Origin of the sequence: Pseudomonas chlororaphis subsp. piscium, assembly GCF_003850345.1 — a bacterium.
GTDB classification, from domain to species: domain Bacteria; phylum Pseudomonadota; class Gammaproteobacteria; order Pseudomonadales; family Pseudomonadaceae; genus Aquipseudomonas; species Aquipseudomonas piscium.
In genome coordinates this window covers 2,967,434-3,428,806 of the sequence record NZ_CP027707.1, presented here as the reverse complement: position 1 = coordinate 3,428,806, position 461,373 = coordinate 2,967,434, and the positions used below count along the sequence as shown (strand labels likewise).

389 protein-coding genes and 6 pseudogenes (2 of these 395 only partly in view) are annotated in these 461,373 nt (G+C 63.9%); 212 read left to right on the top strand and 183 right to left on the bottom strand.

Annotated features, from left to right (window positions below; translation table 11 throughout):
- Window positions 1-399, top strand: partial view of a LysR family transcriptional regulator gene (locus tag C4K38_RS15855; RefSeq protein WP_009049085.1) — the end only. 507 nt of this gene lie to the left of the window's left edge; 399 of the gene's 906 nt are visible here — the last part of the coding sequence; its start codon lies beyond the left edge, outside the window; it ends in the stop codon at window positions 397-399.
- A gap of 141 nt (window positions 400-540) precedes the next feature.
- Window positions 541-1,335, top strand: a complete 795-nt coding sequence (locus C4K38_RS15850; RefSeq protein WP_053279194.1) for a class II aldolase/adducin family protein — start codon at window positions 541-543, stop codon at window positions 1,333-1,335.
- 369 nt (window positions 1,336-1,704) lie between these two features.
- Here the strand turns inward: C4K38_RS15850 and C4K38_RS15845 are convergent, their stop codons facing one another.
- The gene (locus tag C4K38_RS15845) at window positions 1,705-2,793 is read right to left on the bottom strand and encodes an LLM class flavin-dependent oxidoreductase (RefSeq protein ID WP_053279193.1); all 1,089 of its coding nucleotides are present in this window, start codon (window positions 2,791-2,793) and stop codon (window positions 1,705-1,707) included.
- A 376-nt stretch (window positions 2,794-3,169) separates the two neighbouring features.
- Here C4K38_RS15845 and C4K38_RS15840 point away from each other — a divergent pair, with 376 nt between their 5' ends.
- The 7 genes from C4K38_RS15840 (at window position 3,170) to C4K38_RS15810 (ending at window position 9,081) form a co-directional block, all read left to right on the top strand.
- Window positions 3,170-4,054, top strand: coding sequence for an ABC transporter permease (locus tag C4K38_RS15840; RefSeq protein WP_053279192.1), 885 nt, complete (start codon window positions 3,170-3,172; stop codon window positions 4,052-4,054).
- A 1-nt stretch (window position 4,055) separates the two neighbouring features.
- The gene (locus C4K38_RS15835) at window positions 4,056-4,859 is read left to right on the top strand and encodes an ABC transporter ATP-binding protein (RefSeq protein WP_053279191.1); all 804 of its coding nucleotides are present in this window, start codon (window positions 4,056-4,058) and stop codon (window positions 4,857-4,859) included.
- A complete protein-coding gene (locus C4K38_RS15830; RefSeq protein WP_053279190.1) occupies window positions 4,852-5,865 on the top strand; it encodes an ABC transporter substrate-binding protein in 1,014 nt (337 codons plus the stop codon). Before C4K38_RS15835 ends, C4K38_RS15830 begins: the two co-directional genes overlap by 8 nt.
- Window positions 5,866-5,991: 126 nt before the next feature.
- Entirely contained in the window at window positions 5,992-6,576 is a 585-nt protein-coding gene (locus C4K38_RS15825) for a TetR family transcriptional repressor CurR (protein WP_053279189.1), read from the top strand.
- Window positions 6,577-6,718: 142 nt separating this feature from the next.
- The gene (locus C4K38_RS15820) at window positions 6,719-7,756 is read left to right on the top strand and encodes an NADPH-dependent curcumin/dihydrocurcumin reductase (RefSeq protein WP_053279188.1); all 1,038 of its coding nucleotides are present in this window, start codon (window positions 6,719-6,721) and stop codon (window positions 7,754-7,756) included.
- Window positions 7,757-7,853: 97 nt separating this feature from the next.
- Window positions 7,854-8,168 carry a putative quinol monooxygenase gene (locus C4K38_RS15815; RefSeq protein WP_053279213.1) on the top strand — a complete coding sequence of 105 codons (315 nt, stop codon included), beginning with the start codon at window positions 7,854-7,856 and terminating at the stop codon, window positions 8,166-8,168.
- Between the two features lie 37 nt (window positions 8,169-8,205).
- Window positions 8,206-9,081: an NAD(P)-dependent oxidoreductase gene (locus C4K38_RS15810; RefSeq protein WP_053279187.1), complete on the top strand. Its 876-nt coding sequence runs from the start codon at window positions 8,206-8,208 to the stop codon at window positions 9,079-9,081.
- A 59-nt stretch (window positions 9,082-9,140) separates the two neighbouring features.
- Here the strand turns inward: C4K38_RS15810 and C4K38_RS15805 are convergent, their stop codons facing one another.
- Complete coding sequence (locus tag C4K38_RS15805; protein WP_053279186.1) at window positions 9,141-11,759, bottom strand: patatin-like phospholipase domain-containing protein; 2,619 nt, start codon at window positions 11,757-11,759, stop codon at window positions 9,141-9,143.
- Window positions 11,760-12,102: 343 nt separating this feature from the next.
- On the opposite strand from C4K38_RS15805, the gene C4K38_RS15800 reads away from it, so the two are divergent.
- The gene (locus tag C4K38_RS15800) at window positions 12,103-14,610 is read left to right on the top strand and encodes a hypothetical protein (protein WP_053279185.1); all 2,508 of its coding nucleotides are present in this window, start codon (window positions 12,103-12,105) and stop codon (window positions 14,608-14,610) included.
- A 10-nt stretch (window positions 14,611-14,620) separates the two neighbouring features.
- Window positions 14,621-16,576 (top strand): GMC family oxidoreductase, encoded by a 1,956-nt coding sequence (locus tag C4K38_RS15795; RefSeq protein ID WP_053279184.1) that lies wholly within the window; start codon window positions 14,621-14,623, stop codon window positions 16,574-16,576.
- A 49-nt stretch (window positions 16,577-16,625) separates the two neighbouring features.
- Here C4K38_RS15795 and C4K38_RS15790 read toward each other — a convergent pair whose 3' ends face one another.
- The 5 genes from C4K38_RS15790 to C4K38_RS15770 all read right to left on the bottom strand — a co-directional run bounded on the left by C4K38_RS15790 (window position 16,626) and on the right by C4K38_RS15770 (window position 22,049).
- Window positions 16,626-17,852 (bottom strand): phospholipase D-like domain-containing protein, encoded by a 1,227-nt coding sequence (locus tag C4K38_RS15790; protein WP_231998535.1) that lies wholly within the window; start codon window positions 17,850-17,852, stop codon window positions 16,626-16,628.
- Between the two features lie 64 nt (window positions 17,853-17,916).
- Complete coding sequence (locus tag C4K38_RS15785) at window positions 17,917-18,564, bottom strand: MotA/TolQ/ExbB proton channel family protein (RefSeq protein ID WP_025808875.1); 648 nt, start codon at window positions 18,562-18,564, stop codon at window positions 17,917-17,919.
- 39 nt (window positions 18,565-18,603) lie between these two features.
- The gene (locus tag C4K38_RS15780; protein WP_053279182.1) at window positions 18,604-20,883 is read right to left on the bottom strand and encodes a TonB-dependent receptor; all 2,280 of its coding nucleotides are present in this window, start codon (window positions 20,881-20,883) and stop codon (window positions 18,604-18,606) included.
- Window positions 20,884-20,907: 24 nt separating this feature from the next.
- Complete coding sequence (locus C4K38_RS15775; protein ID WP_053279181.1) at window positions 20,908-21,639, bottom strand: energy transducer TonB family protein; 732 nt, start codon at window positions 21,637-21,639, stop codon at window positions 20,908-20,910.
- A 2-nt stretch (window positions 21,640-21,641) separates the two neighbouring features.
- The gene (locus C4K38_RS15770; protein WP_007925526.1) at window positions 21,642-22,049 is read right to left on the bottom strand and encodes an ExbD/TolR family protein; all 408 of its coding nucleotides are present in this window, start codon (window positions 22,047-22,049) and stop codon (window positions 21,642-21,644) included.
- A gap of 187 nt (window positions 22,050-22,236) precedes the next feature.
- On the opposite strand from C4K38_RS15770, the gene C4K38_RS15765 reads away from it, so the two are divergent.
- Window positions 22,237-22,791 carry a GNAT family N-acetyltransferase gene (locus tag C4K38_RS15765; RefSeq protein ID WP_053279180.1) on the top strand — a complete coding sequence of 185 codons (555 nt, stop codon included), beginning with the start codon at window positions 22,237-22,239 and terminating at the stop codon, window positions 22,789-22,791.
- On the top strand, window positions 22,788-24,365 hold the full coding sequence (locus C4K38_RS15760) for an alkaline phosphatase D family protein (protein WP_053279179.1): 1,578 nt from the start codon (window positions 22,788-22,790) through the stop codon (window positions 24,363-24,365). Before C4K38_RS15765 ends, C4K38_RS15760 begins: the two co-directional genes overlap by 4 nt.
- A gap of 43 nt (window positions 24,366-24,408) precedes the next feature.
- Here the strand turns inward: C4K38_RS15760 and C4K38_RS15755 are convergent, their stop codons facing one another.
- From C4K38_RS15755 to C4K38_RS15730, 6 genes and pseudogenes are all read right to left on the bottom strand, one after another.
- The gene (locus C4K38_RS15755; protein WP_231998536.1) at window positions 24,409-25,104 is read right to left on the bottom strand and encodes a helix-turn-helix transcriptional regulator; all 696 of its coding nucleotides are present in this window, start codon (window positions 25,102-25,104) and stop codon (window positions 24,409-24,411) included.
- Between the two features lie 196 nt (window positions 25,105-25,300).
- The gene (locus tag C4K38_RS15750) at window positions 25,301-25,930 is read right to left on the bottom strand and encodes a YbhB/YbcL family Raf kinase inhibitor-like protein (protein WP_053279177.1); all 630 of its coding nucleotides are present in this window, start codon (window positions 25,928-25,930) and stop codon (window positions 25,301-25,303) included.
- Window positions 25,931-26,110: 180 nt separating this feature from the next.
- Entirely contained in the window at window positions 26,111-26,950 is an 840-nt protein-coding gene (locus tag C4K38_RS15745) for a 5'-nucleotidase, lipoprotein e(P4) family (protein ID WP_053279176.1), read from the bottom strand.
- 200 nt (window positions 26,951-27,150) lie between these two features.
- Window positions 27,151-29,271, bottom strand: a complete 2,121-nt coding sequence (fusA, locus tag C4K38_RS15740) for an elongation factor G (protein WP_053279175.1) — start codon at window positions 29,269-29,271, stop codon at window positions 27,151-27,153.
- Between the two features lie 522 nt (window positions 29,272-29,793).
- A pseudogene (locus C4K38_RS15735) lies at window positions 29,794-29,904 on the bottom strand (type 1 glutamine amidotransferase domain-containing protein); the annotation flags it as partial.
- Between the two features lie 26 nt (window positions 29,905-29,930).
- Window positions 29,931-30,734, bottom strand: coding sequence for a helix-turn-helix transcriptional regulator (locus C4K38_RS15730; protein WP_053279212.1), 804 nt, complete (start codon window positions 30,732-30,734; stop codon window positions 29,931-29,933).
- Between the two features lie 180 nt (window positions 30,735-30,914).
- Between C4K38_RS15730 and C4K38_RS15725 the strand changes: the two genes are divergently transcribed.
- From C4K38_RS15725 to C4K38_RS15675, 11 genes are all read left to right on the top strand, one after another.
- Window positions 30,915-32,015 (top strand): DmpA family aminopeptidase, encoded by a 1,101-nt coding sequence (locus C4K38_RS15725; protein WP_053279173.1) that lies wholly within the window; start codon window positions 30,915-30,917, stop codon window positions 32,013-32,015.
- A gap of 705 nt (window positions 32,016-32,720) precedes the next feature.
- A complete protein-coding gene (locus C4K38_RS15720) occupies window positions 32,721-33,815 on the top strand; it encodes an EAL domain-containing protein (protein ID WP_164487008.1) in 1,095 nt (364 codons plus the stop codon).
- A 40-nt stretch (window positions 33,816-33,855) separates the two neighbouring features.
- Window positions 33,856-34,482, top strand: coding sequence for a response regulator transcription factor (locus tag C4K38_RS15715; protein ID WP_053279171.1), 627 nt, complete (start codon window positions 33,856-33,858; stop codon window positions 34,480-34,482).
- A 165-nt stretch (window positions 34,483-34,647) separates the two neighbouring features.
- The gene (locus C4K38_RS15710; RefSeq protein ID WP_081001511.1) at window positions 34,648-36,705 is read left to right on the top strand and encodes an ATP-binding protein; all 2,058 of its coding nucleotides are present in this window, start codon (window positions 34,648-34,650) and stop codon (window positions 36,703-36,705) included.
- Between the two features lie 266 nt (window positions 36,706-36,971).
- The gene (locus C4K38_RS15705; protein WP_053279169.1) at window positions 36,972-37,496 is read left to right on the top strand and encodes a fimbrial protein; all 525 of its coding nucleotides are present in this window, start codon (window positions 36,972-36,974) and stop codon (window positions 37,494-37,496) included.
- Window positions 37,497-37,611: 115 nt separating this feature from the next.
- A complete protein-coding gene (locus tag C4K38_RS15700) occupies window positions 37,612-38,292 on the top strand; it encodes a fimbrial biogenesis chaperone (RefSeq protein ID WP_053279168.1) in 681 nt (226 codons plus the stop codon).
- A 229-nt stretch (window positions 38,293-38,521) separates the two neighbouring features.
- Window positions 38,522-40,993, top strand: a complete 2,472-nt coding sequence (locus tag C4K38_RS15695) for a fimbria/pilus outer membrane usher protein (RefSeq protein WP_124345285.1) — start codon at window positions 38,522-38,524, stop codon at window positions 40,991-40,993.
- Between the two features lie 11 nt (window positions 40,994-41,004).
- Window positions 41,005-41,961 carry a fimbrial protein gene (locus tag C4K38_RS15690; protein WP_081001510.1) on the top strand — a complete coding sequence of 319 codons (957 nt, stop codon included), beginning with the start codon at window positions 41,005-41,007 and terminating at the stop codon, window positions 41,959-41,961.
- A gap of 193 nt (window positions 41,962-42,154) precedes the next feature.
- The gene (locus tag C4K38_RS15685; RefSeq protein ID WP_081001509.1) at window positions 42,155-43,090 is read left to right on the top strand and encodes a fimbrial protein; all 936 of its coding nucleotides are present in this window, start codon (window positions 42,155-42,157) and stop codon (window positions 43,088-43,090) included.
- Between the two features lie 375 nt (window positions 43,091-43,465).
- Window positions 43,466-44,683 carry an EAL domain-containing response regulator gene (locus C4K38_RS15680; protein ID WP_053279166.1) on the top strand — a complete coding sequence of 406 codons (1,218 nt, stop codon included), beginning with the start codon at window positions 43,466-43,468 and terminating at the stop codon, window positions 44,681-44,683.
- Window positions 44,673-45,116, top strand: a complete 444-nt coding sequence (locus C4K38_RS15675; protein ID WP_053279165.1) for an ANTAR domain-containing protein — start codon at window positions 44,673-44,675, stop codon at window positions 45,114-45,116. The genes C4K38_RS15680 and C4K38_RS15675 overlap by 11 nt, the downstream gene beginning before the upstream one ends.
- A 294-nt stretch (window positions 45,117-45,410) precedes the next feature.
- Here the strand turns inward: C4K38_RS15675 and C4K38_RS15670 are convergent, their stop codons facing one another.
- Window positions 45,411-45,776 carry a hypothetical protein gene (locus tag C4K38_RS15670; RefSeq protein ID WP_053279164.1) on the bottom strand — a complete coding sequence of 122 codons (366 nt, stop codon included), beginning with the start codon at window positions 45,774-45,776 and terminating at the stop codon, window positions 45,411-45,413.
- Window positions 45,777-46,544: 768 nt separating this feature from the next.
- Between C4K38_RS15670 and C4K38_RS15665 the strand changes: the two genes are divergently transcribed.
- From C4K38_RS15665 to C4K38_RS15635, 7 genes are all read left to right on the top strand, one after another.
- A complete protein-coding gene (locus C4K38_RS15665) occupies window positions 46,545-47,405 on the top strand; it encodes a MurR/RpiR family transcriptional regulator (RefSeq protein ID WP_053279163.1) in 861 nt (286 codons plus the stop codon).
- A gap of 37 nt (window positions 47,406-47,442) precedes the next feature.
- Window positions 47,443-47,982 (top strand): D-alanyl-D-alanine dipeptidase, encoded by a 540-nt coding sequence (ddpX, locus tag C4K38_RS15660; protein WP_053279162.1) that lies wholly within the window; start codon window positions 47,443-47,445, stop codon window positions 47,980-47,982.
- Window positions 47,983-48,189: 207 nt separating this feature from the next.
- Window positions 48,190-49,770 (top strand): ABC transporter substrate-binding protein, encoded by a 1,581-nt coding sequence (locus C4K38_RS15655; RefSeq protein ID WP_053279161.1) that lies wholly within the window; start codon window positions 48,190-48,192, stop codon window positions 49,768-49,770.
- A 75-nt stretch (window positions 49,771-49,845) separates the two neighbouring features.
- Window positions 49,846-50,862, top strand: a complete 1,017-nt coding sequence (locus C4K38_RS15650) for an ABC transporter permease (protein WP_053279160.1) — start codon at window positions 49,846-49,848, stop codon at window positions 50,860-50,862.
- Between the two features lies 1 nt (window position 50,863).
- On the top strand, window positions 50,864-51,745 hold the full coding sequence (gene ddpC, locus C4K38_RS15645; RefSeq protein WP_025808886.1) for a D,D-dipeptide ABC transporter permease: 882 nt from the start codon (window positions 50,864-50,866) through the stop codon (window positions 51,743-51,745).
- 2 nt (window positions 51,746-51,747) lie between these two features.
- Entirely contained in the window at window positions 51,748-52,737 is a 990-nt protein-coding gene (locus tag C4K38_RS15640) for an ABC transporter ATP-binding protein (RefSeq protein WP_053279159.1), read from the top strand.
- Entirely contained in the window at window positions 52,737-53,708 is a 972-nt protein-coding gene (locus tag C4K38_RS15635; RefSeq protein WP_053279158.1) for an oligopeptide/dipeptide ABC transporter ATP-binding protein, read from the top strand. The genes C4K38_RS15640 and C4K38_RS15635 overlap by 1 nt, the downstream gene beginning before the upstream one ends.
- A gap of 147 nt (window positions 53,709-53,855) precedes the next feature.
- Here the strand turns inward: C4K38_RS15635 and C4K38_RS15630 are convergent, their stop codons facing one another.
- The 14 genes and pseudogenes from C4K38_RS15630 to C4K38_RS15565 form a co-directional block, all read right to left on the bottom strand.
- A complete protein-coding gene (locus C4K38_RS15630; RefSeq protein ID WP_231998537.1) occupies window positions 53,856-55,037 on the bottom strand; it encodes a condensation domain-containing protein in 1,182 nt (393 codons plus the stop codon).
- Between the two features lie 99 nt (window positions 55,038-55,136).
- Window positions 55,137-56,561: an MFS transporter gene (locus tag C4K38_RS15625; RefSeq protein ID WP_053279156.1), complete on the bottom strand. Its 1,425-nt coding sequence runs from the start codon at window positions 56,559-56,561 to the stop codon at window positions 55,137-55,139.
- 73 nt (window positions 56,562-56,634) lie between these two features.
- Window positions 56,635-57,219: an aminodeoxychorismate/anthranilate synthase component II gene (locus C4K38_RS15620; RefSeq protein ID WP_053279155.1), complete on the bottom strand. Its 585-nt coding sequence runs from the start codon at window positions 57,217-57,219 to the stop codon at window positions 56,635-56,637.
- On the bottom strand, window positions 57,216-58,616 hold the full coding sequence (locus C4K38_RS15615) for an anthranilate synthase component I family protein (protein WP_053279154.1): 1,401 nt from the start codon (window positions 58,614-58,616) through the stop codon (window positions 57,216-57,218). The genes C4K38_RS15620 and C4K38_RS15615 overlap by 4 nt, the downstream gene beginning before the upstream one ends.
- Window positions 58,613-59,938: a phenylacetate--CoA ligase family protein gene (locus C4K38_RS15610; protein WP_053279153.1), complete on the bottom strand. Its 1,326-nt coding sequence runs from the start codon at window positions 59,936-59,938 to the stop codon at window positions 58,613-58,615. The genes C4K38_RS15615 and C4K38_RS15610 overlap by 4 nt, the downstream gene beginning before the upstream one ends.
- Complete coding sequence (locus C4K38_RS15605; protein ID WP_231998538.1) at window positions 59,935-65,436, bottom strand: non-ribosomal peptide synthetase; 5,502 nt, start codon at window positions 65,434-65,436, stop codon at window positions 59,935-59,937. Before C4K38_RS15605 ends, C4K38_RS15610 begins: the two co-directional genes overlap by 4 nt.
- Before the next feature lie 34 nt (window positions 65,437-65,470).
- On the bottom strand, window positions 65,471-66,589 hold the full coding sequence (locus C4K38_RS15600) for a DNA glycosylase AlkZ-like family protein (RefSeq protein WP_053279151.1): 1,119 nt from the start codon (window positions 66,587-66,589) through the stop codon (window positions 65,471-65,473).
- Window positions 66,590-66,620: 31 nt separating this feature from the next.
- Entirely contained in the window at window positions 66,621-67,355 is a 735-nt protein-coding gene (locus C4K38_RS15595) for a flavodoxin family protein (RefSeq protein ID WP_053279150.1), read from the bottom strand.
- 90 nt (window positions 67,356-67,445) lie between these two features.
- Entirely contained in the window at window positions 67,446-68,801 is a 1,356-nt protein-coding gene (locus tag C4K38_RS15590) for a serine hydroxymethyltransferase (RefSeq protein ID WP_053279149.1), read from the bottom strand.
- On the bottom strand, window positions 68,801-69,799 hold the full coding sequence (locus tag C4K38_RS15585) for an alpha/beta fold hydrolase (RefSeq protein WP_053279148.1): 999 nt from the start codon (window positions 69,797-69,799) through the stop codon (window positions 68,801-68,803). The genes C4K38_RS15590 and C4K38_RS15585 overlap by 1 nt, the downstream gene beginning before the upstream one ends.
- Window positions 69,792-70,922, bottom strand: coding sequence for a condensation domain-containing protein (locus C4K38_RS15580; RefSeq protein ID WP_164487007.1), 1,131 nt, complete (start codon window positions 70,920-70,922; stop codon window positions 69,792-69,794). The genes C4K38_RS15585 and C4K38_RS15580 overlap by 8 nt, the downstream gene beginning before the upstream one ends.
- Window positions 70,923-71,617: 695 nt before the next feature.
- Window positions 71,618-72,187, bottom strand: coding sequence for a type 1 glutamine amidotransferase family protein (locus tag C4K38_RS15575; protein WP_053279146.1), 570 nt, complete (start codon window positions 72,185-72,187; stop codon window positions 71,618-71,620).
- 318 nt (window positions 72,188-72,505) lie between these two features.
- Window positions 72,506-73,098: pseudogene (locus C4K38_RS15570) on the bottom strand (RraA family protein).
- An 88-nt stretch (window positions 73,099-73,186) separates the two neighbouring features.
- Entirely contained in the window at window positions 73,187-74,242 is a 1,056-nt protein-coding gene (locus tag C4K38_RS15565) for an NAD(P)-dependent oxidoreductase (RefSeq protein WP_053279145.1), read from the bottom strand.
- 304 nt (window positions 74,243-74,546) lie between these two features.
- Here C4K38_RS15565 and C4K38_RS15560 point away from each other — a divergent pair, with 304 nt between their 5' ends.
- Entirely contained in the window at window positions 74,547-75,509 is a 963-nt protein-coding gene (locus C4K38_RS15560) for a bifunctional GNAT family N-acetyltransferase/nucleoside diphosphate kinase regulator (RefSeq protein WP_053279144.1), read from the top strand.
- Between the two features lie 684 nt (window positions 75,510-76,193).
- Here C4K38_RS15560 and C4K38_RS32305 read toward each other — a convergent pair.
- The 7 genes from C4K38_RS32305 to C4K38_RS32300 are packed head-to-tail and all read right to left on the bottom strand — an operon-like array spanning window position 76,194 to window position 80,214.
- Window positions 76,194-76,457 carry an acyl carrier protein gene (locus C4K38_RS32305; protein ID WP_053279143.1) on the bottom strand — a complete coding sequence of 88 codons (264 nt, stop codon included), beginning with the start codon at window positions 76,455-76,457 and terminating at the stop codon, window positions 76,194-76,196.
- A gap of 14 nt (window positions 76,458-76,471) precedes the next feature.
- Window positions 76,472-77,212, bottom strand: coding sequence for an SDR family NAD(P)-dependent oxidoreductase (locus C4K38_RS15545; RefSeq protein ID WP_053279142.1), 741 nt, complete (start codon window positions 77,210-77,212; stop codon window positions 76,472-76,474).
- Entirely contained in the window at window positions 77,209-78,501 is a 1,293-nt protein-coding gene (locus C4K38_RS15540; protein ID WP_053279141.1) for a beta-ketoacyl-[acyl-carrier-protein] synthase family protein, read from the bottom strand. Before C4K38_RS15540 ends, C4K38_RS15545 begins: the two co-directional genes overlap by 4 nt.
- On the bottom strand, window positions 78,494-79,018 hold the full coding sequence (locus C4K38_RS15535; protein WP_053279140.1) for a 3-hydroxyacyl-ACP dehydratase FabZ family protein: 525 nt from the start codon (window positions 79,016-79,018) through the stop codon (window positions 78,494-78,496). The genes C4K38_RS15540 and C4K38_RS15535 overlap by 8 nt, the downstream gene beginning before the upstream one ends.
- A gap of 1 nt (window position 79,019) precedes the next feature.
- Complete coding sequence (locus C4K38_RS15530) at window positions 79,020-79,640, bottom strand: hypothetical protein (RefSeq protein ID WP_124345282.1); 621 nt, start codon at window positions 79,638-79,640, stop codon at window positions 79,020-79,022.
- Between the two features lie 13 nt (window positions 79,641-79,653).
- Window positions 79,654-80,010 (bottom strand): hypothetical protein, encoded by a 357-nt coding sequence (locus C4K38_RS15525; RefSeq protein WP_053279138.1) that lies wholly within the window; start codon window positions 80,008-80,010, stop codon window positions 79,654-79,656.
- Between the two features lie 36 nt (window positions 80,011-80,046).
- Entirely contained in the window at window positions 80,047-80,214 is a 168-nt protein-coding gene (locus C4K38_RS32300) for a hypothetical protein (protein ID WP_155772917.1), read from the bottom strand.
- 809 nt (window positions 80,215-81,023) lie between these two features.
- On the opposite strand from C4K38_RS32300, the gene C4K38_RS15520 reads away from it, so the two are divergent.
- The 6 genes from C4K38_RS15520 to C4K38_RS15495 all read left to right on the top strand — a co-directional run bounded on the left by C4K38_RS15520 (window position 81,024) and on the right by C4K38_RS15495 (window position 87,794).
- Window positions 81,024-81,293 carry a hypothetical protein gene (locus C4K38_RS15520; protein ID WP_053279137.1) on the top strand — a complete coding sequence of 90 codons (270 nt, stop codon included), beginning with the start codon at window positions 81,024-81,026 and terminating at the stop codon, window positions 81,291-81,293.
- A gap of 541 nt (window positions 81,294-81,834) precedes the next feature.
- Window positions 81,835-82,104, top strand: coding sequence for a hypothetical protein (locus tag C4K38_RS15515; protein WP_007925627.1), 270 nt, complete (start codon window positions 81,835-81,837; stop codon window positions 82,102-82,104).
- Window positions 82,105-82,602: 498 nt separating this feature from the next.
- Complete coding sequence (locus C4K38_RS15510; protein WP_025808911.1) at window positions 82,603-83,070, top strand: (2Fe-2S)-binding protein; 468 nt, start codon at window positions 82,603-82,605, stop codon at window positions 83,068-83,070.
- Window positions 83,070-85,319: a xanthine dehydrogenase family protein molybdopterin-binding subunit gene (locus tag C4K38_RS15505; RefSeq protein ID WP_053279136.1), complete on the top strand. Its 2,250-nt coding sequence runs from the start codon at window positions 83,070-83,072 to the stop codon at window positions 85,317-85,319. Before C4K38_RS15510 ends, C4K38_RS15505 begins: the two co-directional genes overlap by 1 nt.
- A 16-nt stretch (window positions 85,320-85,335) precedes the next feature.
- Window positions 85,336-86,688, top strand: a complete 1,353-nt coding sequence (locus C4K38_RS15500) for a c-type cytochrome (RefSeq protein ID WP_053279135.1) — start codon at window positions 85,336-85,338, stop codon at window positions 86,686-86,688.
- A gap of 77 nt (window positions 86,689-86,765) precedes the next feature.
- Window positions 86,766-87,794, top strand: coding sequence for an XdhC family protein (locus C4K38_RS15495; RefSeq protein WP_053279134.1), 1,029 nt, complete (start codon window positions 86,766-86,768; stop codon window positions 87,792-87,794).
- Window positions 87,795-87,825: 31 nt separating this feature from the next.
- On the opposite strand, the gene C4K38_RS15490 is transcribed toward C4K38_RS15495, so the two are convergent.
- On the bottom strand, window positions 87,826-88,716 hold the full coding sequence (locus C4K38_RS15490; RefSeq protein WP_053279133.1) for a universal stress protein: 891 nt from the start codon (window positions 88,714-88,716) through the stop codon (window positions 87,826-87,828).
- 311 nt (window positions 88,717-89,027) lie between these two features.
- On the opposite strand from C4K38_RS15490, the gene C4K38_RS15485 reads away from it, so the two are divergent.
- Window positions 89,028-89,960 (top strand): universal stress protein, encoded by a 933-nt coding sequence (locus C4K38_RS15485; protein ID WP_053279132.1) that lies wholly within the window; start codon window positions 89,028-89,030, stop codon window positions 89,958-89,960.
- A gap of 73 nt (window positions 89,961-90,033) precedes the next feature.
- Here the strand turns inward: C4K38_RS15485 and C4K38_RS15480 are convergent, their stop codons facing one another.
- Complete coding sequence (locus C4K38_RS15480; RefSeq protein ID WP_053279131.1) at window positions 90,034-90,672, bottom strand: TetR/AcrR family transcriptional regulator; 639 nt, start codon at window positions 90,670-90,672, stop codon at window positions 90,034-90,036.
- 128 nt (window positions 90,673-90,800) lie between these two features.
- On the opposite strand from C4K38_RS15480, the gene C4K38_RS15475 reads away from it, so the two are divergent.
- The 3 genes from C4K38_RS15475 to C4K38_RS15465 all read left to right on the top strand — a co-directional run bounded on the left by C4K38_RS15475 (window position 90,801) and on the right by C4K38_RS15465 (window position 93,267).
- On the top strand, window positions 90,801-91,460 hold the full coding sequence (locus tag C4K38_RS15475; protein ID WP_053279130.1) for an O-methyltransferase: 660 nt from the start codon (window positions 90,801-90,803) through the stop codon (window positions 91,458-91,460).
- 269 nt (window positions 91,461-91,729) lie between these two features.
- Window positions 91,730-92,857: an NAD(P)-dependent alcohol dehydrogenase gene (locus C4K38_RS15470; protein ID WP_053279129.1), complete on the top strand. Its 1,128-nt coding sequence runs from the start codon at window positions 91,730-91,732 to the stop codon at window positions 92,855-92,857.
- Between the two features lie 29 nt (window positions 92,858-92,886).
- Window positions 92,887-93,267: a nuclear transport factor 2 family protein gene (locus tag C4K38_RS15465; RefSeq protein WP_053279128.1), complete on the top strand. Its 381-nt coding sequence runs from the start codon at window positions 92,887-92,889 to the stop codon at window positions 93,265-93,267.
- Window positions 93,268-93,299: 32 nt separating this feature from the next.
- Here the strand turns inward: C4K38_RS15465 and C4K38_RS15460 are convergent, their stop codons facing one another.
- The 11 genes from C4K38_RS15460 to C4K38_RS15410 form a co-directional block, all read right to left on the bottom strand.
- Complete coding sequence (locus C4K38_RS15460; protein ID WP_053279127.1) at window positions 93,300-95,084, bottom strand: SulP family inorganic anion transporter; 1,785 nt, start codon at window positions 95,082-95,084, stop codon at window positions 93,300-93,302.
- 49 nt (window positions 95,085-95,133) lie between these two features.
- Window positions 95,134-95,955, bottom strand: coding sequence for a polyphosphate kinase 2 (gene ppk2 / locus C4K38_RS15455; protein WP_053279126.1), 822 nt, complete (start codon window positions 95,953-95,955; stop codon window positions 95,134-95,136).
- Between the two features lie 123 nt (window positions 95,956-96,078).
- Window positions 96,079-97,689 (bottom strand): gamma-glutamyltransferase family protein, encoded by a 1,611-nt coding sequence (locus C4K38_RS15450; RefSeq protein ID WP_053279125.1) that lies wholly within the window; start codon window positions 97,687-97,689, stop codon window positions 96,079-96,081.
- Between the two features lie 32 nt (window positions 97,690-97,721).
- Window positions 97,722-98,501, bottom strand: a complete 780-nt coding sequence (locus C4K38_RS15445; protein ID WP_025808922.1) for an amino acid ABC transporter ATP-binding protein — start codon at window positions 98,499-98,501, stop codon at window positions 97,722-97,724.
- A 2-nt stretch (window positions 98,502-98,503) separates the two neighbouring features.
- Complete coding sequence (locus C4K38_RS15440; protein ID WP_053279124.1) at window positions 98,504-99,271, bottom strand: amino acid ABC transporter permease; 768 nt, start codon at window positions 99,269-99,271, stop codon at window positions 98,504-98,506.
- An 11-nt stretch (window positions 99,272-99,282) separates the two neighbouring features.
- A complete protein-coding gene (locus C4K38_RS15435; protein WP_053279123.1) occupies window positions 99,283-100,092 on the bottom strand; it encodes an ABC transporter substrate-binding protein in 810 nt (269 codons plus the stop codon).
- Window positions 100,093-100,174: 82 nt separating this feature from the next.
- The gene (locus C4K38_RS15430) at window positions 100,175-100,843 is read right to left on the bottom strand and encodes a GntR family transcriptional regulator (RefSeq protein ID WP_053279122.1); all 669 of its coding nucleotides are present in this window, start codon (window positions 100,841-100,843) and stop codon (window positions 100,175-100,177) included.
- Between the two features lie 258 nt (window positions 100,844-101,101).
- A complete protein-coding gene (locus tag C4K38_RS15425; RefSeq protein WP_053279121.1) occupies window positions 101,102-102,025 on the bottom strand; it encodes a SphA family protein in 924 nt (307 codons plus the stop codon).
- Between the two features lie 22 nt (window positions 102,026-102,047).
- Window positions 102,048-103,433: an OprD family outer membrane porin gene (locus C4K38_RS15420; protein WP_053279211.1), complete on the bottom strand. Its 1,386-nt coding sequence runs from the start codon at window positions 103,431-103,433 to the stop codon at window positions 102,048-102,050.
- A 168-nt stretch (window positions 103,434-103,601) separates the two neighbouring features.
- The gene (gene ycaC, locus C4K38_RS15415) at window positions 103,602-104,228 is read right to left on the bottom strand and encodes an isochorismate family cysteine hydrolase YcaC (protein ID WP_053279120.1); all 627 of its coding nucleotides are present in this window, start codon (window positions 104,226-104,228) and stop codon (window positions 103,602-103,604) included.
- A gap of 69 nt (window positions 104,229-104,297) precedes the next feature.
- Complete coding sequence (locus tag C4K38_RS15410; protein WP_053279119.1) at window positions 104,298-104,987, bottom strand: isochorismatase family protein; 690 nt, start codon at window positions 104,985-104,987, stop codon at window positions 104,298-104,300.
- Window positions 104,988-105,304: 317 nt separating this feature from the next.
- On the opposite strand from C4K38_RS15410, the gene C4K38_RS15405 reads away from it, so the two are divergent.
- Window positions 105,305-106,213, top strand: coding sequence for a LysR substrate-binding domain-containing protein (locus C4K38_RS15405; RefSeq protein ID WP_025808930.1), 909 nt, complete (start codon window positions 105,305-105,307; stop codon window positions 106,211-106,213).
- Window positions 106,214-106,476: 263 nt separating this feature from the next.
- Here C4K38_RS15405 and C4K38_RS15400 read toward each other — a convergent pair whose 3' ends face one another.
- The 23 genes from C4K38_RS15400 to C4K38_RS15290 all read right to left on the bottom strand — a co-directional run bounded on the left by C4K38_RS15400 (window position 106,477) and on the right by C4K38_RS15290 (window position 134,373).
- Window positions 106,477-108,291, bottom strand: coding sequence for an ABC transporter ATP-binding protein (locus C4K38_RS15400; RefSeq protein ID WP_053279118.1), 1,815 nt, complete (start codon window positions 108,289-108,291; stop codon window positions 106,477-106,479).
- Between the two features lie 84 nt (window positions 108,292-108,375).
- Window positions 108,376-108,888: a GNAT family N-acetyltransferase gene (locus C4K38_RS15395; protein WP_053279117.1), complete on the bottom strand. Its 513-nt coding sequence runs from the start codon at window positions 108,886-108,888 to the stop codon at window positions 108,376-108,378.
- Complete coding sequence (locus tag C4K38_RS15390) at window positions 108,885-110,249, bottom strand: MFS transporter (RefSeq protein ID WP_124345337.1); 1,365 nt, start codon at window positions 110,247-110,249, stop codon at window positions 108,885-108,887. Before C4K38_RS15390 ends, C4K38_RS15395 begins: the two co-directional genes overlap by 4 nt.
- 35 nt (window positions 110,250-110,284) lie before the next feature.
- Entirely contained in the window at window positions 110,285-110,833 is a 549-nt protein-coding gene (locus C4K38_RS15385) for a GNAT family N-acetyltransferase (RefSeq protein ID WP_053279116.1), read from the bottom strand.
- 2 nt (window positions 110,834-110,835) lie between these two features.
- Window positions 110,836-112,044 (bottom strand): acyl-CoA dehydrogenase family protein, encoded by a 1,209-nt coding sequence (locus tag C4K38_RS15380; RefSeq protein ID WP_053279115.1) that lies wholly within the window; start codon window positions 112,042-112,044, stop codon window positions 110,836-110,838.
- A gap of 26 nt (window positions 112,045-112,070) precedes the next feature.
- Window positions 112,071-113,783, bottom strand: coding sequence for a dipeptide ABC transporter ATP-binding protein (locus C4K38_RS15375; protein WP_053279114.1), 1,713 nt, complete (start codon window positions 113,781-113,783; stop codon window positions 112,071-112,073).
- Window positions 113,780-114,643 (bottom strand): ABC transporter permease, encoded by an 864-nt coding sequence (locus C4K38_RS15370; protein WP_053279113.1) that lies wholly within the window; start codon window positions 114,641-114,643, stop codon window positions 113,780-113,782. The genes C4K38_RS15375 and C4K38_RS15370 overlap by 4 nt, the downstream gene beginning before the upstream one ends.
- On the bottom strand, window positions 114,640-115,617 hold the full coding sequence (locus C4K38_RS15365) for an ABC transporter permease (protein WP_053279209.1): 978 nt from the start codon (window positions 115,615-115,617) through the stop codon (window positions 114,640-114,642). Before C4K38_RS15365 ends, C4K38_RS15370 begins: the two co-directional genes overlap by 4 nt.
- Complete coding sequence (locus C4K38_RS15360) at window positions 115,614-117,296, bottom strand: ABC transporter substrate-binding protein (protein WP_053279112.1); 1,683 nt, start codon at window positions 117,294-117,296, stop codon at window positions 115,614-115,616. The genes C4K38_RS15365 and C4K38_RS15360 overlap by 4 nt, the downstream gene beginning before the upstream one ends.
- 155 nt (window positions 117,297-117,451) lie before the next feature.
- Window positions 117,452-117,940, bottom strand: a complete 489-nt coding sequence (locus C4K38_RS15355) for an AAA family ATPase (protein WP_053279111.1) — start codon at window positions 117,938-117,940, stop codon at window positions 117,452-117,454.
- 157 nt (window positions 117,941-118,097) lie between these two features.
- Complete coding sequence (locus C4K38_RS15350) at window positions 118,098-119,768, bottom strand: dipeptide ABC transporter ATP-binding protein (protein ID WP_053279110.1); 1,671 nt, start codon at window positions 119,766-119,768, stop codon at window positions 118,098-118,100.
- Entirely contained in the window at window positions 119,765-120,661 is an 897-nt protein-coding gene (locus tag C4K38_RS15345) for an ABC transporter permease (protein ID WP_124345281.1), read from the bottom strand. The genes C4K38_RS15350 and C4K38_RS15345 overlap by 4 nt, the downstream gene beginning before the upstream one ends.
- A 29-nt stretch (window positions 120,662-120,690) precedes the next feature.
- Window positions 120,691-121,743, bottom strand: a complete 1,053-nt coding sequence (locus C4K38_RS15340; protein WP_053279109.1) for an NADP(H)-dependent aldo-keto reductase — start codon at window positions 121,741-121,743, stop codon at window positions 120,691-120,693.
- A gap of 28 nt (window positions 121,744-121,771) precedes the next feature.
- On the bottom strand, window positions 121,772-123,115 hold the full coding sequence (locus tag C4K38_RS15335; protein ID WP_053279108.1) for an LLM class flavin-dependent oxidoreductase: 1,344 nt from the start codon (window positions 123,113-123,115) through the stop codon (window positions 121,772-121,774).
- 23 nt (window positions 123,116-123,138) lie between these two features.
- Window positions 123,139-124,407, bottom strand: coding sequence for an acyl-CoA dehydrogenase family protein (locus C4K38_RS15330; protein ID WP_053279107.1), 1,269 nt, complete (start codon window positions 124,405-124,407; stop codon window positions 123,139-123,141).
- Between the two features lie 19 nt (window positions 124,408-124,426).
- Window positions 124,427-125,359: an ABC transporter permease gene (locus tag C4K38_RS15325; protein ID WP_053279106.1), complete on the bottom strand. Its 933-nt coding sequence runs from the start codon at window positions 125,357-125,359 to the stop codon at window positions 124,427-124,429.
- Window positions 125,356-127,086: an ABC transporter substrate-binding protein gene (locus C4K38_RS15320; RefSeq protein ID WP_081001507.1), complete on the bottom strand. Its 1,731-nt coding sequence runs from the start codon at window positions 127,084-127,086 to the stop codon at window positions 125,356-125,358. Before C4K38_RS15320 ends, C4K38_RS15325 begins: the two co-directional genes overlap by 4 nt.
- A 62-nt stretch (window positions 127,087-127,148) precedes the next feature.
- Window positions 127,149-129,290: a TonB-dependent receptor family protein gene (locus C4K38_RS15315; protein ID WP_231998541.1), complete on the bottom strand. Its 2,142-nt coding sequence runs from the start codon at window positions 129,288-129,290 to the stop codon at window positions 127,149-127,151.
- Window positions 129,291-129,596: 306 nt separating this feature from the next.
- A complete protein-coding gene (locus C4K38_RS15310; protein ID WP_053279105.1) occupies window positions 129,597-130,031 on the bottom strand; it encodes a nuclear transport factor 2 family protein in 435 nt (144 codons plus the stop codon).
- A 158-nt stretch (window positions 130,032-130,189) separates the two neighbouring features.
- Window positions 130,190-130,714, bottom strand: a complete 525-nt coding sequence (locus tag C4K38_RS15305; protein ID WP_053279104.1) for a cupin domain-containing protein — start codon at window positions 130,712-130,714, stop codon at window positions 130,190-130,192.
- 107 nt (window positions 130,715-130,821) lie between these two features.
- Complete coding sequence (locus C4K38_RS15300; protein ID WP_053279103.1) at window positions 130,822-132,708, bottom strand: GldG family protein; 1,887 nt, start codon at window positions 132,706-132,708, stop codon at window positions 130,822-130,824.
- A gap of 10 nt (window positions 132,709-132,718) precedes the next feature.
- Window positions 132,719-133,453: an ABC transporter permease subunit gene (locus C4K38_RS15295; RefSeq protein ID WP_025808948.1), complete on the bottom strand. Its 735-nt coding sequence runs from the start codon at window positions 133,451-133,453 to the stop codon at window positions 132,719-132,721.
- Window positions 133,450-134,373, bottom strand: coding sequence for an ABC transporter ATP-binding protein (locus C4K38_RS15290; RefSeq protein ID WP_053279205.1), 924 nt, complete (start codon window positions 134,371-134,373; stop codon window positions 133,450-133,452). The genes C4K38_RS15295 and C4K38_RS15290 overlap by 4 nt, the downstream gene beginning before the upstream one ends.
- Before the next feature lie 335 nt (window positions 134,374-134,708).
- On the opposite strand from C4K38_RS15290, the gene C4K38_RS15285 reads away from it, so the two are divergent.
- The gene (locus C4K38_RS15285) at window positions 134,709-135,752 is read left to right on the top strand and encodes a hypothetical protein (protein WP_231998542.1); all 1,044 of its coding nucleotides are present in this window, start codon (window positions 134,709-134,711) and stop codon (window positions 135,750-135,752) included.
- 65 nt (window positions 135,753-135,817) lie between these two features.
- On the opposite strand, the gene C4K38_RS15280 is transcribed toward C4K38_RS15285, so the two are convergent.
- Complete coding sequence (locus tag C4K38_RS15280) at window positions 135,818-136,600, bottom strand: substrate-binding periplasmic protein (RefSeq protein ID WP_053279101.1); 783 nt, start codon at window positions 136,598-136,600, stop codon at window positions 135,818-135,820.
- A 756-nt stretch (window positions 136,601-137,356) separates the two neighbouring features.
- On the opposite strand from C4K38_RS15280, the gene arnB reads away from it, so the two are divergent.
- From arnB to C4K38_RS15215, 12 genes are all read left to right on the top strand, one after another.
- Window positions 137,357-138,505, top strand: a complete 1,149-nt coding sequence (gene arnB, locus C4K38_RS15275; RefSeq protein ID WP_053279100.1) for a UDP-4-amino-4-deoxy-L-arabinose aminotransferase — start codon at window positions 137,357-137,359, stop codon at window positions 138,503-138,505.
- On the top strand, window positions 138,502-139,521 hold the full coding sequence (gene arnC, locus C4K38_RS15270; RefSeq protein ID WP_053279099.1) for an undecaprenyl-phosphate 4-deoxy-4-formamido-L-arabinose transferase: 1,020 nt from the start codon (window positions 138,502-138,504) through the stop codon (window positions 139,519-139,521). The genes arnB and arnC overlap by 4 nt, the downstream gene beginning before the upstream one ends.
- Window positions 139,518-141,509, top strand: a complete 1,992-nt coding sequence (gene arnA, locus C4K38_RS15265) for a bifunctional UDP-4-amino-4-deoxy-L-arabinose formyltransferase/UDP-glucuronic acid oxidase ArnA (protein WP_053279098.1) — start codon at window positions 139,518-139,520, stop codon at window positions 141,507-141,509. Before arnC ends, arnA begins: the two co-directional genes overlap by 4 nt.
- Complete coding sequence (gene arnD / locus C4K38_RS15260; RefSeq protein WP_053279097.1) at window positions 141,509-142,393, top strand: 4-deoxy-4-formamido-L-arabinose-phosphoundecaprenol deformylase; 885 nt, start codon at window positions 141,509-141,511, stop codon at window positions 142,391-142,393. The genes arnA and arnD overlap by 1 nt, the downstream gene beginning before the upstream one ends.
- Entirely contained in the window at window positions 142,390-144,036 is a 1,647-nt protein-coding gene (gene arnT, locus C4K38_RS15255) for a lipid IV(A) 4-amino-4-deoxy-L-arabinosyltransferase (protein ID WP_053279096.1), read from the top strand. Before arnD ends, arnT begins: the two co-directional genes overlap by 4 nt.
- Window positions 144,033-144,377: a 4-amino-4-deoxy-L-arabinose-phosphoundecaprenol flippase subunit ArnE gene (gene arnE, locus C4K38_RS15250; RefSeq protein ID WP_053279095.1), complete on the top strand. Its 345-nt coding sequence runs from the start codon at window positions 144,033-144,035 to the stop codon at window positions 144,375-144,377. The genes arnT and arnE overlap by 4 nt, the downstream gene beginning before the upstream one ends.
- The gene (gene arnF, locus C4K38_RS15245; RefSeq protein WP_053279094.1) at window positions 144,374-144,787 is read left to right on the top strand and encodes a 4-amino-4-deoxy-L-arabinose-phosphoundecaprenol flippase subunit ArnF; all 414 of its coding nucleotides are present in this window, start codon (window positions 144,374-144,376) and stop codon (window positions 144,785-144,787) included. Before arnE ends, arnF begins: the two co-directional genes overlap by 4 nt.
- Window positions 144,784-146,157, top strand: a complete 1,374-nt coding sequence (locus tag C4K38_RS15240) for a UDP-glucose dehydrogenase family protein (protein ID WP_053279093.1) — start codon at window positions 144,784-144,786, stop codon at window positions 146,155-146,157. The genes arnF and C4K38_RS15240 overlap by 4 nt, the downstream gene beginning before the upstream one ends.
- Window positions 146,158-147,774 carry a phospholipid carrier-dependent glycosyltransferase gene (locus C4K38_RS15235; protein WP_053279092.1) on the top strand — a complete coding sequence of 539 codons (1,617 nt, stop codon included), beginning with the start codon at window positions 146,158-146,160 and terminating at the stop codon, window positions 147,772-147,774.
- A gap of 41 nt (window positions 147,775-147,815) precedes the next feature.
- The gene (locus tag C4K38_RS15230) at window positions 147,816-148,349 is read left to right on the top strand and encodes a GNAT family N-acetyltransferase (protein WP_053279091.1); all 534 of its coding nucleotides are present in this window, start codon (window positions 147,816-147,818) and stop codon (window positions 148,347-148,349) included.
- Between the two features lie 232 nt (window positions 148,350-148,581).
- Window positions 148,582-149,766: an MFS transporter gene (locus C4K38_RS15220; RefSeq protein ID WP_053279090.1), complete on the top strand. Its 1,185-nt coding sequence runs from the start codon at window positions 148,582-148,584 to the stop codon at window positions 149,764-149,766.
- A 157-nt stretch (window positions 149,767-149,923) separates the two neighbouring features.
- Complete coding sequence (locus tag C4K38_RS15215; protein ID WP_053279089.1) at window positions 149,924-150,631, top strand: HPP family protein; 708 nt, start codon at window positions 149,924-149,926, stop codon at window positions 150,629-150,631.
- A 193-nt stretch (window positions 150,632-150,824) separates the two neighbouring features.
- Here the strand turns inward: C4K38_RS15215 and C4K38_RS15210 are convergent, their stop codons facing one another.
- Window positions 150,825-151,688 carry a LysR family transcriptional regulator gene (locus C4K38_RS15210; RefSeq protein ID WP_025808969.1) on the bottom strand — a complete coding sequence of 288 codons (864 nt, stop codon included), beginning with the start codon at window positions 151,686-151,688 and terminating at the stop codon, window positions 150,825-150,827.
- A 318-nt stretch (window positions 151,689-152,006) separates the two neighbouring features.
- On the opposite strand from C4K38_RS15210, the gene C4K38_RS15205 reads away from it, so the two are divergent.
- The 5 genes from C4K38_RS15205 (at window position 152,007) to C4K38_RS15185 (ending at window position 157,246) form a co-directional block, all read left to right on the top strand.
- Entirely contained in the window at window positions 152,007-152,420 is a 414-nt protein-coding gene (locus C4K38_RS15205; protein WP_081001505.1) for a GtrA family protein, read from the top strand.
- A gap of 25 nt (window positions 152,421-152,445) precedes the next feature.
- Window positions 152,446-153,399: a glycosyltransferase family 2 protein gene (locus tag C4K38_RS15200; protein WP_231998543.1), complete on the top strand. Its 954-nt coding sequence runs from the start codon at window positions 152,446-152,448 to the stop codon at window positions 153,397-153,399.
- Window positions 153,396-154,805, top strand: a complete 1,410-nt coding sequence (locus C4K38_RS15195; RefSeq protein ID WP_053279086.1) for an ArnT family glycosyltransferase — start codon at window positions 153,396-153,398, stop codon at window positions 154,803-154,805. Before C4K38_RS15200 ends, C4K38_RS15195 begins: the two co-directional genes overlap by 4 nt.
- Window positions 154,806-154,969: 164 nt before the next feature.
- Complete coding sequence (locus C4K38_RS15190; RefSeq protein ID WP_053279085.1) at window positions 154,970-156,091, top strand: enoyl-CoA hydratase/isomerase family protein; 1,122 nt, start codon at window positions 154,970-154,972, stop codon at window positions 156,089-156,091.
- A 3-nt stretch (window positions 156,092-156,094) separates the two neighbouring features.
- Window positions 156,095-157,246, top strand: coding sequence for an acyl-CoA dehydrogenase family protein (locus C4K38_RS15185; protein WP_053279084.1), 1,152 nt, complete (start codon window positions 156,095-156,097; stop codon window positions 157,244-157,246).
- 149 nt (window positions 157,247-157,395) lie between these two features.
- Here the strand turns inward: C4K38_RS15185 and C4K38_RS15180 are convergent, their stop codons facing one another.
- From C4K38_RS15180 to C4K38_RS15155, 6 genes are all read right to left on the bottom strand, one after another.
- Window positions 157,396-158,169: an enoyl-CoA hydratase gene (locus tag C4K38_RS15180; protein WP_053279083.1), complete on the bottom strand. Its 774-nt coding sequence runs from the start codon at window positions 158,167-158,169 to the stop codon at window positions 157,396-157,398.
- 20 nt (window positions 158,170-158,189) lie between these two features.
- On the bottom strand, window positions 158,190-159,317 hold the full coding sequence (locus C4K38_RS15175; protein WP_053279082.1) for an acyl-CoA dehydrogenase: 1,128 nt from the start codon (window positions 159,315-159,317) through the stop codon (window positions 158,190-158,192).
- A gap of 9 nt (window positions 159,318-159,326) precedes the next feature.
- Complete coding sequence (locus tag C4K38_RS15170) at window positions 159,327-160,514, bottom strand: acetyl-CoA C-acyltransferase (RefSeq protein ID WP_053279081.1); 1,188 nt, start codon at window positions 160,512-160,514, stop codon at window positions 159,327-159,329.
- Window positions 160,515-160,530: 16 nt separating this feature from the next.
- Window positions 160,531-161,292: an SDR family NAD(P)-dependent oxidoreductase gene (locus C4K38_RS15165; protein WP_053279080.1), complete on the bottom strand. Its 762-nt coding sequence runs from the start codon at window positions 161,290-161,292 to the stop codon at window positions 160,531-160,533.
- An 18-nt stretch (window positions 161,293-161,310) separates the two neighbouring features.
- A complete protein-coding gene (locus tag C4K38_RS15160) occupies window positions 161,311-162,975 on the bottom strand; it encodes an AMP-binding protein (RefSeq protein ID WP_053279079.1) in 1,665 nt (554 codons plus the stop codon).
- A 399-nt stretch (window positions 162,976-163,374) separates the two neighbouring features.
- Window positions 163,375-164,391: an AraC family transcriptional regulator gene (locus C4K38_RS15155; RefSeq protein WP_053279078.1), complete on the bottom strand. Its 1,017-nt coding sequence runs from the start codon at window positions 164,389-164,391 to the stop codon at window positions 163,375-163,377.
- A 358-nt stretch (window positions 164,392-164,749) separates the two neighbouring features.
- On the opposite strand from C4K38_RS15155, the gene C4K38_RS15150 reads away from it, so the two are divergent.
- The 9 genes from C4K38_RS15150 (at window position 164,750) to C4K38_RS15110 (ending at window position 176,515) form a co-directional block, all read left to right on the top strand.
- The gene (locus C4K38_RS15150) at window positions 164,750-166,960 is read left to right on the top strand and encodes a TonB-dependent receptor (protein ID WP_053279077.1); all 2,211 of its coding nucleotides are present in this window, start codon (window positions 164,750-164,752) and stop codon (window positions 166,958-166,960) included.
- 379 nt (window positions 166,961-167,339) lie between these two features.
- Window positions 167,340-168,611, top strand: coding sequence for an ABC transporter substrate-binding protein (locus tag C4K38_RS15145; protein WP_414860346.1), 1,272 nt, complete (start codon window positions 167,340-167,342; stop codon window positions 168,609-168,611).
- A 136-nt stretch (window positions 168,612-168,747) separates the two neighbouring features.
- Window positions 168,748-169,674: a carbohydrate ABC transporter permease gene (locus tag C4K38_RS15140; RefSeq protein WP_025808983.1), complete on the top strand. Its 927-nt coding sequence runs from the start codon at window positions 168,748-168,750 to the stop codon at window positions 169,672-169,674.
- Between the two features lie 10 nt (window positions 169,675-169,684).
- A complete protein-coding gene (locus C4K38_RS15135; RefSeq protein ID WP_053279075.1) occupies window positions 169,685-170,515 on the top strand; it encodes a carbohydrate ABC transporter permease in 831 nt (276 codons plus the stop codon).
- A 146-nt stretch (window positions 170,516-170,661) separates the two neighbouring features.
- Window positions 170,662-171,765 (top strand): ABC transporter ATP-binding protein, encoded by a 1,104-nt coding sequence (locus C4K38_RS15130; RefSeq protein WP_053279074.1) that lies wholly within the window; start codon window positions 170,662-170,664, stop codon window positions 171,763-171,765.
- Window positions 171,766-171,779: 14 nt separating this feature from the next.
- Window positions 171,780-173,261, top strand: a complete 1,482-nt coding sequence (locus C4K38_RS15125) for a mannitol dehydrogenase family protein (RefSeq protein ID WP_053279073.1) — start codon at window positions 171,780-171,782, stop codon at window positions 173,259-173,261.
- 136 nt (window positions 173,262-173,397) lie between these two features.
- Entirely contained in the window at window positions 173,398-174,906 is a 1,509-nt protein-coding gene (xylB, locus tag C4K38_RS15120; RefSeq protein WP_053279072.1) for a xylulokinase, read from the top strand.
- 2 nt (window positions 174,907-174,908) lie between these two features.
- A complete protein-coding gene (locus C4K38_RS15115; protein WP_053279071.1) occupies window positions 174,909-175,847 on the top strand; it encodes a carbohydrate kinase family protein in 939 nt (312 codons plus the stop codon).
- 50 nt (window positions 175,848-175,897) lie between these two features.
- Window positions 175,898-176,515, top strand: a complete 618-nt coding sequence (locus C4K38_RS15110) for a transglycosylase SLT domain-containing protein (RefSeq protein ID WP_053279070.1) — start codon at window positions 175,898-175,900, stop codon at window positions 176,513-176,515.
- A 312-nt stretch (window positions 176,516-176,827) separates the two neighbouring features.
- On the opposite strand, the gene C4K38_RS15105 is transcribed toward C4K38_RS15110, so the two are convergent.
- Complete coding sequence (locus C4K38_RS15105) at window positions 176,828-178,138, bottom strand: OprD family porin (RefSeq protein WP_053279204.1); 1,311 nt, start codon at window positions 178,136-178,138, stop codon at window positions 176,828-176,830.
- A 639-nt stretch (window positions 178,139-178,777) separates the two neighbouring features.
- On the opposite strand from C4K38_RS15105, the gene C4K38_RS15100 reads away from it, so the two are divergent.
- The 22 genes from C4K38_RS15100 (at window position 178,778) to C4K38_RS14995 (ending at window position 203,241) form a co-directional block, all read left to right on the top strand.
- Complete coding sequence (locus C4K38_RS15100) at window positions 178,778-180,130, top strand: UDP-glucose dehydrogenase family protein (RefSeq protein ID WP_053279069.1); 1,353 nt, start codon at window positions 178,778-178,780, stop codon at window positions 180,128-180,130.
- Window positions 180,127-181,155 carry an NAD-dependent epimerase gene (locus C4K38_RS15095; protein ID WP_053279068.1) on the top strand — a complete coding sequence of 343 codons (1,029 nt, stop codon included), beginning with the start codon at window positions 180,127-180,129 and terminating at the stop codon, window positions 181,153-181,155. Before C4K38_RS15100 ends, C4K38_RS15095 begins: the two co-directional genes overlap by 4 nt.
- 77 nt (window positions 181,156-181,232) lie before the next feature.
- The gene (locus C4K38_RS15090) at window positions 181,233-182,006 is read left to right on the top strand and encodes a sugar transferase (RefSeq protein WP_081001514.1); all 774 of its coding nucleotides are present in this window, start codon (window positions 181,233-181,235) and stop codon (window positions 182,004-182,006) included.
- A 1-nt stretch (window position 182,007) separates the two neighbouring features.
- Entirely contained in the window at window positions 182,008-182,652 is a 645-nt protein-coding gene (locus C4K38_RS15085) for a CpsD/CapB family tyrosine-protein kinase (RefSeq protein ID WP_053279067.1), read from the top strand.
- A gap of 22 nt (window positions 182,653-182,674) precedes the next feature.
- Window positions 182,675-183,688 (top strand): polysaccharide biosynthesis/export family protein, encoded by a 1,014-nt coding sequence (locus C4K38_RS15080; protein WP_025808995.1) that lies wholly within the window; start codon window positions 182,675-182,677, stop codon window positions 183,686-183,688.
- A gap of 11 nt (window positions 183,689-183,699) precedes the next feature.
- On the top strand, window positions 183,700-185,268 hold the full coding sequence (locus C4K38_RS15075; RefSeq protein ID WP_053279066.1) for a GumC family protein: 1,569 nt from the start codon (window positions 183,700-183,702) through the stop codon (window positions 185,266-185,268).
- A gap of 23 nt (window positions 185,269-185,291) precedes the next feature.
- Window positions 185,292-186,356 (top strand): glycosyltransferase family 4 protein, encoded by a 1,065-nt coding sequence (locus C4K38_RS15070; protein WP_231998618.1) that lies wholly within the window; start codon window positions 185,292-185,294, stop codon window positions 186,354-186,356.
- Window positions 186,353-187,729, top strand: coding sequence for an O-antigen ligase family protein (locus tag C4K38_RS15065; protein WP_053279064.1), 1,377 nt, complete (start codon window positions 186,353-186,355; stop codon window positions 187,727-187,729). Before C4K38_RS15070 ends, C4K38_RS15065 begins: the two co-directional genes overlap by 4 nt.
- Window positions 187,726-188,691, top strand: a complete 966-nt coding sequence (locus C4K38_RS15060) for a glycosyltransferase (RefSeq protein WP_053279063.1) — start codon at window positions 187,726-187,728, stop codon at window positions 188,689-188,691. Before C4K38_RS15065 ends, C4K38_RS15060 begins: the two co-directional genes overlap by 4 nt.
- A complete protein-coding gene (locus C4K38_RS15055; protein ID WP_053279062.1) occupies window positions 188,684-189,820 on the top strand; it encodes a glycosyltransferase in 1,137 nt (378 codons plus the stop codon). Before C4K38_RS15060 ends, C4K38_RS15055 begins: the two co-directional genes overlap by 8 nt.
- A gap of 1 nt (window position 189,821) precedes the next feature.
- Window positions 189,822-190,820: a polysaccharide deacetylase family protein gene (locus tag C4K38_RS15050; RefSeq protein WP_053279061.1), complete on the top strand. Its 999-nt coding sequence runs from the start codon at window positions 189,822-189,824 to the stop codon at window positions 190,818-190,820.
- Window positions 190,817-192,127, top strand: coding sequence for a lipopolysaccharide biosynthesis protein (locus tag C4K38_RS15045; RefSeq protein WP_053279060.1), 1,311 nt, complete (start codon window positions 190,817-190,819; stop codon window positions 192,125-192,127). The genes C4K38_RS15050 and C4K38_RS15045 overlap by 4 nt, the downstream gene beginning before the upstream one ends.
- Complete coding sequence (locus C4K38_RS15040) at window positions 192,121-194,055, top strand: hypothetical protein (protein WP_053279059.1); 1,935 nt, start codon at window positions 192,121-192,123, stop codon at window positions 194,053-194,055. Before C4K38_RS15045 ends, C4K38_RS15040 begins: the two co-directional genes overlap by 7 nt.
- Window positions 194,052-194,756 carry a GNAT family N-acetyltransferase gene (locus tag C4K38_RS15035; protein ID WP_053279058.1) on the top strand — a complete coding sequence of 235 codons (705 nt, stop codon included), beginning with the start codon at window positions 194,052-194,054 and terminating at the stop codon, window positions 194,754-194,756. Before C4K38_RS15040 ends, C4K38_RS15035 begins: the two co-directional genes overlap by 4 nt.
- Entirely contained in the window at window positions 194,753-195,883 is a 1,131-nt protein-coding gene (locus C4K38_RS15030) for a GNAT family N-acetyltransferase (RefSeq protein ID WP_053279057.1), read from the top strand. Before C4K38_RS15035 ends, C4K38_RS15030 begins: the two co-directional genes overlap by 4 nt.
- Window positions 195,884-195,903: 20 nt before the next feature.
- A complete protein-coding gene (locus C4K38_RS15025) occupies window positions 195,904-196,686 on the top strand; it encodes a ChbG/HpnK family deacetylase (protein ID WP_053279202.1) in 783 nt (260 codons plus the stop codon).
- A 167-nt stretch (window positions 196,687-196,853) separates the two neighbouring features.
- The gene (locus C4K38_RS15020) at window positions 196,854-198,926 is read left to right on the top strand and encodes a type VI secretion system Vgr family protein (RefSeq protein WP_081364246.1); all 2,073 of its coding nucleotides are present in this window, start codon (window positions 196,854-196,856) and stop codon (window positions 198,924-198,926) included.
- Window positions 198,923-199,762, top strand: coding sequence for a DUF4123 domain-containing protein (locus C4K38_RS15015; protein ID WP_053279040.1), 840 nt, complete (start codon window positions 198,923-198,925; stop codon window positions 199,760-199,762). Before C4K38_RS15020 ends, C4K38_RS15015 begins: the two co-directional genes overlap by 4 nt.
- 4 nt (window positions 199,763-199,766) lie before the next feature.
- Window positions 199,767-200,273, top strand: a complete 507-nt coding sequence (locus C4K38_RS15010) for a DUF3304 domain-containing protein (protein ID WP_053279039.1) — start codon at window positions 199,767-199,769, stop codon at window positions 200,271-200,273.
- A 70-nt stretch (window positions 200,274-200,343) separates the two neighbouring features.
- Entirely contained in the window at window positions 200,344-200,871 is a 528-nt protein-coding gene (locus C4K38_RS15005) for a DUF3304 domain-containing protein (RefSeq protein WP_081001502.1), read from the top strand.
- A gap of 197 nt (window positions 200,872-201,068) precedes the next feature.
- The gene (locus C4K38_RS15000; RefSeq protein WP_231998544.1) at window positions 201,069-202,700 is read left to right on the top strand and encodes a T6SS phospholipase effector Tle1-like catalytic domain-containing protein; all 1,632 of its coding nucleotides are present in this window, start codon (window positions 201,069-201,071) and stop codon (window positions 202,698-202,700) included.
- A 280-nt stretch (window positions 202,701-202,980) separates the two neighbouring features.
- Complete coding sequence (locus C4K38_RS14995) at window positions 202,981-203,241, top strand: DUF2790 domain-containing protein (RefSeq protein ID WP_053279038.1); 261 nt, start codon at window positions 202,981-202,983, stop codon at window positions 203,239-203,241.
- A gap of 147 nt (window positions 203,242-203,388) precedes the next feature.
- Here the strand turns inward: C4K38_RS14995 and C4K38_RS14990 are convergent, their stop codons facing one another.
- Window positions 203,389-203,658: a DUF1652 domain-containing protein gene (locus C4K38_RS14990; RefSeq protein ID WP_025809011.1), complete on the bottom strand. Its 270-nt coding sequence runs from the start codon at window positions 203,656-203,658 to the stop codon at window positions 203,389-203,391.
- Window positions 203,659-204,131: 473 nt separating this feature from the next.
- Between C4K38_RS14990 and eco the strand changes: the two genes are divergently transcribed.
- Window positions 204,132-204,614, top strand: a complete 483-nt coding sequence (eco, locus tag C4K38_RS14985; RefSeq protein WP_053279037.1) for a serine protease inhibitor ecotin — start codon at window positions 204,132-204,134, stop codon at window positions 204,612-204,614.
- Between the two features lie 185 nt (window positions 204,615-204,799).
- Here the strand turns inward: eco and ilvA are convergent.
- Window positions 204,800-205,807: pseudogene (gene ilvA / locus C4K38_RS14980) on the bottom strand (threonine ammonia-lyase, biosynthetic); the annotation flags it as partial.
- A gap of 267 nt (window positions 205,808-206,074) precedes the next feature.
- On the opposite strand from ilvA, the gene C4K38_RS14975 reads away from it, so the two are divergent.
- From C4K38_RS14975 to map, 3 genes are all read left to right on the top strand, one after another.
- Complete coding sequence (locus C4K38_RS14975) at window positions 206,075-206,410, top strand: DUF2834 domain-containing protein (protein WP_053279036.1); 336 nt, start codon at window positions 206,075-206,077, stop codon at window positions 206,408-206,410.
- A 78-nt stretch (window positions 206,411-206,488) separates the two neighbouring features.
- On the top strand, window positions 206,489-206,692 hold the full coding sequence (locus tag C4K38_RS14970; protein WP_009048910.1) for a ParD-like family protein: 204 nt from the start codon (window positions 206,489-206,491) through the stop codon (window positions 206,690-206,692).
- Complete coding sequence (gene map, locus C4K38_RS14965) at window positions 206,689-207,453, top strand: type I methionyl aminopeptidase (RefSeq protein WP_053279035.1); 765 nt, start codon at window positions 206,689-206,691, stop codon at window positions 207,451-207,453. The genes C4K38_RS14970 and map overlap by 4 nt, the downstream gene beginning before the upstream one ends.
- Window positions 207,454-207,457: 4 nt before the next feature.
- On the opposite strand, the gene C4K38_RS14960 is transcribed toward map, so the two are convergent.
- Together C4K38_RS14960 and C4K38_RS14955 are read right to left on the bottom strand one after the other, a co-directional pair.
- Window positions 207,458-208,399 carry a magnesium transporter CorA family protein gene (locus tag C4K38_RS14960; RefSeq protein WP_053279034.1) on the bottom strand — a complete coding sequence of 314 codons (942 nt, stop codon included), beginning with the start codon at window positions 208,397-208,399 and terminating at the stop codon, window positions 207,458-207,460.
- A 7-nt stretch (window positions 208,400-208,406) separates the two neighbouring features.
- A complete protein-coding gene (locus tag C4K38_RS14955) occupies window positions 208,407-209,993 on the bottom strand; it encodes a RimK family ATP-grasp domain-containing protein (protein WP_053279033.1) in 1,587 nt (528 codons plus the stop codon).
- Window positions 209,994-210,085: 92 nt separating this feature from the next.
- Between C4K38_RS14955 and C4K38_RS14950 the strand changes: the two genes are divergently transcribed.
- Entirely contained in the window at window positions 210,086-211,192 is a 1,107-nt protein-coding gene (locus tag C4K38_RS14950; RefSeq protein ID WP_053279032.1) for a GNAT family N-acetyltransferase/peptidase C39 family protein, read from the top strand.
- Window positions 211,193-211,294: 102 nt separating this feature from the next.
- On the opposite strand, the gene C4K38_RS14945 is transcribed toward C4K38_RS14950, so the two are convergent.
- The 3 genes from C4K38_RS14945 to lpxO all read right to left on the bottom strand — a co-directional run bounded on the left by C4K38_RS14945 (window position 211,295) and on the right by lpxO (window position 214,096).
- Window positions 211,295-212,446, bottom strand: a complete 1,152-nt coding sequence (locus C4K38_RS14945; protein ID WP_053279031.1) for a PQQ-dependent sugar dehydrogenase — start codon at window positions 212,444-212,446, stop codon at window positions 211,295-211,297.
- A gap of 65 nt (window positions 212,447-212,511) precedes the next feature.
- Window positions 212,512-212,877, bottom strand: a complete 366-nt coding sequence (locus C4K38_RS14940) for a hypothetical protein (protein ID WP_053279030.1) — start codon at window positions 212,875-212,877, stop codon at window positions 212,512-212,514.
- A gap of 319 nt (window positions 212,878-213,196) precedes the next feature.
- Window positions 213,197-214,096, bottom strand: coding sequence for a lipid A hydroxylase LpxO (lpxO, locus tag C4K38_RS14935; protein WP_053279029.1), 900 nt, complete (start codon window positions 214,094-214,096; stop codon window positions 213,197-213,199).
- A gap of 537 nt (window positions 214,097-214,633) precedes the next feature.
- Between lpxO and C4K38_RS14925 the strand changes: the two genes are divergently transcribed.
- Together C4K38_RS14925 and C4K38_RS14920 are read left to right on the top strand one after the other, a co-directional pair.
- On the top strand, window positions 214,634-216,220 hold the full coding sequence (locus C4K38_RS14925) for an ABC-F family ATPase (protein ID WP_009043780.1): 1,587 nt from the start codon (window positions 214,634-214,636) through the stop codon (window positions 216,218-216,220).
- Window positions 216,221-216,599: 379 nt separating this feature from the next.
- Window positions 216,600-217,787 carry an MFS transporter gene (locus C4K38_RS14920; RefSeq protein ID WP_053279028.1) on the top strand — a complete coding sequence of 396 codons (1,188 nt, stop codon included), beginning with the start codon at window positions 216,600-216,602 and terminating at the stop codon, window positions 217,785-217,787.
- A gap of 1 nt (window position 217,788) precedes the next feature.
- Here the strand turns inward: C4K38_RS14920 and C4K38_RS14915 are convergent, their stop codons facing one another.
- Both C4K38_RS14915 and C4K38_RS14910 read right to left on the bottom strand, forming a co-directional pair.
- Window positions 217,789-218,826: an alpha/beta hydrolase family protein gene (locus C4K38_RS14915; protein WP_053279027.1), complete on the bottom strand. Its 1,038-nt coding sequence runs from the start codon at window positions 218,824-218,826 to the stop codon at window positions 217,789-217,791.
- A gap of 260 nt (window positions 218,827-219,086) precedes the next feature.
- The gene (locus C4K38_RS14910) at window positions 219,087-219,698 is read right to left on the bottom strand and encodes an FMN-dependent NADH-azoreductase (protein ID WP_053279026.1); all 612 of its coding nucleotides are present in this window, start codon (window positions 219,696-219,698) and stop codon (window positions 219,087-219,089) included.
- Between the two features lie 129 nt (window positions 219,699-219,827).
- Between C4K38_RS14910 and C4K38_RS14905 the strand changes: the two genes are divergently transcribed.
- Window positions 219,828-220,736: a LysR substrate-binding domain-containing protein gene (locus tag C4K38_RS14905; RefSeq protein WP_053279025.1), complete on the top strand. Its 909-nt coding sequence runs from the start codon at window positions 219,828-219,830 to the stop codon at window positions 220,734-220,736.
- A gap of 23 nt (window positions 220,737-220,759) precedes the next feature.
- Window positions 220,760-221,104: an MmcQ/YjbR family DNA-binding protein gene (locus C4K38_RS14900; protein ID WP_025809028.1), complete on the top strand. Its 345-nt coding sequence runs from the start codon at window positions 220,760-220,762 to the stop codon at window positions 221,102-221,104.
- On the opposite strand, the gene C4K38_RS14895 is transcribed toward C4K38_RS14900, so the two are convergent.
- Together C4K38_RS14895 and C4K38_RS14890 are read right to left on the bottom strand one after the other, a co-directional pair.
- Window positions 221,101-221,526, bottom strand: a complete 426-nt coding sequence (locus C4K38_RS14895; RefSeq protein ID WP_053279024.1) for a DUF1294 domain-containing protein — start codon at window positions 221,524-221,526, stop codon at window positions 221,101-221,103. The two genes, C4K38_RS14900 and C4K38_RS14895, sit on opposite strands and share 4 nt — an antisense overlap.
- Entirely contained in the window at window positions 221,526-222,356 is an 831-nt protein-coding gene (locus C4K38_RS14890; protein ID WP_053279054.1) for an undecaprenyl-diphosphate phosphatase, read from the bottom strand. Before C4K38_RS14890 ends, C4K38_RS14895 begins: the two co-directional genes overlap by 1 nt.
- A 284-nt stretch (window positions 222,357-222,640) precedes the next feature.
- On the opposite strand from C4K38_RS14890, the gene C4K38_RS14885 reads away from it, so the two are divergent.
- The 9 genes from C4K38_RS14885 (at window position 222,641) to C4K38_RS14845 (ending at window position 230,862) form a co-directional block, all read left to right on the top strand.
- Window positions 222,641-224,275 carry a methyl-accepting chemotaxis protein gene (locus C4K38_RS14885; protein ID WP_053279023.1) on the top strand — a complete coding sequence of 545 codons (1,635 nt, stop codon included), beginning with the start codon at window positions 222,641-222,643 and terminating at the stop codon, window positions 224,273-224,275.
- A 106-nt stretch (window positions 224,276-224,381) separates the two neighbouring features.
- Window positions 224,382-224,948: a nicotinamide riboside transporter PnuC gene (gene pnuC / locus C4K38_RS14880; RefSeq protein WP_053279022.1), complete on the top strand. Its 567-nt coding sequence runs from the start codon at window positions 224,382-224,384 to the stop codon at window positions 224,946-224,948.
- Window positions 224,945-225,469: an AAA family ATPase gene (locus tag C4K38_RS14875; protein WP_053279021.1), complete on the top strand. Its 525-nt coding sequence runs from the start codon at window positions 224,945-224,947 to the stop codon at window positions 225,467-225,469. Before pnuC ends, C4K38_RS14875 begins: the two co-directional genes overlap by 4 nt.
- Before the next feature lie 354 nt (window positions 225,470-225,823).
- Window positions 225,824-226,285 carry a functional amyloid chaperone FapA gene (locus C4K38_RS14870; RefSeq protein WP_038579222.1) on the top strand — a complete coding sequence of 154 codons (462 nt, stop codon included), beginning with the start codon at window positions 225,824-225,826 and terminating at the stop codon, window positions 226,283-226,285.
- Window position 226,286: 1 nt separating this feature from the next.
- Entirely contained in the window at window positions 226,287-226,865 is a 579-nt protein-coding gene (locus C4K38_RS14865; RefSeq protein WP_053279020.1) for a fibril amyloid subunit FapB, read from the top strand.
- A gap of 62 nt (window positions 226,866-226,927) precedes the next feature.
- Window positions 226,928-227,989: an amyloid-like fimbrin subunit FapC gene (locus C4K38_RS14860; RefSeq protein WP_053279019.1), complete on the top strand. Its 1,062-nt coding sequence runs from the start codon at window positions 226,928-226,930 to the stop codon at window positions 227,987-227,989.
- Window positions 227,990-228,052: 63 nt separating this feature from the next.
- A complete protein-coding gene (locus tag C4K38_RS14855) occupies window positions 228,053-228,733 on the top strand; it encodes a fibril amyloid maturation endopeptidase FapD (RefSeq protein ID WP_053279018.1) in 681 nt (226 codons plus the stop codon).
- A 44-nt stretch (window positions 228,734-228,777) separates the two neighbouring features.
- Window positions 228,778-229,524 (top strand): fibril amyloid subunit FapE, encoded by a 747-nt coding sequence (locus C4K38_RS14850; RefSeq protein ID WP_053279053.1) that lies wholly within the window; start codon window positions 228,778-228,780, stop codon window positions 229,522-229,524.
- A gap of 45 nt (window positions 229,525-229,569) precedes the next feature.
- Complete coding sequence (locus C4K38_RS14845) at window positions 229,570-230,862, top strand: fibril amyloid transporter FapF (RefSeq protein ID WP_053279017.1); 1,293 nt, start codon at window positions 229,570-229,572, stop codon at window positions 230,860-230,862.
- Window positions 230,863-230,924: 62 nt separating this feature from the next.
- On the opposite strand, the gene C4K38_RS14840 is transcribed toward C4K38_RS14845, so the two are convergent.
- Window positions 230,925-232,250, bottom strand: coding sequence for a sigma-54 dependent transcriptional regulator (locus C4K38_RS14840; protein WP_025809039.1), 1,326 nt, complete (start codon window positions 232,248-232,250; stop codon window positions 230,925-230,927).
- A gap of 351 nt (window positions 232,251-232,601) precedes the next feature.
- Here C4K38_RS14840 and C4K38_RS14835 point away from each other — a divergent pair, with 351 nt between their 5' ends.
- Window positions 232,602-232,868 carry a hypothetical protein gene (locus C4K38_RS14835; RefSeq protein WP_009048883.1) on the top strand — a complete coding sequence of 89 codons (267 nt, stop codon included), beginning with the start codon at window positions 232,602-232,604 and terminating at the stop codon, window positions 232,866-232,868.
- 272 nt (window positions 232,869-233,140) lie between these two features.
- Here the strand turns inward: C4K38_RS14835 and paaX are convergent, their stop codons facing one another.
- Together paaX and paaY are read right to left on the bottom strand one after the other, a co-directional pair.
- Window positions 233,141-234,064, bottom strand: a complete 924-nt coding sequence (gene paaX / locus C4K38_RS14830; RefSeq protein WP_053279016.1) for a phenylacetic acid degradation operon negative regulatory protein PaaX — start codon at window positions 234,062-234,064, stop codon at window positions 233,141-233,143.
- Window positions 234,065-234,150: 86 nt separating this feature from the next.
- A complete protein-coding gene (paaY, locus tag C4K38_RS14825) occupies window positions 234,151-234,747 on the bottom strand; it encodes a phenylacetic acid degradation protein PaaY (RefSeq protein ID WP_053279015.1) in 597 nt (198 codons plus the stop codon).
- A gap of 359 nt (window positions 234,748-235,106) precedes the next feature.
- On the opposite strand from paaY, the gene paaF reads away from it, so the two are divergent.
- The 16 genes from paaF (at window position 235,107) to nhaB (ending at window position 252,325) form a co-directional block, all read left to right on the top strand.
- Window positions 235,107-235,880, top strand: coding sequence for a 2,3-dehydroadipyl-CoA hydratase PaaF (gene paaF / locus C4K38_RS14820; RefSeq protein WP_053279014.1), 774 nt, complete (start codon window positions 235,107-235,109; stop codon window positions 235,878-235,880).
- A 51-nt stretch (window positions 235,881-235,931) separates the two neighbouring features.
- Window positions 235,932-236,723, top strand: coding sequence for a 2-(1,2-epoxy-1,2-dihydrophenyl)acetyl-CoA isomerase PaaG (gene paaG, locus C4K38_RS14815; RefSeq protein WP_053279013.1), 792 nt, complete (start codon window positions 235,932-235,934; stop codon window positions 236,721-236,723).
- A gap of 2 nt (window positions 236,724-236,725) precedes the next feature.
- Window positions 236,726-238,243: a 3-hydroxyacyl-CoA dehydrogenase PaaH gene (gene paaH / locus C4K38_RS14810; protein WP_053279012.1), complete on the top strand. Its 1,518-nt coding sequence runs from the start codon at window positions 236,726-236,728 to the stop codon at window positions 238,241-238,243.
- Window positions 238,236-238,685, top strand: a complete 450-nt coding sequence (gene paaI / locus C4K38_RS14805; RefSeq protein WP_053279011.1) for a hydroxyphenylacetyl-CoA thioesterase PaaI — start codon at window positions 238,236-238,238, stop codon at window positions 238,683-238,685. Before paaH ends, paaI begins: the two co-directional genes overlap by 8 nt.
- Entirely contained in the window at window positions 238,678-239,883 is a 1,206-nt protein-coding gene (gene pcaF / locus C4K38_RS14800) for a 3-oxoadipyl-CoA thiolase (RefSeq protein ID WP_053279010.1), read from the top strand. The genes paaI and pcaF overlap by 8 nt, the downstream gene beginning before the upstream one ends.
- A 104-nt stretch (window positions 239,884-239,987) precedes the next feature.
- Window positions 239,988-241,310 carry a phenylacetate--CoA ligase PaaK gene (gene paaK / locus C4K38_RS14795; protein WP_053279009.1) on the top strand — a complete coding sequence of 441 codons (1,323 nt, stop codon included), beginning with the start codon at window positions 239,988-239,990 and terminating at the stop codon, window positions 241,308-241,310.
- Between the two features lie 177 nt (window positions 241,311-241,487).
- Window positions 241,488-242,477 carry a 1,2-phenylacetyl-CoA epoxidase subunit PaaA gene (paaA, locus tag C4K38_RS14790; RefSeq protein ID WP_053279008.1) on the top strand — a complete coding sequence of 330 codons (990 nt, stop codon included), beginning with the start codon at window positions 241,488-241,490 and terminating at the stop codon, window positions 242,475-242,477.
- Window positions 242,478-242,542: 65 nt separating this feature from the next.
- On the top strand, window positions 242,543-242,824 hold the full coding sequence (gene paaB, locus C4K38_RS14785) for a 1,2-phenylacetyl-CoA epoxidase subunit PaaB (RefSeq protein WP_007926505.1): 282 nt from the start codon (window positions 242,543-242,545) through the stop codon (window positions 242,822-242,824).
- An 8-nt stretch (window positions 242,825-242,832) separates the two neighbouring features.
- Window positions 242,833-243,594, top strand: coding sequence for a 1,2-phenylacetyl-CoA epoxidase subunit PaaC (paaC, locus tag C4K38_RS14780; RefSeq protein WP_053279007.1), 762 nt, complete (start codon window positions 242,833-242,835; stop codon window positions 243,592-243,594).
- A complete protein-coding gene (paaD, locus tag C4K38_RS14775) occupies window positions 243,581-244,114 on the top strand; it encodes a 1,2-phenylacetyl-CoA epoxidase subunit PaaD (protein WP_053279006.1) in 534 nt (177 codons plus the stop codon). Before paaC ends, paaD begins: the two co-directional genes overlap by 14 nt.
- Before the next feature lie 24 nt (window positions 244,115-244,138).
- The gene (gene paaE / locus C4K38_RS14770) at window positions 244,139-245,215 is read left to right on the top strand and encodes a 1,2-phenylacetyl-CoA epoxidase subunit PaaE (protein WP_053279005.1); all 1,077 of its coding nucleotides are present in this window, start codon (window positions 244,139-244,141) and stop codon (window positions 245,213-245,215) included.
- Window positions 245,216-245,332: 117 nt separating this feature from the next.
- Window positions 245,333-245,641 (top strand): DUF485 domain-containing protein, encoded by a 309-nt coding sequence (locus tag C4K38_RS14765; RefSeq protein ID WP_009043750.1) that lies wholly within the window; start codon window positions 245,333-245,335, stop codon window positions 245,639-245,641.
- On the top strand, window positions 245,638-247,284 hold the full coding sequence (locus C4K38_RS14760) for a cation acetate symporter (protein WP_081001499.1): 1,647 nt from the start codon (window positions 245,638-245,640) through the stop codon (window positions 247,282-247,284). Before C4K38_RS14765 ends, C4K38_RS14760 begins: the two co-directional genes overlap by 4 nt.
- A 33-nt stretch (window positions 247,285-247,317) precedes the next feature.
- Window positions 247,318-248,571 (top strand): OprD family porin, encoded by a 1,254-nt coding sequence (locus C4K38_RS14755; protein ID WP_053279004.1) that lies wholly within the window; start codon window positions 247,318-247,320, stop codon window positions 248,569-248,571.
- A 58-nt stretch (window positions 248,572-248,629) separates the two neighbouring features.
- A complete protein-coding gene (paaZ, locus tag C4K38_RS14750; protein WP_053279003.1) occupies window positions 248,630-250,684 on the top strand; it encodes a phenylacetic acid degradation bifunctional protein PaaZ in 2,055 nt (684 codons plus the stop codon).
- A 138-nt stretch (window positions 250,685-250,822) separates the two neighbouring features.
- Window positions 250,823-252,325 (top strand): sodium/proton antiporter NhaB, encoded by a 1,503-nt coding sequence (gene nhaB, locus C4K38_RS14745; RefSeq protein WP_053279002.1) that lies wholly within the window; start codon window positions 250,823-250,825, stop codon window positions 252,323-252,325.
- A gap of 112 nt (window positions 252,326-252,437) precedes the next feature.
- Here the strand turns inward: nhaB and C4K38_RS14740 are convergent, their stop codons facing one another.
- From C4K38_RS14740 to gnd, 3 genes are read right to left on the bottom strand one after another with little or no spacing between them, the layout of a single operon-like run.
- Window positions 252,438-253,259 (bottom strand): Cof-type HAD-IIB family hydrolase, encoded by an 822-nt coding sequence (locus C4K38_RS14740; protein WP_053279001.1) that lies wholly within the window; start codon window positions 253,257-253,259, stop codon window positions 252,438-252,440.
- Complete coding sequence (zwf, locus tag C4K38_RS14735) at window positions 253,256-254,776, bottom strand: glucose-6-phosphate dehydrogenase (protein ID WP_053279000.1); 1,521 nt, start codon at window positions 254,774-254,776, stop codon at window positions 253,256-253,258. Before zwf ends, C4K38_RS14740 begins: the two co-directional genes overlap by 4 nt.
- Complete coding sequence (gene gnd, locus C4K38_RS14730; RefSeq protein WP_025809058.1) at window positions 254,773-255,753, bottom strand: phosphogluconate dehydrogenase (NAD(+)-dependent, decarboxylating); 981 nt, start codon at window positions 255,751-255,753, stop codon at window positions 254,773-254,775. The genes zwf and gnd overlap by 4 nt, the downstream gene beginning before the upstream one ends.
- Window positions 255,754-256,030: 277 nt before the next feature.
- Here gnd and C4K38_RS32295 point away from each other — a divergent pair, with 277 nt between their 5' ends.
- From C4K38_RS32295 to C4K38_RS14705, 6 genes are all read left to right on the top strand, one after another.
- The gene (locus C4K38_RS32295; RefSeq protein WP_164487005.1) at window positions 256,031-256,204 is read left to right on the top strand and encodes a DUF6026 family protein; all 174 of its coding nucleotides are present in this window, start codon (window positions 256,031-256,033) and stop codon (window positions 256,202-256,204) included.
- Window positions 256,205-256,488: 284 nt separating this feature from the next.
- The gene (locus C4K38_RS14725; RefSeq protein WP_053278999.1) at window positions 256,489-258,231 is read left to right on the top strand and encodes a phosphoethanolamine transferase CptA; all 1,743 of its coding nucleotides are present in this window, start codon (window positions 256,489-256,491) and stop codon (window positions 258,229-258,231) included.
- A 203-nt stretch (window positions 258,232-258,434) separates the two neighbouring features.
- Entirely contained in the window at window positions 258,435-260,681 is a 2,247-nt protein-coding gene (locus C4K38_RS14720; protein ID WP_053278998.1) for a TonB-dependent siderophore receptor, read from the top strand.
- 186 nt (window positions 260,682-260,867) lie between these two features.
- Window positions 260,868-261,089, top strand: a complete 222-nt coding sequence (locus tag C4K38_RS14715) for a hypothetical protein (RefSeq protein ID WP_053278997.1) — start codon at window positions 260,868-260,870, stop codon at window positions 261,087-261,089.
- Between the two features lie 499 nt (window positions 261,090-261,588).
- Complete coding sequence (locus C4K38_RS14710) at window positions 261,589-262,263, top strand: heavy metal response regulator transcription factor (protein ID WP_053278996.1); 675 nt, start codon at window positions 261,589-261,591, stop codon at window positions 262,261-262,263.
- Window positions 262,260-263,681: a heavy metal sensor histidine kinase gene (locus tag C4K38_RS14705; protein ID WP_053278995.1), complete on the top strand. Its 1,422-nt coding sequence runs from the start codon at window positions 262,260-262,262 to the stop codon at window positions 263,679-263,681. Before C4K38_RS14710 ends, C4K38_RS14705 begins: the two co-directional genes overlap by 4 nt.
- 69 nt (window positions 263,682-263,750) lie before the next feature.
- Here the strand turns inward: C4K38_RS14705 and C4K38_RS14700 are convergent, their stop codons facing one another.
- From C4K38_RS14700 to speB, 6 genes are all read right to left on the bottom strand, one after another.
- A complete protein-coding gene (locus C4K38_RS14700) occupies window positions 263,751-264,242 on the bottom strand; it encodes a GNAT family N-acetyltransferase (RefSeq protein ID WP_009048855.1) in 492 nt (163 codons plus the stop codon).
- A gap of 89 nt (window positions 264,243-264,331) precedes the next feature.
- Complete coding sequence (locus tag C4K38_RS14695) at window positions 264,332-264,949, bottom strand: DinB family protein (RefSeq protein ID WP_053278994.1); 618 nt, start codon at window positions 264,947-264,949, stop codon at window positions 264,332-264,334.
- 33 nt (window positions 264,950-264,982) lie between these two features.
- Complete coding sequence (gene zapE / locus C4K38_RS14690) at window positions 264,983-266,095, bottom strand: cell division protein ZapE (protein WP_053278993.1); 1,113 nt, start codon at window positions 266,093-266,095, stop codon at window positions 264,983-264,985.
- A 243-nt stretch (window positions 266,096-266,338) separates the two neighbouring features.
- Window positions 266,339-266,680: a nuclear transport factor 2 family protein gene (locus C4K38_RS14685; RefSeq protein WP_025809066.1), complete on the bottom strand. Its 342-nt coding sequence runs from the start codon at window positions 266,678-266,680 to the stop codon at window positions 266,339-266,341.
- 54 nt (window positions 266,681-266,734) lie between these two features.
- The gene (locus C4K38_RS14680; protein WP_053278992.1) at window positions 266,735-267,451 is read right to left on the bottom strand and encodes a helix-turn-helix transcriptional regulator; all 717 of its coding nucleotides are present in this window, start codon (window positions 267,449-267,451) and stop codon (window positions 266,735-266,737) included.
- 185 nt (window positions 267,452-267,636) lie between these two features.
- Window positions 267,637-268,596, bottom strand: coding sequence for an agmatinase (speB, locus tag C4K38_RS14675; RefSeq protein WP_053278991.1), 960 nt, complete (start codon window positions 268,594-268,596; stop codon window positions 267,637-267,639).
- Window positions 268,597-268,747: 151 nt separating this feature from the next.
- Between speB and C4K38_RS14670 the strand changes: the two genes are divergently transcribed.
- The 3 genes from C4K38_RS14670 to C4K38_RS14660 all read left to right on the top strand — a co-directional run bounded on the left by C4K38_RS14670 (window position 268,748) and on the right by C4K38_RS14660 (window position 272,024).
- Window positions 268,748-269,641, top strand: a complete 894-nt coding sequence (locus C4K38_RS14670; protein WP_053278990.1) for a LysR family transcriptional regulator — start codon at window positions 268,748-268,750, stop codon at window positions 269,639-269,641.
- A 211-nt stretch (window positions 269,642-269,852) separates the two neighbouring features.
- Window positions 269,853-271,292, top strand: coding sequence for a nucleobase:cation symporter-2 family protein (locus C4K38_RS14665; RefSeq protein WP_009048851.1), 1,440 nt, complete (start codon window positions 269,853-269,855; stop codon window positions 271,290-271,292).
- 258 nt (window positions 271,293-271,550) lie between these two features.
- Window positions 271,551-272,024: an LEA/WHy family protein gene (locus C4K38_RS14660; RefSeq protein ID WP_053278989.1), complete on the top strand. Its 474-nt coding sequence runs from the start codon at window positions 271,551-271,553 to the stop codon at window positions 272,022-272,024.
- 67 nt (window positions 272,025-272,091) lie between these two features.
- On the opposite strand, the gene glsB is transcribed toward C4K38_RS14660, so the two are convergent.
- Entirely contained in the window at window positions 272,092-273,000 is a 909-nt protein-coding gene (gene glsB, locus C4K38_RS14655) for a glutaminase B (protein WP_038579256.1), read from the bottom strand.
- A 246-nt stretch (window positions 273,001-273,246) separates the two neighbouring features.
- Between glsB and C4K38_RS14650 the strand changes: the two genes are divergently transcribed.
- Both C4K38_RS14650 and C4K38_RS14645 read left to right on the top strand, forming a co-directional pair.
- Window positions 273,247-274,134, top strand: coding sequence for a LysR family transcriptional regulator (locus C4K38_RS14650; RefSeq protein WP_053278988.1), 888 nt, complete (start codon window positions 273,247-273,249; stop codon window positions 274,132-274,134).
- A 141-nt stretch (window positions 274,135-274,275) separates the two neighbouring features.
- Window positions 274,276-275,529 (top strand): ferredoxin reductase family protein, encoded by a 1,254-nt coding sequence (locus C4K38_RS14645; RefSeq protein ID WP_053278987.1) that lies wholly within the window; start codon window positions 274,276-274,278, stop codon window positions 275,527-275,529.
- Window positions 275,530-275,535: 6 nt separating this feature from the next.
- Here the strand turns inward: C4K38_RS14645 and C4K38_RS14640 are convergent, their stop codons facing one another.
- Window positions 275,536-277,059 carry an MFS transporter gene (locus C4K38_RS14640; protein WP_053278986.1) on the bottom strand — a complete coding sequence of 508 codons (1,524 nt, stop codon included), beginning with the start codon at window positions 277,057-277,059 and terminating at the stop codon, window positions 275,536-275,538.
- Window positions 277,060-277,172: 113 nt separating this feature from the next.
- Here C4K38_RS14640 and C4K38_RS14635 point away from each other — a divergent pair, with 113 nt between their 5' ends.
- The 4 genes from C4K38_RS14635 (at window position 277,173) to C4K38_RS14620 (ending at window position 280,104) form a co-directional block, all read left to right on the top strand.
- A complete protein-coding gene (locus C4K38_RS14635) occupies window positions 277,173-278,069 on the top strand; it encodes a LysR family transcriptional regulator (protein ID WP_053278985.1) in 897 nt (298 codons plus the stop codon).
- A 141-nt stretch (window positions 278,070-278,210) separates the two neighbouring features.
- A complete protein-coding gene (locus C4K38_RS14630; protein ID WP_053278984.1) occupies window positions 278,211-279,149 on the top strand; it encodes a DUF6708 domain-containing protein in 939 nt (312 codons plus the stop codon).
- Between the two features lie 98 nt (window positions 279,150-279,247).
- The gene (locus C4K38_RS14625; RefSeq protein ID WP_081001498.1) at window positions 279,248-279,505 is read left to right on the top strand and encodes a PAAR domain-containing protein; all 258 of its coding nucleotides are present in this window, start codon (window positions 279,248-279,250) and stop codon (window positions 279,503-279,505) included.
- Window positions 279,506-279,558: 53 nt separating this feature from the next.
- Window positions 279,559-280,104: a GNAT family N-acetyltransferase gene (locus C4K38_RS14620; RefSeq protein ID WP_053278983.1), complete on the top strand. Its 546-nt coding sequence runs from the start codon at window positions 279,559-279,561 to the stop codon at window positions 280,102-280,104.
- On the opposite strand, the gene C4K38_RS14615 is transcribed toward C4K38_RS14620, so the two are convergent.
- On the bottom strand, window positions 280,097-281,017 hold the full coding sequence (locus tag C4K38_RS14615; protein WP_053278982.1) for a carbon-nitrogen hydrolase family protein: 921 nt from the start codon (window positions 281,015-281,017) through the stop codon (window positions 280,097-280,099). The genes C4K38_RS14620 and C4K38_RS14615 overlap by 8 nt on opposite strands.
- Window positions 281,018-281,102: 85 nt before the next feature.
- Between C4K38_RS14615 and C4K38_RS14610 the strand changes: the two genes are divergently transcribed.
- Window positions 281,103-282,038 carry a LysR family transcriptional regulator gene (locus tag C4K38_RS14610; protein ID WP_053278981.1) on the top strand — a complete coding sequence of 312 codons (936 nt, stop codon included), beginning with the start codon at window positions 281,103-281,105 and terminating at the stop codon, window positions 282,036-282,038.
- Here the strand turns inward: C4K38_RS14610 and C4K38_RS14605 are convergent.
- A complete protein-coding gene (locus C4K38_RS14605) occupies window positions 282,010-282,264 on the bottom strand; it encodes a hypothetical protein (RefSeq protein ID WP_025809079.1) in 255 nt (84 codons plus the stop codon). The two genes, C4K38_RS14610 and C4K38_RS14605, sit on opposite strands and share 29 nt — an antisense overlap.
- 155 nt (window positions 282,265-282,419) lie before the next feature.
- Here C4K38_RS14605 and C4K38_RS14600 point away from each other — a divergent pair, with 155 nt between their 5' ends.
- On the top strand, window positions 282,420-282,740 hold the full coding sequence (locus tag C4K38_RS14600; protein ID WP_053278980.1) for an ElaB/YgaM/YqjD family protein: 321 nt from the start codon (window positions 282,420-282,422) through the stop codon (window positions 282,738-282,740).
- A 76-nt stretch (window positions 282,741-282,816) separates the two neighbouring features.
- Here the strand turns inward: C4K38_RS14600 and C4K38_RS14595 are convergent, their stop codons facing one another.
- Complete coding sequence (locus tag C4K38_RS14595) at window positions 282,817-283,854, bottom strand: Ldh family oxidoreductase (protein ID WP_053278979.1); 1,038 nt, start codon at window positions 283,852-283,854, stop codon at window positions 282,817-282,819.
- Window positions 283,855-284,235: 381 nt separating this feature from the next.
- On the opposite strand from C4K38_RS14595, the gene C4K38_RS14590 reads away from it, so the two are divergent.
- Window positions 284,236-285,234 (top strand): FecR family protein, encoded by a 999-nt coding sequence (locus tag C4K38_RS14590; protein ID WP_053278978.1) that lies wholly within the window; start codon window positions 284,236-284,238, stop codon window positions 285,232-285,234.
- A gap of 52 nt (window positions 285,235-285,286) precedes the next feature.
- Here the strand turns inward: C4K38_RS14590 and pvdQ are convergent, their stop codons facing one another.
- Window positions 285,287-287,635 carry a bifunctional acylase PvdQ gene (gene pvdQ, locus C4K38_RS14585; protein WP_053278977.1) on the bottom strand — a complete coding sequence of 783 codons (2,349 nt, stop codon included), beginning with the start codon at window positions 287,633-287,635 and terminating at the stop codon, window positions 285,287-285,289.
- A 312-nt stretch (window positions 287,636-287,947) separates the two neighbouring features.
- Between pvdQ and C4K38_RS14580 the strand changes: the two genes are divergently transcribed.
- A complete protein-coding gene (locus C4K38_RS14580) occupies window positions 287,948-288,328 on the top strand; it encodes a fe2+ zn2+ uptake regulation protein (protein ID WP_053278976.1) in 381 nt (126 codons plus the stop codon).
- Between the two features lie 19 nt (window positions 288,329-288,347).
- Here C4K38_RS14580 and C4K38_RS14575 read toward each other — a convergent pair whose 3' ends face one another.
- Window positions 288,348-288,536 (bottom strand): hypothetical protein, encoded by a 189-nt coding sequence (locus tag C4K38_RS14575; RefSeq protein WP_007928588.1) that lies wholly within the window; start codon window positions 288,534-288,536, stop codon window positions 288,348-288,350.
- Window positions 288,537-288,721: 185 nt separating this feature from the next.
- Here C4K38_RS14575 and C4K38_RS32725 point away from each other — a divergent pair, with 185 nt between their 5' ends.
- Window positions 288,722-288,850, top strand: a complete 129-nt coding sequence (locus C4K38_RS32725) for a hypothetical protein (protein ID WP_256581545.1) — start codon at window positions 288,722-288,724, stop codon at window positions 288,848-288,850.
- A 92-nt stretch (window positions 288,851-288,942) separates the two neighbouring features.
- Here C4K38_RS32725 and C4K38_RS14570 read toward each other — a convergent pair whose 3' ends face one another.
- A complete protein-coding gene (locus C4K38_RS14570) occupies window positions 288,943-289,860 on the bottom strand; it encodes a LysR family transcriptional regulator (RefSeq protein ID WP_053278975.1) in 918 nt (305 codons plus the stop codon).
- 119 nt (window positions 289,861-289,979) lie between these two features.
- Between C4K38_RS14570 and C4K38_RS14565 the strand changes: the two genes are divergently transcribed.
- Entirely contained in the window at window positions 289,980-290,975 is a 996-nt protein-coding gene (locus C4K38_RS14565) for an aldo/keto reductase (protein WP_053278974.1), read from the top strand.
- A gap of 60 nt (window positions 290,976-291,035) precedes the next feature.
- Here C4K38_RS14565 and C4K38_RS14560 read toward each other — a convergent pair whose 3' ends face one another.
- Window positions 291,036-291,566 carry a hypothetical protein gene (locus tag C4K38_RS14560; protein WP_053278973.1) on the bottom strand — a complete coding sequence of 177 codons (531 nt, stop codon included), beginning with the start codon at window positions 291,564-291,566 and terminating at the stop codon, window positions 291,036-291,038.
- A gap of 504 nt (window positions 291,567-292,070) precedes the next feature.
- On the opposite strand from C4K38_RS14560, the gene C4K38_RS14555 reads away from it, so the two are divergent.
- The 10 genes from C4K38_RS14555 (at window position 292,071) to C4K38_RS14510 (ending at window position 300,728) form a co-directional block, all read left to right on the top strand.
- Window positions 292,071-292,526: an SRPBCC family protein gene (locus C4K38_RS14555; RefSeq protein ID WP_053278972.1), complete on the top strand. Its 456-nt coding sequence runs from the start codon at window positions 292,071-292,073 to the stop codon at window positions 292,524-292,526.
- Between the two features lie 123 nt (window positions 292,527-292,649).
- Window positions 292,650-294,482 (top strand): copper resistance system multicopper oxidase, encoded by a 1,833-nt coding sequence (locus tag C4K38_RS14550; protein WP_053278971.1) that lies wholly within the window; start codon window positions 292,650-292,652, stop codon window positions 294,480-294,482.
- Entirely contained in the window at window positions 294,479-295,408 is a 930-nt protein-coding gene (locus C4K38_RS14545) for a copper resistance protein B (RefSeq protein WP_053278970.1), read from the top strand. Before C4K38_RS14550 ends, C4K38_RS14545 begins: the two co-directional genes overlap by 4 nt.
- A 57-nt stretch (window positions 295,409-295,465) precedes the next feature.
- Window positions 295,466-295,849, top strand: coding sequence for a copper homeostasis periplasmic binding protein CopC (gene copC / locus C4K38_RS14540; RefSeq protein ID WP_053278969.1), 384 nt, complete (start codon window positions 295,466-295,468; stop codon window positions 295,847-295,849).
- Between the two features lie 3 nt (window positions 295,850-295,852).
- The gene (copD, locus tag C4K38_RS14535; protein WP_053278968.1) at window positions 295,853-296,767 is read left to right on the top strand and encodes a copper homeostasis membrane protein CopD; all 915 of its coding nucleotides are present in this window, start codon (window positions 295,853-295,855) and stop codon (window positions 296,765-296,767) included.
- Window positions 296,768-297,025: 258 nt separating this feature from the next.
- Complete coding sequence (locus C4K38_RS14530) at window positions 297,026-297,475, top strand: DUF411 domain-containing protein (RefSeq protein WP_053278967.1); 450 nt, start codon at window positions 297,026-297,028, stop codon at window positions 297,473-297,475.
- A complete protein-coding gene (locus C4K38_RS14525) occupies window positions 297,472-297,909 on the top strand; it encodes a YqaA family protein (protein WP_053278966.1) in 438 nt (145 codons plus the stop codon). The genes C4K38_RS14530 and C4K38_RS14525 overlap by 4 nt, the downstream gene beginning before the upstream one ends.
- Before the next feature lie 197 nt (window positions 297,910-298,106).
- Entirely contained in the window at window positions 298,107-299,456 is a 1,350-nt protein-coding gene (locus C4K38_RS14520) for a pyocin-S2/colicin E7-DNase domain-containing protein (protein ID WP_053278965.1), read from the top strand.
- Window positions 299,456-299,707, top strand: a complete 252-nt coding sequence (locus C4K38_RS14515; protein WP_053278964.1) for a bacteriocin immunity protein — start codon at window positions 299,456-299,458, stop codon at window positions 299,705-299,707. Before C4K38_RS14520 ends, C4K38_RS14515 begins: the two co-directional genes overlap by 1 nt.
- A gap of 148 nt (window positions 299,708-299,855) precedes the next feature.
- A complete protein-coding gene (locus C4K38_RS14510; protein WP_053278963.1) occupies window positions 299,856-300,728 on the top strand; it encodes a DUF2971 domain-containing protein in 873 nt (290 codons plus the stop codon).
- Window positions 300,729-300,793: 65 nt separating this feature from the next.
- Here the strand turns inward: C4K38_RS14510 and C4K38_RS14505 are convergent.
- A pseudogene (locus C4K38_RS14505) lies at window positions 300,794-301,008 on the bottom strand (recombinase family protein); the annotation flags it as partial.
- A 437-nt stretch (window positions 301,009-301,445) separates the two neighbouring features.
- On the opposite strand from C4K38_RS14505, the pseudogene C4K38_RS14500 reads away from it, so the two are divergent.
- From C4K38_RS14500 to C4K38_RS14445, 12 genes and pseudogenes are all read left to right on the top strand, one after another.
- A pseudogene (locus tag C4K38_RS14500) lies at window positions 301,446-301,712 on the top strand (alpha/beta fold hydrolase); the annotation flags it as partial.
- A 21-nt stretch (window positions 301,713-301,733) separates the two neighbouring features.
- A complete protein-coding gene (locus tag C4K38_RS14495) occupies window positions 301,734-302,687 on the top strand; it encodes a D-2-hydroxyacid dehydrogenase family protein (protein ID WP_025809092.1) in 954 nt (317 codons plus the stop codon).
- Between the two features lie 488 nt (window positions 302,688-303,175).
- Entirely contained in the window at window positions 303,176-304,744 is a 1,569-nt protein-coding gene (gene glgA, locus C4K38_RS14490) for a glycogen synthase GlgA (protein WP_053278961.1), read from the top strand.
- A 13-nt stretch (window positions 304,745-304,757) separates the two neighbouring features.
- Window positions 304,758-306,554 (top strand): malto-oligosyltrehalose trehalohydrolase, encoded by a 1,797-nt coding sequence (treZ, locus tag C4K38_RS14485; RefSeq protein WP_053278960.1) that lies wholly within the window; start codon window positions 304,758-304,760, stop codon window positions 306,552-306,554.
- A complete protein-coding gene (gene malQ, locus C4K38_RS14480; RefSeq protein ID WP_053278959.1) occupies window positions 306,551-308,647 on the top strand; it encodes a 4-alpha-glucanotransferase in 2,097 nt (698 codons plus the stop codon). The genes treZ and malQ overlap by 4 nt, the downstream gene beginning before the upstream one ends.
- Window positions 308,644-311,430, top strand: a complete 2,787-nt coding sequence (locus C4K38_RS14475) for a malto-oligosyltrehalose synthase (RefSeq protein WP_053278958.1) — start codon at window positions 308,644-308,646, stop codon at window positions 311,428-311,430. The genes malQ and C4K38_RS14475 overlap by 4 nt, the downstream gene beginning before the upstream one ends.
- Window positions 311,431-311,451: 21 nt before the next feature.
- Entirely contained in the window at window positions 311,452-311,787 is a 336-nt protein-coding gene (locus tag C4K38_RS14470; protein ID WP_053278957.1) for a DUF2934 domain-containing protein, read from the top strand.
- Window positions 311,788-311,900: 113 nt separating this feature from the next.
- Window positions 311,901-314,069: a glycogen debranching protein GlgX gene (gene glgX, locus C4K38_RS14465; RefSeq protein ID WP_053278956.1), complete on the top strand. Its 2,169-nt coding sequence runs from the start codon at window positions 311,901-311,903 to the stop codon at window positions 314,067-314,069.
- Window positions 314,070-314,362: 293 nt separating this feature from the next.
- Window positions 314,363-315,118, top strand: a complete 756-nt coding sequence (locus C4K38_RS14460) for a PIG-L deacetylase family protein (protein ID WP_053278955.1) — start codon at window positions 314,363-314,365, stop codon at window positions 315,116-315,118.
- Between the two features lie 93 nt (window positions 315,119-315,211).
- A complete protein-coding gene (locus C4K38_RS14455; protein ID WP_053278954.1) occupies window positions 315,212-316,012 on the top strand; it encodes an endonuclease/exonuclease/phosphatase family protein in 801 nt (266 codons plus the stop codon).
- Window positions 316,013-316,143: 131 nt separating this feature from the next.
- Window positions 316,144-316,842 carry an alpha/beta hydrolase gene (locus C4K38_RS14450; protein WP_053278953.1) on the top strand — a complete coding sequence of 233 codons (699 nt, stop codon included), beginning with the start codon at window positions 316,144-316,146 and terminating at the stop codon, window positions 316,840-316,842.
- Window positions 316,843-317,212: 370 nt separating this feature from the next.
- A complete protein-coding gene (locus C4K38_RS14445; RefSeq protein ID WP_053278952.1) occupies window positions 317,213-318,268 on the top strand; it encodes an autotransporter domain-containing protein in 1,056 nt (351 codons plus the stop codon).
- A gap of 161 nt (window positions 318,269-318,429) precedes the next feature.
- Here the strand turns inward: C4K38_RS14445 and glgB are convergent, their stop codons facing one another.
- The 3 genes from glgB to C4K38_RS14430 all read right to left on the bottom strand — a co-directional run bounded on the left by glgB (window position 318,430) and on the right by C4K38_RS14430 (window position 326,170).
- A complete protein-coding gene (gene glgB, locus C4K38_RS14440) occupies window positions 318,430-320,658 on the bottom strand; it encodes a 1,4-alpha-glucan branching protein GlgB (protein ID WP_053278951.1) in 2,229 nt (742 codons plus the stop codon).
- 42 nt (window positions 320,659-320,700) lie between these two features.
- Complete coding sequence (gene treS, locus C4K38_RS14435; protein ID WP_053278950.1) at window positions 320,701-324,030, bottom strand: maltose alpha-D-glucosyltransferase; 3,330 nt, start codon at window positions 324,028-324,030, stop codon at window positions 320,701-320,703.
- 139 nt (window positions 324,031-324,169) lie between these two features.
- Complete coding sequence (locus C4K38_RS14430; RefSeq protein ID WP_053278949.1) at window positions 324,170-326,170, bottom strand: alpha-1,4-glucan--maltose-1-phosphate maltosyltransferase; 2,001 nt, start codon at window positions 326,168-326,170, stop codon at window positions 324,170-324,172.
- Between the two features lie 247 nt (window positions 326,171-326,417).
- On the opposite strand from C4K38_RS14430, the gene C4K38_RS14425 reads away from it, so the two are divergent.
- The 3 genes from C4K38_RS14425 to mapR all read left to right on the top strand — a co-directional run bounded on the left by C4K38_RS14425 (window position 326,418) and on the right by mapR (window position 329,937).
- Entirely contained in the window at window positions 326,418-326,603 is a 186-nt protein-coding gene (locus C4K38_RS14425; RefSeq protein WP_053278948.1) for a hypothetical protein, read from the top strand.
- Window positions 326,604-326,926: 323 nt separating this feature from the next.
- On the top strand, window positions 326,927-328,339 hold the full coding sequence (gene ccoG / locus C4K38_RS14415) for a cytochrome c oxidase accessory protein CcoG (RefSeq protein WP_053278947.1): 1,413 nt from the start codon (window positions 326,927-326,929) through the stop codon (window positions 328,337-328,339).
- A gap of 188 nt (window positions 328,340-328,527) precedes the next feature.
- On the top strand, window positions 328,528-329,937 hold the full coding sequence (mapR, locus tag C4K38_RS14410) for a GntR family transcriptional regulator MpaR (protein ID WP_009048808.1): 1,410 nt from the start codon (window positions 328,528-328,530) through the stop codon (window positions 329,935-329,937).
- 49 nt (window positions 329,938-329,986) lie between these two features.
- Here the strand turns inward: mapR and C4K38_RS14405 are convergent, their stop codons facing one another.
- From C4K38_RS14405 to C4K38_RS14350, 12 genes are all read right to left on the bottom strand, one after another.
- Window positions 329,987-330,733 (bottom strand): SDR family oxidoreductase, encoded by a 747-nt coding sequence (locus tag C4K38_RS14405; protein WP_053278946.1) that lies wholly within the window; start codon window positions 330,731-330,733, stop codon window positions 329,987-329,989.
- A 357-nt stretch (window positions 330,734-331,090) separates the two neighbouring features.
- On the bottom strand, window positions 331,091-333,169 hold the full coding sequence (locus tag C4K38_RS14400; protein ID WP_053278945.1) for a putative bifunctional diguanylate cyclase/phosphodiesterase: 2,079 nt from the start codon (window positions 333,167-333,169) through the stop codon (window positions 331,091-331,093).
- Window positions 333,170-333,590: 421 nt separating this feature from the next.
- Window positions 333,591-335,069 (bottom strand): efflux transporter outer membrane subunit, encoded by a 1,479-nt coding sequence (locus tag C4K38_RS14395; protein ID WP_053278944.1) that lies wholly within the window; start codon window positions 335,067-335,069, stop codon window positions 333,591-333,593.
- Entirely contained in the window at window positions 335,066-338,173 is a 3,108-nt protein-coding gene (locus tag C4K38_RS14390; protein ID WP_053278943.1) for an efflux RND transporter permease subunit, read from the bottom strand. Before C4K38_RS14390 ends, C4K38_RS14395 begins: the two co-directional genes overlap by 4 nt.
- Window positions 338,170-341,274: an MdtB/MuxB family multidrug efflux RND transporter permease subunit gene (locus tag C4K38_RS14385; RefSeq protein WP_053278942.1), complete on the bottom strand. Its 3,105-nt coding sequence runs from the start codon at window positions 341,272-341,274 to the stop codon at window positions 338,170-338,172. The genes C4K38_RS14390 and C4K38_RS14385 overlap by 4 nt, the downstream gene beginning before the upstream one ends.
- Window positions 341,271-342,593: an MdtA/MuxA family multidrug efflux RND transporter periplasmic adaptor subunit gene (locus C4K38_RS14380; protein ID WP_053278941.1), complete on the bottom strand. Its 1,323-nt coding sequence runs from the start codon at window positions 342,591-342,593 to the stop codon at window positions 341,271-341,273. Before C4K38_RS14380 ends, C4K38_RS14385 begins: the two co-directional genes overlap by 4 nt.
- A gap of 175 nt (window positions 342,594-342,768) precedes the next feature.
- A complete protein-coding gene (gene tpx / locus C4K38_RS14375; RefSeq protein WP_009048801.1) occupies window positions 342,769-343,269 on the bottom strand; it encodes a thiol peroxidase in 501 nt (166 codons plus the stop codon).
- 160 nt (window positions 343,270-343,429) lie between these two features.
- Window positions 343,430-343,891, bottom strand: coding sequence for an SRPBCC family protein (locus C4K38_RS14370; protein WP_053278940.1), 462 nt, complete (start codon window positions 343,889-343,891; stop codon window positions 343,430-343,432).
- 382 nt (window positions 343,892-344,273) lie between these two features.
- Window positions 344,274-344,945 (bottom strand): DUF3313 domain-containing protein, encoded by a 672-nt coding sequence (locus tag C4K38_RS14365; protein WP_025809115.1) that lies wholly within the window; start codon window positions 344,943-344,945, stop codon window positions 344,274-344,276.
- A gap of 191 nt (window positions 344,946-345,136) precedes the next feature.
- Window positions 345,137-346,102 (bottom strand): hypothetical protein, encoded by a 966-nt coding sequence (locus tag C4K38_RS14360; RefSeq protein ID WP_053278939.1) that lies wholly within the window; start codon window positions 346,100-346,102, stop codon window positions 345,137-345,139.
- A gap of 220 nt (window positions 346,103-346,322) precedes the next feature.
- Window positions 346,323-346,817, bottom strand: a complete 495-nt coding sequence (locus tag C4K38_RS14355) for a DUF934 domain-containing protein (RefSeq protein ID WP_025809117.1) — start codon at window positions 346,815-346,817, stop codon at window positions 346,323-346,325.
- A gap of 75 nt (window positions 346,818-346,892) precedes the next feature.
- The gene (locus C4K38_RS14350; protein ID WP_053278938.1) at window positions 346,893-348,566 is read right to left on the bottom strand and encodes a nitrite reductase NirA; all 1,674 of its coding nucleotides are present in this window, start codon (window positions 348,564-348,566) and stop codon (window positions 346,893-346,895) included.
- Window positions 348,567-349,052: 486 nt separating this feature from the next.
- Between C4K38_RS14350 and ccoN the strand changes: the two genes are divergently transcribed.
- Both ccoN and C4K38_RS14335 read left to right on the top strand, forming a co-directional pair.
- Window positions 349,053-350,480: a cytochrome-c oxidase, cbb3-type subunit I gene (ccoN, locus tag C4K38_RS14340; RefSeq protein WP_053278937.1), complete on the top strand. Its 1,428-nt coding sequence runs from the start codon at window positions 349,053-349,055 to the stop codon at window positions 350,478-350,480.
- Window positions 350,481-350,555: 75 nt separating this feature from the next.
- Window positions 350,556-350,783 (top strand): hypothetical protein, encoded by a 228-nt coding sequence (locus C4K38_RS14335; protein ID WP_053278936.1) that lies wholly within the window; start codon window positions 350,556-350,558, stop codon window positions 350,781-350,783.
- 72 nt (window positions 350,784-350,855) lie between these two features.
- Here C4K38_RS14335 and C4K38_RS14330 read toward each other — a convergent pair whose 3' ends face one another.
- Both C4K38_RS14330 and C4K38_RS14325 read right to left on the bottom strand, forming a co-directional pair.
- Window positions 350,856-351,347: a hypothetical protein gene (locus C4K38_RS14330; RefSeq protein WP_172833202.1), complete on the bottom strand. Its 492-nt coding sequence runs from the start codon at window positions 351,345-351,347 to the stop codon at window positions 350,856-350,858.
- Window positions 351,348-351,478: 131 nt separating this feature from the next.
- Entirely contained in the window at window positions 351,479-352,288 is an 810-nt protein-coding gene (locus tag C4K38_RS14325; protein WP_053278934.1) for a helix-turn-helix domain-containing protein, read from the bottom strand.
- A gap of 79 nt (window positions 352,289-352,367) precedes the next feature.
- On the opposite strand from C4K38_RS14325, the gene C4K38_RS14320 reads away from it, so the two are divergent.
- On the top strand, window positions 352,368-353,066 hold the full coding sequence (locus tag C4K38_RS14320; RefSeq protein ID WP_053278933.1) for an aspartate/glutamate racemase family protein: 699 nt from the start codon (window positions 352,368-352,370) through the stop codon (window positions 353,064-353,066).
- 178 nt (window positions 353,067-353,244) lie between these two features.
- Here C4K38_RS14320 and C4K38_RS14315 read toward each other — a convergent pair whose 3' ends face one another.
- The 14 genes and pseudogenes from C4K38_RS14315 to C4K38_RS14250 all read right to left on the bottom strand — a co-directional run bounded on the left by C4K38_RS14315 (window position 353,245) and on the right by C4K38_RS14250 (window position 367,318).
- A complete protein-coding gene (locus C4K38_RS14315; RefSeq protein ID WP_053278932.1) occupies window positions 353,245-353,763 on the bottom strand; it encodes a GNAT family N-acetyltransferase in 519 nt (172 codons plus the stop codon).
- A gap of 143 nt (window positions 353,764-353,906) precedes the next feature.
- Entirely contained in the window at window positions 353,907-354,884 is a 978-nt protein-coding gene (locus C4K38_RS14310; protein WP_053278931.1) for a LysR substrate-binding domain-containing protein, read from the bottom strand.
- Between the two features lie 165 nt (window positions 354,885-355,049).
- Complete coding sequence (locus tag C4K38_RS14305) at window positions 355,050-356,003, bottom strand: peptidylprolyl isomerase (protein WP_053278930.1); 954 nt, start codon at window positions 356,001-356,003, stop codon at window positions 355,050-355,052.
- Window positions 356,000-356,497, bottom strand: a complete 498-nt coding sequence (locus tag C4K38_RS14300) for a YbjN domain-containing protein (protein WP_053278929.1) — start codon at window positions 356,495-356,497, stop codon at window positions 356,000-356,002. Before C4K38_RS14300 ends, C4K38_RS14305 begins: the two co-directional genes overlap by 4 nt.
- 20 nt (window positions 356,498-356,517) lie before the next feature.
- Window positions 356,518-357,162 (bottom strand): hypothetical protein, encoded by a 645-nt coding sequence (locus tag C4K38_RS14295; protein WP_053278928.1) that lies wholly within the window; start codon window positions 357,160-357,162, stop codon window positions 356,518-356,520.
- A gap of 78 nt (window positions 357,163-357,240) precedes the next feature.
- On the bottom strand, window positions 357,241-358,935 hold the full coding sequence (locus C4K38_RS14290) for a putative porin (protein WP_053278927.1): 1,695 nt from the start codon (window positions 358,933-358,935) through the stop codon (window positions 357,241-357,243).
- Between the two features lie 43 nt (window positions 358,936-358,978).
- A complete protein-coding gene (locus C4K38_RS14285) occupies window positions 358,979-359,701 on the bottom strand; it encodes a TonB C-terminal domain-containing protein (protein WP_053278926.1) in 723 nt (240 codons plus the stop codon).
- Window positions 359,702-359,705: 4 nt separating this feature from the next.
- Window positions 359,706-360,131, bottom strand: a complete 426-nt coding sequence (locus C4K38_RS14280) for an ExbD/TolR family protein (protein WP_023964687.1) — start codon at window positions 360,129-360,131, stop codon at window positions 359,706-359,708.
- A gap of 11 nt (window positions 360,132-360,142) precedes the next feature.
- Entirely contained in the window at window positions 360,143-361,966 is a 1,824-nt protein-coding gene (locus C4K38_RS14275) for a DUF2341 domain-containing protein (protein WP_053278925.1), read from the bottom strand.
- Between the two features lie 20 nt (window positions 361,967-361,986).
- Window positions 361,987-363,723 (bottom strand): ShlB/FhaC/HecB family hemolysin secretion/activation protein, encoded by a 1,737-nt coding sequence (locus tag C4K38_RS14270; protein WP_414860344.1) that lies wholly within the window; start codon window positions 363,721-363,723, stop codon window positions 361,987-361,989.
- The gene (locus C4K38_RS14265) at window positions 363,723-364,334 is read right to left on the bottom strand and encodes a transposase (protein WP_169897782.1); all 612 of its coding nucleotides are present in this window, start codon (window positions 364,332-364,334) and stop codon (window positions 363,723-363,725) included. The genes C4K38_RS14270 and C4K38_RS14265 overlap by 1 nt, the downstream gene beginning before the upstream one ends.
- Window positions 364,335-364,722: 388 nt before the next feature.
- On the bottom strand, window positions 364,723-365,325 hold the full coding sequence (locus C4K38_RS14260) for a GNAT family N-acetyltransferase (RefSeq protein WP_053278924.1): 603 nt from the start codon (window positions 365,323-365,325) through the stop codon (window positions 364,723-364,725).
- A gap of 125 nt (window positions 365,326-365,450) precedes the next feature.
- Window positions 365,451-365,852: a hypothetical protein gene (locus C4K38_RS14255; RefSeq protein ID WP_053278923.1), complete on the bottom strand. Its 402-nt coding sequence runs from the start codon at window positions 365,850-365,852 to the stop codon at window positions 365,451-365,453.
- Window positions 365,849-367,318 (bottom strand): annotated as a pseudogene (locus C4K38_RS14250) (PAAR domain-containing protein). Before C4K38_RS14250 ends, C4K38_RS14255 begins: the two are co-directional and overlap by 4 nt.
- 437 nt (window positions 367,319-367,755) lie before the next feature.
- Here C4K38_RS14250 and C4K38_RS14245 point away from each other — a divergent pair.
- Window positions 367,756-368,019 carry a short-chain dehydrogenase gene (locus C4K38_RS14245; protein ID WP_053278922.1) on the top strand — a complete coding sequence of 88 codons (264 nt, stop codon included), beginning with the start codon at window positions 367,756-367,758 and terminating at the stop codon, window positions 368,017-368,019.
- Window positions 368,020-368,240: 221 nt separating this feature from the next.
- Here C4K38_RS14245 and C4K38_RS14240 read toward each other — a convergent pair whose 3' ends face one another.
- The 10 genes from C4K38_RS14240 to gspG all read right to left on the bottom strand — a co-directional run bounded on the left by C4K38_RS14240 (window position 368,241) and on the right by gspG (window position 393,417).
- Window positions 368,241-380,906, bottom strand: coding sequence for a filamentous hemagglutinin family protein (locus C4K38_RS14240; protein ID WP_053278921.1), 12,666 nt, complete (start codon window positions 380,904-380,906; stop codon window positions 368,241-368,243).
- A 138-nt stretch (window positions 380,907-381,044) separates the two neighbouring features.
- Window positions 381,045-382,205, bottom strand: a complete 1,161-nt coding sequence (locus tag C4K38_RS14235; protein ID WP_053278920.1) for a substrate-binding domain-containing protein — start codon at window positions 382,203-382,205, stop codon at window positions 381,045-381,047.
- Between the two features lie 119 nt (window positions 382,206-382,324).
- The gene (locus C4K38_RS14230; protein WP_053278919.1) at window positions 382,325-383,482 is read right to left on the bottom strand and encodes a substrate-binding domain-containing protein; all 1,158 of its coding nucleotides are present in this window, start codon (window positions 383,480-383,482) and stop codon (window positions 382,325-382,327) included.
- 628 nt (window positions 383,483-384,110) lie between these two features.
- A complete protein-coding gene (gene gspF, locus C4K38_RS14225) occupies window positions 384,111-385,322 on the bottom strand; it encodes a type II secretion system inner membrane protein GspF (RefSeq protein WP_053278918.1) in 1,212 nt (403 codons plus the stop codon).
- The gene (gene gspE, locus C4K38_RS14220; protein WP_053278917.1) at window positions 385,322-386,743 is read right to left on the bottom strand and encodes a type II secretion system ATPase GspE; all 1,422 of its coding nucleotides are present in this window, start codon (window positions 386,741-386,743) and stop codon (window positions 385,322-385,324) included. The genes gspF and gspE overlap by 1 nt, the downstream gene beginning before the upstream one ends.
- A 1,051-nt stretch (window positions 386,744-387,794) precedes the next feature.
- A complete protein-coding gene (gspD, locus tag C4K38_RS14210; protein WP_053278916.1) occupies window positions 387,795-390,212 on the bottom strand; it encodes a type II secretion system secretin GspD in 2,418 nt (805 codons plus the stop codon).
- On the bottom strand, window positions 390,209-390,775 hold the full coding sequence (gene gspM, locus C4K38_RS14205; RefSeq protein WP_053278915.1) for a type II secretion system protein M: 567 nt from the start codon (window positions 390,773-390,775) through the stop codon (window positions 390,209-390,211). The genes gspD and gspM overlap by 4 nt, the downstream gene beginning before the upstream one ends.
- Entirely contained in the window at window positions 390,768-391,961 is a 1,194-nt protein-coding gene (gspL, locus tag C4K38_RS14200; protein WP_053278914.1) for a type II secretion system protein GspL, read from the bottom strand. Before gspL ends, gspM begins: the two co-directional genes overlap by 8 nt.
- Window positions 391,958-392,941, bottom strand: a complete 984-nt coding sequence (gspK, locus tag C4K38_RS14195) for a type II secretion system minor pseudopilin GspK (RefSeq protein ID WP_053278913.1) — start codon at window positions 392,939-392,941, stop codon at window positions 391,958-391,960. Before gspK ends, gspL begins: the two co-directional genes overlap by 4 nt.
- Before the next feature lie 8 nt (window positions 392,942-392,949).
- On the bottom strand, window positions 392,950-393,417 hold the full coding sequence (gene gspG / locus C4K38_RS14190) for a type II secretion system major pseudopilin GspG (protein WP_053278912.1): 468 nt from the start codon (window positions 393,415-393,417) through the stop codon (window positions 392,950-392,952).
- Window positions 393,418-393,565: 148 nt separating this feature from the next.
- On the opposite strand from gspG, the gene gspI reads away from it, so the two are divergent.
- Window positions 393,566-393,994, top strand: coding sequence for a type II secretion system minor pseudopilin GspI (gspI, locus tag C4K38_RS14185; RefSeq protein WP_038579414.1), 429 nt, complete (start codon window positions 393,566-393,568; stop codon window positions 393,992-393,994).
- 134 nt (window positions 393,995-394,128) lie between these two features.
- Here the strand turns inward: gspI and C4K38_RS14180 are convergent, their stop codons facing one another.
- Window positions 394,129-394,560 carry a type II secretion system protein N gene (locus C4K38_RS14180; protein WP_053278911.1) on the bottom strand — a complete coding sequence of 144 codons (432 nt, stop codon included), beginning with the start codon at window positions 394,558-394,560 and terminating at the stop codon, window positions 394,129-394,131.
- Window positions 394,561-394,668: 108 nt separating this feature from the next.
- Here C4K38_RS14180 and gspH point away from each other — a divergent pair, with 108 nt between their 5' ends.
- Window positions 394,669-395,130, top strand: coding sequence for a type II secretion system minor pseudopilin GspH (gene gspH, locus C4K38_RS14175; protein WP_025809149.1), 462 nt, complete (start codon window positions 394,669-394,671; stop codon window positions 395,128-395,130).
- On the top strand, window positions 395,127-395,750 hold the full coding sequence (locus tag C4K38_RS14170; protein ID WP_053278910.1) for a type II secretion system protein GspJ: 624 nt from the start codon (window positions 395,127-395,129) through the stop codon (window positions 395,748-395,750). The genes gspH and C4K38_RS14170 overlap by 4 nt, the downstream gene beginning before the upstream one ends.
- Window positions 395,751-396,060: 310 nt before the next feature.
- Here the strand turns inward: C4K38_RS14170 and C4K38_RS14165 are convergent, their stop codons facing one another.
- From C4K38_RS14165 to C4K38_RS14155, 3 genes are read right to left on the bottom strand one after another with little or no spacing between them, the layout of a single operon-like run.
- Window positions 396,061-397,011 carry a FecR family protein gene (locus tag C4K38_RS14165; protein WP_053278909.1) on the bottom strand — a complete coding sequence of 317 codons (951 nt, stop codon included), beginning with the start codon at window positions 397,009-397,011 and terminating at the stop codon, window positions 396,061-396,063.
- 39 nt (window positions 397,012-397,050) lie between these two features.
- Window positions 397,051-397,596 (bottom strand): RNA polymerase sigma factor, encoded by a 546-nt coding sequence (locus C4K38_RS14160; protein ID WP_009048758.1) that lies wholly within the window; start codon window positions 397,594-397,596, stop codon window positions 397,051-397,053.
- On the bottom strand, window positions 397,593-398,207 hold the full coding sequence (locus C4K38_RS14155) for an STN domain-containing protein (protein ID WP_081001496.1): 615 nt from the start codon (window positions 398,205-398,207) through the stop codon (window positions 397,593-397,595). The genes C4K38_RS14160 and C4K38_RS14155 overlap by 4 nt, the downstream gene beginning before the upstream one ends.
- Window positions 398,208-398,488: 281 nt before the next feature.
- Between C4K38_RS14155 and C4K38_RS14150 the strand changes: the two genes are divergently transcribed.
- Entirely contained in the window at window positions 398,489-398,836 is a 348-nt protein-coding gene (locus C4K38_RS14150) for a hypothetical protein (protein WP_053278907.1), read from the top strand.
- Between the two features lie 131 nt (window positions 398,837-398,967).
- Here C4K38_RS14150 and C4K38_RS14145 read toward each other — a convergent pair whose 3' ends face one another.
- Together C4K38_RS14145 and C4K38_RS14140 are read right to left on the bottom strand one after the other, a co-directional pair.
- A complete protein-coding gene (locus C4K38_RS14145) occupies window positions 398,968-399,597 on the bottom strand; it encodes an FMN-dependent NADH-azoreductase (protein WP_053278906.1) in 630 nt (209 codons plus the stop codon).
- A gap of 36 nt (window positions 399,598-399,633) precedes the next feature.
- Complete coding sequence (locus tag C4K38_RS14140; RefSeq protein ID WP_053278905.1) at window positions 399,634-400,074, bottom strand: carboxymuconolactone decarboxylase family protein; 441 nt, start codon at window positions 400,072-400,074, stop codon at window positions 399,634-399,636.
- Window positions 400,075-400,398: 324 nt separating this feature from the next.
- Here C4K38_RS14140 and pdxR point away from each other — a divergent pair, with 324 nt between their 5' ends.
- The 3 genes from pdxR to C4K38_RS14125 all read left to right on the top strand — a co-directional run bounded on the left by pdxR (window position 400,399) and on the right by C4K38_RS14125 (window position 402,768).
- A complete protein-coding gene (gene pdxR / locus C4K38_RS14135; RefSeq protein ID WP_053278904.1) occupies window positions 400,399-401,832 on the top strand; it encodes a MocR-like pyridoxine biosynthesis transcription factor PdxR in 1,434 nt (477 codons plus the stop codon).
- Window positions 401,833-401,969: 137 nt separating this feature from the next.
- Entirely contained in the window at window positions 401,970-402,251 is a 282-nt protein-coding gene (locus C4K38_RS14130; protein WP_053278903.1) for a putative quinol monooxygenase, read from the top strand.
- A 97-nt stretch (window positions 402,252-402,348) separates the two neighbouring features.
- Window positions 402,349-402,768, top strand: a complete 420-nt coding sequence (locus C4K38_RS14125) for a cupin domain-containing protein (RefSeq protein ID WP_053278902.1) — start codon at window positions 402,349-402,351, stop codon at window positions 402,766-402,768.
- A gap of 421 nt (window positions 402,769-403,189) precedes the next feature.
- Here the strand turns inward: C4K38_RS14125 and C4K38_RS14120 are convergent, their stop codons facing one another.
- Complete coding sequence (locus C4K38_RS14120; RefSeq protein ID WP_053278901.1) at window positions 403,190-408,058, bottom strand: NAD-glutamate dehydrogenase; 4,869 nt, start codon at window positions 408,056-408,058, stop codon at window positions 403,190-403,192.
- Window positions 408,059-408,566: 508 nt separating this feature from the next.
- On the opposite strand from C4K38_RS14120, the gene C4K38_RS14115 reads away from it, so the two are divergent.
- From C4K38_RS14115 to C4K38_RS14030, 18 genes are all read left to right on the top strand, one after another.
- Window positions 408,567-408,920, top strand: a complete 354-nt coding sequence (locus C4K38_RS14115; protein ID WP_053278900.1) for a hypothetical protein — start codon at window positions 408,567-408,569, stop codon at window positions 408,918-408,920.
- Between the two features lie 105 nt (window positions 408,921-409,025).
- Window positions 409,026-409,736, top strand: coding sequence for a FadR/GntR family transcriptional regulator (locus C4K38_RS14110; RefSeq protein WP_053278899.1), 711 nt, complete (start codon window positions 409,026-409,028; stop codon window positions 409,734-409,736).
- 126 nt (window positions 409,737-409,862) lie between these two features.
- Window positions 409,863-411,056 (top strand): L-2-hydroxyglutarate dehydrogenase, encoded by a 1,194-nt coding sequence (gene lhgO, locus C4K38_RS14105; RefSeq protein ID WP_053278898.1) that lies wholly within the window; start codon window positions 409,863-409,865, stop codon window positions 411,054-411,056.
- A gap of 63 nt (window positions 411,057-411,119) precedes the next feature.
- A complete protein-coding gene (locus C4K38_RS14100) occupies window positions 411,120-412,460 on the top strand; it encodes an MFS transporter (protein WP_053278897.1) in 1,341 nt (446 codons plus the stop codon).
- Window positions 412,461-412,994: 534 nt separating this feature from the next.
- On the top strand, window positions 412,995-413,687 hold the full coding sequence (locus C4K38_RS14095) for a formyl transferase (RefSeq protein WP_231998545.1): 693 nt from the start codon (window positions 412,995-412,997) through the stop codon (window positions 413,685-413,687).
- A gap of 160 nt (window positions 413,688-413,847) precedes the next feature.
- Complete coding sequence (locus tag C4K38_RS14090; RefSeq protein ID WP_009048745.1) at window positions 413,848-414,807, top strand: AAA family ATPase; 960 nt, start codon at window positions 413,848-413,850, stop codon at window positions 414,805-414,807.
- A gap of 5 nt (window positions 414,808-414,812) precedes the next feature.
- The gene (locus C4K38_RS14085; protein ID WP_025809166.1) at window positions 414,813-415,757 is read left to right on the top strand and encodes a DUF58 domain-containing protein; all 945 of its coding nucleotides are present in this window, start codon (window positions 414,813-414,815) and stop codon (window positions 415,755-415,757) included.
- Window positions 415,754-416,248: a DUF4381 domain-containing protein gene (locus C4K38_RS14080; RefSeq protein WP_053278895.1), complete on the top strand. Its 495-nt coding sequence runs from the start codon at window positions 415,754-415,756 to the stop codon at window positions 416,246-416,248. The genes C4K38_RS14085 and C4K38_RS14080 overlap by 4 nt, the downstream gene beginning before the upstream one ends.
- The gene (locus C4K38_RS14075) at window positions 416,241-417,317 is read left to right on the top strand and encodes a vWA domain-containing protein (RefSeq protein ID WP_053278894.1); all 1,077 of its coding nucleotides are present in this window, start codon (window positions 416,241-416,243) and stop codon (window positions 417,315-417,317) included. Before C4K38_RS14080 ends, C4K38_RS14075 begins: the two co-directional genes overlap by 8 nt.
- Window positions 417,314-419,074: a vWA domain-containing protein gene (locus tag C4K38_RS14070; protein WP_053278893.1), complete on the top strand. Its 1,761-nt coding sequence runs from the start codon at window positions 417,314-417,316 to the stop codon at window positions 419,072-419,074. Before C4K38_RS14075 ends, C4K38_RS14070 begins: the two co-directional genes overlap by 4 nt.
- Window positions 419,071-420,720 (top strand): BatD family protein, encoded by a 1,650-nt coding sequence (locus C4K38_RS14065; RefSeq protein WP_053278892.1) that lies wholly within the window; start codon window positions 419,071-419,073, stop codon window positions 420,718-420,720. Before C4K38_RS14070 ends, C4K38_RS14065 begins: the two co-directional genes overlap by 4 nt.
- A 123-nt stretch (window positions 420,721-420,843) precedes the next feature.
- Window positions 420,844-421,266 carry a hypothetical protein gene (locus C4K38_RS14060; RefSeq protein ID WP_053278891.1) on the top strand — a complete coding sequence of 141 codons (423 nt, stop codon included), beginning with the start codon at window positions 420,844-420,846 and terminating at the stop codon, window positions 421,264-421,266.
- Window positions 421,267-421,379: 113 nt separating this feature from the next.
- Entirely contained in the window at window positions 421,380-421,922 is a 543-nt protein-coding gene (locus C4K38_RS14055; protein WP_081001495.1) for an ATP-binding protein, read from the top strand.
- A 178-nt stretch (window positions 421,923-422,100) separates the two neighbouring features.
- The gene (locus C4K38_RS14050; protein WP_053278890.1) at window positions 422,101-422,316 is read left to right on the top strand and encodes a hypothetical protein; all 216 of its coding nucleotides are present in this window, start codon (window positions 422,101-422,103) and stop codon (window positions 422,314-422,316) included.
- A gap of 99 nt (window positions 422,317-422,415) precedes the next feature.
- A complete protein-coding gene (locus C4K38_RS14045) occupies window positions 422,416-422,898 on the top strand; it encodes a GNAT family N-acetyltransferase (RefSeq protein ID WP_053278889.1) in 483 nt (160 codons plus the stop codon).
- A gap of 200 nt (window positions 422,899-423,098) precedes the next feature.
- Entirely contained in the window at window positions 423,099-424,343 is a 1,245-nt protein-coding gene (locus C4K38_RS14040; protein WP_053278888.1) for an exonuclease SbcCD subunit D C-terminal domain-containing protein, read from the top strand.
- Window positions 424,340-427,981 carry an AAA family ATPase gene (locus C4K38_RS14035; protein ID WP_053278887.1) on the top strand — a complete coding sequence of 1,214 codons (3,642 nt, stop codon included), beginning with the start codon at window positions 424,340-424,342 and terminating at the stop codon, window positions 427,979-427,981. Before C4K38_RS14040 ends, C4K38_RS14035 begins: the two co-directional genes overlap by 4 nt.
- Window positions 427,978-428,577: a glutathione S-transferase gene (locus C4K38_RS14030; RefSeq protein ID WP_053278886.1), complete on the top strand. Its 600-nt coding sequence runs from the start codon at window positions 427,978-427,980 to the stop codon at window positions 428,575-428,577. The genes C4K38_RS14035 and C4K38_RS14030 overlap by 4 nt, the downstream gene beginning before the upstream one ends.
- A 131-nt stretch (window positions 428,578-428,708) precedes the next feature.
- On the opposite strand, the gene C4K38_RS14025 is transcribed toward C4K38_RS14030, so the two are convergent.
- From C4K38_RS14025 to C4K38_RS13995, 8 genes are all read right to left on the bottom strand, one after another.
- Window positions 428,709-428,966 (bottom strand): hypothetical protein, encoded by a 258-nt coding sequence (locus C4K38_RS14025; protein ID WP_053278885.1) that lies wholly within the window; start codon window positions 428,964-428,966, stop codon window positions 428,709-428,711.
- Complete coding sequence (locus C4K38_RS14020; RefSeq protein WP_053278884.1) at window positions 428,963-429,169, bottom strand: hypothetical protein; 207 nt, start codon at window positions 429,167-429,169, stop codon at window positions 428,963-428,965. The genes C4K38_RS14025 and C4K38_RS14020 overlap by 4 nt, the downstream gene beginning before the upstream one ends.
- 115 nt (window positions 429,170-429,284) lie before the next feature.
- Complete coding sequence (locus C4K38_RS32720) at window positions 429,285-429,410, bottom strand: hypothetical protein (protein WP_256577876.1); 126 nt, start codon at window positions 429,408-429,410, stop codon at window positions 429,285-429,287.
- Window positions 429,411-429,622: 212 nt separating this feature from the next.
- Entirely contained in the window at window positions 429,623-429,802 is a 180-nt protein-coding gene (locus tag C4K38_RS14015) for a hypothetical protein (RefSeq protein WP_007923220.1), read from the bottom strand.
- Between the two features lie 167 nt (window positions 429,803-429,969).
- Window positions 429,970-431,142 (bottom strand): lactonase family protein, encoded by a 1,173-nt coding sequence (locus tag C4K38_RS14010; RefSeq protein ID WP_053278883.1) that lies wholly within the window; start codon window positions 431,140-431,142, stop codon window positions 429,970-429,972.
- Entirely contained in the window at window positions 431,129-431,422 is a 294-nt protein-coding gene (locus C4K38_RS14005) for a DUF5629 family protein (RefSeq protein WP_016704661.1), read from the bottom strand. The genes C4K38_RS14010 and C4K38_RS14005 overlap by 14 nt, the downstream gene beginning before the upstream one ends.
- A 276-nt stretch (window positions 431,423-431,698) precedes the next feature.
- A complete protein-coding gene (locus C4K38_RS14000) occupies window positions 431,699-434,074 on the bottom strand; it encodes an efflux RND transporter permease subunit (protein WP_025809183.1) in 2,376 nt (791 codons plus the stop codon).
- A gap of 47 nt (window positions 434,075-434,121) precedes the next feature.
- The gene (locus C4K38_RS13995; RefSeq protein WP_053278882.1) at window positions 434,122-435,171 is read right to left on the bottom strand and encodes a WD40/YVTN/BNR-like repeat-containing protein; all 1,050 of its coding nucleotides are present in this window, start codon (window positions 435,169-435,171) and stop codon (window positions 434,122-434,124) included.
- Between the two features lie 389 nt (window positions 435,172-435,560).
- Here C4K38_RS13995 and C4K38_RS13990 point away from each other — a divergent pair, with 389 nt between their 5' ends.
- Entirely contained in the window at window positions 435,561-437,234 is a 1,674-nt protein-coding gene (locus tag C4K38_RS13990; RefSeq protein WP_053278881.1) for a SulP family inorganic anion transporter, read from the top strand.
- Between the two features lie 28 nt (window positions 437,235-437,262).
- On the opposite strand, the gene pepN is transcribed toward C4K38_RS13990, so the two are convergent.
- The 6 genes from pepN to C4K38_RS13960 are packed head-to-tail and all read right to left on the bottom strand — an operon-like array spanning window position 437,263 to window position 443,767.
- Entirely contained in the window at window positions 437,263-439,920 is a 2,658-nt protein-coding gene (pepN, locus tag C4K38_RS13985) for an aminopeptidase N (protein ID WP_053278880.1), read from the bottom strand.
- A 13-nt stretch (window positions 439,921-439,933) separates the two neighbouring features.
- Window positions 439,934-440,764 (bottom strand): DUF2797 domain-containing protein, encoded by an 831-nt coding sequence (locus tag C4K38_RS13980; protein WP_053278879.1) that lies wholly within the window; start codon window positions 440,762-440,764, stop codon window positions 439,934-439,936.
- Complete coding sequence (locus C4K38_RS13975; RefSeq protein WP_007920905.1) at window positions 440,761-441,021, bottom strand: YeaC family protein; 261 nt, start codon at window positions 441,019-441,021, stop codon at window positions 440,761-440,763. Before C4K38_RS13975 ends, C4K38_RS13980 begins: the two co-directional genes overlap by 4 nt.
- A 15-nt stretch (window positions 441,022-441,036) precedes the next feature.
- A complete protein-coding gene (locus C4K38_RS13970; RefSeq protein WP_053278878.1) occupies window positions 441,037-441,909 on the bottom strand; it encodes a rhomboid family intramembrane serine protease in 873 nt (290 codons plus the stop codon).
- Window positions 441,906-442,877, bottom strand: a complete 972-nt coding sequence (locus tag C4K38_RS13965) for a metallophosphoesterase (RefSeq protein WP_053278877.1) — start codon at window positions 442,875-442,877, stop codon at window positions 441,906-441,908. The genes C4K38_RS13970 and C4K38_RS13965 overlap by 4 nt, the downstream gene beginning before the upstream one ends.
- Complete coding sequence (locus tag C4K38_RS13960; protein WP_025809190.1) at window positions 442,877-443,767, bottom strand: NAD(+) kinase; 891 nt, start codon at window positions 443,765-443,767, stop codon at window positions 442,877-442,879. The genes C4K38_RS13965 and C4K38_RS13960 overlap by 1 nt, the downstream gene beginning before the upstream one ends.
- Before the next feature lie 104 nt (window positions 443,768-443,871).
- Between C4K38_RS13960 and C4K38_RS13955 the strand changes: the two genes are divergently transcribed.
- A complete protein-coding gene (locus C4K38_RS13955; protein WP_053278876.1) occupies window positions 443,872-444,822 on the top strand; it encodes a DUF1853 family protein in 951 nt (316 codons plus the stop codon).
- 24 nt (window positions 444,823-444,846) lie between these two features.
- Here C4K38_RS13955 and C4K38_RS13950 read toward each other — a convergent pair whose 3' ends face one another.
- From C4K38_RS13950 to C4K38_RS13940, 3 genes are all read right to left on the bottom strand, one after another.
- A complete protein-coding gene (locus tag C4K38_RS13950) occupies window positions 444,847-446,133 on the bottom strand; it encodes an arsenic transporter (protein WP_053278875.1) in 1,287 nt (428 codons plus the stop codon).
- Between the two features lie 41 nt (window positions 446,134-446,174).
- Entirely contained in the window at window positions 446,175-446,522 is a 348-nt protein-coding gene (locus C4K38_RS13945) for a metalloregulator ArsR/SmtB family transcription factor (protein ID WP_053278874.1), read from the bottom strand.
- 131 nt (window positions 446,523-446,653) lie between these two features.
- On the bottom strand, window positions 446,654-447,211 hold the full coding sequence (locus C4K38_RS13940; protein ID WP_053278873.1) for an NADPH-dependent FMN reductase: 558 nt from the start codon (window positions 447,209-447,211) through the stop codon (window positions 446,654-446,656).
- Between the two features lie 226 nt (window positions 447,212-447,437).
- On the opposite strand from C4K38_RS13940, the gene C4K38_RS13935 reads away from it, so the two are divergent.
- Together C4K38_RS13935 and C4K38_RS13930 are read left to right on the top strand one after the other, a co-directional pair.
- Window positions 447,438-447,674: a hypothetical protein gene (locus tag C4K38_RS13935; RefSeq protein ID WP_053278872.1), complete on the top strand. Its 237-nt coding sequence runs from the start codon at window positions 447,438-447,440 to the stop codon at window positions 447,672-447,674.
- Between the two features lie 86 nt (window positions 447,675-447,760).
- Complete coding sequence (locus C4K38_RS13930) at window positions 447,761-448,654, top strand: LysR substrate-binding domain-containing protein (protein ID WP_053278871.1); 894 nt, start codon at window positions 447,761-447,763, stop codon at window positions 448,652-448,654.
- Here the strand turns inward: C4K38_RS13930 and C4K38_RS13925 are convergent.
- The 3 genes from C4K38_RS13925 to dnaQ form a co-directional block, all read right to left on the bottom strand.
- Window positions 448,651-449,241, bottom strand: coding sequence for a GNAT family N-acetyltransferase (locus C4K38_RS13925; RefSeq protein ID WP_053278870.1), 591 nt, complete (start codon window positions 449,239-449,241; stop codon window positions 448,651-448,653). The genes C4K38_RS13930 and C4K38_RS13925 overlap by 4 nt on opposite strands.
- 14 nt (window positions 449,242-449,255) lie before the next feature.
- Window positions 449,256-451,511, bottom strand: a complete 2,256-nt coding sequence (locus C4K38_RS13920; RefSeq protein ID WP_053278869.1) for an Orn/Lys/Arg family decarboxylase — start codon at window positions 451,509-451,511, stop codon at window positions 449,256-449,258.
- 119 nt (window positions 451,512-451,630) lie between these two features.
- Window positions 451,631-452,389, bottom strand: coding sequence for a DNA polymerase III subunit epsilon (dnaQ, locus tag C4K38_RS13915; protein WP_025809199.1), 759 nt, complete (start codon window positions 452,387-452,389; stop codon window positions 451,631-451,633).
- Window positions 452,390-452,583: 194 nt separating this feature from the next.
- On the opposite strand from dnaQ, the gene C4K38_RS13910 reads away from it, so the two are divergent.
- Together C4K38_RS13910 and C4K38_RS13905 are read left to right on the top strand one after the other, a co-directional pair.
- Window positions 452,584-452,907: a DUF2388 domain-containing protein gene (locus tag C4K38_RS13910; protein ID WP_053278868.1), complete on the top strand. Its 324-nt coding sequence runs from the start codon at window positions 452,584-452,586 to the stop codon at window positions 452,905-452,907.
- Between the two features lie 143 nt (window positions 452,908-453,050).
- A complete protein-coding gene (locus C4K38_RS13905; RefSeq protein WP_053278867.1) occupies window positions 453,051-454,001 on the top strand; it encodes a glycerophosphodiester phosphodiesterase family protein in 951 nt (316 codons plus the stop codon).
- A gap of 16 nt (window positions 454,002-454,017) precedes the next feature.
- On the opposite strand, the gene rnhA is transcribed toward C4K38_RS13905, so the two are convergent.
- Together rnhA and C4K38_RS13895 are read right to left on the bottom strand one after the other, a co-directional pair.
- Window positions 454,018-454,470 (bottom strand): ribonuclease HI, encoded by a 453-nt coding sequence (gene rnhA / locus C4K38_RS13900; RefSeq protein ID WP_009048707.1) that lies wholly within the window; start codon window positions 454,468-454,470, stop codon window positions 454,018-454,020.
- Between the two features lie 83 nt (window positions 454,471-454,553).
- Complete coding sequence (locus tag C4K38_RS13895) at window positions 454,554-455,318, bottom strand: class I SAM-dependent methyltransferase (RefSeq protein ID WP_053278866.1); 765 nt, start codon at window positions 455,316-455,318, stop codon at window positions 454,554-454,556.
- A gap of 65 nt (window positions 455,319-455,383) precedes the next feature.
- On the opposite strand from C4K38_RS13895, the gene gloB reads away from it, so the two are divergent.
- The 4 genes from gloB to C4K38_RS13875 form a co-directional block, all read left to right on the top strand.
- A complete protein-coding gene (gloB, locus tag C4K38_RS13890) occupies window positions 455,384-456,151 on the top strand; it encodes a hydroxyacylglutathione hydrolase (RefSeq protein ID WP_025809203.1) in 768 nt (255 codons plus the stop codon).
- Window positions 456,152-456,250: 99 nt separating this feature from the next.
- On the top strand, window positions 456,251-457,708 hold the full coding sequence (locus C4K38_RS13885; RefSeq protein WP_053278865.1) for a transglycosylase SLT domain-containing protein: 1,458 nt from the start codon (window positions 456,251-456,253) through the stop codon (window positions 457,706-457,708).
- Between the two features lie 203 nt (window positions 457,709-457,911).
- Entirely contained in the window at window positions 457,912-459,741 is a 1,830-nt protein-coding gene (locus tag C4K38_RS13880; protein WP_053278864.1) for an extracellular solute-binding protein, read from the top strand.
- Window positions 459,738-461,373, top strand: the 5' portion of a protein-coding gene (locus tag C4K38_RS13875) for an extracellular solute-binding protein (RefSeq protein ID WP_053278863.1). The gene runs 218 nt beyond the window's last position; 1,636 of the gene's 1,854 nt are visible here — the first part of the coding sequence; the start codon lies at window positions 459,738-459,740; its stop codon lies beyond the right edge, outside the window. The genes C4K38_RS13880 and C4K38_RS13875 overlap by 4 nt, the downstream gene beginning before the upstream one ends.

Here is a 461,373-nt window from a genome sequence, read left to right as displayed (position 1 = left end):
GTCTGCGCCAAGGCGCAATTGCCCAAGCGCCCGTGCAAGCTCGCCGACATCTACCAGAACGGCTGGATTCTCAATCCGGACGGCTGCGGCTTCCGCGCCGGGCTGCAACGCACCCTGTCGGACCAGGGCCTGGCCCTGCGGGTCAACCTGGAAACCTTCGGCACCGAGTTGCAGCTGGGCCTGGTCGCCGATGGCCTGGGACTCGGCCTGGTGCCACGGCCGTTGCTGGAGCGCAGCGCCCACCGCGAGCAACTGGCGGTGATGCCGCTCAAGGACTTCAAGCCGGTGATGGACCTGTGGCTGATCTACCCGCATTTTCTCGGCAACCTGCAAGGGCCGGTGGACGCCTTTGGCAAGCTGGTCGCCGGCTCGCTGCAGAAGATCAAGAGTGCTGCGTGAGCTGTTAAACGAGGGCAAGGGCAGGGCGGCTTAAAATAAAAAATAATGATAATTAGCTTAGATTAAAATGTGCTTTTTATTATTTTTTGCCTTCCCCTAGGCTGGCTGGAGTTCCTTAAAGGCCATCCAGGAAGTTTTGCCATGAGCAGCGTCAGCCCGTTATCCAGCGTCTCGAAAAATGTTCGCCAGCGTGTCAGCCCCGAAGAGTGGGAGGTGCGCGTGAAACTCGCCGCGGCCTACCGGCTGGCGGCCTTGTACAAGTGGACCGATCACATCTACACGCACTTTTCCGCGCGGGTGCCGGGGCCCGACGAGCATTTCCTGATCAACGCCTTCGGCTTGCTGTTCGATGAAATCAGCGCTTCCAACCTGGTCAAGGTCGACATCGACGGCACCATCGTCGACGACCCCACGGGCCTCGGGATCAACTACGCCGGTTATGTGATCCACAGCGCGATCCACGGCGCCCGTCCCGACCTGCACGCGGTCCTGCACACCCATACTCGCGACGGCATCGCGGTGTCCGCCCAGCGTGACGGCCTGTTGCCGATTTCCCAGCACGCCATCGGTTTTTCCGGACGCGTGGCCTATCACGGTTACGAAGGCATCGCTCTGGACCTCGACGAGCGCGAACGACTGGTGGCGGACCTGGGGGACAAGAGCGTATTGATCCTGCGCAATCACGGGCTGCTCACCGCGGGCATCAGCGTCGAGCACGCGTTCCAGCAACTGCAGACCCTGGAGCGCGCCTGCAATATCCAGATCGCCGCCCAGGCCAGCGGCAATGCCGAGCTGATCTTCCCGCCGGCCGAGGTGGTGGCCAAGGTCGAGAAGCAGGCCGAAGCCTTCAAGAGTGGCGACGGTCCTGGTGTCGCCCGACATTGGAATGCGCTGATCCGCCAGTTGGAGCGCAGCGATACGGCCTACAAGGAGTGATGGTACGTGTAGCCGCTGCCGAAGGCTGCGATCAGCTTGGGCGGCATTCCGACGAAGCAGACGTAAAACCGGAGATTGTGGTTTGTCAGGCAGACCCTGTCTTACGGATTCACGACTGCTGCGCAGCCGATCGCAGGCTACGCCAGCGGCTACAGGATGTCCGTTCAGTGATACGGCTTAGTAAGAAGTAACGCTTTGTAGCCGCTGCCGAGCCGAAGCGAGGCTGCGAACGACCGCGCAGCGGTCGCCAGGCCAGGCGCCGCCGCAGGTCAGCGATACCGAGTCGTCAGGTTGGCGGGGCTGTGCCCCGATCGCAGCCTGCGGCAGCGGCTACAGGGCGATCAGGGCTCCATGCGTCGGGGCTTCAGGTCAGGCGACTTTTTCCGCGGCCAACCGCTCGCGCTCGGCCACCAGCTTGCGGGTCAGCGGGATCAGGCGCTGGCCATAGTCGATGGCATCCTCGAGCGGGTCGAAACCACGGATCAGGAAGGTGGTGATGCCCAGGTCGTAATAGTCGAGCAGGGCTTCGGCCACCTGCTCCGGGGTGCCGACCAGGGACGTCGAGTTGCCCTGGGCGCCGAGCAGCCCGGCGATGCCGGTCCACAGGCGCTTGTCCAGGCGCGTACCCTGGGCCGCTGCTGCCAGCAGGCGACGCGAGCCTTCGTTGGGTGGTTCGCGGCGGACAAAACCGTTCTGCTCGGCCAGGGTGGTGGCCTGCTGCAGGATGCGCTCGGCGCGTGCCCAGGCCTGCTCCTCGGTGTCCGCCAGGATCGGCCGCAACGACAGGCTGAACCTGATGCTGCGGCCATGCTTGGCGGCTTCGGCGCGCACCTGGGTCACCACTTCGCGCACTTGCTCGTAGGTTTCGCCCCACAGCGCATAGACGTCCGCATGCTTGCCGGCCACCGCGATGGCCGCCGCCGAGGAACCGCCGAAATACAGCGGGATGTGCGGCTGTTGCGGCGACTGCACCGCCGAATACGCGCCCTCGACCTGGTAATACTGGCCTTGATAGTCGAAGGGCCGGTCGCGGGTCCATTCCTGGCGCAGCACGTCCAGGTATTCGTCGGTGCGGGCGTAGCGTTGGTCCTTGTCGATATAGCTGCCGTCGGCGCGCAGTTCGCGGTCGTCGCCACCGGTGATGATGTGCACCGCGGTGCGCCCGCCATTGAACACATCCAGGGTGGTGAACTGGCGTGCAGCCAGGGTCGGCGCGGCGAAACCCGGGCGATGGGCGATCAGGAACTTGAGCTTTTTCGTCACGCTGGCGGCGTGCGCGGCGATCAGGGTGCTGTCCGGGCTGTTGGAGTGGAACGCCACCAGGGCGCGGTCGAAACCGGCGTCTTCATGGGCGCGGGCGACGTTCTCCACGTAGTCGGGTTGCAGGACGGGGCCGCTGCGCGGGTGGATTTCCGAGGCGTGATGGCCGCCGATAAAACCGATGAATTCGATACTCATGGTGGATTCCTTATTAATAGGCGTGATTCAGCCTCCACCGGGCAAGGGGTCGGTCCGTGGTGTCGAAAGTAGGCGCAGCGCGGCGGGGTGTGAAATGCCGTTTTGTTCTAAGTTAATTATTAAATTTATTGATTATTTAAATGCAGCTTAATCAGCAATGCGCATTTTATAGCGCCGTGCCCGCGCACTCCGCAAAGGACGCTGGCCGAGCCGGATTACTATGCAAATAATTTATCTGGTTCATTTTATATCTGATTTTTAATCATATTAGGTTATTCCCAAAAAGAATTTCACTGCGGTTTTTTATGCGAATAGCATAAATCCGAAGCTGAAACATGGCGCCTCCGGCCATGGGCTTGATGAGGAAGGAAGCCTGATGAGCGACAAGACTTTCGATACGCCGGGCGCCAGCGGCTCGTTTTCCGTCGACAAGGCCGTTCGCTTCAACAGTGCAGGGCAGGGTGGGGCACGCTGGATCCCGCAGTGGCTGCGCAACTGGCGCACCCCCGAGGCGCTGCTGCGCCTGATCAGCCCGATCGTGCTGCTGTTGCTGTGGGAGCTGGCCTCGCGCTGGGGGCTGATTCCCCAGCGAGTGATCGCCGCGCCGTCGCAGATCGGCGGCACGCTCTGGGCCATGATCGCCTCCGGTGAACTGGGCAAGCACCTGCTGGTGTCGCTGCAACGGGCGCTGGTGGGCTTGAGCATCGGCGTCAGCATCGGGGTGGTGGCGGCGCTGATCAGCGGCTTGTCGAAACGCGGCGAAGTGGTGCTGGATTCGCCGATGCAGATGCTGCGCACCATTCCCTCCCTGGCCCTGGTGCCGCTGTTCATTCTCTGGTTCGGCATCGGCGAGTTCACCAAGATCGCCCTGATCGTCACCGGCACCACCTTCCCGGTGTACCTGAACCTGTTCGCCGGCATCCGCAACATCGACCCCAAGCTGATCGAGGCCGCCAACACCCTGGGCCTGAACCGGCGCGAGCTGATCTGGCACGTGATCCTGCCGGGCGCCTTGCCCTCGTTTTTCGTCGGCCTGCGTTATTCCCTGGGGATCTCCTGGCTGGCCCTGGTGTTCGTCGAGCAGATCAACACCACCGCTGGCATCGGTTATCTGGCCAGTGATGCGCGGGACTTCATGCGCACCGACGTGATCGTCATCTGCCTGCTGATCTACAGCGTGCTCGGCCTGCTGATCGACGGCCTGATCCGCACCCTGGAACGTTTTGCCCTGGCCTGGCGCCCAACTTTCGTGAGGAATTGATATGTCGAGCATCGATCTTGTGGACGCGGCCAAAACCGCCCACCCGGTACAACTGCGCAATGTGGTGCGCCAGTTCGGCGAGCAGCGGGTCATCGACGACCTGGACCTGGACATCGCCCCGGGGGAGTTCGTCGCGCTGCTGGGCGCCAGCGGTTCGGGCAAGACCACCTTGCTGCGCAGCCTGGCCGGGCTCGACAGCATCGACAGCGGCCAGTTGCGGGTGCCCAAGGCGCGGGCGGCGGTGTTCCAGGAGCCGCGCCTGATGCCCTGGAAGCGTGCCTGGAAAAACGTGATCCTCGGCCTGCGCATTCCCAACGCCCGTGCCCGCGCGGTGCAGGCTTTGACCGAAGTTGGCCTGGCCCATCGGCTGGAAGCCTACCCGGCGACGCTTTCCGGCGGCGAAGCCCAGCGCGTGGCCCTGGCCCGTGGCCTGGTGCGCGAGCCCAAGCTGCTGTTGCTCGACGAACCCTTTGCCGCGCTGGATGCGCTGACCCGGATCCGCATGCACCGGCTGATCATCGACCTCTGGCGCAAGCACACGCCGGCGGTGCTGCTGGTGACCCACGACGTCGACGAAGCCATCCTCCTGGCCGATCGGGTGATAGTGCTGGCCAACGGCAAGATCGCCGAGCAACTGAGCATCGACCTGCCCCGCGCGCGGGACACCGGCCAGGAGGGTTTCCAGGAAATCCGCGCGCGCCTGCTGAGCCTGTTGGGGGTTGAAGCGGTGGAGCCAGCGTCGCAAGCAACCGGCACCGTGCGCCAGTCTCCCAACAACAGTGTCCGGCGGTTTGCCCATGGCTGAGCTTTTGATAAAGCAAGGTTCACGTTTCTGGAAAACCACGGCTCTGCTGTTGTCGGGCGCCATGCTGTTGCTTGGCGGCTGCGGTGAAAGCAGCGAAAGCAAATCCACCTTCACGAAACACTCCGACCTGTCCGGCGTCACCCTGATCCTCGGCGACCAGGCCAAGGGCCTGCGCACCGTGGTGGAGGCGGCGAACGCCCTGGAGGGCATCGAGTACCAGGTGCAGTGGGCGAACTTCCAGGGCGCCGCGCCGCTGTTCGAAGCCCTGCGCGCCGGCGCCGTCGACCTGGCGCCGGCTGGCGATACCCCGGTGCTGGCGGCGGCCACCGGTGGCGCGCCGTTGCGCATTGTCGCGGTACGCCGCGGCCAGGCACGCGGCATCGCGATCCTGGTGCCGGCGGATTCGCCGATCCGCAGCATCGCCGACCTCAGGGGGCGCAATGTGGTGGTGTCGTCGGCCCGCGGCAGCATTGCCCAGTACCTGCTGATTCGCGCCCTGGCCAATGCCGGGGTCGACGAGAAGGACGTCAAGGTCGGTTTCGTGCTGCCGACCGACGCCTTGCCGGCCTTCAATGCCGGGCAAATCGAAGCCTGGGCCACCTTCGGCGTGTATCAGGCCTTCGCCGAGCAGCAGGGCGCCCGGGTGCTGATCAGCGGCGAGGGCATCAATACCGGGTTGAACTTCATCACCGCCTCGGATGAGGTGCTCAGCGACCCACTAAAGCGCCAGGCCCTGAGCGATGTCCTGCAACGTTTCGCCAAGGCCCTGGAGTGGGGCCAACAGAACCCGGACGAATATGCGCGAGTCTTCGCCAGGGTCAATGACATCCCGCTGGAGGTGTCGCAGACCCTGCGCCGCTGGGGCGACGAGTCGCTGCTGCCGGTGCAGGCCCAGGATGTTCAGGCCTTGCAGGAAGTCGACGACCTGTTCGTGGCCAAGAAGATCTTTCCCCATCGGGTCGATGTCCGGACGCTGACCGATACCGGAGTGTTTGCCACGCCTTAGGTGGCGCTTGGCAGAAAGGAGGGCGCAGCGTCACGCCAATAACGGATTCGCGGCGTGGCGCACTTATGATCGGAGGCCGCTGAAACCTTCTAGACGACTGGTCTAATCAGGGATATCCTCCGCGTCATGAAACCCACCTACGACGACACCCGCCAACACTTGCTCGATACCGGCCACCGGATGATGGCCGGCAAGGGCTTCACCTGTGTCGGCCTCAACGAGATCCTGCAAACGGCCGGCGTGCCCAAGGGCTCGTTCTATCACTACTTCAAATCCAAGGAGCAGTACGGCCAGACCTTGCTGGAAGACTACTTCCGCCACTACCTGGCGAGCATGGATCAAGGTTTCTCCACCCCTGGCCAGAGTGCCCGCGAGCGCTTGATGAACTATTGGCAGAGCTGGCTGGACAACTACTGCGTGCCTGGCGACGAGCAGAAATGCCTGGTGGTCAAGCTGAGCGCGGAAGTGGCGGACCTCTCCGAGATGATGCGTATCACCTTGCGCGACGGCGCCGAGCAGATCATCGACCGCCTGGCCGCCTGCATCGAGCAGGGCCACCTCGACGGTTCCCTGCCGGCCAGCGCCGCCCGCCAGACCGCCACCGGCCTGTATCAGCTGTGGCTGGGGGCGAGCCTGATGTGCAAGCTACACCGTGATGTCCGGCCCCTGGAAGACGCCATGATCACTACCCGGGCGATGCTGGAAAGCTGAATTAAACAGATCCTTTGATACCCGCTGCCGAGCAGCGGGTATTTTTGGCCTGATAACTAGACGACTGGTCTAATAAGTGCCGAGCCTGGCGACCCGTCGAACGCTTCTTGAAACGCGTCTCTGCCTGTGAAGGAGTTTGCATATGTCTCAGTCGAACCAGATCAATCGCAGCATCGTCCTCGCCTCGCGCCCCCATGGCGCCCCGAGCGAAGCCAACTTCCGCCTCGAATACCAGCCAGTTCCCCGACCCGGCGCCGGACAGGTGCTGCTGCGCAGCGTCTACCTGTCCCTCGACCCCTACATGCGTGGCCGCATGAGCGACGCACCTTCCTACGCGCCACCCGTGGGCCTGGGCGAGGTGATGGTCGGCGCCACCGTGAGCCGGGTCGTAGTGTCCAATCATCCGGATTACGCCGTGGGCGACTGGGTGCTGGCCTACAGCGGCTGGCAGGACTATGGGCTGTCCGACGGCACGGGCCTGACCCGGCTGGGCGCGGCGCCGGAGCATCCTTCCTATGCCCTGGGTGTGCTGGGCATGCCCGGGTTCACCGCCTACATGGGGCTGCTGGATATCGGCCGGCCCCAGGCCGGGGAAACCCTGGTGGTGGCCGCCGCGACCGGCCCGGTGGGCGCGACCGTGGGCCAGATCGGCAAGCTCAAGGGCTGCCATGTGGTGGGCGTGGCCGGTGGCGCGGAGAAATGCCGCTACGCGGTCGAGGTACTGGGTTTCGACAGCTGCGTCGATCACCAGGCCGCGGACTTCGCCGAGCAACTGGCCAAGGCCTGCCCCAAGGGCATCGACATCTATTACGAGAACGTCGGCGGCAAGGTCTTCGATGCGGTGCTGCCGCTGCTCAACACCTCGGCGCGGGTGCCGGTGTGCGGGGTGATCGCCCATTACAACGACACCGACCTGCCAGAGGGCAAGGACCGTCTTTCGCTGCTGATGAGCCTGGTGCTGCGCAAACGCATCAAGATCCAGGGCTTCATCATTTTCGACGACTACGGTTCGCGCTACGACGAGTTCTACCGCGACATGTCGCAGTGGTTCGCCGAAGGGCGCATCAAGTACCGCGAGGAAGTGGTGGAAGAACTGGAAAGCGCGCCCCAGGCCCTGATCGGCCTGCTGCAGGGGAAAAACTTCGGCAAGCTGGTGATTCGCGTCGGCGCCGACGACTGAGCCCCATGGCCAGTCGTCCATGGATGACTGGCCTGCCTCCTTTGCCGAGCCCGGATTGCAAACCTGGGCAAGCACCATCAATGAACAGGAAACCAGCATGAGTGATGAAATCAGAGTCGTGGCCATCCTCCAGGCCAAGCCGGGCCAGGGCGCCGAACTGGAGCGCGTGCTGCGGGCGGGCGTCGCGCCGTCCCGGGCGGAAGCGGGGTGCCTGAGTTACGAGCTGCACCGCGACATCGATCAGGAAGGACGTTTTGTATTCGTCGAGACCTGGGCCGACCGGGCGGCGATAGAAACCCACCGGCAGATGCCGCATTACAAGACCATGATCAACGCGGCGCTCGAGCATGTGCTGGAACGCCAGGTCTGCCTGCTGTCCGCGATCGCCGTGGACAGCCAGCCGGCCCTCTGAGCCAGCGAGCCCTATTGACGAAATAAGGAGTGCGACGATGAACATCGGTTTTCTCGGGCTGGGCGGCATGGGCGCCGCCATGGCCGGCAACCTGCTCAAGGCCGGTTACCAGGTGAGTGTCTGGAACCGTTCGGCCGACAGCCTCAAGCCCCTGTTGGAACAGGGCGCGATCGCGGCGCAGGACCCGATCGACGCGCTGCGCAACGACGTGGTGATCAGCATGCTCGCCGACGACGCCGCCACCCGTTCGGTGCTGCTGGACAGCGGCGCTCTGGCCTCGGCCAAACCCGGGCTGATCCATATCGGCATGGCCACCTTGTCGGTCGGCTTGATCAGCGAACTGGTGGCGCTGCATCGCGAGCGGGGGGTGACCTACATCGCCGCGCCGGTATTCGGCCGCACCGATGTGGCCCGGGCCGGCAACCTGAACATCCTCGCCGCCGGTCCCGCCGAGGCGATTGCCCAGGTCCAGCCGCTGCTGGATGCCATGGGCCAGAAGACCTGGCTGCTGGGCGAAGACCCATTGAGCGCCGCGGTGGTGAAGATCGCCGGCAACTTCATGATCGCCAGCGCCATCGAAACCATGGGCGAAAGCGCCGCCCTGGTGAAAAGCCATGGCGTGGAGCCGAGCCAGTTCATCGAGATCATGACCAGCACTCTGTTCAACGCCCCGGTGTACCGCAACTATGGCCCGCAGATCGCCGAACAGCGCTTTTCCCCGGCGGCCTTCCGTTTGGTCCTGGGCCTGAAGGACGTCGGCCTGGCGCTGGAAGCCGGTCAAAGCCGCCATGTGCCGCTGCCGTTTGCCAGCGTGATGCGCGATTCCCTGCTGGAGGCGGTCGCCCGGGGCGATGGCGAGCTGGACTGGACGGCACTGGCGCGGATACCGCTGCGGCGTTCCGGGCAGGACTGACGGCGGGCCTCACCCCGCGATGCACGCCCGCGCCCAGGTGACCCCTGGAGGCGGGCGTTCTACAGATAGCTCCACAACGCCTGGGATACCGGGGTCGGCTGGCCGCTGCCGAACAGCGTCTGGCCGATCTGCAGGCCCAGTTGCCGGTAGCTTTCGAACTGCGCTTCGTCGAAAAACTGGTTGGCAGTGCTTTCGTTGGGGAAGGTCGGGTGGGCATTGGCGTAATTGAGCACATCCACCGGCACCCCGGCGATCAGGCGCGGCTTGAGCAACAGGATCCGCGCGGTGCGCTGGCCCTGGCGATCGAGCACGTTGAACAGCATCGCGCAGCGCAGGCTGTCGTCGGGGCCCGGGTGGCTGAAGTTGCGGGTATGGCCGAAGTAGGGCGCCAGTAATGGCACCCTATGCACGTCCAGGTCTTCCACGATCTCCAGGGCCTGGTCGATCCGCGCCAGGCGGATCAGGTTGGCCAGGTCGTCGAACTGGTAGGTCGGATCGGCTCCGCAATCGCACAAGACAATCAGCTCGATCTTGCGCCCCTCACGGATCAGCTCGTAGGTGGCGGTGTTCTCGAAATGGCCGCCGTCGGACAGGTACTGATAGTTGCGATTCAGGCCGTGGAAACTCGCACTCAACTCATAGAACAGGTAAGTCTGTGTCGGAAACACCGTGCCCCATAACTTGTCCCGCGAACGCCGGGGCCTGTCGGACTTTTTGTCGCCTTCAAGAAAATTGCTCGGCCACCAGGTTCCCAGGCGCAGGTTGGTCAGGCCGAACGACAGCGAAGTACCCAATGTCGTGGCCCGGCCAAGGCCGGTGGAGATCGCCGCGCCGGAGGTCGCTGCCCAATCGGCCAGCCCTCGTGGCTGGTAGATCTCGCTGAACCGTTTGTTCTTGATCGAGCGTTTGCGCGGTTCGCCGTCGAGGATGTAGCTGACGCTGTCGGGTGCCTCCGCGCCATTGGGGGCCAGGCACAACGGCTTGCCCTTGCGGTCGCGTTGCACCAGCTGCTCGGCCGGGTCGACGGTAAGGTTCAGGGTGACGTTGATCAGGTGCACCGGCGCGCAGGTGGTGACGCCGTAGTAGTGCTCGATCGGCACATCGTCGCCGGGCAGGGCTTCAGCGACGCTCAGGTGCTGCTTGCGGATCTTGGGCGTGCTGCCGGCGAAGCGCAGGCCGTTGGAGGCGCCCAGATACGCCCGGGTCAGCCGGCTGCGATAGAAGGATTGCAACGAGGACAGGTTGAGAAAGCCAATGAAGTTCCCCGCCCCCAGGCTCAGGATCAACGCCAGCCCAGCCAGGCCGCACAGGCGCGCCACGGTGTCGGCATCCAGCCCCTGATAGCGCACGAACTGCACCAGCAGTCCCCAGAGCAGGGCCACCAGCAGGAAGATAGCGATGCCCGCGACACCGGCGATCAGGCTCAGGGGTAGGCGGCTCACCCAGCCGGGCAGGGCCTTGTCGTCGAGCAGGAGGGAGAGGGCGCGGATTGCGCCGATCAACAGCGGCAGGGCGACGGTGGGCGACATCAGTTGCGCGCGTTGCTCGCTGGTGTAGATCCACTGGGCCAGCCAGGGTACGAGGGCGAAGAAGCCCAGCACCAGGGTGAAGATCAGGACCTGGGCCAGGTAGCGGGTAACCAGCACCCGGTAGGTGCGCACGCAGTTGTTACGCGCCAGGGCGTCGTCCTTGTCGCGCTTGAAACGCAGGCGCAGGGCCACGCCGATGCAGGCCAGCACCCCGAGCCAGCTGACCACCCCGCAGACGATCAGCAGTGTGCGCAGTTCAACGTCCAGCCCCCTGGGTGTAAAGGCCAGGGCGATGAACAGGGCCCCGGCCGCGCTGTACAGCAGGGTCGCCCAGTTGAGCAGGCGCACCGCGTCGTCCTGGTTCTTGCGGAAATACACCATCCAGAACGCCAGCATCAGCGGTATCACCCCGAACACTGTCGCCCCTCCCGGCAGCCACCAGAGCGAACCGCATAAGGGGTTGATCAGGCCCATGGGCAGCAGGGCAGTGATCGGTGAACACAGGTCGCTACCGGCGATGCTCACTTGCAGCAACGTGGCCAGGGCCAGGGTGCACAACAGCGGCATGCCGATCACGACATGCAGCGCCAGCAGGTTGCGTAGCGACAGGCCCAGGACATAGAACAGGTCGCCCGAACCGCCCGGGGTCAGGTAGCGACCGTTCTCCCGCAGCCAGGCCAGCGGCGCTTCGCCCACCGGGGCCTTGGCGTAGTTGATATGGGTGTGGATGCGCCCCGGGGGCTCGAAGTCGAGCACTTCATAGGCATCTTCCGCGGCCTGCACTTCGGGGCTGGCCGCCACCTGGGCGTTTTCCCGCCCACGCAGGCGCCCGGGCAGGAACAGGCTGCCGAAAAACGAACCCAGGTAGCCGCCACCGCTGACGGTGGACAGGTAGTCGAACTGCGCCAGCAGGCGCTTGCCGATGCCCGGTTCTTCGCCCACGGCATCCGGCGCCCTGGCCCGGGCCATGGCTTGCAATACCCCGAGGCAGAAGGTGGCGCTGCGAATGCCGCCACCGGACAGGGCGACGGCCCAGTGGCCGGCGTTTTTGCGCGCGAGCCCCAGCAGATCCCTGCGTTGGTCGATACGGCTGTGTTCGGCGTCAAACTGAGCATCCTGAGCCGAAGAAGCGGGCTTGTTCCTGTCCATGTGCAGCCCTCGCGAAAGGGAGGGGGATCCGTCCCTCACGAGTAAGTTAAAGCAGGAAAACAGCAGGTTGCCAGCAGGGTTTCCGACAGCCGGAACGGTGAGCCTGAAGCCCGATAGCCAATCGAAATTAACCCAGGCTTTTCATCGCCAAATGGACGTATTGACCCGCTCGCCATGGCCTAGTATGGCGGCTGTAGGGCGTTGTAAGGCGACTGGCGTACCGAGGTTAACCGGCCCGGTGCGCAGGCAGTCGGTTGTTCGGCCATCAGAAAAAGAACCGGTCGCGACACAGGTGTCCCCAAGGACAGAGGGACCGGTCCGCAGCACGTGCAAGGAGCAGCGCATGACACCCGTGAAGCTGATGTTGAGCATTTTCCTTCCTTTGGTGCTGTTACAGGGCTGTAGCAGCGACACGAAAAAACCCTGCGGCGACAAACCCGGCGAGCGACTCGACGAGGCCAAGTGCGTCGGCCGCGATGCCAACAGCCTCAGAGGCGCCGACGAGGACTACTACGCCGACATGGACTACGGCGTGTCCAAGCAACCGCAGCTGCTGGTCGAACGACTGTCGCCCTTCATCCCCGGCATTACCGAACAGCAGGCGCTCCAGGCCTTCGCCCGCGGGCGCAACAACTGGGTGGTCTGGACCGCCGGCAACGACGCGCTGTGGGACAAACTCTCGCGCGACAGCGTCGGCAACCTCGACCTGCTCAAGACCATCTCCAACCACCCGAGCCTGAAATACAACCGCGATAAACGCTGGCAAGTGCTGGGGGTGGTCAACGAACCCTGCTACGTCAAGGGCGAGGGGCCGCGCGACGATCGCTACGGCCTGTGGCTGGACAAGCGCGACCCGTCCTGTACCGCCGACCCCTTCGAGAACGAAGCCAAGTACCCCGGCGTGAAGATCGGCGCCCGCGGCAAGAACCTGCCGGTGGGTTCCTATTACGGCTACGGCACCGGGATCGTCGGCCTGCGGCTGTTCCCCAACCCGGACTTCGACGAGCATGCACAGAAGAAGTGGGACGCCAAGCGCTATTACGAAGACCCCACCTATTACAACGACAGCAAGCTGGTGAAACCTTACCGGGTCGGCATGTCCTGCGGCTTCTGCCATGTCGGGCCGAACCCGACCAACCCGCCGGCCAACCCTGAACATCCGGCCTGGTCCAACCTCAACTCCAACCCCGGTGCACAGTACTTCTGGGTCGACCGGATCTTCATGTGGAACCAGGACCCGAGCAGCTTCCCGTACCAGCTGTTCCACACCTCGAAACCGGGGGCGCTGGACACCTCGTTCGTCTCCACCGACTACATCAACAACCCACGCACCATGAACGCGGTCTACAACCTCAAGGCGCGTATCGAGCTGGCCTCCAACCTGGGCAAGGAAAAACTCGCCGGTGGCGGCCTGAACAACCGCCAGTTCAACGAGGTGCCCGGCGTGCCGCCGGACAGCCCGCTGGCGCAGTTCTACAAAAAGCCTGACACCGTGTTCACCCCGCGGGTGCTCAAGGACGGCGCCGACTCGGTGGGCGCGCTCGGGGCATTGAACCGGGTGTTCATCAATATCGGCCTGTACAGCGAGGAGTGGACCACCCACTTCCGGCCGCTGATCGGTGGCAAGCCGATCACCCCGTTCCGCATCGACGTGGCGCGCAAGAACTCCTCCTACTGGAACGCCAACGAGGCGCAGACCCCGGACCTGGCATTGTTCTTCCTGGCCTCGGCGACCCCGGACTACCTGAAGAACGCCCCCGGCGGCGCGGCGCACCTGAGCGAGCCGAAGACGGTGCTCGAGCGCGGCAAGGAAGTGTTCGCCGACACCTGTGCCCGTTGCCATTCCAGCAAACTGCCGGAAAAAGCCTGGAGCTTCTTTCCCGACCATGGCTGCGTGAACGACGGTTACCTCAAGTGCTGGAACAACTACTGGACCTGGAGCAAGACGCCGGAGTTCAAGACCGCGATGCGGGCCATCGTCAAGGACGAGAAGTTCCTCACCGACAACTTCCTCTCCACCGAACTGCGGGTGCCGGTGACCCTGACGGAAACCAACGCCTGCAGCCCGTTGGCGACCAACGCCCTGGGCGGCAATATCTGGGACAACTTCTCCTCGGAGTCGTACAAGAAGTTGCCGGCGGTAGGCCCGGTGCTGGTGCAGAACCCCTACACCGGCGAACCCTCGGAATACGCGATGCCGGCCGGCGGACGCGGTTATACGCGGCCAGCCTCGCTGGTCAGTGTGTGGTCCACCGCGCCGTTGCTGCTGAACAACCGCCTGGGTCAATTCCACTGGAAAGGTGGGGTGGAGGACCGCATGGCGTCCTTCGACAGCGCGATCGAGATGCTGCTGTGGCCGGAAAACCGCACAGGCGACTTCCAGGTCATGACCCGCTCCGGCAAGACCCACATGGGCACCATCGACGTCACCAGTGAAACCAGCTACCTGCGGGTCAGCAGCGGTTATCTGCCAACCTTCCTGCAAAACCTCGAAGGCCTGCTCAGCCGCTTGCTGCCGTGGCTGTTCGGCGAGGACGGCATCCAGCTCGGGCCGATCCCGCAAGGCACGCCGGTGAACCTGCTGTCCAACATCGACCTGGAGAAACGCGACCAGGTGCTGGAGCTGCTGCTGAAGATCAAGCACGACCTCAAGCAACTGCCGCCTGGCGCCTCCGACGAGGAAGCCCGCAAGGTCTTCGCCGGCCTGGTCAAGCCGCTGCTGCAGGTGAGCAAGTGCCCGGACTTCGTGGTGGACAAGGGGCATTACTTCGGCACCAGCTACCTCAAGGAGGAGCCGGGCCTGAGTGACGCGGATAAACGGGCATTGATCGCCCTGCTGAAAACTTTCTAGGTGGCCAGCGATGAACAACGAAATGGATTACGAGTACATCGTGGTCGGGTCCGGGGCAGGGGGCGGCACTGTCGCCGCCCGCCTGGCCGAACAGGGGCGCAAGGTGCTGGTGCTGGAGTCGGGCAGCGATCCGGTGGCCACGGGCAATGCCCCGCGGCTGCCGGAGGAGTACCAGGTGCCGGCGTTCCACCCGCGCTCCACCGAGAACGATGCCATGCGCTGGGACTTCTTCGTGCGCCACTACAGCAACGACGCCCGCCAGCTGCAGGACCCCAAGTTCACCCGGACCTTCCAGGGCGAGAACGTCGACGGGGTGCTGTACCCGCGGGCCAGTTGCCTGGGCGGCTGCACCGCGCACAACGCGATGATCACCGTCTACCCGCACAACCAGGACTGGGACCATATCGCGCAGATCACCGGCGACCCGTCGTGGAAAGCCAGTGCCATGCGCGAGCACTTCCAGAACCTGGAGAACTGCCATCACCGGCCGTTCCAGCGGTTTCTCTCCTGGTTCGGCATCAACCCGTCGCGGCATGGCTTCAAGGGCTGGCTGCACGTGGAGAAGGCGATTCCGGAGGCGGCGTTCGACGACCAGTCGCTGGTGCGTTCGATCGTCGACGCCGCCGAGCAGGCGTTCAAGACCCTGGGCGAAACCCTCAAGCGCATCGGCTGGCAGTTGCAGGGCGTGGGCGACCCCAACGACTGGCGGCTGGTGCGCGAGGAAGCCATCGGCCTGCGCTATCCGCCACTGGCCACCCGGCAACACCATCGCAACGGCACCCGCGAACGCCTGCTGGATGTGCAAAAGCGCCACCCGGACAACCTGCACATCGAGCTGGATGCACTGGTGACCCGGGTGTTGCTCGATGACCAGCAGCGCGCCTATGGCGTGGAGTACATCAAGGGCGCGCGCCTGTACCGGGCCTGCACCTTGCCGCGCAATGCCTCCGGCGAACTGCGCCAGGTGCACGCCAGCCGTGAAGTGATACTCGCCGGCGGCGCCTTCAACACCCCGCAGTTGCTGATGCTCTCAGGGATAGGACCGCGCGAAACCCTGGAGGCCATGGATATCCAGGTGCGGGTCGAGTTGCCGGGCGTGGGGCGCAACCTGCAGGACCGCTACGAGGTCGGGGTGGTCAACCGGATGAACTTCGAGAATTGGGAAGTGCTCAAGGGCGCGCGCTACGCCAAGGGCGATCCGCAGTACGAGGAATGGGCCAAGGGCAAGGTCGGGGTCTACAGCACCAACGGCGCGGTCCTGGCGATCATCAAGAAATCCCTGAAGCAACGGCCGCTGCCGGACCTGTTCTGCTTCTCCCTGCTGGCGCTGTTTCGCGGTTATTTCCCCGGCTACTCGAAGCTGATCGTCGAGCACCTGAACTACCTGACCTGGGCAATACTCAAGGCCCATACCAACAACAACGCCGGCTACGTCACCCTGCGCTCCAAAGACCCGGCCGACACCCCGCTGATCAATTTCCATTACTTCGAGGAGGGCAGCGACACCCAGGGCGAAGACCTGCAGTCGGTGGTGGAGGGCATCAAGTTCGTGCGCAACCTGGCCCAGCCGCTGAAAGACGCCGGGCTGATCGCCAGCGAAGAACTGCCCGGCGATGAAGTGCAGACCGACGAACAGCTCAAGACCTTCGTCATGAACCAGGCCTGGGGCCACCACGCCTCCTGCACCTGCCCGATCGGCGCCGACGACGACCCGATGGCCGTACTCGACAGCGCTTTCCGCGTGCGCGGCGTGGGCAACCTGCGGGTGGTGGACGCGTCGATCTTCCCGAAAATCCCCGGCTTCTTCATCGTCACCTCGATCTATGTCGCGGCGGAGAAGGCGGCGCAGGTGATCCTGCAGGATGCCGTTGCAGTACGGGCGCAGGTGGTGCGAGGGGCAGGGCAGGCTACGGCCGGTGCGGACAGAGCGACCACGGTGGAGGCGATGGTTGCGTCAAAACGCTGAACCATGGGCAGAAGGCCGAGCCGTCGAGAGGCTCGGCCTTTTTTTGCCTTCACGGCGTGCCCGGATGGGGATCCGGATACTCAGCCATCAGCTCAAGTGGCTTTGCATAAGGCCCGTCCCACAATTGCTCGTGCAGTTCACCGATGCGCCTGGCCATCGCGCTGTCGTGCATCACCACTTCCAGGTTGCGCGAATTGTCCAGGTAGCCGCCGAGCCAGTTGCTGGTGCCGACCCAGGCCACCTGCCCATCGATGTCCATGGTCTTGCTGTGAATCACCCGCGCATAGGGAATGAACCCTTGGGACGCCTGGGGCAGGGTGACGATCCTGACCTGGACATTGGGCAGCACCGCCAGGCTTTTCAGGTAGGGCAGTTCCAGTTTGTCGGTGTTCCAGTTGGACACCAGCAACTTGATCGACACACCCCGCGCCGCGGCGGCCCGCACGGCATTGTCGATCACCGCGTAATAGGGCCGGGTCCGGTCAGGTCCGTAGGACAGCGGTGCATAGTCCAGCAGCTGCACCCGCACTTCGTTCTTCGCTTCGGCCAGTAAGCGCGGCAACTCCAGTTGCGAATCGCCCACGCCGGGCGGGTTGTAGCGTTGCGGGCTGGCCACCAGGTAATTGCCGCTGCGTAGCGGCTGCTGGCCGGCGGCGGGCAGGGGCACCGGCTGGTTTGCCGCCAAGGCCGCCTGGGCCTGCCAGTCCTGTTCGAAGATCGCCTGCACCTGGGCCACGGTGGCTTCATCGCTGATGCGCAACCCGGTTTCGTGGATGTGCTCCAGCGAGCGCCAGTCGAAGTTCTGGCTGCCGACGAACGCCTGTTTACCGTCCACCACCATGTACTTGGCATGGATGATCCCGCCGCTCACCCGGGCATAGGGCAGCACCCGGAAGCTCAGGTTGGGAATCGCCCGCAAGCGCTCCAGGGTGGCGGGCTCCGACAGCTTCAGGCCCTTTTCCTCGAGCAGGAAGCGGATCTTCACGCCACGTTTGCCGGCCGCCTCAAGGTGTTCGATCACCTTGCCCAGCACCGACCCGGGATGGTCCGCCGCATAAAACTGGCCGATATCGATCTGGCTTTTCGCGCCATCGAACAGCTCGATCCACACGGGGCCGGGTTGCCGCAAATCCGCCGTGCCAAGCGCGGTGTCCACCGGCACCGTATGCACCAGCTCAAACCCCGCAATGGCAAAGTCCGCCTGGACCAGCGGACTGATGAGCAAGCCAGCCAGGCCGGCGATCCGAACGCTGAGCAGCGCTCGTGGAAACTTCATGCATACGGACATAGGCGTCCTCATATAAAAGAAAGGCGGGCGCCCCCTGCGCCCGCCCCGGGAGTCACGCGGTACGGCTGTGCAACGGGGTCGGTGCCCGGTGTGGCACCTCATCCTGCACCCGGGCGCCGGTGGCCGCGCGGATCAGCAGCATCTTCAGTTGATCGTTGATGCGCTCCAGGCTGTCCTGGAAAAAGTTATGGAACACCACGCAGAACAGGGCGATGGCGATCCCCAGCCCGGTGGCGAACAACGCCGTGCCGATACCGCCGGAAATCTGGCCCGGGTCGGACACACCGGCACTGGCCAGGGCCTTGAAGGTATCGATGATCCCCAGGATGGTCCCCAGCAAGCCTAGCAAAGGGGCGGCGGTGGTGATGGTTTCAATGATCCACAGGCTGCGGGCCAGCGGGGCGCGGGTCGACAGGTATTGGCTCTCGATCACATCGTCCAGGTCCTTGCGCGAGCCGTGGGCAGCCTTTTGCGCCAGGACCGGCAGGACCATGCTCAAGGGCAGGCTGTCGCGGCGGGTGGCGTCTTGCGGCAGATCCCGCTCGCTGTGCACGTGACTGCCCAGGGCCTCCATCAACGACCTGGCCTGGCGCCGTACATAGGCGAAGTAGAGACCGCGCTCGATGGCGATGAAGATCGCGATGGCCACCGCGGCATACATCACATAGAAGGTGATGTCGTGAAGCAGGTTCATGTCCATGATGCTTTACCTCATTCTTCGATAAATAGCGGATGACGATCAGAAATTCGCTTCCAGGGAGACGGTCACGGTGCGTTCCAGGCCCACGATGTAGGCCGGGTCGCCGTCACGAAAACCGCCGTAGGTCGCGGCGTTGGTCTTGGTGGTGTACACGCCGTCCAGGTACTTCTTGTCGAACAGGTTGTCGACGTTCAGGCGCAGGGTCGCGTCCTTGACCACTTTCTTGTCCACCGGCAGGTAGATGCCGGCACCGAGGTTGAACACGGTGCGGCCGGAAATGGCTTCGTCGTTGGTCAGGTCGCCATACAGCTTGCTGGTGTACTTGCCGCCGAAGGTGCCGTAGAAGCGCCCGTCGTCGTAGCCGATGTTGGCCGCCAGCATGTTCTTCGGCACGTTGGCGAACTGCTTGCCGCTGGTGGGCAGGACGATGGCCTTGCCGGCGTTGTAGACGGTCAGGTCGTCCTGTTGCTCGGCGCGGGTGTAGGTGTAGGAGGTGTAGTAGTTGAAGTGGTGGGGCAGCAGGCCGCTCCATTCCAGTTCCAGGCCGCTGTTGTCGACGGAACCGGCGTTGATGTCGGCGAAGTCGCCGTTGATGTCACGGGATGAAACCTGGCGGTCCTTGAACTGCATGTAGAACAGGGTGGCGGCCAGGGTCATGTCGTCGCCGGTATAGCGCCAGCCCAGCTCGTGGTTCCAGCTGGTTTCCGGCTTGGAATCGATGGAGCCGACACCCTGGTCGTAGAGCACGTAGTTCTGTGGGATGCGCATGTTGCGCGACAGGCTGTAGAACAGCTGGTCGCGCTCGTCGAGCTGGTATTTCAGGCCGACGTTGGGCAGCAACTTGTTATAGGTCTGGTTACGCTTCTCCGGCTGTTCGGTGAGGCTGCCGTGGTTGGTGCCGTCGCGCTTGACGTTCATGTAGGCGAGGCCGGCCACCAGGGTCCAGTCCGGGGCGAAATACCAGGTGTCCTGGGCCCAGACTTTCTGCGCCGGGGTAATGGTGAAGCGGTCGCGGCCCTGGACCTTGTTGCCATTGGCGTCCACCACGTTATCCGAATCCGGCCAGGTGCTTTCCGGCTTGCCACTGCTCTTGAGCGCAATGAACGGCTGGGTCTGGCTCTGGCGCGCGCGCTCATACCAGTAGCCAAATTGCAGGCTGTGATCGCCCAGGTCCCAGTTCAGCTTGGTGGTGATGCCCGGGCGCCAGGTCTGGGTTCGCGAAGGGCGGTAGTAGACGCCGCTGGTGGAGGAACCGTCGGCGTTGTACTGGGCGGCGGTCTGCAGGTTACTGAGGTCGAACACGCCGCCCCGGTTCGAACCGCTGTTCAGTGCATAGCTGGAGGCGCCCACGCCGCTGCCATTGCCCCAGTAGTAATACGGGATGACCGACAGGGCCAGGTTGTCGGCCAGCTTGAATTGGCTGTTGAGCACCGCAGTAAAGGTCTGGAACGGGTTCTGCGCCAGGGCGTAGTAGCTGCTGACCTTGCCGTTGCTGCCCAGGGCCGGCGTCGAAGGGTAGGGGTCGTACTTGCGACCGTTCTGCTGGAACTGGGTCTTGGTCAGCTGGCTGTAGCTGTTGTTGTCCTGCTCGTGGTACTTGAGGATCAGGTTGGCCGTGTTGCCGCCGCCCATGTCGAAGAAGCTGTTCCATTCCACCTTGTCCGCCCGCACCGCACCGTCGCCGCGCCATTTCTCGCCTTCGGTGTGGGACAGCGAGAGCCAGTTGCTCAGGCCGTTGACTTCGCCGGTATTGAGCCGGGCGAAGGTCTTGAAGGTGCCGTTGCTGCCCGCCACCTGTTTGACGAAGGCACCGGTTTCCTTGGTCGGGCGGATGGTCACGATACCGATGTTGCCGCCACTGGAGCCGATGTGCGGGCCATCGGCTTCGGCCGCGCCCTGGGTGACAAAGATCTGCTCGATGTTTTCCGGGTCGCCCAGCAGGTTGGAGTACAGCGCGTAGTTGCCGGAGTCGTTGATCGGCATGCCGTCCACCGACATCCCCACCTGGTCGGAGTTGAGCCCGCGCATGGTGAAGCGGAAACCCGAAAGCCCGGTGGCATCTTCGCTGGAGATGTTCAGGCCCGGGGTGTATTTGAGCTTGTCGACGGCGTTGCCGGTGGCGGTCTGTTTGTCCAGTGCCTCCTTGGTCACCGTGGAGCGCGCCTTGATGCTCTCCTCCTGGACCATGTAGCCACCGCCCGCCGTGGCCTTGCCTTGCACACCAATGGTGCCGACGTCGCTGTCGCTGGTGTCTGCCATGGCGATCCCATGGCCCATGCTCGCGGCAACGAGTGCCAGATGAATCCGGGTGAACTTCATCACTGTCGTCCTGCTGTTGGGTGCTTATTGCACGCTGTAGTTGAAGGTGGCGGTGAAACGTTGCTCGTTGCGTCCACCGAAGGCTTGCTCGGGGAACGGCTTGACCTGCTTGATCCGGCGCAGGCTGTTGGTGGCGGCCCGGTTCAGCAGCATGCTCGAGGCCTGGGTCTGGATCCCGGAGTCGAGGACGCGGCCCTGGCGATCCACCAGCAACCAGACCACCACCTCGCCGCTGGGGCGTTCGAGGGAAGCCTGGCGTCCAGTGGGGTACTGCTTGTAGGTGTCCAGCTCGTTGCGCAGACCTTTGAGATAGCCGCCTTCCAGGGCCTGGCCGTCGACTTTCGGCGCCGGTGGCGGGGCGGGTGGTGCCGGGGTCGGGGCGACGGCGGGCTGCACGGGCTTGGCGGCGACCGGCGGCGTGGGTGTCGGCGTTGCCTTGGCAGCCACGGGGGTTGGCTTGGGCTGCGGTTTTGGCTTGGGTTCAGGTTTCGGCTGTGGCTGTGGCTTGGGTGGCGGCGGCGGAGGGGCCGGCTCGGCTTCCTGGTCTTCGATGACCGGCGGTGGTGGTTCCTGTTCCACCACGGGCTCAGGCAGCACTTGCGGCTCTGGTTCGACCAGGGCGATTTCGACCGCCGACTCGTCATACACCGGCTGCACTTTCAGGGTTTGCGACTGGATACCCAGTGCAATCAGCACCAGGGCGATCAGGGCCGGGACGCTGCCCAGCAGCTGACGCGCACGAAACAGGGCGTACATGATCAGGACTTACGCGTGGCGATAGAGACCGAGGTAAAGCCACCCAGGCGCAGGGTGTCCATGACCTCGACCAGGCGCGACACTTCCACGCCCTTGTCGCTGTTGACGATGATGGTCGACTTGCTGTCAGGCTTTTGCGCGGCCTTGAGCGCCGGCACCAGGGCTTCGACGCTGAGGTCCTTGCCATCGAGCTGCAGCTGGCCTTCCAGGCCCAGGGTGAGGATGAACTTGTTCTGCGGCTTGAGCTGTTGCGAACTGCTGGCGCTGGGCAATTGGGTCTTCATGCCCAGTGCCGGAATCACGTTCAGGCTCACCAGTACGAAAAACACCAGAAGGAACATCATCACGTCGATCATCGGGATCAGTTCGATGTGCGCCTTGCGTTTTTTCGGTTCGTCCCAGGTTCTCATTCCGTTACCCCGTCGTTGATTAGGGGCGACACGCTAGCAACGGAAAATGACCGAATGGTTAACTTTAATTTAAGCTTTTAGGTGTCTAGGACGGGGCCCGCAGAAGATCTGGCAGTCTTTTTTGACTGTCATGAAACTGACATGACGGGGGCGCACTTTTGCGAATTTACCCGGCGAGCCCCCCGACATGAGCGCTGCACTTCCTTCTTTATCGACCCCGCGACTGGCGCTGAAAGCACTGCAAAAGCACCAGGCCGAGACACTGTTCGAACTGGCCAACGGGCCGGAGATCGCTGACAACACGGCCGCGATTCCGTCGCCTTACACCCTGGAAACGGCGCTGACTTTTATCGATGGCCAGGAGGAGAATTTCCGTTCCGGGCAATCCCTGGCGCTGGGCGTTCATCTGCGCGAGAGCGACGAATTGATCGGCGTGATCAGCCTCAGGTTGTCCGCAGCTCATCGCAGCGGTCACCTGGGCGGTTGGACCGCCGCTCACCGCCGCAACCAGGGCTACGCCGCCGAAGCGGCCGGCGCAATCATGGCGTTCGGCTTTACCGAACTGGCACTGCATCGCGTCGGCAGTCAGTGTTTCGCCCGTAACAAAGGCTCGGCCCGGGTGATGGAAAAAATCGGCCTGGGTTACGAAGGGTGCATGAAAGGTGCCTTCCTCAAGAACGGGATTCATGAGGACATGTTGCTGTACGGGCTGTTGCGTGCCGATTGGCAGCCCGTGTCATGAGCGAGGATATCCGCAAGCCGGTGGATCTGGACCGTCGCCGAGTGCTGTCGGGCCTGGCGGTGGCGACGGCTTTTTCGATCCTCAGCCCCTTCGCCCGCAGTGCCGGCATCGACTACCCCTTCACCCTGGGCGTGGCCTCGGGCGATCCGCTGCCGGATGGTTTTGTCATCTGGACCCGTTTGGCGCCACTGTTCAACGCTGCCGATGGTCGTGGCGGCTTGAGCCGCGCGGTACCGGTGCGCTGGCGGGTGGCCAGTGATGCGGCGATGAGGCGGATCGTGAAACAAGGCGTGGTCACGGCCACTGAGCGTTTCGCCCATTCCGTCCACGTCGAGGTCGCGGGGTTGGAGGCGGGGCGGCCCTATTGGTACCAGTTTGAAAGCCTCGGGGCGCAGAGTCCGACAGGGCAGTCGCGCACGGCTCCGCCGCTGCACGCGATGGCGTCGGCACGGCTGGGTTTTGTCTCCTGTTCTCACTGGGAGCGCGGCTACTTCAGTGCCTACCGGCACTTGGCCGCGGAACAGCCCGACCTGGTGTTCTTCCTCGGCGATTACATTTACGAAAAATCCTATGCGCCCGACTCCGGCAAGATCATTCGCCCCCACGGCAGTGACGAGGCGCTGGACCTGGCGGGTTATCGCAACCGCTATGCCCAGTACAAGACCGATCCCGACTTGCAGATGCTCCACGCCAGCGCGCCCAGCGTGGCGACCTGGGACGATCACGAAGTGCAAAACGACTACGCCAATCGCTGGTCCCAGGATCCGGGGACTCCGGTAGCCGCGTTCCTCAAGCGGCGGGCGGCGGCGTATCAGGCTTTTTATGAGCACATGCCACTGCGCGCCCGCAGCCTGCCCAAGGGCGCGGACATGCGTATTTACCGGCGCCTGGACTTCGGCCGGCTGGCCCGCTTCCATGTGCTGGACGGCCGGCAGTACCGCTCCGAGCAACCCTGCATTGCCCCCAATGGCAGCCATCAGGGGCATATCGCCGAAGACAGTTGCCTGGATTTACGCAACCCCAGGCGCACCATGCTGGGCTGGGAGCAGGAAGCCTGGCTGGACCAGGGCCTGGCCCAGTCCCGGGCGCAATGGAATGTGATCGCCCAGGACCTGCTGGTGGCGCCGCTGCTCCAGCACGTCCCGGCGAGCCAGGCGCTGGGGTCCTGGACCGACGGTTGGGACGGTTACAGGGCGACTCGCGAGCGCGTGCTGGCCTCCATCGAGCGCCGGCGAGCCAGTAACCCGGTGTTCTGGGGCGGCGATATTCATTCGTTCTGGGTCACGGACCTGCATGCGCGGGCCCATGACCCTGACTCGCGGATCGTCGCCAGCGAATTCGTCGGCACCTCGGTCACGTCCGACGGCCAGTCGTTCAACGCCATCCTGCCCCTCAATCCCCATGTAAGGTTTTTCGAGAACCGCTGGCGGGGATATGTGGCGGTGGAGCTGGAGGAGCGGAAGATGCTGACGCACTTGCGGATCATTTCCGATCCCCGGGATCCGCATGCCAGCGTCTCGACCCTCAAGTCCTTTGTGGTGGAGTCGGGGCGGGCGGGGGCGATTGAGGTCTAGTCAGTCCAGGCGACAGGAGCAGGGGCGCAGCATCGATCCGAACTTATCTGACGGCGGAAGGCAGATACCCGAAGCGCTTCTGGAAGCGCTCGGCGAAACGCGCCCGCGAGAGGTAGCCGCAGGCTTCGGCGATGCGGCTGATGGTCCAGTCGGTGCTTTGCAGAAGCATCAGGCCGTGGTGCATCCTGACGTCGATCAGCAGTTCATCGAAACGCACCTGCTCCTGGGCCAGGCGCCTGCGCAGCGTGGCTTCGCTCATGGCCAGGGCGCGGCCGGTTTCTCGGGCGGTCCATGGATGGGCGGGGGATTCGCTGAGCAATAGCCGCACCCGGCCCGCGGTTCCCGGCGGTTGATGGCGGCCATAACCCACGCCGCGTTCCGCCAGCGCGGCGAGCAGGTCCAGCAGCCGGTAGCGCAAGCGCTCGTCGCTGATAGCCGCCGACGACACGCTGGCGCACAGCTGCTGCAAGCTCGACTTGAGTTCCCCATCCAATGGCGTGTGCCGTACAGACTCAAGGCCCTGCTGGTCAGCGGATTGCCGGTCTCGATGGAAGCGTTCCAGCAGTTCGGGACTGAAGGTCAGGAACACCGAGCGGAAGCGTTTCTCCGGGCCTGCCGGCGTCTTGTGCAGATTGGCCCAGGTGCCGGGTTCCACCAGCAGCAGCGAGGCACTGTCCGCGATTGAGATTTCACGGGTCGGGCTGTTCATTTCCAGCTTGCCTGACGCGATCAGCAGCAAGGTCGCATCCTGGAAAAAGAAGTTGGGGGTGTGTTGCGTGCGGCGCAGGCAAGGTTGGGCAAGGCTGCACAAACCCCGGCGCAGGATCGGAGAAGCGGATGGCAGTTGCCAAAGGCTAGCGCCCTCCGGCAGGTCGAGAGCAGCAGTCGGCGGCTTCAGGGTGGCGATGTTCAGGTTACTCTCGACAGGGCAGGGTTTATGCAGCGTCAGGGTTCAAGGTGTAGCGTCCGCTCAGGCTCGCCTGTGCCAACACCTTGGCTGCCTTCAACGCCTGGAGCAGGTTCACCCCGCTGAGTTCTCCACGCACCTCGAGCCTGGGGGCGGCCAGCGCGTAGAGGGTGAAGATATAGCGGTGTACCAGGGCGTCGTTCCAGGGCGGGCAGGGGCCATCATAGCCAAAGTAGGTGCCTTGCATCTGCGCATCGCCGGCAAACCAGCCAGTGTAATCGTTGATGCCGTGGCGCAAGCCTCCGGGAGCATCGGGCCCGGGCTTGCCATGGGCGGTCACCGCGCTCGACTGCGAACCCGCGGCAATCTCTGTCACACCGGCGGGGATATCCAGCAGCAGCCAATGGAAAAAGTCCACGCGCGGCAAGGCGGCGGGAACTTCTCGGCCTTCCTGGTTCACATCCTTTGCATCGCTTGGAACGTCCGGATCGTGACAGACCAGCACCAATGACTGGGTGCCTGTCGGGACGTCATTCCAGGCCAGGTGCGGGTTCCTGTTGGACGACAGTTCGATATGCGAGGTGGCGTTGGCAATCGCGAAGGCGAATTCACCAGGGATGTGCTCACCTTCACGGAAACTTTGACTGAAGAGCTGCATGGGCGATCTCACTGTGGGTTGAGGAAGATGCGAGCATGTTAGGCAAGCGCAGCACCGCAGGAGATAGCATATCCGCTCAAAGTGATGATCAGGCCAATCATTTTGAGCGGATATGCGGCTTTCAGAAGATTATGGCAAGCGCCGGTTTTCGAGCCGTAAGGGTAGGGCAGATGGCGCGGACTACTGCTTTGGCTGCCAAGCCGTCGATTCGGCCGCCGCCTTGAACTTGGCACGATTTTCCGCGGTGGCCGGTGGCTCCGAGTCACCAAAAATCGCCTTGAGCCAGTGCCCGTCGGTAGGGTTCGGGAAGAGGACGAACTTGCGTCCGAACTGCTCTTTGTCTTCAGTCATCAGGCTGTTGCGTTGCTTGACGTCCGCGACGTAGTACTTGCGTTTGAAGTCATTGAGGTTGTCGCCCAGCATGACCACCACCTCATAGTCCTTGGCGATTTCCGTTTGCCGAGGCTCCTTGTTGGAGCTGTCGCGATAGACCGTCAGGTGTTTTTCATCGGCAAACGGCAGCTTGTTCTTGCGCAAGTTGGCCAGGGCGTACTCAAAGGTTTTTTCGCCCTGGTCACGACTGGTGACGTAGAACACCTCGACCCCCTTCGACTGCGCGTAACTCAAGAACTCCAATGCACCGGGCGTGGCGACCGGGCCATTGTCGGCAACCCACTTGTCCCAGGCGCTGTCATCGAAAAACTCTTTCCCCGAGTCGATCATGTAGCCCCAGTAGCTGTTGCTGCCCAGCACGGTGTCGTCGACATCGCTGATGATGGCTAAGGGGCGATCGCCATCCTTGTGGGCCTGCAGGGCTTGATCCAGACGCATCCTGGCAATGTTGAAGCCTTGATAGTAAAGCGCATCGAACTCCGCCGCGGTCTGCTTCCAGGCAACCGCTGCAGTCAGCAGGTTGGAAGCTGGGCTGGCCGCCTCTGCGGCAGAGGCGGGGGTCCAGGGCAACATAAGAAGGGAGAGGAGCAGGGGGGCGATCAAGGGTTTGCTGGTTTTTATTGTCATATTCGACACCTTGGAGTGAGTTCGAAACTGCGTGAACAAATACCGCCAAGCCGTTCTATAGCAAGCGGGTTTGCTGCTCAATACAGATGTCGTGTTTTCAGATTAATGAGGCGTAATTCTCTACCTGGCATCGCCTGAGATCAGAAACGCCGAAGCCAGAGCATCTTTCGCGACACTCTGGCTTCGGTGTTCTGGCCTGGTTACTTGATCAGCGTTTCGACAATGTTCAATGGCGCTTCGGCGTACTTGGAAAACTCCATGGAGTAGCTCGCGCGCCCTTGGGACATGGAGCGGACGTCGGTCGCATAACCGAACATTTCACCCAGCGGCACTTCGGCCCGGACAATCTTGCCGGAGACCGAGTCTTCCATACCCTGGATCAGGCCACGACGACGGTTCAGGTCGCCCATCACGTCGCCCATGTAGTCCTCGGGGGTGACGACCTCGACCCGCATGATCGGCTCAAGCACCACACCCTTGCCCTTTTCCCGCAGCTGCTTGGTGGCCATGGAGGCCGCTACCTTGAACGCCATCTCGTTAGAGTCGACGTCGTGGTAGGAACCATCGAACACAGTCGCCTTGAGGCCGATCAGCGGATAACCGGCGACAATGCCGTTCTTCATCTGCTCTTCGATACCTTTCTGGATGGCCGGGATGTACTCCTTCGGCACCACGCCACCCACCACCTCGTTGGCAAACACCAGGCCTTCAGTGATATTGCCTTTTTCGTCGACGTCGGCCGGAGCAAAACGAATCCAGCAATGGCCGAACTGGCCACGACCACCGGATTGACGCACGAACTTGCCTTCGATTTCACAGCCGACGGTGATCTTCTCGCGGTAGGAAACCTGCGGCTTGCCGATGTTGGCCTCGACGTTGAACTCGCGCTTCATGCGGTCAACGAGGATGTCCAGGTGCAGCTCACCCATGCCCGAAATGATGGTCTGGCCAGTTTCTTCATCGGTCTTGACGCGGAACGACGGGTCTTCCTGGGCCAGCTTGCCCAGCGCGATCCCCATCTTCTCCTGGTCAGCCTTGGTTTTCGGCTCTACCGCCACCGAAATCACCGGCTCAGGGAAGTCCATACGCTCCAGGACGATCGGCTTGTTGATATCGCAGAGCGTGTCACCGGTGGTGACGTCCTTCATACCGATCAGCGCCGCGATATCGCCGGCACGGACTTCCTTGATTTCCTCACGCTGGTTCGCATGCATTTGCACCATGCGACCCACACGTTCCTTCTTGCCCTTGACCGAGTTGATCACCGAGTCGCCGGAACTCAGGAAACCCGAGTAGACGCGGATAAAGGTCAGGGTCCCCACGAACGGGTCGGTGGCGATCTTGAACGCCAGGGACGAGAACGGCTCGTTGTCGTCAGCGTGACGCTCGTCGATGATTTCGTTGTCGTCGGTGCTGTCCGGATGATGGCCCTTGATCGACGGGATCTCGGTCGGCGCCGGCAGGTAGTCGATGACGGCATCGAGCACCAGGGGAACGCCTTTGTTCTTGAACGAGGAACCGCAGACAGCCGGAACGATCTCGCTGGCCAGGGTGCGCGCGCGCAGGCCGGCCTTGATCTCTTCGACGGTCAGCTCACCTCCCTCAAGGTACTTGTTCATCAGCTCTTCGTTGGCTTCGGCGGCGGCTTCGACCATCTTGGCGCGCCACTCCTCGGCCAGCGCCAGCATATCGGCGGGAATGTCTTCCTCGCGGTAGGTGGTGCCCTTGTCGTCCTCGTTCCAGTAGATCGCCTTCATCTTGATCAGATCGACCTGACCCGCGAAGCTGTCTTCAGCGCCGATAGCCAGCTGGACCGGAACCGGGGTGTGGCCCAGGCGGCTCTTGATCTGCCCGACCACGCGCAGGAAGTTCGCACCGGCGCGGTCCATCTTGTTCACGTAGACCACTCGCGGCACGCCGTACTTGTTGGCCTGGCGCCATACGGTTTCGGACTGCGGCTCGACACCGGCGGTACCGCAGAACACCACGACCGCGCCGTCGAGTACGCGCAGCGAACGCTCCACTTCAATGGTGAAGTCGACGTGGCCCGGGGTGTCGATAATGTTGACCCGGTACTTGTCATCGTATTGGCCGCGCGAACCTTTCCAGAAGGTGGTCACGGCAGCGGAGGTAATGGTGATGCCACGTTCCTGTTCCTGCACCATCCAGTCGGTGGTGGCAGCGCCGTCATGCACCTCACCCATCTTGTGGCTCAGGCCCGTGTAGAACAGGATCCGCTCGGTCGTGGTGGTCTTGCCCGCGTCTACGTGGGCGACGATACCCAGGTTGCGGTAATGATTGATGGGGGTTGCACGACTCATGATGCTCTCCTTGATGCGGGACAAGGCTGATGTTCACTGGTTCCGACCGCAAGGCAGACGCGGGGCTCGCCGCCAGGTTGCCAGACAGCCCGCGCGCACCGAGGGCAGATGTCTCGCCCGGTGTTAAATGTCCGAATGCGTCGTCGACCATCTGAAGATGGGCAATGAAGCCAGCGTTACAAGCAATGTAGTCCTCCTCGCGGACAAGGTGCTTGAGAACTTACGATTGACCTCACCCAAAGGGTTATATAGCCCTGGCTGGCTATATCCTATGGAGCTTGATGGTGCTGCCCTCAGCCATGGCGCCATGCGTATTCATCCGGCTGACCGAGGCTGCCCATGGCAGCTCTCGCCAGGCAACGTCCTTCACCGTCTGGTTTGCGATTGCACGCCCGATGCCTTTGCTGGCACTGGTGATAAGGAAAGTACGAGTCTTCGTTGCACCCGGCAGCATCCGGGATCGGGGGAGGGCGCGCGCCGCCAGGATGTGCCGCGCAATCAACCAGGGCGATGTCAGAAGTGTGTTTTGTCCATCGTCGGCGTGTTGCCGTTGGGGGTAGCAAAGGTGACGTTATCGCCGGCCTCGAGCAGCATCTTCACGGGTTGCAAAAGCTCGTTCAGGTAGAAGCCCGTCATCCTTCAAACCCTGTTTGAATTAGCTAACAGTGATTTTCCAAGTCATGTCCCAGCGATTGCAAAAACAACGCGAACAATTCGGGCTGCGAGGAAATATCAAGCTTTCTGTAGAGATGTCGCCGATGCACCTTGACGGTTTCTGGAGAAATCGCCAGAAGCCTTGCAATGGCTTTGCTGGAATGGCCGCGGAGGATGAGCTGGGCGGTCTCCATCTCGCGCTCAGACAGTACGGACGATCCGAATTGACCGAGAGCGTCCCTCATCTGAGAGGTTTCCGCAGCGCTGGTCAGTTGTAAAGGCTGACTGTATTCCTGCCAATGATGCTCCATCAGCGCTAACACCCATGGGCAGATCGTGGTCAGGATTCCGTGCTGCTCGATCGAAAAAGGCTGACGTGTGCCCAATGACAGCGACAACGCACCCTGGCCAGGTATCTGCACAATGAACTGCTCCTCATCTTCCAACATATTGTTGGCGTGGAAGTAGCTGAGGAAGTATTCGGATTGGCGGAACTGGTCGGGGGCTACTTCCTCCAAGCGATGCAATCCGCTGGAAATTCCGTCGCGATAGGCTTGGTAGAAAGGGTCGAGTTGGTACAGGCCATCGAGATAGACAGGCAGGGCCGGGCCATCATGTGGTACGGCATCGTATAGTTCCAGTACTACTGGCGCGCCACTGCCTGGATAAAAGATTGCCAACGCATGGTCAAACGGCACCCACTGCTGCAACAACAATGTCAGCTGCGTCCAAAACCGGGGTCGCCCAATATGCTCGATTACACGACCTAGGTTGGAGTGCATGCTGACTTCGCGAAATATCTGATGCATTCCCATGCCCCTGAAAAGTACCGTCGGTTTTCCTCCACTTCATATATCTGCGTCAAGAGGTGTAACTCCTTACGGTGATTGGCCGTGCGTTGTCGCCTCGCTAGATTGCGTCCGGGTAGCGTCCCTCAGGAAGGTCACGCCGTCGTTCTTTCTTGCAGTCTTATTCTCAAAGGAGTCCCCATGCGTGCTCGTCAACTCGGTATCACTGTCGGTGTCGGTACCACCGGCGAATTTAATGCTATTACCGATGTCCCCGGTGTTCGCGTCGGCCACAGTACCCTGATTTCCGATGCCACCGACGGCAAGCAGATCCGTACAGGCGTGACGGTGGTGCAACCGCGCGCCGGTGAGGCGCGTCTCGATCCTTGTTTCGCGGGCCTGCATGTGCTCAACGGCAACGGAGACGCGACGGGTCTGGAATGGATTCGCGAGGCTGGCTTGTTGAGCACCCCCATCGCTATCACCAATACCCACAGTGTGGGTGTCGTGCGTGATGCGCTGATCGCCGCGGAGCGTGATGCGCTGGCTGATCCCTCGGAGTACTGGTGTATGCCGGTGGTTCTGGAAACTTACGATGGGTTGCTCAACGATATCTGGGGGCAGCATGTCAATCCCAAGCATGTGCGCGATGCGCTGGCCAGTTCGAAATCCGGTCCTGTGGCCGAAGGCGCAGTGGGCGGGGGGACGGGGATGATCTGCCATGAGTTCAAAGGCGGTATTGGCACCGCCTCACGCAAACTCTCGACGGAGCAAGGAGGCTGGACGATAGGCGCGCTGGTGCAGGCCAACCATGGCCAGCGTCAAGAGTTGCGCGTCGACGGCTACCCGGTGGGTCGAGTACTGGGCGATATTCCGTCACCATTTGCTGATCGTGGCGAGCCAGGAATGGGCTCTATCGTGGTGATCATTGCTACGGATGCGCCTTTGCTGCCGCACCAGTGCCAGCGCCTGGCACAGCGCGCATCCATCGGCATTGCGCGTACCGGCGGCGGTACCGAAGATGCCAGCGGCGATCTCTTTGTCGCCTTCTCCTGTGCGGACCAGAAGCTGCCGCCGGCCGCCTACGGACGTAAAGGCGTGCCTTTTGCCATGCCGGTTGAGATGCTCAGTAACGACCACATTACCCCGCTGTTCATGGCGGCGGCCGAAGCCGTGGAAGAGGCCATCATCAACGCCTTGCTGGCCGGGGTCGATATGCAGAATGCCGAAGGTGTGCTGGTGCCCGGCCTGGGCGGTGAACGTCTGCTGCATGCACTGCGCGAGGTTGGCTGGCGCGGCTAAATCACGTCAATCACTAGGGAGCATCATGAGCTGCTGCTCCCTGCTGGCTTGGTCCATCGCTACAGGTTGCACCCGTCGATAACAGCAGGGTGATGTTCTGCTCAGCTTGATCACAGCCGGAGTCCTGCAGGAGCTGGATTGGAGCAGCAGGGCAACAATCACCACTAGACCCAGTGGCAAGGATTGCAGCGACCAATCCGCTTGGTGCGGTGCAGAGGCATCGGCCGATTTCTTTTGTCCATTCGGATGCCGGTGCCATACCCAACGTAAACAGTCTCTCCCTCCACCAGGTGTTGGGTAACGCCTGATTTCGTGCTTTTCATTCCCCCCTGTAACTCGCCTCATTCCACCGACTAACCCGGGTAGGGTAACTCGTTACAGTGATTACCATGCCGTCCTGCCCCCCCTCATACTTGTCACCAGCCCTTTGATAGCTGATCGGGCTGGAATACCGACTGCTCAATGAGCGTGCTCCTCCCTTTGCGTGTCGCACGAGAAATTTCTTGAAGTGCCCGAGAAAGGTCGCCTTGAAGGCGGTGGTAGAGCTCTGAACAATCCCCCCTCAAATTTTCTCGAGTAGTCAAAATGATTTGCCCTCGTGTTCTCGTCCTGGAGAGCCACCTGTCCCAACGCACCGTATTGGTACAGATGCTATATCGACTGGGTGTACGTGATGTCCTGCAAGCCAGTGAACCTGAGCAGGCCATGGACCAGATAATCCAGGCAGGCGATGTCGGGGTCATTATTTGCAGCCTGGATCACAAAGGGCTCGAGGGTCTGGATTTTCTTGGCCGGGCTGGAGAAAAGCAGCGGGCACGGGCGGTGGTGTTGTGCGGCGAATGCAGTGCGGATTTGCACAGGGCGCTGGAGTGTCTGGGAAGCCTTTCGGGGCTGCCGATATTGGGAATTCTGTCTGCGCCTTTTGAGCTCCGGTCACTCTATGACCTGTTGCTGCGCTATGAGCCAGGAGGAGCGATCGGTCAGTCTCATGCTGCGCCTCAAGCCGTGCTTTCAATGCTGCCCAACGAAGTGGAAATACGCCGCAGCCTGGCCTTGGGGCATTTCCGTGGCTGGTATCAACCTAAATTCCTGCTGGCCGACGCCAGCCTGGCAGGTGTCGAAGTGCTGGCGCGCTGGGAGCATCCGCGCAAAGGCGTGCTGCTGCCCAAAGACTTCCTGGCAGCCATGGTTGCCTATGACCTGATTGATGAGATGTTCAAGCAGTTACTGGACCAGGGGCTGATGTTGCTGCAGACACTCAATCAACCTACGCAACTGGGGCTGGCCTTCAATCTGCATATTTCCCAACTGATCAAGCGTGAACTGGTAGAGCATATAAAAACCTCTCTCAAGCGCTATGGGTTCGCTGGAAGCATCTTGACCTTCGAACTGGCGGAAAATTGTCTTTCCGACCTGTGCCCAGCAACAAGAGAGCATCTTTCTGAGTTGCACAAGATGGGCTGCAATCTGTCGGTCGACAACTTCGGCAGCGGCTTTTTTTCCCTTTCCTTGTTGAGCCAGCTGCCGCTCAGCCAGATAAAGCTCGACGCAAGTATTATCGAAGGAATAAAGGACACCCATGATCATTCACTGATTTCCAGTGCCCAGGCGCTTGCCCATGCCTTGGGCAAAAGTCTGGTCATCGAGGGCATCAGTAATCGGAGCATGTTGGAACGCTTGATCAATATGGGGTGTACTTTCGGGCAAGGCTATTATCTGGCCAGGCCGATGACCGGGCTGGATTTTCAGAGTTGGTTGAGCCAGGAAAATTTTGAAAATCATCTGAAAAGAAATCGCTGACTTCTACTTTCTCAACATCACGCAACTTATTGGACATTGTATGTATAAGGCAATTATAGCGGACGATCACCCGCTGATCAGGCTGACACTCAGGAACATCTTGTGCGAAAGGGGATTCGACATAGTCGCGGAAGCGGAGAACGGTGCCGAAGCCTTGCAACTGGCCCGTTTGCATGTGCCGACCATCATGGTGCTCGATATTTCCATGCCCAAGATGGGTGGGCTTGAAGTCATCACGCGCATCGGAATGATGGACCTTCCCATCAAGATCCTGGTCTTTACCTCGCAGGCCGCGGAGATATATTCCCTGCGCTGCATGAAGGCGGGAGCCGCTGGTTTCGTATCAAAAACCAGCCATCTGGATGAGTTGGTCAGAGCCATCAGTGCTGTCATGGACGGCTATAGCTTCTTCCCCAACCTGTCTGCCAGTTCGGTGCGCAGCAGTGATATTCATGTATCGGATGCTGATCTGATCAAAAGCCTGTCGGACCGCGAGCTGAGCATAATACAGATGCTTGCGAGTGGCCTGGGAAACAAGGAAATAGGAACGGCCCTGCTGATCAGCAATAAGACGGTCAGCGCCTACAAGGTCAAGCTTATAGAAAAGCTCAAGGTCAAATCAGTTATTTATCTGGCTGACTTTGCCAAGCGCAACAATCTGATATAGGCAGGTTTTTATCGGTATATATCTATTATTTATTGGCTAAAACTTACTCTGCACCAAAAGGTGCGCCAGCAAAACTCTAGTGTTGCTTCTTTCTGCCATCTGCTGCATCGGGTTGGCTGAGTCACGATAGTCGGCTGAACTTAGTAAACTTTCTGGTTTTGTTCGATGAGTTACTTCATGTGCTTGCTTATTGTTTTTATCTTGCTTTCGGTAACCCTGAATATTGTTCAGTACCGTCTTTCACGCCATGCACAGAATGTACGCGCAAATGAATACCGCTTGCTTGAAAGCCGCTACGAACTGACTCGCAAGATGCTGGATGGAACACCTCACCCTCTCTACATCCGTGATCGCATGGGGCGAATGGTCGCCTGCAATAGTAGTTACCAGAGCATGATCGGTCTTAGCGAAGGGGAACTCATTGGTACCTCGGCACTTGATGAACCCTTTGCCGACAGGAACGAGGCGGAAAACTACCACAGGTATTGCCTGGCGCTGATGGGCAAGGGAGAAGCCCATCTACATGATCGAGACCTGACCATGACAGATGGGCGAACCTTGAAAATCTACCATTGGGCATTGCCGTATCGAGGGTCCGATGGTGAGGTTAGCGGGATGGTCGCCGGCTGGATCGATGTCAGCGCACGCCAGCAACTGCTGCATGAGTTGAGTGAAGCCAAGAATGCCGCCGATGCGGCCAACCGGGCAAAAACCACCTTTCTGGCTGCCATGAGTCATGAGATTCGCACGCCGCTGAATGCCGTTATCGGCATGCTCGAACTGGCCATGAAGAAAGCCGAACAGGGGGTGACCGACCGCTTCGCGATCGAGGTCGCGTCTGGTACCGCGAAGGACCTGCTCGGCCTGATAGGAGATATCCTTGATATCTCCCGCATCGAGTCCGGAAAGCTTTCGCTGGCACCGGAGCGAGCCAACCTGCTGAAAATCGTGGAGTCGGTAACCCGGGTATTCGAGGGCGTTGCCAAGCAGAAACATTTGTCCTTGGCCCTGGAACTGGATGTCTGTTCGGATTGCGACGTATGGATAGACCCTTTGCGGTTCAAGCAGATCCTTTCCAATCTGTTGAGCAACGCGATCAAGTTCACAGAAGAGGGGAGTGTCTGGGTGAAGATGCGTGCCGAGCCGGCTTCGGATGGCAAGTCTATGCAGATGACCCTCAGGGTCGAGGACAGCGGAATCGGCATCTCTGGGCAGGACCAACAAATCCTGTTCAACCCTTTTGCCCAGGCCGGCAACAATCCGCAGTCATCCTACAGTGGATCGGGATTGGGCCTGATGATCAGCCGCTCGCTATGCGAAATGATGGGGGGAACCCTGACCCTTTCCAGTGCCTTTGGCGAAGGCACGCAAGTTGTGGTCGCTCTGCACTTGCCTGTTCTCCAGCCACTGGTTGAACAGGCGGTGGTCGAGGAGTTGCCCGTGGATACCAGGGAGCGGAGCCTGCGCGTGCTGGTGGTGGATGACTACCCCGCCAACCGCCTTCTGCTGTGCCAGCAGCTGGGCTACCTGGGGTATCAGGTCGAAGATGCCGTGGACGGCGCCCACGGCCTGCGAGCATGGCGCAATCGTCATTTCGATGTGGTCATCACCGACTGCCATATGCCGATCATGAATGGCTATAACCTGGCGCAGGCAATCCGCAAAGAGGAGTATGCCCGTGGGCTGGAGCCCTGCCTGATCCTGGGGCTCACCGCCAATGCGCAACCTGAAGAAAAGCTGCGTTGCCTGGCGGTCGGCATGGATGAGTGCCTGTTCAAGCCGATCGGCCTGAAGGCGCTGGAGGCCTGGCTTAGCACTGTGCCCGAGGTGATGACTCCCGCCAGGGCCGAGCTTGAGGCTCTGCAGGATGGCATCGAGGAGATCGACCTCACCAATCTTGAGCAACTGACCCGTGGCGACAAGGAGGCAATGAGAAAGCTCCTGCAGGAGCTGGACAATAACAATGAAGAGGACATGACGCGCCTACAGAAGTTGTTCGCCCAACATGATGTGCAAGGGCTCTCGAATCTCGCCCATCGAATCAAAGGGGGCGCCAGGATCATTGGCTATTCAGCCTTGATTCAGTCCTGCGAAGAGGTCGAGACAGCCTGTGGCGAACAGGAACATTCCGCTCTCACAGAAGCGATCAACAGTCTCTATCAGTGCATGGAGCGGCTGTCTTTCTACCTCAGGACTCAGTATCACCATCAACGATGGGCGTGATTATAGCTGAGTCGCGGGCTGCTAAATTCTAGGCAAGATAATTCTGAGCTATCGCGAGAATTTTCTCTTAGCGCGATAGTCTTTTCCTCGCGCATCTGACGCCAACTACCCACACAATTGCGTTGTTGTTATTCACTCTCCCAATCACGGTAATCGGCCTGCATATAAACCTGCTGCCTAAAAAAGCAATAGTCCGGCGTTTGTGTTGTTGAGCGAAACAATTAAATATTTTGCAAGAACCTACTTAACCTGAAGGAAATACCGCTATGAAGAAAAGTTTGACCGCTGTAGCGCTGCTGACTGGTTGTGCATTTGCAGGCATGGCCAACGCCGCTGACGGCACCATCAACTTCATCGGCAACATTACTGACGCAGCTTGCACCGTTACTGCAAACACCGCCAACCAGACCGTCACCTTGGGTACTGTCCAATCCTCGGCCCTGAATAGTGTAGGCGCTACCGCTGCTCCGACGCGCTTCAACATTGTGCTGACCTCTTGCCCGGCAAACGTCAACAACGCCACCATCAAGTTCGACGGCCCGGCCAACCCTGCGAACAGCAGCCTGCTGGCACTGACCAACACCGCGGGCGTAGCGACCGGTGTCGGCATCGGTCTGTATGAGCAGGACGCCGTTACTCAGATCCCGGTCGGTGGCACGTCGGCCAGCCAGGCACTGTCGACCACTGCTGACACCACCTTCAACTTCATTGCCAAGTACGTTGCCACTAACGCGACTGTCGTAGCCGGTTCCGCGAACGCCGTCAGCGATTTCACCGTTACTTACAACTAACTCGTAAAGTCCGGGCATTAAGCCAGCTAATGCCCGGCACGACTGAATGTTCAAGTCGCACCAACTTCCCTGAAAAAGAACAGGAAATGAGGAGCCACTCAAGGAGCACTTATCAATGCATTGGCTCAAGTCCGTTTGTATCGCCAGTTGCCTCTTAGGTATCACCCATACTTCGTGGGCCGGCGTGGTGGTGGGCGGAACACGTGTGGTGTATGACGGCTCGAAAAAAGAAGCCTCCATCTCCGTCATGAACCCGGAAAAAACCACGCCCTACCTGATTCAGTCCTGGATCGAGGACACCTCGGCCAGCGGCGCCCAGAAGGCCCCTTTCATCATGACGCCGCCACTGTTTCGCCTTGATGCGGGGCAAGAAAACGTGCTGCGTATTATCCGTACGGGCGGCACCTTTGCCGAAAACAAGGAGTCGGTGTTCTGGGTCAATATCAAGTCGATTCCTGCCACGGAAAAGTCCGACGCCAATCAACTACAGATTTCGGTAAAAACCCGAATCAAACTGTTCTATCGCCCGGCCGGTTTGTCCGGCTCCGCCAGTGATGCCTATAAAGCCCTGAAGTTCAGCCGCTCCGGCAATCAATTGCAGGTCAATAACCCAACGCCTTACCACGTTTCTTTTTATCGCGTGAGCGTGGGTAAGGAAGAGATTACAAATGCCGGCATGGTGGCTCCACAAAGTTCACTGACCTGGACCATTCCGGCTGGTGCGAGCGGTGCCGCAAGTTGGCAGGCGATCAATGATTTTGGTGGTGTTTCTGCGGATGCCAGTGCACCCCTCTGATCAAGTTCAGAAGCCTGTTTTACCCCTCCCGTTTAATTAACTATCAATCCGCTGGATCAACTGCCCGCAGTCAGTGGGAGCGGCGTGCGCGTCATAAAGTTGAGTGGAGTTTATTGGCATGAAAAAACATTATTTGAGCCCTGTGCCACAGCTGAAAGCAGGTGGTCATTCATATGCTTTCACTCCCACTCGTCTGGCGACACTGATAGCGGCCCAGTTCGTGTTGGGGATGAGTTTGCAACCCGCCTCGGTATGGGCAGAGGACTATTTCAACCCTTATGCATTGGAAATAGATACCCTCAGCCAGCAGTCCATCGACCTTGAGCGTTTCTCCAGCCAGGGCGGGCAGCTTCCCGGTACTTACCGGGTCGATATTTTTCTGAACGACACTCGCGTCAGCAATCGCGACGTCAACTTTGTCGATGTCGAGGGCAAGTTGCAGCCCGAGTTGACGCCGCAGCAATTGAAAGACATGGGCGTCAAGCTCGAAGCCTTCCCGACGCTGCAGCAACTGCCAACTGCGCAAACCATCACCCAACTGCAGGACTATATTCCGGACGCCAGCAGTCGGTTCAACTTCGGCGAGCAACGCCTGGATCTCAGTATTCCGCAAGCGGCGCTGACCAACGAAGCCCGTGGTTATGTGGACCCCAGCACCTGGGACCAGGGGCTGACGGCTGGCCTGCTGAACTACAATTTCAGCGGCGCCAATACCTCGCGCGACAACCGTTCGGGGACCGACGACAGTTATTACCTGAACCTGCGCAGCGGCTTGAACTTGGGTGCGTGGCGGCTGCGCAACTACTCCACCTACAACCAGAGCAGTGGCAAAAGCGGCTGGGACAACGTCAACAGCTATGCCCAGCGGGACATTCAGTCGCTGAAGGGGCAACTGACCCTGGGTGACAGCTCGACGCCCAGCGATGTGTTCACCAGTGTCCAATACCGAGGGGCGCAGCTGGCATCGGACGACAACATGTTCCCCGACAGCCTGAAAGGTTTTGCCCCCGTGGTGCGTGGTATTGCCCAGAGCAATGCCCAGGTCACCGTGCGGCAGAACGGCTACATCATCTATCAGACCTATGTGCCAGCCGGTGCCTTCACCATTACCGACCTGTACCCCACATCGTCCAGTGGTGATCTGGAAGTGACCATTACCGAGGCCGACGGCACCGAACGACGCTCTGTCCAGCCGTTCTCCGCGGTGCCGGTGATGTTGCGTGAAGGGCGTCTGAAGTACTCGGTGACTGCGGGTGAATACCGCTCGACAGCCAGCGAGAGCAGCAAACCAGCATTTGCCCAGGGCACGCTGATCTACGGTATGCCTTATGACACCACGCTGTACGGTGGATTGCTGGCGTCTGGAAAGTATTCCGCCACCAGCCTGGGTGTCGGCCATGGGTTTGGTGACTGGGGTTCGCTGTCCACCGATGTGACCCAGGCCAAGACCGAATTGCGCGATGGCTCCCGGCATAACGGCCAGTCGTATCGCATTCAGTACGCCAAGGACATCGCGGCCACCGGCACCACCTTTACCCTGGCCGGTTACCGTTACTCCACCAGCGGTTACTACGACTTCCAGGAAGCCAATGAAATCGATCCTGGCAACTTCAATGATTGGCGCCGGACCTATAACAAGCGCAGCAAGGCGCAGATCAACATCAGTCAGTCGCTGGGCGAATATGGCAACTTCTATGTCAACGGTTACCAACAGGACTTCTGGCGGCAAAAGGGCTATGAGCGCAGCCTGAGCGCCGGTTACAACCTGAGCTACAACGGCATCAGCTACGGCGTGGACTACACCTATACCCAGGCGCCGATCTATGAAGGCCGCAACAGCAAGGATCAACAGCTGTCCTTCAACGTGCAGGTGCCCCTGGAGAAAGTGCTGCCTAACAGCTGGGTTCGCTACAACCTCAACACCAGCAAGAAGGGCAATACCACCCAGGACGTGAGCCTGAGCGGCACAGCCCTGGCGGACAACAACCTGAACTACAACGTACAGCAGGGCTATGCCAACCAGGGCATCGGCACGAGCGGCAGTGCCAGCGCCAACTACAGGGGCACCTATGGCGAAGCCCGGGCGGGCTACAACTACGACAAGAACTCGCAACAGGTGAACTACGGGTTCCAGGGTGGGATCGTGGCTCACCCTTACGGCGTGACCTTCTCCCAGGAACAAGGCGAGACCATCGCCCTGGTCCGCGCGCCGGGCGCGGCGGATGCGAAGGTGCAGAATAATACCGGGGTGCGCACGGATTGGCGGGGTTACGCGGTGGTGCCGTATGTCAGTACCTATCGCAAGAACCGTGTCGCGCTGGATAGCGAGACGCTGGCGGACGATGTGGACATCGACACCAACACCCAGACGGTTATTCCAACCAGTGGCGCGGTGGTGCTGGCCAACTTCAAGACCCGAGTGGGCAGCCGCGTGCTGATGACGCTGACACACCAGGGCAAACCGGTGCCGTTTGGCGCCACCGCCGCCCTGCTGCAAGAGGACGGTGCCATGGACAACAGCAGCATTGTCGGCACGGATGGCCAAGTGTACCTGAGTGGCGTTCCGGAAAAAGGTCAGTTGCAGGTTAAGTGGGGCGATGCGGCGAACCAACAGTGTCAGGTTGACTTCACCTTGCCAAAAGTAGATCCCCCATCATCAGTGGCGACACCCGATTTTGTTTGTCGATTATCGGATAATTAGAGAGTGCGCAAATGAGAAATACCAAAGTAATTATCGTCTCGCTACTTAGTACGTTGGCAGTTCTTCCCGGGGCAGTGTGGGCTGCATGCACTTTAAATGCTGGCAATAGCAAACAAGTAAGTAATATAAACTTCGGTGCTGTGACGATTCAACGGGACACTCCCCCCGGAACGATTCTGGCCACTAGCTCAACAATCATCTCAACTGGATACTACACTTGCTCATCGTCTTATTCTTACACATTTAATATAAGTAAATTTCCGACTCCTAGCTCTTATGGTAACAACGCTTACAGTACTAATGTCGCTGGCGTTGGACTGTTGCTAGAGTACACATATAATGGCACTACCTATCCGCTCCCGATTGCACCTTCGTCTACATGGAACTATCCCGCAGGCACCACGCGTCATATCGGAAGCTATAAAGCCTCGTTAATAAAAACATCAGTTGGTTCCACTGGTGGCGGTAACTTAACCCTTGGCACATTGGTATTTGATAACGTCGACACCCTAAGGGTTTTTGAGCTCAATTTGACAGGAATCAACACTATTGTTCCTGTGGCGTGTTCAGTCACTAACACCGCCATCAATGTACCGATGGGCAATGTACAACGCAGCACATTTACAGGCGTAGGGTACGAAGGGAATCCGGTTCAGTTCCTTATCCCACTTAACTGCGACGCTGGCACTCGGGTTAACTTCAGGATTGACGCGACCTCCGATAGTTCTGGTGTGCCGGGGGTGATGGCAATTAACTCATCCGGCACGGGTAATGCTGCCAGTGGAGTGGGGATAAAAATCACCCGCAATGGTGCACCAGTGACCTTTGGTACAACAGCCCTGGTAGGCGTAACGGCTAATAGTGGTGCGTACAACATCCCGCTTATTGCGCAGTACTATCAGACCAGCTCCAATGTCAAGGCCGGCCAGGCCAACGGAACAGCAACTTTTACCATGACGTATAACTGATTTCCCCACAGGTACTTATGTCGCATGCCGCTGCTGATCCATCAAACATCAACGACCACCAGAACAAGACGTTGGTGCAGGCTTGTTGCTCAAGCCTTTGACAAGCGGCTGCAGGATCGACAGCTCCCTCGGGGAGAGGCTCTGACGACATCCGATTTTTTTGTCGATAATCGGGCAATTAGAGATTAAGAAAATGAGAAACATCAAAGCAATTATCGCCTCGCTACTGGGTACGTTGATAATCCTTCCCGGGGGAGCATGGGCTGTGTGCTATTTCCAGGATGACAACAACAAGGTAGTAAGTAATATTGATTTCGGAGCTGTGATGGTTCAGCAGGACGCTCCCATTGGAACGGTCCTGTCAACCAAGGCAGTATACCAAGAAACTGGGCTATACACCTGCACATCGAATTACAACTTTATCTTAGGTATCGCTAAGTTTACGACCCTTAGTTCTTATGGGAAAAGCGTTTATAATACTAATATTGATGGCGTGGGGCTGTTATTAGAGCGCACTCCAGCCACATTCCCATCTACGAAACCATATGACGCAGGCAGTTCTTTTGTTACCGGAACCGTTACGGCCTCTTTAATCAAGACGTCAGTTGGCTCTACTGGTAGCGGCACCTTAACCCCTGGCACCTTGGCATTTATCAACGTTGATGCCCTTAGGCTTACTGAACTGAACTTGACAGGAACCAACACTATCATTCCTGTGGGGTGTTCAGTCACTAACACCGCCATCAATGTGCCGATGGGCAATGTACAGCGCAGTACATTTACAGGTGTAGGGTACGAAGGGAGTCCGGTTCAGTTCGTTATCCCACTTGACTGCGGCGCTGGCACTCGGGTTGATTTCAGGCTTGACGCGACCACTGATAGTTCTGGTGCGCCGGGGGTGATGGCAATCAATTCATCCGCCACGGGCAATGCCGCCAGTGGAGTGGGGATAAAAATCACCCGTGATGGTGGTGCAGCAGTGACCTTTGGTGAAACAGTTTCGGCAGGCGTAACGGCTAATAGTGGCACGTACAACATTCCATTTGTTGCGCGGTATTATCAGACCAGCCCCAATGTCGAGGCCGGCCAGGCCAACGGAACAGCAACTTTTACCATGACGTATAACTGATTTCCCTACCTGTACTTATGTCGCATGCCGCCGCGGATCCATCAAACATCAACGACCACCAGAACAAGGCGTTGGCGCAGCACACCGAAAAATTGTTGTCGCCATAACTCAAGCCGAGATGAGTCGACGCAAAGTCTGAGCCCCCCGCATCATTCGTACGCTTCCGGTCGTTCATGCCGCCCCGGCTGCGTGCCGAAGCGGCACGCCTGTTATCCCAGATGGACTGTTGTGTAGAGCAGTTACCGTAACCAGGAGCAAAGGCATTTTCTCCTGGTTTCCGAGAAATTTCCTATCAGGGTGCGGACTGTTTCTACTGTCTTCGCCCAGGTCACTCCCGGAAAATTGGCGTATTCCCTTTGCAATCGAGTGACCCCAATGGCCAGCCTGCCGCTCCGTGTTCTGGTGCTTGAAGAACATCTATTTCAACGTTCCGTAGCCGTCAGTCTATTGATGCAGCTGGGTTGTCGCGAAGTGCTGGAGGCCAGCAACGGTGGCGAGGCCCTTGCCATCCTGCAAGAGGCCGGCCCTGTGGATGTGGTCCTGTGCGACTTGCAAATGGAAGGCATGGATGGTCTGGAGTTCATTCAACGGGCCGGGGCAACCGGGCAGTTGGGGGCCATCATTATCAGCAGTTACCTGCCTTTCGATGTGCGCCGTACGGTTCGGCAGATGGGCGCATTGTTGGGGCTGCACATGCTCGGTGATATCGGTAAACCCTTGCAGGCTGAAACCCTGCGGCAACTGCTGGAAGATTATTTGAGCCGGCAGCCGGCCGTATTGTCGCCACTCACGGATATGGAGTTGGCCAACGAGGAGCAGGTGCGACGGGCCTTGCTCGACGAACAATTGGAGCCCTATTACCAACCCAAGTTTGATTTGAAAACCGGCGAGGTGTTGGGGGTGGAGGTTCTTGCGCGCTGGAACCATCCGTTCAAGGGCCTGTTGTCGCCGGCGACGTTTCTTCCGACGATGGAGCATTGTGGGCTGATGGATGAGTTGCTGTTCAGCTTGATGCTCCAGGCGTTGAGCTTGCAGCGGCAGGTCAGGAGCCGGGGAGGGGAGTTGAACCTGGCGTTCAATCTGCATGCGGCGCAGTTGGCCAATGTGGAGTTGACGTCGCAGATCAAACGGATCCTCGCCATGTTCCAGGCACCGGGTTGCAGTTTGACCTTTGAGTTGACTGAGAGTGGTTTGCTGGAGGCTCCAGCGGTGTCCCTGGAAAACCTGGTGCGCCTGCGCATCATGGGGTGTCGCTTGTCGATCGATGATTTCGGCGCGGGCTTCTCCTCGTTGCAGCGCCTGTGCCAACTGCCCTTCAACGAAATCAAACTCGACGCGGAGTTTGTCCGCGGTCTCAAGCATGAGCCTCGTTGCCGGGCCGTAGTCGCCAGCACCCTGGCGCTGGGGCAGACCCTGGGCATGTCCGTAGTGATCGAGGGTATCGAGACCGCCGAGCAGCACCAGGAGCTACTGACACTGGGCTGTACCCAGGGGCAGGGCTACTGGCATTCCCGGGCCATGAACGGTGCCGATCTGCTGCGCTGGCTGCAGCGCACAGCTGAACGGTCGCTAGGAGCAGCCCATGGCCAATAAAGCATTACGCATCATGATCGCTGACCCACAGCACTTTCAGCGCTTGCGCCTGGAGCGGGACTTTAACCGCGAGGGTTACTACGGCATCGCGCCGGCGTCGAGCCTGGAGGAGATGCTAACGTTGCTGGAGTACGGCGACACTGCCTTCGACCTGGTGCTGATCAATGCCGGCTTGACGCTCAACGTCCGTTTCAACCTGTTGGCGTTTTGCCTGGACCATCCGCTGATCCGCCAAGCTTTCATCTACGATGTACCGGAGTACCAATTGGCGAGGCTTGGTGCCCAGGTCAAATCCCGGATTGTCTTCAGCTCCATGCAATTGCCCGAAGGCGTACCGATCAAGCAACTGATCCACAAAGTCGACCCGCCCATGCTCAACGAACCGGCACATAAAACGGTCAGTCACTTGCGATGGGCCTGCGCCCAGTTATAGTGCATTTACCAAGTTGATCCGCCATATACCAGGGCGCGAACTATAAAAGTATAAATAAAGACAAGCCCGCGATGGTGTTATCAGTCATGGGCGGTAACCCTTTACGTATGCGCTTTTGTTTCGGATAAGTATTTCGCTGAGTATTGGTTGCACTAAAAGAGGGCGATAGTGCCCACTTAAAAACAGGTGAACACTATCGCCCTCTGAAAGATTTCCCGCTACCTGTTGAACCCTTGCCGCCATCAACAACAAAACATCAGTTTCTGGCCGGCTTGGATAAGACAGCTGCTGCTGTTAGTTATTATCCTGGTAATAGCGCTGTTGCTGATGGCGGCGATGCTTTGGTGGTGGCGGGTCATAGTCATCGTCGGAACTGTATCTGGGAGCGCCGAGCGCAGTGCCGGTCACATTGACGGCCCCACCGAGTGCTGCCCCTGTAACGTTTGCCGCGCCGCCGAGTGCTGTTCCAGTGACATTCGCCGCACCTCCAAGCGCGGCGCCGGTGACATTGGCGGCCCCGCCCAGCGCCGCCCCGGTGATATTGGCGGCACCGTTGAGTGCCGAGCCAACGATGCCTTCAGCCTGAACGGATGATTGAAAAAAACCACCCATCAGGATACCCACCATTGCCAAGCTCGGTGCTTTCTTGACGCTATACATACGCCACCTCTACCTGAGAATTGAATCGAGCTGTTATGACCTCATCAGATCGGCCAAGTATTTTTCTGATAACAACTGAACGCCGTCAATCTTGAAAAGTATTACCAAGAGTAACTGGGGTGGGCAGTTCTGTTTCTTAGGTTCTCGGGTTAATGCTCGAGTTACTATAAGTGGCAGGACGATACCCACTCCAAACACCTACGACAGGTAATGCAGGCACGACGTCATTAAACTTTTTGGTTGCGTTCAATTGACCGAGATTCTCTCTGTTAGTTCAGGCGGCCGGTGAGTGATAAATGCCATCTCTTTTCATTTTTCAGGTAAGAACGCTCACGAATGCTCCAGCGTTTTCGACGATTTTGCCGACTTCTCGCCACTCCTTCAGGCAAAAAACGGCGAAGAGAAGGGATAACATTTTGAACTCGGCGGAATTTTGGGATTGTCTATCCAGATTGACCGAGCTTATTGGCCGGTTCCGCCTACCTGCACTCGATGCTACCCAGAGGGCAGGGCGGATATTTCTGATGATGCAGCCCTATCTTGAGGCTCCAGAGTCGCTCTGATTCGCTGCGCCTGTCTGTTGTGGTTGCATGCTGAGGCTCTCAGGCGAAGGCCAGGGCATACCAACGCATCGCCAGACACCCCTTGATAGCGCCCTGGGCACCTGCTGAAAAAAGGCATTGTGTTGTCTTGAAGACAAATGTTATTTTTATAACATTGCAACGTTAATTGACATAGCTATAACAATCGTCGCTCGAGGACTCGTCCATGTCTTTGGAAAAAAACAGCTTCCTACAGTTGCTGGAGCAAGAGTTCTCCAGCCTGACCCCTACCGGCAAGCGCATCGCCAGCTATCTGCTGGGTAACCCGGAGCAGTTACCGTTCGAGTCGGCCGATAGCATCGCGCAGCGGACCTCCACCACTGGGATTTCCGTGGGGCGTTTTTTTCGGTCCCTTGGCTACCAGAACATTGATGAAGTCAAACAGAGCCTGCGCGGTGAAACGCCCACCTCGTGGCTGATTACCGACCGCATCGGCGCCTTTCGTGCCGAAAGCACTCAGGAAGACGCTCTCGATCGTTCCATGAGTCGCGAAATCGAGGCCATCCGGCACGTGTACGGCCTGGCGCGCAGCAGTGCCTTTGCCGATATCGTGCAGCGCATCTACGAAGCTGATGCCGTATTCATTCTCGGAATCCAGTCCACTCGCGGGATTCTCACAGCGTTTCATAGCCACCTTGAATACATTCGGCCCAAGGTCTACTACGTCGATGGCCTGTCAGGAATCTACGCAGAAACCCTGAACTCCGGCTTCGCCAATCCCTACGCAATCATTTCGGACTTCCGTGCTTATTCCAGCGTGACCCAGACCTTCTGCGACGCGGCGGTAGACAACGACCTGCCACTGGCCCTGATTACAGACCTGCAATGCCCCTGGGCCAGGGATTACCCGCTTGACCTCTTGCAACTGAAAACCGATGTCGGGCAGTTCTGGGACTCCCTTGCACCCTTGGCCTGCCTGTTAAATCTCATCGTATCGGCCGTCGCGGAGAAATACGGCGATCGCCTCGATGAGCGCTTGGCCAAGAACCGTCAATTGCAAAAAGCTTTCGGTCAGTTCGAGAGCTGATCCCATCGCCCCACCGAATTCCAACTGGAGTGTTTGCGTGAACAACAGCCCCCTTGTAGAGATTGATGCCCAGCGCTATCAGGTGCAAATCGACCTGATCTACGCCAGTGCAGAAAATCTGGCTGGAAAAGTGATCTATCCAAATGCTCGTTGCAGGTTGCACCGTCAGGCTGCGACTTGCCTGGAAAAAGCCAGCCAGTTCGCGCGCCAGGCCGGGTTTACCCTGCGCATTTACGACGCCTACCGGCCACCCTACGCCCAGTTCCTGTTGTGGGAAGCGCTGCCAGACAACGACTACGTGCGTGACCCGCACTTGGGCTCCCACCATAGCCGTGGGGTGGCGGTGGATCTGACCTTGGTGGGCGCCGATGGTGAGCCACTGGACATGGGCACCGCATTCGACGCGATGGAAGAAAAATCCCATCAGTTCTACCCCGACTTGCCAGCAGACGTGCAACGCAATCGTCTGCTGCTGCTGGGGATCATGCTGGATGCGGGTTTCCAGGCAATTCCCACCGAGTGGTGGCATTACGAACTACCGAACGCCGACGATTACCCATTGCTGGAGGACGAGTAAGCCACGGGTTTTACAAGCCAAGCGAACCGCAACACAGCCCCCGAAAAAAACCAGAGAGTTTTCGAAAGGCACACTGCACAGCCCACTTTCACTGCGGCTGATAACAACAACAAACCAGCATCACTTAGGTTTCACCTGCAACTGCCCGGTTATAGCTTTTATAAAAAACCTGACCTACTTCCCTATCGAATGATCAAGGAAACCGGCATGAACCCAATGAACACCGTGACCCGCAAAACCTTTCCCGGCGCCGGCAAACTGCTGCTGAGCGTTTTGTGCAGTGCATTGAGCCTCGGAGCCTGGCAGGCTGCTGCGGCGGCTGTACCCCAAGACACGCTGGTCATCGGCAAACCCGCCGATCCGCAGACCCTCGACCCAGCCGTGACCTTTGATAACAACGACTGGACCATCACCTATCCGTCGTATCAACGCTTGGTCGGCTACAAGGTCGAGGGCGGCAAAAGCAGCACTGAAGTGCAGGGCGACCTGGCCGAAAGCTGGACCGTTTCCCCGGACAGCCTGGTCTGGGAGTTCAAAATCAAACCGGGCAACAAATTCGATGACGGCGCCCCGGTAGATGCCGCAGCGGTAAAGTTTTCCTTTGATCGCTTGATGACCCTCAAGCAAGGGCCTTCCGGCGCATTTCCGGAGGACATGGTAGTGGCGGTCGTCGATCCGCAGACCATCCGCTTCACCCTGAAAACGCCTTTCGCGCCGTTCCTGTTTACCCTGGCCCACAACGGTGCTTCGATCATCAACCCCGATGTGGTCAACAAGAGTGCGGACGTAAACGCCTGGCTGTCGAGCCACACCGCGGGCTCCGGTCCCTTCCGCCTGAGCAACTGGCAAAAAGGCCAGTCGTTGACCATGGAGCCAAACACCTATTTCGCCGGCCCCAAACCTGCGCTTAAAACCGTGGTCATCAAGATCATCGGCGAACCCTCCGTACGCCGCCTGCAGCTGGAACGCGGTGACCTGGACATCATCGAAGACATGCCCGAAGACCAGCTTGGCGCTCTCGCCAGCAAGCCGGGCGTCGTGGTTAAGGATTTCCCGTCGTTGCGGGTGACCTACCTGTACCTGAATAACAAAAAGGGCCCGCTGACCAGCGTCGATGCCCGTCGTGCGATAACCGAAGCGGTGGATTACAACGGCATAGTCAAAGGCATCCTCAAGGACAAAGCCAAGCTGATGAACGGGCCGATCCCGGACGGCATGTGGGCTTATGACAGCTCGCTGTCGCCGATGAAGCAGGACGTGGCGGCCGCCAAGGACAGCCTCGCCAAGGCACCGCAGAAAATCACCAACCTCAGCTACATGTATTCGGACAAGGATCCCAACTGGGAACCGATCGGCCTGACTCTGCAAGCCGCATTGGCGCCACTGGGCATCAACCTCAAGCTGGAAAAACTCGCTAACGCGACATTGCGCGAGCGCGTCGGCCAGGCGGACTACGACATCGCTGTCGGGGCCTGGAGCCCGGACTTCGCGGACCCGTACATGTTCATGAACTTTTGGTTCGACTCCAAGATGCAAGGCCTGCAAGGCAACCGCTCGTTCTACAGCAACCCCGAAGTCGACAAACTGATCCGCGAAGCAGCCGCTACCAGCGATACCGCCAAGCGCGTCGAGCTGTACCAGAACGCGCAGAAAATGGTGCTCAAGGACAGCGTTTACGCCTACCTCTATCAGAAGAGCTACACGCTGCCGATGCGTGATTCGGTCAAGGGTTACCTGTTCAACCCCATGCTCGAACAGGTGTTCAACCTGGGCAGCATGAGCAAGTAAACCCGCTCCCTCGCGCCAGCTGTTCGCGGCTGGCGCGGCTTCTGATTCTCGTCGCTCGTGTTGTTGAGGTGCCAAATGGCCTTCCTGACTTTGTTGCGCAAGCGTCTGCTCGGCCTGTTGTTGGTCGTGTTCGGTGTTTCGCTGATTACCTTTGCAATTTCGCACTTGATTCCGGGCGATCCTGCCCGACTGATCGCTGGCGACCGTGCCAGCGATGCCTTGGTGGCCGGCATCCGTCATCAGCTGGGATTGGATCTGCCGCTGTATCAACAATACGGTCGTTATCTGATGGACCTGCTGCACGGAGACCTGGGCACCTCGATACGCACCAGTCGTCCCGTTCTGGAAGACTTGCAAGCGTTCTTCCCGGCAACCCTGGAACTGGCGCTGGTAGCGCTGGTGCTGGCGGTCCTGGTCGGCATCCCGCTTGGCGTGCTGTCAGCGGTTTATCACAACCGGGCCATTGACCAGATCGCCCGTACCCTTGCGGTCACCGGAATTTCCACGCCGGCCTTTTGGCTCGGTCTTGGTGCAATCGTTCTGTTCTACGGTCACCTTGGCTGGCTGCCCGGTGGTGGCCGGTTGTCCGAAGGGCTGGCGCCGCCACCGACAATCACCGGTTTTTATCTGATCGACTCGCTGCTCGCCGGTGATGGCCGGCTGTTTCTCGATGCTGCGGAGCACCTGATTCTTCCCGCCGCAACGCTGGGGTTCGTGACCTTGGGTGTCGTCGCACGACAGATTCGTTCAGCCATGCTTGATCAACTGGGTGAGGACTATATCCGCACCGCACGCGCCTATGGCCTGTCCCGATGGACCGTGATCCTGCGCCACGCACTGCCCAACGCCCTGATTCCTTCGGTGACCGTCCTCGGGTTGACCCTGGGTGATTTGCTGTATGGCGCGGTGCTGACCGAAACAGTATTTGCCTGGCCTGGCATGGGCGCCTATGTCGTCAAGTCGATCCAATCGCTGGACTTCCCCGCGGTGATGGGCTTCGCCATTCTGGTTTCGTTCATCTACGTGCTGTTGAACATGGCCATCGATCTTTTGTACCGCGTGATCGACCCACGCATCGGCGAGGTGAACTGACATGTCCGTAACCCTGACGGCAGCGCGCCGCCCGCGCTGGAGCGAAAAAACCGCCTACCTGGCCTACCAGATCCGCCGGAGCCCGCTGACCATGGCGGGCCTGGCGATTACCTCTATCGTGTTGCTGTGCATGATCTTCGCCCCTTGGCTCGCCAGCCACGATCCCAACGCCCTGAACCTCGCCGAACGCCTGGCGCCGCCGTCCAGCGACCACTGGTTCGGCACCGACGAAGTCGGCCGCGACCTGTTCAGCCGCGTGCTGTTCGGTAGCCAACAGTCGGTGGGCGTCGGCCTGTTCGTGGCTTTTGCCTCCTGTTTCATTGGCGGGTTGCTGGGATGTTTTTCGGGAGTGATCGGTGGCCGTTTCGACGCGTTAATCATGCGTCTGATGGACATCATGCTGTCGGTGCCGTCGCTGGTACTGATTATGGCCCTGGCGGCTGCGTTGGGCGCGAGCCTGTTCAACGCCATGCTGGCGATTACCCTGGTGCGAATTCCGTCCTATGTGCGGCTGGCCCGCGGCCAGGCCTTGAGCATCCGACAGATGGGGTACGTCAAGGCCGCCCAGACCTTCGGGGCCGGACGCTGGCACCTGGTGCACTGGCACGTGGCACGCAACGCGATGCCTCCATTGCTGGTGCAACTGAGCCTGGATATCGGCAGTGCGATCCTCATGGCCTCGGCCCTGGGCTTTATCGGCCTGGGGGCACAACAGCCCACGGCCGAGTGGGGCGCGATGGTCGCTACCGGGCGTAACTACATCCTGGATAACTGGTGGTACTCGACCTTTCCGGGTCTGGCGATTCTGATCACCGCCACCGGTTTCAACCTGCTGGGCGATGGCGTGCGCGATCTGCTCGATCCACGGCAACAGGGGAAATGACCATGCACACTTCGAGTCCTGTACTGGCCATCGACAACCTGAGCCTGGAATTCCCGGCTTACAAAAATAACGTCAAGGCTCTGAACGGCGTGTCGTTGCACGTCAATCCCGGCGAAATCGTCGGCGTGGTGGGCGAGTCGGGATCGGGCAAGTCGGTCACGGCGATGCTCAGTATGCGATTGCTGCCAGAGCGCAGTTATCGGATCACCGCCGGCAGCTTGAGCATGCTCGGTCGCGACATGCTGGCGGCTCCTGAAAAGGAGCTGCTACAGATTCGTGGGCGCGATGCCGCGATGATTTTCCAGGAGCCAATGACGGCCCTGAACCCGACCCGGCGCATCGGTCGGCAAATGCTCGACGTGATCATCCATCACCAAAAGATCAGCGCGGCCGAAGCCCGTCTCAAGGCGATTGCACTGTTGCGCGACATGCACATCGCCAGCCCGGAGCAAGTATTGGAGAGTTACCCTTTCGAGCTGTCCGGAGGCATGCGGCAACGGGTGATGATCGCGCTGGCGTTCTCCTGTGAACCGCAACTGCTGATCGCCGACGAGCCGACCACCGCCCTCGACGTTACCGTGCAACGCCAGGTGCTGTTGCTGCTGCGAGAAAAAGCTCGGCAACGGGGCACCGCCATTCTGCTCATCACCCATGACATGGCCTTGGTTTCGCAGTTCTGCGACCGGGTGTACGTGATGTATACCGGCGCGGTGGTTGAAGAGGGCGGCACCGTCGAAGTGATGGGTAACCCGCAACATCCCTATACGCAAGGGTTGCTCAGTGGCCTTCCGGAAATGGTCGAGCCGGGCCAGCCGCTGCTGACCATCCCCGGTCAAGTGCCAAACCTGGCGTCTTTGCCTGTGGGCTGCACCTTTCAGGAGCGTTGCCCCAATGTCATGCCGGTTTGTAGCAAACGCCCGAACCTCAACAGCATTAATGGTAATGACCAACGTAAGAGTGCGTGCTGGTTACCGGTCAAGGAGCTTTCGTGATGAACAATGCCGTCATGCATACCGTCCCCCAAATGGCACCCACGATTCTCCAACTTGACGATGTTCGCGTCCGTTTCCCCATCAGTAATGATTGGCTCGGTCGACCGCGGGGATATGCCCACGCCCTGAACGGCATTGACCTTCAGGTACGGGCGGGAGAAACCCTGGGGATTGTGGGCGAATCGGGCTGTGGCAAAAGCACATTGGCGCAGCTATTGATGGGTTTGGTGCCGCCCAGCAGCGGTGAGCTGAACTGGGTTAGTCGCGGCGGCGGCGAGGGCAGCAGCAACGTTCAAATTGTTTTCCAGGACCCACAGTCTTCGCTTGATCCACGCTTGCCTATCTGGAAAATCATCACCGAGCCGTTATACGCCCGAGGTCACGCTTCCCGTGCACAGATGCGCGATGTGGCGGCCCGGGTCGCGGCCCAAGTCGGCATCCGCCCGGAATACCTGGACCGCTTCCCCCACCAGTTTTCCGGTGGTCAGCGACAGCGGATTGCCATTGCCCGAGCCCTTTCATCAGACCCGGATATTATTGTCCTGGACGAGCCGACATCGGCGCTGGACATTTCGGTTCAGGCACAGATCCTTAACCTTCTGGTGGAGTTACAAAGCGCTCGCAACCTGACGTATATCCTGATTTCCCACAACGTCTCAGTAGTCCGTCATATGGCAAACCGGGTAGCGGTGATGTACCTGGGGCAAATCGTTGAACTTGGCAGCGCAGCCCAGGTTCTCGATCAGCCACGCCATCCCTATACCCGCTTGTTGCTCGAGGCGGTACCACGACTAGGCGTGCCGCTGCATGCCGAACAGGTTGCGGCGCCTACCGAATTGCCAGGGAACCGTCGGCTACCGAGTGGCTGCTTCTTCCGCGAACGTTGCAGCCTGTGCACCCTTGGCTGCGAAAAGCCCCAGGCCTTGCTGGAGGATGAGCAGCAGCGCGTGCGATGTCATTTACAGAGCTGATAATTTCCAGGAGTGCGCGCGGAACACTCGATGGCAGCAGCTGCCCGAGGCGATTGGCCTCTGGAATGGGGCATACAGGTCATCCGACAAGATCGCGGAACGGTTCGAACCGCGCTCTTGTCGGTGCCTGTCTACAAGTTTTGCCGATCAATCGCCGGGGATGTCTTGCAGGTCGCGGATCATCTGTTCGATGACCTGTCCCGCATGTTCGCCATAGGCTGCGGCGTCCATGTCGATCCGCCCTGAAATATGCTCGGTGTGCTCATCCAGGGTGATTTCGAAAGCCACGCGGCAGGTATCGTTCGGCAATAACTGCAGGCTCATCCACTGGTTGTCGCCCAGGGCGATGCGGCTGCCTTCGCTGCGTGAGTTCCAGGCGTTGAACAGCTGGGGAAACGGCAGTTCGAAGCCGGCGGTGCGCGTAGACATGCCCTCGGGATACAAGGCTGCCGGTTCTATGTCCTGACGAGCCGCGGCATTGATCACCGCCCGCTGCACGCGCTTGATCACTGCCGCCAATGGTTCGCCGGGCTCATGCCGGGTACTGATCGGGATGGTATTGGACAACGGCCCCACCAGCGTCTGGGCCGCAGCTCCCGGGCGGTTGGCGAAGGGGACGCCGGTCACCACGGTGGCAACGCCGCTGACTGCACTGATTGCCCGTTGGTAGATGGCCAACAGCAGCACGAACGGCGTCACGCGCTGGGCCCTGGCATAGTCCAGAACCCTGCTGCGCGGCACGCTGGAGGTGAACTTCAGGCTCTGCATGCGCCCCATGCCGCCACTGCCTTTAGTGCGCAGTGCATCGAGCCCGTAGGGTCCCGTCCCCGGGTAGATCTCAAGCTGTTGCGCCGCGCTTACTGGCTGCTCCGGCAGGTGCTGCATCCGGCAATAGTCGTTCCAGGCGCTGCAAGATACCGGGGGCTGGTCCAGGTAATGCCGGGCGATATCCTCCAGCAGCAGGTCAATCGACGCGCCATCGCAGGTATAGATCCAGAAGCCGATCCAGATGTGCAGGCCAGCCTCGTCTACCGCCGAGGCGATGCGCAGCCCGGGTTCGGCGGCTTGCCTGGCCCGGTAGTCCAGGAAGCCCTGGTCGGTGACTGCGGCCTGCACCTTGCCCAATTGCTCGCGCAAGGCTTGGCGCAATGCCTGTTCGCTGGGGGCTCGGCCGACCAGTTGTTCTCCTTCGATGTCGAATCGGGCCGCCAGGATCGGATGCCGAGCCAGGGTCTGGGCCACGGCGTCGAATACTTGCTCCTGGCAACACTGCGCGCTGAAGTCCAGACGCAGCGCGCCAGAATAGGCGCGCCCTGTCTGGTCAAGCATCGCCCCGGTCCATTTTTCCCGCAGCCCCGCGACACTAGAAAGCGTCGTGAGGGGTCCCTTGAAGGGGGGAATCAGGTAGTTCTGATGCATGACGATAACCTACGGCTGGGGGCTCGATGGGGCCGGCTCGAGAGCCAGGGCATTGCGTCCGGCCCAGATCAGCAAGGCACCACCGATCATCGCCAGCGCCGACAGTGCGAAAGCGCTCACGAAACCATTGGCCGCGATGGTCGGCACTCCGCTGCTGTCGGAGACCGCCAGGGCCACGGCAGCCAGCAGGGTGACCCCGAACACCTGGAACAACTGCTGGATGGTGGTGGTGATACCCGACCCGGCACCGGCGTCCGCCTCGCTAAGGTCGCTGGTGGCCAACGACTGAGCGACCGGTGCGACACAACCGAAGCCGATGGAGGTGACCAGCATGGCCGGGAGCATTCCCAGCCAGTAGCTATGCAGAGGTACGCCTAAGGCGAACAATGCAAAACCCAGCGCCGAGGTTGCCAGGCCGACAACGGCGGCTGCCTGTGGGCTCCAGCGCTGCATGACGAACTGCGAAAGGAAGATGCCGGGGAAGAAACCCAGGCAGAAGGGCAGCCAGGCCAGGCCAGTCTGCATCGGGCTCAGGCCGAGGTAGTCTTGCAGCAACAGTACACCCAGGTAGAACAGGGCGCCGGAGGTCGCTGCCAGGATGGCCACGATGGCGTAGCCGGCCAGGCGGGGAGAGCGAGTCATCAGGCGTGCGGGAATAATGCCGTTTTCCGAGCGTTTGCAACGACGCAGTACCAGGGCGATACCCAGTAGGCCCAGCACCAGGAGCGCCACGCGCTGTCCAGGCAGGTGCTCGATGCCAGAGCCCATCACGGCCATGACGGTCGCGGCGACGGCAACCACCAGGATCAGTGCGTTGCCCAGGTCCAGAGGGGTGGAACCGCGGTGGGTGAACTTGGGAATCATCACCGTGCTAGCCAGGATCAGCAGCATGACGACCGGTACGTTGACCCCGAACACCCAGCGCCACGACAGATAATGCGTCAGTACGCCGGACAGCAGTACGCCGATGATCGAGCCCAGGCCGCCCAGTGCCGCCCAGATGCCAAACGCCTTGCCGCGCTCGGGGCCGGAGGGAAACAGCAGCGACACCATGGCCAGTCCGGTGGCCGAAGCCAGGGCTTCACCGACCCCTTGCCCGGCACGGCTGATGATCAGCACGGTGGCATCTTCGGCGAAGGTCGCCAGCAAGGAAAATGCGCCAAAAATCACTACGCCGACCTGGAAGGTGCGCCGCACCCCAAAGGCGTCGCCGATCCGCCCGCCCAGCAGCAACAGCGATCCGGCGGTGATGAGGTAGGCATTGACTACCCAGGTCAGGGACCCATCCGTGAGTCCCAGCTCGTGCTTGATCCGTGGCAGGGCCACGTTCACCACGGTGGCATCCAGCAGCAGTATCAGCTGGATGATCGAGATGACAGCCAGTGCCTGCCATCGTTTTTCATTGAGCGTTGCATTCGCGGGTGTGTGAGTCATGTTTATCCAATCCTTAGATTTAATGGGTGTCGGCCGGCGTCCGGCCGGCACCCGAGGCTTCTTTCTTGAGCGATCAGCCCATGGCGTTGACGTTGGCCAGGGCTAATGAGTTACGGATCATTTTGATCCCGTAGTCGGTACCAATGCTCTCGGGGTGAAACTGCACGCTTTCGATCGGCCGGGTACGGTGTCGCGCCGCCATGTTCACGCCATCGTCCGAGTAGGCCGTGGCCATTAGCGAGGTTGTCGTTCCCGGGTCGGTGATTGCCAGCGAGTGATAACGCACCACGGTGACGGCCGAGGGCACATCCTGGAAAATGCCCTGTCCGTCATGGTGGACCTGGGCGTACTTGCCATGTTCGGCGGTAGGCGCACGTGTGAGCTTCCAACCGAAATGTTCGCCAAGTGCCTGGTGCCCCAGGCAGACACCAAAGATAGCCTGCCGTTCATCCATCGCGCGAATTATCTGCGGGTAGCCATGGTCCTCGGGCGTGCCCGGACCGGGCCCCAGGACCAGTAACTGCGGTTGCCACTGTCGATACTGGGCGATGGGGTCGTCGTTGACGCGAACGACCCTGGTTTCTGCACCCGCGGCCGAGTAGTACTGCTCGATGACATGCACAAAGCTGTCGAAGGCGTCGATTAGCATCACTCTCATGCGCTGGCTCCCATCGCTCGGGAAAACGACTTGATCTTCGCTCCCGCCTCATTCCATTCATCCTCGGCCTGGGAGTCGGCGACGACTCCCGCGGCAGACTGCAAGACATAGCGCCCGGCATTGCCGACGATGGTACGGATCGTCAGGGCCAGCACCGCGCTGTTGGCCCCGGTGATGTAGCCCACGCAACCGGTGTACAGCCCGCGAGCGGTGCCTTCCAGCTCGGCGATGATTTCCATTGCCCGGACCTTGGGGGCTCCGGTCATGGTGCCCGCCGGGAAATTGGCCATGATCAGGTCCCAGACATCGCAGTTCTCGCGCACCCTGGTCTCCACTGTAGAGACCAGGTGCAGCAGGGACCCATAGGTGTCCTGCTGCATGAACGAGCTCACTTGCACGCCCCCGGGAACCGCGCAACGGGCCAGGTCGTTGCGCGCCAGATCCACCAGCATCAGGTGCTCGGCGGCTTCCTTGGGGATCCTGTCCAGCGGACTGCCGCGCTGGTCCTCCCGACTCATGGTCCCGGCGATCGGCCGGACCTGGGCCACACCGTCCTGGAGGCGGATCATCAGCTCCGGGCTGGATGACACGACGTGCAGGTCGGCAAGGTCCAGGTAGTACATGTAGGGCGCCGGATTGACCGACGCCAGGCGCTCGTAGAGCTCCACTGGGGCAATCGCCGCGTTGGAGACGGCCCGACGGCACAACTGCACCTGGTAGATGTCACCGGCGCGGATGTACTCCTTGGCCCGGGAAACGGCCGCGCAGAACGCCTCGCGATCGGTGACGTCCTCGACCACCGCGGCTTCCACGGCGACGCCAGGCAGTGGTGCCGCCGGCGGCTGGCGAAGCACCGCGAGCAGGGCTTCAAGGTCCGCTCCATCCTTGGTCCCGGCGTTGAGTACGTCGATCCGCGCCGGACCCTGGGGGTCTTCGTAGCGGACGATATGCCGGTAGACCCGCACCACCACCTCCGGTACATCCTGCTCGATGGCCATTCCCGGCAGATTTTCGACGAAGCGCGCGGCGCTGTAGCCCAGGGCCAGCACCAGGGGAAAACCTTCCGGCAGGGCCAGGGTCTGGGCTACCCGCCGCAGGCGTTCGCCCAGGCTCGACTGCGGGTTGTCCAGCAGCCGTTCGCAAGCGGTCAAGGCCCACTGGAAGGGCGCGCTGGCGGACAGCTGCCAGGTGCCATTGACCAGTTTGAGCTCCAATAGCAGGTCGATCATGAAGGTGGTCTGGTTGCCGTCGACCGGCAGGAAACCCGCGCCGGTCTCGAACAGCGCTGGACATGGATAGAGCCCCAGCAGGCCACGACGCACCTGGGCGACCGGTGCGGCATCGGCGACTTCGCGGTGCTCCACACGCCATATGGGGATGGGCTGTAATGAGCTCACAGGGCCGGCTCCCGTTGATCGCGGATACGTGCGTGCTTCCAGGAAATGTAGGCACCGGTCTCGGTCCTCGGATCCAGGCTCTGCTCCAGTTGCAGCTGGACCGAGGTGCCGAAATGGCCGGCCATCTGCTCCTGTACCTGGGCCACCGAACGCTCGCCGATACCCGCCACCATCGACACCTCGACATGGTCGCTGCCGTCGCTGGCGGTGCAGATCCTGACCTCGTAGCCAGAGACCCACTCGGCCGCCGTCAGCACCGCCGACTCGATGAGTGCCGGCAGTACCTGGCGACCGCCCAGGGTCATCACATCACTCACCCGGCCAAACACCCGCAGGCAACGAGAACGGTTGCCGCACCCGCACTCCTCGGCGGAGTGCAGGCGCGCCAGGTCGCCGGTGCGGTAGCGGATCAGCGGCTTGGCCCCGGGCACGAGCATCGTCAGGCACAGTTCGCCGATATCGCCCTCCATGCCGGGAACCGGAAGAATCTCCGCCAGATAGTTGGTCTCGGAGAAGTGCAGGTTGCCGTTGGCGCAGCCAGTGGCCACCGCATGGGCTTCCTGAGAGCCATACAGGCCATGGGTGCAATGGGCATTCCAGACCCGGGCGATATTGCTCAGCATCTGCGGCGTGCACAGTTCGCCCAGCACCATGATCTGGCCCACCGCGGTCTCGCGCGGGTCGGTCCCCTGGCTCACATAGAGGCGGGCCAGGGCCAGGGCCACGGCGGGGGAGCAGATCAGCGAACGGACGCCGAGGTCGTTGATCAACTGGGCGGCCTTGACCAGGCCGACCCGAGGGCTTTCCGGCCACAGCCGCACATAGGGAATGCCCAGGTTGCGGCAGACCTCGCCATAGGTATCGCCGAACGCATACAGCTCCGACGGCCCCATGATCGCGGTGAGGGCATCGGTGGTGCCGAATGTCGACTGGTACAGGTCGGCGACGGCCTTCTGCACATAGGCACCGCTGGTCTCCACATCGATCGCCGCCCGCGGGCAGGGGGTTGGCAACCCCGTGGTGCCGGTCGTCTCGTAGTACACCGCGATCTGGTCGAAAGGCAGGCTGCAGACCGAACGGCCGACTGCGCGCAGGTCTTCCTTGGTGGTGAAAGGTATGCCGTCCAGCGCCGGCAGCGCGCTGGGACCGCCCAGTTGCGAGCGCAGGTGCCTGGCATAGAACGTCGAGCGTTCCTGGACATAGCGCAAGACTTCCCGGGCCCGCAGTTGTCCCTTGGCCTCCAGTTCCTGTGGCGTGGTGCGTCCATCCAGGTAGGCGTCCACATCTTCCAGCCATTGCTGGTGCAGGTTGTCCTTGCTCATGGCTGGTTCCCCGCGTCCAGGCTGTTGGCGAACTCACTGATGGTCTCGGTGAGCATGAGGCTCTCCAGGGGAACGCTGATGGACAGCTGGGACTCGAGTTCGATCTTGATCTTCATCGCCGACAGCGAGTCGCCGCCCAGGTCGAAGAAGTTGTCCTCGGGAAGTACCACTGGCTCCTCGAGATGACTGGAGATCACCCGGATAACGGTGCGCAGGATGGTTTGCGGAGTCTTGCGAGTGGAGTCTTTCATGTCATTCCTCAGGGTTTCACGCAGGGCCAGTACATCCACCTTGCCGTTCTTCGACAGGGGCAATTGGGGCAGCTGCTGGACAGTCTTCGGCACCATGTAGGCGGGCAGGCGCAGGGTCAGGGCCTGGGTGATCGCAGGAGCCAGTTCGGGCTCGCCGACATAGACCAGGGCGATCTGTTTGGGATGCCCATCGGGACCGGGCAGGGCTACGGCACAGGCTCGCGAGACACCGGGGCAGGACTCGGCCACGCTCTCGATTTCACCCAGTTCGATGCGCAGGCCATTGAGCTTGATCTGGTTGTCGATGCGTCCCAGGATCTCGATTTCGCCGTTGGGCAGGTAGCGCCCGAGGTCGCCGGTGCGGTACATGCGTCGCCCGCTGCGCGGGTGCTGGACAAAGGCCTTGCGGGTCAGTTCCGGCTGGCCGATGTAGCCGCAGGCCAGGGAGACATCGCTTTCCACCAGCATTTCCCCGGGTACCCAATCCGGGCAATCGGTCCAGTCGCCCGCCACGATGTGATAGGCCGAGTTGCGCATGGGCGCGCCATAAATCACCGAACGCACCACTTGGCCTTCTTGCTCGTCGATCTCGTGCAGCACCGACCAGTTGGTGGTCTCGGTAGGGCCTCCGCAGGAGTACAGCCGTGCATTGGGGTACAGCGCCCTGGCTCGCGGCAGCAATGGCAGAGGGATCCAGTCGCCCGCCATGACGATGTCGGCCAGCGACTCCACCGCAGAGAAGCTGCGCGCGGTTTCCGCCACACTGCACAAGAGGTCCATGATGGCCGGCACGCAGGCCCAGAAGGTCACCCCGTGGCGACGCTGCAGTCGCAGCCAGGTATCGGGGTCCGGTCCTGCCGCCTGGGCAGGCACCACCACCGAGCCGCCGTGCAGCAGGGGGCCGAAGATATCGAAGACCGACATGTCGAAGTGCAGGGCGGCGGTGGCCAGGTGGCGAGTGGAGACATCCAGGCCAAAGCGCTGGACGACGTCATAGACGTGGTTGACCACAGCGGCCTCGGGAATCTCGACACCCTTGGGGTTGCCGGTGGAGCCGGAGGTGAAGATCACGTAGGGCGAGTAGTCCGCAGCCAGTGGCGCCCGGGCCAGGTCCGTATGCTGCCCGGCCCAGGCACGCAGGTCCTCATCCGTCAGCACCAGCCGCCGCACCTGCTCCGGCAACGGGGTATCGACACCGGCGATCACGGTGTTCACCCCGGCCTGGGACAGCACCGAGCGGATACGCTCGGACGGCAGGTCGATATCCACCGGCACATACCCGACACCGGCCAGCAGGCAGCCGTAGACAGCCGCATAGTGGCCGCTGCCCTTGGGCAGTACGATCCCGACAAAACGTTCACCGGGGTTGCGGGCTTGCTGGATCATCTCGCCGATCCGTGCCGCGGCCCGGCCGATTTCGCCCCAGCTGTAGCTGCCCTGGGCATCGAGGACCGCGGTTTCCCCGGCGCGATCGGCGATCCGTGCCAGCAGCAGGTCACGCAGGTGAACCTCAGGTACTGGCGCCTGGGTCGCGTTTACCCCGTGGCGTACTTCGATCTGCGCGGCAGGTCGCAGGTCGAGCCAGGTGCGTTGCCAGATCTCGCTGTCGTCGGCCAGTTGCTGCAGCAGGGTGCAGAACGCGCCGAACATCGACTCCACGACCTCAGGGCGAATGACCCCGGTGAGGTAGTCCCATTTGAAGTACAAGGTGCCCTCGGATTCGCGCAGTTGCACATCCAGGGTGACTTGAGGCGTTTGCGAGACCCCGTAGACCTCTTGCCCAAGACGCGCCGCATCATGGCGTCCCGGGTGCCCGAGCAGGCTGGTGAGGACGATCGGCATCAGCGGCGCACCGCCACTGCGACGGGCCCGGGCCAGCTCGCGCAGCACCTCGACACCGTTGAACAGCCGATGGTCCAGTGCCTGCCAGATGGCGCCTTGCAGCTGCTGGCCGCGAGCCTCGAGGGTATCGGCGGCCGCGGTTTCGTAAGGCACCAGCAAGGTATTGGTAAAGTCGCCGACGACCTGGTCGATATCGGCACTGACGGGCATCCGATCCGAGACCGGGAAGTTCAGGGTGAACCGATCTTCTTCGCTCCAGCAGCGCAGCACTTCACACAAGGCCAGCGCGACCACCCCGGATGGCGAGATATTGCGCGCCTGGGCCTGGGCCTGGAGCCGCTCCCAGGCAGCGACGGCGAGGGTGCCCTCGTGCCTCTCGAAACGCGACTGGCCGCTGAACTCTCCGGGCTCCAGCTGCGGCAAGCGCGGCGCCGCCGGCAGATGGTTGATCTTGTCCAGCCAGTATTCGCGGTCGGCCTGGTACTGGGCGCTCTTGAGTACTTTTTGCCGATAGGCGACGTAGTCATGGAAGCTGGTCTGGAGCACCGGCAGCTGTGGCTCATCTTCCAGGTAGAGATCGATCAGGTCGGGGATGATCACCTGGAAGATCGACCAGGCATCGGCGATCAGCATGTCGATGCACAGATGCACACGGCTGGTACTGGCGCTGAGGCGGCTGATGCGGAACTGGAACAGTGGCCATTGCGTGGTGCCGATTTCTTCGTTGGCCATGCGTTCGCGGACCCGGTCGATCTCCTGGTCGATCTGCGCCGCGTCCAGGGCGCTGAGATCGACGTACTCCACCGCCTGGGTACCGTCGACATCGCCGATGCTCTGGCGTCCGCTGGCATCGATGGTCATGCGCAGCATCGGATGGCGCTCGACCAGCAGCCCCACGGCACGGGTGAAGCGCTCGCGATCCAGGGCCTGCACTTCCCATTCGAAATAGCCCTGGCAGCCGACGCCGCCGTAGTCGTAGAACGAACCACGACCGATCCACAGCGCCTGTTGGCTTTCGTTGAGTTCGAACGGCAGCAGTTGCTGCTGCGCCGGTAGGTGCTCGAACTTCGGCAACTGGGTATCGCGCGAGGCATTGGCCAGGCGGACCAGGTTCGCCAGTACCGGCTCCTCGAGGAACGCGCCCATTTGCACATGGATGCCATGCTTGCAGGCCAATTCACCGACCATGCGCAAGGCGCGCAGGGAATCGCCGCCGGCGTCGAAGAAACTCGACTCCAGCGTCGCCTCTTCACAGAGCGTCCAGGCCAGCCAGCAATCGCGTACCGCGTGGTCTGCCTGGGTCTCTGGGGCGAAGACTGTCTGGCCCGCATCGCGCTCGATAGGGCCGACCTGCAGCGCGCTGTAGTCAACCTTGCCGTTGCGCCCCAGGGGCAGGGTGCCGGTCACGATCTGGCCGGGCTGGGCAGCCGGGTGCAGGCGCGCGGCCAGGTGCTTGCGAACCTTGGCCACCACCTCTGCGGCGTCCGGAGCCAGCTCCAGGAACAACGCCAGCGTCGCGCCCAGGTCGTTGCTCAAGCAGTTGGCCGCCGCCTTCACCACGCCCGGTACTTGCAGCGCGGTGATCTCCAGTTCAGTCAGGTCGACCCGATGTCCGCGGATCTTCACCACCGAATCGGTCCGCCCGAAGATTTCCACAGTGCCATCGGCGGCCATGCGCGCCCGATCGCCGGTGCTGTATTGCAATGGCGAAGTGGCGTCCAGGGTGTTGCCACGAAACGCCTTCTTCGTGTCCTCGGGGTTCACGTAGCCCACCGACAGCGTTTCGCCGGTGATGATCAGCTCACCGACACAACGGGCCGCAAGCTGCTGGCCGTGGCGGTCGACCACATACATCTGGGCGCCGGGTATCGCGCGTCCCACCGAGGGCAGCAAGGTGCGGCGTGGTGCGCACAGGTCCTCGATGGAAACCACCGCGGCCTCCGCGGAACCATAGACATTGATCACCCGGTAGCCGAGGTCGGCCGGCGGCCATTGCTTGCAGCGTTCGCCGGCGATCAGCATGGTGCGCAGGCCGGTCCGGATCCCGGTGGCCCACAGCGCTTCGGCGATGGAAGTCATGGCCAGCGTATGGTTCATGTCGCCTTCGAGCAGCCAGCGCGCCAGCAGGTTGACGTCCTGCAGCACCGGCGGGGCAGGGATGCAGACCGTGCCGCCGGCGCACAGTACCGGCAGCGGATCAACCTCGACCATCCCGTAGCCGGGCGAGGATAGCCATGAGCCGCGGCTATGCTCGCCCAGCCCGGCCTGATCGATAATGGCGTCCAGGGTAGCGGCCATCCCCCGATAGGACAGGCATACCGCCTTGGGCCGTCCGGTACTGCCGGAAGTGCCGGCGATAAAGCAGGCCTCGTTGGTGGTGTCGACCCACTTGCCGTGTTCCCAATCGACGTGGGTAGGGCGTAGCTGCACCTTGTCGATGTCCAGCAGCGGATAGGCCACCAAATCTTTCGCTCGCTCGGTGGTACTGCCTGCGGTCAACACCGCATGCGGACTGCACTCTTCGATAAAGGCCCGAATGCGTTCGTCAGGATGCGCCGGGTCGATCAGCACGCAGGTGCCCCCCATGCGTTGCACGGCGATGATCGAGGCCAGGTGTTGCCAGCCGCGCTCGAGGAACAGCGCCAGGCGCGGGCTCGAACGCCGGGAAGTGACGCGTTCGCGTATGTGCTGGACCAGTGCCTCGGAGGCGTCCCAGAGTTCGGCGTAGGTCAGGCTGCGGTCGCTGTTGTCATCGACTATCGCCACCGCCGATGGCTTGCTCTGTACATGCCGGTAGATGCGCTCCACCAGGAACTGGCGCGGGCCGGCTTCGGCCGGGGCAGGGCAGGCGGGCTGGATAGTGGAAGCCGGCAGGGCCTTGGGATCAAGTAATCGGGCGCAAGCGAAGGCCACCAGTTCAAGCAACTCCAGGCGTACGGCCCGGGTCATGCGATCGCTGCGTACCGACAGTTGGCAACGGCCGTCCTGCACCAGCAGCCAGACCGGCGATTGCGCCGCTGGCAGGCTCTTGCCATCGCTGATCTCGATATCGGCACGCAATTGCGTCTCGCCATGGGGCGCTTCGGCATGGTCGCGCAACTGCGCGATATAGGCCCGGGCGTCTTCTGCAAGGTTCAACGCCGTGCAATCGACGCCGAGCTGCGACGGCTTGCCGTCGTCATGGATTCCCAGGATTAGCCTGCCTTCCGGGCTGAGCAGGGAGCCCAGGACCGCGGCGACCGTAATCAGGTCGTTCATGCTGGCCGCCAGGCCAGGGGGCAGGGCAATGTCTTCCTGGTCCCGCGTGCTGTCGGCTGATGGTCCGGCCGCCGGGCACGCGAACGCGTCCCACAGGCTGCGCTCGTTGCCTGACAGCGATTGTGGCTCGGGGGGTACTGATGTCATGTCGTCCCTCATTTTGTTCATGCCTTCCCTGTTGTCACGCTGTGGTTTTGTTCTCGATCTGGTGAATGGCCCCGATCTGCTCCGCCAGCACCGAGGCAGCCTGAAGCACGGCTTCACGCTCCTGGTCGGCGAGTGTCGAGGCATCGACTGCGATGAAGCGTTTGCTGCCCTTGGCCGCGGTGTTCCAGGTGGCGACAGCCCGGCCACCGATGAGCACCACCGGCCGTCCGTTACCGGCCGCGTCGTAGCCACCGACACGTTCCAACTCAAGGCAGTTGCGCTGTCTGGAGCCGGGCGCATAGCCCATTACCAGGGGATCCCAGGCCGGCAGGAAGCGGATCTGCGCCGTCGTGGGGGCCTTGGCGCGTTCGAGGAACTGCTCAAGGCGCGCCAGGCCGGCCTGGCTGTGCCACATCTGGTTTCCGACCTGGCTGGCTCCGCAGGCTTGAAGCAGCCCGCGCGCGGTTTCCTTTGAAACCCCGAGCCACCAGGCCAGGTCGTCGACCGTGACCGGTCCGTAGTGTTCGACGTAGCGCCCGGCGATATCGCGCAGTAGCGAATCGCGGTCCAGTGGCACGCCGTCGCCGGGTAGCAGCCCATCGGGTGCGGCCGAGTACAGCCAGCGGTTGGACCATTGGTTGGCCGCCGATATACGCACCAATGCGCCGTCATAGGCGGCAACCGAGGTCACTGCACGCGCCTGGGGTGCCGGCAGGTCGAGGGCGCTGCCGATGTCCTGCAGGCGTACCGAGACACCATTGCTGAAGGCGACCAGCGCCGGTAGCAGTCGCCGGTAATCGTCCAGGCCAAGCCCTACGTCCCGCAGGCGCCATTCGTGGTTGGCCAGCGGCAGGCGTGTGGCGGCAAAGACCTTGGCCGCCAGCTCGCCGGGCAGCAGGAACTTGGAGCGCCGCATGCCCGGGATACGCAGCAGGTCGCTGAGGTTTTCCATGGCCAGTACGGTCTTGCGATCGAGGTTGCGATTGCGCGCCATGACCGCCAGCCAACTGGTAGGCCGGGCCGAATAGACGCCGACATAGGCCTGTGCAATCTGTGCCACCGTTGCATCCGCCAGGCGCTCGAAGTGTTCCGACACTATCCATTCCCGCAGGTGGGTGTCGGTGAGGCCATTGCAGGCAGTTCTAATGCTCATAAGGTTCTCGATAGCTGTTGGGCTGCGCAGTTCAGTCGCCGACGACATCGAAGTTGCAGCTGCGAGCGGCCTCGAGCTGGTACATGTCGGACTTGGCCGGGACGAAGAACTTGCCGTCGTTGCCCTCGCGATGGCGCTCCCCTGGTACCGAAACCTGCAGTACCGGCTGCCCTGTGAGTCGTTCGTGGTCGCGCATCAGGCGGGTCATGGAAACCATGCGATCGAGCATCCGGCGCAGCATCTCCATACCTTCCTTGTCGCCCAGGACCTCGCCTTTCTTGTCGCCCACGAGCATGGCCGGGAAGCCGTAGCCGACCATGATCATGCGGTTCAGCAAGGCGCACTGGAGCATCTGGTTGTAGACCTCCACATGGCCCATGCGCCGGCCGGTCACCATGACCCCGGCCACCTTGTTGGTGAGGGTGCGATCGTGGCGCAGGAACCCGGTCCCGACACGCTCCAGGAATGCCGACATCAAGGGCGTTGCGCCAAAGCCATGGACGGCACAGGCGAAGATCACGCCATCGCTGGCTTCCATGAGTTGCACCGCACGCGCGGCGTCATCCTTCTGCACGCAGGGCTCGTTGCGAAAATTGCAATCGCCGCAGGCCCCGCAGGGGTCGATCTTGGCGCTGGCCAGTGAAAAAACCTCGAGAATGACATCCTGTTTTTCCAGGTACTCGGCCGCCCACTCCAGCGCCCTGGCATTGTTGCCATCCACCCGTTCCGAGCCATTGATGGCGACATACTTGATCTTGTCCGTCATGGTTCCTCTCTCTCCTTAGAGTTTGCGTATTTGCGGGCACGACGATCGCCGGACCGTCGTGCCATGCCTCCAGCAGTGCCAGAGACTGCTTCAGATTGCCAGGTAGTCAGCGATCGGATACTTCACGCACAGCGCCTCGGCTTCCGCACAGAATTGCTTGCGCAGGGCCGGGTCCAGGGTGAACTCGCTCTCGCCGAGCGGAGTCACCTCGTCCAGGATCCGGCAGAGCAGGTCGACGATCTGCCGGCATCCCTGCGCGTCGACATGGCGCTGGGCGAGGGCGCCGGTACCGATGCGCAGGCCGCTGGTGACGAAGGACGAACGTGTTTCGCCGGGCACACGGTTCTTGTTGACGACGATTCCGCAGTGCTCCAGCGCGGTCTCGGCGATAGCGCCGGTCATCGCGGCACGCAAGCGAATCAGGATGGTGTGGTTTTCGCTGCGACCGCCTACCACCTCATAGTCCCGGGCCTGGAATTCGCTGGCCATCACATCGGCCGCGTCGCGGATGCGTTGCATCTCGGCATCGAATTCCGGGGTCATGGCGTAACCCAGTGCTGCGGCCTTGGCGGCCATCATGTTGACGGCCGGCGCGCCTTGCATCCTGGGGAACACCGCCAGTTCGAGCACCCGGCTGAAGGTCGCATCGCGGCCGGGGACTTTTTCATTGGCGTCACGGCCCGAGAGAATCAGGCCGCCACGGGGGCCTACGAGCTGCTTGTGGGTGCAGGTGGTGGTGACGTGCGCGGCGTCGATCGGGCTCGGATGACGCCCGGTCGCCACCAGGCCGGCGATATGCGAGATGTCGGCCATCAGGATGGCACCGGCTTCATCGGCGATCTGCCGGAAGCGCTCGAAGTCCACGACCCTGGAGTAGGCCGTGGCACCGCAGATGATCAGTCGTGGCCGATGCTCCAGGGCCAGCCTGCGGACTTCGTCGTAGTCGATCAGGCCTTCCTTGGTGGTGCCATAGCCGATGGCCTTGTAGTAAGTGCCCGAGAAGGTCACGGGGCTGCCATGGGTCAGGTGGCCACCGTTATCCAGGGCCATGCCCAGTAGCGTGTCGCCTGGTTCGAGCAGGGCGGCGAGCACCTGGTAGTTGGCGCTGGAGGCCGAGTGCGACTGGACACCGGCATATTGCGCACCGAACAGCTCCCGGGCACGCTGGATCGCCAGGGACTCGACCAGGTCCACGTTCTCGCAGCCGGCGTGATAGCGGCGTCCGGGAACACCTTCGGCGGTGACATTGACCAGCGCGGAGGACGAAGCCGCCAGGGTGCGGGGCTTGACCGCGCAGCAAGAGGCGACCAGCGAGAGGGTGCGTTGCTGGCGAGCGACCTCGGCGTCGAGGATCCGCGCCAGTTCGGCATCATGTTCCTGAAGATCGGCCAGGCCACGCTTGAGCAGATCGGCCTGGGTAAGAAGCGGTTGATGATTGACTGTCATTACTTGTTATCCCTTCCTTTGGTGTTGTGTGCTGCGAACGACAGCACGGTTTCCTCGACCTCGTGCGCATGGGTGCGCACGAAGTAATGCCCGCCACCTGCCAGGGTTGCCGCTTGGGTGACGTCGATGAACTTGCTCCATTGCTCCAGTACGACTTCGGGCTCGGCGGTAGCCGGATCCTCATCGCCCAGCAGTACCAAGGCCGGTACGCCATGTGCCGGGTGCTGCGCCAGGTAGCGATAGGCCTCGCAGGCGATCAGATGGTCTCTTCGGCCGCGAGCCAGCATGCTCTCGACCTGGGTGTCGAGCAGTCCGGTGAAGGCCCCCAGGGAGCGCAGGTAGTCGGTCCAGGTCTGGTCCGAAGTGATTTCGGCGGCGCCAATCGCGGCATCTGCATCCAGCACCGGGCGCGAGGCTGCAACCACCAGTGACAGCCTTTCGTGGCTATCGGCCATGCTCGAGGCAATGCACGCTGCGGTAGCCGCGCCGGCGCAGTGGCCGTAGATCATCAGGTGGGCGGCGCCGATCTCGTCGATCTCGGTAGCAAGGGTGTCGAGCAGGGCACGGAAGTCCAAGGCGTCCTCGACCTCGAAGTCACCGAAATCCACGCCGAAAACCTGTACCTCCTGGTTGCCTTGAAACAGGTTGCGGTAGGCCGTGGCGTCTCCACCCCCGAAAGGAACTGCAATCACCGCGGTCGAACCTGCGGCGGCTTGCGCATCGCCAAAGCAGACCAGGCGGGCGGTTTGTCGAGTGGCTTCGCAGAGGATGCGCCGGGCCAGGTCGGCTGCCGTCGGGTGCTCGAAAAGCGTCACGATGGGCAGGTTGCAGGACAGGCGCGACATCACGCGAATCGCGTCGAAGGAGTCGCCGCCGAGGTTGAAGAAATTGTCTGCATGGCCGACATGCGGCAGCTTGAGCACCTCGGCAAACGTGGCAGAGACGCGAGCCACTTCATCGGCGAGGGCTTGTTCATCGAACTGGATGTTTTCAGTCATTCCATTCACTCCTATCCATAAGTACATCAGCGAGTTCATTGAGCAGGTTGGTGGCTGCACTGGCGTTGCAAAACGGCCCCTCGATCTCCAGGAGCAGTTGCGAAGCACCTGTGCGGCGTATTTCGATTCCCACCGGGAAAGTTGCACTCATCACCTGTGAGGCCGGGATGCCGCGCCGGCCCGCGCCGTTGATGAACAGCTCGGACGCTCGGCAGCAGGCCAGCGCCTGACGCGCCGCCGGACAGCGACGAGCACGTGCCTCAAGGCTGGTTTGCCCGGGGAGTGGTTGTGTTCCAGGGCCGGCGAAGGAGAGCGGGACAAGGCCCGTCATCATGCCGATGGCATCCTGCTGGTGAGCCGGGCGCCAGTTGTGCGACGAACACAGGGTGTCGCCCTCGGCGATGACATCGGCCCGCTGCAGGCAGGCCAGGAGTGTCGCCATGGGGGGCTTGTCGACATTGATCGTGGCGATGTCCAGGGTGCGTTGCAGACTCATTCGCGGCCCTTGGGCGTTGAAGGCCAGGCGCCCGGTTTGCAGCAGGCGCACAGGCGCCATCGGTTGCGCAACAGCTGTGCGCAGCCCGCCGTCATCCTGTGCGTGCAGTACTTGGGCCTGGACGTAATCCTCATAGAACCCACGCCCTCGACGCATCTGCGCCAGGGCCGAGTCAAGGTCAGCGGATTGCGCTGATTGCAGCAGGCGCGCCAGAACCTCGAGGCTATGTTCGTCGGCCAACCCATGATGGATCGAGAGGAGACAGTGCCATCCGGTGCCAGTGGCCAGGCTGCCAGCGGCAAATAGCGCAGTGCCGGATCTGACAGCCAGCTGGGCCTTGCGCAAGGCCTCGGCAGCGCTGCTCCCGCGAACATCGAGCACTTCAAGATAACGGCCCAGCTCCTCACCCCATCCAGCGCTCACCAGCTGACGCAAGAGTCCGAGATCCGGGTCGGTCCCGTCCTTGAGGGGTATGACAGTGGAAACTTCCTGGGCGACCCCGATGTAGAAGCCCTGGGCGACCATGGCCTTGGCCTCGACGCTGAGCCTGGCGTCGGCAAGCGCCTGCATCATGCCCATCCGTTCGACTGATTCTGTGGCCGGGCCTTGAGCTGTTGTTTTTGACATGTCCGATCCTCGGCACGCAGGCATCTTCCGGCGGCGATTTCGATCCATTGGAGAACGCATTTCCGGGTGCCCGCACCCCTCCCGTCCAGCAGGAAGGCCATAGGGCGCGCACAGTTTTTGTACGACAGCCTTAGTCGGTCATATCGTAAAAATGCGTCGGTTTTTTACTTGTCTCGAGCGAGCCGATCAGCTTCTAAGGCGCGCGCAAAGGAGGGAGCCTTATGGGATGTCGGGCAGGGTTGCGAGGGGGTGAGAATCGTTGCTTGCAGCATTTCGCTCATGGGCTGAGGTGCTGAAGGCGGGGGTTGCGAGGGGGGCTGGCAGGTTCCGGACAACAATATCGGCAAACAAAAACATTAAGCCATTCCTTAGCTTTGGTAGGAAAAATGTCGCCTCGTGAGCGATCTAAATAAAGCATCCTCTGACACGGCTCCAGGTTCATCCTGATGGAGCCAGGGAAAACCCCTGCGCGTCATAGGGGAAAACCTTAGTAGGAAATATCGTAAGTGCAAGTAAGTTTTTTCCGATTTTTAAAAAAAATTATCGGACCGCTCCAGGCTGCGGTTCAGCAGTGAAAAACAGGGTGAGCCGGCCATCAGCGCGGGAGTCGTGGAAGGGGTCAAAGCAGGAGGTGCTACGGTCGAGTAACAGGCCGCAGCACCAGGGGAGGGGAGAGATAGAGGGAAGTGGGGGGCTCAGCAGTGAATGTGTTCAGCCGCATGCATGGCCAGGTAGGCATCGAGCTTCTTGTCGTTCAAACCCAGGGTATTGAGAATTTGCGCCATGAAGCTGACAGGAGCGCTACCAGGCGCGGTGACCACACCCTGGTCGGCAACGGCATAGGGCACATCCTGGTAATAATCCGCTCCGCGATAATGCACCTGCTTCAGGTTCTCAGCGGAATTGGACGTATGCTGCACGTGATCCAGTACTCCAGCCTGGGCCAGGACGCGGGTGCCGTCACAGATGCCTGCAACGACGATTTTCCTGGCGTGGGCCGCACGAACCAGCGCCTCGATTGCGGGTGCCTTGTCTGTTTTCCAGACAGGGCCTCCCGTCACGATCAGCAAGTCGACATCTTCCAGCGCGATGGCTTCGATGGCCAGGTTCGGGATGACGGTCATTCCTCCGGATGAGATCACTTGCTTGCCACCGGGGGCCGCGAAACGAGTGTCGAAGCCATAGTAGGCTCGCCCCGTGGAGTTGATGAGTGCGGGTTCCCAGTCGGAGAAATTCTCGGTGAGAATAGTAACGGCACGTACCATTTGAGTGTCCTTCTCAAGTATCCATGATGATCGGCAGCAATTATCCAGGATGGTTGTCCTGGCGGATATTGCCATCGAGTGTTGACGCTGGCGGAGCCAGTGAATGATGGGGTTGAGTATTGGCAGGATGCATCTTGTTCGACAATGACGGTGGTCAAAGGGTCGTCAGGTCGATGACCAGGGTGATCAGGCCTTGGTCCAGCGCTTGTCGCGAACCCTCGGTGGCCTCCGGCAGGATGCTGCGATTTGTTTCCTGCATCGAAACAGCAGTACAGTAAAACGCTCGCAGCATCCGTTCATGTGCTGAAGCAGCATGCGTTAGCTGCGAGGAGTCTGCAGGGCATGATAACCATAGTCAGCCCGGGCCTGACGCAACGGAATGCCGGCGTCGATGGCTGCGCGAATCTGTTCTTCGGCCTGATGGATTTCCTCGGCCACCGTCAACACCTGGGTTAGTTGCCGGGCAGGAATAACCACCAGGCCATCGCCATCGCCTCGTAGCCAATCGTCTGGCTGCACCCGCACTCCACCCAGCGTCACCGGTTCCTGAATAGCTTCGACGCGCACTCGATCCTTGCCGGTGCGCATCCAGTTGCCCCGGGAAAAAATCGGATAATTGAGTTCCAGCGCTCGATCGACATCGCGACAGATTCCGTCGATCACCGTGCCTGCCAATTTTTTCGAGCGGCGGTGGACGTCAACAGGTCACCCCACACAGTGGTGTCGAGCCGGGCCTGATTGTCGATCACAACCACTTGGCCTTCCTCCAGATCGTCGATGTAGTCACCAACCGACCCTCCGTCAAGGCCTATGGGGCCGTAGCGCAAGGTCCAAGCTTTGCCCGTCAGGTTGAATGTGCGGTCCAGGGGCTTGATGTCGGCGCACTGGCAAATGATTTTCAGGCGGTCCATTGCATCGCTCAGGTCGGTGCAACTCAAGGCTTTCAGGCGTTCGTGAATAGACGTTTGCATGATGAGGGCTTCCTGTTGTCCTGTGGGATCAGCGTGCCGTAGCACCGGTGCTGAAAGCGTGGATTTTGTCGACGATTTGCCGTGAAGCCGCCCTGATCGCCGTCGCGGTGTTGCCCGCGATATGCGGCGTCAACTGCGCGTTGGCGATACCCACCAAGGGCGAATTGAAGCGGTCTTTTTCATGGGTGAAGGTATCAATGGCGACGGCCTTTATATGCCTGGGATACTGGCTCATGAACGTTGCCAACTGATCCTCGTCGACGATGCCACCGCGTGCGGTATTGATCAGGATCGAACCTTGGCGCATCTGGCTGAACGCGGCACTGCCGAACAGGCCCCGGGTGAGCGGAGTGAGAGGCGTATGGATGGAGACGATGTCGGACTCGCCTAGCAGTTGCTCGAGTGTTTGCCGTCGTTCAAGTCCAAGGTTCCGCGCCGCCTGTTCCGTGAAGCGCTCGGAGCCGGTGGCGATGACCTTTATGCCCAGTGCTTCGGCCTTGCGAGCCACCTCCCGGGCAATGCCGCCGGTACCCACCAGCCCGAGGGTGAGCTCGGTGAACTCCGGACCGGGAGCCAGGGTGCCTTTGGACCAATGGCCTTTGTGAGTTTCGCGGTTGTAGTGGCCGAGGTCCCTGGATAAAAACAGCGCCTGGGCCACCACGTATTCGGCGACAGCTGTGGCGTTGGAGCCAGGCGTGTTCAATACCGTCACGCCACACCGGGCTGCTTCCTGTCGGTCGATATGGTTAAGGCCTACACCTGCCTGGGCGATAGCTTGCAGAGGGGTTGCCAGGTGCGGTGATGCGCTGGCTCTGATCAGTTCGCCATCGAGGGGGATGTTCAAGCGCGTCTTGAACACGCTGTAACCACCGGCCTCGGTCACCGCGGCGATGAAGGCCGGTTTGTCGTGACAGTTGATCTCGCGGTATTGAATGCGTTCGCCGTAGTGTTTCTTGATGCTGTCCTTATCGGTGAAATAGTGAAGGTTCAGGGTGACGGCCAGGCCAAGTTCAAGGAATCGGTTGATTTCCTCGAACAGCAGCGGCGGGGCGGGGGCGTCCAGTACCAGGGTGGTAAATGCCATGCATGTGATCCTCTTGAAGGGCGCCTGCGCCGACCGATACCACAGGTTGCCCTGGATATCGGTCGGTGACTTACCATATGAAGTGACTGGCACTGGCAGGATCGAACAGAATTAGCGGTTCGCCGACACAACGCCCCCCTTGGCAGTACCGAAAATCGGTCGTCCGCCGCTTTTTTGATCCTTGAAGCAGGGAAGGGTGTGGAACCTCCTGACGCTGCTGAACCGCTTATTAAGGACAAGTGCGCAGGCTGTTCGGCATTACTCGCGTTATGCCTTAAGATAGCCGGTTGCCGAAAGAACCGTCATGGCCATAGCCATGAAGGGCTTTCATCCTTTACAAATAAGTGTGGTGAAGATGAACAAGCCTTTCATTTCGCTGTGCCCTGAAATTACTCGGGCACATGCGCTGACGTTGAAGGATTGGTTGGAGGATGAGCGCGTCACTTGCTATCTGAGCGATTCACGTGACGTTTCCCGCTCCATCGAGCAAGTCATTGATCGGACTCAATTACCGATCCTGACCCATCTATTCAACCGGGGTGGCCGATTCTTCATGGCCTATGACCGGCATGACGCCCCGGTGGGCTTTGTCCGTCTCATCAAGACCGGCTCGAATTGCGAAATAGTCCTGGTCATCGGAGACAGCGACAAATGGGGGCGAAACCTTGGCGCCCGCACGATCCGCGAAGGCATGAAACTGGCCTTCCTCGACATGCGGGCCGAGAAGCTCATCGCGAAGATCCACCCGGACAACGCGCGCTCGCTGAAAGCCTTTCTGCGCAGCGGCTTTCTGCTTGAGAGCGAAACGCCGACGTTGAAGTCATTTTCCATGACGGCGGGGCGCTATCTCCAGTTCTTGCGCGAAGGTGCCGTTGGCGACTCCACGGGGATCTACATCACTGAAATCGACAAGGCCAGGCTCGAGAGTCTGATCGCGCTTGAGCAAGGCCCGGCCGTTGTTGAACTCGAACATGAGCTTGAGCGAGCCATTGTCGTCAAGCCGCAGCAGGTGGCGCGCAATGTTGTCACGATGAACTCCAGGGCCTTGCTGCAGTTGGACGACGAAGAGATCGAAGTGGCCTTGGTCTACCCTGACGACGCGGACAGCAGCGCCGGGAAGCATTCCGTGTGTTCCAACATCGGCGCTGCCATCCTGGGCTATCAGGAGGGGGACACCATCGACTGGCGAATTTCCGATCGGACCCGCCGGATTGAGATCAGGAAAGTGCTTTACCAGCCGGAGGCCGCGGGCGATTTCCACCTGTAATTGCGCCTTTAGCTCAGAGATGAACAAATAGCGGTACGGCAGTTTCATTGGTTTGCCGTTACGCAGGGGGCGCCGTTCGTCCTGGATATAGCGCTCATAGACCTCATACACCTGCGCAGAAATACCTAGATGCTGACATAGGTGTGCTGAGAACCCTGATTAATATCCGTGGTGTAGAGCTTCAGAAGCTCTCCACGACGGATGCCAGTCTCCAGCAATTCAATCATTAGCCAATTGCGTAACTGAAGGCGCTCCGGAAACGGATTCTCCGCGGCGCCTGGGCGAATCAGTGCGCGGACGAGCGTTGATGATATGGCTCTCAAAGCGCCGCTCAATGACGTCGGAGACATCTGCAAATACAACCTCGAGTTAGCCTGGGTGGTTGAGTTCTGACGGGCACGCGGGATGTAACGAGTAACACACCAGGACAGGTACTGCTTGAGCAACCGCAGGTTCTGGTCCCGGGTACGCGAAGTCTTACGAAGCACATGAACATATCTGGCGTAGTACATGATTTAACAAGTGGGCGATGTCAGATCTTAGCCTCGCCGCCCAAACCGCTGACGATCCCAATCCAGAGGATGGGGTGGTGGTGGTTTTCAAAAGCCTGGCGGGAAACCGTAGGGTCGCGTCGCCGGCCTTCTTCACATCGACGTGGTGAATCTCCAGCGACCAGGCCATGGCTCAGGCGCTCGCGCGGGCGGCCACGGCGCCGCTTAGGGTGTCGATCAGCGCGTCGATGCTCGACAGCGAGTTGAGCTGTTCTACCGGTACCTTGATGCGCAGCTCGCGCATGGCGTCGGAGACGATGGTGATGATGTCCAGGCTGCTGGCGCCGAGGTGGTCGAAGCGCAGCTGGGTGTCGATCGGGCCGAGGTCGAGGAAGGCCAGGGCGGCCTCGGTATGGCGCAGGACTACTTCGCGAACCGTCTCGTGGATATCGTGCATTGCGTCGCTCCTTGTTATGGTACCCAGTTCAGGCCACCGGTGAGGTGGATGGCCTGGCCGTTGATGAAGGCGGCCCCGTCGGAGACCAGGTACAGTACGGCCTGGGCCACGTCGTCCGGCGTGCCGAGGCGGCCGCTGGGGCATTGCCCGAGCCAGTGTTCGAAGGTTTTTGGCGCCGCCGTCTCGCGGCTCATGTCGGTGTCCACCAGGCCCAGCACCAGGGCGTTGGCGGTGATGCCGCGGCGCCCGTATTCGCGGGCCAGGGTCGCGGCCATGGCGATCAGCCCGGCCTTGGACACGTTGTAAGCGATCTGCCCGCTCATGCCGTGGGCGGCCACCGAGGAGAGCAGGACGATGCGCCCGCGGCGACGGGCGATGAGGCCCGGCAGCAGGGTCCGGCACAGGCGGAAGTTGCCGTCCAGGTTGACTTCCATCACCGCCCGCCAGTCGGCGTCGGGCAGCGACACGGCCAGGCTCGGGCGGTTGATCGCGGCATTGCCCACCAGTACATCGATGCCGTCCAGCAACTGGTCGGCCTCTTCGCAGACGGCATCGATGGCGGCGTCGTCGACCATGTCCAGGCGCAGGGCCAGGCAGCGTCGTTGCGGGGCGATCTCGGCCGCGTGGCGCTGCAGCGCGGTGGCGGCCTCGGCGCCCTGGTTCCAGGTGAAGGCGACATCATGGCCGGCCAGCAGCGCCTGTTCGACGATGCGCCGGCCGATGCCGCGGCTGCCGCCGGTGACGAGGAAATTCATGGGCGGGGCTCCCAGCGACCGAGGATCGCCACACAGTTGTTGCCGCCGAAGCCGAAGGCGTTCTTCAGCAGGTAGCGCACCGGATGCGCCACCGCGCCGGCGGCGCAGACATCGAAGTCGAGTTCCGGGTCGGGGTCGTCGAGGTTGATGGTCGGGTGCAACTGCCCGGCGCGCATCTGCGCGATGGCCGCCACCAGCTCCACCAGCGGTGCCGACCAACAGGTATGGCCGAGCATGGATTTCGGTGCGTTGACCTTGAGCCGGTCCAGGTGTGCACCGAACACCCGGCGGATCGAGCGCGCCTCGGTAAGATCGCCCATTGGCGTCGAGGTGGCGTGGGCGCAGATGAAATCGATATCGCCGGGCTGCAGGCGGGCTTCGCGCAGGGCGGCCTGGATGGTGCGGGTCTGGCCGTCTTCCTGCGGGCTTGGCTGGCGGCTGGCATCGGAGCGGGCGGCCACGGCGAGGACTTCGCACAGCGGCTCGGCGCCGCGGGCCTGGGCCAGGTCGGCACGTTCGAGGACCAGGCAGGCGCCGCCGTGGGCCGGGACGAAGCCTTCGCGGCGGCGGTCGAAAGGCCGGCTTGCCTGTTCCGGATGGTCGTTGAAGGAGCGCTGGCTGACCGCCTGCATCAGGGCCAGGGCATGCAGCTCCAGCGGCGAGTAGTCGAGCACCGGGGCCAGCACCACGACCCGTTCGGCATCGCCGAAACGGATCTCGTTGAACGCCGCGCGCAGCGCCAGGGCGCCGCTGGCGCAGGCACCGCCGACGCTGTAGCCGGGGCCGCGGATGCCGAGGACTTCCGAGGCCACCGCAGCATGGTCGGTGTCCAGCCCGGCGAGGCCGAACTGAACGTCGATATGGTCGGGGTCCTGCTCGAACTGGCGGAAATTGTTGTAGTGGTAGTTCTGGCCGATGTTGTGGCCGCCGACGATGATCGCGGTTTCGCCGTCGTCGCCAGCAGACAGGTCGAACAGCCCGGCGTCCTGCCAGGCGCGCCCGGCCATCAGCACCGACAGCGCGGTGGACCAGGGCAGGCGGTTGCTCGCCCGGCGCAGGCGCAGGCGCGGCGCATCCGTCAGGCTGTCGGCCAGGGCGGCAAGGCGGGGGCGCGGATCGAAGCCTTCCAGGCTGCCGCCGACCTTGGTCGCGATCTCGCGGTCGAAGCTGCTCCAGCGGCGAATGCCCGAGCGCCCGGCCAGCAGGTTGTCGAGCAGGCTGCCGGGGTCCTCGCCGAGGGCGGTGAGCACCGACATCCCCGTCACTACCACATTGGGCGTTTCAGACATGGCAGCCCTCCATCACCACCACGCTGCGCACCGCGCCGGCGACGCTGATGCGCCCGCCGAAGATCGCCAGCATGCCGTTGTCGTCGAGCATTCGTACCTCGATGTCCATGATGTCGCCAGGGCGCACCTGGCCAAGAAACTGGGCGCCGAACACCCGCGTGGCGAGGATGTCCAGCGGTTGCGCCGGGCAGCCCCGGGCCATGTGCAACAGGCACTGGCCGGCCTGGGCGATGGCTTCGCCCTGGAGCGCACCGGGGTAGATCGGGTTGCCGGGGAAATGCCCGCCGAGCACCGGATCCTCGGGATCGACCCGGCGCTGCGCGTGCAGCACATGGTCGTCCGGGTCCCAGGCCAGGACGCCGTCGATCAGGAGGAACGGCGGCCGGTGCGGCAGCATCTGTTCCAGGGGCGGAAAGGCAACCACCGCGGAGGATCCCGCAGTGGCTTGCAACAGTGGACCGCGACGCAGCCGGGCGAGCGCGGCGGCGACGTCTAGGGCGGTGCTGGTGCTGGCCATGTCAGGCCGCCCGGGCCTGGGTCACGGCCACGGCATTGTCCAGCACCCATTGCAGGGCAGCGTCGGCTTCCACCTTGGGCACCGCGGCCACCGCGCAGGAGGCGGCGTTGCGGCAGGCAATGCCGTAGTGCTCGTAGCCGGCGAACCACACCGCCTCATAGGCGGCGACGGTGTGTAACGGCGCGCCGTTGCCACTGCCACTGCGCAGCGCCTGGGTCAGGGGTTCCATCAACGCCTTGACAGCACCACGGTAGCCCTCAACCTGTTGCCGGGTATTGGCGTTGAGGGCGACGCCACGTGCCAGGCTGCGGGTCTCCAACAGGGCCTGTTCGTAGGCGCTGATGACGCTGCTTACGAAGTGGTTGCTTTCCACTGCCGGGTCGCTGCTGGCCGCGTGCTTGGCGAAAGCCAGCGACAGTTCGCGGAATTCCGCTTCGCTGAAGAACTCGTCCTGCAGGGCAAGAAAGACCTTCACCGGCAGCGGGATCGGCAGGGTCGCCAGGATCTCCAGGGGCAGTTCGGTGGCGTTGTACTGGGCGAACATCTCGCGGATCTTCGCCTCGGGGAAATCGTCGCAACGGGCAAGCTGGATCACCCGGTCCACGGACATTGTGTAGCTCATGACGGGCTTCCTCTCAAATGTTGAACAGGGAGTAGGCGACGGTGATGATGTCGCCGGTGCTGGGGAAGGTCTTTTCGTACTTGTACGACGAAACCCTGTCACCGACGCCGAGGATGTTCGCGGAGTTGGTGCCGTTCATGCTGAACTGCAGGATGAACTGGGTGCCGTCCTCGGCTTGGTAGGTGACCTCGCCGGCCGGCGTCTGGCCGTTGGCGACGAACACGGTGGTCGGAGTCTTGGCCCGCACCGAGGTCGGCGGGGTGGTGGTCCAGTTGGCGTCGCTGAGGCTGTACCGGGTGCTGACCAGCACCAGCCGGCACGAGGTGGTGAGGGTACCGGTGCAGGTACGGTTGGGGGTTCCACTACTCATAAGCGTTCTCCATGATGGCCTTGCTGTGTGGGTGAGTCAGGATGCCGCGGCCAGAAGCGTGCCGGACAGGAAGTCCGCCGAGACACGGCTGACCGTGCTCGGCAGGGCGGAAAAAGCGGTGGCGGCGCTGGGCCAGCTCACGGCATTGCGCCTCGCGCCCATCGACCCCTTGGCCGTGGCGGCAGCGAGGAACACGTAATTCATCAGCTGTCAACGTCAGGGCGAGGATGCGGGCCGTGGATGAGTAGGACATTTAAACCTCTAGCTCTTTTAAGTTGGCATTACCTTTTCAAACTCTATAAGAACACCCCGATGGAAACTTGCCATTTGGTGCCAAAAGCGCAGCGAGCACATACCACGAAGTGATAAGTCAGTTGGTGTGTACCGATTGCCTCGAACTCAAGGGTTTGAGGGGCTTGGAGGGGGACTTTCCACTCAAATCGCGATTGGCGCAGGATGGCAAAAGCGATTTTGTCGAATCAAGGTCTTACGAAGCACATGAACACATCTGACATAGCACATTATTTAACATAATATACATTATGCGAATCATCATATGCAGAGCTGGGGCTCTGGTGGCCAGATTTGCAGCCTGGCAAAGCCTCCATTCTCGTAATCATGCACGGTGTGGCGTCGGTTGCCGCTGCACATTTGAATGCCGTCCTCAGAAACAACACCGTTGGCATCCCTCCGTCTAAAACCATGACGATAGCAATTGGCGCCACACCGATAAAAATCGCTAACTCTTGGATAAAGCTGACATTTTCAGCGAGACCGTTAACAACAGCTCGTCAAACTCGAACTCTTGGGCAGCTCTCCCAACAGAAAAAATCCAGGCTTTTACCAACTTGTCAATAGTGCCGTTGAGCGACTGTGCGGGAGGCTGCATGGTAGTAGGCTTTCATAGCGCCACACTACGCGAGTGCCCGATCTGTTCAGATTATTGATAAAGGCAGGTCAGGCCGATGTATAAGCCGCATGTCAGATAACCAGATAACTGAAAGGATTCGAACATGAAAAAGTCCATAACTGCTCTGGCCGTATCCGCGACACTCGCTTTCACCGCAGCTGTCGCGAACGCTTCCGTGCATCCGACCACCATCAAGGCTCCCCAGGCCGTCAATCAGGTGACAGCTTCTATTGACACGCCTTTCGGAACCCATCGAACAGCTGGCGAAATCCAGATGGCCAGCCTGGCCAGAAGTTGCTCCGATGGTCGATATTCCTGGTGGGAATACAGCGGTTGGGAAATCGTCGGCTGCCTCGTAAGCGGCCAGTGGTAATTATTCAGACGGGCCTGGTGCGTGACTTGCGTGGTGAGCGCGCACCAGAGCCTGTGAGTGCCAGTCAGCACGCAAACAACTCCATAACCAGATCGTCTCCCAGGCTTGAAGCGCCGTCGATCTAGCCGCTCGTAGCCAATAGCCAACGCCTTACATCTCACACAGCCAAATGCGCACAGACTTTTTACTGATGTTTGATAGCTTAAGGCCATCCAGCAGCATGCCCCCATAAGCAGAGCTGCTGCAGACAAGACATGGAGGCCTGGCAGTCATCATTCATCGAAGGCTGTTTCCATCAGGGACAAGGATCTGAAGCCGGCGACCACCTAATCCTCCATGACCAAAGATTCGCGCTCGCCACTTGATGGCCCGCAGTGTGCGACTTGTGCAGTACGTGCTGGTGCTCTCCCAAACGCCCTGTTTCACGATGAACAGCGCTTGGGAAAACCGCCCAGCACAATGGATTCCGGAAACCATTCAATAAACGGGGCGGACTCCGAAAAGCCAGACGAGTAGGAACTTATATATGGAGATATATCGTATGTCGGCTCAAGAAAACTTTGTTGGCGGATGGACTCCTTATCACGAACTGACTCCAAAGGATCGGGAAGTATTCAAAGAGGCCCTGGCCGGGTTCGTGGGTGTGCACTACACCCCTGAAAAGGTTTCGACCCAGGTCGTCAACGGCACGAACTATCGCTATCTGTCGAAAGCAACGGTGCCTGGTTCCTCGGACAGCTGGCAAGCAGTAGTGGAAATCTACGCGCCTATTAAAGGCAAGCCGCACATCACCCAGATCCACCGGATCTAAGCAGGGATCAACCCCATCGGGTCGCGCACAGGTTGCGCGGCCCGATGGTTCATCACGACGCCCTCCTTCCTGGCCCTCCTCCTCAGCAGTAACCGCCCCCACCCCTCCTCCTTGTGCAGTTGCTCCAGCCACCCAAGCCCCCCCGCTTTTGCGCAATCCTCTGGAATACTTGCCTGATCCTCTGAGCTTGCCGGGTATCGGATAGGAAAGCCTTTCCCCCTGGGCTAGAGTTCGATCACTAGGAGCCAGCCGCCATGACCCAAGCCAGCGCCGGCCAGGCATCGCCCCTGGCACAACCCCTCGATACCTCCTCGTATTTTCTCGTTTACTCACCGGGCCTTACGGCCAACTCCGAAGTATTCGCGGCCAGCCCGGCACACGGGGCAACGGATTAGCGTTCCTGCCCCTTTACCAGCGTTTCTTGACCAAGGATGCGCCTCGTAGCGCCTCCCTGAAGAAAAAACAAAGACACACCAACCGATGATCAGCAGGTGAGCCATGGAACTACGAATCAACCAAAAGGCCTATCAGGTCGATGCCGACGCCGACACGCCGTTGCTGTGGGTGATCCGCGATGACCTGGGCCTGACCGGCACCAAGTACGGCTGCGGCCTGGCCCAGTGCGGCGCTTGTTCCGTGCTGGTGGATGGCAACGTGGTGCGCGCCTGCGTCACCCCGGTGGCTGGGGTGGTCGGCCGCGAGGTCACCACCATCGAGGCGATCGAAACGGACGAAGTGGGCAAGCGCGTGGTGGCCGCCTGGGTCGAACATCAGGTGGCCCAGTGTGGCTACTGCCAGTCCGGCCAGGTCATGGCGGCCACCGCGCTGCTCAAGCACACCGCCGCGCCCAGTGATGCGCAGATCGAGGCGGCGATGGTCAACCTGTGCCGCTGCGGCACCTACAACGCCATCCGCACTGCGGTGCATGACCTTGCCGCACAGCCCGCCAAGAAGGAAAGCGCCTGATGAACAAGCCCATCGACTCCGCTAATGAACTTCTGAGCCTGGCGCTGGACGAGCCGGTCAACCTGTCTCGCCGGCGCTTTCTGACCGGTACCGCCGTGGGTGCGCTGGTGCTCGGCTTCGGCCTGCCGCTCGGCTCGGCCAGGGCCCTGGCCACCACGGCGACTGCCGCAGAACGCGGGACCCAGGTCCCGGCGTTTCTCGAGATTCGCCCGGACGGCAACGTGCGCCTGCTCAGCCCCTTCATGGAAGGCGGACAAGGCACCCACACCGCCATGGCCCAGATCGTCGGTGAAGAGCTGGATGCCGATCCCGCCACCTTCGTGGTCGAGAGCGCGCCGCCCGGCGAAGCCTATGTGGTGATGGAGAACGGTCTGCGCATCACCGGCGGCAGCATGTCGGTACGCATGAGCTATCCGACCATGCGCCGCCTGGGCGCCCTCGCCCGCGCCATGCTGCTGCAGGCCGGCGCCGAACAACTGGGCGTCCCGGTGGCCGAGCTGTCCACCGAGCCTGGCCGGGTGCTGCATGCCGCTTCCGGTCGTTCGCTGGGCTACGGTGAGTTGGCCGGTCGCGCCCTGGACATGCCGGTGCCCGACCCAACCAGCATCACCCTGCGCGACCCGAGCCAGTTCCGCTGGATCGGCAAGCCGGTGCGGCGCGTCGATGCCTACGAGAAATCCACCGGCAAGGCGCTGTACAGCATCGACCTGAAGGTCGACGGCATGCTCCACGCCGCCGTGCAGCACGCGCCGCGCCTGGGCATGACTGTGGGCAGCCTGCGCAACGAAGCGCAGGTCAAGACCATGAAAGGCGTGCACTCCGTTCACACCTTGCCCGGCGCTGTGGCGGTGGTTGCCGAACGCTGGTGGCACGCCAAGCGTGCGGTAGAAGCCCTCCAGGTTGACTGGCTGGAAGCGTCCGCCGATTCGAAGGTGCGGACGATGCCCGCCGATTTTTCCAGCGATGGCTTCCGCGACTTTCTCGCCACCCAGCAAGGCCCGGCCCGCGACGACGAGAACGAAGGCGATGTGGCCGCCGCCCTGGCCAGCGCCAAGACCAGGGTCGAGGCCACCTACCACAACCAGTACCTCAACCACGCCCAGCTGGAGCCGCCTTCGGCCCTGGCGCGCTTCAACCCCGACGGCTCGCTCGAGGTCTGGCTGCCCAACCAGGCGCCGGACATGTTCCGCGACGACATCGCCAGGCGCACCGGCCTTACCTCCACGCAGATCACCCTGCACTCGCCGCTGCTGGGCGGTTTTTTCGGCCGGCATTTCCTCTATGACTCGGGCAATCCCTACCCACAGGCCATCGCCCTGGCCAAGGCCGTCGGCCGTCCGGTCAAGCTGATCTGGAGCCGTGAGGAAGAGTTCGTGCGCGATGTGCTGCGCCCGGTCGCCGTGGTCAAGTTCCGTGCCGCGCTGGACGCCGAAGGCCTGCCGGTGGCGATCGAGGCGGTGAGCGCCACTGAAGGCCCCACCGAAGCCATCGCCGGCAAGCAGGGCGAAAAAATCGACCCTACGGCCGTCGAGGGTCTGTCGGGCAAGTCCTACGCCATTGCCAACAAACGCATCGCGCAGATCTACGTCAAGGGTCCGGCCATGCTCGGCTACTGGCGCTCGGTGGGCAATTCGCTCAACGACTTCTTTTACGAAGCCTTCCTCGACGAACTGGCTGACAAAGGTGGCCGCGACCCCTATGAGCTACGCCAGCACCTGCTGCGTGACAACCCGCGCCTGACCACGTTGCTACAGGCGGTGGGCGAACTGTCCGGCGGCTGGAAGCGTGGCCCGTTCACCGCCGAGGACGGCAGCCGACGCGCCCGCGGCGTGGCCATGGCCTCGCCGTTCGGCTCGCACACAGCGGTGATCGCCGAGGTGTCGATCGAGAGCGGCCAGGTCAAGGTCCATGACATCTGGCAGGCCATCGACCCGGGCAGCATCGTCAACCCGGCGATAGTCGAGGCCCAGGTCAATGGCGCCGTGGCCCTGGGGTTGTCCCAGACATTGCTGGAGGAAGCTGTCTACGTGGACGGCAAGCCACGGGCGCGCAACTACGACCTGTACCCGATCCTGCCCCTTTCACGCATGGCGCGGGTGCATGTGCGGATAGTCGAGAGTGGCGAAAAGATGGGCGGCATCGGCGAGCCACCGCTCCCCGCAGTGGCGCCGGCGGTGGCCAACGCGGTGGCGCGGCTGACCGGCCAGCGCATCCGTAGCCTGCCATTGAGCCGATACACCTTCAGCTAACCGACAAGGACTGCACATGAATAACAGCCGATTCGCAAGAACCGCAGGCTGGCTGGCCTTGCCGTGCCTGGTCGCGGCAGGCCTGCTGGCCTGGTATGTGACCCGCCAGCCTGCCTCGCCCTTTGAACAGGAACAGGCCGCAGCGAGCAGCTTCAACCCCGCACTGGTGAGCCGCGGCGAGTACGTCGCCCGGGTCAGCGACTGCGTGGCCTGCCACAGCCTGCCAGGCAAGACGCCCTTCGCCGGCGGCCTGGAAATGGCCACGCCGCTGGGGGCCATCCACGCCACCAACGTCACCCCCGACCGGGACACCGGCATCGGCGCCTACAGCCTGGCCGACTTCGACCGCGCCGTGCGCCATGGCGTCGCGCCGGGCGGCCGGCGGCTCTACCCGGCCATGCCCTACCCGTCCTACGTCAAGCTCAGCGACGATGACATGCGCGCGCTGTACGCGTTCTTCATGAAAGGCGTGCAACCGGCCAACCAGCCCAACGTCCCCAGCGATATTCCCTGGCCGCTCAATATGCGCTGGCCCATCGCGCTGTGGAACGGTCTGTTCGCCCCGAGCACGCCCTACGCGGCCAAGCCCGCCGAGGACGCGCTGTGGAACCGCGGCGCCTACATCGTCCAGGGACCGGGCCACTGCGGCAGCTGTCACACCCCGCGCGGCCTGGCGTTCAACGAGAAAGCCCTGGACGAGTCCGGCGCGCCATTCCTCGCTGGCGCCCTGCTCGACGGCTGGTACGCGCCAAGCCTGCGCCAGGACCCCAACACCGGGCTGGGACGCTGGAGCGAGCCGGAAATCGTGCAGTTCCTCAAGACCGGGCGCAACAAGCATGCGGTGGTCTACGGCTCGATGACCGAAGCCTTCAACAACTCCACCCAGTTCATGGCCGACGAGGACCTGGCCGCGATCGCCCGCTACCTCAAGTCGCTGCCCGGCGACCCGCAGCGCGACGGCACGCCCTGGCAGTACCAGGCCGTGTCCGCCGCCACCCGAGTGGACAGCCCCGGAGCCCATACCTACGTGACCCGCTGCGCTTCCTGTCATGGCCTGGACGGTCAGGGCCAGGCCGAGTGGATGCCGCCCCTGGCCGGCGCCACCTCGGCACTGGCCAAGGAAAACGCGTCGGCGATCAACATCACCCTCAACGGCTCGCAGCGCATCGTCAGCGCCGGCGTGCCGGACGCCTACCGCATGCCGGCCTTTCGCGAGCAGTTGTCGGACCGGGAAATCGCCGAGGTCCTGACCTTCGTGCGCGGCACCTGGGGCAACCAGGGTAGCGCGGTCGATGCACAAGCGGTCGGCAAGCTGCGCGGGCATACCGACCCGGCCAGCAGCAGCCCGATCGTCCTGCACATGCGCTGAAAAGAAGGGCTGCAGGCGATCCCCTCCTCCAGGATCGGATTTGCCGGCAGCCCCTCCCATGAACAACCGAGGTCCCCATGGAAAGCATCGATCTACTGGTCCTGAGCACCGCCCATGACTGGCTCCAGGCCGGCCAACGGGTCCTGCTCGCCACCGTGGCCCGCACCTGGGGCTCCTCGCCCCGCCCCGTGGGTTCGATGATGGCCCTGCGCGGCGACGGTCGGGTGGTGGGCAGCGTGTCGGGCGGTTGCATCGAGGACGATCTGATCCACCGCTACACCAGCGCCTACAGTGGCAACGGCCTGCCGGACGGGCCGCCACAGGTGGTGCGTTATGGCATCAGCGCCGACGAAGCCCACCGCTTCGGCCTGCCCTGTGGCGGCACGCTGGAACTGATCCTCGAATTCACGCCATCGAGGCCTGCCCTCGAACGGCTGCTGGCCCAGCTCAACGCCGGCCACCTGGTGCGCCGCAGCCTGGACCTGGGCAGTGGCCAGGTGGCCCTGGCCACCAGCAACGCGCCGGAGCAGTTCGTCTTCGATGGCCAACAGATGGTCAACACCCTGGGCCCCGGCTACCGCTTGCTGCTGATCGGGGCTGGCGCATTGGCCGAGTACCTGGCGACCATGGCGCTGTTCAACGGTTTCCGGGTCGCGGTCTGCGACCCCCGCCCCGAATACATCGGCGGTTGGAGCATCGCGGGCGTGGAGCAGTTGGTCGGCATGCCGGACGACGTGGTCCGGGCCTTCGCCCCGGACCTGCGCAGTTGCATTGTCGCCGTCAGCCATGACCCCAAGCTCGACGACCTGGCCCTGCTCGAGGCACTGCACAGCCCGGCCTTCTACATCGGCGCGATAGGTTCGCGGCGCAACAGCCTGCAACGCCGCGAACGCCTGATCGAGCACTTCGGCGAGAGCCAAGCCTCGCTCCAGCGCCTGCACGGCCCGATCGGTATCTACATCGGCAGCAAGACGCCCGCCGAGATCGCCGTGAGCGTCATGGCCGAGATCCTCGCCGCCAAGAACGGGGTCGCCCTGCCCCGCGCCGTCGACATTTCGAATGCCAAGCAGGCCCGCGAGCAACTCGACTCCGTGGCGGCACTTTGAGTCAGTCCGGGGCCGGCCATACCGACCTCCCCTAGACCGCCAGAACGCTGCAAGACGCCTGATACAGAATATGTTCGGTGGTGCTGCCCAATAGCTTGGCCAGCCCACGGGACTGGTTTCTGCCCATCACGATCACATCCACATCCTGGGCGTGGGCAAACTCGCTCAGCACCGAGACGGGTTGCCCCCTGATGAAGTGTCGACACTCGGCCGGCACGCCAAAACGCTCGGCCAGCCTGAGGAAAGATTGCTCCAGATCCTCGTGCAACTCCCTGGTAAGACCCGCCAGGGTCAGGTCGACGCCGCCCATATCCGCCAGAAAGGCCGCGGAAATATCACAGGCATACAGCAGGTGCAGCTCGGCATCGCACTGCAATGCCAGGCCGGCGGCCTGATGGATGATCCGCTCATTGAGGTCGTTGTCCGCAGGCTCGGTATCCGACACCTCGACCGCTGCCACGATCTTGCGGGGCAAGGCGTAGCCATTCCCGCCAATCAGATAGACCGGTATCGGGCAGTGGCGCAGCAAGTGCCAGTCCAGAGGGGTGAAGAACGCGCGCTTGAGCTTCGGCTCATGCTGTATCTGCTTGATCAGCAGGTCGGGTTGCATTTCCACGACATGGTCGAGGATGTCTTGCTCCATGTCATCGACCCATGCCACCTCCGTTGTCACGGCAAGCCCCTTGCCATGCAGGTCTTCTACCTGGGCCTCGAGCCAGTCGCGCTGGTCCTGCAGGTAACTTTCCCGGGCTTGTTTGCGGTCGCCCTCTTCAAGCAACGACAGAATATCCAGAGACCTCAGCAAGGCCGCGATATGCAGGCTCGCACCGCTGGCCTGGGCCAGGGCGGCGGCGTGTCCTATGGCGTGGGCATGGCGTTGAGCCGGGTTGATGATCAGCAGCAACCGTTGATACTGGCTCATGATCTAACCTCCAGACAGGTGGGCCTTCGGCGCCAGACGCCCATTGATACAGGCATCCGCGTCAATCCAGATTCCTCCCTTAGCGCCTCCAGGGTGCTGATCCATGTCAGATCCCCGCGCAATGCGCCGACATGATCAATAATTCATCAATGGGCCCCCTCGCGGCTGACCATACGTCAGTTGGCCTGCTCCACGACCGGACGGCTTGATACAGATCAAACGCACACCACCGGCCAGAGGCAGGATCGCAGCAAGGTTTCACGGCCACAGACGCGTTGCCGTTGCCTGCCATTACCCACGGGAGATTTGTCATGTCCGAGCAATCACGCTTCATGCTGGTCGCCTCGCCGCTGATGGAAAACAGCCCGGCCTTCGATCGGGCCGCCGCGCTGGCCAGGGCCGAAGGCGCGGCACTGCACATCGTGGCCTTCGACTACCTGGAGGGTTTGGCCACGGCCAGCCTAGTCAACGAACAGGCCCTGGAGCAAATGCGCCTAGGCTACGTCGAGCGCCATCGCCAATGGCTTGAAGAGCAGGCCCGCCCGATGCGCAAACTGGGTGTCACCGTCACCACTGAAGTGGTGTGGGTGCAAAACCCGCTGCAAGAAATCCTGACGCACCTCAAAGAACAGCCCATGGCCCTGCTGATCAAGGCCCTGGAGCACCAATCGCTGCTGTCGAGGGTGTTTTTCACCCCCCTGGATATCCACTTGCTGCGCGAATGCCCGGTGCCCCTGCATTTTGTCAGCCACCTGCAGCATGCGCTGCCCCGCAGGATCGTCGCGGCGGTCGACCCATTCCATCGCGATGACCAGTACCAGGACTTCAACGACCGGATACTGCATGAGGCGACAAAACTGGCCAGTGCCTGTAACGCCGAACTCGAGGTGGTCTATGCCCATGACCTGTCTTCTATCGGCGCGGACGAATTCAATTTCGACCAGAGCTCGACGTTCTTCTCCTCAAGCAAAGCCAAGACCCTGTTCGACGCACAGGGCGCTGCCCTCAACGCACTGGCCGGACGCAACGGCATTCCAGCGGAACGCCAGCACATGATCATGGGCAACCCGGCCAAGGTCCTTGCCAGCTACGCCGAAACCCATGACATCGACGTGATTGTCATGGGCCGGATCGGCCATCGTGGTGGCTTGGGGCGCCTGATCGGCAGCACGGCGGAGCAGTTGCTGTACAAGATGCCTTGCAGCGTATGGGTGGTGTCGCCAGAGGTGTTGACGGCTGGATAAAAGTATTCCCCCGCGCGCCTGACCGGCATCGAAGGACGTCCCTGGTACCCGACAACCTCGCGGCCTTTACCGGTCAGCCATGGCGGTGCGCCAATTGCGTGAGGTAGGCGCAGAACATGTCTGCCATCGCGTCGGCGTAGGTCTCGATCTCTGCGGCGGTACGCGGGCTTTCTGAAAACTCCTTGCCCGCGCTGCTGAGCGTGCTGGTAATCAAGTCGGCGGCCAGGGCTCGGATTGCCGGTGACGCGTCGGGCAGCGCCTCCTCCATGAAAGCCTGGAAAATCCTCTCGCCCTGCGCCTTGACGGCCTGCGCTTCGGGGGCGTGACGATACAACGGCGCGGCGTCGTTGAGCGCCACGCGCATCCTGGCCTCCTCGCATTCGGACTGGATAAACACCTGGACCAAGATGCGCAGCCGTTCCAGTGGGGCTTTGCCAAGGTCTTCGAGAATGCTGCGCAGCATCTGCGTGGTCTGTTGCCACTCATCGCTTTGCAGCCGGAACAGAATCGCCGCCTTGTTCGGGAAGTATTGGTACAGCGAGCCGATGCTGACGCCGGCCTTTTCGGCCACCCGCGCCGTAGTGAAACGCTGCGCGCCTTCCTTGGCCAAAACCTGAGTAGCGGCTTGCAGAATCGCCGCGACCAGCTCCGTCGAGCGGGCCTGTTTAGGCGCTTTTCGCGAGGAAACCTGCGGGGTTCGGCGGTTGCTCATGAGGGCCTGACAGGGCCGGAGCCAATGCGAATAGCGGATGCAGTCACTTGCTCATATCCTCTAAATGCGACGAATTGATCGCATTTTAGCCACGCGCCGCCAGGCGTCAATTTCGGAAGGGATGCCCCATGACCACCACACTGACTACCTCCCCACTCGCACCCTTGCTCGATCGCCTGTTCGAGCAGGCCGATACGGCGACCAGCCCGGCCGTCGCCGGCATCCCCCGCGAGGAACGCAAGCGCCTGATGCACAGCAAGACCGAATACCTGGATTTCTATGGCCGCCTGAAGGACCTCTGGCTGCCGGTTTCGCGCGAGACCGGCGGGCTGCTGTACATGCTGGCGCGCAGCACCCGGGCCCGACACATCGTCGAATTCGGCACCTCGTTCGGCATCTCGACCCTGCACCTGGCGGCGGCCATCCGCGACAACGGCGGCGGCCGCCTGATCGGCAGCGAGTTCGAGGCATCCAAGGTGGAACGGGCGCGCCAGCACCTGCTCGAAGGCGGCCTGGCTGACCTGGTGGAAATCCGCGAGGGCGACGCGTTGAAGACCCTGGCGGTCGACCTTCCCGAGTCCATCGACCTGCTGCTGCTCGACGGCGCCAAGGCGCTGTATGCCGACATCCTGGCCCTGGTCGAAAGCCGCCTGCGGCCGGGCGCGCTGATCGTCGCCGACAACACGGACTACTGCCCGGACTACCTGGCACGTGTCCGCTCGCCCGGCAGCGGCTACCTGTCCGTGCCCTTCGGCGACGACGTGGAGCTGTCGATGCGGCTCGGCTGAGTCCCGTAACCATGAAGATCTGCCGCCCGCGACGCGGCAGATTCGCCTACTGCCGTCCCGTATCGCCCTCCCCATCTCACGCAATGCTCGCCAAAGGCTGGCCCTATACCCGATCTGGCATGGATGGATCGCCAAATACCATTATTCGGGCCCGCCTGGCCCTTCGATAATCCCGCTCCATCGACCCGGCTTGCAGCGCTGGACAAACCACCGGCCGCATCGCCTGGACATCCCTGAGCTCCCCGAAAATCAAGGCAGAGACTTCCACCATGCACATCAAGGCTGCTGTTGTTCGCGAGTCTGGCGGACCTTTCCTGATCGAAGACCTGGAACTAGAAGCGCCCCTGGAGGGCGAGGTCCTGGTCAGGATCCTTGCCTGTGGCATCTGTCACACCGACCTGATCATCCGCGACCAGTTCTACCCTACCCCCTTGCCCGTGGTGCTCGGCCATGAAGGCGCGGGCATAGTCGAGGCCGTGGGGCTTGGGGTGAAGTCGGTCAAGCCGGGGGATCATGTACTGATGTCGTTCTCCGCCTGTGGCAGCTGCCCCAGTTGCGTGGAAGGGGCAAAGGCCTATTGCTGGCACCACATGCAGATGAATTTTTCCGGCATGCGTTATTCCGGCAAGGCCTGGGACGTGCCGGCGCCGCTGTTGAAGCGCCTGCCGTCGGGCAGCGTGGAGCGGATCAATGGCGCCTTCTTCAATCAGTCGGCACTGGCGACCCACGCCATTGCCACCGAGGACAACGTGGTGGTGGTCGACGCCGATCTCGACCTGAAGATGCTGGCGCCCCTGGGGTGTGGCTTCCAGACCGGCGCCGGGGCGATTCTCAATACGTTGCGGCCTGAGGTCGGCAGCTCCCTGGTGATTACCGGCGCCGGCAATGTCGGCCTCGCCGCGGTGATGGCCGCGGCGATCAGCCATTGCCATCCGATTATCGTGATCGACAGGGTGCCTGAGCGCCTGGCGCTGGCCCGGGAACTGGGGGCCACCCATGTCTTCGACTCTTCCGATAGCGACCCGCTGCCAGCGGTATTGGCGCTCTGCCCCGGCGGCGTGCGTTATGGGCTGGACACCACCGGCCATCCCGCGGTGTTGCAGTCGATTTTCCAGATGCTCCAGGCGCGAGGCATATGCGGCCTGATCGGCGGTTCCAAGCCCGGCGCCGAGGTCAGCCTGGACATGACCCACTTGCTGTTCGGGCGCACCGTGCGCGGGATCCTGCAAGGCGACAGCCAACCCAAAAAGTTCCTGCCGCAACTGGTCAAGCTATTCCGCGATGGCCTGTTCCCCATCGACCGCCTGATCCGGCACTACCGCCTCGATGAGATAGAAAACGCCATTGCCGACATGAAATCGGGGGCCACCATCAAGCCCGTGCTGCTGATGGAGTGAACGCCAATCAACCTTGCAAGGAGTCAGGCATGAGCCACCCAAGCCATATCCAGGAGTACCAAGGGATCATCGACACCCTCGGCCACTACATCGCAGGCAACAGGCTGGCCAGCAGCGAGGCGATGAAGCCTGCGTTTCATGAGCAGGCAACGATTTACGGCCTCAACGGCACTGAGTTTTTCGGGCCGGATATCCAACAGTTGTATGATGACATCGATCGGTTCCCGGCCTCCCCCGATCTGCAATCCAGCGTCACCCGCGTCGATATCGTCGGCAACGCCGCCAGCGTCCGTCTCGACCTGGATAACGTCGATGGCCACAGGTTTACCGACTTCCTCAATCTGCTGAAGATCGATGGGCAGTGGACAGTGATCAGTAAAGTCTTCTATCTGCACCCCGGCCCTGCCTGAGGCCGTGACCTGAATGGCGCTGCCGCCGCGCCTCAGTGATCCTCGCGCCCCGCCCACTCCACCGGGTACAGCGCCAGGTAGCTGTCGACGGCATCGCCTATGGTCGGAAAGAACGCCGCTTCGCCCAGCCGCGCGAACAGCCCGAACCGCTTCAGCTTGTCCTTGACCGGGTCTTTCATCTCGGCCACGCACAACTTGATGCCCGCCGCGTGCAGGCTGTCGTCCAGCTCCGCCAGCATGTCGGCGGAGGTCACGTCGACGCTGGTCACCGGTTCCGCCGCCACCACCAGCCAGCGCACCGGCGTTGGCGAGGCCGCCACGGCGTCCAGCACGCGGTCATGGAACAACTCGGCGTTGGCGAAAAATAACGGCGCATCCCAGCGAAACAGGACCACGCCGGGGATGAGCTGCGCGTCGGGATAACGCTTGATGTCGTGATAACCCCTGACGCCTTCCGCCCGCCCGAGAACCGCCGAATAAGGGCGCCAGCCATCCCATAGAAACTCGATGACGGCGATCACGATGGCCAGGCCGATGCCCTCGATCGCACCCAGCACGGCCACGCCTATGGTGCAGACGATGGACAGCCAGAACTCCCAGCGCTGGATGCGATAAATCCGTCGCAGGTCGCTGACTTCGATCAGGCCGATGGCGGATGCGATCACCACCGCGGCCAGGGCGCTGCTGGGCAGGTCTTCCAGCAGGTCCGGTGCCAGCACCAGCAGCAAGGCCACGGCCAGGGCGCCTATGACTCCGGTCAGCTGGGTCTTGGCGCCGGCGGCCTCGGCCACAGGGGTGCGCGACGAGCTGCTGCTGATGGCAAAACCCTGGAAAAGACCGGCGGCCAGGTTGGCGACGCCGAGCCCGACCATTTCCTGGTTCGGGTCGACATAGGTGCGGGTCCGCGCCGCGTAGACACGGGACAGCACACTGGTATCGGCGAACGAAACCAGGGCCAGCGCGCAGCCGCCGATCAGCACCGGAACGATATCGGCGCGGGTGATCCAGGGCATGGCGAACGCCGGCAGGCCTTGTGGCAGCGAGCCCAGGACCGAGACGCCGGCGGTTGCCGCAAGGTCCAGTACAGCAACGGCGACCGTCGCCGCGGTGACGGCGATCAGGATGCCCGGCACCCGCTTGTGGTTTCTGAACAGCAGGATCACCGCCAGGGTCGCCGCGCCGACCATGAAGGCGGTCCAGTTGGTGTTCCCTTCCAGCAACGCAGCGGCGATGGCCCACAGGTTGCGCAGCGGCCCCTCGGCGTCCACCGAAAAGCCGAAGAGTTTCGGCAACTGACTGATCAAGACCGTCAGCGCGATGCCGTTCATGTAGCCGTAGCGGATCGGCTTGGAGAGCAGCTCGGTGACAAACCCCAGCCGCGCGATGCCGGCCAGGATGCACACCGCACCCGCCACTATCGCCATCATCCCCGCCAGCGCCACCGCGCGCTGCGGGTCACCACCGGACAGTGGCAGGACCACGGCGAGGATCACCGCGGCCAGCGAGGAGTCCGGCCCCAGCACCAGGATCCGGCTGGGGCCGAACAGCGCATAGGCGAGCAACGGCACTATGGTCGCGTAGAGGCCATAGATGCCGGGCAGGCCCGACGCCGCCGCGTAGGCGATGCCGACAGGCACCAGCATGGTGGTCAGCACCAGCCCGGCCACCAAGTCATAACGCAACCAGGCGATCCGGTATTCGCGCAGCATGCGCAGCCCCGGTAGCCAGCGACTCCAGCGGTTCTGCCCGTCGCCGGCATCCCGACGGGCGATGCGGCCGGGTTCCGGGACGGGCGGTGAAGACCCCGAGTGGCTCATGGGACGCGGGTCCTTTGCTGTACTGCGCAGGTTGGCTTACAGGTGCCGCTCAGAACTTCTCCGGAACCCGCCGCAGCGGATGGTCCGACGCCCGATAGCCGCCCGGCTTCTGGCGTTTGGGCAACACCACTGGCTCCCGTGGCACGTCCTTGTAGGGAATGCGGCTGAGCAGGTCGGAGATGATATTCAGGCGCGCGCGGCGCTTGTCGTTGGAGTCGGCCACCAGCCAGGGCCCATGTTCGGTGTCGGTGGCCTTGAACATCTCGTCGCGGGCGCGGGAGTAGTCATACCAGCGGCTGTATGACTTGACGTCCATGGGCGTCAGCTTCCAGATCTTGCGTCCGTCCTTGATCCGCGCTTCGAGCCGGCGGGTCTGCTCTTCCGGGCTGACCTCCAGCCAATACTTGAGCAGGATCACGCCCGAGTCGACGATCGCCCGCTCCACCAGCGGCACCGCCTTGAGGAAGGCGACCGCCTGCTCTTCGCTGCAGAACCCCATCACCCGCTCGACGCCCGCGCGGTTGTACCAGCTGCGGTCGAAGATCACCACTTCGCCCGCCGCGGGCAGGTGCGGCAGGTAGCGCTGCAGGTACATCTGGCTTTTCTCGCGGTCGGTCGGCGCCGGCAGCGCCACCACCCGGAACACCCGCGTGCTCAGGCGCTCGGTCAGGGCCTTGATGGTCCCGCCCTTGCCGGCGCCGTCGCGCCCCTCGAAGACGATGCAGATCTTGATGCCCTTTTCGCGCACCCACTCCTGCAGCTTGACCAGCTCCACATGCAAGCGGCGCAACTGGTCCTCATAGTCTTTTTTTGTCAGTTTCGCATGCTCAACGGCAGCACCCTTGGCGGCGCCCTTGTTGTTTTTTGCCATGACCGGAACCTCGTGCCAGACGTTATAGATCGCGTGAGTCTAGTCGATGATCCGGCATCCACAGGGCTGTGCAGGCCGACTGGGAGCGCGGCAAGGACAAGCGCCCTCGCCCGCCCCCTTGGCTCAGAACACCGCGATATGGGCATCCGTGCGCGGTTCGGTGCCGCCGCACAGCACGCCGGTTTGCGGGTCGCGCAGGATGATCTGCCCGCGCCCGTAGCTGGTCAGGTCGCAGGCCACCTGCACCTCGTGCCCGCGCCGCGCCAGGGCGGCGGTCATGTCCCGCGAGGCGTTCTGTTCAATCCCCACTTGCAGCCCGCCCAGCCATTGCCAGCGCGGCGCATCCAGGGCCGCCTGCGGGTTGAGGCCGAAATCCACCAGGTTCATGACCATCTGCACATGCCCCTGGGGCTGCATGTAGCCGCCCATCACGCCAAAGGGCCCCATTGGCACGCCGCCCTGGCTGAGGAACCCCGGGATGATGGTGTGGAAGGTCTTCTTGCCCGGTGCCAGGCAGTTGGCGTGCGCAGGGTCGAGGCTGAACTCTTCGCCGCGGTTCTGCAGGGCGATGCCGCTGTCGGGCAGCACCACGCCCGAGCCAAAGCCGTGGTAGTTGCTCTGGATGAACGACACCATGTTGCCCTCGGCATCGGCGGTGGCCAGGTAGACCGTGCCGCTGGCGTGCGGGTCGCCCGGCTGCGGGGCCAGGGCCTGTTCGCCGATCTGCGCCCGGCGCTGGGCCGCATAGCGGTCGCTGAGCAGGTCCTCCACCGCGACCCGCATATGCGCGGGATCGGTGATGTAGTGCAGGCCGTCGCTGTAGGCCAGTTTCATCGCCTCGAGCTGGCGGTGCCAGGTCTGCTGGCTGTCGCGGTGATCGAAGTCGAAGCCTTCGAGAATCTTCAGGGTCATCAATACCACCAGGCCCTGGCCGCTCGGCGGAATCTCCCAGACGTCCACGCCGCGATAGTTGACCTTGATCGGCTCGACCCACTGGGCGCGGTAATCCTGCAGGTCGCTGGCGCGCAGGTAACCGCCGGTGGCCCGCGAGTGCTGGTCCAGGCGTTGCGCCAGGGCTCCGCGATAAAAGCTTTCACAGCCAGTGGCGGCCAACTCCGCCAGGGTCCTGGCTTGCGCCGGGTTGCGAAACATCTCCCCGGCCCGGGGTGCCCGGCCGTCGATCAGATAGGTGTCGAACCAGCTATCGAGCACGGTATTGCGGCTCGGGGTGAAGTTCTCCAACGCGCTTTGCCATTGCAGGGCAACCACCGGCGACACCGGGAAGCCGTCCTGTGCCAGGCTTATGGCGGGCTGCAACAGGTCGGCGAATGGCAGGCGGCCGAAACGCTTGGACAGTTCGGCCCAGGCCGACGGGCAGCCTGGCACCGTCACTGGCGTCCAGCCGTGCAACGGCATCTGTTCATGGCCGGCGGCTTTCACTGCCTCGATGCTCAGGGCCTGGGGGGCGACGCCGTTGGCATTCAGGCCGTGCAGCTTGTTCTGGGTCCAGACCAGGGCAAAGGCGTCGCCGCCGATGCCACAACCGGTGGGCTCGACCACGGTCAAGGCCGCCGCCGTGGCGATCGCCGCATCGATGGCGTTGCCCCCGCGACGCATGATTTCAATGCCGGCCTCGGCGGCCAATGGCTGGGAGGCGGCGACCATGCCGCGCTTGGCGAACACGCTTTGCCGCTGGGAAGCGTAGGGATACTCGTGGGCAGAAAATTTGAACATGGCAGGACTCACACAAGGTTGAGGGTTCGGGTTCACAACACCCGGCTGAGAAAGGCCCGGGTCCGGGCGTGGCGGGGCTGGCTGAAGATCTGTTCGGGCGGGCCCTGCTCGATCAGCTCACCCTGATCGAGCACCACCACCCGGTCGGCCACTTCGCGGGCAAAACCCATTTCGTGGGTGACCACCACCATGGTCATGCCCTCTTCCGCCAGCTCCTTCATCACTTGCAGGACTTCGCCCACCGTTTCCGGGTCCAGAGCGCTGGTCGGTTCGTCGAACAGCATGGCCTGGGGTTTCATCGCCAGCGCCCGGGCGATCGCCACCCGCTGTTGCTGGCCGCCAGACAACATTGATGGATAGTGGCCGGCCTTCTCCGCCAGCCCCACGCGCTTGAGCAGCGCCCGCGCCTGTTCCTCCGCGGCGGCGCGTGGCACGCCCAGGACGTGGACTGGCGCTTCGATGATGTTTTCCAGGGCGGTCATGTGCGGGAACAGGTTGAAGCGCTGGAACACCATGCCGATGTCCCGGCGCTGGCGGGCGATGTTGCGCTCCGAATCACGCACCAGGCTGCCGTTGGCCCGGGTGCGGTAGCCCATGGGCTGGCCGGCGACGCGGATCTGCCCGGCCTGGATGTCTTCCAGCAGATTGATGCAGCGGATAAAGGTGGTCTTGCCCGAGCCGGAGGCGCCGATCAGCACCACCACTTCGCCGCGCCGGACTTGCAGGGAGATGCCCTTGAGGATCTCCAGGTCGCCGAAGGACTTGTGAATATCCAGGGCTTCGATGACCAGTTCTTCGCTCATGTGCGCCATGCTCAACGCCCCCTCAGCAGTTTCATAGTGTTACGCCCAAACAGGCGGCTGGCGGCCGGCGCCGGCCGCTCGGACTGGCCGAAGCGGTTCTCCAGCCAACGCTGGAAAAAGCCCCAGAGCGTGGTCAACGCCAGGAAGTAGATGGCGACCACCAGGTACAACTCGAACACCCGGAAGGTCGCCGAAGTGACCATCTGGGTACTGAGCAACAGCTCCTGCACACCGATGACGCTGACCAGGGTGGTGTTCTTCAGCATCACGTTGAACTCGTTGCCCAGTGGCGGGACTATCACCCGGAACGCCTGGGGCAGCACGATGCGCCGCATCAGCTTGGCGAAGGTCATGCCCAGGGAACGCCCAGCTTCGTACTGCCCCTTGTCCACCGCACCGATGCCAGCGCGGATGATCTCGGCCATGTACGCGCCTTCGTTGAGGCCCAGGGCGATGATCGCCGCCTGGATATTGCCCGGCACCACGAACCAGCCCAGGTCCAGGTCCTCGAAGCGGAAAATCCCCCCGGCCGCCAGCGCCGTGTACAGAAACACGATCTGCACCAGCAGCGGCGTGCCGCGCATCAGCCACACATAGAAGCGCACCGGGTACTGCAACAGCGGATTGCGCGACAGCTTCATCAGCGCCGCCAGCAACCCCAGCACACAGCCCAGGAGCATGGCCGACACGCTGATCAGGCAAGTCAGCCCGAGCCCCGTCAGGTAGACATCGCTGGGCAGCAACAGGTACTGCCAGAACACGTCCCAATTGAAGTTCATCGAGCCTGCCCTCAGTCCAGTTTGTCGCCGCCGACGTGCCATTTATCCAGCAGCGCGGTGTAGCTGCCGTCGGCGCGCATGTCCTGCAGGACCTTGCCCAGCGCCGCGCTCAGTTGCGGGTCCTGCTTGCGCACGCCGAAGCCGGTGAGGATCCGGTTGAACGCCGGCACCGCCGACTGGAACAGGTCCGGGGCCAGTTGCTGATAGTGCCCGGCGGATTCCACCGTGGTGCCGAAGGCGTCCACCTGGTTGATGCGCAACGCCTGGAAGGCATCGGCGTCGACGTTGTACACCACCAGTTTCATCGGCGGCTTGCCGGCCGCCACCAGCTTGTCGTTCTCGGCGCCGAGCAGGAGGCGGATGGTCGAACCGTTGCTCACCGCCACCTTGAGCCCGGACAGGTCCCCAAGACTGTTCACCGCCTTCGGGTTGCCCTTGGGCACCACGATGGACTGGCTGGAGTACATGAAGTTGACGATGTCGATCACTTCCCGGCGCTCGGGCTTGTCGAACAGCTGGTCGACGATCATGTCGCACTGCTGCGCCAGCAGCGCCGGGATCAGCCCGGCGAAAGGCGAGATGCGCCACTCGACTTTCTTGCCGCCCAGGCGCTGGGCAATCGCCTCGCCCATGTCCACCTGCAGCCCCACCGGTTTCTGTTGCGTGTCGAACGACACCAGCGGCGGCGAGTCCATGCCGGAGCAGTAGACGATCTTCTCGCTCTTGCTCAAGCGCTCCGGCAACTCGGGGGCGGCTTGCGCCCATAGGGAGCAACATAGACTCAAGGTAAGAACGGCAGCTGACGCGCAAGGCTTGTGCATGGCATTACTCCAGTCATGTCGGGTAGCAAGGGGCGCTGGCGCTAACGGCAGGCGTTAAGCGCTCGGCAAGAAATGCAATTTTTTACTGATGGGCCTCCAGGAACTGGATCAGCCGCGGGATGGTGCCTTCGATGTGCTCGCACACCACCTGCGCCGCCTTGTCCGGGTCGCCGGAACGCAGCGCGGCAATGATCGAGGCGTGTTCGTCACGGGCGCTGCGGGGTTTGTCGGCGTGTTGCAGCCACAGGCGCATGTGCGGCTCGATCACCGAATACAGCGCCGAGATCTGCCGCATCAGCCGTGGGCGTTCGCTCAGGCTGCACAGGTATTCATGGAAGGCGCGATGGCGGCTGACCCACTCGGCGCCGTCTTCGCGGTAGTCGTCCATCTCATCGAGCAGGCGCTCCAGATGGCTGAAATGGCGTTCGGTGATCTTGCTCACCGCCACCCGGATCGCCAGGCCTTCGAGGGCGCTGCGCATTTCGAAGACTTCGCGCATTTCATCGATGTTCAAGCCACGGACAATGGCCCCGCGATTGGGCCGCAGGGTCACCAGGCCATCGGCATCCAGGCGCCGGAAGGCCTCGCGCACCGGCATCCGGCTCATGTTGATTTCGCTGGCGATGTCCTCGGCGATCAAGCGCTCGCCGGTGCGGAAACGCCCTTTGCAGATCGCTTCCAGCAGAAAGTTGTAGGCCTCCTCCTCCGCGGTCACGGGCTGGCGCTCGGTATAGGCTGGGGCGAATTTCATCGGCGGCACCTTTTGAATTTTTGTATCCAATTATCCATATAGCCAAAAAAAGCACATTGCATGCCAAAGCCCCTGCACGTTTTACAGGTGCTTGATTCGGTTGAATTTTGCTGATCCGGGAAGGCTGGCGAAGAAGATCGCCAGCCAGAAAGGCGAGTGAAAATGCCCCAGGACGGGGCTTGTCGGGCGCGAAAAATGTGCTCGCGGTAACACCGGGGGCGCGGGTCACCCGATGTGGCGCTTTAGCAGGCGCGGCGCCTAGAAGGTGCGCAGGTAACGCAGGGTCAGTTGCGAGCCCTGGGCGCGATTTTCAGCAGCGCTTTCAAAGTAGAGGTTGGCGAACAGAGTCTGCTTGCCCTGGCGGTACATCACCCCTGGGCCGATGCCCAGCACCTGTTCCCGGGAGTCTTTCTGCCGATGGCCGTCGATGCGGTCGTCGCTGATCTGCTTGAGCTGGTAACCCGCCACCCCGACCCGCCAACGGTCCGAGAGCGCATAGGACAGCGCCAGGTTGCAGTGGACCGCCTGCCCCGGCTGAATGCTATCGGCCCCCAGCACCGACGCCGGATCATGGTTGCGGCTGGACCAGGCGTAATGAATGCGCCCGCTGACTTCCAGGCGCTCGCTCAGCTCCCAGGTGAACACATAGTGCGGGTTGAACACCCAGACATTGCTCCCGGTATTGATGCTCGAATCCTTGCTGTAGGAACCGGTCGGCAGCGAGAACACGAAGTTCAGGCGCTGCCAGTAAGGCCGGCCGAAGAACGACACCGGGGCCCATTGCAACAGGAACGGGCTGACGATCACATCGCCCTGGCGAGTGCGCCGGCCCTTGGGGCCCTGGTCGATGTCCAGCTCCAGGTTCACCAGCGGCAACAGCACCTCGGCGCCATAATTCGCCCCCAGCAGGGTGTCGCTGCTGAAATAGGCCAGGTGCGGCAGTACCGTGGTGCTGTGCACCTGCTGCCGGCCCGGGACCGAGTGGCCACGGGCATCGTAGGCCGAATGGCTGCGGTAGTACTGCACCGGCAGTTCGAACAGCCCGCCCGGGCCGGCGACCCCGTCCATGAAGCTGGTATTGCCCAGGGCCAGGGGCGGCAGACTGACGCTGTCGGCTTCGCTCGTGGCGCAGGCCAGCGCCGAGCTGATGCCCAGCGCCTTGACCCATTTCGTTCGGTTCATGCAACAGCCCCTCTGCGGCCGGTTAGAAAATGCTGAACGGGTAATCGACTATCACCCGGTATTCGTCGGCGTTGGCATTGCCACGGGTATTGCCCGGGGCGGTGTAGCCCTGCCCCGTGCGGTGCGCGGCCCAGCGCAAGGTCAGGTTCAGGCCCTTGGCCCGGCCGTCGGGCACGGCGTAGCGCAGCGACAGGTCGCGCTCCCAGTGATGGGCGTCCTTGCCGGCCGCGTTATAGATGTAGCCATAGCCCTGGCTGCCGGGGTCGACCCGGGTCAGGTCGGCCTCGCCCCGGGTATAGGCGGCACTGAACTGCAGGTCCGGGGCGTCGATAAAGGCCAGGCTGGTCTGGTACTGGAGTTTCCAGGAGCGCTCCCCCGGCGCGTTGAAGTCGGCGTATTGCTGCGAATTGCTGAGGTAGAGAAAGGACCGGTCGTCCTGGGCGATGTAGTCGAACGGGGTATTGCCATCGACCTTCTGCACCCCGAGGGTCAGGCTCTGCCCCGCCCCGGCCAGGGTCAGCCCGCCGCTGTAGGTATCGTTGTCGATGCGCCCCAGTTGGCCGCGGCCCTGGTCGCGGGTTTTGAAGTAATGCAGGTAAGGCGTCAGGCTGATGCCCTGGTTCAGCTTGAAGGGCTGGCTCACGCCTGCGTAGTACTGGCGCCAGATATCGCTCAGTTGCCCGCCATACAGGGTCAGCGTGGGCCCATCCGCTGGGCTGTAGATGCCCCCGGCCCAGGCCATGCGCGAGGCTTCGCGGTCGGCAGCGACCCCACTCTTGGTGCCGCTGCCATAGCTGGTGGTCAGGTGGCTCTGCCCGCTCTGGTTGCGCAGGCGGGTGGAGTCGACCATGCCGACGTCCAGGGTCAGGTGTTCCAGGCTGTAGTTCTTCAGCGTCAGCCCACGAAAGGTCTGGGGAAACAGGCGACTGACCCCGCCCGCCACCAGCGGATTCTCCAGGTACTGGTCGCCGGCCTGGAGCAGGCTGTCGAAGCCGCGCAGCTTCAGGGCCGCGCCGGCGGCGGAGAAATCCGCCTGGGGTGCCCGTTGCGAATCCAGCGGCAACAGCCCCGCCCCACCACTGCCGCCTCCGCCGTCGAGCTTGAGTCCGTAGAACCCGTGCACATCCAGGCCGACACCGATCGGCGTGTCGGTGTAGCCCGAGCGAAACGACAGGTACAGGCCCTGCACCCACTCGCGCTGGTCCTGCCGCGCCGGGGTATCGTGGTTGTCCCGGGCCAGGTAATAGTTGCGCAGCAGGCCGTTGAGCGACGAACCCCCGACAAACCCGGCCGGCACCGCCAGCTCGGCCTTTTGCCGCTCGTTGATGGCGGTGCTGAGGTTGTCGCGCTGGCCCAGGGAGTTGTCGGCCCGGACATCGACCAGTGTCAGCGACAGGCCGAGGGTCATCGCCCAGCGTTGCAGGCGTATGGCAGGCACACCCAGGGGTTGGTTTCGTGTGGTCATGGTGGTTTCAGCAATCGTCAGGCGGGATATCGAGGCGCGGCTATCCAGCGAGATTTCGCTGGGCGGGCCCGCAGGCAAGGGCTGCCAGGAGCGGCAGCCCTTGCCCGGCGGTTACTTGCCGGAGGTCAGGGTGTTGTAGCTGGTGATCAGGTTGCGGTAGTCCGGGATGTGGTTGGAGAACAGGGTGCCCAGGCCCTCGATGTCGTTGCGCCAGTCGCGGTGCAGCTCGCAGGCCAGGCCGAACCAGGTCATCAACTGGGCGCCGGCGGTGGACATGCGGTTCCAGGCCGAATCGCGGGTCAGCTCATTGAAGGTGCCGGAGGCATCGGTCACCACGAACACCTCGAAGCCTTCTTCCAGGGCCGACAGCGCCGGGAAGGCCACGCAAACCTCGGTCACTACGCCGGCGATGATCAGCTGCTTCTTGCCGGTGGCCTTGATCGCCTTGACGAAGTCCTCGTTGTCCCAGGCGTTGATCTGGCCCGGCCGGGCAATGTACGGCGCGTCCGGGAACAGCGCCTTGAGCTCGGGCACCAGTGGGCCGTTGGGGCCGGTCTCGAAGCTGGTGGTGAGGATGGTCGGCAGCTGGAAGTACTTGGCCAGGTCGGCCAGGGCCAGCACATTGTTCTTGAACTTGTCCGGGTCGATGTCGCGCACCAGGGACAGCAGGCCGGCCTGGTGATCCACCAGCAGCACGGCGGCGTTGTTTTTGTCGAGACGCTTGTAGGTAGTGGTCATGTCCATCTCCAGAGAAACAGCACAAACCCCGATGGTTTGCGCTGAAAAGGCAGAAAGCCCCGGCCCTGTTCAGCTGCGCTGGGAGTCGAGGGTTTCGTGATTGTTGGCCACTTGCTGAGCCTTGATGTAGCTCTCGATCAGCAGTTGGTAGTGCGGCATCGCCTGGGTGTAGACGCGGGCCCAGTCCTCGGCGTCGGGACGGTTCCACGAGCCCTGTAGTTCGGAGAGTGTGGCCATGATGTCGATCGGCACCACCCCGGCCTGGGCCAGGCGGGCGATTGTCAGATCGGTGGCCAGGCGCGAATGGTTGCCCGAGGCGTCGACCACCGCGAACACCTTGTAGCCGGCATGCACCGCGGCAATCGACGGGAATGCCAGGCAGACGCTGGTCAGGGTGCCGGCGATCACCAGGGTTTTCTTGCCAGTGGCTTTTACCGCGGCGACGAACTCGGGATTGTCCCAGGCGTTGATCTCGCCTTTGCGCGCCACGTAGCGGGCATGGGGAGCGGCTTCCTGGATCTCCGGGATCAAGGGGCCGTTGGGGCCCTGGGGCACCGAGGCCGTGGTGATCACCGGGATCTTCAGCAGGCTGGCCGCCTTGGCCAGGGCGATGGCATTGGCCCGCAGTTGGGGAACCTCGATGTCCTTGACGATCTGGAACAGTCCGCTCTGGTGATCGATCAGCAACATCGCTGTGTCGGTCGGATCAATGGTCGGTTTGGCCCCATTGAAGTTGGCTGCGTGTCCTGATGTGCTCATTTCCATTTCTCCTGCGTGGGGTGCCCTCATGGCATGGGGAACGGGCTGAATGCCCGGCGCTGGCTGCCGTCCTGGGCAAGCCTGGGTAGGGGCTGGGCCATGGGCCGGCCCCGGGGGCCTGGCGGCAGTCGTTTACCTGATGGCCCCCTCTCGACTGTTCCAGCGGTGTAACCACGACTGCTGACAGGACGGGCCTCATGACTGCCCCACCAGCCGCGCAAATCGGCTCAGGGGCACTACCTTAGTGGTCGGCCTTGGGTGCCGGTAGTCATTGAATTAGACTGCACCGTCTCATTATTGGAACAACGCGATTGTCGATGATCGATCTGAACGAACTCTTCCTTTACGCCAAAGTGGTCGAACACAGCGGCTTCGCGGCGGCCGGCCGGGCGCTGAACATGCCCAAGTCGACCTTGAGCCGCAGGGTCAACCAGCTGGAAACCCGCCTGGGAGTGCGCCTGATCCAGCGTTCGACCCGGCAATTCCAGGTCACCGAAATCGGCCAGGCCTACTACCGGCATTGCGTGGCGATGATGGCCGAAGCAGAGTCGGCCGAAGACCTCATCGAACAGAACAGGTCCGAACCCCGGGGCGTGGTCAGGCTGAGTTGCAGCACCCCGCTGCTGAACTACTGGGTGGCGCCACTGATTGGCAAATTCATGGTCCAGTGCCCGGCTGTCGAGCTCTATGTGAAGAGCTACAACCGGCGGGTCGACATCATCAGTGAAGGTTTCGACATCGCCCTGAGCCTGTGTTTTCCACCGCTGGACGACAGTGAGCTGGTGATGAAGGTCCTGAGCAAAAGCCCGCAGGTACTGGTGGCGAGCTCAGACTTTGTCCGCCGCCATGGCCCGCTGGAGTCCCCCGAGGACCTGGCCGAGCTGCCCAGCATCGGCTGGACCAGCGCCGGGCAGTCCAGCCACTGGTGGCAATTGCGCGACACCTGCGGCGCGACCGCACAGATCGTCCACACGCCCCGGCTGCTCAGCGACGACATGGCGGTGCTCAAGAGTGCAGTGCTGGAAGGCGCCGGCATCGCCAACCTGCCCCTGGCGGTGGTCCGCGACGAACTGGCGAGCGGCCAGTTGCAGCGACTGCTGGGGTCCTGGCAACCCGCCGAAGGGGTGATCACCGCAGTGTTCCCGTCGCGCCGAGGCTTGCGCCCTTCGGTACGCACGCTGATCGACTTCCTCGCCACCTCCTTTGCCCAGGAACCCAGCGAATAACCGCGCGAATACGCGGTTCTGCCGCCTTGCCCGGTCCCCGATCAACGTGCGCGATGCCGTGGCCTGGCAAGTCGGCCTTTAGCTCCTAGAAACGAAACGCCACCTCGGGGGTGAGGTTGAACGCATCCCCCGGATAGAAATTCGCCGAGTCCCGCCCCTTGGTGTCATAGGCGGTGTTGGCCGCGGTGGCGTAGCGAACGCCGCGCGGGCACAGCGCGATCTTGCAGCGCGCCGCTTCTCTTTTTTAAACACCCGGTTTTCGCCTAAACCGGCGACTCGTCCAGGACCTCGTCGAACTGGCGACGCCACAGCCGATGATACTGCCCGCCCTGGCGCAACAGCTGTTCGTGACTGCCGTCCTCGATCACCCGGCCCTTGTCGAACACCAGGATCCGGTCCAGATGGGCTACGGTGGACAGGCGGTGCGCCACCACCAGCACGGTCTTGTCTTCCATGATTTCGTCCAGCTTGTCCTGGATAAAGCGCTCGGTGATCGAGTCGAGGCTCGAGGTCGCTTCATCCATCACCAGGATCGGCGCGTTCTTCAGCAACACCCGGGCGATGGCGATGCGTTGTCGCTGGCCGCCGGACAACTTGACGCCGCGCTCGCCCACCAGCGATTCATAGCCCAGTTCCATGCCCTCGATGAACTCGCTGGCGCCGGCGCGGTGGATGGCTTGCGCCAGTTCTTCCGGCGAGGCGTCCAGGCGACCGTAATGGATGTTCTCGCGGATGCTGCGGTGGAACAGCCCCGGTTCCTGGGGAATCAGGCCGATCTGTTGGTGCAGGGAATGCTGGGTCACGCTGCGCACATCCACCCCGTCGATCAGCACCGCGCCTTGCTGCACGTCATACAGGCGCAGCAGCAGGTTGACCAGGGTCGATTTGCCGGAGCCGGAAGCCCCCACCAGGCCGACCTTCTGCCCGGCCGGGATGACGATATTCAACTGCTGGAAAATCACCGGCCCCGTACCGTAGGCAAAGCCGACATCGCGGAACTCGATGTCGCCGCGCTGGATCCGCAAGGGCTTGGCCTGGGGTTGATCGATCACCTCATGGGGACGGATCAGGGTGTTCACGCCGTTGGCGATGTTGCCGGTGGCCTCGAACAACTCCAGGAAACGCCGGGACAGGTTGCCGACATCATTGATGATCAGCAGCGACAGGCTGGTGGCCATGACGAATGAGGCGATATCGATGCGCTGGCTGCGCCACAGGTACAGCGCCAGCAACAGCAGGCCGAGCTTGAGCACCACGCCGCAGCTGGTCTGGAACCAGCGGATCTTCTCCATGTAGCCCAGGGAGCGATTGGCCGCCTTCACCTCCTTGTCGAGGAAGCTGCCCAGGTAGCGGTGCTCGAAGGCATGCCGGGCAAACAGGCGGATGTTGGCCAGGTTCGACACCGCGTCCACCACCTTGCCGTTGCTGGTGCTGCGCGCCGCCGAGTATTGCTGGGCCAGGGGGTGGCTGCGCCGGGCCAGCAGGTAGCCGATGGCGATGAACAGCAGCGACCAGGCGGCCATGAACAGCGCCAGCACCGGTGACGCGCTCCACAGCAGCACCGTGGCCAGGCTCAGGGTCGCCACCAGGGGGATCAGGTCGAACAGCAGGATACCCAGCGCCTGGTTCACCCCCAGGGCAACCTCGGAGACTTTGTGCGCCAGGGCCCCGGCGAATTCATTGCTGATAAAGCGATGGGAATGCTGCTGCAGGTAGGCGAACACCACATGGGTGACCATGCGCCGCTGCAACGGCAGCACATGGATGTGGCAACCAGCGGCGGCCCGGGTGAACAGCACTTCGCCCACCAGCAGCGCGGCAAACAACGTCAGGGGCCACTGCAACACTTCGAAGGCGTGGGCACTGTCCAGGCCGTTGCTGACCGTGCGGGTGATCTGCCCCAGGCCCCAGGGAACGAGAATGGTGCAGACCACCGCACAGATCTGCCGCAGATGAATCGCCAGGTACCAAAGCTTGAAGTGGCCGGCGAAAAACCGCACGAAAGCCGCCGGCGTGGCAGGCAGATGCTGGACTTTCCAGTGGTTGTAGTCGCGCGAAGGCGAGGAGGATGAACCCATGACCGATGCTTTCCTGGATAAAACCTGTGGCCGCGCAGCTTCCAGGCAAGAATGGGCGCGCTGGCGCCCGTTGAAATATTGCGTTCAAAGCCTTGCCCGGTAGCGGATTTCCTCCAGCGCCCAGCCGCCCCTGGCTATGCTGCGCTGCGAGCTGTTGTCGGCCAGCAGCCCGGCCTTGCGGTAGAAGCCTGTGGCCCGCGTATTGTCGAGCAGCACCCACAGGCTCAGGGCCTGGAAACCCTGGCCGCGCAGATGCTCCACGGCCGTTGCCCAGAGGGTGCGCCCGACACCTGTCCCCCAGTGCTCGGCCAGCAAGTAGAAGGCCATGACCTCGGCGGTTTCGCGCCGGTTCACGTCCTCGTCGCGGCTGCTGCCGACCGCGATCCAACCTATCACTCGTTCATCGACCAGGGCCACGAACACCTCGGGCGAACCCTGTTCGATCGACTGTTTCCACCAGGCCTGGCGCTGCTCCTGGGTGCGGTCCAGGGCGGCCAGGTAATCGTCGGGCATCAGCCCACGATAAGCCTGTTGCCAACTGCGAATCTGCACCTGGGCAATGGCCGGGGCATCGGTGGGACAAGCAACGCGAATCATTGACTACCTCCGGTATACACGGCGGCACCTGCCACCGGCGAAAGCCTGCGGAACACCACTGCTGACAAGGCGCAGAACACACCGCCGACCAGCATCACCAGGGCCACGTCGTTTGCCGCGATGCCGGCGTGGCCACGCAGCGCCATGACCAGGCTGAGCAGCGCCGCCGCGACACCCACCGACAGGCTCATGCTCAGCTGGATGGTCATGGCCGCCAGGCTGCTGGCGCGGCTGGACAGCTCGGCGGGTACGTCGGCGTAGGTCAAGGCGCCCAGGGTGCTGAACTGCAGGGAGCGGATGATGCCGCTGCCAAACAGTAGCAGGATCACCACCCAGTACGGCGTGGAAATATCGAAGCTGGCGCAGGCCGCTATCGTCAGCCCGGTGAGCAGCGCGTTGACGGTCAGGGTGCGGCGAAAGCCAAAGCGGCTGACGATCCGTACCGCCAGCAGCTTCATCAGGAACGCCCCCGCCCCGCTGGCAAAACTCAGCAGCCCGGCCTGCAGCGGGTTGAGGCCGAAACACAGCTGGAACAGCAGCACCAGCAGGAATGGCTGCGAGGCGCTGCCCAGGCGCAGTAGGTTGCCGCCCCAGAAACTCAGGCGGAAGGTCGGGATGCTCAGCAACGAAAGATCGATCAGCGGCTGCGCCACGCGCCTGGCATGCCTGACGTACAAAGCGGCGCAAAGCACCCCGGCGACGATCAGCGCCAGCGCCCAATGCCGCTCCAGCAGGCCGTGGCCGAACGCCTCGAAACCGAAGACCAGGCCACCCAGGCCGACACCGCTGAGCAGCAACCCCAGGCCATCCAGGGGCCGCCCGCGGGCGCCGGGATAGTCGGGGATGTAGCGCAGTACCAGCAGCACCCCGAGGATGCCGATGGGCACATTGATCAGGAAGATCCACTGCCACGACAGCAAGGTCACCAGCAGGCCGCCCAGGGGCGGCCCCAGCACCGGGCCGATCAGCGCCGGAATGGTCAGGTAGGACATGGCCCGCAGCAGGTTGTCCCGGGCCGACCAGCGCAGCAGGATTACCTGCCCCACTGGCACCATCATCGCCCCGGCGGCGCCCTGGGCCAGGCGCGCCAACGACAGTTGCAACAGTGAACCGGCGCTGGCACAGGCCACCGAAGCCAGGGTGAACAGCAGGATGGCGCTGACGAACACCCGGCGCGGGCCGAAGCGGTCCGCGGCCCAGCCACTGACCGGCACGAACAGCGCCACGGCCAGCAGGTACAGGGACACCACCAGGTTCATCCGCACGCTGGGTTCGTTGAAGTCACGGGCCATCTGCGGCAGCGCGGTGAGCACGGCGGTGGCGTCGATCAGCTCCATGAACAGCGCGCAGCCGATGATCATCGGCACCCGGCGCTGGCTGCCCTGCGCCCCTTGGCTCAAAGCATCGGGCGTTGATAGACCAGGGTGTCGCAGATACCGAAGGTCGCCGACCTGCGGGCCGCCGTTATTGTTTGTATGCATTGAAACCCCGCGGCCTGCGCCAGCTTCTGGCTGGCAATGTTGGCCGACGACGTGGTCAACCCCAATGGCTGGCCGGCCAGTTGCCCGATCAGGGTGGCCAGCGCTTCTTTCATCAGGCCCTGCCGGGCATGGCCCTGGCGCACCCAGTAACCGAGCTCGAAACCGCCTTCGCCATCGGCCCGTGGCTTGAGCCCGACACAGCCCACCAAGGGCTCGGTTTCAGCCCGCAACAGCAGGAAGAACTTCTTCTCCCCGGCCGGCTGCGGGAAGTCTTCCAGGGCCCGCCGCAGGCTGTCCCGGGTGTCCTCGGTGCTCCAGTGCGGCTTGCTCCAGGACAGGAAGTCCTGGTGCAGCCCGTAGCTGGCATTCAGCGCCTCGGCCAGCCGCGGCGCCAGTTCGAGGTCGGGCCTGACCAGGCGCAGGCGTGCGGTGTCCAGGCTCGTCGGCAGTTGAACGCTCGCCATATTCAGAACAACCCCGAGGTCGGCGGTGGGGTGCCCTTCAGTTGCCAGGCACCGACCGCCGCGGCTTTCCAGTGCCGGGGGTTGTGGTTGGCCACGGTGCGCGCGTTGCGCCAATGGCGGTCGAGGTTATGGCCGCGGCCGGTGGTCGAGGCGCCGCCGACGTCGAACACCAACTCCGCCGCCTTGAGCGCCGACTCGGCGGCGATGTATTGCGCCTGGGCCACGTCCACCGCGGCCCGGTCCACCGCCTGCGGATCGAGATCGGCGGCCCAGGCGCGGTCGATGGATTCGGCCGCGCGCAACACCACCGCTTCGGCGGTGAAGGCCCGGGCCGAGATGTCGCCGACGCTGAGTTCGACATAGGGATCGTCCACCGAGCGCGCGGCGCTGCTGTGCTTGATCGGCCGCGCATGCTCATTGGCGAAGGCCACCGCGTCGTTCAGCGCATTGCGCGCGATACCGGCCTGTACCGCGCCGAGGAACAGCTGCAGGAACGGCGTGACTATGGTGCGCTTGCCCTCCTCCACGGTACGGGTGCGAATCTCCTCGGCCAAGACCTGCACATGGTGCAGGTGGGTGGTGCCGCTGGCGGTCAGGCGCTGCCCCATGGCGTCGAAATCGTCCAGCAGCTCCAGGCCCTGGCGATCGCGGGGCAGGACGAAGGACACCGGCTGGTCGTTCTCGTCCAGGGCCACCGCGCTGACCCAGTCGGCATACAACGACCCGGTGCTGTAGTACTTGCTGCCACTGGCCCGGTAATGGGCGCCGTCGCGGACGATGCGCGCGCTGATCGAGCCGTTGGCGCCGCCCACCTCCCAACCGGCGTTGCCCAGTACCGCGCCCTGCAGGTAGCGCTCGAACCAGCGCTCGCGCTCGGCCTCCGCGCCCTCGGCGCGGGAAGCCAGCAGGCCCTCGACAAAACCGAAGCCCGGGCGCAACGCCTGGGCCACGTTGGAGTCCACCGCGGCGATGCGGATCAGCAGCGCGATCACCTCCTTGACCGAGCCGCCCGAGCCGCCGTAGCGCCCGGGAATCCGGCAGGTGAAAAAGCCCGCCTTGGCGATCTGCGCCACCGCCTCGAACGGCAACTGTCGCTCGCGCTCGCGTTGCGCGGCGCCCTGGGCGATCTCCGGCAACAGCCGGTCGGCCCGGGTATTGAGTTGTTGCACCGAGACAATCGGGCGTTCGGGTACAGCGGATAACCTGCTCATGGCATTTCCTTGTGCAACATTCGGGGTTAGATGGCGATTTTCCATAGCCGGGATTCGTCGAACAGCAGCACCGCGCTTTCCGGTTCCAGGGGCGGCACCACCAGGCTGATGCCCGAACCGGGCAAGCGTGGCACGGCGCCCAGCAGGCGCTGGGTGTACTCATGGCGCGGGCTGTGGAACAGGGTCTCGACCGGCGCGCTTTCCACCACCCGGCCGTGACGCATCACCAGCACTTCGTCGCTGACATGGCGGATCACCCCCAGGTCATGGGAGATGAACAGGTACGCCAGGCCCAGCTCGGCCTGCAGGTCCGCCAGCAGATCCAGGACCTGGGCCTGCACCGAGACGTCCAGGGCCGAGACCGGCTCGTCGCAGATGATCACCTTGGGGTTGCTGGCAATCGCCCGGGCAATGGCCACCCGCTGCCGCTGGCCACCGGACAGCTGCAACGGCCGGCGTTCGGCCAGCTCCGCCGGCAGGCGCACCTGGCTCAACAGCTGAGCGATGCGCGCCGGCTGCTGCGCCAGTGGGACCTTCGCCACATCCAGGGCATCGGCGAGGATCTGCCCGACGCTCCAGCGCGGGTCGAACGAACTCAGCGGGTCCTGGTAGATCACGCTGATATCGCGCCGATACAGCCGGCGCGTTCGCTCTTCTACCCGGCCGTCGTCGACCCCGGCCCAGGGCCGGTCGAGGAAAGACACCGCGCCGGCATCCGGTTGCAGCAACCCGAGCACGATGCGTGCGACCGTGGTCTTGCCCGAGCCGGATTCGCCGACTATGCCCAGGGTGCGCCCGGCCCGCAGTTCGAAGCTGACGTCGTCGACCACCTGCCGCGATTGCTGGTCGGGGCCGACATAACGCTTGCCCAGCCCACTCGCCCGCAGCAGTACCGGCGAGTCGTTGCCTGGGCGTGGCGCCAGCGTCCGCGCGCCCTGCTGCGGCGACAGCCGCGTGCCCCGCGCATGCTCGGCCGGCACCGCATCGAGCAAAGCCCGGGTGTAGGCATGCCGCGGCTCGCGCAGCACCTGGCGCATCGGCCCCTGCTCCACCACCTCGCCGTGGCGCAGCACCAGCACCTCGTCCACCAGCTGGGCCACCACCGCCAGGTCATGGCTGATGATCAGCAGCGAGTCGCCACGGGCCTTGATCGCTTGCAGGACCTGGAGAATCTGCGCCTGCACCGTGGCATCCAGGGCGGTGGTCGGCTCGTCGGCGATCACCAGGCCGGGGTCCAGGGCCAGGGCGCTGGCGATCAACGCGCGCTGACGCAGCCCGCCGGAGAGTTGATCGGGACGCTGGCGTGCTCGCAGCTGCGGCTCCGGCACGCCGACCCGGGTCAGCAACTCCAGCATTCGCTGCGGGCGGCTGCGGCGATCGCCCCAGCGATGGGTCTCCAGCACTTCGAGGATTTCCTTGCCCACCGGGCGCAGCGGGTCCAGGGACACCAGGGCGTCCTGCAACACAAAACCTATGCCCCGACCACGCAAGGCACGCCAGCCGCGCTCGGAAAGGCTGAGCAGATCGTGCCCGGCATAACTCAGGGTGCGCGCCGTGACCCGCGCCCCGGCGCCGGCCAGGCCGATCAGGCTGCGAGCGGTAACGCTCTTGCCCGAGCCGGACTCCCCCACCAGGGCCAGGGTCTTGCCCGGTTCAAGGGTGAACGACAGGTCGCGCACCACCCACTGACCGGCGAATTCGATGGACAGGCCCTCGACGATCAAGCCTTTGTCGTTCATGACAGGCGGCCCTCCAGGCGTTGTTGCAGGTAACGGCCGGCGACCGTGGTCGACAGCGTGGTCAGGACGATGAACAGCCCGGGGAAAAACGTCAGCCACCAGGCGTTGGCGATGAAGTCGCGGCCCATGGACAGCATGGTCCCCCACTCCGGCGCCGGCGGCCGCGCGCCCAGGCCGAGAAAACTCAGGGCCGAGGCCCAGACGATGGCCTGGCCGACGCCCATGGTCAGGGTCACGATCAGCGGCCGCATGGCATTGGGCAGCAGTTGCCGGGCGATGATGCGCAGCGGCGGATGCCCCAGGGCCCTGGCGGCCTCGATGTACCCCGCGTTGCGCACCGCCAGCACCTGGCCACGGACCATCCGCGCGTAGCCCGGCGCCCCGCCGAGGCCGGTGGCGATGATCAGCGGACCGATGCCGCTGCCGAAGATCGCCACGAACAGCAGCGCCAGGACCAGGCTGGGGAAAGCGAACAGCACTTCCAGCAACCAGCCGACCCCGCGGTCGATGCGCGCGCCACCCAGGCCACCGAGCAGGCCCAGGGCAATCGCGATGCTCATCGCCAGCGCGGTGGCGGCCAGGCCGATAAGCAGCGACTGACGGGTGCCGTGGATCACCCGCGAGAAGATGTCGCGACCGGATTGATCGGTGCCGAACCAATGGGCCTGGCTCGGCGGGTGGAACGCGTCATGGGGCACGATCGCCAGCGGGTCGCTGTGGGCGAACAGCTGGGGCAGCAGCGCCGCGACGATCAGCAACAGCAGGAAAGCCAAGGCCAGCAGCGGCCCCGGTCGCAGTCTGCTTGCCCGGCGCTGGACCCGTACCAGGGGCAGCGTGGCTTCAAGGGTCAGTTCGCTCATGCCGGATTTCCCTGTTGGCGCGGGTCGAGCCACTGGTACAGCAGGTCGACGACAATGTTGGCCAGTACATAACCGGCGGCGACCACCAGGCTGATGCCGATGGTCAGCGGCAGATCCTGGGCTTGCACCGCCTGGTACAGCTGGCGCCCCAGGCCCTTGCGGGAAAAGATCACCTCGATCACCACCGCGCCGCTGATCAGCGCGCCGATGGCCCAGCCGGACAGGGAAACGCCCGGCAGCACCGCATGGCGCAAGGCATGCTTGAAACGCACGGCCAGATCACTGAGGCCACGGGTGCGGGCGGTCAGGACAAAGGGTTGTTCCAGGGTCAGCTCCAGGGATTCCCGGGTCACCTGGGCGATAAACCCCGCCAGGGGAATCGCCAGGGCAATCGACGGCAGCACCAGGGTGCGCCAACCATCGCTGCCGGCCGGCGGGAACAGCCGCAGGCCGAACGCGAACAGCGCCAGCAGCAGGATGCCCAGCCAGAAATGCGGCAAGGCGGCGGCCAGGGTTTCCGCCAGCGAAGCCAGGCTGGCCAGCCAGCGTCGGCGCCCGGCGGTGACTACGGTCAAGGCCAGCACCAGCAGCCAGGCCAGGGCCAGGGAGCTGAAAGTCAGCTCCAGGGTCGGCCAGGACTGCTGTGCCAGTACCCGGGTCACCGGCAAATGCTGGGAATAGGAAATGCCCAGGTCGCCCTGCACCAGGCGCCCCAGGTACAGGGCGTACTGCACCGGCAAGGGTTTATCCAGGCCGTACTCGCGGGTGGCTTCGGCGATGGTTTCCGCGGTCGGGTTGCCGCTCGGGCCGCCGAGGATCGCCAGCACCGGGTCGCCGGGCATCAGGCGCAAGGCGAAGAAGGTCAGCGTGGCAACCGCCCACAGCACCAGGATGCCGCCGGCGAGTCGCCACAAGGCGCGGCGCCCCAGGCGGGCAAGGCACTCGCGGCGCGGGGACAGGGTTGTGCGGCTCATTTGTTCACCCATGCGTCATAGAGATAAGTCACCGCCAGCGACGGCTCCAGCCGCACGCCCTGGGTGGTCTTGTAGATCCCCAGCCGCGTGCTCTGCGGGTAAGTGGTCAGCTGCAGGTACTGCGCCGAGGCGATTTGCTGGGCCTGGTAATACAGGCCCCGGCGGTGTTCGGCGTCCTGGGTGGCCAGGGCCTGCTGGAGGATCCCGTCGAAGACCGGGTCATTGAAGCCGGCGGTATTCTGGTGATAACCGCCGACCCCGGCCGGACGGATGAACTCGGAACTGAAGATGATCCGCAGCACATCGGCGGTGTTGGTGTTCCAGTAGCCCAGGCGAATGTCGTAGTCCCAGTCGGCCTGGCGCTTGGTTGCCTGGACATCGCTCATCTGTTCGACGATCAGCTCGAAACCGGCCAGGCGGGTGGTGGCCTGCACCTGCTCCCACAGGGTGTATTCCGACGGCGGCGTGCGGTTGCCCATCACCACGTGCACCTGCAGGCGCTGGCCGTTGCGGGTGCGGTAGCCCTCGCTGTCGCGCTGGGTCCAGCCGGCCTCGTCGAGCAGGCGCGCGGCGCGGGCCGGGTCGTAGTCCTGGGCGTGCTGGAAGTCGGCGCTGTAGAAACGGGTCGCCGGGCTGAGCGGGCCGCCGGCCCGGGGAAACTCGCTGAAGTACACGCTTTTCAACGCGCCTTCGATGTCGGCGCTACGGACAAAGGCCTCGCGCACCCGGAGGTCGTCGAACGGCGCGCGGGTGATGTTCAGGGTGCCATTGGTGGGGTTGCCCGGGCGCTGGGCGATGATCAGGGTCAGGTCCGGATTGCGCCGCGCGGCTTCATGGGACTCCGGCGGCAGCGCCTCGATCACGTCCACTTCGCCGGCCTGCAGCGAGGCGAAACGTACCGAAGGCTCGAGGATGAACTTCCACACAATGCGCTCCAGCCAGGCCGGCCCCTGGTGCCTGGCCGTCGGCGGCGCCCAGTTGTAGTCGGGATTGCGCACCAGTTCCACCTGGCTCTGGCGTTCCCAGCGCACTACCTTGAACGGGCCGCTGCCCACCGGGCTCTCGCAATTCACATCGCGCGGACGCAGCAGCGCCGTGGGCGACTGGATGCCGAGAAAACCCTGGGCCAGCACTTCGAGAAAGGCCGCATAGGGTGTGGCCAGGTGGACCACCGCGGTGAACTCGTCGCGCACCTCGGTGCTGCGATACTGGCGGATGTAACCGCCGGCGGTGCTGGACTGGGTCTTCGGGTTGGCCATGTGATCGAGGTTGGCCTTGACCGCCGCGGCATTGAACGGCGTGCCGTCGGTGAAATGCACATCGTTGCGCAGATGGAAGCTGTAGCTCAGGCCATCGGCGGACACTTCCCAGCTCTTGGCCAGCCAGGGACCGATGCGGCCCTGCTCGTCCATCGAGACCAGGGAGTCCAGGTACTGTTGGGCGACGAACACCTGCGGCATGTCACCCGCTACATGGGGGTCGAGGCAGGTCGGCTCGCGGTCGGTGGCATAGACCAGGGTGCCGCCGCTCACCGGCTGGGGGCTGCGGGTCACCGTGGAGCTGTCCTGGCCGCAGCCGAGCAACAGGCTGCAAAGGGTGGCGAAAGCGATGTGGGGGGAGATCCTGGGCGACCTGGGTCGCGGGCTGTGGCGTTGCAGAGGCTGGGCGGGTTCTCGCATGGGTGCTGGTAGGCCTTGGGTCCGGGAACCAGGCTATTGCACAAGGCATGCCGGGTTTTGCGTCCCGTAAACAGGCGCTGTGGCCGGTGTTGCAGAGGTGGCAGGCAAACAATCTGTTCGGCCGCTGTTGGCTGAGCAACAGTGCCGTCGACGCCTCAGCCGAGGTCGCCCTCACCCGCCGCTTCCACCCGCAGGAAACCCTCCGACTCGCAGGGCGGTTCGAGCATGGCGAAGACACTTTTCAACGCCGCCTCGGGCACGCGCTTGTCCAAGGCGCGCCGCGCATTGCGCGACAGCGCCTGTTCCAGGGAAGCGCGGACGAAGACACCGATCGCCGGCACCGCGTACTGCCGGGCCAGTGCCAGCAGATGCTGGCGATGCCGCCGGGCCGGCAAGGCCGCGTCGAAGACGATCGCCCGGGCGCCGAGCCGTTCGGCATTCTCCGCGACCCAGCGCGACTTGCCCGCGCCCTGCACACCCATGACCACATACAGGCGGGCACCCGCGGCGGCCCTCGCCAGCTCCGTTTCCAGCCGCGCGTAAGCCAACGCCCAGGCCTGTTTGTTGCGCTCGGGGGTGAACTCGCGGCCAAACTCGGTTTCGAGGTAGTCGTCGGGGTTGATGACCTGGGCAATATTCTCCATCTCGACTCCTGCCTACTGGATGTGGCTGATGACAGTCGGCCTCAGGAACCGGCCGAGGCAAAACGCAGCGCCGCTGTCGGAGCCTTCAACGCCGTCAGGTCGCGGTAACGGGCGCCGGGTCGCGGGCGGTCTCGAAAGACAGGTACTGCCACAGGTTTCAGATCGCCAGCTTGAGAAATTCGAAGGAGGTGCGCCGGCCGCTTTCCAGGTGCGGGATCGCGTCGAGCAAGGCCAGGGTGTAGGGATGCTGCGGATGGTCGAACACCTCGCGCACCGGCCCGGCCTCCACCACCCGGCCGTCCTTCATCACCAGCACCGCGTCGCTGACATGGTTGATCACCCCCAGGTCATGGGAAATGAACAGGCAGGCCAGGCCCAGGCGCTGCTTGAGGTCGTCGAGCAGTTCGAGGATCTGCGCCTGCACCGACACGTCGAGGGCCGACACCGGCTCGTCGCAGACCAGGATCTGCGGCCCGGCCGCCAGGGCCCGGGCGATGGCCACCCGCTGGCGCTGACCGCCGGACAGTTCGAGCGGGCGCCGGCCGAGCAAGGCCGCATCCAGGCGCACCAGGCCCAGCAGCTCCGCGGCCTTGTGCGCCCAGTCACGGCGCGGATGCCCGGCCACCTGCAGCGCTTCGAACAGCACCCGCTGCACGCTGTAGCGCGGATCGAAGGAACTCAGCGGGTCCTGGAACACCACCTGGATGCTGCGCCGCAGCTGGCGTTTCTGCGCATCAGGCAAGCTCAGCCAGGGCTGGCCCAGCAGCTGGATATCGCCGCTGTCCGGGGTCTCCAGGCCGAGGATCATCCGCGTCAGGGTGGTCTTGCCCGAGCCGGACTCGCCGACTATGCCCAGGGTCTGGCCCCGGCGCAGCTGCAGGGAAACTCCGTCGACCACCCTGCGCAGGCGCCCGTCCGGGCCCTTGAAGGCCTTGCTCAATTTATCCACCTGCAACAGCGGCGGCGCCTCGGCCCTGGCCGGCGCCACCGCGCTCAGGACCGGCCGCGGACTCGGCGCGGGGCGCCGGAAATGCACCGCCCTGCCCGCGCGCAGCAGGAATTGGGTGTAGGGATGCTGCGGGTCGTGCAGCACCTCCTCGACGCTGCCCTGCTCGACGATCACCCCGTTGTGCATCACCGCCACCCGGTTGGCCAGGCGCGAGACCACCGCCAGGTCGTGGCTGACGATCAGCATCGCGGTGCTGTCGCCGCGCAGGGATTCCAGCAGGCCGAGGACCTGGGCCTGCACCGTGGCGTCCAGGGCCGTGGTCGGCTCATCGGCGATCAGCAGCCGTGGATTGCAGGCAATCGCCGAGGCGATCAGCGCCCGTTGGCGCAGGCCGCCGGAGAGCTGGAACGGGTATTGGCGGGCGCGCAGTTCGGGCTCCGGCACCCCCACCGCGCGCAGCAGTTCGAGTACCCGCGCCTGGCGTTGTGCCCGGTCCAGCGGGCTGTGCAGCTCCAGGGGTTCGGCGATCTCCTTGCCCACCGGGCGCAGCGGGTCGAGGGAACCCAGGGCGTCCTGCATGACAAAGCCGATCTGCGCCCCGCGTATCCGTCGCCAGGCGCGCTCATCGAAGCGCCGCAGGTCCTGCCCGGCGAACTCCAGGCGGCTGGCCTGGATCAGCGCGTTGGCTCCGGTCAGCCCGGCCAGGGTGCGCGAGGTGACGCTCTTGCCCGAGCCGGATTCGCCCACCAGGGCCAGGCATTCGCCGCGCCGCAGTTCGAAGCTGATGCCCTTGAGCGTGGGCGCGGCATGGATGCCGAAGCGCACCTGCAGGTCGCTGACCCGGATCAGCGGCTCGGGGCCTTCTGGAATGAGGTTCATAGGTGTTTTCCTTCGCTGCGCCGCAGCAGTTCGCGGCCGATCGCGCTGATCGACACCACGGTCAAGGTGATTGCCAGGGCCGGCCAGGCCACCAGCCAGCCGGCGTTGCCCAGGTAGTTGCGGCCGATGGCGAGCATGCCGCCCCACTCCGGCGCCGGTGGCGGCGCGCCAAAACCGAGAAAGCTCAGGGCCGCGCCGGCGACTATGTTGCCGCCGATGCCGATGGTGGCCAGGATCAGGATCGGCTTGATCGCATTGGGCAGCACATGCCGGGCGATCACCGCGGATCGCCCGAGGCCCAGGGTGGTCGCTGCCTCGACATAGGCCGCGCCGCGCACCACCAGGGTTTGCGCGTGCACCAGGCGGGCGTAGCGCGGCACGCTGGCAATGCCCACGGCAATGATGGTGTTGAGCTGGCCCTGGCCGAAGAAGGTGATGATCACCAGGGCCAGCAGCAGGTCGGGAAACGCCAGCAGCACATCCACCAGGCGCATCACCGCACCGTCCAGCCAGCGCGGGCCGAGGCCGGCGAGCAGGCCGAACAGCGTGCCGACCAGCAGGCCGATGGCGGTCGCCGCCAGCCCCAGCACCAGGGAGGGACGCACGGCGTAGACCAGCCGGGTGAGGATGTCCCGGCCGTTCTCGTCGGTGCCCAGCCAGTACAGGCTGTCCGGGGCCCGGAACGCCTCGCGGGCATTGGCCGCCAGCGGATCGCCGGCCACCAGCCAGGCCGGTTGCAGCGCGGCGATCAACAGCAGGACCACGAACAGCCCGGCCAGCAGCAACCCGGGACGCGCGACCCAGCCGCGAACCCGCGGGCGCCTGGCGGCGAACAAGGGCACCGTCTGGATCAGGCCGACCGGCGTCGGCGTGCTTTGATTGATGGGCGCCATGGGCACCTCCACAGGCTAAGGGTTGGCGCTCAGGGCGCCGGGTTGGGGATGGTCCCGTGGATCTGCTCGATACGCGCCAGCGCCTGGGCATCCAGGCACAGCGCCAGGGCCCCGAGGTTTTCCTGCAACTGGCTCAGCGAGGTCTGCCCGGTCAGCGCGCTGCTGACGAAGGGCTTGCCCAGCACATAGGCCAGGGCCAGTTGCGCCGGGCTGACCGCCAGGTCCGCCGCCAGCTCGACATAAGCGGCTATCGCCTGCTGTGCGCTCGGGCTGTCGTAGCGGTTGAAGCTGCGGTACAGCGATGACAGGCGCGAGCCCTCTGGCCGCGCCCCGCCCAGGTACTTGCCGGTCAGCGCGCCGAACGCCAGCGGCGAATAGGCCAGCAGGCCGACGCCTTCGCGGTGGCTGAACTCCGAGAGCCCGCCCTCGTACAGGCGATTGAGCAGGCTGTAGGGGTTCTGGATGCTGACGATCCGCGGCAAGCCGAGGATCTCGGCCTGGCGCAGGAACTGCGCGACGCCCCACGGGGTTTCGTTGGACACGCCGATATGGCGGATCTTGCCCGCCGCCACCTGTTCGGCGAGCACGCTCAAGGTCTCGCCGATGGCAATCGCCTCGGGGTCGTCGACATAGGGGTATTCGCGCTGGCCGAAGATATTGGTGGTGCGGTCCGGCCAGTGCAGCTGGTACAGGTCCAGGTAGTCGGTGCGCAGGCGCTTGAGGCTGCCGTCCAGGGCCTGGACTATGTTCCGGCGGTCGTGGCGGGTCAGGCCGTCGCGGATATGTGCCCCCACCCCTGGCTGGCGCGCCGGGCCGATGATCTTGCTGGCCAGGACGATGGAATCGCGGCGCCCGCGACTGGCCAGCCAGCTGCCGATAAAGCCTTCGGTGCTGCCCCAGGTCTCGGCGTGGGTCGGGGTCGGGTACATCTCCGCGGTGTCGATCAGGTTGACGCCGTGGGCCAGGGCCTCGTCGAGTTGCCGGTGGGCCTCGGCCTCGCTGTTCTGGTGGCCCCAGGTCATGCTGCCGAGGCCGAGTGCGCTGACCTTCAGGTCGCTGTTGCCAAGTGTGCGGTAGTCCATGGTCTGTCCAGGTCGGTGATGGATGGGTTCAAACGGCGACGGCCGCCTGCTGGTACTGGCTGGCCGGATACGGCAGGCCGAGGTGCTCGCGCAAGGTGCTGCCGCGGTATTCGCGGCGAAACACCCCGCGCTTCTGCAGCAGCGGCACCACGTGGTCGACGAAGGCCTCGACCCCGGACGGGAACACGTCCGGCATGATGTTGAAGCCGTCGGCGGCGCCGGCGCGGAACCAGTGCTCCAGGCTGTCGGCCACCTGCTCCGGGGTGCCCACCAGCAGGCGGTGGCCCACCAGGATGCGGCGCGACAATTCGCGGATGCTGAGGTTTTCCCGGCGCGCCAGGTTCAACTGGGCTTCGAGGAAACCATGGGAGCCACGCTCGAACTCTTCGATCGGGCCGATCCGCTGCCACGGCAAGGGCGCGTCCGGGTCCAGCTCCTCGACCGCCAGGCCCACCCGCGAGGCGACCTGTTGCAACAGGCCCTCTTCGCCGTGATAGGCATTGAGCTGGTCGAAACGCGCCTGGGCCTCGGCCTCGGTGCTGCCGATCACCGTGGACAGTCCCGGCATGATTTTCAGGTGCTCGGGGTTGCGCCCCCACTGCCGCGCGCGTTGTTTCATTTCCTGATAGAACGCCTGGCCGTCCACCAGGGTGGTCTGGGTGGTGAAGATCGCATCGGCGTAACGCGAGCCCAGGGCCTTGCCGCCTTCCGACGAGCCGGCCTGGACCAGCACCGGGCGACCCTGGGGCGAACGCGGCAGGTTCAGCGGACCCTTGACCGAAAAGTGCTGGCCGACGAAGTCGATGGCATGGATCTTCGCCGGATCGGCGAAGCGCCCGCTCCCGGCGTCGGCGATCACCGCGTGGTCTTCCCAGCTGTCCCACAGTTTGAGGGTGACGTCGATGAACTCGTCGGCCCGGGCATAGCGGTCGACATGCCGTGGCGCGCCGGCCAGGCCGAAGTTCTGCGCCGCGGCGTCGCCGGCGTTGGTCACCACGTTCCAGGCCGCGCGGCCGCCGCTGATATGGTCCAGCGAACTGAAACGCCGGGCCAGGTTGTACGGGTCGTTGTAGCTGCTCGACGCCGTGGCGATCACCCCGATATGCCGGGTCGCCAGGGCCACCGCGGTCAGCAGCACCGTCGGTTCCAGGCGCCCGGCCGGTTGCCGGGCGACATCGCCGACCAGCGCCGGGCCATCGGCGAGGAAGATCGCATCCAGGCAACCGCGCTCGGAAATCCGCGCGATGTTGCGGTAATACTCGATGTCCAGGTAAGCGTCGGCCGCCACTTCGGCCTTGCGCCAGGCCGCGGCGTGGGCGCCGAAACCGAGGATGTTCATGCCGATACTCATCTGCTGCTCAAGCTGGCTCATGGTCACTCCTGCAAAGGTGGGGTTCAGACGGCGCTGGCTTCATCGCGCGCGCCGCCGCTGGCCGCGTCCTGCTCATGCAGGGCGCGCCAGGCAGCGCCCGGGCTGATGCCGTTGAGGTAGTAGTTGCCCAGCGCCCGCTCGCGGTAGATCGCCGGGTTGTGCGAAGCCAGGGTGCGGGCGTTGCGCCAGTGTCGGTCGAGGCGCCGGGCCTGGCTGGTGGCCGAGGCCCCGCCGACTTCGAAGAGCAAGGTGGTGGCTTCCAGCGCCTGTTCGAGAACGATCTGCTGGGCCTGGTACACGCGGATATCCGCCTCGACGTAGTCGGACTCCCGCACCGTGCCGGCGAGTTCGGCCTGGTGCACGCCTTCGAGCACCTCCGCGGCACCGAGCACCAGGGTCTCGCTGGCATAGGCCAGGCTCGACAGGCGCCCGATCACCCGCTGCACCAGGGGATCGTCCTTGGGGCTGGACTGGCCCGGCACGCCGAAGGCGCGGGTGCGGCCCTGGACGAACAGCGTGGCGTCCTGCAGCACCGCGCGGGCGATGCCGGCCAGGGTCGCCAGGTGGAACAGCTGGTAGAAGGCCGACAGGTACGACTCGGCGCGCAGCTCGCCGGGCTTGAAGCGGCGCAGCACATGCTCGCTGGGCACCGCGACCTGCTGGAAACGGGTGGTGCCGCTGCCGGTCAGGCGCTGGCCGAAGCCGTCCCAGTCGTCTTCGCGGCTGACCCCGGGGGCGTCCACCGCCACCACCACACTGACGAAATCCTCCTCCAGCATGGCCACGGCGGCGACCCAGTCGGCGTAGATCGCCCCGGTGCAGTAGTACTTCTCGCCATCCAGCAGCCAGCCGGCGCCGGGATTCTGCGGGTCGGCGGCGCTGAGCCGCACCGAGTTGCTGGTGCTGTCGCCGCGCTCGGCCATGGCCGCGCCCCACAGCTGACCGTCCAGCACCTTGGCGAACCAGTAGGCCTGGGACGCGCTGTCGCCGCTGGACAGGCGCCCTTCGACGAAACCGAAATGGGCGCGGACGATCTGCGGCAGGTTCGAGTCGGCCGCGGCCAGGTCGATCAGCAAGCGAAACAGCACCGGCAGGCCGATGCCGGCGCCGCCGTGGGCAACCGGCACCCGCAACGCCGCGAACCCGGCTTCGCGCAGCCAGCCGACGGCGTCGAACGCCAGGCTGCGTTGCCGCTCGCGCTCGATGGCGCCGGCGGCGATGCGCTCGAACAACGGGCGCAAGCGCTCGTGCAACGCGGAGTAAGACTGGGGCTTGGGTGGATGTGCAGTCATGACAGGTCCTTGCGGGGCGTCACACGGCTTTCGCGCGCGGATCGACCCAGTGATTGATCAGGTCGACCAGAAAGTTGACGACCACATAAATCGCCGCCGCCAGCAGGGTGATCCCCAGCAGCAACGGCACGTCCTTGCTGTTCGCCGCGTCGAGCATCAACCGGCCGATGCCCTGGCGCGCGAACAGCAGCTCGATCACCACTGCCCCGCCGAGCAGGCTGGCGAAGACAAACCCGGAGAGGGTCACCAGCGGCACCAGCGCGTGGCGCAGGGCATGCCGCAGGCGCACCCCGGTCTCGGACAGGCCGCGGGCCCGGGCCATGGCGATAAAGGGTTGCTCGAGGATGTCTTCCAGCTCCTGGCGCAAGACCTGGGCCAGCACCGCGGCGATCGGCAGCGCCAGGGCCAGGCTCGGCAGGATCAGCGCGCGCCAGCCCTTCGAGCCGGAAGGCGGCAACAGGTGCCAGCCGAAGGCGAACACCAGCAGCAGGGCCAGGCCGATGACGAAGGACGGCGCCGACGACAGCACCAGCTCGGTGCCGGACGCCAGCGAGCGAATCCAGCGCGCGCGGTTGGCGGTCAGCACCGCCACCCCGATCGCCAGCAGCACCGCCAGCAGCGCCGCGGCCAGCGACAGTTGCACGGTGGCCGCCAGTTGCCCGCCGATTGCCTGCACCACCGGGATCCGCAGGCGATAGGAGTCGCCCAGGTCGCCCTGGGCCAGGCGCCCTAGGTACTGGCCGTATTGCACGATCAGCGGCTGGTCGAGACCGTATTCGGCGCGCACCCGGGCAATCAGCTCGGCGCTGGGCATGGCTTCCGGGCCGCCGAGGATCGCCAGGGCCGGGTCGCCGGCACTGAGGTTGAGCGCGAGAAAGGTCAGGGTCGCGGCGCCCCAGAGCACGCCGATCCCGGACAACAATCGGCGCAGGACGAGTCGCAGGCTGTTCATCGGGCCTCCTGGTCCAGCCAGACGCTGGTGAAAAAAGGTGTGTTGTGGGAGGTGTCGAAAATCAGGCCCTTGACCTGTTTGCGATAGGCCACCAGCACGTGGCTTTCGAACACCGGCACAGCGGGCACGGTTTCCACCAGGCGTTGCTGGGCAATCCGGTAGGCCGCGGCCAGCGCCACCGGATCCTGCAGTTGGCGAGCGGCGGACAAGGCCCGGTCCAGCTCGGTATCCCGGAAGCGCCCGGCGTTCTGCCCGATCAGCTTGGGCGTGCTGATCGCCTGGCTGTGGTAGAGGATGAACAGGCCGTCCGGGGTGTTGGTGTGCCAGTAGCCGCCGGCGATTGCCTGGAAGTTGCTCGCGTAGCGGCGCTCGGTGACCTGGGCCAGGGGCAACTGGTCGATGGCCATCTCGAAGCCGATCTTTTTCAGGTCGGCCTGGATCGCCACCGGCACGCTGCTGGGAAAAGCCCCGGTTTCGTAGGTCAACAGCCGCGCCGCCAGCCGCTGGCCAGCCTTGACCCGATAGCCCTGGGCATCGCGCTGGCTCCAGCCGGCCTGGTCGAGGATGCGGTTGGCGGCGTCGACGTCGTACGCCAGCACATCCTTGAACGCCGGGTCGTAGTAGCGGGTGTTGGCAGCGAGGAAATCGCCCTTGGGCAGGTACTCGCCAAACCCGGTGATCCAGGCCAGGCCTTCGCGGTCGATGGCCTTGGCCACCGCCCGGCGCACCTGCACGTCCTCGAAGGGAAAACGCTCGACGTTGAAGGTCAGGCTGCGAAACGGGTTGGCCTTGCGGATCCGGCTGCGCATCTGCAACTCGGGGTTGGCGCGGATGGCCCGGGCATTCTGCGCCGGGGCGTCCACGGTGAAATCCGACTGGCCCGACTCCAGGGCGCTGAAGCGGATCATCGGCTCGGGCACGATGCTCAGCTCCAGGCGTTCCAGATAGGCTTCGCCCTGGTGCCGTGTGACCGGCGGCGCCCAGTTGTAGCCCTGGCGCCGGACGAAGCTGGCGCCCTGGTCGCGGGTGTAGCTTTCCAGCACAAAGGGCCCGGAGCCGATCGGCCGTTCGGCGATGGTCTTCGGCGCCTCGAGGATCTGCCGCGGCGAGATCATGCTCAGCCAGGACTGGGCGAGCACGTCGAGGAACGGCGAATAGGCTTCGCGCAGATGCGCCTCGAAGGTGTACTCGTCGACGATCCGGCCGTCGACATAGGGCGCGATGTAGGCCGCCGCCAATGGCGACTTGGTGGCTGGGTCGCGCATGTGTTCAAGGTTGACCTGCAGCGCCCGGGCGTTGAATTTCTCGCCGTCGCTGAAGGTCACATCGTCGCGCAGGTGAAAGGTGTAGGTCTTGCCGTCGGCGGAGATCTCCCAGGACTTGGCCAGCCAGGGCGAGATATTGCCCTGCTCATCCTGGTACAGCAGGCAGTCGAACAGGATCCGCCCCAGCCACTGCACATTGCCGTGGGAAATCGAATGCACGTCGAGGGTGGTGGTGTCGGACGAGGTCGTCACCCGCAGGGTGCCGCCAGGTTTGCCGGGCGCGCTTTCACGGTAGTCCTCGGCGGCGTAGCTGAGGCTGCCGTTGCCCAGCCGGCCGTCACTCGGTTGGCCGTCACCGAGGGCACCGTTGCCGCGCGGCGCCTCGCCAACCGGCTTGCAGGCGGCCAGCGCCATCACGGCGACGAGCGCCGCCAGGCGGGCGAGCCTTGTGGTCAGGGTCATTGCTGTCTCCCGCCACTGCCCGGCCGCCGTCGTGGGACGCGCCGGGCAGCAGCCGCGCTGGCTCAGAAGTTGTAGGCGATACCGGTGAAGGCACCGAAGCCGTCGCCCGGGTACAGCGACGCGGTGTCGCGGCCGTTGGCGTTGTAGGTCGGCAGCACGGCGGTCACGTAGTTCTGGTCAGTGAGGTTCTTCAGGTCCAGGTACAGCTGCCACTTCTTGCCCGGGTCGTCGTAGCCGAAGCGCGCGCCCCACAGGGTGTAGGACGGGGCGTAGAAGGTGTTGGCGTAGTCCACCGCGGTGCTCGACACCGCGCGCACGTTGATCCCGGCGTAGAAGCCGTTGGCGTACTGGTAGAACAGTTCGCCCTGGTAGACATGCTTGGGCAGGCCCGGCAGCTCGTTCTGGCTGAACAGCGGGTCGTTGCGGTAGTGGAAGTCGTTGAGGGTATAGGCCTGGCGCCAGCTCAGCACATCGCCGTTGCCGCCTTGCCAGAGCCGCGTGGTGAGCCCGGCCTCGACGCCCTGGTGAATGGTCGGCGTGGCGTTCGAGGTGGAGACCACCGCGGCCGTGGTACGGGTGGCCGGGAGCACCTCGACGTTGAGCAGCTCGTTCTTGATCCAGGATTTGTACAGGGTCAGGCTGCCGTCGAAGATCGCGTTCTTGCCACGGATGCCGAACTCCAAGGTGTTGGCGCTTTGCGGCACCAGCGGCTTGGCGTAGTTGCTGGTGACCCCGGAACCGGAGCTGGACCAGGAGCTGGGCGGGTCGATGGAGCGGCTGGCGTTGGCGAACACCTGGACATCCGGGGTCAGGTAATAACGCAGGCCGGCGCGCGGCGCGAGCTTCCACTCGTCATAGCGGTAATGATCCGGCAGGCCGCTGGTGTTGGCGCGGTCGCTGAAGGTGACGTTGATATCGCGCTTGATCTCGATCGCCGAGAGCCCGCTGGACAGGTACAGGTTGTCGGTCAGGCCGAGGTCGTTGCCGAGGGTGAACACATGGTCGAACGAGCCGTCGTACTCGACCTGTTTCTGCAGCACGCCCAGGTCCTTGTCGCCCCGGTAGGTACGCACCCCGGAGCGGATATGCTCGGTGCTGCTCCAACCGACGGTGGTGGTGCTCGGCAGGCCGAACACCTGGTCGTGGCGGCTGTACTTGAGCGAATAGTTGATGTCGCGCCAGTCCCAGTAGTTGGGGTTGACGCTGCTCTGGCGGCTGAGGATCTGCGGGTAGTTGTGGTACACCAGCCCGGCTTCGAGGGTGGCATCGTCGTCGAAGGTATAGGTGGTCTTGCTGCCGACCCAGGTCGAGCCGCGCTTGGTCGAGTCGCCCCGGGCATCGCGCACGGCGGCGGTGGTCTTCGACGAGTCGTGCTTGATCTGCGCGCGGGTCAGCGGTGCGGAGTTCTCGTGGTACTCCTCGCGGTAGCGCACGTAGAGGCGGGTTTCCAGCTTCGGATTGAAGCGATAACCGAAGTTGGTCACCACCCCCTTGGCCTTGGTGAAGGTGAAATCCTGGTAACCGTCGCGCCGCGAATTGTCGACGCTGACGAAGTAATCGCCATCCCCCACTACACCGCCGGTGCTGAGGGTCTGTTTCTGCCAGCCGAAACTGCCGCCCTCGACCTTGATCCGGTTACCCGGCGCGGTCAGCCCCGAATTGGTCACGAAGTTGATCGCACCACCCAGGGACAAGGCGCCATATTCGAAGGCATTCGCTCCGCGCAGCACCTCGGTGTAGTTCAGGCCCTGGGTATCCAGCAGTTCATAGGGCGTGCCGCCGGGGCCGGTCAGGGCCAGGCCGTCGAACAGGAACTTGGTGCCCTCGCGGAAATAACCCGGCGAGGTATTGGCCCCGGAGCCGCGGATGGAAATCTTGATCGCGTCGTTGCCGCCGGCTGCCTGGGCATACACCCCGGGCTGATAGGCCAGGGTGTCTTCGAGGGTCGCCGAGCGGCCCTTCTCCACCTCGGCCTGGGTCACCAGGCTGGTGCCGCCGGGGATCTCGTCCAGTGCCGCCTGGGCGGCTTGCGCGGCGGTCTGCTTGGCCGCCTCGACCGTGACCGTGCCCAGGCGCTTCTCGCCGGCCACCGGAGTCTCGGCGGCCGAGGCCCCAGTGGCCAGGCCAAGTACCGCGGTGCCTACGGCGAATAAAGAGGAATGACGGAAGGTTGTTGCGGTTGTCGCGGCTGTTGTCAGAGACACATGCTTCAAGGTCTTGCTCCCCACCTGATTAAAAAATAGGCGAGTTTCTATAGGTATAGTCAATCTCCCTTGGGCCAATGCACCGACCATGCCAAATGGCAAAGTGCTTTATCTGTTGGCTTTCAAGGAGTTGGCTGGAGCAAGCGGGTTGTTGCAAAACGACGTGAGTGTTCAGCCACTGTTGCCTGGCGGACAGCTGGAGGCGTCCGGCCCGTCGATTGCCGGTGAGCCTCATGAAAAACGGGCGCCTGCCACGGCGCCCGTTTTCCTGGCCAATGGCTGGCCGCCCTGCTCTCGCGGGTCCGCTCAGCCAGACGCCTTGCTCGCCGCCAGATAGGGCGCCAGGCGGCGCGCCATTTCTTCGCCGAGGGCCTGCAGACCGCTCATGGGACGGACCATCACCTCGAACTCGACGATCTTGCCGGCTTCGTCGAAGCGAATCAGGTCGATGCCCTTGAGCTGCCGCTCGCCGACCCGGGCGCTGAATTCCAGCACCACGCTCAGGCCATCGGCGGTGACCAGTTCACGGTGATAGGTGAAGTCGCTGAACACCTTGAACACGGTATTGAGGATGGTCGAGACCACCGGCGCGCCCGGGTAAGGCGTATGGGCCATGGGCGAGCGGAATACCACGCTCGCATCCAGCAGTTCAGGCAAGGCGCTCAGGTCGCCCTGGGCAAGCATGGCATGCCAGCGTTGCAGGGAGGCGGCAGCCTGGGGGTGCAGTTGCAGATCGGACATGGTGTTCTCCTGTCGCTTGTTATGGTTGGGCTCTTGCAGGACTGGGGAGCTGTCGTTCGACAGTGACTGACCGGCCCACCATAAGCGCCGGGGGCGACAGGCAACAATGATCGCAAGTGACACTTGACTGATCGCAATGAGCAATCCCCGTGACGGCCTCAGGCCTGGCAGAGTTGCTCGAACAGTCTGGCGTGCTGCGGGAAGCCTTCGCTGAGCTGGCGCTTGCAGCCCAGCTGCATGTCCGCGTAGTCGAACCCGGGGCACACCGCCTCGCTGATCAGGCCGTAGCCCACCGCTCCGGACAACAGCCGCGAGGCCTTCCACACGCCGCCGGGAACGTGCAGCTGCAAGCACTGGCCGGCCAACACATCGCTGCCCATCACCAGGGTTTGCAGGCGGCCGTCCGGGAACACCAAGTAGTATTCGAGGGCGTCTCCGAGGTGGAAGTAATGCAGGATGTCGGACTGGTTCAGATGGAAGTGACCGATGGGCGAATCCCCGGTCAGCAGGTAATAGATGGAGGTCATCAAGTAACGCTGCCCACCCGCGCTGGCGAGCATCGGCCGCTGGTCCGCCTGGAAGGTCCTGCGGTAATAACCGCCTTCCGTGTGCGGCTCCAGGTTGAGGGCGGTCAGCAGTTGTTGGGCGCTGCAAGCAGGCTTGTGCGGAGGCTGGTCAGTCATGTCGGGGTCACAGGTCAGGGAGTTGCTCCCAGCGTAGCAGTGCCTCGCCCTGGCGCCCCGGGGCTGGCCCGACCTGCCGTACGAATGGCAGGTCGGGTCCTGGTCGCCTACGCCCGCCGCGAGCCGGCTAGCTTGCCGGTCGGCGCAGGCTTGCGTGACAGGGTCCTGGTCCGGCGCAGGTAGCGCACGGCCCAGACCAGTAGCATGCCCAGGCTCAACAGCGCCGGAACCAGGGCGATGTTGAACATCTTCAAGGTCCTTCCCAGATCATCGATATCGGCGTTCAGTTGGTATTGCACCTCGCGCAGTTCCTTGCGGATGCGGGTTTTCTCCTGCATGAACTGGCGCACCGTCGCCTGCTGTTCGGCGCTGAGGGTTTTGCCCTTGTCCGACGAACCCTGCAATTGCTGCAGCTTGCCTTCGGTCTCCTCGAGACTTTCCTCGAGGGCGAAGCGTTTGGCCCGGAAGCTGGCTTCGGCCTGGCGGCGCAATTGCTCCACCACCACGAACGGACGACTGTAGGGGCCGCGCGAACGCAGGCTGTTCAGGGCGTCCGAGCCAGCGAGGTTGTCCAGGGTATTGAGCACGAAGGAGGCGTTGTCGGCCCATGGTCGCGTTGCCGGGCGTCCGTTGACGTCCTGCATTTCCAGCCACATCCGGTCGGTCAACAGGTCCGTATCAGCCACCACCACCAGGTTGACCTGCTGCGCTTCCTTGAGGCCGTCCTTGCGTCCCTCGATGCCGTCGGCAAAGGCGGTGTGTACCGGGCCCTGCACCCGGGCGGCGATAACGTAACGCTGACTCGGCTGCTCCTGGTCGCGCACCAGTTGTTTGCGGTCGGCGGGTTTGTCGAAACGGTCCGCCTCGAAGGTCTTGGCCGAGTCGGAGCTATACATCAGCGGGGTGAAGTGCGTGCTGGCGCCGGCCACCGGCTCGAGGATGCCGACGGTGGTCAGGGCGATGAACTCCAGCCCGGCGGTACTCGGGTCCTGTTGGCTCAGCGCGGCTTGCGGCACGCCTAGGGTGAACGGCCGCGGCATCGGGCGCCCGTCTTCCTCGGAAGTCTCCAGCAAGGCATAGAGGTTGTCCCCCAGGACCTTGCCCGGCTGCATATGAATGCCCCAGGCCTTGAACAACGGCTCGAGATTGGAGGACTTGTCCTTGCTCTGGATGCCGAAGTACTCCTCGCCGGAGTCCTGCTCGCTGTAGGGATCGACGAAGGCCAGCAGCTTGCCGCCGCGCAACACGAACTGGTCGATGGCATACAGGGTCGGCTGCGAGAGCTTTTTCGGGTGCAGCAACATCAGGATGTCGACGTCTTTCGGGATGTCCTGGGTATCGGGCTTGAGCTGTTGCAGGTCGAACTCCCGACGCAGCTCCTGGAGCATCATCCACGGCTCGGTCTTGCTCTGCGTGCGGATATCGAAGCCACCGTTGGCCGGCAGGCTGCTCAGCAGGCCCAGGGTGGGGCGCTTGGGGTTGGCCAGGGCTTGCAGCAAGCGGCTGATGTCGTACTCGAGAAACTCCTCCTGGTCCGGCGCGAAAAACTCGATCGTCTGGGCGTTATTCTGCTCATCGGTACCGGCCAGGCCGAAATACACCGGCGCCCCGCCCTGCCCCAGCGGCACGGCCTGCAGGCCGAACTCGCTGGCCTTGTCCTCTTCCGCGGAAAACGGCAGCGGGTCGATGACATGCAGGCGGATCTTGCCGTCGGCCTCGCGTTCATAAACTTTGAGCAGTTCCTGGACACGCTGGGCATAGCCGCGCATCGGCATCAGCTCCTTCGAGCCGCTGTCGGAAAAGTAGAAATACAGGTCGAGCGGTTGTTTCAGCTCCGCGAGAATCTGCCGGGTGCCGGCGCTGATGGAGTAGAGCTTGTTCTGGGTCAGGTCGAGCCGGACACCCGTGAGCAGCAGCCCTGTCGCCAGGTTGAAGGCCAGGAACAGCAAGGCAATCAGCAACAGGCCGGAAGTGGAATACAGCATGCGTTTCATCGAATCGTCCTCACTCGGCTTTCTTCAGGTTGACCGTCACCACCGTGGCCATCAGCCAGGCGACAATCACGCTGAGGAAATACAGCGGATCGCGCAGGTCGATCAGTCCTTTGCTGATCGTGCCGAAATGGGTCAGCAGGCTCAGCGAGGCCAGCAAGTCCAACAGCCATTGCGGCGCCCATGGGTTGAGTGCATCCAGCACCAGGGAGAAACCGCAGGCGACGAACAGGAAACACACCAGGAAGGCGAGGATCAGGGCAATCACCTGGCTCTTGGCCATGGCCGACATGCAGGAGCCGATCGCCAGGTAGGTGCCGGCGAGCAACCAGCTGCCCAGATAGCCGGTCAGGATCACGCCGTTGTCCGGGTTGCCCAGGTAATTCACGGTCAGCACCATGGGCAGGGTCAACAACAGGGTGATGCCGGCGACGACCCAGGCGGCGAGGAACTTGCCGACCACCGCCTCGAAACAACTCACCGGCAGGGTCATCAGCAATTCGATGCTGCCGGACTTGCGCTCCTCCGACCACAGGCGCATGGCCAGGGCCGGCAGCAGGAACAGGTAGAGCCAGGGATGGACGTCGAAGAACGGCGCCAGGTCCGCCTGGTTGCGCTCGTAGAAACTGCCCAGGTAGAAGGTGAAGACGCCCGAGAGCACCAGGAAGATCTCGATGAATACGAAGGCCAGCGGCGTGGCGAAATAACTGCCCAGCTCACGCTTGAAAATCACCGGTAGCTGTCTCATGCCGATTCTCCCCGGGTCAGGGTCTGGAACACCTCGTCGAGACGGCCCTGCTCCAGCTCCAGGCGCTTCATCTTCCAGCCACGCGCGGTCACCAGCGCGTTGACCTGAGGAAAAATCACCTCGCCGGGCCGCGCCAGCAGCGTCAGGCTGCCTTCGGCCGGGTTCTGCTCGACGCCCGCCACGCCCGGCAAGACCACCAGGGCCAGCAGGTCCAGCGGTTCGTCGGCCTGCAAGGTCACCGCCTGGCGATAGCGGGAACTGCGCTCCAACTCGTGCGGCGTGCTGTCGGCCAGCAAGCGGCCATTGCTGATGATCAGGGCGCGGTTACAGACAGCCGACACCTCTTCGAGGATATGGGTCGAGATGATCACGATCTTGTCCTGGCCCAAGTCCTGGATCAGTTGGCGAACCAGTTGCTTCTGGTTCGGGTCGAGCCCGTCGGTGGGTTCGTCGAGAATCAACACCCGCGGATCGTGGAGGATCGCCTGGCCCAGGCCGACCCGGCGGGTGAAGCCCTTGGACAGGGTCTCGATGGTCTGGCGCCGGACGTCGCCCAGTTCCAGCAGGTCGATCACCCGGTCCACCCGTTCGCGCTTCTGCGCACCGCGATAGCCGCGAACGCTGGCAATGAACTCGAGAAAACCCTGTACCGCCATGTCGCTGTAGCTGGGCGCGCCTTCCGGCAGGTAACCCATCTGCCGCTGGGCGTGGCGGGTCTGGGTGCGGATGTCGAACCCCAGGATGCTCGCGGTGCCGGAGGTCGGCGCCAGAAAGCCGGTGAGCATTTTCATCGTGGTGGATTTGCCTGCACCGTTTGGCCCGAGAATCCCCAGTACTTCTCCCGGGCCGATATGACAGGACAAATCGTCGACCGCGACCTGCCCGGAAAAAGACTTGGTTAGTTTGGATATTTCGATCATGGCTTCCAGGTTCAGCAAGAGAAGTCTGAGGTGAACAGCCAGAGGCCATTCATATTCAGCAGCGGGTTGAGATTGGGTAGTTGCAACAGGATCAATAGCGGTGTTGTGCCGGATTGGGCGCAATACAATACACGTTGATATTTTTAATGCGGGTATAAAGGCATATGAATAAGATCATTCGATAGAAATATAAGATTTATCCTATGCAGCCAGAGTATTGCTCTTAACGCCAGCTGACATTATTTCCTAGTATCCTAGCTCTCATATTCTTACTTGAGTTTACTGGGTGACCTATGCTCTTACGCACTATCTTCATCGAAAACAAAGAACAGCAAATGCTGACAGCGGCTTTGCTCTGCAGTTTTTCTGTTCCAGAAGCAGGTCGAAACTTTCTCGCCTATAGCCTGAATGAAAGCCTTGATGAAGATAATCTGCGCGTCTATATCGCCTTGTTATTCAGCGAAGGGGGCAACTACTGCCTGGGCGCCCTGGACTCGGACGAGGACGGGCAACTGGCGATTCGCGTGTTCAGCCAGATCCTGCGCGAGGCTGCCACCGGTGAACACCGTGAAAGCGATGTGCCCTACCATCTGCTGGACCTGAACAAGCAACAGTTGCCCGCCGCCGCGGCGGCGGACCATCGTTTGTTGAGCACCAAGAAGGAATGGATCGCCAAGCTGCTGAGTTTCCAGGCTTCGGCTCAATTTGGCTCGGCGATCGAACATTCGCCCACAGCCATAGATGACCAGCAACTCGACGCCGCCCTGGCGCAACTCGACGAACAGGCGGGCGACAGCGCCGAACAAGAACGCCACGAATCCACCGAGACTGCGGGCAGCTCCGAAACCCAAAGCCCCCAGCCAGACGCGCCCGCGGCCGAAATCCGCTACTCCGATGCCGGCCCCCTGGCGATGCCAGCCGAGCAGCAGCCCCCGGCCGAACCCCAGGATGAAGACTGGCCTTTCCCGGGCACCGACCCCGAGCACTTCCTGCAGGATGTCGAGGCAAGCCTGATGGAGTTCTCCAGTATCGCCAACCGGCTCAAGCAACAGAAACAGCAGAGCCAGACGCAACAGCAGACCCTGGATTCCAGAGAGTCTCAATTACAGGAGAAAGAGCGCCTGCTCGAACAAAAGGAAGAGCAGTTACAGCAACTGCAACGGCAACTTGATCAGGATCGGCAAGCCGACAGTGCGATACGCGCGCAACAAGAAGCGCGTCAGGGCGAACTGGATAAACGTGAAGACGCATTGCAGCAAAAAACCAGGGAGTTGGTGGGGCAATTCAAGAAGCTCAACCATGCCAAGGACAACTTCAACAACACTCTGAAAAATCTGAACGAGATCATTCGGCTCAATGAGGATGCCCTGTCCGAATAAACTTGTCCTGGTCGCCAGGCAGACTTTGGTTATTGGCAAGACCGGTAAAGCCTGAAGCCGTTCAATTACAAACTGCCGGACTTTTCCAGCGGGTCGTTATTTAGATAGCGGCCTTTGACTTTCTCGATATAACCGTCACGGCGCATGGTCTCTATGGCCTTCGCAACATGGCTCACGATCTCGGCGCTGCATACTTTGGAGCAGGCGAGGTAAAGCTCATGACTCACCAGGGGCGGGCTCATCAACAGCGGCCGGCTGGAGACGCGCTGCCAGATATAGCGGCTTTCCTGGACCCCGTTGAACCAGGCGTCCACCCTGCCCTTCAACAGCAATTGCGCGGGGTTCTCGCCGATCTTGATGGCATAGATCTGCTCCGGGGCGAAGCCCTTGCTGCGCAGGATTTCTTCCTGGGCACTGCCCAACCCCACGGCGATGGCCTTGAAACGCCGCCGGGCTTCTTCGAAGCTCGTCACTTTATGCTCGAGGCTGAAAAACGCCCGGTCCATCTGCATGATCGGGGCAATCCAGGTGTAGCGATCTTCCCGCTCGGGTGTCCGGCTGAGCGGCGCGATCAGCACGTTGTCCTTCTCGAGGGCGTATTTCTGCGCCCGCGCCCATGGCAGGTTTCTGAGTTCGCTGGCATATCCACTGTTTTTCAGCGCCCGCAAGACAATGTCGCCGACTATGCCGTGACGATCGCCCTGATTGACCATGGTCAGGGGCGGCGCGTCCGGCATCAGCAACTCGAGAGACTCGTGTGCCTCGAGCACAGGAACCCTTCCCAGCAATAGCGGCAGTAACAACAGGCTGAAAAGAGAAACGCCTTTGGCTGGTGTTCTGTCAATCACACAACGAGCCTCTTGTTGGCTTCTATTCGTTATTGAGTGGCCGGTGGTTATTCAACGGTGAATGGTAGAGCAGTGTTATTGCCGGCGCCTTCCCTCCCCCGGATTCTGCCGACAAGAGTGCCGTTTGACTTCAGGCAAGCGATCGGGCGCCGCTACAAGCCCGACGGAGTATACGACGGGAACGCCACGGCCCTGTCAAAGGTCGTATCGGTCGGCGCCCCGAAGGTGTCAAGGCAGCAAGATAGAGCGTCCACGGGTCGGTGATGTGCAAACAGATGCTCCTTAGTTCATGTGGTGTTTGAAAACAATGGCGTCTGCAAAGGTAAAAAACGTCTCTCGGCCAAGTGACTTTTACCCCTGTTGTCAGCGAAAAAAACACCTTGGGGATGCTGTAACAGGGGTTTTATCGGTCAACTAGTGGCGAAGTCTGAACACTGGCTGTCTAGGTGAAAGATAAACGCTCCGTTGGCCTTTTTTTCATGTTCGTTTCACATTTTTCCGCTTAACCTGAATCCATTCATAGGCGCAGGGAGTCAGCCCGGTCATCTGATTGAAACAAAAGCTAACACACTGATCTGGCTTTACTTTTACCCTGCATGGTCTTTACTGCAATCAGGCATGGACGACCACAACGACCTCACTTATGGACGCGCTTCAATGACCGAACCAAAAACGCCTTTTTTGAATACTCCCAGCCGTAACACAGGCGCTTTTTCTCCTTTCGATTGCTGAAAATCCTTTTTCCCCGAGGTCTCAATGAACCAGGCTTTCCTTCCTTTCTCGCGCCCGAGTATTGGCGATGAAGAGATTGCAGCGGTCGAGCAGGTTCTACGTTCTGGCTGGATCACCACCGGACCGAAAAACCAGGAGCTTGAGCAGCAATTCGCCGCGCGGGTCGGTTGCCAGCACGCGGTGGCGCTGTCGTCGGCCACCGGCGGCATGCACATTACCCTGCTGGCGCTGGGCATTGGCCCCGGCGACGAGGTGATCACCCCCTCGCAGACCTGGGTTTCCACGGCCAACATGATCTGCCTGCTGGGGGCGACTCCGGTCTTCGTCGATGTCGATCCGCACACCCTGATGACCGATGCCGCCACCATTGAAGCAGCGATCACGCCACGGACCAAAGCGATTATCCCGGTGCATTACGCCGGCGCCGCCTTCGACCTCGATCCGCTCTACGCCCTGGCCGACAAACACGGCATCGCGGTGATCGAGGATGCCGCCCACGCCGCCGGCACCACCTATCGCGGCCGGCCCATTGGCGCCCGGGGCACAGCGATCTTTTCCTTCCATGCGATCAAGAACATGACCTGCGCCGAAGGCGCGATGTTCGTCAGCGATGACGAGGCCCTGGCCAATCGGGTACGCATGCTCAAGTTCCATGGCCTGGGGGTCGATGCCTATGACCGCCTGACCCACGGACGCAAGCCCCAGGCCGAGGTGATCGAGCCCGGCTTCAAATACAACCTGGCGGATATCAATGCCGCCATCGCCCTGGTCCAGCTACAGCGCCTGGACGCGATCAACCGCCAGCGCGAGATCCTGGCCAACGCCTACCTGGAGCAACTGCGCGACCTGCCGGTGCAACCGCTGCACCTGCCGCAGTATCCGCAGCAACATGCCTGGCACCTGTTCATCCTGCGCATCGACGCCGAGCGTTGCGGCATCGATCGCGACGGCTTCATGAAGGCCCTGCAGGAGCAGAACATCGGCAGCGGCATCCACTTCGTCGCCACTCACTTGCACAGCTATTACCGCCAGCGCTTCCCGGATGTGCGGCTGCCCAACACCGAGTGGAACTCGGCGCGCCTGTGCTCGATTCCGCTGTTCCCCGACATGACCCTCGACGATGTCGAGCGGGTCGTCGGCGCCATCAAAACCTGTCTGGACCGAAACCTTTGAAACCTTATCCAATCCAGTTCGTGTCGATCGTCATTCCGGTCTACAACGAAGAAGAAAGCCTGCCCGAACTGCTGCGGCGCACTGAAGCGGCGTGCCGCCAGCTCAAGCACGATTTCGAGATCGTCCTGGTGGACGACGGCAGCCGCGACGACTCGGCGCAGATCCTCGAGGAAGCCGCCGGCCGCGAAGGCAGCCCGGTGGTGGCGGTGATCCTCAATCGCAACTACGGCCAGCATGCGGCGATCATGGCCGGTTTCGAGCAGTGCCGCGGCGATGTGGTCATCACCCTGGACGCCGACCTGCAGAACCCGCCGGAAGAAATCCCGCGCCTGGTGGCCCAGGCCGAGCTGGGCTACGACGTGGTCGGCACGGTGCGCAACAAACGCCAGGATTCCGCCTGGCGCCGCTGGCCGTCGAAGCTGATCAACCTGGCCGTGAAACGCTCCACCGGCGTGGCCATGAACGACTACGGCTGCATGCTGCGCGCCTACCGCCGCAGCGTGGTCGACGCCATGCTCGCCTGCCGCGAACGCAGCACCTTCATCCCGATCCTGGCCAACAGCTTCGCCCGCCACACCACCGAGGTGCTGGTGAACCACGCCGAGCGTGAACACGGCGATTCCAAGTACAGCCCGATGCGCCTGATCAACCTGATGTTCGACCTGATCACCTGCATGACCACCACGCCGCTGCGCTTGCTGAGCATCATCGGTTTCAGCATGGCCGGCCTCGGCGTGCTGTTCGCCCTGATGCTGATCTTCCTGCGCCTGGTGTTCGGCGCCCAATGGGCCGGCGACGGTATGTTCGTGCTGTTCGCCATCCTGTTCGTGTTCACCGGTGGCCAGTTCATCGGCATGGGCCTCTTGGGCGAATACCTGGGCCGCATGTACAGCGATGTACGCGCCCGCCCACGCTTCTTCATTGAAAAAGTTCTGCGCAGCCAGCCTGCCGCCCCTGCTCCCGCTGTCACGGTTGACGGTCTAACTTCCACTCTCTCCGATCAGGTTTCGCCATGAGTCATAAAGCTGTTGTCTTCGCCTACCACGATATCGGCTGCGCAGGCATCGAAGCCCTGCTCAACGCAGGCTATGAAATCGGCGCGGTCTTCACCCATGCCGACGATCCGAAGGAAAACACCTTCTACGGCTCCGTGGCCCAGTTGTGCTCGCTCAAGGGCATCCCGGTGCATGCCCCGGAAGACGCCAACCACCCGCTGTGGGTCGAGCGCATCGCCAAGCTCAACCCCGACTACATCTTCTCCTTCTACTATCGCAACCTGCTGAGCGAAGCGCTGCTGGCCACCGCCAGCAAGGGTGCGTTCAACCTGCACGGTTCGCTGCTGCCGAACTACCGTGGCCGCGCACCAGCCAACTGGGTGCTGGTCAATGGCGAAAGCGAAACCGGCGTGACCCTGCACCGCATGGTCAAGCGTGCCGACGCCGGGGCGATCATTGCCCAGCAGCGGGTGGCCATCGAGCGCAGCGATACCGCGCTGAGCCTGCACGGCAAGCTGCGCGATGCCGCCGCCAGCCTGCTGCGCGACACCCTGCCCGCCCTGGCGCAAGGCAAGGTCAGCGAAACCGCCCAGGACGAATCCAAGGCCAGCTACTTCGGTCGCCGTACCGCGGCCGACGGCAAACTGCTGTGGAACAAGCCGGCCGAGCAACTGTTCAACCTGGTGCGTGCCGTGACCAAGCCTTACCCGGGCGCGTTCTGCGCCGTGGGCGAGCACAAGCTGATCGTCTGGAGCGCCGAGGTGGTCAAGGGCAATGAAGGCCAGGCCCCGGGCCGGGTGATCAGCACCAATCCGCTGCGCATCGCCTGCGGCCAGGACTCGCTGCTGATCAACGCCGGCCAGCGCAACGACAACGGCCTGTACCTGAGCGGCCCGCAACTGGCCAACGAACTGGGCCTGGTGGATGGTTCGCTGCTGCGCGGCGCCGAATCCGGCCGTGCCCCGCGGCGCACCCGGGTGCTGATCCTCGGCGTCAACGGCTTTATCGGCAACCACCTGTCCGAGCGCCTGCTGCGTGACGACAAGTACGAGGTCTACGGCCTGGATATCGGCTCCGACGCCATCGAGCGCCTGCGCGACCATCCGCACTTCCACTTCGTCGAAGGCGACATCAGCATTCACTCCGAGTGGATCGAGTACCACATCAAGAAGTGCGACGTGGTCCTGCCGCTGGTGGCCATCGCCACCCCGATCGAATACACCCGCAACCCGCTGCGCGTGTTCGAGCTGGACTTCGAAGAGAACCTCAAGCTGGTTCGCTACTGCGTCAAATACAACAAGCGCGTGATCTTCCCGTCGACCTCCGAAGTCTATGGCATGTGCCAAGACCGGAACTTCGACGAAGACAGCTCCAACCTGATCGTCGGCCCGATCAACAAGCAGCGCTGGATCTACTCGGTGTCCAAGCAGTTGCTGGACCGGGTGATCTGGGCCTACGGCAGCAAAGGCCTGAACTTCACCCTGTTCCGTCCGTTCAACTGGATGGGCCCGCGCCTGGACCGCCTGGATTCGGCGCGTATCGGCAGCTCCCGGGCCATCACCCAGCTGATCCTCAACCTGGTGGAAGGCACGCCGATCCGCCTGTTCGACGGCGGCGAGCAGAAGCGCTGCTTCACCGACATCGCCGACGGCATCGAGGCCCTGGCGCGCATCGTCGACAACGACAATGACGCCTGCAACGGCCAGATCATCAACATCGGCAACCCGGACAACGAAGCCAGCATCCGCCAGTTGGGCGAAGAGCTGCTGCGTCAGTTCGAAGCCCACCCGCTGCGTGGCAACTTCCCGCCATTCGCCGGTTTCCGCGACGTCGAGAGCAAGTCGTTCTACGGTGCCGGTTACCAGGACGTGGAACACCGCAAGCCGAGCATCGCCAACGCCAAGCGCCTGCTGAACTGGGAGCCGACCGTCGAGATGAAGGAAACCATCGGCAACACGCTGGACTTCTTCCTGCGCGAAGCCATGCTCGAAATCGCGGACAAGCGTTGATGCAGGCAGGTCTGCGAATCGATGTCGATACCTATCGCGGCACCCGTGAGGGGGTGCCGCGGTTGCTGGAACTGCTCGATGAAGCCGGGATCAAGGCCACCTTCTTCTTCAGCGTCGGCCCGGACAACATGGGGCGCCACCTGTGGCGCCTGATCCGTCCGCAATTTCTGTGGAAGATGCTGCGCTCCAACGCCGCCAGCCTTTATGGCTGGGACATCCTGCTGGCGGGTACCGCCTGGCCGGGCAAGCCGATCGGCCGCGACCTCGGGCACCTGATGCGCCGGGCCCGGGACGCCGGTCATGAAGTCGGCCTGCATGCCTGGGATCACCACGGCTGGCAGGCCAATGCCGGGCGCTGGAACCAGGCGCAGTTGATCGAGCAGATCCGCCAGGGCGTCGACACCCTCAATGACATTCTCGGCCAGCACGTCGACTGCTCGGCGGCCGCCGGCTGGCGCGCCGACGAGTCGGTGATCGAGGCCAAGCAGGGCTTCGGCTTTCGCTACAACAGCGATTGCCGCGGTACCTCGATCTTCCAGCCACGGCTGGCGGATGGCGGCCTGGGCGCCCCGCAGATTCCGGTCGACCTGCCGACCTTCGACGAAGTAGTCGGGCCGACCGTTGCGGCTCATGACTTCAACACATTCATCCTGGACCGGTTCAGCCCTGACAGGCTCAACGTCTACACCATTCACGCCGAGGTCGAAGGGATTCTGATGGCCAACGATTTTCGTCAGCTACTGGCGCAAGCCCGCCAGCGCGACATTCATTTCACTGCCCTGGGCAACCTGTTGCCCGCCTCCTTGCAGAGCCTGCCCCAGGGGCAGGTCATTCGTGGCGCCCTCGAAGGCCGCGAAGGCTGGCTGGGGGTGCAAGGCGCATGACCAGACGCTGGGCCCTGCCTCTTTTACTGATTGCCTTCGGCCTGTTCTTCCTGCTGCCGATGGCCACCCACGGTTTGTGGATTCCCGATGAAACCCGCTATGCGCAGATCAGCCAGGAAATGCTCCTGACCGGTAACTGGGCATCGCCGCATTTCATGGGCATCCGTTATTTCGAGAAGCCGGCCGCCGGCTACTGGATGATCGCCCTCGGCCAGGCGGTGTTCGGCCAGAACCTGTTCGGCGTGCGGGTGGCTTCGGCCCTGAGCATGGGCCTCAGCGTGCTGCTGGCCTACCTGATGGCCAGCCGGTTGTGGAACGACCCGCGCAAGAGCCTGGTCTGCGCCCTGCTGTACATGAGTTTCTGCGTGGTGGTCGGCACCGGTGGTTATGCCAACCTCGACCCGCAGTTCACCTTCTGGGTCAACCTGAGCCTGGTGGCCCTGTGGTTTGCCCTGGACAACGGCACACCGCGCGGCCGCCTGCTGGCCTGGGCCGGCCTGGGTTTCGCCTGTGGCATGGGCTTCATGACCAAGGGTTTCCTCGCCTGGCTGCTGCCGGTGCTGATCGCCCTGCCCTACATGTTCTGGCAGAAACGCTTGCGCGAACTGTTCATCTACGGCGGCATCGCGGTGCTGGTGGCGATTGTCGTGAGCCTACCGTGGGCCCTGGCGGTGCATGCCCAGGAAGCGGATTACTGGCGCTTCTTCTTCTGGCATGAACACATCCGTCGTTTTGCCGGTGAAGACGCCCAGCACGCCTCGCCATGGTGGTACTACCTGCCATTGCTGGTGGCGTTCAGCATGCCCTGGGTCCTGGTGTTGCCGGGCGCCTTGAAGCAGGCCTGGCAGACCCGGCGCCAGGCAAGCATCGGCTTCCTGCTGCTGTGGCTGATCCTGCCGCTGGCATTCTTGAGTCTGAGCAAGGGCAAGCTGCCGGCCTATATCCTGCCGTGCCTGCTGCCGCTGGCGTTGCTGATGGGCAATAGCCTGAGCGACCGGCTGCACGCCGGGCAAACCCGGATTATCCGCCTCAACGCCGTGCTCAACCTGGTGCTGGGCCTGTTGCTGCTGTTGGCGCTGGTGTATTTCCAGCTGAAGAAGCCGCTGTACAGCAACGAGCCCGGGCATCTGGTGCTGGTGTTCCTGGCCCTGCTTGGCTGGAACATGAGCAACCTGCTGCCGGCCTTCCGCCCGCTGCAACTGTGGGCCGCGCCGGCGCTCGGCAGCTGGCTGCTCATCGCCCTGCTGCCCGCTGGCCTGCCGAACTCGGTGGTCTACAACAAGATGCCGGATCAACTCATCATCGATCACGCCGAGGAACTCGCCCGGAGCCATACCCTGGTGAGCAACGACCTGGGCGCCGCCTCGGCGCTGGCCTGGCGCCTCAAGCGCCCGGATATCGCCTTGTACAACACGACAGGCGAAGTGAAATATGGCCTGGCCTATCCTGACACCCAGTATCGCTATATCGACCTGCGCAAGGTCGGCGAATGGCTGCCCGAGGCACGCAAGCAAGGCCAGGTGGGCGTGGTGATGCGCGTCAGTGCCGACGAACACTACGAAATCGATCTGCTGCCGCAGGATTTCAAACGTTATGACCAGGGCAATCTCGTGATCCTGATCTTCCCTCAGAGCCAACCATGAGCCTGTTGCTGCTGCTCGTCGCCTGCCTGCTGACCTGCCTGGGCCAGATCGCGCAGAAGTTCGCCGTGGAAAGCTGGCGTGGCCAGCCTTCGGGCGCGCTCGACAAACTGCGCTCGCCCTGGCTGTGGCTGGCCCTGGCCAGCCTCGGCCTGGGCTTGCTGGTGTGGCTGCTGGTACTGCAGCGGGTCGAGGTCGGCATTGCCTACCCGATGCTCAGCCTGAACTTCGTGCTGATCACCCTGATCGCCCGCTTCGTCTTCCATGAAACCATCGACCGCCGCCACTGGCTGGGCGTGGCGCTGGTGCTCGGTGGCGTACTGCTGTTGAGTCGCCACGCATGAACCGGGCTCTGGGCTTCACCTTCGCCATGGGCAGCGTGCTGCTGGTCAGCGCCGCGCAGTTGGGCATGCGCTGGAGCATGACCCGCCTGCCGGCGCCGGCGGACTGGCTGGCGGCGCTGTCCACCGGCCAGGTCGACCTGCTGGCGCTGGGCGTGGTGCTGGCGGCGATCCTCGCCTATGTCCTGTCGATGCTCTGCTGGCTGCTGGCCCTGCGCGACCTGCCGCTGGGCCGGGCCTATTCCCTGCTCAGCATCAGCTACGCCCTGGTCTACCTGCTGGCCGCCGCGCTACCGCTGTTCAACGAGCCGTTCAGTCTCTCGAAAACCCTGGGGGTGGCGCTGGTCATCCTCGGCGTCATTACCATCAACTCACGACCTGCTCCCGCGACAAGTCCCAGGAATACCCCATGAAAATCAGCGTATTTGGAAGTGGTTACGTCGGCCTCGTACAGGCCGCCGTGCTGGCCGAAGTCGGCCACGATGTCATCTGCATGGACATTGACGAACACAAGGTCCAGCAGCTGCAACAGGGGCACGTCAGTATCTTCGAGCCCGGACTGTCGAGCCTGGTGCGCGACAACCTGGAAGGCAAACGCCTGAGTTTCACCAGCGATGAAAAGCTCGCGGTGCAACATGGCCAGGTGCTGTTTATTGCGGTCGGCACACCGTCCAGCGAGGACGGCTCGGCCGACCTGCGTTATGTGCTGTCGGTGGGCGACGCCGTGGCCCGGCACCGCGAGAAGCCGGTGATCCTGGTGGAGAAATCCACGGTACCGGTGGGCACTGGCGACACCTTGAAAGCGCACATCGAAAAGGCCCTGGACGGGCGCGCCCTGACGTTCGATATCGTCTCCAATCCGGAATTCCTCAAGGAAGGCTCGGCGGTTTCCGACTGCCGCCGTCCGGACCGGATCATCGTCGGTTGCGAGCGCGAAGAAGTCCGCGACGTGATGCGCGACCTCTACGCACCGTTCAACCGCAACCATGACCGCATCATGTTCATGGACCTGCGCAGCGCCGAGCTGACCAAGTACGCCGCCAACTGCATGCTGGCGACCAAGATCAGCTTCATCAACCAGATCGCCGAGCTGGCCGAACACCTGGGGGCCGACATCGAGTCAGTACGCCTGGGCATTGGCGCCGACTCGCGCATCGGCTACCACTTCATCTATCCGGGCTGCGGTTATGGCGGCTCGTGTTTCCCCAAGGACATGCGCGCGTTGATCCACAGCGCCGAGCAGGCCCATTGCTCCAGCGACCTTTTGCAAGCGGTGGAAGCCATCAACGAACGGCAGAAGCACAAGCTGTTCGAGCGCATCAACGCCTTCTACCAGGGCGATCTGAAAGGCAAGACCTTCGCCCTCTGGGGCCTGGCCTTCAAGCCCAACACCGACGACATGCGCGACGCCCCCAGCCGGGTGCTGCTGGAGTCGCTGTGGGCCGCCGGCGCCAATGTGCGCGCCTTCGACCCGGAAGCCATGCAGGAAACCCAGCGCCTGTACCCCGACGAGCCGAAGCTGATGTTGATGGGCACCCCGGAATCGGTGCTCAACGACGCCGACGCGCTGATCATCTGCACCGAATGGCAGCAGTTCAAGGCGCCGGATTTCCATCTGCTGCAACAGCGCCTCAAGGCCCCGGTGATCTTCGACGGACGTAACCTGTACGACGCCGAGCGCCTGGCCCGCAGCGGCTTCACCTACTTCCCGATCGGCCGCGGCGAGTCGCGCCACCTGCCGATTCCTTACCAGCAATGGGCCGGCACACCGGTTGAAGCCTGAATGACCCCGCGCGCCGTCCCCGCCCAGACACTGCACTGGCAAGCGTTGGGGCTGGGGCTGCTGGCACTGCTGCTGTTCTGTGCCGGGGTCTACCAGCAGACGGTGACCGGTTTCGATTCCAGGTTCGTCCTGTTCGCCAAGGAAATGCTGCGCCATGGGCCGGGGTTCTTCCCCACCACCTATGGCCAGCCCTATGCCGACTACAGCAGCGCCTCGACGCTGCTGATCTATCTGTTCTCGCTGCCGTTCGGCCGGGTCGTCAGCCTGAGCGCCTGGCTGCCCACGGCCCTGGCTTCGGCCACCATAGTCAGCCTGATCTATCGACTGGTGGCGCCCTGTTCCAGGACCTGGGCGCTGCTCAGCGTCGCCCTGTTGCTGCTCAGCAATACCTTTATCTGCGAAACCCGCGCCGTGTCCCTGGACCAGATACTCGCCGCCCTGGCGCTGGCGGTGTTTTACCTGGGCTACGCCCATGACCATTTCGCCGCGCCCCGTCGGCTCTGGCTGATCCTGCTCCTGCTGGTGCTGGGGTTCGCCATCCGCGGGCCGATCGGCCTGGTGATCCCCACGGGCATGCTGTGCAGCTATTACCTGCTGGGCGGCCAGTGGCGCCGCCTGTTCGGTTTCGGCTGCGTTGCGCTGCTCCTGCTGCTGGCCTGCGTCGGCCTGCTGCTGTGGCTGGCCCAACTCAGTGGCGGGCCGGCCTTTGTCCAGGAGGTGATCCGCATGCAGTTCATGGGGCGCATGGACGGCAGCGAAGGCAGCAGCGGCTGGTCCTATTACTTCAGCAGTTCCCTGGGCAACTACGCCCTGGCCTACCCCCTGGCGATCCTGGCGTGGATCGGCGTGCTGCTGGCCCGGCGCGACGAACCGGACCCGGCGCTGAAGCTGTTGCGCCTGTGCACCGCCGCGGGGCTGCTGGTGATGATCGGCCTGTCGATTCCCCAGGCCAAGAAAGCCCGCTACCTGCTGCCGATGCTGCCCATGGCGGCGATTGTCGCGGCCTACCCGTTCCAGGCGCGCCAGGGGCGCTTCCTGGCCTGGCTGCGGATCGCGATCCAAGGCATATGGCTATTGCTGCCGGGGCTGTTGATCGGCGGGTTGCTGGTGCTGCAACGCAAGTTCCCCGAGCAACTGCCGGACCTGAGCGCGATGCTGGCGCTCCTCGGCCTGCTGCAAATGGCCGCGCTGCTGATGCTGGCCCGGCCGCACTCGCGTGCCGTCGGCCTGGCCTATACCGCGGTGCTGGCGGTCTGGGCCGCCTACATCGGGGTGTTCGAACCCGTCGAACGCCAGCTTTACGACACCCGCGACTTCAGCCTCGCGGCGCAAAGATTGATACAGAACGACCCGGCGCCGCTGGTGTTGCACGCCATGGGCAAGGACGCCAAGGCCATCAAGTTCATGGTCAACCTCGACCAGGACCTGCAGCCGCTGTTCACCGAGCGCCCCGAGGCTCTTGCGGCCATACCAGGCCCGGCCTGGGTGATCATGGATCAAAGCGACCTGGCGACGCTCAAGGCCACGCCCCTGGCGCGACTGGCCCCGGTGCTCAGCGGGCGCTTCGACAAGAACGACTTCGTCATGCTGCACCTGCCTGCCACTCCCCAACCCTGAAGGTTGCCCCACCGCCCCCTGGCTCCTTACACTCGCGCCCCATGACTCTGCAAATCCGCCTGGCCACAGAGGCCGATGCCATTCTGCTCCCCACCATCGAGCGCAGCGCCGCCGCACTGTTTCGCCGCGACCCCGAACTGGCCTGGCTGGCCGACGCCGCGGTGCCCGACGCCGCGCAGCATCGCGCGCATATCCGCCAGCAGCGGGTGTGGGTGGCGGTGCTCGAGCAAGAGGTGTGCGCCTTCCTCGACGCCGAAGCCTGCGCCGACGCGCTGCATATCTGGGAAATCTCGGTCGCCAGCAACGCCCAAGGGCGCGGCATTGGCCGCCGCCTGCTGGAGACGGTGCGCGAACAGGCGCGCCAGCAAGGCTTCAGCGCCCTGACCCTGAGCACCTTTCGCCAACTGCCGTGGAATGAACCCTTCTACCAGCGCTGCGGGTTTGTCACCCTGGACGCCGACCAACTGGGGCCGCGCCTGCAACAGGTACTGGCCGAGGAAGCCCGCCATGGCCTGCCAACGGCCCGGCGCTGCGCCATGCGCCTGACGCTGCCTGCTGAACCAAGCCAATCGTAGGAGCGAAGCTTGCTCGCGATGCACCTGAGTGCGCCGCGTTCATCCAATGAGTACGCGCCATCGTTAACGACCATCGCGAGCAAGCTTCGCTCCTACAGAAGATGGGGCGGTATTTGAGATGGGGCGCGGGTCTTCTTGAAGTGCCCGCGCAACTGTCAGAGGATGGCGAGCCTGGGCTGCAGGATCGCTAGGGATTATCGCCCACTCAGACAACAAGGACTCGTGCACCACCGTGGCCACTTATTCGCTGGTTATCCGCCGCCTGATGATCTGCTCGCTGACCATTGTCGTCAGTCGCGCCATCACCAGCCCCCTGCTCACCCTGTTCCTTAGCGAAAAACTCAGCCTCGATCAGCAGGACGTCGGTCTGCTGCTGGGGATCGCGGTGTTCATCGCCACCCTGCTCGCGCTGTATGGCGGCTACATTCTCGATCGCCTGGACAAGCGCCGGCTGCTGATCCTGACCATGCTCTCCAGCGGTATCGGTTTTGTGCTGCTGACCTTCGCCCACAACCTCTACCTGACCACCGGGATCCTGGTGATCACCGAAACCGCCTCGGCGCTGTTCCTGATCGGCTCCAAGGCGATCATCAGCGAAAACCTGCCGGTGAGTCAGAGGGCCAGGGTGTTCTCCCTGCGCTACACCCTGACCAATATCGGCTACGCCACCGGCCCCATGCTCGGCGTAGTGATCGCCGGGCACCTGCCGCTGGCGCCGTTCCTGATCGCCGGCGCCATCGCCCTTCTCAGCACCCTGCTGATGCGCGGCATTCCACCGACTCCGGGCCTGTCCTCGCTGAGCAAGCCGCAGAGTTTCCTCGACACCCTGGTGACCCTGAAAAACAACCGCACGCTGATCATGTTCACCTGCGGCTGCCTGCTCAGCACCATCGTCCACGGGCGCTTCACCCTGTACCTGTCGCAGTACCTGCTGGTCACCGAAGACGCGAAAAGCGCCCTCGACACCATGGCCGCCCTGCTGGCCTGCAACGCCATCAGCGTGATCCTTTTGCAGTACCAGATCGGCCGTTTCCTCAAGCGCGAACAGCTGCGTTACTGGATCGCCGTCGGCACCAGCCTGTTCATCCTCGGCCTGATCGGCTTCAGCCTGGCCGACAGCCTGCTGGGCTGGTGCCTGGCGATGTTCGTCTTCACCCTCGGCGAGATGATCATCTACCCGGCGGAGTTCCTGTTCATCGACACCCTGGCCCCCGAGGCATTGCGCGGAAGCTATTACGGCGCACAGAACCTCGCGGCCCTGGGCGGCGCCTTGAGCCCGGTGATCTGCGGCTACCTGCTGGTGCACACCCCGGCGCCGACCATGTTCTATGCCCTGAGCGCCTTGGCGGCCCTGGGCGGGCTGCTGTGTTTCATCAGCGGACGGCGGGTGGCCCAGGCCGCGACAGTGCAAAAATAGTGCACTTAAACAGCATTATTATGAATTTGTAGACGCTTCGATTGATCGGCACACTGTGCCGGTTCCTCCCCCCAAATGTTGGAACGTTTCAGGGCTTTCTGGTGATCCAGACAAGCCCTTCTTTTTGCCCGCTGAACCGGAATTGGATCGCTTCGTCATGCTTGCTCGCTGGAAACCCGCCGCCATCAATACCCGCCCCTCGGAATGGAGCCGCGCTGCGATCGGCATGGCCTTGGGCACGCTGCTCAGTGTCTGGTTATGCAGCCGGGTGTTCGGTATGGAGGTGGCGCTGCACCTGATCGGCCCGCTGGGGGCTTCGGCGGTGCTGCTGTTCGCGGTGTCGTCCGGGGCGCTGGCGCAACCCTGGTCGATCCTCGGCGGCTACCTGTGCGCCGCGGTCCTGGCGTTGCTGGTGGCCCATGTACTTGGACGCACCCTGGGCAGCGCCTGCCTGGCCGCCGGCATGTCCCTGGTGCTGATGTGCTGGCTGCGCTGCCTGCACCCGCCAGCCGGCGCCGTGGCCCTGACGATGGTGCTGGCCGACCCGGCCACCATCGCCCTCGACTGGCTGGCCCTGGGCCCGGTGATGCTGGCGGCCCTGTGCCTGTTGCTCAGCGCCCTGGCCTACAACAACCTGACCCGCATCCGTTACCCCAAGGGCCAGAGTGAACCCGCGACCAAGCTGCCCGCCGATCAGCCATCCACCGATGCCCTGGCCATCACCGCCGCCGACCTCAAGCTGGCGCTGGATGAAATGCAGGAGTTCTTCGACGTCACGCCGCAAGACCTGGAGCAACTGATCCATGCCAGCGAAGCTCATGCGCGCCGGCGGAGTATTGGTGAGGTGTTGGCGCCGCGGGTGTGATCCGGGTTATCCAGACGGATCGCGGACTCAGGTTTTACGGCAACTGCGTTGCCGATCGCAGCTTCGCAGGCTCGGCAGCGGCTACAGCAACTCCGCGCCCTGTAGCCGCTGCCGCAGGCTGCGATCGGCCCGGTCCGCGTTCGGGCGTAGAGGTCGTAAAACTAGACGCCACGTTTCTTGAGGTTGTCTCGATTCAGATCATCGGATCCCAACGCTGCGACCAGTCGGTGTCACTGGCGATGACTTCGCGCAGCACTTCGAAGGCCTGCTGCAACTCCGCCGAGTCCCGTTCGCGGGCATACAGCAGGTAGGTCGGGAAGTTGAATTCCGGGGCCTTTTCCACCCGTTCCAGCACGCCGCTGTCCAGGTAGCTTTGCACCACCCGGGTACGGAAGTAGCCGCTGCCGCCGCCTTCGAGAATGAACTGCAAGGCCAGCGGCCCGAGGTTGAAACCCACCGCGGCCTTGGCCTGGTCCGGCAGCGCCGCGTCGTGCTGGCGGCGGAAATCCTCGCCCCAATCGATGTACACATAAGGCTCGGGCCGGCCGGCCAGGCGCACCAGGATCAGCTTTTCCTCCAGCAACTGCTCGACCTGCAACCCCGGCCCGTACACCGGTTGGAACACCAGCGCGGCGTCCAGCACCCCCAGTTCCAGCTGGCGTTGCAGGCTCGCGCCCTCGGCGATCTGGCTGCGTACGGCGTGGCTGGGAATCGCCTGGCGCAAGCGCCTTACCCAGTTGAGCATCAGCGGATTGCACAGGCTGACTTCACCACCGATATGCAGCACGTTGCGATAACCGGCCAGCAGCGGCAGGTCGCGCTGGGCGGCTTCCCAGGTCTGCACCAGCTGGTTGGCGTAGACGATGAACGCCTCGCCGTCGGCGGTCAGCCGGGCCCCGGCGCGGTTGCGCACGAACAGCTTGCAGTTGAGCTGGCCTTCGAGGTTCTGCACCCGGGCACTGATCGCGGTCTGGGTCAGATGCAGGCGCTCGGCCGCGGCGATCAGGCTGCCGCTGCGGACGATTTGCAAAAAGGTGCGGGCCAGGTCGATGTCCATGTTGCCTCTGGGTCACGAAAGTCGAGCGCCATTGTAACGACCCGGGGCTTTCGAGCCAGGCTTTCAACTTTTGCCTAGCGGCTGACCATTACAAACTGACAGCTGAATAACAACCAGGATATGTTCCGGTAAGTTTGCTTACTGCCAATTTCAGCAACACCGCGACTTTACTGGCATCGAACAAATAATGACTTATTTATCAGGTTACTTCGTGAAATATCTTCCCCGACCGGACAAACGATATTTTCACAAAACACCCACTTAACATCGACACAACTCCTCCAAGAATTAACGCGCTCGCCACTCTGGGAATTGTCGATGTCGCGAATATTAAAAACACCCTTCCATCATTATCTGAAGCAACTTTCCCGCTACGCCCTGGTGGGCGTTCTCGCCACCTTGAGTCACTACGCGCTGTTCCTGGCCCTGATCGCTTGCATGCCGGCGCTGCTGGCAAGCCTGCTCGGCGCCGGCCTGGGCACCTGGGTCAGCTATCAGGGCAACCGGCGCTGGACCTTTTCCCGGGTGGCCCCCGAGACCAGGGCCGATCAGGCCCTGCGCTTCTGCCTGACGGCCGCTGGCTACAACCTCGGCAATGCCCTGCTGATGCTGTTTCTGCTGCGCCTCGAACCTGACTCGCCCTTGCTGATGCAAGTGCTCAGCACCCTCTGCCTGACCCTGGTCAGTTACTGGATCAATCGAACCTGGACTTTTAAACATGAAGTTGCCTAGTTGTGCTCGACCAGACACCCGCGAAATGCTCAGCATCATTATCTGCTGCTATAACGAAGCCCATGTACTGCCCGAATTCCACCGCCGCCTGATGTTGGTGATGGAGACACTTTCACTGGTCTACGAAGTTCTCTATGTGAACGACGGCAGCCAGGACGGCAGTTCCGAGTTGTTGGAAGAGTTCTGCCAAACGCCTCAAGTACGCTGTCTCAACTTGAGTCGCAACTTCGGCAAGGAATCGGCGATGTCCGCCGGGCTGGATCATGCCACCGGCGATGCGCTGCTGTTTATCGATGCCGACTTGCAGGACCCGCCCGAACTTATTCCGCTGATGGTCCGCCACTGGCTGGCCGGCAACGACATCGTCAACATGCAGCGCAGCGACCGACGCAGCGACACCGCGGGCAAGCGCCTGGGCGCGCAGTTCTACTACAAGCTGATGAACCTGCTGGTGGACAAGTACCCGGTGCCGCCGGACGTCAGCGACTTTCGCCTGATCGGCGCCGCGCCCCTGCACGCGCTGCGCGCCATGCCCGAGCGCGCCACCCTGATGAAAGGCCTGGTCAACTGGCTGGGTTTCAAGACCGTGGAGATTCCCTACGAGCGCGCGCGGCGCGGCGCCGGCGAGTCCAAGTGGAGCCCCATGGCCCTGGTGGACCTGGCCATGGAGGGCGTGCTGGCCTTCTCGCGCAAACCCCTGCGCTGGTTCAGCCTGCTCAGCCTGGCAACCCTGCTGCTGACTGGCGGCTACCTGCTGCGCCAGTGGTTGATCGATGCCTTCGACGTGCATCACCTGATCCTCGGCGCGCTGGCCCTGGCCCTGGTGGGCATCGCCATGGTCGGCGAGTACATCGGCGCCACGCTGGTGGAGGTCAAGCACCGCCCGCTGTATTTCCTGCGCAGCACCTTTGGCGGCTTTCCCCAGCGCCTGCAAGCGCCACCCTCCGTGCCATCCAGCGAACAAGACGAGATCCGATGAACAGCCTTTCAACCCGCCACCTGTGGTGGCTGCTGCTCGGCATCCTGGGCCTGCGCCTGATGACCCTCGGCCTCTACCCCCTGATGGACACCTCGGAAGCGCGCTACGCCGAGATGGCGCGCAAGATGCTCGAACTCGACGACTGGGTGACGCCGATGTTCGACTATGGCGTGCCCTTCTGGGGCAAGCCGCCGTTGGCCTTCTGGACCCAGGCCTTGAGCATGCAGCTGCTGGGCATCAACGAGTTCGCCGCACGCCTGCCCGCCTGGCTGTTGCACCTCGGCAGTTGCCTGATCCTCATCCGCTTTGCCCGCGAGGAGTACGACGAGCGCACCGGGCTGGTGGCGGCCATCCTGTTTTCCAGCTCCAGCCTGGGCCTGCTGTCGGCGGGCGTAGTGCTGACCGATCCGGCCCTGGGGTTCGCCGTGCTGCTGGCCTGCTACGGCTTCTGGCGCGGCACCCTGCATGGCGACCGGGCCTGGGCCCTGGCCGGTTTCTTCGGCCTCGGCCTGGGGTTGCTGGCCAAGGGGCCGCTGGCGCTGGTGCTGGTGGGCGCCCAGGCGGGGCTCTGGACCTTGTTGAACAAACAGTGGCGTGCCCTCTGGGCCTTGCCCTGGTTCAGCGGCCTGTCGCTGATGCTGCTGGTGGCGCTGCCCTGGTATATCTGGGCCGAACTGCGCAGCCCCGGGTTTCTCGATTACTTCCTGGTGGGCGAACACTGGAAACGTTATGTGGTCAGCGACTGGGCTGGCGACCTGTATGGCAGCGCCCATGCGCGACCGACCGGCAGCATCTGGCTCGACCTGCTGCTGGCGCTGTTCCCCTGGAGCCTGTTGTTGCCCCTGCTGTACGGGGTCTATCGGCAACATTCAAACATGCGTCTATCCCTGAGCTTCATCACCTTGTGGGCACTCACCACCCCGCTGTTCTTCACCTTCTCCGGCAATATCCTCTGGACCTATGTGCTGCCCGCCCTGCCCGCCTGGTGCCTGCTGCTGGCGCTGGCCCTGCGCACGCGCTCGAACGCCCCGGGCAAGCTGATGGCCGGCATGGCGCTGGCATTGCCCCTGGGATTGACGGTGGCGGTGGTCGAGGGCGGAACCTTCCAGCGCCCACAGAACCAGCAAGCCTTGGCCCAGGCCTGGAACGACCTGCAGGCTACGGAGGCCGCACCGTTGTACTACTGGGGGCGGCGCTCCTATTCAGGGGAGTTCTACAGTGGGGGCCAGGCACGGCGGATCAAGAGCCTCGCCGAGCTGCCCGCCAGCGGCGCCTTCTACCTGGCGCGCCGGGCCAAGGACCTGGACCCGCACCTGGACCAGCACCGCGCGCAGCTGCAACCCCTGGGCTGCGAGGAACGCTTGCGGATCAGCCAGAGCGTGCTATTCAAGTGCGTGGGGCGTTGAAAACCGGCCTTGGGCGGCGCCTTCGCCAGCGCTGCGCCTCATGCAAAAATGCACAGCCAACCTGCAGTTATCCCGGTTGTACATGGCAAATTTGCACTGTTACGATCCCTCATCGTTCGCGCGCGAACACACCGATAAAGAACAATAAAAGCAGGGAGTTAGTGATGACTGCTCAGGTTCCATCCCAGGCCACGCGAGACGCCGGCGCCACGTCGGTCGAGGCCTCGCAACAGGACGTACTGGCCGAAGTCCGCAACCACATCGGTCACCTGACCCTCAACCGCCCCGCCGGCCTCAATGCCATCACCCTCGGCATGGTGCGCACCCTGCAGCTACAGCTCGATGCCTGGGCCCAGGACCCGCAGGTGCACGCGGTGGTCCTGCGCGGCGCCGGCGAAAAAGCCTTCTGCGCCGGCGGCGATATCCGCACCCTCTACGACAGCTATAGGAATGGCCAGACCCTGCACGAAGAGTTCTTCGTCGAGGAATACGCGCTGGACCTGGCGATCCACCATTACCGCAAGCCGGTGCTGGCGCTGATGGACGGTTTTGTCCTCGGCGGCGGCATGGGCCTGGTCCAGGGCGCCGACCTGCGGCTGGTCACCGAGCGCAGCCGCCTGGCGATGCCGGAAGTGGCCATCGGTTATTTCCCGGATGTCGGCGGCAGTTACTTCCTGTCGCGCATCCCCGGCGAGCTGGGCATCTACCTGGGGGTCAGCGGCGTGCAGATCCGCGCCGCCGATGCCCTGTACTGCGGGCTGGCGGACTGGTACCTGGAGAGCGACAAGCTGAGCCTGCTGGATCAGCGCCTCGACAGCCTGCAATGGCGCGACACCCCGCTCAAGGACCTGCAAGGCCTGCTGGCCAAGCTCGCCGTACGGCAGTTGCCGGACGCACCGCTGGCGGCGCTGCGCCCGGCCATCGACCATTTCTTCGCCCAGGCCGACGTACCGAGCATCGTGCAACAGCTGCGCGAAGTGACCCTGGGCGATACTCATGAATGGGCCGCCAGCACCGCCGACCTGCTGGCGACTCGCTCGCCCCTGGCCATGGCCGTGACCCTGGAAATGCTCCGCCGCGGCCGCCAGCTGAGCCTGGAACAGTGTTTCGCCCTGGAGCTGCACCTGGACCGCCAGTGGTTCGAGCGCGGCGACCTGATCGAGGGCGTGCGCGCCCTGCTGATCGACAAAGACAAGAACCCACGCTGGAACCCGCCGACCCTGCAGGCGCTGGACGCCGCGCACGTGGCGAGTTTCTTCAGCGCTTTCGACCCGAGCCGGAGCTGAGCCATGCACGACATTGAATTGAGCGAAGAGCAGGTGATGATCCGCGACATGGCCCGGGACTTCGCCCGCGGTGAAATCGCCCCTCATGCCCAGGCCTGGGAAAAGGCCGGCTGGATCGACGACGCCCTGGTGGCGAAGATGGGCGAGCTGGGCCTGTTGGGCATGGTGGTGCCCGAGGAATGGGGCGGCACCTATGTCGACTACGTGGCCTATGCCCTGGCGGTGGAAGAAATCTCCGCCGGCGACGGCGCCACCGGCGCGCTGATGAGCATCCACAACTCGGTGGGCTGCGGGCCGATCCTCAACTACGGCAGCGACGAACAGAAACAGACCTGGCTGGCGGACCTAGCCAGCGGCCAGGCGATCGGCTGCTTCTGCCTGACCGAACCCCAGGCCGGTTCCGAAGCCCACAACCTGCGCACCCGCGCCGAACTCAAGGACGGCCAGTGGGTGATCAACGGCGCCAAGCAGTTCGTCAGCAACGGCCGGCGCGCCAAGCTGGCCATCGTCTTCGCGGTGACCGATCCGGAGCTGGGCAAGAAAGGCCTGTCGGCGTTCCTGGTGCCCACCGACACCCCGGGGTTCGTCGTCGATCGCAGCGAACACAAGATGGGCATCCGTGCCTCGGACACCTGCGCAGTAACCTTCAACCAGTGCACCGTCCCCGAGGCCAACCTGCTGGGCGAGCGCGGCAAGGGCCTGGCCATCGCCCTGTCCAACCTCGAAGGCGGCCGTATCGGCATTGCCGCCCAGGCCCTGGGCATCGCCCGCGCGGCGTTCGAGGCGGCGCTGGCCTACGCCCGCGAGCGGGTGCAGTTCGACAAGCCGATCATCGAGCACCAGAGCATCGCCAACCTGCTGGCCGACATGCACACCCGCCTCAACGCCGCGCGCCTGCTGATCCTGCATGCCGCGCGCCTGCGCAGCGCCGGCCAGCCGTGCCTGTCGGAAGCCTCCCAGGCCAAGCTGTTCGCCTCGGAAATGGCCGAGAAGGTCTGCTCCTCGGCAATCCAGATCCACGGTGGCTACGGCTACCTCGAGGACTACCCGGTGGAACGTTACTACCGGGACGCGCGGATCACCCAGATCTACGAAGGCTCCAGCGAGATTCAGCGCATGTTGATTGCTCGGGAGTTGAAGAACTATCTGTTGTGATCCCCTAAAAGCATCGCGGGCAAGCCTCGCTCCTACGGACAGTGAAACCTGTAGGAGCGAGGCTTGCCCGCGATAGCGTCTTCACAGGCACCGCACAAACAAAAATCGCAGCCAAGGCTGCGATTTTTTATGGGTAACGACAGCCCGGATCACTTGTCCTTGAACTGCGCCTCCCGCTTGGCAATAAACGCCGCCATACCCTCCTTCTGATCCTCGGTGGCGAAGGCCGCGTGGAACACCCGGCGCTCGAAACGCACGCCTTCCGACAGACTGACCTCGAAGGCGCGGTTCACGCTTTCCTTGATCATCATGCTCACGGGTACCGACTTGGCGGCGATCAGCGCCGCGACTTTCAGCGCTTCGTCCAGCAACTCGTCGGCCGGCACGATGCGCGCGACGATGCCGCAACGCTCGGCTTCCACCGCATCGATGAAACGCCCGGTCAGGCACATTTCCATGGCCTTGGCCTTGCCCACGGCGCGGGTCAGGCGCTGGGTGCCGCCCATGCCCGGCAGCACGCCGAGGTTGATTTCCGGCTGGCCGAACTTGGCGTTGTCGCCGGCCAGGATGAAGTCGCACATCAGCGCCAGTTCACAGCCGCCGCCCAGGGCAAAACCGTTGACCGCGGCGATGATCGGCTTGCGCCGGTTGGCCACCCGGTCGCTGTCGCTGAACAGGTCGTCCATGTAGATCCGTGGGTAGGTCAGCTCGGCCATTTCCTTGATGTCGGCGCCGGCGGCGAAGGCCTTCTTCGAGCCGGTAAGGACGATGCAGCCGATTTGCGGATTGGCTTCCAGGCTGTCCAGGGCCTGGTTCACTTCGCTGACGATCTGCGCATTGAGAGCGTTCAGCGCCTGCGGACGGTTGAGGGTGATCAGGCCGACGCGGTCCTTGATCTCCAACAGAATGGTTTCGTAACTCATGGATCAGCTCCTGCTAAAAGTCAGAGGTTGCGCGAAATGACCATGCGCTGAATGTCGCTGGTGCCTTCGTAGATCTGGCAGACCCGCACGTCGCGGTAGATGCGCTCCAGCGGAAAGTCGTTCAAGTAGCCATAGCCGCCCAGGGTTTGCAAGGCGGCGGAACAGACCTTCTCGGCCATTTCCGAGGCGAACAGCTTGGCCATCGACGCCTCCACCAGCGCCGGCTTGCCGCTGTCGCGCAGGGCCGCGGCGTAGTGCACCATCTGCCGCGCCACGGCGATCTGGGTGGCCATGTCCGCCAGGCGGAAAGCCACCGCCTGATGCTCGATGATCGGCTTGCCGAAGCTCTGCCGCTCGCGGGCGTAGTCACGGGCGGCTTCGAAGGCCGCGCGGGCCATGCCCACCGATTGCGAGGCGATGCCCACGCGACCGCCTTCGAGGTTGGCCAGGGCGATCTTGTAGCCCTCGCCCTCCTCGCCCAGGCGGTTGGCCACCGGCACCTTCACATCCTCGAAAAGGATCTGGCAGGTGTCGGAGGCGTGCTGGCCGAGCTTGTCTTCCACCCGCGCGACGCTGTAGCCCGGCGAGTCGGTGGGCACGATAAAGGCGCTGATGCCGCGCTTGCCGGCCGCCGGGTCGGTCACCGCGAACACTATCACCACCCCGGCGTTCTGCCCCGAAGTGATGAACTGCTTGCAGCCGTTGAGCACGTAATGCTCGCCCTCCAGCCGCGCCCGGGTTTTCAGGCTGCTGGCGTCGGAGCCGGCCTGGGGTTCGGTCAGGGCGAAAGCACCGAGCATGGCGCCGCTGGCCAGGGGCTTGAGGAAACGCTCCTTCTGCTCGTCGTTGCCGAACTTGAGGATCGGCACGCAGCCCACCGAGTTGTGCACGCTCATGATGGTCGAGCAGGCGCCGTCGCCAGCGGCGATCTCTTCCAGGGCCATGGCATAGGCCAGGTAACCGGTGTCGCAGCCGCCCCACCGCTCCGGCACCAGCATGCCGAAGAAGCCCAGCCCGGCCATCTCGCCGATGGCCTCGCGGGGGAAGCGATGCTCGCGGTCCCATTCGGCGGCGAACGGCTTCAGGCGTTCCTGGGCAAACTGCCGGGCCGCGTCGCTGATCTGCTGTTGTTCGTCATTAGGCAGCATGGTGGTTCCTTAATACAGGCATTCGACGGCCATGGCCGTGGCTTCGCCGCCGCCGATGCAGATGGCCGCGACGCCGCGCTTCAGGCCTTTCTGGCGCAGGGCCGAGAGCAGGGTCACCAGGATCCGCGCGCCGGACGCGCCGATCGGGTGGCCCAGGGCGCAGGCGCCACCGTGGACGTTGACCTTGTCGTGGGGGATTTCCAGCTTCTGCATGGTGACCAGGCTGACCACGGCAAAGGCTTCGTTGATTTCGAACAGCTCGACCTGGTCCAGCGACCAGCCGGTCTTCTTCAGCAGTTTCTTGATCGCCCCGACCGGCGCCACCGGGAACAGCCCCGGGGTATCGGCGAACGCCGCGTGGCCGTGGATCACCGCCAGGGGCTTGAGGCCACGTTTCTCGGCTTCGGAACGGCGCATCAGCACCAGGGCCGCGGCGCCGTCGGAGATCGAGCTGGAGTTGGCCGCGGTGACGGTGCCGCCGTCGCGGAACGCCGGTTTCAGCGCGGCGATCTTGTCCAGCTTGGCCTTGGGCGGCTGTTCGTCGTCGCTGATGGTCTGCTGTTCCTTGCCGACTGTGACCTGCAGCGGCACGATTTCCGCCTTGAAGCTGCCGTCCTTGATCGCCTGCTGGGCGCGGGTCAGCGAGGCTACGGCGAAGTTGTCCTGGGCTTCGCGGCTGAAGCCGTTGGCCTCGGCGCAGTCTTCGGCGAAGGTGCCCATCAGGCGGCCCTTGTCGTAGGCGTCTTCGAGACCGTCGAGGAACATATGGTCGAGCACCCGCCCATGGCCCATGCGGTAGCCGCTGCGGGCGCGGTCCAGCAGGTAAGGCGCGTTGGACATGCTTTCCATGCCGCCGGCGATCACCACCTCGGCGCTGCCGGCCAGCAGCATGTCGTGGGCAGCGATGGTCGCGGCCATGCCGGAGCCGCACATCTTGTTCAGGGTGGTGCAGCGGGTGGCCTTGTCCAGCCCGGCGCCCAGCGCCGCCTGGCGGGCCGGTGCCTGGCCGAGGCCGGCCGGCAGCACGCAGCCGAACAGCACTTCATCGACACTGTCGCTGGCCACCCCGGCGCGCTCCACCGCGGCCTTGATGGCGGCGGCGCCGAGTTGCGGCGCGGTCAGGCTTTTCAGCTCGCCCTGGAAGCCGCCCATGGGGGTGCGGACGGCGCTGACGATAACGATCGGATCTTGGTTCATGAGGAGTCCTCCTTCCTTACTTGGCTGCCATGCGCAGGGCACCGTCGAGACGGATCACCTCGCCGTTGAGCATGCTGTTGCTAATGATATGCCCGACCAGCGCGGCGTACTCGTCCGGCTTGCCCAGGCGTGGCGGGAACGGCACGCCGGCGGCCAGGGAAGCACGTACTTCGTCGCTCATGCCGGCCATCATCGGGGTTTCGAAAATGCCCGGGGCGATGGTCATCACCCGGATGCCGAAGCGCGCCAGCTCGCGAGCGGCCGGCAGGGTCAGGCTGGCGATGGCGCCCTTGGAGGCGGCATAGGCGGCCTGGCCGATCTGCCCGTCGAAGGCCGCCGCCGAGGCGGTGTTGATGATCACCCCGCGCTCGCCGTCGGCGTTCGGCTCGCTGTTGGCGATGGCCGCGGCGGCCAGGCGCATCAGGTTGAAACTGCCGATCAGGTTGACGTTGATCACCTGGCTGAAGCTGGCCAGGGCATGGGGACCGTTCTTGCCGAGAATCTTCTCGCCGCGCACGATGCCGGCGCAGTTGACCAGCCCGTGCAAGACGCCGAACGCCTTGAGCGTGGCCTGCACCGCCGCTTCGGCGGCGGCTTCGTCAGTGATATCGGCGACCGTGCTCTGGCAACCGAGCTGTCGCGCCTGGGCTTGCACGGCCTCGGCGTTGAGGTCCACCAGCATCACCTGGGCGCCGGCCTTGACCAGCATCTGCGCGGTGGCCGCACCGAGACCGGAAGCGCCGCCGCTGACGAGAAAAACCTTGTTTTCGATGTGCATCATGAGTTCCTGGGTAATTCAGGCCGAAGCCTTGTGCGCCGCGGCCTCTTGAGCCTTGGCGATTTCCTGGTTGCGCAGGATGAAGCGCTGCAACTTGCCGCTTGGGGTTTTCGGCAATTCGCTGACAAATTCGATTTCACGGGGGTACGAGTGCGCGGCCAGGCGCTTGCGCACGTACTGGCGCAATTCCTCGGCCAGCTCCGGCGTGGCGCGGTACTGGGCGCTGAGCACGACGAAGGCCTTGACCAGCTCGGTGCGCTCCGGATCGGGCTTGCCGATCACCGCCGCCTCGATCACCGCCGGGTGCTCGATCAGCGCGCTTTCCACGTCGAACGGGCCGACCCGGTAACCCGAAGTGGTGATCACGTCGTCGCTGCGCCCGACGAAGCTGATGCTGCCGTCCGGGTTCAGCTCCACGGTGTCGCCGCTGAGGTAGTAATCGCCGACGAAGGCCTTGGTCACCACGCCGTCGTAGCCGTTGAACCAGAACATCGGCGACTGGCTGCGATCGAGGGCGAGGATGCCCGGCTGGCCCACCGAGAGTTCCTGGTGCTGGTCGTCGAGCACCACGATGCGGTGGCCCGGCGAGGCAAAGCCAGCCGCGCCGACATGTACCGGGTGCTCCAGGCCATGGTGGTTGCACAGGACCATGCCCATCTCGGTCTGGCCGTAGTGGTCGTGGATCACCACGTCGAGGTTGTCGGCGAACCAGCGGATCACCTCCGGGTTCAGCGGCTCGCCGGCGCTGCTGACGATGCGCAGCTTGCCCTTGATCGACCGGGCGAACTCGTCGCCGCCGGCGATCAGCAGGCGGTAGGCGGTTGGCGAACCGGTGAGGTTGGTGATCCCGTACTTGTTGATCACCCGGCAGGTGCTTTCCAGGGTGAAGGGACCATCGTAGAAGGTGATCGGGTGGCCAGTGCCCAGCGGGCCGGTGATGCCGAAATAGATGCCGTAGGCCCAACCCGGATCGGCGACGTTCCAGAACGCGTCCTCGGGACGCAGGTCGACGGCGTCGCGGGTGTAGCTCTGGAACGCGACTATGGCCTTGAGCGGCACATACAGGGCCTTGGACGGGCCGGTGGTGCCGGAGGTGAACATCAGCAGGAATGGGTCTTCGCCCGTCAGCAGCACGGGTTCGCACTGCGTCGGGTAATTGGCCAGTTCGGCCCAGAAACTGAAATCGCCACGGACGATGCCCTGGCCCTTGGCGCCCGCGACCGTGACGATGGTCGGGCAGCCGGCCACTTCAGCGAGCTTTGGCCGGTTGACCGCATCGGTCACCACCAGCTTGGCCCCGGAACTGCTCAGGCGGTGTTCGATGGCCTTGGGGCCGAAGGCGGTGAACAGCGGCTGGTAGACCGCGCCGATACGCCAGGTGGCGAACACCGCGATCAAGAGTTCGACGTTGCGCGGCAACAGGCCGGCGACCTTGTCGCCCTTCTTTACGCCCTGGGCCAGGAGGAAGTTGGCGAAACGCGCGGCCTGGTCCTGCAACTCGCTGAAGGTGTAGGTCGCGCTGCTACCGTCGCGGCCCTCCCAGAACAGCGCGATACGCCCCGGCAAGGCGTGCCGGTCACAGCATTCGACGCAGGCATTGAGTGCCGACAAGGAGCCATGCAAGGCCGCGTCGACGGTGTGCTGGTAATTGAAGTGTGCCGTGGCAGACAGGTAATCGCGCATTGCCAGAATCCCTCACTGTTCTTATTAGGATGGGAACTACAAAAACATCAGGCAAATACTGGCGCCACGGCCCGGGCGGGACAATGGTCAAAGCTTTCAAGTTGCGTGACTGGTTTGGCCAAGAACCTCGTGCTAGCCACGGCGACTAAGGCGCCCTGTAGCCGCTGCCGAGCGACAGCGAGGCTGCGATCGGCAACGCAGTTGCCGCAAAACCTGAGCTTGCGGTATGTCAGGCGGAATGCGTTGCCTGGGGTGCGACCGCTACGCGGTCGGGCGCAGCCTCGCTGTCGCTTGGCAGCGGCTACAGGAGTGCGCGCAGGCCAGGTGGTTGAGTCCGTAGGAGCGAGCGGGCAGCGATCCGACTTGCCTGCGATAACGATGGCCTGGGCGCCGCCGCCTTCAACCGGCCTCGTTGAGGATCAGGCTGCGATAGTGTCCGGGGTTGGAGCCGGACCATTTGCGAAAGGCCTTGTAGAACGAGCTGGCGTCGGCGAAGCCCAGGCGGCTGGCAATTTCCGTGAAGCTGATCTGCGGCTCGGCCAGCCAGGCGATCGCCAGCTCCTTGCGCACCCCGTCCTTGAGGCCCTGGTAGGTCTGCCCTTCTTCCGCCAGGCGGCGGCGCAGGGTCGAGGCCGACATGCACAGGCTGTGGGCCAGGCTCTCGGTTTCCGGCCACTGGGCGGCGGGCAGCTGGCGCAGGTCGTGCTTGATGCGGCTGGCCAGGCTCTCTGGGTCGCGGTATTTGACCAGGATATTGGCCGGCGCCTGGGCCAGGAAACGCTTGAGTTCCTCGTCGCTGCGCTTGATCGGCAGGTCCAGGCAGTCGGCGGCGACGATCATCCGCGTGCGCGGCCGGTCGAACCGCAGGTTCTGCGAGAACATCACCTGGTAGTCATCACAGAAATCCGGCTCCGGGCAGCGCAGTTCGATGGCCAGGATCGGGATGCGCCGCCCGGCCAGCCAGCAGGCCACGCCGTGGACGATCATCCAGTAGGTGAAATAGGTAAAGGCCCGGCGCGGCTCCTGCTCGTCCTCCAGCAGGACGATCTCCGCCAGGCTCTGCTGGCGCACCAGCTGGGCCGGCAGGTGTTCGAGCATCAGCGACAAAAAAGCCAGCCCGGACTCCAGGCCTGCGGCCAAATTCTGCTGGGCCATGGCGCTGCGGCAAAGAAACGCCAGGCTGCCGGACTTGAGCTTGCGCGGGTCCATGCCGAAGAACTCGTCGTCCGTGCGCCGGGCCAGCAGGCGCCACAGCCGGGCATAGGCCAGCGCGGGCACGCGGGCGGCGCTGACGTCCAGCTGGGCCGGGTCGATGCCGACCTTGAGCAGCACTTCTTCGCTGGCGGCACCCGGGGCGCAGCTTTGCAGCAGCGCTTCGCGCACCAGTTGCATGGAGATCGTGTCTTTTTCCGACATCGCGCGTAACTGCTTCCTGCATAAAGAGATTTGTCGGCCATCTTAGGCCGTGACGAGGAAAAAGCCAGTGGACTTCTGGCTAAGCGGCCCGGCTCGTCCCGCCCGGTTTCCTGACCTTCGTGCGCCGCTGCCTGCAGTGCTCTGCGCAGCGACGGGCCGCACGCCCATTCGCCCTTGCCCCAGGCAGATAAGCCTCAGCACACCGAAAGAAAAATCTCTTACAAGTCCTGATCTTGCCTTCGCCACAAAAAGACAAATCTCATTAACGCCAAAAAATTGTAAGCGTTCTTGTACATTCCGTTTTTAATAATAAATCTCAAATAGGATTTAATCTCATCAAACCCAAAGAGTGATTCTCATGGATAGCAAAGCCCCCTCCTCCTTGCCACAGCACCGTCTGCTGGCCCCCACAATAGGCCTCGCCATCGTCTCTGCCTCCGGTCTCACCGTAGCTGGCGAACGGCAGAACGTCTTGCAACTGGACAACATCAAGGTCGAGGCGGAGGAAGGCAAAGGCTACAAGACCGAACGTTCGTCTTCCGCCAAGTACGTGGCGCCGCTGCTGGACACCCCGCAGACCATCACCGTGGTGCCGCCCAAGCTGATCCAGGAACAGCAGGCGCTGAGCCTGCGCCAGGTGCTGTCGAACGTGTCCGGCATCACCTTCAACGCCGGCGAAGGCGGTGGCGGCTCGGGGGACAGCATCAACATCCGCGGCTTCTCGGCCAACAGCAACATGCAAATCGACGGCCTGCGCGACAGCGCGCAGACCAACCGCTCCGACACCTTCAACATCGAACAGGTGGAGGTGATCAAGGGCCCCAACTCGGTCTTCGGCGGCGCCGGCACCACTGGCGGCAGCATCAACCTGGTCAGCAAGCAACCCAAGAACCAGGCGTTCACCCGCCTCGGCGGCAGCCTCGGCACCGACAACTACTACCGCCTGACGCTGGACAGCAACCAGCCCCTGGAGGGCGTCGGCCAGGACAGCGCGGTGCGGATCAACCTGATGGGCCATCAGAACGATGTGCCCGGCCGCGAGCAGATCGACCGCGAGCGCTGGGGCATCGCACCGTCGTTGCGCCTGGGCTTCAGCGACACCACCCGGCTGACCCTCAGCGCCTTCCACCAGACCGACGACAACCTGCCGGACTACGGCGTACCGGCGCTCGACGGCAAGAAGCTGGCTGGGGTCAAGCGCGATGCCTATTTCGGCTGGAAGAATCTGGACAAGGAGGAGATCGAACAGAACGCCTTCACCGCCGATTTCGAGCATGACTTCAGCGACCACCTGCGCCTGCAGAACCTCACGCGCTACAGCCGCACCGCGCGCGACACCATCGTCTCGGCGTCCCATGTCAACACCAGTGGCGTGCCGGCGGGCCGCTACCGCCCGGCCGGGCCCCAGGCCTACGGGCGCGACGCCACCACCGAGATGTGGATCAACCAGAGCAACCTGATCGGCGACTTCGAATTCGCCGGCATGCGCCACGATCTGGTGGCGGGTGTGGAACTGTCCCGGGAGACCCTCGACCTGAAGACCTACAACCATGGCCTGGGCACCGCGCTGTATCCGCGCGATGGCTATGCCCTGGGCAACCCGCCCGGACGCTGGAACGGCCCGGTCAACAAGGCCACCAGCGGCTATACCGAGACCACCCTCAAGGGCCAGGCCTACTACCTGTTCGATACCATCGCCCTGAGCGAGCGCTGGGACCTCAACCTCGGCCTGCGCTACGACAAGATCAAGGGCGACGTCGACAAATACTCGGGCAGCCATATGAAAAGCGAGAGCCTGGTCTCGGACACGAACAAGGCCAGCGCCCGCACCGGCCTGGTGTTCAAACCGACCGAAAACGGGCGCATCTATGCCGCCTGGGGCAACTCCTTCAACCCGTCCGCCGAAAACCTGGCCTCGACCGGCGGTGGTTTGAGCAAGGGCAACCAGGACCTGGCGCCGGAGAAGAACGAAACCTGGGAACTGGGCACCAAGTGGGAATTGCTGGACAAGCGCCTGGAACTGGACGGGGCGCTGTTTCGCGTAGAGAAGAGCAACGCCCGGGAAACCATGGCCGACGGCTCGACCCAGCTGGCCGGCAAGCAGCGGGTGCAGGGTGTGGAAATCGGCGTCACCGGGCATGTCACCGAGCAGTGGGACGTGTTCGCCAACTACACCTTCCTCGACAGCGAAACCCTGAAAGCGGCGAACACCGCCTCGGGTATCGCACGCAAGGGCCAGGCCCTGGGCAACACGCCGCCGCGCTCGCTCAACCTGTGGACCACCTATGAACTGCCAGCCGGCTGGACCCTGGGTTACGGCACTCGTTATGTCAGCGAGCGCAACGTGACCTCAAGCACCCGCGCCAAGCTGGACGCCTACTGGGTGCATAACGCCATGCTCGGCTACAAGGTCAACCACAACCTCGACCTGCAGTTGAACGTCAACAACCTGTTCGACAAGGACTACGTGGAACGGGTACGCCAGCAGAGCGGCTCGACCGCGCGCTCCTCGGCCATCGAATACGGCGACGCCCGCGCGGCGATCATGTCGGCCACCTATAGCTTCTGACCCCTCCCCCTCAGCGCGAAGCCCCGTTCGACCGGGGCTTCGCCGCTGTCATCGACTCAGCCCCCCTGTACTCCGACAGAGGCCGCTCCGGCCAAAAAACCAATACGCAATCTCCCCGGCCTCACCCGGCCCGAACGGGCGAATCCTTGGCCCATGGCGGCTTGCGCCGGGTGGAGGATTTCATCGCAGTGCAAAAAAGTATCGATTCGAGTGTCAGGGATGATTTGTCAGCGCGGTCGTTGAGGGCTGTAATCAGCCTCACATTCTTCCCGGCATCCGGAAGACACAACAACAATAACCGTCCTTCTGCCGCCCACCGGGCCCGGAAGAGGAGTGCACGATGAAACCCTGCATTACCGCCCTGCTTGTCACCACCTGCATGACCCTGAGCGGCGTCAGCCTCGGCGCCCAGACCCTGACCATCGCCACCGTCAACAACAGCGACATGATCCGTATGCAGAAACTCTCGAAAGCCTTCGAGAGCGAGCACCCGGACATCAAGCTGAACTGGGTGGTGCTCGAAGAGAACGTGCTGCGCCAGCGCCTGACCACCGACATCGCCACCCAGGGCGGGCAGTTCGACGTGCTGACCATCGGCATGTACGAAGCCGCGCTGTGGGGCGCAAAGGGCTGGCTGCAACCGATGCAGGACCTGCCCGCCGCCTATGACCTGCAGGACATCTTCCCCGCGGTACGCGAAGGCCTGTCGGCCAAGGGCACGCTGTACGCCCTGCCGTTCTACGCCGAAAGCTCGATGACCTACTACCGCACCGACCTGTTCAAGGACGCCGGCCTGGTCATGCCCGAACACCCGACCTGGGAACAGATCGGTGAATTCGCCGGCAAGCTCAACAAGCCCGAGCAGGAACAGTACGGCCTCTGCCTGCGCGGCAAGGCCGGCTGGGGCGAGAACATGGCCCTGATCACCACCCTGGCCAACGGTTTCGGCGCGCGCTGGTTCAATGAGCAGTGGCAGCCGGAATTCACCGGGACGGAATGGAAGAACGCCCTGACCTTCTACGTCGACACCATGAAAAAGGCCGGCCCGCCCGGCGCCTCCAGCAACGGTTTCAACGAGAACCTGGCGCTGTTCAACAGCGGCAAGTGCGCGATCTGGGTCGACGCCAGCGTCGCCGGCTCCTTCGTCACCGACAAGTCCCAGAGTAAGGTCAGCGAACACGTCGGCTTTACCTACGCCCCGCAACAGGTGACCGACAAGGGCAGCGCCTGGATGTACTCCTGGGCGCTGGCGATCCCCACCAGTTCCAAGGCCAAGGATGCCGCGCAGACCTTCGCCACCTGGGCCACCTCCAAGGAGTACGGGGCCCTGGTCGCCGAGAAAGACGGCATCGCCAACGTACCGCCAGGCACCCGCGCTTCGACCTACAGCGAGGCCTATCTGCAGGCCGCACCGTTCGCCAGGGTGACCCTGGAATCGCTGAAGGTCGCCGACCCGACCCAGCCGACCCTCAAGCCGGTGCCCTACATCGGCATCCAGCTGGTGACCATTCCCGAGTTCCAGGCCATCGGCACCCAGGTCGGCAAGCTGTTCTCCGCCGCGCTGATCGGCCAGACCACGGTCGACCAGGCCCTGGCCGCCGCGCAGCAGACCACCGAACGCGAAATGAAACGCGCCGGCTACCCCAAGTAATCCTTGTCCTCTGTAGGAGCGAGGCTTGCCCGCGATGAACGATAACGCGGTTATCGGACAGACCGCGGTGCGGCTATCGCGGGCAAGCTCCGCTCCTACAGAAGAAAGCATCTGTACCTGAACGGTTGTGATCGCCATGAATACCTCGACTGCCAAAGCTCATTTGCAAGTGCCCCAGGTCGCGCGCAAGCGCCGCCTGCTCAACCCCGGCTGGTTCCTGGTCAGCCCCTCGGTGGCGTTGTTGCTGCTGTGGATGATCGTGCCGCTGGGCATGACCCTGTACTTCTCGCTGATCCGCTACAACCTGCTGTACCCCGGGGAAAACCAGTTCGTCGGGCTGGAGAATTTCAGCTACTTCCTCACCGACTCGGGCTTCCTGCCCGGGGCCGGCAACACCCTGCTGCTGGTGGGCAGCGTGCTGCTGATCAGCGTGGTGTTCGGGGTGCTGATCAGCGCCTTGCTGGAGGCCAGCGAGTTCCTCGGCCGCGGCATTGTCCGGGTGCTGCTGATCTCGCCGTTCTTCATCATGCCCACGGTGGGCGCGCTGATCTGGAAGAACCTGATCTTCCACCCGGTGTCGGGGATTCTCGCCGCCGTGTGGAAGCTGTTCGGTGCCCAGCCGGTTGACTGGCTGGCCCACTACCCGCTGCTGTCGATCATCATCATTGTGTCCTGGCAGTGGCTGCCGTTCGCGATCCTGATCCTGATGACCGCCATGCAGTCGCTGGACCAGGAACAGAAGGAAGCCGCGCGCCTGGATGGCGCCGGGGCCATCGCGATTTTCTGGCACCTGACCCTGCCGCACCTGGCGCGGCCCATCGCGGTGGTGGTGATGATCGAGACCATCTTCCTGCTCTCGGTGTTCGCCGAAATCTTCACCACCACCAACGGTGGCCCGGGCTACGCCTCGACCAACCTGGCCTACCTGATCTACAACCAGGCGCTGGTGCAGTTCGACGTGGGCATGGCCTCGGCCGGCGGCCTGATCGCTGTGGTCATCGCCAATATCGCCGCGATCATCCTGGTGCGGATGCTCGGCAAAAACCTGACTGACAAACCCTGAGGTGCGCGCCATGACCCTGCAACAATCCCGCCGCCTGCACAGCCTGCTGCTCGGCACCCTAGCCTGGGCCATCGCCATCCTGATCTTCTTCCCGATCTTCTGGATGTTGCTGACCAGCTTCAAGACCGAAATCGATGCCTTCGCCACGCCGCCGCAGTTCCTCTTCACGCCGACACTGGAGAACTACCTGCATATCAACGAGCGCAGCAACTACCTGGCCTTCGCCTGGAACTCGGTGGTGATCTCCTTCAGCGCCACCGCCCTGTGCCTGCTGATCGCGGTGCCGGCGGCCTATTCCATGGCCTTCTACGAGACCCGCAACACCAAGCGCACCCTGCTGTGGATGCTGTCGACCAAGATGCTGCCGCCGGTGGGCGTGCTGATGCCGATCTACCTGCTGGCCAAGAGCTTCGGCCTGTTGGATACGCGCATCGCGCTGATCCTGATCTACACCCTGATCAACCTGCCGATCGTGGTCTGGATGATTTACACCTACTTCAAGGACATCCCCCGGGACATCCTCGAGGCCGCGCGGCTGGACGGTGCGACGCTGGGCCAGGAAATGCTCCGGGTGCTGCTGCCGATCGCCAAGGGCGGGCTGGCTTCCACCGTGCTGCTGTCGCTGATCCTGTGCTGGAACGAGGCGTTCTGGTCGCTGAACCTGACCTCGTCCAACGCCGCGCCGCTGACCGCGCTGATCGCCTCCTACTCCAGCCCCGAAGGGTTGTTCTGGGCCAAGCTCTCGGCGGTCTCGACCCTGGCCTGCGCGCCGATCCTGATCTTCGGCTGGATCAGCCAGAAACAACTGGTGCGCGGCCTGTCCTTCGGCGCCGTGAAATAACCAAACGACCCAACACCTGTAGCCGCTGCCGCAGGCTGCGATCGGCCGCTTAGCGGACGCGCTCTTGACGGTCCCGAAGGCTCTTCGAGCCTTATCGCAGCCTTCGGCAGCGGCTACATCGAAATTTTGAAATTTGGAGAGATTCCATGGCCAACCTGAAAATCAACAATCTGCAAAAAGGCTTCGAAGGTTTTTCCATCATCAAGGGCATCGACCTGGAAGTGCGCGACAAGGAGTTCGTGGTCTTCGTCGGCCCCTCGGGCTGCGGCAAATCCACCCTGCTGCGGCTGATTGCCGGCCTGGAGGAAGTCAGCGGCGGCAGCATCGAACTGGATGGCCGCGACATCACTGAAGTCAGCCCGGCCAAGCGCGATCTGGCCATGGTGTTCCAGACCTACGCCCTGTACCCGCACATGAGCGTGCGCAAGAACATGTCCTTCGCCCTGGACCTGGCCGGCGTGCCGAAAGCCGAGGTGCAACAGAAGGTCAACGAAGCGGCACGCATCCTCGAGCTGGGGCCGATGCTGGAGCGCAAGCCCAAGCAACTGTCCGGCGGCCAGCGCCAGCGCGTGGCCATCGGCCGGGCCATCGTGCGCAACCCGAAGATCTTCCTGTTCGACGAACCACTGTCCAACCTCGATGCCGCGCTGCGGGTGCAGATGCGCCTGGAGCTGGCGCGCCTGCATAAAGAGCTGCAGGCGACCATGATCTACGTGACCCACGACCAGGTCGAAGCCATGACCCTGGCCGACAAGGTGGTGGTACTCAACGGCGGCCGCGTGGAACAGGTGGGCTCGCCCCTGGAGCTGTACCACAGCCCGGCCAACCTGTTTGTCGCCGGTTTCCTCGGCACGCCGAAGATGGGCTTCCTCAAGGGCCGGATCAGCCGGGTCGAAGGCCAGGGCTGCGAGGTGGTGCTGGATGCCGGCACCCGCATCCAGCTGCCGCAAAGCGGCGCCAGGCTGAGCGTCGGCAGCCCGGTGACCCTGGGCATTCGTCCCGAGCACCTGGAACTGGCCCGCCCCGGCGACTGCACCCTGCAAGTCACCGCCGACGTCAGCGAGCGCCTGGGCAGCGACACCTTCTGCCACGTCGTCACCCCTTCCGGCGAAGCCTTGACCCTGCGTATCCGCGGCGACCTGGCCAGCGCCTACGGCCAGCAGTTGAACCTGCACCTGGACGCCGAACACTGCCACCTCTTCGATGCCGACGGCGTGGCCGTGGCCAGGCCGCTGCGCGCCGCCGCCTGAACGAGAACCGAACGATGAAACTGAACAGACACAACCTCCACCACCTGGCCCCCGAAGTGCGGCTGCCCGCCTACGACCTGGCCGAGATCCGGCAAGGCATGGTGCATATCGGCGTCGGTGGTTTCCACCGGGCGCACCAGGCTTACTACACCGATGCCCTGATGAACACCGGCGAAGGCCTGGACTGGGGCATCTGCGGGGTCGGCCTGCGCGCCGAGGACCGCCGCGCCCGCGACGACCTGGCCGGCCAGGATTACCTTTTCACCCTATTCGAACTGGGCGACGGCGACGCCGCCGAAGTGCGGGTGATCGGCGCGATCCGCGACATGTTGCTGGCCGAGGATGGCGCCCAGGCGCTGATCGACAAGCTGGCCGACCCGCAGATCCGCATCGTCTCGCTGACCATCACCGAGGGCGGCTACTGCATCGACGACAGCAGCGGCGAGTTCATGGCCCACCTGCCACAGATCCAGCACGACCTGGCCCACCCGCAGCAGCCGAAGACCGTATTCGGTTTTCTCTGCGCGGCCCTGGCCCTGCGCCGGGCGGCCGGGGTCCCGGCCTTTACCCTGATGTCCTGCGATAACCTGCCGCACAACGGCGCGGTGACCCGCAAGGCGCTGCTGGCCTTCGCCCGCCAGCACGACGCCGACCTGCACGACTGGATCGCCGCCAACGTCAGCGTCCCCAACGCCATGGTCGACCGCATCACGCCGATGACCAGCACCGCCCACCGCTTGCAACTGCACGACCAGCACGGCATCGACGACGCCTGGCCGGTGGTCTGCGAGCCCTTTGCGCAATGGGTGCTGGAAGACAAGTTCGTCAGCGGCCGGCCGGCCTGGGAAAAGGTCGGCGTGCAATTCACCGACGACGTCACGCCCTACGAGGAGATGAAGATCAAGCTGCTCAACGGCAGCCACCTGGCCCTGACCTACCTGGGCTTCCTCAAGGGCTATCGCTTTGTCCACGAGACGATGGCCGACCCGCTGTTCGTGGCGTACATGCGCGCCTACATGGACCAGGACGTGACCCCGCAACTGGCGCCGGTGCCGGGCATCGACCTGAACGACTACAAGGACACCCTGGTGGCGCGCTTCTCCAACCGGGCGATTGCCGACCAGCTGGAGCGGGTCTGCTCCGACGGCTCGTCGAAGCTGCCCAAGTTCAGCGTGCCGACCATCAACCGCCTGATCGCCGATGGCCGCGACACCGAGCGCGCCGCCCTGGTGGTCGCCGCCTGGGCCCTGTACCTCAAGGGCGTGGACGAAAAGGGCGCCACCTACAGCATCCCCGACCCGCGCGCCGGGTTCTGTCAGGCACTGGTGGCGGACGATGCACTGATCAGCCAGCGGTTGTTGGCGGTCGAGGAAATCTTCGGCACGGCGATCCCCGCCAGCGCCGAATTCACCGCCGCCTTCGAGCGCGGCTACAGCAGCCTGCGCGACAACGGCGTGACCCGTACCCTGGAGCGGGTATTGGCCCGAGACAGCTGATGCTTGCCTGTTGCTATCGCGTTGATCCAGAAAGATTGCGGATTCAGGTTTTGCGGTTGCGCTGCATCCGGTCACAGCCTCGCAGGCTCGGCAGCGGCTACAGTGGGTTTGATTTGAATTTTGTGCAGGTTCATCCATGACGACGCAACAGCTTTTCCTCGGCATCGACTGCGGCACCCAGGGCACCAAGGCCATCGTCCTCGACGCCGCCAGCGGTGAAGTGTTGGGCCTGGGCGCGGCGCCCCACAGCCTGATCAGCAGCGCCAACGGCCGCCGTGAACAGGACGTCGGGCAATGGCGCGAGGCATTCGCCCTGGCCACCCGCCGGGCCTTACTGGCCGCCGGTGTCAGCGGCCTGGATATCCTCGGCATCGGCGTCTCCGGCCAGCAGCACGGCCTGGTCCTGCTCGACCCGCAGGGCCAGGTGCTGCGCCCGGCCAAGCTCTGGTACGACACCGAATCCACGCCGCAGAACCAGCGCCTGCTGGATTACCTGGGTGGCGAACAGGGCTCCCTGGAGCGTCTCGGCGTGGCGATTGCCCCCGGCTACACGGTGTCGAAACTGCTGTGGACCCGGGAGCAGCATCCACAGATCTTCCAGCGCATCGCCCATGTCCTGTTGCCCCACGACTACCTGAACTACTGGCTGACCGGCCGCTGCTGCAGCGAATACGGCGATGCCTCGGGCACCGGCTATTTCAATGTGCGCACCCGGCAATGGGACCTGGCGCTGCTCAGGCACATCGACCCCGACGGCCGCCTGGAAGCCGCCTTGCCGGAACTGCTCGAAGCCCACCAGCCAGTGGGCACCCTGCTGCCGGAGATCGCCCGGCACCTGGGCCTCAACCCCGGGGCGCTGGTGTCCAGCGGTGGCGGCGACAACATGCTGGGGGCCATCGGCACCGGCAATATCCAGCCCGGGGCAATCACCATGAGCCTGGGTTCCTCGGGCACCCTGTATGCCTACGCCGAACAACCCCGGGTCAGCACGGATGCCGCGGTGGCGACCTTCTGTTCCTCAAGCGGCGGCTGGCTGCCGCTGATCTGCACCATGAACCTGACCAACGCCACAGGCGCGGTGCGCGAACTGTTCGAGCTGGATATCGACGCCTTCAACCAGCTGGTGGCCCAGGCGCCGACCGGCGCCGAGGGCCTGTGCATGCTGCCGTTCCTCAACGGCGAGCGGGTCCCCGCCCTGCCCCACGCCAGCGGCAGCCTGCTAGGGTTGACCGCCAACAACCTGACCCGGGCCAACCTGTGCCGCGCGGTGATGGAAGGCACCACCTTCGGCCTGCGCTACGGCCTGGACCTGCTGCGCCAGAACGGCCTGCAGAGCCAGAGCATCCGCCTGATCGGCGGCGGTTCGAAAAGCCCGCTGTGGCGGCAGATGGTCGCCGATATCATGCACACCCCGGTGGTCTGCACCGAGCAGAGCGAAGCGGCGGCTTTGGGCGCGGCGATCCAGGCGGCCTGGTGCGAGTCCCACGACAGCGGCCAGGCGCAGAGCCTGGCGCAGTTGTGCCAGCGCTGCGTGAGGCTCGATGCAAGCAGCGAAACCTTACCGATAGCGGCCAATGTCGCGGCCTACCATCAGGCCTATGAACGCTACCAACAGCATGTGGCAACCCTTTTGAAGAGCGAATGACTATGTACCTGGTCTGTGGTGAAGCACTGTTCGATTTTTTCAGCGAAGACGATGCCAGCGGTCGGGCATCGCGGGTCAACTTCCAGGCAATCGCCGGTGGTTCGCCCTTCAATGTCGCGGTGGGTTTGCGCCGCCTGGGCGTGGACGCAGCACTGTTCGCCGGGCTGTCCACCGACTACCTCGGCCGGCGCCTGTTGCAGGTGCTACGTGACGAAGGCGTGGGCGAAGACTACCTGCTGCATGTGCAAGCGCCGACCACCCTGGCGATGGTCGCAGTGGGCGCCGACGGCTCGCCGCAATACAGCTTCCGTGGCGAAGGCTGCGCCGACCGCCAGTTGCAGCTGGCCGACCTGCCGCCGCTCGACAGCCGGGTGCGCGGCCTGCATATCGGTTCGTTTTCCCTGGTGGTGCAGCCGATCGCCGACACCCTGCTGGCACTGGTGCGCCGCGAGCGCGGCCAGCGCCTGATCAGCCTCGACCCCAACGTGCGCCTCAACCCGGCCCCGGATATCCAGCTGTGGCGCCAGCGCATCGACACCCTGGTCCGACTGGCCGACCTGATCAAGGTCAGCGACGAGGATTTGCACCTGCTCTACCCCGACCAGGACCCGCAGCAAGTGATCGAAGGCTGGCTGCAGCATCACTGCCAGCTGGTGTTCCTGACCCGCGGCGCAGAGGGCGCGACGGTGTTCAGTCGGGCACATGGCCGCTGGTCGGCGCCGGCCATGCCGATTAAGATGGCCGACACCGTGGGCGCAGGCGACACCTTCCAGGCCGCCTTGATTGCCTGGCTGACCGAACGGCAGCTGGATTCGTTGGAAGGTGTGGCGGGCTTGAGCCGGGACCAGATCGACCAGATGCTCAGGTTCGCCATCCGCGCCGCGGCGCTGACCTGTGGCAAGACCGGACCGGACCTGCCCTATCGCCACCAACTGAACTGATCGAAAGAGCGCCACGTGGCGCTCCCATCGACCCGAATAGAGCCTTGCCCTTGACCCGCTTTGCCTGTGCCGCCGTAGTACTCCCCCTCGTCCTGACCGGCTGCGCGACCTCGCCGCCGGCCAACCCCAACGACATCTGCGAAATCTTTCGCGAGAAAAGCGACTGGTTCAAAGCCGCCAAGGCCACCGAAGAGAAATGGGGGGTGCCGATCCAGGTGCCGCTGTCGATCATCTACCAGGAGTCGAGCTTCAAGCAGGATGCCTTACCGCCCCGCAAATACCTGTTGTGGGTGATTCCCTGGGGGCGGGTCAGCACGGCGGCCGGCTACCCGCAGGCCAAGGACGAAGTCTGGGGCGACTACCAGAGCAAGGGCGACAACTACTGGGCCAGCCGCACCAACTTCGCCGACGCCACCGACTTTATCGGCTGGTACATGGACCAGACCACGCGGGTCAATGGCGTGACCAAGCAGGACGCCTACCGCCAGTACCTGAACTACCACGAAGGCTGGGGCGGCTATCGCCGCCAGACCTATACGGCCAAACCCTGGCTGCAGACCGTGGCGGGGAAAGTGCAAAGTCGCTCCAACCTCTACGGCCAGCAATACGCCGGCTGCCGGGAAGAGCTGAACCGCGGCTTCTGGAGCCGCTTCTGGAATTGGCTGTAAGCGCCTGACGCGGATCTCCCCGCCTCCACGCGCTTGTAGCCGCTGCCGAGCCTGCGAGGCTGCGATCGGCGGCGCAGCCGTCGCAAACCCGGCAACCGCGTTGCATCAGCTACACCGCGTGCGGTGGTTTGGCGGCTGCTTTGCAGCCGATCGCAGCCTCGCGGTGCTCGGCAGCGGCTACACGGACACCACAATCCCTGTAGCCGCTGGCGTAGCCTGCGATCGGGTTGGACGGCATTCCGACGAAGCAGTCGTAAAACCAGCCAATGCGTTTATCCAGGCATATCGCGGATTCAGCTTCCGGCAACGCCGTCAGAGAATCGAGAAGTTGTAGCTGACGATCAGCCGCGTCTCGTCCACGTCCCGGGCGTACTTCTCGTAGTTGCTGCGGTAGGTGGCGTTACGCAGGCGCAGGCTGACGTCCTTGAAGGTGCCGCTCTGCACCACGTACTTGAGTTCGCTGTCGCGCTCCCATTCGCGGCCTTCCTGGTCGCTGCCCGGGACCTTGATATGGTCGCCGCTGACATAGCGGGTCAGGAAGCTCAGGCCGTTGATGCCGACGGCCTTGAAGTCGTAGTCGTAGCGCAGCTGCCAGGAACGCTCCTGGGCGGCGGCGAAGTCGTTGACCTGCACATAGTTGACCAGGTACGGGTTGCTGCCATCGAGGTAGGGCATCGAGTTGTCGCCGTTCATGCGCTGCCAGCCGGCGCTGAAGGTGTGGCCGTCGATGGCGTAACCGAGCATGCCGCTCAGGGCGCGGTTATCGATGGAGCCGGCGCGCTCGGCGCCGCTGTCGGCACTCTTGAGCAGGCGCAGGTCTGCCTTCAATACACCCGGGCCCAGCGGCTGGTTGGCCAGCAGGCCGATGAAGTGCTGGCGGTAGATGTCTTCCAGCTCGGCGTAGTGGTACTGGCCGGTCAGGCGGTCGTTGAACTTGTAGTCGATGCCGTACATGTCGAAATGGTCGGCGGTGACATTGCAGGCATAGCGTTTGTTCTTGCAGTGCACGCGGATGTCCTGGGCGTCCGTGGAGTCCCGGGCGGTGTATTGGTCCAGGCGCGCGGCCATGAACGTCAGGTCCTTGATCTCCCTGGACGTGAGCATGGCGCCATTGAACATGGTCGGCAGCAGGCGTCCGTCGTTGTACTTGAGCAGCGGCAGGTCCGGCAGCAGCGCGCCGTACTTGAGCACGCTCTGGGACAGGCGCACCTTGGCGGTCAGGCCGAGCTTGGCGTACTGATCCTTGGAGCCCCGCGGGTCCTGGCCGCTGGACGGCAGCAGGCCGCTGTTGCTGCGGTCGGGGCTGGAATCGAGCTTGAAGCCGAGCATGCCCAGCGCGTCGATGCCAAAACCGACGGTGCCTTCGGTGTAGCCCGATTGCAGGTTGAGAATGAAGCCCTGGGCCGACTCTTCGCGCTTGGAGGCACCCTGATCGTTGCCGGTATGGCCGTCGCGGAAGTCACGGTTGAAGTAGAGGGTGCGCGACTCGAGCTTGGCGCTGCTGTCTTCGAAGAAACCCGCGGCCTGGACGGTAAAAGCCGCGCACAGGCAAAGGGCGCCGAGGCCCACTGTTTGATAACGCAGCGATCGGGATGAGTGCAGCAAAGGGAAAGGGGGACGCATGAAAAGCTCCAGCAGTGCATCGGTAACGCGGATGAAAGAAAGGCAATAGCAATCCATCTGGCGAATCATTTCTGGCCAGGTGAATTGATCAAATCAATGTTGACCCGCAATGATGGCAGATGGCTTTGACGGGCTACACCCGACTTTAGTCTGAAGCTGCTACAGCCTTTGGCGCTTCCCACGCTCCTCCAGCGCACTGCCCTGTCTGCGATAAAACGATCATTTCCAACACTTTTTTTCTTCATTGGCGCCCTTGACCGAGGCGCCATTCATTGGGCGATCCCAGAGGTTTTGGATCCAAGGAGGCGTCCACCGAGGATAAAAGCGCTGTTTTTTCGCTCAAAACATTACCGTTCGTCGGCTTTATTTGTCTTATCGAGTTTTGTATCAAGGAATTGACACAATGCTTTCACCACCCTTTCAGACACACTATCTAATTGATTTTAAAAACAATTAATCAATTTATAAAAGGATCCAAAATGCCATCGTCATTTATATAACACGGCAAAACGCCAATTAACCGCCTCCGCGCTGTGGTAGTGTCAAAAAAAGAACGCGAAAAGGGCTTGCACCTATTCAGTTCTTTAAGAAGTGGGCAGAAAAACTCACTCACTACCCATCACGGATGAGGTTCCTCCCTTGGATGTCAGCGTTTTTGGTACCGGCTACGTCGGCCTGGTACAAGCAGTCGCCCTGGCCGACGTCGGCCACAACGTGGTCTGTGTCGACATCGACAGCCAGAAAGTCGCCCAATTGCAGCGCGCCATCGCGCCCATTCACGAGCCGGGGCTGACGACGCTGATCGAGGACAATCTGAAAGCCGGCCGCCTGTCCTTCACCACCCAGGCCCAGGACGCGGTGAACCATGGCGAGCTGATGTTTATCGCAGTGGGCACCCCGTCCAACGAAGACGGCTCCGCCGATCTCGATCACGTGATCGCCGTGGCCCGCGACATCGCCCGCCTGATGCACAGCGACAAGACCCTGGTGATCAAGTCCACGGTGCCGGTGGGCACCGCCGACCTGGTGCTGGAAACCGTCATCGAGCAGCTCACCGACCTGGGCAAGTCCGAGCTCAAGGTGCATGTGGTGTCCAACCCCGAGTTCCTCAAGGAAGGCAGCGCGGTGGCCGACTGCATGCGCCCGGACCGGATCATCGTCGGCTGCGCCCATGACAAGCCGCGCCAGCAGCTGAGCGAGCTGTACGCACCGTTCAACCACAACCACGACCGCCTGATGTTCATGGATAACCGCAGCGCCGAGCTGGTGAAGTACGCCGCCAACGCGATGCTCGCCACGCGCATCAGCTTCATGAACGAAATGGCCAACCTGGCCGAGCGCCTGGACGTCGACATCAGCGCCGTGCGCAAGGGCATCGGCGCCGACCCGCGGATCGGCTACCACTTCATCTACCCGGGCGCCGGCTTTGGCGGCTCGTGTTTCCCCAAGGATCTCAAGGCGCTGATCCACACCGCCGAGAGCCACGGCCTGGAGCCGCACATGCTCAAGACCGTGCGCGACGTCAACGAGCAGCAGCGGCACGTGCTGTTCCGCAAGCTCAAGGCGCACCTGGGCGACGACCTGCGGGGCAAGGTCATTGCGATCTGGGGGCTGGCCTTCAAGCCCAATACCGACGACATGCGCGAAGCCACCAGCCGCTACCTGATGGAAGCGCTGTGGGAGGCCGGCGCCACGGTGCATGCCTACGACCCGGAAGCCATGACCGAATGCCGGCGCCTGTACGGCTACCGCCCCGACCTGCAGCTGTGCGCGACCCGCGACGACACCCTGCAATGCGCCGATGCGCTGGTGATCTGCACCGAGTGGAAGGCCTTTCGCGTGGTCGATTTCAACCAGCTGCGCGAGCGCCTCAAGGCTCGGCTGATCGTCGACGGGCGCAACCTCTACAACCCGCAACAGGCGGCGGATGCCGGCCTGCATTACCTGAGCATCGGCTTACCCTATCGCCTACCGGGGGCGCTCTACGCATGAATATCCTGATCACCGGGGCCGCCGGTTTCATCGGCGCCCATACCGCACTGCGTTTGCTCAAGGATGGGCATCAGGTCACCGGGCTGGATAATTTCAACGACTACTACGACCCGCAGCTCAAGCGCGACCGGGTGCGCTGGGTGGAGCAACAGGTGGGCGCCTTCCCGCTGTACCGCCTGGACTTGAGCGATGCCGACGCCCTCGACCGGCTGTTCGCCCAGGTCCGCCCGCAGGTGGTGATCAACCTGGCGGCCCAGGCCGGGGTGCGTTATTCCCTGGAAAACCCCAAGGCCTACCTGGACAGCAACCTCGGCGGCTTTCTCAACCTGCTGGAAATGTGCCGGCGCTACCCGGTCGAGCACCTGATCTACGCCTCGTCCAGTTCGGTGTACGGCGCCAACCATCACACGCCGTACAAGGTCAGCGACAACGTCGACCATCCGCTGTCGCTGTACGCCGCGAGCAAAAAGGCCAACGAGCTGATGGCCCACAGCTACAGCCACCTGTTCGACGTGCCGGCCACCGGCCTGCGCTTCTTCACCGTGTACGGTCCCTGGGGCCGCCCGGACATGTCGCCGATCCTGTTCGCCCAGGCCATCAGCGAAGGCCGGCCGCTGAAGCTGTTCAACTACGGCATGCACCAGCGCGACTTCACCTACATCGATGACATTGTCGAATCCCTGGTGCGTCTGCTGGCCAAGCCGCCGGTGCGCGACCCGCTGTGGGACCGCGAACGGCCCGACCCGGCCACCAGCATGGCGCCCTGGCGCCTGTTCAACATCGGCGGGCAGCGCCCGGTGGAACTCAAGGACTACGTCGCCACCCTCGAGCAACTGCTCGGGCGCAAGGCACTGGTCGAGTACCTGCCGCTGCAGCCCGGCGATGTGCTGAACACCTGCGCCGATGCCAGCGCCCTGGAGAACGTCACCGGCTTCGGCCCGCAGGTGCCCCTGGCCGAAGGCCTGGGGCGCTTCGTCGACTGGTTCCAGAGCTACTACCGGCCGCCCTCGCCGCCACGGGCCTGACGAGTCGCACCGAGCTGCACCGGCGAACCCGCTCGCCGCTTTTCTACCCACTGCCTATGGAAATACCCCCGATGGACATGGAGAGACCATTCTCATCGCCCGTGCCTTCTGTTCCCGAGGAGCCGACGCCGACTGCCGGCCCGATCCACATCGACCGGCGCAGCGACCCGTTCCGGCGCAAGGTCGAGGCCGCCGTCGAGCTGCAACGCCGTGGCTGGCTGACCGGTCGCCGCGGCGGCTGCCCCTGGACCCTGTCCCTGAGCAAGCGCCTGACCTCGACCCTGCTGGCCGCGCTGATCCTGCTGCTGATCTCGCCGTTGCTGTTGACGATCGCCCTGCTGATCAAGCTGACCAGCCCCGGCCCGGTGTTTTTCGTGCAACTGCGCACCGGCTTTCGTGGCCGGCGTTTCGGCATGTACAAGTTCCGCACCATGGTGGTCAACGCCGAGTCCCTGAAGGACTCGGTGCGCCACCTGAACAAGCACGGCCCGGACTCGGTGGACTTCAAGATCGACCGCGACCCGCGGATCACCGGGATCGGCGGTTTCCTGCGGCGCACCAGCCTCGACGAGCTGCCGAACCTGATCAATGTGCTGCTCGGCCAGATGCGCATCGTCGGCCCGCGGCCGACCTCGTTCCACGCCCAGACCTACAAGGAACACCACCTCGGCCGCCTGAGCATCTACCCCGGCATCACCGGCCTGTGGCAGGTGTCCGGGCGCAGCGATGTGGATTTCGACGGCCGGGTGACCCTGGACATGACCTACATCTTTCAGCAGAGCCCCTGGCTGGACCTGAAGATCCTGCTCAAAACCCCTCTCAAAGTCCTCAACGGCCACGGAGCAAGTTGAAATGGCGGCTGCAACCTTTGCCAGTCTGGAAATCCAGACCCCCACCGAAAGCAACCTGGCCGTGACCGTACTCGACCAGCAACTGCGGGTGATCCTGCTCACCGCGCCGAACGGCAACAGCGGCGTGACCACCAGCAGCCTGGCCCTGGCCAACGAGCTGGCGCGCACCAGCCGCGGGCGGGTGCTGCTGCTGGACACCAGCCTCGCCGACACCAGCCTGACCCGGCGCCTGGGCCTGGAACAGAACCCTGGGTTCCTCGACCTGGTGCTGGCCGAACAGCCGCCGAGCCTGGCGTCCTGCATCGAGCACCCAGGTGCCCCGGGCTTCGACTTCCTGCCCCTGGGGCGTCGCCAGCAGTACAGCGAACGCCTGACCAGCCAGCCGCTGCGGGAACTGTTCGCCGCGCTGAACGAGGCCTACCGCTTCGTGATCATCGACGGCGACCCGGTGTACAGCAACGGCGACATCCTCACCCTGAGTACCCAGGTCGATGGCGTGGTGCTGGTGGTGCGCAGCGAGGAAACCCGCTGGGAAGTGGCCCAGGCCGCCGCGCAACGGCTGGTCCAGGCCGAGGCGAAGCTGATCGGCAGCGTGTTCAACGCGCGCAAGTACTACATGCCCAAATGGGTCTACGACCGTCTCTGACCGGCACAAGGAAAGTCTGCACATGAAACCTCAAGCGCTCCCCCTTTGCCTGTTGCTGGCCGCCCTCGCCGGCTGCGCCAGCCCCGACGTCGAGGAAATGCCGGTGCATGTCCTCAGCGCCGAAGCCGGCCAGGGCCAGATGACCGAAGTACTGCCGGTGGAGCAGGTCCTGCGTCCACAGGACGTGCTGGACGTGATCTTCCACATCGGCAGCACCAGCCAGACCCGCTATCGGGTGCAACCGGGCGACCAGGTCGACGTCTCGTTCCTCAGCGCCGCCGAGCTGGGCGGCAACAAGCTGGTGTTGCCCGACGGCAGCATCGAGATGCCCTACGTCGGCAACGTGCAGGTCGCCGGGCTGACCGCCGAAGAGGCGCGCCGGACCCTGGAAAGCGCCTATTCGCGGGTGCTGAAAAAACCCCAGGTGACCTTTTCGATTTCCCACGCCATGGCCCAGCTGGACAACCTGCGCACCAGCCTGACCAACCCGGCCACCGGCCTGAGCCGCGAGATCACCGTCGGCTCGGACGGCCGCGCCAGTTTCCCGTTGCTCGGCGCCATGTCCTTGCAGGGCATGACCCTCAGCCAGCTGCAGAAGACCATCAACCAGCGCTACGCCAAGGAAGTCGGCCAGGTCAGCGCCGACGTGCTGCTCAAGTCGACGGCGGCCAACGAGGTGTTCGTGCTCGGTGAAGTCGGCCAGCCCGGCGCCTACCCGATCCGCCGCCCGGTGTCGGTGCTCGAGGCCCTGACCCTGGCCAAGGGCGCCAGCCCCACCGCGCGCCTGGACTCGGTGGTGATCATGCGCCGCACCGGCAACCAGGTGCAGGCCCGCACCTACGACGTCGCCGCCGCGCTGGACCGCAACGCCGCGCAGTTCGCCTATCTGCAACCGGACGACCTGCTCTACGTGCCCAAGACCCGCCTGGCCAAGGCCGGCGCGTTCAGCAAGCAACTGGCGGACATCATCATGTTCCAGGGTGTCGGCTTCAGCTTCGGCTACCGCGTCGACAACAAAGAATCGGACAACAATTGAGCCTTCCCGCGATGAACAGAATCGAAAACTACCTGCACGAGTTCCTCCTCGTGTTCTTCGTCAATCGCCGGCTGATCAAACGTGTGTTCCTCGGCTTCGCCGTGATCGCCCTGCTGTTGCCGCTGGTGCTGCGCCAGAGCTACGAGATCACCGCCGAAGTCATAGTGCAGTCGAAGAAGCTGTCGCAGAGCGACGCCAACACCGTGCTCACCCCGGACAGCGACAAGTTCATCCCGCCGTCCCTGGCGGACATGGAAACCGAGAGCAATATCCTGCGCTCGCCGACGCTGATCCGCGAAACCATCGGCCAGTTGCGCGACGCCGGGGAGTTCGGCGATGGCGAGGGCCTGCTCGCCCGGCTGATCTTCAACCCGCTGCGCGACCACCTGACCACCCCGCTGCGCGCGACCCTGGGCCTGAAGATCGAACCGGTGCGCGACACCGCCCTCGACGCCATGACCACCCAGGCGGTCAAGGACCTGAAGATCGCCACCCTGCCCGGCTCCAACGTGATCTCGGTGGTCTACGCCAGCGCCGACCCGACCCAGGGCACGCGCTTCGTCGAGCGCCTGCTGGCCAACTACCTGAAGAACCGCCAGGACCTGCAATCCAACGAGCTGCCGCAGACCTTCTTCGAGCAGAAGAAAGTCCAGTACCAGGAACGCCTGGATGATCTCGAAGGCTTGCGCCAGGCCCTGCTGGAAGCGGCCCATGCCTCCGATCCCAAGGAAGAAATCACCTTCCGCCTGAACGCCATCAACACCGAGGAGCAGTCGCTCAATGGCTACCGCGACCAGGCCCTGGAGAACCAGCGTCGCCTGGACTACTTGCAAAACAACCTGAAGGCCGCGCGCAAGGGCAGCCTGACCGACTACACCTTCCCCTTCGCCTTCGCCAACACCGTGGACAACGTGGCCTACGAGGACCGCGAGATCAAACAGCTGGGCGAACAGCTGACCAACCTGGTGAGCCAGTACGGCACCACTTCCGACACCTACCGGGCCGACAGCGTGCCGATGCAGCAGCAGCGCGAGCAGATCGTCCGCGCCCGCGCGCAGTTCCTCAAGGTCGTGGAAAACCGCGTCCGCGAGCGCACCAGCGACCTGCAGATCACCAACTCGGTGATCGCCCAGAAGACCGCGCGGATCAACGAGTACAAGACCCGCGTGCGCGACCTGCAGGAAGTGCTGAGCAAGCTGCGCCAGCTCGACACCGAAATCGACGCCCTGCACAAGGCGTTCTTCACCTACACCCAGCGCTACGAAGAAAGCCGCGGCGAGCGCCTGATCAATGGCGAGCTGTCCAACGCCCGGGTGCTCAGCCAGCCCTATGAACCCAGCGAGGCGGCCTTCCCCAAACCCATGCTGATCATCCCCCTGGGCCTGCTCACTGGCCTGCTGCTGGCGATTGCCCTGGGCTACGTCTACGAGTTCTTCGATCACCGCTTCAAGCATCCGGCCCAGGTCGGCGACCACCTGAACCTGCCGGTGCTGATGGTGCTCGACGCGGTGCAGGCGCCGGTGGTCAACCCCTACCCGCGCTGGACCTGGCAGTGGCTCTGGCACTGGGCCAAGCAGTGAACCGCACAGAAAGCGAGATGCTGATGGCCGACCTGCCGATTGTCCATGTGATCCACAGCGGCGGTTTCTATGGCGCCGAACGCATGCTGCTGGACCATTGCCGGGGCATGCCCGGACAGCACCAGGTGCTGTTTATCGACGCGCCGCCGGCCCTGCTCGAACGTTTTCGCGCGGGCGGCGTCGAGTGCCACAGCTGCAGCGGGCTGCGAGCGATGCTCAGCCACCTGGGCCCGCAACCGGTGCTGCTCAATGCGCACAATTTCAAGGCCCAGCTGTTTGCCCTGCTCTGCGCCTGGCGCCTGGGCCTGCCGCTGGTATGGACCCAGCACGGGTTCACCCCGCGCAGCGCCAAGCAGAAGTTCTACACCTGGCTCAGCCTGCGCCTGTGCCGCCGGCGCACGGTGCGGCGGGTGGCCTGCGTGGCGCAGAGCATCGCCCGCTTGCATCGCCAGGCCGGGGTCGAGGCGGAGAAACTGCAGGTGATCCCCAATGGTTTGCCTGAGCAGTGCATTCCCGACCAGAACCTGCGCGACCCCAATGCGCCGCTGGTGGGCTTCGTCGGCCGCCTGAGCCAGGAAAAAGGCCCGGACCTGTTTCTCGACGCACTGATCCCGCTGTGCCTGCAACGCCCGGCGCTGAAGGTGGTACTGCTCGGCGACGGGCCCTTGAGCGAAATGCTGCGCCAGCGCATCCAGGACGCCGGCCTGGCGTTGCAGATCCTGATGCCGGGCTACCAGAACAACATGAGCAAATGGATGCACCGCCTCAGCGTGCTGGTGCTCAGCTCGCGCACCGAAGGTACGCCGATGATCCTGCTGGAAGCCATGCAGGCCGGCACGCCGATCGCCGCCTTTGCCGTCGGCGGCATTCCCGATGTGATCGAACACAGCGTCAACGGCCTGCTCGCCCAGCCGCTGGACAGCACCGAACTGGCCGGGCATATCGCCGAGCTGCTGGACGACCCCGACCTGGGCGAACGCCTGAGCCTGGCGGCGCGCCAGCGGCAACGCCGCGACTATCATCTGCCGCGCCTGACCCTGCGCTGGCAGGCCCTGTACCGCGCGGCCCACGAGGCCTGGAACCGATGATCGCCTCTCTTTCCCTGGGCGCCCTGCTGGGGCTGGCCTGCCTGCTGCTGCTCGCCAGCCCCTGGCCCTATCTGGCGCCGCTGGTGGTGGTCGGCATGTTCGGCCTGGCGCTGCTGTACCGCCGCACCGGCTGGGGCCTGCTGGGCATCTGCGCGCTGGTGCCGTTCGAAGGCCTGTTCAAGGACAGCTCCTTTTCCGCGGCCAAGCTGCTGGGGGCCTCGCTGATCCTGATCCTGCTGTTCAAGCTGCTGATGCGCCAGATCGACGAAACGCGCCTGCGCAGCAACCTGTGGCGGGCGCTGCTGCCATTCCTGCTGTGCCTGCTGCTGAGCCTGATGTACAGCGAGAACCTGGGCGTGTCCCTGGACAGCCTGCGGGAACTGGCGGTGGGCCTGGTGCTGTTTTTCGTGACCCTGCTGATCGGTCGCGAGGTCAACCTGCTGATGCTCTGCCGCCTGCTGGCGCTGAGCGTGGCCGCCACCTGCGTGATCGCCCTGTTCTCGGCCAAGTACCAGGTCGGTGGCCGGGCCATCGGCCTGTTGCAGGACGCCAACTACTTCGCCCTGCTGATCGCCATGGCGGTGCCGCCGGCGATCCTCCTGGCCCTGCGCGAGCGGCACTGGCCGCTGCGGCTGTTCTGGGCCGGGGTGACCCTGACCCTGATGGCCGGCATGACCAAGACCGACTCGCGCTCCGGGTTGCTGGTGGTGCTGTTCACCATCGCCATCGGCGCCTGGCACTACCGCCATCGGCTGCAACGGCTGCGGCCCAAGCACCTGGGGTTCGTCATGTTCGCCGTGGCAATCGTCGTGCCCCTGGGCATCGCCGCGCTGCCGGCGGACTATGTGGCGCGGATCCAGTCCCTGAGCCTGCTCAAGTCCGGCTCCCACTCCGCCGACACCTCCCTGGGCCGGCGCACCTCGTACCTGGTGGTCGGCGGGCAGATGATCCGCGAGAACCCGCTGCTCGGCTCGGGCCTGGGAACCTTTCCGATCCATTACGCGCAGACCGGCTTTGCCAGCGGTTTCTCGGAAAACATGAACGAGCCGGACCTCTACCGGCGCGCCCACAACACTTACCTGGAACTGTTCAGCGAACTGGGGATTCCCGGCGGCCTGAGCTTCGTCGCCCTGCTGCTGATGGGCCTGCGCAACTTCGAACGGGCACGGGTCGCATGGCTGCACAAGGGCCAGCAGGACCAGGCCGACATCGCCACCCACCTGGGCCTGAGCCTGCTGGCCCTGGCGGTGTTCCTGCTGTTTCTCAGTGCGCCGAACCACAAATACCTGTGGATCTTCCTGGCCCTGTCCAGCGTGCTGCGCCGCCAGGCCGAAGCGCCGCAGAGCCACCCCTACAAGGAAGCCAGGTCATGAAACGGATCAGCGTGATAGTGCCGATGTTCAACGAGGCGCGGCATATCCTGCGCACCCTGGACAGCGTCAGCAGCGCCGCCGCCGTGGCCGGGCTGGAATGCGAGCTGATCGTGGTCGACAACGGCTCGCGCGACAACGGCCCGCAACTGGCCATGGACCAGGGCGCGCGGGTGCTGCATTACCCCGGGTTGTCCATCGGCGCCCTGCGCAATCGTGGCGCGGCCTGCGCGACCGGCGACTGGCTAGCCTTCCTCGATGCCGACATCGAGGTGCCGCTGAACTGGCTGCTGCTGTGGAAATCCGCCGAGGCCGCGCAGCGCGCCGATGTCTTCGCCCTGGACTGCGACGCGCCGCGCAGCGCGCCCTGGTTCGCCCGTGCCTGGCAGCGCCGCAGCCTGTCCGGCAACCAGCAGGAACGCCTGCTGCAATGGCTGCCCACCCCCAACCTGTGCATGGCCCGGGTCTGGTTCAACCGCATCGGCGGTTTCGACGAGGCACTGCGCACCGGCGAAGACAAGGATTTCGGCCTGCGCCTGAACCGCGCCGGCGCCCGCCAGTTGAGCCTGGCCACGCCGGTGGTGCGGCACTGGGGTTTCGAGGGCAGCTGGCGCGAATGGAGCGGCAAGGAGTTCTGGCGCCAGAGCAGCCATGTGCAGTTGCTGCGCAATGGCGGCCTGAGCCCGCGGCTGTTGCGTTTCCCCCTGTTGTGCCTGGCCACCGCCCTGCTCAGCCTGCTGGCCCTGCTCTGCCTGCTCGGCGGGCAATGGGCGGCAACCCTGCTGGCCCTGCTCGGCAGCGTCCTGGCGCCCCTGGGCCTGGCCCTGCGCCAGAGCTACCGACACCGCGACCCGCTGTTTTTCCTGCAACTCTGGCTGCTGCACTGGCTGCGCCTGCACCTGGGCGCCGGTGCCCTGTTGCAGGGCCTTTTCAACCGTACTGCCGTGAGGCCCGATCGTGGCTAAGACACTCTTCTGGTTATGCCTGTTGTTGCCGGTCTACGCCTGGATCGGTTACCCGCTGATCCTGGCACTGATCAGCCTGTTTATCCGCAAGCGCCGGGTCGAGCCGGGGCCGCCCTTGTCGGTCAGCGTGATCATTGCCGCGCACAACGAAAGCCGGCATATCGAGCACAAGCTGCTCACCCTGCTGGCCCAGGACTACCCGGCCACCGACCTGCAGATCATCCTCGCCAGCGACGGCTCGACCGACGCCACCGTGGCCACCGCGCTGGCGATCCATGACCAGCGTGTGCTGGTGCTCGACCTGCCGCGAGTAGGCAAGGCCGGAGCGCTGAACGCCGCGGCGGAACTGGCGCGCAACGAGATCCTGGTGTTCACTGACGCCGACAACCAATGGTCCGGCGACACCCTCGGCAAGCTGCTCGCGCCCTTCGCCGACCCGGATGTCGGGGCCTGCGGCGGGCACATGATCATCCCCAACCCCGGCCACGCCCTGAGCCTGGGCGACAGCCTGTACCGGCACTACGAAGCCTGGCTGCGCGAAGCGGAAAACCGCACCGGCTGCATGGTCTCGGCCGACGGCGCGCTGCTGGCCCTGCGCCGCGAACTGTTCGAACGGGTGCCGGCCGAGGTCAACGACGACTTCTTTATCAGCACCTGCGCGCCGGTGGCCGGCAAACGCATTGTCTACGTCGAGGAGGCCCAGGTGCTGGACCAGGGCGTGGACGAAGTCGGCAAGCAATACCGCCGGCGCCTGCGGGTCACGGTCGGCGGCCTGCAGAGCCTGGCCCAGCGCCGGAGCCTGATGAACCCCTGGCGCCACGGCTTCTACGCGATAGCGCTGATCAGCCACAAACTGATCCGCCGCCTGGCGCCGGTGCTGCTGATCCCGCTGCTGCTCAGCAACCTGTGGCTGTGGAACGCCGGGGCCTTCTACAGCCTGTTCCTGATCGCCCAGCTGTGCGGTTATGGCGCCGGCATGCTCGGCCTGCTCGATCAGCGCGGGCGCTTGCCCAAACCCTTTCGCCTGGCCGGCTTCGTCCTGGTGACCCTGGCCGGCATGAGCATGGGCCTCTGGCAATTTCTCCGCGGGCAGCGCTACAGCCTGTGGAACCCGCAGCAGAACCGCTGACATGACACTCAAACAACACTTCAAGCGCCTGGCCGGCATGGCCTATCTCAATAGCTTCGGGCGCACGCGCCTGAGCGAGGCCGGCGTGGTGCTGATGCTGCACCGGGTGCTGGCGGACGAGCGCGCGGCGAACCTGCCCCATCGCGGGCCGCTGTGTGTCGGCCGCAACAGTTTCGAGCACCTGCTGCGCTGGCTGCGCCGGCATTTCGACTGCGTGCCGCTGGAGCACCTGTTGCTGTACCCCGGCGGCGATCGCCCGCGGGTGGCCCTGACCTTCGACGACGGCTGGCGCGACAATGCCGAGCAGGCCTATCCGCTGCTGGAACGCCATGAAGTGCCGGCGAGCATCTTCCTGTCCACCGACTTTATCGGCACCGGCAAAGCGTTCTGGTGGGAAGCCATAGGCGAGACCCTGTGGTTCCAGCCCGAGAGCATCGCCGGCCGGCAATTGCAGGAACAGCTGCGGGTACTGGGCCTGGTGCTGCCGGCCAGCCTCAGGCAACCCGGCAGCGACGAGGCCCGCAGCCGTGACCTGGGGCTGTTGCTGCAACGCCTGAAAACCCTGGCCCCGGACAGCTTGCAGTTGCTGGCCGACAGTTGCCCGCGGGACGGCGCGCCCCACAGCCTGGACTGGAGCCAGGTCAAGCGCCTGGAACGTTCCGGGCTGGTGCGCTTCGGGCCCCATGGCGCCAGCCATGGCATCCTCACCCAGCTCGACAGCACCGCCCTGAAAGACGATCTGGCGCGCTCCCACGCTTGCGTGCAGCACCATTGCGCCGCGCCGCTGCCGATCTATTGCTACCCCAATGGCGACCATGACCCGGCCGTGCGCCAGGCGGTCGCCGACCTCGGTTATCGCTATGCCCTGGGCACCGCCCCGGGGCTGATCGAGCCGTCGCGCAACGAGCCCCTGGCCCTGCCGCGCATCGATGTCAGTCAGGCCAGCGCCCGCCGCCCGTCGTTGCTGGCCTGGCGCCTGTTGAAAGGAGCGCGGGCATGAAGCGCAACGGCTATGTCTGGCACCTGCTGCTGAGCATGGGCACGCGGCTGGCGATGATCGCCATTCGCCTGCTGCGCAACGTGCTGCTGGCGCGCCTGCTGGGCCCGGCGGATCGTGGCCTGTTCGCCCTGCTCAGCGCCCTGCCCGACCTGATCGCCGCCCTCACCAGCGGCGGTCTGAACACCGCGGTGGGTTATGAAGCAGCGCGCCAGCGACCGATGGGCCTGTTGCTGACCCAGATTCTGGTCTACGGCTGCCTGCTGGCCGGAACACTGACCGTGATTGGCCTGCTGCTGATGAACAGCCTGGGCCAGGACTGGTCGATCACCACCCAGCTCGGCCCCTTCGCCTGGCTGTTGCTGCTGGCGGTGCCGCTGACCGTGCTCAAGAGCGGCCTGCTGACCCTGCACAACGCCGATGGCCGGGTCGGCGCCTTCAATGGCCTGCGCCTGCTGGAATCCCTAGTGCCGCTGCTGCTGTTCGTGCTGCTGTGGTGGCTGTGGCGCGACCAGGCCTTGTCGGCGGCGCTGGTCGGCTGGCTCGGCGGCACCCTGCTGGTGGTGCTGGCGGGCTGGTACTGGCTGGGGCGTTATCACCGGTTGCGGCTGCGCTGGCAGCCGGGTGAACAAGGCAAGCTGCTGCGCTACAGCGCCCAGAGCCACCCCGGCGTGCTCTCGCAGCAATTGATGCTGCGCTGCGACTACCTGTTTATCGGCGCCCTGCTCGACCCGGTCGCCCTGGGCCTGTACGCCATGGCCAGCGCCGCCGCGGAACTGCTGCTGATCATTCCCGAGGCGGTGACCACGCCGCTGATGAAGCGCCTGCTGCAACAGGGCGAAGGCATCGAACGCCTGACCCCGCTGGCCCTGCGCATCACCGCCACGGTGATGCTTGGCGCCTGCCTAGGCATGGCGCTGGTCGGCCACTGGCTGATCGTCAGCCTGTTCGGCGAGGCCTACGGCCCGGCCTATCCGGCCCTGCTGGCGTTGCTGCCGGGGCTGTTCGGCCTGTGTTACGCGAGCATCCTGCGCCTGGACCTGCTGGGCAAGCAGCGCCCCGGCGCGCTGTCGTGGCTGCTGGGGGGCGGCGCGCTGCTGAACCTGCTGCTCAACGCCGCGCTGATCCCCACCCTGGGCATAGTCGGCGCCGGCCTGGCCTCGTCCCTGGCCTATCTGGCGGTGAGCCTGGCGATGCTGGTGATGTACTGCCGCCTGAGCGGCGTGGCCTGGTACCGCACCCTGCTCCTGCTGCCCGAAGACCTGATGCAGTTGCGCGCGCTGTTGCGCCCCCGGGAGGCGGCATGCTGAAAGCCAGTTTCTACACACTCCTGGCCCTGCTGAGCCTGGCCCCGGGCGCCCAAGCCGAATCCATGCAGTGGTCGAGCATCCGCGACGGCAGCCTGTACCTGCGCGCCGCCCAGCCGGACCGGCTGAAGATCGGCTGGAGCCCGGCCTGGCAGAGCGACGCCAATCGCGAGCAGCTGTACCTGCTGCAGCCCGACGGCCAGCTGTTCAAGCAACTGGAGATCCGCGCCGACCAGGCCTATGGCGAACGGGACATCGAACTGCCAGCGGCCGCGGGCGACTATCGCCTGCAGATTCCCGGCTACAGCTTTCGCGGGTTCACGATCAGCCACCGCGGCAGCACGGCGGCGCAATTCGAGCCGACCAAGGTGCATTTCAGCGCCGAAGTGCGCAGCGGCGCCGAGCTGTACTTCCGGGTGGCGGCCGGCGAGCAGGCGATCTTGGCCGGCAAGTACTACGGCGGCGTCAGCCTATTGCAGGCCAGCCGCCTGAGCGATGGCGCCAAGGTCCGCCTGGAACTGAAAGAACACCCGGCCTACGGGCAATTCGACCAGGTGGCGCTGCCGCCGGCCGAACAGGACGAAGTCTGGCGCCTGTCCCTGGGCGGCTCCGGCAAGGCGGCGTTCTGGCTGGACGGCACGGCCAATCTGTTTGCCCAGGAGGTCCAGCAACTGCACCCGCTGGACCAGCCCCGGGGCGAGGCACGCCTGCAGTTGAAAGCCCAGATTCTCGGGACCACGCCGCGCCTGGGCATCGCCCTGCCCTATGCCCAGCCGCCGCAGTCCACCTTCAGCCTGTTGCAGGCGATTGGCGCCCGCGCGGCCAACTTCTACAGCTTCGTCGATGTGATCGAGCAAGAGCCCGAACGGGAAATCGGCTTTCGTCGGCTGTACCGCGAGCGCTTCGGAATCGACCGCGACATCACCCTGCTGGCCGGTACCGGGCGCCGCGCCGTGCTTGCCGCCGACGCCCAGAGTTTCGCCGGCCTCGACGCCTGGCTGGCCGACAGCGTGCGCCTGGCTGGCCAGGGCCTGCACTACCTGGCCTTCGCCGACGAGCCCAACCTCAACTACCCGGACTACAGCAGCTACGCCCTGTACTTCGAGCAGATGCTGGCCCGGGCCAAGGCCAATCCCGAGGCTCGCGCGGCCGGTGTGCGGATCGCCATGCCGGCCAGTTCGCGGCTGCTCGACGGGCCGTTCCGGGTTGGCGCCGGGCAACGCCGCGGCATCGACTGGGCGCGCAAGCTGTTGGAGCGGCACGGCGAGGACATCGACGCCCTGGCCTGGCACGAATGGATGGTCCGCGACCTGCTCGCCACCCGCCGCTACCGCGACAGCGTGCGCGCCGCCGCCGAACTGGTGGGCCTGGATGCCGCGGGCCGGCCGCGCAAGGTCCTGCTGCTGAGCCAGACCAATATCTCCAGCGGCCGCGACCTCAGCCCCTACCAGCAGGACACCCATTACGCCGGCCTGTGGTGGGCCTCGGTGGTGATCAACGCCTCCGCCGACGGCCTGCTGGACATGCTCAATTGGTTCCAGGCCGCCGACGAGCCGGACTACCCCAAGGGCATGCTCGCGCAACGCAGCACCAGCCAGTTCAGCCTCAAGCCGGTGGCCGTGGCCCAGCAGTTCATTGCCCGGCACTGGCTGGCCAATGTGCAGGCCCTGGACAACCCGGCCTTCGAGGTCGATGCCCTGGCCATGAGCGAGGCCGGCCGCCACAGCCTGCTGGGGGTGAACAAGGCCTCGCGGGTGCAGGCGCTGAGCCTGGGTGGCCCCGTCGGCCTGTGCCACGCGTCGCAGCTCAAGCTGAGCTTGCTCGGCCCCGACGACCAGCCTCGCGACGCGGTCTTTGAATGCCGTGATGGCCGGGTGCGCTTCGAGCTGCCCGGCGAAACCCTGTTTGCCCTGACCTGGAAAGCGTTATGAGCCGATTGATCGCATTGCTGGAAAAAATCCGCCGCAAGGGCCTGCGCGACAGCCTGCGGGTCCTGCGTGAGCGCTACTTCTATTACCACTGGGAATTGCTCAGCGTCGAACGTTCCCTGGCGCTGCCGGTGCCTTGCCCGGTCACCACGCGGCGCTGGCCCCAGGTGCCGATCGACCGCGCGCTGCTGCCGGCCTTCGAGAAGTACTTTTGCGCGCAGTTGCCGGCGATCCGCGGTTTGCTGGACAAGGGCTGTCGCGGCTACGCCCACCTCGACGCCGACGGCAACGTGATGCTGATGGTATGGATCAACGAGCGCGACTACTACGACGATCAGCTGTACCGCTGCTGGATCCGCATCCCGCCGGGCTGCATCTATCAGTTCGCCGGCGAGTGCGCCCAGCCTTATCGCGGCACCGGGGTGGTGGTGCTGGCGCAGAAACTGATCTGGGAGCACTACCGCGAACGCGGCTTCAAGGCCACCCGGGCGGTGGTCAACGTACGCAACGAAGCGGCGCTGAAACTGCACGTGCGCATGGGCTTTACCGAGGTCGGCGAATCGATCCACGTCTATTGCCTGTTGCGTTGCCTGCATTTCCATCGGCGCGTGCCCTATCACCAGCCACGCCTGCTGCACCTGCGCAAGCCACAGTTGTCGATGCAAGCGCAAACCTCGGCCGATTCCCCCAAGGAGCCGCTGTGACGATCCGCTTCGCCTGGCGCTCCAGCCTGCTGGACGAGGACTTTCCCGTCGCCGCCTTCGAGCAACTGCGCAACACGGTCGAACTGGCCACGCCCTTCAATCGCCTGGCCTGGCTGCGCGGCGCCGAGCAGGCGCTGGACGCCGGGCAACGCCTGCGGGTGCTGCTGGGCTGGCACGGGGAACGGCTGGTGCTGTGCCTGCCGTTGCTCCATGGCCGCGAGCGCAAGGCTGGCCTGCCATTGCCAGTAGTGCGCCATCTGGGCTTCCCCCTCAGCGACCGCCTGGCGCTGCTGGTGGCCGAGGACGGGCTGTCGGCCATGCCCCAGGCGCTGGAGGAAATCCGCCGCGAGTTGCCCCATGCCCTGCTGCAGTTGAGCGAGCTGCTGGCGGCCGGCCCCGCACTGGCGAGCTGGCGCGAGAACAGTTGGTACAGCGCCTGCGCAATCAGTTGCCGGGCGCCGGAACACTTGATTGTCGAGGCCGACCGCCAGGAAGCCCGGGACAAGAACCTGCGCTACGAGCTGCGCCGGGCGAAAAAACGCTGCGCCGAAATCGACGCCCGAGTGATCCGCGTCAGCCCCGATGGCGAGGGCATCGACGCACTGCTGGACTTTATCGGCGCCGTGGAACAGGCCAGCTGGAAAGGCGCGGACGGCCTGGGGATCTTCTCCGGCGCTCGCCGCCAGCGGTGGATGCGCAGCGCCCTGCGCGGGCTGGCCGCCGACGGCTGCGTGCGCGTGGTGCTGCTCGAACACCAGGGCCGCTGCATCAGTTATCGCCTGGGGCTGCTGGAGCGCGGGCGGCTGTACGACTACAACATCGCCTTCCTGCCGGACTACGCCAGCCTGGGCAGCGGCCGGCTGCTGCTCGACGAGTGGATTCGCTGGGGCCTCGACGAAGGCTGGCAGTGGATCGATGCCTCGCGAGTCAGCCTCAGCCGCTCCAGCCATCAACTGCACGAACGCATGAGCGGCCAGGTCGAGCACCAGCGCTGGAGCTTCTATTCGCGCCGCCCCGGCGGCCTGCTGCTGGGCCTCGCCGATCGCCTCTGGCAAGCCCTCAAACCCCATGTCAAAAACTGGCGCGAACGCCGTGCCGCCCGCCAACAACAAGAGAGCCGACCTTGAGCGCTACTTTGAACAGCCGTTTGAACAGCACAGAGACTGCGGCGAAGCTGCCGGCGGTGATCGTCAATGCCGACGACTTCGGCCTCGACCCCGAGTACAACCAGCTGACCCTGCGCGCCTTCGAGCGTGGGGTCATCAGTTCCGCGACCCTGATGGCCAATATGCCGGCCTTCGAGGACGCCTGCCAGCTGGCCCGCGAGAACAGTCTACAAGGACGCATCGGCCTGCATTTCAACCTGACCTACGGCGAGCCGTTGAGCGTGCCGATCCGCAGCCAGCGACGGTTCTGCAACAGCAGCGGCGAGTTCGACCTCAGACTGTCGCGCTCGGTGCTGCGCCTGCCGGACAGTTGCGTGGCCGCGGTCCGGGAGGAACTCGAAGCGCAATGGCAGCGCTGCGTCGACCAGGGTCTGCGCCCGAGCCATATCGACTCCCATCAGCACGTGCACAACCTGTGGCCGATTGCCCCGATCGTCGCCCGCTTCGCCGCGCAACAGGGGGTGCCGGTACGCCTGGCGCGCAATGTCGGGGGCAATATCGGCCTGGCCAAGCGCCTGTTCAAGAACGCCCTGAACCGGCGCATCGTCCGTTTGAGCGGCGCCACGGTGCTGTTCGTCTGTACTCCTCGAGACTTGCTGCAAGGCTTCCGGCCAGCCGGTGCGCTGGAAGTGGTGGCCCATCCGACCCAGCTGGCCGACGGCGATTTCGGTGACGACTACCTGCCCGAGGGTCAGTCCCTGGACCGGCTGCTACGGGAAACCCTGAGGGGCTATCGGCATATCGCCTACAGCCAACTCCGCTGATCCCCGTAGGGCGTTAGCCGGATGGGTTGTCAGGCTTGAGTGATAGCTGGCACGGACATTTCTGAATGTTCCAGGGGGGCGGATGGCGGCGGCCGACCCTGCTTGAATCGACTGGCTTATTCCTGCACCATCCGCCCCCTGCTTATTCAATGGATGGATTTCACGGCATGCTGGATGCTAACGCTACCCATATTTCCCTGACGATCGAAGGCGCCTCGGTCGACCTTCAGGTCCTCAGTTTCGTTGGCCGCGAAGCCCTCAATCAGCCCTTCTGCTTTGATATCGAACTGGTCAGCGCACGCCCCGACCTCAAGCTCGAGGAACTGCTGCACAAGCCGGCCTGCCTGACGTTCGGCAGCACTGGCAAAGGCCTGATCCATGGCCTGGTGTACCGCATCGCCCAGGGCGACTCCGGGCGCAAGCTGACCCGCTACAGCATCAGCCTGACCCCGCAGCTCAACTACCTGCGCCACAGCTTCAACCAGAAGATCTACCAGCACCTGAGCGTGCCGAAAATCATCGCCCAGGTCCTCGAGGCCCGCGGCATCCTGGCCGACGCCTACAGTTTCCAGCTCGGCGCCACCTACCCGGAGCGGGTCTACTGCACCCAGTACGACGAATCCGACCTGCACTTCATCCAGCGCCTGTGCGAAGAAGAAGGCATCCACTTCCACTTCCAGCACTCGGCCAGCGGCCACAAACTGGTATTCGGCGACGACCAGACGGTGTTCCGCAAACTGGCGGCGGTGAACTACCAGCAGGACTCCGGCATGGCCGCCGAACAGCCGGTGATCAAGCGCTTCAACCTGCGCCTGGAAACCCGCACCAGCCGCGTCAGCCGCCGCGACTACGACTTCGAGAAACCGCGCCTGCTGCCCGAGGGCGCGGCCAAGTCCGGGGTCATGCCGGACCTGGAAGACTACGACTACCCCGGCCTGTTCACCCAGCAGGCCCGCGGCAAGCAACTGGCAACCCGCGCCCTGGAACGCCACCGCAGCGACTACCGGCTGGCCGAAGGCAAAGGCGACGAGCCGAGCCTGGTCAGCGGCCACTTCCTGACCCTGGCCGAACACCCGCGCAGCGAATGGAACGACCTGTGGCTGCTGCTGGAAGTGATCCACGAGGGCAAGCAGCCGCAAGTGCTGGGCGAGAACATCACCAGCGACGTCACCCGCAACAAGGACGACTTCCACCAGGGCTACCGCAACCGCTTCCTCGCCACGCCCTGGGACGCCCACTACCGCCCGCCGCTGGAACACCCGAAACCCAAGTCCCTGGGCAGCCAGACCGCCGTGGTCACCGGGCCCAAGGGCGAAGAAATCCATTGCGACCAGTACGGGCGGATCAAGGTGCAGTTCCACTGGGACCGCGACGGCCTGGCCGACGACAACACCTCCTGCTGGGTCCGCGTCGCCAGCGGCTGGGCCGGCAAGGCCTACGGCGGCATCGCCATCCCGCGGATCGGCATGGAAGTGCTGGTGACCTTCCTCGAAGGCGACCCCGACCAGCCCCTGGTCACCGGCTGCCTGTACCACAAGGAAAACGTGGTCCCCTACGACCTGCCGGCGAACAAGACCCGCAGCACCTTCAAGACCCTCAGTTCGCCGGGCGGCAAGGGCTATAACGAACTGCGCATCGAAGACAAGAAAGGCGCCGAGCAGATCTACCTGCACGCCCAGCGCGACTGGGACGAAAACGTCGAGCACGACCAGCGGATCCGCGTCGGCAACGAACGCCACGACACAGTCGAAGCCAACACCCTCACCGAACTCAAGGCCGAAGAACACCGCATCACCCACCTCGACCGCAAGAGCGAAATCCGCGCCAACGACCACCTCACCGTGGCCGTCACCCAGCACGCCAACATCGGCACCGCGCAATTCGTCGAAGCTGGCCAGGAAATCCACTACAAGGCCGGTGGGAAGGTCGTGGTCGAGGCCGGCGCGGAACTGACCGCCAAGGCCGGCGGCAGCTTTGTGAAGCTCGATGCTGGTGGCGTGACCATCAGTGGGGCCGAAGTGAAGATCAATACCGGGGGAGCGCCGGGGGTTGGGACGCCGGCGGCGCCGCTGTTGCCGGGCCTGCTGAAGCTCGCTGACGCCGACAAGGCCGGCGGCCTGCTGCTGGGTCGTTTGAACTCGCCCATACCGCGCCTGACGCCGCCCAAGGGTATCTGCGTCGAGTGTCTGCTCAAGGCCATCCGCCAACGCCAGGCGATTCTCTCCGGAGCACAGCCATGAGCGATTTGCAGCAAGGCCAGCAGGACTGGGTCAACGCCGCGACCAAGGGCTTGAGCCTCACGGCGATCGTCGAGCAGGCCCTGCTCAGCGCGCCGCAGCGCAACGCCCTGGGTGAACTGGAAGGTGCCCGCTGGCCCCTGATGTACCAGGCCGAGCTGGCCCAGTTGCGCAATGACGGGCCGCTATTGCTGGACATGACCGGTCAACCTTTCGAGCGGCTGGTGGCGATCCACGAACTGTTCGGCTCGAACCTGGCCGGCTGGTTGAGCAGCACCCTGCCAGCCAATCGGCTGGCCACCCACCTTGGCGACGCCCTGGTCTGCCAGGACGCCAACGATGCGGTGCTGCTGATCCGCAGCTACAGCGCCGAGGTACTGCCCCTGCTCCACCAGCAAGTCGGCCAGCCATGGCACCAGTGGCTGTTCGGCCCCCTCGACACCTGGTGGGTCAAGGCCGAAAAAGACTGGCAGCGTCTTGCCGGCCCGGCGCACAGCGAAGTGCCCGAGTACCACCCGATCCGCCTGGATGAGCCGATGATGCACAGCCTGCAGCATGACGCCCACGCCGAGCAGCTGCTGGTGCAGACCGAAAACGTCGCCCCCGAGGCCTTTGCCAGCGACTGCCACGGCGAACGCCTGCAACAGGTGCAAGACTTGCTGCAGATCGCCAGAGCCCAGGGCCTGGACCGGCAGGAGGATCAGTCGACCTTCGTGTTGCACAGCCTGATCACCCGCAACCCACTGCACCAGCGCCCCGAATGGGCGGGAATCCTGCGTCAGGTCACCGATGACCGGGACACCCTGGAAAACGCCCTGGCCGCACAAGAAGGCGCCTGAGGCGATGTCGTTGCCGTCACTCGCAAAGCGCTGGAAGCGCCTGCCCGGCCGCCAGAAAACCCTGATCCAGTGGTTGGTTCTGGGCGCGCTGGTCGCCGGTTATTTCATCTGGCAGTACAGCCGGATGCCCGGGGCAATGCTCTATGTGCATAACCAAACTGATCGCCCCATCTTCAGCTACTTCGTCAATGACAACTGGGGAGGCAATGCCACAGCAAACGGCGGAGGCGGAGCAACCTGCTGCTGGCGCATCGAGGGCAAGACACTGAAGGTGGATTGGATCAAGAGCATGACCCGAACACAGTATGAGCAGGGGACTCGGGAAGAAACCCTATCAGTCGAGATCTCTAACCCTCCCCGACAACGCAGTGACCGCTATTTGCATGTGCACTTCTTCCCCGGCGACCAGGTTCGCCTGGCCTGGAGTGCCAACCTGGACACACCTTACGAAAACCTCAAGGAAGCGCCTCCGGTGCCTGCTACCAAGGATCAGGCAGCCAAAGCTCAATGAGTCAGCGATTTTCAGCATCAATCATTAATACGATACGAACTGCCCAACCTGGGCAAAAGAACATGACCGTATGCAGAAACAGGTTCGGACCGACAAGGAGTTTGTTGTGACATCGATTCAATCGCTCAGAAATCGCTGGAAGTCCTTGTCTGGACTACAGAAGACCTTGATCAACGTGTTGGTTGTTGGGGGGCTGATCGCTGCCTATTTCATTTGGCAGTACAGCCGCACGCCAGGAGCCATGCTCTATGGCCACAACCATACGGATCGCCCCATCTTCAGCTATTTCGTCAATGACAACTGGGGAGGGAACGGAGGTATGACCTGCTGTTGGCGCATTGAGGGCAAGGTTCTGAAGGTGGACTGGATCAAAAGTATGACCCGTACCCAATATGAGCAGGGGGCTCGGGAGGAAACCCTTTCGGTCAAACTCCCCAATCCTCCTCGCCAACGCGGCGACCGGTATCTACATGTGCACTTCTTTCCCGGGGACCAAGTCCGTGTGGCTTGGAGCCCCAATCTGGACACGCCTTATGAAAACCTCAAAGAAGCCCCTCCGATGCCTAATACCAAGGATCAGGAAACCACATCCCAATGAGCACCAAAAACTCTGATCTGGCGGCTGCTGCCAGTGCCCGATGTGCCGGCCCGTTCAATAACTCTCATGTCACTACCTGTGAACGAACCTTGCGGATCGGATTTTTTTTCGACGGTTTTGGGCGTCATTTGTTGAAAGACCTGCAATCAGGCCGGGTTAGTAACGTGGGCAAAATGTTCCTGGCCCACCCTATCGATATGCCAAATAAGGAACCCGACCCCAACTTTGCTTATCGCAAGGCCTATATCTCAGGCATGGGCGCGGAGTACATCGCAGACCTGACAGTTACCGCCAATGCCGGCGTGGATACCGCAGGCAGCAAGGCAGCCGATGTGCCCAAGGATGTGGCAAAGGACGAAGGGAAAAAGATCCTCAAGGATGTACTGAAAGGTCGTAACTGGTGGGATCGCTGGAAACGCGACCTGAAGGACCTGGTCAGCGCCCCCCTTAAGGGCCTTAAAATACTGAAGAGCGTAGTGGTCGACGCGGCGTCTGAAGTCATTCCGCCCCTGCGCGACAACCCCATCATGGCTGAGATAGCCAAGACTGGAGCCAATATTCGCATCGATGGCGCCATCGACTACCTGAACGACGAAGTGAGCAAGGTCAAGGCCTTGAGCGGCCCGCCGCTGAAGCGTATCGAACTGTCCGTATACGGCTTCGACTACGGCGCCACCCTGGCCCGAGGCTTTCTGTATCGCCTGCTGGACCGCTGCCTGATCGATGGCGAGAAAGTGGAGTATCAGGGCGCACAGGTGGTAGTGCTGTTCGCCGGCCTGTTCGACGCGGTGGATCGCAGCCGTAGCGATATACCGCTGATCGACGACTATATACCCGTGCCCACCAGTAACGTGCTGGGGGACGCCAATGTCCTGCCCAAGCAGGTCAGGCAGGCGCTGCATCTGGTCGCCGCCCACGAGCGACGCTTTTACCGGCGAGCCAGCCTGCTCGGCAAAGGCAACGCCAAGTGGCGCGAAGAACTGATGCCCGGGGTCAGCGAGGATATCGGTGGCAGCCTGCTGCCCGGCGAGCAGAAACCCAGTGCCGAGCTGGCCCTGGTCAGCCTGCACCGTATGTACCGCGCCGCATTCCAGGCGGGAGTGCCCTTCCCACATATCGAAGACCTGCCAGACATCGATATGAAAACAGCCGGACTGTTCACCTTCAACGACCATATCAACGGCAAGACGGCCCTTGGGCTGGTCAAGAAGTATCAGTCGGCCGCCAAGGCCAGCATTGCCCAGCTGAAAAACCTCAACCTGGGTGATAAAGCGCCCTTCCTCGGCCATATGCGCCTGTATATCCGCTGGCTGGCATCGATCTCGCGCCCTTATGTGCAGCGCCTGCGGGAGATCGGCGAAGAGGAAGATCGCCTGAACGCCAGCCAGTATGCCGCGGGAAATAGCGCCGGAATGTTCAGCCGCCCGGTGGAAACCCCGGAAAAGAGGCAGGCCCGCCTCAAGCGCACCCAGGAACTGCAAACCGAACGCGAGGCGCTCAGGGCAGAGCTGGGCTGGCTGGAAGATGTCGACAGTGAAGCCCGCAGCATGCGCAGCGGGCGGACGCGGGATGGCTACAGGGCCGCCGGCACACCGCAGCAGATGCTGGTGTGGCAGGTGCTGTTGGAGGAGGAATGGTTCAAGGAACAACTGTCGCCATTGCCGGAGGAAGTGAGCCTGTTGTTCGGCCACTTCATTCATGACCAGTTGGTGCAGTCCCTGGCGCAACGCTCAGCCAAGTCGGTGAGCGGACAATGCTACTTCGATATCCGCGGGATCGATCTGCTGGAGAAAGAAGAAGAGGAAGAAAAGGAGAAAGACAAGAAATAAGTGCATTCAATGCCTGCCCGGAGTCGGGCAAGGCGTTGACGACCTGCAAGGCAGGGGCTTCTGTCCCCTGCCTTCAAGCCCCCGCTAACCCCAAATACGCGTTTCTGCGCAAAGCACATTTCGTCGGGCAGTCTCCCTCCCGCACAAATCATTAGCCCCCTACTTAATCTCCGATTAATCCCGCCGCCCAAAACTGTACAGGACCGCGCAGCGCAGAATCCCCTGTCGCCCTCCGCGGCGCGCTCGATAGAGGTTTTGTCGGGCTTATCGGAGAACGCTCATGAACATGCGTATTTTGCTGGTCGGGGCCCTGGCGTTTGCCGGGGTCGTGGGTGTGGCTCAGGCGGACACGGCCCAGGTGCAGCCGGTGCCTTATCACTATGGCATGCCGCTGAAGGTGGCCAAGGTGGTGTCGATGACCGAGCCCGCGACGCCGGAGTGCAAGGTGATCACCGCGGACATGACCTTTATCGACAAGGCGGGCAGGCTGGAAGCCATCAGCTACCGCAAGCTGTCGGACGCCTGCAGTTATCAGAACTGAGGACTGCCCTGCTCTACCCCGCGCCAGGTTGCAGGCAGCTCGGCGATAGTCAGGCAGGGATTTTATTCGCGGTGAGGGTCGAGCTTGCGCCTGGCCCGGGATCTATCCAGGCCAGGCAGGCAACGCAGGCATTGGCAAAGCCGCCGATCAATGAATCCTGGATTTCAGGGTGATGGGCTGGCTGCCCGGATGATTGGCCAGGTCGTAGCGCAGTTCGGCGATCAGGTCGTTGATCTCCCGGCAGCCGTTGAGGCTCGCCGCATCGATACCGGTGACCACCAGGTCCACGCGGTCGGTTTCATGGTCGCCATAGACTTTCACGGTCATGTGCAGGTCGGGGCTCAGGGTGCACTCGCAGCGTTTGGGCAGGAAGCTGCATTCAATGATATTGCGCAGTTCCAAGGCAGATAAGAACATGGCAGATCTCTCCGTTGGTGCAGTGGCCATTCAATGATGGCAAGAATATCGTCTCGGGATTCCACCCCCGAAATACGGCGTACGGCATGACTAAACCTCCCTGGAAGAGAAAGCCATTTATTAGACTAGGCCGTATTGGCGCTTCCACTAAATTCTATTTTGCTCTGAGCAGTGAGGCTTTTTTTCACCCTCGGGCCTGGGATTTTCGTCCGCTGGAGGTCCTTCCTGCGAGCAGGATGCCGGCCTCTCGCCGATAGGGGATGGAACATCAGCATGCCGCCCTTACCAACAACTTAATTCGTTATAAATCATTAATTTATCAATACATATTGAAGTAAAACCTCATATCAGTTACCCCGGCAAAGCCGACCACGGTTTGCATGACCGGGCGTTACCCGGTCAAACTGCCCGGCGTTTCAAACAAGCGGCTCCCTCCATGGAGAGAGCCGTCGATCAACCTGCAAGGAGGCCTTATGCGCTTTTTTCCTGTGTCCACCGCCATCGCTGTGCTGTTGAGCGGTATTTCCACCCTGAGCCATGCGGCCAAGCTCGAAGACGTGGCGCCTTACCCCAAGGCCGAAGACGGTTTTGTGCGTCAGGTGATCCATCTGCCCAAGCAGGCCAAGGAAGAAGACTTCAAGGTCGAGGTGCTGGCCGGCAAGACCCTGACCGTCGACTGCAACCGTCAGCGCCTGGGCGGCACCCTGGAAGAGAAGAACCTTGAAGGCTGGGGCTACCCCTACTATCGCCTGGACAAGGTCAGCGGCCCGATGAGCACCCTGATGGCCTGCCCCGAAGGCACCAGCAAGCAGGCGTTCGTGCCGGTGGTCGGCGAAGGCTTCGTGCTGCGCTATAACAGCAAGCTGCCGATCGTGATCTACGCCCCCAAGGACATCGAAGTGCGCTACCGCCTGTGGTCCGCCTCGGACAAGGTCGAGAAGGCCCGCGCGGAATAATCCAGACCGCGGCGGCTGCATCGCAGGTGATGTAGCCGCTGCCACAGGCTGCGATCGGCTACGCAGTAGCCGCCAGGCCAGGCAACGCGGTGCATCGGGGGTTCGGCTGGCGAGCACTTCGCGCTCGTGCGCAGGCTTCGCCAGCGGCTACATGACACCCGTTAGCCTCACGCCAACGCACCAACGCCCAAGGCCGCGCGCTCGGCCACCTGCCCCAGGCGATCGAAGTTGATATTGGCCCCGGAATCGATGGCCACCAGGGTTTCGCCCTGTACGCCGCTGCGGGCCACGTACTGCTTGATTCCAGCCACCGCCAGTGCTCCCGAGGGCTCGGTGATGGAACGGGTGTCGTCGTAGATGTCCTTCATCGCGCAGCAGAGTTCGTCGTTGCTGACCGTGAGCACCTCGTCGACCAGCAAGCGACACAGCTCGAAACAATGGGCGCCGACCTGTGCCACGGCGACCCCGTCGGCGAAGGTGCCGACACTGGGCAGCAGTACCCTTTCCCCGGCCTGCAACGCCTGCTGCAGGCAGTTGGAGTGCTCGGACTCGACGCCGACGATGCGCACCTCAGGCCGCAGGTATTTCACATAGGCGGCGATGCCGGCGATCAATCCACCACCGCCCACCGGGACGAAGATCGCGTCCAGGCGCCCGGGGTGCTGACGCAGGATCTCCATGCCCACCGTGCCCTGCCCAGCGATCACGTCCGGGTCGTCGAAGGGCGAGACGAAGGTCTGGCCGCTGCCCTCTGCCAGTTGCAGGGCATGGGCCAGGGCAAAGGGAAAACTCTCGCCATGCAGCACCGCCTCGGCGCCACGGCTGCTGACGCCCTGCACTTTCAGCTGCGGCGTGGTAGAGGGCATGACGATGGTCGCCTTGATCCCCAGTTCCCGCGCCGCCAGCGCCACGCCCTGGGCGTGATTGCCGGCGGACGCGGTGATTACCCCGCGGCGCTTTTGCTCGTCACTGAGTTGCACCAGCTTGTTGTAGGCGCCGCGGATCTTGAAGGAAAAGGTCGGTTGCAGGTCCTCGCGCTTGAGCAGCACCTGGTTACCCAGCGCCGCCGACAAGGCCGGCGCCGGCTGCAACGGCGTACGCACCGCCAGGTCGTAGACCGGCGCCGCGAGAATCTTCTTCACGTAGTGCTCAAGCAGGTCCAGTTGCGTGTCTGGCTCGGCGGGATGGTTCATACGGCTCTCCTGGCTGTGTTGAAGGCCCCGGAGACAGAAAGAAAAAACCCGCCTCTAGGGCGGGTTGGGTGCAGTCGTCAGCAAACCCGCCAATCAGGAATGGCGGTAATAATGCTTGGCTGGGAACGCAATGCGGAAAAAGTCATGGCGAGGAAATTAACCGGCGCGCTGCTGGCAAGTCAATGGCCAATTCTTTGAAGCGGCCGCTGGCTGCGCTACTCTCGCGGCTCGCTTATCAGCCCTCATTCAGCAACCAAGGAAGGAAACATGAAGTCTGTCGGATTGCCGTTGATTGCCCTGATCGCCTTTGCCGGCTACACCTTCGCGGTGATGCTGCAGGCGGAACAATCGCTGCTCGAGTTTGGCCTCGGCCTGATGTCCCGCCCCGACACCGCGCAGGTGGTGATCGACCTGTACCTGCTGGCGACCCTGGCCGGCATCTGGATGTACCGGGACGCCCGCTCCCGTGGCCAGTCCGCATTGTCGGTGCTGCCTTACCTGCTGCTGACGGCGGTGTTCGTCTCCATTGGCCCGCTGTTGTATCTGGTGGTTCGTGGCCTTCGTGACCGCAGGTCCGCCAGCCCTGCCCGCCAGCAGGCTTGAACCCGGTCGAGAGATCCCCATTTGCCCACGAATATATGAAACGTATATGCTTCGTATATTTTCAGGAGCATGAATCCCGTGGGCATCGTCAAGATTTCAGATCAGCTGCATGAACAGATCCGCGTCGCCAGCGACGCCATGGATCGCTCCATCAACGCCCAGGCCGAGTTCTGGATCAAGATCGGCCTCTTGGCCGAGCTCAATCCGCACCTGGCCTACAACGACCTGATCAACAAACTGCTGCTGAACAAGAGCGATCTGATCCGGGGGCGCAGCGAATGACCCAGGCCCTGATCAAGACCCCGCAACAACTGGCCCTGATGCGTGAGTCCGGGCGCCTGCTGGCGACGGTGTTCACCTTTCTCGACGACCTGGTCGCGCCCGGCCTTTCGACCATGGAACTGGACACCGCGGTGGAGCGCTTTATCCGCCACGACCTGGGCGCCCGCCCGGCCAGCAAGGGCCAGTACAACTACCCCTACTCGATCAACACCTCGATCAACGAGGTGGTGTGCCATGGCATGCCCCATGAGCAGGCCATTCTCAAGGACGGCGACATCATCAACATCGACATCACCCTGGAAAAGAACGGTTTTATCGCCGACTCCAGCAAGATGTACCTGGTCGGCAACGTCAGCCCCAAGGCCCAGCATCTGGTGAGCACCACCTTCGAGGCGATGTGGCAAGGCATCAAGGTGGTCCGCCCCGGCGCGCGCCTTGGCGATATCGGCCATGCCATCCAGAAGCATGCGGAAACCCGGGGCTACAGCGTGGTGCGCGAATATTGCGGCCATGGCATCGGCCGGCAGATGCACGAAGAACCGCAGATCCTGCATTTCGGTCGCCCCGGTACCGGCCTGGAGCTGCGCGAAGGCATGGTGTTCACCATAGAGCCGATGATCAACCAGGGCAGCGCCCGGGTGCGCGGCCTGAAAGACGGCTGGACTGTGGTCACCCGTGACAACGGCCTGTCGGCGCAGTGGGAACACACGGTGGCGGTGACCCGCGACGGCTATGAGGTGCTGACCCTGCAACCGGCCTGAAACCTCAGGCGCACTTGCCACTGCCCCCGGCCAGGCGCCTGAGACCCAGCACCATCCCCCCTGCCCCCAGCAGCATCGCCACGAGAAACAAGGGGTAGGCAATCCACCAGGGGGTGCCGGCGGTCATCATGCTGAATTCCGACATGCCGCCGATGCTGGCGATCAGGTTCAGGGGCAGGAACACCACGTTGATCAACGTCAGTTTGCGCAGCAGGCTGTTCATGTTGTTGTTCATCAGGTTGCCGCGCGCATCGATCAGCCCGGAAAACACCGTCGAATAGATCTCCGCCTGCTTGTAGCACTGGTTGTTCTCGATGATCAGGTCGTCGATCAGGCCGATGGCCTCGGCGCTGAAATGCGCCTTCTCGGCATGGTTGCGCAGGCGGGTCAGCACCGCGCCGTTGCTGTGAATGGCGTTGATGTAATAGATCAGGCTTTCGCTGAGGTTGAACATCTGGATCAGGTGGCGGTTTTCCATCGAGTCGTTGAACTGCTGCTGCAACTCCCGGGCGACCATCTTGATCACCTTGAGGTGCCCCAGGTAGTGATGGATGTTGTTGGACAGCAGGTCCAGCAGCACATCCAGGGGGCTATTCAAGGCCTGGCGCGCGCCCAGGCCGCTGAGCTGGCTGTCGTCATGGGCAATCACCAGCAGCCGTTGCGGGGAAAACAGCAGTCCGCAGGACGACACCTCGAACGACAGGCTGCCGCCGCCGGAGTAGTTCTCCGGGCGCTTCCAGATCAGGAACAGGTTGTCCGGGTGGAACTCGATGCGCGACACCTCGTCCGGGTCCAGGGCCGAGGCCAGGGCGTGTTCGTCGAGCTTGAAGCCGGTGTGCAGCAGGTCGCGCTCGGCGAGGTCGGGATTGCTGAACAGCATCACCTCGGCGTCCAGGCGTTCCACCGCCAGCAGGCGGCCCTGGCTCAGCTGATAGCTCTTGATCATCGGCCGGTCACCAGGCCTGTCCGCGGCGCTTGAGCTCCAGGCGGCGGACGAACTCCTCGAGCACCAGGGAATACAGATCGTCGCGCAGGTAGGCATCTTCGATGCCGGCGTCCAGGTTGGGGTTGTCGTTGACTTCGATCACCACCACCTTGTCGCCGGACTGTTTCAGGTCGACGCCGTACAGGCCGTCGCCGATCAGGTTGGCGGTCTTCACCGCCAGTTCCACTACCGCCCGCGGCGCCTCGTGGATCGCCAGGGTGCGGCACTCACCGTTGATGTCCTGGCCCTTGGCCTTGTGGTTGTAGATCTGCCAATGGCCCTTGGACATGAAGTACTGGCAGGCGAAGATCGGCTTGCGGTTGAGCACGCCGATGCGCCAGTCGTACTCGGTGTAGAAGAACTCCTGGGCCAGCAGCAACACCGAATGCTCGAACAGTTCGGCGGTGGCCTCCAGCAGCGCCTGCTGGCTCTCGACCTTGATCACCCCGCGGGAGAAACAGCCGTCGGGAATCTTCAGCACCAAAGGGAAGCCCAGGCGCTCGCCGACCCGCTCGAAATCTTCCGGTCGCTCCTTGTAGAGAATCTCGGTGGCGGGCATGCCCAGCTGGTGGCTTTTCAGCAGATCGGTCAGGTAGACCTTGTTGGTGCAGCGCAGGATCGAGGTGGGGTCGTCCATCACCACCAGGCCTTCGCTTTCGGCCTTCTTGGCGAAGCGGTAGGTATGGTTGTCGACGCTGGTGGTCTCGCGGATCAGCAAGCCGTCGTACTCGGCGATCCGCGGGTAATCCTTCTTCTCGATCAGCTCGACGTCGATGCCCAGGCCCTTGCCGACCCGGACAAAATGCTCCAGCGCCTGGGCGTTGGAAGGCGGCAAGGCTTCCTGGGGGTCATGCAGGATCGCCAGGTCATAGCGAGCCAGTCTTTTCGAACGTGGCACGCGCCAGATCTTGCGGCTGAAACTGTCCAGGGAGTGGGCGAATTGATCTTCCTGGTCTTCGCGCAACTTATGTAAGGCACCAGCCTTCACGCCTTCGATATGCCAGCCGTTAGTTCGTTTGAAGTCCACCAGCAATATCGGACAGGGAAAAACTTCGAACAACTGGCGCGCCAACTCCTGCAAGGGTTCGATATGGGTCTTGCCGAAGTAGAGGGTCAGGGTAAAACCTTCGGTATCGCTGTAAAGATGATTGCTCAGGGCCTTTTCCAGGGTTTTATCCAGGTTGTCCAGGGCCAGCCCGTAGAGCGATTTTCGGGTCAGTTCGCTGATGGTGCGCACCGAGGGAATCACCTTGTGCCCCCGCGCCTCGGCCAGCAGCGAACAGTAGTAACCGTGGCCCAGGTACTTGTAGCTGCGGCACAGGTTGATCACCTGGACCCGCTTGCCGGGCTGGGTTTCACGCGTCTGTTCCAAGTACTCCTGGGCGCTGAGGATGTCTTCGCTGGGGAAGTAGGAAGCCCAATCTTCCTTGCGCTCGACAATAATCACCAACTGACTGGAAGTTTCACTCACCGCTGAAAAATAATTAACCGGAGTTATTGTCGCCGGCAGACTTTGCTCGGATACTCCACGCCAATGACCTTGTACCGCTGACATAATGTTTGATCCGTTTAAGAACAAGACCTTTTCTATTAAGCACGAACTTTTCTGAAAGTCTCGTTTCGTTACGCAACTTTTACGGCGGTTATATGGATCTTGTCTTTCGCATTGCCACACCTGAGGATTTGCCCGCGTTAGTGCGACTGGAACAGCAGTGTTTCACCACCGATCGCCTCACCGCGCGCAGCTTCCAGTGGATGATCAGCCGCGCCCATGCGCGCCTGATCGTCGCCGAGCAGGCGGACCAGTTGCTGGGGTACGCCCTGGTGTTGTTCCATCGCGGTACGTCCCTGGCCCGTCTGTACTCCATAGCCACGGCGGTCGAGGCCCGCGGGCTGGGCCTGGGCAAGCGCCTGCTGGAGCGGATCGAGGCCTGCGCGCGGGAGCATGACTGCGCCTACCTGCGGCTGGAGGTGCGCACCGACAACCCGACGGCCATCGCCCTGTACGAGCGCAGCGGCTACCGGCGCTTCGCCGTGCTGCACGACTACTACGAGGACCACACCGATGCCCTGCGCCTGGAAAAGCGCATCCTGCAGCATCGGGAAACCCGCAGTATCAGCGTGCCCTATTACCAGCAGACCACCGACTTCACCTGCGGCCCGGCCTGCCTGCTGATGGCCATGGGCGCGCTGCAACCCGGACGGGCCCTGGAGCGGCGCGAAGAACTGCAGCTGTGGCGCGAGGCGACCACCGTGTTCATGACCTCCGGCCATGGCGGCTGCAGCCCCCAGGGGCTGGCGTTGGCCGCGTGGCGCCGGGGCTTCGGGGTCAGGCTGCAGGTCAATACCCGGGGGCCGCTGTTTCTTGGCGGGGTGCGCGACGAGCATAAAAAAGACGTCATGCGCCTGGTGCACGAGGAGTTCTGCGCAGAGCTGGATAGCAGCGATGTCTTGCAGGTGCTGGGCGGCCCGCTGGACCTGCCAAGGCTGCTGGCCGACGGCGGCCAGCCTCTGGTGCTGATCAGCAGCTACCGCCTGACCCGCTCCAAGGCCCCGCATTGGGTGATGGTCACCGACTGCGACGAGGAGTTCGTCTACCTGCACGATCCCGATGTCGACCACAGCCAGCACCGCCAGCCGATGGATTGCCAGCACCTGCCAGTGAGCCACGGCGAGTTCGCCAAGATGTGCCGTTTCGGCAGCGGCAAGCTGCAGGCGGCGGTGGTCCTCTACCCAGCCACAGTGCCTCTGTAGGAGCGAAGCTTGCTCGCGAAAAAATCCTCGACGATAACGCGTGTTGACAGGATGAATCGCCGCTTCGCGGCTATCGCGAGCAAGCTTCGCTCCTACAGGTGATTACTCCAGGCCGACCTTGTACAGCTTGCCCTTGTCCTCGTCGGTCAGCACATACAGATAGCCGTCCGGCCCCTGGCGCACGTCGCGGATGCGCTCTTTGAGCTCACCCAGCAGGCGCTCCTCGTGGCCCACCTTGTCGCCGTCGAATTGCAGGCGGATCACTTCCTGGGAAGCCAGGGCGCCGATAAACAGGTTATGTTGCCAGGCCTTGAAGCGATCGCTGTCATAGAAGGCCATGCCGCTGATGCCGGGGGATTTCTCCCAGACATGCCGCGGCCCTACGGTGCCCGGAGCGGTCTTGCCCTGGGCTTCGGGAATCGGTGCGCCGGAATAGTTGATGCCATGGGTCGCCAGGGGCCAGCCATAGTTCTTGCCACGCTCGATCAGGTTGATTTCGTCGCCGCCCTTGGGCCCATGCTCGTTCTCCCATAGGGTGCCGCTCCAGGGGTTGAGCGCCGCGCCCTGGGGATTGCGGTGGCCGTAGGACCAGATTTCCGGACGCACGCCCGGCTGACCGACAAAGGGGTTGTCCTCCGGGATCCGGCCGTCCGGATACAGGCGCACGATCTTGCCTTGCAGCTTGTCCAGGTCCTGGGCGGTCGGACGGTCGTTGTTTTCCCCCAGGGTGATGAACAGGTAGCCGTCGCGGTCGAACACCAGGCGCGAACCGAAATGGTTACCGGTGGAGAGCTTGGGCGCCTGGCGGAAAATCACCTGGAAGTCCTTGAGTGTCTTCAGGTCCTCGGACAGCCGCCCGCGCCCTACCGCCGTCCCCGCCGTGCCGCCCTCGCCACCACCTTCGGCATAGGACAGATAGACCAGGCGGTCCTGCTTGAAGTCCGGCGACAACACCACATCCAGCAACCCGCCCTGGCCCTTGGCCCAGACCTGTGGCACGCCGCCCAGGGGCGCCGAGAGCTTGCCATCGGCGCCGACCAGCCGCAGGTTGCCGGGACGTTCGGTCACCAGGATGCCCTGGCGGTCCGGCAGGAACGCCAGGGCCCAGGGGTGGTCCAGGCCCTCGACCACCGGGGTCACGCTCAGCGGGCCCTGCTCGCTCTGCAACTGTTGACGGGTGGCGGCCACCGCGGGTAGCGCGCTGCTCAGGACAAGGCTGGCGCAGACTGTCGCCAAGAGGGTTTTACGCAACATGCACGATTCCTTCTGTCGATAAAAAGGTCCGCCCGGGGCCGGCATCGGCCTCGGGCGGTCAGCGTTTATCGCTGCTGCTGGTTACGGGGTGGGGTCACGGGTGTCGGATCGATGATCCGCGGCTGGGTGATGGTGCGCGGGTAACCGTTGCCGATGCCGCCATTCTCCAGGGTCGGAGGGCGTTGCACCGGTACCGGATTAACCCCACGGACAGCCGGTGCACTGGGCTGGGTGCCCTGCATGCTGTTGGGGTTGGCCCGGCGTATAGGGCTGTTGTAGGGATTGTTGTTGCTGCTGCCGGGCAGGTTCTGTGTCAGCAGCAGGACGGGCGCCGGGTTGCTGTCCGCGTGCGCCTGGGGTGCGGCGAACGCCGCGAGGCTGGCCCCGCTCATCAGGGCGAACACGGCAAGACCGCGAAGCAGGTTGTTCATGGCGACCCTCCTGGATGGCGACGAGTTATCGCATTCGAGTCCAGGCTACGTCGCAGGTTCGGCCTTGTTAATTAAATAATCCGTCAGACATGTAACACGAGTTATCGGCTCGCCCGAGGGAGGCGATACAGATCCCGAAAGCTGCCGCTCAGGCATTTAGGCCAGGCCAGGCCAGGCGGCAGTGGATCACGGCATAGATGGATTGGGAGGCGGTAGGCGCGGACAGGCCTTGAAGGACTTATCGCGGGCAAGCCTCGCGCCTACGCTTGACCGGTAGGAGCAAGGCTTGCCCGCGACAAGGTATCGTCGCTCAGCGGACTCAGATCAGGATGAACAGCAGCAACAGCGTGGCGAAGATCGCCCACTTTTCCAGGTAATAAAGCTTGCGGTTGCGCTTTTTCAGCTCTTTGCCGCGCAGGCGGATCTTGTACAACTTGGTGAAGGCGCGGTTCAGGCCTCCGGTGCGGTCGCCGGCATCGTTGGGCGAGCCGGCGGCGGCCATCACGGTGCGGCTGAACCAGCGGTTGAAGGCGGCGGCCCAGCGGTATTTCATCGGCCGCTCGACGTCGCAGAACAGGATGATGCGGTTCTGTTCGGTGGTGTTTTCCGCGTAGTGGATGTAGGTCTCGTCGAACATCACCGCTTCGCCGTCGCGCCAGTGATACTTCTCACCGTCGACATTGATGTAGCAACCGGCGCTGTTGGGCGTTTCCAGGCCCAGGTGGTAACGGTAGGAACCGGCATAAGGGTCGCGATGGCGCACCAGCTTCGAGCCCGGCGGCAGTTCGGCGAACATCGCCGCCTTGATCGAGCCGATGCTCTGCACCAGCTCGGTGGTCCGCGGGCACAGCTTCATCGCCGAAGGATGGCTGTCGCCGTACCACTTCAGGTAGAAGCGCTTCCAGCCGGTCTTGAAGAACGAGTTGAAGCCGACGTCGTTGTACTGCTCCGAACGCTTGATCTCCCCGGCCTTGAGCAGGCTCTGGCCTTCGGCGCGGATTTCTTCCCAGTGGGCCTGCAGCGGGCTCAGGTCGGGAAAGTCGGCCGGATCGAGAAACGGGCGGTTGGGGATTTTCGAGAACAGATAAAGGAAGCAGTTGATGGGGGCCAGGAAGGTCGAATGATCACTCAGCTGGCGGCCCAGTTTATGGCGCACGCGACCACGCAGGTGCACATACGCGATGGATAAAACGTAAACAGCGGCAATGATGAGTTTCACGGAAATCGTCACATGTCAGAAGAGAACATACTGCGCCCCCATTTGGGCCACCTGGGCCGAGGGGTCATGTGCAGCGTCCGAAAGCGATAAGAGGTCCTGAAGGCACGTCCTTGAGCCCATGCCAATGATGGCATGTGGCAACTGGTCGGCATTTTAGCCACAGTTTGTAACCAAAGGTTAACTCCGATTTGTGAAAATGTGTCCGCCTGCTGTGCCACGACAAAAGTCGCATTGCCCGGGACAAATCTGCAGCGGCGATTTTCACAACGACGGACACTTACCCGCCTGGATGAAAAATCCCTGGTTCGCTGTCATACAACTGCCGGCGCACATATGCGACAATGCGCGCCAAATTCCAACATGACCTCCCACCTTTATTGCTCAGCAACCTGGCCATAGCGTCCAGATGTTGCTGTCTACTTATGCTCGCTGGCTCGACTCTGGCGATGACTGGGGCGAAATGGAAAAGCTCCAAAATGCCCCAGGAATGGCCCAAGAGCCAACACGATGCTCGCAACCCCTTGATAGGTAAAGTAATTGATCTCCACAGCTAACATCACGATGCAGTTCGGCGCCAAGCCGCTATTCGAGAACGTTTCGGTCAAGTTCAACGGCGGCAACCGCTATGGCCTGATCGGCGCCAACGGTTGCGGCAAGTCGACATTCATGAAGATCCTCGGCGGCGACCTCGAGCCGTCCGGCGGCCAGGTCATGCTGGAGCCGAACGTGCGCCTGGGTAAACTGCGCCAGGACCAGTTCGCCTACGAAGAATTCACCGTGATCGACACCGTGATCATGGGTCACGAAGAGCTGTGGAAGGTCAAGGCCGAGCGCGATCGCATCTACTCGCTGCCGGAAATGAGCGAAGAAGACGGCATGGCCGTGGCCGAGCTGGAAACCGACTTCGCCGAGATGGACGGCTACACCGCCGAATCCCGCGCCGGTGAACTGCTGCTGGGCCTGGGCATTCCCCTGGAACAGCATTTCGGCCCGATGACCGAAGTGGCTCCGGGCTGGAAACTGCGGGTCTTGCTGGCCCAGGCACTGTTCTCCGATCCGGAAGTGCTGCTGCTCGACGAACCGACCAACCACCTGGACATCAACACCATCCGCTGGCTGGAAACGATTCTGACGGCGCGTAACAGCACCATGATCATCATTTCCCACGACCGTCACTTCCTCAACAGCGTCTGCACCCACATGGCCGACCTGGACTACGGCGAGCTGCGCCTGTTCCCGGGCAACTACGACGAGTACATGACCGCGGCGACCCAGTCCCGCGAGCAGCTGCTGTCGGACAACGCCAAGAAGAAAGCCCAGATCGCCGAGCTGCAGACCTTCGTCAGCCGCTTCTCCGCCAACGCCTCGAAAGCCAAGCAGGCCACCTCCCGCGCCAAGCAGATCGACAAGATCCAGCTGGCCGAGGTCAAGCCATCGAGCCGCGTCAGCCCGTTCATCCGTTTCGAACAGACCAAGAAGCTGCACCGCCAGGCCGTGACCATCGAGCAGATGTCCAAGGGCTTCGACGGCAAGACCCTGTTCAAGAACTTCAGCTTCACCGTCGAAGCTGGCGAGCGTGTGGCGATCATCGGCCCGAACGGTATCGGCAAGACCACCCTGCTGCGCACCCTGATGGGCGAGCTGACCCCGGACGCCGGTTCGGTGAAGTGGACCGAAAGCGCGGAGCTGGGCTACTACGCCCAGGACCACGCCCATGACTTCGAAGACGACGTCAGCCTGTTCGACTGGATGGGCCAATGGACTCAAGGCGAGCAGATCATTCGCGGCACCCTGGGCCGCATGTTGTTCTCCAACGACGAGATCCTCAAGTCGGTGAAAGTCATCTCCGGTGGTGAACAGGGCCGCATGCTGTTCGGCAAGCTGATCCTGCAAAAGCCCAACGTCCTGGTGATGGACGAACCGACCAACCACCTGGACATGGAATCCATCGAGGCGCTGAACCTGGCGCTGGAAAACTACCCGGGCACCCTGATCTTCGTCAGCCACGACCGTGAGTTCGTATCGTCCCTGGCCACTCGCATCATCGAGCTGAGCCCGAACGGCGTGACCGACTTCAGCGGCACCTATGACGACTACCTGCGCAGCCAGGGCGTGGTGTTCTAAGGAACGCCAGTTGGTTGCCGGTCTGAAAGCCCCGTCCCTGTGACGGGGCTTTTTTTGTGCGGCTATTAAAGGCATCGCGAGCAAACGGGCGTTGACCGACTGCTCCTGCAGCGACGCAAACCGCTTTTTGTAGGAGCGAGCTTGCTCGCGATAGCAGTCCTGCAAGCCACATCGATGTTGAATGTATCGGCCCCATCGCGGGCAAGCCTCGCTCCTACAGATTGAATGCGCCCTCCTGTAGGAGCGAGGCTTGCCCGCGATGACGTCCTCCCAAATCCTATAAATAGCAGGCCATAAAGAAATCGTTAGCCTGCTTCCTTTTATTTCCAGCCCGCGCCATGATGCAGTTCTCCAACCGCCCGCCCGCGAACGAGCCCTCATGTCTGCGCAACAAAAGCCCGTGCCCAGCTCCATGGCGATCACCCTGCAGATCGTCTCCATCGTCTTCTATACCTTTATCGCGTTTCTCTGCATCGGCCTGCCGATCGCGGTGCTGCCCGGTTATGTCCACGGCGAACTGGGCTTCAGCGCGGTGGTGGCCGGGCTGACCATCGGCTCGCAGTACCTGGCCACCCTCCTCAGCCGGCCCATGGCCGGGCGCCTGTCGGACAACCTCGGTACCAAGCGGGCGATCGTCTACGGCCTGGCGGGGATTCTTCTCAGCGGGTTGCTGACCCTGGCGTCCACCCTGTTGCAGGCATTGCCGCTGCTGAGCCTGGGCACCCTGCTGCTGGGACGCCTGTTGCTGGGGGTGGCCCAGGGCCTGATCGGCGTGGGCACCATCAGCTGGTGCATGGGCCAGGTCGGCGCCGAACACACCGCACGCTCGATTTCCTGGAACGGCATCGCCTCCTATGGCGCGATTGCCATCGGCGCGCCCCTGGGGGTGGTGATGGTCGCCGACTACGGCTTCGAAAGCCTGGGGCTGGCCCTGTCGTTGCTGGCGGCCCTGGCCCTGCTGCTGATCCGCAACAAACCATCGGTGCCGGTGATCCGTGGCGAGCGCCTGTCATTTCGCGCGGTGTTCGGCCGTATCGCCCCTTACGGCGCCGGCCTGAGCCTGGCGTCCATCGGCTACGGCACCCTGACCACCTTTATTACCCTGTTCTACCTCAGCCGCGGTTGGACCGGCGCGGCCTATTGCCTGACCGTATTCGGCGTCTGCTTCATTCTCTCGCGCCTGCTGTTCATCTCCAGCATCAGCCGCTTTGGCGGCTATCGCGCGGCCATCGCCTGCATGAGCATCGAGACCCTGGGCCTGATCCTGCTGTGGCTGGCGCCCTCAACGGCGTTCGCCATGATCGGCGCCGGGCTCGCCGGCTTCGGCCTGTCACTGGTGTACCCAGCGCTGGGGGTGGAAGCGATCAAGCAGGTGCCCAACACCAGCCGCGGTGCCGGCCTGAGCGCCTACGCGGTGTTTTTCGACCTGGCGCTGGCGATTGCCGGCCCTCTGATGGGCGCGGTGGCGTTGAACCTGGGCTATTCGTGGATTTTCTTCTGCGCGGCGCTGCTGTCCCTCTGCGCCCTGGGCCTAACCCTGCTGCTCAAGCGCCGGGCCTTCGCCTGAATCACTGATCCGCGGTCTGCATCCCAGCCCGGCTCGGCTTGCCCAGGGCGTGGGCAAAGAAGCGGCCGGCTTCGGCAATCAGATTGCGGTGAATGTCCTCGCGGTCGACGCCATCGGCGTCGGTGCATAAGGCCGGCATGCTCAGCAACTGCTCCTCGGTGCACGGCGCCATGAACACGAAGTGCCCGGCCCCGGCCAACAGCTTGAAGTCCGGCGCGACCGGCAGCTTGCGGGCCAGGGCCGCGGCGTTCTTGTCCAGGGCCACCAGCTTGTCGACGTCGCCGCTGTACAGCAGCACCGGCACATGCACGCCGGACAGGGTCTGCCGCCCGAACTTGAGGCTCAGCGGCGCCATCAGCAGCAAGGCCTGGACCCGCGGATCGGCGACTGGCTGCAAGTCGTCGCGATCGACGATCAGCTCGCCCTGGGTATTGCAGGCATCATGATCGTCGGGGCGCTCCTGGCAGTAGCGGCGCAAGCGGTCCAGGTCGGGGGTCGCCCCGGACAGGATCAGCGCGGTTTCGCCGCCGGCGGAGTAACCGATGACCCCGACCTGCCCGGCATTGACGAACGGCGACAGCATCGGGTCGGCCAGGGTCGCGGTGATGGCTTCGGAAATCTGGATCGGCCGGCCATAGAGATTGCTCAGGGTGCCCAGCCGGCTGTGATCCTTGTAGTTGTCGCCCGGATGAATCACCGCCACCACCACGAAGCCCTTGCGCGCCAGCGAGGTGGCCAGGTCGTGCAGGGCCAACGGTGTGCCGGTATTGCCGTGGGACAGCATCAACAGCGGAAAACGGCCGATGGCGATCTTCGAATCCCGGGAGGCGGCAATCTGATAGCCCTCGACCTTGCTGTGGTGCTCGATGCCGGTGGAGGGATAGAAGGCAATGGCGCGCATCGGCTGCTGGTCCAGCGGGTCGAGAAAGCTCATCTCGTGGAAACCCACGCTCCAGTGCGGATGAGGCGCGGGCGCGGCGTGCACGATAATCGGGCCGCCGAGCAGGCAGATCAGTGACATTGCCCAAAGACGCATCATGGATGCACCACCTTCCCTACCTGATGAAAACGCCAATTCATTGCTTCGCTGGCCAGGGTTTCGCTGGCCTGATACCTGAAGTTATCGGGGCCGGGTCAAACCAACGCATGACCCACTAACTGTATAACCCGCGCCCTGCATAACCCGCGCCAGAATAAACAGCGCGAACACGAAAAACTCCGTATTCCGCTGCCTGGAGGGCATCAGAATACAGAGTTTAAAGGGCGTTGCCTGGGGCGTAAGCGACTTTTACACAAGCCTTACGCGGCAGCGAAAAGTTGCTCGCTGATTTGCGTCTGGGCGTCGCTCAAAGCCTTGTTGCGGACTTCGTCGCCATAAGCCAGGCCGTGGGCGCGGACGAATTCGATATCGGTGATGCCGAGGAAGCCGAACAGCACCTTCAGGTAGTCCTCGTGAGCCACGCCAGTGGCTTGGCCGGCATGCAAACCGCCTGCAGTGGAAACCACCACGACTTTCTTGCCACCGCACAGGCCTTCAGGGCCGGCTTCGGTGTAGCGGAAGGTCTGGCCGGCAACGGCGATGCGGTCGATCCAGGCCTTGAGTTGGGTCGGGATGGTGAAGTTGTACATAGGCGCGGCGATCACCACGGCGTCGGCGGCCTGGAATTCGGCGAGGGTCGAAGCGCTCAGCTCGGCTTCGTGCTGCTGGGCGGCGTTGCGCACTTCGGCCGGGGTACCGGCGGCCACCAGGGTGGCGGAGCTGAAGTGGCTGATGGCGTCGGCGGCCAGGTCGCGGTAGGTCACCTCAACGCTGGCGTCGGCGTTTTTCCAGGCCTTGACCACGCTTTCGCTCAGCTGACGGGAAGCCGAGTTGTCACCAAGGATGCTCGAATCGATATGCAACAGTTTCATCTGGGATTCTCCAAGTGAGGATCGCCACCAGGCGATCAATTGAGGACAATCCTACAGATGAAACCAATAGCTGATTAGTCGGCACAAATGCGATAGTTTGTCCCATCAGCGGGACAGTCGAGTCATTCTATGCAAGACCTCAACGATCTTTATTACTTCGCCAAGGTGGTGGAAGCCGGTGGTTTCGCCGCCGCCGGGCGTTTACTCGGGGTGCCCAAATCCCGTTTGTCGCGGCGTATTGCCGAGCTGGAAGAACGGCTGCACACCCGGCTGCTGCAACGCACCACCCGGCAATTGAAGCTGACCGCGGTCGGCGAACGTTACCTGCGCCACTGCCAGGCCATGCTGCTGGAAGCGGAAATGGCCGACGAGGCCGTGGCCAGCATGTCCAGCGAACCTCGCGGGCGCCTGCGGGTGTCCTGCCCGGTCGGCCTGGCCCATCATATGCTGCCGATCGTCATCAGCTCCTTTCTCGAGCAATATCCCCAGGTCCAGCTGGACATGCAGCTGCTCAACCGCCGGGTCGATGTGGTCGCCGAAGGCATCGACGTGGCGCTGCGGGTTCGCGAGCATGGCGACGAAGATCCCTTGCTGGTGACCCGGCGCCTGCGCCAGGCACAGACCGTGATGGTCGCCAGCCCGGCGTTCGCCCGGGAATGGCCGATCCACACTCCCGAAGACCTGCACAAAGTGCCGGTTCTGGGCGCCCTGGAGGCCGATCGCATGGTGCATTTACGCATGCTCAATGCCCAGGACGAGAAATGCGACCTGGTCCTGGAGGCGCGCCTGGGCATCGACGACTTTCTCGTGCGCCGGTCCTGCGCCCTCGCCGGCCTTGGCTGTACCATCCTGCCGATGATGTATTGCGAGGAAGAACTGCAGACCGGGCAACTGGTGCAACTGCTGCCCGAGTGGTCGCTGCCTGGCGGTTGGCTGCAGGCGGTCTACCCTCACCGGCGCGGTGTATTGCCAGCGGTAAGGGCCTGGATCGAGCATGTCAGCGAAGCCTTCAAAGGCTGCGGGGACCGCACACTGTGACAGCGCGACAAAAGGAAAAAACCATGACTGAAGCGGATGTGGCGCAATTCTGCCTGGACTTGCCGGGCGCGCGCGAAGACTACAAATGGGGCGGTGTGCGGGTGTTTTCCGTGGCCGGCAACAAGATGTTCGCCCTGCAGAACCTGCGGGGCGAGTCACTGGCGTTCAAGGTGGACAAGGAGCTGTTCCTCGGCCATGTCGACCGCCCCGGCATCGCGCCGGCGCCGTACCTGGCCCGGGCGCACTGGATCATCATGCAGACGCCCTACCCGCTGGGCGCCGGCGAACTGCGGGACTTGTTGCAGCGTTCGCACCAGTTGGTGGTGAGCAAGCTGCCCAAGCGGGTACAGGTCGGCCTGTTGCTTTAGAACAACGAGAACAGGCTGCCGTCAAGAAACAGCCGGTCGATCCAGAACACCTGGTGCAGCAGCACGATCAGCCAGAACACCAGTTGATAGGAGAGCTTGCGGGTCTTGTGGCGAAACGCCTGTTGCGCCAGCAAGGCGCCTGGCCAGCCACCGGCCAGCTCCACGGCGTGCAGGACGTTTTCCGGGGTCCGCCAGCTGTCGCTGCGGGCCTTGCGCTTGTCGCTCCAGTAGAGGAAGAACGTCAGCACGCTGACCGCGCCGTAGGCCGCCAGCGGTATCCAGGAAATCTCCTTCACGCCCAGTAGCAGCGAACCGCACAAGGGCAAGACACAGAGCAGCAGGAACATCACTGCCTTGAGCCGTGGCTGCTGGATCCGTGCCCCGGCGACGTTGCCGGGGCGGTTCGGGTTGCGTGCGTCCATCAGGAATGGGCCGCGGTCCAGTCGACCCAGCCGAACTGCCAGGTGGCGAGGATCACCAGGCCGAAGGCAATGCGGTACCAGGCAAAGGCCGCGTAGCTGTGGCTGGCGATGAACTTGAGCAGGCCCCTGACCGCGATCATCGCGAAGATGAACGAGGTGATGAAACCGATGGCGAACACCGGCAGGTCGTCCGGCTGGAACAGGTTACGGTACTTGTAACCCGAGTAGACCGCGGCACCGACCATGGTCGGCATGGCCAGGAAGAACGAGAACTCGGTGGCGGTCTTGCGCGACAGACCGAACAGCAGGCCGCCGATAATGGTGGAGCCCGAGCGCGAGGTGCCTGGAATCATCGCCAGGCACTGGGCGAAACCGACCTTCAAGGCATCTTTCCAATTGATCTCGTCCACAGTGTTGGCGTGGATTTCATGTTGCCGGCGTTCGGCCCAGAGCATGATCACGCCACCCACCACCAGCGCCGTGGCGACAGTGATCGGGTTGAACAGGTATTCGTGGATCAGGTCGGCGAAAATCACCCCCAGCACCACGGCGGGCAGGAAGGCGATCAGCAGGTTGATGGTGAAACGCTGGGCGTTGCGCTGGGTCGGCAGGCCGGTGACCACGTCGAGAATCTTGCGGCGAAACTCCCAGACCACCGCGAGAATGGCCCCCAGCTGAATGATGATGTTGAACGCCATGGCGCGCTCGCCACCGAAGTTGAGCAAGTCTGCAACGATAATCTGGTGGCCTGTACTGCTGATGGGCAGAAACTCTGTCAGCCCTTCCACAATCCCTAAAATCAATGCCTGTACGGCGGTCCAAAGCTCCATCAATCCCCCGAAGGTCATGCCGCGGCATGCCTCTTAGTTTTTCTTCAATGTTCACTGACGCGTGCGTCGCGACTTCGCAGCCGCAATAGGATCATCATCGCGCTTGAAAATTCCGTGAAAAATCAGCCGGATTCAGGTTTTTCGCGATGAGGCCGAAATCCTAGCAGACATACTCGATAAACGCTGTCGCGTTGAGAGAATCGGCTGGACCTGACTGCAAGGAGCGCATGACGGATGTACAGGGTGTTTCCATTACAAGAACAACAATCGGGAGTGACAGATTCATGAACAGCTTACGCAGAATGTCGATCAGCCGCCGGCTGTGGCTGATCCTGATTGTGGCGGTACTGATGCTGATGACCCTGGGCATGCTGATGCTCAAGCAGATCCACGACGACCTGTACCAGGCCAAGGCCCAGAAGACCCAACATGTGGTGCAGACCGCCAACGGCGTGCTGGCTTATTTCCAGGGCCTGGAAAGCGCCGGCAGCCTCGATCGCGCGACGGCGCAGAAGCAGGCGCTGAGCGCCATACGCGGCCTGCGCTACGACCAGAGCGACTACTTCTGGATCAACGACCTGACCCCGGTCATGGTCATGCACCCGACCAACCCCAAGCTCGACGGCCAGAACCTCTCGGCCATTCGCGACCCGGACGGCTTTGCCGTGTTCAACGAAATGGTGGCCATCGCCAAGGCCAAGGGCGCCGGCATGGTCAACTATCGCTGGCCGAAACCGGGCGCCAGCGAGCCGGTGCAGAAGACCTCCTATGTCCAGCTGTTCCAGCCCTGGGGCTGGATCATCGGTTCGGGGGTGTACATCGATGACGTGCAGGCCGAGTTCCGCAGCCAGGTGGTGAAAGCCTCGGCCGTCGGCATCGCCATTGCCCTGATCATGGCCCTGCTGGTGCTGTTGATCGCTCGCAGCATCGTCCGCCCGCTGCAGGAAACCGTGCACGCCATGGCCAACATCGCCAGCGGCGAAAGCGACCTGACCCGCGCCCTCGACACCCACGGCCAGGACGAAGTCACCGAACTGGCCCGCCACTTCAACGGTTTCACCGCCAAGCTGCGTCTTGTCGTCAGCCAATTGCAGGTGTCGGCCAGCGCCCTGGCGCAATCCTCCACCGACCTGGGCAGCAACGCCAGCCAGGCCCAGGAGCGCAGCCAGCAGCAATCGCAGCAGATGGAACTGGTGGCCACCGCCATCAACGAAGTGACCTACGGTGTACAGGACGTGGCGAAGAATGCCGAACACGCCGCCAGCGAGATGCGCGACGCCGAAGCCCAGGCCCAGCAGGGCCAGGTCAATATCGACGGCAGCCTGCAACAGATCGACCGGCTCTCGGCCACCATCGACCAGGCGGTGGAAGTGATTCGCACCCTGGCCCAGGAAAGCACCCAGATCGGCAGCGTGCTGGAGGTGATCCACTCCATTGCCGAGCAGACCAACCTGCTGGCGCTCAACGCGGCGATCGAAGCCGCCCGTGCCGGCGAACAGGGTCGTGGCTTTGCCGTGGTGGCCGATGAGGTACGCCTGCTGGCCCAGCGGACGCAGAAGTCCACCGCCGAGATCCAGTCGATGATCGAGCGCCTGCAAGGGCACTCGGAAGCCGCGGTGAAAGTCATCGGCGACAGCAGCCGGGCTTCGCAGCAGACCATCGAGCAAGCCGGGCTGGCCGGGGAAAGCCTGAATGCCATCGGCCAGGCCCTGCGCAATCTCAACGGGCTGAATGCCTCCATCGCCAGCGCCACCCTGCAACAGGCCCATGTGGTGGAAGACATCAACCAGAACGTGACCCAGGCCGCCGGCCTGTCCCACAGCACCGCCCTGGCGGCCGAGCAGTCCAGTGCCGCCAGCCTGCACCTCAAGGAGCTGAGCGAGCAGCTCAACGGCCTGTTGCGCCAGTTCCGGGTCTGAGGCTGTGCGTGGCGGGGTTCGCCCCGCCACGGTTGCCGGCCTTCACTAACATACAAGGCCGCTTCTGGTTACAATCCGCACCCTCCTCCGCTTCCAGGTAGTTTTCATGTCCGGGCTTGAACTGTTCGCCGCTGCACTCGGCGTGATCGCCGTCTGGCTGACAGTCAGACAGAACCCCTGGTGCTGGCCGATCGGCCTGGTCATGGTGCTGCTGTACAGCTGGATCTTCTTCGAGGTGAAGCTGTATTCGGACATGCTGCTGCAAGTGATCTACGCCGCCCTGCAACTCTATGGCTGGTGGCAATGGACCCGCGGCGGCGCCAGTCATCAGGGGCGTCCGGTCAGCCTGCTGGCGCCCCGCTCGATGTTGTTCGGCCTGAGCCTCGGGGCCATCGGCAGCCTGCTGCTGGGGGCCGCCATGGCCCATTGGACCGATGCCGCGCAACCCTGGCTGGACGCCGCGCTGACCGGCTTCAGCCTGGTGGCGCAGTGGTGGATGGCGCAGAAGCGCGTGCAGTGCTGGCCGTTGTGGATTGCCGTCGACGTGATTTTTGTCGGCCTGTTCATCTACAAGGACCTGTACCTGACAGCGGCGCTGTACGGGCTGTTCACCCTGCTGGCCGTGCAGGGCTGGCGCGCCTGGCGGGCCGATCCGGCGTTGCGCCCGGCATGAAGGTCTTGGTACTGACCGGCCCCGAGTCCAGCGGCAAAAGCTGGCTCAGCGGCCACTTGCAGGCGCACTTCGGTGGCATTCAGGTGGGCGAGTACGTCCGCCATTTCATCGAGCAGAACCGGCGCGATACCTGCCTGGCGGATATCCCGGAGATTGCCCGCGGCCAGTTGGCCTGGGAAGACCAGGCCCGGGCGCAACACCCGTCGTTGCTGATTCTCGACACTCACCTGCTGAGCAATATGCTCTGGAGCCAGACCCTGTTCGGCACTTGCCCGGACTGGCTGGAACCCGAGCTGCTGGCTCGCTGCTACGACCTGCACCTGCTACTCTCCCCGGAAGATGTCGGCTGGAGCAACGACGGCCAGCGCTGCCAACCCGAACGGAGCGAACGCCTGGCCTTCTTCAAGGCCACCGGTGATTGGCTGGTGCAACACCAGCAGCCCTTCGAAGTGATTCGCGGCGACTGGGAAGCCCGCCGGCAACGGGCATTCGAGCTGGTCGAGCGCTTACTTCAGGGTTAGCCGAATACTCTTCTTGTCCGCGGTTTTTCGCCCCTGCCAGCGACAAAAATGTCCATTCCTGAAACACCCGCCGCTGCGTAAAAGGGCCAAATCAAAGGGCTTCTCATTGTCCTTCGGCCATCTGTTAAAGCGCCGATACAAACCAGCGCGAGCCCCCCGTTCCAGAGCCTCGCCACGGTAGTACCGGGCTGTTTAAGGCCGTAGTGGTCTCATCGTTGAAACACTCCTGCCCCGGCAACACCCCTGGTTATTCGTAACCTGTTGAATTTTTGAAACAATCAAAAAGCGGCACGGCTTCTGCTCTCTCCCTCGCAACGCTGGCTAAGGCCAGCGACAAAAGAAGGGAATGCTGCCGTGGAGAATCTCAATTCAGCTCTGACTCGCCTGCTACTGATCGGCTGTGCCATCAGCTCGCTGCTCAGCCTCCCGGTCCAGGCTGCCGGCGATATCAGGGACGGCAGGATCGTTCTCGACCGCGACGTTCAACCTCATACCGTCGGCCGCCCTCCGCTGCATCCTGATCCCTACCCGACCACCGTCAATGCCAACCCATCGGCCCGGGTCAAACAGATGACCAGCAACACCGAATTGAGCGACGGCGATTTTGCCGGGGTCAGCAGCGGTTCCACGATCAGCAGCAGCGTCATGCCCAACGGCGTCAACCTGCAGGGGCTGAACACCGTCACCAACCCCAATGGCATGGCCGGCATGAGCGCCGGCCACGGCGGCGGCAGCGGTGGCGCCATCTCCGGCACCATCAACCGCTCGCTGAATTCTGGCCTGGCTCCTTTGGGCAGACTGGCCGGAGGCCAATGAGATGACTCGTACCCTCGTATGGCTTGCCCTGTTCGGCTGCGCTTCGGTGATGGCCGACCCAGGCATCCAGGCGGTGGACACCGCCACCCTGCACAACTCCGGCGCCCGCTACAACGGCAACTTCAACGTCAACCAGGCCGCCGGCGACCAGCAGCAACAGACCAACACACGCGCCATCGCCATCGGCACCGACGCCCAGGCCACCACTGTGGTCCGGCAGAAACTCGACACGCCGGCCAGCAGCGCGATCGACGCCACCAGCAGCATCGGCGGCAACGCTTTCAGCAACGGCAACGGGGTCCTGGGCGTGAATCAGGGAGCCGGCGCCAACAACCAAATGGTCAACGCAATGCGGGTGGGCATCAGTGCCCAGCCGCAAAGCATCGACGACAGCGTCCTGTCCCAGCAGAACGTGGCGCTGTTACCAGGCTCGGGAGCAACTGAGGCTTCCAAAGGCAGCCGCCAGGTCGTTACCAGCGACCAGGCCTTCACCGGCAGCCGGGGAGTGATTCAGGTGAACCAGAGTGCCGGGGTGGGGAACCGAATGGCTAACACCCTGAGCATACGGGTCGCTGACTGACCCGCAGCAGTGCGATTGGAAAGTACCAACACTTAACCAACTAATAAGCACGGAGAAACACCATGAAACCTACAATGGCTCTCAAGCCACTGGTTTTTGCACTTGCCGCAGTGATGGCAATCGCTGCACATGCAGGTGGTAATGACGACAACCACGGAGGTCACGGTGGTCATGGCGGCCACGGTGGCCATGGCGGTCACAATGGTCACCACGGCGGTCACGGTGGCCATGGCGGTCATGGAGGCAACGACGGTCTGGACCTCAAAACCAAGCTGCAAATCACCGCCGGCGCTGTGGCCAACGTGACCGATGAGCAGTTCAGCTCGGGCAACAGCGTCAGCAACCGCGGCACCAACAACAACGCCGACGCCAGCAACTCGATGAACAACTCCAACGGCAACATGGGCGCCAACGTGGCTGCCGGCGACGGCAACCAACAAGACAACGCCGTCGCCCTGGCCACCGCCGATGAAAGCTTCATCTTCGGCAGCGCGGTAGCCACCTCCAGCGCGACCCAGACCAACACCAACAACACGGTGAAAAACTGGTCCACGCAAAACAACGCAACACTCGACAATGCAGGCAACAACGGCTCCGGCAACATCGGCATCAACGTCACCGCCGGCGACTTCAACCAACAGAAAAACAACCTGGCAATCGCCGTATCCGGCGGACGCGTAGCGACCGCGTCTGCTTCGGCCGACCAGACCTCCACTGGCCTGGACGTGGACAACAAGGGTGTACGTACCTACAAAAAAGACACTCTTGAAGGCACTTTCTCCGCCAAGGGCACCTACAAAGGCACTGGCTACGGCAAGATCGAAGGCGACGACGATCACCATGGCGGTGGTCATCATGGCTACAACGACGATCGTCGTGGCGGCCACGATAACGACGATCAGAAATTCACCTTCAAGGAACAAGGCACGATCGAACTTTCCGGCGTCTGGACGAAGCAAGTGCTGACCAAAGACGGCTGGAAAAACCCTGTGATCAACAACGCGTCGATGTCTGGCTCGATGAACGGCTTCTCCGGCAACGGCGGCGCCAACGTCTCGGCGGGTGTCGGCAACCAACAAAGCAACTCGCTGTCCATCGCTGCCGGCTGCAGAGCCTGCCTGTAATCACGATAGTGACGAAAGCCCCGGAAACGGGGCTTTTCCACAGTCTCACAAGGCGTAGCGATCATGCGAATTGCGACCTTCTCCCTTTTGCTTTGTCTGACGGGCCTGGCTCAGGCCGCACAGATGCCGGTGGCCGTGCTGCCGGGCGGAAACCTGGTGTACAAGCAGGTGCAGAGCGTGCGGGAGCGAAAATTCGCCGACCTGGTCGAGCAGAAAACCGACTTCAGCTGCGGCGCCGCCGCGCTGGCGACGGTACTGCGCCAGGCCTACTGGCTCGACGTCGATGAGGAGCACGTCATCAAAGGCATGCTGGCCACCGCTGACCAGGACCTTGTGCGCACCCAGGGTTTCTCCATGCTGGACATGAAGCGCTACCTGGAAAGCATCGGCATGCGCGCCCGGGGCTACCGGATACCTCCCGACAAGCTGCAGGCGGTTTCCATTCCGGTGGTGGTACTGATGGACATTCGTGGTTACAAGCACTTCGTGGTCATGCAGCGGGCACAGAAAGACTGGGTCTATATCGGCGACCCTGTCCTCGGCCATAAACGCTACTCCCACGAAGACTTTGTCAAAGGCTGGAACGGTATCGTCTTCGCCATCGTCGGCCCCGGCTACGACAAGGCCAACGCCTTGCTCGACCCGCCCAACCCGCTGACCGCAAAGAACAAGCTGGATACCTTCAACCCGGTCAAAGACGCAGAACTGATGGAATTCGGTTTCATTCAGAGTGACTTCTTCTAGGGTCGCCCTAAGGATAAAGGGGCAGGATGCTCCGGGAGCAGCAGATGAAAAGCGCGTACTGGCTGGCCGTCGCCTGCCTGGTAACCAGTGTTCCTGCGTACGCTTATGCAGGGTTCAAGCCTATAGAAATCAAGGACCAGGAACTCTCCGAGCTCCGTGGTCGCTACGTCATGCCAGGGCGGATCATCAGCTTCGGCATTGTCATGAGCAGCACCTGGCGCAACGCCTCGGGCGATCTGATCGGGGCCACGACCTCGATGCAGATCCAGCAATCGACGATCAAGCCGGAATTCTATGTCTCCACGATCAAGGAAGCCGGCAACGGCTCGACGCCGACCCAAGGCTCGGGCAACGTGATCGGCGGCGCGGGCCTGGCCACCACCCAGGGGGTGACCCAGAGCGTACGCGCGGCGGGCGATGGCAATAGCGCCTATAACAACGTTTCCATCGACGTCAAGGAAGCCAGCCATGCTCCAGCGCTGCTGCCGGCGCAAGGCCAGCTGCTGATGAGCGGGCAAACCATCAGCGGCAGCAATGCCGCGGGCAGCGTGGCCGTGTCCGCCACCGGTGGTGGCATCCAGATGGCCATCCAGGCCAATAACAACCAGGGCTCGGCCCTGCAACAAGTGGCCCAGGGCGGCTTGCTGCAGAACACCCGCCTGCTGGGCGACAGCAACCTGGTCAGCAACCTGACCCAACTGAACGTGGTACTCAACAATAACGGGGCGAGCACCGGCGCTTTGGACTGCAACCTGACTCAGCTCAAGGGTCTTCGCAATCTGGGATATTGAACTACGCTGATTCTCGATCATTAGGCTCAAAGGGACGGCTTATTCATGTATCGATCAGTCTCGCTGCGCGCAATTGTATGTTTGAGCACGCTCTTCCCGGCTGCACTGCTGCAGGCAGCGCCAGATGCCGACGTAGAGTCCCTGAAACGAGAATTACTGGAGCTTAAGCAACGTTACGAAGTGCAGCAGAAAGCCCTGGCGGTATTGGAACAACGGGTACGCCAGGTCGAGGAGCAACCGGCGGCGCCACCACCGAAACGCCTGGCCAAGTCGCCAGCGGACATGCGTGGCAACCAGCAGGTGGCCGGGACCACGAGCAAAGGCCCGACCCCGGCCGGCGGCAGCTCTTACGGGGAATCGCTCAAGGATGATTCGCAACCGGCACAGAGCGTGTCCAACCTGTACGACGAGGCCAGCGGCTTCTTCGGCGGCGGCAAGTTCAGTGTCGAGACCGGCCTGACCTACTCCCGTTATGACACCCGGCAGCTGATTCTCAACGGCTTCCTGGCGCTGGACTCGATCTTCCTCGGCAACATCAACCTGGACCGGATCAAGGCCGACAACTGGACCCTCGACCTCACGGCCCGCTACAACCTGGACAACCGCTGGCAGTTCGACGTCAACGTGCCGGTGATCTACCGCGAGTCGACCTACCAGTCCGGCGGCGCCCAGAACGGCGCGGCGGGCGTCACCAGCGAAAAGAGCGTGTCCAACGACCCGAGCCTCGGCGACGTGAACTTCGGTATCGCCTACAAATTCCTCGACGAGTCGATCAATACCCCGGACGCGGTGTTGACCTTGCGCGTCAAGGCGCCGACCGGCGAAGAGCCGTTCGGCATCAAGTTGCGCCAGGTCCAGGACAACACCAACCTGTTCGTCCCGGATGACCTGCCGACCGGTAACGGCGTCTGGTCGGTCACCCCCGGAATCACGCTGGTCAAGACCTTCGATCCGGCGGTGTTGTTCGGTACCCTCTCCTACACCCATAACCTGGAAGAATCCTTCGACGACATCAGCTCCACGGTCAACCAGAAGACCCCGGGCAAGGTCAAGCTCGGCGATAGCTTCCAGATTGGCATGGGCATCGCCTTCGCGCTGAACGAGAAGATGAGTATGTCGTTCTCCTTCTCGGACCTGGTCCAGCGCAAGAGCAAGCTCAAGGAAGATGGCGGCGACTGGCAGTCCGTGGTGTCCAGCGATGCCAACGCCGGTTACTTCAACGTCGGCATGACCGTGGCGGCCACCGACAACCTGACCATAGTGCCCAACCTGTCCATCGGCCTGACCGACGATGCGCCGGACTTCACCTTCAGCTTGAAATTCCCTTACTACTTCTAAACCACAGGCGTAAAAAAGGCCCGCGGCGATAACCTCGCCGCGGGCCTTTTCGTTGCACCGCCCTAGCGGATCTGATGCTTGTGCAGCAAACGGTAGAAGGTCGGGCGCGATACGCCCAGCACCCTGGCCGCGACACTCAGGTTGTCGCTGTGCCGATTCAACACATCGCACAGGGCCTGGCGCTCGGCCCGGTGCTTGTAGTCCTCCAGCGTGCCCATGGGCGCGATGCTCGCCTGCGGGCTCAGTAGCCCCAGGTCCCGGGCCTCGATCTGCCGGCCCTCGGCCAGTACCAGGCCGCGTCGCACCCGGTTGGCCAGCTCGCGGACATTGCCCGGCCAGTCGTGCTTGCCCATGGCTACCAGTGCGTCCTCGCTGAAACTGCGCGGCCGGCGCCCGGTTTCCAGGCTATAGAAGTGGGAAAAATGGCTGGCCAGCATGCCGATATCGCCATGCCGTTCGCGCAATGGTGCGGTAACCACCTGCAACACGTTCAGGCGGTAATACAGGTCTTCGCGAAAGCGCCCTTTGTCGATCGCCGCCTCGAGGTCGACGTGAGTCGCCGCCAACACCCGTACATCCACCGGAATCGGCTGGCTGCCGCCCACCCGTTCAATGTGTTTTTCCTGCAGGAAGCGCAACAGGTTGGCTTGTAGCTCCAGCGGCAGGTCGCCGATTTCGTCGAGAAACAGCGTGCCGCCATGGGCCGCCTCGATACGCCCGACCTTGCGTTGATGAGCGCCGGTGAACGCGCCCTTCTCATGGCCGAACAGTTCGGACTGGATCAGGTGCTCGGGGATCGCCCCGCAGTTGATCGCCACGAAGGGCTTGCTGTGGCGCTGCGATTGTCGGTGCAGGGTCCTGGCCACCAGTTCCTTGCCCGTACCGCTTTCGCCGCGAATCAGCACCGGCGACTCGGTGGGCGCCAGTTTGCTCAAGAGTTTGCGCAAGTCGCGGATCGGTCGGCTGTCGCCCAGCAACTCATGCTCGGGCTGAGCGACATGGATGTGCCCCTGGCCACGCAGGCGGGCCATGCCGAAAGCCCGTCCGAGGGTCACCTGGACCCGCGAGACATCGAACGGCAGGGTGTGGAAATCGAAAAACCACTCGCAGACGAAATCGCCGACCTTCTGCAGGCGCAGCACGTCCGGGCTGAGCACCGCGATCCACTCGGTACCGCTGCGGCTGATCAGGTCCTTGACCGCTTCCGGTCGCTCCAGGTGAAACGGCTGCAAACGCAGCAAGCCGACGTCACAGCCACGATCGACGGCCGCTTCCAGGTCACAACTGTCGACATCCCAGCCCACCGTGCGTAATCCAGGCAGCAGACGATGACAATCGTCGCACGGGTCTACCACTAACAGACGCCGTTGGGCGGTCGCTTCAAGCATGACTGTTCCTTGGCGCCAAAAATAGGAAAAGTTATGAGAAACAATAGTTTGGCGAACCTGGCTGTAACATTAGCAATAACTTGACGGGGTCTTGTATCGATTGTTTATAGCGGCAATCACCATTTGGACTAACCCTTAGATGGATCCAAAAGCCCGGTTTAATTCCGTGCGCCAATCTTTCATTCAGCTTTCAAAAGAAGGCTCTGCATCGCGGGTGTGAACAAAAGTTGTAAATTCTGGTCTTTCTATGTGACCTGATCCCTGGTTCGAGACATCAGTACAAGTAACCAGCCGAACGGTAAGCCCAACCGACGGCACATCATTTGATTGGGCACATAGAGAGAAGACCCCATGAACGCCCCGCTCCGTATCAACGAAGCACTTTTGATCGCCGACCGCGCATTCCAGCCATTCCAATGCGTCGCCTGGGCCCCACAAGACGGTAACGGCGAACTGAGCCTGACCGTCATCGACCGCACCAATACCCGTATTGGCCGCAAACAGATTCCAAGCAGCGCCTACTCCGACCCGGCGCAACTGGAAGACCTGCTGAAACAGGCCCGCGCCGAACTGAGTCAGGAAGGTTACAAACTGCAATCCTGGGCCATGCCAGAGTAAGAACACGGACGCGGATCACCTTCGGGTGATCTGCGTTATTTTGTCGCAGTTGATATAGCCGCACTTTAGCCAGTTTGCAGAAAGTTCAACTTTCCCTGCCTGACTTGCCCTTCCCCCGCCTGTTTCAAGGCGAGTATTCAGACATTCGTTAAAACCTCTTTATTACAGCCTTAGTCCGCGCCTGACGTGGCACTTTAGTATCTGCACATCCCTCGCCAGGCTCCCCCGATACTCGAGTTTTTCCTGGACGAGGGCTGCGTCTTGAAAACGCCTTACTTCAAACCGCCAAAACGCCGATAGAAACTTTCTCCCACATCGGGCAGCGGACCGTCGGCGTTTTCCAGCGCGTCGTTAAGCCATTCCTCAGCCTTGGCGTAGATCAGCCGATAGATATTGCGGCAGAGCTGGCGCGCCGCCCGCCCTTCCCAGTCGCCAGGGAGCAGTTCGTCCGGCAGCTGCGGGTCGCGCAGCAGCAGTTTGCGGTACTCGTGGATCAGCAGCAGGCGCGCCAGGAAACAATCGGCCGGCTGCAGCTGCTCCTGCTCGCGCAGCACTTGCCACAGCGGCCGGAACAGCTGGATGAACTCGCTGTAATGAGCCGCCAGTTCGTCGATGTTCCAGCTTTCGCGCACCTGCAGGCGCAGCGCCTTGGAGGCCAGCACGTCCTGGGCGGTGGTCTCGAACAGAATGGTGTCTTCCTGGGCGCCGAGGTCCACCAGGGTGGCGTTGATATCCGCCCGATCGCTGCGCGGACAGGCCAGCACCACCGGCGAAATCGCGCCAAAACCTTGCCACTCCAGCTCTTCGCGTACCTGCTTGCGCTTGTCCTGGCCGAGCTGCGACAGCATCACCAGGCACCAGGAACCGTCCCAGGCCGGCACGCTGGCGTTGTAGACCCGCTTGAAGGCTTTGTCGAAACGTCGGCGACCGGTACCGGTCAGGCTGTAATAGCTGCGGCGCCCGACTTTCTCGGCGGTCAGCCAGCCTTCCTTGGTCAGACGGAAGATCGAGGTGCGGATCAGCCGCTCGTTGATGCCGATGGGTTCGAGCAACTGGATCAGGCTGCCCAGCCACACCGTCCCGCCGTGGGGTTCGATGGCATCGCCGTACAGGGTAATGATCAGGGAACTGGCGCGAATCGGCGTCTGCTCCTGGAAACGGGTCACGAGGTGATTCAGGGGTGCTAGGGACGACATGGGCGTACCGGACAAAAAGGAAGAAATATACCGGGTTTCGCCGGTTTCGAGTGGCCTGGACCGCGCTCTCCATGCGCCTTGGCCGTTCACTGCCCGGTATTTTTCGGGCGCAGGCCGCTGTCACTGATCCGCGGGCGATTGGCTTCCGGTTCCGCGAGCGGCTCGCAGGCCTGCATCTGCTCCAGGCAGCGCCTGGCCAGTTGTTGATATTCACGGGTGCCGGCCTGCTTCCAGTGCAGCTCTTCATCGCTGAGGCGGCGTTTGACGCTGGCGGGGGCGCCCATGACCAGCGACTGCTCCTCACACTGGAAGCCGGCCTTGACGAACGCCGCCGCGGACACGAAGCAGCGTGGCGCGATGCGGGCGTTGTCCATCACCACCGCGTTCATCCCCACCAGCGCATCGGCGCCGATCCGGCAGCCATGCAGCACCGCGCCATGGCCAATATGACCGTTGCGCTCGACCACCGTGTCGCTGTCGGGAAAACCGTGCATCACACAGGTGTCCTGCAGGTTGGCCCCCTCCTCCAGCACGATCCGCCCGAAATCACCGCGCAGGCTGGCCAGCGGACCGATGTAGCAGTGGGCACCGACTATCACGTCGCCGATCAGCACCGCGGACGGATGCACATAAGCACTGGGATGGACCACCGGGGTCAGGCCGTCGAGGCTGTAGCAGGTCATGAGGTACTCCTTGGCTAGGGCGGCAAGTCGACACATTGCGCAAAGCGATGCCGATCAGGATTTATCTTGTATCACATCAAATCTAAACGAAAAAGTGGAAAATCAGTATCACGTCTCTGCACAGTGAGAGCCGCCAGACAACGGGCATAAATCCCAATAAAACCATGGAAACCACCGACTTTCCTACCTATCTCTACCTTGGCGCGACCGACCAAACACTAAAAATAAAGACACACTAATAATATTTTTACGTTGCATTTATGTATCGTATTGGCGATATACTCGGCGAAAACCGGCTCCCCAGCCGATCCAATAATGACCCGGCCCTGCGCCGAGCGTGCACCCCGAGGGCATCCGCCATGCCTCAAACCCTTGCTGTCGAAAGCCTCGACGGCGGCGTTCGCCTGATTACCCTGCAACGCCCCGCCGCCCTGAATGCCCTGACCACCGAATTGCTCGGCGAACTGGCAGCCGCCCTGGACGCCGCCCAGGCCGATAACGAGACCCGGGTCGTGGTGCTGACCGGCAGCCGCAAGGCATTCGCCGCCGGCGCCGACATCAATGAAATGGCCGAGCGCGACCTCACCGGCATCCTCAACGACCCGCGCCAGGCTTCCTGGCAGCAGATCACCGGCTTTAGCAAACCACTGATAGCTGCGGTCAACGGTTTTGCCCTCGGCGGCGGCTGCGAGCTGGCCATGCACGCCGACATCCTGATCGCCGGCGAGGACGCACGTTTCGGCCAGCCGGAAATCAACCTCGGAATCATGCCCGGTGCCGGCGGCACCCAGCGCCTGCTGCGGGCGGTCGGCAAATCCCTGGCCATGCAGATGGTCCTCGGCGGCGAGTCGATCGATGCCCGCCATGCCTTGCGCGCCGGCCTGGTCAGCGAGGTCACCCAGCCGGAACTCACGGTCGAGCGCGCCCTGCAACTGGCGCGGCTGATCGCCGGCAAGGCGCCGCTGGCCTTGCGGCTGGCCAAGGAGGCATTGCTCAAGGCGCTGGACACCGACCTCGCCAGCGGCCTGCGCTTCGAGCGCCATGCCTTCACGGTGCTGGCAGGCACCCGCGACCGCGAGGAAGGCATCCGCGCCTTCCAGGAAAAACGCCGGCCCAGCTTCACCGGCCACTAGGCCGGCATAGCGGCCAACGACTCACACGATCAGTCAGAGAGCGCCAGAACCATGAACTTCGAACACATCCTGTTTTCCGTCGAGGCAGGCGTCGCCCTCCTCAGCCTGAACCGCCCCGAGCAACTCAACAGCTTCAATGCGCCGATGCATGGCGAGGTCCGCGAAGCGCTCAAGCAACTGCGCGCCAACCCCGAGGCCCGGGTGCTGTTGTTGACCGGCGAAGGCCGTGGTTTCTGCGCCGGCCAGGACCTGGGCGACCGCAATGTGGCGCCCGGCGCGGAGGTACCGGACCTGGGCGAGTCCATCGAACGCTTCTACAACCCGCTGATCCGTCAGTTGCGCGACCTGCCGCTGCCAGTGATCTGCGCGGTGAACGGCGTGGCCGCCGGGGCCGGGGCCAACATTCCCCTGGCCTGCGACCTGGTGCTGGCCGGCCGTTCGGCGAGTTTTATCCAGGCGTTCTGCAAGATCGGCCTGATCCCCGACTCCGGCGGCACCTGGACCTTGCCGCGCCTGGTCGGCATGGCGCGGGCCAAGGCCCTGGCCTTGCTGGGCAATCGCCTGACGGCCGAACAGGCCGAGCAATGGGGCCTGATCTATCGCTGCGTCGAAGATGCCGAACTGCGTGACGAAGCCCTCAAGCTCGCGCGCCACCTGGCCACCCAGCCGACCTACGGCCTGGCGCTGATCAAGCGCAGCCTCAACGCCAGCCTGAACAACAGCTTCGACGAACAGCTGGAACTGGAAAAAGACCTGCAACGCCTGGCCGGGCGCAGCGAGGATTACCGCGAAGGCGTGAGTGCCTTCATGAACAAACGCACACCGACCTTCAAGGGACGCTGAACATGAGCGCACTGACATCCCAGGCCCGTGTCGCGGTGATCGGCGCCGGCGCGATGGGCGCCGGCATTGCCCAGGTCGCAGCCCAGGCCGGCCACCCGGTATGGCTGCTGGACAACCGCCCGGGCGCCGCGGCGCAGGCCATAGCCGGCATCGACCGGCAACTCGCCAAACGCGTGGCCAACGGCAAGCTCGATGCCCAGACGCACAGGGCAACCATGGCCCGGCTGCAGGCGGCCGAATCCATCGAGCAACTGGCCGACAGCGAACTGATCGTCGAAGCCATCGCCGAGAACCTCGAGGCCAAGCGTGAGCTGTTTCGCCAACTGGAAAGCCTGTGCCGCGACAGCTGCATCCTTGCCAGCAACACCTCTTCGCTGTCGATCACCCGCATCGCCGCCGGCCTGAAACGCCCCGAACGCCTGTTGGGCCTGCACTTTTTCAACCCGGCGCCGGTCATGCCACTGGTCGAGGTCGTCTCGGGGCTGGCCAGCAACCGGCAACTGGCGCAGTGCCTGTACGACACCGCTACCCGCTGGGGCAAAAAGCCGGTGCACACCCGCTCCACACCGGGCTTTATCGTCAATCGCGTGGCCCGGCCGTTCTACGCCGAAAGCCTGCGCCTGTTGCAGGAAGGCGCCGGCGACTACGCCACCCTCGACGCCCTGCTGCGCGAGGCCGGTGGTTTTGCCATGGGCGCCTTCGAGCTGACGGATCTGATCGGGCACGACGTCAACCATGCAGTGACCCGCTCGGTATTCGAGGCCTATTACGGCGACATGCGCTTTCAGCCGTCGCTGATTCAGCAGGAACTGGTGGATGCCGGGCATTTCGGCCGCAAGAGCGGCCAGGGTTTCTATACCTACGCCGAGGGCGCCGAACGCCCGGCCCCTGTCGAACTGCACAGCGACCAGCCCATCGAGCACTGCGTGATCGAGGGCGACCTGGGGGTTGCCCAAGGTTTGCTGCAACGCCTGCGCGAGTCCGGCGTGCGCCTGATCGAACGTGACGGCCATGGCCTGTTGCGGATAGGCGACGCGGTGCTGGTCGTCAGCGACGGGCGCCTGGCCAGCCAGCGCGCCCGCGACCAAGGCTTGAGCAACCTGATCCTGCTGGACCTGGCCCATGACTATGCCAGCGCCGGACGCCTGGCCATCAGTTGCTGCGCCGGCACCAGCCCACAGGCCCGCGACCAGGCGGTGGCGCTGTTGCAGCGTGCCGGGTTCAAGGTCAGCCAGCTCAGCGACAGCCCGGGGCTGCTGGTTCTGCGCACGGTGGCAATGCTCGCCAACGAGGCCGCCGACGCCTTGCTGCAAGGCGTGGCCTCGGCGGCGGACATCGACCTGGCGATGCGCGCCGGGGTCAATTACCCCGAAGGCCCCCTGGCCTGGGCCGATCGCCTGGGCCTGCCATGGGTGCTCGAGGTCCTGCAAAACCTGCAGGCCGCCTACGGTGAGGAACGTTATCGACCGTCCCTGCTGTTGCGCCGCCGGGTTGCCGAAGGGAGGACGCTGCATGCTTGATCACCCTGCCATGAGCCTGGCCAGCGCGTGCGCCCAGAGCCTGTTCAAACGCGACAACGCCAGCCAGGCGCTGGGCATGCGCCTGCTGTCGGTGGCGCCCGGCGCCGCCCGACTGGGCATGAGCGTGCGCGAAGACATGCTGCAGGGCCACGGCACCTGCCACGGCGGCTTCCTGTTCGCCCTGGCGGACTCGGCCTTCGCCCTGGCCTGCAATACCTACGACGAAGCCACGGTGGCCATCGGCTGCAGCATCGACTACATCGCCCCGGCCCGCCTGGGCGACACCCTGACCGCCGATTGCATCGAGCAAAGCCGTAGCGGCCGCACCGGCAACTACGACGTGCGGATCGAAAACCAGCATGGCGTGCTGATCGCCCTGTTCCACGGCAAATCCTACAAAGTGCGCGGCCCGGTGCTGGCGCAGGAGACCTCCAATGAATGATGCCCTGATCATCGATGCAGTCCGCACCCCGATCGGCCGTTACGGCGGCGCCCTGAGCAGCGTGCGCGCCGACGACCTGGGGGCAATACCCTTGCGCGCCCTGATGCAGCGTCACCCCGGGGTCGACTGGAGCCGGGTCGACGAAGTGATCTACGGCTGCGCCAACCAGGCCGGCGAAGACAACCGCAACGTGGCGCGCATATCGGCGCTGCTGGCCGGGTTGCCGGTGGAGGTCCCCGGCACCACCCTCAACCGCTTGTGCGGCTCCGGCCTGGACGCCATCGGCACCGCCGCCCGCGCCCTGCGCTGTGGCGAGGCCGGGCTGGTGCTGGCCGGCGGCGTCGAATCGATGTCCCGCGCGCCGCTGGTGATGGGCAAGGCGCAGACCGCGTTTTCCCGCCAGGCCGAGCTGTTCGACACCACCATTGGCTGGCGCTTCGTCAATCCGCTGATGGAGCAAGGTTTCGGCATCGACTCGATGCCGGAAACCGCGGAGAACGTCGCCGCGCAGTTCGGTATTTCCCGCGCCGATCAGGACGCCTTTGCCCTGCGCAGCCAGCAGCGGGCCGCAGCGGCGCAAGCCAGCGGACGCCTGGCCAGGGAAATAGTCCCGGTGCCCATCCCCCAGCGCAAAGGCCCGCCAACCCTGGTCGAGCACGACGAACACCCAAGGGGCGACACCACCCTGGAACAATTGCAGAAGCTCGGTACGCCGTTCCGCCAGGGCGGTAGCGTCACCGCGGGCAACGCCTCGGGGGTCAACGACGGTGCCTGCGCCCTGTTGCTGGCCGATGCCGCGACCGCGCAACGCTACAACCTCAAGGCTCGTGGTCGGGTGGTCGCCATGGCCACCGCCGGGGTCGAGCCACGGATCATGGGCATCGGCCCGGTGCCGGCCACGCGCAAGGTGCTGGAGCTGGCCCGGCTGAGCCTGGCGGACATGGACGTGATCGAACTCAACGAGGCGTTCGCCGCCCAGGGCCTGGCGGTGCTGCGCGAGCTGGGCCTGGCGGACGACGACGGGCGGGTCAACCCCAACGGCGGTGCAATCGCCCTGGGCCACCCCCTGGGCATGAGCGGCGCGCGCCTGGTAACCACCGCGCTGCACGAGCTGGAGCAGCGCCAGGGCCGCTACGCCTTGTGCACCATGTGCATCGGTGTGGGCCAGGGCATCGCCCTGATCGTCGAACGACTTTAAGACCAGATACACCCGCGCCCGGAGCCCCCACGGGTATCCTGGGCGCAGGCACTCAAGACCCGCCCGCCGGCGGGTCGCAACACAACAATAATTCGAGTGAAGCCATGAACATGCCAATTGCCAAAGCCGTGCTTGATCCCCTGCTGGACCCGCTGGAAACCGCCAGCGTCGACCAGTTGCGCCAGCATCAGCTGGAACGCCTGCGCTGGAGCCTGAACCACGCCTACCGGAATGTGCCGCTGTACCGTCAGCGCTTCGACGCGCTGGGCGTGCACCCGGACGATGTGCGCAGCCTGGAGGACCTGGCGAAGTTCCCGTTCACCAGCAAGTCCGACCTGCGCGACAACTACCCCTACGGCATGTTCGCCGTGCCGATCCAGGACGTGGTGCGCCTGCACGCCTCCAGCGGCACCACCGGCAAGCCGACGGTGGTCGGCTACACCCAGAACGACATCGACACCTGGGCCAGGGTGGTCGCGCGCTCGATTCGCGCCGCCGGCGGCCGGCGTGGCGACAAGGTCCATGTGTCCTACGGCTACGGCCTGTTCACCGGTGGCCTGGGGGCGCACTACGGCGCCGAACGCCTGGGCTGCACGGTGATTCCGATGTCCGGCGGCCAGACCGAAAAACAGGTGCAACTGATCAAGGATTTCCAGCCGGACATCATCATGGTCACGCCCTCCTACATGCTCAACATCGCCGACGAGATCGAGCGCCAGGGCATAGACCCGCAAAAGCTCGCCCTGCGCCTGGGGATATTCGGCGCCGAACCCTGGACCGCCGAACTGCGCAGCGCCATCGAGCAGCGCCTGGGCATCACCGCTCTGGACATCTACGGGCTCTCGGAAATCATGGGCCCCGGCGTGGCCATGGAGTGCGCCGAGACCAAGGACGGGCCGACCCTCTGGGAGGACCACTTCTACCCCGAGATCATCGACCCGGTGACCGGCCAGGTGTTGCCGGATGGCCAGATGGGCGAGCTGGTGTTCACCTCGCTGAGCAAGGAAGCCCTGCCGATGATCCGCTACCGCACCCGCGACCTGACCCGCCTGCTGCCCGGTACCGCGCGCCCCATGCGGCGTATCGACAAGATCACCGGGCGCAGCGACGACATGCTGATCATTCGCGGGGTCAACGTGTTCCCCACGCAGATCGAGGAGCAGGTGCTCAAGGTCCGGCAACTCTGCGAATGCTACGAGATCCACCTGTACCGCAACGGCAACCTCGACAGCGTCGAGGTGCATGTGGAGCTCAAGAACGAGCATCAGCAGCTGGGCGGCGAGCAGCAGAAAGCCATCTGCGACGAACTGAGCCGGCACATCAAGACCTATATCGGCATCAGCTCGCGTATCGTTTTACGCCCGGCCTTTTCCCTCAAGCGCTCCGAGGGCAAGGCCAGCCACGTGGTGGACAACCGTCATAAATAAGCCTTTCGCGCTTAAAGCCCCGCTTCGGCGGGGCTTTTTTTTACCCGCGGGAAAGCCCTCGCCAGGCAAAGCGATACAAAAACACATGCGACACGTTATTTTGTGTTTGATATTTATTTTTGTATCACATATAAAGTTCTCCATGCCCAGGCAATCCTTCACGGCAGGAGACGCACCATGTACGCACAGCTGGTAGAGACCGGAGTCAAAAGCATCAAGCCCCGTTCGGAGATGTCCGAACAGGAGCGCGCCTTCCAGGAGAAAATCGATTCGGAAATCAAGATCGAAGCCAAGAACTGGATGCCGGATGCCTATCGGCAAACCCTGATCCGGCAGATTTCCCAGCACGCCCATTCGGAAATCGTCGGCATGCTGCCCGAAGGCAACTGGGTGACCCGCGCCCCGACCCTCAAGCGCAAGCTGCAACTGATGGCCAAGATCCAGGACGAAGCCGGCCACGGCCTGTACCTGTACAGCGCGATGGAAACCCTGGGCGCCGACCGCGACGAGGAAATCGCCAAGCTGCACAGCGGCCGCGCCAAGTACTCGAGCATCTTCAACTACCCGACGCTGAACTGGGCCGACATGGGCGCGGTGGGCTGGCTGGTGGACGGCGCGGCGATCGTCAACCAGGTGGTGCTGCAACGCACCTCCTACGGCCCCTACTCCCGGGCCATGGTGCGCATCTGCAAGGAAGAGAGCTTCCACCAGCGCCAGGGCTACGAAATCCTCCTGACCCTGATGCGCGAGGGCAACCAGGCGCAGAAGGACATGGTCCAGGACGCCATCGACCGCCTGTGGTGGCCGGCGCTGATGATGTTCGGCCCCAGCGACGAACACTCGCCCAACAGCGCGCAGTCCATGGCCTGGAAGATCAAGCGCCAGAGCAACGACGAACTGCGCCAGCGCTTCATCGACCAGACCATCCCGCAGCTGGAGCTGCTCGGCTGCACCTGCCCGGACCCGGACTTGAAGTGGAACGCCGAGCGCGGCCACTACGACTTCGGCGAGATCCAGTGGGACGAATTCTACGAAGTGCTCAAGGGCAACGGCCCGTGCAACCAGGAACGCGTCGCCACCCGGCGCAAGGCCATCGAGGACGGCGCCTGGGTCCGCGAAGCCGCGGTCGCCCACGCTCGCAAGAAAACCAATAAAAACGCCGCGTGAACCCTGGCCGCGGCAACCCGCGGCCAGGGCTACACCGCTTCAGCCCCTGATGTGGAGTCACCCTTATGTCTGAATGGACCCTCTTCGAAGTCTTCGTGCGCAGCAAGCACGGGCTCAACCACAAGCACGTCGGCAGCGTGCACGCCGCCGACAGCGCCATGGCCATCGAGAACGCCCGCGAGCTCTACACCCGCCGCAGCGAAGGCGTGAGCCTGTGGGTGGTGCCCTCGGCGCTGATCGTCGCCTCGTCCCCGGATGAAAAGGACCCACTGTTCGACCCGGCGGACGACAAGGTCTATCGCCACGCCAGCTTCTACGAGCTGCCGGCCGAAGTCGGGCACATGTGAGGTCGACCATGAACACGCGAAGCGAATTGATCCAATACCTGCTGCGCCTGGGCGACAGCGCCCTGGTCCAGGGCCAGCGCCTGTGCCAGTGGTGCGGCCGCGCGCCGGCCCTGGAAGAAGAACTGGCGCTGATGAACGTCGGCCTCGACCTGGTGGGCCAGGCCCGCAACTGGCTGGACTACGCCGCCGAATTGCTGGACGACGGCCGCGATGCCGACCACCTGGCGTTCCGCCGCGACGAGCGGGCCTATCGCAACCTGCTGCTGGTGGAACAGCCCAACGGCGATTTCGCCGTGACCCTGCTCAAGCAGTTTCTCTACGACGCCTGGCACCTGGAAGTGCTCAAGGGCCTGGCCCAGTCCAGCGACGAGCGCATCGCCGGGATCGCCGCCAAGGCGGTGAAGGAAGTCACCTATCACCTGCGTCGCTCCAGCGAATGGGTCGAGCGCCTGGGCGACGGCACCGAGCACAGCCACCAACGCATGCTGGAGGCGATTCCCCTGCTCTGGCGCTTCACCGTCGAGCTGATCAGCTCCGACGACAGCGAAAACCACCTGCACGGCGCCGGCCTCATCGCCGATCCCGCACAGGTCGCCAGCGCCTGGCAGGCCACTGTGACGCGGATCTTCGCCAGCGCCACCCTGCCCCTGCCACCGGCCCCCAGCCATTTCTACCTGGACGCTCGCCGCGGTCTGCACAGCGAACACCTGGGCATTCTGCTGGCGGAAATGCAGGCGCTGCCACGAGCTTACCCCGATGCGACCTGGTGAGCTGATTTCCAGCGACCGCGGCGCCCGTGCCCAGCAACCGGGCGACCTGGAAGCCGCCTGGAACATCCTGGGCGCGGTCATGGACCCGGAGGTGCCGGTGGTCAGCGTGGTGGACCTGGGCATCGTTCGCGGCCTCGACTGGCACGACGGCCACCTGCAGGTGGTGGTCACCCCGACCTACTCCGGCTGCCCGGCCACCGAGGTGATCGAGGGCGATATCCGCGCCGCCCTGGAGCTCGCCGGGTTTTCCGCGCCCCGGCTGCAACGCCAGCTCACCCCGGCCTGGAGCACCGACTGGATCACCGCCAGCGGCCGCGAACGGCTGCGGGCCTACGGCATCGCCCCGCCCGTGGGCAGTAGCAGCAAGCGCAGCCTGTTGGGCGAAAGCGCCGCCATCCGCTGCCCGCAATGTGGCAGCGCCTACACCGAACAGCTCAGCGAGTTCGGCTCGACCGCCTGCAAGGCGCTGTATCGCTGCCGGGACTGCCTGGAGCCGTTCGACTATTTCAAGTGCATCTGACGCCGCGTCAGTGGGAGAACAACCATGAGCAAATTCCACAGCCTGACCATCAAGGATGTGCGCAGCGAAACCCGCGACGCGGTATCCATCGCCTTCGAGATTCCGCAGCACCTGCAGGACAGCTTTCATTTCACCCAGGGCCAGCACCTGGTGATGCGCACCCAGCTGGATGGCGAGGAAGTGCGCCGCTCCTACTCGATCTGCACCGGGGTCAACGACGGCGAACTGCGCATTGCCGTGAAGCGCGTGGCCGGCGGGCGTTTTTCGGCGTTCGCCAATGACCGGCTCAAGCCCGGGCACTGCCTGGACGTGATGCCGCCGGCCGGGCACTTCCATGTCGAACTCGACCCCGCGCGCCATGGCCAGTACCTGGCGGTGGCGGCCGGCAGCGGTATCACGCCGATCCTGTCGATCATCAAGAGCACCCTGGAAACCGAGCCCCGCAGCCGCGTCACCCTGCTGTACGGCAACCGTTCCAGCTCCGCCGCGCTGTTTCGCGAACAGCTGGAAGACCTGAAGAACCGCTACCTGCAACGCCTGAACCTGATCTTCGTGTTCAGCCGCGAACAGCAGGACGTCGACCTCTACAACGGCCGGATCGACGCCGACAAATGCGCCCGGCTGTTCTCCCGCTGGCTCGACGTCAAGGCCCTGGACGCGGCCTTCATCTGCGGCCCGCAGGAGATGACCGAAACCGTGCGCGACAGCCTGAAAGCCCGCGGCATGGCCGCCGAGCGCATTCACTTCGAGCTGTTCGCCGCCGCTGGCAGCCAGCACAAGCGCGAGGCGCGCGAGGCGGCCCGGCAGCGCGACGCGGCGGTCAGCCAGATCACCGTGATCAGCGACGGTCGCGCCCTGGCCTTCGACCTGCCGCGCAACAGCCAGAGCATCCTCGACGCCGGCAATGCCCAGGGCGCCGAGCTGCCCTATTCGTGCCGCGCCGGGGTGTGCTCCACCTGCAAGTGCAAGGTGATCGAAGGCGAAGTGGAGATGGACAGCAACCACGCCCTCGAGGACTACGAAGTGGCGGCCGGGTACGTGCTGTCGTGCCAGTCGTTCCCGGTCAGCGACAAGGTGGTGCTGGACTTCGACCAGCTCTGACCTGTAGCCGCTGCCGCGGGCTGCGTAGCGGACACGCCCTTGAGGCAGCAGCTACAGAAGCAAATGAACCACACCGCGTTTCAACCAAAACAAAAACAACATCAAGAGAGCGCTCCCATGACCCCGCAAGACATCGAACAGATCCGCCAGCACCCCGACTTCATCCAGCTGGTGCGGCGCAAACAGAACCTCTACTGGTCCCTGACCCTGGCCATGCTGGTGATCTACTACGGCTTCGTCCTGCTGGTGGCGTTTTCCCCCAGCACCCTGGGGCGCTCGCTGAGTGGCGGGGTGACCACGGTCGGCATGCTGGTGGGCGTGGCAATCGTGCTGCTGGCCTTCGCCCTCACCGGTTTTTACGTCTATCGCGCCAATAACGTCATTGACCCGCTGAACGAAAAGCTCAAGCAGGAGTGCGCCCAATGAAGCGCTTATTGGCGTTGTTCGCCCTGCCGTGCGTGTTCGCCACCGACCTGGCGCTGGCCGCCGAAGGCAGCGCGCGCCCCTTGAACTGGAACGCCATCGGCATGTTCCTGGTGTTTGTCCTGTTCACCCTCGGCGTCACCCGCTGGGCCGCCCTGCGCACCCGCTCGGCCAGCGATTTCTATACCGCCGGTGGCGGCATGAGCGGCTTGCAGAACGGCCTGGCGATCGCCGGCGACATGATCTCCGCAGCGTCCTTCCTGGGCATCTCGGCGATGATGTTCCTCAACGGTTACGACGGCCTGCTGTACGCCCTGGGCGTGCTCGCCGGCTGGCCGATCATCCTGTTCCTGATCGCCGAACGCCTGCGCAACCTGGGCAAGTACACCTTCGCCGACGTGGTGTCCTACCGCCTGGAACAGACCCCGGTGCGCCTGACCTCAGCCTTCGGCACCCTGACCGTGGCCCTGATGTACCTGGTGGCGCAGATGGTCGGCGCCGGCAAGCTGATCGAGCTGCTGTTCGGCATCAGCTACCTCTACGCGGTGATGCTGGTCGGCGTGCTGATGGTGTTCTACGTGACCTTCGGCGGCATGCTCGCCACCACCTGGGTGCAGATCATCAAGGCGGTGATGCTGCTGTTCGGCACCAGCTTCATGGCGTTCATGGTGCTCAGGCATTTCGGCTTCAGCACCGAAGCGATGTTCGCCGGGGCCAGCGCCGTGCATGCCAAGGGCAGCGCGATCATGGCCCCCGGCGGGCTGCTGTCGAACCCCATCGATGCCATCTCCCTGGGCCTGGGCATGATGTTCGGCACCGCCGGCCTGCCCCATATCCTGATGCGCTTCTTTACCGTCAGCGACGCCAAGGAAGCGCGCAAGAGCGTGTTCTACGCCACCGGCTTCATCGGCTACTTCTATCTGCTGCTGATCGTGGTCGGCTTCGGCGCGATCGTCATGGTTGGCACCGACCCGGCGTTCCGCGATGCCAACGGCGCGATCATCGGCGGCGGCAACATGATCGCCGTGCACCTGGCCCAGGCGGTGGGCGGCAACCTGTTCCTCGGCTTCATCTCGGCGGTGGCCTTCGCCACCATCCTCGCGGTGGTCGCCGGCCTGGCGCTGTCCGGCGCCTCGGCGGTGTCCCACGACCTGTATGCCTGCGTGCTGCGCAAGGGCCAGGCCAGCGAGCAGCAGGAAATGCGCGTGTCGCGCATCGCCACCCTGTGCATCGGCGTACTGGCGATCGTCCTCGGCCTGCTGTTCGAGTCACAGAACATCGCCTTCCTGTCCGGGCTGGTACTGGCCATCGCCGCCTCGGTGAATTTCCCGGTGCTGTTCCTTTCGATGTTCTGGAAAGGCCTGACCACCCGCGGCGCCGTGACCGGCAGCCTGGCCGGGCTGGTCTCGGCGATCGTACTGCTGGTGCTGAGCCCGGCGGTCTGGGTCAACGTGCTGCATCACGAGCGGGCGCTGTTCCCTTACTCCAACCCGGCGCTGTTTTCCATGAGCCTGGCGTTCCTCAGTGCCTGGCTGTTCTCGGTGACCGACACCTCGGCGCGGGCCGAACTGGAGCGCGGCCGCTACCTCGCACAGTTCATCCGCTCGATGACCGGCATCGGCGCTTCCGGCGCCAGCAAACACTGAACCCGTTCCGATCGATGACAGGGAATAACAACAATGAACCCCGTTTCCATCGCCTCACCGAAACACCTGCTGCCGGCCATGGCCTCGCTGGGCCTGGGCCTGTTCACCTGCAGCGTACAAGCCGACTTCATCAGCGACAGCAAGGCACGGATCGAAATGCGCAACCACTACATCAACCGTGACTTTCGCCAGGCCAACGCCGCGCAGTCCAAGGCCGAGGAATGGGCCCAGGGCTTCACCGCGCGGATCGAGTCCGGCTACACCGAGGGCACCCTGGGTTTTGGCCTGGATGCCCTTGGCGAGCTCGGGCTCAAGCTCGATTCCAGCCCGGATCGCCGTGGCACCGGCCTGCTGCCGTTCGGCCCCAACAGCCACGAACCGGCGGACGAGTTCAGCGAGCTGGGCCTGACCGGCAAGCTGCGCTTGTCGAAAAGCGTCTTGAAGATCGGCACCCTGCAACCGCTGCTGCCCGTGGCCACTTACAACGACACCCGCCTGCTGGGTTCGACGTTCCAGGGCGGTCTGCTGACCAGCCAGGAAATCAGCGGCCTGACGCTGAATACCGGGCGCCTGACCGAAGCCAACCTGCGGGATTCCTCGAGCAACGACGACATAGGTTATGGCGCCGCTCGCAGCGATCATTTCGACTTCGCCGGCGCCAGCTACGCCTTCAGCCCGCAACTGAGCCTCAGCTATTACTACGGCAAGCTCGAACAGATCTATCGCCAGCACTACCTCGGCCTGCTGCATACCCAGCCCCTGGGCGGCGGCTTCAGCCTGCGCAGCGACCTGCGCTACTTTGACAGCCGTGGCGATGGCGCCGAGCGTGCCGGGCGGATCGACAACCGCAACTTCAACAGCATGTTCAGCCTGATCAAGGGCCCGCACAAAATCAGCGCCACCTGGCAGCAGCTGTCCGGCGACAGCGCCTTCCCGTTCCTCAACGGCGGCGATCCCTACGTGGTCAACCTGGTGACCTACAACACCTACACCCGCGCCGAGGAAGACTCCTGGCAACTGCGCTACGACTACGACTTCGCGGCCATGGGCTTGCCCGGCCTGACCTTCATGACCCGCTACACCGACGGCCGCCACGTCAAGGCGGGCACTGTCGACAACGGCCGCGAAACCGAACGCGACACCGACATCACCTACGTGATCCAGAGCGGACCGCTGAAGGACCTGAGCATCCGCTGGCGCAACGTGACTTTTCGTTCGGGCAACGGCCTGACCACCGACCTCGACGAGAACCGCCTGATCCTCGGCTACACCCTGGCTCTTTGGTAAACCCCGCCGGCGCGGTCGCTGGCCGCGCCGGCCTCATTCATCATCCGGAGGAATCGTGATGCCTCACGCCCCTACCCTGCAAAGCTTCATCGCCGGCCGCTGGATCGGCCAACACGGCGCCCAGGTGCTGCGCAGCGCCATCGACGGCCACGAACTGGCCCGTACCCACGAAGAGCGCCTGGATTTCGCCGAGGCGCTCGACCATGGCCGGCGCCAGGGCATCGCCTCCCTCATGGCCCTGGACTTCCAGCAGCGCGCCCAGCGGCTCAAGGCGCTGGCGCTGTACCTGAGCGAACGCAAGGAACAGCTGTACGCCCTTTCCCACCACAGCGGCGCCACCCGCGCCGACAGCTGGATCGACATCGAGGGCGGCAACAGCACCCTGTTCACCTATGCCAGCCTGGGTTCGCGGGAACTGCCCTCGGGCAATATCGTCCACGAAGGCCCGGCGCTGCAGTTGAGCAAACTCGGCAGCTTCGCCGGCACCCATATCCTGGTGCCCCGCGGCGGCCTGGCGGTGCATATCAACGCCTTCAACTTCCCGATCTGGGGCATGCTGGAAAAGTTCGCCCCGAGCTTCCTCGCCGGCATGCCGTGCATCGTCAAGCCGGCCACCGCCACCAGCTACCTGACTGAAGCCGTGGTACGCCTGATGGACCAATCGGGGCTGCTGCCCGCCGGCAGCCTGCAACTGGTGATCGGCAGTACCGGCGACCTGCTGGATCGCCTGCGGGGCCAGGACGTGCTGACCTTCACCGGCTCGGCCGACACCGCGGCCAGGTTGCGGGCCAATCCGCAGCTGATTCGCAACTCGGTGCCGTTCAATGCCGAGGCCGACTCGCTGAACTGCGCGATCCTCGCCCCGGACGTGAGCCCGGACGACGAAGAGTTCGAGCTGTTCATCAAGGAAGTGGCCCGGGAAATGACCACCAAGGCCGGGCAGAAATGCACCGCCATCCGCCGCGCCATAGTGCCGGCCAGGCACATCGACGCGGTCGCCAGCCGCCTGCGCGACAGGCTGGCCAAGGTGGTGGTCGGCGATCCTTCAGTGGAAGGCGTGCGCATGGGCGCACTGGCCTCCCACGACCAGCAGCGGGACGTGGCCGAACGCCTGGAGAGCTTGTTGCAGAGCAGTGACCTGTTGTTCGGCGCCCGGGACGGCTTCGAGCCGCGCGGGGCAAACACCAGCCAGGGCGCGTTCTTTGCCCCGACCCTGTTGCAGGCTCGCGACCCGCATGCCGAAGGTGGCGCCCACGATATCGAGGCCTTCGGCCCGGTCAGCACGCTGATGGCCTATGACGACCTCGACGAAGCCCTGGCCCTGGCCGCGCGAGGCAAAGGCAGCCTGGTGGCCAGCCTGGTGACCCGCGATCCACAGATCGCCGCCAAGGCCATCCCGGTTGCGGCGGCCTGGCACGGCCGCTTGCTAGTGCTGGACCGCGAATCCGCCGCCGAATCCACCGGCCATGGCTCGCCGCTGCCGCAGCTCAAGCACGGCGGCCCGGGGCGTGCCGGCGGCGGTGAGGAGCTCGGTGGCCTGCGCGCGGTGAAGCACTACCTGCAACGGGCGGCGGTGCAAGGCTCGCCAACCATGCTGGCGGCGGTCACCGGCGAATACGTGCGTGGCGCCAAGGTCATCGAGACCGAGGTGCATCCGTTCCGCCGGTTCTTCCAGGACCTGCAGATCGGCGAGTCGCTGCTGACCCACAGACGCACGGTGACCGAGGCCGACCTGGTGAACTTCGGCTGCCTGTCCGGCGACCACTTCTATATGCACTTCGACGAGATCGCGGCCAAGGAGTCGCAATTTGGCAAGCGCATCGCCCATGGTTACTTCGTGCTGTCGGCGGCGGCCGGGCTGTTCGTATCCCCGGCGCCGGGCCCGGTGCTGGCCAACTACGGCCTGGATACCCTGCGCTTCATCAACCCGGTGGGCATTGGCGACACCATCCAGGCGCGCCTGACCTGCAAGCGCAAGATCGACCAGGGCAAGAAGAGCCCGCAAGGTATCCCCCAGGGCGTGGTGGCCTGGGACGTGGAGGTCAGCAACCAGCTGGGTGAACTGGTGGCCAGCTACGACATCCTGACCCTGGTGGTCAAACGCGAAGACTGACCGGCACCGCCCGCAGGAGCTGGCTTGCCGGCTCCTGCACCGGTCCGGGCGGTATTTGTGGCAAAAGATTTCAGAGTTTCTTGATCTTCACCGGTGCTTGCGGCAAGTTGCGCGCTTCTTCACTACAAGGAGCAGCCAATGTCCGGTTCACTGGCCCAGGCTTTCGCCCACAACTTTCTCGGCCATTCACCGCGCTGGTACAAAGCCAGCATCCTCGCCTTCCTGCTGCTCAACCCCTTGCTGCTGTTCACGGTCGGGCCAGTGGCGGCCGGCTGGATGCTGGTGGCCGAGTTCATCTTCGCCCTGGCCATGGCCCTCAAGTGCTACCCGCTGATGCCCGGTGGCCTGCTGGTGCTGGAAGCCGTGGCGCTGGGCATGACCACACCCCAGGCGCTGTACGACGAACTGGTGCACAACTTCCCGGTGATCCTGCTGCTGATGTTCATGGTGGCCGGCATCTATTTCATGAAGGAACTGCTGCTGTTCCTGTTCTCCCGGCTGTTGCTGGGGGTGCGCTCCAAGGCGCTGCTGGGCTTGCTGTTCTGCTTTCTCTCGGCCTTCCTCTCGGCGTTTCTCGATGCCCTGACGGTCACCGCGGTGATCATCAGCGCCGCGGTAGGCTTCTATTCGGTGTATCACCGGGTGGCCTCCGGCAACGACCCGCGCCAGGACAGCGAATTCAACGACGATAAGCACCTGCCCCAACTGCATCACCAAGACCTGGAACAGTTCCGCGCCTTCCTGCGCAGCCTGCTGATGCACGGCGCGGTGGGCACCGCCCTGGGCGGCGTCTGCACCCTGGTGGGCGAACCGCAGAACCTGCTGATCGGCCATGAAATGGGTTGGCACTTCGCCGACTTTTTCCTCAAGGTCGCCCCGGTATCCCTGCCGGTGCTGGTGGCCGGGCTGGTGACCTGCGTGCTGCTGGAGAAACTGCGCTGGTTCGGCTACGGCACCCTGCTGCCGGACAACGTGCGCGCGGTGCTGGCCAACTACGCCGCCGAAGACAACGCCGAACGCACCGACCGGCAACGCGCGGCGCTGCTGGTACAGGGCGTGGCGGCGCTGATCCTGATTGCCGCGCTGGCCCTGCATATCGCCGAGGTCGGCCTGATCGGCCTGATGGTGATCGTGCTGATTACCGCTTTCACCGGCATCACCGACGAGCACCGCCTGGGCAACGCCTTCAAGGATGCGATGCCGTTCACCGCCCTGCTGGTGGTGTTTTTCGCGGTGGTGGCAGTGATTCACGACCAGCAGCTGTTCACCCCGCTGATCCAGTGGGTGCTGGCGCTGCCGGCGGGCCAGCAGCCGGGCATGCTGTTTATCGCCAACGGGCTGTTGTCGGCCATCAGCGATAACGTGTTCGTCGCCACCATCTACATCACCGAAGTGAAACAGGCCTTCGTTTCCGGGCAGATGAGCCGCGAACACTTCGAAACCCTGGCGGTGGCGATCAACACCGGCACCAACCTGCCCAGCGTGGCCACGCCCAATGGCCAGGCGGCGTTCCTGTTCCTGCTGACCTCGGCGATCGCGCCGCTGGTGCGCCTGTCCTATGGACGCATGGTGTGGATGGCGTTGCCTTACACCCTGGTGATGGGTGTGCTGGGCTGGTATGCGGTGAGTTACTGGCTGTAAGCCTGTAGCCGCTGCCGCAGGCTGCGATCGGCCCGCAGGGTCGCGGCGGTCTCCAGATCGCTGAAGGCCTTCGGCCTTATCGCAGCCTACGGCAGCGGCTACAGTTTTTGCATTAGCGCGGCAGGATAAATCGTTCGATCGCTTCGGCGGCGCCATCGGCGACATTGCTGCCCGTCACCAGGTCGGCCTGGCGTTTCACCGCCGCTTCGGCCTGGCCCATGGCAATCGACAGCCCGGCCTGCTGGAACATCGCCGGGTCGTTGCCGCCATCCCCCAGCGCCGCGGTGCGCTCCAGCGGCACCCCGAGGAACTCCGCCAGGGTGATCAACGCCTGCCCCTTGTTGGCCTGCAGCGCCGTCACATCCAGGTACACCGGCTGCGAACGGGAGATTTGCGCCTGTCCGCCGACCTGCGCCAACAAACGCGCCTCCAGCTCCACCAAGCGTTCAGTGTCGGCACTGGCGGCGACTATCTTGTCGATGCGCGGCAGGTAATCGTCGAAGCTCTCCACCACCACTGGCGGATAACCCAGGCCATGTTGCTCGCGCGGCACCATCGGCCCGTGGGGATTGCGCAACAGCCATTCACCGTCGGCGAAGACCCAGACCTCCACTTCCGGCTGCGGCGACAGCAGCGCCAAGGTGCTGACGACAACTTCCACCGGCACATGGTGGCGCACCAGGAAACTGCCATCGGGGTTGACGATGGTGCCGCCATTGAAGGCCGCGGTCGGCAGATCGACGCCCAGGGCCTCGATCTGCTGCAACATGGCCCGCGGCGGCCGCCCGGTGGCGAGGCTGAAGAACACCCCGGCTTCGCGCAGCGCGCGCACCGCGGCGATGGTGCGCTGGCTCAGGCTGTGATCGGGCAGCAGCAAGGTGCCGTCCATGTCGCTGAGCAGGAACTGGATGGCCGGCTGCCCCTCGCCGCTCATCCGAGGCTGTGCCATTCACGGCCGTCGCGGGTCAGCAACTCGTCGCCGGCCGCCGGTCCGTCTTCGCCGGCCCGGTAGATATGGACCTTGGCCTTTTCCTTCCAGGCATCGAGGAACGGCTGCACCGCGCGCCAACCGTTTTCGATGTTGTCGGCGCGCTGGAACAGGGTCTGGTCACCGGTCAGGCAATCGTAGATCAGCGTCTCGTAGCCGGTGGAAGGCTGCATCTCGAAGAAGTTCTTGTAGGCGAACCCCAGCTCGATATTGGCCATGTCCAGGGTCGGTCCGGGCTTTTTCGCCAGCAGGTCGAACCACATGCCTTCATTGGGCTGGATCTGGATGCGCAGGTAGGTCGGCTGCAAGTGGTCGACCTCGGTGTCGCGGAACTGCGCGTACGGCGCAGGTTTGAAGCAGATGGCGATCTCGGTGTCGCGCACGCTCATGCGCTTGCCGGTGCGCAGGTAGAACGGCACGCCGACCCAGCGCCAGTTGTCAATCATCACCTTGAGGGCGACGTAGGTTTCGGTGTTGCTGTCCGGGGCCACGTTGGCCTCTTCGCGGTAGCCGGCCACCGGCTTGTCGCCCGCCTTGCCCGCCACGTACTGGCCACGCACCGAATTGGCCAGGGCATCTTCGGTGCTCCAGGGACGAATCGCCCCCACCACCTTGGCCTTTTCGCCGCGCACCGCATCGGCGCCGAAGGCGGCCGGCGGCTCCATGGCGACCATCGCCAGCAGCTGGAACAGGTGGTTGGGCACCATGTCGCGCAGGGCGCCGGTGTTTTCATAAAAGCTGCCACGGGTTTCCACCCCGACGGTTTCCGCCGCGGTGATCTGCACGTGGTCGATGTAATGGTTGTTCCAGAAAGCCTCGAACAGGCTGTTGGAGAAACGGCTGACCAGAATGTTCTGCACCGTCTCCTTGCCCAGGTAATGGTCGATCCGATAGATCTGCTTCTCGCTCATCACCTTGAGCAGGCATTCGTTGAGTGCTTGCGCGGTGTGCAGGTCGGAGCCGAACGGCTTCTCCACCACCACCCGGCGAAACGCGTTGTCCCCTTCGACCAGCAACCCCGACGCGCCCAGGCGCTGCACCACTTCACTGAAGAAGCGCGGTGCGGTGGCCAGGTAGAACACCGCATTGCCGGTGCCGCTGGCGGCGATTTTCGCCGCCAGCGCGTCGTAGGTGCTGTCGTCCAGGAAGTCGCCCTGGACATAGCTGATGCCATTGGCCAGCTTGGCCCAGAGCGCCGGGTCCAGCGCTTGCGCGCCGTTGCCGACCTTGCCGGCGGCCTCGGTGCGAATGAAGTCCTCGAGCTTCTTGGCGAAATCCACATCGCTGATCGCGTTGTGATCGACGCCGACAATCTTCAGCCCTTCATCCAGCAAGCCGTCACGGTTGAGGTTGTACAGCGCCGGCATCAGCAGGCGCTTGACCAGGTCGCCATGGGCGCCAAACAGAAACAGTGTGGTGGGTGGAGCGGGTTGAGCCTTGGACTTCTTTCGCGAGGAGGTCATTTTTTCGGAGTCTCCACGTGGCCGCCGAAGCCGAAGCGCATGGCCGACAGCATCTTGTCGCCATAGGTGCTCTGCTGGCGGGAACGGAAGCGGGCGAACAGCGAGCTGGACAATACCGGGACCGGCACCGCCTGCTCGATGGCGGCTTCGATGGTCCAGCGACCTTCACCGCTGTCGGCCACTTCGCCGGAGAAACCGTCGAGTTGCGGATCGGTGGCCAGGGCGTCGGCGGTCAGGTCCAGCAACCAGGACGAGACCACGCTGCCGCGGCGCCAGACTTCGGCGATATCGGCGACGTTGAGGTCGAAGCGCTGATCTTCCGGCAGGCTTGGCGAGGCTTTGGTCTTGAGGATGTCGAAGCCTTCGGCGAAGGCCTGCATCATGCCGTACTCGATGCCGTTGTGGATCATCTTGACGAAGTGCCCGGCACCGGCTGGGCCGGCGTGGATGTAACCGCGCTCGGCGCGATCGTCTTCAGCCACCCGGTCCTTGGTCCGCGGGATGTCGCCCATGCCCGGTGCCAGTGCATCGAACAGCGGGTCCAGGCGGCGCACCACCTCGGCGTCGCCGCCGATCATCATGCAGTAGCCGCGCTCCAGGCCCCAGACGCCGCCGGAGGTGCCGACGTCGATGTAGTTCAGGCCCTTTTCCGCCAGCGCCTGGGCGCGACGAATGTCGTCCTTGTAGTAGGTGTTGCCGCCATCGATGATCACGTCGCCCGGTTCGAGCAACTGGCTGAGGGTTTCAATGGTGTCTTCGGTGGGCGCGCCGGCCGGCAGCATAACCCAGACCGCGCGCGGCTTTTCCAGACCGGCGACCAGGGCCGGCAGGTCGGCGACGCCCTTGGCGCCTTCGCCGCTCAGGGTGCTGACAAAAGCGCTGTTGCGGTCATAGACCACGGTTTCATGCCCATTGAGCATCAGGCGCCGTGCAATGTTTCCGCCCATGCGGCCCAGTCCGATAATCCCCAGTTGCATGTGCTGATGCTCCTTACTACTAAATTGTGTCAAAAGGTTATAGCCCAACGAGGCTCGTGAGGGTTAGTCCAGAGCATCTGGACTAAGTTTCCAAAACAGTGTTTCCCAAGCAGTGAGTGGATAACGACGCAAATCGCCCAGAAGGCACAACGACCGCTGAAAATAAAAAAGTTCCCTTTGCCGGCAAAAGAAATCAAAATTGCCGCCGATAGTGTTTCAGGCCCCGGAATTCGAGCGGCCGGACCACAGTTGATGCACGCCATTTGCGAGGTGAGCAATGGGCACAGTACTACCGGCACAACCTGCACAAACCCTCTACGTCACTATCCGTCGTGACGAGTTGCGCGCACTGAAGAACGAGCGCGACCAGTTGAAGCAAGAGCTGGCGCAACTGCGCCTGGCATTGCAGAACCAGGGTCAGGTGGCTGCCGTCACCCAGCTACACGCCTGAGGATCCGAGGAACCTGCCCGCCGTGGCCGGTCCTTGCAACAGGTTATTAATGAAGCCGGCCGAGTCCTCGATGGATCGCCGGCTTCTTTTTGCCCGTCGTTTTTTACCCTGCCTGGCGCCTGGCGACGGCATTATCTGATACGCAGGTACCAACTCACAAAGTTTTCACACCTTCTTGTGGATACTCCGGCGCAATATTGCCGCCCCCACGGGCGCGGCGCGCGTTCGCCGAGGTGGTCGAAGCTTTCCGGCGAACGTCCTGTTCAATGAAGCTGGAGCGCTCGATGGCTGTGTTTAAACGCGACAAGACGTCCGCGAAAGGGTTTGACTGGGCGGGCCTGGGCTGGCTCTTCCTGTTCTTCTGGTACTTCTCCGGCATCACCCAGTTACTGATCCAGCTGACCGACACCTCCGGCTTCGCCGGTTTCCGCCAGGCCTTCATCATGAGCGCGATCTGGCTGGCGCCGGTGCTGCTGTTCCCGGCCCGTACCCGCGTGATGGCCGCCGTCATAGGCGTGGTGCTCTGGGCCTGTTCCATGGCCAGCCTGGGTTACTTCTTCATTTATCAGCAGGAGTTCTCCCAGAGCGTCATCTTCATCATGTTCGAGTCGAACCCCTCCGAAGCCGGTGAGTACCTGACCCAGTACTTCGCCTGGTGGATGGTGCTGGCGTTCCTCGCCCATACCGCCTTCGCCATCTTCCTCTGGACCCGCCTGCGCCCGGTCTACCTGCCGCGCGGCCGTGCGCTGGTGGCGGCCATGGCGATCCTGATCGCCGTGATCGGCTACCCGCTGATCAAGCAGACCGCGCGCACCGGCAGCTTCGCCGGCGGCCTGGAGAAATTCGAGACGCGCATCGAGCCCGCGGTGCCATGGCAGATGGTGGTGGCCTACCGGCGCTACCGCGAGCAGCTGGAAAACATGCAGGGCATGCTCGACAACGTGAGCAAGATCCCGCCGCTGCAGAACCTCAAGGACAGCATGGCCAACCAGCCTTCGACCCTGGTCCTGGTGATCGGCGAGTCGACCAACCGCCAGCGCATGAGCCTCTACGGCTACCCGCGCCAGACCACCCCGGAGCTGGACAAGCTCAAGGACCAGCTGGCGGTCTTCGACAACGTGATCACCCCGCGCCCCTACACTATCGAAGCCTTGCAGCAGGTGCTGACCTTCGCCGACGAAGAAAACCCGGACCTGTACCTCAAGACCCCATCCCTGGTCAGCGTGATGAAGCAGGCCGGCTACAAGACCTACTGGATCACCAACCAGCAGACCATGACCAAGCGCAACACCATGCTCACCACCTTCTCCGAGCAGGCGGACGAGCAGGTCTATCTGAACAACAACCGCAACCAGAACGCCCGCCAGTATGACGGCGACGTGCTGGAGCCGTTCTCCAAGGCCCTGGCCGACGGCGCGCCGCGCAAGTTCATCGTGGTCCACCTGCTGGGCACCCACATGAGCTACCAGTACCGCTACCCGCCGACCTTCGACAAGTTCACCGACCGCACCGGCGTACCGACTGGCGTGCGTGACGACCAGGTACCGACCTACAACAGCTACGACAACGCCGTGCTGTACAACGATTTCGTGGTTTCGAGCCTGATCAAGGACTACGCCAAGACCGACCCCAACGGCTTCCTGCTGTACCTGTCGGACCACGGCGAAGACGTGTTCGACTCCGCCGGCCACAACACCCTGGGCCGCAACGAAGGCAAGCCGACCGCGCCGATGTACACCATTCCGTTCATGGCCTGGGCCTCGCCGAAGTGGAAGCAGAACCATGACTGGAACTTCGCCGGCAACCTCGGCCGCCCGTACAGCAGCTCGCACCTGATCCACACCTGGGCCGACATGGCCGGCCTGAGCTTCGACGAACTGGATCGCAGCAAGAGCCTGGTCAGCGACAGCTTCAAGCCGCGCCCGCTGCTGATCGGCAACCCTTACGAGCGCCAGGAAAAGGCCCTGATCGACTTCAGCCTGATGAAGCCCAAGGCCCCGCCACCCAGTGCGGTGGTACAGAAATAAGTGGTGCAAAAGTAAGGAATGCAAAAATAAGCCTTTTCCTACGGGGCTCACGCAGCCCCCGTAGCACCTGACTTCAATGCCCCTTCATGGGGCATTTTTGTATCTGAAAGATAATAATTATTCTCGTTTATCTTAAATACCCCTCCTCCTTTTCGTCTCAGTGCAAACGGATTTTTTCCCTCGACGACAAGGAGGCGGCAGCGATGCTCGCGCCATTCACCCGTTCCATGACTTTGACATTCGGCCTGTGCGGCGCAGTTCTGAGCCCCGAGCTGCTGGCTGAAACCGAACCCGCGCAGAACGTCGACCACGGCGCCAAGGCCCTGGAACTCGATGCCACCAGCGTCACCGCCCAGGGCCTGGGCGCGACCACGGAAAACACCGGGGCCTACACCACCGGCAGCATGAGCACCGCCACGCGCCTGAACCTGTCGATCAAGGAAACCCCGCAATCGGTGTCGGTGGTGACCCGCCAGCAGATGGACGATTTCAAACTCGATACCTTGTCCGAGGTGCTGGGGCAAACCACCGGGGTGGTGGTGCAGCACCTGGACTCCGACCGGGTGATCTATTCCTCCCGCGGCTACTCCATCGACAACTTCCAGATCGATGGCATGCTCAACACCTTCAACCGCATGAAGTCCGATTCGGACACCATCATCTACGACCGCATCGAAGTGGTCCGCGGCGCCACCGGCCTGACCACCGGCGCCGGCGACCCTTCGGCCACCGTCAACATGGTGCGCAAGCGGCCGACCCACGAATGGGCGGCCAAGGCCGGCGTCAGTGGCGGCAGCTACGACAACTACTACAGCTACGTCGATGTCGGCGGCCCGCTGGCGTTCGACGGTCGTCTGCGCGGGCGCACAGTGCTGGCCTATCGTGACAGCCAGTCGTTCCGCGACAACTACCAGCTGCAGCGGGAAGTCGGCTACGGCATTCTCGAGGCCGACCTGACCGACAGCACCACCCTGGCCGTGGGCTACGACTATCAGGACAAGCAGGTCCAGGGCACCTCCTGGGGCACCGTGCCCTACTGGGACGCCTCGGGCGGCAAGGCCAACCTGCCGCGCTCCACCAACATGGCGGCGAACTGGAGTTCCTGGCCGCTCAGGGACAAGACCGCCTTCGCCACCCTCGACCAGCGCCTGGGCCACGACTGGCACCTGAAAGCCGCCTACACCCACCGCGACAGCGACAGCGACGGCAAGGTCTATTACGGCGGCGCCGGTTTCCCGGAGGCCGACCGTTCGGGCATGACCGCCTGGACCAGCCATATGATCGGCACCCAGAAAATGCGCGTGTACGACTTCAACCTGGCCGGTCCCTACAGCCTGCTGGGCCGCGAACATGAACTGATGTTCGGCTACGGCGAGGCCGAGCGCAGCGAATCGTCGCCGCACACCGTCGACGGCCCGACGCCGCCGGGCTACACCAACATCGCCGACTGGAAATACATGGGCGGCATCGCCAAGTTTCCCGACACCGTGACCAACCTGTCCGGCGAAAGCGACAGAACCCGGCAAAAGGCTGGCTACCTGGCCACCCGCCTGAGCCTGAGCGACGACCTGCATGCCGTGCTCGGCGGCCGTTACGGCAGCTGGAGCATCCACAGCCGGGCTCGCAGCTATGACACCGACAACCAGTTGGTCCGCCAGGACGACACCCGCCAGCAGCACAACGACATGTGGACGCCCTACGCCGGCCTGCTGTACGACCTCACCCCGGAATACACGGTGTATGTCAGCTACACCGATATCTTCAAGCCCCAGGACAAGCGCGACACCAGCCGCAAATACCTGGAACCGGTGGTCGGCAGCAACTACGAGCTGGGGCTCAAGGGCAGCCTGCTGGAGGAGCGCCTGAACCTGGCCACCGCGGTGTTCTGGAGCAAGCAGGACAACGTCGCCGAATTGGACAGCTCAGTGCCGCCGGACCCGGTCACCGGCGAGGAGTTCTACAAATCGGGCGGCAAAGGCGGCAAGGTCCAGGGGTTCGAGGCCGAGGTCTCGGGCGAAATCCTCCCGGGCTGGAACCTCACCGCCGGCTACACCTACACCCACGCCCTGAACGGCGAAAAGCAGCGCGCCGACGGTGGCGAGCCGATGAACATGCTGCGCCTGTCGACGGCCTATCGCCTGCCGGGCCAATGGCGGGCACTGACCGTCGGCGGCAGCCTGAACTGGCAAAGCGAAATCTACGGCAACAGCCGGCGGCCAGTGGGGCGCGACGGTGACGGGCGCCTCGTCACCGAAAACACCCGCATCCACCAGCAGGCCTACAGCGTGGCCGGGCTGATGTCGCGCTACGAGTTCGACTCGCACCTGTCGGCCTCGCTCAACGTCACCAACCTGTTCGACAAGAAGTACTACGAACGGGTCGGCTTCTATAACGGCGTCTACTGGGGCGAACCGCGCACTATGACCCTGAGCCTGGACTGGAAGCTTTAACCCGCTCTTCTTCCTACACGGCTCATATCGGTTGGCCGTCAGTGCCTCTCATCCGGGATGACAGAATTGTCATCCCGCCTTCAGCGCCCTGTTAACCCCCAGTTAATAAGATCGCGCCAGACTTCTCTTATTGCTTCGTTACAGGGACGCGACGGAATTCCGATCACTGTTAATGGGACACCGCACATGAAAGCCTCCACACTCCTGCTCGCCGGTCTGATGATTGCCAGCTCGGGTGCAGCGTTCGCCGAAGGCGGCGCTGAACGCATGAAGCACTACTGGGACAACTTCCCCATCAGCCAGCAGATACCTCGCACCGATAGCGAACAGGCGTCCTCCGAAAACGGGAAAAAGCCCCAAGCACCCGTCGAGGACCCGACCCGCGCCGCTGCGCAACCAGATGCCTGAAACGCCCCGAGCTCTACTCCTCTCTGGCGATAATGCTCCTTTGGTAGAGAGGATCTTGTGGCGCCCGTTCATGGGCGCCTTTTTTATCCCGTCGATATCAACGAGATGACCATCGGCTATCAACTTTCTGACGTCAAAATGACAATTACGCCATATAGGCAACCGTCACTGCCCGCTGTATTAACATAAGTTCCCGCCGAACTTAGACATATATTGAAACAGTAATAACGATGACACTCCGCTTGTTGCTCACAACCAGACAAAAAAGCGCCTGCCTGCGGGCAAAGCCCGGCTACCGACTGTCGAAAACAGGCACAAGCCATTGATATCAGGCACTTTAAATCTTGACCCTAAAGCCACTTCAGGCTTGAGCATTCCCCCACCCAAACGGCTGAAGCTATTTATCAGCAGCAACTTCGTGGGTTTTATGGCTGGTCCAACAACAACTTCATATCCAGCGCCATTGAAATCGTTTTAATGATCAAGAGGTCACTTTTCCATGCGCATTCTGGTTGTCGAAGACGAGCGTAAAACCGCCGATTATCTGCATCAGGGCCTGACCGAAAGCGGTTATGTGGTCGACCGCGCCGCCACCGGTGTCGACGGGCTTTACCTGATCGAACAGCAGAACTACGAACTGGTGATTCTGGACGTCAACCTGCCGGAAAAGGACGGCTGGCAGGTGCTGGAAGACATGCGCAAGGACAGCAGCACCCGGGTGATGATGCTCTCGGCGCGCGGGCGCCTGGCCGACAAGGTCAAGGGCCTGGACCTGGGGGCCGACGATTACCTGGTCAAGCCGTTCGAGTTCCCCGAGCTGCTGGCGCGGGTCCGCACCCTGCTGCGGCGCAGCGAGAACCTGCCGGCGACCGATACCCTGCGGGTCGCCGACCTCGAACTCGACCCGCGCCGGCACCGGGCCTATCGCGGCTCGCGGCGCATCGATCTGACCACCAAGGAATTCACCCTGTTGCAGGTGCTGATGCGGCAGTCGGGCGAGGTGCTGACCCGGACCCAGATCATTTCCCTGGTCTGGGACATGAACTTCGACTGCGACACTAACGTGGTGGAAGTCTCCATCAGCCGCCTGCGGGCGAAGATCGACGATGCCAGCGATATCAAGCTGATCCAGACCATCCGCGGTGTCGGTTATGTCCTGGAAGTGCGCCAATGAAAGCCTCGCCACAACGCACCGCCAGCAGCCTGTCGATGCGCCTGGGCCTGACCGTCAGCCTGATGGGCGCCGGCCTGGTGCTGCTGCTCGCGACCCTGGCCTACCTGGCCCTCAGCCATGAACTGGGCAGCCTGGCGCGGGAAAGCCTGGACAGCAAACTCGAACAGATCCGCCACACCCTGACCAGCGACCTGAAGACCGGTGACATCGCCGCCCGTCCGCATTCGCTGCTGGACCTGGTGATGGGCCACGACAACCTGCACCTGAGCATTTTCGGCGCCGATCCCCAGGCCGAACCGCTGTTGAACATCGGCAACCGCAACCTCGAGCCGCTGCCGGTCGCCTTGACCCAGCCGGAAAGCCCGGCGTTCCTCGACTGGCTCGACAGCGCCGGCAATCGACTGCTCAGCACCTCCAGCCTGATCAGCCTGCGCAATGGCGAACAGGTGCGGGTGGTGCTGTCCCTGGACCGGGCCAACGACCAGGCGCTGCTCAGCGCCTACCTGCGTTCCACGGTGATCGCCCTGCCCCTGCTACTGATGCTGATCGGCATCGGCGCCTGGTGGGTGGTGCAGCGCGGCCTGGCGCCGTTGCAGCAGTTCAGCCGGGTGGCCGCCAAGGTCACGACCCAGGACCTGACCCATCGCTTGTCGCCGGACAACCTGCCGCGGGAGCTGGCCGAGCTGGCCCACAGCATCAATTTCATGCTGCACCGGCTCGACGGCGGCGTGCAGCAGCTCTCGCAATTCTCCGACGACCTGGCCCACGAGTTGCGCTCGCCCATCACCAACCTGATGGGCAAGGCCCAGGTCACCCTGTCCCGGGAACGCCCGCCCCACGAATACAAGGCGGTGCTGGAGTCGAGCACCGAGGAACTGGAGCGCCTGACCCGGATCGTCAGCGACATGCTGTTCCTCGCCCAGGTCAGCCATCCGGCCTCCCAGGTGGCGTTCGAGGAAGTCTCGCTGGGCGAGGAAGCGCGGCGGGTCACGGAACTGTTCGCCCTGAGCGCCGAGGAAAAGCACTTGGGCATCAGCCTGTCCGGCGATGGCCTGGTGTATGGCGACCGCCTGATGATCCAGCGGGCCATCTCCAACCTGCTGTCCAACGCCATCCGCCACAGCCCTAGGGCGTCGAGCATTTCGATTCTGGTGGAGGAGCACGATTCGAGTGTGTCGCTGTCGGTGGGCAACCCTGGCGCCGGCATCCCGGAGCAGCACCTGGCGCACCTGTTCGAGCGTTTCTACCGGGTCGACAGCAGCCGCTCGCGCGCCGAAGGCGGTACTGGCCTGGGGTTGGCGATCGTGCGTTCGATCATGAACCTGCACCAGGGGCGGACCGAGGTCAGCAGCGTGCCCGGCAGCTTCACCCTGTTCCGCCTGGTGTTTACCCGGCTCAATCATCCACCGCGGGCGTAAGGACCCTGGACGAACTGGGTACCAGGGTATCCAGGGGCGTGAATTCATCGGCCGGCGGGCTCCAGGGGTTTACAGGGTTTTGTTCCAGAACAGCATCCGGCCATGGCTCGGGTCGAGCATGGCGTCGTCGAAACCGAACTTGCGGTAGGACGCCTGGGCCACTGCGTTGCCCTCCAGCACTTCCAGGGTGATCTTGCAGCAGCCGCGCTGGCGGGCGATCTCCTCGACCTTCTGCAGCATCTTCTGGCTCAGGCCCAGGCCGCGGAATTTATCGATCACCGACACGTCGTGCACGTTGACCAGGGGCCGGCCGGCAAAGGTGGAAAAGCCCTCGAAGCAATTCACCAGCCCGGCCGGTTCGCCACCGACAAAGGCCAGCACGCTGAAAGCATGGGGGCGCTTGGCCAGTTCGCCGGGCAATTGCCGCAACAGATCGGCGTCCAGCGGCTGGCCGCCGCCCATCGGGTCCTGGGCATAGTGGTTGAGCACCAGGGCGATCGCCTCGGCGTGTACCGGGTTGGTGTAGCTGGCCTGGAGTACCAATACGTCTGCAACGTCCATGTCTGTCCTCAACGGTTCGATTGATCCGGATGTGTTCCGGCAAGCGCGATTGTAAACATCGGCACATGACGAAACGAGCGGCTACCGCGTCAAGCGCTACCGTTCTTTTCCTCGACCGCCTCCGCGCCCTCGCCCCAGATCTGCGCTTCGCTCCAGCCCAGTTCGGCAAAGTCCTCGGCGCGCAATGCCGCCTCGCCCGCGCAGAAGAACTCGTCCAACTGCGGCGGCGCCACCCGGGTGCCGCTGAGCATGGCGTGCACCTGGCCACGGTGATGCAACTGGTGCTCGAACAGGTGCGAAAGCATGCGCAGCCGGGTATCCCGTTGGGGTTTTTCCCGGGCGATGGTGACGATGCGTGCAAGGTCGGCATCCCGCTGCTGCTCGCAGTAGGCGATCAGCCGGCGGTCCACCAGGGCCTGCTCGCGCCGCAGGTCGGCGGCCTGGTCGAAGGGCTCCTCGTCGTCGAAAAACACATAGCAGTCAGGTCTTGGCGGCTCGCCGCGCAGCTCCCGCTCCAGCGCGTCGACGTAGAACCAGTCGCAGGTGAGGATGTGGTTGAGGGTGGCTTTCAGGCTGGGAAAGAAACTCACCCGCGGCGCCGCCAGTTCGCTCGGGGTGAGTATTTCCCAGGCCTTGCCCAGGCGGTGATTGGCCCAGGCGTTCTGGTAAGCCATGGTCAGCAGATGATGGGACAGGGGCTGGTTCACGGTCAGGTCTCCCTTGGCAATGATCAGGAGTGTTCAGCCAAAACGCTGCAGTTGCATCTCCTTCAGACGACTGAGGGTACGGCGGAATGGAAACTCCAGGTAGCCCTCGGTGTACAACGCCTCCATCGGCACCCGCGCTTCGAGATACAGCGGTACCTTGCGGTCGTAACACTCGTCCACCAAAGCAATGAACCGCCGCACGCTGTCATCGTGCACCGACAATTGCGGCAACTCGCGATCGCCCGCTTCCACTCGCTCGGCGCCGTCCTCGGTGCCCCGGGCAATCCGCCCCGGGCGCTGTTGCGCGCTGAGCTCGGGCACTTCGCTGAGCAGGATCGCGCTGAAGCGGTCGCACAGGGCCATGAAGTCCATGGCGGCGAAAGGCTGCTCGCAGAGGTCGGCGAAACGGCACCAGAGCACCCGTTCGCTGGCCTTGATCACCTGGACCTCGCGGTAACCCACCGGCAATATCGCGCTGGACGCCGACTGCCCCGCCGCCAACTGTTCGAACACCGGGCCCAGGGCACTCGGTTGGCCGTCCGGGGTGACCCAATAACGCTGGGTGACGGCCCCCGGGTGCAGGCGATGGTCCTGGGCGCCGTCCACCGCCACCACCTGCATATGTGCCTCGATCGCCGCGATCGCCGGCAGGAAACGCTCGCGGTTGAAACCGTCGGCATACAGCTGCTGTGGGGGCTGGTTGGAGGTGCAGACCATCACCACGCCCTGCTCGAACATCACCTGGAACAGGCGCCCGAGAATGATCGCGTCGCCGATGTCGTTGACGAACAGCTCGTCGAAACACAGTACCCGCACCTCTTCGCTCAGCTCGCGGGCCAGGGCCTGCAGCGGGTCGGCGGTGCCGGTCAGCTGGAACGAGCGCTGGTGGACCCAGCCCATGAAATGGTGGAAGTGCTGACGCCGCGCCGGCACCTCGAGGCTTTGATAGAACTGGTCCATCAGCCAGGTCTTGCCCCGCCCCACGGGGCCCCACAGATAGACCCCGGTGATCGGCTTGCGCCCTTCCTGCAGGGCGACATGGCACTGCTGCAGGGCCAGCATCGCCCGCTCCTGGGCCTCGTCGGCGACAAAACCGCGCTCCTGAAGGGCGTACTGATAGGCGCTGAGGGGGGAATCGAAAGGCATGGGGTCCACGCATCCGCAAATGGGCCGCGCAGTATGCCATGCCTCACCTGGCAACCGCTGTGCGGTGTCTGTGTAGCCGCTGCCGAGCAGCGCGAGGCTGCGATCGGCAACGCAGTTGCCGCAAAACCTCAGCACGTGGTGCATCAGGCAGAACGCGCAGCCCGGATTACGGCAACTGCGTTGCCGATCGCAGGCTTCGCCAGCGGCTACAAACAGCAAATGCCTGCATCACCGTGGCAGCGGCTACAGCGAGATATCCAGCCGGGCGATCTTGCCCTGCTCGTCGAGGCGGAACACGTAGCGCAATTCCAGCGGGCTGCCAGGGAAGCTGCCGGAGATCAGGTTGTCCACCAACACCTTGCCAGTGCGCTGCTGGACCTTGAGCACCTCAAGCCGTGGCTGGTAACGGCGGGCGCTGTCTTCCATCCATTGGGCGATGGCCCGGGTGCCGGCCTGATGCTGGCCCTCATCGAACACCTGGGCGTCTTCGGCGAAGAAACTGGCGACCGCCGAACTGTCACGGCCATTGGTGGCCGCGAGGTAGGCGGCGATGGCCGGTGCGAGAGAAATGGCTGTGCTGGACATGGTGTTACGACTCCTTGTTTATCGTTGCTGGAGCCATGCTAAAACGCCGTCGCGTCAGTTCTTGTCAGGAGTGAAACGCCCGGCATCGTCCAATTGCATGCGCTGGCGCCAGGTGCGCAACAGGTCGCTGCGCCGTCCCGGATAACGCTGGCCCTGCTCACTCGCGGCGGCGATCCGGTCGGTGCGAAAGGTGCGGAAATCGTTGCGCAACTCACACCAGGCGACTATCACCCGCGCCTCGTTCATAAAGCCCAGGGCCAGGGGCCAGATCAGGCGTTGGCTGGGAGTCTTGTTCACATCGGCGTAATCGATGTGCAGCTTGGCCTGCTCGCGGATCGCCTGGCGAAACACGTTCAGCGGCACCACGTTTTCCGGGTAGCGGTAAGCCGGCGGTCCGGGCAGCACCGTCGGGTTGTGCAAGGCTTCCTGGGCCGCCGGCGCCAGCACCGCGGCGATCTTCGCCAACGCATCGGCGGCGGCCTTGCCGAGCACCTCGTCGCCACGCTGGTCGACATAACGCAGACCAAGGACGATGGCTTCGGTTTCGTCGGCGTTGAGCATCAGCGGTGGCAGGAACAGGCCGCTGCGCAGCACATAACCGATCCCGGCCTCGCCATGGATAGGCGCGCCCAGGGCCGTGAGCTCGGCGATGTCGCGGTACAGGGTGCGCTCGGACACCTCCAGCTCGGCCGCCAGCGCCGCGGCGGTCACCGGGCAGCGCTTGCCGCGCAGCACTTGCAACAGGGTCAACAAACGAGTGGTGCGCGACACGTCTTCAAGCTCGACAGGGAAGGATCGGCGCAGCTTAACAGAGCCCCCTGTCAGGATCTGTCAGTAGCGATCAAACCCAACGACACCGCGGAACCTGTAGCCGCTGCCGAGCCCGCGAGGCTGCGATCGGCAACGCGGTTGCCGCAAACCGGAGGTCTGCGGCAATCCCGCGCCCGCTTCCCGCCCTACCGATCGACCTTATGCCGCGCCGCGTACAGGCAGAGCATTTCCATGGCCAGGGTGGCCGCCGCCAGCGAGGTGATTTCCGCGTTGTCATAGGCCGGGGCCACTTCCACCACGTCCATGCCCACCAGATTGATGCCGCGCAGGCCGCCGAGGATCTCCAGCGCCTGCAGCATGCTCAGGCCGCCGCACACCGGGGTGCCGGTGCCGGGGGCGAAGGCCGGGTCGAGGCAGTCGATATCGAAGGTCAGGTACACCGGCTGGTCGCCAACCCGCTGGCGGATCGCCTCGACAATGGCTTCGCAGCCACGTCGATGCACCTGCCGCGCGTCCAGCACCTGGAACCCCTGGTGATCGTCGTTGGTGGTGCGCAGGCCGATCTGTACCGAGCGCGCCGGGTCCACCAAGCCTTCCCTGGCCGCGTGCCAGAACATGGTGCCGTGGTCGATGCGCTTGCCCTCTTCGTCCGGCCAGGTGTCGCTGTGGGCATCGAAGTGGATCAGCGTCAGCGGACCGTGCTTGCGCGCATGGGCCTTGAGCAGCGGATAGGTGATGAAGTGGTCGCCGCCGAAAGTCAGCATCGCGCTGCCGCTACCGAGGATCCGCTCGGCATGGGCCTCGATGCTCTCCGGCACCGACTGCGGCACCCCGGAATCGAAGGCGCAGTCGCCGTAGTCCACCACCGCCAGATGGTCGAACGGATCGAAGGCCCACGGCCAGTGGCGTTCCCAGGCGATGCCGGCGGACGCGGCGCGGATTCCCCGCGGGCCGAAACGCGCACCGGGGCGGTTGCTGGTGGCGGTATCGAACGGTACGCCGCTGACCGCCACATCCACCCCGCGCAGGTCGCGGCTGTAGCGGCGGCGCATAAAGCTGGTGATGCCGGCGTAGGTGCTTTCGGCGGCGGTGCCGTACAGGCTGTCACGGGTCAGGGCCTGGTCGTTGCGGTTGGCGATATCCATGGGTTCGTCCTTATGGTTGGCGGCTAACGAAGGGTTACAGAGATCCCCGCGCTGACGGCCATCGAGGAATCTGTGGCGGCAGCTTGCACCGGTCGATACATTGGAAAAATATCAAGCGTATTAACCTGACATTCCCCCGGAGTAATGTTTGATGCTCGGCCAACTGCACGACCTCGACCTGCACCTGCTGCGCCTGTTCGTCTGCGTGGTCGAATGCGGCGGCTTCAGCGCCGCCCAGGGCGAACTGGGACTGAGCCAGTCGAGCATCAGCCAGCAGATGGCCAAGCTGGAAACCCGCCTTGGCTATCGCCTGTGCAGTCGCGGCAAGGGTGGCTTTCGCCTGACGCCCAAGGGCGAGCAGCTGCTGCTGGCGACCCGTGGCCTGTTCGAGTCCATCGAGCAGTTTCGCCATCAGTCCAACGGGGTGGCCGGGCGCTTGCTTGGCGAGGTGCGCCTGGGCCTGTCGGAGGCGCTCGACCCGGCGGTGTTGCAGAAAGTCGCCGAGGCGATCCGGCGCTTTCGCCAGCGCGACGAGTCGGTGCGCATCGAGATGATCAGCGCCATGACCGGCGAGATGGAACGCCTGCTGTTGCAGCAGCGCCTGGACCTGGCGATCGGCTATTTCTCCAAGGTGCAGCACGCCTTCGATTACCAGCAGCTGTTCACGGAAACCCAGCACCTGTACTGCGGGCGCGGCCATCCGTTGTTCGCCCAGGACAACCCGGACCTGCAAGCACTGCATCGCGCCGACAAGGTCGACCACAGCTACCGGCTGCTGAGAAACGACGAGCCGTTGCAAGGTGTGCCCGGCTCGGCCTGTTCACAGCAGGTCGAGGCCACCCTCACCTTCATCCTCTCGGGCCAGCACATCGGCTACCTGCCTAGCCACTTCGCCCGCACCTGGGAAGACAAAGGGCTGATCAAGGCCCTGCGCCCGGAGGAGTTGAGTTACGACGTGGGCTTCTATCTGGCCCGCCACCGCGCCCTGGTTCCCGGGGAGGCGCAGCGGGCCTTCGAGGAAGACCTGCTGGCCGCATTCGACTAAGCGCCGGATCCTCTAGCCGCTGCCGCCGATTGAAGTTTCAGTCGGCAATGCGCTTTGCTCTTCTGACCCGGCCACCTTTCTGGCATCCTGCGCCTCCATTTTTCTGACCGGGTCCGCAGATTTTGCCTTACGTCCTCCGACATCCCGTGTCGCGCCCCTTTTCTCCACGTGTTTCATGCCCTATCGACACGTCATTGGCAGGCTTTTTCCCATGACCGCACCTGATCGCTCCACGCCGCGCTACAAGTCCGACCTGATCTATGGCCTGGAGGACCGCCCGCACTTCAGCGCGGCGATCTTTGCCGCGCTGCAACATGTGCTGGCAAGTTTTGTCGGCATCATCTCCCCGACCCTGATCTTCGGTGGCGTGCTGGGCCTGCAGAACGAAACGCCCTACCTGATCAGCATGGCGCTGTTCGTCTCGGGCCTGGGCACCTTCGTCCAGGCCCGGCGCCTGGGGCCGATCGGCTCCGGGCTGCTGTGCGTGCAGGGCACCAGCTTTTCCTTTATCAGCGTGCTGCTCAGCGCCGGGCTGATGGTCAAGGGCCGTGGCGGCAGCAACGAGGAAATCCTCTCGACCATCTTCGGCATCTGCTTCTGCGCAGCCTTTATCGAGATGTTCCTCAGCCAGTTCATCGGCAAGCTGCGCAAGCTGATCACCCCGGTGGTCACCGGCACCATCATCACCCTGATGGGCCTGTCGCTGATCAAGGTGGCGGTCACCGACATGGCCGGCGGCTTCGGCGCGCCGGACCTGGGCGCCGCCAGCAACCTGGGCCTGGCCGCCCTGGTGCTGCTGACCATAGTGGTGCTCAACCGCTTCAGTCATCCGATGCTGCGCCTGGGCTCGATCGTCATCGGCCTGACCCTGGGCTTCGTCGTCGCCTGGCTGCTGGGCCGGGTCGACCTGGCGACGATGCCGGAAGTGCCGATGGTCAGCGTACCGGTGCCGTTCAAGTACGGCTTCTCCTTCGACCTGATCGCCTTCATTCCGCTGGCGGTGATTTTCCTGATCTCGCCCCTGGAAGCAGCCGGCGACCTGACCGCCAACTCGATGATTTCCCAACAGCCGGTCAAGGGCCCGCTGTACATCAAGCGCATCAAGTCAGGCCTGCTGGCCGACGGTTTCAACTCGATGGTGGCGGCGGTGTTCAACAGCCTGCCGATGGTCACCTTCGCCCAGAACAACGGAGTGATTCAGCTGACCGGCGTGGCCAGCCGCTACGTGGCGTACTTCATCGCCGGGCTGCTGGTGCTACTGGGGCTGTTCCCGGTGATCGGCGCGGTGCTGCAGCTGATGCCCAAGCCGGTGCTGGGCGGCGCCACCCTGATCATGTTCGGCACCGTGGCCGTGGCCGGGATCAAGATCCTCGCCGAAGCCGGGCTGCATCGACGCAACGTGCTGATCGTGGCCATTTCCCTAGGCATGGGCCTGGGGGTGGCGGCGGTGCCGGAAGTCCTGCGCGAACTGCCCAAGGCGCTGCACAACATCTTCGAATCGCCAATCACCGTGGGCGCGATGTGCGCGATCCTGCTGAACATCTTCCTGCCGGAGGAGTTCATCGAGCTGGAAGAAGATGAGTTCGATCCAGAAGCGGCTACCCTCAAGGTCATGCAGGACCCGGATGTGAGCGCCAAAGCCAACGCCTGACCACTGGCGTCTGTAAGAGCAGTCGGTCGACACCCGTAGGCACTGCGTCTTCTGTAGGAGCGAAGCTTGCTCGCGATGGCGTCAGTGGCAACACCACCAGACGCCCGGCCTCAAGCCCGATGCCAGCCCTGCCGGCCTTATCGCCGGCAAGCCTGGCTCCTACAGAAGATGGCGCCCCCTCAAGCAACCTTCGGTTTGTGGTGCAGACCCGGGCGCGATAGATTCAACACTGCCTTCTTTCTTTGCAGAGAGCTTCCAATGCGCAGACTCCTCGGCCTCACCCTTTCCGTGCTGTTGCTCAGCCTGAGCGCCTGCGCCCTGTTTCCCCAGCGCGATCAGTTGCACATCAATGTGGTCGGTATCGAGCCGCTGCCCAGCCAGGACCTGGAAGTGCGCTTCGCCGTCAAGCTGCGCCTGCAGAACCCCAACGAAACCACGATCAACTACAACGGCGTGGCCCTGGACCTGGAAGTCAACGGCCAACCGCTGGCCACCGGGGTCAGTAACCAGACCGGCAGCATCGCGCGTTTCTCCGAGGGCGTGCTGGTGGTGCCGGTCAGCGTTTCGGCCTTCGCCGTACTGCGCCAGACCCTAGGCCTGAGCCAGACGCAAAACCTCGACGACCTGCCCTACGTGCTGCGCGGCAAGCTCGCCGGCGGCCCGTTCGGCACTATGCGTTTCGTCGACAAAGGTCAGCTGAGCCTGCCGAAGACCGCCAACTTCACCTGGTAATCGACAGGCTCGCCAGCGGCCCTGTAGCCGCTGGCGCAGCCTGCGACCGGCTGCCATTCTCCCTCCCCTAGAACACCGACCAGCCAATGCGCTGGCTCAGCAATTCCAGAGCCGCCATCCCCACCAGGGAGTTGCCCGCCGCGTTCAATTCCGGTGACCACACGCACACCGTGAACTGCCCCGGCACCACCGCGACAATACCGCCGCCCACGCCGCTCTTGCCCGGCAGACCGACGCGGTAGGCGAAATTGCCAGCTTCGTCGTACAGGCCGCTGGTGGCCATGATCGAGTTGACTTGCTGGGTCTGGCGCGCCGTGAGGATCTGCTCGCCGCTGTGCTTGCAGAAGCCATCGTTGGCCAGGAAGCAGAAGGCCCGCGCCAGGTCGACGCAACTCATGCGCAGCGCGCAGTGGCTGAAGTAGCTGCGCAGTACCGACTCGACGTCGTTGTGGAAGTTGCCGAAGGACTGCATCAGGTAGGCCATCGCCGCGTTGCGCGCGCGGTACTGGTATTCCGAATCGGCGACGCGGCCGTCCACCAGCACCTGCATGTTGCCGGACAGGCGCCGCACGAAATCGCGCATGGACAGCGCCGGCGCGGCGAAACGCGACTGGTTGATATCGCAGATCACCAGCGCCCCGGCGTTGATGAACGGGTTGCGCGGACGGCCACGCTCGAACTCCAGTTGCACCAGGGAGTTGAAGGGTTGCCCTGAGGGTTCATGCCCCAGGCGCTGCCAGATCGCCTCGCCGGAATGGCCGATGGCCTGCACCAGGCTGAACACCTTGGAAATGCTCTGCACCGAGAACGGTGTATCGGCGTCGCCGGCGCTGAACACCTGGCCATCGTTGCCATACACGGCAATCCCCAGCTGGTTGGCCGGCACATCGGCCAGCGCCGGAATGTAGCTGGCCACTTTGCCCTGGCCAATCAAGGGACGGACCTCGTCGAGGATCTCGTTCAACAACGCTTGCATGTTCAGACTCGCACTTCGTGCCTCGCACCGCCGCGAAGCTACCGCTGCTAGACGCACTCCGCCGGGTCGAGAACACAGTTGTCGTGCTTATCCCTCACACGGCCCTCACACAGCCCTCACCCGCCCCCCGTACAGCCCTCCGCGCGGGAGAAAAACCGGCGATAAAAATCGCTCGCGGGCCGCGCTTTTTTGATCGGGCGGAGCCGCAGCTGATAGGCTTTCCCCTATATTCGACAGGGAGCGCTCATGGATCTCAACGCCGCCAGGATGTTTGTCAGCGTGGTCCAATGCGGCAGCATTTCGTCCGCCGCCAACCTGCTGCAACTACCGCTGGCCACCATCCGCCGAGGCATCCGTGAACTGGAACGCAGCCTCAACGTGCAACTGCTGGAACGCTCCGCCCGCGGCACCCGGCTGACCGCCGCCGGCAGCCAGCTCTACGAGCACGCCAGCCGTGGTATCGAAGCCCTGGCCGAGGGCGAACAGGCTGTCAGAAATGATCGAATGCACTTGCAGGGCCGCCTGAGTGTGTCGGTGCCTGCGGCGTTCGAGAGCTGGTGGAAGCTGCTGGCCGAGTTCCAGCGGCGCCATCCCGAGGTCCAGGTCGCGGTCTACACCAGTGAGCGGGAAAGCGACCTGGCGCAGGATGGGGTCGACGTCGCCCTGCGCGCCGGGCCGCTGTTCGACGAGGATCGCCCGGCGCGCCTGCTCGGCAGCTACCGCCATATGCTGGTCGCCAGCCCGGTGCTGCTGGAGCGCCTCGGCACCCCGCAAACCCCCGCCGACCTTCGCGGTTTTCCCTGTGCCGTCTGGTCGCGCCATGCCGATGCCCGGGAACAGTGGCAACTGGGCGACCAGTCCTACAACCCCAATCCGCTGTTCGCCGCCAACGATTACCTGCACCTGCGCCAGCTGGCGCTGACCGCCAAGGTGGTCACCGAGCTGCCGGCCTTTCTCGCCGCCGAAGCCCTGCGCGACGGTCGTCTGCGGGCCCTGCTGCCCCGCCTGCCGATGCCGGAGCAACAGCTGCACCTGCTTTACCCGGACCAGCGCCCGCCCTCGAACATCGTCCGCGCCTACCTGGACTTCGCCCAGGCCTGGCTGGTGGAAAACCCCTTGCCCCAGCCGCACTGAGCAGGCGCTGATGCAGATCAGCCCGGGCTCGCCGCTGCGCCGGTAAAATAGCCCCTCACCCCGGCTGCGCCAGCACCCGCCCGCAGCCCGCGACCCATCCTATGCGCCGACACTGGCGCCATCTTTCTGGAGGTGTCCCCCTTGAAAACCTGGTATTCGGTGGTCGGCGTCCTGCTGATCACCACCCTCACCCTGCTGCTGGAAATCCCCAGCGATACCTGGCTGACCTCCGCCACCCTGAGCCTGGTCCTCGGCGCCACGGCGCTGGCCTATATGGCCCTGTCCTGCCTGCTGGCCAGCCGCTGGCGCTGGGTCGAGCGGCTGTTCGGCGGCCTCGACCGGGTCTATGAAACCCACAAGTGGCTGGGCATCTGGGCGCTGGTCTTCGCCAGCTATCACCTGGTGTTCAAGGCCAACCTGGATCTCTGGCAAAGCGTGCCGATCATCGAGCTGTCCAAGTACTGGACGCGCATGGTGCGGCAGCTGAGTTACGTGGCTCTCGGCCTGATCGTGCTGCTGGCGCTGAACCGCAACATTCCCTACGGCCAGTGGCGCTGGTGGCACAAGCTGTCCGGGCCGCTGTTCGCGATCGTCATCCTGCACTGGCTGAGCTTCAAGTCGCCGATTGCCCTGGATACCCCCTCGGGCATCTGGCTCACCGCACTCTGCGGCCTGGGCCTGCTCGGCGCCCTGTACAAGCTGCTGCTCTATCCGCTGCTGGCCAAGGCCGGCGAATACCGGGTCAGCGCGGTGACCCTGGAGAAAAACTCCCTGCACCTGGAACTGACCCCACTGCACCGCGGTTTCGCCTTCAAGGCCGGGCAGTTCGCCTTTCTCGCCATGCGCGAGAAAGGCCTGCGCGAGCCGCACCCCTTCACTATCGCCAGCGCCCACGCCAGCGACGGGCGCATCGAGTTCGTGATCCGCGCCCTGGGCGACTACACCCAGAAGCTGCGCCAGCAGGTCAAGGTCGGCATGCTCGCCGACCTATACGCACCCTATGGCCGCTTCAAGCGCCGGCTCGATGCCGGCCGGGAGATCTGGATCGGCGGTGGCGTGGGTATCTCGCCCTTTATCTCCTGGCTGCAGGATGCCGCCGCCGGGCGCTTCGACCAGGCGACCCTGGTGTACTGCTGCAACCCGTCACGAGCCTTCCCCAGCATCGAAACCTTGCAGGGCCTGGCCGAGGAACGCGGGGTGGATTTCATCGGCCACACCGACGGCGCCGACCGCCTGGGGGAAACCCTGAAACGGCTGGCCAGCGAAACCGATCCGCAACAGATCCAGATCAGTTTCTGCGGGCCCAAGGGTTTGCTCGCCCGGGTCAAGGCGTTGATGCGCGAACACGCGATTCCCGAACGCAACCTGCACTACGAGTTCTTCGAGTTCCGCTGAACACCCTCAACCCCGGCGCGGTTCATGCAGCATCAGCCGCACCACCAGCGCCGCGACCAGGGTGATGGCGATCAGCGCATACAGCAGCCAGGTGAAGGCCTTGGCGTAGAGCCCGAGCAACAGCTCCCGGCCCAGCTCGGGCAACAACGCCGCGCTGGCCTGCAGGTTGCCGCTGGCCAACTGCTGGGCGGCCAGCGGCAGCTGCGGATGCTCCGGCAGCGCCGCAGCCATGGACAGTTGCAGCAAGCCGGCCAGCAGGGCCACCACCAGGGCCAGGGCAATGCCCTCGCCCGCCACCCGGGTGGTACTGAAGATGCCGGTGGCCATCCCCGCCCGCTCCTTGGGCACCACACTGACCGACAGCCCGTCCATCAAGCCCCAGGGCAAACCGGCACCAAAACCGATCAACAACATGGGCAAGACATTGGCCGCCGACGCCTGCCCCGGGGCGATCCGGCTGAGCAGGTAGAGCCCGAGCGCGGCGATCACCAGGCCGACGCTGGACAGGGTCCCGGCGCCGAACCAGCGGGTCAGCCACGCCGCCAGCAACGGCACCACCACCATAGGTGCGGACAAGGCGATCATCATCAGCCCGGCATCGATCTCGCTGTAGCCTTCCACGCCGATAAAGCGGATCGGCAGCAGGATCAGCAACACCACGAAGCAATAGCAGGTGGCGATCGGCAGCAACTGCACGCCGACAAACCGCGGGTAGCGAAACAGCGACAGGTCGAGCATCGGACGCTTGACCCGCAACTCTATGACTATGAACAGCAGCAAGGCCAGCAGCGCCACCAGCAACAAGCCCCAGACCAGCGGGCTGCTCCAGCCGCTTTGCGGCGCCTGCAAAATGCCCCAGGTCAGCGCCACCAGCGCCGCGGTGAAACTCAAGGTGCCGGGCCAGTCGACACCCGCCGCGTCCGGGTCGCGGGACTCCTGCATACGCGGCACGCCAAACAGCAGCGACAGGCCGCCGATCAAGGTCCCGGAGACGAAGATCGAGCGCCAGCCGTAGGCTTCGATCAGCACCCCGGCGAGGATCGGCCCGAATGCCAGGCCGACGCCGAAGGTGGTGCCCAGCAGGCTGAAGGCGCGGGTCCGCGCCGGGCCTTCAAACTCTTGGGCCAGGGCCGCCGAGCCGCCCGCCAGCGCCGCCGCGCCGGCCAGCCCTTGCACGGCCCGCAACAGGTCGAGCCAGAGCACCGAAGGCGCAAAGGCCAGGGCCAGCGACGTCAGGGCGAACAGGCCGACGCCCAGGCTGAACACACGCTTGCGCCCGTACTCGTCGGCCAGGGTGCCGGCGGCCATCAGCACGCTGCCAAAACTCAGCATGAAGGCATTGGTGATCCAGCTCAGGGCCAGGGGGCCACCGCCCAACTCGCGGCCGATGGCCGGGGTCGCCACGGCCACGCCGACGAAGGTCAGCGGCAGGATCAGCGCCGCCAGGCACACCGCGGCCAGTACCGCGTAGGAAGAACCGCCGGCGACGGTGTGATCGAGGGCAGCAGGCACATCGATTGGCGAATTCATTGGTACCTCAGGGGGAACGTTGCAGGGCGATCAATGGTAGATTCGCCGCAATCACCCACAAACAGGGCTGAAGTCCGTTCTTTACGGACATAAAGGCTCCAATCGAGATCCCCATGGACAACCTCAGTGGCATGCTGGCCTTTGTGCGCACGGTAGAGGCTGGCAGTTTTGTCGGCGCGGCGGAACGCCTGGGCCTCTCCGCCTCGGCGGTGGGCAAGAGCCTGGCCCGCCTGGAAGAACGGCTCGGCGTGCGCCTGCTCAATCGCAGCACCCGGCGCATCAGCCTGACCGACGAAGGCACGCTGTTCTTCGAACGCTGCCAGCGCATAGTCAGCGAGGTGGAAGACGCCGAGGCCGAGCTGGCGCGCATCAGCGACAAGCCCCGCGGCAAGCTGCGGGTCAGCCTGCCCGCCATCGGCTATCGCATGCTGTTGCCGATCCTCCCGGAGTTCGCCGAACGCTACCCGGACATCGAGTTGGACCTGGACTTCAACGACCGGCTGATCGACGTGATCGCCGAAGGCGTCGACGCGGTGATCCGCAGCGGCGAGCTGGCGGACTCCCAGCTCAAATCCCGCACCCTGGGGCCGTTCCGTTTCGTGCTGGTCAGCGCCCCTCACTACTTCGCCCGCCATGGCGTGCCCGAGTGCCCGCGGGACCTGGAGCGGCATGCCTGCCTGCGCTACAAGTTTCCCGGTACCCCGCAGTTGCAGGAGTGGAAGTTTCGCCTGCCCGACGATGCGCCGCCGCTGGTGCTGCGCAGCGCCTTGACCAGCAACAACCTCGAGTCGCTGATCTTCGCCGCTACCCAGGGCCTGGGCCTCGCCTTCGTTCCGGATTTCGTGGTGCGCACGGCGCTGGCCGACGGCTCGCTGGTGTCGGTGCTGGACGACTATCAGATCGACAGCGGCAAGTTCTCGGTGCTCTGGCCCGGCAGTCGACATCTGCTGCCGAAACTGCGAGTGTTCGTCGACTTTCTCAGCGAACGCCTGGTATTGGGCGGCCGCTGAAAAAACCCACAGCAGATCCACACATAGGCGCAACTGATAGCGACAGAACCTCTCTCGAGGTCAGCTACAAACCCAACCAAGGCTGGGATGAAACCGCCGTCGCGACTGCGAAGTTTGAGCTGATCGACTAAGGAGATACACATGACCATCAGTTGGACGTGGACACCGGCAGACAAGGCAGAAGCGACACCCTCTATCGGTGATCAGTACATTTCCATGGGAAAAAATGTCTTGTGCCTGCGCAATCCCATGCCTGCGGATTCAGCCTTCATGGCAAAGATGTTCTCTGCCACGATAGTCATCACTCTACTGCTGTGGTTATGGATGTTCTGTGCCGTTATCAATGACACACCATCCGATGAAGCCTGGGTTCTATTCATTCCCCTGCTCTTGCCGCTGGGAATTTCGTTGTTCCTTTTTTACCGAATCCACTTGATCAGGAGTCAATCGAACTTCTATTTCAATCGCCACACCCAGAAAATCTACTACCTCAAGGGCAAGACCCTGCTGGTCGGTGACTGGGCTCATGTCAAAGCCGGAGTAACGGGTCGAACCGAGTTTTCCGGCCGGTCGTTCAGTACCACTACTTCTTTGGTCCTGAATGCATTCGGTACCCAACAAGACAGCCTGCAAGCCAAACAGATCGCCAAATCCTGGGCGCCCACCTATAGCATCTGCATAGACAGCAATGAACCCAGCGATCCTCGGCCGATCTTCGTTGCTCAGGTGTGGGAGTACATTCGTCAGTTCATGGCCCATGGTCCGGATAAGCTGCCCGTTCCTCAAGAGCCCCACTGGTGGTATGCGCCCCATAACGCTATCTGCCTGACACCCCGTCAGGCATTTCGTCATTATGTGCCTTGGCGCACGGGAGAACCGGGGGAAAAGCAGGGCAAGAAATGGTGGCTGATGCCTCTTTGGTTGGTGCTCTTCCCCTACAACTTCTTCGTTGCTCTTTGCTGGTGGATGACCTGTCGCCTGTTACGCGTAGGCCCGGCGGCCCCGCCGCAACAAGCGCTCGAAGGAGAACCTGGTACATCAGCGCACATGGAAATGACTGCCAGGATCATTGGACCCTAGCGTTTTGCTGACAAGCTGGCGTAGCAAAACCTTGCCAAACATTAGCGAGACCATCGCTCATTGGCGGCAACCCAGGTTGATTCAAAGAGGGAACTTGCATGAAACCAGTTGTACTTGTTGGGCATAGCCATGATTGCCCGATACATGGAGCAGGAACGGTTGTCAGTGGGGCGACAAGTGCCTCTATCAATGGCAAAGCGGTCGCCCGAGTGGGTGATGGCATCAGTTGCGGTGCCGTCATCCAAACTGGCTCACCAACTGAAGACATCGAGGGGAAAGCGGTTGCCAGGCAAGGAGATACGACCAGCCACGGGGGCACGCTCACCGAAGGCGACAGTAGCTGGATGCTCGACTAGACAACAGATGGACTACCCCTGAAGTCATTGCCCGCAAGGAGAAAGGCTTTCATATGGAGCCGACCCCCACCCTCTACACCGAGCGCCTGATCCTGCGCCCGCTGGAACTGGCCGACGCGGATGCCGTCCAGCAGCAGTTCCCGCACTGGGAAGTGGTGCGTTTTCTCAACGCCCGGGTGCCCTGGCCCTATCCCGTCGATGGCGCCCTGAGTTACCTGCGCGACCTGGCGCTACCGGCCATCGAGCGCGGCGAGGAATGGCACTGGTCGATCCGCCTGAAAAGCGCACCCGAACAATTGATCGGCAATGTCAGCCTGATGGACCAGACCGACAACAACCGCGGCTTCTGGCTGGCTCCGGCCTGGCAAGGCCAGGGCTATATGAGCGAGGCCAGTGCGGCGGTCACCCAATACTGGTTCGAAGTGCTGGGGCGCGAGGTGATGCGGGTGCCCAAGGCCGCGCCGAACCTGGCCTCGCGGCGGATTTCCGAACGCGCGGGCATGCGCCTGATCCGCAGTGACGAAGACGACTTCGTCTGCGGGCGATTGCCCCGGGACATCTGGGAAATCACCCGCGAGGAGTGGCGCCGCCTCAGATAAAACGCACGCCGGCCTTGGCCCGTTCGTCCACTGTCAGCTCGAACACGTCCGGGCGCGCATAGTGGCCGACCACGTCGTAGTCGTAGCGCGCCCGCACCAGCTCGGCGGTGTCGATCTGCGCCGTCAGCAGGCCGGCACGGCCCACCAGCGGCCCGGCCAGTACCTCGCCCATCGGCCCGACGATCAGGCTGCCGCCGGCAATCAGCGGGCGCTCGGCCGGCCAGTTGGCGATCTCCAGCCCCAACTCTTGGGGTGACGCCTGCACCTGGCAGGCGCTGACCACAAAGCAGCGGCCTTCATGGGCGATGTGGCGCATGCTGACCTGCCACATCTCGCGCTCGTCCACGGTCGGCGCGCACCAGACTTGCACACCCTTGGCATACATCGCGGTGCGCAGCAACGGCATCATGTTTTCCCAGCAGATCACCGCGCCGACCCGGCCGACCTGGGTGTCCAGCACCGGCAGGGTCGAACCGTCGCCCTTGCCCCAGATCAGCCGTTCGGTGCCGGTGGGCATCAGCTTGCGGTGCTTGCCCACCAGGCCGTGCTGCGGGTCGAAATACAGCGCCGTGCAATACAGGGTGCTGCCGGCGCGCTCGATCACCCCCAGCACCAGGTTGGCCCCGGTGCGCGCCGCCAGGCCAGCCAGGGCCTCGGTTTCCGCGCCCGGCACCTCGACGGCATTGGCGAAATAGCGGGCAAAGGCGTCGCGGCCTTCCGGCAGGCGATAGCCGAGCTGGGTGCCGAAACCCTCACCTTTCGGGTAGCCGCCGAGCAAGGCTTCGGGCATCACCACCAGCTGCGCGCCGGCCTCGATGATGGCGTCCTCATAGGACAGGATCTGCTCCAGGGTAGCGGCCTTGCCCCCTGGCAGGGAGCCGATCTGCAACGCGGCGACAACGGACTTGGACATTGGGGAAGCTCCTGTGGCGGTGAAGTGTTGCCCATTGTCCGGCGCTCGCCGATCATGCAGAAAGCCCCTCCTGATACTGAATGATATGAACCAGATGAATATCGCCCAGGTCGATCTCAACCTGCTCAAGGCCTTCGAAGCCCTGCATGACGAATCCAGCGCCAGTCGCGCCGCCCTCCGCCTGGGCGTCACCCAGTCGGCCATGAGCGCGGCGCTGCGGCGCTTGCGCGAGCTGTACGGCGATCAGTTGTTCGTGCGCACCGGGCGCGGCCTGGCGCCGACCCTGCGGGCCAACCAGCTCAAGCCGGTGGTCAGCGAGGCGCTGAACAAATGCCGGCAGAGCCTGGCCATGGTCGATCCCCATGCCAGCCATTATCAGGGGCGCTCGGTGGCGATCGGGCTGTCGGACGATTTCGAGATTGCCTACGGCAGGCGCCTGATCGAGGAAGTCGCCCGGCGGGCGCCGAAGCTGCGCCTGATCTTTCGCCAGAGCCACAGCCAGATCGTCGGCGAAGCGCTGTTGCAGCGCAGCATCGACCTGGCCATCAGCGCCGGCGGTTTCGCCGAACGCATGCTCAGCCGTCAGGTGTTGGGGGAAGGTGGTTACCTGTGCCTGGCGGACCCGGCGAGCCTGAGCCCGAGACAGCAGGCCATCGACCTCGACGAGTTCGTCGCCCGCGAGCATGTGCTGGTGTCGTCGCAAGGTTTTATCGGGATTACCGACGAGGGTCTGGCGGCCCTGGGACTGAGTCGCCAGGTCTGCGCCTCGACCACGCATTTTGCCGCGCTGCCCCATCTGCTCAAGGGCAGCCAGGCGGTGGCGACCATTCCGGCCCATGCCGCGCGAAGCATCGCCGAACTGACCGGGCTGGCGCTGCTGCCCTGCCCGCTGGACCTGCCGCGTTACCCGATCGAGCTGGGCTGGCGCACCAGCGCGCAGATCGATCCGGTGGTGCTGAAAGTGCGCGAGGCGATAGTCGCCAGCTTCGAAGCTACTTGTTCGCCGCCATCAGGCGATTGACTTCACTGCGCACCATGTTGGCGTATTCCGGCGGCGACATGCCGTCGAGCTCGGAGCGCACCCATTCGGCCCATTTGCCCTTGCGCTTGCCGCGCTCGCCAAACAACCGCGCGGCTTCGCCCTTGGCCTTGCCCAGGTTGCTCTGCCACAGCTCGAACAGACGGGACTTTTCATCTTCGATCTCTGCGCGCTCGGCGAGAGTCTTGTTGGCCAGATTGAAGCTCATGGGAATTTCCTGCTGCGTAAAAGTGCCGACATCTTACACTGTGACGGCTGGGGTTTTCCCGCTGGCATGGAACGGGTGCGCAAAATTGCTGCAACTTTTCGCTCCCCCCGCAACTCCATTGTTCATCGCATCACTGACCCGCAAGGAGTAACTCAATGGCTCGTAAAACTGCCGCGCAAGCGGCTGACGAACAAATCAAGGACCAGGCATTCAGCGAACTTCAGGCGCTGATCGAAGAATCGGAAAAGCTCCTGAAAAACAGCGCGTCGCTGGTGGGTGAGGAAGGCGAAAACCTGCGCCAGCAGGTGGGGTTGAAACTCAAGCAGGCGCTGGACTCGGTGTCCAGCGTGCGCGAGCGCAGCAAGCCGGTGGTGGAAGCCACCGAGCAGTACATCGGCGGCCATCCGTGGCAGACCGTGGCCATCTCCGCCGGCTTTGGCCTTGTGGTGGGCCTGTTGCTGGGGCGTCGTTCGTAACTAGCCTTGCCGCCCGATGAAAAAAGGACCAGGCCAGCGTCACGCTCGCCTGGTCCTTGCGTTTTGAAACCACGTTTTAAAGCCCGGCCAACTCCCGCAGCTGCTTGAGCTCCGCGGCGTCCAGGGCAATCCCCTCGCGCAGGGACTTTTCCCGCTGGCGATGGCGGCGATCCCCCGGCAGGCGCTTGAGCCCTACGCCGTGCATCTGCCGGATCAGCTCCTGGCTGCGCTCGGCGAAATTCTGCCCGGCGCCCTTGCTCGGATCGATGACGATCAGCAACTGGCCGGTCCAGGGCGTCTTCGCGCCCGGATGGTTGGACCAGTCGAACTCGAACGAGAAATTGCCACCCGTCAGCGCCGCCGCCAGCAGCTCGACCATCATCGACAGCGCCGAGCCCTTGTGCCCGCCGAACGGCAACAGCGCACCGCCTTCGAGAATGGCTTTCGGGTCATCGGTGGGCTGGCCGAGACCGTCCACGCCCATGCCCGGCGGCAGGCGTTCGCCCTTGCGCGCGGCGATCTGCACGTCACCGTGGGCGATGGCGCTGGTGGCCAGGTCGAAGACGATGGGATCGCCAGCGGCCTGGGGCGCGGCGAAGGCAATCGGGTTGGTGCCGAACAACGGCCGGTCGGCGCCGTGGGGCACCACGCAGGTCATGCTGTTGACCACGCTCAGGGCGACCAGCCCTTCCTCGGCGAACGGCTCGACGTCCGGCCACAGCGCAGCGAAGTGATGAGAATTTCGGATGGCCAGAATGGCGATCCCGGCGTTGCGGGCTTTCTCCACCAGCAGCCCGCGCGCCGCCGCCAGCGCCGGTTGGGCGAAGCCGTTGCCGGCATCGACCCGGACAAAGGCCGGGGCCACGTCTTCGACCACCGGCACGGCCTTGCCGTTGACCCAGCCGCTATTGAGGGTCGACACATAACCGGGAATACGGAACACGCCATGACTGTGGGCGCCGTCGCGCTCGGCAGCGGCACAGTTCTGCGCCAGGCTGCGCGCCACTTCGGCGCTGGTGCCATGGCGCAGGAAGATCGTTTCCAACAGCTTCACCAGTGCCTCGAGCGACAGGTGTTCCTGCGGTGTTTCAACAGCCAGGGGCGATACAGACATCTGGAGCTCCGGATTAATTATTGGAATGGGCTACAGCGTATGAGGATGCACGTGGGTGAGTGCGCCCGACGATTAAACAACGCTTTGCGCGCGCTCTGTCAACCTCCGCCATGACCTCGCACAGGCGATGCCAGGAACTGACGGAGTAGCTACGAACAGGCCGTCAGCCGAGGATGGCGAGCCAAGGTGGCAGTAGCGATGACAGCGGCCCCTGTGTTTTTGATCATTTTTTCACTCCAGCTGTGGATACTGCTGGCGAAAGTCCTGTGTTTCAGGGGCTTCGGGGCAAAAATAAGTTCCACTTTTGATAGGCATCAGCCATGACGGCGGTTCTCCAAGCCTGGCTGCGAAGGGTAGAATGCGCGAAACCAGGAAGAGCCAATGAGCGAACAGCACCTCACAGAAGCCGAATACGACGCCATCACCGATGCCGCCGCGCAGTGGTGCATGCGTTTGCATGCCGCGGACTGTACGGCCGCCGAACGCCAGGCCTTCGAGCAATGGCGCGATGCCCATCCGCTGCATGCCTTCGAGTACGAAGCGATGCAGGAAATCTGGGAAGTCGCCGACCATCTGCCACGCCCGCAAACCGCCACCGTCCTGCCCCTGGCGCCACGCAAACCCTGGCGCGCCTACGGCATGGCCGCGGCGATCAGCGCCCTGGCCCTGCCCCTGGCCGCCTACAGCGGTTGGAGCCTGGGCTGGCTGCCCTCCTCCTACGAACATTTCCAGGCCGATGGCAGCGTGCGCCAGGTAACCCTGGCCGACGGCAGCCAGGTCGAACTCAACCTGGGCACCGAGCTGACCTACAGCAACTACAAGGACCAGCGCCGGGTCACCCTGAAAAAAGGCGAAGCCTTCTTCAAGGTCAGCCACGACAGCAGCCACCCGTTCGTGGTCAAGGCCGCCAGCGGCGAAGTCCGGGTCACCGGCACCCAGTTCAACGTCTGGATGTACGAGGATCAGGTACGGGTCACCCTGCTGGAAGGTTCGGTACTGGTGAACAGCGACAACAGTCATCCCGATGGCGGCTTCCGTCTCGATCCGGGCATGCAGGCGCGTTATCGCCGGGGCGACTACCAGCCGCAGATCAGCCAGACCTATGCCAACGACAGCTCGCTGGCCTGGCGCCAGGGCAAGCTGGTGCTGGACAACCTGGCGCTCGGCGAGGCCCTGCCGCTGATCAACCGCTACCTCAGCAAGCCGGTGATGCTGGCCGACAGCGCCACGGCCGACATTCGGGTCGGCGGCATCTACGACGTCACCGCGGTCAAGAGCCTGGTGACCACGCTGCCCAAGGTGTTGCCGGTGTACCTGACCCGCAACCAGGACGGCAATCCGGTCATCAATTCGCTGCCAGGCACCGCGCCAAAAAGCTGAAGGCCGCTACCCTCGCGGGTGCGGCCTGCGCTTGACGCCAGATTGAGTGCGCTTACTGGGTCGCGACCTTGCGCAACCGATCGTCCACTTCGTGAATCACCTGCAACCGGTACTGCGGGTCCGCCTGGATCTGCTGCTCGGTGAACGGCAACACACTCCACTGCTTCTTCGAGAACGCCTCGGTCTGGTCCCGCGAGTGCGGCGACGCCGGGTCGCTGGACAGGGAAAACGCCAGCAGGCCCTGGGCATGCGGGCCCTGGCCGTCGAAGGTCACCACTTGCAGGTAGCTGGTGCCGCTGACCACCTCACGCTTGCCATCGGCCGTGGGCACGCTCTGGATCGCGTTGTACACCCCCAGGCTGGCCGGGCCGCCATGAATCGGCGTCTGTTGGCCACCGCTGCTGACCACCTGGATATCGCCCCAGCGGCTGTCGGCCTTCAGGCCCGACTCGGCCACCTGTTGCACCGAGGCCAGCATCGCCTCGCGCAGCGCCTTGGCCACGGGCGGCCGGTCGATCGCCAGGCCGCGTGGCGTATGCTGCGGGTCCCGGGCATCGAAGGCCACGCGCCAGCGGTCGTCGACCGCCTCCAGCTGCTCCATGACGTTCTGGAAATGCACCAGGCCCACCCCGCTTTGCAGGTTGGCGCTGCGGTCCCAGGCCTTGAGGCTGGCACACAGCGGCGCCAGGGCCTGGGCATCGCTGCCCAGGTCGGCGGCACAGAACTGCAGCAGGTCCGGCATCACCTGCCCGGCCTGGTACACCTGATCGTCCATCACCATGTGCTTGAGGTCGGCGGCGCTCAGCGGCGCGGCTTTGCCCGTGCCGATCAGACGGTTCAGGGCAAAACGCGCCCGCTGCCCCAGCGGCAGGTCCTGCTGGCTGATCAGCGGCGAGAAGCCTTGCAGCGGCTCGGCCGGGTTGACCATCCACGCCGAGTCATTGGAGTTCTGCACATAATCGCTGCGCAACAGTTGCGGCAGCTGGCTGGCCGGGTAGATACCCTGTTGCGCGGCGGTCGGGTCGATGTCCCAGGCACAGGCGCCGCGGGAACCGTCGAGAATGATCAGCTGGGTGCCGATCCGCGGGTCGCTGCAACGTGCGAGTTTTTCCGCGCTGACATTGGGCACCACCGACTGGTTCATGTACAGGGTCTGGCCCTGGTCATCCACGGCCAGGGTGTTGACCCAGGGAATGCCCTGCAGCTGATGCACGGACGCCTGCAACTCCTTGAGGCTGCGGGCCTGGTTCATCGCGTACCACTGTTGCAGCACCCGGTCGTTCTCCAGGTTGGCGTCGCGCAGGCTGTAGGCGAAACGCTTGTCCCAGTCCAGCTTGCCGGGCCACTGCACCAGCGGGCCGAACTGCGAACTGTAGACACTGTGGCTGAGGGTGGTGAGCTGGCCGTCCTCGCCCTTCACCTTGACGCTGAGCGTCTGCTTGTCCAGCGGCAGGGACTTGCCGTCGAGCAGGTAGCGGGTCGGATCCTTGGGGTCCAGTTGCAGGCGGTACAGGGTGAAGTGCTTGGAGGTGTCCACCGTGTGGGTCCAGGCCAGGTGCTGGCTGAAGCCGATATTGATCATCGGCAGGCCGGGCAAGGCAGCGCCCATGACATCCAGCTTGCCGGGAATGGTCAGGTGCATCTGGTAGAAACGCATGCCGCCCACCCAGGGGAAATGCGGGTTGGCCAGCAACATGCCGCGGCCATTGAACGAGCGCTCGCGCCCCACGGCCACCGCGTTGCTACCCCGGTCCAGGGCGAAACGCTGGCCGCGGGCATCCGCCTGGGCGAAGGACTGGGCCGATGGCTTTAGCTGCGCCGTGGCGGATGGCGGTGTCGCGCCTGCCAAGGCTTCGGCGAACTGGCCGACACCCCCCTCCACCAACAGCCGGCGCGTCAGCTTGACCAGGTCCAGGGCGGTCAACGGCCGCACCCAGTCACCCTGGCACTGCTCGGGCAAGCCCTGGGCCCGGCGCTCGGCCAGGGAGCGGTTATAGCCGGCGACATAACCTTCGATCAGTTGCCGCACCTGCGGCGTCTGCGCCTGCCAGAAGCCGAACACCGCCTGGGGCGTGTTCAGCCAATTGAAGAACAGGTCGCTGGTGAGGTTTTCCCGCTGCTCGACGGTCTGTTGCTGCGGGCCGAAATACTTCGAACGCTCGCCATTGACCGTCAACACTTCATTGGCCAGCAGGCACAGGTTGTCCTGAGCGTAGGCATAGCCGATGCCATAACCCAGGCCGCGTTCGTCGGCGGCGCGGATATGCGGGACGCCAAAACCGGTACGGCGAATGTCGGCACTCGCCTCGCCGCCCTGGACCTCGCGCCCCTGAGCCGCAAGGCTCAGCCCCAGAAACAAACCCGCAAGGCAAAACCTGGGCAACTGGCTGGAAATAATCACGCCGACTCCTGATCGAAAAAACGCAGAACCAAGGCTGGCGCGGCATGCGCTGAACGCACAGGGGACACGGATTCCAGCCTGGAAAGAACGGCGCGGCCCGGCAACAGCCAGGGCCCGCCTGCCCTTACAGACGAAACCGCCACGGAAAATTTAGCCGCCTCGCGCCAGGCGCCGATCGCCCGTCAACCTGGCGACGACAAAGGCCTGACAAATTTTCTACATCTGATTCCTCATGATTTGTGCGGCTCGTTCGTCTAGTTATATGAGAGCACCCGTCATTTTCCTGATCAGGCTCTGAAAAGGAGTTTTTGCATGTACGACCCGCAACTGCCAACGGATGGCCACACCGCACAACCCGCGTCCTCCCTGAACGCTGGTGTCGGTGTCTTCGGCAAGCAAGCCGAGCGCAACCGCAACGAACGCATCAGGCACCTGCTCAAGAGCTTCGGCCTGCGCACCAGCCTGATTCGCCTGAAAGTCATCGATGCCTTGCTACAGGCAGCCGAAAGCCAGCGCGCCCTGGGGGTGCGTGGTATTCACAGTCATTTGCTGGAGCTGGATATCCCGCTGTCGTTCCTCAGCGTGCGCGAGGTGTTGAAGCGGCTGTGCAGCGAAGGTGTGATCACCCTCAATGCAGACAAGAGCTTCAGCCTGCATCAACAGGCTGAAGCCATACTCGACGGCCGCGACTGAGGCCGTCGGGGGGTGTCTCTCAAGGCTTGACCTTGCGCCGCATCACGCCATTGATCACGACCACGGTCACCGCCACGCCAATGGCGATGTACTGGAACATTTTCTCGGTGATCATTCCGGCGTTCTGCAGGTAAGAAAGGCCAAGCATGATTCCCAGTACCACCAGGGAAATCACAATCGAATAGATCAAACGTTGCTTCTGGGTCATTGCGGGTTCCTGAACCTGTAAAAGTGCGGCCTGAAAATGTATCGACCTTGTATCGAAACAGATGCCAAACGCCTACCGAGAATCGGGGATGGGCGCAGGCAAACGGGGTCTCATGTTACAGCCGCCGAAGCGTTTTCGCTGCATCGCGGCGGTTTTAACCCCGAGAGCCCTTTGAGGACTGCGCAATGTTTCGTCGAATCACATGGCTGATTCCCCTGCTGGCGATGCTGACCCTGTCCGGCTGCATCATTTTCCCTCACGACGGCTGGCATCACCGCCATTACGACGGCGGCCCCGGCTACTACCACCGCTAAGTCATCCAGCCCACCGGTACTTCCCTTCCGGCAACCCCACCGCGAAATTACCCGACGCCCGCCTCGCCGCGGGCGTCAGTCATTCCAGCGGGCTATGCCAGCCGGGTGTTGTGAATCCCCGGCTGGGCGAACAACTCCACCAGCCAATCGACAAACACCCTGACCCGCGTCGACAGATGCCGGTGCGGCGGGTACAGCGCGCTCAACGGCATCCTGGGCGGCGGGATGTGCCGGAGCACTTCACTCAGGCGCCCTTCGGCCAACTGCTGGGCGACATGGTAATAAGGCGTCTGCACCAAGCCGTAGCCCGCCTCGCAGGCGGCCAGGTAACCATCGGCGCTGTTGACCGACACCTTTTTGGGCAGCTCCGGCAACAGCACCTGGCCCTGCACCTCGAACTCCAGGCCATAACGCTTGCCGCTGACGCTGGAGAAATACTCGATCATCTGATGCCCGGCCAGGTCGTCCAGGCTCTGCGGCACACCGCGCTGGCGCAGGTAGGCGGGGCTGGCGCAAGTCACCTGCTCCAGCGCCAGCAACGGTCGGGCCACCAGCGAGTCGTCGAGGCACAGGCCGCCGCGCAACACGCAGTCCACCCCTTCGCGAATCAGGTCCACCGGTCGATCGTTGAGGCCGATTTCCAGATCGATCAACGGGTAACGCTCGGAGAACGCCGGCAGCGCCGGGATCACCACCAACCGCCCGATCCCCGCCGGCATGTCGATGCGCAAGGTGCCCCGCGGGTTGTGGCGCGCAACGGAGAACACCGCCTCGGTTTCCTCCAGGTCGGCCAGCAGCCGCACGCAACGCTGGTAATAGGCGGCGCCGTCCAGGGTCGGCGTGACCTGGCGGGTGGTGCGCAACAGCAGCTGCACGCCCAGATGCGCCTCCAACTGCTTGATCAGCACCGTCACCGAGGCCCGGGGCATCTGCAGGCTGTCGGCGGCCTTGGCGAAACCGCCGAGGTCGACGATGCGGGTGAACACACGCATGGCGTTAAAACGGTCCATTGGCTTGGCCTGTCACGGATTATTTAGAAATTACGAATAGTGATAGTGCTTTTAGCCGGTTTATCTTGTTTTTGTCGAGGAGAACAATAGCCACCACACCTACTACCGGAGCTTCTCCTATGCAAACCCGTCAACTGGGCAAGAACGGCCCGCAGGTTTCCGCCATCGGCCTTGGCTGCATGGGCATGACCGACTTCTACACCACCGGCACCGATACCAAGGAAGCCACCGCCACCTTGCATCGCGCCCTGGAACTGGGAGTCAACCTGCTGGACACCGCCGACATGTACGGGCCCCACAGCAACGAAACCCTGATCGGCCAGGCGATTCGCGGCAAACGCGAACAGGTGTTCCTGGCCAGCAAGTTCGGCATCGTCCGCGACCCGGGCGACGCGGCGGCACGCGGTGTGAACGGCCGCCCCGAATACATTCGCCAGGCGATCGAGGGCACCCTGCGGCGCCTGGGCGTGGAAACCCTGGACCTGTATTACCAGCACCGTATCGACCCGGACGTGGCCATCGAGGAAACCGTCGGCGCCATGGCCGAGCTGGTGCAGGCCGGCAAGGTCCGCTACCTGGGGCTCAGCGAAGCCTCGGCGGCGACCCTGGAGCGGGCCCACAAGGTGCATCCGATCAGCGCTCTGCAAAGCGAGTACTCGTTGTGGAGCCGCGACCAGGAAGACAACGGCTGTCTCGCGGCCTGCCAGCGCCTGGGCATCGCCTTTGTGCCCTACAGCCCGCTGGGACGAGGCTTTCTCACCGGCGCCCTGAAGAGCCCGGAGGACTTCGCCGCCGACGACTACCGGCGTTTCAGTCCGCGCTTCCAAGGCGAGAACTTCACCAAGAACCTGCTGCTGGTGGAACAGGTCAAGCAACTCGCGGCGGCCAAGGGCATCACCACCGGGCAACTGGCGCTGGCCTGGGTGCTGGCGCAGGGCGATTACCTGATTCCGATTCCGGGCACCAAGCAGCGCAAGTACCTGGAGGAGAACGTCGCCGCGCTGCAGGTCCGCCTCGGCGCCGATGAACTGCTGGCCCTGGAGCGGATCTTCACCCCCGCCGCCACCGCCGGCGAGCGCTACCCTCAAGCGGTAATGGCCTTGCTCGACCGCTAGACAACTGGCCACAAAAAAGGCCCTCGACCGGCTTATCGGTCGAGGGCCTTTTTGGTTATCTCACGCCTTGGTGGAGCGATTCTTGTCGGTCACCGTGGTGCCGTTGCCCTTGCCGTAGCTTTGCAGGTTCTGCAGCACGTAGATGGCTTTCTTGTACTCGGGGATCAGGTAGTTGGCGTACTTGTTGCCCTTGAGGTTGTTGCTCTGGATGGTGTCCAGCTGGATCGCGAAGTATTCCAGGGCGTTGAACTTGGCTTCAGGGTCCTTCTGCACGCCGAAGCGGTCGAACTTGTCGCCGGCGTTGAGCAGGGTCATCGCCGTCACGTCGCTGATCAGGCCCTTTTCCTTCAGGAAGGTACTCATGTTGCCCAGTTGCTTGGCGCTGACGTTTTCCGGATCGAACCCCTTGATCTGCTTGTGCAGCTTCATTTCGTCCATCTTGAACACGTTCAGCGCCAGCGGGTTCTGGCCGACAAGGGCGAGCATCTGCTTGACCTTGGTGCTCTGGCTGACCGGCTTGCCCCGGGTGCCGGTGTCCTGCACCAGCAGGCCGGCCTTGCTGGTCCAGCCGCCGACATTTCCGATTGTCATAAAAACTCCTGTGTGCGGGCTTCCCGCAACTTTTGCCCCTCTTGCACGGCCAACGGGAAGATCGCGCAAGTACAACTAAGGGCCGTCTGGAAAGCCTGATTGAAGGGAAGAGATGTTCGAAGTATCGGCACGGCAGAAGGTTGCTCCAATAAATATTTCGAGAATTTACAATTTTCGTACATTCTCGATACAAATGCCTGGAAGCCGCGTTTTTACTGGCTGAAACAATTGCTTAACAATCCAGCCCACAGCAACTAAGCGACAACTTGCACAACAAAACGTACCAGACAGTTAATTTGCTTCGGATGCTTTTCCAGTAACTTTCGCGCCATTTGCCGGGGGGTTGCGCAACTTTCCCCACCACCGTCCCCGCTCGGGAAAGTACGACGGCCATCCCCGGTTTCTCATGGGCGGTTGTGGTCCGTGCCGGACGGTCGGTGACCTAGCCCCATGACGGGCGCGGGGGCAACTATATTTGAGGGTCCCTACACAAGGAGGTGCATCATGGAACAACGTCAGCAGCACCTTTTGGACGAGCTCATCTGTCATGAGCTCTACATCGACGCGCCGATCGATACCGTCTACTACTACGTGACCCAGCCGGATCGCTGGTACGAGTGGCATCCCGCTTCCCTGCGCGCCGATACCGGCCTGGCCGGCTCGTTGCCGGCGGGGCATCGCTTCAGCAAAACCATCGACCTGCTCGGCCTGCAGATCCACATGAGCTGCCGGGTGCTGGTCGCGGTGTTTCCCAAGGAGTTCAAGATCGTCTTCAGTTCTCCGCCAGCAGACGGCTCGATCCACTATCAGTTGCGCAAATACGGGGACGGAACCCTGTTCAAGCGCAGCCTGCACTACTGCTCCGACCTCAACCTGGGCAGCCTGCGCCCGCGCATCGAGCACCTGTCCCAACTGGCCCTGGCCAACCTCAAGCGCAACCTGGAGGACATCGCCCACTGACCCGGCAACGGGTGGCGTCGCGCTGGCTGACAAATCTGTAATCTTCACCTCAGTTTTCTGACAGGCCGCGCCGCTTAAGGTCGCCTCATACCTGACACAACAGGATCGAGGGAGCCTTGGGGCATGCACGTAAAACCCACACGACGCAGTTTTATCAAGGGCCTGGCCGCCGGTGGCGTACTGGCCGGCACCGGGCTGTGGCAACAGCCGCTCTGGGCCCGCAGCGAGGACGGCCAGCTGCCTGCCCTCAGCGGCCAGCAGTTCGACCTGTTCATTGGTGAATCCCAGGTCAACTACAGCGGCACGTCGCGCACCGCGATGACCATCAACGGCGGCCTGCCCGGCCCGCTGCTGCGCTGGCGCGAGGGCGATACCGTGACCATCCGGGTGCGCAACCGCCTGAAGGAGGACACCTCGATCCACTGGCACGGCCTGATCCTGCCGGCCAACATGGACGGCGTGCCGGGCCTGAGCTTCCACGGCATCACTCCAGGCGGCCTCTACGAATACCGCTTCAAGGTCCAGCAGAACGGCACCTACTGGTACCACAGCCACTCGGGCCTGCAGGAACAGGCCGGGGTCTACGGGCCACTGGTGATCGAGGCCCGCGAGCCGGAGCCTTTCCAGTACGACCGCGACTACGTGGTGATGCTCAGCGACTGGAGCGACGAGGCGCCCGAGCGCCTGATGCACATCCTGAAAAAGCAGCCCGGCTACTACAACTTCCACAAACGCACGGTCGGTGACTTTATCGAGGACGTCAGCCGCGACGGCTGGGCCGCCACCCTCGCCGATCGCAAGATGTGGGCGCAGATGAAAATGACCCCCACCGACCTCACGGACGTCAGCGGTTATACCTACACCTACCTGATCAACGGCCAGAGCCCGGGCGGCAACTGGACCGGGCTGTTCAAGCCCGGCGAGAAGCTGCGCCTGCGCCTGATCAACGGCTCGGCCATGAGCTACTTCGACCTGCGCATTCCCGGCCTGAAAATGACCGTGGTCGCCGCCGACGGCCAGTACGTGCAGCCAGTCAGTGTCGATGAACTGCGCATCGCCGTGGCGGAAACCTACGACGTGCTGGTCGAGCCCGGCTCGCAGGAGGCCTACACCCTGTTCGCCCAGGCCATGGACCGCAGCGGCTACGCCCGCGGCACCCTGAGCCAGCGTCCGGGGCTGAGCGCGCCCGTGCCGCCCCTGGACCCGCGGCCGCTGATCAGCATGGCCGACATGGGCATGGATCACGGCAGCATGGCTGGCATGGACATGGGCGCCATGCCCGGCATGGATCATGGCCAGATGCAGGGCATGGACCACAGCCAGATGCAGGGGATGGATTCCGGCAACATGGCCGGCATGGATCACAGCGCCATGGCCGGCATGTCGGGCATGGACCACGGCGCCATGGGCGGCGCCATGCAAAGCCACCCGGCCTCGGAAGACGGCAACCCGCTGGTGGACATGCAGACCATGAGCCCGACGCCGAAACTCGCCGACCCGGGCATCGGCCTGCGCGACAACGGCCGCCGGGTACTGACCTACGCCGACCTGCGCAGCACCTTCGAAGACCCGGACGGGCGCGAACCGAGCCGCACCATCGAGCTGCACCTGACCGGGCACATGGAGAAATTCTCCTGGTCGTTCGACGGCATCAAGTTCAGCGACGCCGAGCCCCTGCGCCTGATCTACGGCGAGAGGGTGCGCATCACCCTGGTCAACGACACCATGATGACCCACCCCATCCACCTGCACGGCATGTGGAGCGACCTGGAAGACGAACAGGGGCGCTTCCTGGTGCGCAAGCACACGATCGACATGCCGCCGGGCAGCAAACGCAGTTACCGGGTGACCGCCGATGCCCTGGGGCGCTGGGCCTATCACTGCCACCTGCTGTTTCACATGGAGATGGGCATGTTTCGCGAAGTACGAGTGGACGAAGCCGGGAGCGCCGCATGATGCCGAAGAACGCCTTGACCCTGTTCACCACCCTGCTCGGCCTCAGCGCCGGCACCCTGCAGGCCGCCGAAAGCATGGATCACTCCAGCATGGATCATTCGTCCATGCCGGCTTCCGCCATGCAAGGCAGCACGATGCCGGGCATGGACCACAGCCAGATGAGCGGCATGGACGGCGAGCCGCTGCAGACCATGGAGCCCGCGGCGCCCAGCCAAAGCCGCACGCCGATCCCGGTGCTCACCGACGCCGACCGCCGCGCCGCCTTCCCGCCGGTGGCCGGCCACGGCGTGAACGACAAGGCGATCAACTCGCTGTGGCTGATCGATCGCCTGGAGTACCAGGACGCCGATGACGGCAGTGCCCTGGCCTGGGAAATGAACGGCTGGATCGGCGGCGACATCGACCGGCTGTGGCTGCGCAGCGAAGGCGAACGCACCAACGGCCGGACCGAAAACGCCCAGGTCGAAGCGCTCTGGGGCCATGCCATCGGCCCCTGGTGGGATGTGGTCAGCGGCGTGCGCCAGGACTTCAAGCCCGGCGCGCCGCAGACCTGGGCCGCCCTCGGGCTGCAAGGCATGGCCCTGTACAACTTTGAAAGCCAGGCCACCGCCTACCTCGGCGAAGGCGGCCAGAGTGCCCTGGGGCTCCAGGCCGAATACGACATCCTGCTGACCAACCGCCTGATCCTGCAGCCCAACGCGGAGGTCAGCCTGTACGGCAAGAACGACCCGCAACGGGGCATTGGCTCGGGGCTCTCCTCGCTGGAGGCCGGCCTGCGCCTGCGCTACGAGTTGCACCGGCAGTTCGCGCCCTATGTCGGCGTGACCTGGAGCCGCAGCTACGGCAAGACCGCGGACTACGCCCGTGAAGAAGGCGAAGACAGCAGCGAAGCCCGCCTGGTGCTCGGTGTACGCCTGTGGTTCTGACTTTCGTTCAATAGATAACTAAAAACATCACGCGGCCAATGCCGCCTGGAGCCTTGCATGTCCTACCTCAAGCATCTCGTCATCGCCGCCACTTTCGGTGCCGGCCTGTTACTCACCGGCGTCGCCCAGGCGCACCCCAAGCTGCTGGCCTCGACCCCGGCCGAAGGCGCCAAGGGCGCGGCACCGGCGAAGATCGAACTGCAATTCTCGGAACCCCTCACCACCAAGTTTTCCGGGGCCCGACTGCTGATGACCGGCATGCCCGGGATGAGCCACGCACCGATGCCGGTCAAGGCCAGCGTGGCCGGCGGCAGCGACCCGAAAAGCATGATCATCAACCCCGCCGCCCCGCTCTCGAAGGGCAGCTACAAAGTCGAGTGGCGGGCGGTGTCCGCCGACACCCATCCGATCACCGGCAACCTGACCTTCGAAGTCAACTGAGCCATGGGCGAACTCATCAACGTCGCCCTGCGTTTTGCCCTGTACCTCGACCTGACGCTGCTGTTCGGCCTGGCGCTGTTCAGCCTTTACGGGCTGCGTGGCGCGCAGAGCCGTTGGCGTTTTCGCCGGCCTCTGGCGACCACCCTGGTGCTGGGCGTGCTGCTATCGGGTGCCGCGCTGCTGGAGCTGGCGCTGTCGATGAGCGGCGCGACCAGCCTGGCCGAACTGGACCCGGCGCTGGTGCCCGTGCTGATGCTGGAAACCGATGTCGGCCAAAGCTGGCTGCTGCGCCTGGCGGCGTTGCTGCTGGCGGGCGCGCTGCTTCTGTTCAGCAGTGGTTGGCCGAGATTCGCCCTCTACGGCCTGATCCTGTGCACGGCGGCAGCCCTGGCCACCCTGGCCTGGAGCGGCCACGGGGCGATGAGCGAAGGTGGCCAGCGTTACCTGCACCTGGGCAGCGACATCCTGCATTTGCTGGGTGCCGGCGCCTGGCTGGGGGCGCTGGCGGCTTTCGTCCTGCTGCTGCGCCGTGGCGCCTGCGAAGACGAACAGCAGGCAGGCCACCTGCTCGATGCCCTGAAGGGGTTTGCCAGCCTGGGCACGCTGATCGTGGTCAGCCTGGGCCTCAGCGGGGTGCTCAATTACCTGCTGATCGTCGGCCCGGACCTGGCAACGTTGAGCGCCAGCACCTACGGCCTGCTCCTCAGCCTGAAGGTGGCGGTGTTCGCCAGCATGCTGGTATTCGCCGCGTTGAACCGCTTCCATCTGGTTCCGCAGCTGGAACAGGCGCTGCACCAGGCCTCGCCCCAGGTAGCCCTGCCCGCCTTGCGCCGCAGCATGTTCCTGGAACTGGCGGCGGCCCTGCTGATTATCGGCCTTGTGGCCACGCTCGGTATCCTGAGCCCGATCCCCGAATGAACACGGAAATGATGCGACCGCTATCGCGGGCAAGCCTCGCTCCTACAGAGAATATGCACGCCTCTGTAGGAGCGAAGCTTGCTCGCGATAAACGATAACGCGGCGTAACGGACAAGCCCCAGCGTCCGGATGGCCAGCACTTGGTATAACGTTGAAACACAAGCACCGCGCCGCGCTCGAGAAAAGTAGCAAAATACGCCACCCTATCGACCCAAGACCGCGCCCTCCGTGGCGCCCCTGATGATCAAGAGACGCCCTATGCACAACACTCTGCGCCTGGCAGCCCTGTCTGCCCTGCTCGTCGGCTCCCTGGCCCAGGCCGCCGACCTGATCCCCATCGATGTGCACCGCGATGCCAACTGCGGCTGCTGCAAGAAATGGATCGAGCACCTGCAAGTCAACGGCTTCAAGGTCAACGACCACGTCGAAAGCAACATGAGCGAAGTCAAGCAGCGCCTGGGCGTGGCCCCGCGCCTGGCGTCCTGCCACACCGCGGTGATCAACGGCAAATTCGTCGAAGGCCATGTACCGGCGGACCAGGTGCTGGCCCTGAGCAAACGCGATGACCTGCTCGGCGTCGCCGCCCCCGGCATGCCCATGGGCTCGCCCGGCATGGAAATGGACGGCATGCCCGCCGATGCCTACCAGGTCATCGGCCTGACCAAAGACGGCAAGGACGTAGTGGTCGCGGACTACCCGGCCCATTGATCCTCACCGCCTGCCTCGGCCTGTTCCTGGCGGCCTTCGGCGCCGCCACCCTGCTGCCGCTGCAATCCGAAGCCGTGCTGGTGGGCCTGCTGCTCAGCGGCCAGTTCAACCTGTGGTTGCTGCTGGCCGTGGCCACCCTGGGCAATGTCCTCGGCTCCCTGGTGAACTGGTGGCTGGGCCAGCGCCTGGAACATTACAAGGACCGCCGCTGGTTCCCCGTCGGCCCACGTCATCTGCAAACCGCCCGCAACCATTACCAGCGCTACGGCCATTGGTCCCTGCTGCTGAGCTGGCTGCCGATCATCGGCGACCCGCTGACCCTGGTGGCCGGAATCATGGGCGAACCGCTCAAACGCTTCCTGCTGATCGTCACCCTGGCCAAGGGTGCGCGTTATGGCGTGCTGGCCTGGATGACCCTCGGCTGGGTCGGTTGAGCCGACCTGGGCACGCCTCTGGTCTCAAACGAGCACGACTGCGAAAGGGAGCGTTTCGCCCTGGCGATGGCCTCTGCTTATTTCAGATTTTCCCTATAGATTACAAACCGCCTCTATCAGTAACGTCCCGAAGCCAACTGCAAATTATTCGCCTCCTCATGGGGGCTTTTTTATGGACAATGCGGAAGCGAACACGGATGAGCGGCTATGTCTCCAATGGCCCGAAGGGCTATCGCAATAAGGGCGTTGAGCCTGTCGATATCGGCGCCCAACGCTGGGCAGAATATCCAGACCTGCCGCCAAAGGCAGAAGACAAACCCAACGCTGTCGGATGCACCTTTACCAAACCCTGCAAGCTCCCTGACGGGGTTATCAACTACGCAAGCTCTGCCATTCCCACCGATGCCATCAAAGAGTTCGGCGAATTCGCCTTGTTGGGTGGCCGTGAAACCGATGCTTCGGGGAACATCAAGCTTGGGAAGATCAGCGGAAACATACCGGTATCACTAGGGACACTTGCGCTCGGCGGAAGGGCTCTTACCTCTGCCGGAGTGTCCTGTGGTGGTCTATGTACTGCTGGAACGGCTGCTACTGCTGGAGCTGCTACAGGGGTTGGCACCGGGGCCAGTGTTGGAGCCGGTGCGGGTGGAGGTGCCACGGTTATTACTACTGGTGTTGTTGCTGGTGCATTGGCGGGCATGGTTGCACTGCTCTGGCCATCAAGTTTGGGCGATAGCAGTCTGTACACACCTGAACAGCTCAAGGCGCTCAAGGAAGGCCGCACACGTGTCCGGTTGCACATAGAACAGCAAACTGACGGCACGCTGAAAGGCTACGGGTACAACACTGAGAAGCGTACAGATTGGGAAATGATCCCTATAGTCGAGTTTGTAGCTCAGGGCTCTCAGCAGGTGGCTGACTTCGGAGATGGGGTGACCCTGATCTGGACGCCAGCCGTTGATCCCTCCAGCATGTCAGGAACTCCCCCGCTAGAAGCTGCACCACAGACTCCCCAAATCTGGATTTATCCGCCCACTGAGCAAGCGGATAACATCATCGTCAACCCGATCTACCCGCCTGAGTATAAAGACTTCATTCTGGTCTTCCCGATTGGCTCTGGGGTCCAGCCGCTATACATCGTGATGAATGTCCGCAAGAAGCCCGGCACTGTCACAGGGCAAGGGCAGGACGTGACAGGTATCTGGTTAGCCGGAGCTGGTACGGGTTTGGGGGTGCCAATACCATCGCAGATTGCCGATCAGTTGCATGGACAGGAGTTCACAGACTTTGACTCATTCCGAGAGGCTCTTTGGGAGCTGGTGGCCAAAGACCTGGAGTTAAGTCAGCAGTTCAACGAACGTAACCTGAAAGGCATGCTGAATGGTCTAGCACCAGTTACACCAAGGAACGGTCACGCAGGAAAGCGAATCTCATTCGAGCTGCACCACATCGAACTGATCAAGGATGGTGGCGCGGTGTACGATACTGACAATATCAACGTCGTCACACCGAGACGCCATATCGACATACACAGGGGAGTTGAGTAATGGAATTGAAGAGCCATTTGGCTTACTACACCGAACAGGAATTCAAGACCCTGATCCAAGCGATTGAAGATGCACGAACCGAGGAAGAGCGAGGTGAGCTTGTCGATCACTTCAACAAGATCGTTCCCCATCCAGCAGGAAGCGACTTGTTGTTCTACCCAGAGGCTGGGGAAGACGACTCAGCCGATGGTGTAACCCGGACTATCAGCAACTATTGCCATGACAAGGGCCTGCCGGGCTTCAAGAACTGATCCAGAGTGCTGCACAAATAGTGAAAGAAATAAGTATCGGATTTGAATTTGTGCTGAAAGACGATGAGGCGACACGAAACATGTAACAGGAGATATTCTCCAGTATCTGGCCCTGCCAAATTCAGCACCTACACCAAGAGACACACTTATGGTTAAAGACGATTCGAAGCAGCCTCTGACTTGCTTCAAGTACCGCAGTGGTGAGAGTGCCCTTAGATGCCTCGAAGAAGGTACACTTTACTTTGCGAAGCCGGGCGAGCTAAACGATGCGCTTGAAGCCAAGTTTGACCATGTTGACCTTACCATTTACAACAAAATCGTTGGGGACACCCTATCGGAGATAAGTCAAAAACGTGGCGGTCCTGCTTTGGCATTTGATAATCAAGGCCTTCCCGATTTAGCTAAAGCTACCGAAAAAGAAAATGAACGCTTTAGAAACTCTTGCAATGAGGTTGGTATTTTTTCAGCTGCACGCCGCCCCAATCATCAAGCTATGTGGGCCTACTACGCGGAAAATAACCAAGGTGTGTGCTTCGAACTCGAATGGTCAGCTTCTACCCTAGAGGACTATCAGTTGATCCCGGTGGAAGTAACGTACACCGATGCTGCCCGAGTTCATAATAGTGGGGAAGACTGGCGTGCACTGTTCCTTGATCTAGCAGAAAAGACCCCTAATGCAACTCTCGCAGAGCTTCAGGAATTATCGCTGGAGGAAGATTTCCGTCGTAGGCGGGGGATACTTTCGACAGCACGAGTGACATCAATCAAGCACACAGACTGGGCGCACGAGAAAGAGATACGACTACTTGCACCTAAAGCAGGTGCTCGCACCATACTTTCAACTGTTCTCAAGAAGGTGCACTTCATCCGAATGGATGGCGAAAAGTTTGGGCCTATCATGCAGCATCTTCACCTGAATTACCCTCAAGTACAGATAGTTCAGTGGATGATTCACCATGGTACGGTCACAACGTCAGCTAAAAACATGATGCTTCGGTCGATCCCTATCAAGGACATTTGATATATGGACGCAAATTTCCCTACCCACCCGCGCCCCGGAAAACCGATGCGCTGTTGTGAGTAGTTCTACGCAGTTTTGCCCGAGCTACTTAACCTCGGGCGACTAGGGGTACTGAAAACCCATACGGCCTCGGGTCTACCCAACTCTTGCCCTCAGCCTTTGCACGGATCAAATCTTGCTGGGTACGCTCGATCAGCAAGTCACGCTCAAACTCAGTAACAGCCCCCAGCCCCAACATACTCATCTTGCCCGCTGGAGATGTCAGGTCTACGCCGGCAAGATGACATCACTCACCTTGACCCATAGCAAATTGATGCTATCTGTTCTTGCGGGGTCGGAAGTTACAGGGAGCAAAATAAATGCGACCACTTCTCATTCTCCAACTTCAGAATCAACATCACCAAGGACAAGGACAGAATATGTTTACTGATATCAAGCCCGGACCAAAGCCTGCTAGAGACGACGGCAAAGACGACAGAAGGCGTCATGTAAACCCAGAAAACAAACCGAAGCACCCAACGCTTCCGATACATAAACCTTCGAAGTAGGAATGAGGGACCGGCTGTACGCAGTGGAACGGCCAAATATGCTTCCAATTCGAACAGGGCACGTTCCACTGCTTCAACTCAAAAATTTGTGTTCTGACGGAAAACCTCAAGTTAATGTGCCGTCACTGCTTCGAGCTTGGTCATGTACCAGAGCTAGCGCCCTAGCTAGACACAACCGGTGTACTACGAGTTCAAGGACCTGAAGATGCCGACCCTGCTGCTGATCGGCACCGCCGACACCACGGCGATCGGCAGCGACATCGCTCCGCCGGCGGTCAAGGCGCGGATCGGCAACTACCAGGTGCTGGGCAAGCAGGTGGCCGGGCTCATCCCGCACTCGACCCTGATCGAGTTCCCGGGCCTGGGCCACGCCCCGCAGATGGAAGAACCGGCGCAATTCCACCAGGCCCTGTTGGGCTGGCTGGCGCCACATTGATGCGTTTTCCCCGGAGCCTTCATGAGTGTGCAGATCGCGGTAATCGATGACTGGCAGGACGTTGCCCGTGACGTCGTGGACTGGTCGCTGCTGTCCGGCATCGGCCAGGTCAGCTTTATCCATGACTACCCCAGCGACACCGCCGCCATGAGCGAGCGCCTGGCGCCGTTCGAGGTGATCTGCGTGATGCGCGAGCGCAGCCGTTTCGACGCGGCCCTGCTGCGCAGCCTGCCGCGGCTCAAGCTGTTGCTCACCGGCGGCATGCGCAACGCCGCCATCGACCTTGCGGCCGCGGCCAGCCTGGGCATCCAGGTGTGCGGCACCGACAGTTACAAGCACGCGGCGCCGGAGCTGACCTGGGCGCTGATCATGGCCCAGACCCGCAACCTGCTCAGCGAAGCCAGCGCCCTGCGCGCCGGCCTTTGGCAACAGGGGCTGGGCGGCGACCTGCACGGCAAGACCCTGGGCATTCTCGGCCTGGGCAGCATCGGCCAGCGGGTGGCGCAGTTCGGCCAGGTGTTCGGCATGCGGGTGATCGCCTGGAGCGAGAACCTCACCGCCGAGCGGGCCGCGGCGGCCGGCGTGACCTACGTGAACAAGCAGCAGCTGTTCGAACAGGCCGACGTACTCTCGGTGCACCTGGTGCTCAGCGAGCGCAGTCGTGGCCTGGTGGACGCCCAGGCGCTGGCCTGGATGAAACCCTCGGCGCTGCTGGTCAACACCGCCCGCGGGCCAATCGTCGATGAAGCGGCGCTGATCAGCGCCCTCGAACGCGGGCGCCTGGCCGGTGCCGCGCTGGATGTGTTCGAACAGGAGCCACTGCCCCTCGACCATCCGTTGCGCCGCCTGCCCAATGTGCTGGCCACGCCCCATGTCGGCTATGTCAGCCAGCAGAACTACCGGCAGTTCTTCGCCCAGATGATCGAGGACATCCAGGCCTGGGCCGCCGGCCAGCCGATCCGTCAGCTGGGCTGAACACCACCTCAGGGCATTGCGCCAGCACTGCCCTGCACCATCATCGGGCGCGGGCGGTTTTTCCCCGCACCGCCTTCTCGCACCCCCTCACCGTTTTCGCGCCAAGGCTAAAAAGCCACGCCCCCGGCCGGTGCGCGAGACTGCCTTTCGTCGGCTTTATTCCGCGGTAGCGCAACCTTCGCCCCGAGAAAACCTAATCGTCACGCCCGCGCTCTAACTTCTGTCCTAGACTGGAATTCGAAAAGTGACCAGGCAGTCACTTCCAGGGAAATAAAGTCGAAACTTTTGGCTCGCGCCTTGGGTCAGGTTAAAGGTAGGGCCTTCGCGACTGGTGCAATCCTTGCAATGGCCCCTTCACCCTCTTTGCGTCGACGCATGAGGCTGCGTTCGGCTTTCGCATGCGCAACGTTTTTGTGCCCGGCCAGCGGATCGGCCTTTTGACACCGCCGGCTGATGCCAGGAACAGATCAATAAAACGGGAGAGACAGATGACCAGTGCCGTATTGCAAACCCAGGGAACGCATCCTCTGCATCTGGCCGGTGAACCGGCTTCCAAATCGATTCTCGCCCCTGGCGGCAAGACGTTACTGCCCCTGATCCATCACAACCCCAATCGCAAGAAAGTCCTGTTCGTCACCTCGGAAATCGCCGACCTGGTCAAGACCGGCGGCCTGGGCGACGTGTCGGCCGCCCTGCCCCGCGCCATGGCGCAACTGCATGACGTACGGCTGCTGATCCCCGGCTACCCGCAAGTGCTGCACAGCGAAAACCCGATTCATATCATTGGCGAACTGGGCGGCCACGCGGCCCTGCCGGCCTGCAAGATCGGGCGCATGGACATGCCCGACGGCCTGGTGATCTATGTGCTGATCTGCCCGGAACTCTACGAGCGCGAAGGCACCCCCTACGGCGCCAACAACGGCCGCGACTGGCCGGACAACCATATCCGCTTCGCCCGCCTGGGCCTGGCCGCCGCCGACATCGCCGCCAACCTGGCGCAGATCCACTGGTGCCCGGATCTGGTGCACGCCCATGACTGGCCTGCCGGGCTGGCGCCGGCCTATATGCACTGGCGCGGGCAACGCACGCCGACCCTGTTCACCATCCACAACCTGGCGTACCAGGGCGTGGTCAGCCTGGCCTGCTGCCCGGAGCTGGGCATCCCCGAACACGCCCTGCAACAGGAAGGCATGGAGTTCTACGGCAAGCTGTCGTTCCTCAAGGCGGGCATGGCCTACGCCAGCCACATCACCACCGTCAGCGCCACCTATGCCCAGGAAATCACCACCCCGGCCTTCGGCTGCGGGCTCGACGGTTTCCTCGCCAGCAAGACCCAGCAAGGCCTGCTCAGCGGCATCCCCAACGGCATCGACGAAAGTTGGGACGCCGCCACCGACCCGCACCTGTTCAGCCCCTTCGCCATCGGCGACTGGCAAGGCAAGGCCGCCAATGCCGCCCATGTACGGCGGATATTCGGCCTCGATGACAGCAGCGGCCCGCTGTTCGCCGTGGTCTCGCGCCTGGTCTACCAGAAAGGCCTGGACCTCACCGAAGGCGTGGCCGAGTACATCGTCAAGTCCGGCGGCCAGATCGCCATCATCGGTCGCGGCGAACCGGAAGAAGAACAGGCCATGCGCGCCCTGGCCGCGCGTTTCCCCGGGCGCATCGGGGTGAATATCGGCTTCAACGAAACCGACGCCCGCCGCATGTTCGCCGGCAGCGACTTCCTGCTGATGCCTTCGCGCTACGAACCCTGCGGCCTGAGCCAGATGTACGCCCAGCGCTTCGGTTCGTTGCCGGTGGCGCGCAATACCGGCGGCCTGGCCGACACCATCGAGAACGGCGTCACCGGCTTTCTGTTCGACGAGTCCACGGTGGCCAGCTACGAAGAAGCCCTGAGCCGCGCCTTCAAGGTGTTCGCCTATCCGCAGCTGCTCAACGCCATGCGCTGCCGGGCCATGGCCGCGCCCTTCAACTGGTGCAAGGCGGTGGAACCCTACGCCGAACTCTATGAACAGCTGGTGGCCAAGGCCTTGGGAAAATCGGCCAAACCCTGAGAGGCACCCCAAGATGCCGGCAAGGACACTGGAAACCTGGCCCCACGGCACAGTCCCACTCGATGCCGAGCGCACCCGCTTTGCCCTCTGGGCGCCGGACGCCCGTCATGTCAGCGTTGAGCTGCAAGACGGGCCGTCGCTGCCCATGCGGCCCCAGGCCAACGGCTGGTTCATGATCATCGGCCGCTGTCCGCCCGGCACTCGCTACCGCTTCAACATCGATGAGCGGATCCGCGTGCCCGACCCGGCCTCCCGGGCCCAGGACGGCGATGTCCACGGCCCCAGCCTGGTGGTCGATCCCCTGGCCTATCGCTGGCAGCACCCGCACTGGCAAGGCCGGCCGTGGCACCAAGCGGTAATCTACGAGCTGCATGTGGGTGTTCTGGGTGGTTACCGCGAAGTGGAAAAACACCTGCCGCGCCTGGCCGAGCTGGGCATCACCGCCATCGAACTGATGCCCCTGGCGGAGTTTCCCGGCGACCGCAACTGGGGCTACGACGGCGTCCTGCCTTATGCGCCGGAAGCCTCCTACGGCTCGCCCGACGACCTCAAGCACCTGATCGACTGCGCCCATGGCCTGGGTCTCGCGGTGATGCTCGACGTGGTCTACAACCACTTCGGCCCCGACGGCAACTACCTGCATCACTACGCCAAGGCCTTCTTCAGGGAGGACCGGCACACGCCCTGGGGCGCGGCCATCGACTTTCGCCGCCAGCCCGTACGCGACTTCTTTATCGACAATGCCCTGATGTGGCTGCTGGAGTACCGCTTCGACGGCCTGCGCCTGGATGCCGTACATGCCATCGACGACCCGGACTTCCTGCACGAATTGGCGCAGCGGGTGCGCCAACGGATCGACCCGATGCGGCAGGTCTGGCTGACCCTGGAAAACGAGCACAACCAGGCCAGCCTGCTGGAGCAGCACTTCGACGCGCAGTGGAACGACGACGGGCACAACGCCCTGCATGTGCTGCTCACCGGCGAAACCGACGCCTACTACGCCGACTTCGCCGAACGCCCCACCGAGAAACTGGCGCGCTGCCTGAGCCAGGGCTTCGCCTACCAGGGCCATGTCACCCGCCACGGCACCGCCCGCGGCGAGCCCAGCGGCCACCTGCCGCCCAGCGCCTTCGTGCTGTTTTTGCAGAACCACGACCAGATCGGCAACCGCGCCTTCGGCGAACGCCTGGTGCGCCTGGCCGAGCCACAGGCGTTGCGGGCGGCCACGGTGCTGTTGCTGCTGTCGCCGATGATCCCGCTGCTGTTCATGGGTGACGAACTGGCGGCGCCGCAGCCCTTTCTGTTTTTCACCAGCCATCACGGCGAACTGGCGGACGCGGTGCGCGAAGGCCGACGCGGTGAATTCGCCGCCTTCAGCGCCTTTGCCGATCCCCATGAACGCGAGCAGATTCCCGACCCGAACGCACCGGACACCTTCCTCGCGTCGCGGCCGCAGGCGGACCCGGCCCAGGGCGAACAGACCCAGGCCCTGTATCGCCAACTGTTGCAACTGCGCCGCGAGCACATCGTACCCCACCTGCCCGGCGCCGAAGCCCTGGGTGCCGAGGTGCTGGCCGAGGGTGCGCTGTGCGCCCGCTGGCGCCTGGGCAATGGCCAGGAACTGCGGATCGATCTCAACCTGAGCCCGCACAAGGTCGAGCAGCGGCCACCGAGCGCAGCGCAGTGCCTGTTCGACTACCCGGCCCAGGCTTTCGAGCTTCTGCAGCGAGGCCATCTCACCCCCTATAGCGCATTGGTCAGCCTCGGCGCACTCGCCCCACTGCCTGACCTTGACGGAGAACGCCCATGAGCGACGCGCAACTGGAAATCCTCGCCAGCCGAGCCGGCCTGGCCGTCGACTGGATCGACGCCAACGGCCGCCCGCAACGGGTCGAGCCACGGGTGCTGCGAGCCGTGCTGGCCAGCCTCGGCCATCCGGCCGACAACGACCGACAGATCGAAGCCAGCCTGCGCCAGCTGCTACAGGCGCAACAGAGCCGGCAACTGCCACCGCTGCTGACCGCCGATGTCGGCCAGGGCCTGGACCTGGGGCATTACTTCGCCCCGGACACGCCCTGTGAAATCCACCTGGAAGACGGCAGCGTGCTGAACCTCAAGCTGGACGACAACTCCATGCTGCCGGGCCTGATCCCGGTGGGTTACCAGGAGGTCAGCATCGCAGGCCAGCACTTCACCCTGGCCGTGGCGCCCGAGCGCTGCTACAGCGTCGCCGACGCCGTGGACCAGGCCACGCCCCGCGCCTGGGGCCTGGGCGTGCAGCTGTATTCGCTGCGGCGCAGCGGCGACGGCGGTTATGGCGATGGCGGTTATGGTGACACTGGGGCCCTCGAAGACCTGGTCCGGGTCGCCGGCGAACGGGGTGCCGAGTCCCTAGCCATCAGCCCATTGCATGCCATGTTCAGCAGCGACACCGGACGCTACAGCCCCTACTCGCCGTCCAGCCGGCTGTTTCTCAACAGCCTGTACGCCGCCCCCGGAACCATTCTCGGCGAGCGCGCCTGGCGCAGCGCCATCGACGCCAGCGGCCTGGGGCCGCAACTGCAACAGTTGGAACAACAGCCGATGGTCGACTGGCCGGTGGCGGCCCAGGCCCGGCAGAAAGTCCTGCGCGCTCTTTATGAAGGCTTCTGCCAGGGCGAGCACCCGCTGCACCAGGACTTCGCCAGTTTTCGCCACGCCAGCGGCGAGGCCCTGGAAAACCACTGCTGCTTCGAAGCCATCCAGGCCCAGCGCGCGGCCCATGGCGAAAGCCTCGACTGGCGCCAATGGCCCGACGCCTGGCGCACCCCGCGCAGCCCGGCGCTGGCGCAGTTCGCCGAGGAACACGCCAGCGACATCGGCTTCTATGCCTTCTGCCAATGGCTGATCGCCCGTTGCCTGGAGCGGGTGCAGAGCACCGCCCGCAGCAGCGGCATGGGCATCGGCCTGATCGCCGACCTGGCGGTGGGCGCCGATGGCGGCGGCAGCCAGGCCTGGAGCCGCCAGGACGAACTGCTGGCGGCGCTGACCGTCGGCGCGCCGCCGGACATTCTCAATCGCCAGGGCCAGGGCTGGGGCATCTCTGCCTTCTCCCCGGAGGGCCTGGTGCGCAACGGTTTCCACGCTTTTATCGAAATGCTCCGGGCCAACTTCGCCCATGCCGGCGGCCTGCGTATCGACCATGTGATGGGCCTGCAACGACTGTGGGTGATCCCCCTCGGCGCCCCGCCCTGCGACGGCGCCTACCTGTATTACCCGGTGGACGACCTGCTGCGCCTGCTGACCCTGGAGTCGCACCGGCACCAGGCGATCGTCCTCGGCGAAGACCTCGGCACGGTGCCCGACGGCCTGCGGGAAAAACTCAGCGCGCGGGCCATGCTCGGCATGCGCGTGTTGCTGTTCGAGCAGGAGCACGGCACCCATTTCCGGCCGATCCTCGACTGGCCGGACAACGCCCTGGCCACCACCAGCACCCACGACCTGCCAACCCTCAACGGCTGGTGGCAAGGCCGCGACATCGACTGGAGCGCGCGCCTGGGCCTGGTGGACGAAAGCGGCGAAACCCACTGGCGCGAACATCGCCAGCGCGAACGCGAGGGCCTGCGCCACGCCCTGAGCCGCGACCCACAGAATTTTCGTGAAGACACCCACGAAGCCGACCAGGTGGTGGACGCCAGCGTGCGCTTCCTCGGCCATACCCGTGCGCCGCTGGTGCTGCTGCCTTTGGAGGACGCCCTGGGCATCGACGAACAGGCCAACCTGCCCGGCACCCTCGACAGCCACCCCAACTGGCGTCGGCGCCTGGCCGGCAGCAGCGCGGCCTTGCTCGATGACCCGGACGCCGCGCGCCGCCTGGAGCTGCTGGCCTGCGCCCGGCAACAGGCCCACGAGCGCGACCGATGAACCGGGCGGCGACCCCGTCTGTGCGGGCCACCTTGCGCCTGCAGTTTCATCGTGGCTTCACCCTCGATGAGGCGGTGCCGCTGGTACCCTACTTTGCCCGCCTGGGCATCAGCCACCTGTACGCCTCGCCGCTGCTGTGCGCCCGCGCCGGCTCGCTGCACGGCTACGACGTGGTCGACCCGACCCGGGTCAACCCCGAGCTGGGTGGCGAGGCCGCCCTGGAGCGCCTGGTCCGCAGCCTGCGCCAGCACGACATGGGCCTGCTGCTGGATATCGTCTCCAACCACATGGCGGTCGGCGGCGCGGACAACCCCTGGTGGCAGGACCTGCTGCGCTGGGGCCGCCTGAGCCCCTACGGCGAGTTCTTCGATATCCAGTGGCACTCCCCCGACCCCTTGCTGGAGGGCCAGTTGCTGCTGCCCTTCCTCGGCAACGACTACGGCGTGGCCCTGCAGGAAGGCGCGCTGAGGCTGTGCTTCGATGCCGCACGGGGCGAGTTTCATGTCGAGCATTACCAGCATCACTTCCCGATCTGCCCCAGCGACTATGGCGAGCTGCTCCGGGTCCAGGGCGAGCTCGACGCCGAGCCGGCCGAATGCCTCAAGTCACTGGCCGATGCCTTCAGCACCCTGCGCTACCAGCCCGACGCCCACACCCAGGCCGAGCCCCTGCAACAGCAGCTGCGGGACGCCGCCCGTGACCCGCGGATCCGCGCGGCCATCGAGCAGCAGCTGGCGCTCTACGACGCGCGCCAGTCGCAGGGCTTCGCCCGCCTGCACACACTGCTGGAGCAGCAGAGCTATCGCCTGGCCAGTTGGCGCACCGCGGCGGACGACATCAACTGGCGGCGCTTCTTCGACGTCAACGAGCTGGGCGGGCTGCGGGTCGAGCGCCCGGCGGTGTTCGAGGCCACCCACGGGAAAATCTTCCAGTTGATCGCCGCCGGCCTGGTGGACGGGCTGCGCATCGACCATATCGACGGCCTGGCCGATCCCCGTGGCTACTGCCGTAAACTGCGGCGCCGGGTCGATGCCCTGCGCCCCGGCCAGTACCTGCCGATCTACGTGGAAAAGATCCTCGGCGCCGGCGAAAGCCTGCGCCGCGACTGGGGCGTGGACGGCAGCACCGGCTACGAATTCATGAACCAGCTGTCGCTGCTGCAGCACGACCCGCAAGGCGCTTCACCGCTGTCCGAACTCTGGAGCCGGCACAGCGAACGCCCGGCGGCCTTTCTCGAAGAAGCCCGGCTGGCGCGCCAGCAGTTGCTCAATGGCTCGCTGGCCAGCGACTTCGAAAGCGTGGCCCAGGCCTTGCTGCAAGTGGCGCGCAACGATGTGATGAGCCGCGACCTGACCCTGGGAGCGATTCGCCGCGCCTTGCAGGAACTGATCGTGCACTTCCCGGTGTACCGCACCTACATTGGCGCCTGCGGGCGCTCGGCGGCGGACGAGGTGTTCTTCCAGCAGGCCCTGCAAGGCGCTCGCGACACCCTGGGCGAAGCCGACTGGCCGGTGCTGGCCTACCTGCAACAGTGGCTCGGCGGCCGCGGCTGGCGCCAGCTGCCACCGGGGCGGCAGCGCAAGGTGCTCAAGCATGCCTGCGTGCGCTTCCAGCAACTGACCTCGCCGACCGCGGCCAAGGCGGTGGAAGACACCGCGCTCTATCGCTCGGCAGTGTTGCTGTCGCGCAACGACGTGGGTTTTTCCACCGAGCAGTTCTGCGCCCCGGTGGAAGATTTCCACGCGGCCTGCCGTGAGCGCCTGGCGACCTTCCCCGACAACCTGCTGGCCAGCGCCACCCACGACCACAAGCGCGGCGAAGATGCCCGCGCGCGCCTGGCGGTGCTCAGCGAACTCAGCCCCTGGTACGTCGAACAGGTGGAACACTGGCGCAGCCTGGCCCAGGCCCTGCGCAGCGATCCCCAGGCACCCGGCGCCGGCGACGAGTTGATCCTCTATCAGGCCCTGCTCGGCAGCTGGCCGCTGGAGCTGCACAGCGACGACAGCCAGGGCCTGCGCGACTATGCCCGGCGCCTGTGGCAATGGCAGGAAAAAGCCCTGCGCGAAGCCAAGCTGCACAGCAGCTGGGCAGCGGCTAACGAGTCCTATGAAAGTGCCGTCCATGACTTCATCGAGCGACTGTTGCTCAGCCCCGCGGGCCAGCCGTTGCGCAGCGCCATAGGCACGGCCGTCCAGGTCATCGCGCCCGTTGGCGCCCTCAACGGCCTGGCTCAATCCTTGCTGCGCATGACCGTGCCGGGGGTGCCGGACCTGTATCAGGGCAACGAGTTCTGGGACTTCAGCCTGGTGGATCCGGACAACCGCCGCCCGGTGGACTTCGCGGCCCGACAGCAGGCGCTGGACCCCTGCGGCGAAACCATGGAACTGCTGGCCCACTGGCGCGACGGGCGCATCAAGCAGGCCCTGATCGCCGCCACGCTGACACGCCGTGGCGAGTACCCGCAGCTGTTTCGCCGGGGCACTTACCAGGCACTGCCGGTACAGGGCCGACACGCCGACAAGGTGCTGGCCTTCATGCGCGAACACCAGGGCCAGCGCGCCGTGGTGATAGTGCCCAGGCTGGTCGCCGGGCTGCTGGAAAGCGGCGCGCCCCCCCGGGTCGACGCGCCGGATTGGGGCGATACGCGGGTGCCTTTACCGTTCGCCGCACCAGGACAAAACCTGAAGGGACTTTTTTCCACGGGGGCAGTCACACCCCACAAGGATCTGATGATCAGCAGCGCATTGCGGGATTTCCCGGTCAACCTCTTCATCCAAACTTGAGTTCAGTTCAGGAGCATTGCGATGAGTACCGACGACAAACGCATTCGTGAGTTCGCCTATCAAATCTGGGAATCGGAAGGCCGGCCCGACGGCCAGGAACACCGGCATTGGGAAATGGCCCGCAAGCTCGCCGAAGCCGAGGCCCTGGCCCCGAGCAAGCCACCCAAGGCGACCCGTGCCGCCAGCGCCAAGCCCGGCAAACCCGCGGCAAAGCCCAAGGCCGTCGCCAAATCCACGGCTGCGGCACCCTTGGCCCCAGGAGAAAAGGTGTCTCCTGGAGAAAAAGGCTTGCCGCCCGGGGGCAAAAGCAGCGCGGTGAAAAAGCCGCGGGCACCGCGCAAGCCAGCGGCCAGCTGACGCCCCTGCCGCCGAGGCGCTCGCGCCACCTCCGCTGTCGACCTTGCCCATGTGCGTGGCGCGCCCGAGCGCCACAGGGAGCCTGTTCGCCCATCTGATTCCCAGGAGCACCCATGACCACGTCCAAAGCAGCCGCCACGCCGAACACCTCGCCAGCGACCGAGCCCTCGCGCATCCGCGAAGGCCTGCCCTTCCCGCTCGGCGCGACCTGGGACGGCCTGGGGGTCAACTTCGCCCTGTTCTCGGCCAATGCCACCAAGGTCGAACTGTGCCTGTTCGACGCCTCGGGCGAAGTCGAGCTGGAACGTATCGAACTGCCGGAATACACCGACGAAATCTTCCACGGCTACCTGCCCGACGCCCATCCCGGGCTGATCTACGGCTACCGGGTGCACGGCCCCTACGACCCGGCCAAGGGTCATCGCTTCAACCCCAACAAGCTGTTGATCGACCCGTATGCCAAGCAACTGGTGGGCGAACTGAAATGGTCCGAGGCACTGTTCGGCTACACCATCGGGCACCCCGACGCCGACCTCAGTTTCGACGAACGCGACAGCGCGCCCTTCGTGCCGAAAAGCAAAGTGATCGACCCGGCCCACACCTGGGGCCACGATCACCGGGTCAGTGTGCCCTGGGACAAGACGATCATTTATGAGACTCACGTGCGCGGCTTCACCATGCGTCATCCCTCGGTGCCGGAGGCGGTGCGCGGCACCTTCGCCGGGTTGATGGTCGACGATGTGCTGGAGCACATCCGCAAGCTCGGGGTGTCCTCGGTGGAGCTGTTGCCGATCCACGCCTTCGTCAACGACCAGCACCTGCTGCACAAAGGCATGACCAACTACTGGGGCTACAACAGCATCGCCTTCTTCGCCCCCGACCCGCGCTACCTGGCCAGCGGCAAGATCGCCGAGTTCAAGGAAATGGTCGCGCACCTGCACGAAGCCGGGCTCGAACTGATACTCGACGTGGTCTACAACCACACCGCCGAGGGCAACGAGCAAGGCCCGACCCTGTCCATGCGCGGCATCGACAACGCCTCCTACTACCGCCTGATGCCCGACGACAAACGCTTCTATATCAATGACTCCGGGACCGGCAACACCCTCGACCTGAGCCACCCCTGCGTGCTGCAGATGGTCACCGATTCGCTGCGCTACTGGGCCACGGAAATGCACGTGGACGGTTTCCGCTTCGACCTGGCGACCATTCTCGGGCGCTACCACCATGGCTTCGACGAGCGCCACAGCTTCCTCGTGGCCTGCCGCCAGGACCCGGTGCTGCGCCAGGTGAAGCTGATCGCCGAGCCGTGGGACATCGGCCCCGGCGGTTATCAGGTGGGCGGGTTCCCGCCGGGCTGGGTGGAATGGAACGACAAGTTCCGCGACACCGTGCGCGCCTTCTGGAAAGGCGACGACGGCCAGCTCGCCGACTTCGCCGCGCGCATGACCGCCTCCGGCGAGATGTTCAACCAGCGCGGGCGGCGGCCTTATACCTCTGTCAATTTCGTGACCGCCCACGACGGCTTCACCCTGCATGACCTGGTGTCCTACAACGACAAGCACAACGAAGCCAACGACGAGGGCAACCAGGACGGCAGCAACCACAACCTGTCGTGGAACCACGGCGTCGAAGGCCCCACCGACGACCCACAGATCAATGCGCTGCGCCTGCGCCAGATGCGCAACTTCTTCGCCACCCTGCTGCTGGCCCAGGGCACGCCGATGTTGGTCGCCGGCGACGAGTTCGCCCGCACCCAGCACGGCAACAACAACGCCTATTGCCAGGACAGCGAAATCGGCTGGGTCAACTGGGACCTGGACGACGATGGCAAGTCGCTGCTCAAGTTCGTCAAGCGCCTGGTCAAGCTGCGCATGGCCTACCCGATCCTGCGCCGCGGACGCTTCCTGGTGGGCAACTACAACGAGGACATCGGGGTCAAGGACGTCACCTGGCTCGCCCCGGACGCCAGCGAAATGACCATCGAACAATGGCAGGACGGCCACGGCCGCTGCCTGGGCATGCTGCTCGACGGCCGCGCCCAGGAAACCGGAATACGCCGCCCCGGCGCCGACGCGACCCTGCTGCTGGTGGTCAACGCCCATCACGACATCGTCAACTTCTGCCTGCCGGAAGTGCCCGACGGCGGCTTCTGGACCTGCATGATCGACACCAACCAGCCCTCGGTGAAAGGCCAGGAACGCTTCGAGTTCGGCCACCCGTACTCGGTGACCGGCCGCTCGCTGCTGCTGTTCGAACTGCAGCATGAGAGCGACGATTGAGCAGGTGGCTGGCCATTTGCCGAACTTAATGGCGGGCAGTGCCCAGCCCATCAGACACATGTACGATGGTGCCAGACACCCATTCCCCGCTATCTTGAACACCTGAGCGTCGCCGTCAGAAAAAAACCGCTGGCCCCTGCGACGGCGACCAACGGCTGTGTATGATTGAACGCTCTTGCAGGACGGCAATCCAAGGTATGGAGCGCCGGCACCCGGACCGACACCGGGTGCGAACCCAAGCGGCCCGGTTCATCACCGCGCGCCGGCTGCCCCGGAACAAGGATGTGACACCCATGAGACCCATACCCCTGAGCGACAACTGGCCAGAGCAGGTCTGGAACGGCGCCCGCCAACTGCTCGACGTCCCCCCCATCAACCTTGCCAGCCTGGTGCCGCCCGGATTTCGCGCGGTGGTCATTGCCCCGCACCCCGGCGACGAAGTGCTGACCTGCGGCGGCCTGCTGCAGGTACTGGCCCACCACGGCCATCCGCTGCAACTGATTTCCGTCACCGACGGCAGCGCCAGCCACCCCGGCTCCGACCTGTGGTCGGAGCGGCGCCTGAGCGTGTTCCGCCCCCAGGAAAGTGTCGAGGCCCTGCGCCGCCTGGGTTTGCCCCTGCACAGCCTGAAGTGGATTCGCGGCGGTTTTGCCGACAGTGTGCTGCAGGAGCGCGAGCATCAACTGAGCCAGTTCATCGGCCGTTACCTGCGCCCCGATGACGTGGTGTTCAGCACCTGGCGCGAAGACGGCAACGACGACCACGATGCCGTCGGCCGGGCCAGCGCCAAGGCCGCGGCCCGGGCCGGCGTGGCGTTCCACGAAGTTCCGGTGTGGGCCTGGCACTGGCCGGCGCGCGACGAACACCTGCTGCCCTGGCACCGCGCCCGCAAGCTGCGCCTCGACACCTGGACCGTGGCCCGCAAGCGCCACGCGGCGCATGCCTATGCCAGCCAGTTGCAGGGCGATCCGGGCATCGGCCTGGCCCCGACCCTGACGCCGGTGGTGCTGGAGCGACTGCGCCAGTCCTACGAAATCATTTTCATGTAGTACCGCCCCGATGTACGCCACCCGGGGGAAAACCTGAACTGACCGGCAAAGTGTCAGTCGCATGAGTAATCGCCCTGATTACGAGGAGCAAGCGTGAACACCGATTCAACCGGGCACCCGGTCACGTCGGCAGCGCCAGACGAAACCCCGGCGGTCCATCGCCTGCGCATCCTGACCGTCAACACCCACAAGGGCTTCACCGCCCTGAACCGCCGTTTCATTCTCCCGGAGCTGCGTGACGCGGTACGCAGCACCCAGGCCGACCTGGTGTTTCTCCAGGAAGTGCTGGGCGAGCACGACCGCCACGCCAACCGCTACAGCAACTGGCCACAGCAGTCGCAATACGAGTTTCTCGCCGACAGCATGTGGGGCGACTTCGCCTACGGGCGCAACGCGGTCTATCCCGACGGCCATCACGGCAACGCCCTGCTGTCGAAATACCCGATCCGCCAGTACCGCAACCTCGATGTCTCGATCACCGGCCCGGAACGCCGCGGGCTGTTGCATTGCGTGCTGGATGTACCGGGGCATGCCGAAGTGCACGCGATCTGCGTGCACCTGAGCCTGCTGGAAAGCCATCGCCAGCTGCAGCTGGCGTTGTTGTGCCAGTTGCTGGAGTCGCTGCCGGCCGACGCGCCGGTGATCATCGCCGGCGACTTCAACGACTGGCAACTGCATGGCAACGCCACCCTCGCCCGCCGCGACGATCTGCACGAAGCCTTCGAGCGCCACCACGGCAGCCCGGCCAAGACCTACCCGGCACGCTGGCCGCTGCTGCGCCTGGACCGCATCTACCTGCGCAATGCCAGCAGCCACGCGCCGAAGATCCTCGGGCACAAACCCTGGACGCACCTGTCGGATCACCTGCCGCTGGCGGTAGAAGTGCACCTCTGAACATCCGCTCAAACATTCACCGCCCAATGGCCGTGCACGGCCGGCGATTGTCACTGATACTCGATCACTCCACTCCGCGCGCTGCCTGCAGCGTCGGGCTATGTCTGGTGTTCTTAGCTAGGAGTCATCCCATGAGTGACAAACCCGTAATTGTGCTGGTCCATGGTTTCTGGGGCGGAGCCGCCCACTGGAACAAGGTCATAGTCGAGCTGTTGCAACGGGGCTACACGCGGATTCGCGCGGTGGAGCTGCCACTGACCTCGCTGGCCGAGGACGTCGAGCGTACCCGCAAACTGGTGGCCCAGCAGGAGGGTCCGGTGCTGTTGGTCGGCCATTCCTATGGCGGCGCGGTGATCACCGAAGCCGGCCTGGCGCCGAATGTCGCGGGCCTGGTGTACATCGCCGCCTTCGCTCCCGATTCCGGCGAAAGCCCGGGCAGCATCACCCAGCAGCATCCGCCGGTGGCCGCGGCGAACCTGCAGCCCGACAGCGACGGTTACCTCTGGGTCAAGCCGGAGCTGTTCCATGAAAGCTTCTGCCAGGACCTGCCGGAACAGGACGGGCTGGTCATGGGCCTGATCCAGAAGGCGCCGCTGGCCAGCACCTTCGGCGACACCATTGGCACCCCTGCCTGGAAGCACAAGCCGTCCTGGTATCAGATTTCCACCGAGGACCGGATGATCGCCCCGCAAAACCAGCAGCGCATGGCCGCGCGCCTGGGGGCGAGAAAAATCATCAGCCTGGCGGCCAGCCATGCCTCCCTCGCCTCCCAGGCCAGCGAAGTCGCCGGGCTGATCGACGAAGCGGCCAGCGCGCTGGCCAAGGGCTGACGCAGTCCTTCGCGCAAGGAAATGACCGACTCGCCCGCAAAGGGCGAGTCGGTAGTTGGCTACCGAAAATCCCTTTCCCCCGCCTTTCCTGACGTTTTTTCGCACAAACAAGAACTTAGAGAATTGCTTTTTTTCAGTCGGTTACAAAGCCTAAATTACCTACGCCATTGGTCGGTCATTTTCTTGACGGCTGCCCTGTCGTCTCCTTAGCTACTGCTTACTACCCCCGGAAACACAACCAGGGGCAAGCCTCGGACACCTGCTTTAGAGCGGGTCGCCGAGCCTTGCCTCAACGAACTCGGTCGCCCCTCATTCGGGGTAGGAGAGACGCCACAGCGAGACACGGCATGCGATTGCAAGGTAGCCCTCCATGAAAATTTCACTCACCCCACAAGAGATCAAGATCATTCTGTGCACAGTTTCCGCTTCAGTGTTGCTGTGCTCTTCCATGGAGGTAAAAGCATCCCCTGCCGAGGATGAGGCGCAGCTCTGGTATCGCCAGGACCTGCTCCTGAACCGTCTGTTGACACCCGCGCCATCCGCGACACCCATGCCCCTCGACCACCCCACAGGCAACAGCCTGGGCATCGTGCAAGGCAGCCCGCAGGTCTGGGACCCGCTGTACGGGCCCGCGGCGCGGCAGACCGAAGTCGGCTACCTCGGCTCGCGTTTTGCCAGCAGCATCAATGGCACACCCAACGGCCCGGTGCTCTACACCCTGGAAAGCAGCAGCGGGCATACCCAGCGCATCGGCCTGCTGGGCGGCCAGAGCCAGTTCCAGGCCAACGGCCAGGGCGTGCCCGGCGGTTTCAGCGATCCGCGTAACGACCGCTTCAATGTCCAGGGTCAAAGTCTTGGCGCGTTCTGGAGCCTGACCGGCTCGCAGGGCTGGCACGTCGATCTGTCGGCCAGCGGCGGCCGGGTCAGCGGCTTCAGCCGTACCGAACAAGGCCAGCGGCAGGCCGCCGAGGGCAGCGCGGTGACCCTGTCGGTACAAGGTGGGGTTCCCATCGGCATCAGCGACCACTGGGTGGTCGAACCCCAGGCGCAATTGATCAACCAGCGCGTCAGCCTGGACAACCCGAATGCCGACAACAGCAGCAGCTCCGCCGGCAACCTGAACTCCTGGAGCGGCCGCGTCGGTGCCCACTTGCAAGGCCGTTATGACGTCGCCGGGCACTCGGTGGAACCCTATGTGCGCACCAGCTTGTGGCACACGGTGTACAGCGGCGACATGCTGAGCCTGGACAAGGTCGACAAGATCAGCAGCAGCCACAAGTCTTCCACGGTCGAAGTCGGCCTGGGCCTGGTGGCCAGGCTCACCCCCGCCGTCAGCCTGTACGTGAGCGCCGACTACAGCAGCGACGTGGACGACAACGACCTCAACGGGCTGATCGGCAGCCTGGGTGTGCGGATGCGCTGGTAAGCCTGTGTAGCCGCTGCCGCAGGCTGCGATCGGGCTCGCAGGGCCCGCAACCCGGACAGCGCGTATTGCCGATGGCGCCTTTGCGTCGGCTGCGCCGCCGATCGCAGCCTGCGGCAGCGGCTACAGGGATCGGGTTTTCAGGGACGCCCGATAGCTGTCGGTCAACCCTCGGGCTGCAGGATCAGCACCGCCAGCGGCGGCAGGTTCAACGCCAGCGACAACGCCTGGCCGTGGCTCGGTTCATCCTCGGTGACGACCCCGCCGCCGTTGCCATAGTTGGAACCGGCATAGGTGTCGGAGTCGCTGTTGAGCAACTCGCCCCAGCGCCCGGCGAAGGGCACGCCGATCCGGTAGGCCTGGCGCGGCACCGGGGTGAAGTTGGCCACCACCAGCAGCGGCTTGCCCTCCTTGCTCCAGCGCAACCAGGCGTAGACGCTGTTGATCGCGTCGTCGCCGATCAACCACTGGAAGCCCTGGGGCGCGTCGTCCTGGTCGTGCAGCGCCGGATGCTCGCGGTACAGACGGTTGAGATCGCCCACCAGTTTCTGCACGCCGCGGTGCTCGGGGTATTGCAGCAGGTACCAGTCCAGTTGCTGGTCGTGATTCCATTCGCGCCACTGGCCGAACTCGCAGCCCATGAACAGCAGCTTCTTGCCCGGGTGGGTCCACATGAAGCTCAGGTAGGCCCGCAGGTTGGCGAACTTCTGCCAGCGATCGCCGGGCATCTTGTCGATCAGCGAATGTTTGCCGTGCACCACCTCGTCATGGGAGATCGGCAGGATGAAGCGCTCGGACCAGGCATACACCAGGCCGAAACTCAGCTCGTTGTGGTGATGGGCGCGGTACACCGGGTCCTGCTGGATATAGTGCAGCGAGTCGTGCATCCAGCCCATGTTCCATTTATAGGCGAAGCCCAGGCCGCCCTGCTGGGTGCTCTGGCTGACCCCGGGCCAGGCCGTGGACTCCTCGGCGATCACCAGGGCGCCCGGCGCCTCGAGGGACACCACGTCATTCAGGTGGCGGAGGAAATCGATGGCTTCGAGGTTCTCGCGGCCGCCGTGGCGATTGGGCACCCACTCCCCGGCGTTGCGCGAATAGTCGCGATAGAGCATCGAGGCCACGGCATCCACCCGCAGGCCGTCGACATGGAAATGCTTGAGCCAGTGCAGCGCCGACGCCAGCATGAAGCCGTGGACCTCGGTGCGCCCCAGGTTGTAGATCAGGGTGTCCCAGTCCTGGTGGAAACCTTCCAGAGGGTTGCCGTATTCGTACAGCGCGGTGCCGTCGAACTGCGCCAGGCCGTGGGCGTCGGTGGGAAAGTGCGCCGGCACCCAGTCGAGGATCACGCCGATGCCCGCCAGGTGGCAGGCGTTGACGAACGCCGCGAAGTCATCGGCGCTGCCATAACGGGCACTGGGGGCGAACTGCGACAACGGCTGATAACCCCAGGAGCCGCCGAAGGGATGCTCCATGATCGGCATCAGCTCGATATGGGTGAACCCCAGGTTCTGCACATAGGGGATCAGGCGCTCGGCCAGTTCGTGCCAGTCGTACTGGCGCGCCACCTCGCCCAGATCGTCCACCTCGCATTGCCAGGAGCCGGCATGCAACTCGTAGATCGACAAGGGCGCGTCGGCGCGCTGGCGTTCGCCACGGGCCTGCATCCACTCGCGGTCCTGCCAGTCGATACTCAGTGGCGTGGCGACTTTCGAGGCGGTGTCCGGCGGCAGCTGGGTGGCCAGCGCCACCGGGTCGGACTTCAGCGGCAGGATGCCGTGGGCGCCGAGGATTTCATACTTGTAGGCTTCGCCCGGGCCCAGGCGCGGCACGAACAGCTCCCAGACCCCGGACGGATGACGCAGGCGCATCGGGTGCCGGCGCCCGTCCCAGACGTTGAAGTCGCCGACCACCGAGACTCGCCGGGCATTCGGCGCCCAGACCGCGAAACGCACGCCATCAACGCCATCCAGGGTTTTCAGCTGTGCGCCGAGGCAGCTACTGAGGTCGCGGTGGTTGCCCTCGGCGAACAGGTACAGGTCCATCTCCCCCAGCAACGGGCCGAAGCTGTAAGGGTCTTCGCCGATATGCTCGCCACCGGCCCATTGCGTGCGCAGCAGATAGGGCTGGGCCTGGGCAAAGTGCCCGACGAACAGCCCCGGCACCTCGGTGCCCTCCAGGCTGCCCAGCACCCTGGCGCCATCGCGGGCCAGCACCTGCACACTCAGGGCACCCGGCACAAAGGCGCGAATGAATTGGCCGCCGGCATCGTCGCCATGGGGGCCGAGCACGGCAAAAGGATCCTGATGCTCGGCGCGCACCAGCGCCTCGACATCCCGGGCGCTGGGCATTGCCTGTTTAACCTCACCCTGTTCCTTGTTCGAGAAACTCATGACTGCTCTCCACCACTTTTTGTATCGGAAAAGGGTTTCACATCACTCAACCTTCATATCACTTAGCAGCGCCTGCAGCCCGCGCAGCGGCACCGCGAGCCAGGCCGGACGGTTTTCCGCTTCATAGGCCACTTCGTAGGCTGCTTTCTCCAGGCTGAACAAGGCCAGCGCGGCGTCCTCCCCGTTTTTGTCCTGCCAGGCATGAGCAAGACTAGCTGTCGCCAGCCGGTACGCCCGGACAAACGACTCGCGGGCTTCGTGCAGATAACGCTCGGCGACCCGCTGCCGGGCCGCCAGGGTGTAGACCGAGGCGTCGAGGCTCTGGCCGCCGAGGGCCAGCGCTGCCGCGTAGTCGAAGGAGCGCAGCACGCCGCTGACGTCCTTGTACGGGCTGTGCTTGCCCCGGCGCTCGTCCAGCGGCCGCGCCGGTTCGCCCTCAAAATCGATCAGGTAGGCATCGCCCTTGATCACCAGCACCTGGCCCAGGTGCAGGTCGCCGTGGACGCGCATGCGCAGACCGCCGACCGCCCGTTTCGCCAGATCCTGGATATGCGCCAGGATCGCCTTTTTGTGTTGGGTCAATGACGCCACGCGCTGCTGATCCTCGGTCGCCAGTTCGGATTGATGCTGCTGGAGCAAGTGCAAGGCCCGTTCCAGTTGCGCGCCAATCTGTCTGGCCCAGGCCAGGGCATCCTTGGCCGTGCTCGGCCGCGCGCGGAAGTCCGGGTTGGCGGTCGGCGCCGCGAGGACCTGGTGCATTTCCCCCAGGCGCTGGCCGAGCATGCCGGCAAAGTCGCGCAGCTCGCCCAGGGCGTTGTAATGCTGGTCCTGCTCGGACATGGCGTCGGCCAGTTCGTCACGGATCGCCCGCTCCAGGTTGTTCTGGGTCCACTCCCAGGCGTCGCCCTGATTGCTCAGGTAGCCCTGGGCGATCATCAGCAGGCTGTCGTCCTGCCCGTCCCGGCGAATCACCGAACCAAGCAAGGGTGAAATGTGCTGGAAGCCGGCGGCGGTCAGGTACGCGCTCATCTCCAGCTCCGGATGCACCCCGCTGGCCACCTTGCGGATCAGCTTGAGCACCAGGCTGCCACCAATCACCACCGAGCTGTTGGACTGCTCGGCGGACAGGTAGCGCACTTCGGATTGCGCACCCAGGCCGAGCCCGGCCAACTGCTCCGTGGCCTCGAAACGAATCTCGCCCTCGCCACAAGGCAGCACGGTGTGCGTCTGGATCGCTTGCAGGACATTGTGCACAAAACTTTCCAGGGCAAAGGCGTCGGTGATCAGCCCCACCTGGCGACCCCGGCGGACCCGGGCCAGGGCCAGTTGCTGCGGCAGCGCGGCGCCGATCTGCTCTTCGCCGAGCAGGCCGAACGGCAGTTGGTAGCGCCCGCTCTGGCCGCCGCCGCTGACCTCCAGCTCGCTGAGCAGCACCGGATGCTGCGGATCGCCGAAGCGCACGCCGTAAGCGATGTGCACCTGCTCGATGGCGCTGTCTTTGCCGGCGAACCAGCGGCGTTTGGGCAGCCAGGTCGGCAGCGAACTCTGCTCCAGAGTGGTGCGCGACGGCGCCTCGAGCAATTCCTCGAGGCGTTTTTTCAGCACCAGGGTGGTGAAGTCCGGCATGCTCTGGGCCGGCTCCACATGCCAGCTCGGCATCTGGTTTTCCGCCGCCAGGACGAACCAGTAGAAACCGTAGGGCGCCAGGGTCAGGAGGAAATTCAGCTGGCCGATCGGCGGGAAGGCGTTCCCGCCGAGCATCTCCACCGGCACCATGCCGGCAAACGCCGACAGGTCCAGCTCCGCGGCCTGGGCGCTGCGCGATACGTTGGCCACGCAGAGGATGATTTCGTGCTTGCCGTCGGGCCCGGTGTACTCGCGGGTGTAGGCCAGGATCCGGCGGTTGCTCGGCGACAGCATCTTCAGGCTGCCGCGGCCGAAGGCCTTGGACTGCTTGCGGATCGCCAGCATGCGCCGGGTCCAGTTGAGCAGCGAATGGGGGTCGCCGGCCTGGGTCTCGACATTCACCGACTGGTAGCCGTACAGCGGGTCCATGATCGGCGGTAACACCAGGCTCGCCGGATCGGCCCGGGAGAAACCGCCGTTGCGGTCGATGGACCATTGCATCGGCGTGCGCACGCCATCGCGGTCGCCCAGGTAGATGTTGTCGCCCATGCCGATCTCGTCGCCGTAATACAGGGTCGGCGTGCCGGGCATCGACAGCAGCAGGCTATTGAGCAGCTCGACCCGGCGCCGGTCGCGCTCCATCAGCGGCGCCAGGCGCCGGCGAATCCCCAGGTTGATCCGCGCGCGGCGGTCGGCGGCGTAGTAGTTCCACAGGTAGTCGCGCTCGCGGTCGGTGACCATCTCCAGGGTCAGCTCATCGTGGTTGCGCAGGAAGATCGCCCACTGGCAGTTGGCGGGAATCTCCGGGGTCTGGCGCAGGATGTCGGTGATCGGGAAGCGGTCTTCCTGGGCCAGCGCCATGTACATGCGCGGCATCAGCGGGAAGTGGAAGGCCATGTGGCATTCGTCGCCGTCGTTACCCTTCACATCGCCCTTCTTTGTTTGACCGAAGTACAGCTGGGTGTCTTCCGGCCACTGGTTGGCTTCGGCCAGCAGCATGCGGTCCGGGTAGTTGGCGTCGATCTCGGCGCGGATCTGCTTGAGCACGTCGTGGGTCTCGGGCAGGTTCTCGTTGTTGGTGCCGTCGCGTTCGATCAGGTAGGGAATGGCGTCCAGGCGCAGGCCGTCGATGCCCATGTCCAGCCAGTAGCGCATCACCGACAGCACCGCCTTCATCACCTGCGGGTTGTCGAAGTTGAGGTCCGGCTGGTGGGAATAGAAGCGGTGCCAGAAGTACTGGCCGGCCACCGGGTCCCAGGTCCAGTTGGACTTCTCGGTGTCGAGAAAGATGATCCGCGTGCCGTCGTATTTCTGATCGTCATCGGACCACACATAGAAGTCCCGCGCCTTGGAACCGGCCTTGGCCTTGCGCGCCCGCTGGAACCAGGGGTGCTGGTCCGAGGTGTGGTTGATGACCAGCTCGGTGATCACCCGCAGTCCGCGCTGGTGGGCCTCGGCGATAAACCGCCGGGCATCGGCCAGGGTTCCGTAGTCGGGACTGACGCCGCGGTATTCGGCGATGTCGTAACCGTCGTCGCGGCGCGGCGAGGGATAGAACGGCAGCAGCCAGATGGTGTTCACCCCCAGATCGGCGATGTAGTCGAGCTTGGCGATCAACCCGGGAAAATCACCGATCCCGTCGTTGTTGGAGTCGAAATAGGATTTGACGTGAACCTGATAGATCACCGCGTCCTTGTACCAGAGCGGGTCCTTGATGAAGGTGGCTGACCTGGTTTTCTTCGCCATGGGTAACTCCTGAAAATTCGTGGGTCCGTGGCTACCTGCGACTGCCCTGTAGCCGCTGCCGAGCTCCGCGAGGCTGCGATAAGGTCCGAAGGACCTTCGAGGCCCCCAGGAACACATCCCGTTCCGGGCCGATCGCGAATCAGGCAACGCTGATGCGCCAGATGCCGAACGGTTGCTGCCAGGGTTCGATCCGCATGAACTGGGTCTTGCCGTACCAGGTCCAGCGGTGGCCGGTCATCAAATCCTCGCCCTGGGTCTGCGCATCGTCGGGCAGGCCCAGCTCCCACAACGGCAATTCGAAATGCGCCTCCTGGGCGTTGACCGGGTCGAGGCTGACCGCCACCAGGATGAAGTTGCTGAGGTCGGCGGTGCGCTTGCCGAAGTACAGGATGTTGTCGTTCCAGGCGTTGTAGACCTGCAGGCCCAGGTGGGTATGCAGCGCCGGGTTCTGCCGGCGGATGCGGTTGAGCTGGGCGATCTCGGCGATGATGTTGCCGGGCGCGCTGAAGTCCCGAGGGCGGATTTCATACTTCTCCGAGTCCAGGTATTCCTCCCGCCCCGGAATCGGCGCCGCCTCGCACAGCTCGAACCCCGAATACATGCCCCACAGGCCCGAGCCCATGGTGGCCAGCGCGGCGCGGATGAGAAACCCCGGGCGCCCCGAGTCATGGAGAAAGAACGGGTTGATATCCGGCGTGTTGACGAAAAAGTTCGGCCGGTAGCACTCGCGCCACGGCGACTGGTTGAGTTCGGTGAAGTAAGTCGCCAGTTCGCTCTTGGTATTGCGCCAGGTGAAATAGGTGTAGCTCTGGGAATAACCGACCTTGCCCAGGCGCGCCATCATCGCCGGCGTGGTGAAGGCCTCGGCGAGAAAGATCACCTCCGGGTACCGCGCCCGCACATCAGCGATCAGCCACTGCCAGAACGGCAGCGGCTTGGTATGGGGGTTGTCCACGCGAAAGATCTTCACCCCCTCCTCGACCCAGCCGACCACCACGTCGCGCAGTTCCAGCCACAGGCTGGGGATGGCCTCGATGGCATAGAAGTCGACGTTGACGATGTCCTGGTATTTTTTCGGCGGGTTCTCGGCGTATTTGATGCTGCCGTCCGGGCGCCAGTTGAACCAGCCCGGGTGCTGCTTGAGCCAGGGGTGATCCTGGGAACACTGGATGGCGAAATCCAGGGCGATCTCCAAGCCATGCTCGGCGGCGGCGGCCACCAGGCGGCGGAAATCCTCGCGGCTGCCGAGCTGCGGGTGGATCGCCTCGTGGCCGCCCTCTTCGCTGCCGATCGCATAGGGGCTGCCCGGCTCGTCGGGGCCGGCGGTCAGGGCGTTGTTGCGGCCCTTGCGAAAGCTGCGGCCGATGGGATGGATCGGCGGGAAGTACAGCACGTCGAAACCCATGTCGTGGATCATCGCCAGGCGCGAATACACATCGTCGAAGGTGCCGTGGCGGGCCGGATCGTCGGTGATCGAGCGGGGAAACAGCTCGTACCAGCTGGCGAACTGCGCGCGTTCGCGTTCCACGTCCAGCGGGTATTCCGGGCTCAGGCTCAGGTACGGGCGGTAGTCGGCCTCGGCCATCAGCCGTGCACTGCGCTCGTGCAGGAACAGCGCCACCTGCTCGGCTTCGAGCAGCGTTGCCAGTTCATGGTGCAGCGCCAGCAACTGCTCGCGCAGCGGCCCTTCGCTGCGCTCGGCGGCATGCAGCACATGGCCGCGGCCCTCCTGCAACTCGAGGCTGACCGCGATGCTGGCCTGGTGTTTCTTCTGCAGGTCGTAGCAGAAGCTGGCGAACTGATCGATCCAGGCCTCGATGCAGTACAGATAGCGGCCCTGGCTGGGCACGCTGAACTGGCCTTCCCAACCGTTGTTGCCGAGGTCTTCCATGATCTCGCTGCGCCAGATGCTGTCGGCTTCGGCGCGCCAGCGGATGCGCACGGCCAGTTTGTCGTGGCCATCGGCGAACACCTTGCTGCTGACCTGCACCACCTGCCCCGCCACCGCCTTGACCGCGAACTGGCCACCGTCGATCAGCGGCCGGGTGTTCTCGATGACGATACGCGGCAGCAGCAAGGCCTGCGACAGTGGCAGGTTCGGGTTGTATTGCAGCTCAGTCGGTCTTTTTTCGGCAGTCATCGAGCATCACCCCTTACGCCCCATGGACGCTCTGTTGCTGGTCTATTCCGGCGCAGCGCCATCCCTTGGGATCGGTCCTCATGATCGGCAACGGCCCGCGCGGATCAGCGAAGCACTTAGGTTCCGAGACACCAGGGCCGGGAAAGTTCACCCGGATTTGCCTCCCTTCGCGCCGGGAGTCAAACCACCGCGTCGAAGGTCCACCTTGGGAGACGGGGCAAAACCAAGCACAAAGGAGGCCATGCCAATGAGTATCCCGATCCCTCCCGAAACGCCCGATCCGAATATCGATCACCCGACCTTGCCGCCGACAGAACCGCAACCGGTGCCCGAAGAAGAGCCACCAGAAACCACCCCGCCGCCCAAGGAGGACCCGCCGATCGATCCGGCGCCGGTCAGCATTTCCGGTCACAGCATTACACCCAAATCATGACAAGCGTAGACAATCGATTGGCGCGTACCGAAGCAGAAGCCGCCCCATTGACCGTAGCAGGCGCCACCGAGGGGCGGCGTCATCTGCGCACCAGCGACAGTGATTCGGTGATTTGACTGATCTGCATCACGGCGCCCGGCGCAGGCCTGTGCCAGAGGCTGCCGACGCCCGGCAACGGGCGCCTGGCGGGGTATGGCAAGTTGTCGCAGGGTGGCGCCTGGCGGCCATCTGATCTGCTTTTTATTGCGATACCTGAGTCTGTTATGCAAACAGATCGCTGGGCATAGTTCATCTGCCTGATGGAGGCTGATGAGCGAACGACCATGAGCGAAAGAATCCCCGTCCGATTAGTAGAAACATTCGAGCCTGCGCGCCCAAAGACGAAGGCCAAATCCAGCGACAACCTGATCCACACCCGCAGCTTCACCGGCTTGTTCCGCACCTTGCGCATGAGCGGTGCGGGTTTCCTGTTCCTGCTGTTCTTCGGCACCGTATGGTTGAACTGGGGCGGCCGCCAGGCGGTGCTCTGGGACCTCGCGGAAAGCAAGTTCCATATCTTCGGCGCTACCTTCTGGCCGCAGGATTTCATCCTGCTCTCGGCCCTGCTGATCATCTGCGCCTTCGGCCTGTTCGCCATCACCGTGTTCGCTGGTCGCGTCTGGTGCGGCTACACCTGCCCGCAGAGTTCCTGGACCTGGCTGTTCATGTGGTGCGAGAAGATCACCGAGGGTGAGCGCAACCAGCGCATCAAGCTACAAGCCGCGCCCTGGAACCTGAACAAGCTGATCCGCCGTTCGGCCAAGCACAGCCTGTGGCTGGCCATCAGCCTGCTCACCGGGCTGACCTTCGTCGGCTACTTCACCCCGATCCGGCCGCTGGCCGAGGAGCTGCTGACCCTGCAGATCGGCGGCGTCAGCCTGTTCTGGGTGCTGTTCTTCACCGGCGCCACCTACCTCAACGCCGGCTGGCTGCGCGAGGCGGTGTGCATGCACATGTGCCCTTATGCGCGGTTCCAGAGCGTGATGTTCGACAAGGACACCCTGACCATCTCCTACGACCCGGCCCGCGGCGAAATCCGCGGCCCGCGCAAACGCGGCGTGAAACCGACCGACATCGGCCTCGGCGACTGCATCGACTGCCAGCTGTGCGTGCAGGTCTGCCCGACCGGCATCGACATCCGAGACGGCCTGCAGATGGAATGCATCGGCTGCGCCGCCTGCATCGACGCCTGCGACTCGATCATGGACAAGATGGGCTATGCCCGGGGCCTGATCAGCTACACCTCGGAGCACCAGTTGCAAGGTGGCAAGACCCACCTGCTGCGCCCACGCCTGATCGGCTACAGCGCGGTGCTGCTGGTGATGATCGGCGCCCTGGCCCTGGCGCTGGTGGAGCGGCCGATGGTGTCGCTGGATGTCAGCAAGGACCGTGGCCTGTTCCGCGAAAACAGCCTGGGCCAGATCGAGAACATCTACAGCCTGAAGATCATCAACAAGACCCAGCAACGCCAGGATTACCGTCTGCAACTGGTGGACGGCGACGGCTTCCAGCTGCAGGGCAAGAGCGAAATCAGCCTGGCCGCGGGCGAGATCGTCGACCTGCCGGTGTCGGTGGCGATGATCGCCGACAAGCCGCAGAGCAGTTCCCAGGAGTTGAGTTTCAAGGTGATCGACGCCGACCAGCCGCAGGTCTACAGCGTGGCCAAGAGCCGGTTTGTTGCGCCCTTGAACCGTTGATCCCTTAGACTGGGCGCCGCTTTGCCTCCCCGTAGGAGCGAGGCTTGCCCGCGATGGGCCGCAAAGCGGCCGCGAAACCTGTATCCGCGTTCTGCCTGACGGAACGCGTCGCCCAAATCGCGGGCAAGCCTCGCTCCTACACTGGGGCGCCAGCACAGGCCCCATTACCGCCTATCCCGAGCCGCCCCATGAAACGCTACGAAAAATTCGCCGACGACATCGCAGAACTGATCCGCTCCGGGGTGCTCGGCCCCGGCCAGCGCGTACCTTCGGTACGTTACGCCAGCCAGACCTATGGGGTCAGCCCGTCCACGGTGTTCCAGGCCTATTACCTGCTGGAACGGCGCGGCCTGATCCGCGCCCGGCCGCGCTCCGGCTACTTCGTCAACACCCATGCACCCAGCCCGTTCTCGGAGCCGGTGATCAGCAGCCAGGTCAACGAGTCCACCGAAGTCGATGTCAGCGAACTGGTGTTCTCGGTGCTGGACTCGATCAAGGACCCAACCACCGTGCCGTTCGGCTCGGCCTTTCCCAGCCCGACCCTGTTCCCGCTGCAGCGCCTGTCGCGCTCCCTGGCCAGCGCCAGCCGCGAGATGGACCCGCGCGTGGTGGTCACCGACATGTCGCCGGGCAACCCGCAACTGCGCCGGCAGATCGCCCTGCGCTACATGGTCGGCGGGCTGATGCTGCCCATGGAAGAACTGCTGATCACCAACGGCGCCCTGGAAGCCCTGAACCTGTGCCTGCAGGCGGTGACCGAACCCGGCGACCTGGTGGCCATCGAGGCCCCGGCCTTCTACGCCAGCCTGCAAGTGCTGGAACGCCTGAAACTCAAGGCCGTGGAAATCCCCGTGCACCCGCGGGACGGCATCGACCTCGGGGTGCTGGCGCAGACCCTGGAACGGCACCCGATCAAGGCCTGCTGGTGCATGACCAGCTTCCAGAATCCCATGGGCGCGACCATGCCCGAGGCGAAGAAGCAGGAACTGGTGGAATTGCTGCGCAGCCATCAGGTGCCGCTGATCGAGGACGACGTCTACGCCGAGCTGTATTACGGCCAGCAGGCACCGAAACCGGCCAAGGCCTTCGACACCGAGGGCCTGGTGATGCATTGCGGTTCGTTCGCCAAGAGCCTGGCGCCGGGTTATCGCATCGGCTGGGTCGCCGCCGGGCGTTACGCGCAGAAGATCGAACGGCTGAAACTGATGACCTCGCTGTGCGCCTCGATGCCGGCCCAGGCGGCCATCGCCGACTACCTGCAACACGGCGGCTACGACCGCCACCTGCGCAAACTGCGCTACGCCCTGGAAGAACAACAGAGCGCCATGCTCGCCGCCATCGCCCGCTACTTCCCGGCCCAGACCCGGGTCAGCCAGCCAGCCGGCGGCTACTTCCTGTGGCTGGAACTGCCAGCGCAGATGGATTCGTTGAAGCTGTTCCAGATGGCCCTGGCCCAAGGCATCAGCATCGCCCCGGGACCGATCTTCTCGCCGACCCAGCGCTTTCGAAACTGCATCCGCCTCAACTACGGCAGCCCGTGGAACGAAGCGGCGGAAAAGGCCATGGAAACCCTGGGCAGGATCGTGCGGTCGTTCTGAGGTCGGGCCGGCGCTCCACGTTAACCTGGAACCTGTAGCCGGTGTTGGATCAGCGGCCGCCACCCAGGTCGATAAAGGTCCCGGTGGAATAGGAAGCCTTGTCCGACAGCAGCCAGATGATCGCCTCCGCCACTTCGTCCGGGCGACCGCCGCGGCCCATGGGGATGGCGGACTCCAGCTTGCTGACGCGGTCGGCGTCGCCGCTCAGGGCGTGGAAGTCGGTGTAGATATAGCCCGGGCGTACCCCGTTGACGCGGATGCCTTCGCCGGCGACTTCCTTGGACAGGCCGATGGTGAAGGTGTCCAGCGCCCCTTTGGAGGCCGCGTAGTCGATGTACTCGCCGGGCGAGCCCAGGCGGGCGGCGACCGAGGACACGTTGACGATGCTGCCGCCCTGCCCGCCATGCCTTGGCGACATGCGCAGCACCGCGTGCTTGGCGCAGAGGATTGGCCCGAGCACATTGGTCTTGATGATCTTCAGAATGCGGAATTCGGACATTTCGTCGAGCCGCGACTTCTGCCCGACGGTCCCGGCGTTGTTGACCAGCGCGGTGACCCGCCCCAGTTCGCTGTCGACCCGGTGATACAGGCCAATCACTTCGTCCTCGATGCTGACATCGGCCCGTACGGCAATCGCCTGGGCACCCAGGCCACGCACCTGCTCCAGCACCTGGAAGGCCGCCTGTTCGTCGGCCTGGTAGTTGATGCAGATGCGATAGCCCTGTTGCGCGGCCAGCAGCGCGGTGGCCGCGCCGATACCGCGACCGCCACCGGTGATGAGGATGACTTTGTCCATGCTGCCAACTCCCTCGCTGATCTTTGAACGCCGCCAATTAAACACCCTGGGGCCAGCGTTGCAAACCTTCTCGGAGCCGTCATCCGACCCGTAGCGGGTCACCGGTCGGCGTGTCCATCCAGGCAGATCGCGGGCTTGGAGTTTGCGGCCGCTGCGTCGGAATGCCGCCCAGACCGGACGCAGCCTCGCAGGCTCGGCAGCGGCTACAGGAGTCGGCTACAACGCTATCGATGTAGCCGCTGCCGCAGGCTGCGATCGGCCGGTACGGCTGTGATGTTATTGCGGTAGCACGGTCTTGGGATTTTGTACCGTCTGGTCCATCGTCATCGCGGGCAAGCCTCGCTCCTACGGCAGCGCTCAGAGGGTCAGGCGTTCGGCCTGATGGATGTTCTGCATGAAGCGTGCGGCCGGCAGCGGATGGCCGAGGAAATAACCTTGCAGCGAATCGCAGCCCAGCTGGGTCAGGAAGCTTTGCTGCACATCGGTTTCCACGCCCTCGGCAACGATGCGCAGGCCCAGGGCCTGGCCCAGGGCGACGATGGCCGAGACGATCGCCGCGTCGTCGCTGTCGTGCTCCAGGTCACGGACGAAACCGCGATCGATCTTCAATTCGTTGGCCGGCAGGCGCTTGAGGTACATCAGGCTCGAATAACCGGTGCCGAAGTCGTCGATGGACAGGTCCACGCCCATGTCCGCCAGCTGCTTGAGCACCGTCATGCTGGCATCGGCATCGCTCATGGCCGTGGTCTCGGTGATCTCCAGGGTCAGGCTGTTGGCCGGCAAGCGGTGGAGTCTCAGCGCCCTGGCCACGCTGTCGACCAACCCGACATGGCAGAACTGCAGTGCCGAGATGTTCACCGCGATCCGCCAGCTTTCATAGCCTTCGCTGTACCACTCGCGCATCTGCCGGCAAGCCTCGTTGAGCACCCATTCGCCGATGGGGATGATCAGCCCGGTCTTTTCCGCCAGGTCGATGAACTTGTCCGGCAGCAGCAAGCCCAGTTGTGGGTGTTCCCAGCGCAGCAAGGCTTCGGCGCCTACCGGCGAGCCGTTGGCGGCGTCGAACTTGGGCTGGTAATACAGCCTGAACTCGCCGTGCTCGACGGCATGGCGCAGGTCCTGCAGCAGTTGCAGCTGCCGACGCGCGTCGCTGTTCATCGAGGCATCGAAGAAGCTGTAGCCGTTCTTGCCGGTGCCCTTGGCGTGGTACATCGCCGCATCGGCATTCATCAGCAGCTCCTGGGGCGTCAGGCCGTTGCCCGGGTACACGGCGATGCCGACGCTGGCGGAGATCTGCAACTCGTGCTCGGCCACCCGGAACGCCTGGCCGATCAGGCCCACCTGGCGCGCGGCCAGGCGCAAGGCATCGTCCGCCTCGTTCAGTTGCACCAGCAGCACGAACTCGTCGCCGCCGATCCGCGCCAGGGTGTCCTGGCTGCGCAGGTCTTCGCGCAGGCGCACGGCCACCTCGCGCAGCAACTGGTCGCCCATGTGATGGCCGAAGGCATCGTTGACCGGCTTGAAGCCGTCCAGGTCGATGAACATCAGCGCAAAACAACCGCCCTGCTCCGTCACCCGCTGCATCGCCTGGTCGATCCGGTCGGCCAGCAGCGTGCGGTTCGGCAGGCCGGTCAGGGTGTCGTGCAGCGCCAGTTGGGTCAGCTCGCGGTTGGCCAGGGTCAGCGACTCGGCCAGCACCGCGGTGCGCGCTTCCAGGCGGGCGTCGAGTACCGAGGTCAGCAAGGCAATGACCAGCACCGCCAGGGTGGTGATCAGCACCAGGTTGTCCAGGCCCTTGCCGCTCAGGCCGTCCACCGCCGCGCCACAGAAACTGCCGTCGGCGAAACGCGCCGCGGCCATGCCGGTGTAGTGCATGCCGACAATGGCGATGCCCATCACCACCGCGGCCCCGCAACGGGCCAGGCGCACATAAGGGGTGTTGCGGCGCAGGCGGAAGGCGATCCACAGCGCCGCGGCCGAGGCGCCGACGGCAATCAGCAGCGAGGCGCCGAACAGGCTCGGGTCGTAGTCGATGCCCGGCTGCATGCGCATCGCCGCCATGCCGGTGTAATGCATGGCGCTGATCCCGGCGCCCATGACCAGCGCGCCGAAGGCCAGTTGCCAGAGCGGCAGGCTCTGCTGGCTCACCAGCCACAGGGCGAAACCGCAGGACAGCACGGAAATCAGCAGCGACAGCGCGGTGATGCCGGTGTCGTAGCCCAGGTCGATGGGCAGGCTGAAGGCGAGCATGCCGATAAAGTGCATCGACCACACCCCGATACCCATGGCCAGGGCGCCGCCGGCCATCCACAACAGAGCCGCTCGACCCCGAGTGGTAGCGATGCGACCGGTCAGGTCGAGCGCGGTGTAAGAGGCGAGAATCGCCACAAACAGGGAAATCAGAACCAGTGCGGGAGAGTAGGTACCGGTGAGCATGAACGTCTCGTGGCGTTAGCCGGAAGCTTCCATGCCCGGCGGTAAAAGGCGCAATTGTACTGATTGCGTACAGAAACACACTCACAAAGTAAGCAAAAAGCCATCAGTCGGATGAAAGTAGCCGGCTGATAAAACAAATCGGTTACAGCGACTCGACTCCTGACAACGCCAGGCACGCCGCTATCGATGTAGCCGCTGGCGCAGCCTGCGCGCGACCGTGTAGCGGTCGTGAAACCAGGCCGCGCATTTATCCAGGCAGGCCGCGGGGCCAGGGCTTAGGGTCGCTGCGTCGGAGTGCCGCCCAAACCGTTCGCAGCCTCGCGGGCTCGGCAGCGGCTACAGGGAGTCAGACCGGTATTTCGACGCAGCGATCATAAACCCGGGCGCCACGGTTGTCCGGGCGAATCACGGATTCAACCTATTACTCTTTGCTGGCCTGCAGCTGGCCGTCCCAGCCCCCACCGAGGGCGGCGATCAGTTGCACGCTGGTGACCAGCCGGCTTTGCAGCAGGGTCAGCACGCTGCGTTCGTTGCTCAACGCCGTGGCCTGTACCACCACCACATCCAGGTAGGCGATCACCCCGGCCTTGTACTGGTTCTCGGTCAGGCGCAGCGACTCGCGCGCCGCATCCAGGGCCTGCTGGCGCACCGCCGCCTCGTCTTCCAGGACCTTGAGCTGCACCAGGTAGTTCTCCACCTCACGGAAGCCGTCGAGCACGGTCTGGCGGTACTTGGCCACGGTCTGGTCGTAAGCCGCCTCGGTGCGGTCGACTTCCGCCGAACGCTGGCCGCCATCGAACAGGGTCATGGCCAGTTTCGGCCCCACCGACCAGAAGCGGTTCGGCAGGCTGATCCAGTCGGCGTAGGTACTGCTGCTGTAGCCGCCGGCCAGGCTCAGGGTCAGGTCCGGGTAATAGGCAGCCTTGGCCACGCCGATATTGGCGTTGGCGGCGATCACCGAACGCTCGGCCGAGGCGATGTCCGGGCGCCGTTCCAGCAACTGCGACGGCAGGCTCAAGGGCACCTGGGGCAAGGCCGGGATGTCCTGGGTCTCGGCCAGGCTGAACTCGGCCGGCGGCAGGCCGATCAGCACCGCGATAGCGTTTTCCAACTGGGCGCGCTGCCAGATCAGGTCGATCAGCTCGGCCTGGGTGGTTTTCAGCTGGGTTTGCGCCTGGGCCACCGCGTCCTTGCCGGAAACCCCGGCGCGGTACTGGTTCTCGGTCATGGTCAGCGAGCGCTGGTAGGCCGCCACCGTGGCTTCGAGCAGGCGCTTCTGCTGGTCGATGACCCGCAGTTGCAGGTAGTTCTGCACCAGCTCCGACTGCTGGCTCAGGCGCATTGCCGCAAGGTCGGCGAAGCTGGCTTCGGCGCTGGCCTCGTTGGCCTCCAGGCCACGGCGCAGCTTACCCCAGACATCGGCCTCCCAGCTCACCCCGAGCTGGGTGTTGTAGGTGTCGCGAATGCCGCTGGAAGAACTGCTCAGGGCCGAACTGCTGCTGCCGGTGCCCTGGCTGGCGCGGGTTTTCCCGGCGCTCAGGTCCACCGTGGGGAACAGCGAGCCACGGGCGCTGCGCACCAGGGCCTGGGCCTGGCGGTACTGGGCCTCGGACTGCGCCACGGTCTGGTTGGCGCTGTTGAGCTTGTCGATCAGGCCGTTGAGCTGTTGGTCGCCGTACAGCTCCCACCAGGCGCCACGGGCCAGGGCATCGCTGGGGCTGGCCTGGCGCCAGCCCGCCGCCTCCTTGTATTGCGCAGGCTCGGCGACGGTCGGGCGCTGATAGTCCGGGCCGATGGCGCAGGCGCTGAGCAGCGCCAGGCACAAGCTCAGGCTCAACAGCCGCGAACCGCGGGCCAGGGCCAGGCGCTGAGGAAGGTTGCGTGGCGAACAGTCAGTCATAGCGGCGTTTCCAGAGCGGCATCGGTACGAACCCCACGCCAGTGGTTGAACTTATGGCGCAGGCGATCGAGATAGAGGTAGACCACCGGGGTGGTGTAGAGGGTCAGGATCTGGCTGAAGACCAGGCCGCCAATGATGGTCAGGCCCAGGGGCTGACGCATTTCCGCGCCTTCGGCGCTGCTCAGCAGCAACGGCAAGGCGCCGAGGATCGCCGCCAGGGTGGTCATCAGGATCGGCCGCAGGCGCAGCAGGCAGGCGCTGCGGATCGAGTCCAGCGGGCTCAGGCCCTGATGGCGTTCCAGCTGCAACGCCAGGTCGATCATCAGGATGGCGTTTTTCTTTACCACGCCGATCAGCAGGAACAGCCCCAGCAGCGAGATCAGGCTGAACTGGCTGCCCAGCACATAGATCGACAGCAAGGCGCCGACCCCGGCCGACGGCAGCGTGGAGAGAATGGTCAGCGGGTGAATGTAGCTTTCATAAAGCACGCCCAACACCAGGTACACCGCCAGCAGCGCGCCAAGGATCATGAACGGCTGGCTCTTCTGGGTCGCGGCGAAGGCGTCGGCGGTGCCGGCCATCTTGACGATCACGTCTTCCGGCATGCCGACCTTGGCGATCGCCCGTTCGATGGCCGCCGTGCCCTGCTCCACCGTTACCCCTTCGGCCATGTCGAAGGAAATGCTTTCCGAGGCGAACTGGCCTTCGTGGCTGACCCGGTCGTCTTCCAGGCTGTTCTCGTAATGGGCGATGGTCGACAGCGGCACCCGCGCGCCATCGGCGGTAATCACCTGCACCTGGTTGAGGGTGACCGGGTCCTGGGCGTATTTCGGGTTGACCTCCATCACCACCTGATACTGGTTGAGGCTGTCGTAGATGGTGGAAATCTGCCGCTGGCTGTAGGCGTTGTTGAGCACCGCGGTGACCATGTTCATGTCGATGCCCAGGCGCTTGGCCTGGTCGCGGTCGACCACCAGGGTCACCTGCTGGGCGCCCCGCCCTTCGCGGGCGTCGATGGCGGTCAGCTCCGGCAAGGCGCGCAGCGCGGTGACCACTTTCGGGTACCACTCGCGCAACGCCCCCAGGTCGCCACTCTGGATGATGTAGGAATACTGCGAGGTGGTCTGCTCGCGGCCGCCGCCGAACTGCAGGTCCTGGTCGGCCATCAGCATCAGCTGGGCGCCGGGCACCTTGGGCATTTCCTTGCGCAGGCGCTCGATGACCTTCTGCGCGGAAATGTTGCGTTCCTTGATCGGCTTGAGGCGCACCAGCATGAAGGCGTTGTTGGTGCCGTTGCTGCCGCCGATGAAGCCGGCCACGCTCTCCACCGCCGGGTCCTTGAGCACTTCGCGGCGGAAGATCTCCATCTTCGGCTGCATCACGGTGAACGACAGGCCGTCGTCGCCACGCACGAAACCGATCAACTGGCCGGTGTCCTGCTGCGGCATAAAGGTCTTGGGCACCACCACGTACAGCGCGATGTTGACGCCGATGGTCACAAACAGGCTGAGCAGGGTCAGGCGTTTGTGGCGCAGCACCCAATCCAGGCTGCTGGCGTATTTCGCCACCATCCAGTCGTTGGTGCGCTGGCTCCAGCGCTGCAAGCCGTTTTCCTGGCCCGGCACATGGGGCTTGAGCCAGCGGGCGCAGAGCATCGGGGTCAGGGTCAGGGACACCACCAGGGACACGACTATGGCCGCCGCCAGGGTGATGGAAAACTCGCGGAACAGGCTTTCGATGATCCCGCCCATGAACAGGATCGACAGGAACACCGCCACCAGCGAGACGTTCATCGACAACAGGGTAAAACCGACTTCCTTGGCCCCCAGGTAAGCCGCCTTCATCGGCGCGATGCCTTCGTCGATGTGCCGGGAAATGTTCTCCAGCACCACGATGGCGTCGTCCACCACCAGCCCGGTGGCGAGAATCAGCGCCATCAGCGACAGGTTGTTCAGGGAAAAGCCATACAGGTACATCACCGCGAAGGTGCCCACCAGCGACACCGGCACCGCCAGGGTCGGGATCAGCGAGGCGCGCAGATTGCCGAGGAACAGGTAGACGACCAGGATCACCAGGGCCACGGCGATCAGCAGGGTCATCTCGGCCTCGTGCAGGGTGGCCTTGATCACCGGCGAGCGGTCCATCGCCAGGTTGAGCTTGACGCTGGCCGGCAGCACCGCCTGCAACGCCGGCAGCTGCGCCTTGATCTCGTTGACCGTCTCGATGATGTTGGCCCCGGCCTGGCGGTTGATCACCAGCAGCACCGCCGCGTCGTCGTTGAAGAAACCGCTGTTGTAGCGGTCCTCGACGCCGTCGCTGACCTTGGCCACGTCTTTCAGGCGCAGGGCCGCGCCATCCTTGTAGTGGATGATCAGCGGTTCGTAGTCCTTGGCCTTCTCCAGTTGGTCGTTGGCCTGCACCTGCCACATCTGCTCGCTGTTCTCCACCGAACCCTTGGGCCGGCGCACGTTGGCCTCGGCGATGGTCTTGCGCACATCGTCGAGGGCCACGCCGTACTGGTTGAGCAGTTGCGGCTCGAGCTCGATACGCACCGCCGGCAGCGAACTGCCGCCGATCTGCACCTCGCCCACCCCGGACACCTGGGACAGGCTCTGGGACAGGATGGTCGAGGCCAGGTCGTAGAGCTGGCCCTTCTCCAGCACATCGGAGGTCAGCGACAGCACCATGATCGGTGCCTGGGACGGGTTGACCTTCTTGTAGGTGGGCATGCTGCGCATGCCGCTGGGCAGCAGGTTGCGCGAAGCATTGATCGCCGCCTGCACTTCCCGCGCCGCGCCGTTGATGTCGCGGTCCAGGTCGAACTGCAGGATGACCCGGGTCGAGCCCTGGCTGGAGCGGCTGCTCATGGTGTTGACCCCGGCGATCGCGCCGAAGGAACGCTCCAGGGGCGTGGCCACGGTGGACGCCATCACCTCGGGGCTGGCCCCCGGCAGGCTGGCCTGGACCACGATCACCGGGAAGTCCATCTGCGGCAGCGGCGACACCGGCAGCAGGCCGAAACTGACGCCGCCCAGCAGCATGATCGCCAGGCTCAGCAGCATGGTGGCCACCGGCCGGCGGATAAAGGGTCCGGACAGGTTCATGGCTGCTCTACCGACTCCGCGGGCTCAGGCGCCGAACGCCAGCGCCGGCCCAGGCGGTCGAAGTACAGGTAGATCACCGGCGTAGTGAACAGGGTCAGGATCTGGCTCAGCAACAGGCCGCCGACCATCACCAGGCCCAGGGGCTGGCGCAGTTCGGCGCCGGAACCGGTGGCCAGCATCAGCGGCACGGCGCCGAACAGCGCGGCCAGGGTGGTCATCAGGATCGGCCGGAAACGCAGGAGCGCCGCCTGGTAGATCGCCTGCTCCGGGGCCATGCCCTGGTTGCGTTCGGCGTCGAGGGCGAAGTCGATCATCATGATCGCGTTCTTCTTGACGATGCCGATCAGCAGGATGATGCCGATGATCGCGATCATGCCCAGGTCGTTGCCGCTAAGGATCAGCGCCAGCAAGGCGCCCACCGCCGCCGACGGCAGCGTGGAGAGAATGGTGATCGGGTGGATGTAGCTCTCGTAGAGCACCCCGAGCACGATGTACATGGTCACCACCGCCGCCAGGATCAGCAGCAAGGTGCTCGACAGCGAAGCCTGGAACGCCTGGGCCGCGCCCTGGAACTGGGTCTGCACGCCCACCGGCATGCCAATGTCCCGCTGCACCTGCTCGATGACGTTCACCGCCTCGCCCAGGGCCACACCGGGCGCCAGGTTGAACGACATCATCACCGCCGGGAACTGGCCAATATGGGCGATGGCCAGTTGCGCCTGGCGCTCCTCGACCCGGGCCAGGCTCGACAGCCGCACCTGGCCGCCGTCGGCGGTCTTCACATGGATCTGTTCCAGCGCCTGCGGGCCGATGGTTTCCCCAGCCTGGGCCTGCAACACCACGCGGTACTGGCTGGCCTGGGTGTAGATGGTGGAAATCTGCCGCTGGCCGAAGGCGTCGTACAGCGCGTCGGTGATGTTCGACACCGAGACGCCGATGCGCGAAGCGGCATCGCGGTCGATCACCAGGTACACCTGCAACCCCTTGTCCTGCAGGTCGCTGGCGACGTCGGTGAGTTCCGGCCGGTGAGCCAGGGCATCCACCAGGCGCCCGCTCCACAGGGCCAGCAGGTCGGCATCCGGCGACGACATGCTGAACTGGTACTGGGTGCGGCTGACCCGGTCCTCGATGGTCAGGTCCTGCACCGGCTGCATGAACAGGCGGATGCCCACCAACTGGTCGACCTGGGGCTGGATCCGCGCAATCACCTCGGTGGCGCTGAGGTCGCGCTCGCGATGCGGCTTGAGGTTGATCAGCAGCCGGCCGCTGTTGAGGGTGGCGTTGTCGCCGTCGACGCCGATATAGGACGACAGGCTTTCCACCGCCGGGTCGGCCAGGATGATTTTCGCCAGGTCCTGCTGGCGCTGGCTCATGGCGGCGAAGGACACCGACTGCGGCGCTTCGGAAATGCCCTGGATCACCCCAGTGTCCTGCACCGGGAAGAAGCCCTTGGGCACCACCATATAAAGGAACACGGTCAGCGCCAGGGTACCGACGGCCACCAGCAGGGTCAGCGGCTGGTGCTTGAGCACCCATTGCAAGCCGCGGCCGTAGCTGGCGATCAGCCAGTCGATCCAGGCGCCGCTGGCGCGGTAGAAGCGGCCCTGTTCTTCTTCCTTGGGTTCACGCTTGAGCAGGCGTGCGCACATCATTGGCGTCAGGGTCAGGGACACCACCAGGGAAATCAGGATCGCCACCGCCAGGGTGATGGCGAACTCGCGGAACAGCCGCCCGACCACGTCGGCCATGAACAGCAGCGGAATCAATACGGCGATCAGCGACAGGGTCAGCGACACCAGGGTGAAGCCGATCTGCTTGGCACCCTTGAGCGCGGCCTGCATCGGGCTGTCGCCCTCCTCGATGAAGCGCGAGATGTTCTCCAGCATCACGATGGCATCGTCGACCACGAAACCGGTGGCGATGGTCAGGGCCATCAGGGTCAGGTTGTTGACCGAGAAGCCCGCCAGGTACATCACGCCGAAGGTACCGATCAGCGACAACGGCACGGCAATCGACGGGATCACCGTGGCGCTGGCCCGGCGCAGGAACAGGAAGGTCACCATCACCACCAGGGCGATGGCGATCAGCAGTTCGTGCTGCACGTCGGTGACCGAGGCGCGGATGGTCTGGGTGCGGTCGGTGAGCACGGTGACGTCGAGGCCGGCCGGCAGGTTGTCGGTGATGCTCGGCAGCAGCGCCTTGATCCGGTCCACCACCTCGATCACGTTGGCCCCGGGCTGGCGCTGGATATTCAGCAGCACCGCCTGGTTTTCATTGGCCCAGGCCGCCAGGCGCTCGTTCTCGGCGCCGCCGGCGATCTGCGCGACGTCTTTCAGGCGCAGGGGCGCGCCGTTCTTGTAGGCCAGGATCAGCTCGGCGTAATCCTTGGGCGAGGTCAGCTGGTCGTTGGCGTCGAGCATCGACACCCGGGTCGGACCGTCGAAGTTGCCCTTGGGCTGGTTGACGTTGGAGGCGCCGATCAGGGTGCGCACGTCCGACAGGTTGAGGCCGTTGGCCGCCAGGGCTTCGGGGTTGACCTTGATCCGCACCGCCTGGCGCTGGCCGCCGGCGATGCTGACCATGCCGACGCCGCTGATCTGCGCGATCTTCTGCGCCATGCGGGTATCGACCAGGTCGTTGAGCTTGGGCAACAGCATGGTCTTGGAGGTGATGGCCAGGGTCAGCACCGGGGTGTCCGCCGGGTTGACCTTGTTGTACACCGGCGGCGCCGGCAAATCAGTGGGCAGCAGGTTGGTCGCGGCGTTGATCGCCGCCTGCACCTGCTGCTCGGCGACATCCATATTGATGTCGAGGTTGAAGCGCAGGGTCAGCACCGAGGCGCCGCCGGAGCTGGTGGAGGCCATCTGGGTCAGGCCGGGCATCTGCCCGAACTGGCGTTCCAGGGGCGCGGTGACCGCGCTGGTCATCACGTCGGGGCTGGCGCCGGGGTACAGGGTCATCACCCGGATGGTCGGGTAATCGACCTGAGGCAAGGCCGAGACCGGCAACAGGCGATAGGCAATCAGGCCGGCCAGGACAATGGCCAGCATGCTCAGGGTGGTGGCTACCGGACGGAGGATGAACAGCCGCGACAGGTTCATGCGCCGACCTTGCTCGCCGGGGCGTCAGCGGCCGGGGCAGGCGTAGTCGCCGAACTGGCCGGCTTGCCCTGCAGGTGCTGGGTCGGGGTGGCCGGTACTTCTTCGCTGGCGTTGACCACTTCCACTTCGCTGCCGTCTTTCAGGCGGTCGGTGCCTTCCAGCACCACGCGGTCGCCAGCTTCCAGGCCGGCCTTGATCACGGTGGAGTCGCCATTGCTGTCACCGACCTGCAACTCGCGGACCTTGACCTTGTTGTCGCCGTCCAGGGCGTAGACGAAGGTGCCATTGGTGCCGAACTGGATCGCCGCCGACGGCGCCAGCACCACATTTTTCAGGGTGTCGGCGAGCACGCGCACGTTGACGAACTGGTTGGGGAACAGCGCCTGGTCGCGGTTCTCGTAGCGCGCCTTGAACTTCAGGGTGCCGGTGGCGGTGTCGATCTGGTTGTCGAGGCTTTGCAGCACGCCGCTGGCCTGCAGCTCCTGGTCGCCGCGATCCCAGGCTTCCACCGGCAACTTGGCGCCGCTGCGATAGCGCTCCAGCACCCTGTTCAGGTTGTTCTCCGGCAGGGTGAAGGCGACGCTGATCGGCTGGGTCTGGGTGATGATCGCCAGCGCGGTGGTGTCGTTGGCCGCCACCAGGTTGCCGACGTCCAGCTGGCGCAGGCCGACGCGGCCGGTGATCGGCGCGCGGATCTTGGTGAATTCGAGATTGAGCTTGGCGTCGTTGACCGCCGCCTGGTTGGTCTTGACCGTGCCCTGGTACTGGCCGACCAGCGCCGCGGCGGTGTCCAGGGTCTGCTTGGCGATACTGTCCTGGGCATACAGGCCGCGATAACGCTCGAAGTCGACCTGGGCGTTCTTCAACTGGGCCTGGTTCTGCAACAGCGTGCCTTCGGCCTGGAGCAAGGCGTTCTGGTAAGGCCGTGGGTCGATTTCCGCCAGCAGGTCGCCGGCCTTGACCATCTGCCCTTCCTCGAAGCTAACCTTGACCAGTTCACCCGCCACCCGGCTGCGCACATTGATGGTGTTCAGCGCGGTGACGGTGCCCAGTGCCTTGTAATACAGCGGGAAGTCTCCGCGCGTGGCCGGCGCCACCCGCACCGGGATCGGCCCGGTCGCGCCGCCGAACCCCGGACGCATCACCCCGCTGCGCCCGGTGTGTCCGGCCGCGGCCTTTTGCCCGGCGGCATCCTTGTGGGTGGTCGAGGCCGGCCAGAACTTCCAGCACAGGCCGACGATGGCCAACAGGACAAGCAGGCCGAACAGCCAGCGACGGGAGTTGCGGGAAACGGAGGATTGCATGGAATGATCAACCATTGGGCGCGAGGGGATCTTTTTCAGAAGGCTGAAAGATAAGCACTGGCCGGTGTTTAGCAAAGCGCCTTTACCGGCAATTTACCTTGGGCTTACGTTTGCAAGTGTCTGCTAAGCCACTGAAGCACAAATAAAAACGGCCTGGACAGGGCCAGGCCGTGAATAATTGTAAAACCTGTTACTTCAGAACGGCCAAGGCCGCGTCGTAGTTCGGTTCTTCAGCGATTTCCTTGACCAGCTCGCTGTGCAGCACGGTGTCGTTCTCGTCCAGCACCACCACCGCGCGGGCGGTCAGGCCGGCCAGCGGGCCGTCGGCAATGGCCACGCCGTAGTTTTCGATGAACTCGCGACCACGCAGGGTCGACAGGTTCTGCACGTTTTCCAGGCCTTCGGCGCCGCAGAAACGGGCCTGGGCGAACGGCAGGTCAGCCGAGATGCACAGCACCACGGTATTGTTCAGGTCGTTGGCCTGGGCGTTGAACTTGCGCACGGAGGTGGCGCAGGTCGGGGTGTCGACGCTTGGGAAGATGTTCAGCACTTTGCGCTTGCCGGCAAAGCTGCTCAGGGTGATGTCGGCCAGACCGGCGCCCACCAGGGAAAACGCTGGCGCCTTGGAGCCGGCTTGTGGCAGTTGGCCGTTGACTTGAACCGGGTTGCCTTTAAGGGTGACTTGAGCCATGAACGGAGTCCTTATAAACGATTGTCATTGAACAGCTGTAAAGAAAATCGAGAGGCCGGAAGTTAAACATGAAACGCTCCGGCCACCTATGCCCGGGATACAAATTGTCGCCCTTTTGCGCCCTTGACTGGATACAGGGAGCGAGGCCGCACGACGCCCCTCAGCGCAGCAAGCGCAGCAAGCGCAGCAAGCGCAGCATGTTGCGATGCCGGGCCTCGAAAATGCGCGCCATGCAGGCATTGACCACCAGCCATTCCAAAGGTGCGCCGCCCAGTGCCCGATAAGTCACCCGGTCGGTATACAGGGTACCCCCGTCGCAGGCCTCGACCCGGTGTTCATGACGGAAGGCGCGCAGCGGTCCCTTGAGCATCTCGTCGACGAAATGGCGATCGCTGACTTCACGTATAACAACCGTCCATGTCGCCGGTATGACACCCCACATCCAGTGCCGAAAGCTGAACTGGCGCCCGGCGCTGATCCGCAGGTTATTGATGTCCACGCCCCGCAAGGGGGTGATGCGCTCGGGAAAGATCTTCGGGAAGTTGGCGCCTTCAAGACAGAAATCCAGCACCTGGGCCGGGCTGCGACCGGCGATGAAAGTCGTGCGCTCTACCACGGGCATGCCAGGAAAAACTCCTTGAGCTCATCAATAAACATGATGCTAAACATCATATATTCACTATATCTATATGTTTTTATTGAATTTTCTTCTATTAACAATCCACATTAACTTAACCACCTTAAATACATGGAAATAATCACAATCCACATGAAGACTTGAGCAGGCACTGGAACTCTGTCACCGCTCGATCCTGGAACACGCAGCCAGGGTGCGGACGCTGTAATCCTGTCACAGGCGATGCCGCCGTGGGCCTTGCGCCCTCGCCTCGCCAGCGAAACCTGAGTTCTTCATTGGCTGCCGGACCTGCTCGATGAAGGGGGTCAGGCACCCGCCCTGACCCCCGACGCAGTTGGCAAAAAAAGCTCGGGAGAGGCCCCGGCCCCTACTGTTTTTTCAGCTTGTTGAAGGACTGATGCAGGTCGGAGGCCCAGCCGTCGATGACGTTTTTCACGTCCGCAGGCTGCATGACCTGGGTGTCGTTCTGCAGCGGCTTGCCGCTGCCCTTGCGCACCACCTGGGCGATCACCTTGTTGTTGCCGCCGTCGATGAACTGCGCCTCGGTACCCAGGGTGGTCTCCTGGTCGCGGATCCCGCTGGCCGTGCTCACCGCCGCCGCCACCAGGGCGATGGGAATGATTTCGTAAGGCTTCAGGCCTTCGGTCTTGCTGCTCACGGCGGTGATCGCCGCGCGCACCACAATCACGCCCGGGCCCGGTGCGGTGGCTAGCGGCAAGTCCTTGCCGATCTCGCGCTTGAGCGCCTCGTCGTAATAGCGGTTGATGCCGTACAGGGTGTTCTGCGGGATCTTCACCGTTGGCTGCGGCTTGGGATAGAACTGGGTGGGCTCGATATAGACGCTGCGGTACTGCTTCAGGTCCAGCTTGGGATCGACCCAGCGCATCACCTCGACACCCGACGGTGACTTGGCTTCCTTGAGCTGGCTGTAGTCGCCGAGAAAACCGGAATACTCGTCGGGCTGGGTGATGTTGCTGGAACAGCCCACCAACCCTAGGGAGGCCAGGCACAGCGTGCTCATCATTGATGCGAGCTTCATGGGGTAACTCCTGTCAGAAATCCGGAAGCGCTACCGGTTTGAGGAAATTTAGGTATAGCCAATAGCGGGCATATCAGCACAGTAAAAGCGGATTAATCGCCAAAGCAGGCCAGAGAACTCTTAGCAAATCGGACAGATACAGGTGCGGCGTCAAAGCCGCACCTTGCCCAAGCCCGTTACCAGCCCGTCCGTTACCAAGTCGTTCCGCGCCTTGCCGCCGCCTCGCGCCGGGCGTCGATGCGCATGGCCTTGAGCAGGGAAAAGGTCCCGGCCAGGATGATCACGGCGCCAAACACGAAGTCGATGCCGTACAGCTGGTAGTCCTGCAGCGGCCCGACCAGGAATACCCGCACCGCCGCTACGCCCAGCAGCGTGGCGAGAAAGTCGATGGTCGGCTCGTCGCGGTACAGCACCATCAACAGCGGCAGGCACAGCACCAGCAACAACAGCAGCACGATGATCTTGAACGAGCCTTTACGCTCGATGCTGAAGGCACACTCGCTGGCGCCATAGGCCGGATAGTCGCCGGGCTGGACCAGGCTGTTCTGCTCGGCGATGTAGTCCGCCGGGTTGTACATCCGGGTCGGGGTGAAGGTGTTGGACAGGTTCACCTGCGTGGTGACGCGCTTGAACGGCAGGTCGACCTGCTCATTGCCCTTGAGGATGTACAGCACCGGCTTGTAGCCGTAGCGGTACACCTCGAAGGGAAACCGGCTGGACTCGCCGATCACCCGGATCGACCGGCTTTCCAGGTCCGCGTAGGCATTCTTGTGCGGCGAGCTGAAATTGCGGTTCAAGGGCTTGACCTTGACCTCTTCAAAGAACAGCGGCGGCATGCTGTAGGTGGACTGCAAGGGTTCCAGGCGCAATTTCAGCGGGTAGCGGCCCAGTTCGTAGCGGTTGTAGGTGCGTTCGGAAACGTTGACCTCCCCCGAGACCCTGAACTCGCCCTGGGTGCTGTTGGTGACCCTGAGCAGCAGGTAGTCGCGCTTGAAGGAATGCGGCGAATCCGTGGCGGGGCCGCACCAGCCGTAGCTGTCGAGGGTGTCGCCGAGGCGCCCGCTGCGGGCATCCTGGTACACATAGAAATAGCCGACCCACAGGGTCAGGATCAGCAACAACGAAAACAACCCGAGTATCTTTTTAGCAACGCTCACAGCCGCGACTCTCTTCCATGGATGGCCCATGCCAGGCACGCCTGCGGCTGATCGCCGGACGCCGATCCCTGGCTCCTTCATAAGAGGTGGGACTCTACCAAAGCGCCATCATCGACCCAAGGACAAATGCCCCTGGCGGCCAGACAATGGCGGTCGCCCGCCCGGTTCCCGGGCGGCTGTGAGCATCGAGCGAAGCGCCGACCTGTGCCGGCGCCCCTCTTCAGCGACGCCGGAACAGCGGCCGCGGCTCGATCGCCGAGCGCCCGTAGAGCACGCTCATGCCCGCCAGCCCCTTGAGGGCATCGTCGGCGCATTTGTCTTCGCGGATGGCAAAGCTGTCAAAACCGCATTGGCGCATATGGCTGAGCTGGTCGCGCAGCACATCGCCCACTGCCCGCAGTTCGCCCATCCAGCCCAGCCGGGTGCGCAGCAGGTAGGCCTGGCTATAAGCGCGGCCGTCACGGAAGCTGGGGAAGTCCAGGGCGATCAGCGGGATCAGCTTGAGCCAGGGCCTGAGGCTTTCCACCTCGTCGTCCGGACCGAGCCAGACCCCGTCCCGCGCCGGCTCGTGCTCGATGCGGCGGATCAGCCAGCGGGCCAGCGGCAAGATCAGCGGCCCCGCGGGCAGCGGGCCGTCCACTTCGCGCACCAGGCTCCAGGGATCGTCCTCGACCCGCCCAGCCTGGCCATCTTGCAAGCGCAACAGATTATTCATGGTTTTAGTCTCTCGCTCACGGCTGTAACTCCTGGCTCATGGCTGTGCTGTCTGTTGCACGGTCGTGCTGCAGGTTCATGACTGCGCCTCCAGCACTTTCGGATAGACCCGCTCCTTGAACGGCTCCAGGCCGATGCGCTGCACGGTATCGACGAACAGCTCTTCGCTTTCCCGGTAACGCACGAAGGTGGCGATGATGCGTTCGATCACTCCTGGCACTTCCTCGGCACTGAACGACGGGCCTATGACCTTGCCCAGCGCGCTGTGCTTGCCCTGGGCGCCGCCGAGGGTGATCTGGTACCACTCGCTGCCGTTCTTATCGACGCCGAGGATGCCGATATTGCCGATGTGGTGATGGCCGCAGGCATTCATGCAGCCGGAGATGTTCAGGCTGATATCACCCAGGTCGTGCAGGTAATCCAGATTGTCGAAGCGCGCCTGGATCGCCTGGGCGATGGGGATCGACTTGGCGTTGGCCAGGGCGCAGAAGTCGCCACCGGGGCAGGCGATGATGTCGGTCAGCAAGCCGACGTTGGCGCTGTCCAGGCCCTGCTCGCCGGCCAGCCGCCACAGCCCATGGAGAGCGGACTTGGGCACGTCCGGCAGGACGATGTTCTGTTCATGGGCGATACGGATCTCGCCGAAGCCGAAGGCCTCGGACCAGTCGGCCACCGCCTCCATCTGCGCCGCCGTCACGTCGCCGGGCGGCGAGGCGCTGCCGGGCTTGGTCGACAGCACCACGCTGGCGTAGCCCGGCACCTTGTGCGGCTTGACGTTATGCGCCACCCAGCGTTCGAAGGCCGGATCCTCGGCCAGGCGGCTGCCGTAGTCGAGATCGGTGGCCGGCTGGCGCTCGTAGAGCGGCGGGATAAAGGCACTGGCGACCCGCTGGTATTCGGCCTCGGTCAACTGCGCCGGGCCGTCCTTGAGGTGCTGCCACTCCTCCTCCACTTCCTTGGCGAAGGCCTCGATGCCCAGGGCCTTGACCAGGATCTTGATCCGCGCCTTGTACTTGTTGTCGCGCCGGCCGTGGCGGTTATAGACCCGCAGCACCGCCTCCACATAGGACAACAGGTGCTGCCACGGCAAGCCGTCGCGGATCTGCTGGCTGAGGATCGGCGTACGCCCCAGGCCGCCGCCGACCATTACCCGCAGCAGCATCTGCCCGCGCCAGTCGCGGTACAGGTACAGGCCGATGTCATGCATCATGATCGCCGCCCGGTCCTGACGGGCCGAGCAGATGGCGATCTTGAACTTGCGTGGCAGGAACAGGAATTCCGGGTTGATGGTCGACCACTGGCGCAGGATTTCCGCCAGGGGCCGCGGGTCCATCAGCTCGTCGGCAGCCACCCCGGCGAAGGCCTCGGTGGTGATGTTGCGCACGCAGTTGCCGGAAGTCTGGATCGCATGCATCTCCACGCTGGCCAGGCGTTCGAGGATGTCCGGCACCTGGGCCAGCTCGATCCAGTTGAACTGCATGTTCTGCCGGGTGGTGAAGTGGCCGTAGCCGCGATCGTAGTCGCGGGCGATGCTGCCCAGGGTGCGCATCTGCCGCGCACTGAGGGTGCCGTAGGGAATGGCCACCCGCAGCATGTAGGCGTGTTTCTGCATGTACAGGCCGTTCTGCAGGCGCAGCGGCAGGAACTCCTCTTCGCTCAGCTCGCCAGCCATGAAGCGTTCGACCTGATCGCGAAACTGCGCCACCCGTTCAAAGACCAGGGCCCGGTCGTACTCGTCATAGTGATACATGTCACGGCCTCATCAGTGCTGACCCCGATCCCGCCCCTGAAGCCGCTGTAATCCTGTAGCCGCTGCCGAGCAGCGCGAGGCTGCGACCGAGCGCGTAGCGCTCGCAATCCGGACGATGCGGTCTGGCTGACAGAACACATGTGTCGGTCTTGCGGCTGCTTTGCAGCCGATCGCAGCCTCGCTGCGCTCGGCAGCGGCTACAGGGCTACAGGGCTACAGGGCCACAGTGGTTACGGCATTCCAGGGGTGATCCGGGGGTTTTGGTGTGGCGGTGACTATGCCCTTACGGCTCAGAGCGTTACAGATTCAGGTAAAAACTAAAAAACCGTATCAGCCGGTCGCAGACCTGCACGGGCAGGCGGGCAAATCTGATCCGTATTAATGGTTTTTTTCTGAGCCTGTTTTGTTTCGTCGGTGCTTTCTACAGTGCATGGCATGCCAGGCCGGGTGGCCTGGCAAGCCTTTGCAACCGTGGAAGCATTGACCATGAGCACAGCAACAATGGAACCGGCCTACAACTACAAGGTGGTGCGCCAATTCGTCATCGCCACCGTGGCCTGGGGCGTGATCGGCATGGCCATGGGGGTGTGGATCGCCTCCCAGCTGGTATGGCCGGAAATGAACCTCGACCTGCCCTGGACCAGCTTCGGCCGCCTGCGCCCGCTGCACACCAGCCTGGTGATCTTCGGCTTCGCCGGCAGCGCCCAGTTCGCCGCCAGTTACTACGCGGTACAGCGCACCTGCCAGGTGCGGCTGTATTCCGACAAGCTCGCCGCCTTCACCTTCTGGGGCTGGCAGTCGGTGATCCTGATCATGCTGGTCACCCTGCCGCTGGGCTACACCACCACCAAGGAATACGCGGAAATCGAATTCTCCGGCGCGGTGTGGATGGCCGTGGTCTGGGTGGTCTACGGCATTGTGTTCTTCACCACCGTGGTGCAGCGCAAGACCAAGCACATCTACGTCGGCAACTGGTTCTTCGGCGCCTTTATCCTGGTGATCGCCATGCTGCACGTGGTCAATCACCTGTCGATCCCGGTGGACTGGTTCAAGTCCTACCCGGTGTACTCCGGCGCCACCGACGCCATGGTCCAGTGGTGGTACGGCCACAACGCCGTGGGCTTCTTCCTCACCACCGGTTTCCTGGGGATGATGTATTACTTCGTGCCCAAGCAGGTCGGGCGCCCGGTGTATTCCTATCGCCTGTCCATCGTGCACTTCTGGGCGCTGATCACCCTGTACATCTGGGCCGGCCCGCACCACCTGCACTACACCGCCCTGCCGGACTGGGCGCAATCGCTGGGCATGGCCATGTCGCTGATCCTGCTGGCACCGAGCTGGGGCGGCATGATCAACGGCATGATGACCCTCTCCGGCGCCTGGCATAAATTGCGCACCGACCCGATCCTGCGCTTTCTGGTGCTGTCCCTGGCCTTCTACGGCATGTCGACCTTCGAGGGGCCGATGATGGCGATCAAGACGGTCAACGCCCTGTCCCACTACACCGACTGGACCATCGGCCACGTCCACGCCGGCGCCCTGGGCTGGGTGGCGATGATCACCTTCGGCGCCATCTACCACATGGTGCCCAAGGTCTTCGGCCGTGAGCAGATGCACAGCATCCCGCTGATCAACCTGCACTTCTGGCTGGCGACCATCGGCACCGTGCTCTACATCGCTTCGATGTGGGTCAACGGCATCACCCAGGGCCTGATGTGGCGCGCGGTCAACGACGACGGCACCCTCACCTATTCCTTCGTCGAAGCCCTGCAGGCCAGCCACCCGGGCTTTATCGTGCGCTTCGCCGGGGGCGTGTTCTTCCTCAGCGGCATGCTGCTGATGGCCTACAACACCTGGCGTACCGTGCGCGTGGCCGACCCGCGCCTGGCCCTCAGCGACGCCCAGATCGCCTGATCGCCCAAGAGCACGACGCGGGCCGCAACCCGGCCCGCGTCGCTTATCCCCCTCCTGCAGCACAGCGAGCCCCCGATGATCGAATTCGCACTTGACCTGCTCGGCGTGACCTTCCTCTACCTCAGCATCGGCTACTGCCTGCGCCATCAATCGGCCAAGAGCCTCGACGACGCCAGCCTGATCCCCTTCGCCGACGACCCGGAAGTGGCCCGCCGGGTGGAACTGGCCACCGGCAAGAAGATCGACGCCGTGGCGCCGGAACCGACCGAAGCCCGGCCGGGCTGGGGCAATGTGGAGGTTTGAGGGATGCCCTTGACGGGCTGGAGCAACAACCGCAACGCCCGATATCCCTTCATTCGCCAGACAGCATGGAACTCACCCACGCTCCCGGGGAATCAGCACCTGCAGCTGCGACGCCAGGAAGTCGCCATCGAAGGCAAAGACCTCGGGCTCCTTCAGGCCGTCGGCCTTGCGCCATTGCCAGTTGCCGTCGGGTAGCCCCACCAGGGACACGCTGCCATACCGCGCGGCGGTCAGGCCCATGACCGCCAGGGAAATCTGCCCGGCGACGCCCATCACATCGGGCACGAACTCCACCGGTTTACCGGCGATGACGATGATCAGCTTCTCGGTCTTGAAGGTCGAGCTTTTCACCGGGACGCTGGGGCTGAAGGCCACGTAGGGCTCGCGAGTCAAGACCAGCAGGTCCGGCATCAGCACCGGTGCCAGCCACTGCTGGATAAGGTCGAACAGCTCGCCGATACGGTTCGTCCAGACCACCGACTGGCTTTCGAACAGCTGTTTCTTGTGGGCTTCGCTTTCTGCGTAGCGCCGAAGCATCTCGCCCAGTTGCCGTACGTCGTCCACGTTCATAGCCCTCCGAAGAGCCGCGATTGCACACCTTGAGCATGGCAGATGCCGCCCGTGTCGTATGACTAAAAGCAGGACGCGGACCGCGCTGCTGCCGAACGGTGACCACGCGCTCGCCCTCAGCCCAGTCAGCCGCCGAGGGCGCGGTACTGGCTGGGGGTCAGGCCGAGGATCTTGCGAAAGGCGCTGCCCATATGGGACTGGTGGGCGAAGCCGGTCTCCAGGGCGATGGCGGCGAGCGGCAGGTCGCTGTGTTCGATCAGCCGGCGCGCCGCCTGGACCCGCACTTCGACCAGCCAGGCATGGGGCGTCATGCCGATGGCGCGGGTGAAGTCCCGCAGGAAACGCAGTTCGTTGCGTCCGGTGCAGGCCGCCAGTTCAGTGAGCGACAGGGGCTCGGCGTACTGCTGCTCGATCAGCGTCAGCACCCGGCTGAACTCGGTGCGCCTGGCGGCCTTGGCCGCTGGTTTATCGACGGCAGCCAGGCCGGCGAACTGCAAGGCGCATTGTTCCAGGGCCAGTTGATCCTGGTTGGGGTCCAGCAACAGCTGCCGCGCCTGCCGTCCCAGCGCCAGGGCCCGGGCATGTCCGGGCAGCTGCAGGCGTTGCGAACCGTTGGCGATGCCCAGATTCCGTGGTTCGGCCAACCAGCGCAGCAGCAGGTATTCACCGCCGTGGGGCGACTCGGAAAACACCTCGACCCCGGCCGGGGTCAAGGCCAGGGTCCCCGGCCAGCTGTCGAAATCCTCGCGCCGGTCGCTGCCGATGGCATGCACGCCCTGCTGCCGTTCCAGGCTCACGCCGAGGCTTTGCCACTGCAGCGGATCGCGCGCACTGTAGGCCGCGCGCGGCAGCAATTGCAGGTCGAGGGTACCGCCCAGCAGTTCGCGGCGCAGCAGCTCGTAACCCTGGACCTTGCTGCTCAGCACGCCAGGCATATGAAATTTCTTGATAGATCGCAGGGCTGTGTCACGGGACACTCTCGGCATTCAGGTTGGTCAGCAACAGGAGCTGTGTATGCGCACCATCGGCCTTATCGGCGGCATGAGCTGGGAGTCCAGCGCCGAGTATTACCGCCTTATCAACCAGCAGGTACGGGACCGTCTCGGCCCGCTGCGCTCGGCGCGGTTGCTAATGTACAGCCTCGACTTCGGGCCTGTCGAACAGGCCCAGCACGCCGGGCGCTGGGACCTCGCGGCAGAGATCCTGGTGGATGCGGCGCGCCGCCTGGAGGCCGGAGGCGCCGAGTGCGTGGTGCTCTGTACCAACACCATGCACAAGGTCGCCGACCAGATTCAGGCCGTGCTGTCGGTGCCCTTCCTGCACATCGCCGACCCGACCGCCGAGGCCGCGCTCGAGGCTGGCACCCTCAGCGTGGGCCTGCTGGGCACGGCCTTCACCATGGAACAGGATTTTCTCAAGCAACGCCTGGTCGATCGCGGCCTCAAGGTACTGGTGCCAGACGCCGTGGACCGCCAGGCCGTGCACCGGATCATCTACGACGAGCTGTGCGTGGGCGTCATCAGCGACAGCTCGCGCCAGCGCTACCGGCAGGTGATCCAGGCCCTGATGGAGCGCGGCGCCCAGGCCATCATCCTCGGCTGCACCGAGATCGGCTTGCTGATCAAACCGGAGCACAGCCCCCTGCCGCTGCTGGACACCACCGAGCTGCATGCGCGGGCGGCGGTGGCGTTTGCCTTGGATGGAGAGTGGTAGTGGCCTTGAAATCGAGCCTGACCTCACCCTATTGACCGCCGCAAACCTGTAGCCGCTGTCGAGCGCCAGCGAGGCTGCGATCGCCCGGAACGGGCGCGGCGTACTTCAGATCGCTGAGGTCCTGCGACCAACGTGGCCCGGACCATCGCAGCCTGCGGCAGCGGCTACAGGGGGTGAATCAGGCCTGTGGCCTGCGGCGCAGGCGCGCCATGCTCAAGACGTCGACGTACTGGCCATCGCGTACCGCGTAGTCGCGCAGCAAACCTTCGCTCTCGAAACCGAACTTGCGGTACAGCCCCAGGGCGGCTTCGTTGTCGGCGAACACCGTCAGTTCCACCCGCTGCAGGTTCATCCAGTTGTCCGCCACCTCCAGCACCGCCGCCAACAGCCGGCTGCCGACGCCTTGGCCCTGCCATTCCACCGCCACGCCCATGCCGACGCCGCCGCAGTGGGCGCGGCGGATGCGCGAGTACTGCTCGATGCTGCAACTGCCGATCACCGCCCCCTGGTGCAGCGCCACCAGGGCCACCCGCCGCTCGTTGTCCGGCGCCAGGCGATTGCGCCAGACCTCGGCGGACTGAAACGGCATCTGCAGCACCTGGCGGGCGACCGCGGGGTCGTTGTACAGCGCGGTGATGCCCTGCACATGGGCTTCGCTGAAACGCTCGATGACGATGGTGGGGATCTCGGCGGGCATAAGTCTTCCTTGGTTCATGCGATACGGCCATCGAGTGTAGAGCGCCAATGGCGGTTGTGGCGAGCACGGCTCGGTACGGCCAATCGCGAGCAAGAGCTGGGCGCCCCCCTTGCTCCTACAGAAGCAGAAGCGCGCGCCCGGGGCTATTCAAACCATTCGCCGCGCTCATTGAAGGTGTGCAGGATCAGCTCCACCAGCATCCGCACCTCGGCGTCGTGCTCCACTTCGGCATTCACCGCCATCCACACCTGGCGCGGCATGGCCTCGTCGAACAGCCCGGGCAGTGCCGTCAGGCCGCGGTCGAAGCGGCTCATGTAATGGGGCAACAGGCCGATGCAGGCGCTGCAGCGGATCATCTCCAGCATCAGCTCGTAGGAATGCACCTGCACCACCCCCGCCAGGCGTTGCTCCACCAGCTGGTTCCACGGCCGCAGCGGCTCGACCTGACGGTCCTGCTGCCACTGCACCAGCATGTAGTCGGCCAGGTCGTCCAGGCTGTCGGGGCGCGCCGCGACCCGCGAGTAACGCTTGGCGATATGCGGCAGGTAGTCCAGGCGCACCAGCGGCTGCGGCGGGCTGGTGACGAAGCTCGGCCCCGGCTTGGGTGAGTCCACCCCGCCCAGCCACACCACCACGTCGGCGCTGAGGGCCCGCAGCGACAGCTCGCTGTCGATGGAGATGATTTCCAGGCGCACGCTGGCGTTGCGCCGCAACAGGGAGATCAGGTCGCGGCCGAGGATGTCATGCAGGATCGACTCGGCCACCGCCAGGCGCAGCAGCGGCTGTTCGAGCACCGGCAGCGTGCGCTCGTGGGCCAGGGCGATCAGCTGAGCCTTGAGCTGCTGGCCTTCGCGGCTGAGGCTCAGGGCGCTGCCCTGGAAGCTGAACAAGGAGCGGCGCAGCTGTTCCTCCAGGTGCGCCAGCTGTTTGCGCAGCAGCGTCGACTTGATGTTCAGGCTGCGCGCCGCCTGCATGAAGCAGCCGCAACGGGCGGTGACCAGGAAATACTGGGCCAGCTCCGGCTCGATCCCGGCGGCCAGGGCCAGCCAGGCTTCCCGGGGTTCGGCCGGAGCGCTGTAGGGTGTGATGCCCGAGATCGGGACGGGTTCCAGAAAGGACATGGGTGACTCCCTGTCGTGTGGGTGATGGCATCCATTGCACGTTGTCATAGCGGGTCGGACGGCTGCGCCGCCCATCGCGAGCAAGCTTCGCTCCTACACAAGCAACGCAATCCCCCTGTAGGAGCGAAGCTTGCTCGCGATAGCGATCTACGCCGCACCGCCCCCTTAAAGCTTCTCCTCCAGCACCTTGTTCAACTGCGCGCCGTCGATACTCAGGGTCGCAGTGTCGAGCATGCCTTCCAGGTAAGCCTTGGCGATCTGCTCCTGGCGCTGCGCCCGCAGGGCCTGGGTCAGGCGCTCGCGCAACTCGTCCAGGGTCGCGGTGCGGGCCGGTTGCTGCTCGGTCAGCTTGAGCACATGAAAACCCGCCGCGCTCTGCACCGCGTCCGATACCGCGCCGACCTTCAAGCGCGCCACGGCAGCGCGGACCTCGGGCACCAACTGCTGCAACGGTTGCAACCCGGAGTCGCCACCGCGCCGGGCGCTGTCGGGGTCCTGGGAATACTGGCTGGCCAGGGCAGCGAATTCGCCGGGGGCGGCCTGGGCCTTCTTGCTCAGTTCCTGGGCCTGCTTGCGTGTCGCCTCCATTGCTTGCGGGTCGCCGACCGCGAGGAAGATCTGGCTGACCCGGTACAAGGCCGGGGTCTGCCACTGCGCCTTGCCCGCATCGTAGGCCTGCTGCAATTCAGACTCGCTGGGATAACCGGCCGGTACCTGGCTGACCGAGCGCAAGTAGTCGCGAAAGACAATCTGCTCGGTGGCCACCCGGGTCTGCAAGGCCACGTCCGGACGCTGGCGCCAACCCTGGGCATCGGCCTGTTCGAGCACGGCCTTTTCCGCCAGGCGGGTGCGAATCCAATTTTCCAGGGCCGGGCGATTGCCCCGCAGCTGGTCGCGGGACGGCTCGGGCAACGCCGCGAACAGCGCCTTGAGCTCCTCCGGCGCCACCCGCTGGTTACCCAGGCGCGCCACCGCCGGGCCGTCGTCGACCGGGCTGGCCGCCATCAGCTTGGGCTGTTGCGCCGCCACCGGGTCGCTGCCCGGGCGCACGCCCAGCCACACCGCGAGCGCCACCAGGGCCAGGGCCCCGACACCGACCACCAGGCTTGGCTTCTTCACTGCGCAGGCACCTCGGCGACGGCCTCAGGCGTTGTTTCAGGCGCATCGACCTGGGCCTGCAGGCGCGCGGCGTGCTGGCTGTAGTCGCGCAGGTAGACGATGAACTCCTGCAACAGCCGGTCCCAGAGTTCCAGCTGGCTGCGCAGGTGATCGTTGCCGACCCCGGCCACCACCACGTCCATTTCCATCACCAGGAACTCGCCCTGCACCGAGAGCCGGGCAAAGCGTCGCGAGGCGTTCCACAGCTCGGCCAGGCCCGCCGGCAGCTCGCCCTGGACCCGCAGCGCGCAGCTGAAGGTGAAGTCCACATAGCTACCCTCTGCACCACCCGCCGCGTTGCCGAAGCGCACGGCGTAGCCGATGCCCTGGCTGGCGCTGAGCAGTTGCACGATGCCGTTCTGGTCGGTCTGGTTGACCCGGTAGCCGGCGCCTTGCAGCAGTTCGGTGAGGCTCTGCGGGGTGACGCTGGCGATCAGTTGGGTTGGTTCAGTCATGCTCGATTCTTCCCTGATATTCAGTGGGTGCTCGCTGCCTGGGGGGCATCGAACTGGGTTTTGTACAGGTCGTCGCCAAAGCCCTGGGCCAGCTCTTCGAACTTGACCCGGGCGCCGCCGGCGAAGGGCTGGCGGATTTTCATCACCTCAGCCACGTCGATCTTTTCGTAGGCCGCGAGGATCTGTTTGGCCACGCCATACATCTGCTGATTCTTGACCGAACATTGCTGCACTTGTGTGTCACGTTCGCTCAATTGCGCTTGAAGCCGAGCCCGCTCGGCCTCTTTGGCCCGGGCCATGACCAGCAACTCGTCATAGGCCTTCTTGAACTTGCCGATCTGTTCGCTGCTGGCGGCCATCTGCGCCTGGGCCTGGCTGTGCAGGTTCTGCTGCTGGCCGGCCAGTTGCTCGGCGACGCCGCGGGCCTTGGCCAGGTCGGCGCTCAGTTGCTTGATCTGCGCCTGCGCCTGCTTGGCCTGGTTCTCGGCGGCGACGCGGGCGGCACTGGCCTGGGCCTGTTCGCTCTGCAGCGCCTGCAACTGCTGGGTGGTGCTGCGCAACTGAGTGCGCAGGCGCTCCTCCATGCCTTCGGCGCTGGCCCCGCTGGCCATCAGCACGCCCAGGGTCAACAACAGGCAGCGCCCTGCCCTGGCTCGCGCGTTCATCGCCGTGCTCCTCATAGCCGTACATTTCATCGCCGTGCTTTTCATCGCAAGACTGGTCATGACAGTGCCCCTCGCGCCCTAGAAGCGCGTGTTGATTTCAAGCTGCAAGACATCGATGTCGAACGGCGCGCCGTACACCGCCTCGGAGCTCAGCCAGCGGCCAGTGGCGAATACATTCTTGGCCAGGCCGTAGTTGCCGCCGAGGAAATAACCCTTGGCGTTGGTGCCGCCGAGGTGGAACGAGGAATCGTTGAAACCGTCAGGCAGCGCATCGGGCTGGATGTACTTGTAGCCAGCGAACAGGTTCCAGTCGCCCTGCTTGGCCAGCTCCAGGCTGTTGCCCAGGGTGAACTGCACCATCCAGGCGTTGGCGCCGCTTTCCAGCTCGCCGCTGCTGTCCAGGTTGTTGACGATCTGGCCTGCGGAGCGCTTGCGCATCTCGCCTTCGTCGTAGCCCAGGTTGTGGATGTAGTTGGCCTGGCTGCGCAGCTTGAAGTTCTCCGGCAGGTCGGCGTCCCACACCAGGTTCAGGTCCAGCAGGTTGAACTCCGAGGCCAGGCCGACGAACTGCGGCTGCGGGGTGGCGGCCGGGTTGAGCGGGTTGGGCGTGATGTCGCGCAGCAGGAACACGCTGTTGCCCTTCTGCATGAAGGCTACGCGGCTGCCGTCGCTGTCGCAGCCCGGCGCCCCGGCCCAGGGTTCGCAGGCACCGGAGCGCTGGCCTTCGATGTCGTCGAAGCGGTAGTAGGCCAGCGCACCCTTGAGCCGGTGGTTGCTGTTGATCGCCCAGTTGGCGCCGATCTGCGCGCCGTACAACCATTTGTTGTCGCTTTCTTCCTTGTCGAAGCCGTTGCTGGTGGAGGTGTCGTTGGTGTACTCCACCGGGAACGCGCCGACCGTACCGAACAGGCCCCAGTCACGATTGAGCTTGTGGTTGAAGATCGCCGCCACGCCGTCGAAATTCAGGTCGGTGGAATACAGCATGTCGGTGGAGAAGAACGGGTTGGCGATCCGCCCGCCGGTCAGGGTCAGGTCGTCGGTGGCCTTCCAGGTCAGGTAGCCCTGGTCGAGCCAGATGTCCTTCTTGCCGAACCCGCCGCCCAAGGTCTGGGTGGTAGACACCGGGTTGTTGTCCGAGCCGGTGCCGATGCGGATGCCGGCGGTCCAGTTCTCGGCGACCTGCGCCTTCATGCCCAGCCGGGCGCGCAGGCGGAACAGGTTCTCGCGGTCCTCGCGGGTGTTGAGCAAGGGCGGCAGGTTAGTGCTGCTGTTGGGGTTGACGTCATACGGGCCCTTGTCGTTGAGCCTGGCGAAGTCGACGATTTCGTTGCTGTTGCTGCCCGAGTAGTAGCGCGATTCGTCCCGCAGGCGAATGTCGCCGTCGAAGCTGATGCGCGACACCCAGTCCGGGAAGGTGTTGGGCTGGGCCCAGTTCTCCTGCTTGGCGGTGGCCATGACCTCGGCCTTGACCTGGTCGCGGATCTGGTCGCGGACAATGGCCGGCACGTATTGCACCCGCACATCCCCCGGGGTCGCCGCCGGCCCTGCCGCCACCGCGGTGTTGGCCTGGCGCGCCTGCTGCGCTTCGCGCTCGGCCTGGGCGATCAGGCCGTCGGCCTGCTCCTGTTTCAGCACGCCCTGCTGCACCAGCAAACGGATCAGATTGATCGTGGCGTTTTCCGAGGGCGCAGCGGGCGCGGCCGCTACCGGTCCCACCAGGGTCGCGATGACCATGCCGATCGCCAGGGACAATCGATTCACGTTGGAAATCATTTGCACACAGCTCCTTTTGGCAAAACTTGCATCAGTCGTTCGGTTAACCCGGGCGCCGCCCCAGCAGGGACAGGCGTACAGGCAGGGTCAGGGAGGCCGGCGGCCGCTCCGTCAGGTGCGGTGCGCCGCGCAAGGCGGCCAGCACCAGGGTGTCGATTTGCGGGTTGCCGCTGGACTTGACCAGCTCGACCCGGGTGATCTCGCCGACGGCGCTCAGCCAGACGTCGGTTTGCAGCGAAAAAGCCTGGTTGCGCAGGTCCGGGTTTTCCCGCAGCACGCGCTGGAAGGTGAAGGCCAGGAACTGGCTGTAGGTGCCGTTGCCCAGGCGCCCACCGCCGGAGCCGGCCATGCCGCCGCCCTTGCCGGCGCCAATGTTGAAGGCGTCGCTACCGGCCTGGGCATCGCCATCCATCTGCATAGGATTAGCCAGATCGTCCACCGGCGACGGCGGCGCCTCTTCCTCGGGCTTGACCTGTTCCGGCTCCGGGGTCGGTTCCGGCTCGGGTACTTTTTCCTCGACCTGCGGCTCCGGCTCCTTGGGTTTTTCCGGCGGTGGTGGCGGTGGTGGCGGCAACGGGATGATGGTCGGCACCTTGGGCGCTTCGCGGCGCACCCCGCTCATGTCGTTGGCCCACTGCCAGAGCAGCCAGGCGGCGCCGGCCCCCAGCAGCAGGCCCACGCCCCACTTGAGCAGGCGCGGCGCCGTGCGGTTCTTCACTGGCGGCAGCTGGATCGGCGGTGGTGTGATCGGTTGTTGTGCGGTCATGGGGTCAGCCCTGGCTCGGTTTGCCGGTGACCAGCCCGACCTGGGACAGCTCCAGCCGACGCAGCAGGTCCAGGACCTCGATGACCTTCTGGTACTGCACCGTGGCGTCGCCGCGCACGATCACCGGGAAGTCCGGGTTCAGGGCCTTTTCCATGCGCAGGCGTTCTTCCAGCTCCGCCAGGGTCACCGGGTAGGCGTCGAGGAACACCTGGCCGCCATCGTTGACCGAGATCGCCTTGGTCTTGGCCTCGGACAGCGACACCGAGGCGCTGGCCTTGGGCAGGTTGATCTGGATCCCGGAGACCTGGGCGGTGGCGGTGAGGATGAACATCACCAGCACCACCATCAGCACGTCCACCAGGGGCGTGATGTTGATGCTGTCCACTGCCGCGTCGTCATCGTCGTCGTGGGAGGCGTTCACAGAAGCCATGACGTTTCTCCTCAGGCCGGTACGCTGGCGTTATGAACGCGCGCAGGCGCGGCTTCACTGGACTGGCTGGCGCCATGCAGCTCGGCCAGGCGAGTGATGAACTCGTCGACGAACACCCGCATGTCGGCGCTGACTTCCTTGTTGCGGGTAATCAGCCGGTTGTAGCCAAACAGCGCCGGGATCGCGACGAACAGGCCCATGGCGGTGGCCAGCAGGGCCGCGGCCATGCCCGGGGCGATGGCGTTGATGTTCACGTCGCCGGCCATGGCCGTGCCGAGGAACACCACCATGATCCCCAGCACCGTGCCCAGCAGGCCGATGTAGGGCCCGCCGGCGATGGCGTTGGACAGGGTCGAGAGCTTGGAACTGAGCTGCTGGTTCTCGCGGGTGCGCACGCCGTCCATGGAGCAGCGGATGGCTTCGATGGTCGCCGCCGAGACCGACGAGGTGTCGGCGCCCTGCTCGCGACGGGTGCGGATCTCCTGGACCGCCACCTGGTACAGGCGCCACAGCGAGGAATGCTCCAGGCGCTGGGCCAGTTCGCGGTCGTCGGCGAACATCTCCAGGCGGGTGCCGACCCGGGCGAACTGCTCGCGGAACAGCTGGTTGGCACTGCTGACGCGGCCGACCATGCGGTTCTTGCGGATCATGATGATCCACGACTGGAACATCATCAGTACCAGCACCGCGATGATCACCCAGGCGTCCACCGGCACCGCCTTGAGCAAGAAGCCCAGGCTGCCGAAACCGAAGCCCGACTGCTCTTCATCGACGCCGTACACCACCAGTTTCGACTCGGCGCCCTGGGCCGCGGCATCGGCCAGCAGCAGGCCGGCGGGACGCGCTACCTTGGACAGGCGCAGCTCGTCGATGGCGCCGTTGAACGGTAGGAACGCACTGGCCTCGGCGCCCGCCCCTGCCACCGAGACCGGCGGCAGGTCGGCGCCAATGGCCAGTGGCGAATTGAACGCCGGCAACGCCACCGCCAGGCTGGCGCTTTCGCGGCCATTGACCAACAGCGCCAGCTGGCTGCCCTGGGCGGTCAGGGCCAAGTGCTGCCACTGCCCGGGATTGAGCGGCTGGGTCGACACTGCGCGCTGGCCGTCGACCTCGACAAAAGGCACGCCCTGGTTGACCCCGATCAGCAGGCTGCTGGTCCCTTCACGCCGGGCCAGCAGCAGTTGTTCGCCGCTGGCCTGGTCCAGGCGCAGCCAGGCGCTGAAGGTAAAGGCGCCCTCGGCGGTGTGTTGCAACGACGGGCTGGCCGGCAACAGCAGCGGCTGGCCGTTGAACTGCAAGGCCCGGCCGATCACCCCGTCGATGCTCGCGCCGGTGGCGTTCTGCGCGTGGTTGCCATAGGCCGTGGTGTCCTTGGCCGGGGTGCCGTTGGCGCCGTCGAAGTGATAGAGGGCGATGTAGTTCGGGTCGAAGGTCAGTTGGCCGTTGGCGCTGGCCGGGGCCTTCTGGTTGCCGTAGTACATCCAGATGTCCTGGCGCTGGCCGCCCTCCACATTCGGTACATCGACCCAGACCAGGGCCATGCCCATCAGCGGGTCGAAACTTTCGATCTGGTGGTTGAACACCGTCTTGTCATCGGCGCTGACGAAGCGCAGGTCGGAGCCGTCTTCCTTGACCCCATCGAAGCTGAAGTTGCCGGTGTGCAGGCGCACCAGCAGCGCGGTGCGGCCCAGGGCCTGGTTGATGGCCGCGCCTTGCGGCGTGGTGTCGATGGAGATCTGCTTGCGGTAGTGCCAGTCGTCCTGCCACCACGCCTGGGCGGTCGCCGGGAGCACGAAGCCCAGGCAGATCAACAGGGAAATCAGTAAGCGCTGCATGAAAGTTACTCCGTGAAAGATCAAAACGTCGCCTGCACACTGAAGTGCACGCGCGAGTCCTGTTTCTGGGTGTTCGGTCCATCAAGCAGCGGGTAACCCCAGTCCAGGCTGCCGGAAAGCCATTTGCTCAAGCTGGCGCGGGTGCCCAGGCCGACGCTGGCCAGGCTGTAGTCGGCCTCCTGGTCGGGAAGCTCGTCGCGCAGGTACATCCGGGCCCCTTCGGCGAAGGCGTAAAAACGCCATTCGTTGACATAACCGCCCAGGTACTTGGCCAGGGACGGCGTGCGCAGCTCCTGGGAAAACAGGTAGCCGTCGTCGCTGGTGCGCTCGGCCGCCAGGTAACCGCGCACCGAGGTGGCGCCACCGGCGGAGAACTGCTCGTTGGACACCAGCGGCCCCGAGGCCAGCTGGAACACGGCCTTGGATGCGGTTTGCCAGTCGTTGGCAAAGGTGTAGGTGTAATTCACATCGCCCTTGAGCACGGCGAAGCTGGGGTTGGCGCGGTAGCGCTTGTAGTCGAAGTCTTCGTCCGAACTGCCGTAGCCGAACAGGCTGCGGGTGCCGGCCACCAGGCTCAGGCCGAGGCCCAGCTGGGAAGTCTCGGTGTAGCGGAAGCCGTTGTAGGCGAAGGTGAACGGCGCGTACTTGAGCGGCACCTTGTCGCTTTCGCCGCCCAGGCTCAGCTCTTCCTCGAAGTCCTTGAAATCCACCCCGACCGAGAACGAGTTGGCCCAGCTGCCGCTGGCCGGCAGGCTATAGATCAGCGACAGGCCGTAGGAATGGCCCTTGCCCAGCACGTTGCTGCCGCCGATGGTGGCGACGTTGCTGTCGGACTTGTAGCCGGCGAACTGCAGGCTCCAGCGCTCATTGAGCGGCGCGGTGTAGGAACCGGACCAGACCTTGGCGTTGTCCTGGTCCTCGGGTGCGGTGAAATAGGTCAGGGAAATGCTGTGGCCCAGCTGCCAGAGGTTGTTGTAGCCCAGGCTGGTGACCGCCCGCAGGTGCTTGGTGTCGGCGCTGTAGTCGTTGTTCAGGCCGACGCTGGCCTGCCAGGGGTTCTGGTCTTCCACCTGCAGGTCGACGTCCATGGTGCCGGGGCGCTGGCCTTCGCGGACCAGCGGCATGACCTGGCGCCCGGGGGTCTTGTTCAGGCTCGCCAGCTGGCCCTGGACCTTGGCGAAGTCCGGCACCTCGCCTTCCTGCAGCGCCGGCACCTCGTCGCGGATTTCCACCGGCGAATAATGCTTGGCCCCCACCACCCGCACCCGCCCGACCTTGGTCTCGCTGACCTGCAGGTAGACAATGCCCTCCTCGACCTTCTGCTCCGGCAGCTCGACGAACACCGACTGGTAACCGCGGGCCTGGTAGACCTTCTGCAAGGCGTCGCGGGCGCCCTCGATATCGCTCAGGGCCTTCTGCGGGCCGAGGAAGGGATACACCGCCTCTTCGATGGCCCGGGCATCGAGCACGGTGTTGCCGCGCACGAAGTACTCATTCACATCCACCAGCCGCGCGGGCCCGGCCTCGCCTTGCGCCGCGCTGCCTTGCAGCGGTTCGCCTTCCACCGGGCCGCCCTCCTCGGCCAACAACGGCTGGCTCAGCGCAACCAGCGCCAGCCAGCCGCACACCGGCAGCCAGCGCCTGGTCGGCCCCGGCCGCCCCCTATCGAACAGATGCTCCACACCGCCCCCTAGATTTCCAAGAATGTCGAACCGCGTCGAAACCGCCGTCGCCGTCTGTACGGCGTTTGGCCGCATCAATTGCTCAAGGTCGATGTCGTGGCGTGCTTGGCCAGCCAGCTGTGCAGCAGCGCGAAGTTCAACGAGAACTCGGGCATTTGCAGCAAGGCGCCACAGAACACTTCACCGATGATTTTCTGGATCAGCAGCACCGCCCGCGCATCGTTCAACAGCGTGGCGATGTCACGGCTCAGCACGCCGAGGCTCCAGACCTTCTGGTTCAGGTCCAGGCCGACGAACCAGCGAAACAGCAGGTTGTAATTGAGTTGCTCGTACAACTGCTGCTCGCCGGGCACCGAATACAGCAGCTGCAACAGCAGGATGTGCATCACCGTGCGCGGGGCGATAAGCATGCCGGGCTCGGCATCCAGACCCTGGAGAATGTCGCGGTGCTGGTCGAGCAAGGCGTCGATCTGCGGACGCAGCAACACCAGCGAATGGCCCGGCGGGATATAGCTCGACACCTCCTTCAAGGCGCCCTGCCAGTCATCCTGGGAAACGATCCAGACCCACGGCGCACCGTAGCGGTAGACCGATACCGGCTTCTTGCGCGCGGCCTCGACTATCTTCGACAGCCGCTGATCCAGCTCCTGCATGCCCACTTTCGCGTAGCGTTCCATAGTCCCCATAACCTCACTCCCGGCGTCCCGCCTCGGCTCAGAACAGTGGCCAGAAGGCCCCCTCAAGCGCGTCACATATCCATGACGGGACTGGCGAAGTGCTACCGAACTTTTGTCACAAAAGCTTCATTCACCAGAGGGTGGGGTTTGTTCGCGATGACAACGCTGAGAGCACCAGGTACTCGAATCGGATAGGGGATATCCAAGAAAGACGGGGCCCCGTGAGACCGGCCCAGATAGCACTGACCCGCCAGGAGACGAGTCGAAAAAGGCTGGAGCCTCGCGTTCATTGGGGCTCAGGGAACGGGTAGGAGCGAGGCTTGCCCGCGATGGCGTCGGCACTATCGCCGGTAAGCTGGATGGACCACACAAGACTCCCAGCCCACCACCATCGCCGCTATAAAAACTGCCCGTCTGGCAGGCCCAGATCGATGACCCCACTGGCCAATGCCGACGCCGCCGCCCTGGCTTTCGCTGAAAACAGCCGCAACAGCACGACCTTCCCCAGCGTATCGCTGCGCAACGCCCCCTCGTGCCGATTGCCGATCAGAACCACATCGGGCGCCACCTGCCACTCGCCCGCCCGGGCATAGAAACGCGCCAACGGCGGATCGCAGGTAAAGACGCCAATATCGAGATGGCTGTGCTCCATGCAGCGGGTGGCCGCGGCAACGGTCCTCAACCCCAGGCCTTGCCCCTGAGAATCGGGATCGGTCATGACGCAACTGAGCCCGCCCATGTAGAAGGTGTCGCCGCCATGCTCGATCGTCTTCATGACAACGGCGGCATAGCTGATCACCCTGTCGTGCGTGCAGATATAAAACGAGAACGCGTCGAACACAGGATCGTGCAACGGTGCCATTTCCGCTGGTTCAGGCGCGTCCGGCTCGGGATAGACGCGCTGCTGCAGCAAGGTAAATGCTCGCTGCAAGGCTGAAGAGGCCCGGTTGTAGGCAATAACGTCGACAGCCCCCGGTGGCGAGGGCTTGAGGTCTGTCATGGGGTTGTCCTTGTTTGAAGTGACCTGATGGAGCAATATTCTTGCATGCCGGTTCACTGAAGTTGATCAGAAAGGGCGGCATTTCCCATACCGAACATGAAAAGCGCTCCCTCAGCACTCGCTCCTTATAGTTGCACTTGACCTCTAAGAATTTTGACTGCGATAACCTCCAGAAAAAGACTCGCCAACAAAACCCATCCGATGTACTGCAACATCAGCAATCGCCCCTTGAGAGGCTCCGGAAAGTTCTCGATATCCCCCTTGTCCAACGCCCCATGCTTAATGAGATAGTTCGAGAACAACAAACAACTGCCCACTCCCGCCACCATCATCATCTTCCCCCAAGGCCCCATGAATAGATAAAACCGATAGCTATTGATCAGCGAACAGTTCTTGACCGCCTCCAGAATGCTATCCATGCGGGTATAGCCTAAATAAAGGTAGTACCCCATCACGATAAACATACCGAGAAAAGTTACGCCCCCCAAAGAAGCAAGCACAATATCGGCGGTGTCAACTTTGCTCATTGCCCCACCTCGTAAACAACCTTTCCAATAATCCCCCCAATAAGCTCTCCCCCTTCCCCGGCGTAATAAGTTCCTCCGCCGGCTACCACCAAACCACAGACTACCGAGCCGATACCTCCCGTGGGGACTCCAATAGCCAAACAAACTCCCCCCGCGCCTCCCAGACTGATTAAGCCCCCTGTAATAGCCCCCGCAGCTACCCCACCCGTAAAGCTTCCAGTCTCCATAAACTTCACCTTCTCACATGCCTCCTTGTTCCCTGCCGAACACACATCCTGCACCTTCACATAAGACGCCCCACCGCCTAAAGCAATTCCAAGCCAGCCGCCCCACTTGAGTACCTTGGACGCCCTGGAAACACCCTCAATATGTGTCGCGTCCCCCGGTATCTGCCCCACCGCGCCCGCCTGGGTCCAACGATGCACCAGACTCCGGCTGGAAATCCCCAAGGCAGTTTTAAGGTTGGGGTGATCGGGAAAGGCAATGCTCATTTTTGCAATGGACAGCAGGCTAGCGTCCAACTGTGCGAACAGTTTTCTTCTTTCGCTAAAGAACTCGACACTACGCAGATGTCCGTCCCGCAGAAAGAACTTCTGATGAAGCGCTTCGATATCCAGCAAAGTTCTTTTCAGGCCATCCATGTGATTACCCGCAGCCCCCGTCCCCACGTTTAATGCCATTGAGCCATAGGACAGTATCGATTCAACCTGCGCCCGGTGCTTGAGCATAAAGGCCGCTTCCTCATCGCTCATGGACGCCAATGCCGCACTGACCTTCTCCGCTGCTTCCATCAGCAACGCTTCTTCGCCAGTGCATTGATAGTTGTCGGGATGACTGAGCACAACAAGTTACCCAGGCTTGGCAGGACTCGATAGCTGGGGATTGAGCCGACGGAATTTCTCCAGCACAGCCTCATCGGCCTGACCGAACAGCACCGTCTCCAGCGCGGCGCGGGTCATCGGCGTTTGCACGATATGAAACCCCGGTTCCACCAGATGTTGTGTGTCCTGCACCGACAGCGGCGGTGAAACGATATCGCCGTGAGCAACGCTCAGGCCGCGTACCTGATCCCGCGGCACCGCATCAGCAAACTCGTTTTGCGGATAGCCCTTATGAATGGCGTCGGCCCAGCGCTGGGTATTGATCACCGCGGGCCCGATGTAATCGCTGTCGAGCGGGATGGTCGGCTGGTCTCCGGAAATAACCGAGCGCTGGGTGGCAATCAGGCGATTGGCCCCGGTCGGACAGCCGCATTGCACAAGGCTACCTTCCACCGCCGTTGCTTGCTGGGTATCCAACAAGGTGTGATGACCTTCGGCGATAAAACCTACTGCCTGGCATACCGGGCACCAGACCGGGTCGGCAATGCGGGCGACGCGTTGGTCCACGACAAAGGTGGTGGCTGATCCGGCAATGACCTTGCCGCCGGTTGTGGTGGGGTCGCCTTCCCTGATGACAAAGGCCATGGGCTACGTTCTCGATGAGGAATTTGCCTCGAACGTAACGACCAATATCAGGCGGCTGAATCAGGCAATCCTGAAAAGGTAGCCCCTCTGAAACCCGCGCAAAACAAAGGGCGACGGGCAGCGATTGGCCCTACACAACTTGCAGAAAGTGCTGACTTGTCCGCTGCTGCTCCCCCGCCCTATAGTCCTTGCTCATCCATAAGGCGACCGGGTTTGGCGACCTGGAAATAAAACTTAAGAGACGCGCATCAGTGCCTTATTTTTTGCGAAGTCATGCCTTCGTCAAAAACTCAATGGCGGCTGTGCGTGGGAGACCTCAGGGTCTGCCGGTTTTTCTTAGGCTTTTTCCGGTTCGCCAACCCGCGTACAGCTGCCACCCCATTTGTTTGGCGACGAATACCGGGCGGCTATTTCAAATAGCTTAAGGAGCGTTACCGATGACTCAGCAATACATTCCCCTTACCGGCATCGATTGCCTCATCCCCTGCCTGCTGATCGACAAGGACACCCCACTGGACGTCCTCCACGCCAACAGCACGGCCCGCCTGCTGGCCGTCACCCAAGTGCTGGAAAGCCTCGCCCGCCTCGACCTGAAAGACGCCGACAGCGCCGACCTGCAACACCTGGCCAACGCCAGCGCCATCCTGCTGCGCGACAGCTGCGACCTGCTCGACGTCTTGGGCTGGCGCCTGCATCCTTGAAACCACGGGCACCTGTAGCCGCTGCCGCAGGCTGCGATAAGGCCGAAGGCCTTCGGCGATCTCAAAATCCTGCGCCCCCTTCGGGGCCGATCGCAGCCTGCGGCAGCGGCTACAGGAGAGGTGTCATTCAACCTCCAGCCACATACCGCCTTGGCCTTTCCACCCAAGCACAAAAAAGGGGCGATCGATGATCGCCCCCAAGCGTGTTGCCACGAGAGAACCTATAAGGTCAGTTGTCGCCGCTCCTCCTCGGTCAACTGCTGCCGCGCCTGATCGCTCAGCGGCCCGGCGCCCAGCACCTGCACCGGGCTGTTCGGGTTGTAACCGGGGTTGGCCCGGCTGGCGCCATCCTGGGTCGGCGCCAGGCGCTCCTGACCGAAACTCAGCACCTGCACGCTAAACACCGACGGCATATTCTGCCGCGCCGCCGCCTGCTGCTGACGCGCCACATCCTCGGCGGCCTGGGTCGCCGACGACGCCGCCGAGCTGGCCGACGTCAGGGCCCCGGTATTGACCGACGCCACCACCGGAATCCCCGAGGACTTGCCCTGGGTCTGGATATTTGCCGCGTTAACCACTTGCAAAGCCGCGATATTGACGTTACCCGAGACCCGGATCCCCGCCTCGCCGGCATCGATGGTGCCCAGGGGCGCGATCAGGTCGATATCTCCCGGCGCTACCTCGGCGATCGGATTCAGCGTGGCGATACCGGCCCCGGTGCTCGGCACCGACGGCGACAGGGTCACGTTGCCCCAGTTGTCGTAGACCCTTCTGGGCGGCGTATAGACCACGGTGGTCTTGGAACCGCGCCCGGCGTTGATATCGCCCTCGGCCGACCAGCCGAGGATCGAACCGCCGAAGGTGGTCATGATCCGGCTCTGGCCCAGCAGGATGCTGCCCAGGGAGTACAGCTGGATATTGCCCTGGCCCTGGGTGATCACCCCCGCCGTGGACGGTGGCGCCTCACCCTCAATGCCAAACACCTGCTGCCCGCCCGGGGTGAGCATCTGGATATCGCCGCCGACATTGGTGTGCACCCCGGCGCCGCCATACAGGGTGATATTGCCCTGGTAGACGATCGGGTTGCCGGCCACATCGGTGTCAGGGAACAGCGCGGCAATGGCGTTGCGTCCGCGCAGGTAGCTTCCCTGGCGCAGACCGTCGACCTGGTTGTACTCCAGGCCGCCGGCGCGCAGTTCGGCAAAATACACCTGGCGCGCGAACAACCCCTGCTCCACCGCCGACAGGCCGGCGAAATAGGCCCGGGCCTGCTCGTCGCTGCCGCTGAAGCCGTAGCGCAGCTTCAACCAACTGGCCAATTCCGTTTCGTAGGTCTTGGCCACCTTGCCCGGTTGCGCCGCCAGGGAAGCGCTGTCGCTGGCCAGGTTGGCCGGGTCCAGGTAGCGCGAGACAAAGGCCGTGTAGTTCGGCCCACTGGCCCCGGCCCCCGCCTGCAGGACGATGCTCGCCCCCGGTCGGTTGTCACCCGGCACCAGGGCGCCGAGGCTGGTGATCGAGGCCTTGTCTTCCATGCGGATATCGCGGCCGGCGTTGATTTGCAACAGGCCGGGTCCCGCGACATTGAAGCTGCTATAGAGGATGTCGCGCCCGGCCGAGACCAGGGAGATATCCAGCGGATCGTTGTGCACGAACAGGTTGCCGCTGCTCGAACCACCGCCCAGCAACGGCACGATGGTCGTCGCCTGCCCCAGCTGGGTGCCGCTGTTGACGATATCCCGGCCGGCCAGCATCCAGACCGGCGCGGCCGCGTCGTACCAGGTCTGGCCCGGGCGCGAGCCGGAAGCGCTGAAGTTCAGTTGCTCTCCCGAGCGTATGCCCACCAGGTCGCCCGCCATGGCATAGAAGCGCGCCGGCTCACGCCGACCGCCGAGGACAGTCAGGGTGTCGCCGCCAAAGGCGAAGAGCGGGAAGCTGCCCATGCCTTGCAGGGAAGACAAACCATCGGGGCTGAGATTGCTCACCAGCAAACGCCCGTCGCTGCGCCCTTCGAAGGCCGGCGCGAACGGCGTCGGCAACAGACGGCTGTCGGCCCCGGACTGGTTGAGTGCATAACCACCGGCAAAGATCGAGCCGCCGGCCAGCATCTGCAACTGGCCGTTAGGCGAAGGCGCCAGTACCAGGGAGTAAGGCGAGTTTTTCTGGCCGCTGCCAGTGCCACTGCCTGTGTAGAGCGCCGAAGAGCCGTAGTACAGGTTGCCGCCCGGGGCCACGGCCCGCAGGATCGACGGATAGATAAAGCGCCCGTCGGTGGGCGAGGTATCGAGTTGCGCCCGTGGCGTGTCATTGCTGCCAATGGCCAGCTCGCCGGTCTGGGTCGAAGGCGTCAGGTTGCCCCCCGCCGAGAACAGGTCGATGGCGGTATGCCCGGTCCAGAGCGAAAACCAGCCGCTACCGCCGCCCAGATAGGCGGTGCCGTCCAGGCTGAACGCCGAGGTATTGTGCTGCCGCGTACGGCCCGGGTCGACCGCCCCGCCGAGCACCAGGTCGCCACGGGTGGAGAGACTGACCGTGGCATCGCCGGGAATGATCACCAGGCCACCGGTGGCACTGGCCACCGAGGCCGAATACGGATCATAGGCCCGCACTTCGCTGGCGTCCTGGTTGAGGCTGAAGCGGCCGAAACTCTGCTTGATGCCGCCCAGGGCCCCGGCATCAACCTGCACATTGCCCCGCAGGTTGATCAGGGCGCCGTTCAACTCATGGTTCTGCCCCACTGCGGGCCCGCTGCCAACACTGGAAGCCCGAGCGTCCAGGGAAGGGTTGAGGCTGCCGCCGATATTCAGCTTGAGGTCGCCGCCCCCGGTCAGGGCCAGGCTGCCATCAGCGGTCACCCGCCCGGTGCTGCCCACTGCCAGGATCAGCGCCTCGCTACGCGGCATGGTCAGATCGCGGTTGCCACGGCGCAGCAGGGTGCCGGCATCGGTGCCGACCCGGACGTCCAGATTGCCTCCACCCAGGGTGCCGACTCCGGTGAAACCGGTGACCTGGGGCATGGGCGCGCCTACGGTCGGGGTGACATAGGTACCGAAGTTGATCCACCAGGCGGTCGGGACGGCTTGGTCCAGCGCCGCCGAGCCACTGCCCTGGCGCCATAGCCAGTTGCCCGTACCGGCACTCGACATGGCTGTGCTGTTCGCGCTCTGGTCCCAGGTACTGCCCAGGGCATCGCCGCGCAGGCTGCCCGCCGTCGACAGCAACAGGTTGCCGCCCTGCTCCGGGTACCAGGCCTGGTAGAGGCCCACGCCCGTCACCAGCTTTTCATAGGCAGCCACCTGCTCGTCGAAACCGGCCTTGTAGTTGGCATTGCCGTACAGCGGGAGGCTGTTGTACCCGCCCAGCACCGTGCCGGCGCTGCCCACGCCGCGGGTTGCCGCAAAACCCGCACCCATGGCCGGGGACTGGGTGCCTGCGGTATAGACGCCGAAGACCGATTGCATGCTCAGATCGCCACCGGCGATCAGGTCCAGGTCGCCAGTGCCGGTGCGCAGCACGCTGAAGATCGGCGCCATGGCCCGCACCGCGATCACTTCTCCAGGCTTGTCGGGTTCGCCCGGCTCACCAGGCTTGAAGACACAGAGTCCCGGTGCCCAGTCGCAATATCCGCTAGCCAGATCTTCCGGCGACATCGGTTGGCCCACCACGCCGCCCAACCAACTCCAGTCCGGACTCTCCGCCTCAGGCCCCCAGACCCAGTTATCGACACTGGGCTTGAATTCACAGAGTCCCGGAGCCCAGTCGCAATATCCGCTAGCCAGATCTTCCGGCGACATCGGTTGGCCCACCACGCCGCCCAACCAGCTCCAGTCCGGACTCTCCGCCTCGGGCCCCCAGACCCAGTTGCCTCCCGGCTTGCCAGGAACGATCTCGCGGTCCCGGAACAGCGAATAATGGGTATCGGCCAGGATCAACTGGCCATCGACCACCCGGGGCTTGACGCTGCGGGTGTCGGCCGCCGAGGTATCGGCGCCGCTGACCAGGCGCAGCGACCAGGACTGCGAGCCCTCGGGCAACAGCCCGGCGATCGCCCAGTTGCGCCCCTGGCTTTCGCCATCGGCCGGGCGCAGGGCCACCGACAAGGCGCCGTTGGGCAGCTTGACGTCGGTCTGCGACGGAATCAGCGCGCCGGCTTTCAGCGCCAGGTCGCCATTGAGGGCATAAGTGTCCTGCTGGCCGCTACTCGGATCGAGGGCCGCCGGCAGCGCCACGCCTTTGGGCCAGAGCATGGCCTGCAAGGCGGTACGGCTGGTCAACAGGGTCCCGGCGCCGAGCCGGGTGCCCTCGGGCAGGGTCACCGCCTGTTCCAGCAAGGTGCCGGCGGCGTATAGCAGGCTGCCGTCGGCGGCGCGCACATCGCCGCGCAACACGCTGCCGGCATCCAGGGTCAGCGCCTGCGCCAGGCGGCCCTCGGTGGGCAGCACCACGCCACTGGCGAAGGTGCTGGCCTTGATCGGCAAGTCATAGTTGAGGGTCTTGCCGCCCAGGAACAGCGTGCCATCGGCCAGGGTCACGCCCAGGCCCGGTACCACCAGCTCGCCGCCAAACGGCTGCTTGCCAGGCAGCAATACCCAGCCGGCATCGTCCGGGGTGGCGGGCGGCGGGGTAAAACCATCGGTGACACTGCCGCGCACTTCAAGGTTGCCGGCGGCGCGGATCGCCAGGCTGCCGGTCTCGCCGGAACCGTAGACCGCAGTCCTGGCAAAGTGCGGGTTGAGGCTGGCATAGCGGTAGCCGGACAGGTCCAGGTCGCCCTGGATCACCACGTCCCGCTCGCTGCTGATCTGCACCCCGGGGCGCAGGTGCAGGGCATCGCCATAACCGCCGGCGGTCAGGCCGGCCAGCTTGCCGTCGAGCAGCCTGGTATTGGCCAGGGCCGCGTCGATGAAGGCCGTGCTCTGGTCGTGCTTGAAGTTCATGTAGGCCTGGTCGATTACCCGGTACGGTCTCCCGCTGGCGGCGTCGCTGCCGTCCTTGAGCAAGGCGTCGCTGTCACTGTCGTCATAACGCCAAATGCCATTGACCGCGATCGACCTGGCCCCGCTGATCTGCTGGCGGCCGTTGGCATCGATATCGATATCGCCGCCACTGACCCCGCCCAGCCGTGGCGCATTGAGTTCCAGGGTGCCCCGGGCCTGACCATCGTGCTGCCCGGGCTGGCTGCCCAGGGTCGCGGCGGTGCCGTGGCGCAAGTCGATGCGGCTGCCCTCGGCCAGCACCAGCCGGCCCTCGCCCGAGGTCAGTTCGACCACCGCGCGGTTCGGTGCATCGATGATCTTGCCGTAGCTGTCGACCCGCAGTTGCGTGCCATGGGCATCGAGCAGCGCCGACCCGCCCAGGGTCAGGCCGTTGCGCGCCGCCAGGCGGATGCTGCCGACCTGCTCGCCGCTGGCATCCACGGTGCCGAGCACCGTCAGGTGGCCATTGTCCAGAGACAGGTTGATCTCCCCCGCCTTGAGTTCGCTGCCCAGTTGCAGGTCGCCCTGCTTGAGCTGGAAGCTGCGCGCACCATAGACCTGGCCCTCGTTGAGGCGCTGGTTGAGGGCCGCGAAATCGCCCACGCCCTGGGCGCGGATATCCACCCCGCCGGCCTTGTACGGCACCCGTGTGCCGCCGGCATCGTAATGACCGGAACTGCCACCGAGGATCGCCCCCAACAACGCTACCTGGCCAGCCCCCGGGTCCAGGGCAATGGCGCTCAGGGTCCCGGCCTTGTTGTTCTGCGCCGACAGGTCGATCCGCGAGCCGACGGCCTGGCGAATATCGCCACCGCGGCTTTCCAGCATCACATCGCCGCCCCAGCTGTACTTGTTCAGGTCATTGAAGGGCACGGTGCGCCCGGCCAGGTCCAACTGGGCATTGTTCGCCAGCACCAGGTCGCGCTCGGCCAGCAGGCTCAGCTTGCCGCTGGGCAGCACCACCGCGGTGTCCAGGCTGATGCTGCGCCCCTGCAGCGCCAGTTCGCCACCCAGGGTGTTGATCGGCCCAGGTGCAGCGCCACCACCGGAGATACGGATATCGCCGCCGGCCTTGATCCGGTTCACCGAGCCGGCTTCACCGGTCAGCAACGGGGTGACGATATTCAGGTCGCCGCCGCTGTAGCTGTAGCCCTTGCCGCTCTCGTAGGCCCCCTGACTCTGGTAGACCGCCAGGCTGCCCTTGTGGTTGGCGGTCAGGCGCTGGCTGGCGCGCAGGTCGACCCTGGCAAAACCCAGGGCCAGGCGATCGAAGGAGGCCAGGCTGTCGGGCTGCGATTGTGGGCCGTAGCCGAACTCGATGCGCTCGGCGGCCAGTTCCAGGCGACCGCTGCCAGTGCCCGCGCCCTGGTTGATCACCGTGCCCGGCAGCCCCGCCGTGCCGTTCCAGATCAGGTTGGCGGTGCGGATGCTGGCCACGTCCTCGACACCGCCATGACCGTAGATCGCCGGCGTGCCCAGGATCAGGTTGCTCAGGCTGGACTTGCCGGTGACCGGATCCAGGGTGCTCAACTGCGTCGAGCCATAGAAGTTCAGCGAATCCCGGGCATTCAGGGTCAGGGTCTCCAGGGCCGGCGCACCGCGTTCGCGGTCGCCGCGCAGCAGCCGGTCGAGCACCTGCTGGTTGAGGGTCAGGCCCGGTGCCAGGGTATTGCCCGCGGCGGCTTCGGCCAGGCTCTGGCTGCTGCCGACATTGACCCCGCCCACCGCCAGGGTCAGGTTGCGGGTGCCATAACGCACCTCGTCCCCCAGTTCGAACAGGTTATCGGTGGCCGCGGCCAGGGTGCCTTCGGAATACAACTGGGTCACGCCGTTGCAACTGCCGGCACAGCTGCCGATACGAATACTGCCCGGCCCCACCTGGCCGTTCTGCGCCGGGGTCGGCGGCAGCAGGTCGAGCCAGCCGTTGGACACCGCCAGCAGGCTGGTCCTGCCGGGGTCGTAGATAAAGCCATCGCGGGAATCGTAGGCACTGGCGCCGCGCCCCAGGGTATCGATCCCGGCGCCCTGCTCCACCACGATGCCACCCGTGGTCCGGCCACTGAGAAGCATCACTTCAGGTGCCGACAACAGAGCCCCCGAGCGCAGGGTCAGGTCGGTCAGGTTGGAGCTGAAGGCGATGTAATTGCCGCCCTGGCCATACTGGCGGGTACCGGTGCCACCGATACGCAGGCTGGCCGCGCCCAGGGCATTGAGCTGCGCCGCATCGATCGAGGTGCCGGTAAAGCCCGCGCTGGGGCCGCCCGCGACGATCTCCATCTGGGAACTCTGGCTCTGGCTCAGCACGCTGGCGACGGTGCCGTAGCCGCCCTTGTCCGGGCTGAAACGACTGGTGCCAGCATAGGTGAAGGACGGTTGTCCAGTCTGGTTCTGCAGCAGATTCAGGGTCAGGCCCTTGGCGTCGGCGGTCAGGGCCGCGCGGGGAATGCCCAGGCGCGCCGCATCGCTGACGAGGAATTGAGCCAGGGAAGTTTCGTTGTATTGGGAATAGCGGCGCAGCACATCGGCCGAGGTCAGGATCACCTGGCGCGACAAGCTGTCCTGGATCCCGGTGCCGAGGACCGACAAACGCCCCGAGGTACTCCAGGAGCCATTGGCCATGGCCAGGCCCGGCTGCTGGGCGGCCAGGCCGGCGCCGCCGTTGAGCTCGACCCGGAACGCCCCCGGCAGCAGCGCGTAGTTCGCCGGCAACAGGGTATAGACCCCCGGCGCCAGTCCCGGCACCCCGGCCTCCAGGGTGATCTGCTGGCCGATCACCGGGTCCAGGGCCCCGCTCTGTCCGGCGCCAGGGGCATAACCGGCCTGGTTGCCAGGCACGATGGCATAGACCGGATTGCTGGCCAGCCCCGGCAGGTTGAAGCGACCGTCGGCGCCGATCTGCACCAAGGGGTTGAAACGGGCATCGGTGGAGCCGCCACGCCCGGAAACAAAGCCCGCGCCGGTCAGTTCGCCACCGCCCGACAAGTCCACCACGGCACCGCTCTGGACATCGATCGACTGCCCCAACATCGTCAGGGTCAGCCAGTCGGGACCCAGGATGGGATTGAGTACGCTCTCGCCCAGCGGCTTGCCGTCCTGGGTCCAGGTCTGGCCGTCCACCGTACCGCCAAAGGGCATCACCAGCCCCGCCGCGCTCAGGGAGGTCAGGCTGCCGGGCAGCAGGCGAATGATCGAGCTGTTATCTTGCGGGCCATTGCTGAAGCCCAGCACCAGGCTGCCCTGGGGCGCGCGAACCACCCCGCCCTGGTCGATGCTCTGGGCGGACAGCAGCAGGCTGCCATAGGCCGAATAGGGCACGTCGGGGTCCTGGGCGCTGCTGCGGCCGATGCTCAGGTGGCGGGCACGGATCTCGGCACGGGCCAGGGTCTCCGGGTAGAGCTGCGCCACCGTCAGGTTCAGGTCGCCTGGGGTATTCAGGCGGGTGACGGAGATATTGCCGGTGGGGCGCAGCATGCGCATGTCCCCGGCGCTGCGCACATCCATCGTGGCAAAGCCGCGCTGGTCCAGCGGCAACTGGCCACTGCGCAGGTTGATGTCGCCATGGGCACCGAGGTTGACCTCATCGCGGATATCCAGCAACTGGCTGGCCACGACCAGCTGCGCCTGGGTCGCCTGGGTCGAACTGCCACCGCGTACCACAGATACCGTCACACTATTGTCACGGGCACCGATCGTGGCGACACCCGCCAGCCGCACATAAGGCGCACTGAGCCTGACCCGGGTATCGTCCGCCGCGCCCTGGGCCAGGCCCAGGGAGGCCGAATACAGCTGCAGGCTCTGGCCGAGGGCCAGATCGACATCGCCGTCGAAGCTGATCTGGCCGTTGCTCAGCAAGGCCAGGCTGCCAAAGCCACCGGCGTCGACCTGCTCCACGCTGAGATGGCCCTGCCCATAGGCCAACGGCCCCGAGGTTGTGCCATCGAGGGTCTGGCGGCGCTGGCTGAGCAGCAGTTCCCGCGGTACCAGGGGCATATCACTGTCCAGCAAGTTGCGATCATAGGTCCCAGTCTCCAGAGCCACCGCCAGACGGCCGCCCGCCGTCCCCTGGCCACCGGCTGCGGCGCGCAGGTCGCCGTCCAGATACAGGCCATTGATCGAGCTGAGGCTGATACTGCCGCCATTGCTGGCCAGGGTCATCGGACCGGCGCCCTTGATATCCAGGGCAGCCTGGGCACCGGAGGCCTCGAGGCGTGAACCGGCCTTGAGCTGCACGAACAGATCCGGCGCCACCGCGCGACCAGTAGCCAGATCCAAGACGCCGCCGATGACAATGCTGCCACCGTCACCGACCTTGCCGTAGCGCCGGCCCTGGGCATCCAGGGCACTGACCACATAGCCGGAAACATCCACCAGGGCATTGGGCCCCAGCAGGATCGAGCGCTGATGAGTACTGATCAGCGGCTGGCTTTCCAGCTGCAGTGGCTGTACGGCGCCGATCGAAACCTTGCCGCCATGGGCGATCAAGTGACCATCGACGCTGATCTGGCCGATCCCGCGCAGGGCGATGGACTGGCCATTGTCCACTCTCACGGTGGCGCCCTGTCCGATATCCAGGGCGACGCTGGCGATATCGGCAGCACTGGAACCGAGTCCGCCGGTCTGCAGGGTCAGGCTGGCACCGGCACGCTGGCTCAGGCGGCCGTTGACCGGGTCCTCCTGGTAAGGCTCCGGCAGCCACGGCTGCAGGGCGCTGGCGGCCGGTTCGCCGCTGGCGACACTGGCCGTCCCGGCAGCCTGGGCGTAGACCGGTACCCGGACATCCACCTGGGCGCCCTCGGCGACTGTCAGCCCCTGGTTGCCGATGATCTCGTAGGCGCCGAAGCCCTTGCCGAAAAAGTCGCTGGCCAGAACCAGGGTCGCGGCGTCGGGCGCCGCCGCGCCACCGATCTGCACCTTGCCCGCTTGCAGGCTCAGGTTGCCACCGCCATTCACCCCATGAGCCTTGAGCTGGCCAGCCAGGGTCAGGACGCCGCTGCCGGCGGTGCTGCCGGCATTGGCCGCCAGGGTCAGGTCGCCGCCCTTGCCACCGCGCAGGCTGCCGTTCACCAGCAGCGCCGCGCCGCTGCTGACATCCACCTGGCTGCCGGCGGCCAGGGTCAGGTCGCCACGGCTGCGTAGGGACACACTGCCGCCGTTGACGAAGGCCAGGCCACTGTTGTCCTGCGGCGCCAGCAACAGGTTGCTCCACAGCCCGCTGGTGTCCAGGTGAGCGCCGTCGCTCAGCACCAGGCTGGCCATGGGACCGGCGGTGGAGCCGATCAGCGTATCCACCAGGGCGGCTGTCGACGCGGGCCTCTGTAGCAGCACGTTGCCCAAGGCAATGCGCCCGCCATGGCTGGTCAGCCCGGCATTGACCCGTACCTGCGGACCGTGCAGGGCGATCTCCCCCGCCGGCCCGACCTGCAGGTCACCGTCTACCGTCACGCTCTCAAAGGCTGCGATCCGCACCGCGCCCAGGCCAAAGCCGTTGAGCTGCTCGGTGTCCAGGCGCAGTTGCCCCTGGCGCTCGCCCAGGGCCGAGTCCAGTTCGATGGCCAGGGCCTCAGCGACCTGCCCCGGGGCCAGGATCACTTGCTTGAGGGTCCTGTCGGTGGCCTGCAGGGTGTTTTGCAGGGTGCCGCTGTCCTTCTGCCAGAACGGGCGGTAGTCGCCGACTATCAACTGCGCGCCACGGGCCACGGCATTCTGCGCCTGGTCGTAGCCATCGAGCCCGGCCTGGGCGGCCTGGGCCTGGCGTTCGCCCTGGTAGGTGTTGCCGAGCAACTGGCCCTCGAGCACCGCGCTGCCGGTGCCAACCACCAGCTTGCCGGCATCGCGGCCAACGCTATAGCCGTCTTCGTAGCGCTGCTGCGGCGCGATCAGCGGGCTGTAGTAGTAATCGGTCTGGCCCCAGCGCGGGCTGTTGTCCTCATACCCCTTGTAGATACCGCTGTAGAGAATGTCGCCCGGCGCCCGGGACAACTCGTAGAGGCGCCCTTGCGGGCCCTTGAGCCAGGTCTGGCGAACCAGGCCGCCCTGGACATCGAGGGTACCGCCGGACAGGTTGATGCTCGAACCGGCCTGGGTCACCACATCGCGCCCGGTGAAGGTCAGGGTACCGCCCTGGGCCATCCACTCGCCCACCCCATGGGCCTGGGTCCCCAGGTAGCCACCAACCTCCAGCAGGCCGCCGCCGGTGTACCAGCGATCCGTGGCATAGCCGTTGGTCCCGGCCGGCACATAGACCAGCTCGCGCACATCGACCCACACATCGTTGTTGTTCAGGCTGCCCTGGTCGCGGTTGCCGGCGGCATCGCGCTGCTCGTTGCCCTGGATATTGACCTTGACGCTGTTGGCCTCCATGGCCACCTTGACCCCGACCGCACCCGCCACATCGATCACCGCGCCGTCGCGCACCAGGCTGCGCTGGCCGGCGCTGACCGCCACCTGGCCACCGGTGGCCAGGGTGCTGGAGCCGGGCTGGAAGTCCACGGTGCCGCCACTGACGATCTCCACCCGCGACTGGTCGGTACGGTCGACCACGCTGCTGAGGTTGTCGAAGGCGCCGCCAATGTTGTTGCCCTGCCCCCCCATCCCGGCCAGGCCCGCGGCACGCTGGCTGTCCAGGGCGGTGCCACTGGCGGCGTCCAGCAGGATCGCCGTATGGCTGCCCTGGCCCAGGGTCACGCTGGAGCTGCTGTCGCTGGCCGAGTTGAGCAGGTGCACGGTGCCGCGGCTGTCCACCGAGGTGGTAGCCAGGGCCACGCCGTTCTGTTGCACCTGGTGCCCGGTCAGGGTGATATCGCCGGTGGCGGCCTGGATCAGGCCGTTGTTGCTGACCTTACCGGCCTGGCTGCCGGCCTTGCGGGTGCTGGCCACCTCGTTGCCGCGGGTGGTCGAGGTGGTATTGCCGGCGGTGCCGGAGCCCTTGCGAATATAGAAGCTGTCGCCGGCGGCCAGGGTCGCCTGGCCCTTGGGCGTGACAATGCTACCGGCGTTGTCCACCTCGTTGCCTAGCAGCAGGACATAACCGCCGGACTCGGTGGACACTCCCGGCGCCCGGGTCTGGATCAGCGCACCTTGTTGCACTTGGACCTTGCCGGCGGCATCGGTGAAGGTCGGCTGCGAGCCGCTGCTGTCGACATACAGCCCGCGCTCGCGGAACTGGCTGTCGCTGATGGTCGCGGCGGCGGCCACCAGGTTACGGGTATCGACCTGGCTGCTGCCGCTGAAGATCACCCCGTTGCGGTTGACCAGCATCACCGTGCCGGCCGCCTTGATCTGGCCCTGGATCTCGCTGGGCCGCGCCTGCGGATCGTTGACCCGGTTGAGCACCGCCCAGTCGGCCTGCTGCTGGAAATCCACCGTGGTGTTGCGCCCGACGTTGAAGGTTTCCCAATTGAGAATGGCCTTGTCCGCGGTCTGACCGATGCTCACCGTGGTCTTGCCGTCGGCCTGGGTCTGCACCGGGTTCCTGGCATTGGTCCAGCCCTTGGTCAGGGCATTCTCGTCGACCTTGAGCCCGCCCTCGCCCAGGCCATCGGGAATGCTCGAGGCCGCCACCAGGGCCGAGCGCCGCCCGGCCGCCTGAGCCGCCTGCTGCGCGGCGATAGCGGCCACCGTGTTGCTGACATTGCTCAACGACTGCTGCAACTGCTGGTTGGCCTTCAACTGCTGGGCCAGGGGTGGAGGCGAACCTGGCTTGGGCAGGCTGCCCGCGACCCCTCCGGCGCCCGCCGCCTGCTGCGCCGCGCCCTTGCTGGCGAACCAGCCGGCGCTGAATGCCGTCTCGGCCTGGGCACTGCCCGCCACCAGCAACAGGGCAATGGCATGGGCCAGGGGCTTGAGATGCAGGACAGGCAACGCCTCGCAGCGGCTTGCGGACTTCAGAACAGGGTTGGGCTTACCGAGGCGCATCGCTCACATATCCTTTTACAGGGTCGCGAAATAAGTCGGCGGCCCCGTCCGCTGTCACGGACGGAGCGCTCAGGTAATAGGCGGTTGGCACCGGCCGGCACCGAACCTTTGTCATGAAAACTTCATCCACCTGTGGGTTCAGAGCGGACGGCCGATGCCGTTGCAGACACTGGGGTAGTTCAGGCTCAGGGGGTTGGTAGTCAGCAGGAAGTTGTCGCGCACGGCCTTTTTCCAGAACGCGTCCACAGGGATCAGGTGCTGGGCGTTCAACTGGGCGTCGGTGTTGACCTGGGGGTTCGGACCGAAGTGGCGCATCAGCAGGCTTCGCATCGCCGTAACGTCCCGCAGGTCGCGATAGCACTGGCCAAAGATCAGGTAGCTGTAGCCGACCATGGCATAGCCATAGGCCGGGTTGGCGATATCCGGTGCCCACTTGTGCGGGTCGGCACGATCGCTGGCGCTGGCCGGTGGCGCTATCTGCGTCAGGCTGATCGGGGTGCTCGCGGTGGGTGGCAACAGGCCGTTGACCCGCGCCACCTGGGCGTTACTGGTGATATCCAGGGCCGCGGGGCCCGAGTAACCGAGGGCGCCTTCATTGGCGGCGACCCCGGCCAGCAGCGCCTGATCGCTGCTCACCGCCTGCCAGTGCCCGGGCAGCTCCCCCCGGTGAGCCGAAACGAACAGGTTGCCGATGTTGAAGGCCTGAGGACAGAGGCTGTTGAGGTGGCGCGTAAGGATCTCGCTGGTACCGGCGCGATCAACGCGGTAGATCACCTTTACCGGCGTGCGCGAATAGGCCGGGTTGATCTCGTCCCAGGTGGTGATGGCGCCGGAAAACAGGCCGCAGAGCATGCCGCCGTTCAAGTCCAGGTCGGTCACCGGCTGGCCGCTGGCCAAGCGCACCCGGTAGGGAATTGCCACCGAGGTGATAGCCACCGGGACCTGGATCAGCGGGCCCCAGTCCGCCGCCGAGCCGGCTACGGCCCCCGGTACCTGGTGGTTACTGCGGTATTCCGCGAGCTCATTGACGGTCAGCCGTGATTCGCTGATGGCATAGTCCACGGAGAACGGCACAGAGGAGCCCGAGGTCAGTGCCTGACTGTCATTGATCAGCAGCGCCTTCTTGCCGGCCCCGCTGCCTGCGGCTCGATAGGCCCCGGCTGTCGGCGGCAATACGCCCGGGGTGTTGTAGAAACCCTGCATCAGGTACGAACCACCGCCGTCGAGAGCAGCCGAGGCCGCAGCGCTACAGAGGCTAGTAAAGGCCCCAGCCAGGGCGATCAACAGATATCTGGACATGGCAATTCCCTCTGTTGCCCGGGATGCCCCATGGCAACTTGAAATTCGCGCGAAGAAAAAATCGGCAACGGCTTGCGCCGTTGCCGATCGGTGTTGCGGGTACTAAGCCTCGGCCTGGATCAGGCTGGACGGCCGATACCGTTGCACACGCTGGCGTTGTTCACGCCCTGGGCGCTGGTTGGCGGAATGAAGGCGCCGCGAATAGCGGTTTTCCAGTTTGCAGTCAGCGGAATCAGTTTCTTGTCGATGATTGCCTGGTCGTTGCTGTTGGCGAAGGTGGCGTTGTAGTGCTTGTTCAGGAAGGTGCGGATCGAGGTGACGTCCGCGGTGTCCTTGTAGCACTGGCCGAAGATGAAGTTGGTGTAGCCGACGATCGAGTAGCCGGTAGCCGGGTTAGGCAGTACTGGAGCCCACTTGGTCAGGTCGGCACGGTCGGTGGCGGTGGATGGAGGGTCGATGGTGCTCAGAGCGGTCTGCACGTTGCCCACGGTAGGCAGCAGGCCGTTGATACGAGCCACTACAGCGTTGTTGGTGGCGTCGACATCTTCAGGGCCGACATAACCGATGGCGCCGGCGGTGGAAGCCACGGTGCTGGCCACGGCGGCGCTGCCGTTGACGGGGATCCAGGAATCTGGCTCGGCGCCTGGGTGGGCATTGGCGAAAGTGCTGCTGACGGAGGTAAACACCGACGGGCAACGGTTGTTCAGGTGACGGGTGAGGATTTCCGAGGTACCGCTGCTGCCGGAGCGGAACACCACGCGAACCGGAGTGGTGTCGGAGGTGCCGAGCACTTCACCCCAGGTACGGGCGGCGCCGTTGTTGCTCGACAAGGCCAGGCACAGTTGCTCGCTGGTCAGGTTCAAGTTGGTGGTACCGGCCTTGTTGTAAGGAATGGTCACCGAGGTAGCAGCCGATGGGAACTGCAACAGCGGCCCCCAGTTGTCAGCAGAAGTAGCAGGTACGCCTGGAGCCTGGTGGGCAGCCTGGTAGGTGCTGATTTCAGAGGCGCTGAGGATCGAATCACTGCCTGCGTAGTCCACAGTGGTGCCGGCTGGCAGGGTGGTGGTCAGTGAACCGATGTTGTTGGTCAGCACAGCAGTCTTGCCGCCGCCACTGCCCACGCCGAAGTAGGCACTGAAACCGGAGTTCAGAACGCCCGGAGTGTTGTACAGCTGTTGAGGCAGAGTGGCACCGCCACCAACGACAGCCGCCATCGATTGGGCCGAAGCCAGAGCCGCTACGGCCATGGAAGCTGCGATCATAGTGCGCTTAAACATGAAGAATCTCCTTTCGTCGTGTGTATACGGAGGTCAATGGTTCTTGCATGACGCCATGGCGCTCAGATCCTCTGCCCTGCTCTGAGAGCGTTGTGCGGGGTGAGGCCATGGGTAAGAAGTTCGCAGCTTCCGGTGACAGATAAAGGAAAAAACCTCGGGAGAAAGCGCTTGATTCTCAAAAACTTTCTCGGGTGTTCCAGGGCTTTGGCACGGGCTTTTCGGCGCAGGTGACAGCGAGGTTTCGCTGGGCCTTTTGCCAGCTTTCGGCCAGGCGCGGTGCAGGTCTTGGGCTGGGGGAGATGGGGGTGGTTGTGCATGACAGAACGAGGAACCCGAGTTCGGCGGGATTGCCGCTCGGGTGGCGTCGCGTGGCCGAGAAAAAAGTTGCAGCCAGCCATGCCGTTGATCCTGGCAAACCGCGTGCTCAGGTTTGGCGGCCGCTGCGTCGGAATGCCGCCCAACCCGATCGCAGCCTCGCTGCGCTCGGCAGCGGCTATGGAGCGTTCGCATACGCCCGTCGAGGAAACTCACGATCTGTAGGAGCGAGGCTTGCCCGCGATCCAGGCGACGCGAGTCGTCTGGACGGACGTCATCGCGAGCAAGCTTCGCTCCTACAGAAGCCTTCCTTTTATTGCACCAGCTGGTTGATCTCGATGATCGGCAGCAGCACCGCCATGACGATCACCAGCACCACTCCGCCCATGACCACGATCATCAGTGGCTCTAACAAGGCGGTCATGCCCATGGCGCGGCGTTCGATGTCGCGGGACAGGGTTTGCGCGGCGCGTTCGAGCATGGGTGGCAGGGCGCCGGTTTTTTCGCCGCTGGCGATCAGGTGGATCAGCACCGGCGGGAAGACTTTTTCCACCCGCAGCGCGGCGGCCAGGTTGACGCCTTCGCGGACCTTGGCGGTGGCGTCGCTGACGCTCTGGCTCAGGCGGTCGTTGGACAGGGTCTGGCGAGCCGCTTCCAGGGCGCGCAGCAGCGGCACCCCTGCTCCACCGAGGATCGCCAGGGTCGAGGCGAAGCGCGCGGTGTTCAGGCCCAGCACGAAGCGCCCGATCAGTGGCAGGCGCAGTACCCGGCTGTGCCAGTTCAGACGGGCCTGGGGGTTGCGCAGGTATATACGCCAGCTCCAGAAACCGCCCGCCAGCACACCGAAACACAACCAGCCCCAGGCGCGAATGAAATCGCTGGCGTTGAGCATCGCCAGGGTCAGCCCCGGCAGGTCCTGGCGCGCCTGGGAGAAGGCGCTGACCACCTGGGGCACCACGTAGCTGAGCAGGAAGATCACGATGCCCACCGAGACCAGCCCGACCACGCCGGGGTAGATAAAGGCGGTGAGGATCTTGCCGCGCAGGGTGTTGCGTTCCTCGATGTAGTCGGCCAGGCGCTCCATGACCTGGGCCAGGTCGCCCGACTCTTCGCCGGCGGCGATCAGCGCCCGGTAGATGTCCGGGAAATCCCGTGGCCGCGCCGCCAGGGCTTCGGCCAGGCGCATGCCGCTGCGCACATCGGCGCGCACCGCACTGAGGGTGTGGGCGATATGCTTGCGCTCGGCCTGCTCCACCGTGGCGCTCAGCGCCGCTTCCAGCGGCAGGCTGGCGCCCAGCAGGCTGGCCAGCTGGCGGGTGGCCCAGGCCAGGTCGTTGTCCGACAGCTTGGCGCTGAACAGGCCACCGCCACCGGCCTTGGGCGTGTTGCTCTCGACCTGCACCATCAGGGCCGTCAGCCCACGGCTGCGCAGCACGCCGAAAGCCGCGCTCTGGCTGTCGGCTTCCAGGTGCCCGGACTCGATCTTGCCGAGGGCGTCGGCGGCTTCGTAGCGATAACGGTTCATCAGGCGTCCCGGGTTACGCGGAGGATTTCTTCAGGGGCGGTGGCGCCGCTGCGCACCCAGCGCTCGCCGTCCTCGCGCATGCTGAACATCCCGGCGCGGCGGGCGGCGGCGCGCAGCGCCTGTTCGTCGGCGCCCTGGTGGATCAGGCTGCGAATGTCGTCGTCGATGCAGAACAGCTCGTGGATGCCGGTGCGCCCGCTGTAGCCGACCTGGTTGCAGGCCGGGCAGCCCACCGGGCGCCAGGTGCCGGGGGCGGTCGGGTCTTCTTCCTTGCAGTGCGGGCACAGGCGCCGCACCAGGCGCTGGGCCAGCACCCCGAGCATCGACGAGGCCAGCAGGAAGGGCTCGACACCCATGTCGATCAGGCGGTTGACCGCCGATACCGCGTCGTTGGTGTGCAGGGTCGCCAGCACCAGGTGGCCGGTGAGCGAAGCCTGCACGGCGATCTGCGCGGTTTCCAGGTCGCGGATCTCGCCGATCATGATGATGTCCGGGTCCTGGCGCAGGATCGCGCGCAGGGCCAGGGCGAAGGTCATGTCGATCTTGGCGTTGACCTGGATCTGGCTGATGCCCGGCAGGTCGTACTCCACCGGGTCTTCGACGGTGAGGATATTGCTGGTGCTGGCGTCCAGCCGCGCCAGGGCGGCATAGAGGCTGGTGGTTTTGCCGCTGCCGGTGGGGCCGGTAACCAGCACGATGCCGTGGGGCTGGCGGATCAGGTTATCGAGCTTGCCCAGCACCTGCGGGTCCATCCCCAGGGTTTCCAGTTGCAGGCGCCCGGCTTGTTTATCCAGCAGACGCATCACCACCCGTTCGCCATGCCCGGTGGGCACCGTGGACACCCGGATATCGATGGGCCGCCCGGCCACGCGCAAGGCGATGCGACCGTCCTGGGGCAGGCGTTTTTCGGCGATGTCGAGCTGGGCCATGATCTTGATCCGCGACACCAGCGCGCCGTGCAACGCCTTGCGCGGCGAGACCACGTCGCGCAGCGTGCCGTCGACCCGGTAGCGCACCACCGAATGACTTTCATAGGGCTCGATATGGATATCGCTGGCCTCGTCCCGCGCGGCCTGGGTCAGCAAGGCGTTGATCATGCGGATCACCGGCGCGCCGTCCTGGGTGTCGAGCAGGTCGGTGATTTCCGGGATGTCCTGCATCAGGCGGTCGAGGTCGACTTCGTTCTCGGCGGCGCCGACCACTGCGGCGGCGCTGCCGGTATCGGAATAGGCGCTGGCCAGCAGGCCGTCGAGTTCCTCGTCGCGCACCCGCTCCAGGCGCGCCGGGCCGAACTGGCGGCGTACTTCGCTGATCGACCAACCGGGGGTCGAGGGGCAGACCAGGAGTACGGCGCCCTCCTCGCTGTGACGCAGGAGGATGCGTTGGGATTTGGCCCAGGCATAAGGGAGCTGTGGGTTCATGGGAGTATCTCCGGGCCTTGGCCTTGGCTGTGTACATATCCGTTGCTGCGGTCATGGCTACCTAAGGTTCCGCCCTTGCGGCGGGGTAGGTGTACATATCCGTTGCTGCGGTCACGGCCACTTAGGGTTCCGCCCTTACGGCGGGTCACTTTGGAAAAGCCCCAAAGTAACCAAAGGGCTCTAGCCCCCAGCGTCCGGTCCTCGCTAAGGCTCGGATTCCCTCGCTCCGGTCCTGCTCCGTGGGCCGCCGCCACAGGCCATCCATGGCCTGGGGCGGCTAACTCGGCATCCCTGCCGAGTTGCCCACTGCGCAGAACCTCCACTCGGCCTCCCGACGGGGCAAGAAAATCAAAAGCAACGCGAGGCGACCTGCCGGTCGGCCTGTCTGAGAGCACGTTCCCTGTAGCCGCCGCAGGCCATCCGCGGCCTGGGGTGACTAACTCGGCATCCCTGCCGAGTTGCCCGCTGCGCAGAACCTCCACTCCACCTCCCGACGGGGCAAGAAAATCAAAAGCAATGCGAGGTGGTCTACCGGCCGGTCTGTCTGAGAACACGTTCCCTGTAGCCGCTGCCGCAGGCTGCGATCGGCTGCGAAGCAGACGCAAAACCATGCGCCTCGATCTGCCTGAAACACCGCGCCGTCTGCTTTGGCGTGCGCTGCGCGCCCGATCGCAGCCTACGGCAGCGGCTACAAAAAGCGCGTAAAACGCGCTTGGCTTTGGCTTTTGATCTTGCCCTTGATCTACCCGCCCCTTTCCCAGAGGCCGAACGCAGGCGTTGCGCAGGGGGTAGCGCGGCAGGGATGCCGCGCTAGCCGCCCCAGGCCATGGATGGCCTGTGGCGGCGGGCCCCCGGAGCAATGCCGGAGTGAGGGCATGCCGAGCCCTAGCGAGGCACCGAATGGAGGGGCGAAGCGCTTTGGTTACTTTGGCGCTCTTCCAAAGTGACCCGCCGTAAGGGAGGAACCCTAAGCCGCCGTTACCGCAGCAACGGATATGCACCCCATCACCCAGCGCTCCAGACGCCGGGCGCGTAAACGCAACAAACGAACTCATTGCACCGGCACCGCCCTGATCCTAGCCCTCGGCACCTGCCCCGAACCCGGCATCGGCGCTGGCGACGCCACCGGCACAACACCCGGCACCCCCTGCTCCGCCGAAGGCAATTGCGGCGCCTGCATATCCGGCATGGCCCAGCTGCGGTCCGGCTGCAGGCCGCCCTGGGCCCGGCGCATAAAGTCGTAGCGGTTGAGGGTGATGCTGCGCCCCGCGGCGCTGTCGCGAATGATGTAGGGCCGCAGGAACACCATCAGGTTGGTCTTGTTGGTCGAGCGGCTTTCGTTGCGAAACAGCGCGCCGATCCCGGGAAGGGTCGACAGCCACGGCACCGCATTGTTGCTCTGGCTGTAGCCGTCCTGCAGCAGGCCGCCGAGGACCATGATCTGGCCGTCGTCGAGCAGGATGCTGGTGTCGATCGCGCGCTTGTTGGTCACGGTGCCGGCCTCCACCGAGGCACGCTGGTCGACGCTGCTGACTTCCTGATAGATGTCGAGCTTGACCGTGCCACCCTCGGAAATCTGTGGCCGCACATTCAGCTTCAGGCCCACCTCTTCGCGCTGTACGGTCTGGAACGGGTTGTTGCTATTGCCGCCACCGCCGGTGACGTAGCTACCGGTGACGAAGGGAATGGTCTGGCCGACAAAGATGCTCGCCGCTTCGTTGTCCAGGGTCAGCAGGTTCGGGGTCGACAGCACGTTGCTCCCGCCCTTGCTCTTCAGGGCCCGGGCCAGCACCTTGAGGTCGAGGATCTTGCCGATCCCGGGGATGTCCACGGTGCCGTTGACCAGGCCGACGTTGAGGCCCTGGGGCAGCACGTCGATGCTGGTCTTGCCGTTGAGGTTGAGGCCACTGCCGCCCAGGTTGGCGCCGCCGATAACACCGCTGCCCCCCAGGTTGCCGGTCTGCCATTGCACGCCGAACTCGGCGGCGTCGTCTTCGTTGACCTCGACGATCAGGCTTTCGATCACCACCTGGGCGCGGCGCTGGTCGAGCATGTCGATGACTTCCCGCAGGTTGCGGTACAAAGGTTCCGGCGCGGAAATCAGCAAGGTGTTGGTGGTGGCATCGGCCTGGATGGTCACCCCGCCGGCACTGAAGGCGGGGTTCTGGTCGGAGGCCTGGGTGCCGCCCTGGCTGCTGCTGGAGCTGCCGCCCTGGGCATAGCCGCTGCCGGAGCCACTGCTGCCGCCGAGGCTGGAGCTGCCACTGGTGGAGCTGGTGCTGCCGCTCTGGCCGCTGCTGGAGCTGCCGCCCTGGCTCATGCCGCCCATGCTGCCGAGCATGGCCCGCGTGTTGTCGCCGGTGCCGCTGTCGCTCTCGCCGGTGAGCAGGCCGCGCAGGGCCTGGGCCAGCTTGCCGGCCTGGGCGTTGCGCAGGTACACCACGTGCAGGTTGCTCGGGTTGCTCTGGGCGTTGTCCAGCTTGTAGATCAGGTTGCGCGCCAGTTCGGTGCGCTCGGGGCTGCCGGTGCGGATGATGATCGAATTGGAACGCGGATCGCCGACCACGCTGATTTTCTGGGTCGGGTCGGCGCCCTGGGACTCCAGCAGTTCGGAGACCATGCCGGCGATGTCCACGGCGATGCCGTTCTGCACCGGCACCACGTCGGTGTCCAGGGCGCTGGGGATGTCGATGCCTTCGATGATCTGCGCCACCCGGGTGAGGTTCTCGGCGTAGTCGGTGATGACGATGCTGTTGTTGCCCGGGTAGGCGTTGATCGGGTTGTTCGGCGACACGATCGGGCGCAGCACCGGGATCAGGTTCACCGCGTTTTCGTACTGCAGGCGGAAGGTGCGGGTCAGCATGCCGTTGGCCGATGGCTTGCCGGCGTTGTAGATCGGCCCGCCGAGCAGCTTGGCGTCGGCTTCCGGCACCACCTGGGCCACGCCGCCGACGTCCACCACACTGAAGCCCTGCATGCGCAGGGCCGCCAGCAGCATGTCGTAGGCCTGGTGGGCCGGCACTTCGCCTTCGCTGACCAGGGTCAGGTTGCCCTTGACCCGCGGGTCCACCAGGAATTGCTGGCCGGTGGAACGCGCCAGGGCCCGGACCACGGCCTGGATATCGACATCAACGAAGTTCAGGCGCACCGGCTGGTCGCCCAGGGGATTGCGCACCACGGTGCTGCTGGTGGCAGGAGCACCGGGGGCGCGTCCCGCACGGCTGATCGGATGCTGGTACTTGGGACGCTGGGTCTGTTGCGCCTGGGCCCGCTCCCGCTCGGCCACCACATCGCCGCCACTGCGATTGGTCTCGCCCAGGGGCCGCCCCAGTTCGCTGTCCACCAGCAACGGTGGCTGCGGTTCCTTGTTGTTACTGCACGCCGCCAACGCCAGGGCCAGCGGCCCCAGCAGGAGCCAGGGCAGCGCCTTGCGCGACTGGCGAGCATAGAAAGAGCCTGACCACTTCATGAAGCTTCCTTAGCGCCAAGCGCCTGATCCATGCGAACGGTTCCGGACAGTTTGCCGGCCGTGCCATCGATGTCGGCCGGCCCCGCGCGTTGCAGGCGGGCCTCCATCACTTCCAGGGAAAACTGCCGGGGATTGCCCAGCAGCCAGCCGACCACGGCATCCGCCGGGGCCTCTTGAAAACTCAAGTGCCAGGCCTGGGATTCGCCCTCGCCCGCCACCTGCAACTGGTACAGCCCCTGCAGGCCGGCGGCGTCCAGGGTCTGGCGCAAGGACTGCTCCAGGCTCTGCCCCGGCTCACCGCCTCGGGGCCCGCCGGCCTGATGCAGCACCAGCTCCAGGGCTTCGGACTGGGAGCGCAGCTTGGGGATCTCGGCCTGCCAGTAATCGATCTTTTTCAACGCCGGCTCGATCAGCACCAGCCACACCAGCAGGCCGCCCAGCACCACCGCCGCGCCGCTCAGCAGGCGTTGCTCGCGCAGGGCCAGACCGTTCCAGTACAGCCGCGCCTGGGCGACTTGACGCTGCCAGCGCTGCCGGTAATGGCTGAGGCTCAGCTTATTCATCCTCGTCTTCCTCGCTGTCGTCGGCTTCCATCGGCACCGCGCCGGTCGCCGCTGCGCTGGCCGCGCGCAGGGTCCAGCCCTGGTCGCCGGAACTGGCTTCGAGCCCGGCCTGGCTCAGCAGGGCCTGCCAGCCGCTGTCCGGTGGAGGAACGCGGGTGTCGCTGAGCAGGCTCAGCTGCAACTCGCCGTTTTCATAGATCAGTTGCTCCACCCCACCGATCACGAAGGGCATGGCGTTGCTCGCCTGCTGCACCAGGCTGTTGAAGCTTTGCGGGGCGTCGCCGCTGGAGCCGCTCTGGCGCGCCGCCAGTTGCTGACGCGCCTGTTGCAGGGGGTTGAGGATCACCGGCAATTCCGGGAACACCTGTTGCACCCGTTGGCTCATCTGCGCCTTGAGCTGCTGGCCCTGGGCCGCCTGGCGCGCGGCGTAGAGGTTCAGGCCCAGGGTCCAGACCATCAGCGCTACCGCGCACAGCGTCGCGGCACGGCCCCAGCCCTGTTGGCGAGCGCTGTTGTTCTGCACCCCGCCGTGCAGGCCCCAGGCGGGTGCTTGGCCGGTCCAGCGGCAGCTGTCCGGCAGTTGCTCCAGCGCCCCTTGCGGGGCCGCCTCGCCCACCCATTGCAGCCCGGCGCCATTGGCCAGCAACGCCTGCAAGGCATCTTCCGGCAGCGGTTGCACACTGCCCTGCTGCGGGCTGTGGCGCAGCAACAGGTGCTGGTCCTGCAGGCAGGCGGTCAACTGGCCCGCCGCCGGCACCGGCAAGGCATAGGGCGCCGGGTACAGGCCGCGCAGTTTCAGGCCAGCCTGCTCCAGCACCTGGCCGAGCTGCGCCAGCGTTTCGCGCGGCAACCAGCTGATATGCACCTGGCCGTCGCTGTCGCGCGGGCTGTGGGCCACATACATGTTGTCGCTGTGGCCGAGAATCAGCGCCTGGGCGGCGCAGGCCACCGCCGCGCTGACCTTGGCCGGCGCCAGGGCCGGCAGCTCGATACTCGCCAGCAGGCTGTCCTCGGGGTGCAGGAAACACTCCACGGCCGGCGCCTTGGGCATCTGTCCCAGTTGCATCAGGCTGGCTTCGCCGGCTTCTTTAACCTGGCCTTCTTTAGCCTGGAGCCGGGCAAAGCTCACCCGGCTCTCGGCGGTCAACGAATGCAAGGGCGGCAGGCTGACGCGCAAGCGGCTCATACGCCCACCCGCGACCAGATCACTCGGGGCATGTTGTCTTCGCTGCGGTGCAGCAAGGCCAGCAGCTTGACCCGGCGCCGTTCGCCGCGGGCCTGGCCTTGCAGGCGAAACCACTCGCTGGTGATGCCGACCCGCACCGCGTCCGCCGGTACGTTCGGCATGCGCAGGCGGTTGATGAAATCCCCCTGGTTGATGAACCACTGGCCGCTGTCGCGCTCGGCGATCAGCGCCTTGGCCCGTGGCAGCGCCAGCCCTGGCACCGTCGCGGCGAGCACTTCGGCGCTGGCGGTGTTGCCGTTGACCCAGGTATTGGCCGGCAGGATGGTGACAAAGGGCTCCAGGCGCGCCAGCAGCTTTTCATCGACGCCGTTCACCCCCAGCAGGTCGTCGAGGCTGCGCAGCATCGGCTGCTTGGCCAGCAGCGGTTTGCGCGCGGCCTCGGGCGAGGTATCGCGGCCGCTGCGAAAACCACTATTGACCGGCGCCGCCGTGCCTTCCGGGCTCAACAGGCGTGGGTAGGAGGCAATCACCCGCTGGCTGATGCGCTGGCCCAGGGTCGGGTTGACCCCCAGCAGCTCGCACAGACGCTGAAAATTCTCTATCTGCAAGGGGTCGAGGCGGTCGTTGGCCAGCAGGTTACGCAGGTTGAACTTGCTCTGCTCGTCCTCCAGCCGTCCCTCGAACGGCCCGGCGCCCGGGCCCAGGGCCGCGAGCTGGATCGGCCGCGCCCAGTTCTGGTCGAGACGGGTCAGCACGTCGCGCTGGCGGTCTTCCCACAGGCGCTGGCGACTGACTTCCATGCCGCCCTGCAGCTGCCAGCTGCCCTGGACCCGCAGCTGCTCGCTTTCCAGTCCGCGGGTGAACAGGGTCTGGCGGGTCAGCATGCCGCCGGCGATCACCGCCACCACGGCGGCGATCAACAGGGCGCTGATAATGGCCATGCCACGCTGTTTCGCCGCTGTCGGCGAACGGGCTGTCATGGCGGCGCTTACAGCTGCCAGGAGCCGATATCGGCATTCACGCTGTCACCGTCTGGCTGGCCGTCGGCCCCCAGGGAGAACACATCCACTTCGCCGTTGGCCCCCGGGTTCAGGTAATGGTAAGGACGGCCCCAAGGGTCGTTGGGCAAGCGTTCCAGGTAGGAGCGCCAGTTGCTGCTCTTGGCATCCGCCGGGCGCTCCACCAGCACTTTCAGGCCCTGGTTCATGCTCGGGTAGGTGCCGTGGTCGAGGCGATAGAGCTTGAGGGCCTGCATCAGCCCGCCGATGTCCTGCTTGGCCGCGGTGGCCCGGGCCTGGTCCGGACGGTCGAGCACCTTGGGCACCACCATCGCGGCCAGGATCCCGAGAATGACCACCACCACCATGATCTCGATCAGGGTGAAACCGCCCTGGCCGCGGGGGCGGCGAGGCTTGGGGTTGGACTGGGGGTGTGACATGAAGCGCACGACATCCATCTCGACGTTCCTTGGCTTGATTTCGATTCGTCGGGCAGTGTTGCAAGAAAATATGTCAGTGATATTGACGTTGCTCGGGAGCGTCCGTAGCCAATCGGTCAAATTTGCCGGTTAGGCTGCAAGCCTTCCTTTGCGCCGCGAGACGTCCATGCCGGGGCCACGCCAGCCACTCCCCAAACGACCCGCCAGACGGCCAGCCACTAAACAACGGGGTTTCACCCTGATCGAGGTGCTGGTGGCGCTGGCGATCATCGCCGTGGCCATGTCGGCGGCGATCCGCGTGGCCGGGTTGATGACCCAGAGCAACGGTTTGCTGCGGGATAAATCCATCGCCCTGCTGGCGGCCCAGTCGCGCCTGGCGGAACTGCGCCTGGAAGGCCGCCTGTCGCCTGGGACCAAGAACATCGAGTGCGACCAGGGCCGGCTCAAGCTGCGCTGCGAGCAGAACATCGCCCCCAGCCCCGATCCGCGGCTGTCCAGGGTCAGCGTGCTGGTCCTCGACCGCAGCCGCGAGGCCCCGCCCCTGGCCCGCCTGGACACCCTGGTCGCGCGAGTGCCGAAGAATTCCAATCGTTAAGGCCAAGGGACTCTGTAGGAGCGAAGCTTGCTCGCGATGCCCCTCAACCACACTCGCCTCTTGCTGGATAAACGCAGCGCGCTTCAGCCCATCACGGGCAATCGAGCCTCGATCGGCCGCGCCTGGCCGTCGTCTTATTGTCGGGTCAATACAGGCAGCGCCGGGCTCTCCGGCAACTTGCTGACATCCAGCCGCGAGCGCTCGCCGCCGCGCTCGATCACCACCCCGTCGCCCTCGATGGCCACCAGTTGCACGCCCTGGGCCAGGCGCTCGCCCACCAGGAAGCTGCGCGGCGGCGCGTCGTTGAGGCTGAGAATCGCCACCGCGCCGCGAGGGCTGGCCATCAGCCCGGTGACCTTGATGTCCAGCTCCAGCGGCTGGTTGGAAAACCATTGCTGCGCCGGGCTCTGGGCCTGGGCGGCCAGGGCTTGCGGCGGCGCCTGCGGGGTGCGCGACTCGGCGGGGGTCAGCAGCAGCGACGACCAGGTCGCCACCCCGGCCACGATCGCCAGCAGAGCCAGGGACTGCACCAGCTGCGGCGGGGAAAATCGATGGACGAATGCCATGGCAAGGACCTCCTGTTTGTCCGTCTTCGCAGCCTACCGCGCAATGGTCACGTTTTTATTTCACATTCACCGGGCAGGATGAAAAGCGACGCACAGGAGGCGCGCCCCATGACCCCATCCCGACAACAGGGCTTTACCCTGATCGAGCTGATGGTGGTGCTGGTGATCATCGGGATCGCCAGCGCCGCCATCAGCCTGAGCATCCGCCCCGACCCGCTGCAGGGCCTGCGCAAGGATGCCGAGCGCCTGGCCCAGTTGCTCCAGGTGGCCCAGGCCGAGGCGCGCGTGGATGGCCGGCCCATCAGCTGGCGGGCGGACGCCAAGGGCTTCGCGTTCAGCCGGCCCAGCGACGACGGCCGCGGCCTCGACCAGTTCAAGGACGACCCGCAACTGCGCCCGCGACCCTGGGAAAGTTCGTCGATCAAAGTGCGCATCGAGCCCGGCCCGCGGCTGGTGCTCAACGCCGAATGGATAGACGCGCCGCTGCAGGTGCAACTGTCCGACGGCCAGCACAGCCTGACGGTGCAACGCACCGCCACCGGCGTGGTGCGGGTGGTGGCGCTGCCATGAAGGCCCGGATCAACCAGCGGCAAGGCGGCTTCACCCTGATCGAGGTGATGGTGGCGATCCTGCTGATGGCCGTGGTCAGCGTGATCGCCTGGCGCGGGCTGGACAGCGTCAGCCGGGCCGACAGCCATTTGCAGGCCAGCAGCGAGCAGACCGAAGCGCTGCTGCGCACCCTGCACCAGCTGGAGCGGGATGTGGCGCTACGGGCCAGCGTGGAACTGATGGAACCGGTGCCAGCGGGGGCTGATGCAGAAGCCCCCGATGTGCCGCCGGCGCTGACCGTGCGCAGCGCCGACAGCGGCACCTTCCGCCTGGATGTGATCCGCACCGCGGCAACACCCGGCGAAGGCCTGCAACGGGTGCGCTGGTGGCTCAAGGGCGACACCCTGTACCGCGCGGCGGCGCCGGCCCGCGATCGTTACCCGCTGCCCGCGCCGAAAATCGGCGTGGCGGTGCTGGAGCACGTCAGTGACTTGCAGCTGCGGGTCTGGGATCGGGACAAGGGCTGGCGCCAGCTCAGCGGCAACCGCAAGGAGAATCCGCCGGGCCTGGAAATCCGCCTGGTGCGGCAGACACCCCAGGGCGAAGAGCGTTATCGCCAGGTGCTGGGGCCGTTGGAGTAATTGCCGCGTCAGGCTGGACGCCGTTGTAGCCGCTGCCGAGCGCAGCGAGGCTGCGAACGGCCTACGGCCGTAAAACCGGACAACCTGTCCTTCCTGGAAAACTGCGTACCCAGGTTTTGCGAGGACTGCGTCGGAATGCCGCCCACCTCGATCGCAGCCTCGCTGCGCTCGGCAGCGGCTACGCAGCGGCAACGGGGCATCTGGGTCGACGGCGACTCTGTAGGAGCGAGGCTTGCCCGCGATAGCGTCCGTTCAGGCAACCCGCGTTGCCTGGATCGCGGGCAAGCCTCGCTCCTACGGGTTTTGTGCTTCAGCTCAACAGCACCACACCGCCCGGCAACTCGGTGCATTTGGCCCCGTAGGCATCGCGGATCAGCAGGGCCACGCCGGCCAGCTGGTTGAGGTTGAAACGCGCCTGCACCTTGCGCTTGCCCAGCTCGGCGTTGAGCAGCACCAGCATGCCCGGGCGGTAGCGGTTGATCTCGTCGATCACCGTGTTGAGGGTGGCGTTGTCGAATACCAGCACCTGCTCGCGCCAGGCGATCACCGCCGCCGGGTCCACGGCCTTCGGCTCACCGACCTGGCGGCTGTCGTAGGTCAGCTGGCGACCGCTGTCCAGAAGGATCAGCCGACCCGCGACCTCGACCTGCAGCGCGCCATCGATGCAGGTCACGCAGACGCTGTGATTGATATTGCGCAGGTTGAAACGCGCCTGTGATGCACTCAACCAGCCATTGCCGGCCTGGACCCGCACCGGCAGCGCGCCCTGGCTCGACACCTCGACCTCGCCTTCGAGCAGTTCGATGCCCTGCCCGCCTTGCGCCAGCTCGCGCCGGCTGATGCGGGTCTGGGTGTTGAGTTCCAGGCTCAGCCCATCCTCCAGCTCGACCCGGCGCTGTTCGCCGACCTCGGTGCGGTAGTCGGCGCTCAGCCCAGCAAAACCGCCGGGCACCGAAACCCGCACCGCCACCAGCGCCACCGAGGCCGCCAGCGCCCCACCGAGAAAGGCCCGGCGCCCGAAGCGCCGCGGCTGGGTCTGCTGCTGGCATTGTTCGGCGGCCGGCTTCAGGCTGTGCCACAGCAACTTGGCCTGCTCGAAGGCCTCGGCATGCTGCGGGCTCTGCGCGCACCACTGCTGCAAGGCCCGGGCGTCGGCGGCGGTGGCCCGCCCCGAGGTCAGCAGGAGCAGCCAGTCCTGGGCCTCGTTGCGCAACCGGTGGTCCGGTGTGGCCCGAGAAGTGGAGATGCTAAAGATGTTCAAGCGTGCGGGTACTCACGGATTAATCGGGGCCTTTAGTGACTAGGACGGTTTTCCGGCGCCGGGACCGAACCGCTGAATCACTTTTCTTTCAAGGCGCGAGGCGCAGTGGCCCAGGGCAGCCTTGATTTCCTTCTCGACCATCCGTGTCGAAATGCCGAAGCGCTGGGAGATTTCCAGGTGTGGCGCCTCCTCCAGGCGCGCGGCGATAAAGATCTTGCGCCGGCGCGCCGGCAGTTCGTAGAGCGCCTTGAGCAGGGACTGGATTTCCTTCTGCCCGCCCACCACCCGCGACGGGTCCAGGGCTTCGTCGCTGATCTGCAGCAGCTCCTCGACCTCGCTGCCGGTGAGCAGCCGGGCGTCGGCCTGGCGGCGGTCGGCGGCGATGTTCAGGGCCATGCGATAGAGGTAGGCATTGGGCTGGGCCAGGTTCGGCGGCTCTTCCATGCGGTCGACCCGCAGGTAGGTTTCATGCAGCACATCGTTGGCCAGGTCCTCCGAGCCCAGGCGCCGTCGCAGACGCACCTTGAAGTCGTCGTAGGAGGTCAGGAACAACCTGACCATCGCACTGTGCCCGGTATTCTTCATGCCCCGGAGGCTCCTTCTCGCTGCCTGCAATCCATGCGTTTTCCTGCGCTGTCGGGTATCAGAAGCAAGGTCACTGGCTGGCGCAGCGAACTCGGTGCGGGCCGCTCGACCCAGGTCTCGCTCAGGCTCTGCACCAGCGCCTCGTCGCGCCGCAGATCGCCAGTGGTGGTGACCAGGCGGCTGTGCTCGATATGCCCGCCACGGTCGATCCACAGTTGCAGCACCGCCCGATAGCGACCCGGCCGGGTCAGTTCCGAACGGCACAGGCCGGCCTCCACCGCGCGTTGCAGCGCACTGGCGAAACTGTCGCTGGCCCAGGCCCCGGCATTGCCGCCCGCGCCCTTGGGGGCAGGCGCATCGCTGAGCTGGGCGACTTGCAGGGTAAAGGCATCGGAACGGGCGTAACGGGCCATCAAACCACTTCCTGTCAGCAGGCGACTCAGGGCATCCCGGGCGCTGTAGCGCCCCTGGACCCGTACCGAACGGCGCCCTCGGGTCAGCTCGCGATCCACCAGCACCGCCATCCCGGTCGAGCGGCTGAACAGTTCAAGCGCTTCGGCCAGGTCTTGCGCGGCGATGTTCAGGTCCAGCAGCCGGTGCGAATCCACCATCGACGGCTCCTGCGGTGCCGCCCGCGCCATACCCGCGGCCGCCAGCGCCAGCAGCAGCGCAAGACCGCAGCGCGCGAACCCCGCGTGAAAGAAAGACCGATACCCGACCTTTGCTCGGCGTCGCTGCACGGCTGACCTGTCCCTGAAAACCGTCATCCTGAGGCCAGTTTATGAATCTGGTGTTACCGCCCCCGCAAAAAAACCATCACCTTTTCGCCACGCGCCTTGCTTTACACTCAAGGACCGCAACGGCCCCTCCCGGGCCCGCCAGGAGGCCCCCGATGAAACAGCTTTGCACCCTTGTCGCCAGCCTGATGCTCGGCGCCCTGCCGCTGGCCGGCCATGCCGCCACGCCGGTCGAGGCGCCCGCCGCGGCTCCTGGCAAAGCGCCCACAGAAGGTTGTGTCGACGTCAGCGTGGGTGGCTACAAGGCCCCGGACTACGGTTGCCTGAGCAAGCAGATGGGCAACAACCCCGACGGCGCCAAGGCCGAGCAGAAGAACCAGGAAGCCATGCAGGTGCCGATCAACAAGCGCCCGCCGAACCAGATGGGCCTGTCCACCCCGGCGGCCACCAGCACGCGGATGGGCAATACCTTTGGTACTTCGGTGAAGCCGCAGCGGCCTTAGGTTTTTGCGTTGGCCTTTCGGGCCCTATCGCGGGCAAGCCTCGCTCCTACAGGGATCGCGTGAGCTTCTGTAGGAGCGGCCGGTCGACGCTCGATTGCTCGCGATAGACGGCGCAGCCGTCGTTGCTGCGGTTACGCCCCCGCCCACTGCCGCGCCACCACTTGCAGCTCCGTCCGGGCCCGTTCCAGGGCTTGCTCGCGGGCTTCGGGGTTGGCGAATTGCAGCGGCTGGGCATCGACGAACAGCGGGTTCTGCACACCGATAAAGGCAAAGGCGGCTTTCAGCGCCGGGGTCAACGCGTCCATCCAGGCCATGGGATTGCCCGGGCGCAGGTCGGCGCCACGGCTGGTGAGGAACAGCACCTTCTGCCGGGTCAGTTGGCCAACGATGCCGTCCGGGGTATTGAGGTAGGTCAGCTCGGTGCGGGTGATGCTGTCGATGAAGGCCTTGAAGGTCGAGGGCATCGACCAGTTGTACATCGGCATGGCGAACAGGCAGGCATCGGCGCCCATCACCCGCTGGCACAAGGCATCCGAGGCCGCCAGGGTCTGGCGCATCTGCGGCGTGCGGGCCTCGGGAGCGGTGTAGGTAGCGATGGCGAAGGCCTCGCTGACGTGGGGCGGCGTATCCACCGTCAGGTCCAGGTAGTCGATCTTAAGGTCGACGCCCTGGCCTTGCAGCCGCTCGATAAAGTAGCGGCCCAGGGCCCGAGAGTTGGAACGTTCGCCTTTGGAGCTGGCATCGACGTGCAGCAGTTTCATTGGGCATTACCTTGCTTGGATGGAAAGAGATCTGGGCTAAATGCTGGGCTGTTGGCGGAACGCCACGGCGAGGCGGTTCCAGCAGTTGATGGCGGCCACCGCGACGGTCAGGTCGACCAGCTCGCGCTCGCTGAATTCGCCGCGCACCGCCTGGAACAACTCATCCGGCACCCCGGCGTCGGCCAACAGGGTCACCGACTCGCTCCAGGCCAGGGCCAAGCGTTCCCGCGGGCTGAACAGCGCCGAATCGCGCCAGACGCTGAGGGCGTACAGGCGTGGTTCGCTCTCCCCGTTCTGGCGCGCCTGCACCGCGTGCATATCGGCGCAGAACGCGCAGTGGTTGAGTTGCGAGACGCGGATCTTGACCAGCTCCAGCAGGGGCTTGTCGATGGACAGGCCGAAGGTTTGGGCCTCGAGCATCAACAGGCCCTTGAGGGCTTCCGGCGAGGCGCTGTAGTAGTCCAGGCGGGGTTCCATCGTGGTCACCGTGGGCGTTGTATTCATGTTCCCCCTAGCCTAAGGGCCGCGCCGGCCTGCCCCTATAGCCAATCCGGGGGTTTATCGGCAGTCCACCGAACAGTGTCGGGCTCAAGACCGCCGAAGCCCTTCGGGCTGATCGTCCAAACGCGGCCCGAGCCTGCGGCAGCGGCTACATCACCCAGTCCGAAGGCAGCGTCGTACCCTGTAGCCGCTGCCGAAGGCTGCGATCGCGTACGCAGTGCGCGCCCGCTATCGGCCCGCTACACCAAACCCGGTCGGGCGGGTAATCTGGCGGGCACTGATCGTTTTGGAATCTCATCGATGGAACTGCATGTCGTCATCAACGGGCGCAAGGACCTGGCCGACCAGCTGTATCGGCAACTGCGCGACGCCATCGAGTGCGGGCGACTGGCGGCGGGCGCCCAGTTGCCGCCGAGCCGGCTGCTGGCCGAGCAACTGGGAATCTCGCGCAAGACGGTGTCGGACACCTACAGCCTGCTGACCTACGAGAACTTCCTGATCGGCAGGATCGGCCGCGGCACCTTCGTCAATGCCCGGCCGGTGAAGGCCGAACCCAAGCAGAGCGCCGCCGACCTGGCCTGCGCGCAGAGCCTGGAAAAATGGCAGGAGTTGCCCACGCCCCTGCGCCATCCGACCCTGGAAGGCACCTCGCGCTACGAGTTCATCGGCGGCGCCACCAGCCGCAATCAGTTTCCCCAGGAAGAGTGGCGGCGCTGCACCCAGGACGCCCTGCGACGGATCGCCCAGAGCGGCGGTTTCTATAGCCAGCCGGAAGGCCTGCCGGCGCTGCGCAGCGCGATTGCCGGGCATGTCTCGTTCTCCCGCGGCGTGGTCTGCAGCGATGCCGACATCGTAGTCTGCAACGGCGCGCAACAGGCCCTGGACCTGATCGCCCGGGTGGTGCTGGAACCCGGCAGCCTGGTGGCCATGGAAGACCCCGGCTACACCCCGGCGCGCCTGCTGTTCAGCGCCCAGGGCGCAACGGTGATCGGCGTGCCGGTGGATGACCAAGGCATCCAGGTCGAGCGGATTCCCGACGGCGTGCGGCTGATCTATGTCACCCCGTCCCACCAGTTCCCCCTGGGCATGCCCATGAGCCAGGCCCGCCGCGAGGCCCTGCTGGAGCGGGCGCGGGAGCTGGGGGCGATCGTCATAGAGGACGATTACGACAGCGAGTTCCGCTACGAGGGGCGGCCCACCGACTCCCTGCAAAGCCTGGATAAACGCGGCGTGGTGGCCTATGTCGGGACCTTCTCGAAGACCATGCTGCCGCAGCTGCGCCTGGGCTACGCGGTGCTGCCGCCGGCGATTCTCGGCGCGGTGATCAAGGCCAAGCGCCTCACTGACTGTCACACCTCGACCCTGCCGCAATGGGCGCTGGCCAAGTTCATCGCCGAGGGTTACCTGCTCAAGCACATCCGCCGCTGCCATACGGTGTACGCCGGGCGCCGCGAGCGCATCCTGCAGCGCCTGAACGGCGACCTCTCGCCCTGGCTGCAGGCGGTGCCGTCCACCGCCGGCTTCCACATGGCGGCGCTGTGCAAGGTGCCGGTGAACATCCCGCTGCTGCTGGAGCTGGCGAAGAAGATCGAGGTCGGGCTCTACCCGCTGCACGGCTTCTTTTATCAGGAGCCGGTCAGGGACGGGCTGTTCATCGGCTTTGGCGCCATCGAAACCCTGGACATCGACCCGGCCCTGGACAAGGTGCGGGACATCCTGCAACAGATCACCTGATTGGCCCCGGGCTTTTCTCGGGGATTGGTTATTGGACTTGTCACCTTGGCGGCCTACCCTGAGCGTCCACCCAGCTGTTCGCGCCGCGCTCCGTCATCGAGTAGCGCGACGGCCACAGCATTTCCGGAGGCTTGGACATGTCCAGTACCGCGACCAACAGCGTCCAGATCCGCGCCGCCCAGGGCCGCTCGGACGAGCTTGGCGAACACCTGAACCAGCTACTGACCGCCCTGCGCGAGGCGCCTGGCTGCCTGGGTTATGAACTGCGCCGCGACAGCACGGACACGCACCGCTGGAGCGTGCGCGGCCAATGGCGCTCGGCGGCCGAGATGCAGGCGCATTTCCATCTGCCGGCGGCCCAGGGTTTTATCGACCTGCTGGCCAGCCGCCTGGCCTGCGCCCTCGACTTCGAACACTGAGGCATTGGTCTGCGGTTCTTTGCCGGGATTGGTTATAGGCCGGTCGAGCCAGCGGGCTTACCTTGAGTCAGCCCCTTTCGAACCGGAGAAACCGACCATGAAGACCCTCGCTGCCCTGACTTCCGCCCTTGCCGGCCTGACCTTGCTCACCTCCCTGGGCGCCGCCGCCCATGACCCGGAGTACGGCCAGGAGAAACTCAAGATCCTGCAGGAACATGCCCTGAGCAACCTGCCGGGCAAGACCGCGCTGATGCTCACCGTCGACTACGCGCCGGGCCAGGCCACGGTGCCGCACATGCACAAGGGCGCGGCCCTGGCCTATGTGCTCGAAGGCGAGATCACCTCGCGGGTCAACGACGAGCCGGCCATCACCTACAAGGCGGGCGAATCCTGGTACGAACCGGCCGGCTCGCAGCACCCGGTGTCGGCCAACGCCAGCGCCAGCAAACCGGCCCGGCTGCTGGTGTTCATGCTCAAGGACGCCAAGGATGAAGTGCTGACGCCGTTGCAGAAGTAAGCGCCTGGCCACTCCTGCGCAGACCGCGTTTCTTCTGTAGGAGCGAGGCTTGCCCGCGATGACGTCAGTACAGCCAGCATAAAGCCCAGCCGATAAAAAGGCGTCTGGCCGCTGCGCGGATCGCGAGCAAGCTTCGCTCCTACAGAAGCGGCTACAGCATTCCTTAAGGATGAGGTGCTGACGCCGTTGAAGCAGTAAGCGCCTGGCCGCTCCTACGCAGACCGCGTTTCTTCTGTAGGAGCGAGGCTTGCCCGCGATGACGTCAGTACAGCCAGCACAAAACCAAGCCGATAAAAAGGCGTCTGGCCGCTGCGCGGATCGCGAGCAAGCTTCGCTCCTACAGAAGCGGCTACAGCATTCCTTGAGGCCATGAAAAAAGCCCCGTATCTCGCGATACGGGGCTTTTTCATTTAGCGCTCGATCAGGCCGTTACAAGGCCCGATTGACCGCTCATGGCCAGGTCCAGCAATTCGCGGTTGGCCACCGCGTACATGGCGTAGTCGGTGCCGCTGGCGGCACGGATTTCCACCAGCATCGCGCGCCAGCGCTCGACCATGCTCTGGTTCTGCTCAAGCCACAGGGCCACGCGGGCTTCCATGTCTTCTGGCGCGTCGGCCATTTGCAGGACCGAGATGGTGATTGCCCGCTGCTGCCAGTCCACGTCGTCGCGGAAGGCTTCGCGTGCCTGGGCCTGCCAGTTGTTGGCCACCGGCAGATCGCTGATCTGCTGCAGGTACCACGGCAGGTCCAGGGCGCTGCCCACGGCGAAGTAGGCCTTGGCCACATCGGCGGCATCGTGACCGGTGACATCCGCGGCCTCGATGATCGGCAACAGGGTGTACAGGTGGGTGGTACCTGCCACCATGCGCGCCAACAGCTCAGGCACGCCGGCTTCGACGTAGGCGGTGTAGCGGGTCTGCCAGCCTTCACGAGTCGGGCCTTCCAGCAGTTCGTCGAGCTTGAGGCCCAACGCCGCCAGGTGCGGACCGAAGTGCGCGACGTCACGCGCGGCATCCTGCTCGTTGCGACGGCTGCGCAGGAACCAGCGGGTGGCGCGACGGCCAAGGCGCATCAGCTCGTCCATCAGCTCCAGCTGCACCTGAGCCGAGACCTGGTGGTCCAGGGCTTCGATCTGGCGGAACCAGTGCGGGAGATGGAAGATGTCACGCACGATCACATAGGCGCCCGCCACGTTGGCCGGGCTCATGCCAGTGGACTCCTTCAGGCGCTGCACGAAGGTGATGCCCATGTGGTTGACCAGGTCGTTGGCGATCTGGGTGCTGACGATCTCGCGCTTGAGGCGGTGACGACGCATGGCTTCGGCGAACTTGCTGACCAGGGTCGGCGGGAACGCGGTTTCCATGTCGCGGGTCAGGTAGTCGTCGTCCGGTACCAGGGAATTGAGCAACTGCTCCTTGAGGTCGATCTTGCTGTAGGAGATCAGCACCGACAGTTCCGGACGGGTCAGCCCGTGGCCGGCGGCAACGCGTTCGTTGAGTTGATCTTCCGACGGCAGGAACTCGATGGCGCGGTCCAGCTTGCCACGGCCTTCCAGGTCGCTCATCAGGCGCTTGTACTCGGCAATCCGCGCGAAGGCGCGACGGGCCGCCAGGGACAGGGCCTGGGTCTGCTTGTAGTTGTTGCCCAACACCAGGCCACCGACTTCGTCGGTCATGCTCGCCAGCAACTGGTTGCGTTGCTTGTCGGTCATGTCGCCGGCATGCACCACTTCGTTGAGCAGGATCTTGATGTTCACTTCGTGGTCGGAGCAGTCCACGCCACCGGCGTTGTCGATGAAGTCGGTGTTGGAACCGCCGCCATTGAGGCCGAACTCCACACGACCCAGCTGGGTCATGCCGAGGTTGCCGCCCTCGCCCACCACCTTGCAGCGCAGCTCGTTACCGTTGACCCGCAGCGCATCGTTGGCCTTGTCGCCGACATCGGCGTGGCTTTCGGTGCTGGCCTTGACGTAGGTACCGATACCGCCGTTCCACAACAGGTCCACCGGCGCCTTGAGCAAGGCGTTGAGCAGCTCGGTCGGGGTCAGCTTGTCGGCCTGGATGTCGAAGCGTTCTTTCATCTGCGGCGAGATGGCGATGCTCTTCGCGCTGCGCGAGAAGATGCCGCCGCCTTCGGACATGATGCTGGTGTCGTAGTCGCTCCAGGCCGAACGCGGCAGGTCGAACATACGCTGGCGTTCAGCGAAGCTGGTGGCCGGATCCGGATTCGGGTCGATGAAGATGTGCAGGTGGTTGAAGGCCGCGACCAGTTGCAGTTTGTCGGACATCAGCAAGCCGTTGCCGAACACGTCGCCGGCCATGTCGCCGACGCCCACCACGGTGATGCTGTCTTGCTGGACATTGATGCCGCGTTCGCGGAAGTGGCGCTGTACGCCGACCCACGCGCCCTTGGCGGTGATGCCCATCTTCTTGTGGTCGTAGCCGGCGGAACCGCCGGAAGCGAACGCGTCGCCCAGCCAGAAGCCGTAGTCGATGGCGATGCCGTTGGCGATGTCGGAGAAGGTCGCGGTGCCCTTGTCCGCCGCCACCACCAGGTACGGGTCATCGTCGTCGTGACGCACGACGTTGGCCGGCGGCACCAGGGCGCCGTCCTTCAGGTTGTCGGTGATGTCCAGCAGGCCGGAGATGAAGATGCGGTAGCAGGCGATGCCCTCGGCCGCGATCTCGTCCCGGCTGCCGCCCAGCGGCAGGCGACGCGGCAGGAAGCCGCCCTTGGCGCCCACCGGCACGATCACCGAGTTCTTCACTTGCTGGGCTTTTACCAGGCCCAGGACTTCGGTACGGAAGTCTTCTTCACGGTCGGACCAGCGCAGGCCGCCGCGAGCGACGTTGCCGAAACGCAGGTGCACGCCTTCGACGCGCGGCGAGTAGACGAAAATCTCGAACTTCGGCACCGGCTTGGGCAGCTCGGGAATCAGGTGCGGGTTGAACTTGAAGCTGAAGTACGACTTGTTATGGCCGTTGGCGTCGGTCTGGTAGAAGTTGGTCCGCAGGGTGGCCTTGATCAGGTCCAGGTAGCGACGCAGGATGCGGTCTTCGTTGAGCACCTGGACGTCGTCCAGGGCAGTGAGGATCGCGTGTTCCAGGCGTTGCTGCTTGTCTTCCAGGTCATCGCCGGTGAGCTTGCGCGCCAGGTAGAAGCGGGTCTTGAACAACCGGGTCAGCTCGCGGGCGATATCGGTGTGGTTGTTCAGGGTGCTGGCGATGTACCCCAGGTCGAAGCCCAGGCGGATCTGCTTCAGGTAACGGGCGTAGGCACGCAGCAGCGCGACGTCGCGCCATGGCAGGCCGGCGGTCAGCACCAGGCGGTTGAACGCATCGTTCTCGGCATCGCCACGGACGATGTGGACGAAAGCGTCCTGCAGGGTGTCGTTGAGCTGCTGGATATCCAGGTTCAGGCCTTCGGCCGCAGTGAAGGCGAAGTCGTGGATCCAGAACTCACGGCCGCTGGCGTGGCGCAGGCGATACGGGAACTCGCCGAGCACGCGCAAGCCGAGGTTTTCCAGGATCGGCAGCACGTCGGACAGCGCCAGCGGGGTATCGGCGTGGTACAGCTTGCAGTGCAGCAGCGGCTGGCTGGTGGACTGGGCCAGCGGCTGGTAGAAGCTCATCACCAGCGGGTTGGCCTCGGACAGGCTCAACAGGTGCTGCATGTCGACCACCGCCGAATGCGCGGCGAAGCGCTCGCGGTAGCCGGCCGGGAAGCCTTTCGGGAAGTCGGCCAGGACATTGGTGCCGTGGGCTTCGCCGAAGCTTTCGACGGTCAGTGCGGCGTAGTCGTCCTGCCAGCTGCGGCAGGCTTGCACCACTTCTTTTTCCAGCAGCAGCGGGTCGATGTCGATGCGGTTCTTCGGGTCGACCCGCAGGATCAGTTGCACGCGCGCCAGCACGGACTCGGAGAAGAAGGTCCAGAACTCGCAGTCGGTGGCTTTCAGGCGATCCATCAGCACTTGCTGGATCTTCTGCCGCACCTCGGTGGAATAGATGTCGCGCGGCACATAGGCCAGGCAGTAGCAGAAACGACCGTAGGGGTCCTTGCGCAGGAACACGCGGATCTTGTTGCGTTCCTGGATCTGCACGATCGACATCACGGTGTTGAACAGTTCGTCCACCGGGGTCTGGAACAGGTCGTCGCGGGGCAGCACTTCGAGGACCTGGGCCAGTTCCTTGCCCAGGTGCGCCTTGGCCTGGAAGCCGGAGCGCTGTTCGATGATTTCCACCTTGCGGCGGATATAAGGAATCACCCGCACGCTTTCGCCGTACACCGACGAGGTGTACAGGCCCATGAAGCGGCATTCCTTGATCACATTGCCGTCGGCATCGATCTGGCGGATCGACACGTAGTCCGGGTAGGCCGGACGGTGCACGCGGCTTGGGTGCGCGGCCTTGGCGAACGACAGCGGCGTCGGTTCGCGCAGGTAGTTCACGGCGTAGTCTTCGATGCGCAGGTCGTCGACGGTGAGGCCGGCGCGCAGCAGCTTGGTCAGGCCGAGGAAGGAGTTCTGGTCGTACTCGATATGGCCGCCGTGCTGGTCCTCGCGCACCACGAACTCTTCGTAGCCGAGGAAGGTGAAGTGGTTGCCCACCAGCCATTCCAGGAAGCTCTTGATCTCGCCCTTCTCATCGGCGTCGATCTCGAACTGGCTGTTGCCGATGCCATCGATCAGTTCCTGGACCTTGGCTTTCATCGGCTCGAAATCGGCGACGGCGACGCGGACTTCGCCGAGCACCTGCTCCAGTTCCTTGCTCAGCACATTGAGCTCGGCGGTGTTGGCGCAGCGGTCGATCTCCAGGTACATCAGCGATTCTTGCAGGATGCCTTCGCCCTGGGTGCCTTTGGGCAGGATTTCCAGCAACTCGTTCTTGCTCCCGCGACGCACGCTCAGCACGGTGGTCTGCAGGGTGTGGATGCTGTAGCCGCGACGGTTCAGCTCGGTGCGGACCGAGTCCACCAGGAACGGCAGGTCATGGTGCAGCACTTCGACCGCGGTGTGGGTCGACTGCCAGCCATGACGTTCGTAATCGGGGTTGTAGACGCGCACTTGCGGTTGCGCGTGGTCGAAGCGCTCAAGCAGGCGCCAGGCAGAAAGGGTGCAGCCCGCCAGGTCGGACAAGCGACGCTGGGTGAGTTCGTCCAGAGAAATGATGCCGAAGAATTGTTCAGCGAACAGCGCCACTTGTGGCAGTGCCTGTTCACTGATGTGCTGCGCCAGTGCCGCTTGCAGTTGGTGCTGGAAGTCGGCCTTGCTGGCTGCGGTGAAGAACGCCATCTGTGGTACTCCGCTTGGGCTTGTTATTGATGAAAGCGTCGCATGCAATCCCCCTTCGGGGGTGTCGGTCATCCTGCTCCTGGATCTCGGGCAGAGGTCGCAGGATGACAGGGTGGTGAAGCTGTACGAGACGCTCAGGTCACATTCACCGTTCCCGGATGGGCATCTGCAAAAACGACTGCCCAGGTGCGCCGGGCAATGCCTTTACAGGTGCTCATCCGTTGCGCAGCTTAACGAGTGCGGCAAGCCCGCTGCTTGCGGTGCTGCGACATATTCGGTCATTGGCAGGCAACTGGCGGGCCAGGCCTTGAACAACACTAGCAGCCGCTGGACAAAACAGCGGCCGCGGCGCGGCTTTACGGGACTGCCGTACCAGAAACGGACAGTTGCGGCGACGCCAGCGTGACCTGTTCTCTGACACACAAAGCAGCAGAAATTCCCCCGGGCTGGCAGAATTGCGCTTTATTCGCCCCGCTCCCCCGTCGGAGCCCGACCCAGGACTCGCCCCATGCAAATGACCACCGCCCACCTGATCGCCAACCCGTGCGACGACGAAGAAGACAACATGGCCATGCTCTGCTGCCACAGCAACCAGGGCGAGATGTTCCTGATGACCCGCTACCCGGACGAGGACGAACTGGAGATCACCCTGGATGGCGAACCCTCGACCCTGGACGGGGTGAAAGTCACCCTGAGCCCCACCCGCCTGCTGATCGAAATCGCCGCGACCGACGCCGACGCGCTCAATGGCAGCGACCACCTGGAGATTCGCCACAACACCGCGGCGGCGGACCTGGCGGAAGTCGAGGAAACCCTGCGGAACATCCTCAAGGGCACCGGCACCTATATCAGCGAGCTCTGATCCTACGAGCTTCGATCAACGAGCTGTGAGCAACTGACTGGTTTCTTGACAAGAAACCGGCGCCCCGGCATTGTCTGACAACCTGACTTACGAGCCACCTCCTCCATGCTTCAGCTCCAGCGCCCCGACACCCTGGTCGAACGAGTGGTCAACGCCATCCGCAAGGAAATCGACTCCGGCCGCCTGACCGCCGAATCGCGCCTGCCGACCGAGCAGCAATTGACCGAGCAACTGAATGTCAGCCGCTCGGTGGTGCGCGAGGCCGTGGCGCAGCTCAAGGCTGACGGCATCCTGATCAGCCGCCGCGGGCTGGGCTCGTTTATTTCGCAGAACCCCAACGGCAGCGTGTTCCGTTTTCCCAGCCAGAAAGGACGCAAGCCCGACCTGGTGCAGATGTTCGAAATGCGCCTGTGGATCGAGACCCAGGCCGCCTCCATCGCCGCCCAGCGCCGCGACGACGCCGACCTGCAACGCATGCGCACCGCCCTGCAGGAAATGCATGACCAGCGCAGCGATCTGGCCGCGGCCGCCCTGGCCGACGTGGAATTCCACCGGGCCATCGCCGACGCCAGCAAGAACCACTACTTCGTCGCCTTCCATGATTTTCTCCGCGGCCAACTGGCCGAAGCGCGGCGCACCGCCTGGGAAAACTCGGCGGCCCATTCGGTCGGCGGCTCCGCCGATGCCGGCCGCGAACACCAGGCGCTGTACGAAGCCATCGCCGCCGGCGACCGGCTGCAAGCCGCCGCCTGCGCCGAAGCGCACCTGCGGGCCGCGGCCAAACGCTTGAAAATCGACCTGCCGAGTATCGATTGAAGCCCTGAATCCACTGCCTGAACTCCACTGTCTGCGGACGCTGCCGTGCGGCGTCCTTTGTTTGGCTAGCTTTGTCTGACAACCTGATGATCAGACTCAAACAAGAATAACCAAGGTGACATCTGCATGATCTACGACTACTGCATCATCGGCGGCGGCATCGTTGGCCTCGCCACCGCCATGGCGCTGCTCGAACGCCAGCCTGGCGCCTCGCTGCTGATTCTGGAAAAGGAAAACGTCCTGGCCCGGCACCAGACCGGCCACAACAGCGGGGTGATCCACGCCGGCATCTACTATGCCCCGGGCAGCCTCAAGGCCGACCTGTGCAAGCGCGGCGCCCAGGCGACCAAGGATTTCTGCACCCAGCACCAGATCAAGTTCGAGGTCTGCGGCAAGCTGTTGGTGGCCTCCACGCCGCTGGAAGTCGAGCGCATGCACGCCTTGTATGAGCGCTCGCAGCAGAACGGCCTGAAGGTCGAACAGCTGGACGCGAAAGAGCTGCAACGGCGCGAACCGAATATCGTCGGCCTCGGCGGCCTGTTTCTCGATGCCACCGGCATCGTCGACTACAAGCAGGTGTGCGAAGCCATGGCCCGGGTCATCCAGAAGGCCGGCGGCGAAGTGCAGCTGCAAACCACAGTGCGCGCTATCGTCGAAACCGCCGACCAGGTCACCATCAGCAGCGACGACAAGGTCTGGAGCGCCCGCCAGCTGGTGGCCTGCGCCGGCCTGCAATCGGATCGCCTGGCGGCCCTGGCCGGGGTCAGGATCGACCACCAGATCATCCCGTTCCGTGGCGAGTACTTCCGCCTGCCGGCGGCGAAGAACAACATCGTCAATCACCTGATCTACCCGATTCCCGATCCGGAGCTGCCGTTTCTCGGCGTGCACCTGACCCGGATGATCGACGGCAGCGTCACCGTCGGCCCCAACGCCGTGCTCGGCCTGGGCCGGGAGAACTATCGCAAGTTCTCCGTCAACTGGCGCGACGTGGCCGAGTACGCAGCCTTCCCCGGCTTCTGGAAAACCCTCTGGAACAACCTCGGTTCCGGCACCACGGAAATGAAGAACTCGCTGTTCAAACGCGGCTACCTGGAGCAGTGCCGCAAATACTGCCCGTCCCTGGAAGTCGACGACCTGCTGCCTTATGAAGCAGGGATTCGCGCCCAGGCGGTGATGCGCGATGGCACCCTGGTGCACGACTTCCTGTTCGCCGAAACCCCGCGCATGGTCCATGTCTGCAACGCCCCCTCGCCGGCCGCGACCTCGGCCATCCCCATCGGCCAGATGATTGCCGAGAGAATCCGCAAAGCCCGTTGATCCCCGCTGCACGGGTGCCTGGCGCCCGCTTGAAAATAACTACAAACAACAAGGAATCCTCAGATGTCAGTACATGAGGCGGCCCCGGCCGCATGCGAAACGCCGCAACAAAAACAAAAGCGCCTGCGCAAGGTGGCGGCGGCGACCATCTTCGGTTCGATGCTGGAGTGGTATGACTTCTACCTGTACGCCACCATGGCGGCCATCGTCTTCTCGAAAATCTTCTTCGACCCCAGCAACCCGAAAGTCGCCTCGCTGCTGGCCTTCTCCACCTTTGCCATAGGTTTTATCGCCCGGCCCTTCGGCGGCATCCTGTTCGGCTACCTGGGCGACAGGTTCGGGCGCAAGCAGGTGCTGGTGATCACCTTCTGCATGATGGGCGTGTGCACCACCCTGATCGGCCTGATTCCCAGCTATGCCTCGATCGGCATCTGGGCACCGATCATCCTGGTGCTGGTGCGGATCATCCAGGGCCTGGGCGCCGGTGCCGAGCTGTCCGGGGCGGCGGTGACCTCCTACGAACACGCCAGCGAAGGCAAGCGCGGCAGCCAGGGTGCCTGGCCGGCGCTGGGCCTGAACCTGGGCCTGCTGCTGTCGTCGCTGACCGTCTACCTGCTGACCATGAACGGCAACGAGTTCCTGCTCTCCGGCGGCTGGCGCATTCCGTTCGTTTGCAGCATCGCCCTGGTCGGCGTCGGCCTGTGGGTGCGGCGCAGCATTCCGGAAACCCCGCAGTTCGAGAAGCTGGATAAAGAGCACGACAAAGACAACACCAAGACCCAGGTCTCGCCCCTCAAGCTGCTGTTCAAGAACGACCTCAAGGGCCTGGCCGTGGTGCTGTTCGTGGCCATCGGCTACAACGCCCTGAGCTACATCTTCAAGACCTTCTCCCTGGCCTACCTGACCCAGTACAAAGGCGTCGAAGCCCATGTCACTTCGCTGTCGGTGACCATTGCCAGCCTGGTGGCGATCGTCGCCGTGCCTTGCTTCGGCTGGCTCTGCGACAAGTGGAGCAGCAAGAAGGTGCTGATGCTCGGCGGGCTGTGCTCGGTGCTGTTCGCCTATCCCTTCCTGAGCCTGCTCAATACCGGCGAGCCGCTGATGATCTACCTGGCCATCGCCATCGGCACCGGGGTATTGGCGCCGATGATGTTCGCCCCCCAGGGCTCGTTCCTCAGCCGCCAGTTCCCGACCCAGACCCGCTCCTCTGGCTTCGGCACCGGCCGGGAAATCGGCACCGCCATCGCCGGCGGCCTGGCGCCCCTCGGCGGGCTGGCCCTGGTGGCCAACTCGGCCACTCACTCGACCGATGGCGTGGCGCTGATCCTGGCGGTCTCGGCGGTGATGGTGGTGGTCTTCGCCCTGTGCGACCAGGGCCGCAAGCACTCCAGCTTCAAGAACTGAGCACCCGCCACTGGCGCGCCGTGCTGGCGGCGCGTCAGGCACCCGCAACCATCCCCTTGCGCCGATCCTCACAACAGGTCCCAGCGTTGCGGACCATTACCGGTTATTGGCGCAATCGCACTCCACTTGGCCATCCGTTTGCATTCGACCTGACCACCGCTTGCAGCGGATTTCACCAGCACGCTTTGTAACCATGATCGGCAGAGAACGGCCAGGAGCTGCCGGGGGACGTAGCAATGACGAAAGAGCAACTATGCTAGGTCTGATGTCGGAATTGATCGAGCAGATCGGGCCTTGCGCCCATACGTCGTGGCAAAACAATGGAAATGGGATCGATCCGCTTGTGTTGAATTGGCCGTTGCTGCATCTCAAGGCAGGTCTGTCGGAGGAGGTCTGAAGTTGCGAATCGCTTTTCTGGTGAACCGGGACGTGGAGAGCAATCTCACGCTCAATTTCCTGTTGCCCGAGATTCACCAGAGCACAGTGGGAATATTCCTCTCGGAGAGAGTGGGATCGGGCAGGAAGGTGCCACGCATGCTCGGACAACTGGCCTTGATCGAGCAGGACCTCTTCAATGCCTTGCCCCCTGGGTTAAGCGGATCGAGCGACCAGCTCAGCAGCGGGCATCGACTCGGTTTTGCAGAACTGCAGCAACGCTTTGGGGTTCCTGTGCGGGTATTGCCCAGCTTGAGGGATCCTGCGGGCCTGCAAATGCTGCAGGATGCGGGAGCGGATCTGTTCATCTCAATCCGCTTTGGTCAAATCCTGAAGAGTGAAGCCTTGGCCATTGCGCCACGCGGCGTCCTCAATCTTCACTCTGGCCTCTTGCCTCAATATCGAGGTGTTCTCGCGACCTTCCGGGCGCTGCTGAACGGGGACCCGGAGATCGGTTGTACGCTCCATTGGATCGACAGTCCCGGCATCGATGTGGGTCGCATCATTGAGACTGCGCGTGTGGCAGTCGAAAAGGAGCGCTCCTTGCTGTGGCACATCCTTTCACTTTATCAACCAGGCGCGCGTCTCATCATGAACGCAATCAGGCGCCTGGAACGCGATGAGCCCATGACGGGGACGTCTCAAGATCCATCTGCCGGGGCCTACTACTCCTTTCCCGGCGAGGATGAGCTGATGCGGTTCACGACACTGGGGTGGCGGCTCTTCGATCGCGAGGACGTTTGGGATCTTTTCGAATCGTACGGATTTCCGTTGCGGATAAGCGCTCCTTGAGAGCTGAACGGCGGCAAGGCTTACTGAGGCCAATTACCCACTATTTACAGAAATTTGCCAGGTGCCGTTAGTCGCCAGGGGCCCGGATAGATTAAAGTAACGCCCCCAGCCCTGGCGTTATTCGAACGCCTTCGGTCATCCTCTGCAGGAACAGTCATCGATGGAACATCGTGAAGCGCTACTCGCGCTGCGAACCTTTCTTTCAACGCAGATTCTCGGCCAGGAAAAACTCATCGAGCGCTTGCTCATCGCCCTGCTCGCCGACGGCCACATGCTGGTCGAGGGCGCCCCGGGCCTGGCCAAGACCAAGGCCATCAAAGAGTTGGCGGAAGGCATCGAAGCGCAGTTCCATCGCATCCAGTTCACCCCCGACCTGTTGCCGGCCGACATCACCGGCACCGAAATCTATCGCCCGGAAACCGGCAGCTTCGTGTTCCAGCAAGGGCCGATCTTCCACAACCTGGTGCTGGCCGACGAAATCAACCGCGCCCCGGCCAAGGTCCAGTCGGCCTTGCTCGAAGCCATGGGCGAACGCCAGGTCAGCGTCGGTCGCAGCACCTATGAGCTGTCGCCGCTGTTCCTGGTGATGGCCACGCAGAACCCGATCGAGCAGGAAGGCACCTACCCGCTGCCCGAAGCCCAGCTCGACCGTTTCCTGATGCACGTCAAGATCGGTTTCCCTGATGCCACCGTCGAACGGCGCATCCTGCAGCAGGCCCGTGGCGAAGCGCTGAACGGCGAAACCAAGCCCGAGCGCCGCATCAGCCAGCAGGCGATCTTCGCCGCGCGCAAGGAAATCCTCGGCCTGTACATGGCCGACGCCGTGGAGGAATACCTGGTGCAGTTGGTGATGGCCACCCGCACCCCGGCCAAGTTCGACCCGGAGATGGCCGAATGGATCGCCTATGGCGCCAGCCCGCGGGGCTCCATTGCCCTCGACCGCTGCGCCCGGGCCCACGCCTGGCTGGCCGGGCGCGACTTCGTCAGCCCCGAGGACATCCAGGCGGTGCTGTTCGACGTGTTGCGCCACCGCATCATTCTGTCCTTCGAAGCAGAAGCCGCCGGTATCGACCAGGACCGGGTGGTCCAGCGGATTCTCGACGTCGTAGCCGTCGCTTGACCCCGATGAACGCCAGCACAGTCGATGCCCCGGGCATCCGCGTCAGCCTCGCCGAGCTGATCGAGATGCGCCATCGCGTGCGCGAAGTGCAGCTGTTTTCCACGCCGAGCCAGCGCAGCCCGCTGGTCGGCCTGCACCACTCCAAGCTGCGCGGCCGTGGCGTCGACTTCGACCAGGTGCGGGTCTATCAGGCCGGCGACGACGTGCGCACCATCGACTGGCGCGTCACCGCGCGCACCCAGGAACCCCACACCAAGCTGTTCCACGAAGAACGCGAACGGCCGATCTTCATCATGGTCGAGCAAAGCCGGCGGCTGTTCTTCGGCTCGGGGCTGATGTTCAAGTCGGTGCTCGCCGCCCAGGCCGCGAGCCTGATCGGCTGGGCCGCCCTGGGCCACAACGACCGGGTCGGCGGCCTGGTGTTCGGCGACGACGACCACTATGAGATCAAGCCACGGCGCAGCAAACAGAGCCTGCTGCAACTGCTCAACCGCCTGGTGCGGGTCAACCAGTCGCTGCACAGCGAAACCGAACCCGAACGCGACGCCCTCGGCACCGCCCTGCGCCGTGGCCGCGAAGTGCTGCGCCCGGGCAGCCTGGTGATCGTGATCTGCGACGAGCGCGCCCTGAGCGACGCCGCCGAACAGCAACTGAGCCTGCTGTCGCGGCATTGCGACCTGCTGCTGATGCCGCTGTCCGACCCGCTGGACCACGCCCTGCCCGCCGCCGGCCTGCTGCGCTTCGCCGAACGCGGCGCGCAACTGGAGCTGGACACCCTCAACTACGAACTGCGCCAGGCCTATCGGGCCCAGAGCGAAGCGCGCATCGCCCGCTGGGAACTGCTGGCGCAGAAGCTGCGGGTGCTGCTGATGCCCCTGAGCACCCAGAGCGAAATGGTCGAGCAACTGCGCGAGTACCTGAACCCGCAGCGCCCGGGGAAAACCCGATGAGCAGCCTCGACCAACTGCAACCCTTGATCGCCCCGCCCGCCATTGGCCTGTGGCCGCCGGCGCCAGGCTGGTGGCTGCTACTGGTGTTGCTGCCGCTGCTTGGTTTCGGCCTGTGGCAACTCAAGCGCTTCTGGCCGCGCCAACGCGCCCTGCCCCGCGCCGAACAACCGCTGGACCCGGTACGCCTGGCCGCCCTCGCCGAACTGGCGCTGCTGCCCAAACCCTACGACGGCGCGCCCGCCGGCGCCTGGCTGCAACAGCTCAACGGCCTGCTCAAGCGCCTGTGCCGCAACCATTACCCCTACAGCCAGAGCCACACCCTCAACGGCCGCAAGTGGCTGGCGTTCCTCGACAACCGCTGCCCGGCGGCCGGCCTTACGCGCTGGATGGTCCTGGTGGAAGGCGCCTACAAGCCCGAGTGCAAGCTCGACGACAAGGCCATCGCCGGCCTGACCCAGGCGGTGGAAATCTGGATTCGCAAACATGTTTGAGTTCGCCTGGCCGTGGATCTTCGCCCTGCTGCCGCTGCCCTGGCTGCTGCGGGTGCTGCTGCCGGTGGCCGACAGCGGCGAACCGGCACTCAAGGTCAGCTTCCTCAGCGACCTGGAAGGCCTGGCCAAGCGCCGCGCCCGGGCCAACCTGCCGACCTGGCGCCAGCAGGCCCCCTTCATTCTGTTGTGGCTGTTGCTGCTGGTGGCTGCCGCCCGCCCGCAATGGCTGGGCGAACCGCTGCCCGTGGCCGCCAGCGGCCGCGACCTGCTGGTGGCGGTGGATGTGTCCGGCTCCATGGACTTCCCCGACATGCAGTGGCAGGACGAAGACGTCAGCCGCCTGAACCTGGTCCAGCACCTGCTCGGTGACTTCCTGGAACGCCGCGAAGGCGACCGGGTCGGGCTGATCCTGTTCGGCAGCAAGGCCTACCTGCAAGCGCCGCTGACCTTCGACCGGCACACCGTGCGCGTGTGGCTGGACGAAGCGAAGATCGGCATCGCCGGCAAGAACACTGCCATCGGCGACGCCATCGGCCTGGCGCTCAAGCGCCTGCGCCAGCGTCCGGCGCAGAGCCGGGTGCTGATCCTGGTCACCGATGGCGCCAACAACGGCGGCGAAATCGACCCGCTGACCGCCGCCCGCCTGGCCGCCGAAGAAGGCGTGAAAATCTACCCGATCGGCATCGGCGCCGACCCGGAGCAAAGCGGCACCCTGGGTTTCCTCGGCCTCAACCCGAGCCTGGACCTGGACGAGCCAGCCCTCAAGGCCATCGCCGAAGCCACTGGCGGGCGCTACTTCCGCGCCCGCGACGGCCAGGAACTGCAAGCGATCAAGGACACCCTCGATCAACTGGAACCGGTGACCCAGCAACCGACCCAGGCCCGTTCGACGCAGGCGCTGTACAGCTGGCCGCTGGCCGCGGCGCTGCTGCTGAGCATGCTGCTGGTGGTGCGCGAGCGCTGGCCGGACCATCCGCTGCACCGTTTCTTCACCCGCGAGCGCTTTCTGCAGCCCTTGCCCCACTGGCGCGAACGGCTGAAACGCCTGCGCCTGCGGAGACGTCGATGAGCGCGCCGTTCTGGGCCGAACTCTGGCCCCACTGGTTCCGCCCCTGGTGGCTGCTGCTGTTGCCGCTGCTCGGCTGGCTGCTGTGGCAGTTGTGGCACCGACAGAAACGCGCCGGTCGCTGGCAGATGATCCTGCCGCCGGCCTTTCACGCCGCCCTGCTCAGCGGCGGCAACGGCCGCGAAAGCAAGCTGCCGTGGGTCGCCCTCGGTCTGGCCTGGATTCTCGCCGTGCTGGCCCTGCTCGGCCCCGGCTGGCAGCGGGTGGAACAGACCAGCCAGAAACCGGCCGACCCGCTGGTGGTGCTGTTGGAGCTGACCCCGGAAATGCTCGCCGGCGACGTCCCGCCCAATCGCCTGGAACAGGCCCGACGCAAGCTGCTGGACCTGTTGCAGGTGCGCAGCGATGCGCAGACGGCGATCGTGGTCTATGCCGGCAGCGCCCACACCCTGGTGCCGCTGTCGGATGACCTGGCCACCAGCCGCAACCTGCTGGAAGCCCTCAAGCCATCGATCATGCCCCAGCCCGGCCACCGCGCCGACCTGGCGCTGCACAAGGCCTTGAAGCTGCTGGACCAGGGCGCGCTGGGCCAAGGCCGGATCCTGCTGATCGGCTCGTCCCTCAGCGAACAGGAACGCCAGGGCATCCGCCAGGCCCTCGGCGGCCAGGCGCCACAACTGTTGATGCTGGGGGTCGGCAGCCGCCAGGGCTCGCCAGTGACCCAGGAAGACGGCAGCTTTCTCAAGGACGAACAGGGGGCGATTCTGATGTCGCGCCTCGACAGCCCGAGCCTGAAGCGCTTTATCGGCGAAGTCGGCGGCCGCTATCGCCCGGCGCGCCTGGACGACAACGACCTGCGCGGCCTGGGCCTGCTCAGCGGTCCGCAGAACCTGCGCAGCGACGGCCAGACCCTGCGCCTGGACACCTGGGCCGACCAGGGTTACTGGCTGCTCCTGCCGCTGTTGCTGCTGGCCGCCTGCGCCGGGCGCCGCGGCTGGCTGTTCTGCCTGCCGCTGTTGCTGTTCGCCGTGCCGCAGCCCAGCTACGCCTTCGAGTTCAACGACCTGTGGCTGCGCCCCGACCAGCAAGGCCAGCGCCTGCTGGAACAGAAGCGGCCCGGCGAGGCAGCGCAGCATTTCGAGGACCCGCAGTGGCAAGGGGTGGCGCTGTACGAGGCCGGCAACTACGCCGCTGCCGCTCAGCGCTTCGCCGAAGGCAACGACGCCCGCGCCCACTACAATCGTGGCAACGCCCTGGCCAAGAGCGGCGAATTGGAAGCCGCGCTGGATGCCTACGAGCAGGCCCTGGAGCTGCAACCGGAGCTTTCGGCCGCGCAAAAGAACAAGGCCCTGGTCGAACGCCTGTTGCAGGAGACCGAGCCCGCGCCAGCGGAAGAACCGGCCAAGGGCGAAAGCGAGGACAACGACGAAACCCGCCAGCCGCCACAAGCCGGCGCGGCGACCCAGGCACCGGTCACCCCGGGCCAGCAGCCCCCGGAGAACAGCCACCCCAGCACCGCCGACGAGTCGACGGACGACGAGGTCGCCACCCCGGGCAACGATGCGATTCCCGGCAGCGAACTGGGCGACGAACAGACCACCACGCCGCCGCTGCGCGATGCCCAGGACAATTTCGACGGCGAACACCGTCAGGCATTGGAACAATGGTTGCGGCAGATTCCGGACGATCCGGGCGAACTGCTGCGCCGCAAGTTCTGGTACGAACAGCAACAACATCAGGATCAGGGAAAAATTCGATGACCCGCTTCACCGCCCTCTTACTCACGCTTGTGCTGATGCTCGGCGCTTTTCAGGCCCGGGCCGAGGGGCTGGTCGCCAGTGTCGACCGCAGCCGCGTGAACTCCGGGGAAACCGTCGAGCTGACCCTGGAATCCAACAATGTCACGCTGTTCGGCAAACCCGACCTGACGCCGCTGCAAGCGCAGTTCGAGGTCCAGGGCACGCGCCAGGTCAACCAGTTGACCAGCCTCAACGGCGACAACCGCGCCATCACCCGCTGGATCATCACCCTGCTGCCCAAGACCACCGGCACCGTGGTAATCCCACCCCTGCAACTGGGCGACGTGCAGAGCCAGCCGATCACCCTGCAAGTGCTGCAAAGCGCAAGCCGCAGCGACAGCGCGCCGCTGGAACCGGTGTTCATCGACGCCAGCCTCGACCAGGACAGCGTCTATGTGCAGGCCCAGGCGGTGCTGACCCTGCACATCTATCACTCGGTGTCGCTGTACGACGACAGCAGCCTGACGCCGTTGCAGATCGACGACGCCCGGGTCGAACAGCTCGGCGAGTCACGTACCTATGAAAAAGTCATCAATGGCGTGCGCCACGGCGTGATCGAGATCCGCTACGCGATCTTCCCCCAGCACAGCGGTGTGCTGAACATTCCTGAACTGACCTTCAGCGCCACCCTGGCCGATGCCGCGAACACCCAGGACCCGGCGCCCCAGGGCCTGAAGCCGGGCAAGCTGATGCACGTGAGTTCGGCGCAGATGCCATTGACGGTCAAGGCCAAGCCAGTCGAATACCCGGCCGACGCGCCCTGGCTGCCGGCCCGCAGCCTGAGCCTGGGGGAAAGCTGGAACCCCGAGCCGGACCACAGCCAGGTCGGCGACTCGCTGACCCGCAGCCTGACCCTCAAGGCCGAAGGCCTGTCCAGCTCGCAACTGCCGCCCTTGCCGGTGACCGAAGCCAATGGCCTGCGCAGCTACCCGGACCAGCCGCAACTGAGCAATCAGGTCAGCGACCGCGGGCTGATCGGCAGCCGCGAAGACAGCCAGGCCCTGGTGCCGAACCGCAGCGGCAGCATCGAGCTGCCGGCGGTGGAAGTGGTCTGGTGGAACACCCATGAGGACCACCTGGAACGCAGCAGCCTGCCGGCGCGTACCCTGCAAGTGGCGAACAACCCGAGCCTGGTGGTTGACACCCCGGCAGGTGCGGCAACAACTGGCGCCGGTGGCGACAGCGGCACCCTGTGGGCCTGGAAACTCAGCACCCTGCTCCTCGCCTGCACCACCCTGCTGGGCTTCGGCCTGTGGTGGCGCGCGCGCTGGCAACCGGCGATCCTGCGCGCCGCACAGACCGGCCCCAGCCCACGCACCCTGCTCGACGACCTCAAGCGCGCCAGCCTGGCCAACGACCCACAAGCCACCCGCCAGGCCCTGGACGCCTGGGCCCGCCAGCAACCGGAAACCCTGGCCGACATGGCCGCCCGCTTCGTGCCCCTGTCCGATGCCCTGGACGGCCTCAACGGCGCGCTCTACAGCGAAACCGGCCACTACTGGCAAGGCGAAGAACTGTGGCGCGCAATTCGCACCATCCCGATCGCCGAGCATGTGCAGACCCCGCTGGCCGATACCAGCAGCTTGCCGCCGCTGTACCCGAAATAACCCAGGAAACCGCGCAGCCTTCCGCTCCGTTTTCTGCACCCTATTTCAGAATTTTCCCCTTCCTCAGCACGGGCCGAGAGTGAGCTAATCCCCGCTCTCCCCCGTCGAGGCAGGCCACGAATTTTGATCATCACCTCCAGCGCCCGATTTCTACTTGTCACTCATTTGAGTGGCAGCCCCCTCCAGCCAGACACCCACCTGCGTGAGCGGCTGAACTCGATTCTCGATCATGAGCTGAAGGCTGATTGCCAGTTGTTGTTCTGCAATGTCGAGCAGACTGAGTTGGGGTGGCTTATTCAGTCGGGTCAGACCTATCGAGAGCTCGATGCCAGGCTGTCCCGGCTGGCCCTGCCCGACTCCCCAGCGCTGTGCACTACTGGGTGGCGCATGGAGCGTTTTGAACTGTTCGAACAGTATGATCAACGCGGATTGGGTCCCGCCTGGCTGTGGTGCGGGAGCCTGGTTGAAAAGATGTACCTGAGATGGCTGGCGCGGATTTACCCGGTATCGGGTAAGCCTGACGATGGGAAATTGACACTTCGCTGACGTATCTGCTTTCGGCCAAAATCGGTCATTTACAGTCCAGAAAAAAGTGAGACTCGGGCGGGTATGGGATATCTTACTGACCTCGAAATCGACGTGTATTCATGGAGGAAAAATTGCGGATTTACATTACAGGTGCCTCGTGTGCGGGGGTGACCACCTTGGGTCAAAACCTCGTAACTCTGCTCGGTGTACGACATGTCGATGTCGATGATTTTTACTGGATGCCCACGAACCCTCCGTTTACAACCAAGCGACCTGTCAGTGAACGCGTGTCATTGATCCAGCAAACACTCGGTGACGAAGATTGGGTGCTGACCGGTTCGTGTATTGGTTGGGGAGATGCGCTGATTACCCATGCCGATCTGATTGTGTTCGTTGTGACACCAACGCCCGTTCGCCTTGAACGGCTAGCCGCCCGTGAAAAAGAGCGTTTTGGAAATCGAATAGCACTCGGTGGTGACATGCATGAGATACATGTGGCCTTCCGGGAATGGGCCTCGCAGTATGACAATCCGAACTTTTCAGGACGCAACCGAGCGTGGCACGAGTCGTGGATATCAGAGCAAACGGCTCCGGCCCTACGGATTGACGGGATGAACAGTACTGAAAATATGGCTGCGGATGTCATTCATGCGTTGTCGCAAATATCGCAATAGCTCGAAACCGGGACGGCCGAGGCACGACGCTCAACTGGCTTTAGTGATGTCCGCTTTGGGTCGATTACAACCCTTCGCAATCGGCCACCCAGAGGCGGACGCTTAACTGAGGGCGTCTTGCACAGCCATCATGAGCTTTATAGGATCTTGCCAGCGATCATCATCAATCGAGGCTCACATGGATAGCAGATCGCTGGAAATCGAGAGCGCCGTCTTTGACGAGTTTCTAGACCTGTGGAGTCGAGGGCTCTTCAAAGAACAACGCCTAGGCCAAGCTTTCTACAACCATTTCCGCCTGCATCACCTTAGCGATCAAACAGCCTTATATAACCTCTATGAGGCTGACGGTGAGAAAGCCCTGGTCGCGATATCCCGTCTTTTTCGAATCAGTTGACTGTAAGGCGCTATGAAGTGACAGCGTCGAAGCCATTCGTGGTGTACTGATTTCAACCCTTAGCGGTGATGACCTAACACTCAAGGAGAATTGCCCATCATGGATCAAGCCATCACGTACCGAACGGCGACCGTAGAGGATGCACTGACCATTTGTGAGTTGGGACAATTACTCAACGCGATTCATCACGCTGCCCGTCCCGATATTTACACCGCTGCCACCCAGGACTTTTCGCGCGACCTCCCGCACTGGATGAGTTTTTTCGAGAAACCGACCCAGGTTGTTTTCATTGCGAATATCGGCCACCAGGCCGCTGGTTTCATTTCCGCCAGCCTGTCGACAAGCTCCGGTCCGCTGATGCAACCGTTGGATTTCGTTCGTATCGGATCGGTGTGCGTAGACGAGCAATTCTGGGGGAAAGGTATTGGTCGAGCCCTTGTAAAACTCGTTCAAGACTGGGCAATCGAGCACAACGCCAAAGATATAAGGCTGGCGGTGTGGACGTTCAATGCGCGTGCAACCCGTATGTACACGGAGTTGGGGTTCGAGCCCCGGGCACTGGAGATGGGAATGTCCGTGTAGAGGGCATTCTCTCTTGGTAAAAAAGAATGTTGGGCGAGTGCTAGCAGCCTTTTATGCAGGTTCCAGCCAGACACCGGCAACCTGCCGCTAAACGCAACCGCCATCCAACCAAACCCCACACCCGATTTACCATTAAACTCTCCCCCCTCACGCCGCTCTCCTCTTCCCTGCGGCTCACCTGATTGTTTGCGGAGTTTGCCTTGCGTCTGTTTCACACCTCCGACTGGCACCTGGGGCAGAACCTCCATGGCCAGGAACGCGATTTCGAGCATGCCTGCTTTCTTGAATGGCTGTTGCGCCAGCTGGCGCTGCACAGCCCTGACGTGTTGCTGATCGCCGGCGATATCTTCGACACGGTCAATCCTCCGGTCAAAGCCCAGGAGCGGCTGTACGACTTTATCGTCAGCGCCCATGAACAGCAGCCCGGCCTGACCATTGTGATGATTGCCGGCAACCATGACTCCGGTTCGCGTATCGAGTTGCCGGCACCCTTGATGCGGCGTCTGCGCACCCATGCCCTGGGTCGGGTGTTGTGGCTGGACGATGGGCAGTTGGACAGCGAGCGTCTGTTGTTGCCGTTGCCCGATGCCAGCGGTGCAATTGCCGGTTGGTGCCTGGCGCTGCCGTTCCTGCGGCCGGCGGAGGTCACTGGCGCGCACCTGGGGGACGATTACCTGCGGGGTATCGGCCAGGTGCATGAATGGCTGATCGCCGCGGCCAATGCCAAGCGCCAGCCGGGCCAGGCGCTGGTCGCCATCAGCCACGCGCACATGGCCGGCGGTTCGGTGTCGGAAGACTCCGAGCGCAGCCTGATCATCGGCAACGCCGAGGCCCTGCCCGCCAGCCTGTTCGGCCCGAGCATCAGCTACGTGGCCCTGGGGCATCTGCATAAGCCGCAGAAGGTCAACGGCGAGGAGCGCATCCGCTACAGCGGCTCGCCGATCCCGCTGTCGTTCTCCGAGATCGGCTACCAGCACCAGATCCTCGATATCCAGCTCGACGGCGAAACCCTGGTCAGCGTCGAGCCGCGGCTGATCCCGCGCGCGGTCAACCTGCAACGCCTGGGCCCGGCGCCGCTGGCGGAGATCCTGCTGCAACTGGCGGAACTGCCGGACATCGACCTGCTGGCCGAAGAACAGCGCCAGCCCTGGCTGGAAGTGCGGGTACGCCTGGACGAGCCGCAGCCGGACCTGCGCCAGCAGGTGGAAAGCGCCCTGGACGGCAAGGCCGTGCGCCTGGTGCGGATTGCCGCCGAGTACGCCGGCAACGGCGGCCGCGAGGGCGACGACGGCGCCGCGCAACTGGTGGAGCTGGACCAGCTCAGCCCCCAGGACCTGTTCAGCCGCGCCTGGCTGGACAGCTACGGCAGCGAGGTGGATGAACAGACCCTCAAGGACTTCGCGCAACTGCTCCAGGAAGTGCAGCACGAGGAGGAGCAGCCATGAAGATTCTCGCCATCCGCCTGAAGAACCTGGCCTCCCTGGCCGGCCCCTTTGAAATCGACTTCAGCGCCGAGCCCCTGGCCAGCGCCGGGCTGTTCGCCATCACCGGGCCCACCGGCGCCGGCAAGAGCACCCTGCTCGATGCGCTGTGCCTGGCGCTGTTCGGCGCGGTACCGCGGCTGAACAATATCGGTCGCGAAACCAAGGTGCCGGAGGTGGACAGCGAGATGCTCACCAGCGACCCGCGCACCCTGCTGCGGCGTGGCACCGGCAGCGGTTACGCCGAGGTCGACTTCGTCGGCATCGACGGCCATCGCTACCGCGCCCGCTGGGAAACCAACCGCGCCCGGGACAAGGCCAACGGCAAGCTGCAGGCCAGCAAGCAGAGCCTGCACGACCTGGACAGCAATCAACTGCTGGCCAGCCAGAAGCGCGACTACGAGCAATTGATCGAAGCCAAGCTGGGGCTCAACTTCGAGCAGTTCACCCGCGCGGTGATGCTGGCCCAGAGCGAGTTCAGCGCCTTCCTCAAGGCTGACGACAAGGAACGCAGCGAGCTGCTGGAAAAGCTCACCAACACCTCGATCTACAGCCAGCTCGGGCGGCGCGCCTACAGCAAGAGCAAGGACGCCGAGGAACAGCACAAGACCCTCAAGGCCCAGGCCAGCGGCATCACCCCGCTGGAGCCCGAGGCCCGCGCCGAGCTGGACCAGCGTTTCGATGCCGCCCAGCAGCAGCTCAAGGCCCAGCAGGCGCAACTCAAGCAGCTGGAGCTGCAACACGCCTGGCTCATGGAACTGCAGCAGTTGCAGGACCAGCATCAGAGCGCCGCCGAGCAACTGCAACAGGCGCAGATAGCCTGGGAAGGTCTGGCCAGCGAGCGGACCAGGCTGACCCGCCTGGAGCAGCTGGCGCCGCAACGCCATCAGTTCGCCCGGCAGGTGGAACTGAACCAGCAACTGACGCCGCTGCGCGAGCAGATCCGGCAACAGCGTCAGCAACAAGGCGCGGAGCAACAACGCCAGGGCGAACTGGAGCAGCAGCTGGGTACGGCCCAGGCCGCTCTGCTCGCCGCCCAGGAACAACAAAGTTCCAGTGCCCCGCTGCTGCGCGAGGCCTTTGCCGAGCAAAGCACCCTCGCCCACCTGGGCAAGACCTGCGGCGAAGCCGGCGAACTCCAGGACAAACTGCAACAGGCCAGCGAGCAAGGCCAGCAGGCGATCCAGGCCATGCTCGAACAGCAGCGCCTGGTGGGCGAACGCCTGCAGCGGATTGCCGAGCAGCTGGAACACAGCACCCATCTGGCGCCGCTGAGCGATGCCTGGAATGCCTATCGCGATCGCCTGCAACAGCTGATGCTCGCCGGCAACCGGCTGAACAAGGGCCAGGAAGAACTGCCCGGCCTGCAACAACGGGCCGCCAGCGCCGCGCAACAACTGGCGGCGCAACGCGATGAGCTGCAAGTGCTGTACAGCGAAGCCGGCGCCGAGCCCCATGCGGTGGCCGAACAGTTGCAGATCCTCAGCGACCTGCTGCAGGACAACCGTAAGCAACAGCGCGCGTTCGAAGAACTGGCGCGGCTGTGGGCCAGCCAGCAGGAGCTGGACAAGCGCGGCGCGGAGCTGGCGGACAAGCTGCAGACCGCCGCACGCCAGCGCGAAGAGCTGAACCGGATCGGCTTACAGAGCAAGGCCGAACTGACGATCGCCGAACAGACCCTGACGGTGACCCAGCAACTGCTGGAGCGCCAGCGCTTGGCGCGCAGCGCCAGTGTCGAAGAGCTGCGCGAGCAGTTGCAGGACGATCAGCCCTGCCCGGTCTGCGGCAGCCACGAGCATCCCTACCATCAGCCCGAAGCGCTGTTGCAGAGCCTGGGTCGCCACGACGAAAGCGAAGAAGCCAACGCGCGCAAGGCGGTGGATGAACTCAAGGAAAAACTCGCCGAACTGCGCAGCCAGGTCGGCGGCCTGATCGCCCAGCAGAAGGAATTCCTCCAGCAACAGGAACAACTGGCAAGCCAGCAGCAGGCCCTGGCGCCGAGTATCGAAGCCCATCCGCTGTCGGCGGCGCTGCTCGACCAGGACGCCAGCAAGCGCGATGCCTGGCTGAACCAGCAACTGAGCCAGCTGAACCAGAGCATCCAGCAGGACGAACAGCGCCAAGGCGCCCTGCTGAAACTGCAAAAGGACGCCGGGCGCCTGCAACAGCAACTGCAAGCGGCGGTCGAGGCCAGCCAGGAAGCCACGCAACAGCTGACCCAGCAGCAACAGCAGCTGGGCGCGGATCGCCAGCGCCTGGAGGAAGAGCTGTCCGCGTTCGCCACCCTGCTGCCGGCCGATACCCTCGAAGCCCTGCGCAGCGACCCGGCCGCGACCTTTATGCAGATCGACCAGCAGGTCATGCAGCGCCTGGCACAGCTCGACCAACAGAAGGACGAACAACAGGAGCAGCAACAGCGCCAGCTGGCCCTGGACAAGGAACAGGACCGCCAGCAGACCCGCGTGCAGCAACTGCAAGCAGCCCAGGAGCAATTCAACACCCTGGCCGAACAACAGCAAGGCGCCCGCAACAAGCTCGCGCAACTGCTGGGCGAACACGCCAGTGCCGAGCAGTGGCAGCAGCATCTGGAACAGGCCGTGGAACAGGCGCGCGCCGCCGATGTGCTGGCCAACCAGCAGTTGCAGGAAGTCCGCAGCCTGCTGGTGCAGCTGGGCGCGGAACTGCAGGGCAAGGAAGAACGCCTGCTGGCCCTGGAAACCGAACAGCAGGAACTGGGCAGCAGGATCGCCGACTGGCGCCAGCAGCACCCGGAACTGGACGACGGCGGCCTGGAACAGCTGCTCAGCCTCGACGACCAGCAGGTCGCCGCGCTGCGTCAGCAACTGCAAGCCAGTGAAAAGGCGGTGGAACAGGCCAGGGTCCTGGTCACCGAACGCGAGCAACGCCTGCACAGCCATCAGGCCCAGCACGACGGCCAACTCGACGCCGAACAACTGGCCAACGCCCTGAGCGAACTGCACAACCAACTGGCCGCCAGCGAACAGCTGAGCGCCGAACTGCGCGCCCAGCAGAGCGAGGACCAGCGCCGGCAGGACGCCAACCAGGCGCTGAGCGAGCAGATCGCCCAGGCCTACGCCGAATGGCAACGCTGGGCGCGGCTCAATGCCTTGATCGGCTCGGCCAGCGGCGACACCTTCCGCAAGATCGCCCAGGCCTACAACCTCGATCTGCTGGTGCATCATGCCAACGCGCAACTGCGCCAGCTGGTGCGGCGCTATCGCCTCAAGCGCGGCGGCAGCATGCTCGGCCTGCTGGTGATGGACACGGAAATGGGCGATGAACTGCGCTCGGTGCATTCGCTGTCCGGCGGCGAAACCTTCCTGGTGTCCCTGGCGCTGGCCCTGGGCCTGGCGTCCATGGCCTCCAGCACGCTGAAGATCGAGTCGCTGTTTATCGACGAAGGTTTCGGCAGCCTCGATCCGGAATCCCTGCAACTGGCGATGGATGCCCTCGACGGCTTGCAGGCCCAGGGGCGCAAGGTGGCGGTGATTTCCCATGTGCAGGAAATGCACGAGCGGATTCCGGTGCAGATCCAGGTACGGCGCCAGGGCAATGGCCTGAGTACCCTGGAAGTGAAATGAATACTTTGTATTCGTTCCGCCGCTGCCCCTACGCCATGCGTGCGCGCCTTGCGCTGCGCTACAGCGGGGTGCCGCTGGAGATAGTCGAAGTCAGCCTCAAGGCCAAGCCGGCCGAGATGCTGGCGCTGTCGCCCAAGGGCACGGTGCCGGTGCTCAGCGTTGACGGGCGGGTGATCGACGAAAGCCTGGACATCATGCGCTGGGCCCTGGCCCAGCACGATCCGCAGGATTGGTTGTTGAAGGACGATGGGCCAGCGCAGCAACGGATCGAAGCGCTGATCGCGGAAAACGACCAGGTGTTCAAGTTGCACCTCAATCGCTACAAATACGCCGAGCGTTATCCCGAGCAGCCGATGGAGCATTACCGTGGCCAGGGAGAGCTGTTTCTGCGCCAGCTGGATGAGCTGTTGAGCCAGCAGGATTACCTGCTGGCGGATCATCCGAGCCTGGCGGACATGGCCCTGGCGCCTTTCGTGCGGCAGTTCGCCCATGTCGATCGCCAGTGGTTTGCGCAGACGCCTTATCTGAATCTGCAGCGCTGGTTGCAGCGGTTTCTCGAGTCGGAGCTGTTTGTCGCAATCATGGCCAAGGCCTGAGCCTGACACCTGTTCTGTAGGAGCGAAGCTTGCTCGCGATAAATCCGCAACGATAACGCGATGCGATGGATAGAGCGCTGCTGCGCAGCTATCGCGAGCAAGCTTCGCTCCTACAGAAGACTGTGTTGCGTTCAGGCCAGCACACTGCACATCTGCAACGCCGAGCAATCGACGCTGAATGGGCCCAGGATCGCGGCCTTGGGTTTGGCTGGCGGGTTGCCGGCCAGCAGGCCCTGGGCCTTGGCGGTTTCAATGTTGTGGGCAATGTTGTGATTGCATTCGATGGCCCGGGCCAGCGAACCCGCCGAGCCCTGCCCTATCCCCAGCAAGGAGGCGCCATTGGTCATGAACGCCAGGATGGCAATGACCCAGAACCTGCGTCCCTTCATAGCAGTGCCACTCCCGCATCCGCAGCCTGCTCGGCGGCTTGCGCGCGGTGTTCGAACTGGATGGCCGGGTAAGCGACCTGGATCGGCGGTTGCACCGTCGACGGGGTCTGGGCCGAGAGGCTGACCAGGAGCACCATGGCCAGGTACAGGCCAATGGCGACATAGGCGCCGCGCTTGGCAGAGGTGAGGATCGAGTGGGCCATGGTGGTCTCCGTGGGCATGTTTCAGTGCCCACAGAATCCGTTAAAAGCGCCCGCCGCAGAAACAACCTCGGTGCATAGTCACCATCAGTTGGATTGATCGTAAATCCGCGGCCAATCAATCCTGGAGCAGGGTCAGCATGCGCTCGCGGGAGGTTTCCGGCTCGCCTTCGACAGGCTGGGCAGCCGAGAGAATCGGGGTGGAATAAAGGAACAGAAGAACCACTGCCAGACGCATCGCCATGCTGTCGATCCTTGGAAAGGAGGAGTCAATTAATTAGCGTCAAATTTAAACATATGGCGATGTGACATTACCAAGCTAATTTGCCTGGCATGGGGGAAAACGTCGCATACAGGTAATGCAGGAGCGACATCACTGCTGATCCACCGGATGAACGAGTCCATTCAGGGAAGCCAGTGACTTCGCTCCTGCATACCTGGGCGATGCGGGGAGTTTCAGTGTTGGATCTTGTGATCCAGCGCGGCGTAGAAGTTGGCGCTCTGTTGCAGGTATTTCTGGGTGTAGGTGTTGGTCGCGGATTTCTTCTCGCTGATTTCCACGTTGGCGCTGGCTGGCAGGGCCACGGTAGCGGAGATGGCGGAAGCGGCGATCACGGAGAAGAGATTGAAGTTCATTGGGTAACCCTCGTATGCAGTCGGCTTGTTTGCCCGGAAGCCTTGATGCGCCGGGCCGTGAAGCAAAACTACGCCCGAGGGTTGGCGGGTTGAAATTTTTTCCAGCAGTAGCAGATATCAGCGTCATTAATAGAAAGGCTCAGGCCCCGTCAACCGGGGCCTGCGGCCTATTGACGCACCAGGAATTTGATATCGCTGGGTGAATCGAACGGCAGTTTCTGCACGGTCTTGCCGAGGAAACCGGTCTTGGCGTCGCGCTCGATCACCACGATTTCGTTGCTCTTCTGGTTGCCGATCAGCACGTACTTGTTGCTCGGATCGAGGCTGAACTCACGAGGGTGATCGCCCTCCACCGAACGCCGCTGGATCTCCTTGAGCTGGCCGGTGGCTTCGTCGATGGCGAACACCAGCAACTGATTGGCCGTGCCGCGGTTGCTCACGTACAGGTACTTGCCGTCCTTGGAGGCATGCAGCGCGCCCGCCGCCTTCTTGTCCTTGCCGCCGCTGGTCAAGTCGAGGATCTGCTTCTGGGTCAGCTTGCCGTCCTGGTAGTCGAACACCACCACCTGGGCGCTCATTTCCATGGTCAGGTAGGCGTGCTTGCCATCGGCGCTGAACAACAGGTGGCGTGGGCCGCTACCCGGCGGCAGCTCGACGAACGCCGGCTCGGCCGCGGTCAGGGGATGTTCGGCGTTGGCCTTGGGGTCGTAGCGGTAGACGAAGATCTTGTCCGCGCCCAGGTCGCTGGCGAACACGAACTGGCCGTCCGGCGACGACACCACCGAATGCACGTGGGCCGAGACCTGGCGCTCAGGGTTGACCCCACTGCCCGGGTGGCTGCTGAGCTGGACCACCGGCGACAGCTTGCCATCGGTACCGACCGGCAACACCGCGAGGCTGCCGCCCGGATCCGCGACCACCGAGTAGTTGCTGACGAACAGGTAACGGCCATCGCCGCTCAAGCTGGAATGCGTCGGCTCGTTGCCCAGGCTCTGCACCTGGTTGATAGGGTTCAGCTTGTGGCCCTTGGCTTCGATGCTGAAGCTGCTGACCCGGCCGATCGGGTCGGTTTGTCCCGGGCCGTTCTCGTTGACCACGAACAGCTGCTTCTGGTCCTTGGACAGGGTCAGCCAGGACGGGTTGGCGCTCTTGACCACCTGCAGCGGCTTGGCCTCGATCTTGCCGGTGCGGCCGTCGAACTTGAGGCGGTAGACGCCTTCGCTCTGGCCCTGGGTGTAGGAACCGACCAGCAGTTCCTGGGTCTCGACCGGCGCGGCCTGCACGGCCATGGCGCCGACACTGCCAGCCATCAGCAGTGGCCAGAAGTTACGCATCCTCATGTTCATCCTCCTCATCGTTACGGGCACTGAAAGCACTCATGCACACCAGGCGGTGCTCACCGGAATCGCCGACGATGGTCCAGCTTTGCAGGGTGTCGTCGAAGGTCGCGGCGTTGACCTGGGCCAGGCTGAAACTCCAGCGCTTGGCCGCGCGGCCGTCCATGCATTCGATCAGCAGCTGCTGGTCGTCAAGGGTGAAGTCGAAGGCATGCAGCCCGTCGATTTCCAGCATGTCGCAGGCTTGGAGGGCAGTCAGCAAAGTGTCTGTAGCGGCAGTCATGGTAGTCAGTCAGCAATGGAAAGCGGCCATGATAGCGGGTCCGGCGCGGCGCGGCTGTAGTGGCATTGCAAAGTTCGCGCGCTGCTGCTGCAAACCCTGTAGCCGCTGGCGAAGCCTGCGCCAGGGCCCAAGGTCCTCCTGGGCCCGGAAGACCGCCGCGACCGTGCCGGTCGCTCGCAGCCTCACGGGCTCGGCAGCGGCTACAGGGACCGGTGAGCCTTAGCGGGCAATAAAAAACCGCGACCTGGGTCGCGGTTTTGGTTGAGGCCTCGAAGCTTAGTGGGCGAACAGCGAGTTGCCCTTCTGCCCCGCCAGTTTCTCCGGCTTGATCAGGAACCGCGCCAGCGCCGGCAGCAGCCACAGCGCGCCGAACATGTTCCACAGGAGCATGAAGGTCAGCATCAGGCCCATATCGGCCTGGAACTTGATGGCCGAGAAGATCCAGGTGGCGACGCCGATGGCCAGGCACAGGCCGGTGAACAGCACTGCCTTGCCGGTGGATTTCAGGGTCTGGTAGTAGGCTTCCTGCAACGGCAGGCCGGCACGCAGGAAGCTTTCCAGGCGACTGTAGATGTAGATCCCGTAGTCCACGCCGATCCCCACCCCGAGCGCCACCACCGGCAAGGTCGCGACCTTGACGCCGATGCCCATGAACGCCATCAGCGCGTTGCCCAGCACCGAGGTCAGCACCAGCGGCAGGACGATGCACAGGGTCGCCGCCCAGGAGCGGAAGGTGATCATGCACATCACCGCCACGCAGATGTACACCAGCACCAGGATGGTCAGTTCCGAGCGCTTGATCACCTCGTTGGTGGCCGCCTCGATCCCGGCGTTACCGGCTGCCAGCAGGAATTCCAGGCCGTCCTTGTTGTTCTCCTTGGCGAACTCCTGCACCGCATGCACCGCGCGGTCGAGGGTCTCGGCCTTGTGGTCGTTGAGGAAGATCAGCACCGGCGCCAGCGAGCAGTTGTTGTTGTACAGGCCGTCGGCGCGGGCGATGGAGTTGTTCAGCACATCCGGGTTGCGCGACAGGGTTTCCCATTTCAGGTTGCCCTCGTTCATGCCCTTGATCATCTGCTTGGACACGGTCACCAGGGAGATTGCCGACTGCACGCCCTCGGTGTTCTGCATCTTCCACATCAGCTCGTCGATCGGCGCCATGGCTTCGTAGCGCGAGCAACCTTCGGAAGCGGTCTTGACCATCACCACCAGCACGTCGGAACTGGTGGAGTAGTTGTTGATGATGAAGTTGTTGTCCTTGTTGTAGCGCGAGTCCGGACGCAGCTCCGGCGCGCCCTGGTCGAGGTCGCCGATCTTCAGGTTCTGGCTGTACCAGAGGCCGCCACCGAAGGCCAGCAGGGCCAGGAAGATCGACACCGGGGCGACTTTCGGGCTGGCGAAGTTCGACAGCAGGCGCCAGAACGGATGCTCGCGGGTGGCGTCCTTCTTGCTGCGCTCGATCGCCCGCTTGCTGATACCGACATAGGAAATCGCCACCGGCAGCAGGATCAGGTTGGTGAACACGATCACCGCCACGCCGATGGACGCACCGATGGCCAGCTCACGGATCACCCCGATATCAATGATCAGCAGGGTGATGAAGCCCACGGCGTCGGCGAGGATTGCGATCATGCCCGGCAGGAACAGCTGGCGGAAGGTGCGCCGGGCCGCGGTCAGGGCGTTGTCGGCGCCGCTAGATTGCAGGGCGATACCGTTGATTTTCTGCACGCCGTGGGAAATGCCGATGGCGAAGATCAGGAACGGCACCAGCATCGAGTAAGGGTCGAGGCCAAAGCCCACGGCATGCATCAGGCCCAGCTGCCAGACCACCGCCACCAGGGTGGTGATGAGCACGGCGATGGTGCTGCGGATGCACCAAGTGAACCAGTACAGCAGCACCAGGGTGATCAGGAAGGCGACGCCGAAGAACATCACCACCATGATCAGGCCATCGATCAGGTCGCCGACCTTCTTGGCGAAACCGACGATGTGAATCTTCACATTGGGGTTCTGCGCCTCGAACTTGTCACGGATCTTCTCTTCAAGCTGGTGGGAGAACTTCTGGTAGTCCAGGGCCAGCAGCTTGCCCTGGTCTTCCGGGTCCGGGTAGGACTCCAGCAGCGGAATGTCGACGATGCTCGACTTGAAGTCGTTGGCCACCAGGCGCCCGACCTGGCCCGACTTGAGCACGTTGTTGCGCAGCAGGTCGAGGCTGTCGGCCGAGCCGTTGTAGCTCTGCGGGATCACTTCGCCGCCGGCGAAGCCCTCCTCCGTCACCTCGGTCCAGCGCACGCTGGGGCTCCACAGCGACTTCAGGCCGGAGCGGTCGACGCCGGAGATGTAGAACACCTCGTCGTGGATCTGCCGCAGCGTCTCCATGTAATCCTTGGTGAAGATGTCACCGTCCTTGGCCTCCACCGAGATGCGCACGGTGTTGCCCAGGTTCGCCAGGTCGTTGCGATGCTCCATCATCTTCTCGATGAAGGGATGCTCGAGCGGGATCATTTTTTCGAAGCTGGTGGACGGCTTGATCAGCGTGGCCTGCCAGAACAGGAACACGCTGACCAGCAGGCAGATCACTATCACTGCCGGGCGGTTGTTGAAAATCAGACGCTCGAGAAACGTCGCCTTGTCGGTTTGATGACTGCTCATGGAAGTGTTCCCGCCTTCTTATTATTGGCCCGGCTTGCTTGCCCTGATTATTTTCCGAGATCGGCGCCATTCGACGAGGTCGAGCGCACACCGCCCTGCCCCGCCAGAATCAGGTTGCCATTGCCGGCTGCCGTCACCGCTGCCAGGGAGATCCGGTCCGGACGGTTGTAGACGCTGAAGGTCAAGCCGTTGTCGGTGCTGCGCACCACGCTGCCGCCGTTACCGACGATCACCAACGAACCGTCGTCCAGCAGCGTGGCGCCGGAAAGGCCGAACTCCAGGCTGCCGCGAGCGGCCTTGAGCTCGACCTGTTCCCAGGTGCTGCCGAAGTCGGTGGAGCGATAGAGGTTGCCGCGCAGGCCGTAAGCCAGCAGCGTGGCGGGCTGGGCGGTGCCGATCACGCCGAAGAACGAGCCCTCATAAGGGCCTTCGAGGCGTTCCCAGGTCTGCCCCCAGTCGGCGGAGCGGAACATGCTGCCCTGCTCGCCGACGATGAACAGGCCGGAGTCCTTCACCGCAGCGATGGCGTTGAGGTGGTACTGGTCTTCGTTGTCCAGGCGGTCGCTGGCGTCTTCCCAGTGCTTGCCGCCATCGGTGGTGGCCAGCAGCGCGCCGTAGGCACCCACGGCAAAACCCTTGTTGGTGTCCTGGAACCACACGTCCAGCAGCGGCGCTTCGCGCTTGAGGTCTTCGAATTGCTTGGTCCAGGTCAGGCCGCCGTCTTCGCTGGCGAGCACCTGGGCATCGTGACCGACGGCCCAGCCGTGCTGGGCGTCGACGAAATACACCGCGGTCAGCAGCTGCCGGGTCGGCACCTTGGCCTGGGTCCAGGTCTGGCCCTGGTCGTCGGAATAGAGAATGTGCCCGCGATCGCCGACGGCGACCAGGCGCGAACCGGCATGCACGACATCGAGCATCAGGCCCTTGCTGGCCTTGGCCGATTCGGTGGAATAGACAGTGTCCGCCGCGGACGCAGCGGCCTGGACCGGGGCCGGCAACAGGGCGACCCCCAACAGCGAGAGCGCTGTAGCCAGCAACGCAAATCTGCGCAAGGCCGGCGGGCGGCAGGAACTCACACCCATGACAGGCTCACTCATAGACCTCTCCCCCATTTATTATTGTTAGGTCGTTCAACCTTTACAGGGCGCCGTTCGGGGCGGTTAGGACAATGTCCTGAAACCTGCAATCTAGAGCCCCTTCGGAAGCTGACCTATCCTATCGGGCTTTCGAAACGTCTGACAATCGACGCCACGTTATCTTTTGTTAACCACCGTACCCGGCCTGGAGCCTGAATACTCAGTCGATACTGGCCCGGCGTACGAAGAGTAGCCGAGGCTGGAACGCAAACGCCGCGGATTCCACTCAGCGCCGGTATCAGCCTGTACCCAATAGTCGCGCAAAGACTGATTCAGGCCATGGGCCCCGCCCCCTGGCTTTGGCTATGATGAGCTGCACGGGTTTGCGAGTCGGACTCCAGGAGTGAGCGATGATTGCCATACGCGAGGCGTGGAAAGCCGGATTGCTGGGACGCGCCCACTGGGCCCGCAACCTGGTGTCCGGGGTGATTGTCGGCGTGGTGGCGCTGCCCCTGGCCATGGCCTTCGCCATCGCCTCCGGGGTCAAGCCCGAACAGGGGATCTACACCGCCATCGTCGGCGGCCTGCTGGTGTCGCTGTTCGGCGGTAGCCGCTTGCAGATCGCCGGACCTACCGGGGCCTTTATCGTGATTCTGGCCGGGGTCACCGCCAAGTACGGGGTCGACGGCCTGCAACTGGCGACCATGATGGCCGGAATCATCCTGTTCCTGCTGGGCATCAGTCGTCTCGGGGCGCTGATCAAGTTCATCCCGGACCCGGTGATACTCGGCTTTACCGCCGGGATCGGGGTGATCATCTGGGTCAGCCAGTGGAAGGATTTCTTCGGCCTGCCCGCCGTCAGCGGCGAATATTTTCACCAGAAGCTCTGGCACCTGCTGCAGGCCCTGCCCGACCTGCACCCGGCCACCACCCTGCTGGCCCTGCTCAGCCTGGCGCTGTTGTGGGGCGTGCCCAGAATCCCGCAGCTCAAACGCCTGCCGGCACCCCTGGTCGCCATGACCCTGGCCACCGCTCTGCAGTCAGTGTTCCAGTTCGACGGCGTGGCCACCATCGGCAGCGCCTTCGGCGGCATTCCCCAGGGGTTGCCGGCGTTGCACCTGCCTGAAATCAACCTGCCCCGGGTGCTGGACCTGATCGGCCCGGCCTTCGCCATCGCTATGCTCGGCGCCATCGAGTCGCTGTTGTCGGCGGTGGTGGCCGATGGCATGGCCGGCACCCGCCACGACTCCAACCAGGAACTGATCGGCCAGGGCATCGCCAACCTGGCCACGCCGCTGTTTGGCGGATTCGCCGCCACCGGCGCGATTGCCCGCACCGCGACCAATATCCGCAACGGTGGCAGCAGCCCGCTGGCGGGCATCACCCATGCGCTGGTCCTGGTGCTGATCATCCTGTTTCTCGCGCCGCTGGCGGCCAATATCCCGTTGTGCGCCCTGGCGGCGATCCTGTTCGTGGTCGCCTATAACATGAGCGAACTGCACCACTTCAAGCGCATGGTGCAACGGGCGCCCCGGGCGGATGTGGCGATTCTGCTGGCCACCTTTGTTCTCACGGTGTTCAGCGATCTGGTGATCGCGGTGAATATCGGGGTGATCCTGGCGATGCTGCATTTCCTGCGGCGCATGGCCTCCTCGGTGGAGGTACAACAGGTGGTGGAACAGGACCTGCAACACGAGCTGCACGGCAACGGCCAGTTGCATCTGCCGCCGGGCGTGCTGATCTACACCATCGAGGGGCCGCTGTTCTTTGGTGCCGCGGAGACTTTCGAGCGCGCGCTGGCGCAGACCCACAGCGACCCGCAGGTGCTGATCATTCGCCTGAGACACGTGCCTTTCATGGATATCACGGGCTTGCAGATGCTGGAGGAAGTGATAGGCCAGCTGCACAAGCGCGGGATTGTGGTGAAGCTGTGCGAAGCCAACCTCAAGGTCCACACCAAGCTTGAACGGGTCGGCATCCTGCACGCCATAGGCGCGCAGAACTATCACCGGGATCTGTCGGACGCCTTACAGAGCATGAACCCTGGCGTCGAGCCCCCCAACCCGACACCCCATCCTTTATAGGCGTCGGGCCAGTTCCTAGGAGAGAGGGTCAGGCCAGGCTTTTGCTGACCACTTCGAACACATCACTGGACAGCTCGCCGGAGGCGCGGATGCGTTCCAGCTCGCCTTTCATCAGCGCCTGGCGGGCGCTGTCGTATTTGCGCCAGCGGGTCAGCGGCGCCAGTTGCCGCGAGGCGATCTGCGGGTTGAAGCCGTTGAGCTGGATCACCAGGTCGGCCAGGAAGCGGTAGCCGGAGCCGTCCGCGGCGTGGAAGTTGATCAGGTTCTGGCCGGCGAAGGCGCCGATCAGGGCGCGCACCTTGTTCGGGTTCTTGATGTTGAACGCCTTGTGCTGCATCAGCGCCTTGACCCGCTCCAGCCCGCCCGGCAGCGTGCTGCCGGCCTGGACGCTGAACCACTGGTCCATGACCAGGGCATTGTCCTTGAAGTGCTCGGCGAATACCGCCAGGGCCTTGGCCTTCTCGGCCTCGAACGGCGAGTTGACCAGCACCGCCAATGCCGTCAGGCGCTCGGTCATGTTGTCGGCGGCGTCGAACTGTTCGATGGCCGCCGCCAGCACTTGCGGCTTCTCGGTGAGCATCAGGTACGACAGCGCGATGTTTTGCAGGGCCCGACGGGCGAAGTGCGCGGACTCGGCAACGTAGCCGGTGGTCCGGGAGACCTCGCGATTGGCCTGGTAACGCTTCCACAAGGCATCGAACAGGCTGTCGGCCAGTTGCTGGCGGGCGAACTCGCGCGCCGCGTGAATGGCCTCGACATCCGCCACTTCGCTGATTTCGGTCAGGTAGGCCTCGCCCGGCAGCGAGAGCATTTCCGCGACCATGGCCTGGTCCAGGCTGTCGTCGGCCAGCAGCGTAGCCAGCGCGGTGACCAGACGCTGGTCCAATACCAGTGCCTGGCCTTGCTGATGCTGGGCAATCAGGTCTTGCAGCACCTGCACCGCCAGTTGCTGGCCAGCGTCCCAGCGGTTGAAACCGTCGCTGTCGTGCTGCATGAGGAACATCAGCTGGTCGCGGTTGTACGGGAAGCTCAGCTTCACCGGCGCCGAGAAGCCGCGCAGCAAGGATGGCAGCGGTTGTTCGGCGATGTCGACGAAGGTGAAAGTCTGCTCGGCTTCAGTCACCGAGATCACCCGCGAAGTGCCTTGCGCGGCGGTTTCGCCAGCCAGGCGCAGGGCAATGGCCGCGCCCTTGGCGTCCAGCAGGCCCAGCTCGACCGGAATCACGAACGGCAGTTTTTCCACCTTGTCCGGGGTTTGCGGGCAGCTCTGTCGGAAGGTCAGGCTGTAGGTCTTCGCCTTCGCGTCATAGGCCTCGCTGACCGCCAGGCGTGGGGTACCGGCCTGGCTGTACCAGCGCTTGAACTGGGCGAGGTCGATGCCGTTGGCGTCTTCCATGGCCTTGACGAAATCGTCGCAGGTCACGGCCTGGCCGTCGTGGCGCTGGAAGTACAGGTCGCTGCCCTTGCGGAAGCCTTCGGCGCCCACCAGGGTGCGGATCATGCCGACCACTTCCGAGCCCTTCTCGTACACGGTCAGGGTGTAGAAGTTGGAGATCTCGATAAAGCTTTCCGGGCGCACGGCGTGAGCCATGGGGCCAGCATCTTCGGCGAACTGGTGGGTGCGCAGGTAGGCCACGTCCTGGATGCGCTTGACCGTGCGCGAGTTCATGTCCGAGGAGAAACCGGCATCGCGGAATACCGTGAAGCCTTCCTTGAGCGACAGCTGGAACCAGTCGCGGCAGGTCACGCGGTTGCCCGACCAGTTGTGGAAGTATTCGTGGGCGACGATCGCCTCGACCCGCTGGTGCGCGGCGTCGGTGGCGGTTTCGGCGCGGGCCAGCACGGCGCTGGAGTTGAAGATGTTGAGGCCCTTGTTCTCCATGGCGCCCATGTTGAAGTCGTTGACCGCGACGATCATGAAGATGTCCAGGTCGTACTCACGGCCATAGGTCTGTTCATCCCAGCGCATGGACTTCTTCAGGCTGGTCATGGCGTGCTGGCACTTGTCGATGTTTTCCGGCTCGACATAGATGCGCAGCGCGACCTCGCGCTGGTTCATGGTGGTGAAGCTGTCCTCGACGCACCACAAATCGCCCGCCACCAGGGCGAACAGGTAGGCCGGTTTCATGAACGGGTCTTCCCAGGTCGCCCAGTGCCGGCCGTCTTCGCCCGGCCCGCTGGCGATCGGGTTGCCGTTGGACAGCAGCACCGGATAGCTGTGCTGCTCGGCGACCACTGTGGTGGTGAACTTACTCATCACGTCCGGGCGGTCGAGGTAGTAGGTGATCTTGCGAAAGCCCTCGGCCTCGCACTGGGTGCAGAACATGCCGCTGGACTTGTACAGGCCTTCCAGGGCGGTGTTGCTTTCCGGGTGGATCTTGACGCTGGTGTCGACTGTGAAGGATTCGCTGGTCGGCTGCAGGGTCAGGTGGTTGGCGTTCAGCTGGTAATCCGCGGCCGTCAGCTCGCGGTCGCCCAGGGACACCGACAGCAGCTCCAGCTGCTGGCCATCGAGCACCAGCGGCGGCAGGCCGCCACCATGCACCGGATTGCGGCGCATCACCAGTTGCGCATGGACCAGGCTGTGGTCCTCGAACAACTCGAAGGTCAGGTGTGTTTCGTCGATCAGGTACTCGGGCGCCTGATAGTCCTTCAGGTAAATCATCTTCGGTTGTTCGGTGCGCATGCGTCGAATCCTTCTACTGATGCACGGCGAGCTGGTAGGCCGTGTATTTACGAATATTGATCACGCCGGTATCGAAGATCAGGTATTGGCCCTTGATCCCCAGCAGCGTGCCTTCGGCAATCGGGTTCTTGTCCAGGTTGAAGCTGACGATCTTGGCCGGGTACTGCTCGACCGGGTAGCGGATCTCGATCGGCTCGACATCGCTGACCGGTTGGATCGCCTGCAGGCCGAAGCGTTCCTGCAAGGCGAGCAGGCCCTCGGCGCAGGAAGCGAACAGCTGGTCGCGCACCTGCGCCAGGTCCACCGCCTCGGCGTCGCCCTTGAGCAAGGCGCGCCAGTTGGTCTTGTCGGCCACCTGGGTGCGGAACAGGTCCTCGACGAAACCGGACTGCTGGCGGGTCGCCACGCGCATGATCGGCAGCGCCTGGCTGGCGCCCTGGTCGAGCCAGCGGGTCGGCAGTTGGGTGGCGCGGGTGATGCCGACCTTGATCCCCGACGAATTGGCCAGGTACACCACATGGTCGGTCATGCAGAACTGCTCGCCCCAGGACGGCTCGCGGCAGGTGCCGGCGTCGTAGTGGCAGCGTTCCGGGCTCATGATGCAGACATCGCACTGGGCCAGCTTGGTCATGCACGGGTAGCAGTAACCCTGGCTGAAGCTGGTCTTGGTCTTGCGCCCGCAATGGGTGCAGTGGATCGCCCCCAGGTATTCCAGGCGCAGGGTGCTGCCGATCAATGGATTGACCGGCACCTCGGTGTCGCCAAGACGAAAGGCGTACTGCACATCCGCCCCGTCCAGGCGCGCCGACATTTTACTGATGGAGCCACGGCCAATCTCGATCAATGGATGGCATCCGACTTGAACAGGATATTCGGCACTTCGATCGACTTCGACGCACACTCCTGCGGGCCCATGTAACCGGTGCGCTGCTCTTCGGGCAGGTTCTGCATTTCCCAGGCGATCATCGCCTGCAGGGACAGTTCGCGCTGCTCGGCGGTGAGCTTGCGGCCATCGGACCATTTGCCGATCTCTACCGCCAGTTTCAGGCTCTGGTAGATGTCCGGGGTGATGTTTTCAATCATTTCAACAAACGACGACATAAGCGGTCTCCAGCATTAGAGGGCCAGTTTACGGCGGCTGTACAAGCCGCCCAACAAACCTGTGAGGCATCCGACGAGCAACCCGCCGACGTGGGCGGCGTTGGCGATTTCACCGAAACCGATCACCGAGATCAGCCCCGACATACAGATCAGCAACCACACCAGCATCATCGCCAGGACCCCGCGAGGCAGGCGATAGGCCGGGTTGGGCGAGAGCAACTGATAGATCCAGCAATGCCCGAGCAGGCCGTAGAGCACGCCGGACAGGCCGCCGAACAGGCTCGGCCCGCTGAACAGGTATTGCGCGTAGTTCGACACCAGGCTGAACAGCAACGTCAGGCCCAGCAGGTTGATACTGCCCTGGCGCTGTTCGATGCGCCGCCCCAGCTCCCAGTACCACATGCCGTTCATGGCGATGTGCAGGAAGCCGAAGTGAATCAGCATCGGCGTGACCAGGCGCCACCACTGCCCCGCCGCCAGGCTGTCGGCCAGGGGCGTGAACTGGATGTAGTCGCCGACCACGCGGAATTCGAGGAAGGTCAGCCAGCGCAGGGTGCCGAGGTTCTCGCCGAGCAGGGTCAGCGCAGCAACGATCAGGCTCAGCAGCAGGATCAGCGCGGTGGCCGGGCTACGCCGCAGTTGCTCGACGAACCCCGGGCGGCGCATGGCGGCGCCGGCCTCGGGGATGTCCAGTTGCTGCTCGGGATCGCCCGCCGGAAAACGCTCGTACAACGAACGCACGTCTTCGCTGATGGCGTCCGGCACCCAGAGCACCTGCTCCCCCGCTTCCTCGCTGACCCGGTGCGGCACCTGCATGCGCTGCAACAGTTTGACGAAGCCACTCAGGTCCACATTCAACGGCAGGCGCAATACCGCAACAGCACTCATTGCTGCACCTCCGGTCGCTCGACATAGACCCAGACGAATTTATCCGGGTCCAGACGGGTTTCCTGGTCCAGGCGATAAGCCACCAGCCTGCCGTAGAGCACCGCGCTGTAATCCAGGCAGGCCAGGTTCGAGCGAATCGGCGCCGGTTTGCCGCTGCGCCAGTAATGGCCGACGAACAGCAAGGGCTCATCGACGCCGTAGCGCAGCAGGTTGTTTTTCTCCGCCGAGGACAGCGGCGTGCGGGCCACCGGCTCGGGCAGCGCATCGGGCTGGAACACGATGTCGCCGTAGGTCTGTGGGTCGTCTTCCCAGAACTTGGTGCGGAAGAACGAACGGGTCAGGCCATCGCCGCTGGTCATGGTCAGGCCATGGGGCAGGCGCATGTCAGTGCCGCGCAGCAGCCGGTCGAACACGTTATTGGCGAAGCTGCCGGGTACCGCCGAGGCCTGGAGGAAGTGCTCGTCGATGCAGCCGTCGGGGTATTGCGCCCGCAGCGGCTCGATCAGGCCGGCGTCCCAGCAGGCATGCACCACGCGAAAACGCCCGGCGTCGATGAACAGCGGCATCTCGTAGAACCAGGCGAGGAAATCGTGCCAGTCCTTGGGGTACTGCTCGAATTGCGCCAGGGTCTCGTTGATCAGGCGGGCATGGCGCGGCGTGTGTTCGCGCACGAAATGCCTGCCGCCGCCGGGCGCTGCCGGGGTGACCCAGCCCAGGGCGTTGAACTCATGGTTACCCATGACGCACAGCGCCTGGCCGGCCTCGACCATGTCGTGGACGATGTGCAAGGCTTCGCGGATTCGTGGGCCGCGGTCGATGATATCGCCGAGGAACACCGCCATGCGCGACGAATGCCGCCAGACGCCGCCCTGCTTGCGATAACCGAGCTTGTCCAGCAAGTGCTCAAGGGTCAGGGCGCAACCGTGCACGTCACCGATCAGGTCGTAGCTACGCGCGGGATCGAGCATCAGTCGCCTCCACCACCCAGTCGACTGCCCCAGCCGAGCTTGGTCCGGCAGACCTCGTAATAGTTGTGGTCCAGCGGGTGGATCAGGCGCAGTTTCTGCGCCTTCTTGCTGACGGTGATGGTGTCACCGGGGGCACAGGTGAAATGGTTCTGCCCGTCGCAGGAAACCTGCGGGTAGATCTGCATATCCTTGGACACGACGATTTTCAACTCGCTGTTGCCATCGACCACGATCGGCCTTCCCGACAAGGTATGGGGGTACATCGGCACAATCACAATAGCGTCGAGCTTGGGATGCATGATCGGCCCACCGGCGGACAAGGCGTAGGCAGTGGAGCCGGTCGGCGTGGCGACGATCAGGCCGTCGGCCTTCTGGCTGCAGACGAACTGGCCGTCGATGTAGATCTCGAACTCGATCATCCGCGTCGACTTGCCCGGGTGCAGCACCACATCGTTGAGCGCATCGCCCTGGCCGATGGCTTCGGCGTGGCGCCGTACTTCGGCCTGCAGCAGGAAACGGTTTTCCACCAGGTAGTGGCCGTCGAGGACTTCGGCGACCTTGACTTCCAGCTCGTCCGGACGAATGTCGGTAAGGAACCCCAGGCTGCCCCGGTTGATCCCCAGCACCGGAATATTGTGGCGCGCCAGGGCGCGGGCCGCGCCCAGCAGGCTGCCGTCGCCACCGACCACAATCACCATGTCGCAGACTTCGCCGAGCAGCTTGCGCGAGGAGGTCTGCAGGCCGTGGCCGGGCAGCACTTCGGCAATGGTGTCTTCGAGAATCACATGCAGGTGGCGGGCGAGCAGAAACCTTTTCAGTCGGCGAACTGTGTCCAGCACCTGCGAACTGCCCAGGCGACCGATAATGCCGATATTGCGAAATTGCTCCATGGGGCTCCTGCAGGGTTCTGGGACGGGCAAAGCACAGATTATGGGCGAAAGCCGGCCATAGACAAAATCCTTTCAGCCTCGACGTTAGGCGCTATGCTCGCAGAATGATCCTGTTTCCCGGCTTGCTCGACCTCCCCCGCCAGTTGCGCCACCCCGAAGTGCGCGACCTGGCCTGGGTCATCCTCGCGCCGCCGATGCTCGACGAGACGCCCTGGCCGCAGCGCCATCCGCTGGCCGGCAGCGACTGGGTGCAGGCGCCGCAGCTGCTGGCGCACTGGTTGCGTCAGTTGGACCAGGACGGCCGCGCCCTGCGCCGCTGGCTGGCCCTCGGGCCGACAAAACGCTTGGGCCTCTATTACGAACGCCTGTGGCAATTTGCCGTACAGCACGCGCCCGGCGTCGAACTGCTGGCGGCCAACCTGCCGATCCGCCGCGCCGGCCACACCCTGGGCGAACTGGACATGCTGCTGCGCGATCGCGACGGCATCCACCATCTGGAACTGGCGATCAAGCTCTACCTCGGCCCGCAACATGGCAACGGCGCGGACACCGCGTTATGGCTGGGCCCTGGCTGCCACGATCGCCTGGACCGCAAGCTGGCGCACCTGAACGAACACCAGTTGCCGATCTCCGCCCGGGCCGACAGCCTGGAAGTGCTGGCGGCCATGGATATCCAGGACTTCAGCGCCCACCTGTGGCTCGGCGGCTACCTGCTCTACCCCTGGCCCGGCACCACCCAACCGCCCCGCGGCGCCCACCCGCAGCACCTGCGCGGGCGTTGGCTGCACCAGCGCGACTGGCCGGCCTTTATCGCGCAAAGCCCGCCCGGGCGCTGGCAACCCTTGCCACGCCAGGCCTGGCTGGCGCCGGCGTCCTACCCGGCGGAGCAGACCTGGAGCGACCCGCAGCTGCAAGCCTGGCTGGAGGAACTCGACCTGCACGCCCCGGCGCAACTATTGGTGCGCCTGACGGAAAACCGCGCCGGCGACTGGGAGGAAGCCGAACGCCTGTTCCTGGTGGCGGACCTCTGGCCGAATGTGCCGGGGACGGCTTGAGCCGCCCTCAGTACATCAGCGCCCTCACATCACCGACAAGCGCAGGGCCAGTGCCGCCAGGGTCACCAGCAGCACCGGCAGGGTCAGCACGATGCCGACCTTGAAGTAGCGGCCCCAGCCGATATGGATGTCCTTGCGATCCAGCACATGCAACCAGAGCAAGGTGGCCAGGCTGCCGATCGGGGTGATCTTCGGCCCCAGGTCGCTGCCGATCACGTTGGCGTAGATCATTGCGTCCTTGACCACGCCGCTGGCCTGGCTAGCGTCGATGGACAGCGCGCCGATCAGCACCGTCGGCAGGTTGTTCATGATCGATGACAGGACCGCGGTCAGCAGCCCGGTACCCATGGCCGCGCCCCAGATGCCGTAGTCGGCGAAACAGTCGAGCCAACCGGCCAGGTGGGTGGTCAACCCGGCATTGCGCAGGCCGTAGACCACCAGGTACATGCCGAGGGAGAAAATCACGATCTGCCACGGCGCTTCCTTGAGCACCTTGCGGGTGGAGATCTTGTGGCCCTTGGCCGCGATGCCCAATAGCAAGGCCGCGCACACCGCGGAAATCGCGCTGATGGGAATGCCCAGCGGCTCCAGGGCAAAACACCCCAGCAGCAGGATGATCAGCACCCACCAGCCGGCGACGAAGGTGGCCTTGTCATGGATCGCGCTGGCGGGCGGTTCCAGCTCCTCGGGGTCGTAGGCTTGGGGAATGTCGCGACGGAAGAACCACAGCAACACCGCCAGGGTCGCGGCCACGCTGACCAGGTTCACCGGCAGCATCACCGCCGCGTACTGGTTGAAGCCGATATTGAAGAAGTCCGCGGAAACGATGTTCACCAGGTTCGACACCACCAGCGGCAGGCTCGCCGTATCGGCGATAAACCCGGCGCCCATGACGAACGCCAGGGTCGCGGCCCGGGAGAAGCGCAACGCCAGCAGCATGGAGATCACGATCGGCGTGAGAATCAGCGCCGCGCCGTCGTTGGCGAACAGCGCCGATACCAGCGCCCCCAGCAACACCATGAAGGCAAACAGCTTGCGCCCGCTGCCCTGCCCCCAGCGCGCCACATGCAAGGCGGCCCAGGCGAAAAACCCGGCCTCGTCCAGCAGCAGGCTGATGATGATCAAGGCCACGAAGGTGCCGGTGGCGTTCCAGATGATCTGCCAGACCACCGGAATATCCGTCAGTTGCACCACCCCGAACAGCAACGCCAGCACCGCGCCGAACACCGCGCTCCAGCCCACGCCGAGGCCCTTGGGCTGCCAGATCACCAGGGTAATGGTCAGCAGGAAAATCAATGAAGCAGTCAGCATGCCGGACAGCCTTGAGCAGGAAAAGTGAGGTGGATGGGAATTCAGCAGCAGCGCACGGGGCGATCGGCCATGGTCTGCAGCCGTTGCAGGTCAGCCTGCAGCCAGGGGCTGTTGGCCTCCAGCGTGTCCTGCAGCAGTGTGGTCACCCAGGGTGACAATTGCGGGTGCAGCCGGTAGTAGATCCACTGCCCCTGGCGGCGGTCGGCCAGCAGGCCGCAGCTGCGCAACAGCGCCAGGTGCCGGGAGATCTTCGGCTGGCTCTGCCCCAGGGCGGCGGTCAGCTCACAAACACACAACTCGCCTTCGCGGGTCACGAGCAAGGCGATGCGGCTGCGGGTTTCGTCGGCAAGCGCCTTGAACAGTTCGGCGGGGTTGAGAGTGTCGGACACTGGGGCCACTCCAGGCATTTGGAGCGGCGAATATATGAATATTCAGATATGCGGTAAAGCGCTTTTCTCGCGACGAGGGGAATATCCCATCAGCCGCGGGAGCCGGCTGGCCGACTCCCGCGGTGCCAGGATCAGAGCTTTTTGTGTTGCTCGACCCACTGGGCGTAGGCGTTGATGAATTTCTCCAGGAACGGCTTGAGCGACTCGGACAGCTTGCCCGCCTCGTCGAAGGCCGAACCGGCGCCGCTCAGGTAGGCTTCCGGCTGCTGCATGCACGGCACATTGAGGAACACCAGGGACTGGCGCAGGTGATGGTTGGCGCCAAAACCGCCGATGGCGCCCGGGGATGCGCTGATCACGGCCCCCGGCTTGCCGCTCCAGGCGCTCTTGCCGTAGGGTCGCGACCCCACGTCGATGGCGTTTTTCATCGGTGCGGGAACCGAGCGGTTGTATTCCGGAGTGACGAACAGCACGGCATCGGCGGCGCTCACCTGCTCGCGGAACGCCTTGTAGGCGGCCGGCGGGTCTACATCGATGTCTTCGTTGTAGAGCGGCAGGTCGCCGATCTCGACAATCTTCAACCGCAGGTTGGCCGGCGCCAGTTCCGCCAGGGCCAGCGCCACTTTCCGGTTGATCGAGGCCTTTCTCAGGCTGCCGACCAGCACTGCAATCGTGTAGACGTTGCTCATAGTGAATTCCCGACTTCTGGTTGAGGAGGCTGGTAGTTATAGATGATCCACCCCGCCCACAGCCACCCGCCGCAGGAAATTCCCTGAGCGCTTCCAGGCGTCACGCTGTTGCACGCCAGTTGCAATCAGGGCCGCGGACTATTTTTTTTCCGTCGCTAAACTTACTTTGCCCAGGCAGGGTCTACAGGACCGCGAATTGAGTGTTTTATCTCCAGAGGCTCTAAAGATGGCAGCAGTACTCGTCGGACAATTTCATGCAAGGGACGCGGAAGGTCGTGTCTATTCGGTGCATGAGTTCCAGGAATCCACCCCCTCTTCAGAGGGCATCGCCGGCTCGGAGCCCGTCACCACCTATCGCCTGGCCATTGGCGACCGCGTCAACAAAATGGACGACAACCAGTTTCTCCTCGTGCAATCGGGCGTCACCCTTATTCGCGAACCCGAGACCATTCTTCCCTCATAACGTGCCGTTATGAGCAGAAGTCATATGCGCAGACATGAGTTAGGATTCAGTGTGAATCCCTCACCGGCTGGACATGGACTTCAAGCATGCGTTTACGTCATATCGAAGTGATTCAGGCGCTCCTGCAAACCGGTCACCTGGGCACGGCCGCCGAGCTGTTGCAACTGCCGGTGGCCGAGGTGGAAGCGATCCTGCGCGACGCAGAAAGCCAATCGGGTTTCATGCTCTTCGCCAGTGTTCGCGGACGCCTGCAAGCCACCCGGGAGGCTCGCGAGCTACAACCGGCGATCGCTACCCTGTATGACGCCTTCGAGCCCGTGCAACGTCTGGCCGACAGCCTGAAGCAATACCAGGCGCCGCCCTTGCGCATCATTGGCACCCCGCCCCTGGCCCAGCAGTTGTTGCCACAGAGCATCGCCGCCCTGCGCCGGCGTTTTCCCGACACCCCGTGCAATCTCGCCAGCCAGAGCACCCGCGACATGGTCAAGAGCCTGTTGCTGCGTGAAGGCGACCTGGGCCTGAGCCTGCACAATCCCGATCACCCCGATATCCAGTGCGTCGCCCTGGCACAGGGCAAGCTGCAACTGCTGGCCCCTCACGGCTGGCTGCAACCGAAGCAGAAGTACATTTCCCTGCAGGACCTGGCGGGCCAGGCCATGGTCGGCCTGGAAGGCCAGGATCCGCTGAGCGTGACCCTGGACAGCAAGTTGCAGAACCTGCGCCCCAGCCCGAGCATCCACACCCGGGTACAGACCCATCAGATGATGCGCAGCATGGTCGAGGCCGGCGAAGGCCTGGCGATTGTCGACCCCTTCACCGCCCTCGGCGCGCGCGAGGGCGGCCTGGACGTCTGTCCGCTGTCGCCACCGATCCTGGTCACCCTCTATGCCCTGACCCGCGGCGGCAGCCCGTCCTCGCCCACCCTGGAAGCGCTGCTGGAAACCCTCACGGAAAAGGCCGAAAGCATGCTGGCCGGCTAGACCCCGGCTTCCCGCGCCAGCTCGTCGTTGAACAGCCGATACCAGAAAATCGCCACCTCGGCCGTAGTCGGATCGATCCCACGGTAACGCAGGTGATCGATGCCACCGACCACATAACCGCAGCGCTCGTACAAGCGGCAGGCCCCCAGGTTGTTGTTCTGGGTCTCGAGCATGATGCCTGGCAGTTTTTTCTTGCGGCTCCAGAACTGCGCCACATCCAGCAAAGCCTTGGCCACCCCGTGGCGCCGCGCCGGCGCGTGCACCGCCAGCTCGTCGATATGGGCGTAACCGTTCCAGTTGGTGCTGACCACCACATGGCCGACCGGCTCGTCGTCCAGGTAGGCCATGAACACCGCGCTGTCGGCGGCATCGCGATAGCTGCTGAATTCTTCGGGGTCGATGCCGTAGCACTTGCGGTACGGGGTGATGTGGTGCAACGGCCACTTGGCCACTGCCTGTTCGCTCTGCGCCTGGGCATAGGCGCTGACTTCGAAGCTGAAATCGCTGCCCCAGACATACGCGGCGAAACCCTCATCGGCGACACGCACCGACAGGCCGGGGTACTTGGGATTGATCATTGGCTGCATAGCGGGAAACGTCCTCAAACCTTGATGCAATCGACGGTGTACTGCCGCCCATTGCCTTCGTCTTCATGCTGCAATCCATGCACATCCGCGACAAAGCCGGGAAAGCTGCTATCGAACGTACGGGCGAAAGCCAGGTAATCGATGATCGAGCGGGTCGATTCGGTGAAGCGCTCGCCCGGCATGATCAGGGGAATGCCCGGCGGGTATGGCACCAGCATCACCGCCGCCACCCGCCCGGCGAGGGCATCGATGGACACCGCCTCGACCTCGCCCCGCACCAGTTGATCGTAGGCGTCGGCGGGCTTCATCGCCACCTCCGGCAGCACGGTGTACATGCGCTTGAGGTGCTTGGCCGTGGCATTGCTGCGGTAACAGGCATGCAACTGGTCGCAGAGGTCGCGCAGGCCCATGCCCTGGTACCGCGCCATGTCCTGCTGGGCGATGCTCGGCAGGCAGGCGGCAAGGCTGACATTGGCGTCGTAGTTGCGCTTGAACTCCAGCAACTCGGTCAGCAGCGTGCTCCACTTGCCCTTGGTGATGCCCATGGAAAACAGCACCAGGAAGGAATACAGGCCAGTCTTTTCCACCACCAGGCCGCGCTCCCAGAGAAACTTGCTGACCACCGCCGCCGGTATCCCGCGCTCGCTCAAGGCGCCGCCAGCGGTGAGCCCGGGCATCACCAGGGTGACCTTGATCGGGTCCAGCAGCACATAGTCGTCGGTCACCCCGGCGAACCCGTGCCACTCGCCCTCCGGCTCCAGCAGCCAGTCCGCGGTGCTGACCTGATCGATGCCTTCCACCCGCTCTGGCTGCCAGATGGAAAACCACCAGTCGTCGGCGGCGATGTGCTGGCGCAGGTTGGCCAGGGCGCGGCGAAAGCTCAAAGCCTCGTCGAACATTTCCTGCAGCAGCGAGCGCCCCGCCGGCCCTTCCATCATCGCCGAGGCCACGTCCAGCGAGGCGATGATGCTGTACTGCGGCGAGGTGGAGATGTGCATCATGAAGGCTTCGTTGAAGCGGTCGCGGTCCAGCTGCCGGGCGCCGCCGTCCTGCACATGGATCATCGAGGCCTGGCTGAAGGCCGCCAGCAGCTTGTGGGTGGAATGGGTGGTGAACACCAGCGGGCTGTCGGCGCTGCGCGAGGTGCCCATGCCGTAACGCCCCTCGAAGAACTCATGGAAGGCCGCGTAGGCGTACCAGGCCTCGTCGAAATGCAGCACCTCGACGCTGTTGCCCAGGCTCTGCTTGATCAGTTCGGCGTTGTAGCAGAGGCCGTCGTAGGTCGAGTTGGTGACCACCGCCAGCTTGACCTTGGCCGGCCGCCCCTGGGTCAGCGGGTTGGCGTCGATCTTGGCCTGGATCGACTCGCGGCTGAATTCGCTCAGGGGGATGGGGCCGATGATCCCCAGTTCGTTGCGCTCCGGACAGAGGAACAGCGGGATCGCGCCGGTCATGATGATCGCGTGCAGCACCGACTTGTGGCAGTTGCGATCCACCAGCACCAGGTCGTCGCGACCGACCATGGAGTGCCAGACGATCTTGTTGGCGGTCGAAGTACCGTTGATCACGAAAAAGGTGTGGTCGGCGCCGAAATTGCGCGCTGCCCGCGCCTCGGCTTCCGCCAGGGGCCCGGTGTGATCGAGCAGCGAGCCCAGTTCCGGGACAGACACCGACAAGTCAGAGCGCAGGGTGTTCTCACCGAAGAACTGGTGAAACGCCTGGCCCACCGGGCTTTTGCGATAGGCCACGCCACCGCCGTGCCCCGGGGTGTGCCAGGAATAGTTGGAATCGGCCGTGTGCTGCACCAGCGCCTTGAAGAATGGCGGCAACAGGCCATCGAGGTAATTGCGCGCCGCCCGCGCCACCTGGCGCGCCAGAAACGGCACGGTGTCTTCGAACAGGTAAAGGATGCCGCGCAGCTGATTGAGCTCGCTCATGGCGTCGGCCGGGGCATTTTCCAGGGTCACCTGCTCGCCCAGGGCGAAGATCGGCAGGTTTGGTGCGCGCACCCGGGCCAGGCGGATCAGTTCCACCATGTTCTGCAGCAGGTGGGTGTTTTCCCCGGCGCCTTCGGCGGCGATCAGCATGCAGGCCAGGCCGTGATGGGTCGAAGCCACCAGGCGCCCTTCGGCATAGTCCACCGCGGAAAAGATACTGAAGCCTTCTTGCTCCAGCTCCCTGGCGATCCCCCGCACCCGGTCGCCGGCGACGGTGTCGGCCTTGATGTCGCGATGCACGATAAGGATGGGGAATTTCAGGTCTTTGTACATGGCACCAGGCATCCTGAGGCTGCGGACAAGGGTCCGCCAATCACCTCAGGGTAGAAGCTCGGGGGCCGGCGCGGAACCCCGTCAACGACCTCCTGTAACAAAAGGTCGCCCACGAACAACTACTGCTGCTGGGCCTTGGCTTCGGCCAGCTGGGTCCAGAGCGCCGGGGCGCCGGCGGATTTGGCGATAATCTCGAGACGCACCTGGTGCTCGGCCAGTTCGGCTTCGCTGGCGCGAATGATCCGCCCGCGCTGGCGATCCGCCGACAGGCGACGGATTTCGCTGGCGCGGTTGCCCGAACCTTCGCTGCCGTTGCCGTCCGAGGCGTTGCCGGCCAGGGACAGGCTGGTCTGGCCGCCGGTCATGGTCAGGTAGACGTCGGCGAGAATCTCCGAGTCGAGCAAGGCGCCGTGCAGTTCACGGCCGGAGTTGTCGACGTCATAGCGTTTGCACAAGGCATCGAGGCTGTTGCGCTGGCCGGGGTGACGTTCCCGGGCCATCAACAGGGTGTCGAGGATGCTGCAGTGCTGGGTGATGTCGGCGCGGTCGTGCTGGCCCATCAGGGCGAATTCGTTGTTGATGAAGCCAACGTCGAACGCCGCGTTGTGGATGATCAGCTGCGCGCCCTGGATGAACTCGAAGAACTCGTCGGCGACTTCGGCGAAGCGCGGCTTGCCCACCAGGAACTCGTTGGTGATGCCGTGGACGCCGATCGCGCCCTCGTCGCTCTCGCGATCCGGTTGCAGGTAGACGTGGAAATGCCGACCGGTCAGGCGCCGTCCGATCAACTCGACGCAACCGATCTCAATGATCCGGTGGCCGTCGGTCACCGGCATGCCGGTGGTTTCGGTATCGAGTACAACAGATCTGTTGGCCATCAGGGGTCAGTTCTCAACGGTGGAAGTCTTTCAAGGCGCGGGATTTTAGCACGCTCTCGCGGCATGGCACGCATGGCGGATTCGCCTGGCGCCGGCCTGCGCAGTTTTTAACAATCATTCGCAAAGCTCATGCAGTTCGCCGCGCGGCGGCTTGTTAGGGTCCGCACGATATTTTCAACGGACTCCAGCCTGCCATGACCCCCTGCAAAACCCGCCTGACCTTTCTGCTTTGCGCTTGCCTGTTCGCCGATATCGGCCAGGCCACCAGCCTGGTGATCAGCACCGACATCACCATGAGCCTGGCCTTGAGCACCACCGAAGGCAGTTCGAAAGCCACCAGCTCGTTCAAGGACGACAAGCTAGTGCTCGCCGCCAAGACCGATGCCGCGGCCTTTGTCGCCAGCGCCGGCGAGATCCGCGGTGCCCAGCTGGAAGCCGCCATGCGGCACATTCGCCAAACGCTCGGCAACCCAGGGTACTCAGACCTGCAACTGGCCAGCGCCATCCTTACCCTTTGATCGCCCCGGCACCGCGCCACTAATTCACCCTGTGCATCACGCGTTTGTTTAAATGGGCGAGGCCATTGCGCTACCGTACGGCCACTCAGGCGGGCGGGTGCTGGCACCCGGCCTTGCACTCACTTCCAGGAAACCGCCCTCCCATGCTCAAGACTCGACAGATGATCCCACTGCTGTTGGCCGCGGCCTTCATCAGTGGCTGCTCTTCCCTTCCGGCAACTGGCCCCGACGCCGGGCAAGGCCCCTTGATCGTCGCCCATCGCGGCGGTGCCGCAGACTTTCCCGAGAACACCCTGCTGGCCATCGACAACGCCCTGCGCAACCGTGCAGACATGCTCTGGCTGACGGTGCAACTGAGCCGCGACGGCGTGCCGGTGCTGTACCGACCGGCGGACCTGAGCGCCAATACCCCGGTGTCCGGCGCGGTCAGCGAGAAAACCCTGGCGCAGTTGCAAACACTGAATGCCGGCTGGAACTTCAAGCAGACCGCGGCCGATGGTCAGGTGACATTTCCCTATCGCTCCCAGGCGGTGACCATCCCCTCACTGCAACAGGCGCTGGCGGCGATCCCCGACGCCGTGCCGGTCATTCTCGACATGAAGGCCCTGCCCGCCGCTCCCCAGGCCAAGGCGGTCGCCCAATTGCTGGAGCAGCTGCACGCCTGGAACCGGGTGCTGATCTACTCCACCGATGCCAGCTACCAGCAGGCGTTCGCCCAATACCCTCAGGCGCGGCTGTTCGAGTCCCGAGACAACACCCGGGATCGACTGGCCAGCGTCGCCCTGGCCCACAGCTGCACGGCGCCGCCAGCGCCAGCCAGTTGGGTGGCTTTCGAGTACCGGCGCCCGGTGCAGCTGGTCGAGACCTTCACCCTGGGCGAAGCCCGTTCGAAGGTAGATGCCCGGCTGTGGACGCCCGCCGCGGTGGATTGCTTCCAGTCCCGGGGCAAGGTGCGGATGCTGGCGATCGGGGTCAATACGGCCGAGGATTACCAGGCGGCCGCCTGCCTGAAGATGGATGCGGTGCTGGTGGATTCGCCCCGCGCGATGGGGGAAATGAAGCAGCGGCTCGAACGGCCGCTGCGTTGCAACTGACTACCCGTTCAGGGCATCAGGCCTGCTTGTAACCGCGGACCTCGTCGACGCCGCGGTTGGCCAGTTGGTCGGCCCGTTCGTTGCCGTGGTGGCCAGTATGGCCGCGCACCCATTTCCAGGTGACCTGGTGGCGGTTGACCTGCTCATCGAGCTGCTGCCACAGGTCGGCATTTTTCACCGGTTCCTTGGCCGCGGTTTTCCAGCCGCGCTTTTTCCAGTTGGCCATCCACTCGTTGATGCCCTTCATCACGTACTGCGAGTCGGTGACCAGGATCACCTGGCACTCGCGCTTGAGCTCTTCCAGGCCGCGGATCGCTGCCATTAGCTCCATGCGGTTGTTGGTGGTGTTGGCTTCGCCGCCCCAGAGTTCCTTCTCCACGCCCTTGAACACCAGCAGTGCGCCCCAGCCCCCTGGGCCAGGATTGCCCTTGCAGGCGCCGTCGGTGAAGATTTCTACGCTATCGCTCATGCCAGACTTCCAATCGAAAATACCTGTGGCTTGCCGATCGTCGATCGACAACGCCCAAGCCGGGCAGATTCGGCCCGGCTGAATTAAAGAGGGGGTTCACTGTGCCGGCGGTTGACCTTGGCCATCGGCAGCGGCACCAGCTTGCCCATCGGCTCGCGGCGTACCTGGCGCACCGGGCGCAGGCCGACCACTATCTTGCGCGCCACCAGCAGGTAGAAGCCGCCGCCGGACAGTTGCCAGTCACCGGCCTTGCGCTCCCAGCCGGCCAACCGAGCCTGCCAGGCCGCCGAGGCAAGCGGCGGACGATAGCACCCGAAGCGGCGTTTCTCCAGCGCGAAGCCCAGCAGGTTCAACCAGTCGGCGACCCGCGACGGGGAAATGCAGCGCGCCTGGCGCAAGGCGTCATGGGCGAACACATGCCGCAGGCCCCAGCTGCTCCAGGGATTGATACCGATGATCAACAGATGCCCGCCCGGCCGCACGGCGCTGGCGGCTTCGCGCAGCAGGCCGTGGGGCGACAGGCAGAAATCCAGGCCGTGCTGCAGCACCACCACATCGGCGGCGTGCTCGCTGAGCGGCCAGGCCTGCTCTTCGCAAACGATCTCCACGCCAGGCAGCGGCGCGCCCAGGCGTACATTGCGCTGCACCTGGGGCGCCGCCGGCGGGGTTTGCGCCGATGGGCCGTAATGCACCAGGTAGCCGCCGAAGAAGCGCCCCAGCTCGTCGTCGAGCATGCGCCGTTCTTCATCCAGCAGAAATTGCCCCAGTGGCCCGGACAGCCACTCACGGGCGGCACTGATCAGAGCCAGCCAGTCAGGATCGGCCTGAGCGAACGCTTTATCGGTCATTGCATTCTCCAACCCGCCAAGAAGTTCTAAGATGCGCCAATGTTTTCCGCTTGGCGACTCCAACGATGATACAGATCAGTGCCCTGCCCGCGTTCACCGATAACTACATCTGGTTGTTACAGGACCATCGCCATCAGCGTTGCGCGGTGGTCGACCCGGGTGACGCCGCACCGGTACAGGCCTGGCTCGCCCGGCATCCGGGTTGGGAGTTGAGCGATATCCTGGTGACCCATCACCACCACGACCACGTCGGCGGTGTCGAACAGCTGAAAAAAGCCAGCGGCGCCAAGGTCTGGGGCCCGGCCAACGAAAACATCCCGGGGCGCGACGTGGCCCTGAACGACAACGACCAGGCCAACATCCTTGGCTGGGACTTCGACATCTATGCCGTGCCCGGCCACACCCTGGGGCATATTGCCTACTACCATCACGGCCTGCTGTTTTGTGGCGACACCCTGTTCGCCGCCGGTTGCGGGCGCCTGTTCGAGGGCACGCCGGAGCAGATGCACCACTCCCTGAGCCGCCTGGCCGCGCTGCCCGAAGACACCCTGGTGTACTGCACCCACGAATACACCCTGAGCAACCTGCGTTTTGCCCAGGCGGTGGAACCGGACAACCCGGACATCGCCGAGCGCCTGCGCAAAGTCAGCGAACTGCGGGAAAACGGCCGCATGACCCTGCCCTCCACCCTGGCCCTGGAAAAACTTACCAATCCCTTCCTGCGTACCGGTGAAACATCCGTTAAACAAAAAGCAGACGAACGGAACGGCCTCGATAACCGGGCTCAGAGTGCGGTTTTTGCTGCCTTGCGGGCTTGGAAAGATAAGTTCTAAGCGGGTTGCCTGTTGGTACGAAAATTCTGAATGGTTGACCTCACCGGGTGCGCTTTCTAGAATCGCCCGACATTTTTGCCCGGAACTTACTTCCAGCCAATGTCGTCATCTATTCGTAAATCCATCAATTCAGACGCATTGACGCGGTTGGCTCAAGCCATCGCGGTGGCTGTGTCCGCCACCCTGGCGGGCTGCCAAAGCACGAGCCACGTCCCGCAAACCGACGCTTCGCACACCCAGAATTTCAACGCCCGCATCAAGCAGAAACCCATCTGGCTGAATGAAAAACCCAGCCCGCAATTGCCCCAGGACGTCTGGGAGCGCATGCGCGAAGGTTTCCAGTTGCAGGAAGGCATCGGCGTCAACCCGCGCATCGAACAGCAGCGCCTGTGGTTCGCCAGCAATCCATCGTTTCTCGAGAATGCCAGCGAACGCGGCAGCCTCTATATCCATTACATCGTCGAGCGTCTTGAAGAACGCAACATGCCGCTAGAGCTGGCCCTGCTGCCAGTGATCGAGAGCGCCTACAACCCGATGGCCTATTCCCGGGCCGACGCGGTAGGCCTCTGGCAGTTCATCCCGTCCACCGGCCGTTCCTTCAACCTGCGCCAGACCCGCTTCTACGATGGCCGTCGCGACATCACCGCCTCGACCACCGCGGCCATGGATTACCTGACCCGCCTGCACGACATGTTCAACGGCGACTGGCTGCTGGCCCTGGCGGCCTACAACGCCGGCGAAGGCACGGTCAGCCGGGCCATCGAGCGCAACGAGAAGCTCGGCCTGCCCACCGACTACTGGAACCTGCCGCTGCCGTCGGAAACCCAGGCCTACGTGCCCAAGCTGCTGGCCCTGTCCCAGGTGGTGCTGGCGCCCGAAGCCTATGGCGTCAACCTGAACCCGATCGCCAACGAACCCTACTTCCAGGTCGTCGAGATCAACCAGCGCATGGACCTGTCCAAGGTCGCCGCGGTGGCCAACATCGACGAGGACGAGCTGGTCCAGCTCAACCCGGCCTTCAAACAACGCACCACCATCGACGGTCCCCAGCACCTGCTGGTGCCGACGTCCAAGGCGCAACTGCTGAGCGCCAGCCTGTCGACCATGAAGCCCGAAGAGCTGATCAGCCAGCGTTCGCTCAAGCCAGTGTTCGAGGGTGCCGACAGTCGCGAAATGGCCCAGGCCAAGCGCAACTACCGGGTCAAGCGTGGCGATAACCTGTCGCAGATCGCCAAGGCCAACAAGGTCGACGTCAAGGACCTGCAACGCTGGAACAAGCTGAGCGGCAAGCAGCTCAAGGTCGGCCAGACCCTGGTCATGCAGGACACCAGCAAAGCCAAGACCAGCAGCAAAACCAGCGCCAAGGCCTCCGGCAAGAAGACCATGGTCGCCAGCGCCGACAAGAAGTCGACCCAGTACAAGGTCAAGCAAGGCGATTCGCTGTACATGGTGGCCAAGCGCTTCAACGTCGAGATGCAACACCTCAAGCGCTGGAATCCCCGCGCCGGCCAGGCTCTCAAGCCAGGCCAGATGCTGACCGTCTACCTGCCTCACTAAGGCTGGCTGGATCGAAAAAGATCGCGGTTCCCGGCAGCGCCCACGGATGAATCTCAACATCCGGCACAGGCGCTACCAGGGGCCGCGATCTTTTTTTTCAGGGCTGTAACAGAGCCTTCGGAGGGCGGCCTTTTTCCTGTCGATACAAGCTGTTACTGTACGGAGCACAAAGCCCAAGCCGCCTGGATCGGATCTCTGCCTTGATGCGTCCCCTCCTCCTGTCCCTAATCAGTCTGGCCTTGAGCTTTCCCGCAAGCGCAACGATCACTGAAAGCCATGGTTACGCGCAGTTCGGCACGCTCAAGTACCCCGCCAAGTTCACCCATTACGACTGGGTCAACCCCGCCGCGCCCAAAGGCGGGACCTTGCAGGTCATGGCGTTTGGCACCTTCGATACCCTCAACCCTTACACCTTCAAGGGCAGCAGCCCGGTTTCCACGCCTAACTTCCTGCAATACGGGGTCAACGAGCTGAACGAGCCGCTGATGGTCGGCACCGGCCAGTACGCGCCGTCCGGCGACGAGCCGACCTCCAGCTACGGCCTGATCGCCCGCTCCGTCGAATACAGCGAAGACCGCAGCTGGGTGGTGTTCAACCTCCGTCCCGAGGCGCGTTTTCACGACGGCAAGCCGATCACCGCCTACGATGTGGCGTTTTCCTATCGGCTGCTGCTCAAGGAAGGCCACCCGCAATACCGCACCAACCTGCAGGAAGTGCAGCGGGTGGACATCCTCGGCCCGCAGCGTATCCGCTTCGTCTTCAAGCGCTCCGGCAACCCGCTGCTGATCCTGCGCCTGGGCGAGTTGCCGGTGCTGCCGCAGCACTACTGGAAAGACCGCGACTTCAAGGCCACCACCTTCGAGCCGCCGCTGGGCAGCGGCCCCTACCGCATCACCCGGGTGCAACCGGGGCGCTCGCTGCTGTTCGAGCGGGTCAAGGACTACTGGGGCAAGGACCTGCCGGTCAATCGCGGCTTCAACAACTTCAACAAGGTCGCGGTGGAGTTCTACCGTGACAGCGACGTCGCCTTCGAAGCCTTCAAGGCCGGCGAGTTCGACATCTACATCGAACACCAGGCGAAGAACTGGGCCAACGGCTACAACTTCCCCGCGGTCAACCGCGGCGACATCATCAAGGCCCAGGTGGCGCACCAGATCCCTACCCAGACCCAGGGCCTGTTCATGAACAGCCGCCGGGGGATCTTCGCCGACCGCAAGGTGCGCGAAGCCCTGGGCCTGATGTTCGACTTCGAGTGGACCAACCGCACCCTGTTCAGCGGCGCCTACAAGCGCGCGACCAGCTACTACCCCAACAGCGAGTTCTCCGCCACGGGCCTGCCGGTCGGCCATGAATGGCTGCTGCTCTCGCCCTACCGCGAGCAGTTGCCCGCCAGCCTGTTCACCCAGCCCTTCAGCCTGCCGCAGACCGACGGCCGCGGCATCCCGCGGGCGACCCTGCGCCAGGCCCTGGGCCTGCTCGCCGAAGCCGGCTGGAAGCTCAACGGCCAGCGCCTGCTCGACAGCAACGGGCAACCGCTGCGCTTCGAGCTGCTGCTGGTCAACCCGAACCTGGAACGGATCCTCCAGCCCTACGTCGAGAACCTGGCCAGCATCGGCATCGACGCGCGCCTGCGCACCGTGGACCGGGCGCAGTACAAGCAGCGCCTGGACCAGTTCGATTTCGACATGATCCTCATGACCCTGAACCAGACCCTCAGCCCGGGCCTGGAGCAATGGCAGTACTTCCACTCCAGCCAGGTCGGGGTCAAGGGCAGCAAGAACTATGCGGGCATCAACAACCCCATCGTCGATCACCTGCTGGAACACCTGCTCGCCGCGCAGAGCCGCGACGAGCAACTGGCCGCCGGTCGGGCCCTGGATCGGGTGCTGCTGTGGCAGCACTACATCATCCCCAACTGGTACCTTAACTATCATCGTCTGGCGTACCGCAACCGGTTCGCCTTCGTCACCACGCCGCCCTACCAACTGGGCCTGAGCGCCTGGTGGCTGAAGTCCCTGGAGAAAGCCCAATGATGCCCCTGCGTGCCCTGCTCCCGTGGGCCGGCGGCGTGCTGCTGACGGGAATCGCCTGCCTCGCCCAGGCCGCCCCGCAACACGCCCTGACCCTGTACAACGAACCGCCGAAGTACCCGGCCAACTTCAAGCACTTCGACTACGTCAACCCGGACGCGCCCAAGGGCGGCACCTTCCGCGAGTCCGGTTTCGGTGGCTTCGACAGCCTCAACCCGTTCATCAACAAAGGCGTGCCGGCGGACAATATCGGCCTGATCTACGACACCCTGATGCGCCAGAGCCTGGACGAGCCCTTCACCGAGTACGGCCTGATCGCCGGGCAGATCGAGAAAGCCCCGGACAACAGCTGGGTGCGTTTCTACCTGCGCCCCGAGGCGCGCTTCCACGACGGCCAGCCGATCCGCGCCGAAGACGTGGTGTTCAGCTTCCAGACCCTGATGAAGGCCGGCGCGCCGATGTACCGCGGCTACTACGCCGACGTCGAGGACGTGATCGCCGAAGACCCGCTCAAGGTGCTGTTCAAGTTCAAGCACACCAACAATCGCGAACTGCCGCTGATTCTCGGGCAACTGTCGATACTGCCCAAGCACTGGTGGGAACACCGCGACTTTTCCAAGGGCAACCTGGAAATCCCCCTCGGCAGCGGCCCGTACAAGGTCATCGAGGTCAAGGCTGGGCGCTCGGTGCGCTATGAACGGGTCAAGGACTACTGGGGCAAGGACCTGCCGATCAACCGCGGCCAGTTCAACTTCGACGTCATGGCCACCGACTATTACCGTGACAACACCGTGGCCCTGGAAGCCCTCAAGGCCGGCCAGTTCGACTACTGGCTGGAAACCAGCGCAAAGAACTGGGCCAACGCCTACAACATCCCGGCCGTGACCGAAGGCCGGCTGATCAAGGAACAGATCCCCAACGGCAACCCCACCGGCATGCAGGGCTTCGTCTACAACCTCCGCCGTCCGCTGTTCCAGGATGTGCGGGTGCGCAAGGCCCTGAGCCTGCTGCTGGACTTCGAGTGGACCAACAAGCAACTGTTCAACGGCGCCTACACCCGCACCCGCAGCTACTTCGAGAACTCGGAAATGGCCGCCACCGGCCTGCCCGACGCCGACGAGCTGCAGATCCTCGAACCGCTGCGCGGCAAGATTCCCGACCAGGTCTTCAGCGAAGCCTTCCAGCCCTCGGTGTGCGATGGCAGCGGCATGATCCGCGCCCAGCAACGCCATGCCTACCAGCTGTTGCAGGAAGCCGGCTGGCGCATCGTCGACGACAAGATGGTCGACGCCCAGGGCAAGCCGGTGGTGATCGAGTTCCTGCTGGCCCAGACCGAGTTCGAGCGTGTGCTGCTGCCGTTCAAGCGCAACCTCGCGGACCTGGGGATCGACCTGGTGATCCGCCGGGTCGACGTTTCCCAGTACATCAACCGCCTGCGCTCGCGGGACTTCGACATGGTGGTCGGCGGCTTCCCGCAATCGAGTTCGCCCGGCAACGAGCAGCGCGAATACTGGAAGTCCTCCAGCGCCGACAACCCCGGCAGCCGCAACTTCATCGGCCTCAAGGACCCGACCATCGATACCCTGGTGGAAGACCTGATCAACGCCGACTCGCGCCAGAGCCTGGTGGCCCATG

What these genes read in the sequence shown, in the direction of transcription:
- C4K38_RS15850 (WP_053279194.1), top strand. Translation starts at nt 541, where the DNA reads ATGAGCAGCGTCAGCCCGTTATCCAGCGTCTCGAAAAATGTTCGCCAG.
- C4K38_RS15845 (WP_053279193.1), bottom strand. Translation starts at nt 2,793, where the DNA reads ATGAGTATCGAATTCATCGGTTTTATCGGCGGCCATCACGCCTCGGAA.
- C4K38_RS15840 (WP_053279192.1), top strand. Translation starts at nt 3,170, where the DNA reads ATGAGCGACAAGACTTTCGATACGCCGGGCGCCAGCGGCTCGTTTTCC.
- C4K38_RS15835 (WP_053279191.1), top strand. Translation starts at nt 4,056, where the DNA reads ATGTCGAGCATCGATCTTGTGGACGCGGCCAAAACCGCCCACCCGGTA.
- C4K38_RS15830 (WP_053279190.1), top strand. Translation starts at nt 4,852, where the DNA reads ATGGCTGAGCTTTTGATAAAGCAAGGTTCACGTTTCTGGAAAACCACG.
- C4K38_RS15825 (WP_053279189.1), top strand. Translation starts at nt 5,992, where the DNA reads ATGAAACCCACCTACGACGACACCCGCCAACACTTGCTCGATACCGGC.
- C4K38_RS15820 (WP_053279188.1), top strand. Translation starts at nt 6,719, where the DNA reads ATGTCTCAGTCGAACCAGATCAATCGCAGCATCGTCCTCGCCTCGCGC.
- C4K38_RS15815 (WP_053279213.1), top strand. Translation starts at nt 7,854, where the DNA reads ATGAGTGATGAAATCAGAGTCGTGGCCATCCTCCAGGCCAAGCCGGGC.
- C4K38_RS15810 (WP_053279187.1), top strand. Translation starts at nt 8,206, where the DNA reads ATGAACATCGGTTTTCTCGGGCTGGGCGGCATGGGCGCCGCCATGGCC.
- C4K38_RS15805 (WP_053279186.1), bottom strand. Translation starts at nt 11,759, where the DNA reads ATGGACAGGAACAAGCCCGCTTCTTCGGCTCAGGATGCTCAGTTTGAC.
- C4K38_RS15800 (WP_053279185.1), top strand. Translation starts at nt 12,103, where the DNA reads ATGACACCCGTGAAGCTGATGTTGAGCATTTTCCTTCCTTTGGTGCTG.
- C4K38_RS15795 (WP_053279184.1), top strand. Translation starts at nt 14,621, where the DNA reads ATGAACAACGAAATGGATTACGAGTACATCGTGGTCGGGTCCGGGGCA.
- C4K38_RS15790 (WP_231998535.1), bottom strand. Translation starts at nt 17,852, where the DNA reads ATGAAGTTTCCACGAGCGCTGCTCAGCGTTCGGATCGCCGGCCTGGCT.
- C4K38_RS15785 (WP_025808875.1), bottom strand. Translation starts at nt 18,564, where the DNA reads ATGGACATGAACCTGCTTCACGACATCACCTTCTATGTGATGTATGCC.
- C4K38_RS15780 (WP_053279182.1), bottom strand. Translation starts at nt 20,883, where the DNA reads ATGAAGTTCACCCGGATTCATCTGGCACTCGTTGCCGCGAGCATGGGC.
- C4K38_RS15775 (WP_053279181.1), bottom strand. Translation starts at nt 21,639, where the DNA reads ATGTACGCCCTGTTTCGTGCGCGTCAGCTGCTGGGCAGCGTCCCGGCC.
- C4K38_RS15770 (WP_007925526.1), bottom strand. Translation starts at nt 22,049, where the DNA reads ATGAGAACCTGGGACGAACCGAAAAAACGCAAGGCGCACATCGAACTG.
- C4K38_RS15765 (WP_053279180.1), top strand. Translation starts at nt 22,237, where the DNA reads ATGAGCGCTGCACTTCCTTCTTTATCGACCCCGCGACTGGCGCTGAAA.
- C4K38_RS15760 (WP_053279179.1), top strand. Translation starts at nt 22,788, where the DNA reads ATGAGCGAGGATATCCGCAAGCCGGTGGATCTGGACCGTCGCCGAGTG.
- C4K38_RS15750 (WP_053279177.1), bottom strand. Translation starts at nt 25,930, where the DNA reads ATGCAGCTCTTCAGTCAAAGTTTCCGTGAAGGTGAGCACATCCCTGGT.
- C4K38_RS15745 (WP_053279176.1), bottom strand. Translation starts at nt 26,950, where the DNA reads ATGACAATAAAAACCAGCAAACCCTTGATCGCCCCCCTGCTCCTCTCC.
- fusA (WP_053279175.1), bottom strand. Translation starts at nt 29,271, where the DNA reads ATGAGTCGTGCAACCCCCATCAATCATTACCGCAACCTGGGTATCGTC.
- C4K38_RS15730 (WP_053279212.1), bottom strand. Translation starts at nt 30,734, where the DNA reads ATGCATCAGATATTTCGCGAAGTCAGCATGCACTCCAACCTAGGTCGT.
- C4K38_RS15725 (WP_053279173.1), top strand. Translation starts at nt 30,915, where the DNA reads ATGCGTGCTCGTCAACTCGGTATCACTGTCGGTGTCGGTACCACCGGC.
- C4K38_RS15720 (WP_164487008.1), top strand. Translation starts at nt 32,721, where the DNA reads ATGGACCAGATAATCCAGGCAGGCGATGTCGGGGTCATTATTTGCAGC.
- C4K38_RS15715 (WP_053279171.1), top strand. Translation starts at nt 33,856, where the DNA reads ATGTATAAGGCAATTATAGCGGACGATCACCCGCTGATCAGGCTGACA.
- C4K38_RS15710 (WP_081001511.1), top strand. Translation starts at nt 34,648, where the DNA reads ATGAGTTACTTCATGTGCTTGCTTATTGTTTTTATCTTGCTTTCGGTA.
- C4K38_RS15705 (WP_053279169.1), top strand. Translation starts at nt 36,972, where the DNA reads ATGAAGAAAAGTTTGACCGCTGTAGCGCTGCTGACTGGTTGTGCATTT.
- C4K38_RS15700 (WP_053279168.1), top strand. Translation starts at nt 37,612, where the DNA reads ATGCATTGGCTCAAGTCCGTTTGTATCGCCAGTTGCCTCTTAGGTATC.
- C4K38_RS15695 (WP_124345285.1), top strand. Translation starts at nt 38,522, where the DNA reads ATGAGTTTGCAACCCGCCTCGGTATGGGCAGAGGACTATTTCAACCCT.
- C4K38_RS15690 (WP_081001510.1), top strand. Translation starts at nt 41,005, where the DNA reads ATGAGAAATACCAAAGTAATTATCGTCTCGCTACTTAGTACGTTGGCA.
- C4K38_RS15685 (WP_081001509.1), top strand. Translation starts at nt 42,155, where the DNA reads ATGAGAAACATCAAAGCAATTATCGCCTCGCTACTGGGTACGTTGATA.
- C4K38_RS15680 (WP_053279166.1), top strand. Translation starts at nt 43,466, where the DNA reads ATGGCCAGCCTGCCGCTCCGTGTTCTGGTGCTTGAAGAACATCTATTT.
- C4K38_RS15675 (WP_053279165.1), top strand. Translation starts at nt 44,673, where the DNA reads ATGGCCAATAAAGCATTACGCATCATGATCGCTGACCCACAGCACTTT.
- C4K38_RS15670 (WP_053279164.1), bottom strand. Translation starts at nt 45,776, where the DNA reads ATGTATAGCGTCAAGAAAGCACCGAGCTTGGCAATGGTGGGTATCCTG.
- C4K38_RS15665 (WP_053279163.1), top strand. Translation starts at nt 46,545, where the DNA reads ATGTCTTTGGAAAAAAACAGCTTCCTACAGTTGCTGGAGCAAGAGTTC.
- C4K38_RS15655 (WP_053279161.1), top strand. Translation starts at nt 48,190, where the DNA reads ATGAACCCAATGAACACCGTGACCCGCAAAACCTTTCCCGGCGCCGGC.
- C4K38_RS15650 (WP_053279160.1), top strand. Translation starts at nt 49,846, where the DNA reads ATGGCCTTCCTGACTTTGTTGCGCAAGCGTCTGCTCGGCCTGTTGTTG.
- ddpC (WP_025808886.1), top strand. Translation starts at nt 50,864, where the DNA reads ATGTCCGTAACCCTGACGGCAGCGCGCCGCCCGCGCTGGAGCGAAAAA.
- C4K38_RS15640 (WP_053279159.1), top strand. Translation starts at nt 51,748, where the DNA reads ATGCACACTTCGAGTCCTGTACTGGCCATCGACAACCTGAGCCTGGAA.
- C4K38_RS15635 (WP_053279158.1), top strand. Translation starts at nt 52,737, where the DNA reads ATGAACAATGCCGTCATGCATACCGTCCCCCAAATGGCACCCACGATT.
- C4K38_RS15630 (WP_231998537.1), bottom strand. Translation starts at nt 55,037, where the DNA reads ATGCTTGACCAGACAGGGCGCGCCTATTCTGGCGCGCTGCGTCTGGAC.
- C4K38_RS15625 (WP_053279156.1), bottom strand. Translation starts at nt 56,561, where the DNA reads ATGACTCACACACCCGCGAATGCAACGCTCAATGAAAAACGATGGCAG.
- C4K38_RS15620 (WP_053279155.1), bottom strand. Translation starts at nt 57,219, where the DNA reads ATGAGAGTGATGCTAATCGACGCCTTCGACAGCTTTGTGCATGTCATC.
- C4K38_RS15610 (WP_053279153.1), bottom strand. Translation starts at nt 59,938, where the DNA reads ATGAGCAAGGACAACCTGCACCAGCAATGGCTGGAAGATGTGGACGCC.
- C4K38_RS15605 (WP_231998538.1), bottom strand. Translation starts at nt 65,436, where the DNA reads ATGACATCAGTACCCCCCGAGCCACAATCGCTGTCAGGCAACGAGCGC.
- C4K38_RS15600 (WP_053279151.1), bottom strand. Translation starts at nt 66,589, where the DNA reads ATGAGCATTAGAACTGCCTGCAATGGCCTCACCGACACCCACCTGCGG.
- C4K38_RS15595 (WP_053279150.1), bottom strand. Translation starts at nt 67,355, where the DNA reads ATGACGGACAAGATCAAGTATGTCGCCATCAATGGCTCGGAACGGGTG.
- C4K38_RS15590 (WP_053279149.1), bottom strand. Translation starts at nt 68,801, where the DNA reads ATGACAGTCAATCATCAACCGCTTCTTACCCAGGCCGATCTGCTCAAG.
- C4K38_RS15585 (WP_053279148.1), bottom strand. Translation starts at nt 69,799, where the DNA reads ATGACTGAAAACATCCAGTTCGATGAACAAGCCCTCGCCGATGAAGTG.
- C4K38_RS15580 (WP_164487007.1), bottom strand. Translation starts at nt 70,922, where the DNA reads ATGTCAAAAACAACAGCTCAAGGCCCGGCCACAGAATCAGTCGAACGG.
- C4K38_RS15575 (WP_053279146.1), bottom strand. Translation starts at nt 72,187, where the DNA reads ATGGTACGTGCCGTTACTATTCTCACCGAGAATTTCTCCGACTGGGAA.
- C4K38_RS15565 (WP_053279145.1), bottom strand. Translation starts at nt 74,242, where the DNA reads ATGGCATTTACCACCCTGGTACTGGACGCCCCCGCCCCGCCGCTGCTG.
- C4K38_RS15560 (WP_053279144.1), top strand. Translation starts at nt 74,547, where the DNA reads ATGGCCATAGCCATGAAGGGCTTTCATCCTTTACAAATAAGTGTGGTG.
- C4K38_RS32305 (WP_053279143.1), bottom strand. Translation starts at nt 76,457, where the DNA reads ATGCACGATATCCACGAGACGGTTCGCGAAGTAGTCCTGCGCCATACC.
- C4K38_RS15545 (WP_053279142.1), bottom strand. Translation starts at nt 77,212, where the DNA reads ATGAATTTCCTCGTCACCGGCGGCAGCCGCGGCATCGGCCGGCGCATC.
- C4K38_RS15540 (WP_053279141.1), bottom strand. Translation starts at nt 78,501, where the DNA reads ATGTCTGAAACGCCCAATGTGGTAGTGACGGGGATGTCGGTGCTCACC.
- C4K38_RS15535 (WP_053279140.1), bottom strand. Translation starts at nt 79,018, where the DNA reads ATGGCCAGCACCAGCACCGCCCTAGACGTCGCCGCCGCGCTCGCCCGG.
- C4K38_RS15530 (WP_124345282.1), bottom strand. Translation starts at nt 79,640, where the DNA reads ATGAGCTACACAATGTCCGTGGACCGGGTGATCCAGCTTGCCCGTTGC.
- C4K38_RS15525 (WP_053279138.1), bottom strand. Translation starts at nt 80,010, where the DNA reads ATGAGTAGTGGAACCCCCAACCGTACCTGCACCGGTACCCTCACCACC.
- C4K38_RS32300 (WP_155772917.1), bottom strand. Translation starts at nt 80,214, where the DNA reads ATGAATTACGTGTTCCTCGCTGCCGCCACGGCCAAGGGGTCGATGGGC.
- C4K38_RS15520 (WP_053279137.1), top strand. Translation starts at nt 81,024, where the DNA reads ATGAAAAAGTCCATAACTGCTCTGGCCGTATCCGCGACACTCGCTTTC.
- C4K38_RS15515 (WP_007925627.1), top strand. Translation starts at nt 81,835, where the DNA reads ATGTCGGCTCAAGAAAACTTTGTTGGCGGATGGACTCCTTATCACGAA.
- C4K38_RS15510 (WP_025808911.1), top strand. Translation starts at nt 82,603, where the DNA reads ATGGAACTACGAATCAACCAAAAGGCCTATCAGGTCGATGCCGACGCC.
- C4K38_RS15505 (WP_053279136.1), top strand. Translation starts at nt 83,070, where the DNA reads ATGAACAAGCCCATCGACTCCGCTAATGAACTTCTGAGCCTGGCGCTG.
- C4K38_RS15500 (WP_053279135.1), top strand. Translation starts at nt 85,336, where the DNA reads ATGAATAACAGCCGATTCGCAAGAACCGCAGGCTGGCTGGCCTTGCCG.
- C4K38_RS15495 (WP_053279134.1), top strand. Translation starts at nt 86,766, where the DNA reads ATGGAAAGCATCGATCTACTGGTCCTGAGCACCGCCCATGACTGGCTC.
- C4K38_RS15490 (WP_053279133.1), bottom strand. Translation starts at nt 88,716, where the DNA reads ATGAGCCAGTATCAACGGTTGCTGCTGATCATCAACCCGGCTCAACGC.
- C4K38_RS15485 (WP_053279132.1), top strand. Translation starts at nt 89,028, where the DNA reads ATGTCCGAGCAATCACGCTTCATGCTGGTCGCCTCGCCGCTGATGGAA.
- C4K38_RS15480 (WP_053279131.1), bottom strand. Translation starts at nt 90,672, where the DNA reads ATGAGCAACCGCCGAACCCCGCAGGTTTCCTCGCGAAAAGCGCCTAAA.
- C4K38_RS15475 (WP_053279130.1), top strand. Translation starts at nt 90,801, where the DNA reads ATGACCACCACACTGACTACCTCCCCACTCGCACCCTTGCTCGATCGC.
- C4K38_RS15470 (WP_053279129.1), top strand. Translation starts at nt 91,730, where the DNA reads ATGCACATCAAGGCTGCTGTTGTTCGCGAGTCTGGCGGACCTTTCCTG.
- C4K38_RS15465 (WP_053279128.1), top strand. Translation starts at nt 92,887, where the DNA reads ATGAGCCACCCAAGCCATATCCAGGAGTACCAAGGGATCATCGACACC.
- C4K38_RS15460 (WP_053279127.1), bottom strand. Translation starts at nt 95,084, where the DNA reads ATGAGCCACTCGGGGTCTTCACCGCCCGTCCCGGAACCCGGCCGCATC.
- ppk2 (WP_053279126.1), bottom strand. Translation starts at nt 95,955, where the DNA reads ATGGCAAAAAACAACAAGGGCGCCGCCAAGGGTGCTGCCGTTGAGCAT.
- C4K38_RS15450 (WP_053279125.1), bottom strand. Translation starts at nt 97,689, where the DNA reads ATGTTCAAATTTTCTGCCCACGAGTATCCCTACGCTTCCCAGCGGCAA.
- C4K38_RS15445 (WP_025808922.1), bottom strand. Translation starts at nt 98,501, where the DNA reads ATGGCGCACATGAGCGAAGAACTGGTCATCGAAGCCCTGGATATTCAC.
- C4K38_RS15440 (WP_053279124.1), bottom strand. Translation starts at nt 99,271, where the DNA reads ATGAACTTCAATTGGGACGTGTTCTGGCAGTACCTGTTGCTGCCCAGC.
- C4K38_RS15435 (WP_053279123.1), bottom strand. Translation starts at nt 100,092, where the DNA reads ATGCACAAGCCTTGCGCGTCAGCTGCCGTTCTTACCTTGAGTCTATGT.
- C4K38_RS15430 (WP_053279122.1), bottom strand. Translation starts at nt 100,843, where the DNA reads ATGAAATTCGCCCCAGCCTATACCGAGCGCCAGCCCGTGACCGCGGAG.
- C4K38_RS15425 (WP_053279121.1), bottom strand. Translation starts at nt 102,025, where the DNA reads ATGAACCGAACGAAATGGGTCAAGGCGCTGGGCATCAGCTCGGCGCTG.
- C4K38_RS15420 (WP_053279211.1), bottom strand. Translation starts at nt 103,433, where the DNA reads ATGACCCTCGGCCTGTCGCTGACACTGGTCGATGTCCGGGCCGACAAC.
- ycaC (WP_053279120.1), bottom strand. Translation starts at nt 104,228, where the DNA reads ATGACCACTACCTACAAGCGTCTCGACAAAAACAACGCCGCCGTGCTG.
- C4K38_RS15410 (WP_053279119.1), bottom strand. Translation starts at nt 104,987, where the DNA reads ATGAGCACATCAGGACACGCAGCCAACTTCAATGGGGCCAAACCGACC.
- C4K38_RS15405 (WP_025808930.1), top strand. Translation starts at nt 105,305, where the DNA reads ATGATCGATCTGAACGAACTCTTCCTTTACGCCAAAGTGGTCGAACAC.
- C4K38_RS15400 (WP_053279118.1), bottom strand. Translation starts at nt 108,291, where the DNA reads ATGGGTTCATCCTCCTCGCCTTCGCGCGACTACAACCACTGGAAAGTC.
- C4K38_RS15395 (WP_053279117.1), bottom strand. Translation starts at nt 108,888, where the DNA reads ATGATTCGCGTTGCTTGTCCCACCGATGCCCCGGCCATTGCCCAGGTG.
- C4K38_RS15390 (WP_124345337.1), bottom strand. Translation starts at nt 110,249, where the DNA reads ATGATCATCGGCTGCGCGCTGTTCATGGAGCTGATCGACGCCACCGCC.
- C4K38_RS15385 (WP_053279116.1), bottom strand. Translation starts at nt 110,833, where the DNA reads ATGGCGAGCGTTCAACTGCCGACGAGCCTGGACACCGCACGCCTGCGC.
- C4K38_RS15380 (WP_053279115.1), bottom strand. Translation starts at nt 112,044, where the DNA reads ATGAGCAGGTTATCCGCTGTACCCGAACGCCCGATTGTCTCGGTGCAA.
- C4K38_RS15375 (WP_053279114.1), bottom strand. Translation starts at nt 113,783, where the DNA reads ATGAACGACAAAGGCTTGATCGTCGAGGGCCTGTCCATCGAATTCGCC.
- C4K38_RS15370 (WP_053279113.1), bottom strand. Translation starts at nt 114,643, where the DNA reads ATGAGCGAACTGACCCTTGAAGCCACGCTGCCCCTGGTACGGGTCCAG.
- C4K38_RS15365 (WP_053279209.1), bottom strand. Translation starts at nt 115,617, where the DNA reads ATGAGCCGCACAACCCTGTCCCCGCGCCGCGAGTGCCTTGCCCGCCTG.
- C4K38_RS15360 (WP_053279112.1), bottom strand. Translation starts at nt 117,296, where the DNA reads ATGCGAGAACCCGCCCAGCCTCTGCAACGCCACAGCCCGCGACCCAGG.
- C4K38_RS15355 (WP_053279111.1), bottom strand. Translation starts at nt 117,940, where the DNA reads ATGGAGAATATTGCCCAGGTCATCAACCCCGACGACTACCTCGAAACC.
- C4K38_RS15350 (WP_053279110.1), bottom strand. Translation starts at nt 119,768, where the DNA reads ATGAACCTCATTCCAGAAGGCCCCGAGCCGCTGATCCGGGTCAGCGAC.
- C4K38_RS15345 (WP_124345281.1), bottom strand. Translation starts at nt 120,661, where the DNA reads ATGGCGCCCATCAATCAAAGCACGCCGACGCCGGTCGGCCTGATCCAG.
- C4K38_RS15340 (WP_053279109.1), bottom strand. Translation starts at nt 121,743, where the DNA reads ATGGACTACCGCACACTTGGCAACAGCGACCTGAAGGTCAGCGCACTC.
- C4K38_RS15335 (WP_053279108.1), bottom strand. Translation starts at nt 123,115, where the DNA reads ATGAGCCAGCTTGAGCAGCAGATGAGTATCGGCATGAACATCCTCGGT.
- C4K38_RS15330 (WP_053279107.1), bottom strand. Translation starts at nt 124,407, where the DNA reads ATGACTGCACATCCACCCAAGCCCCAGTCTTACTCCGCGTTGCACGAG.
- C4K38_RS15325 (WP_053279106.1), bottom strand. Translation starts at nt 125,359, where the DNA reads ATGAACAGCCTGCGACTCGTCCTGCGCCGATTGTTGTCCGGGATCGGC.
- C4K38_RS15320 (WP_081001507.1), bottom strand. Translation starts at nt 127,086, where the DNA reads ATGACCCTGACCACAAGGCTCGCCCGCCTGGCGGCGCTCGTCGCCGTG.
- C4K38_RS15310 (WP_053279105.1), bottom strand. Translation starts at nt 130,031, where the DNA reads ATGTCCGATCTGCAACTGCACCCCCAGGCTGCCGCCTCCCTGCAACGC.
- C4K38_RS15305 (WP_053279104.1), bottom strand. Translation starts at nt 130,714, where the DNA reads ATGACTGACCAGCCTCCGCACAAGCCTGCTTGCAGCGCCCAACAACTG.
- C4K38_RS15300 (WP_053279103.1), bottom strand. Translation starts at nt 132,708, where the DNA reads ATGAAACGCATGCTGTATTCCACTTCCGGCCTGTTGCTGATTGCCTTG.
- C4K38_RS15295 (WP_025808948.1), bottom strand. Translation starts at nt 133,453, where the DNA reads ATGAGACAGCTACCGGTGATTTTCAAGCGTGAGCTGGGCAGTTATTTC.
- C4K38_RS15290 (WP_053279205.1), bottom strand. Translation starts at nt 134,373, where the DNA reads ATGATCGAAATATCCAAACTAACCAAGTCTTTTTCCGGGCAGGTCGCG.
- C4K38_RS15285 (WP_231998542.1), top strand. Translation starts at nt 134,709, where the DNA reads ATGCTGACAGCGGCTTTGCTCTGCAGTTTTTCTGTTCCAGAAGCAGGT.
- arnB (WP_053279100.1), top strand. Translation starts at nt 137,357, where the DNA reads ATGAACCAGGCTTTCCTTCCTTTCTCGCGCCCGAGTATTGGCGATGAA.
- arnA (WP_053279098.1), top strand. Translation starts at nt 139,518, where the DNA reads ATGAGTCATAAAGCTGTTGTCTTCGCCTACCACGATATCGGCTGCGCA.
- arnD (WP_053279097.1), top strand. Translation starts at nt 141,509, where the DNA reads ATGCAGGCAGGTCTGCGAATCGATGTCGATACCTATCGCGGCACCCGT.
- arnT (WP_053279096.1), top strand. Translation starts at nt 142,390, where the DNA reads ATGACCAGACGCTGGGCCCTGCCTCTTTTACTGATTGCCTTCGGCCTG.
- arnE (WP_053279095.1), top strand. Translation starts at nt 144,033, where the DNA reads ATGAGCCTGTTGCTGCTGCTCGTCGCCTGCCTGCTGACCTGCCTGGGC.
- arnF (WP_053279094.1), top strand. Translation starts at nt 144,374, where the DNA reads ATGAACCGGGCTCTGGGCTTCACCTTCGCCATGGGCAGCGTGCTGCTG.
- C4K38_RS15240 (WP_053279093.1), top strand. Translation starts at nt 144,784, where the DNA reads ATGAAAATCAGCGTATTTGGAAGTGGTTACGTCGGCCTCGTACAGGCC.
- C4K38_RS15235 (WP_053279092.1), top strand. Translation starts at nt 146,158, where the DNA reads ATGACCCCGCGCGCCGTCCCCGCCCAGACACTGCACTGGCAAGCGTTG.
- C4K38_RS15230 (WP_053279091.1), top strand. Translation starts at nt 147,816, where the DNA reads ATGACTCTGCAAATCCGCCTGGCCACAGAGGCCGATGCCATTCTGCTC.
- C4K38_RS15215 (WP_053279089.1), top strand. Translation starts at nt 149,924, where the DNA reads ATGCTTGCTCGCTGGAAACCCGCCGCCATCAATACCCGCCCCTCGGAA.
- C4K38_RS15210 (WP_025808969.1), bottom strand. Translation starts at nt 151,688, where the DNA reads ATGGACATCGACCTGGCCCGCACCTTTTTGCAAATCGTCCGCAGCGGC.
- C4K38_RS15205 (WP_081001505.1), top strand. Translation starts at nt 152,007, where the DNA reads ATGTCGCGAATATTAAAAACACCCTTCCATCATTATCTGAAGCAACTT.
- C4K38_RS15200 (WP_231998543.1), top strand. Translation starts at nt 152,446, where the DNA reads ATGCTCAGCATCATTATCTGCTGCTATAACGAAGCCCATGTACTGCCC.
- C4K38_RS15195 (WP_053279086.1), top strand. Translation starts at nt 153,396, where the DNA reads ATGAACAGCCTTTCAACCCGCCACCTGTGGTGGCTGCTGCTCGGCATC.
- C4K38_RS15190 (WP_053279085.1), top strand. Translation starts at nt 154,970, where the DNA reads ATGACTGCTCAGGTTCCATCCCAGGCCACGCGAGACGCCGGCGCCACG.
- C4K38_RS15185 (WP_053279084.1), top strand. Translation starts at nt 156,095, where the DNA reads ATGCACGACATTGAATTGAGCGAAGAGCAGGTGATGATCCGCGACATG.
- C4K38_RS15180 (WP_053279083.1), bottom strand. Translation starts at nt 158,169, where the DNA reads ATGAGTTACGAAACCATTCTGTTGGAGATCAAGGACCGCGTCGGCCTG.
- C4K38_RS15175 (WP_053279082.1), bottom strand. Translation starts at nt 159,317, where the DNA reads ATGCTGCCTAATGACGAACAACAGCAGATCAGCGACGCGGCCCGGCAG.
- C4K38_RS15170 (WP_053279081.1), bottom strand. Translation starts at nt 160,514, where the DNA reads ATGAACCAAGATCCGATCGTTATCGTCAGCGCCGTCCGCACCCCCATG.
- C4K38_RS15165 (WP_053279080.1), bottom strand. Translation starts at nt 161,292, where the DNA reads ATGCACATCGAAAACAAGGTTTTTCTCGTCAGCGGCGGCGCTTCCGGT.
- C4K38_RS15160 (WP_053279079.1), bottom strand. Translation starts at nt 162,975, where the DNA reads ATGCGCGATTACCTGTCTGCCACGGCACACTTCAATTACCAGCACACC.
- C4K38_RS15155 (WP_053279078.1), bottom strand. Translation starts at nt 164,391, where the DNA reads ATGTCGGAAAAAGACACGATCTCCATGCAACTGGTGCGCGAAGCGCTG.
- C4K38_RS15150 (WP_053279077.1), top strand. Translation starts at nt 164,750, where the DNA reads ATGGATAGCAAAGCCCCCTCCTCCTTGCCACAGCACCGTCTGCTGGCC.
- C4K38_RS15145 (WP_414860346.1), top strand. Translation starts at nt 167,340, where the DNA reads ATGACCCTGAGCGGCGTCAGCCTCGGCGCCCAGACCCTGACCATCGCC.
- C4K38_RS15140 (WP_025808983.1), top strand. Translation starts at nt 168,748, where the DNA reads ATGAATACCTCGACTGCCAAAGCTCATTTGCAAGTGCCCCAGGTCGCG.
- C4K38_RS15135 (WP_053279075.1), top strand. Translation starts at nt 169,685, where the DNA reads ATGACCCTGCAACAATCCCGCCGCCTGCACAGCCTGCTGCTCGGCACC.
- C4K38_RS15130 (WP_053279074.1), top strand. Translation starts at nt 170,662, where the DNA reads ATGGCCAACCTGAAAATCAACAATCTGCAAAAAGGCTTCGAAGGTTTT.
- C4K38_RS15125 (WP_053279073.1), top strand. Translation starts at nt 171,780, where the DNA reads ATGAAACTGAACAGACACAACCTCCACCACCTGGCCCCCGAAGTGCGG.
- xylB (WP_053279072.1), top strand. Translation starts at nt 173,398, where the DNA reads ATGACGACGCAACAGCTTTTCCTCGGCATCGACTGCGGCACCCAGGGC.
- C4K38_RS15115 (WP_053279071.1), top strand. Translation starts at nt 174,909, where the DNA reads ATGTACCTGGTCTGTGGTGAAGCACTGTTCGATTTTTTCAGCGAAGAC.
- C4K38_RS15105 (WP_053279204.1), bottom strand. Translation starts at nt 178,138, where the DNA reads ATGCGTCCCCCTTTCCCTTTGCTGCACTCATCCCGATCGCTGCGTTAT.
- C4K38_RS15095 (WP_053279068.1), top strand. Translation starts at nt 180,127, where the DNA reads ATGAATATCCTGATCACCGGGGCCGCCGGTTTCATCGGCGCCCATACC.
- C4K38_RS15090 (WP_081001514.1), top strand. Translation starts at nt 181,233, where the DNA reads ATGGAGAGACCATTCTCATCGCCCGTGCCTTCTGTTCCCGAGGAGCCG.
- C4K38_RS15085 (WP_053279067.1), top strand. Translation starts at nt 182,008, where the DNA reads ATGGCGGCTGCAACCTTTGCCAGTCTGGAAATCCAGACCCCCACCGAA.
- C4K38_RS15080 (WP_025808995.1), top strand. Translation starts at nt 182,675, where the DNA reads ATGAAACCTCAAGCGCTCCCCCTTTGCCTGTTGCTGGCCGCCCTCGCC.
- C4K38_RS15075 (WP_053279066.1), top strand. Translation starts at nt 183,700, where the DNA reads ATGAACAGAATCGAAAACTACCTGCACGAGTTCCTCCTCGTGTTCTTC.
- C4K38_RS15070 (WP_231998618.1), top strand. Translation starts at nt 185,292, where the DNA reads ATGGCCGACCTGCCGATTGTCCATGTGATCCACAGCGGCGGTTTCTAT.
- C4K38_RS15065 (WP_053279064.1), top strand. Translation starts at nt 186,353, where the DNA reads ATGATCGCCTCTCTTTCCCTGGGCGCCCTGCTGGGGCTGGCCTGCCTG.
- C4K38_RS15060 (WP_053279063.1), top strand. Translation starts at nt 187,726, where the DNA reads ATGAAACGGATCAGCGTGATAGTGCCGATGTTCAACGAGGCGCGGCAT.
- C4K38_RS15050 (WP_053279061.1), top strand. Translation starts at nt 189,822, where the DNA reads ATGACACTCAAACAACACTTCAAGCGCCTGGCCGGCATGGCCTATCTC.
- C4K38_RS15045 (WP_053279060.1), top strand. Translation starts at nt 190,817, where the DNA reads ATGAAGCGCAACGGCTATGTCTGGCACCTGCTGCTGAGCATGGGCACG.
- C4K38_RS15040 (WP_053279059.1), top strand. Translation starts at nt 192,121, where the DNA reads ATGCTGAAAGCCAGTTTCTACACACTCCTGGCCCTGCTGAGCCTGGCC.
- C4K38_RS15035 (WP_053279058.1), top strand. Translation starts at nt 194,052, where the DNA reads ATGAGCCGATTGATCGCATTGCTGGAAAAAATCCGCCGCAAGGGCCTG.
- C4K38_RS15020 (WP_081364246.1), top strand. Translation starts at nt 196,854, where the DNA reads ATGCTGGATGCTAACGCTACCCATATTTCCCTGACGATCGAAGGCGCC.
- C4K38_RS15015 (WP_053279040.1), top strand. Translation starts at nt 198,923, where the DNA reads ATGAGCGATTTGCAGCAAGGCCAGCAGGACTGGGTCAACGCCGCGACC.
- C4K38_RS15010 (WP_053279039.1), top strand. Translation starts at nt 199,767, where the DNA reads ATGTCGTTGCCGTCACTCGCAAAGCGCTGGAAGCGCCTGCCCGGCCGC.
- C4K38_RS15005 (WP_081001502.1), top strand. Translation starts at nt 200,344, where the DNA reads ATGCAGAAACAGGTTCGGACCGACAAGGAGTTTGTTGTGACATCGATT.
- C4K38_RS15000 (WP_231998544.1), top strand. Translation starts at nt 201,069, where the DNA reads ATGCCAAATAAGGAACCCGACCCCAACTTTGCTTATCGCAAGGCCTAT.
- C4K38_RS14995 (WP_053279038.1), top strand. Translation starts at nt 202,981, where the DNA reads ATGAACATGCGTATTTTGCTGGTCGGGGCCCTGGCGTTTGCCGGGGTC.
- C4K38_RS14990 (WP_025809011.1), bottom strand. Translation starts at nt 203,658, where the DNA reads ATGTTCTTATCTGCCTTGGAACTGCGCAATATCATTGAATGCAGCTTC.
- eco (WP_053279037.1), top strand. Translation starts at nt 204,132, where the DNA reads ATGCGCTTTTTTCCTGTGTCCACCGCCATCGCTGTGCTGTTGAGCGGT.
- C4K38_RS14975 (WP_053279036.1), top strand. Translation starts at nt 206,075, where the DNA reads ATGAAGTCTGTCGGATTGCCGTTGATTGCCCTGATCGCCTTTGCCGGC.
- map (WP_053279035.1), top strand. Translation starts at nt 206,689, where the DNA reads ATGACCCAGGCCCTGATCAAGACCCCGCAACAACTGGCCCTGATGCGT.
- C4K38_RS14960 (WP_053279034.1), bottom strand. Translation starts at nt 208,399, where the DNA reads ATGATCAAGAGCTATCAGCTGAGCCAGGGCCGCCTGCTGGCGGTGGAA.
- C4K38_RS14955 (WP_053279033.1), bottom strand. Translation starts at nt 209,993, where the DNA reads ATGTCAGCGGTACAAGGTCATTGGCGTGGAGTATCCGAGCAAAGTCTG.
- C4K38_RS14950 (WP_053279032.1), top strand. Translation starts at nt 210,086, where the DNA reads ATGGATCTTGTCTTTCGCATTGCCACACCTGAGGATTTGCCCGCGTTA.
- C4K38_RS14945 (WP_053279031.1), bottom strand. Translation starts at nt 212,446, where the DNA reads ATGTTGCGTAAAACCCTCTTGGCGACAGTCTGCGCCAGCCTTGTCCTG.
- C4K38_RS14940 (WP_053279030.1), bottom strand. Translation starts at nt 212,877, where the DNA reads ATGAACAACCTGCTTCGCGGTCTTGCCGTGTTCGCCCTGATGAGCGGG.
- C4K38_RS14920 (WP_053279028.1), top strand. Translation starts at nt 216,600, where the DNA reads ATGTCTGCGCAACAAAAGCCCGTGCCCAGCTCCATGGCGATCACCCTG.
- C4K38_RS14915 (WP_053279027.1), bottom strand. Translation starts at nt 218,826, where the DNA reads ATGATGCGTCTTTGGGCAATGTCACTGATCTGCCTGCTCGGCGGCCCG.
- C4K38_RS14910 (WP_053279026.1), bottom strand. Translation starts at nt 219,698, where the DNA reads ATGAAACTGTTGCATATCGATTCGAGCATCCTTGGTGACAACTCGGCT.
- C4K38_RS14905 (WP_053279025.1), top strand. Translation starts at nt 219,828, where the DNA reads ATGCAAGACCTCAACGATCTTTATTACTTCGCCAAGGTGGTGGAAGCC.
- C4K38_RS14900 (WP_025809028.1), top strand. Translation starts at nt 220,760, where the DNA reads ATGACTGAAGCGGATGTGGCGCAATTCTGCCTGGACTTGCCGGGCGCG.
- C4K38_RS14895 (WP_053279024.1), bottom strand. Translation starts at nt 221,526, where the DNA reads ATGGACGCACGCAACCCGAACCGCCCCGGCAACGTCGCCGGGGCACGG.
- C4K38_RS14890 (WP_053279054.1), bottom strand. Translation starts at nt 222,356, where the DNA reads ATGGAGCTTTGGACCGCCGTACAGGCATTGATTTTAGGGATTGTGGAA.
- C4K38_RS14885 (WP_053279023.1), top strand. Translation starts at nt 222,641, where the DNA reads ATGAACAGCTTACGCAGAATGTCGATCAGCCGCCGGCTGTGGCTGATC.
- pnuC (WP_053279022.1), top strand. Translation starts at nt 224,382, where the DNA reads ATGTCCGGGCTTGAACTGTTCGCCGCTGCACTCGGCGTGATCGCCGTC.
- C4K38_RS14875 (WP_053279021.1), top strand. Translation starts at nt 224,945, where the DNA reads ATGAAGGTCTTGGTACTGACCGGCCCCGAGTCCAGCGGCAAAAGCTGG.
- C4K38_RS14865 (WP_053279020.1), top strand. Translation starts at nt 226,287, where the DNA reads ATGACTCGTACCCTCGTATGGCTTGCCCTGTTCGGCTGCGCTTCGGTG.
- C4K38_RS14860 (WP_053279019.1), top strand. Translation starts at nt 226,928, where the DNA reads ATGAAACCTACAATGGCTCTCAAGCCACTGGTTTTTGCACTTGCCGCA.
- C4K38_RS14855 (WP_053279018.1), top strand. Translation starts at nt 228,053, where the DNA reads ATGCGAATTGCGACCTTCTCCCTTTTGCTTTGTCTGACGGGCCTGGCT.
- C4K38_RS14850 (WP_053279053.1), top strand. Translation starts at nt 228,778, where the DNA reads ATGAAAAGCGCGTACTGGCTGGCCGTCGCCTGCCTGGTAACCAGTGTT.
- C4K38_RS14845 (WP_053279017.1), top strand. Translation starts at nt 229,570, where the DNA reads ATGTATCGATCAGTCTCGCTGCGCGCAATTGTATGTTTGAGCACGCTC.
- C4K38_RS14840 (WP_025809039.1), bottom strand. Translation starts at nt 232,250, where the DNA reads ATGCTTGAAGCGACCGCCCAACGGCGTCTGTTAGTGGTAGACCCGTGC.
- C4K38_RS14835 (WP_009048883.1), top strand. Translation starts at nt 232,602, where the DNA reads ATGAACGCCCCGCTCCGTATCAACGAAGCACTTTTGATCGCCGACCGC.
- paaX (WP_053279016.1), bottom strand. Translation starts at nt 234,064, where the DNA reads ATGTCGTCCCTAGCACCCCTGAATCACCTCGTGACCCGTTTCCAGGAG.
- paaY (WP_053279015.1), bottom strand. Translation starts at nt 234,747, where the DNA reads ATGACCTGCTACAGCCTCGACGGCCTGACCCCGGTGGTCCATCCCAGT.
- paaF (WP_053279014.1), top strand. Translation starts at nt 235,107, where the DNA reads ATGCCTCAAACCCTTGCTGTCGAAAGCCTCGACGGCGGCGTTCGCCTG.
- paaG (WP_053279013.1), top strand. Translation starts at nt 235,932, where the DNA reads ATGAACTTCGAACACATCCTGTTTTCCGTCGAGGCAGGCGTCGCCCTC.
- paaH (WP_053279012.1), top strand. Translation starts at nt 236,726, where the DNA reads ATGAGCGCACTGACATCCCAGGCCCGTGTCGCGGTGATCGGCGCCGGC.
- paaI (WP_053279011.1), top strand. Translation starts at nt 238,236, where the DNA reads ATGCTTGATCACCCTGCCATGAGCCTGGCCAGCGCGTGCGCCCAGAGC.
- pcaF (WP_053279010.1), top strand. Translation starts at nt 238,678, where the DNA reads ATGAATGATGCCCTGATCATCGATGCAGTCCGCACCCCGATCGGCCGT.
- paaK (WP_053279009.1), top strand. Translation starts at nt 239,988, where the DNA reads ATGAACATGCCAATTGCCAAAGCCGTGCTTGATCCCCTGCTGGACCCG.
- paaA (WP_053279008.1), top strand. Translation starts at nt 241,488, where the DNA reads ATGTACGCACAGCTGGTAGAGACCGGAGTCAAAAGCATCAAGCCCCGT.
- paaB (WP_007926505.1), top strand. Translation starts at nt 242,543, where the DNA reads ATGTCTGAATGGACCCTCTTCGAAGTCTTCGTGCGCAGCAAGCACGGG.
- paaC (WP_053279007.1), top strand. Translation starts at nt 242,833, where the DNA reads ATGAACACGCGAAGCGAATTGATCCAATACCTGCTGCGCCTGGGCGAC.
- paaD (WP_053279006.1), top strand. Translation starts at nt 243,581, where the DNA reads ATGCGACCTGGTGAGCTGATTTCCAGCGACCGCGGCGCCCGTGCCCAG.
- paaE (WP_053279005.1), top strand. Translation starts at nt 244,139, where the DNA reads ATGAGCAAATTCCACAGCCTGACCATCAAGGATGTGCGCAGCGAAACC.
- C4K38_RS14765 (WP_009043750.1), top strand. Translation starts at nt 245,333, where the DNA reads ATGACCCCGCAAGACATCGAACAGATCCGCCAGCACCCCGACTTCATC.
- C4K38_RS14760 (WP_081001499.1), top strand. Translation starts at nt 245,638, where the DNA reads ATGAAGCGCTTATTGGCGTTGTTCGCCCTGCCGTGCGTGTTCGCCACC.
- C4K38_RS14755 (WP_053279004.1), top strand. Translation starts at nt 247,318, where the DNA reads ATGAACCCCGTTTCCATCGCCTCACCGAAACACCTGCTGCCGGCCATG.
- paaZ (WP_053279003.1), top strand. Translation starts at nt 248,630, where the DNA reads ATGCCTCACGCCCCTACCCTGCAAAGCTTCATCGCCGGCCGCTGGATC.
- nhaB (WP_053279002.1), top strand. Translation starts at nt 250,823, where the DNA reads ATGTCCGGTTCACTGGCCCAGGCTTTCGCCCACAACTTTCTCGGCCAT.
- C4K38_RS14740 (WP_053279001.1), bottom strand. Translation starts at nt 253,259, where the DNA reads ATGAGCGGCGAGGGGCAGCCGGCCATCCAGTTCCTGCTCAGCGACATG.
- zwf (WP_053279000.1), bottom strand. Translation starts at nt 254,776, where the DNA reads ATGACCTCCTCGCGAAAGAAGTCCAAGGCTCAACCCGCTCCACCCACC.
- gnd (WP_025809058.1), bottom strand. Translation starts at nt 255,753, where the DNA reads ATGCAACTGGGGATTATCGGACTGGGCCGCATGGGCGGAAACATTGCA.
- C4K38_RS32295 (WP_164487005.1), top strand. Translation starts at nt 256,031, where the DNA reads ATGGGCACAGTACTACCGGCACAACCTGCACAAACCCTCTACGTCACT.
- C4K38_RS14725 (WP_053278999.1), top strand. Translation starts at nt 256,489, where the DNA reads ATGGCTGTGTTTAAACGCGACAAGACGTCCGCGAAAGGGTTTGACTGG.
- C4K38_RS14720 (WP_053278998.1), top strand. Translation starts at nt 258,435, where the DNA reads ATGCTCGCGCCATTCACCCGTTCCATGACTTTGACATTCGGCCTGTGC.
- C4K38_RS14715 (WP_053278997.1), top strand. Translation starts at nt 260,868, where the DNA reads ATGAAAGCCTCCACACTCCTGCTCGCCGGTCTGATGATTGCCAGCTCG.
- C4K38_RS14710 (WP_053278996.1), top strand. Translation starts at nt 261,589, where the DNA reads ATGCGCATTCTGGTTGTCGAAGACGAGCGTAAAACCGCCGATTATCTG.
- C4K38_RS14705 (WP_053278995.1), top strand. Translation starts at nt 262,260, where the DNA reads ATGAAAGCCTCGCCACAACGCACCGCCAGCAGCCTGTCGATGCGCCTG.
- C4K38_RS14700 (WP_009048855.1), bottom strand. Translation starts at nt 264,242, where the DNA reads ATGGACGTTGCAGACGTATTGGTACTCCAGGCCAGCTACACCAACCCG.
- zapE (WP_053278993.1), bottom strand. Translation starts at nt 266,095, where the DNA reads ATGCCTTTCGATTCCCCCCTCAGCGCCTATCAGTACGCCCTTCAGGAG.
- C4K38_RS14685 (WP_025809066.1), bottom strand. Translation starts at nt 266,680, where the DNA reads ATGTCCAGCACAGCCATTTCTCTCGCACCGGCCATCGCCGCCTACCTC.
- speB (WP_053278991.1), bottom strand. Translation starts at nt 268,596, where the DNA reads ATGGATATCGCCAACCGCAACGACCAGGCCCTGACCCGTGACAGCCTG.
- C4K38_RS14670 (WP_053278990.1), top strand. Translation starts at nt 268,748, where the DNA reads ATGCTCGGCCAACTGCACGACCTCGACCTGCACCTGCTGCGCCTGTTC.
- C4K38_RS14665 (WP_009048851.1), top strand. Translation starts at nt 269,853, where the DNA reads ATGACCGCACCTGATCGCTCCACGCCGCGCTACAAGTCCGACCTGATC.
- C4K38_RS14660 (WP_053278989.1), top strand. Translation starts at nt 271,551, where the DNA reads ATGCGCAGACTCCTCGGCCTCACCCTTTCCGTGCTGTTGCTCAGCCTG.
- glsB (WP_038579256.1), bottom strand. Translation starts at nt 273,000, where the DNA reads ATGCAAGCGTTGTTGAACGAGATCCTCGACGAGGTCCGTCCCTTGATT.
- C4K38_RS14650 (WP_053278988.1), top strand. Translation starts at nt 273,247, where the DNA reads ATGGATCTCAACGCCGCCAGGATGTTTGTCAGCGTGGTCCAATGCGGC.
- C4K38_RS14640 (WP_053278986.1), bottom strand. Translation starts at nt 277,059, where the DNA reads ATGAATTCGCCAATCGATGTGCCTGCTGCCCTCGATCACACCGTCGCC.
- C4K38_RS14635 (WP_053278985.1), top strand. Translation starts at nt 277,173, where the DNA reads ATGGACAACCTCAGTGGCATGCTGGCCTTTGTGCGCACGGTAGAGGCT.
- C4K38_RS14630 (WP_053278984.1), top strand. Translation starts at nt 278,211, where the DNA reads ATGACCATCAGTTGGACGTGGACACCGGCAGACAAGGCAGAAGCGACA.
- C4K38_RS14625 (WP_081001498.1), top strand. Translation starts at nt 279,248, where the DNA reads ATGAAACCAGTTGTACTTGTTGGGCATAGCCATGATTGCCCGATACAT.
- C4K38_RS14620 (WP_053278983.1), top strand. Translation starts at nt 279,559, where the DNA reads ATGGAGCCGACCCCCACCCTCTACACCGAGCGCCTGATCCTGCGCCCG.
- C4K38_RS14615 (WP_053278982.1), bottom strand. Translation starts at nt 281,017, where the DNA reads ATGTCCAAGTCCGTTGTCGCCGCGTTGCAGATCGGCTCCCTGCCAGGG.
- C4K38_RS14610 (WP_053278981.1), top strand. Translation starts at nt 281,103, where the DNA reads ATGAACCAGATGAATATCGCCCAGGTCGATCTCAACCTGCTCAAGGCC.
- C4K38_RS14605 (WP_025809079.1), bottom strand. Translation starts at nt 282,264, where the DNA reads ATGAGCTTCAATCTGGCCAACAAGACTCTCGCCGAGCGCGCAGAGATC.
- C4K38_RS14600 (WP_053278980.1), top strand. Translation starts at nt 282,420, where the DNA reads ATGGCTCGTAAAACTGCCGCGCAAGCGGCTGACGAACAAATCAAGGAC.
- C4K38_RS14595 (WP_053278979.1), bottom strand. Translation starts at nt 283,854, where the DNA reads ATGTCTGTATCGCCCCTGGCTGTTGAAACACCGCAGGAACACCTGTCG.
- C4K38_RS14590 (WP_053278978.1), top strand. Translation starts at nt 284,236, where the DNA reads ATGAGCGAACAGCACCTCACAGAAGCCGAATACGACGCCATCACCGAT.
- C4K38_RS14580 (WP_053278976.1), top strand. Translation starts at nt 287,948, where the DNA reads ATGTACGACCCGCAACTGCCAACGGATGGCCACACCGCACAACCCGCG.
- C4K38_RS14575 (WP_007928588.1), bottom strand. Translation starts at nt 288,536, where the DNA reads ATGACCCAGAAGCAACGTTTGATCTATTCGATTGTGATTTCCCTGGTG.
- C4K38_RS32725 (WP_256581545.1), top strand. Translation starts at nt 288,722, where the DNA reads ATGTTTCGTCGAATCACATGGCTGATTCCCCTGCTGGCGATGCTGACC.
- C4K38_RS14570 (WP_053278975.1), bottom strand. Translation starts at nt 289,860, where the DNA reads ATGGACCGTTTTAACGCCATGCGTGTGTTCACCCGCATCGTCGACCTC.
- C4K38_RS14565 (WP_053278974.1), top strand. Translation starts at nt 289,980, where the DNA reads ATGCAAACCCGTCAACTGGGCAAGAACGGCCCGCAGGTTTCCGCCATC.
- C4K38_RS14560 (WP_053278973.1), bottom strand. Translation starts at nt 291,566, where the DNA reads ATGACAATCGGAAATGTCGGCGGCTGGACCAGCAAGGCCGGCCTGCTG.
- C4K38_RS14555 (WP_053278972.1), top strand. Translation starts at nt 292,071, where the DNA reads ATGGAACAACGTCAGCAGCACCTTTTGGACGAGCTCATCTGTCATGAG.
- C4K38_RS14550 (WP_053278971.1), top strand. Translation starts at nt 292,650, where the DNA reads ATGCACGTAAAACCCACACGACGCAGTTTTATCAAGGGCCTGGCCGCC.
- C4K38_RS14545 (WP_053278970.1), top strand. Translation starts at nt 294,479, where the DNA reads ATGATGCCGAAGAACGCCTTGACCCTGTTCACCACCCTGCTCGGCCTC.
- copC (WP_053278969.1), top strand. Translation starts at nt 295,466, where the DNA reads ATGTCCTACCTCAAGCATCTCGTCATCGCCGCCACTTTCGGTGCCGGC.
- copD (WP_053278968.1), top strand. Translation starts at nt 295,853, where the DNA reads ATGGGCGAACTCATCAACGTCGCCCTGCGTTTTGCCCTGTACCTCGAC.
- C4K38_RS14530 (WP_053278967.1), top strand. Translation starts at nt 297,026, where the DNA reads ATGCACAACACTCTGCGCCTGGCAGCCCTGTCTGCCCTGCTCGTCGGC.
- C4K38_RS14520 (WP_053278965.1), top strand. Translation starts at nt 298,107, where the DNA reads ATGAGCGGCTATGTCTCCAATGGCCCGAAGGGCTATCGCAATAAGGGC.
- C4K38_RS14515 (WP_053278964.1), top strand. Translation starts at nt 299,456, where the DNA reads ATGGAATTGAAGAGCCATTTGGCTTACTACACCGAACAGGAATTCAAG.
- C4K38_RS14510 (WP_053278963.1), top strand. Translation starts at nt 299,856, where the DNA reads ATGGTTAAAGACGATTCGAAGCAGCCTCTGACTTGCTTCAAGTACCGC.
- C4K38_RS14495 (WP_025809092.1), top strand. Translation starts at nt 301,734, where the DNA reads ATGAGTGTGCAGATCGCGGTAATCGATGACTGGCAGGACGTTGCCCGT.
- glgA (WP_053278961.1), top strand. Translation starts at nt 303,176, where the DNA reads ATGACCAGTGCCGTATTGCAAACCCAGGGAACGCATCCTCTGCATCTG.
- treZ (WP_053278960.1), top strand. Translation starts at nt 304,758, where the DNA reads ATGCCGGCAAGGACACTGGAAACCTGGCCCCACGGCACAGTCCCACTC.
- malQ (WP_053278959.1), top strand. Translation starts at nt 306,551, where the DNA reads ATGAGCGACGCGCAACTGGAAATCCTCGCCAGCCGAGCCGGCCTGGCC.
- C4K38_RS14475 (WP_053278958.1), top strand. Translation starts at nt 308,644, where the DNA reads ATGAACCGGGCGGCGACCCCGTCTGTGCGGGCCACCTTGCGCCTGCAG.
- C4K38_RS14470 (WP_053278957.1), top strand. Translation starts at nt 311,452, where the DNA reads ATGAGTACCGACGACAAACGCATTCGTGAGTTCGCCTATCAAATCTGG.
- glgX (WP_053278956.1), top strand. Translation starts at nt 311,901, where the DNA reads ATGACCACGTCCAAAGCAGCCGCCACGCCGAACACCTCGCCAGCGACC.
- C4K38_RS14460 (WP_053278955.1), top strand. Translation starts at nt 314,363, where the DNA reads ATGAGACCCATACCCCTGAGCGACAACTGGCCAGAGCAGGTCTGGAAC.
- C4K38_RS14450 (WP_053278953.1), top strand. Translation starts at nt 316,144, where the DNA reads ATGAGTGACAAACCCGTAATTGTGCTGGTCCATGGTTTCTGGGGCGGA.
- C4K38_RS14445 (WP_053278952.1), top strand. Translation starts at nt 317,213, where the DNA reads ATGAAAATTTCACTCACCCCACAAGAGATCAAGATCATTCTGTGCACA.
- glgB (WP_053278951.1), bottom strand. Translation starts at nt 320,658, where the DNA reads ATGAGTTTCTCGAACAAGGAACAGGGTGAGGTTAAACAGGCAATGCCC.
- treS (WP_053278950.1), bottom strand. Translation starts at nt 324,030, where the DNA reads ATGGCGAAGAAAACCAGGTCAGCCACCTTCATCAAGGACCCGCTCTGG.
- C4K38_RS14430 (WP_053278949.1), bottom strand. Translation starts at nt 326,170, where the DNA reads ATGACTGCCGAAAAAAGACCGACTGAGCTGCAATACAACCCGAACCTG.
- C4K38_RS14425 (WP_053278948.1), top strand. Translation starts at nt 326,418, where the DNA reads ATGAGTATCCCGATCCCTCCCGAAACGCCCGATCCGAATATCGATCAC.
- ccoG (WP_053278947.1), top strand. Translation starts at nt 326,927, where the DNA reads ATGAGCGAAAGAATCCCCGTCCGATTAGTAGAAACATTCGAGCCTGCG.
- mapR (WP_009048808.1), top strand. Translation starts at nt 328,528, where the DNA reads ATGAAACGCTACGAAAAATTCGCCGACGACATCGCAGAACTGATCCGC.
- C4K38_RS14405 (WP_053278946.1), bottom strand. Translation starts at nt 330,733, where the DNA reads ATGGACAAAGTCATCCTCATCACCGGTGGCGGTCGCGGTATCGGCGCG.
- C4K38_RS14400 (WP_053278945.1), bottom strand. Translation starts at nt 333,169, where the DNA reads ATGCTCACCGGTACCTACTCTCCCGCACTGGTTCTGATTTCCCTGTTT.
- C4K38_RS14395 (WP_053278944.1), bottom strand. Translation starts at nt 335,069, where the DNA reads ATGACTGACTGTTCGCCACGCAACCTTCCTCAGCGCCTGGCCCTGGCC.
- C4K38_RS14390 (WP_053278943.1), bottom strand. Translation starts at nt 338,173, where the DNA reads ATGAACCTGTCCGGACCCTTTATCCGCCGGCCGGTGGCCACCATGCTG.
- C4K38_RS14385 (WP_053278942.1), bottom strand. Translation starts at nt 341,274, where the DNA reads ATGAACCTGTCGCGGCTGTTCATCCTCCGTCCGGTAGCCACCACCCTG.
- C4K38_RS14380 (WP_053278941.1), bottom strand. Translation starts at nt 342,593, where the DNA reads ATGGTTGATCATTCCATGCAATCCTCCGTTTCCCGCAACTCCCGTCGC.
- tpx (WP_009048801.1), bottom strand. Translation starts at nt 343,269, where the DNA reads ATGGCTCAAGTCACCCTTAAAGGCAACCCGGTTCAAGTCAACGGCCAA.
- C4K38_RS14370 (WP_053278940.1), bottom strand. Translation starts at nt 343,891, where the DNA reads ATGCCCGTGGTAGAGCGCACGACTTTCATCGCCGGTCGCAGCCCGGCC.
- C4K38_RS14365 (WP_025809115.1), bottom strand. Translation starts at nt 344,945, where the DNA reads ATGAAGCTCGCATCAATGATGAGCACGCTGTGCCTGGCCTCCCTAGGG.
- C4K38_RS14355 (WP_025809117.1), bottom strand. Translation starts at nt 346,817, where the DNA reads ATGAATAATCTGTTGCGCTTGCAAGATGGCCAGGCTGGGCGGGTCGAG.
- C4K38_RS14350 (WP_053278938.1), bottom strand. Translation starts at nt 348,566, where the DNA reads ATGTATCACTATGACGAGTACGACCGGGCCCTGGTCTTTGAACGGGTG.
- ccoN (WP_053278937.1), top strand. Translation starts at nt 349,053, where the DNA reads ATGAGCACAGCAACAATGGAACCGGCCTACAACTACAAGGTGGTGCGC.
- C4K38_RS14335 (WP_053278936.1), top strand. Translation starts at nt 350,556, where the DNA reads ATGATCGAATTCGCACTTGACCTGCTCGGCGTGACCTTCCTCTACCTC.
- C4K38_RS14325 (WP_053278934.1), bottom strand. Translation starts at nt 352,288, where the DNA reads ATGCCTGGCGTGCTGAGCAGCAAGGTCCAGGGTTACGAGCTGCTGCGC.
- C4K38_RS14320 (WP_053278933.1), top strand. Translation starts at nt 352,368, where the DNA reads ATGCGCACCATCGGCCTTATCGGCGGCATGAGCTGGGAGTCCAGCGCC.
- C4K38_RS14315 (WP_053278932.1), bottom strand. Translation starts at nt 353,763, where the DNA reads ATGCCCGCCGAGATCCCCACCATCGTCATCGAGCGTTTCAGCGAAGCC.
- C4K38_RS14310 (WP_053278931.1), bottom strand. Translation starts at nt 354,884, where the DNA reads ATGTCCTTTCTGGAACCCGTCCCGATCTCGGGCATCACACCCTACAGC.
- C4K38_RS14300 (WP_053278929.1), bottom strand. Translation starts at nt 356,497, where the DNA reads ATGACTGAACCAACCCAACTGATCGCCAGCGTCACCCCGCAGAGCCTC.
- C4K38_RS14295 (WP_053278928.1), bottom strand. Translation starts at nt 357,162, where the DNA reads ATGAACGCGCGAGCCAGGGCAGGGCGCTGCCTGTTGTTGACCCTGGGC.
- C4K38_RS14290 (WP_053278927.1), bottom strand. Translation starts at nt 358,935, where the DNA reads ATGATTTCCAACGTGAATCGATTGTCCCTGGCGATCGGCATGGTCATC.
- C4K38_RS14285 (WP_053278926.1), bottom strand. Translation starts at nt 359,701, where the DNA reads ATGACCGCACAACAACCGATCACACCACCGCCGATCCAGCTGCCGCCA.
- C4K38_RS14280 (WP_023964687.1), bottom strand. Translation starts at nt 360,131, where the DNA reads ATGGCTTCTGTGAACGCCTCCCACGACGACGATGACGACGCGGCAGTG.
- C4K38_RS14275 (WP_053278925.1), bottom strand. Translation starts at nt 361,966, where the DNA reads ATGCAGCGCTTACTGATTTCCCTGTTGATCTGCCTGGGCTTCGTGCTC.
- C4K38_RS14270 (WP_414860344.1), bottom strand. Translation starts at nt 363,723, where the DNA reads ATGCGGCCAAACGCCGTACAGACGGCGACGGCGGTTTCGACGCGGTTC.
- C4K38_RS14265 (WP_169897782.1), bottom strand. Translation starts at nt 364,334, where the DNA reads ATGGGGACTATGGAACGCTACGCGAAAGTGGGCATGCAGGAGCTGGAT.
- C4K38_RS14260 (WP_053278924.1), bottom strand. Translation starts at nt 365,325, where the DNA reads ATGACAGACCTCAAGCCCTCGCCACCGGGGGCTGTCGACGTTATTGCC.
- C4K38_RS14255 (WP_053278923.1), bottom strand. Translation starts at nt 365,852, where the DNA reads ATGAGCAAAGTTGACACCGCCGATATTGTGCTTGCTTCTTTGGGGGGC.
- C4K38_RS14245 (WP_053278922.1), top strand. Translation starts at nt 367,756, where the DNA reads ATGACTCAGCAATACATTCCCCTTACCGGCATCGATTGCCTCATCCCC.
- C4K38_RS14240 (WP_053278921.1), bottom strand. Translation starts at nt 380,906, where the DNA reads ATGCGCCTCGGTAAGCCCAACCCTGTTCTGAAGTCCGCAAGCCGCTGC.
- C4K38_RS14235 (WP_053278920.1), bottom strand. Translation starts at nt 382,205, where the DNA reads ATGTCCAGATATCTGTTGATCGCCCTGGCTGGGGCCTTTACTAGCCTC.
- C4K38_RS14230 (WP_053278919.1), bottom strand. Translation starts at nt 383,482, where the DNA reads ATGTTTAAGCGCACTATGATCGCAGCTTCCATGGCCGTAGCGGCTCTG.
- gspF (WP_053278918.1), bottom strand. Translation starts at nt 385,322, where the DNA reads ATGAACCGTTATCGCTACGAAGCCGCCGACGCCCTCGGCAAGATCGAG.
- gspE (WP_053278917.1), bottom strand. Translation starts at nt 386,743, where the DNA reads ATGAACCCACAGCTCCCTTATGCCTGGGCCAAATCCCAACGCATCCTC.
- gspD (WP_053278916.1), bottom strand. Translation starts at nt 390,212, where the DNA reads ATGAAGTGGTCAGGCTCTTTCTATGCTCGCCAGTCGCGCAAGGCGCTG.
- gspM (WP_053278915.1), bottom strand. Translation starts at nt 390,775, where the DNA reads ATGAATAAGCTGAGCCTCAGCCATTACCGGCAGCGCTGGCAGCGTCAA.
- gspL (WP_053278914.1), bottom strand. Translation starts at nt 391,961, where the DNA reads ATGAGCCGCTTGCGCGTCAGCCTGCCGCCCTTGCATTCGTTGACCGCC.
- gspK (WP_053278913.1), bottom strand. Translation starts at nt 392,941, where the DNA reads ATGACAGCCCGTTCGCCGACAGCGGCGAAACAGCGTGGCATGGCCATT.
- gspG (WP_053278912.1), bottom strand. Translation starts at nt 393,417, where the DNA reads ATGGATGTCGTGCGCTTCATGTCACACCCCCAGTCCAACCCCAAGCCT.
- gspI (WP_038579414.1), top strand. Translation starts at nt 393,566, where the DNA reads ATGCCGGGGCCACGCCAGCCACTCCCCAAACGACCCGCCAGACGGCCA.
- C4K38_RS14180 (WP_053278911.1), bottom strand. Translation starts at nt 394,560, where the DNA reads ATGGCATTCGTCCATCGATTTTCCCCGCCGCAGCTGGTGCAGTCCCTG.
- gspH (WP_025809149.1), top strand. Translation starts at nt 394,669, where the DNA reads ATGACCCCATCCCGACAACAGGGCTTTACCCTGATCGAGCTGATGGTG.
- C4K38_RS14170 (WP_053278910.1), top strand. Translation starts at nt 395,127, where the DNA reads ATGAAGGCCCGGATCAACCAGCGGCAAGGCGGCTTCACCCTGATCGAG.
- C4K38_RS14160 (WP_009048758.1), bottom strand. Translation starts at nt 397,596, where the DNA reads ATGAAGAATACCGGGCACAGTGCGATGGTCAGGTTGTTCCTGACCTCC.
- C4K38_RS14155 (WP_081001496.1), bottom strand. Translation starts at nt 398,207, where the DNA reads ATGGTGGATTCGCACCGGCTGCTGGACCTGAACATCGCCGCGCAAGAC.
- C4K38_RS14150 (WP_053278907.1), top strand. Translation starts at nt 398,489, where the DNA reads ATGAAACAGCTTTGCACCCTTGTCGCCAGCCTGATGCTCGGCGCCCTG.
- C4K38_RS14145 (WP_053278906.1), bottom strand. Translation starts at nt 399,597, where the DNA reads ATGAAACTGCTGCACGTCGATGCCAGCTCCAAAGGCGAACGTTCCAAC.
- C4K38_RS14140 (WP_053278905.1), bottom strand. Translation starts at nt 400,074, where the DNA reads ATGGAACCCCGCCTGGACTACTACAGCGCCTCGCCGGAAGCCCTCAAG.
- pdxR (WP_053278904.1), top strand. Translation starts at nt 400,399, where the DNA reads ATGGAACTGCATGTCGTCATCAACGGGCGCAAGGACCTGGCCGACCAG.
- C4K38_RS14130 (WP_053278903.1), top strand. Translation starts at nt 401,970, where the DNA reads ATGTCCAGTACCGCGACCAACAGCGTCCAGATCCGCGCCGCCCAGGGC.
- C4K38_RS14125 (WP_053278902.1), top strand. Translation starts at nt 402,349, where the DNA reads ATGAAGACCCTCGCTGCCCTGACTTCCGCCCTTGCCGGCCTGACCTTG.
- C4K38_RS14120 (WP_053278901.1), bottom strand. Translation starts at nt 408,058, where the DNA reads ATGGCGTTCTTCACCGCAGCCAGCAAGGCCGACTTCCAGCACCAACTG.
- C4K38_RS14115 (WP_053278900.1), top strand. Translation starts at nt 408,567, where the DNA reads ATGCAAATGACCACCGCCCACCTGATCGCCAACCCGTGCGACGACGAA.
- C4K38_RS14110 (WP_053278899.1), top strand. Translation starts at nt 409,026, where the DNA reads ATGCTTCAGCTCCAGCGCCCCGACACCCTGGTCGAACGAGTGGTCAAC.
- lhgO (WP_053278898.1), top strand. Translation starts at nt 409,863, where the DNA reads ATGATCTACGACTACTGCATCATCGGCGGCGGCATCGTTGGCCTCGCC.
- C4K38_RS14100 (WP_053278897.1), top strand. Translation starts at nt 411,120, where the DNA reads ATGTCAGTACATGAGGCGGCCCCGGCCGCATGCGAAACGCCGCAACAA.
- C4K38_RS14095 (WP_231998545.1), top strand. Translation starts at nt 412,995, where the DNA reads ATGCTCGGACAACTGGCCTTGATCGAGCAGGACCTCTTCAATGCCTTG.
- C4K38_RS14090 (WP_009048745.1), top strand. Translation starts at nt 413,848, where the DNA reads ATGGAACATCGTGAAGCGCTACTCGCGCTGCGAACCTTTCTTTCAACG.
- C4K38_RS14085 (WP_025809166.1), top strand. Translation starts at nt 414,813, where the DNA reads ATGAACGCCAGCACAGTCGATGCCCCGGGCATCCGCGTCAGCCTCGCC.
- C4K38_RS14080 (WP_053278895.1), top strand. Translation starts at nt 415,754, where the DNA reads ATGAGCAGCCTCGACCAACTGCAACCCTTGATCGCCCCGCCCGCCATT.
- C4K38_RS14075 (WP_053278894.1), top strand. Translation starts at nt 416,241, where the DNA reads ATGTTTGAGTTCGCCTGGCCGTGGATCTTCGCCCTGCTGCCGCTGCCC.
- C4K38_RS14070 (WP_053278893.1), top strand. Translation starts at nt 417,314, where the DNA reads ATGAGCGCGCCGTTCTGGGCCGAACTCTGGCCCCACTGGTTCCGCCCC.
- C4K38_RS14065 (WP_053278892.1), top strand. Translation starts at nt 419,071, where the DNA reads ATGACCCGCTTCACCGCCCTCTTACTCACGCTTGTGCTGATGCTCGGC.
- C4K38_RS14050 (WP_053278890.1), top strand. Translation starts at nt 422,101, where the DNA reads ATGGATAGCAGATCGCTGGAAATCGAGAGCGCCGTCTTTGACGAGTTT.
- C4K38_RS14045 (WP_053278889.1), top strand. Translation starts at nt 422,416, where the DNA reads ATGGATCAAGCCATCACGTACCGAACGGCGACCGTAGAGGATGCACTG.
- C4K38_RS14035 (WP_053278887.1), top strand. Translation starts at nt 424,340, where the DNA reads ATGAAGATTCTCGCCATCCGCCTGAAGAACCTGGCCTCCCTGGCCGGC.
- C4K38_RS14030 (WP_053278886.1), top strand. Translation starts at nt 427,978, where the DNA reads ATGAATACTTTGTATTCGTTCCGCCGCTGCCCCTACGCCATGCGTGCG.
- C4K38_RS14025 (WP_053278885.1), bottom strand. Translation starts at nt 428,966, where the DNA reads ATGAAGGGACGCAGGTTCTGGGTCATTGCCATCCTGGCGTTCATGACC.
- C4K38_RS14020 (WP_053278884.1), bottom strand. Translation starts at nt 429,169, where the DNA reads ATGGCCCACTCGATCCTCACCTCTGCCAAGCGCGGCGCCTATGTCGCC.
- C4K38_RS32720 (WP_256577876.1), bottom strand. Translation starts at nt 429,410, where the DNA reads ATGGCGATGCGTCTGGCAGTGGTTCTTCTGTTCCTTTATTCCACCCCG.
- C4K38_RS14015 (WP_007923220.1), bottom strand. Translation starts at nt 429,802, where the DNA reads ATGAACTTCAATCTCTTCTCCGTGATCGCCGCTTCCGCCATCTCCGCT.
- C4K38_RS14010 (WP_053278883.1), bottom strand. Translation starts at nt 431,142, where the DNA reads ATGAGGATGCGTAACTTCTGGCCACTGCTGATGGCTGGCAGTGTCGGC.
- C4K38_RS14005 (WP_016704661.1), bottom strand. Translation starts at nt 431,422, where the DNA reads ATGACTGCCGCTACAGACACTTTGCTGACTGCCCTCCAAGCCTGCGAC.
- C4K38_RS14000 (WP_025809183.1), bottom strand. Translation starts at nt 434,074, where the DNA reads ATGAGCAGTCATCAAACCGACAAGGCGACGTTTCTCGAGCGTCTGATT.
- C4K38_RS13995 (WP_053278882.1), bottom strand. Translation starts at nt 435,171, where the DNA reads ATGAGTGAGCCTGTCATGGGTGTGAGTTCCTGCCGCCCGCCGGCCTTG.
- C4K38_RS13990 (WP_053278881.1), top strand. Translation starts at nt 435,561, where the DNA reads ATGATTGCCATACGCGAGGCGTGGAAAGCCGGATTGCTGGGACGCGCC.
- pepN (WP_053278880.1), bottom strand. Translation starts at nt 439,920, where the DNA reads ATGCGCACCGAACAACCGAAGATGATTTACCTGAAGGACTATCAGGCG.
- C4K38_RS13975 (WP_007920905.1), bottom strand. Translation starts at nt 441,021, where the DNA reads ATGTCGTCGTTTGTTGAAATGATTGAAAACATCACCCCGGACATCTAC.
- C4K38_RS13970 (WP_053278878.1), bottom strand. Translation starts at nt 441,909, where the DNA reads ATGAGTGCTGTTGCGGTATTGCGCCTGCCGTTGAATGTGGACCTGAGT.
- C4K38_RS13965 (WP_053278877.1), bottom strand. Translation starts at nt 442,877, where the DNA reads ATGCTCGATCCCGCGCGTAGCTACGACCTGATCGGTGACGTGCACGGT.
- C4K38_RS13960 (WP_025809190.1), bottom strand. Translation starts at nt 443,767, where the DNA reads ATGGAGCAATTTCGCAATATCGGCATTATCGGTCGCCTGGGCAGTTCG.
- C4K38_RS13955 (WP_053278876.1), top strand. Translation starts at nt 443,872, where the DNA reads ATGATCCTGTTTCCCGGCTTGCTCGACCTCCCCCGCCAGTTGCGCCAC.
- C4K38_RS13950 (WP_053278875.1), bottom strand. Translation starts at nt 446,133, where the DNA reads ATGCTGACTGCTTCATTGATTTTCCTGCTGACCATTACCCTGGTGATC.
- C4K38_RS13940 (WP_053278873.1), bottom strand. Translation starts at nt 447,211, where the DNA reads ATGAGCAACGTCTACACGATTGCAGTGCTGGTCGGCAGCCTGAGAAAG.
- C4K38_RS13935 (WP_053278872.1), top strand. Translation starts at nt 447,438, where the DNA reads ATGGCAGCAGTACTCGTCGGACAATTTCATGCAAGGGACGCGGAAGGT.
- C4K38_RS13930 (WP_053278871.1), top strand. Translation starts at nt 447,761, where the DNA reads ATGCGTTTACGTCATATCGAAGTGATTCAGGCGCTCCTGCAAACCGGT.
- C4K38_RS13925 (WP_053278870.1), bottom strand. Translation starts at nt 449,241, where the DNA reads ATGCAGCCAATGATCAATCCCAAGTACCCCGGCCTGTCGGTGCGTGTC.
- C4K38_RS13920 (WP_053278869.1), bottom strand. Translation starts at nt 451,511, where the DNA reads ATGTACAAAGACCTGAAATTCCCCATCCTTATCGTGCATCGCGACATC.
- dnaQ (WP_025809199.1), bottom strand. Translation starts at nt 452,389, where the DNA reads ATGGCCAACAGATCTGTTGTACTCGATACCGAAACCACCGGCATGCCG.
- C4K38_RS13910 (WP_053278868.1), top strand. Translation starts at nt 452,584, where the DNA reads ATGACCCCCTGCAAAACCCGCCTGACCTTTCTGCTTTGCGCTTGCCTG.
- C4K38_RS13905 (WP_053278867.1), top strand. Translation starts at nt 453,051, where the DNA reads ATGCTCAAGACTCGACAGATGATCCCACTGCTGTTGGCCGCGGCCTTC.
- rnhA (WP_009048707.1), bottom strand. Translation starts at nt 454,470, where the DNA reads ATGAGCGATAGCGTAGAAATCTTCACCGACGGCGCCTGCAAGGGCAAT.
- C4K38_RS13895 (WP_053278866.1), bottom strand. Translation starts at nt 455,318, where the DNA reads ATGACCGATAAAGCGTTCGCTCAGGCCGATCCTGACTGGCTGGCTCTG.
- gloB (WP_025809203.1), top strand. Translation starts at nt 455,384, where the DNA reads ATGATACAGATCAGTGCCCTGCCCGCGTTCACCGATAACTACATCTGG.
- C4K38_RS13885 (WP_053278865.1), top strand. Translation starts at nt 456,251, where the DNA reads ATGTCGTCATCTATTCGTAAATCCATCAATTCAGACGCATTGACGCGG.
- C4K38_RS13880 (WP_053278864.1), top strand. Translation starts at nt 457,912, where the DNA reads ATGCGTCCCCTCCTCCTGTCCCTAATCAGTCTGGCCTTGAGCTTTCCC.